Source organism: Burkholderia stagnalis, assembly GCF_039848545.1.
GTDB lineage: Bacteria > Pseudomonadota > Gammaproteobacteria > Burkholderiales > Burkholderiaceae > Burkholderia > Burkholderia stagnalis.
In genome coordinates this window covers 1,200,864-1,657,077 of record NZ_CP156686.1, presented here as the reverse complement: position 1 = coordinate 1,657,077, position 456,214 = coordinate 1,200,864, and the positions used below count along the sequence as shown (strand labels likewise).

Annotated in this window: 384 protein-coding genes and 9 pseudogenes (2 of these 393 only partly in view); 205 read left to right on the top strand and 188 right to left on the bottom strand. The window is 68.5% G+C overall.

Going from position 1 to position 456,214, the window contains the following annotated elements:
• The 8 genes from glmS to ABFO07_RS24040 form a co-directional block, all read right to left on the bottom strand.
• Positions 1–1,628, bottom strand: the 5' portion of a protein-coding gene (gene glmS, locus ABFO07_RS24075) for a glutamine--fructose-6-phosphate transaminase (isomerizing) (protein WP_059923154.1). 196 nt of this gene lie to the left of the window's left edge; only the first 1,628 of its 1,824 coding nucleotides appear in the window; the start codon lies at positions 1,626–1,628; its stop codon lies off the left edge, out of view.
• A 264-nt stretch (positions 1,629–1,892) separates the two neighbouring features.
• A complete protein-coding gene (locus ABFO07_RS24070; protein ID WP_322231784.1) occupies positions 1,893–2,444 on the bottom strand; it encodes a Biofilm PGA synthesis auxiliary protein PgaD in 552 nt (183 codons plus the stop codon).
• Positions 2,422–3,693, bottom strand: a complete 1,272-nt coding sequence (pgaC, locus tag ABFO07_RS24065; RefSeq protein WP_059561510.1) for a poly-beta-1,6-N-acetyl-D-glucosamine synthase — start codon at positions 3,691–3,693, stop codon at positions 2,422–2,424. The genes ABFO07_RS24070 and pgaC overlap by 23 nt, the downstream gene beginning before the upstream one ends.
• Entirely contained in the window at positions 3,690–5,780 is a 2,091-nt protein-coding gene (gene pgaB / locus ABFO07_RS24060) for a poly-beta-1,6-N-acetyl-D-glucosamine N-deacetylase PgaB (protein ID WP_059923153.1), read from the bottom strand. Before pgaB ends, pgaC begins: the two co-directional genes overlap by 4 nt.
• A 17-nt stretch (positions 5,781–5,797) precedes the next feature.
• The gene (pgaA, locus tag ABFO07_RS24055) at positions 5,798–7,795 is read right to left on the bottom strand and encodes a poly-beta-1,6 N-acetyl-D-glucosamine export porin PgaA (RefSeq protein WP_347468695.1); all 1,998 of its coding nucleotides are present in this window, start codon (positions 7,793–7,795) and stop codon (positions 5,798–5,800) included.
• A gap of 177 nt (positions 7,796–7,972) precedes the next feature.
• Positions 7,973–8,836, bottom strand: coding sequence for a hypothetical protein (locus ABFO07_RS24050; RefSeq protein ID WP_347468694.1), 864 nt, complete (start codon positions 8,834–8,836; stop codon positions 7,973–7,975).
• A gap of 30 nt (positions 8,837–8,866) precedes the next feature.
• Positions 8,867–9,280, bottom strand: coding sequence for a hypothetical protein (locus ABFO07_RS24045; RefSeq protein WP_059561725.1), 414 nt, complete (start codon positions 9,278–9,280; stop codon positions 8,867–8,869).
• A 786-nt stretch (positions 9,281–10,066) separates the two neighbouring features.
• Positions 10,067–11,056: a LysR substrate-binding domain-containing protein gene (locus tag ABFO07_RS24040; protein ID WP_347468693.1), complete on the bottom strand. Its 990-nt coding sequence runs from the start codon at positions 11,054–11,056 to the stop codon at positions 10,067–10,069.
• A gap of 661 nt (positions 11,057–11,717) precedes the next feature.
• On the opposite strand from ABFO07_RS24040, the gene ABFO07_RS24035 reads away from it, so the two are divergent.
• The 7 genes from ABFO07_RS24035 (at position 11,718) to ABFO07_RS24005 (ending at position 23,248) form a co-directional block, all read left to right on the top strand.
• Complete coding sequence (locus tag ABFO07_RS24035; RefSeq protein ID WP_059561721.1) at positions 11,718–13,133, top strand: circularly permuted type 2 ATP-grasp protein; 1,416 nt, start codon at positions 11,718–11,720, stop codon at positions 13,131–13,133.
• A gap of 68 nt (positions 13,134–13,201) precedes the next feature.
• Positions 13,202–14,143: an alpha-E domain-containing protein gene (locus ABFO07_RS24030; protein WP_026044094.1), complete on the top strand. Its 942-nt coding sequence runs from the start codon at positions 13,202–13,204 to the stop codon at positions 14,141–14,143.
• Positions 14,144–14,151: 8 nt separating this feature from the next.
• On the top strand, positions 14,152–15,126 hold the full coding sequence (locus tag ABFO07_RS24025) for a transglutaminase family protein (RefSeq protein WP_059883100.1): 975 nt from the start codon (positions 14,152–14,154) through the stop codon (positions 15,124–15,126).
• A 51-nt stretch (positions 15,127–15,177) separates the two neighbouring features.
• Positions 15,178–18,588 (top strand): DUF2126 domain-containing protein, encoded by a 3,411-nt coding sequence (locus tag ABFO07_RS24020; protein ID WP_347468692.1) that lies wholly within the window; start codon positions 15,178–15,180, stop codon positions 18,586–18,588.
• A gap of 218 nt (positions 18,589–18,806) precedes the next feature.
• Entirely contained in the window at positions 18,807–21,434 is a 2,628-nt protein-coding gene (locus ABFO07_RS24015) for a circularly permuted type 2 ATP-grasp protein (RefSeq protein ID WP_347469686.1), read from the top strand.
• Positions 21,428–22,432: a transglutaminase family protein gene (locus ABFO07_RS24010; protein ID WP_347468691.1), complete on the top strand. Its 1,005-nt coding sequence runs from the start codon at positions 21,428–21,430 to the stop codon at positions 22,430–22,432. The genes ABFO07_RS24015 and ABFO07_RS24010 overlap by 7 nt, the downstream gene beginning before the upstream one ends.
• 99 nt (positions 22,433–22,531) lie before the next feature.
• Positions 22,532–23,248 (top strand): hypothetical protein, encoded by a 717-nt coding sequence (locus ABFO07_RS24005; RefSeq protein WP_347468690.1) that lies wholly within the window; start codon positions 22,532–22,534, stop codon positions 23,246–23,248.
• 150 nt (positions 23,249–23,398) lie between these two features.
• On the opposite strand, the gene pip is transcribed toward ABFO07_RS24005, so the two are convergent.
• Positions 23,399–24,331 carry a prolyl aminopeptidase gene (gene pip, locus ABFO07_RS24000; protein WP_059883092.1) on the bottom strand — a complete coding sequence of 311 codons (933 nt, stop codon included), beginning with the start codon at positions 24,329–24,331 and terminating at the stop codon, positions 23,399–23,401.
• A 250-nt stretch (positions 24,332–24,581) separates the two neighbouring features.
• Between pip and ABFO07_RS23995 the strand changes: the two genes are divergently transcribed.
• Positions 24,582–25,709 carry an acyltransferase family protein gene (locus ABFO07_RS23995; protein WP_059962291.1) on the top strand — a complete coding sequence of 376 codons (1,128 nt, stop codon included), beginning with the start codon at positions 24,582–24,584 and terminating at the stop codon, positions 25,707–25,709.
• Positions 25,710–25,792: 83 nt separating this feature from the next.
• Here ABFO07_RS23995 and ABFO07_RS23990 read toward each other — a convergent pair whose 3' ends face one another.
• The 7 genes from ABFO07_RS23990 to ABFO07_RS23960 are packed head-to-tail and all read right to left on the bottom strand — an operon-like array spanning position 25,793 to position 33,017.
• Positions 25,793–26,857 (bottom strand): 2-aminoethylphosphonate aminotransferase, encoded by a 1,065-nt coding sequence (locus ABFO07_RS23990; RefSeq protein ID WP_347468689.1) that lies wholly within the window; start codon positions 26,855–26,857, stop codon positions 25,793–25,795.
• The gene (aepY, locus tag ABFO07_RS23985; protein WP_059910636.1) at positions 26,857–28,044 is read right to left on the bottom strand and encodes a phosphonopyruvate decarboxylase; all 1,188 of its coding nucleotides are present in this window, start codon (positions 28,042–28,044) and stop codon (positions 26,857–26,859) included. Before aepY ends, ABFO07_RS23990 begins: the two co-directional genes overlap by 1 nt.
• The gene (gene aepX / locus ABFO07_RS23980) at positions 28,041–29,729 is read right to left on the bottom strand and encodes a phosphoenolpyruvate mutase (RefSeq protein WP_059561467.1); all 1,689 of its coding nucleotides are present in this window, start codon (positions 29,727–29,729) and stop codon (positions 28,041–28,043) included. The genes aepY and aepX overlap by 4 nt, the downstream gene beginning before the upstream one ends.
• Positions 29,726–30,493, bottom strand: a complete 768-nt coding sequence (locus tag ABFO07_RS23975) for an NTP transferase domain-containing protein (protein ID WP_059883087.1) — start codon at positions 30,491–30,493, stop codon at positions 29,726–29,728. The genes aepX and ABFO07_RS23975 overlap by 4 nt, the downstream gene beginning before the upstream one ends.
• 42 nt (positions 30,494–30,535) lie before the next feature.
• Entirely contained in the window at positions 30,536–31,537 is a 1,002-nt protein-coding gene (locus tag ABFO07_RS23970) for an HpnL family protein (RefSeq protein WP_059883085.1), read from the bottom strand.
• Positions 31,534–32,340, bottom strand: coding sequence for a HalD/BesD family halogenase (locus ABFO07_RS23965; protein WP_059808187.1), 807 nt, complete (start codon positions 32,338–32,340; stop codon positions 31,534–31,536). The genes ABFO07_RS23970 and ABFO07_RS23965 overlap by 4 nt, the downstream gene beginning before the upstream one ends.
• On the bottom strand, positions 32,337–33,017 hold the full coding sequence (locus tag ABFO07_RS23960) for a CDP-alcohol phosphatidyltransferase family protein (RefSeq protein ID WP_347468688.1): 681 nt from the start codon (positions 33,015–33,017) through the stop codon (positions 32,337–32,339). The genes ABFO07_RS23965 and ABFO07_RS23960 overlap by 4 nt, the downstream gene beginning before the upstream one ends.
• A gap of 535 nt (positions 33,018–33,552) precedes the next feature.
• Here ABFO07_RS23960 and ABFO07_RS23955 point away from each other — a divergent pair.
• Positions 33,553–35,067, top strand: coding sequence for an acetyl-CoA hydrolase/transferase family protein (locus tag ABFO07_RS23955; RefSeq protein ID WP_059561452.1), 1,515 nt, complete (start codon positions 33,553–33,555; stop codon positions 35,065–35,067).
• Positions 35,068–35,262: 195 nt separating this feature from the next.
• Here ABFO07_RS23955 and ABFO07_RS23950 read toward each other — a convergent pair whose 3' ends face one another.
• A complete protein-coding gene (locus ABFO07_RS23950) occupies positions 35,263–35,763 on the bottom strand; it encodes a DUF2938 domain-containing protein (RefSeq protein WP_347468687.1) in 501 nt (166 codons plus the stop codon).
• Between the two features lie 143 nt (positions 35,764–35,906).
• Between ABFO07_RS23950 and ABFO07_RS23945 the strand changes: the two genes are divergently transcribed.
• Positions 35,907–36,341: a helix-turn-helix domain-containing protein gene (locus ABFO07_RS23945; RefSeq protein ID WP_060150297.1), complete on the top strand. Its 435-nt coding sequence runs from the start codon at positions 35,907–35,909 to the stop codon at positions 36,339–36,341.
• Between the two features lie 66 nt (positions 36,342–36,407).
• Complete coding sequence (locus ABFO07_RS23940; RefSeq protein ID WP_059989031.1) at positions 36,408–37,022, top strand: HAD family hydrolase; 615 nt, start codon at positions 36,408–36,410, stop codon at positions 37,020–37,022.
• Positions 37,023–37,334: 312 nt separating this feature from the next.
• Here the strand turns inward: ABFO07_RS23940 and ABFO07_RS23935 are convergent, their stop codons facing one another.
• On the bottom strand, positions 37,335–38,663 hold the full coding sequence (locus tag ABFO07_RS23935) for a PLP-dependent aminotransferase family protein (RefSeq protein ID WP_059910649.1): 1,329 nt from the start codon (positions 38,661–38,663) through the stop codon (positions 37,335–37,337).
• 82 nt (positions 38,664–38,745) lie between these two features.
• Between ABFO07_RS23935 and ABFO07_RS23930 the strand changes: the two genes are divergently transcribed.
• Together ABFO07_RS23930 and ABFO07_RS23925 are read left to right on the top strand one after the other, a co-directional pair.
• Positions 38,746–39,375 (top strand): LysE family translocator, encoded by a 630-nt coding sequence (locus ABFO07_RS23930; RefSeq protein ID WP_059808168.1) that lies wholly within the window; start codon positions 38,746–38,748, stop codon positions 39,373–39,375.
• A 47-nt stretch (positions 39,376–39,422) separates the two neighbouring features.
• A complete protein-coding gene (locus ABFO07_RS23925) occupies positions 39,423–39,785 on the top strand; it encodes an antibiotic biosynthesis monooxygenase family protein (RefSeq protein ID WP_059561437.1) in 363 nt (120 codons plus the stop codon).
• A 28-nt stretch (positions 39,786–39,813) separates the two neighbouring features.
• Here the strand turns inward: ABFO07_RS23925 and ABFO07_RS23920 are convergent, their stop codons facing one another.
• Positions 39,814–40,692, bottom strand: coding sequence for a helix-hairpin-helix domain-containing protein (locus ABFO07_RS23920; RefSeq protein ID WP_059561434.1), 879 nt, complete (start codon positions 40,690–40,692; stop codon positions 39,814–39,816).
• A 214-nt stretch (positions 40,693–40,906) separates the two neighbouring features.
• Here ABFO07_RS23920 and ABFO07_RS23915 point away from each other — a divergent pair, with 214 nt between their 5' ends.
• From ABFO07_RS23915 to ABFO07_RS23900, 4 genes are all read left to right on the top strand, one after another.
• Positions 40,907–41,107, top strand: coding sequence for a DUF2905 domain-containing protein (locus tag ABFO07_RS23915; RefSeq protein ID WP_059883073.1), 201 nt, complete (start codon positions 40,907–40,909; stop codon positions 41,105–41,107).
• Positions 41,104–42,240: a CapA family protein gene (locus tag ABFO07_RS23910; RefSeq protein ID WP_347468686.1), complete on the top strand. Its 1,137-nt coding sequence runs from the start codon at positions 41,104–41,106 to the stop codon at positions 42,238–42,240. The genes ABFO07_RS23915 and ABFO07_RS23910 overlap by 4 nt, the downstream gene beginning before the upstream one ends.
• A gap of 119 nt (positions 42,241–42,359) precedes the next feature.
• Positions 42,360–42,749 carry a hypothetical protein gene (locus ABFO07_RS23905; protein WP_059923142.1) on the top strand — a complete coding sequence of 130 codons (390 nt, stop codon included), beginning with the start codon at positions 42,360–42,362 and terminating at the stop codon, positions 42,747–42,749.
• A gap of 66 nt (positions 42,750–42,815) precedes the next feature.
• The gene (locus ABFO07_RS23900) at positions 42,816–43,706 is read left to right on the top strand and encodes an SH3 domain-containing protein (RefSeq protein WP_060013604.1); all 891 of its coding nucleotides are present in this window, start codon (positions 42,816–42,818) and stop codon (positions 43,704–43,706) included.
• Positions 43,707–43,847: 141 nt separating this feature from the next.
• Here ABFO07_RS23900 and ABFO07_RS23895 read toward each other — a convergent pair whose 3' ends face one another.
• The 5 genes from ABFO07_RS23895 to ABFO07_RS23875 form a co-directional block, all read right to left on the bottom strand.
• On the bottom strand, positions 43,848–44,381 hold the full coding sequence (locus ABFO07_RS23895; RefSeq protein ID WP_059883139.1) for a cytochrome b: 534 nt from the start codon (positions 44,379–44,381) through the stop codon (positions 43,848–43,850).
• Positions 44,382–44,575: 194 nt separating this feature from the next.
• Positions 44,576–45,595, bottom strand: coding sequence for an Ldh family oxidoreductase (locus ABFO07_RS23890; protein ID WP_059561417.1), 1,020 nt, complete (start codon positions 45,593–45,595; stop codon positions 44,576–44,578).
• A complete protein-coding gene (locus tag ABFO07_RS23885; protein ID WP_060013602.1) occupies positions 45,588–47,183 on the bottom strand; it encodes an aldehyde dehydrogenase (NADP(+)) in 1,596 nt (531 codons plus the stop codon). The genes ABFO07_RS23890 and ABFO07_RS23885 overlap by 8 nt, the downstream gene beginning before the upstream one ends.
• A 65-nt stretch (positions 47,184–47,248) precedes the next feature.
• Positions 47,249–48,874, bottom strand: coding sequence for an APC family permease (locus ABFO07_RS23880; RefSeq protein ID WP_347468685.1), 1,626 nt, complete (start codon positions 48,872–48,874; stop codon positions 47,249–47,251).
• 239 nt (positions 48,875–49,113) lie between these two features.
• Entirely contained in the window at positions 49,114–50,034 is a 921-nt protein-coding gene (locus ABFO07_RS23875) for a dihydrodipicolinate synthase family protein (protein ID WP_347468684.1), read from the bottom strand.
• 251 nt (positions 50,035–50,285) lie between these two features.
• On the opposite strand from ABFO07_RS23875, the gene ABFO07_RS23870 reads away from it, so the two are divergent.
• The 7 genes from ABFO07_RS23870 (at position 50,286) to ABFO07_RS23840 (ending at position 55,192) form a co-directional block, all read left to right on the top strand.
• Positions 50,286–51,218, top strand: a complete 933-nt coding sequence (locus ABFO07_RS23870) for a 4-hydroxyproline epimerase (RefSeq protein WP_059883137.1) — start codon at positions 50,286–50,288, stop codon at positions 51,216–51,218.
• A complete protein-coding gene (locus ABFO07_RS23865; RefSeq protein ID WP_124491093.1) occupies positions 51,215–52,342 on the top strand; it encodes an NAD(P)/FAD-dependent oxidoreductase in 1,128 nt (375 codons plus the stop codon). The genes ABFO07_RS23870 and ABFO07_RS23865 overlap by 4 nt, the downstream gene beginning before the upstream one ends.
• On the top strand, positions 52,339–52,572 hold the full coding sequence (locus ABFO07_RS23860; protein WP_017329728.1) for a (2Fe-2S)-binding protein: 234 nt from the start codon (positions 52,339–52,341) through the stop codon (positions 52,570–52,572). The genes ABFO07_RS23865 and ABFO07_RS23860 overlap by 4 nt, the downstream gene beginning before the upstream one ends.
• Positions 52,569–53,831, top strand: coding sequence for an FAD/NAD(P)-binding oxidoreductase (locus ABFO07_RS23855; RefSeq protein WP_347468683.1), 1,263 nt, complete (start codon positions 52,569–52,571; stop codon positions 53,829–53,831). The genes ABFO07_RS23860 and ABFO07_RS23855 overlap by 4 nt, the downstream gene beginning before the upstream one ends.
• 162 nt (positions 53,832–53,993) lie before the next feature.
• Positions 53,994–54,344, top strand: a complete 351-nt coding sequence (locus ABFO07_RS23850; protein WP_059561396.1) for an ArsR/SmtB family transcription factor — start codon at positions 53,994–53,996, stop codon at positions 54,342–54,344.
• Positions 54,334–54,768, top strand: a complete 435-nt coding sequence (locus ABFO07_RS23845; RefSeq protein WP_059561392.1) for a YeeE/YedE family protein — start codon at positions 54,334–54,336, stop codon at positions 54,766–54,768. The genes ABFO07_RS23850 and ABFO07_RS23845 overlap by 11 nt, the downstream gene beginning before the upstream one ends.
• 1 nt (position 54,769) lies before the next feature.
• Entirely contained in the window at positions 54,770–55,192 is a 423-nt protein-coding gene (locus tag ABFO07_RS23840; RefSeq protein WP_059561389.1) for a DUF6691 family protein, read from the top strand.
• 42 nt (positions 55,193–55,234) lie between these two features.
• On the opposite strand, the gene ABFO07_RS23835 is transcribed toward ABFO07_RS23840, so the two are convergent.
• From ABFO07_RS23835 to ABFO07_RS23820, 4 genes are all read right to left on the bottom strand, one after another.
• Positions 55,235–55,456: a hypothetical protein gene (locus tag ABFO07_RS23835; protein WP_155634333.1), complete on the bottom strand. Its 222-nt coding sequence runs from the start codon at positions 55,454–55,456 to the stop codon at positions 55,235–55,237.
• Positions 55,457–55,515: 59 nt separating this feature from the next.
• On the bottom strand, positions 55,516–55,791 hold the full coding sequence (locus ABFO07_RS23830; protein ID WP_347468682.1) for a hypothetical protein: 276 nt from the start codon (positions 55,789–55,791) through the stop codon (positions 55,516–55,518).
• Between the two features lie 97 nt (positions 55,792–55,888).
• Positions 55,889–57,106 carry a cytochrome-c peroxidase gene (locus tag ABFO07_RS23825; protein WP_347469684.1) on the bottom strand — a complete coding sequence of 406 codons (1,218 nt, stop codon included), beginning with the start codon at positions 57,104–57,106 and terminating at the stop codon, positions 55,889–55,891.
• Positions 57,107–57,270: 164 nt separating this feature from the next.
• Positions 57,271–58,743, bottom strand: coding sequence for a metallophosphoesterase (locus ABFO07_RS23820; protein WP_059883053.1), 1,473 nt, complete (start codon positions 58,741–58,743; stop codon positions 57,271–57,273).
• Between the two features lie 231 nt (positions 58,744–58,974).
• Here ABFO07_RS23820 and ABFO07_RS23815 point away from each other — a divergent pair, with 231 nt between their 5' ends.
• Both ABFO07_RS23815 and ABFO07_RS23810 read left to right on the top strand, forming a co-directional pair.
• A complete protein-coding gene (locus tag ABFO07_RS23815) occupies positions 58,975–59,826 on the top strand; it encodes a class I SAM-dependent methyltransferase (RefSeq protein ID WP_347468681.1) in 852 nt (283 codons plus the stop codon).
• Positions 59,827–59,904: 78 nt separating this feature from the next.
• Positions 59,905–60,726, top strand: a complete 822-nt coding sequence (locus ABFO07_RS23810; RefSeq protein WP_347468680.1) for an alpha/beta fold hydrolase — start codon at positions 59,905–59,907, stop codon at positions 60,724–60,726.
• Positions 60,727–60,742: 16 nt separating this feature from the next.
• On the opposite strand, the gene ABFO07_RS23805 is transcribed toward ABFO07_RS23810, so the two are convergent.
• Positions 60,743–61,057 (bottom strand): hypothetical protein, encoded by a 315-nt coding sequence (locus ABFO07_RS23805; protein ID WP_347468679.1) that lies wholly within the window; start codon positions 61,055–61,057, stop codon positions 60,743–60,745.
• A gap of 393 nt (positions 61,058–61,450) precedes the next feature.
• On the opposite strand from ABFO07_RS23805, the gene ABFO07_RS23800 reads away from it, so the two are divergent.
• The 8 genes from ABFO07_RS23800 to ABFO07_RS23765 all read left to right on the top strand — a co-directional run bounded on the left by ABFO07_RS23800 (position 61,451) and on the right by ABFO07_RS23765 (position 70,832).
• Positions 61,451–62,401 carry a MurR/RpiR family transcriptional regulator gene (locus ABFO07_RS23800; RefSeq protein WP_059995740.1) on the top strand — a complete coding sequence of 317 codons (951 nt, stop codon included), beginning with the start codon at positions 61,451–61,453 and terminating at the stop codon, positions 62,399–62,401.
• Positions 62,398–63,390, top strand: coding sequence for an isoaspartyl peptidase/L-asparaginase family protein (locus ABFO07_RS23795; RefSeq protein ID WP_060158099.1), 993 nt, complete (start codon positions 62,398–62,400; stop codon positions 63,388–63,390). Before ABFO07_RS23800 ends, ABFO07_RS23795 begins: the two co-directional genes overlap by 4 nt.
• Positions 63,391–63,423: 33 nt before the next feature.
• Positions 63,424–65,331, top strand: coding sequence for a dipeptide ABC transporter ATP-binding protein (locus tag ABFO07_RS23790; RefSeq protein WP_060150313.1), 1,908 nt, complete (start codon positions 63,424–63,426; stop codon positions 65,329–65,331).
• A gap of 127 nt (positions 65,332–65,458) precedes the next feature.
• Positions 65,459–67,021 (top strand): glutathione ABC transporter substrate-binding protein GsiB, encoded by a 1,563-nt coding sequence (gene gsiB / locus ABFO07_RS23785; RefSeq protein ID WP_059883039.1) that lies wholly within the window; start codon positions 65,459–65,461, stop codon positions 67,019–67,021.
• An 89-nt stretch (positions 67,022–67,110) separates the two neighbouring features.
• A complete protein-coding gene (gene gsiC, locus ABFO07_RS23780; protein WP_059561351.1) occupies positions 67,111–68,031 on the top strand; it encodes a glutathione ABC transporter permease GsiC in 921 nt (306 codons plus the stop codon).
• A gap of 7 nt (positions 68,032–68,038) precedes the next feature.
• Positions 68,039–68,932: a glutathione ABC transporter permease GsiD gene (gene gsiD / locus ABFO07_RS23775; RefSeq protein WP_059561348.1), complete on the top strand. Its 894-nt coding sequence runs from the start codon at positions 68,039–68,041 to the stop codon at positions 68,930–68,932.
• Positions 68,932–70,008, top strand: a complete 1,077-nt coding sequence (locus ABFO07_RS23770; RefSeq protein WP_347468678.1) for a P1 family peptidase — start codon at positions 68,932–68,934, stop codon at positions 70,006–70,008. The genes gsiD and ABFO07_RS23770 overlap by 1 nt, the downstream gene beginning before the upstream one ends.
• Positions 70,005–70,832, top strand: a complete 828-nt coding sequence (locus ABFO07_RS23765) for a M55 family metallopeptidase (protein ID WP_059883033.1) — start codon at positions 70,005–70,007, stop codon at positions 70,830–70,832. The genes ABFO07_RS23770 and ABFO07_RS23765 overlap by 4 nt, the downstream gene beginning before the upstream one ends.
• 308 nt (positions 70,833–71,140) lie before the next feature.
• On the opposite strand, the gene ABFO07_RS23760 is transcribed toward ABFO07_RS23765, so the two are convergent.
• From ABFO07_RS23760 to ABFO07_RS23745, 4 genes are all read right to left on the bottom strand, one after another.
• Complete coding sequence (locus ABFO07_RS23760) at positions 71,141–71,491, bottom strand: hypothetical protein (RefSeq protein ID WP_347468677.1); 351 nt, start codon at positions 71,489–71,491, stop codon at positions 71,141–71,143.
• Between the two features lie 576 nt (positions 71,492–72,067).
• A complete protein-coding gene (gene pcaG, locus ABFO07_RS23755) occupies positions 72,068–72,661 on the bottom strand; it encodes a protocatechuate 3,4-dioxygenase subunit alpha (protein WP_059808111.1) in 594 nt (197 codons plus the stop codon).
• A 3-nt stretch (positions 72,662–72,664) separates the two neighbouring features.
• A complete protein-coding gene (gene pcaH / locus ABFO07_RS23750) occupies positions 72,665–73,372 on the bottom strand; it encodes a protocatechuate 3,4-dioxygenase subunit beta (RefSeq protein ID WP_059883028.1) in 708 nt (235 codons plus the stop codon).
• A gap of 282 nt (positions 73,373–73,654) precedes the next feature.
• Positions 73,655–74,332 (bottom strand): YebB family permuted papain-like enzyme, encoded by a 678-nt coding sequence (locus ABFO07_RS23745; RefSeq protein WP_230951303.1) that lies wholly within the window; start codon positions 74,330–74,332, stop codon positions 73,655–73,657.
• A 121-nt stretch (positions 74,333–74,453) separates the two neighbouring features.
• On the opposite strand from ABFO07_RS23745, the gene ABFO07_RS23740 reads away from it, so the two are divergent.
• From ABFO07_RS23740 to ABFO07_RS23725, 4 genes are all read left to right on the top strand, one after another.
• On the top strand, positions 74,454–75,191 hold the full coding sequence (locus ABFO07_RS23740) for a helix-turn-helix domain-containing protein (protein ID WP_059808106.1): 738 nt from the start codon (positions 74,454–74,456) through the stop codon (positions 75,189–75,191).
• A 74-nt stretch (positions 75,192–75,265) separates the two neighbouring features.
• Entirely contained in the window at positions 75,266–76,267 is a 1,002-nt protein-coding gene (gene pcaQ / locus ABFO07_RS23735) for a pca operon transcription factor PcaQ (protein ID WP_059883024.1), read from the top strand.
• Between the two features lie 103 nt (positions 76,268–76,370).
• Positions 76,371–76,730, top strand: coding sequence for a type II toxin-antitoxin system RelE/ParE family toxin (locus tag ABFO07_RS23730; protein WP_059923241.1), 360 nt, complete (start codon positions 76,371–76,373; stop codon positions 76,728–76,730).
• A gap of 76 nt (positions 76,731–76,806) precedes the next feature.
• Positions 76,807–77,103, top strand: a complete 297-nt coding sequence (locus ABFO07_RS23725; RefSeq protein ID WP_059808862.1) for an XRE family transcriptional regulator — start codon at positions 76,807–76,809, stop codon at positions 77,101–77,103.
• A gap of 1 nt (position 77,104) precedes the next feature.
• On the opposite strand, the gene ABFO07_RS23720 is transcribed toward ABFO07_RS23725, so the two are convergent.
• From ABFO07_RS23720 to ABFO07_RS23710, 3 genes are all read right to left on the bottom strand, one after another.
• On the bottom strand, positions 77,105–78,394 hold the full coding sequence (locus ABFO07_RS23720; RefSeq protein ID WP_347469656.1) for an APC family permease: 1,290 nt from the start codon (positions 78,392–78,394) through the stop codon (positions 77,105–77,107).
• Positions 78,395–78,528: 134 nt separating this feature from the next.
• A complete protein-coding gene (locus ABFO07_RS23715) occupies positions 78,529–82,932 on the bottom strand; it encodes a DEAD/DEAH box helicase (protein ID WP_347469655.1) in 4,404 nt (1,467 codons plus the stop codon).
• Between the two features lie 145 nt (positions 82,933–83,077).
• Positions 83,078–83,602 carry a metal-dependent hydrolase gene (locus tag ABFO07_RS23710; protein ID WP_059561317.1) on the bottom strand — a complete coding sequence of 175 codons (525 nt, stop codon included), beginning with the start codon at positions 83,600–83,602 and terminating at the stop codon, positions 83,078–83,080.
• A gap of 296 nt (positions 83,603–83,898) precedes the next feature.
• On the opposite strand from ABFO07_RS23710, the gene ggt reads away from it, so the two are divergent.
• On the top strand, positions 83,899–85,620 hold the full coding sequence (ggt, locus tag ABFO07_RS23705; protein WP_059808090.1) for a gamma-glutamyltransferase: 1,722 nt from the start codon (positions 83,899–83,901) through the stop codon (positions 85,618–85,620).
• A 106-nt stretch (positions 85,621–85,726) separates the two neighbouring features.
• Here ggt and ABFO07_RS23700 read toward each other — a convergent pair whose 3' ends face one another.
• On the bottom strand, positions 85,727–87,145 hold the full coding sequence (locus tag ABFO07_RS23700) for a TolC family protein (RefSeq protein ID WP_430733078.1): 1,419 nt from the start codon (positions 87,143–87,145) through the stop codon (positions 85,727–85,729).
• Positions 87,146–87,427: 282 nt separating this feature from the next.
• Between ABFO07_RS23700 and ABFO07_RS23695 the strand changes: the two genes are divergently transcribed.
• From ABFO07_RS23695 to ppk2, 7 genes are all read left to right on the top strand, one after another.
• Entirely contained in the window at positions 87,428–87,601 is a 174-nt protein-coding gene (locus ABFO07_RS23695) for a hypothetical protein (protein WP_185633586.1), read from the top strand.
• 225 nt (positions 87,602–87,826) lie between these two features.
• Positions 87,827–88,012 (top strand): hypothetical protein, encoded by a 186-nt coding sequence (locus ABFO07_RS23690; protein WP_059561691.1) that lies wholly within the window; start codon positions 87,827–87,829, stop codon positions 88,010–88,012.
• Between the two features lie 132 nt (positions 88,013–88,144).
• Complete coding sequence (locus ABFO07_RS23685) at positions 88,145–90,265, top strand: peptidase domain-containing ABC transporter (protein ID WP_347469654.1); 2,121 nt, start codon at positions 88,145–88,147, stop codon at positions 90,263–90,265.
• The gene (locus ABFO07_RS23680) at positions 90,262–91,266 is read left to right on the top strand and encodes a hypothetical protein (RefSeq protein ID WP_059561302.1); all 1,005 of its coding nucleotides are present in this window, start codon (positions 90,262–90,264) and stop codon (positions 91,264–91,266) included. The genes ABFO07_RS23685 and ABFO07_RS23680 overlap by 4 nt, the downstream gene beginning before the upstream one ends.
• A 12-nt stretch (positions 91,267–91,278) precedes the next feature.
• Positions 91,279–92,574 (top strand): HlyD family efflux transporter periplasmic adaptor subunit, encoded by a 1,296-nt coding sequence (locus tag ABFO07_RS23675; protein ID WP_059561299.1) that lies wholly within the window; start codon positions 91,279–91,281, stop codon positions 92,572–92,574.
• 4 nt (positions 92,575–92,578) lie between these two features.
• A complete protein-coding gene (locus tag ABFO07_RS23670; protein ID WP_347469652.1) occupies positions 92,579–94,141 on the top strand; it encodes an OmpW/AlkL family protein in 1,563 nt (520 codons plus the stop codon).
• A 96-nt stretch (positions 94,142–94,237) separates the two neighbouring features.
• On the top strand, positions 94,238–95,167 hold the full coding sequence (gene ppk2 / locus ABFO07_RS23665; protein WP_059923120.1) for a polyphosphate kinase 2: 930 nt from the start codon (positions 94,238–94,240) through the stop codon (positions 95,165–95,167).
• Positions 95,168–95,189: 22 nt separating this feature from the next.
• Here the strand turns inward: ppk2 and ABFO07_RS23660 are convergent, their stop codons facing one another.
• Entirely contained in the window at positions 95,190–95,480 is a 291-nt protein-coding gene (locus ABFO07_RS23660) for an H-NS family nucleoid-associated regulatory protein (protein ID WP_059561289.1), read from the bottom strand.
• A gap of 396 nt (positions 95,481–95,876) precedes the next feature.
• The gene (locus tag ABFO07_RS23655) at positions 95,877–96,095 is read right to left on the bottom strand and encodes a hypothetical protein (RefSeq protein ID WP_059890996.1); all 219 of its coding nucleotides are present in this window, start codon (positions 96,093–96,095) and stop codon (positions 95,877–95,879) included.
• A gap of 743 nt (positions 96,096–96,838) precedes the next feature.
• Between ABFO07_RS23655 and ABFO07_RS23645 the strand changes: the two genes are divergently transcribed.
• The 7 genes from ABFO07_RS23645 to ABFO07_RS23615 all read left to right on the top strand — a co-directional run bounded on the left by ABFO07_RS23645 (position 96,839) and on the right by ABFO07_RS23615 (position 108,287).
• Positions 96,839–98,479, top strand: a complete 1,641-nt coding sequence (locus ABFO07_RS23645; protein WP_230948214.1) for a ShlB/FhaC/HecB family hemolysin secretion/activation protein — start codon at positions 96,839–96,841, stop codon at positions 98,477–98,479.
• Between the two features lie 283 nt (positions 98,480–98,762).
• On the top strand, positions 98,763–99,347 hold the full coding sequence (locus ABFO07_RS23640) for a fimbrial protein (protein ID WP_059561286.1): 585 nt from the start codon (positions 98,763–98,765) through the stop codon (positions 99,345–99,347).
• A gap of 22 nt (positions 99,348–99,369) precedes the next feature.
• A complete protein-coding gene (locus ABFO07_RS23635; protein ID WP_059808076.1) occupies positions 99,370–100,140 on the top strand; it encodes a fimbrial biogenesis chaperone in 771 nt (256 codons plus the stop codon).
• Between the two features lie 192 nt (positions 100,141–100,332).
• Complete coding sequence (locus ABFO07_RS23630; RefSeq protein WP_060013565.1) at positions 100,333–103,011, top strand: fimbria/pilus outer membrane usher protein; 2,679 nt, start codon at positions 100,333–100,335, stop codon at positions 103,009–103,011.
• Between the two features lie 4 nt (positions 103,012–103,015).
• Positions 103,016–103,837: a fimbrial biogenesis chaperone gene (locus ABFO07_RS23625; RefSeq protein WP_059561280.1), complete on the top strand. Its 822-nt coding sequence runs from the start codon at positions 103,016–103,018 to the stop codon at positions 103,835–103,837.
• 152 nt (positions 103,838–103,989) lie between these two features.
• The gene (locus tag ABFO07_RS23620) at positions 103,990–107,001 is read left to right on the top strand and encodes a filamentous hemagglutinin N-terminal domain-containing protein (RefSeq protein WP_060150322.1); all 3,012 of its coding nucleotides are present in this window, start codon (positions 103,990–103,992) and stop codon (positions 106,999–107,001) included.
• A 77-nt stretch (positions 107,002–107,078) separates the two neighbouring features.
• On the top strand, positions 107,079–108,287 hold the full coding sequence (locus ABFO07_RS23615; RefSeq protein WP_230941936.1) for a fimbrial protein: 1,209 nt from the start codon (positions 107,079–107,081) through the stop codon (positions 108,285–108,287).
• A 178-nt stretch (positions 108,288–108,465) separates the two neighbouring features.
• Here ABFO07_RS23615 and ABFO07_RS23610 read toward each other — a convergent pair whose 3' ends face one another.
• Positions 108,466–109,053: an IMPACT family protein gene (locus ABFO07_RS23610; protein WP_347469651.1), complete on the bottom strand. Its 588-nt coding sequence runs from the start codon at positions 109,051–109,053 to the stop codon at positions 108,466–108,468.
• Positions 109,054–109,663: 610 nt separating this feature from the next.
• Between ABFO07_RS23610 and ABFO07_RS23605 the strand changes: the two genes are divergently transcribed.
• Positions 109,664–111,664, top strand: coding sequence for an acetoacetate--CoA ligase (locus tag ABFO07_RS23605; RefSeq protein ID WP_347469650.1), 2,001 nt, complete (start codon positions 109,664–109,666; stop codon positions 111,662–111,664).
• Between the two features lie 102 nt (positions 111,665–111,766).
• Here the strand turns inward: ABFO07_RS23605 and ABFO07_RS23600 are convergent.
• Positions 111,767–112,223 (bottom strand): annotated as a pseudogene (locus ABFO07_RS23600) (DUF6687 family protein); the annotation flags it as partial.
• A 4-nt stretch (positions 112,224–112,227) separates the two neighbouring features.
• Here ABFO07_RS23600 and ABFO07_RS23595 point away from each other — a divergent pair.
• A pseudogene (locus tag ABFO07_RS23595) lies at positions 112,228–112,365 on the top strand (redox-sensitive transcriptional activator SoxR); the annotation flags it as partial.
• Positions 112,366–112,396: 31 nt separating this feature from the next.
• Here the strand turns inward: ABFO07_RS23595 and ABFO07_RS23590 are convergent.
• From ABFO07_RS23590 to ABFO07_RS23575, 4 genes are all read right to left on the bottom strand, one after another.
• Positions 112,397–113,377, bottom strand: a complete 981-nt coding sequence (locus ABFO07_RS23590) for an aldo/keto reductase (RefSeq protein WP_059962212.1) — start codon at positions 113,375–113,377, stop codon at positions 112,397–112,399.
• Positions 113,378–113,500: 123 nt separating this feature from the next.
• Positions 113,501–115,705, bottom strand: a complete 2,205-nt coding sequence (locus tag ABFO07_RS23585) for a glycoside hydrolase family 3 C-terminal domain-containing protein (RefSeq protein ID WP_060013560.1) — start codon at positions 115,703–115,705, stop codon at positions 113,501–113,503.
• A gap of 351 nt (positions 115,706–116,056) precedes the next feature.
• Positions 116,057–117,106, bottom strand: coding sequence for a glycosyltransferase family 2 protein (locus ABFO07_RS23580; RefSeq protein ID WP_059962206.1), 1,050 nt, complete (start codon positions 117,104–117,106; stop codon positions 116,057–116,059).
• A gap of 85 nt (positions 117,107–117,191) precedes the next feature.
• Positions 117,192–118,448: a flippase gene (locus ABFO07_RS23575; RefSeq protein ID WP_059882986.1), complete on the bottom strand. Its 1,257-nt coding sequence runs from the start codon at positions 118,446–118,448 to the stop codon at positions 117,192–117,194.
• Between the two features lie 378 nt (positions 118,449–118,826).
• On the opposite strand from ABFO07_RS23575, the gene ABFO07_RS23570 reads away from it, so the two are divergent.
• From ABFO07_RS23570 to ABFO07_RS23550, 5 genes are all read left to right on the top strand, one after another.
• A complete protein-coding gene (locus ABFO07_RS23570) occupies positions 118,827–120,704 on the top strand; it encodes a serine aminopeptidase domain-containing protein (protein ID WP_347469649.1) in 1,878 nt (625 codons plus the stop codon).
• Positions 120,705–120,870: 166 nt separating this feature from the next.
• Complete coding sequence (locus ABFO07_RS23565) at positions 120,871–122,076, top strand: polysaccharide biosynthesis/export family protein (RefSeq protein WP_230944784.1); 1,206 nt, start codon at positions 120,871–120,873, stop codon at positions 122,074–122,076.
• Between the two features lie 58 nt (positions 122,077–122,134).
• On the top strand, positions 122,135–124,387 hold the full coding sequence (locus ABFO07_RS23560; protein ID WP_059808050.1) for a GNVR domain-containing protein: 2,253 nt from the start codon (positions 122,135–122,137) through the stop codon (positions 124,385–124,387).
• Positions 124,388–124,426: 39 nt separating this feature from the next.
• Positions 124,427–125,716: an oligosaccharide repeat unit polymerase gene (locus ABFO07_RS23555; protein ID WP_347469648.1), complete on the top strand. Its 1,290-nt coding sequence runs from the start codon at positions 124,427–124,429 to the stop codon at positions 125,714–125,716.
• A gap of 41 nt (positions 125,717–125,757) precedes the next feature.
• A complete protein-coding gene (locus tag ABFO07_RS23550) occupies positions 125,758–127,017 on the top strand; it encodes a right-handed parallel beta-helix repeat-containing protein (protein WP_230949483.1) in 1,260 nt (419 codons plus the stop codon).
• Between the two features lie 27 nt (positions 127,018–127,044).
• On the opposite strand, the gene ABFO07_RS23545 is transcribed toward ABFO07_RS23550, so the two are convergent.
• Both ABFO07_RS23545 and ABFO07_RS23540 read right to left on the bottom strand, forming a co-directional pair.
• Positions 127,045–128,613, bottom strand: coding sequence for a mannose-1-phosphate guanylyltransferase/mannose-6-phosphate isomerase (locus tag ABFO07_RS23545; protein WP_347469647.1), 1,569 nt, complete (start codon positions 128,611–128,613; stop codon positions 127,045–127,047).
• A complete protein-coding gene (locus ABFO07_RS23540) occupies positions 128,610–129,194 on the bottom strand; it encodes a hypothetical protein (RefSeq protein ID WP_059808041.1) in 585 nt (194 codons plus the stop codon). Before ABFO07_RS23540 ends, ABFO07_RS23545 begins: the two co-directional genes overlap by 4 nt.
• 274 nt (positions 129,195–129,468) lie before the next feature.
• Between ABFO07_RS23540 and ABFO07_RS23535 the strand changes: the two genes are divergently transcribed.
• Both ABFO07_RS23535 and ABFO07_RS23530 read left to right on the top strand, forming a co-directional pair.
• Positions 129,469–130,692 (top strand): glycosyltransferase family 4 protein, encoded by a 1,224-nt coding sequence (locus ABFO07_RS23535; RefSeq protein WP_059923108.1) that lies wholly within the window; start codon positions 129,469–129,471, stop codon positions 130,690–130,692.
• Between the two features lie 643 nt (positions 130,693–131,335).
• Positions 131,336–132,730, top strand: a complete 1,395-nt coding sequence (locus tag ABFO07_RS23530; RefSeq protein WP_059808030.1) for a sigma-54 dependent transcriptional regulator — start codon at positions 131,336–131,338, stop codon at positions 132,728–132,730.
• Between the two features lie 30 nt (positions 132,731–132,760).
• Here ABFO07_RS23530 and ABFO07_RS23525 read toward each other — a convergent pair whose 3' ends face one another.
• From ABFO07_RS23525 to ABFO07_RS23500, 6 genes are all read right to left on the bottom strand, one after another.
• The gene (locus tag ABFO07_RS23525) at positions 132,761–135,226 is read right to left on the bottom strand and encodes a glycoside hydrolase family 2 protein (protein ID WP_347469646.1); all 2,466 of its coding nucleotides are present in this window, start codon (positions 135,224–135,226) and stop codon (positions 132,761–132,763) included.
• Positions 135,227–135,234: 8 nt separating this feature from the next.
• Positions 135,235–136,293 carry a DUF1839 family protein gene (locus ABFO07_RS23520; RefSeq protein WP_059923132.1) on the bottom strand — a complete coding sequence of 353 codons (1,059 nt, stop codon included), beginning with the start codon at positions 136,291–136,293 and terminating at the stop codon, positions 135,235–135,237.
• Positions 136,290–137,267 (bottom strand): amino acid--[acyl-carrier-protein] ligase, encoded by a 978-nt coding sequence (locus tag ABFO07_RS23515; protein ID WP_060013549.1) that lies wholly within the window; start codon positions 137,265–137,267, stop codon positions 136,290–136,292. Before ABFO07_RS23515 ends, ABFO07_RS23520 begins: the two co-directional genes overlap by 4 nt.
• Positions 137,264–138,460: an acyl-CoA dehydrogenase family protein gene (locus tag ABFO07_RS23510; protein WP_059882968.1), complete on the bottom strand. Its 1,197-nt coding sequence runs from the start codon at positions 138,458–138,460 to the stop codon at positions 137,264–137,266. Before ABFO07_RS23510 ends, ABFO07_RS23515 begins: the two co-directional genes overlap by 4 nt.
• Positions 138,457–138,708, bottom strand: coding sequence for an acyl carrier protein (locus ABFO07_RS23505; protein ID WP_059808019.1), 252 nt, complete (start codon positions 138,706–138,708; stop codon positions 138,457–138,459). The genes ABFO07_RS23510 and ABFO07_RS23505 overlap by 4 nt, the downstream gene beginning before the upstream one ends.
• A 170-nt stretch (positions 138,709–138,878) precedes the next feature.
• Positions 138,879–139,661, bottom strand: a complete 783-nt coding sequence (locus ABFO07_RS23500; RefSeq protein ID WP_059808016.1) for a Crp/Fnr family transcriptional regulator — start codon at positions 139,659–139,661, stop codon at positions 138,879–138,881.
• A gap of 824 nt (positions 139,662–140,485) precedes the next feature.
• Here ABFO07_RS23500 and ABFO07_RS23495 point away from each other — a divergent pair.
• From ABFO07_RS23495 to ABFO07_RS23485, 3 genes are all read left to right on the top strand, one after another.
• Complete coding sequence (locus tag ABFO07_RS23495) at positions 140,486–141,268, top strand: Crp/Fnr family transcriptional regulator (protein ID WP_060013547.1); 783 nt, start codon at positions 140,486–140,488, stop codon at positions 141,266–141,268.
• Entirely contained in the window at positions 141,265–142,683 is a 1,419-nt protein-coding gene (locus ABFO07_RS23490; RefSeq protein WP_124490961.1) for an undecaprenyl-phosphate glucose phosphotransferase, read from the top strand. The genes ABFO07_RS23495 and ABFO07_RS23490 overlap by 4 nt, the downstream gene beginning before the upstream one ends.
• A 177-nt stretch (positions 142,684–142,860) precedes the next feature.
• On the top strand, positions 142,861–144,027 hold the full coding sequence (locus ABFO07_RS23485; RefSeq protein ID WP_059910763.1) for a glycosyltransferase family 4 protein: 1,167 nt from the start codon (positions 142,861–142,863) through the stop codon (positions 144,025–144,027).
• 165 nt (positions 144,028–144,192) lie between these two features.
• On the opposite strand, the gene ABFO07_RS23480 is transcribed toward ABFO07_RS23485, so the two are convergent.
• Positions 144,193–144,366, bottom strand: coding sequence for a hypothetical protein (locus ABFO07_RS23480; RefSeq protein WP_170304067.1), 174 nt, complete (start codon positions 144,364–144,366; stop codon positions 144,193–144,195).
• Between the two features lie 203 nt (positions 144,367–144,569).
• Here ABFO07_RS23480 and ABFO07_RS23475 point away from each other — a divergent pair, with 203 nt between their 5' ends.
• From ABFO07_RS23475 to ABFO07_RS23455, 5 genes are all read left to right on the top strand, one after another.
• Positions 144,570–144,830 (top strand): hypothetical protein, encoded by a 261-nt coding sequence (locus tag ABFO07_RS23475; protein ID WP_059808844.1) that lies wholly within the window; start codon positions 144,570–144,572, stop codon positions 144,828–144,830.
• A 224-nt stretch (positions 144,831–145,054) separates the two neighbouring features.
• On the top strand, positions 145,055–145,387 hold the full coding sequence (locus ABFO07_RS23470) for a hypothetical protein (protein ID WP_059561674.1): 333 nt from the start codon (positions 145,055–145,057) through the stop codon (positions 145,385–145,387).
• Between the two features lie 184 nt (positions 145,388–145,571).
• Positions 145,572–145,964 carry a TraR/DksA family transcriptional regulator gene (locus tag ABFO07_RS23465; RefSeq protein WP_347469645.1) on the top strand — a complete coding sequence of 131 codons (393 nt, stop codon included), beginning with the start codon at positions 145,572–145,574 and terminating at the stop codon, positions 145,962–145,964.
• Positions 145,965–146,336: 372 nt separating this feature from the next.
• Positions 146,337–148,136 carry a DNA polymerase/3'-5' exonuclease PolX gene (gene polX, locus ABFO07_RS23460; RefSeq protein WP_347469644.1) on the top strand — a complete coding sequence of 600 codons (1,800 nt, stop codon included), beginning with the start codon at positions 146,337–146,339 and terminating at the stop codon, positions 148,134–148,136.
• Positions 148,136–149,479, top strand: a complete 1,344-nt coding sequence (locus tag ABFO07_RS23455) for a nicotinate phosphoribosyltransferase (RefSeq protein WP_347469643.1) — start codon at positions 148,136–148,138, stop codon at positions 149,477–149,479. Before polX ends, ABFO07_RS23455 begins: the two co-directional genes overlap by 1 nt.
• Before the next feature lie 52 nt (positions 149,480–149,531).
• Here the strand turns inward: ABFO07_RS23455 and ald are convergent, their stop codons facing one another.
• Both ald and ABFO07_RS23445 read right to left on the bottom strand, forming a co-directional pair.
• On the bottom strand, positions 149,532–150,647 hold the full coding sequence (gene ald, locus ABFO07_RS23450; protein ID WP_060013542.1) for an alanine dehydrogenase: 1,116 nt from the start codon (positions 150,645–150,647) through the stop codon (positions 149,532–149,534).
• A gap of 83 nt (positions 150,648–150,730) precedes the next feature.
• Positions 150,731–151,165, bottom strand: coding sequence for a hypothetical protein (locus tag ABFO07_RS23445; RefSeq protein ID WP_347469642.1), 435 nt, complete (start codon positions 151,163–151,165; stop codon positions 150,731–150,733).
• A gap of 254 nt (positions 151,166–151,419) precedes the next feature.
• On the opposite strand from ABFO07_RS23445, the gene ABFO07_RS23440 reads away from it, so the two are divergent.
• Positions 151,420–151,833, top strand: a complete 414-nt coding sequence (locus tag ABFO07_RS23440; protein ID WP_059807993.1) for a DUF3995 domain-containing protein — start codon at positions 151,420–151,422, stop codon at positions 151,831–151,833.
• A 35-nt stretch (positions 151,834–151,868) separates the two neighbouring features.
• Here the strand turns inward: ABFO07_RS23440 and ABFO07_RS23435 are convergent, their stop codons facing one another.
• Positions 151,869–152,438, bottom strand: a complete 570-nt coding sequence (locus ABFO07_RS23435; RefSeq protein ID WP_347469641.1) for an RNA 2'-phosphotransferase — start codon at positions 152,436–152,438, stop codon at positions 151,869–151,871.
• 525 nt (positions 152,439–152,963) lie between these two features.
• Between ABFO07_RS23435 and ABFO07_RS23430 the strand changes: the two genes are divergently transcribed.
• The 4 genes from ABFO07_RS23430 to ABFO07_RS23415 all read left to right on the top strand — a co-directional run bounded on the left by ABFO07_RS23430 (position 152,964) and on the right by ABFO07_RS23415 (position 159,034).
• Complete coding sequence (locus ABFO07_RS23430; RefSeq protein WP_059883698.1) at positions 152,964–153,704, top strand: gluconate 2-dehydrogenase subunit 3 family protein; 741 nt, start codon at positions 152,964–152,966, stop codon at positions 153,702–153,704.
• Complete coding sequence (locus ABFO07_RS23425) at positions 153,704–155,482, top strand: GMC family oxidoreductase (protein ID WP_060013540.1); 1,779 nt, start codon at positions 153,704–153,706, stop codon at positions 155,480–155,482. The genes ABFO07_RS23430 and ABFO07_RS23425 overlap by 1 nt, the downstream gene beginning before the upstream one ends.
• Complete coding sequence (locus ABFO07_RS23420; protein WP_060013538.1) at positions 155,479–156,969, top strand: cytochrome c; 1,491 nt, start codon at positions 155,479–155,481, stop codon at positions 156,967–156,969. Before ABFO07_RS23425 ends, ABFO07_RS23420 begins: the two co-directional genes overlap by 4 nt.
• Positions 156,970–157,312: 343 nt before the next feature.
• Complete coding sequence (locus ABFO07_RS23415; RefSeq protein ID WP_059807980.1) at positions 157,313–159,034, top strand: cation:proton antiporter; 1,722 nt, start codon at positions 157,313–157,315, stop codon at positions 159,032–159,034.
• 98 nt (positions 159,035–159,132) lie between these two features.
• Here ABFO07_RS23415 and ABFO07_RS23410 read toward each other — a convergent pair whose 3' ends face one another.
• Complete coding sequence (locus tag ABFO07_RS23410) at positions 159,133–160,929, bottom strand: peptidoglycan D,D-transpeptidase FtsI family protein (RefSeq protein WP_059807977.1); 1,797 nt, start codon at positions 160,927–160,929, stop codon at positions 159,133–159,135.
• Positions 160,930–161,306: 377 nt separating this feature from the next.
• Complete coding sequence (locus tag ABFO07_RS23405; RefSeq protein ID WP_059561217.1) at positions 161,307–161,654, bottom strand: DUF3564 family protein; 348 nt, start codon at positions 161,652–161,654, stop codon at positions 161,307–161,309.
• A 614-nt stretch (positions 161,655–162,268) separates the two neighbouring features.
• Here ABFO07_RS23405 and ABFO07_RS23400 point away from each other — a divergent pair.
• Positions 162,269–163,468, top strand: a complete 1,200-nt coding sequence (locus ABFO07_RS23400; RefSeq protein ID WP_059883695.1) for an SDR family oxidoreductase — start codon at positions 162,269–162,271, stop codon at positions 163,466–163,468.
• Between the two features lie 13 nt (positions 163,469–163,481).
• On the opposite strand, the gene hpaR is transcribed toward ABFO07_RS23400, so the two are convergent.
• A complete protein-coding gene (gene hpaR / locus ABFO07_RS23395) occupies positions 163,482–163,928 on the bottom strand; it encodes a homoprotocatechuate degradation operon regulator HpaR (RefSeq protein WP_059561211.1) in 447 nt (148 codons plus the stop codon).
• A 153-nt stretch (positions 163,929–164,081) separates the two neighbouring features.
• On the opposite strand from hpaR, the gene ABFO07_RS23390 reads away from it, so the two are divergent.
• From ABFO07_RS23390 to hpaI, 7 genes are read left to right on the top strand one after another with little or no spacing between them, the layout of a single operon-like run.
• The gene (locus ABFO07_RS23390) at positions 164,082–164,774 is read left to right on the top strand and encodes a fumarylacetoacetate hydrolase family protein (RefSeq protein ID WP_060013536.1); all 693 of its coding nucleotides are present in this window, start codon (positions 164,082–164,084) and stop codon (positions 164,772–164,774) included.
• Positions 164,771–165,535, top strand: coding sequence for a fumarylacetoacetate hydrolase family protein (locus tag ABFO07_RS23385; RefSeq protein ID WP_059883693.1), 765 nt, complete (start codon positions 164,771–164,773; stop codon positions 165,533–165,535). Before ABFO07_RS23390 ends, ABFO07_RS23385 begins: the two co-directional genes overlap by 4 nt.
• 22 nt (positions 165,536–165,557) lie before the next feature.
• Complete coding sequence (gene hpaE / locus ABFO07_RS23380) at positions 165,558–167,021, top strand: 5-carboxymethyl-2-hydroxymuconate semialdehyde dehydrogenase (protein ID WP_060351723.1); 1,464 nt, start codon at positions 165,558–165,560, stop codon at positions 167,019–167,021.
• Between the two features lie 43 nt (positions 167,022–167,064).
• The gene (gene hpaD / locus ABFO07_RS23375) at positions 167,065–167,913 is read left to right on the top strand and encodes a 3,4-dihydroxyphenylacetate 2,3-dioxygenase (protein WP_059807962.1); all 849 of its coding nucleotides are present in this window, start codon (positions 167,065–167,067) and stop codon (positions 167,911–167,913) included.
• Between the two features lie 32 nt (positions 167,914–167,945).
• Positions 167,946–168,338, top strand: a complete 393-nt coding sequence (locus ABFO07_RS23370) for a 5-carboxymethyl-2-hydroxymuconate Delta-isomerase (protein ID WP_059561194.1) — start codon at positions 167,946–167,948, stop codon at positions 168,336–168,338.
• 19 nt (positions 168,339–168,357) lie between these two features.
• Entirely contained in the window at positions 168,358–169,161 is an 804-nt protein-coding gene (hpaH, locus tag ABFO07_RS23365) for a 2-oxo-hept-4-ene-1,7-dioate hydratase (protein WP_059883691.1), read from the top strand.
• 6 nt (positions 169,162–169,167) lie between these two features.
• Entirely contained in the window at positions 169,168–169,974 is an 807-nt protein-coding gene (gene hpaI / locus ABFO07_RS23360; RefSeq protein ID WP_059561186.1) for a 4-hydroxy-2-oxoheptanedioate aldolase, read from the top strand.
• 60 nt (positions 169,975–170,034) lie between these two features.
• On the opposite strand, the gene ABFO07_RS23355 is transcribed toward hpaI, so the two are convergent.
• Positions 170,035–170,841 (bottom strand): AraC family transcriptional regulator, encoded by an 807-nt coding sequence (locus ABFO07_RS23355; protein ID WP_059989111.1) that lies wholly within the window; start codon positions 170,839–170,841, stop codon positions 170,035–170,037.
• Positions 170,842–170,938: 97 nt separating this feature from the next.
• On the opposite strand from ABFO07_RS23355, the gene ABFO07_RS23350 reads away from it, so the two are divergent.
• Positions 170,939–171,190 carry a hypothetical protein gene (locus tag ABFO07_RS23350; RefSeq protein ID WP_042587756.1) on the top strand — a complete coding sequence of 84 codons (252 nt, stop codon included), beginning with the start codon at positions 170,939–170,941 and terminating at the stop codon, positions 171,188–171,190.
• Between the two features lie 29 nt (positions 171,191–171,219).
• Entirely contained in the window at positions 171,220–172,185 is a 966-nt protein-coding gene (locus ABFO07_RS23345; protein WP_347469640.1) for a quinone oxidoreductase family protein, read from the top strand.
• An 85-nt stretch (positions 172,186–172,270) separates the two neighbouring features.
• Here ABFO07_RS23345 and ABFO07_RS23340 read toward each other — a convergent pair whose 3' ends face one another.
• The 5 genes from ABFO07_RS23340 to ABFO07_RS23320 all read right to left on the bottom strand — a co-directional run bounded on the left by ABFO07_RS23340 (position 172,271) and on the right by ABFO07_RS23320 (position 179,130).
• A complete protein-coding gene (locus ABFO07_RS23340; RefSeq protein ID WP_124515979.1) occupies positions 172,271–173,362 on the bottom strand; it encodes a porin in 1,092 nt (363 codons plus the stop codon).
• 109 nt (positions 173,363–173,471) lie between these two features.
• A complete protein-coding gene (locus tag ABFO07_RS23335; RefSeq protein WP_124515978.1) occupies positions 173,472–174,539 on the bottom strand; it encodes an ABC transporter ATP-binding protein in 1,068 nt (355 codons plus the stop codon).
• Entirely contained in the window at positions 174,532–176,304 is a 1,773-nt protein-coding gene (locus tag ABFO07_RS23330; RefSeq protein ID WP_059807936.1) for an ABC transporter permease, read from the bottom strand. The genes ABFO07_RS23335 and ABFO07_RS23330 overlap by 8 nt, the downstream gene beginning before the upstream one ends.
• 120 nt (positions 176,305–176,424) lie before the next feature.
• Positions 176,425–177,525, bottom strand: coding sequence for an ABC transporter substrate-binding protein (locus tag ABFO07_RS23325; protein ID WP_059561170.1), 1,101 nt, complete (start codon positions 177,523–177,525; stop codon positions 176,425–176,427).
• 105 nt (positions 177,526–177,630) lie between these two features.
• Positions 177,631–179,130 (bottom strand): PLP-dependent aminotransferase family protein, encoded by a 1,500-nt coding sequence (locus tag ABFO07_RS23320; RefSeq protein WP_060013530.1) that lies wholly within the window; start codon positions 179,128–179,130, stop codon positions 177,631–177,633.
• A gap of 101 nt (positions 179,131–179,231) precedes the next feature.
• Here ABFO07_RS23320 and ABFO07_RS23315 point away from each other — a divergent pair, with 101 nt between their 5' ends.
• From ABFO07_RS23315 to ABFO07_RS23295, 5 genes are all read left to right on the top strand, one after another.
• The gene (locus ABFO07_RS23315) at positions 179,232–180,470 is read left to right on the top strand and encodes a multidrug effflux MFS transporter (protein ID WP_060013528.1); all 1,239 of its coding nucleotides are present in this window, start codon (positions 179,232–179,234) and stop codon (positions 180,468–180,470) included.
• Positions 180,471–180,483: 13 nt separating this feature from the next.
• A complete protein-coding gene (locus tag ABFO07_RS23310; protein WP_347469639.1) occupies positions 180,484–180,954 on the top strand; it encodes a hypothetical protein in 471 nt (156 codons plus the stop codon).
• Between the two features lie 38 nt (positions 180,955–180,992).
• Positions 180,993–181,664: a response regulator gene (locus tag ABFO07_RS23305; RefSeq protein WP_059561161.1), complete on the top strand. Its 672-nt coding sequence runs from the start codon at positions 180,993–180,995 to the stop codon at positions 181,662–181,664.
• Positions 181,661–183,058 (top strand): sensor histidine kinase, encoded by a 1,398-nt coding sequence (locus ABFO07_RS23300; protein WP_060014513.1) that lies wholly within the window; start codon positions 181,661–181,663, stop codon positions 183,056–183,058. Before ABFO07_RS23305 ends, ABFO07_RS23300 begins: the two co-directional genes overlap by 4 nt.
• Before the next feature lie 228 nt (positions 183,059–183,286).
• Entirely contained in the window at positions 183,287–183,781 is a 495-nt protein-coding gene (locus ABFO07_RS23295; protein WP_059561155.1) for a hypothetical protein, read from the top strand.
• Between the two features lie 121 nt (positions 183,782–183,902).
• Here ABFO07_RS23295 and ABFO07_RS23290 read toward each other — a convergent pair whose 3' ends face one another.
• From ABFO07_RS23290 to ABFO07_RS23255, 8 genes are all read right to left on the bottom strand, one after another.
• Positions 183,903–184,769: an MOSC domain-containing protein gene (locus ABFO07_RS23290; RefSeq protein WP_060014511.1), complete on the bottom strand. Its 867-nt coding sequence runs from the start codon at positions 184,767–184,769 to the stop codon at positions 183,903–183,905.
• Between the two features lie 79 nt (positions 184,770–184,848).
• Positions 184,849–185,805 carry an ABC transporter substrate-binding protein gene (locus ABFO07_RS23285; RefSeq protein WP_059911207.1) on the bottom strand — a complete coding sequence of 319 codons (957 nt, stop codon included), beginning with the start codon at positions 185,803–185,805 and terminating at the stop codon, positions 184,849–184,851.
• Positions 185,806–185,854: 49 nt separating this feature from the next.
• Entirely contained in the window at positions 185,855–187,042 is a 1,188-nt protein-coding gene (locus ABFO07_RS23280; RefSeq protein WP_347469638.1) for a c-type cytochrome, read from the bottom strand.
• Between the two features lie 35 nt (positions 187,043–187,077).
• A complete protein-coding gene (locus tag ABFO07_RS23275) occupies positions 187,078–187,893 on the bottom strand; it encodes an ABC transporter ATP-binding protein (RefSeq protein WP_347469637.1) in 816 nt (271 codons plus the stop codon).
• Positions 187,887–188,996 (bottom strand): ABC transporter permease, encoded by a 1,110-nt coding sequence (locus ABFO07_RS23270; protein ID WP_347469636.1) that lies wholly within the window; start codon positions 188,994–188,996, stop codon positions 187,887–187,889. The genes ABFO07_RS23275 and ABFO07_RS23270 overlap by 7 nt, the downstream gene beginning before the upstream one ends.
• Positions 188,997–189,000: 4 nt before the next feature.
• Positions 189,001–190,032 (bottom strand): ABC transporter substrate-binding protein, encoded by a 1,032-nt coding sequence (locus tag ABFO07_RS23265; protein ID WP_059995651.1) that lies wholly within the window; start codon positions 190,030–190,032, stop codon positions 189,001–189,003.
• A gap of 50 nt (positions 190,033–190,082) precedes the next feature.
• A complete protein-coding gene (locus ABFO07_RS23260) occupies positions 190,083–190,922 on the bottom strand; it encodes a class II aldolase/adducin family protein (RefSeq protein WP_059561135.1) in 840 nt (279 codons plus the stop codon).
• 20 nt (positions 190,923–190,942) lie between these two features.
• Positions 190,943–192,028, bottom strand: coding sequence for an LLM class flavin-dependent oxidoreductase (locus ABFO07_RS23255; RefSeq protein ID WP_059561129.1), 1,086 nt, complete (start codon positions 192,026–192,028; stop codon positions 190,943–190,945).
• 318 nt (positions 192,029–192,346) lie between these two features.
• On the opposite strand from ABFO07_RS23255, the gene ABFO07_RS23250 reads away from it, so the two are divergent.
• Positions 192,347–193,609 carry an acyl-CoA dehydrogenase family protein gene (locus ABFO07_RS23250; RefSeq protein WP_347469635.1) on the top strand — a complete coding sequence of 421 codons (1,263 nt, stop codon included), beginning with the start codon at positions 192,347–192,349 and terminating at the stop codon, positions 193,607–193,609.
• A gap of 70 nt (positions 193,610–193,679) precedes the next feature.
• On the opposite strand, the gene ABFO07_RS23245 is transcribed toward ABFO07_RS23250, so the two are convergent.
• Positions 193,680–194,600, bottom strand: a complete 921-nt coding sequence (locus ABFO07_RS23245; protein WP_059807899.1) for a LysR family transcriptional regulator — start codon at positions 194,598–194,600, stop codon at positions 193,680–193,682.
• Positions 194,601–194,678: 78 nt separating this feature from the next.
• Here ABFO07_RS23245 and ABFO07_RS23240 point away from each other — a divergent pair, with 78 nt between their 5' ends.
• Positions 194,679–195,245 carry a cysteine dioxygenase gene (locus tag ABFO07_RS23240; RefSeq protein ID WP_059807896.1) on the top strand — a complete coding sequence of 189 codons (567 nt, stop codon included), beginning with the start codon at positions 194,679–194,681 and terminating at the stop codon, positions 195,243–195,245.
• 51 nt (positions 195,246–195,296) lie between these two features.
• A complete protein-coding gene (locus ABFO07_RS23235) occupies positions 195,297–196,922 on the top strand; it encodes a rhodanese-related sulfurtransferase (protein WP_060150347.1) in 1,626 nt (541 codons plus the stop codon).
• Positions 196,923–196,959: 37 nt separating this feature from the next.
• Here the strand turns inward: ABFO07_RS23235 and ABFO07_RS23230 are convergent, their stop codons facing one another.
• On the bottom strand, positions 196,960–198,102 hold the full coding sequence (locus ABFO07_RS23230) for a glycerophosphodiester phosphodiesterase (protein ID WP_059910827.1): 1,143 nt from the start codon (positions 198,100–198,102) through the stop codon (positions 196,960–196,962).
• 310 nt (positions 198,103–198,412) lie between these two features.
• On the opposite strand from ABFO07_RS23230, the gene ABFO07_RS23225 reads away from it, so the two are divergent.
• Both ABFO07_RS23225 and ABFO07_RS23220 read left to right on the top strand, forming a co-directional pair.
• On the top strand, positions 198,413–199,483 hold the full coding sequence (locus ABFO07_RS23225; protein ID WP_059807890.1) for a phytoene/squalene synthase family protein: 1,071 nt from the start codon (positions 198,413–198,415) through the stop codon (positions 199,481–199,483).
• Between the two features lie 447 nt (positions 199,484–199,930).
• Positions 199,931–201,148, top strand: a complete 1,218-nt coding sequence (locus ABFO07_RS23220) for a porin (RefSeq protein WP_059910834.1) — start codon at positions 199,931–199,933, stop codon at positions 201,146–201,148.
• A 312-nt stretch (positions 201,149–201,460) separates the two neighbouring features.
• Here ABFO07_RS23220 and ABFO07_RS23215 read toward each other — a convergent pair whose 3' ends face one another.
• Genes ABFO07_RS23215 through ABFO07_RS23195 form a run of 5 tightly spaced genes read right to left on the bottom strand, consistent with a single transcriptional unit; the run spans position 201,461 to position 206,693 of the window.
• Positions 201,461–202,933 (bottom strand): efflux transporter outer membrane subunit, encoded by a 1,473-nt coding sequence (locus ABFO07_RS23215; RefSeq protein WP_347469634.1) that lies wholly within the window; start codon positions 202,931–202,933, stop codon positions 201,461–201,463.
• A 10-nt stretch (positions 202,934–202,943) separates the two neighbouring features.
• The gene (locus ABFO07_RS23210; protein ID WP_347469633.1) at positions 202,944–204,098 is read right to left on the bottom strand and encodes an ABC transporter permease; all 1,155 of its coding nucleotides are present in this window, start codon (positions 204,096–204,098) and stop codon (positions 202,944–202,946) included.
• Positions 204,095–205,045 carry an ABC transporter ATP-binding protein gene (locus ABFO07_RS23205; protein ID WP_059561095.1) on the bottom strand — a complete coding sequence of 317 codons (951 nt, stop codon included), beginning with the start codon at positions 205,043–205,045 and terminating at the stop codon, positions 204,095–204,097. The genes ABFO07_RS23210 and ABFO07_RS23205 overlap by 4 nt, the downstream gene beginning before the upstream one ends.
• The gene (locus ABFO07_RS23200; RefSeq protein ID WP_375782266.1) at positions 205,042–206,016 is read right to left on the bottom strand and encodes an HlyD family secretion protein; all 975 of its coding nucleotides are present in this window, start codon (positions 206,014–206,016) and stop codon (positions 205,042–205,044) included. Before ABFO07_RS23200 ends, ABFO07_RS23205 begins: the two co-directional genes overlap by 4 nt.
• Positions 206,010–206,693 carry a TetR/AcrR family transcriptional regulator gene (locus tag ABFO07_RS23195; protein ID WP_059807866.1) on the bottom strand — a complete coding sequence of 228 codons (684 nt, stop codon included), beginning with the start codon at positions 206,691–206,693 and terminating at the stop codon, positions 206,010–206,012. Before ABFO07_RS23195 ends, ABFO07_RS23200 begins: the two co-directional genes overlap by 7 nt.
• A gap of 313 nt (positions 206,694–207,006) precedes the next feature.
• Here ABFO07_RS23195 and ABFO07_RS23190 point away from each other — a divergent pair, with 313 nt between their 5' ends.
• Complete coding sequence (locus ABFO07_RS23190; protein WP_347469632.1) at positions 207,007–207,756, top strand: hypothetical protein; 750 nt, start codon at positions 207,007–207,009, stop codon at positions 207,754–207,756.
• A 48-nt stretch (positions 207,757–207,804) separates the two neighbouring features.
• Here the strand turns inward: ABFO07_RS23190 and ABFO07_RS23185 are convergent.
• From ABFO07_RS23185 to ABFO07_RS23175, 3 genes and pseudogenes are all read right to left on the bottom strand, one after another.
• Positions 207,805–208,233 (bottom strand): annotated as a pseudogene (locus ABFO07_RS23185) (cupin domain-containing protein).
• Positions 208,234–208,243: 10 nt separating this feature from the next.
• Positions 208,244–208,681, bottom strand: coding sequence for a carboxymuconolactone decarboxylase family protein (locus ABFO07_RS23180; RefSeq protein ID WP_059561082.1), 438 nt, complete (start codon positions 208,679–208,681; stop codon positions 208,244–208,246).
• Positions 208,682–208,797: 116 nt separating this feature from the next.
• Positions 208,798–210,258, bottom strand: coding sequence for a PLP-dependent aminotransferase family protein (locus ABFO07_RS23175; protein ID WP_124490557.1), 1,461 nt, complete (start codon positions 210,256–210,258; stop codon positions 208,798–208,800).
• Between the two features lie 140 nt (positions 210,259–210,398).
• On the opposite strand from ABFO07_RS23175, the gene ABFO07_RS23170 reads away from it, so the two are divergent.
• On the top strand, positions 210,399–211,316 hold the full coding sequence (locus tag ABFO07_RS23170) for a LysR family transcriptional regulator (protein ID WP_059807861.1): 918 nt from the start codon (positions 210,399–210,401) through the stop codon (positions 211,314–211,316).
• A gap of 125 nt (positions 211,317–211,441) precedes the next feature.
• Positions 211,442–212,191, top strand: a complete 750-nt coding sequence (locus tag ABFO07_RS23165; protein ID WP_059883665.1) for an SDR family oxidoreductase — start codon at positions 211,442–211,444, stop codon at positions 212,189–212,191.
• Between the two features lie 67 nt (positions 212,192–212,258).
• Here the strand turns inward: ABFO07_RS23165 and ABFO07_RS23160 are convergent, their stop codons facing one another.
• On the bottom strand, positions 212,259–213,896 hold the full coding sequence (locus tag ABFO07_RS23160) for a glycoside hydrolase family 32 protein (RefSeq protein WP_347469631.1): 1,638 nt from the start codon (positions 213,894–213,896) through the stop codon (positions 212,259–212,261).
• Between the two features lie 143 nt (positions 213,897–214,039).
• Positions 214,040–215,599 (bottom strand): glycoside hydrolase family 68 protein, encoded by a 1,560-nt coding sequence (locus ABFO07_RS23155; protein WP_347469630.1) that lies wholly within the window; start codon positions 215,597–215,599, stop codon positions 214,040–214,042.
• Between the two features lie 185 nt (positions 215,600–215,784).
• Here ABFO07_RS23155 and ABFO07_RS23150 point away from each other — a divergent pair, with 185 nt between their 5' ends.
• From ABFO07_RS23150 to ABFO07_RS23125, 6 genes are all read left to right on the top strand, one after another.
• On the top strand, positions 215,785–216,804 hold the full coding sequence (locus ABFO07_RS23150; protein ID WP_322231926.1) for a LacI family DNA-binding transcriptional regulator: 1,020 nt from the start codon (positions 215,785–215,787) through the stop codon (positions 216,802–216,804).
• A gap of 281 nt (positions 216,805–217,085) precedes the next feature.
• On the top strand, positions 217,086–218,243 hold the full coding sequence (locus tag ABFO07_RS23145) for an iron-containing alcohol dehydrogenase (RefSeq protein WP_060149482.1): 1,158 nt from the start codon (positions 217,086–217,088) through the stop codon (positions 218,241–218,243).
• A gap of 55 nt (positions 218,244–218,298) precedes the next feature.
• Positions 218,299–218,985: a type 1 glutamine amidotransferase domain-containing protein gene (locus ABFO07_RS23140; protein WP_322231928.1), complete on the top strand. Its 687-nt coding sequence runs from the start codon at positions 218,299–218,301 to the stop codon at positions 218,983–218,985.
• A 148-nt stretch (positions 218,986–219,133) separates the two neighbouring features.
• The gene (locus tag ABFO07_RS23135; RefSeq protein WP_059807843.1) at positions 219,134–220,243 is read left to right on the top strand and encodes an NADH:flavin oxidoreductase/NADH oxidase; all 1,110 of its coding nucleotides are present in this window, start codon (positions 219,134–219,136) and stop codon (positions 220,241–220,243) included.
• A gap of 141 nt (positions 220,244–220,384) precedes the next feature.
• A complete protein-coding gene (locus ABFO07_RS23130; protein WP_322231930.1) occupies positions 220,385–221,455 on the top strand; it encodes an AI-2E family transporter in 1,071 nt (356 codons plus the stop codon).
• A 177-nt stretch (positions 221,456–221,632) separates the two neighbouring features.
• A complete protein-coding gene (locus ABFO07_RS23125) occupies positions 221,633–222,007 on the top strand; it encodes a hypothetical protein (protein WP_322231982.1) in 375 nt (124 codons plus the stop codon).
• Positions 222,008–222,025: 18 nt separating this feature from the next.
• Here the strand turns inward: ABFO07_RS23125 and ABFO07_RS23120 are convergent, their stop codons facing one another.
• Positions 222,026–222,820, bottom strand: coding sequence for an SDR family NAD(P)-dependent oxidoreductase (locus ABFO07_RS23120; RefSeq protein ID WP_059807838.1), 795 nt, complete (start codon positions 222,818–222,820; stop codon positions 222,026–222,028).
• Positions 222,821–223,026: 206 nt separating this feature from the next.
• Between ABFO07_RS23120 and ABFO07_RS23115 the strand changes: the two genes are divergently transcribed.
• A complete protein-coding gene (locus ABFO07_RS23115) occupies positions 223,027–223,854 on the top strand; it encodes an AraC family transcriptional regulator (protein WP_430733081.1) in 828 nt (275 codons plus the stop codon).
• An 85-nt stretch (positions 223,855–223,939) separates the two neighbouring features.
• On the opposite strand, the gene ABFO07_RS23110 is transcribed toward ABFO07_RS23115, so the two are convergent.
• The 9 genes from ABFO07_RS23110 to ABFO07_RS23070 form a co-directional block, all read right to left on the bottom strand.
• On the bottom strand, positions 223,940–225,169 hold the full coding sequence (locus ABFO07_RS23110) for a cytochrome P450 (protein WP_185633571.1): 1,230 nt from the start codon (positions 225,167–225,169) through the stop codon (positions 223,940–223,942).
• A complete protein-coding gene (locus ABFO07_RS23105; RefSeq protein ID WP_059566654.1) occupies positions 225,156–225,575 on the bottom strand; it encodes a VOC family protein in 420 nt (139 codons plus the stop codon). Before ABFO07_RS23105 ends, ABFO07_RS23110 begins: the two co-directional genes overlap by 14 nt.
• A 368-nt stretch (positions 225,576–225,943) precedes the next feature.
• Complete coding sequence (locus tag ABFO07_RS23100; protein WP_124490555.1) at positions 225,944–226,531, bottom strand: LysE family translocator; 588 nt, start codon at positions 226,529–226,531, stop codon at positions 225,944–225,946.
• Between the two features lie 105 nt (positions 226,532–226,636).
• Complete coding sequence (locus ABFO07_RS23095) at positions 226,637–228,079, bottom strand: heavy metal sensor histidine kinase (protein ID WP_059566656.1); 1,443 nt, start codon at positions 228,077–228,079, stop codon at positions 226,637–226,639.
• On the bottom strand, positions 228,076–228,780 hold the full coding sequence (locus ABFO07_RS23090; protein WP_059566657.1) for a heavy metal response regulator transcription factor: 705 nt from the start codon (positions 228,778–228,780) through the stop codon (positions 228,076–228,078). The genes ABFO07_RS23095 and ABFO07_RS23090 overlap by 4 nt, the downstream gene beginning before the upstream one ends.
• Positions 228,781–228,799: 19 nt before the next feature.
• Positions 228,800–230,302, bottom strand: a complete 1,503-nt coding sequence (locus tag ABFO07_RS23085) for an efflux transporter outer membrane subunit (RefSeq protein WP_347469628.1) — start codon at positions 230,300–230,302, stop codon at positions 228,800–228,802.
• A complete protein-coding gene (locus ABFO07_RS23080) occupies positions 230,299–231,531 on the bottom strand; it encodes an efflux RND transporter periplasmic adaptor subunit (protein WP_347469627.1) in 1,233 nt (410 codons plus the stop codon). The genes ABFO07_RS23085 and ABFO07_RS23080 overlap by 4 nt, the downstream gene beginning before the upstream one ends.
• A gap of 332 nt (positions 231,532–231,863) precedes the next feature.
• Positions 231,864–235,016, bottom strand: a complete 3,153-nt coding sequence (locus ABFO07_RS23075; protein WP_059807821.1) for an efflux RND transporter permease subunit — start codon at positions 235,014–235,016, stop codon at positions 231,864–231,866.
• Positions 235,017–235,212: 196 nt separating this feature from the next.
• Positions 235,213–235,962, bottom strand: a complete 750-nt coding sequence (locus ABFO07_RS23070; RefSeq protein ID WP_059566661.1) for a Crp/Fnr family transcriptional regulator — start codon at positions 235,960–235,962, stop codon at positions 235,213–235,215.
• Positions 235,963–236,408: 446 nt separating this feature from the next.
• On the opposite strand from ABFO07_RS23070, the gene ABFO07_RS23065 reads away from it, so the two are divergent.
• A complete protein-coding gene (locus ABFO07_RS23065; RefSeq protein ID WP_059566662.1) occupies positions 236,409–238,064 on the top strand; it encodes an acyl-CoA synthetase in 1,656 nt (551 codons plus the stop codon).
• A gap of 24 nt (positions 238,065–238,088) precedes the next feature.
• On the opposite strand, the gene ABFO07_RS23060 is transcribed toward ABFO07_RS23065, so the two are convergent.
• From ABFO07_RS23060 to ABFO07_RS23050, 3 genes are all read right to left on the bottom strand, one after another.
• The gene (locus tag ABFO07_RS23060; RefSeq protein ID WP_059566663.1) at positions 238,089–238,532 is read right to left on the bottom strand and encodes a YqaA family protein; all 444 of its coding nucleotides are present in this window, start codon (positions 238,530–238,532) and stop codon (positions 238,089–238,091) included.
• A gap of 58 nt (positions 238,533–238,590) precedes the next feature.
• On the bottom strand, positions 238,591–240,570 hold the full coding sequence (locus ABFO07_RS23055; protein ID WP_059566664.1) for a methyl-accepting chemotaxis protein: 1,980 nt from the start codon (positions 240,568–240,570) through the stop codon (positions 238,591–238,593).
• 154 nt (positions 240,571–240,724) lie between these two features.
• A complete protein-coding gene (locus ABFO07_RS23050) occupies positions 240,725–241,363 on the bottom strand; it encodes a LysE family translocator (RefSeq protein ID WP_059883653.1) in 639 nt (212 codons plus the stop codon).
• A gap of 284 nt (positions 241,364–241,647) precedes the next feature.
• Between ABFO07_RS23050 and ABFO07_RS23045 the strand changes: the two genes are divergently transcribed.
• Positions 241,648–242,130, top strand: coding sequence for an Lrp/AsnC family transcriptional regulator (locus tag ABFO07_RS23045; protein WP_017329575.1), 483 nt, complete (start codon positions 241,648–241,650; stop codon positions 242,128–242,130).
• A 99-nt stretch (positions 242,131–242,229) separates the two neighbouring features.
• On the opposite strand, the gene ABFO07_RS23040 is transcribed toward ABFO07_RS23045, so the two are convergent.
• Together ABFO07_RS23040 and ABFO07_RS23035 are read right to left on the bottom strand one after the other, a co-directional pair.
• Positions 242,230–242,373, bottom strand: a complete 144-nt coding sequence (locus tag ABFO07_RS23040; RefSeq protein WP_167361402.1) for a hypothetical protein — start codon at positions 242,371–242,373, stop codon at positions 242,230–242,232.
• A gap of 238 nt (positions 242,374–242,611) precedes the next feature.
• Entirely contained in the window at positions 242,612–244,261 is a 1,650-nt protein-coding gene (locus tag ABFO07_RS23035) for an IclR family transcriptional regulator (protein ID WP_347469626.1), read from the bottom strand.
• Between the two features lie 175 nt (positions 244,262–244,436).
• Between ABFO07_RS23035 and ABFO07_RS23030 the strand changes: the two genes are divergently transcribed.
• The 3 genes from ABFO07_RS23030 (at position 244,437) to ABFO07_RS23020 (ending at position 248,316) form a co-directional block, all read left to right on the top strand.
• Complete coding sequence (locus ABFO07_RS23030) at positions 244,437–245,396, top strand: MBL fold metallo-hydrolase (protein ID WP_059566667.1); 960 nt, start codon at positions 244,437–244,439, stop codon at positions 245,394–245,396.
• A 159-nt stretch (positions 245,397–245,555) separates the two neighbouring features.
• Positions 245,556–246,905, top strand: coding sequence for an MFS transporter (locus ABFO07_RS23025; protein WP_347469625.1), 1,350 nt, complete (start codon positions 245,556–245,558; stop codon positions 246,903–246,905).
• Positions 246,906–246,972: 67 nt separating this feature from the next.
• On the top strand, positions 246,973–248,316 hold the full coding sequence (locus ABFO07_RS23020) for an MFS transporter (RefSeq protein ID WP_347469624.1): 1,344 nt from the start codon (positions 246,973–246,975) through the stop codon (positions 248,314–248,316).
• 3 nt (positions 248,317–248,319) lie between these two features.
• On the opposite strand, the gene ABFO07_RS23015 is transcribed toward ABFO07_RS23020, so the two are convergent.
• From ABFO07_RS23015 to ABFO07_RS23005, 3 genes are all read right to left on the bottom strand, one after another.
• Positions 248,320–248,694 (bottom strand): VOC family protein, encoded by a 375-nt coding sequence (locus ABFO07_RS23015; protein WP_347469623.1) that lies wholly within the window; start codon positions 248,692–248,694, stop codon positions 248,320–248,322.
• 173 nt (positions 248,695–248,867) lie between these two features.
• Positions 248,868–249,659, bottom strand: a complete 792-nt coding sequence (locus ABFO07_RS23010) for a DUF2182 domain-containing protein (RefSeq protein ID WP_347469622.1) — start codon at positions 249,657–249,659, stop codon at positions 248,868–248,870.
• Positions 249,656–250,300, bottom strand: coding sequence for a DUF1326 domain-containing protein (locus tag ABFO07_RS23005; protein ID WP_059807797.1), 645 nt, complete (start codon positions 250,298–250,300; stop codon positions 249,656–249,658). The genes ABFO07_RS23010 and ABFO07_RS23005 overlap by 4 nt, the downstream gene beginning before the upstream one ends.
• A 77-nt stretch (positions 250,301–250,377) precedes the next feature.
• On the opposite strand from ABFO07_RS23005, the gene ABFO07_RS23000 reads away from it, so the two are divergent.
• Both ABFO07_RS23000 and ABFO07_RS22995 read left to right on the top strand, forming a co-directional pair.
• Positions 250,378–250,659 carry a hypothetical protein gene (locus ABFO07_RS23000; RefSeq protein ID WP_155634499.1) on the top strand — a complete coding sequence of 94 codons (282 nt, stop codon included), beginning with the start codon at positions 250,378–250,380 and terminating at the stop codon, positions 250,657–250,659.
• A gap of 559 nt (positions 250,660–251,218) precedes the next feature.
• Entirely contained in the window at positions 251,219–252,937 is a 1,719-nt protein-coding gene (locus tag ABFO07_RS22995; protein ID WP_347469621.1) for a CocE/NonD family hydrolase, read from the top strand.
• 41 nt (positions 252,938–252,978) lie between these two features.
• Here the strand turns inward: ABFO07_RS22995 and ABFO07_RS22990 are convergent, their stop codons facing one another.
• Positions 252,979–253,470 carry a 2,4'-dihydroxyacetophenone dioxygenase family protein gene (locus tag ABFO07_RS22990; RefSeq protein WP_059883646.1) on the bottom strand — a complete coding sequence of 164 codons (492 nt, stop codon included), beginning with the start codon at positions 253,468–253,470 and terminating at the stop codon, positions 252,979–252,981.
• 332 nt (positions 253,471–253,802) lie between these two features.
• Here ABFO07_RS22990 and ABFO07_RS22985 point away from each other — a divergent pair, with 332 nt between their 5' ends.
• The 7 genes and pseudogenes from ABFO07_RS22985 (at position 253,803) to ABFO07_RS22955 (ending at position 264,385) form a co-directional block, all read left to right on the top strand.
• On the top strand, positions 253,803–256,490 hold the full coding sequence (locus ABFO07_RS22985) for a type VI secretion system Vgr family protein (protein ID WP_347469620.1): 2,688 nt from the start codon (positions 253,803–253,805) through the stop codon (positions 256,488–256,490).
• 47 nt (positions 256,491–256,537) lie between these two features.
• Entirely contained in the window at positions 256,538–261,454 is a 4,917-nt protein-coding gene (locus ABFO07_RS22980) for an RHS repeat-associated core domain-containing protein (protein WP_347469619.1), read from the top strand.
• On the top strand, positions 261,447–261,860 hold the full coding sequence (locus ABFO07_RS22975; protein WP_081068425.1) for a hypothetical protein: 414 nt from the start codon (positions 261,447–261,449) through the stop codon (positions 261,858–261,860). Before ABFO07_RS22980 ends, ABFO07_RS22975 begins: the two co-directional genes overlap by 8 nt.
• Before the next feature lie 267 nt (positions 261,861–262,127).
• Positions 262,128–262,281, top strand: a pseudogene (locus ABFO07_RS34795) (RHS repeat-associated core domain-containing protein); the annotation flags it as partial.
• 610 nt (positions 262,282–262,891) lie between these two features.
• Entirely contained in the window at positions 262,892–263,113 is a 222-nt protein-coding gene (locus tag ABFO07_RS22965) for a hypothetical protein (RefSeq protein WP_150998675.1), read from the top strand.
• Positions 263,114–263,280: 167 nt separating this feature from the next.
• On the top strand, positions 263,281–263,844 hold the full coding sequence (locus ABFO07_RS22960) for a hypothetical protein (RefSeq protein WP_059881010.1): 564 nt from the start codon (positions 263,281–263,283) through the stop codon (positions 263,842–263,844).
• Positions 263,845–264,121: 277 nt separating this feature from the next.
• On the top strand, positions 264,122–264,385 hold the full coding sequence (locus tag ABFO07_RS22955; RefSeq protein ID WP_059566676.1) for a PAAR domain-containing protein: 264 nt from the start codon (positions 264,122–264,124) through the stop codon (positions 264,383–264,385).
• A gap of 57 nt (positions 264,386–264,442) precedes the next feature.
• Here the strand turns inward: ABFO07_RS22955 and ABFO07_RS22950 are convergent, their stop codons facing one another.
• Both ABFO07_RS22950 and ABFO07_RS22945 read right to left on the bottom strand, forming a co-directional pair.
• Positions 264,443–265,711, bottom strand: coding sequence for a multidrug effflux MFS transporter (locus ABFO07_RS22950; RefSeq protein WP_059881008.1), 1,269 nt, complete (start codon positions 265,709–265,711; stop codon positions 264,443–264,445).
• 154 nt (positions 265,712–265,865) lie between these two features.
• Positions 265,866–266,825 (bottom strand): LysR family transcriptional regulator, encoded by a 960-nt coding sequence (locus tag ABFO07_RS22945; protein ID WP_059566678.1) that lies wholly within the window; start codon positions 266,823–266,825, stop codon positions 265,866–265,868.
• 106 nt (positions 266,826–266,931) lie between these two features.
• Here ABFO07_RS22945 and ABFO07_RS22940 point away from each other — a divergent pair, with 106 nt between their 5' ends.
• Positions 266,932–268,290: an aspartate aminotransferase family protein gene (locus ABFO07_RS22940; protein WP_347469618.1), complete on the top strand. Its 1,359-nt coding sequence runs from the start codon at positions 266,932–266,934 to the stop codon at positions 268,288–268,290.
• A gap of 54 nt (positions 268,291–268,344) precedes the next feature.
• The gene (locus ABFO07_RS22935) at positions 268,345–269,862 is read left to right on the top strand and encodes a CoA-acylating methylmalonate-semialdehyde dehydrogenase (protein WP_059566680.1); all 1,518 of its coding nucleotides are present in this window, start codon (positions 268,345–268,347) and stop codon (positions 269,860–269,862) included.
• A 121-nt stretch (positions 269,863–269,983) separates the two neighbouring features.
• Here ABFO07_RS22935 and ABFO07_RS22930 read toward each other — a convergent pair whose 3' ends face one another.
• Positions 269,984–270,358, bottom strand: a complete 375-nt coding sequence (locus ABFO07_RS22930; protein WP_059566681.1) for a COG4315 family predicted lipoprotein — start codon at positions 270,356–270,358, stop codon at positions 269,984–269,986.
• A gap of 317 nt (positions 270,359–270,675) precedes the next feature.
• Between ABFO07_RS22930 and ABFO07_RS22925 the strand changes: the two genes are divergently transcribed.
• Both ABFO07_RS22925 and ABFO07_RS22920 read left to right on the top strand, forming a co-directional pair.
• Positions 270,676–271,089, top strand: coding sequence for a helix-turn-helix domain-containing protein (locus ABFO07_RS22925; RefSeq protein ID WP_059881003.1), 414 nt, complete (start codon positions 270,676–270,678; stop codon positions 271,087–271,089).
• A 42-nt stretch (positions 271,090–271,131) separates the two neighbouring features.
• Complete coding sequence (locus ABFO07_RS22920) at positions 271,132–271,491, top strand: DUF4180 domain-containing protein (protein WP_059566683.1); 360 nt, start codon at positions 271,132–271,134, stop codon at positions 271,489–271,491.
• Positions 271,492–271,524: 33 nt separating this feature from the next.
• On the opposite strand, the gene ABFO07_RS22915 is transcribed toward ABFO07_RS22920, so the two are convergent.
• The 3 genes from ABFO07_RS22915 to ABFO07_RS22905 form a co-directional block, all read right to left on the bottom strand.
• Positions 271,525–272,457, bottom strand: a complete 933-nt coding sequence (locus tag ABFO07_RS22915; protein WP_059961480.1) for a DMT family transporter — start codon at positions 272,455–272,457, stop codon at positions 271,525–271,527.
• A gap of 54 nt (positions 272,458–272,511) precedes the next feature.
• Positions 272,512–273,444, bottom strand: a complete 933-nt coding sequence (locus ABFO07_RS22910; protein WP_347469617.1) for an AEC family transporter — start codon at positions 273,442–273,444, stop codon at positions 272,512–272,514.
• A 164-nt stretch (positions 273,445–273,608) separates the two neighbouring features.
• Positions 273,609–274,493 (bottom strand): LysR family transcriptional regulator, encoded by an 885-nt coding sequence (locus ABFO07_RS22905; RefSeq protein ID WP_059890926.1) that lies wholly within the window; start codon positions 274,491–274,493, stop codon positions 273,609–273,611.
• Positions 274,494–274,755: 262 nt separating this feature from the next.
• Between ABFO07_RS22905 and ABFO07_RS22900 the strand changes: the two genes are divergently transcribed.
• The 3 genes from ABFO07_RS22900 (at position 274,756) to ABFO07_RS22890 (ending at position 277,115) form a co-directional block, all read left to right on the top strand.
• Positions 274,756–275,385, top strand: coding sequence for a DUF2239 family protein (locus tag ABFO07_RS22900; RefSeq protein WP_060018141.1), 630 nt, complete (start codon positions 274,756–274,758; stop codon positions 275,383–275,385).
• 4 nt (positions 275,386–275,389) lie between these two features.
• The gene (locus ABFO07_RS22895) at positions 275,390–276,721 is read left to right on the top strand and encodes a carotenoid oxygenase family protein (protein ID WP_347469616.1); all 1,332 of its coding nucleotides are present in this window, start codon (positions 275,390–275,392) and stop codon (positions 276,719–276,721) included.
• 88 nt (positions 276,722–276,809) lie between these two features.
• Positions 276,810–277,115, top strand: coding sequence for a hypothetical protein (locus tag ABFO07_RS22890; protein ID WP_059566763.1), 306 nt, complete (start codon positions 276,810–276,812; stop codon positions 277,113–277,115).
• A 19-nt stretch (positions 277,116–277,134) separates the two neighbouring features.
• Here ABFO07_RS22890 and ABFO07_RS22885 read toward each other — a convergent pair whose 3' ends face one another.
• Positions 277,135–278,079: an AraC family transcriptional regulator gene (locus tag ABFO07_RS22885; RefSeq protein WP_347469615.1), complete on the bottom strand. Its 945-nt coding sequence runs from the start codon at positions 278,077–278,079 to the stop codon at positions 277,135–277,137.
• 87 nt (positions 278,080–278,166) lie between these two features.
• On the opposite strand from ABFO07_RS22885, the gene ABFO07_RS22880 reads away from it, so the two are divergent.
• Positions 278,167–279,579, top strand: coding sequence for a cytochrome P450 (locus ABFO07_RS22880; RefSeq protein WP_347469614.1), 1,413 nt, complete (start codon positions 278,167–278,169; stop codon positions 279,577–279,579).
• Here the strand turns inward: ABFO07_RS22880 and ABFO07_RS22875 are convergent, their stop codons facing one another.
• Entirely contained in the window at positions 279,580–280,380 is an 801-nt protein-coding gene (locus tag ABFO07_RS22875) for a helix-turn-helix transcriptional regulator (protein ID WP_059807762.1), read from the bottom strand.
• 124 nt (positions 280,381–280,504) lie between these two features.
• Here ABFO07_RS22875 and ABFO07_RS22870 point away from each other — a divergent pair, with 124 nt between their 5' ends.
• The gene (locus tag ABFO07_RS22870) at positions 280,505–281,911 is read left to right on the top strand and encodes an APC family permease (RefSeq protein WP_347469613.1); all 1,407 of its coding nucleotides are present in this window, start codon (positions 280,505–280,507) and stop codon (positions 281,909–281,911) included.
• Between the two features lie 39 nt (positions 281,912–281,950).
• Positions 281,951–283,060, top strand: coding sequence for a P1 family peptidase (locus ABFO07_RS22865; RefSeq protein ID WP_060352154.1), 1,110 nt, complete (start codon positions 281,951–281,953; stop codon positions 283,058–283,060).
• 139 nt (positions 283,061–283,199) lie between these two features.
• On the opposite strand, the gene ABFO07_RS22860 is transcribed toward ABFO07_RS22865, so the two are convergent.
• Together ABFO07_RS22860 and ABFO07_RS22855 are read right to left on the bottom strand one after the other, a co-directional pair.
• Positions 283,200–283,412, bottom strand: coding sequence for a hypothetical protein (locus ABFO07_RS22860; RefSeq protein ID WP_347469612.1), 213 nt, complete (start codon positions 283,410–283,412; stop codon positions 283,200–283,202).
• A gap of 130 nt (positions 283,413–283,542) precedes the next feature.
• Positions 283,543–285,726, bottom strand: coding sequence for an FUSC family protein (locus tag ABFO07_RS22855; protein WP_347469611.1), 2,184 nt, complete (start codon positions 285,724–285,726; stop codon positions 283,543–283,545).
• A 208-nt stretch (positions 285,727–285,934) separates the two neighbouring features.
• On the opposite strand from ABFO07_RS22855, the gene ABFO07_RS22850 reads away from it, so the two are divergent.
• On the top strand, positions 285,935–286,885 hold the full coding sequence (locus tag ABFO07_RS22850) for a LysR family transcriptional regulator (RefSeq protein ID WP_059566694.1): 951 nt from the start codon (positions 285,935–285,937) through the stop codon (positions 286,883–286,885).
• A 105-nt stretch (positions 286,886–286,990) separates the two neighbouring features.
• Here the strand turns inward: ABFO07_RS22850 and ABFO07_RS22845 are convergent, their stop codons facing one another.
• Positions 286,991–287,293, bottom strand: coding sequence for a DUF4148 domain-containing protein (locus tag ABFO07_RS22845; RefSeq protein ID WP_059890919.1), 303 nt, complete (start codon positions 287,291–287,293; stop codon positions 286,991–286,993).
• A gap of 220 nt (positions 287,294–287,513) precedes the next feature.
• Complete coding sequence (locus ABFO07_RS22840) at positions 287,514–288,656, bottom strand: porin (RefSeq protein WP_347469610.1); 1,143 nt, start codon at positions 288,654–288,656, stop codon at positions 287,514–287,516.
• Between the two features lie 312 nt (positions 288,657–288,968).
• Between ABFO07_RS22840 and ABFO07_RS22835 the strand changes: the two genes are divergently transcribed.
• The 5 genes from ABFO07_RS22835 (at position 288,969) to ABFO07_RS22815 (ending at position 295,135) form a co-directional block, all read left to right on the top strand.
• Positions 288,969–289,430, top strand: coding sequence for a VOC family protein (locus tag ABFO07_RS22835; RefSeq protein ID WP_059880980.1), 462 nt, complete (start codon positions 288,969–288,971; stop codon positions 289,428–289,430).
• A gap of 94 nt (positions 289,431–289,524) precedes the next feature.
• The gene (gene codA, locus ABFO07_RS22830) at positions 289,525–290,766 is read left to right on the top strand and encodes a cytosine deaminase (protein WP_059807743.1); all 1,242 of its coding nucleotides are present in this window, start codon (positions 289,525–289,527) and stop codon (positions 290,764–290,766) included.
• 150 nt (positions 290,767–290,916) lie between these two features.
• A complete protein-coding gene (locus ABFO07_RS22825; protein ID WP_347469609.1) occupies positions 290,917–292,263 on the top strand; it encodes a chloride channel protein in 1,347 nt (448 codons plus the stop codon).
• Positions 292,264–292,453: 190 nt separating this feature from the next.
• Positions 292,454–293,776: a TIGR00366 family protein gene (locus tag ABFO07_RS22820; protein WP_059807736.1), complete on the top strand. Its 1,323-nt coding sequence runs from the start codon at positions 292,454–292,456 to the stop codon at positions 293,774–293,776.
• 174 nt (positions 293,777–293,950) lie between these two features.
• Positions 293,951–295,135, top strand: a complete 1,185-nt coding sequence (locus ABFO07_RS22815) for a glycosyltransferase (protein WP_124490561.1) — start codon at positions 293,951–293,953, stop codon at positions 295,133–295,135.
• An 82-nt stretch (positions 295,136–295,217) separates the two neighbouring features.
• Here the strand turns inward: ABFO07_RS22815 and ABFO07_RS22810 are convergent, their stop codons facing one another.
• The 4 genes from ABFO07_RS22810 to ABFO07_RS22795 form a co-directional block, all read right to left on the bottom strand.
• Entirely contained in the window at positions 295,218–296,636 is a 1,419-nt protein-coding gene (locus ABFO07_RS22810) for a cytochrome-c peroxidase (RefSeq protein ID WP_347469608.1), read from the bottom strand.
• A gap of 82 nt (positions 296,637–296,718) precedes the next feature.
• The gene (locus ABFO07_RS22805) at positions 296,719–298,386 is read right to left on the bottom strand and encodes a phospholipase C (RefSeq protein ID WP_347469607.1); all 1,668 of its coding nucleotides are present in this window, start codon (positions 298,384–298,386) and stop codon (positions 296,719–296,721) included.
• A gap of 239 nt (positions 298,387–298,625) precedes the next feature.
• Positions 298,626–299,300, bottom strand: coding sequence for a lytic polysaccharide monooxygenase (locus ABFO07_RS22800; RefSeq protein ID WP_060149501.1), 675 nt, complete (start codon positions 299,298–299,300; stop codon positions 298,626–298,628).
• Positions 299,301–299,668: 368 nt separating this feature from the next.
• Positions 299,669–300,142, bottom strand: a complete 474-nt coding sequence (locus ABFO07_RS22795) for an Lrp/AsnC family transcriptional regulator (protein WP_017329536.1) — start codon at positions 300,140–300,142, stop codon at positions 299,669–299,671.
• A gap of 316 nt (positions 300,143–300,458) precedes the next feature.
• On the opposite strand from ABFO07_RS22795, the gene ABFO07_RS22790 reads away from it, so the two are divergent.
• Together ABFO07_RS22790 and ABFO07_RS22785 are read left to right on the top strand one after the other, a co-directional pair.
• Positions 300,459–301,844 (top strand): amino acid permease, encoded by a 1,386-nt coding sequence (locus ABFO07_RS22790; protein WP_059880965.1) that lies wholly within the window; start codon positions 300,459–300,461, stop codon positions 301,842–301,844.
• 69 nt (positions 301,845–301,913) lie between these two features.
• Complete coding sequence (locus ABFO07_RS22785; RefSeq protein ID WP_059807724.1) at positions 301,914–303,116, top strand: amino acid aminotransferase; 1,203 nt, start codon at positions 301,914–301,916, stop codon at positions 303,114–303,116.
• Positions 303,117–303,269: 153 nt separating this feature from the next.
• Here ABFO07_RS22785 and ABFO07_RS22780 read toward each other — a convergent pair whose 3' ends face one another.
• Both ABFO07_RS22780 and ABFO07_RS22775 read right to left on the bottom strand, forming a co-directional pair.
• Positions 303,270–304,529 carry an IS256 family transposase gene (locus ABFO07_RS22780; protein WP_175900972.1) on the bottom strand — a complete coding sequence of 420 codons (1,260 nt, stop codon included), beginning with the start codon at positions 304,527–304,529 and terminating at the stop codon, positions 303,270–303,272.
• A 74-nt stretch (positions 304,530–304,603) separates the two neighbouring features.
• Positions 304,604–304,942: a winged helix-turn-helix transcriptional regulator gene (locus ABFO07_RS22775; RefSeq protein ID WP_347469605.1), complete on the bottom strand. Its 339-nt coding sequence runs from the start codon at positions 304,940–304,942 to the stop codon at positions 304,604–304,606.
• An 89-nt stretch (positions 304,943–305,031) separates the two neighbouring features.
• Here ABFO07_RS22775 and ABFO07_RS22770 point away from each other — a divergent pair, with 89 nt between their 5' ends.
• From ABFO07_RS22770 to ABFO07_RS22760, 3 genes are all read left to right on the top strand, one after another.
• The gene (locus tag ABFO07_RS22770) at positions 305,032–305,361 is read left to right on the top strand and encodes a nuclear transport factor 2 family protein (protein WP_347469604.1); all 330 of its coding nucleotides are present in this window, start codon (positions 305,032–305,034) and stop codon (positions 305,359–305,361) included.
• Positions 305,358–306,137, top strand: a complete 780-nt coding sequence (locus ABFO07_RS22765; RefSeq protein WP_347469603.1) for an SDR family oxidoreductase — start codon at positions 305,358–305,360, stop codon at positions 306,135–306,137. The genes ABFO07_RS22770 and ABFO07_RS22765 overlap by 4 nt, the downstream gene beginning before the upstream one ends.
• 340 nt (positions 306,138–306,477) lie before the next feature.
• Positions 306,478–306,876, top strand: a complete 399-nt coding sequence (locus ABFO07_RS22760) for a DUF488 domain-containing protein (RefSeq protein ID WP_059566710.1) — start codon at positions 306,478–306,480, stop codon at positions 306,874–306,876.
• A gap of 25 nt (positions 306,877–306,901) precedes the next feature.
• Here ABFO07_RS22760 and ABFO07_RS22755 read toward each other — a convergent pair whose 3' ends face one another.
• Together ABFO07_RS22755 and ABFO07_RS22750 are read right to left on the bottom strand one after the other, a co-directional pair.
• On the bottom strand, positions 306,902–307,288 hold the full coding sequence (locus tag ABFO07_RS22755; protein WP_059566711.1) for a hypothetical protein: 387 nt from the start codon (positions 307,286–307,288) through the stop codon (positions 306,902–306,904).
• 109 nt (positions 307,289–307,397) lie between these two features.
• A complete protein-coding gene (locus ABFO07_RS22750) occupies positions 307,398–308,600 on the bottom strand; it encodes an RNA-guided endonuclease InsQ/TnpB family protein (RefSeq protein ID WP_347469602.1) in 1,203 nt (400 codons plus the stop codon).
• 245 nt (positions 308,601–308,845) lie between these two features.
• Between ABFO07_RS22750 and ABFO07_RS22745 the strand changes: the two genes are divergently transcribed.
• The 3 genes from ABFO07_RS22745 to ABFO07_RS22735 all read left to right on the top strand — a co-directional run bounded on the left by ABFO07_RS22745 (position 308,846) and on the right by ABFO07_RS22735 (position 309,943).
• Positions 308,846–309,121 carry a DUF1488 domain-containing protein gene (locus tag ABFO07_RS22745; RefSeq protein ID WP_059566712.1) on the top strand — a complete coding sequence of 92 codons (276 nt, stop codon included), beginning with the start codon at positions 308,846–308,848 and terminating at the stop codon, positions 309,119–309,121.
• A 41-nt stretch (positions 309,122–309,162) separates the two neighbouring features.
• On the top strand, positions 309,163–309,402 hold the full coding sequence (locus ABFO07_RS22740; RefSeq protein ID WP_059880942.1) for a hypothetical protein: 240 nt from the start codon (positions 309,163–309,165) through the stop codon (positions 309,400–309,402).
• Positions 309,403–309,589: 187 nt separating this feature from the next.
• A complete protein-coding gene (locus tag ABFO07_RS22735) occupies positions 309,590–309,943 on the top strand; it encodes a hypothetical protein (RefSeq protein ID WP_059807711.1) in 354 nt (117 codons plus the stop codon).
• Positions 309,944–309,981: 38 nt separating this feature from the next.
• On the opposite strand, the gene ABFO07_RS22730 is transcribed toward ABFO07_RS22735, so the two are convergent.
• From ABFO07_RS22730 to lhpI, 3 genes are all read right to left on the bottom strand, one after another.
• Positions 309,982–310,770 (bottom strand): helix-turn-helix domain-containing protein, encoded by a 789-nt coding sequence (locus ABFO07_RS22730; protein WP_059566767.1) that lies wholly within the window; start codon positions 310,768–310,770, stop codon positions 309,982–309,984.
• Positions 310,771–310,787: 17 nt separating this feature from the next.
• On the bottom strand, positions 310,788–311,195 hold the full coding sequence (locus ABFO07_RS22725; RefSeq protein WP_059566715.1) for a response regulator transcription factor: 408 nt from the start codon (positions 311,193–311,195) through the stop codon (positions 310,788–310,790).
• Between the two features lie 133 nt (positions 311,196–311,328).
• Positions 311,329–312,264 carry a bifunctional Delta(1)-pyrroline-2-carboxylate/Delta(1)-piperideine-2-carboxylate reductase gene (lhpI, locus tag ABFO07_RS22720; protein ID WP_059994168.1) on the bottom strand — a complete coding sequence of 312 codons (936 nt, stop codon included), beginning with the start codon at positions 312,262–312,264 and terminating at the stop codon, positions 311,329–311,331.
• A gap of 277 nt (positions 312,265–312,541) precedes the next feature.
• On the opposite strand from lhpI, the gene ABFO07_RS22715 reads away from it, so the two are divergent.
• The 6 genes from ABFO07_RS22715 to ABFO07_RS22690 all read left to right on the top strand — a co-directional run bounded on the left by ABFO07_RS22715 (position 312,542) and on the right by ABFO07_RS22690 (position 319,876).
• Positions 312,542–313,279: a FadR/GntR family transcriptional regulator gene (locus ABFO07_RS22715; protein ID WP_059961434.1), complete on the top strand. Its 738-nt coding sequence runs from the start codon at positions 312,542–312,544 to the stop codon at positions 313,277–313,279.
• 122 nt (positions 313,280–313,401) lie between these two features.
• Positions 313,402–314,523, top strand: a complete 1,122-nt coding sequence (locus ABFO07_RS22710) for a branched-chain amino acid ABC transporter substrate-binding protein (protein ID WP_059881022.1) — start codon at positions 313,402–313,404, stop codon at positions 314,521–314,523.
• Positions 314,524–314,599: 76 nt separating this feature from the next.
• On the top strand, positions 314,600–315,607 hold the full coding sequence (gene lhpH / locus ABFO07_RS22705) for a trans-3-hydroxy-L-proline dehydratase (RefSeq protein ID WP_060018163.1): 1,008 nt from the start codon (positions 314,600–314,602) through the stop codon (positions 315,605–315,607).
• Between the two features lie 260 nt (positions 315,608–315,867).
• Positions 315,868–318,405, top strand: a complete 2,538-nt coding sequence (locus tag ABFO07_RS22700) for a penicillin-binding protein 1A (RefSeq protein ID WP_347469601.1) — start codon at positions 315,868–315,870, stop codon at positions 318,403–318,405.
• A gap of 77 nt (positions 318,406–318,482) precedes the next feature.
• Positions 318,483–319,343, top strand: a complete 861-nt coding sequence (locus tag ABFO07_RS22695; protein ID WP_060018165.1) for a PilZ domain-containing protein — start codon at positions 318,483–318,485, stop codon at positions 319,341–319,343.
• A gap of 203 nt (positions 319,344–319,546) precedes the next feature.
• Positions 319,547–319,876, top strand: a complete 330-nt coding sequence (locus ABFO07_RS22690) for a DUF4148 domain-containing protein (protein WP_347469600.1) — start codon at positions 319,547–319,549, stop codon at positions 319,874–319,876.
• Between the two features lie 772 nt (positions 319,877–320,648).
• Here the strand turns inward: ABFO07_RS22690 and ABFO07_RS22685 are convergent.
• The 5 genes from ABFO07_RS22685 to ABFO07_RS22665 form a co-directional block, all read right to left on the bottom strand.
• The gene (locus ABFO07_RS22685; RefSeq protein WP_124631038.1) at positions 320,649–320,915 is read right to left on the bottom strand and encodes a hypothetical protein; all 267 of its coding nucleotides are present in this window, start codon (positions 320,913–320,915) and stop codon (positions 320,649–320,651) included.
• Positions 320,916–321,011: 96 nt separating this feature from the next.
• Positions 321,012–321,266: a hypothetical protein gene (locus ABFO07_RS22680; RefSeq protein WP_347469599.1), complete on the bottom strand. Its 255-nt coding sequence runs from the start codon at positions 321,264–321,266 to the stop codon at positions 321,012–321,014.
• Positions 321,267–321,453: 187 nt separating this feature from the next.
• Complete coding sequence (locus tag ABFO07_RS22675; RefSeq protein ID WP_375782252.1) at positions 321,454–322,287, bottom strand: DMT family transporter; 834 nt, start codon at positions 322,285–322,287, stop codon at positions 321,454–321,456.
• Between the two features lie 85 nt (positions 322,288–322,372).
• A complete protein-coding gene (locus tag ABFO07_RS22670; RefSeq protein ID WP_059910965.1) occupies positions 322,373–323,173 on the bottom strand; it encodes a DUF2182 domain-containing protein in 801 nt (266 codons plus the stop codon).
• Positions 323,174–323,230: 57 nt separating this feature from the next.
• Positions 323,231–323,833 carry a DUF1326 domain-containing protein gene (locus ABFO07_RS22665; RefSeq protein WP_059566771.1) on the bottom strand — a complete coding sequence of 201 codons (603 nt, stop codon included), beginning with the start codon at positions 323,831–323,833 and terminating at the stop codon, positions 323,231–323,233.
• Positions 323,834–324,232: 399 nt separating this feature from the next.
• On the opposite strand from ABFO07_RS22665, the gene ABFO07_RS22660 reads away from it, so the two are divergent.
• Positions 324,233–324,634 (top strand): lysozyme inhibitor LprI family protein, encoded by a 402-nt coding sequence (locus ABFO07_RS22660; RefSeq protein WP_059566723.1) that lies wholly within the window; start codon positions 324,233–324,235, stop codon positions 324,632–324,634.
• 42 nt (positions 324,635–324,676) lie between these two features.
• On the opposite strand, the gene ABFO07_RS22655 is transcribed toward ABFO07_RS22660, so the two are convergent.
• Both ABFO07_RS22655 and ABFO07_RS22650 read right to left on the bottom strand, forming a co-directional pair.
• Complete coding sequence (locus tag ABFO07_RS22655) at positions 324,677–325,324, bottom strand: response regulator (RefSeq protein WP_017329510.1); 648 nt, start codon at positions 325,322–325,324, stop codon at positions 324,677–324,679.
• Entirely contained in the window at positions 325,321–327,447 is a 2,127-nt protein-coding gene (locus ABFO07_RS22650) for a PAS domain-containing sensor histidine kinase (RefSeq protein ID WP_347469598.1), read from the bottom strand. Before ABFO07_RS22650 ends, ABFO07_RS22655 begins: the two co-directional genes overlap by 4 nt.
• Positions 327,448–327,778: 331 nt before the next feature.
• Here ABFO07_RS22650 and ABFO07_RS22645 point away from each other — a divergent pair, with 331 nt between their 5' ends.
• The 8 genes from ABFO07_RS22645 (at position 327,779) to ABFO07_RS22610 (ending at position 337,002) form a co-directional block, all read left to right on the top strand.
• Positions 327,779–328,249, top strand: coding sequence for a universal stress protein (locus ABFO07_RS22645; RefSeq protein ID WP_059566725.1), 471 nt, complete (start codon positions 327,779–327,781; stop codon positions 328,247–328,249).
• A gap of 193 nt (positions 328,250–328,442) precedes the next feature.
• Complete coding sequence (locus ABFO07_RS22640; RefSeq protein WP_059566726.1) at positions 328,443–329,513, top strand: zinc ribbon domain-containing protein; 1,071 nt, start codon at positions 328,443–328,445, stop codon at positions 329,511–329,513.
• Between the two features lie 192 nt (positions 329,514–329,705).
• Positions 329,706–330,731: a VTT domain-containing protein gene (locus ABFO07_RS22635; RefSeq protein WP_059566727.1), complete on the top strand. Its 1,026-nt coding sequence runs from the start codon at positions 329,706–329,708 to the stop codon at positions 330,729–330,731.
• Positions 330,732–331,175: 444 nt separating this feature from the next.
• Positions 331,176–332,558: an amino acid permease gene (locus tag ABFO07_RS22630; protein WP_124490541.1), complete on the top strand. Its 1,383-nt coding sequence runs from the start codon at positions 331,176–331,178 to the stop codon at positions 332,556–332,558.
• A gap of 210 nt (positions 332,559–332,768) precedes the next feature.
• Entirely contained in the window at positions 332,769–333,704 is a 936-nt protein-coding gene (locus ABFO07_RS22625; RefSeq protein WP_059566729.1) for a universal stress protein, read from the top strand.
• A gap of 118 nt (positions 333,705–333,822) precedes the next feature.
• Positions 333,823–334,473 carry a BON domain-containing protein gene (locus ABFO07_RS22620; protein WP_059807673.1) on the top strand — a complete coding sequence of 217 codons (651 nt, stop codon included), beginning with the start codon at positions 333,823–333,825 and terminating at the stop codon, positions 334,471–334,473.
• Between the two features lie 402 nt (positions 334,474–334,875).
• Positions 334,876–335,565, top strand: coding sequence for an NUDIX hydrolase (locus ABFO07_RS22615; protein ID WP_230941948.1), 690 nt, complete (start codon positions 334,876–334,878; stop codon positions 335,563–335,565).
• A 42-nt stretch (positions 335,566–335,607) separates the two neighbouring features.
• Positions 335,608–337,002: an MFS transporter gene (locus ABFO07_RS22610; protein ID WP_059566732.1), complete on the top strand. Its 1,395-nt coding sequence runs from the start codon at positions 335,608–335,610 to the stop codon at positions 337,000–337,002.
• 31 nt (positions 337,003–337,033) lie between these two features.
• On the opposite strand, the gene ABFO07_RS22605 is transcribed toward ABFO07_RS22610, so the two are convergent.
• From ABFO07_RS22605 to ABFO07_RS22590, 4 genes are all read right to left on the bottom strand, one after another.
• Positions 337,034–338,014: an SDR family NAD(P)-dependent oxidoreductase gene (locus ABFO07_RS22605; protein WP_059991016.1), complete on the bottom strand. Its 981-nt coding sequence runs from the start codon at positions 338,012–338,014 to the stop codon at positions 337,034–337,036.
• A gap of 79 nt (positions 338,015–338,093) precedes the next feature.
• On the bottom strand, positions 338,094–339,017 hold the full coding sequence (locus ABFO07_RS22600) for a chlorinating enzyme (protein ID WP_347469597.1): 924 nt from the start codon (positions 339,015–339,017) through the stop codon (positions 338,094–338,096).
• A gap of 53 nt (positions 339,018–339,070) precedes the next feature.
• Complete coding sequence (locus ABFO07_RS22595) at positions 339,071–339,319, bottom strand: acyl carrier protein (RefSeq protein ID WP_347469596.1); 249 nt, start codon at positions 339,317–339,319, stop codon at positions 339,071–339,073.
• Positions 339,320–339,321: 2 nt separating this feature from the next.
• A complete protein-coding gene (locus tag ABFO07_RS22590; RefSeq protein WP_081059700.1) occupies positions 339,322–340,818 on the bottom strand; it encodes an amino acid adenylation domain-containing protein in 1,497 nt (498 codons plus the stop codon).
• A gap of 321 nt (positions 340,819–341,139) precedes the next feature.
• On the opposite strand from ABFO07_RS22590, the gene ABFO07_RS22585 reads away from it, so the two are divergent.
• Both ABFO07_RS22585 and ABFO07_RS22580 read left to right on the top strand, forming a co-directional pair.
• On the top strand, positions 341,140–342,096 hold the full coding sequence (locus ABFO07_RS22585) for a phytanoyl-CoA dioxygenase family protein (RefSeq protein ID WP_167361404.1): 957 nt from the start codon (positions 341,140–341,142) through the stop codon (positions 342,094–342,096).
• A gap of 90 nt (positions 342,097–342,186) precedes the next feature.
• Positions 342,187–344,043, top strand: a complete 1,857-nt coding sequence (locus ABFO07_RS22580) for an FAD/NAD(P)-binding protein (RefSeq protein ID WP_063888846.1) — start codon at positions 342,187–342,189, stop codon at positions 344,041–344,043.
• 261 nt (positions 344,044–344,304) lie between these two features.
• Here ABFO07_RS22580 and ABFO07_RS34790 read toward each other — a convergent pair.
• Positions 344,305–344,529: pseudogene (locus ABFO07_RS34790) on the bottom strand (hypothetical protein); the annotation flags it as partial.
• A gap of 683 nt (positions 344,530–345,212) precedes the next feature.
• On the opposite strand from ABFO07_RS34790, the gene ABFO07_RS22570 reads away from it, so the two are divergent.
• The 3 genes from ABFO07_RS22570 (at position 345,213) to ABFO07_RS22560 (ending at position 348,488) form a co-directional block, all read left to right on the top strand.
• Positions 345,213–345,503, top strand: a complete 291-nt coding sequence (locus ABFO07_RS22570) for a DUF3562 domain-containing protein (RefSeq protein ID WP_059807656.1) — start codon at positions 345,213–345,215, stop codon at positions 345,501–345,503.
• Positions 345,484–346,470 (top strand): zinc-dependent alcohol dehydrogenase family protein, encoded by a 987-nt coding sequence (locus ABFO07_RS22565; RefSeq protein WP_060027367.1) that lies wholly within the window; start codon positions 345,484–345,486, stop codon positions 346,468–346,470. Before ABFO07_RS22570 ends, ABFO07_RS22565 begins: the two co-directional genes overlap by 20 nt.
• Positions 346,471–346,688: 218 nt before the next feature.
• A complete protein-coding gene (locus ABFO07_RS22560; protein WP_059566742.1) occupies positions 346,689–348,488 on the top strand; it encodes a methyl-accepting chemotaxis protein in 1,800 nt (599 codons plus the stop codon).
• Positions 348,489–348,724: 236 nt separating this feature from the next.
• Here ABFO07_RS22560 and ABFO07_RS22555 read toward each other — a convergent pair whose 3' ends face one another.
• The gene (locus tag ABFO07_RS22555; RefSeq protein ID WP_059910981.1) at positions 348,725–348,991 is read right to left on the bottom strand and encodes a hypothetical protein; all 267 of its coding nucleotides are present in this window, start codon (positions 348,989–348,991) and stop codon (positions 348,725–348,727) included.
• Positions 348,992–349,297: 306 nt separating this feature from the next.
• On the opposite strand from ABFO07_RS22555, the gene ABFO07_RS22550 reads away from it, so the two are divergent.
• From ABFO07_RS22550 to ABFO07_RS22540, 3 genes are all read left to right on the top strand, one after another.
• Positions 349,298–350,176, top strand: coding sequence for a MipA/OmpV family protein (locus ABFO07_RS22550; protein WP_059961384.1), 879 nt, complete (start codon positions 349,298–349,300; stop codon positions 350,174–350,176).
• A gap of 67 nt (positions 350,177–350,243) precedes the next feature.
• Positions 350,244–351,941, top strand: coding sequence for a VRR-NUC domain-containing protein (locus tag ABFO07_RS22545; RefSeq protein ID WP_347469595.1), 1,698 nt, complete (start codon positions 350,244–350,246; stop codon positions 351,939–351,941).
• Positions 351,938–354,238 carry an ATP-dependent DNA helicase gene (locus ABFO07_RS22540; RefSeq protein WP_347469594.1) on the top strand — a complete coding sequence of 767 codons (2,301 nt, stop codon included), beginning with the start codon at positions 351,938–351,940 and terminating at the stop codon, positions 354,236–354,238. Before ABFO07_RS22545 ends, ABFO07_RS22540 begins: the two co-directional genes overlap by 4 nt.
• 23 nt (positions 354,239–354,261) lie before the next feature.
• Here the strand turns inward: ABFO07_RS22540 and ABFO07_RS22535 are convergent, their stop codons facing one another.
• From ABFO07_RS22535 to ABFO07_RS22520, 4 genes are all read right to left on the bottom strand, one after another.
• Positions 354,262–355,032, bottom strand: a complete 771-nt coding sequence (locus tag ABFO07_RS22535) for an IclR family transcriptional regulator domain-containing protein (protein ID WP_059807641.1) — start codon at positions 355,030–355,032, stop codon at positions 354,262–354,264.
• Between the two features lie 170 nt (positions 355,033–355,202).
• A complete protein-coding gene (locus ABFO07_RS22530; RefSeq protein ID WP_059807637.1) occupies positions 355,203–356,504 on the bottom strand; it encodes a UDP-N-acetylglucosamine 1-carboxyvinyltransferase in 1,302 nt (433 codons plus the stop codon).
• Between the two features lie 191 nt (positions 356,505–356,695).
• The gene (gene shiA / locus ABFO07_RS22525) at positions 356,696–358,003 is read right to left on the bottom strand and encodes a shikimate transporter (RefSeq protein WP_060027370.1); all 1,308 of its coding nucleotides are present in this window, start codon (positions 358,001–358,003) and stop codon (positions 356,696–356,698) included.
• A gap of 142 nt (positions 358,004–358,145) precedes the next feature.
• Positions 358,146–358,373: a hypothetical protein gene (locus ABFO07_RS22520; RefSeq protein ID WP_155628872.1), complete on the bottom strand. Its 228-nt coding sequence runs from the start codon at positions 358,371–358,373 to the stop codon at positions 358,146–358,148.
• Between ABFO07_RS22520 and ABFO07_RS22515 the strand changes: the two genes are divergently transcribed.
• Together ABFO07_RS22515 and ABFO07_RS22510 are read left to right on the top strand one after the other, a co-directional pair.
• A complete protein-coding gene (locus ABFO07_RS22515) occupies positions 358,359–359,486 on the top strand; it encodes a 4-hydroxyphenylpyruvate dioxygenase family protein (protein ID WP_059566750.1) in 1,128 nt (375 codons plus the stop codon). The two genes, ABFO07_RS22520 and ABFO07_RS22515, sit on opposite strands and share 15 nt — an antisense overlap.
• Positions 359,473–359,937 carry a hypothetical protein gene (locus ABFO07_RS22510; RefSeq protein ID WP_347469593.1) on the top strand — a complete coding sequence of 155 codons (465 nt, stop codon included), beginning with the start codon at positions 359,473–359,475 and terminating at the stop codon, positions 359,935–359,937. The genes ABFO07_RS22515 and ABFO07_RS22510 overlap by 14 nt, the downstream gene beginning before the upstream one ends.
• An 81-nt stretch (positions 359,938–360,018) precedes the next feature.
• Here the strand turns inward: ABFO07_RS22510 and ABFO07_RS22505 are convergent, their stop codons facing one another.
• Positions 360,019–361,161: a trypsin-like serine peptidase gene (locus ABFO07_RS22505; protein ID WP_347469592.1), complete on the bottom strand. Its 1,143-nt coding sequence runs from the start codon at positions 361,159–361,161 to the stop codon at positions 360,019–360,021.
• 583 nt (positions 361,162–361,744) lie between these two features.
• On the opposite strand from ABFO07_RS22505, the gene ABFO07_RS22500 reads away from it, so the two are divergent.
• From ABFO07_RS22500 to infA, 3 genes are all read left to right on the top strand, one after another.
• Positions 361,745–362,497, top strand: a complete 753-nt coding sequence (locus tag ABFO07_RS22500) for a VOC family protein (protein ID WP_347469591.1) — start codon at positions 361,745–361,747, stop codon at positions 362,495–362,497.
• A 393-nt stretch (positions 362,498–362,890) separates the two neighbouring features.
• A complete protein-coding gene (locus ABFO07_RS22495; RefSeq protein ID WP_006751843.1) occupies positions 362,891–363,094 on the top strand; it encodes a cold-shock protein in 204 nt (67 codons plus the stop codon).
• A 489-nt stretch (positions 363,095–363,583) separates the two neighbouring features.
• Positions 363,584–363,841 carry a translation initiation factor IF-1 gene (gene infA, locus ABFO07_RS22490; RefSeq protein ID WP_026044026.1) on the top strand — a complete coding sequence of 86 codons (258 nt, stop codon included), beginning with the start codon at positions 363,584–363,586 and terminating at the stop codon, positions 363,839–363,841.
• Positions 363,842–363,977: 136 nt separating this feature from the next.
• Here infA and ABFO07_RS22485 read toward each other — a convergent pair.
• The 6 genes and pseudogenes from ABFO07_RS22485 to ABFO07_RS22460 form a co-directional block, all read right to left on the bottom strand.
• Positions 363,978–364,262, bottom strand: a pseudogene (locus tag ABFO07_RS22485) (4-hydroxy-2-oxovalerate aldolase); the annotation flags it as partial.
• A 48-nt stretch (positions 364,263–364,310) separates the two neighbouring features.
• Positions 364,311–364,562 (bottom strand): hypothetical protein, encoded by a 252-nt coding sequence (locus ABFO07_RS22480; protein ID WP_059566772.1) that lies wholly within the window; start codon positions 364,560–364,562, stop codon positions 364,311–364,313.
• 140 nt (positions 364,563–364,702) lie between these two features.
• On the bottom strand, positions 364,703–365,680 hold the full coding sequence (locus tag ABFO07_RS22475; RefSeq protein ID WP_059566752.1) for a threo-3-hydroxy-L-aspartate ammonia-lyase: 978 nt from the start codon (positions 365,678–365,680) through the stop codon (positions 364,703–364,705).
• Between the two features lie 164 nt (positions 365,681–365,844).
• Entirely contained in the window at positions 365,845–366,816 is a 972-nt protein-coding gene (locus ABFO07_RS22470; RefSeq protein WP_060157956.1) for an ornithine cyclodeaminase family protein, read from the bottom strand.
• A complete protein-coding gene (locus ABFO07_RS22465; RefSeq protein WP_059566754.1) occupies positions 366,806–367,438 on the bottom strand; it encodes a helix-turn-helix transcriptional regulator in 633 nt (210 codons plus the stop codon). Before ABFO07_RS22465 ends, ABFO07_RS22470 begins: the two co-directional genes overlap by 11 nt.
• A 25-nt stretch (positions 367,439–367,463) precedes the next feature.
• Entirely contained in the window at positions 367,464–367,961 is a 498-nt protein-coding gene (locus ABFO07_RS22460) for a YbaK/prolyl-tRNA synthetase associated domain-containing protein (protein ID WP_059881015.1), read from the bottom strand.
• 1,137 nt (positions 367,962–369,098) lie between these two features.
• Here ABFO07_RS22460 and ABFO07_RS22455 point away from each other — a divergent pair.
• A complete protein-coding gene (locus ABFO07_RS22455) occupies positions 369,099–370,964 on the top strand; it encodes a phosphoenolpyruvate carboxykinase (GTP) (RefSeq protein WP_347469590.1) in 1,866 nt (621 codons plus the stop codon).
• Between the two features lie 105 nt (positions 370,965–371,069).
• On the opposite strand, the pseudogene ABFO07_RS22450 reads toward ABFO07_RS22455, so the two are convergent.
• Together ABFO07_RS22450 and ABFO07_RS22445 are read right to left on the bottom strand one after the other, a co-directional pair.
• A pseudogene (locus tag ABFO07_RS22450) lies at positions 371,070–371,333 on the bottom strand (NAD-dependent epimerase/dehydratase family protein); the annotation flags it as partial.
• Between the two features lie 144 nt (positions 371,334–371,477).
• Positions 371,478–373,148, bottom strand: coding sequence for an acid phosphatase (locus tag ABFO07_RS22445; RefSeq protein WP_124490535.1), 1,671 nt, complete (start codon positions 373,146–373,148; stop codon positions 371,478–371,480).
• Positions 373,149–373,547: 399 nt separating this feature from the next.
• Here ABFO07_RS22445 and ABFO07_RS22440 point away from each other — a divergent pair, with 399 nt between their 5' ends.
• The 4 genes from ABFO07_RS22440 (at position 373,548) to ABFO07_RS22425 (ending at position 378,216) form a co-directional block, all read left to right on the top strand.
• Positions 373,548–374,057 carry a BCAM0308 family protein gene (locus ABFO07_RS22440; RefSeq protein WP_059807612.1) on the top strand — a complete coding sequence of 170 codons (510 nt, stop codon included), beginning with the start codon at positions 373,548–373,550 and terminating at the stop codon, positions 374,055–374,057.
• A gap of 30 nt (positions 374,058–374,087) precedes the next feature.
• On the top strand, positions 374,088–376,058 hold the full coding sequence (gene ftsH / locus ABFO07_RS22435; RefSeq protein ID WP_347469589.1) for an ATP-dependent zinc metalloprotease FtsH: 1,971 nt from the start codon (positions 374,088–374,090) through the stop codon (positions 376,056–376,058).
• 134 nt (positions 376,059–376,192) lie between these two features.
• Positions 376,193–376,660, top strand: a complete 468-nt coding sequence (locus ABFO07_RS22430) for an OsmC family protein (protein ID WP_059564384.1) — start codon at positions 376,193–376,195, stop codon at positions 376,658–376,660.
• Between the two features lie 83 nt (positions 376,661–376,743).
• Positions 376,744–378,216: an insecticidal delta-endotoxin Cry8Ea1 family protein gene (locus tag ABFO07_RS22425; protein WP_347469588.1), complete on the top strand. Its 1,473-nt coding sequence runs from the start codon at positions 376,744–376,746 to the stop codon at positions 378,214–378,216.
• A 65-nt stretch (positions 378,217–378,281) separates the two neighbouring features.
• Here the strand turns inward: ABFO07_RS22425 and otsA are convergent, their stop codons facing one another.
• The 4 genes from otsA to ABFO07_RS22405 form a co-directional block, all read right to left on the bottom strand.
• Positions 378,282–379,685, bottom strand: a complete 1,404-nt coding sequence (otsA, locus tag ABFO07_RS22420) for an alpha,alpha-trehalose-phosphate synthase (UDP-forming) (protein ID WP_347469587.1) — start codon at positions 379,683–379,685, stop codon at positions 378,282–378,284.
• A gap of 227 nt (positions 379,686–379,912) precedes the next feature.
• The gene (locus ABFO07_RS22415; protein ID WP_347469586.1) at positions 379,913–381,697 is read right to left on the bottom strand and encodes an adenosylcobalamin-dependent ribonucleoside-diphosphate reductase; all 1,785 of its coding nucleotides are present in this window, start codon (positions 381,695–381,697) and stop codon (positions 379,913–379,915) included.
• Positions 381,698–382,103: 406 nt separating this feature from the next.
• Positions 382,104–383,738 (bottom strand): methyl-accepting chemotaxis protein, encoded by a 1,635-nt coding sequence (locus ABFO07_RS22410; protein ID WP_059958614.1) that lies wholly within the window; start codon positions 383,736–383,738, stop codon positions 382,104–382,106.
• Positions 383,739–384,122: 384 nt separating this feature from the next.
• Positions 384,123–386,150 carry a TonB-dependent receptor gene (locus ABFO07_RS22405; RefSeq protein ID WP_059805088.1) on the bottom strand — a complete coding sequence of 676 codons (2,028 nt, stop codon included), beginning with the start codon at positions 386,148–386,150 and terminating at the stop codon, positions 384,123–384,125.
• Positions 386,151–386,480: 330 nt separating this feature from the next.
• Here ABFO07_RS22405 and adhP point away from each other — a divergent pair, with 330 nt between their 5' ends.
• Complete coding sequence (adhP, locus tag ABFO07_RS22400) at positions 386,481–387,509, top strand: alcohol dehydrogenase AdhP (protein WP_347469585.1); 1,029 nt, start codon at positions 386,481–386,483, stop codon at positions 387,507–387,509.
• Positions 387,510–387,555: 46 nt separating this feature from the next.
• On the opposite strand, the gene ABFO07_RS22395 is transcribed toward adhP, so the two are convergent.
• The 7 genes from ABFO07_RS22395 to ABFO07_RS22365 form a co-directional block, all read right to left on the bottom strand.
• Positions 387,556–388,680 (bottom strand): ABC transporter permease, encoded by a 1,125-nt coding sequence (locus tag ABFO07_RS22395; protein ID WP_059892965.1) that lies wholly within the window; start codon positions 388,678–388,680, stop codon positions 387,556–387,558.
• 2 nt (positions 388,681–388,682) lie between these two features.
• A complete protein-coding gene (rbbA, locus tag ABFO07_RS22390) occupies positions 388,683–391,451 on the bottom strand; it encodes a ribosome-associated ATPase/putative transporter RbbA (protein ID WP_347469681.1) in 2,769 nt (922 codons plus the stop codon).
• Between the two features lie 41 nt (positions 391,452–391,492).
• Positions 391,493–392,566 carry an HlyD family secretion protein gene (locus ABFO07_RS22385; protein WP_059564392.1) on the bottom strand — a complete coding sequence of 358 codons (1,074 nt, stop codon included), beginning with the start codon at positions 392,564–392,566 and terminating at the stop codon, positions 391,493–391,495.
• Positions 392,563–394,074, bottom strand: a complete 1,512-nt coding sequence (locus tag ABFO07_RS22380) for an efflux transporter outer membrane subunit (RefSeq protein WP_060027109.1) — start codon at positions 394,072–394,074, stop codon at positions 392,563–392,565. Before ABFO07_RS22380 ends, ABFO07_RS22385 begins: the two co-directional genes overlap by 4 nt.
• Before the next feature lie 280 nt (positions 394,075–394,354).
• Positions 394,355–395,797: a sialidase family protein gene (locus tag ABFO07_RS22375; protein WP_059984064.1), complete on the bottom strand. Its 1,443-nt coding sequence runs from the start codon at positions 395,795–395,797 to the stop codon at positions 394,355–394,357.
• A 529-nt stretch (positions 395,798–396,326) separates the two neighbouring features.
• A complete protein-coding gene (locus ABFO07_RS22370; protein ID WP_059564395.1) occupies positions 396,327–396,758 on the bottom strand; it encodes a MarR family winged helix-turn-helix transcriptional regulator in 432 nt (143 codons plus the stop codon).
• Positions 396,755–397,672 (bottom strand): alpha/beta hydrolase family protein, encoded by a 918-nt coding sequence (locus tag ABFO07_RS22365; RefSeq protein ID WP_059892973.1) that lies wholly within the window; start codon positions 397,670–397,672, stop codon positions 396,755–396,757. Before ABFO07_RS22365 ends, ABFO07_RS22370 begins: the two co-directional genes overlap by 4 nt.
• Before the next feature lie 239 nt (positions 397,673–397,911).
• Here ABFO07_RS22365 and ABFO07_RS22360 point away from each other — a divergent pair, with 239 nt between their 5' ends.
• Both ABFO07_RS22360 and ABFO07_RS22355 read left to right on the top strand, forming a co-directional pair.
• On the top strand, positions 397,912–398,874 hold the full coding sequence (locus ABFO07_RS22360; protein WP_059881173.1) for an ABC transporter substrate-binding protein: 963 nt from the start codon (positions 397,912–397,914) through the stop codon (positions 398,872–398,874).
• 54 nt (positions 398,875–398,928) lie between these two features.
• Positions 398,929–400,023, top strand: coding sequence for an LLM class flavin-dependent oxidoreductase (locus ABFO07_RS22355; RefSeq protein WP_059920059.1), 1,095 nt, complete (start codon positions 398,929–398,931; stop codon positions 400,021–400,023).
• 30 nt (positions 400,024–400,053) lie between these two features.
• Here ABFO07_RS22355 and ABFO07_RS22350 read toward each other — a convergent pair whose 3' ends face one another.
• The 9 genes from ABFO07_RS22350 to ABFO07_RS22310 form a co-directional block, all read right to left on the bottom strand.
• Positions 400,054–400,986 carry an ABC transporter substrate-binding protein gene (locus ABFO07_RS22350; protein WP_060291679.1) on the bottom strand — a complete coding sequence of 311 codons (933 nt, stop codon included), beginning with the start codon at positions 400,984–400,986 and terminating at the stop codon, positions 400,054–400,056.
• 58 nt (positions 400,987–401,044) lie between these two features.
• Positions 401,045–402,829 carry an amino acid ABC transporter permease/ATP-binding protein gene (locus ABFO07_RS22345; protein WP_081070563.1) on the bottom strand — a complete coding sequence of 595 codons (1,785 nt, stop codon included), beginning with the start codon at positions 402,827–402,829 and terminating at the stop codon, positions 401,045–401,047.
• A gap of 47 nt (positions 402,830–402,876) precedes the next feature.
• Positions 402,877–404,226: an LLM class flavin-dependent oxidoreductase gene (locus tag ABFO07_RS22340; RefSeq protein ID WP_059984076.1), complete on the bottom strand. Its 1,350-nt coding sequence runs from the start codon at positions 404,224–404,226 to the stop codon at positions 402,877–402,879.
• A 7-nt stretch (positions 404,227–404,233) separates the two neighbouring features.
• Positions 404,234–405,274, bottom strand: a complete 1,041-nt coding sequence (locus tag ABFO07_RS22335; RefSeq protein ID WP_059958635.1) for an LLM class flavin-dependent oxidoreductase — start codon at positions 405,272–405,274, stop codon at positions 404,234–404,236.
• 46 nt (positions 405,275–405,320) lie between these two features.
• Entirely contained in the window at positions 405,321–406,262 is a 942-nt protein-coding gene (locus ABFO07_RS22330) for an ABC transporter substrate-binding protein (protein WP_059564402.1), read from the bottom strand.
• Between the two features lie 63 nt (positions 406,263–406,325).
• Positions 406,326–406,880 carry a GNAT family N-acetyltransferase gene (locus ABFO07_RS22325; RefSeq protein ID WP_124517183.1) on the bottom strand — a complete coding sequence of 185 codons (555 nt, stop codon included), beginning with the start codon at positions 406,878–406,880 and terminating at the stop codon, positions 406,326–406,328.
• A gap of 326 nt (positions 406,881–407,206) precedes the next feature.
• The gene (locus ABFO07_RS22320) at positions 407,207–408,232 is read right to left on the bottom strand and encodes a succinylglutamate desuccinylase/aspartoacylase family protein (protein ID WP_059805121.1); all 1,026 of its coding nucleotides are present in this window, start codon (positions 408,230–408,232) and stop codon (positions 407,207–407,209) included.
• A gap of 286 nt (positions 408,233–408,518) precedes the next feature.
• Positions 408,519–408,791 (bottom strand): hypothetical protein, encoded by a 273-nt coding sequence (locus tag ABFO07_RS22315; RefSeq protein ID WP_059564405.1) that lies wholly within the window; start codon positions 408,789–408,791, stop codon positions 408,519–408,521.
• Positions 408,792–409,011: 220 nt separating this feature from the next.
• On the bottom strand, positions 409,012–410,550 hold the full coding sequence (locus tag ABFO07_RS22310) for a sensor domain-containing diguanylate cyclase (protein WP_059958638.1): 1,539 nt from the start codon (positions 410,548–410,550) through the stop codon (positions 409,012–409,014).
• A 367-nt stretch (positions 410,551–410,917) separates the two neighbouring features.
• On the opposite strand from ABFO07_RS22310, the gene ABFO07_RS22305 reads away from it, so the two are divergent.
• From ABFO07_RS22305 to ABFO07_RS22295, 3 genes are read left to right on the top strand one after another with little or no spacing between them, the layout of a single operon-like run.
• Positions 410,918–413,797, top strand: coding sequence for a xanthine dehydrogenase family protein molybdopterin-binding subunit (locus ABFO07_RS22305; protein WP_347469584.1), 2,880 nt, complete (start codon positions 410,918–410,920; stop codon positions 413,795–413,797).
• Positions 413,794–414,504 (top strand): (2Fe-2S)-binding protein, encoded by a 711-nt coding sequence (locus tag ABFO07_RS22300; protein ID WP_347469583.1) that lies wholly within the window; start codon positions 413,794–413,796, stop codon positions 414,502–414,504. The genes ABFO07_RS22305 and ABFO07_RS22300 overlap by 4 nt, the downstream gene beginning before the upstream one ends.
• Positions 414,501–415,754: a cytochrome c gene (locus ABFO07_RS22295; protein WP_347469582.1), complete on the top strand. Its 1,254-nt coding sequence runs from the start codon at positions 414,501–414,503 to the stop codon at positions 415,752–415,754. The genes ABFO07_RS22300 and ABFO07_RS22295 overlap by 4 nt, the downstream gene beginning before the upstream one ends.
• Before the next feature lie 83 nt (positions 415,755–415,837).
• On the opposite strand, the gene ABFO07_RS22290 is transcribed toward ABFO07_RS22295, so the two are convergent.
• On the bottom strand, positions 415,838–416,002 hold the full coding sequence (locus ABFO07_RS22290; protein WP_170304053.1) for a hypothetical protein: 165 nt from the start codon (positions 416,000–416,002) through the stop codon (positions 415,838–415,840).
• Positions 416,003–416,253: 251 nt separating this feature from the next.
• Here ABFO07_RS22290 and ABFO07_RS22285 point away from each other — a divergent pair, with 251 nt between their 5' ends.
• Both ABFO07_RS22285 and ABFO07_RS22280 read left to right on the top strand, forming a co-directional pair.
• Positions 416,254–416,790, top strand: coding sequence for a hypothetical protein (locus ABFO07_RS22285; protein ID WP_347469581.1), 537 nt, complete (start codon positions 416,254–416,256; stop codon positions 416,788–416,790).
• Positions 416,791–416,889: 99 nt separating this feature from the next.
• Positions 416,890–417,264: a VOC family protein gene (locus ABFO07_RS22280; protein ID WP_347469580.1), complete on the top strand. Its 375-nt coding sequence runs from the start codon at positions 416,890–416,892 to the stop codon at positions 417,262–417,264.
• 37 nt (positions 417,265–417,301) lie between these two features.
• On the opposite strand, the gene ABFO07_RS22275 is transcribed toward ABFO07_RS22280, so the two are convergent.
• Positions 417,302–417,739 (bottom strand): carboxypeptidase-like regulatory domain-containing protein, encoded by a 438-nt coding sequence (locus ABFO07_RS22275; RefSeq protein WP_063894141.1) that lies wholly within the window; start codon positions 417,737–417,739, stop codon positions 417,302–417,304.
• Positions 417,740–418,220: 481 nt separating this feature from the next.
• On the opposite strand from ABFO07_RS22275, the gene ABFO07_RS22270 reads away from it, so the two are divergent.
• Positions 418,221–418,946 (top strand): glutathione S-transferase family protein, encoded by a 726-nt coding sequence (locus ABFO07_RS22270; protein WP_059558994.1) that lies wholly within the window; start codon positions 418,221–418,223, stop codon positions 418,944–418,946.
• A 15-nt stretch (positions 418,947–418,961) separates the two neighbouring features.
• Here ABFO07_RS22270 and ABFO07_RS22265 read toward each other — a convergent pair whose 3' ends face one another.
• On the bottom strand, positions 418,962–419,726 hold the full coding sequence (locus ABFO07_RS22265; RefSeq protein ID WP_059805245.1) for a 2-keto-4-pentenoate hydratase: 765 nt from the start codon (positions 419,724–419,726) through the stop codon (positions 418,962–418,964).
• Positions 419,727–419,990: 264 nt separating this feature from the next.
• Here ABFO07_RS22265 and ABFO07_RS22260 point away from each other — a divergent pair, with 264 nt between their 5' ends.
• The gene (locus tag ABFO07_RS22260; RefSeq protein ID WP_059881134.1) at positions 419,991–420,464 is read left to right on the top strand and encodes a universal stress protein; all 474 of its coding nucleotides are present in this window, start codon (positions 419,991–419,993) and stop codon (positions 420,462–420,464) included.
• An 83-nt stretch (positions 420,465–420,547) separates the two neighbouring features.
• Here ABFO07_RS22260 and fnr read toward each other — a convergent pair whose 3' ends face one another.
• Positions 420,548–421,291 carry a fumarate/nitrate reduction transcriptional regulator Fnr gene (gene fnr, locus ABFO07_RS22255; protein ID WP_124483942.1) on the bottom strand — a complete coding sequence of 248 codons (744 nt, stop codon included), beginning with the start codon at positions 421,289–421,291 and terminating at the stop codon, positions 420,548–420,550.
• Positions 421,292–421,906: 615 nt separating this feature from the next.
• Here fnr and fabI point away from each other — a divergent pair.
• From fabI to ABFO07_RS22240, 3 genes are all read left to right on the top strand, one after another.
• Positions 421,907–422,686, top strand: coding sequence for an enoyl-ACP reductase FabI (fabI, locus tag ABFO07_RS22250; RefSeq protein WP_059805247.1), 780 nt, complete (start codon positions 421,907–421,909; stop codon positions 422,684–422,686).
• 62 nt (positions 422,687–422,748) lie between these two features.
• Entirely contained in the window at positions 422,749–425,061 is a 2,313-nt protein-coding gene (locus ABFO07_RS22245) for a DUF3141 domain-containing protein (RefSeq protein ID WP_347469579.1), read from the top strand.
• A 16-nt stretch (positions 425,062–425,077) separates the two neighbouring features.
• On the top strand, positions 425,078–425,332 hold the full coding sequence (locus tag ABFO07_RS22240; RefSeq protein WP_059559014.1) for a hypothetical protein: 255 nt from the start codon (positions 425,078–425,080) through the stop codon (positions 425,330–425,332).
• 162 nt (positions 425,333–425,494) lie between these two features.
• Here ABFO07_RS22240 and ABFO07_RS22235 read toward each other — a convergent pair whose 3' ends face one another.
• The 3 genes and pseudogenes from ABFO07_RS22235 to ABFO07_RS34780 form a co-directional block, all read right to left on the bottom strand.
• Positions 425,495–428,041 (bottom strand): EAL domain-containing protein, encoded by a 2,547-nt coding sequence (locus ABFO07_RS22235; RefSeq protein ID WP_347469578.1) that lies wholly within the window; start codon positions 428,039–428,041, stop codon positions 425,495–425,497.
• Positions 428,042–428,721: 680 nt separating this feature from the next.
• Positions 428,722–429,975: a formylglycine-generating enzyme family protein gene (locus tag ABFO07_RS34785; RefSeq protein WP_430733080.1), complete on the bottom strand. Its 1,254-nt coding sequence runs from the start codon at positions 429,973–429,975 to the stop codon at positions 428,722–428,724.
• Positions 429,976–430,632: pseudogene (locus ABFO07_RS34780) on the bottom strand (caspase family protein); the annotation flags it as partial.
• 343 nt (positions 430,633–430,975) lie between these two features.
• On the opposite strand from ABFO07_RS34780, the gene ABFO07_RS22225 reads away from it, so the two are divergent.
• The 8 genes from ABFO07_RS22225 to ABFO07_RS22190 all read left to right on the top strand — a co-directional run bounded on the left by ABFO07_RS22225 (position 430,976) and on the right by ABFO07_RS22190 (position 442,245).
• A complete protein-coding gene (locus ABFO07_RS22225; protein WP_230950988.1) occupies positions 430,976–431,377 on the top strand; it encodes a DUF4399 domain-containing protein in 402 nt (133 codons plus the stop codon).
• A 42-nt stretch (positions 431,378–431,419) separates the two neighbouring features.
• Positions 431,420–431,845, top strand: a complete 426-nt coding sequence (locus ABFO07_RS22220; protein ID WP_059559031.1) for a DUF4399 domain-containing protein — start codon at positions 431,420–431,422, stop codon at positions 431,843–431,845.
• A 344-nt stretch (positions 431,846–432,189) separates the two neighbouring features.
• The gene (locus ABFO07_RS22215; protein WP_059559159.1) at positions 432,190–433,617 is read left to right on the top strand and encodes an efflux transporter outer membrane subunit; all 1,428 of its coding nucleotides are present in this window, start codon (positions 432,190–432,192) and stop codon (positions 433,615–433,617) included.
• Between the two features lie 191 nt (positions 433,618–433,808).
• Entirely contained in the window at positions 433,809–435,677 is a 1,869-nt protein-coding gene (locus tag ABFO07_RS22210) for an FHA domain-containing protein (RefSeq protein ID WP_347469576.1), read from the top strand.
• Positions 435,655–437,064: an HlyD family efflux transporter periplasmic adaptor subunit gene (locus ABFO07_RS22205; protein ID WP_185633606.1), complete on the top strand. Its 1,410-nt coding sequence runs from the start codon at positions 435,655–435,657 to the stop codon at positions 437,062–437,064. Before ABFO07_RS22210 ends, ABFO07_RS22205 begins: the two co-directional genes overlap by 23 nt.
• 19 nt (positions 437,065–437,083) lie before the next feature.
• Positions 437,084–437,836 (top strand): peptidylprolyl isomerase, encoded by a 753-nt coding sequence (locus tag ABFO07_RS22200; protein WP_059559035.1) that lies wholly within the window; start codon positions 437,084–437,086, stop codon positions 437,834–437,836.
• A gap of 18 nt (positions 437,837–437,854) precedes the next feature.
• Positions 437,855–440,926: a peptidase domain-containing ABC transporter gene (locus ABFO07_RS22195; protein WP_059911069.1), complete on the top strand. Its 3,072-nt coding sequence runs from the start codon at positions 437,855–437,857 to the stop codon at positions 440,924–440,926.
• Positions 440,923–442,245, top strand: a complete 1,323-nt coding sequence (locus ABFO07_RS22190) for a sigma-54 interaction domain-containing protein (RefSeq protein WP_347469575.1) — start codon at positions 440,923–440,925, stop codon at positions 442,243–442,245. Before ABFO07_RS22195 ends, ABFO07_RS22190 begins: the two co-directional genes overlap by 4 nt.
• Before the next feature lie 35 nt (positions 442,246–442,280).
• Here the strand turns inward: ABFO07_RS22190 and ABFO07_RS22185 are convergent, their stop codons facing one another.
• Positions 442,281–443,051, bottom strand: coding sequence for a PP2C family protein-serine/threonine phosphatase (locus ABFO07_RS22185; RefSeq protein ID WP_059559049.1), 771 nt, complete (start codon positions 443,049–443,051; stop codon positions 442,281–442,283).
• A gap of 34 nt (positions 443,052–443,085) precedes the next feature.
• On the bottom strand, positions 443,086–443,370 hold the full coding sequence (locus tag ABFO07_RS22180; RefSeq protein WP_059559054.1) for a hypothetical protein: 285 nt from the start codon (positions 443,368–443,370) through the stop codon (positions 443,086–443,088).
• Positions 443,371–443,851: 481 nt separating this feature from the next.
• Between ABFO07_RS22180 and ABFO07_RS22175 the strand changes: the two genes are divergently transcribed.
• Both ABFO07_RS22175 and ABFO07_RS22170 read left to right on the top strand, forming a co-directional pair.
• Complete coding sequence (locus ABFO07_RS22175; RefSeq protein WP_347469574.1) at positions 443,852–444,385, top strand: lecithin retinol acyltransferase family protein; 534 nt, start codon at positions 443,852–443,854, stop codon at positions 444,383–444,385.
• A 43-nt stretch (positions 444,386–444,428) separates the two neighbouring features.
• Positions 444,429–444,671: a hypothetical protein gene (locus ABFO07_RS22170; RefSeq protein ID WP_059559062.1), complete on the top strand. Its 243-nt coding sequence runs from the start codon at positions 444,429–444,431 to the stop codon at positions 444,669–444,671.
• 30 nt (positions 444,672–444,701) lie between these two features.
• Here the strand turns inward: ABFO07_RS22170 and ABFO07_RS22165 are convergent, their stop codons facing one another.
• Positions 444,702–444,920 carry a hypothetical protein gene (locus ABFO07_RS22165; protein WP_059805181.1) on the bottom strand — a complete coding sequence of 73 codons (219 nt, stop codon included), beginning with the start codon at positions 444,918–444,920 and terminating at the stop codon, positions 444,702–444,704.
• Between the two features lie 307 nt (positions 444,921–445,227).
• Here ABFO07_RS22165 and ABFO07_RS22160 point away from each other — a divergent pair, with 307 nt between their 5' ends.
• Positions 445,228–447,312: a serine/threonine protein kinase gene (locus ABFO07_RS22160; RefSeq protein WP_124483890.1), complete on the top strand. Its 2,085-nt coding sequence runs from the start codon at positions 445,228–445,230 to the stop codon at positions 447,310–447,312.
• A gap of 19 nt (positions 447,313–447,331) precedes the next feature.
• On the opposite strand, the gene ABFO07_RS22155 is transcribed toward ABFO07_RS22160, so the two are convergent.
• On the bottom strand, positions 447,332–447,790 hold the full coding sequence (locus ABFO07_RS22155) for a (2Fe-2S)-binding protein (RefSeq protein ID WP_124491307.1): 459 nt from the start codon (positions 447,788–447,790) through the stop codon (positions 447,332–447,334).
• Positions 447,718–449,919, bottom strand: a complete 2,202-nt coding sequence (locus tag ABFO07_RS22150) for a xanthine dehydrogenase family protein molybdopterin-binding subunit (protein ID WP_347469573.1) — start codon at positions 449,917–449,919, stop codon at positions 447,718–447,720. Before ABFO07_RS22150 ends, ABFO07_RS22155 begins: the two co-directional genes overlap by 73 nt.
• On the opposite strand from ABFO07_RS22150, the gene ABFO07_RS22145 reads away from it, so the two are divergent.
• From ABFO07_RS22145 to ABFO07_RS22135, 3 genes are all read left to right on the top strand, one after another.
• Complete coding sequence (locus ABFO07_RS22145) at positions 449,918–450,190, top strand: hypothetical protein (RefSeq protein WP_230941955.1); 273 nt, start codon at positions 449,918–449,920, stop codon at positions 450,188–450,190. The genes ABFO07_RS22150 and ABFO07_RS22145 overlap by 2 nt on opposite strands.
• Positions 450,191–450,346: 156 nt before the next feature.
• Positions 450,347–452,677, top strand: a complete 2,331-nt coding sequence (locus ABFO07_RS22140; RefSeq protein WP_347469572.1) for a hypothetical protein — start codon at positions 450,347–450,349, stop codon at positions 452,675–452,677.
• 29 nt (positions 452,678–452,706) lie between these two features.
• Positions 452,707–453,675: an NAD(P)/FAD-dependent oxidoreductase gene (locus tag ABFO07_RS22135; RefSeq protein WP_347469571.1), complete on the top strand. Its 969-nt coding sequence runs from the start codon at positions 452,707–452,709 to the stop codon at positions 453,673–453,675.
• Positions 453,676–453,770: 95 nt separating this feature from the next.
• Here ABFO07_RS22135 and ABFO07_RS22130 read toward each other — a convergent pair whose 3' ends face one another.
• Together ABFO07_RS22130 and ABFO07_RS22125 are read right to left on the bottom strand one after the other, a co-directional pair.
• Complete coding sequence (locus tag ABFO07_RS22130; RefSeq protein ID WP_347469570.1) at positions 453,771–454,031, bottom strand: bacteriocin; 261 nt, start codon at positions 454,029–454,031, stop codon at positions 453,771–453,773.
• A 631-nt stretch (positions 454,032–454,662) separates the two neighbouring features.
• On the bottom strand, positions 454,663–454,923 hold the full coding sequence (locus ABFO07_RS22125; protein ID WP_017329336.1) for a hypothetical protein: 261 nt from the start codon (positions 454,921–454,923) through the stop codon (positions 454,663–454,665).
• Positions 454,924–455,393: 470 nt separating this feature from the next.
• Between ABFO07_RS22125 and ABFO07_RS22120 the strand changes: the two genes are divergently transcribed.
• Positions 455,394–456,140, top strand: coding sequence for a BON domain-containing protein (locus ABFO07_RS22120; protein ID WP_059805253.1), 747 nt, complete (start codon positions 455,394–455,396; stop codon positions 456,138–456,140).
• A pseudogene (locus ABFO07_RS22115) lies at positions 456,131–456,214 on the top strand (LysR family transcriptional regulator) (its annotated part continues 86 nt past the right edge of the window); the annotation flags it as partial. The gene ABFO07_RS22120 and the pseudogene ABFO07_RS22115, both read left to right, overlap by 10 nt.

Sequence of the window (456,214 nt, the reverse complement as noted above, 5' to 3'; positions counted from 1 at the left end):
TAGAGCCGCCCGCCGCGCGCGCGCACTTCGGCCATGTTGGATTTCAGCTTCTGGAACAGGCCGTCGTCCGGCGCGATCGTGACGACCGGCATCGTGCTGGTCACGAGCGCGAGCGGGCCGTGCTTCAGCTCGCCGGCCGGGTAGCCCTCGGCGTGGATGTACGACACCTCCTTGAGCTTCAGCGCGCCTTCCATCGCGATCGGAAAATGAATGCCGCGGCCCAGGAACAGCGCGTTCTCCATCTGCATGAAATCGGCGGCCCAGCCCATGACCTGCGTCTCGAGCGCCAGCGCGTGGCCGATGCGCGCGGGCAGCGCATGCAACTGCCGCAGGTAGACCGCCGCGCGCGCCGCGTCGAGCCGGCCGCGCAATTGCGCGAGCGTCAGCGTCAGCAGGAACAGCGCGACCAGCTGCGTCGTGAACGCCTTGGTCGATGCCACGCCCAGCTCGGTGCCGGCCTGCGTCAGGAAGCGCAGCGACGCGCCGCGCGCGATCGAGCTCGTCGCGACGTTGCAGATCGCCAGCGACAGATCCTGGCCGAGGCCGCGCGCGTGTTCGATCGCGCCGATCGTGTCGGCGGTCTCGCCCGATTGCGAAATGCCGACCACCAGCGTGCGCGGATCCGCGACGGATTCCCGGTAACGGTATTCGCTCGCGATCTCGACCTGCGCGGGGATGCCCGCGATGCCCTCGAGCCAGTATTTCGCGGTGAGCCCCGCGTAATAGCTGGTGCCGCAGCCGAGCAGCAGCACGCTTCGCACGCGCGACAGCAGCGCGTGCGCGTCCCGCGCGGCGCCGAACAATGCGGGGGAGATCGCGTCGACGCCGGCCAGCGTGTTGTCGATCGCCGTCGGCTGTTCGAAGATCTCCTTCTGCATGAAGTGCTGGTACGGGCCGAGGCCGGCCTCGGCGTCGCGCGCCTTGATCTGGCACAGCGGGCGTTTCGCTTCGCGCCCCATCGCGTCGACCATCTGAATGCGCTCCGGCGTGATCAGCGCGATATCGCCGTCCTCCAGGTAGATGAAGCGGTCGGTCAGGTCGCCGAGCGCCGCGCAGTCGGACGCGAGGTAGTTCTGCTGCGCGCCGATGCCGATCACGAGCGGCGAGCCGGCGCGCGCGGCCACCAGGCGCTGCGGTTCGCGCGCGCTCAGCACCGCGACCGCATAGGCGCCGCGCAGGCGCTTGACCGCGCGCGTCACGGCGTCGAACAGGTCGTCGCGGTATTCGCTGTGGATCAGGTGGGCGATCACCTCGGTGTCGGTTTCGCCGCGGAACGTATAGCCGCGCTGCTTCAGCTCGGCCCTGAGCGCGTCGTGGTTCTCGATGATGCCGTTGTGCACCACCGCGATCGTGTCGCCCGACATGATCGGGTGGGCGTTGGTCTCGGACGGCGCGCCGTGGGTGGCCCAGCGCGTGTGCGCGATGCAGGTTCCCGCTTCGAGGCCGAGCGTCGTCACGCGTTCCTGCAGGTCCGTCACACGGCGCAGCGTGCGTTCGCTGCGAATGTGTCCGCCGCTTTGCAGCGCGATCCCGCATGAATCGTAGCCGCGATATTCGAGCCGGCTCAACGCCTTGACCAGTTGCGGCACCTGGTTGTTCTGGCCGCTTGCTCCGACGATTCCGCACATGGTTCACCTCGCCCAGAAGAAGTAATCGGAATGCCCGGCGGCGCGGCAGCGCAATCGAATGCAGGCGCTGTCGCCCGCGCGGCATCGGTGGAGGATTCGCGAATCCCGTTCAGCGCCGGTCGCGGCATGCGCGGTGCCGCGCGGGGCGGCCGAGCCAGACCGCGATCGCGGACGGCCCCGCGCGATGCGCGACACGCCGGGGCGCCCGGCGGCTGCGCCGGCGCGATTGCCGCACGCGCGCCGCGCGTACGGTGGATATCGGCATCAGGTGCCGTGGCGCGTCGGGCCGACGCCACGCCAGACGGGCCCGCCGGTTTTCCTGGCGGGCCGTTCGCGTGCCGGCGGCGCGGCGTGGGTCGTCCACTCGATCGCGGATATCGATCCGTTCGCGTCGTGCGATGCGATGAGAATGCGCGCGGCCTGCTCGTCGTCGGGCTGCGCGGTCTCGGCCAGCGCCGTCGTCGGCGCCGATTTCGACCGGAGGCTGGCCGAGCGCCGCAGCATCTTCGTCACGTGCCATCGATTGGTGAGCGGGTGCACGACGCGCGCGGCGATCAGCCACGCGAGGAGCGAGCCGCCCATCACCGCGATGCAGGTCACATAGAAGAACAGTTGTTCGATCGGCATCTCGGCATCGTTGATCGGCAGCAGGTAGCGGTACGTATAGATGCAGATCGACGCCCACACCGCGCCGACCAGCGCTGGCCGGATGAAGCGAAACCACGCGATGTGCGTGCATCCGACGATGACGCCGCGATCGGCGATCATCCGGTTCGGGGAGCGCAGGGAGAGGTCAATAATCGGCGCGTTCTTCATGTTGAATTCCTCGGTCGGGACTGATCCAGATGGCGCGTTTGCCCCGGCCGCGCAACACGACGGCGGGCAGGGCGACCACGGTGGTGATCATGCTGATCAACCAGAATGCGACCGGATACCAGACGGTATCCAGGAAATACATCAGCAGCCGTTCGTCGTAGCGGCGGTCGATCATGCAGCCGACGATCAGCTGCAGCACGCAGGTGGCGACCAGCAGCATGCCGTGCCAGTGCGGGACGAGCGAGACCTGCCAGTCCGCCGGCAGCGGATGGAACAGGCCGAAGATCGACAGCAGCAGGATGAACGCCATCGAATACGCCCACGCGATGCCGATCAGGTACTCGACGTACAGCGGCCACATCATCATCATCGCGGGCCGCGCGACCGTGCCGGCGTACTTGAGCAGCACCTGGATGCCGCCCTTGGCCCAGCGCAGCCGCTGGTGGTAGAGCCCCTTGACCGTCTCCGGCATCAGGATCCAGCTCAGCGCATGCGGCTCGAACACGACGCGCCAGTCGCGGCACTGCAGCTTCCAGGTCACGTCGATGTCCTCGGTCAGCATGTCCGTGCTCCAGAAGCCGACATCGGCGAGCGCGGTCTTGCGGAACATCGTGATGACGCCGGACACCGTGAAGATGCGGCCATACACCTGTTGCGTGCGCTTGATCAGGCCGACGATCGACGAGAACTCGCCCACCTGCATCCGGCCGAGCAGCGACGTGCGCGTGCGGATGCGCGGGTTGCCGGTCACCGCGCCCACGCCGGGGTCGGTGACGAAGTGCTCGAGCATCCAGCCGATCGCGTCGTGCGCGAGCAGCGAATCGCCGTCGATGCACAGCAGGTATTCCGCATTCGCGACGGCCGCCGCGGTGGTGAGCCCCACCGCCTTGCCCTCGTTGCGCGCGTGATGGATGACGAGCAGCCGCGGCATCGTGGCGGCCAGCGCGTTGAGGATTTCGCCGGTGCGATCCTTGCTGCCGTCGTTGACCGCGATGATGTCGTAGTTCGGATACTCCATCGCGTTCAGGTGCTCGATCACGCTGCGCACGTTCGCTTCCTCGTTGAAGCAGGGCACCACGATCGACACCTTCGGCATGCCGCTCGCCGCGAGCACGCGCCGGGACAGCACGCGCCCTTCCTCCAGCAGCAGGAAATGCACGACGCCGCCGATCATCCACAGATACGACATGAAGAACGGATAGTAGAAGACGAAATCCTGCAGCCGTCGAATGATGTCGTGTGTCGTCATTTTGCTGGCGCCCCTTTGTTCGGTTGCCCCTGCATCAGCGCATTGATCGAAGTCGGGTCGAGACGCGCCTTGAGCGACATCGCGCTGCGAATGGTCGCGAGCGACGGCTGGTCGTGCAGGAAATTGTCCGGGTAATAGCCGAAGCTCAGCGCGCCGCGGCTGCGCAGCCGCCCCATCTGCGCCCGCAGCGTGCTGCCCGGAATGTCCTTGTGCGCATGCCAGTCGTAGGCCTGCAGCTCGAACACGGTCTTCGCGAACCCGTGCGGCTTGGTGGCGACGACGTCGGCGAGCTTGTCCAGCCAGCGGTCCGGATCCGACGCCTGCTCCATGTACGGCATCGCCATCAGCGCGACGAAATCGTAGGCCTTGAGGAAATCGTCGTAGTTTTGCGCGTACCACGCTTCGGACGCGGGATTCAGCACCGGCTGCGCGAAGATGTTGCGCGCGGTGAGCACGTCGCCGGCGTTCTGGTTCGCGAGGACGATCTGCTCGAGCTGGCGCGTCAGGTCCAGCAGGTAGCGGGTCTTCTGCCGGGTCCATCGATCCATCAGCTCGGGTTTCGCGCGAATCTGCCCGACGTCGCGCGGCAGCCCCCATTGCGCATAGGTTTGCAGCGCATGCCGGCCCGCATCCTCGTAGTCGTCGAGCACCGCATCGTCGCCGAACAGGATGCCGCCGAACGACGCGTACTTGCTGAGATCCTCGTAGATCTGCTCGATCAGCAACCGTGCGTTCGGATCGAACGGGCTCAGGCGGAACATGCGCGTGCCGTTCTCGCGCGCCGGCGCGCCGCTGTACGCGCTGATCGCCTCGAGGCCGCGCAGCTTGTCCGGCGGCGGACGGAACGCCAGCACCGGCATCCATGCATACACCTGCACGTTGGCGCGGGTATTGAGCTGCCACGCGGCGCGCGAGAACAGGTCGGCCCGCATCGGCAGGTGCCGGTTCGGAAAATAGACGGCTTCCGCGACGCCCGTGCCCTTCGGGTCGGCGTATGCCTGCAGGTAGACCGACTTCGGCTGCATCCGGTAGATGCGCTCGACGAGCACGCCGAGGTTCTTTTCCTGCTGCGCCGGGTCGGGGTCGTACACCTGGTCGAGATCGACCTGCACGATCCGCTCGGCGCCTTCGACCTCGCCGCGATTGGTCGCAGGCTCGCGCATCGAGCGCTCGAACCCGCCGACATCGACGTCGTACATCATCAGGATCCGGCGCAGCCGATCGAGCGGCACGTCGGGCGTATTCGGCCCCGCGTCGAGGCTGAACTGGATATCCATGCCGAGCGACGTCGAGATCTTGCGCACCGGCTGGTTCTCCGCGCCGTACGGCCACACCATCGAGCGCGCGACGAGCCCCGTGCGCTGGCGAATCTGCCGGATGCAGGTCTGCAGGTCGTTGCGCACCCGCGCATCGAATTCCGCATCGGTTTCGTAGCGCTTTTCCGCGTTGAGGTAGAGGTGCGACGTGGTCGCCGGCAACTCGTTGCCCTGCGGATTGGCCACCGCGCCGTGATGCAGGTTGTGCGTGTGGCACGCGAGCTCGATCAGGTCCGACGAACCGATCTGCTGCACCTCGTCCCACGACATGAAGTATTCGCGCGGCATCTGGACCCGGTCGCTGATGCGGATCGGCGTGTCGATCGGGGCGTCGATCCATGCGGTGACGATGCCCATCACCGCCGGATACTTGAACCGCTTCAGCAGCGGCAGCACCTTCGTGAAGTGGCTGCGGTAGCCGTCGTCGAACGTGAGGAGCACGGAGCGGGGCGGCAGCGGCTTGCCGCCGTGCCGGGACGCCTCGATCTGCTTGACGGTGATCGTGTGGTAGTTGTTGGTCTGCAACCAGGAAAAAATGGCGGTCAGCGTGCCGGTGTCGATCGCATACGGGTCGACCATCGTGGCCGACGCGAACGTCGACAGCAGGTTGTCGCGCACGTCGTGCATGCAGATCACGCGGAAGGTCTTGCCGTCGGCGGGGTCCGACGGCGGAAGCAGGTCGATCATCCTCGCCTGCGTCACGCCCGGAAACAGCGAACACGCGGTGAAGGTGCCGAGGCAGCCACACATGAAGGTCCGTCTGGATTGCATTCGGTGAGCTCCTGGTTCTAGAACGGCACGTTGAGCGCCAGGAAGCCCGTTTCCGAGCGCTCCCGCTGGCCGTCGTATGCATGGCTGCTGACCTCGATGCCGTAGGTCAGCGTGATGTCGTGCTTGAAGGTCCACGCGTGCTCGAGGCGCGCGCTCCACAGCGCGCTGGTGCCGAAGCCGCGCTGGTTGTATGCGCCGCCGGACGCGGAGATGCGCTGCCGCATCGACATGTCGCTCTTCTTCCAGATCATCCATTGATGCATGACCGTTGCCGCGACCGCGTAGTCGCGCGACGGGCTGAAGTAGGCGACGTCCTGCCGCGTGTTGCTGTCGGTGCCGAGATTCAGCGACACGTTGACGAGCTGGTTGGCGCCCGTGAACACGCGCTGCGTGCCGGTGGCCGAGATCTCCTGGTGGAAGTTCGAATCGCTGTAGCGGCTCACGCCGTAGTTCAGCCTGACTTCGCGACGATCGTTCTGGCGGTATTTCAACTCGGCATTCGCGGAGCGGCCCCACACGTGCGCGGCATAGGCCTTCCACGGCAGCGAGTTGTCGTTGCTGTCGACCCCGCCCGAGACCGACACGTAATCGTTGAAGTCGTAGCTGACGGTGCCGCGGCCGCCGGTGCGCCCGTCCGTGCCGAACGAGCGCGTGACTTCGCCCAGCACGGTCAGCGGCCCGTGCCGATAGTCGCCGCCGACCCCCGTGCGCGTGCGGCTGATGCTGCCGGCATCGGTTTGCGCGTGCCCGAAGAACGTATGGGAAAACACGCGCCAGTTGTTGCCGAACGGTTGCGAATACAGATACGTATCCGACGTGAAGCTGTTGTCCGCCAGTGCGCTGTTGCCGTGTTCGAAGCTCATTTCCGTGGTCAGCACCGGGCTGCGGTACGCGTTGTAGTCGCGCTTGAACTGGCGCACCGCGCCGTTGTCCGGAAACGTGTTGTCGACGGTCTGGTCGACCTTCTGCGCGGTTTCGTAGTCGTCGGCGGCAAGCGCCGCACGGCCGAGCCCCGCGAGATTTTCGACGCTGTCGGGGTGGTCGGTGAGCGTCCCGCGATACATCGCAATGGCCTGGCGCGGGTGCGCCTGGTTCGAGATCGCGTCGGCATGGGCGGCGCTGACCTCGGAGTTGAACGGCACTTCCTTCTCGATCTTTTCCAGCTCGGCGATCCCTTCCTCGGTCCGGCCGGTGTTGAGCAGGAGCTGCGCGCGCAGCCGGTAGTAGCGCAGGTAATCGTCGTTGGCCGGGTCCAATGGGCGAATCTGCGCCGCGGGCGGCAGCGACTGGCCGATGTCGTTGACCACGCGCGTCGCATCGTTCGTGCGCCCCTGGTCGATATACGACCAGAACAGGCCTTCGCGCAGCTCGATCGGGCGCGTGCGCGCGCCGTACTGATAACCGCGCGTCGCGCGGTCGGGCGCCGGCGTGCTCGCCTGCTTCAGCGCGCGCTGGTACACGGCCTCGGCCTTGCCCGGCTCGCCGAGGTACAGGTAGGCGTCGCCGACGCCGGCCAGCGCATCGATCGACACCTCGGCATCGGGCGGGATCGTTTCGAACGATGCCACCGCCTGCTTCATGTCGCCGCGGGCCGCGTGGGCCACCGTGCGGTCGCCGGCGAGCGCCGTCCTGACCGGCGAATACTCGGGCGTGATCGGCAATCTCGCATTGAGTTCGTCGGCGGCGCGCAGCGCGGCGTCGAGCCCGTCGAAGCGGTCGGCGCTGGTCATCGCGCGCGCCTTGTCGCGCCCGCCGCGCACTTGCTGGCGGATCGACAACTCCTCCAGCTGCGCGAGGTCGAATGCCGAGAAGATGTCGGGCCGGGCTTTCGCCTCGTCGAGCGCCTTGACGGCGCCGCCGCTGGTGGCGAGACCGAACACCTCGTTGCGCACGGCGGTGGCGTCGGCCGGCTGGCCGGCCGCTGGCGCCTGCGTCGCGGCGACTTTGGCCGGCTGGGTCGAATCGGCATCGCCTTCGGCGGCGACGCATGTCCCGGATGCCATCAGCAGCAGCATCAGCGGGGCGTGAAGAAGAATCCGCCGGTTGCGCGGAAGGGCAGTGAGTCTGCGATTATTGATGTTGGCCACGGGGTCCTCACTTCGAACGGTTATGTCGGTTGTGTGCCGATCGTTGTGCTCGATCTGACGTCGAGCTCCTACGTGATGCTGTTTCCCCGAATGCGAATGCACCTCTCAGGAACGGTTCCGGACGGCTCGCTCCAGCAGTGCGCGCGATTCGCTGTTCTGCGGATCGATCGCGAGCGCCCGGCTTGCGTTTTGTTCCACACATCCCCAGTCGTCGAGCTGCGCACACAGGCGCGCCCGTGCGAGCGCCCGCGCGCCGTCCAGCTCCCGATGCGTGACGCTGGCCGTCTGCATGCGCGCGGCGCCGGCGCCGGATGCATGCGGCTTCGATGCCACGGTCACGTGTTTTCGTGCGTTCGCCACCTCGTGCGCCCGCGGATGCGGATGGGCGCGGCGCGCATCGGCCATTCTTCCCTTGACGGGGCCGGCCGCCGGCGCGGCATGCGCGGCGGGCGCGCGGTTGGCCGCGACCACGGGCGGCGCGGGCAGCGGTGGCACGGCAGGTGCGGCAGGTGCGGCGGGTGTAGCAGGCGCGGCAGGTGCGGCATGCGCGGCGGATGCGGCAGGTGCGGCCGACGCCCGGCTCTCGCTGCGCGGCGCGGCCTCCGGTTCGATCTGGACCGTCACCGGCGATCTCATGGCGGGCGTCGATGCTGCAAGGGCCGCGGTTCCGGTTGAAACGAGATCCGGCCGGATGCTTGCGGCGGCCGCGTATTTTTCGGCTTTACCGATCGATCGGGCAACGACACCGGACGCTTCGTGCGTCGCGCTCCCGCGCTCGTCCCGGGCATCGCGCTCGAGGTACGCGAATAGTCCGAAGATCGCGGCGAACGCGACCAGGCTGAGCGCCGCATTCTTTCCCGGGCCCCAGGTCGGCTTCGGCTGGCTGGTGGCGTGGGTACTCGGTCGATTCACACTGGTCATGCATTGCTCCTCGATTCCGTGCCGTCGCCGTGAATGATCCGAACGCATGCATCCGCGACAGGCCGCCAAGTGGAATGCTCACCACCGTAGCTCGGTATTCAGAGAACCTGTTTCGACGATCCCGTATTTCATCTCGCCCTGGTAGATGCCTTCGATCCGGTAGCTCGCATCCGGGACGCTGAACAGGCATCGCGGCCCCGTGGCGTTGAACTCGACGAGGACGCGGCCGTGGCGTCTCAGCCGTACCTGGACATTCGCGAGCGGGCTCCCGGTTTGAGTAGCAAACGACACGCCCAGGTTATAGGGGCGCCCGTCGGGTGGAAGCGGCGCCGTCCCGTCGATCCGGGCGTCGCCGCAAATGTATGACACCACGTAGCGCGGTGCGGCCGGATCGGACGCAGGGGTTTGGGCGATTGCCGCCGGATTCGTCCAAAGTATCGACGCGGCAATGGCCGTAATGGGGAGAGCATGACTTCGACGTGAAGAATGCATCATGCCCTCCGTTCGTGATTGATAGCAAGCATACATTCAGAATAAAAAAACGCAACGGCTATTCGTAATTTCGCAACACGCTATTCATTCGCAGAGAGTGATTAATAAAAAGCCGCGCATGCGGCGGGAGTGGGCGAGGTTATGAAAAATACTATTTAAGTAGGATTGAGGCGGGTTTGCGAACAGGATGATCGGCGGGAAAGTGCTGAATTTCCGGCGAGATGCGACGCAGCGGGGAAATCGGGGCGCCCCGGGAACATATTATCTAATGAAGGTTGCAGGCCGCAAAATACCGATGGAAATGGCTGATAAAAGCAATTTTTTCCTGCATTCGTGCAGGGCCTTGCATCGCACGACAGGGCGGCAGCGCGGGGTGCGATATTGGGGTTGCAGTTGATTTGTGTAATTATAAACGGCTGATGAATCGAAAATTTTCCGTCACGTGACAGACGAATTTTTCAAATGATTGGGCCGATTGTATTTTGTGCGGCCGGGGTGCCGGATTGAGTGGAGGTGCGTGGTTTCAAAAGGGAAACGTTTTTACAGGCCGGGTGTTTCATGTCTGATATTCGTGGCGTCGGTTATTTATATTTGTGAAGGCGTCGTGAAATGCAGGGCTGAATAAAATGCGCTGTCATTTTTATGAAAATGGAATATTCGCGCCTGAGTCATATTTTCATCGGGCGGAGAATATCGGTGATAACGCCACCCCGGGTATTTACTCACGGGGCGCGGATATCGACTGAATAATGGTCGGGAGCGGCGCCGCGCGCTCCCGTTCCGGACTCATCGCCCGGTGCCGCCCGCCGTCCGTCTCGCGATCCGCATCGCCGGTGCGGCTTGCTCGGCCGTTCCCGCGGCCGCGTTGCGCGGACGGTTCATCAGGTAGGCCCACAGCTGCTCGGCCGCCAGCCCGCGCTTGCGGGCGGACCGATACAGCCGGATTTCCAGCTCGGTGATCCAGTCCGCCGACCCGGCGCACACGAGCGCGCCGTCCGCCAGCTCCTTCGCGATGCAGCTTTCCGGCAGCCAGCCGATGCCGTGCCCGGCCACCACCATCCCCTTGAGCGCTTCGGACATGTGCGTCTCGAAGCAGCGATGCAGCGCATACGGCTCGGCGGCATTCAGCAGCAGCATCTCGACGACGTTGCCGAGGAACGCGCCCGACGAATACGCGAGCAGCGGCAGCGGCGCGCCCTGTGCGCCCGGCAGCCTGAACAGCGGCTTGCCGTTCGCGTCGGGAATCGACACGGGGAGGATCCGTTCGACGCCGAGGCCCACGAACGGGAAGTGGTTCGGATCGAGCACGATCGGCAACTGCGGATGGTGATAGCCGAGCAGCAGGTCGCATTCGCCTTCGACGAGCTGCTGCACGCCTTCCGGCACGTTCACGGCGTTGACGCGCGCGGTCACGTGGCCGACTTCGCCGTTGAGCTGCTTCAGCCATTCCGGGAACAGGGTAAACACGAGCGTATGCGCGACCGCGAAGCGCACGACCTGATCGCTCGCCGCGAACTGGTCGTAGCCGTTCACCAGGTTGCGCGCCGCATACATGCTGCGCAGGATGTCCGCGGCCAGCCCGCGAAACATCTGTCCGGCCGGGGTGAGCACGATCGGGGTGATGCTGCGATCGACCAGCTTCGCGTCCATCCAGGTTTCGAGCGCGGCGATCCGCCTGCTGAATGCCGATTGCGTCAGATGCCGGTTACGCGCCGCCCGGGAAAAGCTCCTGGTATCCGCAAGGCTCAGGAAATCTTCCAGCCACTTTGCTTCCATATCGATCGTCTTCTTTATAGTCGGGCGCCTGGCCGTTGCCGGCGCCGTTTCGTTGCACGAACCTTTTAGCGTACCGCGCCTGGCTTCGAGCATACCGATGTTTTTTTTCGATGGGTATCAGTCGAAATATGCATGAGCGTTGTCGCGAGAAATTCGGCTGCTTAACGTTGTCATGCCGGACAAGGCTAACCGGTTAGTTCACTTCGCGTCTGAACTTTCCCGCCGCCGTGGACGGTACTTCCCCCCGGGCTCGGCCGCGCGCTGCGCGTGTCGGGCCCGCTTCTCCCGCCGGAGGCGGGCGGCCGGCGCGCGCCCGTTCGTTGACGCGCCGCAGCAATCCCGTGTGCGGCGCATCGCGCCGGTGCCGCGGCGCGGGGGACGAGGGCGGCTTGCCGGCCGGTCACGCATGTTGCGGTGCAGCTTGCGCATTCGTGACACGCGGGAGAAGTATGTTCGACAGGTGCGGCACAACATCGGTGCGTGGCGCTGGCGCGCCGATGACGCGAATCGCGCCGCGCAGTGCACCGCCGTGGTGCGGCATGTGGCGCGAGCATGCCGGGGCCGCGTCGGAACGGGGAAAGCGCAAGGCACGTTCCTTGCTCAGCAGTGATTACGCCGGTCCGGCATGCGCAATGCCGGAAAAACGATGGAGAAAAAATCGATGAAGCCATTCGATGAGATGCTGCAATCCGGCGACATGGTCAGGGCGCCTTACGCGCGCCTGAAGCAGTGGCTCGACACGCAGAACCCCGCGAGCCTCGCCCAGAAGGCCTATGACGCGGAGGGCGTATTCCGCAAGACGGGCATCACGTTCGCCGTGTACGGCGACGCGGAGGCCGCCGAGCGGCTCATTCCGTTCGACATCGTGCCGCGCATCCTCTCCGGCCAGGAGTGGAGCCGGCTGTCGCTCGGCATCGAGCAGCGCGTGATGGCGCTCAACGCGTTCCTCGACGACATCTATCACCGCCAGGAAATCGTGCGCGCCGGGATCGTGCCGAAGCACCTGATCGCGCACAACGAAGCGTTCCTGCCGGAGATGATCGACTTCCGGCCGCCCGGGAACGTTTACACGCACATCATCGGCGTCGACATCGTGCGCACCGCCGAGAACCAGTTCTACGTGCTCGAGGACAACGCGCGCACGCCGTCGGGCGTGTCGTACATGCTGGAAAACCGCGAGACGATGATGCAGCTCTTTCCCGAGCTGTTCCAGCAGGTCAAGGTGCGGCCGGTCGAGACCTATCCGCAGATGCTGCGCCAGTCGCTCGCGGCGGTGTGCCCGCCGGGCGGCAATGCCGACAACCCGACCATCGCCGTGCTCACGCCCGGCATCCACAATTCCGCGTACTACGAACATTCGTTCCTCGCCGACCAGATGGGCGTGCACCTCGTCGAGGGCAGCGACCTGCAGGTGCTCGACGATCGCGTCGCGATGCGCACGACCGAAGGCTTCCGGCCGATCGACGTGCTGTACCGCCGCGTCGACGACGCGTTCCTCGACCCGCTCACGTTCCGGCCCGACTCGGTGCTCGGCGTCGCGGGGATCATGGACGTCTACCGCGCGGGCAACATCACGATCGCCAACGCGCCCGGCACCGGCATCGCCGACGACAAGGCGATCTATTCCTATATGCCGGAGATCGTCGAGTTCTACACGGGCCGCAAGGCGCTGCTGGAGAACGTGCCGACCTGGCGCTGCGGCGAGGCCGACAGCCTGAAGTACGTGCTCGACCATCTCGACGAGCTGGTCGTGAAGGAGGTGCACGGCTCGGGCGGCTACGGGATGCTGGTCGGCCCGTGCGCGTCGAAGGCGGAACTCGAGGCGTTCGCGGCGAAGCTGCGCGCGCGCCCCGCGAACTACATCGCGCAACCCACGCTGGCGTTGTCCACGACGCCGATCCTGACCGAAGCCGGCCTCGCGCCGCGCCACGTCGACCTGCGGCCGTTCGTGCTGGTGTCGGACCGGATCCGCATCACGCCGGGCGGGCTTACGCGCGTCGCGCTGAAGGAGGGTTCGCTCGTCGTCAACTCGAGCCAGGGCGGCGGCACCAAGGACACCTGGGTGCTGGCCGACTGAGCGGAACACGGCGACTGCGCGCGCCGGCCGCAACCGGCGCGCGAACGGAATACTGACGGAGTGGACAGATGCTTCTTGGACGCACTGCGAGCGGTCTCTACTGGATGTACCGCTATATCGAGCGCACGGAGAATACCGCGCGCATCGTCGATGCCGGGCTGCGGATGGCGCTGACGCGCACGTCCGACGCGCCGGCCGAATGGTCGTCGGTGCTCGTCAGCTCGGGCGCGGACGACGGCTACCGGCAGAAGTACGACGCGTACGCGGCCGATACCGTGACCGACTACCTGCTGCGCGACCGCGACAACCCGTCGAGCGTGCTGTCGTGCATCGAGGCCGCGCGCTCGAACGCGCGGATGGTGCGCACGGCGCTCACGCGGGAGGCGTGGGAGAGCGTGAACGGCGCGTGGCTGTCGCTGCGGCGCGCGCTCGCGCAGCCGGTGCCGGAGAGCGACCTGCCGGCCGTGCTCGACCAGGTCAAGCGCGAAACGGCGCTGATCCTCGGCAGCTTCTACAGCACGATGCTGCGCAACGAAATCTTCGATTTCGCGCAGATCGGCGCGTTCGTCGAGCGCGCGGACAACACCGCGCGCATCCTCGACGTGAAATACCACCTGCTGCTGCCGTCGGTCACGCACGTCGGCACGATCCTCGACAACTACCAGTGGGAGACGATCCTGCGCTGCGTGGCCGCGCACCGTTCGTACCGCTGGGTGTACGACGTGCAGTACAAACCGATGAACATCGCCGACTACCTGATCCTGAACGGCCGCATGCCCCGCTCGCTGCGCTATTGCTACGGCCGCGTCGTGTCGAGCCTGAACCTGCTCGCGAAGGATTACGGCGTCACGCACCCGTGTCACGACACCGCCACGAAGATCCTGCAAATGTTGTCCGACACCAGCGTCGAGCGGATCTTCAAGAGCGGCCTGCACGAATTCCTGACCGACTTCATCGGCCGCAACAACAGCCTGGGGCTCGAAATCGCCCAAGCCTACAACTTCGACTGAGACCTGCCATGCGACTCGCCATCCGACATATCTCGCGTTATCAGTTCGACGACCAGGTCACCCACGTGCTGCACCGCCTGCGGCTGCGCCCGCAGTCGGGGCCCGGGCAGACGGTGCGTGCGTGGCAGGTCACGATCGACGGCGTCGAGCCGACGCTGTCGTACGCCGACGGGCTCGGCAACCGGATCGACCTCGTGCGGCACGACCGCGGCGCGAAGCCCGAAATCGTGATCGTCGCGGCAGGCGTGGTCGAGACGCAGGACCGCGCGGGCATCCTCGGCCAGACCGAAGGCTATGCGCCGCCGTGGATCTTCGAGCGCGAGACCGCGCTCACGAAGGCCGGCGACCGGGTGCGCGCGCTCGCCGACGCGCTGCCGATCGAGCAGCGCAGCCTCGACGCGCTGCACTGGCTGATGACCGAGGTGCACGGCCGCATCGCGTATGCGCCGAACGCGCCGGACGCGCCCGTCGACGCGGAAACCGCGCTGGAGAGCGGCGAGGGCACGAGCCGCGATCACGCGCATGCGTTCATCGCGGCCGCGCGCGTGCTGAAGGTGCCGGCCCGCTATATCTCCGGCTACGTGCTGGCCGACAGCGCGATGCAGCGGATCGCCGATGCGAAGCAGCACGGCGGCGGCGTGCCCGAGGAGGAGGCGCTCGCGCTGCAGAGCGGCGACGGGATGCAGCAGGCGCTCGGCGCGTCGCACGCGTCGCAGGCGCAGGGCATGCCGCAGCTCGCGCCCGGCGCGCAGCACCAGGCGGCCGCGCTGACGCAGCCGCCGGCCGGCCATGCATGGGCCGAGGCATACGTCGAAGGGCTCGGCTGGGTCGGCTTCGATCCGTTCATGAACCGCTGCCCGGACGAGCGCTACGTGCGCATCGCGGTCGGCCTCGACGCCCGCGACGCGCAGCCGGTGACCGGGTTCGGCGCGCAGCCGCTCGGCGTCGACATCAGCGTCGTGCAGACGCCGGAACTGGTCTGACGCGCCCGTTCGCCGACCAAGCCGACCCACCCCGAACCGAGCGGCCCCGCCATGCCCATTCACGTCGCGCTGCATCACACCACCCGTTACCGCTACGACCGGCTGATCAACGTCGGTCCGCAGATCGTGCGGCTGCGCCCCGCGCCGCATTGCCGCACGCCGATCGTCGCGTATTCGATGACCGTCTGGCCCGCGCAGCACTTCATCAACTGGCAGCAGGATCCGTTCTCGAACTACCTCGCGCGGCTCGTGTTTCCGGAGCGCACGCGCCACTTCGAGATCACGATCGACCTCGTCGCCGAGATGTCGGTCTACAACCCGTTCGACTTCTTTCTCGAGGAGAGCGCCGGGCAGTACCCGTTCCAGTACGCCGACGCGCTGCGCACCGAGCTCGCGCCGTATCTCGCGTGCGATCCGCAGACGAGCGCGTCGCCCGCGTTTCGCGCGTATCTCGACCGCGTCGACCGCACGCCGGCCGGCACGGTGGACTTCCTCGTCGCGCTGAACCAGCAGCTGCAGCGCGACATCCGCTACCTCGTGCGCATGGAGCCGGGCGTGCAGACGCCCGCGCAGACGCTTGAACTCGCGTCGGGCTCGTGCCGCGACAGCGGCTGGCTGCTGGTGCAGCTGTGCCGGCATCTCGGCATCGCCGCGCGCTTCGTGTCGGGCTACCTGATCCAGCTCACGCCGGACGTCAAGTCGCTCGACGGCCCGAGCGGCACGGCGGTCGACTTCACCGACCTGCACGCGTGGTGCGAGGTCTACCTGCCGGGCGCGGGCTGGATCGGCCTCGACCCGACGTCGGGCCTGCTCGCCGGCGAAGGGCACATTCCGCTCGCGTGCACGCCGCAGCCGACCAGCGCCGCGCCGGTCGAGGGGCTGATCGACGAGTGCGAAGTCGAGTTCGAGCACGAGATGACGGTCGCGCGCGTATACGAATCGCCGCGCGTGACGAAGCCGTATACCGACGCGCAATGGGGCGCGGTGCGCGCGCTCGGCGCGCGGGTCGACGCCGAACTGCGGGCCGGCGACGTGCGGCTCACGCAGGGCGGCGAGCCGACCTTCGTGTCGATCGACGATCGCGACGGCGCGGAATGGAACACCGATGCGCTCGGGCCGACCAAGCGCGGCTACGCGACCGAACTCGTGCAGCGGCTGCGCGCCGAGTACGGCCGCGGCGGCTTCCTGCATTTCGGGCAGGGCAAGTGGTACCCGGGCGAGCAGTTGCCGCGCTGGGCGCTGTCGATCTTCTGGCGTGCGGACGGGCAGCCGGCGTGGCGCGACCCGTCGCTGTTCGCGGACGAGCGCGAGCCGTCGGCGTATACGACCGACGACGCGAAGCGCTTCATCGACGGGCTGGCCGCGCGGCTGAGCCTGACCGGCGAATTCATCCGGCCCGGTTACGAGGACGTCTGGTACTACCTGTGGCGCGAGCGCCGGCTGCCGGTCAACGTCGATCCGTTCGACTCGCGGCTCGACGACGAGCTGGAACGCGCGCGGCTGCGCAAGGTGTTCGAGCAGAAGCTCGACAGCGTGGTCGGCTACGTGCTGCCGATCAAGCGCGCCGACGGCGGGCCGAACCTCGACGGCCCGCGCTGGACCACCGGCCCGTGGTTCTTCCGCGACGAGCGGATGTATCTCGTGCCGGGCGATTCGCCGATGGGCTATCGGCTGCCGCTCGATTCGCTGCCGTGGGTGAGCCGCGCCGACTATCCGTACCAGGTCGAGCGCGACCCGTTCGCGCCGCCCGAGCCGCTGCCGGACGCCGATGCGCTCCGCGCGCGTTACGCCGGGCCGGGCGATGCGCCGCGCTACCTGGCCGGCGTGCACCGCGAGGCGGCGGCGCGCACCGTGATGCAATGGAGCGACGAAGGCACGGCGGGCGAGGGTCGCGCCGCGCGCGACGCGCAGCGCCAGCCGGACCGCTTCGAATCGGCCGCGTGGATCACGCGCACCGCGCTGTGCGTCGAAGTGCGCAACGGCATCCTGTACCTGTTCATGCCGCCGCTCGCCGCGCTCGACGACTATCTCGACCTGCTGGGCGCGATCGAGCAAACGGCCGGCGCGCTCGGCATGAAGCTCGTGCTCGAAGGCTATGCGCCGCCGCGCGACGCGCGCCTGAAGCTGCTGCAGGTGACGCCGGACCCGGGCGTGATCGAGGTCAACATCCACCCCGCGCACAGTTTCGACGAGCTCGTCAGCCACACCGAATTCCTCTACGACGCCGCGTGGCAGTCGCGGCTCAGCAGCGAGAAGTTCATGGTCGACGGCCGCCACGTCGGCACGGGCGGCGGCAACCACTTCGTGCTCGGCGGCGCGACGCCGGCCGACAGCCCGTTCCTGCGGCGTCCCGACCTGCTCGCGAGCCTGATCGCGTACTGGCACAACCATCCGTCGCTGTCGTACCTGTTCTCGGGGCTGTTCATCGGGCCGACGAGCCAGGCGCCGCGCGTCGACGAGGCGCGCAACGACCAGGTCTACGAGCTCGACGTCGCGTTCGCGGAGATCCAGCGCAACACGCTGCTGTTCGGGCAGGACATGCCGCCGTGGCTGGTCGACCGTGTGCTGCGCAACCTGCTGGTCGACGTGACGGGCAACACGCACCGCAGCGAGTTCTGCATCGACAAGCTGTATTCGCCGGATTCGCCGACTGGCCGGCTCGGCCTGCTCGAACTGCGCGCGTTCGAGATGCCGCCGCACGCGCGGATGAGCATCGTGCAGCAACTGCTGCTGCGCGCGCTGATCGCGCGCTTCTGGGCCGCGCCGTACACCACGCCGCTCACGCGCTGGGGCACCGCGCTGCATGACCGCTTCATGCTGCCGGCGTTCCTGAAGATGGATTTCGACGACGTGCTGACCGAACTGCGCGACGCGGGCTTCGATTTCGATCCCGCGTGGTTCGCGCCGCACTTCGAGTTCCGCTTCCCGCAGTTCGGGCAGATCGCGGTGAACGGGATGCAGCTCACGCTGCGCGGCGCGCTGGAGCCGTGGCACGTGATGGGCGAGGAGGGCGCGGCCGGCGGCACGGTGCGCTACGTCGATTCGTCGCTCGAGCGGCTCGAAGTGCGCGTCACGGGGCTGAACGACAACCGCCACGTGGTGACCGTCAACGGCCGCGCGCTGCCGCTGCAGCCGACCGGCACCGCCGGCGAATACGTCGCGGGCGTGCGCTACAAGGCGTGGGCGCCGCCGTCCGCGCTGCATCCGACGATCGGCGTGCACGCGCCGCTGACGTTCGACATCGTCGATACGTGGCTGCAGCGTTCGCTCGGCGGCTGCCGGTATCACGTCGCGCATCCGGGCGGGCGCAACTACGCGACGTTCCCGGTCAACGCGTACGAGGCCGAGAGCCGGCGGCTCGCGCGCTTCGTCGCGATGGGCCACACGCCGGGGCGGATGGATGTCGCGGCGGCCGCGCCGAGCCGCGAGTTCCCGTTCACGCTGGATTTGCGGCGGCCGTGAGCGCCGCATGACGGAGGGCGCGATGACGATGCGTGCACGGCCGGGGCGGGCACACGTGCCGGCCGATGGCGGCCCCGCCGGAATGTTAGGATGCCGGCAGTTTGGGGCCGCGTGCCGCCACGCGCCGCCGGCGCGGCGTGTGCGCGCGGCCGCCGCCTGATTTACGACGGACCGACACCGTGCCGCCCATTCACTCCGACGATCTCGCCGCCGACGCGATGCACACGCTCTTCGATACCGGATCGCAGCCGGATGCCGCCGAGCTGGCCGCCGCGCTCGCCGCGCCGGCGGCCGCCGGCCGCTACGACGAACTGCGCGGCAGCGCGGCCGGGCTGCACGCGCCCGCGCTCGCCCCCGCGTGGCGCGATTTCTTCACATCGATCGGCAGCGACGGCGTGGCCGATCTCGACCGCCGCGCGGACGCGCTGCAGCGGCGCATGCGCGAGAACGGCCTGTTCTACCAGCTCCACGAGCAGCGCGCGGGCGACGGCGCGACCGGCCCGTGGTCGCTCGACCTGCTGCCGCTGATCGTCACGCCGCAGGACTGGGTGGCGATCGAGCGCGGCGTGCTGCAGCGCACCCGGCTGCTGAACACGATGATGGCGGACCTGTACGGGCCGCAGACGATCCTGCAGCGCGGGCTGCTGCCGCCCGCGCTCGTCACTGGGCATCCGGGCTACCTGCGCGCGATGCGCGGCGCGCGGGTGCCGGGCAACACCTGGCTGCACGTCGTCGCGTTCGATCTCGCGCGCGGGCCGGACGGCCAGTGGCGGATGATCGCGCATCACACGCAGGGCGCGTCGGGGCTCGGCTATCTGCTGGAGAACCGGCTGATCGTGTCGCGCCTGTTCCCGCGCGCGTTCCGCGGGCTGCGCGTGCAGCGGCTCGCGGCGAGCTACCGCGCGCTGCTGCAGAGCATGCAGGCGCTGAGCCCGGCGCGGAAGAACTCGCGGATCGTGCTGCTGACGCCGGGGCCGCACAGCGCGACCTATTTCGAGCACGCGTATCTCGCGCGCTACCTCGGCCTGACGCTCGTCGAAGGCGGCGACCTGACCGCGCGCGACAGCCGCGTGTTCCTGAAGACGCTGCGCGGGCTCGAACCGGTGCACGGGATCTTGCGGCGCGTCGACGACGCGTGGCTCGATCCGCTGGAGCTGCGGCCCGATTCGATGCTCGGCGTGCCGGGGCTGCTACAGGCCGTGCGCGCGGGCAACGTGCTGCTCGCGAACGCGCCGGGCTCGGGCTTCCTCGAATCGCCGGGCGTGCTCGGCTTCCTGCCGCGTCTCGCGGAGAGCCTGCTCGGCGAGACGCTGACGCTGCCGGCCGTGCATTCGTGGTGGTGCGGCGAGGCCGCCGCCTGCGACGACGCGCTGCCGCAGCTCGCGCGCGGCATCATCAAGCCGGCGTTCCCGCCGGACGTGCAGGCGGGCGGCGGCTTCGATCCGGTGATCGGCGCGCGGCTCACGCATGCGCAGCTCGCCGAATGGCGCGCGCGGATTCTCGCGCATCCCGAGCACTACACGGTGCAGGCCGACCTGCCGCTGTCGCAGGCGCCGACCTGGCCGGGCGGCGCCGAGCCGAACGGCAACGGCGACGACTATCGCCACGGGCAGGGCGGCGCGCGGATCGTGCCGAAACCGCTGCTGCTGCGCGTGTTCGCGCTCGCGGACGGCGCGGCGCGCTGGCGCGTGCTGCCCGGCGGGCTGTCGCGGGTCGGCACGCGCGACGCGCTGTTCAACGCGCCGATGCCGCGCGGCGGCAGCACGGTCGATACGTGGGTGATGACGGAGGGCATCGTCGATTCGACGACGCTGCTGCAGACGCATCTCGGCCCGGACGACCTGGCCGCGCCGCGCGCGATCGCGAGCCGCGCGGCCGAGAACCTGTTCTGGCTCGGCCGCTACACCGAGCGCGCGACCAACCTGATGCGCCTGGCGCGCGCGGCGCTCGAACGGCTGCGCGGCGAGGACGACGCGGACAGCCCCGCGCACCTGGAGCTGATCGACACGCTGTGCCGCGACACGGGTCTGATCGCGCCGGACACGCCGGGCGCGGTCGAGGCGCCGCGCGCGTTCCAGCATGCGCTGGCCGCGTCGTTGACGCGCGGCGCGGATCGCGCGACCGGCATCGCGTCGTGCCTGTTCGGCATGCGCGGCGCGGCGGCCGCGATCCGCGAGCGGCTGTCGAGCGAGCAATGGCGGCTGATCGACGACGCGACGCAACTGTTTGCCGACAGCGCCGGCCACCCCGAAGCGGAAGAGCAGCTCGGCAACGAAGCGCTGCAGCTGCTCGACCGGCTCGGCCTGCTGCTCGGCGCGATCACCGGCGCGCAGACCGACAACATGACGCGCGACGACGGCTGGCGGCTGCTGTCGATCGGCCGGCAGATCGACCGGCTGGATTTCCTGTGCAGCGTGCTGCGGTTCGCATTCGAGGAGGGCGCGGTGCTCAAGCAGGACGGCTTCGAGCTGGTGCTCGAGCTGTTCGACAGCGCGATCACGTTCCGTTCGCGCTACCAGCGCGGCTTCGACGTTGCGCCGCTGCTGTCGCTCGTCGTGCTCGACACCGACAATCCGCGCTCGCTCGGGTGGGTCGTGCAGGCGATGCGCGGCCGGTTGACGAAGGTCGAGCGCAGCGAAGGCTATGCGCTGTCCGAACTGGCCGACGCGATTCCGGACGTGCCCGGCTGGTCGCTGCACGCGCTGTGCGAAACCGGCGAGGACGGTCGTTACGACCTGCTGCTCGACAGCCTGGACGCCACCGCGAAAGCCGTGTGGGAGCTGTCGAACCGGATCGGCGAACGCTATTTCAGCCACGTGCGCGAGGCGGGCAGGACGCTATGGTGACGAGAAAGCCCGCGGCGAACCCGCTGCCTGCCGCTGTGCCGTCCGGCGGCCGGCTGCTGCGCGTCACGCACGACACCGAATACCGCTATGCGGCGCGGGTCGAATCCGCGCAGCACCAGGCACGCCTGACGCCGCTCGCGACGCCGCGCCAGCAGCGGCTGTCGTTCGAACTCGAGATCGAACCGGCGCCGCAGGCCGTCTGCACCGAGACCGACGCGTTCGGCAACGCGCGCGCGTCGTTCGCGCTGAACCAGCCGCACGATGCGCTGCTCGTGCGCAGCCGCAGCGTGGTGCGGGTGACGCCGCCGGTCTGGTCGGCCGGCGCGCGCGGCGCGCCGCCGCCCGCGATCGCGCAGCCGGAGCCCGCGCACGCGAGCGCATGGGAAGCGGTGCGCGAGCGTTTCCGTTTTCGTGCGGGGCAGCCGTACGACGCGGCGAGCGAGTTCGTGTTCGCGTCGCCGCACGTCGCGTGCGATCCGCAACTGGCCGCGTATGCGGCGGCCAGCTTCACGCCGGGCCGGCCGCTCGTGCAGGCGGCGTGGGAGCTGATGCGGCGCATCCACGCGGAATTCACGTACGCGCCGAACAGCACCGACGTGACGACGACCGCGCTCGATGCGCTCGCGCTGCGCCAGGGCGTGTGCCAGGATTTCGCGCATGTGATGATCGGCGCGCTGCGCTCGCTGGGGCTCGCGGCGCGTTACGTGAGCGGCTATCTGCTGACGCAGCCGCCGCCGGGGCAGCCGAGGCTGATCGGCGCGGACGCGTCGCACGCATGGGTCGAGGTGTACGACCCGGCGTGGCCGGAGGACGGCGGCTGGCTGCAGCTCGACCCGACCAACGATCGCGCGCCGGGCGACGACTACGTGATGCTGTCGATCGGGCGCGACTACGCGGACGTGACGCCGCTGCGCGGCGTGATCCGCGGCGGCGGCGCGGATCAGGAGCTGAAGGTCGGGGTGACGGTCGAGCCGCTGGAGGGGGACGGCGACGGGTGACGCGGTGTTGCTTCGCGTCGCCGAATGCCGACTTCCTTTGTGCAAGGCCCTGCGCGCATTGGTATCATGCCGCAATCAATAAAATAGGGCCAAAAAAGAATGGAAGCTCTCGCCTTGATCTTGGGCTTGGTTAGCCCGCTGTTTATTGTTGTTGCACTGGTCGGTTTGATCCGGCCGTCGCTATTCAAAAACAAGAAGACGGGCGCAGTTCCGAAGCGTGCGACGCTGTTCGTCGGCGGCATAGCGGCAGCGATGGTGACGGTTACCGTGGGCGCCCTTATTCTTCCGAAAAAGGACGACGCGACGAAGGCCGCCCGCCATGCCACTGCGTCGCCGGTGACGGGCGCGACCGCCCAGGCAGCGCCGCGCGTGTCGCTCGAGATCACGCCGGAAGAGTTTCGCCGCAAGTACAATCGCGGGCTTTCCGGTGCGAACACCGGTTACGCGCTTCCTGAATTCGAGATCGTTCACGATACCGTCTACGACGGTTTTCAACAGTCGGTCGGCCGCGGCATCGAGCTGGCCGGCACGATCAACAAGGCCGACGGATCGCTTCGCGAACTCATGATCCAGATTGGCAATGACGAGCCCGCGGTGATGCTGAAAGCCGTTTCCGCACTCGTCGGGATCGCGGCGGCGGTCAATCCGGACGCTACCGCGTCAAAGGACGATACCGAAACGGTCGTGAACATGATCCAGCTCGCCATGGAGAGCCGCAAGGAATCCAAAGCGATCGAGCGGAGCGTCGGAAAACTGCATTACTCCGCGGTCGCGAGCGAAGCCGGCGGCTTGCTGTTCGGGATCAGTCCGCGTTAGGCGAACGTCTCGTCGTCGACTTAAATCCTCGTCGATGCCGCGCACCTGGCATGGTGATGCCGGCGGGCGGGCGATTGTCGAAGCCGCGCGCAGCAGTCTTGCCCGGGCGCGGCGGCGGCTTGGTTATGCCGCCGTACCCGCGCGATCCGGCTACCCCGCAAACCGGTCCGTCGCCGCGATCAGCGCCTTCAGGATGCCCGGCTCGTTGTACGCATGGCCCGCATCGTCCACGATCTCGAGCGACGCGTCGGGCCATGCCTTCGACAGATCCCACGCAGTGCGCGCGGGCGTCGCCACGTCATAGCGCCCCTGCACGATCACGCCCGGAATGCCGGCCAGGCGGTGCGCGTCGCGCAGCAGCTGGCCCTCCTCGACGAAACCGCGGTTCACGAAGTAGTGGTTTTCGATGCGCGCGAACGCGAGCGCGAAGTGCCCGTCCGCGAAGTGCTCGGCAAGCGCGGGGTCGGGCAGCAGCCGGATCGTGCGGCCTTCCCACGTGCTCCACGCGCGCGCGGCTTCGAGCTTCGCGGCTTCGTCGTCGCCGGTCAGGCGGCGATGGTACGCGGCGATCAGGTCGTCACGTTCGTCGGCCGGGATCGGAGCGAGGAATTCTTCCCACAGGTCCGGAAACAGCCACGACGCGCCTTCCTGGTAGTACCACAACAGTTCCGCGCGGCGCAGCGCGAAGATGCCGCGCACGACCAGCGCGCTCACGCGCGCCGGGTGGGTTTCCGCATACGCGAGCGCGAGCGCGCTGCCCCACGAGCCGCCGAACACCAGCCATTGCTCGACGCCGACCATCTCCCGCAGGCGCTCGATGTCGGCGACCAGATCCCAGGTCGTGTTGTTGTCGAGGCTTGCGTACGGCGTCGAGCGGCCGCAGCCGCGCTGGTCGAACAGCAGGATGTTGTAGCGCGACGGGTCGAAGAGCCGGCGATGGTCGGCGTTGCAGCCGCCGCCCGGGCCGCCGTGCAGGAACACGGCCGGCTTGCCGTCGGGGTTGCCGCACAGCTCCCAGTACACCTTGTGGCCGTCGCCGGTGTCGAGGTAGCCGTGTGCGTAGGGTTCGATGGGTGGGTACACGGAAATTCCCTGGAATGATGGTCGATAGGGTTCCGGCCGGCCCGCGCCGGAGGCATCCCGGCATTATGCCGAATCCGCGTCGCCCGCGTCCGGCCGCCGTATGGCGGCCATTGCAACGCCAATGCTGACGGCATTTTTTAAGCAATTTTATTTCGATATTTTTGCGGGACACTAGCGGCGGAATTTCGGCAGCCATTCAGAAACACCAATCAATAAACCGGCTATTCGCCATTGCGACGGAAACCAGTCCATGACACATCGCGTCCAGCAGCTTACCGGGTTGCGCGCCGTCGCGGTGGCGATGGTCGTCATCGGCCATGCGGAGCACGTGCTCCCCGGCGGCTACTCGGGCTGGCTCGCGCCGTTGCGGCTGTTCGCCGACGGCCGGCTCGGCGTGCTGATCTTCTTCGTGCTCAGCGGCTTCCTGATCACCAACGTGCTGACGGGCGAACTGAAGCGCACGGGCAGTATCGCGCTGGGGCCGTTCTACGTGCGGCGCGTGCTGCGGATCTGGCCGGCCTGCTACGCATACCTGGGCGTCGTCGCGCTGCTGGCGGCGGCGGGGTGGATCGATGTCAGCCAGCGCCAGTGGGCGTTTGCCGCGCTGCATCTGTGGAACTACTCGATGGGCCTCGGCCTTACCGCCGACAGCGCGCTGCATCCCGACGGCGCGTGGTATCTCGGCCATTTCTGGTCGCTCGCGCTCGAAGAGCAGTTCTACTGGTTCTGGCCGCTGCTGCTCCTGCTGGTGGCCGCGCGGCGCAACGGCACGCGCTGGCTCGCGGCGCTGATCCTGGTCGTGCCGCTGATCCGCGCGGCCACCTATTTCGCCGCGCCGGAACTGCGCGGGCAGTTGCGGATGATGCTTCACACGGGCATCGATCCGATCCTGATCGGCTGCTACGCCGCGCTCAACCAGCACCGGCTGGACGCGTGGATCCGGTCGTGGCGCGGCGAGTCCCGCGTGGTGACGGTGATCGTCTGCGTGCTGCTGTTCGCGATGCCGCTGGTCGAAGCGACGCTGCGCGGCGTCTGGAACATCACCTATGGCGTGACGATCGAAGCGGCGCTGATTGCAATCGTGATTGTCGTGCTCAATTTCCGCGACGATTTCTGGTGCGCGCGGTTATTGCGCACGAAACCGATGGTATTCGTCGGCACGATTTCATTCAGCCTGTATCTGTGGCAACAGCCGTTTGCGAATCCGAACCTGCCGATCGCGCATGGTTTCCCGCTCGGCATCCTCGAAGCGTTCGCGGCGGCGACCGCCAGCTACTTCCTCGTCGAAAAGCCGTTCTTGCGGCTCAAGGATCGCTATTCGGAATGGGCCGCGCGGCGTGCGCCGGGCGGTGGCATTGGGCCGAAAGTGGCGGAGTAGGCGGGGTGCGAACGCACGTCCTCATGACGTAAAAAAGGCCCTTGCGGGCCTTTTTTACACAATGCCGGCGGAGAAACGGCGGCTTACTGCGTGAGCGCCGTAAACCCATCCAGCAACCGCTCGACATCGGCCGCTTCGATCGCGCCCATCGTCGAGATCCGGAACAGCTCCTTCGACAGCCCGCCTTGCCCCGCGTAGATCACGAAGCCGCGCGCCTTCAGCCCGTCGTGCAACTGCTCGTACGTGACGCCCTGCGGCAGCCGGTACGCGCGCAGCACGACCGACGATGCGCCTTCCGGCAGCGCGAGCGGCATCCCGCGCGCGGCCAGGCCGGCCTGCGCCTGGTCGGCGAGCGCCTTGTAACGCGCGTGGCGCGCGCGCCAGCCGCCGGCTTCGTTGAATTCGCGCAGCGCCTCGACCAGCGCGTAATACGCGTGCACCGACGGCGTGAACGGCGTATTGCGCTGGTCCTGCAGCTTCGCGAGGCGGCCGAGGTCGAGGTAGTACGTGCGGCTCGCGGCCTTCGCGAGCGCACTGCGGCGCACGATCACGAACGCCGCGCCCGGCACGCCGTGCAGGCACTTGTTCGCGGTCGCCGCCACGGCGTCGATGTCGCCGCCCGCGAAATCGATCGCTTCCGCGCCGAAGCTGCTGACGCCGTCGACGAGCAGCCTCACGCCGCGCGCGCGGCACACGTCGGCGATCGCGCCGAGATCGTTCAGGCGGCCGGTCGTCGTTTCGTGATGGATCACCGCGACATGCGAGAAGCCGCCCGCGTCGAGCCGCGCGGCGACCTGCGCGGGATCGGGGGCCTGCATCCACTCGTGCTTGAGCACTTCGTGCGGAATCGCGTACTGCGTCGCGATCTGCGCGATCCGCTCGCCGTAGACGCCGTTCTCGATCACGAGCAGCTTGCCGCCCTGCGGCACGAGCGCCGCGATCATGCTTTCGACGGCGGCGGTGCCCGAGCCCGTCATCAGCACAGCCGTCCATTCGGCCGGATCGAGCGCGTACGCGGCGACGAGCCGCGCGCGCGCTTCGTCCTGCAGGTCGAAGAACTCGCTTTCGCGATGGCACAGGTCGGGTTGCAGCAGGCTGCGGCGCACGCGTTCGGACAGCGTGACCGGGCCGGGATTCAGCAACAGCATCATTGGGCTCCTTCGGCTTGGGCTTCGGCCTGCGCGGCGCCGATGTGCCGCATCAGGCGGGTCTTGACCTCGACCGGCGTGACGGTCGGGCGCGGCAGGCCGTCGGGCACGCCGGTGCGGATCGCGAGCCGCACGAACCGTGCTCCGTTCGCGCGCGACGTGTCGGAGAGGGCCGCGTCGAGCACGTCGAGCGTGTCGCCTTCGGCCGCCGATGCATAGCCGCACGCGGCGGCGACACCGGCGAACGACACGTGCTGCGACACGGTCGCCTGGCCGCCCGTCGATTCGTGCGCGCCGTTGTCGAGCAGCACGTGCGTGAGGTTGGACGGGCCATAGGTGCCGAGCGTCGCGAACGCGCCCATGCGCATCAGCGCGGCGCCGTCGCCGTCGACCGCGACCACGCGGAGATCGGGGCGCGCGAGCGCGAGGCCGAGCGCGAGCGGCGTCACGCAGCCCATCGAGCCGACCATGTACAGCTGGTTCGCGCGATCGTCGAGCGCGTACAGCTCGCGGCCGCAGAAGCCGGTGGATGCGAGCACGACGGTCGAATCGACCGGCGTGTGCGCGATCACGCGCTGCAGCGCGTCGTGGCGGGTCGGCCATGCGTCGGCCGATTCAGCACGCGACGACGATTGCGCGGCAACGTGCGCGCGCGGCTGCGCCGCCGGATTCGCCTTCAGCTCATACGGCGCGACGCTGCCTTTCTGCATCACGAGCGCGTACGGGCGGCCGGTCGCATCCATGTGCGCGATCGCGCGGTCGAGTGCCGGGCCGACCTGTTCGGGGTCGGTCGGGAACGTCTCCCACGGGATCTCCATCGTGTCGAGCATCGCGGGCGTGATCGGGCCCATCAGCGCATGCTGCGGCTCGTCGGCCACGCCCGGCTGGCCGCGCCACGTGACGATCAGCAGCTGCGGCAGGCGGAACGTCCACGTAAGCGACGTGAGCGGGCTCACCGCGTTGCCGAGCCCCGAGTTCTGCATCATCGCGATGCCGCGCTTGCCGCCGAGCGTCGCGCCCGCGATCAGCGCGACCGCGTCGCCTTCGTTCGCGGCCGACAGGTAATGCAGCGTCGGGTCCTGCAGCACGTAATTGATGAACGGCGTCAGGTACGAGCAGGGCACGCCCGCGTACCAGTCGAAGCCGCGCTCGCGCGCGGCCTCGACGAACTGGGCCGCTTCGATCATTGCGCGCCTCCGATGCCGGCGCCCGGTTCGGACAGCGGCGTCTGGCCGTGCGCGAAGTCGCCCGCGCGACGGAAATCTTCCAGATCGTTGACGCCGCGCCAGTGGCCGTGCACGTACTGCACCTCGATCTTCTCGCCGGCGGCGATCAGCTCGTTGAGGAGCGTGGGGATGTCGAGCGTGTCGAAATCAGGGCGCGCCTGCAGCGTCGCGAGCATCGCCTTCAGGCGATCGACGCCTGCGCCGCGCACGTTCAGCAGGCCGATCCAGCGGCCGTGCGGCGTGCCTTCGGCGACGTCGCTCGATACGCGCTGCAAGTAGGTCTTCTGGCCGAACAGGCCGCGGTCGTCGGCGGCCGAGCAGAGCGCGAAGTCGCGCACGCTCTGGTTGGTCGGCTGCGTCAGCGACGAATCGACGACGACACTGAACTCGGCCTCGCTCTCCGCGAGGTCGCGCAGGATGTAGCTGCGGAACAGCAGGTCGCCGTACGAGATCACGGTGTCGCCGGTCAGGCGCTCGGCCGCGCACGCGAGCGACGTGAGCTCGCCCGTCTGCGCATGGCGCTCGTTGACGACGAGCTTGATGCCCGACGTGTCGATCGCGTCGGCGCGATAGCCGCCCACCACGGTGATGTCGTTCACGCCGTGCTTCTTGAAGCCGTCGACGAGCCAGCGCAAGAGCGGCTTGCCGGCCACCGGCAGCATGACCTTGGGCTTGTCTTCGGTGACGGCTTCCAGCCCCTTGCCGCGGCTCGCGGCGAGCACGATCGCGGCGTTCGACGCGCGCGACGACGACGACAGGTAGATGCGCTCGGCCGCCGAGTATTCGTCGGCGTCCTGCAGGCGGAAGATCTCGTTGACCGACGCGACGCGATCCTCGACGTTGATCAGCGTCTCGTTTTCGTGGATCTCGCGCGCGACGGCCTGCATCGCGGACGCCGACGCGCGGATCAGGTGGTTCGCCCAGATCACGGTGCTGATGCCGGCCTGGCGGAACACGTCGGTCGGCGTGCTGTAGTACTTGGTCGGCACGATCACGAGCGGCGCCTTGCCGCTCCATTCGCGCGCGAACTGCAGGATCTCGTCGGGGCGCGACAGCTTGCTGTGGATCAGGATCGCGTCGGCGCCGGCTTCCGCATACGCGTTCGCGCGGCGCAGCGCCTCGTCCATCCCCCAGCCCGCGATCAGCGCCTCGACGCGCGCGACGATCGAGAAGTCGGGATCGCTCTGCGAATCCTTGCCGGCCTTGATCTTGCCGCAGAACTCGTCGATCTCGGCGAGCGGCTGGCGTTCGCCGTCGATGAAGCTGTTGGTCTTCGGGAACTGCTTGTCCTCGATGCACACGCCGGCGATGCCGCGCTGCTCGAGCTTCTTCACGAGGCGGCGCACGTTGTTGAAGTTGCCGTAGCCCGTATCGCCGTCGAGCAGGATCGGCAGGTCGCTCGCGTCGGCCATGAATTCGAGCACGTCGACGACCTGGGTCCAGCTCGCCTCGTTGTTGTCGCGCACGCCGAACTGCGCGGAGATCGCGAGGCCCGACGCCCAGATGCCCTTGAAGCCCGCTTCGCGGACGATCCGCGCGGACAGGCCGTTGTGCGCTTCCATCAGGAATTCGAGGTCGCTGCTGACGAGCATGCGGCGCAGGCGTGCGCTGCGCGATTCGGTGAAGTTGGGTTCGCGTGCGTTCATCGTGCGGCTCCGGCGGTGGTGCGTTGAATCAGGGGGAGGACGTCCTGCGCGGCGCGCGCGACATCGTTCGGGAAATCGATCTCGATCCACGGCGCGCCCGTGACGTCGGCGACGTCGAACGAGTGGCCGCCTTCGAGCAGCAGGTCGCGCACGGCTTCCTCGTGCGGCATGTTCGCGCGGCCGCTGTCGACGTAGCCCGCGACGATCGCCGCGAGGCGGCGCGCGGTGCCTTCGGTGAAGCGGAAGAAGCCGACCGATTCGCCGATCGTGTCGTACGCGAGGTCGACCGCGAGCTGCTTGCGCAGCTCGACCGGCACGCCGTTCTTCAGGCACAGCTTGACGGGCTCGTCGCCCGCCTCGAAATCGCGGTCGATCAGCAGGCGGTCGACCGGCTGGTCGGGGTTGGCCACGAGCGCGTGCAGGATGCTTTCGTCGTACAGCACGTCGGCGTCCATCAGCAGCACGTCGCCGCCGCGCGTCATCGCGTCCGCGACGGTGTGCACGGTCAGCACGCTGCCGAGGTCGTAGCGGTCGTTGATCACGATTTCGGCCTGGCGGCCGAGGCGCTTCAGTTCCTGCTCGACCTTCTCGTGCTGGAAGCCGAGCCCGAGCACGATCTCGTCGACGCCCGCTGCGTCGAGCACGCGCAGATGGCGCTCGAGCAGCGATACGTCGTCAAAGCGTAGCAGGCACTTCGGAAACTGCGCTTCGGGCGGTTGTTGCAGGCGCAAGCCGAGGCCTGCCGCAAGAATGATGGCTCGCATGTGTTCTCCAACCAAAAAAACGACCGATCGACGGGTGTCCGATCAGTCGGCGAGGGGCTGCGGCGCACGGCGCCGCTGCCAGTTTCGTTCACTGAAATGCAGGTAGAGCAGGCCGGGCAGGCCGAGCGCGAGTTCGCGCGCGCGCTTTGCGAGCGACAGCGCGAGCGCGGCCTCGGGCGGCAGGCCGACGAGCGGCGCGAGCAGCAGGTAGCCGCCTTCCTGCGCGCCGAGCGATCCGGGGATCGCGAAGGCGGCACCGCGGATCGCCTGGCCGACGCTTTCGAGCAGCAGCGCGTCGAGCCAGCTTACCGGATGCCCGAGGAAATGGAGCGCGAGCCACACTTCGGCGGTGCCCACGATCCAGCCGACGAGGCTCAGCGCGAAGGTCGACGCCACCTTGCGGCGGTCGCGGTACAGCGTGCCGACCGCCTCGTCGATCGCGTCCGCGCGGGTCGCGAGAGACGACCAGTCGCGCGGGCCGAGCAGCTTCGACGCGACGCGCAGGCCGCGGCCGAACAGCCCGCGCCGCTGCGCGGCATAGAACAGCAGCGCGCAGCCGCCGAGCACGCCGGTGGCGATCAGCGCCGGCGTGCGCAGGTGCGCGGCCGATTCATGCGTCGCGACCATGCTGAACGCGGCGATGCCGAGCAGCGCGAACACCATTTGAGCGAGCGCCTGCATCGTCGTGCTGACGGTGATCGCCGCGGCGGCATCCGCCATCCGGGTGCCGCGCTGCGCGAGATAGCGCACCATCAGCACCGGCCCGCCGATCTGCCCGGCGGGCAGCAGGCTGTTCACCGATTCGCCGACCCAGCGCGCGCGCAGCGCATTGCCGAGCTCGGCGCCGGGGTCGCCCTTGCGGAACATCACCGAGATCGCCACCGCGTCGATCGCGAGCGGCACGACGTGGAACGCCGCGACGAGCGCGAGCCCCCAGCCGGCCGCGAGAAACGTCGACGCGACCGCGCCGACGCCCTGCCATGCGAGCAGGGCTACGAACAGCGCCGTCCCGAGGGACAGCAGGATCATGCCGGCGCGTGTCATGAGCCCGTCGCGCGTCGCGACGCCAGTTGCTTGAACACCTGGCGGAAACCGAAATACGCGATCGCGTCCTTCATGTTCGAGATGAAGCGCTTCCACGGCCGCATGCCGGGGTCGGTCACGTATTCGAACGTGAGCGACACGCGCATTTCGTTCTGGCCCATCGGCGTGACGCGGTGGCGCAGCTTGTCGCCGTCGAACAGCACGATGCCGCCGTCGGCGATCTGCACCGAGCCGGGCTCGTCGGCGACGTCCGGGTTGCGCGTATGCAGTTCGTAATCGAGGCGGCACGACGAATCGTCGATCACGCCGATCAGCAGCGTGTAGCGGCGGCCGTCGTAGTACGACGTGTCGTAGTGCCAGCCGATGTGGTCGCCCGGCTTCGTGTAGTAATACAGCGCGTATGCGTGCGGATCGTCGTCCGGCGACAGCAGCAGCGTGTCGCCCGTGAGCTTCTCGAGGAAGCCGATCAGCGCCTTCGAACGGTACAGCTCGGCGATGTACGGCGCCTTCGCGTCGATCGTGTGGCGGCTCACGCTGCCGCCCTGCTTGTGGCCGGGCAGGTAATTGCGGTTGAGGTCGGCCTGCAGCGTGCGCGCGGCATCCGCAAGCTTCGCGTGCGCGTCGGGCGGCAGGAAGGCGTCGAGGTACAGGAACGACCCCTGGCGCGTGTAGTCGTCGCGCAGGCGGCCGACGTCGAGCCGGCCGACGGCGTCGGCCACGGTGCGGTCGGGGGTGGCCGCCGCGCGCACGGGCGCGGGGCGTGCCGGGGTCAGCACGGAATCGTCGCGCGTGCTAGAAGTCATTTGCTTGCCTGGATTTCGGTTGGGGTCTGCGGCAGGGCGCCGCGCCGGACGATGCGCCACCAGTCGATCACGACCCACGCGGCGAACAGCGGCGCGCCGATCGACGCCGCGAGGAGGAACGGCTCGACGCCGTTCGTGAGCGTCACGAGCGGCAGCAGGTAAAGGACGTCCTCGGTCTCGAAGCCGCCGACGAACGCCTGCTTCGTGCCGGCCTTGCCGGCGAACGATTCGATGCGCATGCGCAGATAGAAGATCAGCGCGACCGCCGCGCCGGCGGCCGCGCCGAGCAGCACCGGCGGCGCGGCCATCTGGCCGCCCTGGGCGACGATGCCCATGCCCATGCTGACGAACAGCGCGATCGTGACGAGCGCGTCCGCCGCGAGGTCGTAAAAATGCCCGATCTTGCTGGACTTGCCGCTGATGCGCGCGAGTTCGCCGTCCGTATGGTCGACGAAGTTGGACAGCACGATCAGGAACGCGCCGGCATTGCTCCACGCGAAGCCGCCCTGCGCAAGGCACCAGGCGCCGGCGAGGCCGATCAGCAGGCGGACGGTGGTGAGGTGATTCGGGGTGACCGGCGTATCGACGAGCGGCCGGACGAGCGAGCGCGCGAGCCGCGCGTCCCATGTGCGGGGTAGCGGTGGCTCGGGGTGTTTGGCGGTTTTTCTTTGGTCCATCGGCGAAATATATACGGATTTGTAAGTTGCTGCTTTTTTCCGTTCAATCTCCTGACATTATCCGGTGTTACCGGGCGTTGCAGAAGGGGCGCGCGGGCATTTCCGGCGCGTAAACAGCGGTTTTGCGCAAGGCACTTGCGCGACACCGTCAAGTGTGGTCGCCGGGGCACGCTTGCGCAAGGCGCGCCGTCCGCGCATATGGGGGGGCGGGCGGCAGGTGGCGGCGCGCGGCCGATGTCGTTTTTCCGATCGCGGATGCCGCAATCCTTGACGCGGATCATGCCGGCGCACCGGTCGCCGGCCGACAATCCGGCGCCTGCGCTGGCGCGCCGCCTGTCACAGAACGGCCGTTCGATATCCGGCAAATTCAGGAAGGGTCTTTTGCATCCGGCAGACATTTCGCGGAGGCCGCCTCTGCGATACTCGACCCGTACCTGTGGTGCCGGCCGCCGATCGCGGCCCCAAGGGTTTCACGCCGCTCAGGAGACACCCCCCGCGGCGTCAACGACAGACCAAAACGCGTTCGAAATCTGCCATGTCCTCATCACGCATTCTTGCCCCCGCCCTGCGTTCGCTCGTCCGCACCGCCGACGAAGCCGCCGCCCTGATCCGTCCCGGCATGACCGTCGCCATGAGCGGCTTCACCGGCTCGGGCTACCCGAAAGCCGTACCGGCCGCGCTCGCCGCGCACATCGAGGCTACGCAGGCACGCGGCGAAGACTTCCGCATCAACGTGCTGACGGGCGCGTCCACCGCGCCCGAGCTCGACGGCGCGCTCGCCCGCACGAACGGCATCTCGATGCGGCTGCCGTACCAGTCGGACCCGACGCTGCGCGACAAGATCAACGCCGGCGAAGTCGACTATCAGGACATCCACCTGAGCCACGTCGCGCAATACGCGTGGTTCGGGCTGTTCGGCGAACTCGACGTCGCGATCATCGAAGTCGCGGGCATTCGCGAGGACGGGCTGCTGATCCCGTCCGCATCGGTCGGCAACAACAAGACGTGGCTCGAGCAGGCGAAGCACGTGATCCTCGAGGTCAATTCGCGCCAGCCGCTCGGCCTCGACGGGATGCACGACATCTATTACGGCACTGCGCTGCCGCCGCACCGCAAGCCGATTCCGCTGACGAAGAGCGACGACCGGATCGGCGAGCCGTACCTGCGCTGCCCGGCCGACAAGATCGTCGCGATCGTCGAGACCGACGCGCCGGATCGCAGCAATGCGTTCTCCGCGCCGGACGAGACGTCGAAGCAGATCGCGGGGCAGCTGATCGATTTCCTGCGCCACGAAGTGAAGCGCGGCCGCCTGCCGGAAAACCTGCTGCCGCTGCAGTCGGGCGTCGGCAACATCACGAACGCGGTGCTCGCGGAGCTCAGCTCGGCCGGCTTCTCGAACCTCGCCGCGTACACCGAAGTGATCCAGGACGGCATGCTCGACCTGCTCGCCGACGGCACGCTGAGCTTCGCGTCGGCCACCGCGCTGTCGCTGAGCCCCGATGCGGTGAAGCGCTTCGCCGATGAAATCGCGATGTTCCGCGAGAAGATCGTGCTGCGTCCGCAGGAGATCAGCAACCACCCGGAACTCGTGCGCCGGCTCGGCTGCATCGCGATGAACGGGATGATCGAGGCCGACATCTACGGCAACGTGAACTCGACGCACGTGATGGGCACGAAGATCCAGAACGGCATCGGCGGCTCGGGCGACTTCGCGCGCAACGGCTACCTGTCGTGCTTCATGTCGGCGAGCACCGCGAAGGGCGGCGCGATCTCGCGGATCGTGCCGATGGCGAGCCACGTCGACCACACCGAGCACGATGTCGCGGTGGTCGTCACCGAGCAGGGCCTTGCCGACCTGCGCGGCCTGTCGCCGAAGCAGCGCGCGCGCAAGATCATCGCGACCTGCGCGCATCCGGATTTCCGGCCGATGCTCGAGGACTACTTCGAGCGCGCGTGCCGCGAGAGCTTCGGCAAGCAGACGCCGCACCTGCTCGGCGAAGCGCTGTCGTGGCACGAGCGGTTCGTGCGGACCGGGTCGATGAAGGGCTGACCCTGCCGCTCCGACGCGCGCCGCGGGCGCGCGTCAATCCATCGCCGCGTGCGCGACGTCCGCGCTGCCGGCCTCGCGCAGGACGAGCGCGACACGCTGATCGGCCTGCTCGGGCGGGTGCGCGGCAACCTGATCGACAGCAGCGGGGCGTGACGGCGGGCACGCCGGCTGCCGATGCGGCGCCGGCGCTGCGCGTCACGGCATGACGTCGACCACCACGCGCGCCGCCACATAGAGCCCCACCCCGTAGGTCAGGTGCGCGACGAGGCTGCGGCGTCGCGCGACGCCCGGCTGCGGCGTGCGCGCGGCGGCGATGCCGAAGCCGAATGCCGGCTGCATCACGAAGAACGGCGCGGTCACGCTGACGAGGCCGGCAGCGAGCGCGGGCAGCAGGGTCGGCGCGCGCAGCCATCCGGTTCCCGCGATCGCGACGGGCAGGGTCGCGATCGCGATGCCGATCGCGTAATGCGCGAACCAGCCGGCCGCGCGCTCGTACGGCACCGGCGCCGCCGCAATGATGGACGCATGCCGGAACCGGCCCGCCGGCATGTGGCCGAGCCAGCGGCCGACCAGCGCGTAATCGAGCGATGGAATGCCGAGCACGTGCTGCCGGAACAGCGTCCACAGATCCAGTGCGAACGTGCCCCCCGCGCCGACCAGCAGCAGGCGGAACAGGGCGTCGGCCGCGCCGCTCATCGTGCGCCCCCGGCGTTTGCCGGGTGAAAGGCGCCGGGCAGGCCCGCGCGCCGCAGGGTTCGAATCGATGTCATCGAAATTCCACCTTGTTCCAAAGGGAGCGAGCGGCTATCTTGCAACTTCAAGTTCCCTTGAGGTCAAGCATGAGCAGTCTTGATATCGCCGACGTCACGCAACGCGCGGGGTTGCCTGCGTCGACGCTGCGCTACTACGAGGAAAAAGGGCTGATCGTGTCGAACGGGCGTCGCGGCCTGCGCCGGCAATACGATCAGGGGGTGTTGCAGCGGCTCGCGCTGATCGCGCTCGGCCGCGAGGCCGGCTTCTCGCTCGACGAGATCGGCGCGATGCTCGGCGCGGGCGGCGCACCCGCGATCGACCGCGCGAAGCTCGACGCGAAGGCCGACGAGCTGGACCGCACGATCCACCGGCTCAGCGCGGTGCGCGACGGCCTGCGGCACGCGGCGGCCTGCCCGGCGCCGAGCCATCTGCAATGTCCGACGTTCCAGAAGCTGCTGCGCGTCGTGGAGCATCGCCCGCCCGCGCGCCGCGCGAAGCCGGTCGGCGCGGGCGGCGACTAGGCGAGGCGCGCGGCTTTCGGTCGTGCTGTATCGTCGTTCGATCGCTTTGCGGCCCGAGGAGGCGCCATGAGCTTGCCGATCGCATGGGTGGTGTTCGACATGGAAGGGGTGCTCACGCACTACGATCGCGCAGCGCGGGTCGCGCGCCTGTCGGTGCTCACGGGCCGGCCGCCCGACGCGATCCGCCATGCGATCTGGGAATCGGGCCTCGAAGCGCGCGCCGATGCCGGCGAGCTCACGCCGGCCGCCTACCTGGACGCGCTCGGCAGCCTGCTCGCATGCCGCGTGAGCCGCGACGCGTGGCTCGATGCCCGTCGCGCGTCGATCACGCCGAACGCCGAGACGCTCGCGCTCGCCGCGCGGGTGGCCGAGCGGCGCCCGATCGCGGTGCTCACGAACAACTGCCGGCTCGTCACCGATCACCTCGACTATCTGAATCCGCCGCTCGCGCGGCTGTTCGGCGCGCATGTATTCGCGTCCGCGTCGTTCGGCGCGGCCAAGCCGGCCGCGCAGGCGTATCTCGGCTGCGTCGCGCAGCTCGGCGCGCGGCCTGACGCGACGCTGTTCATCGACGATACGGATGCGAACGTCGCCGGCGCGGTCGACGCGGGGCTGCTCGGCTATCGCTTCGTCGATGCCGCGCGGCTCGCCGATGAACTGCGCGGGCGCGGGCTGATCTAGGTCTTGTTCACGCTGATAACGGGCTTGCGAACGTGCCTTTGCGCCCGCAGGGCAAGGAGAGAGGAGGCGCAATAGCCGTCGCTATTGCAACGACGAACGACGCGGCAATGCGGGCGGAAAGGCACGTTCGCCTGATTTGAAAAAGTCATGTGTGGGGCTGGCCCCCAGAAGGGCCGATCGCTGCGTCATGCGCCTCGCGAATACGTCGCGTATTCGCTTCGTCGCATTCCTTGCGCTCGGCCCTTCCGGGGGCCAGCGCAAGCCCGTTATTAGCGTGAACAGGCACTAGACCGCTTGCAAATACGGCGGCCGTCAGCCGATTGCCGCGCGCCGCACCCGCCCCAGCGCCGCTTCGAGCGCATCCATCGAGATCGAGCCGAGTGCGATGCGTAGCGCCTGCGGCGTGCTGGCCGTCGTCGCGAACGGCTCGGCGGTCGTCACGCGCACGCCGTCGCGTTCGAGTGCGGCCGCGACGTCGTCCGCGCGCAGATGGTCGGGCAGCATCAGCCACACGTAGTACGACGACGGATGCGCGAGCAGCGCGCCGCCGCGCAGCATCCGCCGCGCGAGCGCCTGCCTGCCGCGCGCATCGTCGCGCTTTTGCTCCTCGAGCGTATCGACGACACCTTGCTCGATCCACTGGCACGCGAGCGCGACCGTCAGCGACGGCGTGTTCCACGTCGAGACGCGGATCGCGCGTTCGAGCAGCGGCACCCAGCGCGGCGGCGCGGCAACGAAGCCGAGCCGCAACCCCGATGCCACGCTCTTCGACAGGCCGGACACGTAGACCGTGCGATCCGGCGCGAGCGTGAACAGCGGTGGCGGCGCGGGCTCCGCGAGGAACGCATACGCGCCGTCCTCGACGATCAGCAGGTCGTGCCGCTCGGCCAGCGCCGCCAGGCGCCGGCGGTCCGGCTCGCCCATGACCGCGCCGAGCGGGTTGTGCAGCGTCGGCATCGTGTAGACCGCGCGCACCGGCCGCCTCGCGCACAGCGCCGCGAGCCGTTCGAGATCCATGCCGCCGCCCGGGAGCGCCGGCACCGGCGCCAGTTCGAGCCGATGCGCATGGGCGAGCGCCTTCATGCCGGGGTAGGTGAGCGCGTCGACGGCGATGACGTCGCCCGGCTGCAACAAGGCCATTGCGACGATCGCGAGACCCTGCTGCGCGCCGTTGACGATCAGCACCTGCTCGCCGGGCACGCGGATACCGCGGTTGCGCAGATGGCGGGCGACGGTCTGCCGTTCGTGCGGCCGGCCGCCCTGCGGCGCCGAATGCAGCAGCGCGTCGAGGTCGCCCGACGCGGCGAGGCTGCGCAGCCCGCTGCGCAGCAGCTCGACCTGGCCGGGCAGCGACGGATAGTTGAACGTCAGGTCGATCGCGTCCGCGCGGGCAGGGTGCTGTTCGAGGCCGAGGCCGCGCGGCAGCGACGTATCGCGCACGAACGTGCCGCGCCCGGTCTCGCCGACGACGAGGCCGATCGCCTCGAGCTCCGCATAGACGCGCGCGGCGGTTGCGAGCGCGATGCCGTGCTGCTTCATCAGCGCGCGCACGGTCGGTAACTGCGCGCCGGGCGGCAGCCGGCCCGCGTGGATCCGTGCCGCGAAGTCGTCGACGATCGATCGGTATCGGGGTTCGCGCATCGCTTGTATCTGGAACAATTCTTTGTTTGTATCGGATCGGGAGATTACGCTGCCGACGTCGCTCACGCAAACCCTGTTCCCCATGATCGAACTGTCGACCCTCTCGATTTTTTCGGCGGCCGTGCTGCTGTTGCTGCTGTCACCCGGACCGAACATGACGTTCGTGCTTGCGCACGGCGTGACGTATGGCATGCGCGGCGGCGCCGCGGCCGCGCTCGGCATCGGCGTGGCGGACCTGATCCTGACTGCATTGACCGCCACCGGCGTGACCGCGGCCGTCAACGCGTGGCCGCCTTCGTTCGACGTGATCCGCTACGCGGGCGCCGCGTACCTGCTGTGGATGGCGTTCAAGGCGCTGCGGCAGCCGGGGCGCCTCGGCGCGGCCGGCGCGCCGCAACGGTCGCTGGCGTCGGTGGCCGGCCGGGCGATGCTGAACAGCCTGCTGAACCCGAAGGCGCTGCTGTTCTTCGTGGTGTTCCTGCCGCAGTTCGTCGACCCGCGCCATGGCCCGGTCGCGGCGCAACTGGTCGAACTCGGCTGCGTGCTCACCGCGATCAGCACGGTGTTCCACCTGCTGCTCGGCGCGGCCGGCGGCACGGTGCAGCGCCTGGTATCGCGCCACGCGCGTGCGGCGATGCTGCAATCGCGCGGGCTGGCCGCCGTGCTCGTGCTGCTCGCGGTGCGGCTGGCCGTGATGTCGCGCCCGGCATGAGCGGCGGACGAACCCTGGATGCCTGTTCGAATCGTCAAGGAGACCGAATGTACATTGCAGCCTTCATTTACCGGCCGGGCGACGCCGACGACGCGTTTCGCGCGCTGAGCGCGACGATCGACGCGGTGGCCGCGAGCCTGCCCGGTTTCGCCGGCGCCGAGTCGTGGCGCTCGGCCGACGGCGAGCGGATCAACGCGACGTACTACTGGCACGACGAAGCGTCGCTGCGCGCGTTCGCCGCCGATCCGCGGCATCTCGACGCGAAGCGCCAGTATCGCAAGTGGTATGGCGGCTATCACGTGATCGTGTCGAAGGTCGAGCGCGCGTATGGCGACGCCGCGTTCGCGCATGTCGTCGCCGATACGCGGCGCGCGGCCACCCGGCAGCCGGAACCGGGCGTCGCCGGCTGACGCGCCGTGCGTGCCGCGATGCGCCCGATCACCCGGCGTAGTACACGCGGCACTCCATCTCCCGGCCGCGCACGATCCGCTTGCCGGCCAGCTCGCCGTGCGCCTCGGTGACGACCATCCGTTCGCTTTCGCGCAGCACGTCGTCGTAGAAGAACAGCGCGACCCAGTCGGCCATCGGGCTGTCTTCGTAGACGCGCCCCGTGTTCGAGAACAGCGCGGTGAAGTGCCAGCCGCCTCGCGTGATGTGCAGCACGGGCAGCCAGGCCTTGCCTTCGGGGTTCAGGCGCTTCGGCGCGAGCGTCGGCAAGGTGCCGGCGGCGGCCCGCGCGCGATAGAGGCGGTCGATGTGAAGCAGCAGCTCGACCGGCGGCTCGGCACCGAGGCCGCCGTTGCGCGTATGCGCGTGCCAGCGCCGCCGCCGGCTCAGCACCTCGTCGAGCGCGGCGCGGATGCCCGCCGCGCGCCGCGGCCCGACGCCCGACACGGTTTCGAGCCGGCCGGTGCGGGCCGCCGCTTCGAGATCCTCGAGCGTGTCGATGTGCAGCGTGTCGTGGATGCGCATCGCGAGTTCGCGGCCGATGCCCGGCACGGCCTCGAACGCGGATGCGAACGCCGTGTCGCCGCGCAGCCGTTCGAGCTGGCGCCAGCGGCCCGTAAGCAGCAGCTCGGCGATCGCCTGCGCGACGCCGAGGCCGATTTGCGGCAGTGCGTCGAGCGCATCGATGCCGCCGGCGTCGAACAGCGCGCGGACGCTGCGGTCGAGCCCGTCGAGCGTGTCGGCCCCGGCGCGGTAGGCGCCGGCCCGGTACGGGTTCGCGCCCTGGTCGGCCAGACGCTGCGCGGCCTCGCGCAGGCAACTGGCGATTTGCCGGTTTTCCTCGTCGGTTCGGCTGGCGGTCGTCTGCATGGGCGAGGACGCGCGTGGGGTGCGAACGGTGGGGGGCGTGGCGCACGGGGCGCCGGTCAGGCCATCCCCGATTGTCCGGAACACGATGCGCGAAAAATTGATGCGTATCAATGGCAAACGTTGCACACGCGCACGGCCGGTTTCGCGGCGTGATACCCCGGACGGGCCGCGCGGCGCTACGCTGTAGTCAGGACAGCATAGCGGGAGGGCGGCGATGCAACGGGCGCTTCTGGTCTGCGGAATGCTGCTGGTCGCGGCGGGACTCGGCTGGCGCTGGCTCGCGCGGATTCCGTTCGGCCGCCTGCCGGGCGACATCCACATCGTGCGCGACGGCTTCAGCCTTTACCTGCCGCTTGCGACGTGCGCGGTGCTGTCGGCGGCGCTGACGCTGCTGGCGTGGCTGCTGCGGCGATGAACGGCCGGTGCGACGCGACGCCCGCAGGCTGCGCGCGCCTGTTTCTGTGCGGCGACGTGATGACGGGGCGCGGCATCGACCAGATCCTGCCGCACCCGGGCGACCCGCGCTTGTTCGAGCCCGTCTGCCGGTCCGCGCGCGACTACGTGCGGCTCGCGGAGCGGGAAAGCGGGCCGCTGCCGTTCCCGCGCGACGATGCGTATCCATGGGGCGACGCGCTCGCCGTGCTCGAGCGGGTGCAACCCGATGCGCGGATCATCAATCTCGAGACGGCCGTGACCGCGAGCGACGCCCGCTGGCCCGACAAGACGGTGCTGTACCGGATGCATCCGGACAATGTCGGCTGCCTGCTGCGCGCGCGCATCGACTGCTGCGTGCTCGCGAACAACCATACGATGGACTGGGGGCGCGCGGGCCTCGACGAAACGCTCGCGACGCTCGTGCGCGCGGGCATCCGGCCGGTTGGCGCGGGGCGCGACGCGGCCGAGGCGGCAGCGGCGGCCGTCGTCGAGTGTGCGAGCGGCGTGCGCGTACGCATCGATGCGTACGCGTCGGCGAGCGCGGGCGTGCCCGACGCGTGGGCCGCGCGCGGCACGCACGGCGGCGTGAACGTGCTGCCGGATCTGTCGCCGGCGCGGGCCGATGCGATCGGCCGGCGTCTCGCGCAGGCGCGGCGCGCGACCGGCGACGTCAACGTGGTGTCGCTCCATTGGGGCGGCAACTGGGGCTACGCGGCAAGCGCGGACGAGCGCGCCTTCGCGCACCGGCTGATCGACACCGGCGGCGTCGACATCGTGTACGGGCATTCGTCGCATCACGTGCGCGGAATCGAACGGTATCGCGGCCGGCTGATCCTCTACGGCTGCGGCGATTTCCTGAACGACTACGAAGGCATCGCGGGCTACCGCGCGTATCGGCCCGATCTCGCGCTGATGTATTTCCCGCTGGTCGACACGGCGAGCGGTGCGCTGTGCGACCTGTTCATGGCGCCGATGCAGGTCCGGCGGCTGAGCGTGCGGCATGCGCCGGACGACGGTGTCGCGTGGCTGGCCGACGTGCTGGAACGGGAAAGCGCGGTGTTCGGCACGCATGTGCACGTGACGGCGGCCGGCATGCTGGCGTTGCGGGATTGACGCGGGCCGGCGCATGAAACAAACAGTAACCGATCATACGTCCCGAAATGTGCGGGAGACGTAAGCTAGATAGGTGGCGTGCGTCAGGTACCGTGGCGCCGATCTTGCTGGAGCCTGTGATGAACCCGATTTCCGCGATGAAGCCTGCCGTCGTCGCGTTGGCCGTTTTGGCGCTCGGCGGCTGTTACTACTCGAGCCCGTACGGCTATGCGCCTTACTACGCGCCGTACTATGCGCCGGCGACGGTGTCGCAGGTGCCGGTCGCGCCGGACGGCACGGTCGCGACGCCGGATGCGCCAGCGGCGGCTGCGCCCGTCGAGGTCGCGCCGGTTTATCCCGTGCCGGTCTATGCGCCTTACCCGTATTACTACCCGGGCTGGTACGGCTGCTGCTGGCCGCCGGTCGCGATCGGCTTCGGCTTCCGGGGCCACTTCGGCGGCGGTCACCATCACATGGGCGGCGGACACTGGGGCGGCAGGCCCTGGGGTGGCGGCGGGCACCGGCATTGAGCGGCGCGCGGCGACGGCGCGCCATGCAACGAAACGGCGCGGGCCTGCGCCGCGCAGGAGAGCACCATGAGAAACACGATCGTCCGATGCCTGTGCATCGTCTTCCTGGGCCTGCTGGCGATGCCGGGCGCGGCCGATGCGCAGACGGCCGCCTATACGAACGCGCCGGCGAACCTGCGTGCCGGCCCGGCGGAGGACTATCCGCTGGTCGCGCAGATTCCGGAAGGCACGATGGTGTCCGTGATCGGCTGCATCAGCGACTACACGTGGTGCGACGTCGCGCTGCCGGGCGTGCGCGGCTGGCTGTACGCCGGGCTGCTCGACTATCCGTACCAGGGCGGCGCGGCGCCGCTGCTCGACTACGGCGCCGAAATCGGCTTCCCGGTCGTGGTGTTCGCGATCGGGCCGTATTGGGATCGCTACTATCGCAACCGGCCGTGGTTCCACGACCGAGACCGCTTCACGCACCGCGCCGAGCCGCGCATCGGCCCGGGCGGCATGCCGCCGGGGCGCGGCCATCCGCAGCAGAACGAGCCGCCGCCGGCGGCCGTCATGCCGGGCGCGGGCGGACGGCCGGGCGAGCGCGGCGGGCACGAGGGCGGACACGACACGCGGCCGTCGGCCACGCGCGGCGGCTGGACCGGCGGCATCCGCACGCCCGCTCCGGCGCCCGTGCCGATGCCGGCGCCGGCGCCGGTGCCCGCGCCGATGCCGCAAGGCGGCGGGAACATGCATGCACCGGCGCCTTCGGCCACGATGCATGCGCCGCCGCCTGCACCGGCAGCCCCGATGCACGCTCCGGCGCCGACGATGCAGGCGCCCGCGCCCGCCGTCGCGATGCCGCCGCAAGGCCATCAGGACGGTGGCGGAGGCGGCGGGCAGCGCGGCAGCTTCGGCGGCCGGCAAGGCGGTGGAGGCGGAGGCGGCGGACACGGCGGGGATTTCCGGCACGATTGACGGGATCGGCCTCGCAGCCTGTCTGGGGCGTGAAGCCAAAGAGGCCCGGAAGTCCCGGGCCGGAAGCGGGCGATCCGTCCCGCCGACGGCGAGCGTCAGCGGGCCTGACATCGCGTCGCGTGGCGCGCGCCGTGCGTCAGGTCAGAGCATCCGCGAGAGCACGCCGTCCTTCATGACGAAGCGGTGCGCGAGCGCCGCGCAGGCATGCAGGCCGATCAGGATCGCCAGCCCGGTGGCCCACGCGCTGTGCAACTCGCCGATCGACGCGCCGAGCGTGTGCGGCGCGGCGATCGCCGGCAACGAAAACCCGTTCCCAAGCCCGACGTGCCAGGTGCGGCCGTTCGCGTTCAACCAGCCGAGCACCGGCACCGCGATCAGCGACGCGTAAAGCAGCTTGTGCGTCGCGCTCGCAATGAACGCCAGGGCACGGCGCTGCTCGACCTGCGCGATGGGTTTGCGCGCGCCGGACCACAGCAGGCGCGGCACCGCGATCAACAGCAGCAACACGCCCAGATTCACGTGCAGCAGCACCAGCCCGAGCGGCGGCGCGGTGCCGTGGACGTCGGGCATCGTCCAGCCGACGGCGAACTGGGCGGCGACCAGCAGCGCCATGCTCCAGTGGAACAGGCGCGTGAGCCGGTCGTGGCGAGCGGCCTGGTGCGGGGTATCGGACATCGCGACTCCTTCGGGCGATTCGTTGAACCGGGTCGCGACATGGAAAGCGAAGGGCGGTGCTGCGTTGCGCAGCGCGCCGGGATCGGTGTCGCGGGCTGACGTGATCATCGCCGCGCGTTCCTTATGACCGCCTTAAGGTGAGCGAGCGCGCATCGTCCGCGTGCGTTGCATCCGCGGACGATGCGTGCCGTGCGTCAATCGAGCAGCGCCAGGATTTCCTCGTAAAGTGGCTTCGGAATCCGCACGCCGTTCGCGACGCTGCGCGCGCGGGCGTCGAAGCGCCGTTGCGACGGCAGCCGCGCGCCCTGCGCGACGATCGATTCGAGCATCCGCTCGCCGCGCGCGAGCCCCGCGTCGAGATCGTCGCCGAGGAACACCTTCGGATCGAACGCGATCACGAGTTCGCCATGGCACGGCGTCGCGCCGACGCCTTCGTCGAACGCCATCGACTCCTGGCTCGTCATGTCGCCGATCAGCGCGCCGCCGAGCAGTTCGACCATCGCCGCGAGCGCCGAGCCCTTGTGGCCGCCGAAGGTGCGCATCGCGCCGTGCAGCGCGGCCTTCGGGTCGGTGGTCGGCTGGCCGTCGGCATCGATCGCCCAGTGCGGCGGAATCGGCTTGCCTTGCTTCGCATGCAGCTCGATGTCGCCGCGCGCGATCGCGCTCGTCGCGAAATCGAACACGAACGGCACGCCGCCCGGCCGCGGCCACGCGAACGCGATCGGATTGGTGCCGAACACGGGCCGGTTGCCGCCTTCCGGCGCGACCCAGCTATGGCTCGGGTTCATTGCAATGCCCGCGAGGCCCTCGGCCGCGATCGCCTCGACCTCCGGCCACAGCGCGGAGAAGTGATAGCAGCGGTTGATCACCATCGCCGCGATGCCGTGCTGCTTCGCCATCTCGACGAGCACCGGCAGGCCCGTCTCGAAGCTCAGCAGCGAGAAGCCGCGATGCGCATCGACCGCGACGATCGACGACGACAGCCGGCGCAGCGTCGGCACGGCCTGCGGATCGACCTTGCCTTTCTGCAGCGAGCGCACGCAGACCAGCAGCCGGTAGACCCCGTGCGAATGGCACTCGTCGCGCTGGCCCTGCGTGATCACGTTCGCGATCGCGCGCGCATGCGCGTCCGACATGCCGTGGCGGGTCAGTACGCGCAGCGCGAGCGCGTGCACGTCGTCGAGCGACAGGACGACTTCGTTCGCGTCAGACATCGCGCGCCTCCTTCGGCAGGACCAGCACGCCGTCGATGCGCTGCGCGATGCGCAGCGGATTGCCGTCGCGGAGCGCTTCCGGCAGCAGCGCGGCCGGCAAATCCTGATACGAAACGGGCCGCAGGAAGCGTTCGATCGCGCGTGCGCCGACCGACGTCGTGCGCGTGTCGGACGTCGCCGGGAACGGGCCGCCGTGCACCATCGCATGGCCGACCTCGACGCCGGTGCCGAAGCCGTTCACGAGTATGCGGCCGGCCTTGCGCTCGAGCGTCGGCAGCAGCGTCGCGAACAGCGCCGCGTCGCCGTCGCCGAGATGCGCGGCGATCGTCAGCTGGCCTTCGAGCGACTTCAGCACGCGACGCAGCGCGTCGGCGTCCGGGCAGCGCACGATCAGCGATGCCGGGCCGAACACCTCGTCGCGCAGCTCGGGCAGCGCGATGAACGCGTCCGCCGACGTCGCGAACAGCGCGGCGCGCGCCTGGTAGCGCTCGCCGTCGACGCCTTCGGCGAGCGTCTCGACCGCGCCGTGCGCGCGCAGCTTCGCGACCCCCTCGGCATAGCTCGCGTGAATGTGCGGCGTCAGCATCGTCTGCGCCGGGGCGGCGCGCACGGCGCTCGCGGCGGCGGCCTCGAACGCGCGCAGCGCCGGCCCGTCGACGGCGAGCACGAGGCCCGGGTTCGTGCAGAACTGGCCGGCGCCGAGCGTCAGCGATGCGACGAACTGCGGCGCGATCGCGTCGTGCCGCGTGGCGAGCGCGTCGGGCAGCAGCAGCACCGGGTTGATCGAGCTCATCTCCGCGTAGACGGGAATCGGCTCATGGCGCGCGGCCGCGATGTGCATCAGCGCGACGCCGCCGCGCCGCGAGCCCGTGAAGCCGACCGCCTTGATGCGCGGATCGGCGACGAGCGCCTGGCCGATCTCGCGCGACGCGTCGAACAGCAGCGAGAACACGCCGGCCGGCAGCCCGCATTCGCGCACGGCCTGCTGGATCGCGCGGCCGACGAGTTCCGACGTCCCCGGGTGCGCGGAATGCGCCTTGACGATCACCGGGCAGCCGGCCGCGAGCGCGGACGCCGTGTCGCCGCCCGCGACGGAAAACGCGAGCGGGAAGTTCGACGCGCCGAACACGGCAACCGGGCCGATCGCGACGTTGCGCAGCCGCAGGTCGACGCGCGGCAGCGGCTTGCGCCCGGGGCGCGCGGGATCGATGCGCGCATCGAGGAAGCCGCCGTCGCGCACGATCGATGCAAACAGACCGAGCTGGCCGACGGTGCGCCCGCGCTCGCCCTCGACGCGTGCGCGCGGCAGGCCCGATTCGGCGACGCAGCGCTCGATCAGTTCATCGCCGAGCGCCATGATGTGGCGGCCGATCGCGTCGAGAAATTCGGCGCGGGCCGCGAGGCTCGTTTCGCGATAGGTGTCGAACGCGTCGTCGGCGAGCGCGCAGGCCGTCTCCAGGTCGCGCAGGCTCGCGCCGCCGAATGCGGGCGCGAGCCGCTCGCCCGTCGCGGCGGCGATGGCATGGAGTTCGCCGTTCTGCCCGGTGACGGCAGATTGGCCGATCAGAAGCTGGCCGGTGAGTCGCATGGTTCTCCTCGAAAAAAGTGCGGGCCGGGCGCGCGGCCCGGCCGATGAAAAAAGGGAAGGAGGCGTCAGCCCTCGTCGTCGTCGAGCTGCAGCTTCGCGGACGGCACGCCGGTGTTCGCCCCCCAGTAGTAGATGACGAGCGCGACGGCCGCGACGACAACCGTGTCGTACGGATGCGCGAGCGCGCCGGTGCCGCCGAAGCCGCCGAAATACGACAGCGCGATCATCGCCGCGTAGAACGCGATCAGCCACGCCGACGAGCGCACCTGTTCGGCGAGGCTCAGGTGCGCGGTCGGCACCCAGCGGCGGCACGCGAGATAGATCGCGAACATCGCGATCTGCAGCCCGAGCAGCCAGGACACGGTGCTCCAGCCCGACCAGTAGACGATCAGCGCGGCGATCACGAACGACGCGGGGCCGGTGATCGCGAACGCGCTCGCGCGGAACGGCCGCGGCAGGTCGGGCGCGGTGCGCCGCAGCGCCGCGACCGACACGGGCGCGACCGCGTAGCTGAGCACCAGCGCGGCCGACACGATGTTGATCAGCGCTTCCCACGACGGGAACGGCAGCGTCCAGAAGATCGAGAGCCCGAAGGTGAGCCACAGGCCCGCGCGCGGAATGCCGGACGCTTCGTCGACGCGCGTGAACACCTTGAAGAAGGTGCCCGTCTTCGCCCAGCCGTACACGACGCGCGGCGTCGCGTTCATGTAGATGTTGCCGCAGCCGCTCGGCGAGATCATCGCGTCGGCGACGACCATCACCGCGAGCCAGCCGACGCCGAGCGCGAGCGCGATGTCGCGGTAGGGCAGCGAGAACGCCTTGCTGACGTCGTGCCAGCCGGCGGCGAGCATGTCCGTCGGAATGCTGCCGATGAACGCGAGCTGGAGCAGCACGTAGATCAGCGTCGACAGCAGGATCGACAGGATCAGCGCGATCGGGATCGTGCGCTGCGGATTGCGCACCTCGCTCGCGACCGACACGATCGGCGTGAGCCCGAGGTACGCGAAGATGATGCCGCCCGCCGACACCGCCATCTCGATGCCCGGCATGCCGAACGGCGCGAAGCCGTGCATGGTCAGGTTCGCGGGCTTGAAGAACGTGAACAGCACCGCGATCACCGACAGCGGCACGATGAACTTGAAGATGCTGATGATGTTGTTCGCCTTCGCGAACGTCTTCACGCTCGAATAGTTCAGGTAGAAGAAGAAACCGAGGAGCGCGGCCTGCACGAGCCAGCCGAGCGTCGTCGGGTCGCTCGATCCTTCGGCCATCAGCCCCGGAAACCACGCGGCCGCGTATTGGCGCGCGGCGACGACTTCGATCGCGATCAGGCTCGAAAAGGCGATCAGCGTGATGAAGCCCATCAGGTAGCCGAGCAGCGGGCCGTGCGAGAACACCGGGTAGCGCACCACGCCGCCCGCGCGCGGCAGCGCGGCGCCGAGTTCGCAGTAGACGATGCCGAGCAGCAGCACCGCGAAGCCGCCGAGCAGCCACGAGAAGATGCCGGCCGGGCCCGCGATCGTCGACACGTGACTCGCGGCGAACAGCCACCCCGATCCAAAGATGGCGCCGAGACCGATGAACGTGAGGTCGGTCAGCGACAGCTGTTTCTTGAACTTCCCGTGACCCGCGTCGGGGTGCGCGGAACGGGAAAGCGGCACGGACGGTCGTGCATTGCCTTGGCCTGGCATGGGCTGTGTCTCCTATGGGAATGTCGGCAACGGCGGAAACCGCGCCGCGCTCCCACGGAGCAGCGGCGCGCGCCTGCCGGCCGGCGGCGCCCGGTTCGATCGACCGGGGCGGGCCGCGGGGCCGGTTCACGCGCGACGCGGGCAGGCGTCGGCGTGAACGGGCCCGTGCGGGCCATGCCGGACGGGAAGCGGCGGCGCGCGAAGGGGAAGCCTGTGCGCCGCCGCCGGGGGGAAGTCGATCAGAGGCCGACGTCCGGCAGTGCGGGACGGTTTTCGAGCGCCTTCGCGACGATCGCCTTCACTTCCGCGAGCGTGTCGCCCTGCAGCGCGAGGCGCGGCGGGCGCGTGACCGCGCTGCCGCGGCCGACCAGCTCTTCGCACAGCTTGATGCACTGCACGAGGTCCGGGCGCGCGTCGAGGTGCAGCAGCGGCATGAACCAGCGATACAGCGCGAGCGCTTCGTCGAAACGCTTCTGCTTCGCGAGGCGGAACAGCGTCTCGCCTTCCTTCGGGAACGCGTTAGACATGCCCGACACCCAGCCTTCGGCGCCCACGGCGATGCTCTCGACCACCACGTCGTCGAGGCCCGCGAACAGCACGAAGCGGTCGCCCACCGCGTTGCGCAGGTCGATGAAGCGGCGCGTGTCGCCCGACGAATCCTTGAAGCAGACGATGTTCTCGCAATCCTGCAGCGCGATCAGCACGTCGGGCGTCACGTCGTTCTTGTAGATCGGCGGGTTGTTGTAGACCATCACCGGCAGGTCGGTGCTGGTCGCGACCGCGCGGAAGTGCGCGGCGGTCTCGTGCGGCTTCGCCGAGTAGACCAGCGCGGGCATCACCATCACGCCGTCGACGCCGACGCGCTGCGCTTCACGCACGGTGTTGCGTGCGAACTCGGTGGTGAACTCGGCGATGCCGGCGATCACCGGGATCTTGCCGCCGGCCGCGTCGCGCGCCACTTCGATCACCTGGAGCTTTTCCGACGTGGACAGCGACGTGTTTTCGCCGACCGTGCCGCAGACCACGAGGCCCGACACGCCGTCGTTCACCAGGTTCTTCACCACGCGGTGCGTGGCGTCGATGTCGAGGGAAAAGTCCGGCTTGAACTGGGTGCTGACGGCCGGGAAAACCCCGGTCCATTGAATGGCTTTGCGGCTCACTGAAATCTCCTACGGTTCGTATCGTTCGGCCGACAGGTGTCGGTGTGGTGACCAGTATCGCCGCGCAAACCCCCGTCGCGCTTGAGTCGTTTCCCGGAGCAAAATGACGAAATCGGCATAGTCGCCGAAAGCGGCGTGGAGGGCGCCCGGCGTTGTGCCGATTTCGTCGTCGTCCTCATCGAAAATCCACAAGCGGGCGGACGCGCGACGGAGGAAGCTGTGCTCCTTTCCCCACTTTCGGACGACGCATGATGAAGCGCATCCAGATCATCGATTCGCACACCGGCGGCGAACCCACGCGGCTCGTCGTGTCCGGTTTTCCCGCGCTCGGCAACGGCTCGATGGCCGAGCGGCGCGACGTGCTCGCGCGCGAGCACGACCGCTATCGCACCGCGTGCATTCTCGAGCCGCGCGGCAGCGACGTGCTGGTCGGCGCGCTGCTGTGCGAGCCGGTGTCGCCCGACGCGGCCGCCGGCGTGATCTTCTTCAACAATTCCGGCTATCTCGGCATGTGCGGGCACGGCACGATCGGCGTCGTGCGCACGCTGCATCACATGGGCCGCATCGCGCCGGGCGTGCACAAGATCGAGACGCCGGTCGGCACCGTCGAGGCGACGCTGCACGACGACCTGTCGGTCAGCGTGCGCAACGTGCTCGCGTATCGCCACGCGAAGGACGTCATCGTCGACGTGCCGGGCCACGGCCCCGTGAAGGGCGACATCGCGTGGGGCGGCAACTGGTTCTTCCTGATCAGCGGCCACGGGCAGCGCGTCGCCGGCGACAACGTCGCGGCGCTGACCGCCTACGCGTCGGCCGTGCGCGCAGGGCTCGAACGCGCGGGCATCACCGGCGCGAACGGCGGCGAGATCGACCACATCGAGTTGTTCGCCGACGATCCCGAGCACGACAGCCGCAGCTTCGTGCTGTGCCCGGGCCTCGCGTACGACCGCTCGCCGTGCGGCACCGGCACGAGCGCGAAGCTCGCGTGCCTCGCCGCGGACGGCAAGCTCGCGCCGGGCGTCGTGTGGCGGCAGGCGAGCGTGATCGGCAGCGTGTTCCACGCGAGCTACGCCGCAAGCGACGGCGGCATCGTGCCGACGATCCGCGGCAGCGCGCACCTGAGCGCGGAAGCGACGCTGCTGATCGAGGACGACGATCCGTTCGGCTGGGGCATCGTGTCGTGAGCGACGTGAAGACCGACGTCATCGTGATCGGCGCCGGCATCGTCGGCGCGGCCTGCGCGCACGAGTTCGCATTGCGCGGGCTGCGCGTGCTGGTGCTCGACGACGCGAGCGGCGGCGCGACCGGCGCGGGCATGGGGCACCTCGTCGCGATGGACGACAACGCCGCCGAGCTCGCGCTGAGCCATTACTCGATCGAATTGTGGCGCGCGCTGAGCGCGCAGATGCCCGACGGGTGCGCATATCGCAACTGCGGCACGCTGTGGCTCGCCGCCGATGCGAACGAGATGGACCTCGCGCGCGCGAAGCAGGCGACGCTCGCCGTGCACGGCGTGGCGGGCGAGCTGATCGACGGCGCGGCGCTCGCCGCGCTCGAACCGATGCTGCGCGCCGGCCTCGGCGGCGCGCTGAAGATTCCCGGCGACGGCATCCTGTACGCGCCCGTGGCGGCGAGCTGGCTGCTTCAGCGCGCGCCGGGCGTCACGCTGCGCCGCGAAAAGGTGGTCGAGGCCGACGGGCCGCGCGTAAAGCTCGCGAGCGGCGAGAGGCTGCGCGCGGAGCGCGTGGTTGTGGCGAACGGCGTCGCCGCACGCAGGTTGCTGCCCGAACTGCCGCTGCGGCCGAAGAAGGGGCATCTGCTGATCACCGACCGTTATCCGGGCCGGGTGTCGCACCAGCTCGTCGAGCTTGGCTATGCGGCGAGCGCGCATGCGAGCGACGGTACGTCGGTCGCGTTCAACGTGCAGCCGCGCCCGACCGGCCAGTTGCTGATCGGCTCGTCGCGGCAGTTCGACACCGAGGACCCGCGCGTCGAGCCCCCCGTGCTCGCGCGCATGCTGCGCCGCGCGGTCGGCTACCTGCCGGCGCTGGCCGACCTGAACGGCATTCGCGCATGGGCGGGCTTTCGCGCCGCGAGCCCGGATGGCTTGCCGCTGCTGGGCGAGCATCCCGCACGCCCCGGCGTGTGGCTCGCGGTCGGGCACGAAGGGCTGGGCGTCACGACCGCGCCGGGCAGTGCGCGGCTGCTTGCCGCGCTGATGTTCGGCGAGCGGCCGCCGATCGACGCCGAACCGTATTTGCCGGGACGTTTCCTGTCGACGTCCCCTGTGGCTGGAGCAATTTCATGATCATTCATCTGGATGGCCGCGCGCTGACGGTGGCCGACGGCGTGACCGTCGCCGCCGCCGTCGCGTCGAGCGGCGACGACACGACCCGCACGTCGTGCACGGGCGCGCCGCGCGCGCCGTTTTGCGGAATGGGCATCTGCCAGGAGTGCAGGATGACGATCGACGGCCGCCGCCGGCTCGCGTGCCAGACGCTGTGCCGCGAAGGCATGCAGGTGGAGCGCACGCGATGAAACACGAACATCTGAGCGTCGACGTCGCGATCGTCGGCGCGGGCCCGGCCGGGCTGTCGGCCGCGCAGGCGGCGCTGCGGGGCGGCGCGTCGGTCGCGATCGTCGACGACAACCCGCGCGCGGGCGGGCAGATCTGGCGGCAGGGGCCCGGCGTCGCGGCGCCGCCGGCCGCGGTCGAACGTTTCGCGGTATTGCGGCACCCGAACGTGCGGCATCTGGCGGCCACGCGCATCGTCGCCGAATCGGGCCCCGGCACGCTGCTGCTCGAAGACGACGAACGCGGGCTGCTGCTTGAATACCGCGCGCTGATCCTGTGCTGCGGCGCACGCGAGCTGCTGCTGCCGTTCCCCGGCTGGACGCTGCCGGGCGTCACCGGCGCGGGCGGGCTGCAGGCGCTGATCAAGCACGGCCTCGACGTGCGCGGGCAGCGCACGGTGATCGCCGGCAGCGGGCCGCTGCTGCTGGCGAGCGCCGCGACGGCGCGCGAGCGCGGCGCGCAGGTGCTGCACGTGCTCGAACAGGCCGCGTGGGCGGACGTGGCCGGTTTCGGTGCGGGGCTGTGGCGCTGGCCGTCGAAGCTCGCACAGGCTGCGCGGTTGATCACGTCGGTCTATCGCGCCGATGCGCACGTGGTCGAAGCGTTCGGCGGCACGCGGCTCGAAGGCGTGCGGATCCGGCAGGGCGGCCGCGAATTCGAGGTGGCGTGCGACCGGCTCGCGTGCGGCTTCGGGCTGGTGCCGAACACGGCGCTGCCGAGCTATCTCGGCTGCCGGATCGAGAACGGCGCAGTGGCGGTCGATGCGCACCAGCGCACGAGCCGCGCCGGGCATTTTGCGGCGGGCGAGTGCACGGGCGTCGGCGGCAGCGAGCTGGCGATGGTCGAAGGCGAGATCGCCGGCTGCGCGGCGACCGGGCAGACGGCGCGGCTCGCCGAGCTGATTGCCCGCCGCGCCCGCTGGCAGGCGTTCGCGGATGCGGTGCGCGAACGGTTCGCGATCCGCGAGGCGGTTCGCACGCTCGCGCGGCCCGATACGCTCGTCTGCCGCTGCGAGGACGTGCGCTACGACGCGCTCGTAAACGAAGCCGGCTGGACGGCCGCGAAGCTGCAGTCGCGCTGCGGAATGGGCGCGTGCCAGGGCCGCGTATGCGGCGCGGCCGCGCAGGCGCTGTTCGGCTGGACGCCGCCCGCGCCGCGCTCGCCGCTCGTGCCGGCGCGGGTCGGCACGCTGCTGCTGGACGGGCGCTGCGACGACGCCTGACGGGGTGCGAGCGGCGACAAAGACGGCGGATGGGGCGCAGCTCATCGACGCCAGCGCGGACGACGAAGCCTGAGCGCGAGAATGCACGTCGAGCGGGTGACGCGCTGGCGATCATTATATAAATTTATATAATGTCGAGAAGTAGATTGTCCCGAGCCCTCGATGACGCCAGATTCCTCCACTCCCTTTCCCGACCCGGACCGGATGCGCGCCGCCGCCGAATCGGCCTGTGCGCTGCTGAAGGTGCTGTCGAACCCCGATCGCCTGTTGCTCATGTGCGAGCTGTCGCAGGGCGAACGCTGCGTGAGCGAACTCGAGGCGCGGCTCGACATCCGCCAGCCGACGCTGTCGCAGCAGCTCGGCGTGCTGCGGGACAACGCGCTGGTGCGCACGCGCCGCGAAGGCAAGAACGTCCATTACTCGCTCGACAGCCCCGCGGCGATCGCGGTGATGGCGGTGCTGTACGCGCAGTTCTGCGGCCCCGCCGCCAAGGAGGCTCGCGATGCAGCTTGACCTGACGCATTTCACGCCGTGGCTGTCGCTGGCGGGCGGCGTGCTGATCGGGCTCGCGGCCGCGTGGCTCGTGATGTTCAACGGGCGCGTGGCCGGGATCAGCGGCATCGTCGGCGGCCTGCTCGCGCCGGGCGGCGGCGAGCGGGGCTGGCGCGTCGCGTTCGTCGCGGGGCTGGTGGCCGCGCCGGTCGTCATGCGGCTGGCGGGGTTCGGCGCGATGCCGCAGGTCGATGCCGGCTGGCCGGTGGTGCTGGCCGCCGGTTTCCTGGTCGGCATCGGCACGCGCTATGCCGGCGGCTGCACGAGCGGCCACGGCGTGTGCGGGCTGTCGCGCGGCTCGCCGCGCTCGCTCGTCGCGACCGCGACGTTCATGGCCGTCGGCTTCCTGACGGTGTTCGTGCGGCGGCACCTGCTGGGAGGCTGACATGGCAACGTGGTTCGCGTTCATCGCGGGATTGGTGTTCGGCGGCGGGCTCGTCGTGTCGGGCATGGCGAATCCGCGGAAGGTGCTCGGGTTTCTCGATCTCGCAGGAAGCTGGGATCCGTCGCTCGCGTTCGTGATGGCCGGTGCGACCGGCGTCGGCGTGCTCGCGTTCGCGTGGGCGCGGCGCCGCACGCAATCGTGGCTCGGGCTGCCGATGCAGTTGCCGACGGCGCGCGCGGTCACCGTGCGGCTCGTCGCCGGCAGCGCGGCGTTCGGCGCCGGGTGGGGGCTCGCGGGTTTTTGTCCGGGGCCGGCGATCGTGTCGATCGGCTTCGGATCGGCGAAGGGAATCGGCTTCGTCGTCGCGATGCTGGCGGGGATGGCCGCGTTCGAGTGGATCGAGCGGCGCCGGGCCGCGCGGTGACGGCGGGGGAGCCGCGCTGGTCGACGGGTTCGACCTCTTTCATCAGGAAGCCGCCGATCGCCGACGAGCCAACCATGCGCGCCACTCGCTGAGCAGCGCGCGCCACCCGGCGCGCGGCTCGGGCTCTGGCTCGATCACCGCCGTGCTGGCCGCCTTCGCGCCGGCGGGCGCCAGCGACGCATAGCCGGCCGCGTCGAACGCGAGGCAGTCGCCGGCGTCGAGTATCCGGCGCGATCTTCTCGAACACCGACCGCTTCGCTGCATGCATTCGCCTCCGCTGCACGCGAGTGTTCGATGCGCAGCGCGAGGCGGCGGGTGCCTAGCTAGCGGCCCGCCGAGTGCGCGGCGAGGTGCTGGCGGATCAGCGACAGGTAGCGATCGCCGACCGAGAAGTCGCGCACCGGGCTCGGCCGCCCGACCGGGCGCAGCGTGGCTGGCGCGCTGACGCCGAGGTATCGGCACAGGGCCGACGGATACGGCTTGCGGGTGTGCCCGAGCTGCCGCGCCGCGCGTTCCACGCGGGCATCGCCGACATGCGTACGGAGCCAGGCCAGCACTTGGCGATCGGTGTCGTTGACGATCCGGACCAGATGTTCCATCGCGCACCTCACTGTTTATAAATACAGTACTGTAAATATAACCAGTATTCCGGGCAGCCGCAAGCGAGCCGGGCGGCCGTTGGCCGTCCGGACAGGGTCAGCGTGCAGGGGAGGCGTAGCGCGCGTCGGTCAGCGTGCCGAGGAACGCGACGATGTCGTCGATCTCGGCTTCGAACAGCGCGGGCGGCGTGCCGGGGCGGCGGTTCATCGGCGTCGAGTTCACGTTGATGTTGCCGCGGTAGGCGCCCGGCACGTCGTCGAACGTCGCGGCGCCGTGATACCAGTGGCGCGGATCGGTCGAGCGCGTGTTGTAGAACGCCACCGCGTCGCGCAGCGACGTGAACACGCCGTTGTGCATGAAGGTCTGCTTGAGCGCGACGTTGCGCAGGCCCGGCGTGCGCAGGTAGCCGCACCACTGGCCGGGCTCGGGCCAGCGCAGCCGGCGCGCGGTGTCGCACAGCCCGTTGTCGAAATGGCGCGGGTCGCGATTGGCCGGCAGCGCGCGGTTGCGCGGCACGGCGATCGCGTCGTAGCCGAAATCGGTGAACAGCGACCGCTCCGGGCGGCTCGACGTATCCGACAGCGTGTGGCAGCTCATGCAGTTGCCCTTGTCGGGATTCTTGAACAGCGCGAGGCCGCGCATCTGCTGCGCATCGAGCGGCGTGCGCTGGCGCAGGTAAGCGTCGAAGCGCGACGTGAACGGCGCCATCTCGTCGCTCTGCAGGTACGCCTCGACCGACGCGCCGAGCGCGCGCACGAGCTGCGCCGGGTCGCGCCGCACGCTGCCACCGAAGCGCGCGGCGAGCGCCGGCGCGAGTTCGGTCGCGTCGACCTTGCGCAGCAGCGCGGCGGGCGACCGGTTGTTCATCTCGTTCGGGTCGAACAGCGGCCCGCGGATCTGCTCGGCGAGCGTGTCCGCGCGGCCATCGCTGAACAGGCCGCCGAACGGCGACGGCGCGGGCGCGTCATCGTCCTGGTAGAAGTGGCGGCGCGGCACGTAGCGCACGTAGAGCAGCGACGGCGCGTTGCGCTGGCTGAAGCGTCCCGGCCGGCTGCCTTCCGGCACGCCGGGGCCCGCGAGCGCAGCCGCGGACAGCGTCGGCGCGAACGCGCGGCCCGGATCGTGGCACCCGGCGCACGACATCCCGCGCGGCTCGGACAGGCGCGTGTCGAAGAAGATGCGGCGGCCGAGCGCGACGAGCGTCGGGTCCGGCGCGAAGCGCGCGGCGGACGCATCGATCTTGGACGTGACATGCGGCGTGCCGTTGCCGATCGTGTCGATCACGCGCGCGGGCGGCGCGCCGGGCAGCAGCACGGTGGTGCCGGCGGGCGCGGCGTGCGCCGCGAGCGATGCGACGCCGGAAAGCGCCGCCAGCGCCGCGAGTGCAAGGGCGGTGCCACGGCGCGCACGGCCGGCGCGCGACACCCCGCGCACGCCATGCGCGCGCGGCGCACGGCGGCTGTCGAACGAACCCGTGCTCACGGCGCGATGAACCCCGTCTTGTCGCAGGCGAGCGTCGTGCCGGCCTGCGTGCACGACGCGAGCAGCTTGCCGGCGGCCGAGTACGCGCGGAACACCCAGCCCGTCGCCGGCGCGGGGCGACGCTCCATCATCAGGAAACCGAAGCTGTTGTTGTGCGACAGCTTGTCGATGACCGCGCCGGGCGCGGGCGTCAGCGCGGCCGGGAACGGGTCGGGCAGCGCGACGTCGAGGTTGTCGCCGCCGTTGCCCGACACGATCGTCGCCGGATGGCCGGACGCGAAGTTGATCGCCTGGAAGTCGTGCACGTGGCCGTGCAGCGCGACGTGTACGCCGGGCGGGTAGTACGCCTGCGCGTTGAGGCTCGACATCACCGATTGCAGTGCGAGGTTGCCCGGCGCGGGCGTGCTGCCCGCGATCGGCGCGAACGCGAGGATCGGGTGATGGTTGGTGAAGATCGTCGTCGTCATGCCGGCCTTCGACGCGAGCGCGGCCACCGTCTGGAATTGCTTCTGGTAGATCTGGAACTGCGTGTCGGTCGTCTTCAGCGCATTGCGCCCGACCTTCGCGGTGTCGAACACGATCACCTGCGAGCCGCTGCCGAGCGATACCGCGTACGGCTCCGAATAGTTCGCGTTGGCGTCGTTGGCCGGGTCGTTGCACGAGCGGGCGTCGCTGTACGGGCGCGGGTCGAGGAAGCGGAACCAGCCCTGGCCCGCCCGCGCGCATTCCTCGTGGTTGCCGCGCACGACGACCCATGGCGCCGCCGCGAACAGCGGCGCGGCCGGGCGGAACAGGTCGGCCTGCCACGTATCCCAGCCGTAGCCCCACGGGCTGTCCTTGCAGCCGGCGATGTCGGGCGGGCACGCGTTCTCGCGGTAGTGATAGTCGCCGACGTGCAGCACGAGATCCGGCGACAGCTTCGCGATGCTCGCGGCAATCGTGTCGAACGGCCAGACCGACGCGTCGTTGCACGCCTGCCAGGCGTTGTCGGCCTTCTTCATCCGGCAGCCGGTGTCGGCGAGGATCGCGATGCGCTGCGGCTGAGCCTTCGGCAGCGGCAGCGTACGGCCCGCGACGCTCGCGCTCTGCGCGTCCGCTGGCAGCGCGGCCTCGCAGACCGACACCGGGAAGCTCGACGGCTTCGAATCCGCCGGGTCGCTCGCGGTGGTGCGCTGCGGCGCGGTGGCGGTGCCCGCGCGCAGCGTCATCCGCGACAGCTTGCCGTCGACGACGAGCTGCGGGCACAGCGGATCGCCGGCCGACGCCGGGCTGAAGTTCGTGATCACGCGGGCGATCGCCTGGTTCGCGTCGCCGATCTCGACCCACGCGGCCTGCACGTTGATCGCGGCGCTCGCCGGATCGGCGGGCGTATCGATGTGGTTGGAGCACGCGGACAGCGTCGCGAGAGCCGCGATCGCCGCGAGCGAGGCAAGGCGCGCGGGCGCCGCGCGCAGGAGGAGTCGTCGCATGGAGGTCACCGTTGGAAAGCCGTCAACATACGCAACACGAATGTAAGAATTATGAAAACGATTCGGCGGGCAGCGGCGCGCGGCTCGCCGTCGACGCATTGTGCGCGATTCGGCGAGCGATGTTGCGTCGCGATGAGCGTGACGGGCGGGGCCGCTGCCGCTTGACTTCAAGCCGGCTTGAGGCGGCACACTGCCGATTCGCCTTCCGAGGGCATTCACAGGAAAACGATCATGAACCACACCGAGTCAGCCAACGGCGAGCAGGCCGCACTCTGGAACGGCCCGAGCGGCCGCGCATGGGTCGACACGCAGGCGGTGCTCGACCGGATGTTCGAGCCGCTCGAGCAACTGCTCGTCGAAGCGGCCGTCGCCACGTCGGCGCGGCGGGTGCTCGACGTCGGCTGCGGCACCGGCGCGGTCACGGTCGCCATTGCCCGCCGGCTCGGCGCGCAGGGGCGCTGCACGGGCATCGACGTGTCGGCGCCGATGCTCGACGCGGCCCGCGCGCGCGCCGGGCGCGAACGCGTTCACGCCGACTTCGTCCGCGCGGACGCGCAGATGCACGCGTTCGGCGACGCGCGCTTCGACCTGATCGTGTCGCGTCTCGGCGTGATGTTCTTCGACGATCCGGTGCGCGCGTTTGCGAACCTGCGGCACGCGGCGGCCGACGGCGCGCGGCTGTGTGCGATCGCGTGGCGCGGCGCGGCGGACAACCCGTTCATGACGACCGCCGAGCGCGCCGCCGCGCCGCTGCTGCCGAACTTGCCGCCGCGCGTGCCCGGCGCGCCGGGGCAGTTCGGGTTCGGCGACCGCGCGCGGGTTGCGTCGATCCTCGAGGCCAGCGGCTGGGCCGATATCGACATCCGCGCGATCGACGTGCAATGCGTGCTGCCGACGCATGCGTTGACCGACTACGTGTCGCGGCTCGGCCCCGTCGGCATCGCGCTGCGCGACGTGGACGACGCGACGCGCATGCGCGTGGTCGAAACGATGTGCGCCGCGTTCGCGCGTTACGTTCAGGGGGACGAACTGCGCTACGACGCGGCGTGCTGGATGATCGGCGCGCGCCGGCGGGCCGCGTAGCCGGCCGGCCGACACGATCGCGCCGCGAATGCGCACTACAATCGCGCTTTTCAGCTTCGCCGGACAAGAGGAACAACGATGAGCGCGAAGACCGAGGACATCGAGGATGACGATCTCGTCCGGTTCGCCGGGCAGGGCGCCGCGCCGCTGCCGCGCGCCGGCGTCGAGGGCTGGGTGGCGCATGACGGCGCGCGCATCTGGCATGCGTCGTACGGCGACGGCCCGCCGGTGATCCTGCTGCACGGCGGCCTCGGCCATGGGGGCAACTGGGGCTACCAGGTGCCGGCCATCGTGTCGGCCGGTTATCGCGCCGTGCTGATCGACAGCCGCGGCCACGGCCGCAGCACGCGCGACGGCCGGCCGTATTCCTACGAACGCATGGCATCGGACGTGCTCGCGGTGATGGATGCGCTCGGCATCGAGCGCGCGCGCCTCGTCGGCTGGAGCGACGGCGCGTGCATCGCGCTCGTGCTCGCCGCGCGCGTGCCGGCCCGCGTCGAACGCGTGTTCTTCTTCGCCTGCAACATGGATCCGAGCGGCGCCCGGGAGATGGCGCCGAGCGCGGTGATCGACCGCTGCTTCGCGCGGCACCGGCAGGATTATGCGAGCCTGTCGGCGACGCCGGACGATTTCGAGCCGTTCGTGGCCGCCGTCAGCGAGATGATGCGCACGCAGCCGAACTACAGCGCGCGCGAGCTCGGCGAGATCGCAGTGCCCGTCGCGATCGTGCTCGGCGAGCACGACGAATTCATCCTGCCCGAGCATGCGGCGTATCTGGCCCGTTCGATTCCCGGCGCGGTGCTGACGCGCCTGCCGGGCGTGAGCCATTTCGCGCCGCTGCAGCGGCCGGGCCGCTTCAACGCGGCGATGCTGGCCTTCCTGGGCGACGCGTCGGCATAGGGCAGTTCCGTCACGCCTACGGCGCCCGTCGCGCGCGCAGCATCAGCCACGCGCATCCGGCCGCGACCATCGCCAGCCCGGCCAGCACCGCTTCGACGCCGAGCGCGAAGCCGGCCGGCATTTCGCCGACGCCCGTATCGGGCGGCTGCGCGGCGAACATCGCGCCCGCGCCGCCGAGCAGCAGCGCCGCGCACACGAGCCAGTAGACCTTGCCGCGCCGCGCGGCCGCCCGGATCCGCCACAGCGCGAGCCCGAGCTCGGCGAGATACAGCAGCGCGAGCGTGCCCAGCGCGATGGTGTCGCCGACGAGATCATGCGACACGCCGCTCATCGCGCGCCTCCGCGCCGCCGCCCGGCCGCGACCTGCGGCCTGAACGTCGTACGAGGCAAGGGACGGGAGTCTGACATGGTTGGCATCCGGAAGAAGGGCCACGACACGGAACGCCGCGCGCAGGGGCGCGGCACGCCCGAATGCGGCAGGGCCGTGTGATGTTATACCCGGTGGGAAGGCTGCAACGAAGGGCGATGCAGGAGAAAGAGCCGTGCATTGTAAGCAATTCGCCAGATTGATCGGCAGGGCGAGGCCAATGAGGAGGCGCACCCCCGCGCCGGCGAAGCGCCGCGCATCGGGGTTTCCCTGAGTCGATGAAAATTTATTTTTTTCCGTCTGTGGCGCGTGTAAATTTACTTTCACTTTCAATCACCCGACTGCCGCCGCGCCCGCATGCCGCCGCTTCATCCGCCCGCCGTATCCGACGCCGAACCTTCGATTGCCGCGCGCATCGCGGCCGCGATGCCGGCGCTCACGCCGATTCACCGGCGCATGGGCGAATACGTGCTCGCGAATCCGTTCCGCGCGGCGACGATGCGGATCGACGAACTCGCGCAGGCGGTAAACGCGTCGATCGCCACCGCGAACCGCTTCGCGAAGGCGCTCGGCTTCGACGGCTATCCGGCGATGCGCGCGGCGCTCGTGCGCGGCTTCGAAGCGACGCTCGGGCCGGTCGAGCGGCTGCGCTCCGCGCAGGAACAGGAAGCCGGCGTGCGCGGCGCCGCATGGATCGACGCGGTGTTCGACCAGGCGGTGGAGAACCTCGAGCACACGCGCGCGCAACTGAACGCGACGCAGGTCGAGGCGGCGGTCGAGGCGATCGTCGCCGCGCGCCGCGTGCTGATCCTCGGCGCGGGATCGAGCGCGTTTCTCGCGGGGCTGATGGAGCACGGCCTGTCGGTCTGTCACGACAACGTGCAGTCGCTCGCGCTGCTCGGCGGCCCGTCGCACGCGGCGCGGCGCCTGTATTCGGCCGATGCGCGCGACCTGGTGATCGCGATCGCGTTTCCGCGCTACGTCGAGGACACGATGGAACTGGCGCGCCGCGCGGCCGCACGCGGCGCGCAGGTGCTCGCGCTGACCGACGGCCCCGATTCGCCGCTCGCGCCGTGCGCATCGCTGATGCTGTTCGTGACCGCGCGGCGGCGCTTTGCGGCCACGTCGGAAGCGGCCGTGCTCGCGATGATCGAGGCGCTGATCGACGCGGTCGCGCTGCGCACGCACCGTTCCGCGAAGGCCGCGGCCGAGATGACCGAATTCCTGTTGCCCTGGCTCACGCAGCCGCAGGCCGCGCTGCCGGACACGCACCCTTCACCTTCATCCTCCCGTTCGAGAAAAGCATGACTTCACCCGCGATCGTGGCGATTCATGGCGGCGCAGGCACGATCCTGCGCAGCGCGATGAGCACCGAAACCGAGCTGCAGTACCGCACCGAGCTGGCGGCGATCCTGCGCGCCGCGCAGGCGGTGCTCGCCGACGGCGGCAGCGCGCTCGACGCCGTCACCGTCGCGGTGCGGATGCTCGAAGACTGCCCGCTGTTCAACGCGGGGCACGGCGCGGTATATACGGCCGACGGCACGCACGAACTCGACGCCGCGATCATGGACGGCGCGACGCTCGCCGCCGGCGCGGTGTGCTGCGCGACGCGCGTGCGCAATCCGGTGCTCGCCGCGCGGCGCGTGATGGAAGCGAGCGAGCACGTGCTGTTCGCCGGCGCGGGCGCCGACGCGTTCGCGGCCGCGCACGGCCTGGAGCTCGTCGAGCCGGGCTATTTCGGTACCGACGCGCGCCGCGCGCAGTGGCTCAAGGCGCGCGAAGCCGCGGGCATGCTGCTCGATCACGACGCCGCGACGTTCGCGTTCGGCGACGGCGCACCGCGCCCGCCCGAGCCGCTCGACCCCGACCGCAAGCACGGCACCGTCGGCGCGGTCGCGCGCGATCTGCACGGCCACGTCGCGGCGGCCACGTCCACCGGCGGGATCACCAACAAGCAGCCGGGCCGGGTCGGCGATTCGCCGATCGTCGGCGCGGGCTGCTACGCGGACGACGCGACCTGCGCGGTATCGTCCACCGGCACCGGCGAGATGTTCATCCGCCTCGCCACCGCGCACGACGTCGCCGCGCAGATCGCCTATCGCGGCGCGTCGCTGCAGGACGCCGCGCATGACGTCGTGATGAACAAGCTGCCGCGCATCGCGGGCCGCGGCGGGATCATCGCGGTCGATGCGCACGGCAACGTCGCGATGCCGTTCAACACCGAAGGGATGTATCGTGGCTATGCGCGTGTCGGCGATGCGCCCGTGGTCGGGATCTATCGCGATGACGCGGCCTGAGCCCGCGCCGCGCTTGCATCAGGAGAGGCCCGCATGACGACGAAGCGAACCCAGGCCGCGCTTGCCATGCCCGAACGGCGCGTCGTCGCGGTCGACGACCTGTCGGTGACGTTCCGCCGCGAAGGCGCGACGTTCGACGCGGTGCGCGGCGTGTCCTTCCACGTCGACCGCGGCGAGACGCTCGCGATCGTCGGCGAATCCGGCTCCGGCAAGTCGGTCACGTCGCTCGCGCTGATGCGGCTCGTCGAACACGGCGGCGGCACGATCACGCGTGGCCGGATCGCATTCCGGCGGCGCAACGGCACGCAGCTCGACCTCGCGCAGGCAAGCGCCGCGACGATGCGCGGCGTGCGCGGCGCGGATATCGCGATGATCTTCCAGGAGCCGATGACGTCGCTCAATCCGGTGTTCACCGTCGGCGACCAGATCAGCGAGGCGATCGCGCTGCACCAGTCGAAGAGCGCGTCGGACGCGCGCGCCGAGGCGCTGCGCCTGCTCGACCTCGTGCGCATTCCGGAAGCGCGCCGCGTGTTCGCGCGCTATCCGCACCAGCTCTCCGGCGGGATGCGCCAGCGCGTGATGATCGCGATGGCGCTGTCGTGCCGGCCCGCGCTGCTGATCGCCGACGAGCCGACCACCGCGCTCGACGTGACGATCCAGGCGCAGATCCTGCAATTGATCCGCGGCCTGCAGGACGAGATGAACATGGGCGTGGTGTTCATCACGCACGACATGGGCGTGGTCGCCGAGGTGGCCGACCGCGTGCTCGTCATGTATCGCGGCGAGAAGGTCGAGGAGGGCGACGCGCCGCGCATCTTCGCCGCGCCCGAGCACCGCTACACGCGCGCGCTGCTCGCGGCCGTGCCGCGCCTCGGCTCGATGCAGGGCACCGACGTGCCGGAGAAATTCCCGCTGCTGAAGGTGGAGGGCGCAGCGGCCGCCGAAGCCGTGCCGCCCGTTGGGGACGACGCTGCCGCGCTCGCCCAGCCGGCGGTCGACGCCGCCGCGCCGCCGGTGCTGCGCGTGCGCGACCTCGTCACGCGCTTTCCGGTCAAGAGCGGGCTGTTCGGCCGCGTGTCGCAATACGTGCATGCCGTCGAGCGCGTCAGCTTCGAGCTGCGCCCGGGCGAGACGCTGGCGCTCGTCGGCGAATCGGGCTGCGGCAAGTCGACCACCGGCCGCTCGCTGCTGCGCCTCGTCGAATCGCAGAGCGGCTCGATCGAATTCGACGGCCGCGACATCAGCGCGATGAAGGGCGCCGACCTGCAGGCGCTGCGCCGCAATATCCAGTTCATCTTCCAGGATCCGTTCGCATCGCTGAACCCGCGGCTCACGGTCGGCTTCTCGATCATGGAGCCGCTGCTCGTGCATGGCGTCGCGAGCGGCCGCGCCGCGCAGGAGCGGGTCGACTGGCTGCTCGACCGGGTCGGGCTGCCGGCCGAGGCCGCGCGCCGCTATCCGCACGAATTCTCGGGCGGGCAGCGCCAGCGGATCGCGATCGCGCGCGCGCTCGCGCTGAACCCGAAGGTCGTGATCGCCGACGAGTCGGTGTCCGCGCTCGACGTGTCGGTGCAGGCGCAGATCGTCAACCTGATGCTCGACCTGCAGCGCGAGCTGGGCGTCGCGTACCTGTTCATCTCGCACGACATGGCGGTGGTCGAGCGCGTCAGCCATCGGGTCGCGGTGATGTATCTCGGCCAGATCGTCGAGATCGGCCCGCGCCGCGCGGTGTTCGAGGCGCCACAGCATCCGTACACGAAGAAGCTGATGAGCGCGGTGCCCGTGGCCGATCCGGCGCGCCGGCACGCGCTGCGCCAGTTGCCGGCGGACGAGGTGCCGAGCCCGATCCGCGCGGCCGGCGACGATCCGGCGGTCGCGCCGCTCGTCGCGGTCGGCCCCGATCATTTCGTCGCGACGCATCGCGTCGGCGGCGCGTACTGACGCACGAGGAGGTCACATGGACCGCAGTTGCGCACGCGCCAGGCAGCGACGGTTGTTTCCCGAGCGGAGGCAGTCATTCCGCGATTCCCACCACGCGTCACCGAATCACGCACAGGAGCCAGCCCACATGAACAAATCGCTTTCGTTCCCGATGTTCCGTCCGCGCGCGCTGCTCGCCACGGGCGCGAGCGCGTTCGCGCTGGCGGTCGCGCTGCCCGCGTTCGCGCAGCAGACCGCGGTGATCGCGGTCGGCGAGACGTTCACGACGATGGACCCTTACGATTCGAACGACACGGTGTCGCAGGCGGCCGCGAAGTCGTTCTACGAGGGGCTGTTCGGCTTCGACAAGGACATGAAGCTCGTCAACGTGCTCGCGACGAGCTACACGGCGTCGCCCGACGCGAAGGTCTACACGGTCAAGCTGCGCCAGGGCGTGAAGTTCCAGGACGGCACCGATTTCAACGCGGACGCGGTGAAGGTCGTGTTCGACCGCGTGACCGATCCGGCGAACAAGCTGAAGCGCTACAACCTGTTCCGCGTGATCGAGAAGACCGAGGTCGTCGATCCGTATACGGTGAAGTTCACGCTGCGCGAGCCGTTCTCGGCCTTCATCAACACGATCGCGCATCCGTCCGCGGTGATGATCTCGCCGACGGCGCTGAAGAAGTGGGGCCGCGAGATCGGGCTGCATCCGGTCGGCACCGGGCCGTTCGAATTCGTCGAGTGGAAGCAGACCGACGACATGAAGGTGAAGAAATACGCCGGCTATTGGAAAAAGGGCTATCCGAAGATCGACATGATCGACTGGAAGCCCGTGATCGACAACAACACGCGCGCGGCGCTGATGAAGGCGGGCCAGGCCGATCTCGCGTTCCGGATTCCGTACGAGCAGGTCGCCGACCTGAAAACCAACCCGAAGCTCGACGTGGTCGAGCGGCCGTCGATCGTGGTGCGCTACATCTCGCTGAACACGCTGCAGAAGCCGTTCGACAATCCGAAGGTGCGCCAGGCGCTCAACTACGCGATCAACAAGGATGCGCTCGCGAAGGTCGCGTTCTCCGGCTTCGCGATGCCGGTGCCGGGCGTCGTGCCGCCGGGCGTCGAGTACGCGACGAAGACCGGCCCGTGGCCGTACGACCCCGCGAAGGCGCGCGCGCTGCTGAAGGAGGCCGGCTATCCGAACGGTTTCGAGTCGATCCTCTGGTCGGGCTACAACAACACGACGTCGCAGAAGGTGATTCAGTTCGTCCAGCAGCAGCTCGCGCAGGTCGGCGTGAAGGTGCAGGTGCAGGCGCTCGAATCGGGCGAGCGCGTCTCGAAGGTCGAGAGCGCGCAGGACCCGGCGAGCGCGCCGGTGCGGATGTTCTATATCGGCTGGTCGTCGTCGACCGGCGAGGCGAACTGGGCGCTGACGCCGCTGCTCGCGTCCGCGTCGAAGCCGCCGAGGCTGTTCAATACCGCGTACTACCAGAACGGGCTCGTCGACGAGGGGCTGGAGAAGGCGCTGTCGACGACTGACCGCGCGAAGAAGGGCGAGTACTACGCGGGCGTGCAGAAGCAGATCTGGGCCGATGCGCCGTGGATTTTCCTCGTGCAGGAAAAGATCGTCTACGCGCGCAGCAAGCGGTTGCAAGGCATGTACGTGATGCCGGACGGCTCGTTCAATTTCGACGAGATCTCGCTGAAGTAAGCGCATTCAATACGCACGTTCACGCGCGTCACGGCGCGCCGGTTCAGCGATGACGTCGCGCCGGCGCGCCGCCCAGGTTCGGTGCCCTCATGCTGAATTTCATCGTCAAACGTCTGTTCGGCCTCATGCCCACGCTCGCGATCGTCGCGGTGCTGGTGTTCCTGTTCGTGCACCTGCTGCCGGGCGACCCCGCGCGGCTCGCGGCCGGCCCCGAGGCCGACGAGGCGACCGTCGCGCTGGTGCGCGCCGATCTCGGCCTCGACCGGCCGATGCCCGCGCAGTTCGCGAACTTCTTCGTGAAGATCGCGCACGGCGACTTCGGCAAGTCGACGCGCAGCAAGCGCGCCGTGTCCACCGAGATCGGCGAGCGCTTCATGCCCACGCTGCTGCTGACGCTCGTCAGCATGGGCTGGGCGACGCTGTTCGGGATGGCGATCGGCATCGCGTCGGCGGTGTGGCGCAACCAGTGGCCGGACCGCGTCGGCATGACGCTCGCGGTGTCCGGCATCTCGTTTCCCGCGTTCGCGCTCGGCATGCTGCTGATGGAGATCTTCTCGGTGAAGCTCGGCTGGCTGCCGGTCGTGCCGGACGGCACCTGGAAGAGCTACGTGCTGCCGTCGCTGACGCTCGGCGCGGCCGTCGCGGCGGTGATGGCGCGCTTCACGCGCGCGTCGTTCGTCGAGGTGCTGAACGAGGATTTCGTGCGCACCGCGCGCGCGAAGGGCGTGCACGAGCCGATGGTCGTGCTCAAGCACTGCCTGCGCAACGCGATGATTCCGGTCGTCACGATGATGGGGCTGCAGTTCGGCTTCCTGCTCGGCGGCTCGATCGTCGTCGAGGCGGTGTTCAACTGGCCGGGGCTCGGGCGCCTGCTGGTCGATGCGGTGACGATGCGCGACTACCCGGTGATCCAGGCGATCGTGCTGCTGTTCTCGCTCGAGTTCATCCTGATCAACCTGACCGTCGACGTGCTGTACGCGGTCATCAACCCGACCATCCGGTTCAAGTGAGGCCCGCATGAACGCGACTGTCCAGACCGCGGCGCCGGCCGCATCCGCGGCGATCCGCACGCCGTGGCGCGAATTCTGGCGCAAGTTCCGCAAGCAGACCGTCGCGCTCGTCGCCGGCGGCTTCGTGCTGCTGCTCGTCGTGCTGGCGTTCGTCGGCCCGCACGTCGTGCCGTTCGACCCGGAGAACTATTTCGACTACGACGCGCTCAATGCGGCGCCGTCCGCCGCGCACTGGTTCGGCGTCGATTCGCTCGGCCGCGACATCTTCAGCCGGATCGTCGCCGGCACGCGCATCTCGCTGGCCGCGGGCTTTTTCTCGGTCGCGCTCGGCGCGTTCATCGGCACCGTGTTCGGCCTGCTCGCCGGCTACTACGAAGGCTGGTGGGACCGCATCACGATGCGCGTCGCCGACGTGCTGTTCGCGTTCCCGGGCATCCTGCTCGCGATCGGCGTTGTTGCGATCCTCGGCAACGGGATGATCAACGTGATCTGCGCGGTGGCGATCTTCAGCATCCCGGCGTTCGCGCGGCTCGTGCGCGGCAACACGCTGATGCTCAAGCACATGACCTATGTCGAGGCCGCACGCAGCATCGGCGCGTCGGACTGGACGATCATCATGCGGCACATCCTGCCGGGCACGGTGTCGTCGGTCGTCGTCTACTTCACGATGCGGATCGGCACGTCGATCATCACCGCGGCGAGCCTGTCGTTCCTCGGGCTCGGCGCGCAGCCGCCCACGCCGGAGTGGGGCGCGATGCTGAACGAGGCCCGCGCGGACATGGTGAGCGCGCCGCACGTCGCGATCTTTCCGAGCCTCGCGATCTTCCTGACCGTGCTCGCGTTCAACCTGCTCGGCGACGGGCTGCGCGACGCGCTCGATCCGAAGCTGGAGCGGCGCTGATGGCCGGTGCATCGACGGGGATGTCGACGCTGCCCGCGGGGCCGCGCGGCACGATCGCCGACGTGCCCGGCGTGACGGTCGGCCACTGCACGCTCGACGCGGGGGCGGTGCAGACCGGCGTCACCGTCGTGAAGCCGCATGCGGGCGACCTGTATCGCAGCAAGGTGCCGGCCGGCGCGGCGGTGATCAACGGCTTCGGCAAGAGCGTCGGGCTCGTGCAGGTCGGCGAGCTCGGCGTGATCGAGACGCCGATCGCGCTGACCAGTACGTTCGGCGTCGGCATGGTCGCGCATGCGCAGATCCGCGCGGCGATCGCCGCGAACCCGGCGATCGGCCGCGACTGGCCGACCGTCAACCCGCTCGTGTTCGAATGCAACGACGGTTACCTGAACGACCTGCACGCGTTCGCGGTCGCGCCGTCGCATTACGACGACGCGTGCCGCGCAGCGTCGCGCGATGTCGTGCGCGGCGCGATCGGCGCCGGGCGCGGGATGTCGTGCTTCGACCTGAAGGGCGGGATCGGCTCCGCGTCGCGGCGCGCGGTGGCCGCGCAGCGGCCGTACACGGTTGGCGCGCTGGTGCTCGCGAACTTCGGCCGGCTGCCGATGCTGACGCTCGGCGGCGTGCCGCTCGGGCGCATCGTGAGCGCGCGGCGTGAAGCGGGGCACGGCGGGCAGGCCGCGCCGCCCGAACAAGGCTCGATCATCATGCTGCTCGCGACCGACGCGCCGCTCGACGCGCGGCAACTCACGCGGCTTGCGCGCCGCGCGGCGGCGGGGCTTGCGCGCACGGGGTCGGTCTACGGTCACGGCAGCGGCGACATCGCGCTTGCGTTCTCGACCGCGTATACGGTGCCGCACGACGCGCACCACGTGGCGCTGCCCGCGCTGCTTGCCGACAGCGCGCTCGACCCGCTGTTCCTGGCGGCGGCCGAAAGCGTCGAGCATGCGATCGCCGATGCGCTGCTGCAGGCGGTGACGGTCGCGGGGCGCGACGGTCACGTGCGGCAGTCGCTGCGCGATGCCGTGCCCGACCTCGACCGTCTGCTCAACGAAGGACCACCCATCCGGACATGAAGATCCTGATTTCGACCGATATCGAAGGCGTCGCCGGCGTGTTCGCCACCGAGCAGACGCGGCCCGGCAACCCCGAATACGAGCGCGCGCGCCGCTGGATGACCGCCGAGGCGAACGCGGCGATCGAAGGCGCGTTCGCGGGCGGCGCGCAGGCCGTGTGGGTCAACGATTCGCATGGCGGCTTTCGCAACCTGCTGCCGGATGCGCTCGATGCGCGGGTGCGGGTCGTGCTCGGCAAGCCGCGGATGCTCGGCATGATGGCCGGGCTCGAGCAGCGGCCCGACCTCGTGTTCATGATCGGCTACCACGCGAAGTCGCAGACGCGCGGCGTGCTCGCGCACACGATCAACAGTTTTGCGTTCACGCAGGTCTGGCTGAACGGCATCGAGCTCGGCGAGGCTGGGCTGTATGGCGCGCTCGCACGGGAATACGGTGCGCACGTCGCGCTGGCGTCCGGCGACGACGTGTTCGCCGAAGAGACGCAGCCGCTGTTTCCCGCCGCGCGCTTCGCGACGGTCAAGACGGCCGGCGGCGCGGCGACCGGCGACACGCTGACGCCGGCGGCTGCCTGCGCGCGCATCGAGGCCGCGGCGCGCGAGACCGTCGAGCACGCGCGATCGGCGGGCTGGCACGCCGGCGCTCACCAGCCCGTGCCGGCGGCCTGTACGTTGCGCGTGCAGACGGCCGCGCTCGCGGACCTGTTCGGCGTGCTGCCGTCGCTCGAGCGGGTGGATGCGGTGACGCTGCGGTTCGACGCGCCGTCGGTCGAGCATGCGGTGCGCACGCTGAATAGTTTGTCGGCGATGTCGTTCATGCTGCGGTGAAGTGCCGGTATGGCGCACGCACTCTTGGCTGCGAGCGGACAAAAAAATGCGCGACCGCCGTATCACGGGCAGGCGCGCTCAAAGGCACTCGGTGTCGCACGCATGGCGCGACCGGCGATCGGCCGGCCATCGTGGCGGGATGAATTATTTCCTGTATCGACGTAATCCAAGGCAATCGAATTCGATTGGCACATCATAGGGCGCATAAAGCGCAAGAGCAACGGATTAGATCAATGCAACGGCAGGCCCGCGCATGTTGCATCGCGACAATCCTTCCCGCGCAGCGGCGCCTGCTCCGAGCGCGCCCGTCAAACTGGCACGAACCGGTTCGTCGCGTCGTCGAACACGATATTTACATCGCCGGGCACGAGCGGCACATCGAGCGGATCGGCCGGCACCGCCGGTATCACCATGCCGTTCTGCCCCGACGACAGGAACAGCGCCACGAGATCCTGCACGTAGAACTGGCGGAGTCGACGCTGATGTGAAGTGTGGTCGCGGCCATGACGAGCGACTGGGACGTAATCCATGCAATCGGCATGGTTGCCCTGCGCCGGCGGCTGCGCAACGACGTCTTTCACCAGCGTCACATAATGGCCGCCGCTATAAATGGTATTGAGGCCGGCATTATCGATTGTGATGCTGATCTGATCGCTCATTTCCCGCCTGAAAAAGAAATTTAGTGACGAATAATGAAATAAAGCGCTTCCATCAAGCAGCACAGCACCCCCGGGATGCGGAACAACGCCGTGCACAATGCGCGAGCGCGATGCTTCCGCACGAAGGGATCCGGTAACGGCAAGCCGGGTGTAATCCGTCGCGTCGCGAGAAAAGGGGCGCGCCGGCCGAGCCACGGTGCGGCGCGCAAACGGCACAAGGATCGGTGCGACGGCCGGCGTCAGGGGCCGGTCGGGATGCAGGCGGGTCGAGTGCGTGACATCGGAATTCCCCGTGACTGTTTAATTAATCGCGTATTCGATTTTTTATTTCTTGTCTGATTTTAATGTCGGCTCGATTCATCATAGATCGCGCATTTGGACATGCAAGGCGAATATGCAGAAGAAATCGAAAACGCATTGATTTATTTTTACGCCCGCGCAAATCGGCCGAAAAGCGGGCGGTGAAGCGCGGGGGAGAGCAACGTTTTGCTCGTGGCGACGCGGCGGCGAGCGAAAAATGCGCGCGGCGGGGCGCGCGATGCGAGCCCCACCGGTCGGCCGCCGCCGGTGCGCCGGTCAGACGTCGAAGAATACGGTTTCGTCCGGGCCCTGCATGCGGATGTCGAAGCGGTACACGGTCGGGCCGCCCGGCTGCGCGTCGCGTTTCGCGACGAGCGTCGCGCGGCGTTCGGCCGGCACGGCGTTCAGCACCGGATCGGCCGCGTTCGCCGCCGCTTCGTCGTCGAAATACACGCGCGTGAACGCATGCGTGAGGATCCCGCGCATCATCACCGTCACGTTGATGTGCGGCGCATCGTCCGCGGCGATCCGGCCCGGCTTGACGGTCTCGACGACGAAGCGATGCTGCGCGTCGGTGCCGGTGCCGACCCGCGCGAAACCGGTGAAGCCGGTGTTCGCGATGTCGGCGCGCGAGGCCGGGTACCGGCCCGCGCTGTCCGCCTGCGTGAATTCGAGCAGCGCGTCGCTGACGACGTTGCCGTCGCCGTCGAACACCCGGCCGACCAGCAGCACGTGCTCGCCGGCCGCGTGTGGCGCGGCGATCGCCGGCGTGAACAGGCTCTTCAGGTCGTAGTTGTACTGCTGCGGGCTCAGGCCATAGGCGAAGTACGGGCCGACCGTCTGCGAAGGGGTTTGTTTCAGCGTCGTCATGGTTCAGCGCTCCGTCGGGGTGGCGTCACGGCCGCGCAGCACGATGTCGAATTCGTAGCCGAGCGCATAGCCTTCTTCGGTGATGTCCATCGAAAACCGCGAGATCAGCCGGTCGCGCGCCTGCTCGGGCGTGCCCTGGAAGATCGGGTCGTACGCGAGCAGCGGATCGCCGGGGAAATACATCTGCGTGACGAGGCGCTGGCCGAAGTAGTCGCCGAACAGCGAGAAGTGGATGTGGTTCGGGCGCCATGCGTTCGGATGGTTGCCCCACGGATACGCGCCCGGCTTGATCGTCAGGAAGCGGTAGCGGCCTTCGTCGTCGGTCAGGCAGCGGCCGGCGCCGAGGAAGTTCGGGTCGAGCGGCGCGTCGTGCTGGTCGACCTTGTGCACGTAGCGGCCGGCGGCGTTTGCCTGCCAGACCTCGACGAGCGTGTTGCGCACCGGCTTGCCGCCTTCGTCGAGCACGCGGCCCGTGACGACGATGCGCTCGCCGAGCGGCTCGCCGTTCTTCACCGCATTCTTCGTCAGGTCGTGGTCGAGCGCGCCGAGATCTTCGGCGCCGTAGACGGGCGCGTACTGGTCGCGCAGCTTCTCCTTCAGCGGAATCAGCGGGCGGGTGGGGCCGCGCTTCACCGACGAGCGGTATTCGGGGTGGATGTACGCGGGATGCGACGGCCAGTCGCGCGGCGTGAGGATCGTGGGGGAATCCATCGGGCGTCTCCTGATAGGTTTTCGCAGAGGGGATGGCACGACTTTAGCCAAACCGTCAGGTTATGCAAAATGATGATTTTTCGTGGATAGCATAACCAGTTGTTATGTATTGCGCGGCGCCGGCGCCAATAAAGAAGCCGCCGGACAGGGCAGCCTGTCCGGCGGCTAAAGCGATCGGGCTCGCGTGTCGTCGGTGACGAACGTTGCACGGCCCTCCAGCCAGCCCGTCGCTGTTTATTGTTGGTTTTTTATGGTTGTTGCTTGTCTGCGTCGCGCCGCCCGTTACGCGCGGCCCGGATCGAACACGATCCCGTCGAATTCGAGCGTCAGCTTGCTGCTGCGGATCAGGCTCGCGGGCGTCACCGTCTCGCGGCCCCACGGAATACGCCCGAAGTACCACAGCCGCCAGAAGCCGAGCTTCGCGCCGGGGCGGCGTTCGAGCAGCGTCGCGAAGGTCTCGACGTCGCCGGGCTCGATGCCCGTCGCGTCGCCGAGCACTTCGCGCACGTAGCGCGAGCAGAACTGCCGCCGCGAGCGCAGGTTGAAGCCGGTGTCGTACAGCGTGCCGATCCGCCGTTCGGCGGCCGCATGCACGCGGCGCTGCTCGTCCGCGGTGGGTGGCGTCGCGAGCCGCGCCAGCGCGAGGCGGCCGCCCTCGGAGCGCGCGACGAAGCGCGACAGCGGCGTCAGCTTCGCCCACGGGAACGTGCTTTCCGCGACCATCGGCTCCGCGCCCGACGTGTCGACGACGATCCCGACATGGTTGGTCCAGCTGCCCGTTGCGTCCGCCACTTCGCGGAACGGGCGCGCCGTCACGCGGATGAACACGAGATCCCCGATGTGCGCGCTCGCGGCGAGCGTGCGGACAGTGGCCAGCGGCAGCGTGCGCGCGGTGTCGCGGGCGTCGCGCGGTGCGGCGCGGGTCGCGTTGCAGGCGGCGGTTTCGGTTCGGGTGGACATCGCAGCTCCGTCGTTCGATGGCAGGTCGGAGCGGATTATGCGGACAAGTGCTAAAAAATGTACGGGGGCTTGCGTCGGTAGCCTAATATCTCTCATTTAGTATCTTTTTTCGATACCAGACATGACCGAAATCGCCCAACTCATCGATACGCTGAAGCGCCTGCTGAAGGCGCAGGGCATGACGTACCGCGACGTCGCGCGCGAGCTGGACGTCTCCGAGACGAGCGTGAAGCGGCTGTTCGCGAGCGGCCGCTTCACGCTCGAGCGCGTCGTGCAGATCGGCCAGGTGCTCGGCTACACGCTCGCCGAGCTCGTGCACGAGGCGTCGGCGTCCGCGCCGCGGCTGCACACGCTGAGCGAGCAGCAGGAGGCGCTGCTGGTGTCGGACGAGAAGCTGCTGCTGGTCGCCGTCTGCGCGATCAACTACTGGACCGTGGCCGACATCGTGTCGGCCTATCGGGTGACCAAAGCCGAATGCCTGAAATACCTGCTGATGCTCGACCGGATGAACGTCGTCGCGCTGCTGCCGGGCGACCGGATCCGCGTGCGCGTCGCGCGCGATTTCGACTGGCTGCCGGACGGCCCGATCCGCCGCTACTTCCACGCGCACGCGCTCGGCGATTTCCTCGACAGCCGCTTCGACGGCCCGGGCGAGACGATGACGTTCTCGCAGGGGATGCTGACGGCGGCGGCTGCCGCGGAGCTCGACCAGGAGCTGCGCCGGCTGCGCAGCAAGGCGGCCGCGCTGCACGCGGAATCGTCCGCGGCGCCGCTCGGGCAGAAGCACGGCACCGGGCTGCTGGTCGCGAAGCGGATCTGGGAGCCGGCCGGCTTCGAGGCGTTGCGGCGCACGCCGTGACGTGCGCGGTGCTTGGGCTTATCCGGAAAGTTATGCAAAATGGCCATTCACCGTCATTCGCATAACCCTTTGTTATGAATAACCGTATTGCCGACGGCCGCGTCAAGTTTCGGCACCTGCAGTGCTTTCTCGCGGTCGCGCAGCTCGGCGGCGTGCAGAAGGCGGCCGAGAGCCTGTCGATCACGCAGCCGGCCGTGTCGAAGACGATCGCCGAGCTGGAGGCGATCCTCGGGGTCCGGCTGTTCGAACGCGGCCGGCAGGGCGCGCGCCCGACCCGCGAGGCGCAGCTGTTCATGCCGCATGCGAACGCCTGCGTGCTCGCGCTGCGGCAAGGCGTCGGGCTGCTGGCGCACGAAGGCGGCGGCGCGGCGGCGACGCTCGAGATCGGCATGCTGCCGACCGTCGCGGCCTCGCTTGCGCCGGCGCTGATGAAGGCGCTGGCCGCGCGCTGGCCGCGCGTCGTCGTGCGGATCGCCACCGCCGCGAATGCCGAGCTGCTCGAACGCCTGAAGGCGGGCACGATCGAATGCGCGATCGGGCGGCTGTCGGAGCCGGAGCGGATGGTCGGGCTCGCGTTCGAGCAGTTGTACAACGAGCCGCTCGTCGCGGTCGTGCGCGCCGGGCACCCGCTGCTGGCAAGCGCCGCGCCGGCCGCCGAGCTGGCGCGCTACCCGGTCGTGCTGCCGCCGTACGGCACGCTGATCCGGCAGTCGGCCGAGCAGTTGCTGGGCGCGTGCGGCGCGCCGCCGCTGGATGCGTTCATCGAGGTGCTGTCCGTGTCGGTCGCGCGCGCGCTCGCGCTCGAGAACGACGCGGTCTGGTTCGTGCCGCTGTATGCGGCCGAATACGACCTGTCGGCGGGCGCGCTGGCGCGCGTGCCGCTGCCGGTGGCCGGCACCGACGAGCCGGTCGGGCTGGTCCTGCGGACCGACGCGCAGCCGTCGCCGGTCGCGCGCACGCTGATCGACGCGGTGAGGGAAATCGCGCGGGCGCGGCTGGGCGACGGGCGGCCGGGGGAGGCATTGCAACGCGGCCGGCGGCGCACGCGCGGCAGTCATGCGGCAAAGCCGCGCTGACATGCTGCACGACCCGGACGCGGGAGGCTGGCCGAACGGCTGAGATTGGCGTTCGTCGCGCTTGGCCTATCGTATCAATTTTGGTACGATAGGCGGCAAGACGATGTCGAGACAGCAATTGCAGGCGACGCTGGCCGTGCGGTTCTTCTGCACGGCCAGCGGAAACGAACCGGTCCGCGAATGGCTCAAGGGGCTCGGGCCGGCGGAGCGGAAGGCAATCGGGGAGGAGATCACGACGGTTCAATTCGGCTGGCCGCTTGGCATGCCGCTGGTTCGGAAGATGTCGAGGGATCTGTGGGAGATCCGGGTGACGCTTCCGACGCGAATCGCGCGAGTCTTCTTCACCGTCGTCGGCGACGCGATGGTCCTGTTGCACGGGTTCATCAAGAAGTCGCCGACCACACCGCCGGACGATCTCGACGTCGCAAGATCCCGGCTGAAAGCCGTGAGCAACGGCATCTGAATTCCGCGTACACGGCGCCGGTTGGTGCCATCAAGGACGATCGTGCAGCGGGCAACGCAAAGCAATGGAGTACGACATGACGACCCCGAACAACGGCCACATCGGCAGCGACTTCGACGCTTTCCTCGAAGAGGAGGGCCTCCTCGAGGAAGTCACCGCGACCGCTATCAAGCGGGTGATCGCGTGGCAGATCGAACAGGAAATGAAGGCGCAGCACCTCACGAAAACCGCGATGGCCGCGCGCATGAAAACCAGCCGCGCGGCACTCAACCGCCTGCTCGACGAAACCGACACGAGCCTCACGCTGACGACGCTCGCGAGCGCGGCCGCAGCGCTTGGCAAGCGCCTGAGCTTCGAGCTGGTGCCGGCCTGAGTTACCCGCCGCGCGCCGCTACCCGCAAGTAAAGCAGCGCGCCGCCGGCCAGCAGCGCCGGCCATACGAAATACCACCCGGTCGTCAGGAACAGCCCCGCGACCGCGACCAGCGAAACCCACGCGCAGCGTCGCGCAATGCCGCCGCGCGGCAGCAGCTTCAGCGCCGCCGCGGCGCCCAGCCCGTACACCATCACGAAACAGCCCGACGTGGCGAGCACGAGCGGTTTCGGCCCGACGTCGGCGACCGTCGTCGCGACCAGCGCGAGTGCCGCGAGCGCGGCGATCACGCCGAGGCTGCGGCGCGGCACGCCGCCGACCTGGCTGCCCTGCGCGAGCCACGCAGGCAACGCGCCGTCGCGGCCGAGCGCCGCGCCGAGCTTCGCCGCCCCCGCGAAATACGCGTTCATGGTGCCGAGCGTGAGCAGCAAGGCCGCCGCGGCCGCCAGCACCTGCGCGTGGCCGCCGATGCCGCGCGCGATCAGCTCGGCGAGCGGCGCACCGGATGCGCCGGCCGACGGGCCGAGCACCGTCACGCTGGCTGCCGCGACCGCCAGGTACAGCAGCCCGACCACCACGACCGCGATGCCGGCCGAGCGCGGCATGTCATGCGCGGGCCGCCGGAATTCCGCCGCGAGATGCGTGATTGCTTCCCAGCCGGCGAAGCTCCAGACGAGCAGCGCGGCAGCCTGACCGATCGCGAGCCAGCCGTGCGGCGCGAACGGCCGGAGGTTCGACACCTGCGCGTGCGGTGCGGATGCCAGCACGGCGGCGACCAGCAGCGACACGAGCAGCGCGGACAGCACGAGCTGCATTCGCCCCGATACGGTCACGCCGAACGCGTTCGCCGCGGACACGCTCGCGATCAGCGCGGCCGCGGTGACGACCACCGTCGCATGGCCGCCGCCCGTCACGGCCGCGACGTACGCGCCGCCGAACGTCGCCGCGGCCGGCGCGCCGGCCGGCACCGCGAAATAGAAGCACCAGCCGACGATCGCCGCGGCCTTCGGCCCGAACGCGCGGCGCGCATAGGTCGACACGCCGCCCGCATCCGGAAAGCGCGCGCCCAGCGCCGCGAAGGTCGCCGCGAGCGGCGCGGACAGCACGACGAGCGCCGCCCATGCGAGCAGCGACGCGGGGCCCGCGACTTCGGCGGCGAGCGCGGGCAGGCCGATGACGCCGGTGCCGAGCACCGCGCCGACATACAGCGCGGCGCCCTGGAAGATGTTCAGCGTGCCGGTGTGGTGAACGGGGGATGACGACGCGGCGCGCGGGTCGGCCGAGGAGGGCATGAGCAAGTGTCTCCGGACAGGTTGATTGCGTGCGCATATCGGCACGCGCAGCGGAAGGCACGATGCTAGCGGAATGCCCGGGCGCGCGCGTGCGGTCGTTCAGTAGTCCGTTCTGCGCAGGCTGTCAGCCGGTGTCAGGCGCGGCGCGCGAGCCGCAGGCGCGCGTCCTCGCGTGCGGCCGGAGCCAGGTCGGGCGCGTAGTGGAACGCGCCCGCGACGAGCGACGCCACCGGCACGCCGTCGCGGAACAGCACGCGGTTGCCGGCCAGTGCGGGCACCTTGTCGCCGGGCAGCAGCGTGCCCGCGAGATTCAGCGGATCGGCGCCCGTCACGCAGACGAACTGCCCGTTGCCCGGTTGCCGCCGCAGCTCGCGCAGGATCGGGATCGCCTCGGGCAGCGCAAACTGTTCGCCCGCGAGCCCGGCGACGAAGCGCCCGCCGCGGATCTCACCGCGCGCTTCCAGGCGCTGCAGCACGCGCACCAGTTCGCGCCAGCTCGGCAGCCAGTCGGCCTCGCGTTCGAGCAGCCGCCAGAACACCACGCCGTAGCGGCGCAGCAGCGTCCACGCGACGTGTTCGAGCGCAGCGGGATCGGTTGCGGCGGGCATGCGCGCCGGTGGCTGTTGCGGCTCGGCGCGCGGCGCGGGCCGCTGCACGAGCGCCCAGCGCCCGGCGTCGTCCATGCCGCCGATCAGCGCGCCGCCGCGCCGCGTGCGCGGTGCATAGGTCGGCCCGCGTTTGACGGTCGGCTTCAGCAGCGCGCGCAGGCCCGCGAAGCTGTCGGCGTTCACGAGGCCCGCCGACACGAGCTCGCCGAGCGCCTGTTCGAGTTCGACCGGCAGCAGGTGCAGGTCGCCGAGCAGTTCGTCGAAGAACATCGCGCCGTGTGCGGCGAGCGCATCGCGCACCTGCGTCGCGCGCGCCGACAGCGCGGGTTGCGCGGCGGGATCGCGCAGCGCCTGCCACGCGGCGAGGTCGCGGCGCGGCAGCAGCACGATCGGTGTCGTCTTCACCGGCGTGCCCGCCGCGCGCGCCGGCGCGCCGATGCGAGCCCACACCAGCTTGCCGGAACGGCACAGTTCGTCGAGCCCGCCCGTCGTGTAGTCGGTGAGCCGGGCGGGGAGCAGCGCGTCTTCCCACGCGCTCGCGGCGGCTTCGTAGCCTTCGAGCTGCTCGACGACGGCGGCCAGTGCATCGCGCCCCGCGCCGCGCGTGTCGGGTGTCAGGTGCTGCCAGTGGAACAGGAAGCGCATGAAATCGGCGCGCTCGACCGGCTCGATCTCGCGGCGCAGGCGCTTCACCGTGTAGCGGTGGATGCGCGCGAGCAGGTGGCGCTCGCACCATTCTTCGCCGGCCGCACCGGGGGTGAAGCGTCCGCGCATCACATAGCCTTCCTGCTCGAGCGCGGCCAGCGCGGCCGCGGCCGATGCGGCGGGCAGGCCGAGCGGGCGGGCGATCGCGTCGAGCGTGAGCGGGCCGAAGCCGGTCAGCCGCGCGCGGATCACGTCGATGCGCGCGGCGTCCGCGTCCCACGGTGCGGCGCATGCGGCCGGCACCTTCAGCGCCGGTGCGCAGCGCGCATCCGGATGCAGCGCGCGCAGGCAGACGAGCCGTTCGACCGGCACCCACAGCGCCGCGCCGCCGGGCGTGACGAGCTTCGTCGCGCGGCGGCGCGCGGCGAGCTCGTCGAGCCACGCGGGCCAGCCGTCGTGCGCCTGCGCCTCGTCGTCGGCCATGCACGCAAGCGTGAGCAACGCCTCGTGCATCTCGTCCGCGTCGCGCACCAGCGGCCACGCTTCGTCTCGCACCGCGGCGATCGCGTCGGCGTCGAGCGCGCCGAGATCGTCCGCGGATTCGGGGTCGCTCCAGCGGCGCGCCTGCACGGCCTGCGTGCGGCGCTCCTCGAGCGGCGCGTCGTCGAGGAACGCGTACGGCTTCGCGTTGAGGATCTCGGCCGCGAGCGGCGACGGCGCCGGCAGGTCGCGCGCGACCAGCTCGATCGCGCCGCTCTCGATGCGGCGCAGCAGCGCGAGCCAGCCGTCGCTATCCATCGCATCGTGCAGGCAGTCGTCGAGCGTCTGGTCGACGAGCGGATGAGACGGAATCTCGCGCTCGCCGACGACGTTCTCGAGGCACGCGGCCTGGTCCGGGAACACGGTCGCGAGCAAGTCGTCGCTCTTCATCCGCTGCAGTTGCGGCGCGGTGCGCTTGCCGCCGGTGAAGCGCGGCAGCGCGAGCGCGGTGGTCGCGTTCCAGCGCCAGCGCACGCCGAACATCGGCGCGTCGAGCAGCGCCTGCACCAGCACGTGCTCGGCGCTGGCCGAACGCAGGTAGCGCCACACTTCGTCGAGCGCGAAGCTGTGCGCGAGCGACAGCGACAGCACGATCGCGTCGTCGGTCGCGGCAGCTTGCAGCTCGAAATTGAACGTGCGGCAGAAGCGCTTGCGCAGCGCGAGCCCCCACGCGCGGTTGATGCGGCTGCCGAACGGCGAGTGGATCACGAGCTGGGTGCCGCCCGATTCGTCGAAGAAGCGCTCCATCACCAGCGTGTCCTGCGTCGGCAGCGCGCCGAGCGCCGCGCGGGTGCGCGCGAGGTAGTCGACGATCTGGCGCGCGGCGTCGGGCGACAGCTGCAGGTCGTCGACGAGCCAGCGCAGCGCCGGCGCGAGGCGGCTCGATGCGGCATCGGCATCGGTGCGCTGTGCGCCGCGTGCCGCGGCATCGCGATCGCCCTGCGCGAACAGCGCGTCGAGCCGCGCGCGCAGCCGGCCGACCGCGGCCGACAGCTCGTCGCTGCGGCCCGGCGCCTCGCCGAGCCAGAACGGGATGTTCGGCGACTGGCCCTGCGCATCCTCGACGCGCACCCGGCCCGTCTCGACGCGGATGATCCGGTACGACTGGTTGCCGAGCTGGAACACGTCGCCGGCCAGGCTCTCGATCGCGAAATCCTCGTTGACGGTGCCGACCTGGATGCCCTGCGGCTCGAGCAGCACCGCGTAGTCGGCCATGTCGGGGATCGTGCCGCCCGAAGTCGTCGCGGTCATCATCGCGTTGCGGCGCCCGCGCACCGTGCCGCCGACCACGTCGCGGTGCAGGTACGCGGCGCGCACGCCGCGCCGGCTGCTGAAGCCTTCGGCGAGCATCGCCAGCACCGCGTCGAAGCGTGCGCGCGGCAGGCGCGCATACGGCGCCGCCTGCGTGAAGCTTTGGTATAGCGCGTCTTCGTGCCATTCGGCACACGCGACCTCGGCGACGATCTGCTGCGCGAGCACGTCGAGCGGCGCGTCGGGAATCCGCAGCGTGTCGAGTTCGCCGCGCCGCACGCAATCGAGCAGTGCCGCGCATTCGACGAGCTCGTCGCGCGACAGCGGAAAGAGGCGCCCCTTCGGCACGCCGCCGACGTGGTGCCCCGAGCGGCCGACGCGCTGCAGGAACGGCGCGATGCCGCGCGGCGAGCCGACCTGGCAGACGAGGTCGACGTCGCCGATGTCGATGCCGAGTTCCAGCGACGCCGTGGCGACCAGCAGCTTCAGCTCGCCGCGCTTCAGGCGCTGTTCGGCGTCGAAGCGGTGCTCCTTCGCGAGGCTGCCGTGATGCGCGGCGATCGCGTCCTTGCCGAGCCGGTCCGCGAGATGGCGCGCCATGCGCTCGGCGGTGCGCCGCGTGTTGACGAACACGAGCGTCGTGCGGTGCGCGGCCGCGAGCCCGGCGATCCGGTCGTACAGCTGTTCCCATACGTCGGTCGCCATCACCGGCTCGAGCGGCACGTTCGGCAGCTCCAGCGCGAGATCGCGCTCGCGCGCATGGCCCGTGTCGACGATCGTGCAGTCGCGCGGCGCGCCGGCATGCCCGCCCACCAGGAAGCGCGCGACTGCATCGATCGGCTTCTGCGTCGCCGACAGGCCGATGCGCGGCAGCGCGCGGCCCGCCAGCGCATCGAGCCGCTCGAGCGACAGCGCGAGATGGCTGCCGCGCTTGCTGTTGGCCAGCGCATGGATTTCGTCGACGATCACCGAGCGCACGGTCGACAGCATCTGGCGGCCGGACGTCGACGACAGCAGCACGTACAACGATTCCGGCGTCGTCACGAGGATGTGCGGCGCGCGCTTGCGCAACGCCGCGCGTTCGGCCTGAGTGGTGTCGCCGGTGCGCACCGCGGTGCGGATCGCCGGCACCGGCAGGCCGAGCCGCGCGAGCGATTCGGCGATGCCGGCGAGCGGCGCGTCGAGGTTCACGTGGATGTCGTTCGACAGCGCCTTCAGCGGCGACACGTAGACGATCAGCGTGGCGTCCGGCAGCGTGCCGTCGTGCGCGAGCGCGTCGCGCACGAGTTCGTCGATCGCGCACAGGAACGCGGTGAGCGTCTTGCCGGAGCCGGTTGGCGCGGCGACGAGGGTCGAGCGGCCGGCCTTGATGTGCGGCCACGCGAGCGCCTGCGCGCCGGTCGGCGCGGCGAACGTGCGCCGGAACCAGGCCGCGACGGCGGGATGGAACACGTCGAGCACGTCGGTTGCGGGGCGGGTGGCGGCGAGGGCCATCGTGAGCGGCGAACTGGGGTCGGTTGCGGGCGGGCTGCGTGGCGCGAACGGTCAGTGTGCCAGAGAAGGGGCGCATGTGCCGGGCCCCGCGACGGGAGGAATCCGGCCCCGAAGCGGACGGTGCGCCCGGCGCGCGTTCAGGCCGTCAGACCGTGCGCAGCCAGCCGAGCCAGTGATGCAGCGCCGGCGCGCGCGTCCATACCGACTGCGCGAGCCACAGCGCGCCGCCCCATGCCGCGGCGACGACGATCAGGTCGCAGTTTCCGCTGTTCCACAGGTTCAGCGAATGGCGTCGCCAGATCCACGGCACGCCGAGCGGGTTGGGCCAGTCCGCGAGCAGGTGCATCAGGCCGCCGCACGCGAAGCCGAACAGCGGCGCGGCCCACAGCGGATGCGGCGCGTGCGTGAGCGCGTGCCAGGCCAGCGCGAGCAGCGCGATCCAGCCGATGCCCCAGTGCGTGACGGTGCGGTGCGTGATCCACAGGCGGCGCTTGCGGGTCCACCATGCGACCTCGAGCCAGTCGGGCGCGGTGCCGCCCGCGATGCCGGCCGCGAACGCGGCGGGAATGCCTACGTGCCAAGGGCCGGTCGCGCCGGTTTGCGCGACGAGCAGGGCCGCGATGACGCCGGCCGCGAAGCCGGATGCGTGATGAGCGTTGTGTGAAGCCATACGAGACGAAGACGACGATGCGGCGGGAAGGAAGCGCGGGCGCGAAGGGGCGCTATCTTCTCAGATCGGCGCGCGTGGCGGGAGGTTCGTCTGCGGATTTCGCGACGCGATGCGTCACGACGTTCGACGGTACCCGAAAGTTGCCCGATTCCGGGCGTTTCGTCATCGGATCCGTGTTCGACCCCTTTATGTGCTCCTATACTACGGAACCGGCTTATGGTCGCCGTCGCTGCGGCGGTTATAAGCGGATCAGGTGCTTTTTTCAGCCCGCAGGAGATCCACATGGGAGACGCGCAATGAACACGTTGAATCGCTTCAAATCATCCGCGGTCGTGCTCGCGACGGCGGCCGGCATCGGCTTCCTGCCGACCGCGCCGGCCTATGCGAAGGGGCCGCAGCCCGCGATCCTGACCGGCTCGGCGGTCGCGGTCGCCGACAAGTACAGCGCGGATGCGGCGGAGCGGATCTTCAAGGAAGGCGGCAACGCGATCGATGCGGCGGTGGCGATCGCGTTCACGCTGGCGGTCACGTATCCGGAAGCCGGCAACATCGGCGGCGGCGGCTTCATGACCATCTACAAGGACGGCAAGCCGTACTTCCTCGACTATCGCGAGCGTGCGCCGCTCGCGGCGACGAAGGACATGTACCTCGACAAGGACGGCAACGTGATCAAGGGCATGAGCCTCTACGGCCCGCGCGCGGTTGGCGTGCCCGGCACGGTCGCGGGCATGTGGGAAGCGCAGAAGCGCTTCGGCAAGCTGAAGTGGAAGCAGGTGCTCGCGCCGGCGATCCACTACGCGCGCGACGGCTTCGTCGTCGACGAGCAGCTCGCGCAGCGCGGCGTCGATGCGTCGAAGGAGTTCGAGGGCAAGACCAATTTCGACAAGTACTTCGCCGGGATGAAGGCCGGCGTGAACTTCAAGCAGCCGGATCTCGCCGACGTCCTCACGCGAATCTCGGACGATGGCGCGAAGGGCTTCTACGAGGGCAAGACGGCCGAGCTGATCGCCGCGTCGATGAAGACCGGCGACGGCAACGGGCTGATCACGGCCGAGGATCTCGCGCAATACCGCGCGACCTGGCGCCAGCCGATCGAGGCGAACTGGAACGGCTACCGCGTGATTACCGCGCCGCCGCCGAGCTCGGGCGGGATCGGGCTCGTGCAGCTGCTGAAGATGAAGGCGGACCGCAAGCAGGACTTCGAGGGCGTCGCGCTCAATTCGCCGCAGTACATTCACCTGATCGCCGAGATCGAGAAGCGCGTGTTCGCCGATCGCGCGCAATACCTCGGCGATCCCGACTTCTACAAGGTGCCCGTCGCGCGGCTGACCGCCGACGCCTATATCTCGAAGCGCGCGGCCGAGGTCAACCCGAAGGAGCCGTCCGACACGAAGAGCGTGCAGCCGGGCCTCGGCACGACGATGCCGGAAAAGGCGGAGACGACGCACTTCTCGGTGGTCGACCGGTGGGGCAACGCGGTGTCGAACACCTACACGATCAACGGCTATTTCGGCTCGGGCGTGATCGCCGACGGCACGGGCATCGTGCTCAACGACGAGATGGACGACTTCTCCGCGAAGCCGGGCGTCGCGAACATGTTCGGCGTGGTCGGCAGCGACGCGAATGCGATCGAGCCGAAGAAGCGGCCGCTGTCGTCGATGTCGCCGACGATCCTGACCAAGGACGGCAAGGTGTCGCTCGTGATCGGCACGCCGGGCGGCTCGCGGATCTTCACGTCGATCTTCCAGGTGATCAACAACATCTACGACTTCAAGATGCCGTTGAAGGAAGCGGTGGGCGCGATGCGTTTCCACCACCAGCTGCTGCCGCCGAACACGATTTTCTGGGAGCCGTACCGCCCGATCGAAGGCGAGCTCGCGAAGCAGATCGAGGCGCGCGGCTATACGCTGAAGGGGCAGGACTTCAGCGGCGACATCCAGGTGATCAAGATCAACGGCAAGACGCCGGAGGCGGTTGCCGATCCGCGCGGGCGCGGGGTCACGCGGGTGATTCACTGACCGGAGGCGGGCGGCTGCGTCGAGCGGCCGCTCGTTTGCGTAACGCGTATGCCGATGCCGCCGGGCCGTTGCCGGCGGCATCGGCGCATGTGCGCCGCGTGGCCGCTCAATTGACGCGCGGCTCGCGCGCCGCATTGCTTTCCAGGAACCCGTCCACTGCCACCAGCGACTGCTCGTCGAGCGTCCCCAGCACGCTCTTCAGCTTCAACTGCAGCTTGAGCGCGTCGAGATAGCTGTCGAACAGCTTCTGCCGGATGCCGGAGATGTCGCGCCGCAGGTTCAGCGTCTCGTAGGTCGTGCTGTAGCCGATCTGATGCGCTTTCATCGACGCGTCATACGCGAGCCGTGCCGCCTGCAGCGACTGCTGCAGCGCGCGGATGCGCGTGCCGATCGATTCGAGCGCGGACAGCGCCTCGCGATGATCGGTGCTCAACTGTTCCTCGACCTCGCGCAGGCGGTTGCGATATTGCGTGGCCGTATGCTCGGCCTCGACCTGCCGGTAGTACACGCTGCCGCCCGAGAAGATCGGGATCGTCACCTGCACGCCGACCGCGCTCTGGTGGAAATCGGAGCGATCGCTGAGCCCGCGCAGGTTCGGATTGAGCCCGCGCGAATACGACGCGAACAGGTCGACGGTCGGCAGGTGCTCCGCGCTGATGCGCTTTGCCGCGAGCCGCGCGACCTCGACGTCGCGATACGCCTGCCGGTAGGCCGGGTTGTCCTGCGGCGCATAGTCGCCGGCGGGGATGCGCGGCGACGTGCCGCGCAGCGCGAGGCGCGGCCAGCGCGCGAAATCGATCGTCGCGCCGAGCAGCGTCTCGTAGCGCGCCCTGCGCGCATCGACATCGGTCTGCGCGAGCACCTCGTCAGACTGCGCGAGGCTGCGCCGCGCCTCGATTTCCGCGGTGTCGCCGATGGTCTTCATGCCGAGCTGCGCCATGCGCCGCGTGTCGCTTTCGAGGCGCGTCAGCGCGCTCACTTCGTCGTCGGCCGACTGCAGCTTCTCGCGCGCGCTCAGCAGGTCGAAGCAGGCGTTCGCGACGCGCAGGATCAGGTCCTGCTTCGCGACCTCGAGCTTCTGCTTCGCGGATGCCTCGAATTCGGTCGCGCGGCGCATGTCGTACAGGTACGGCACGTTGAACAGCGCCTGCGTGACCTGCGCGGCGCCGTACGCGGCCTTGCTGGCGCCGCTCACGTCGACGCCGAACAGGTTCGCGTGCGTGCCGTAGCGCCCCCATTCGAGCTGCGCCGTGGCCTGCGGCAGCATCAGCGCGCGCGCCTGCGGAAACTTCTGGCGCGCCGCGTCGTATTCGCTCTGCGCCTGCAGGTAGCGCGGGTCGTGCGCGACCGCATACTGGTACGCGGGATCGAGACAAAACGCCTGCGCGTTGCCGCTGCCTAGCACGATTACAGTGAGCAATGGTAGGGTCGCGCTTCGAATGTTGCGCGTGAATCGAATTCTTGATAGGTAAATACCCCTACCTCCGAAAATCGATGTGCCGCGCCCAACCCGCGTTTCAAACATGGCCGTCTCCGTCCGGTGTCCGCTCCGCAATGAAATTGCGGGCGGATTTAAACGTTTTAAAAATGACATTCAAACGGCGTGAATTGCCGGAATTTCGTGCAATCGGAAAACCGGCGCCGTAAGAGTGTGTCCTCCATTGAATTCGGATGCGCCCGCATGATAGCCTGATTTCGGCTCGTAATCGCGGTGATTATTACATTTAAAGTCGCTCGGTGATTAAAAGCCGTTTTCAAGTCAATGAAGGTTCTTTGCGTCATCTTTATTTTTTACGAGGAGAGAACGATGAAGGTCATGACGATGGAACAGGTTCGGAATGTGCACGGCGGCGGTCCGATCAGCTCGCTGGGCAGCCTCGCGGTGGCGGCTGCGCCGGTAGTGACCGCGCTGGGCCAATTCCTGCCGAGCCTCGGCAATTACCTGCAGAACCCGAAGTCATTCAATAACACCGGCAAGTAATCATTGCCGTGCGCGGGGAGGCGCCCCCCGCGCGATGCGTATATAAATGGAAGGAAAAATGCGATCGCCGCGGTATATAAAACCGGAAATCACGATGCATGATTTTCAATTCGGCGATTATCAGGAGGAACGAATGCCGGGGTAGGGCTGTAAGAATCAAAACGCGTGAATGTTTTTGATCGACTTGCGGCTTGAAGGCATTCCGAAAACATGAAGGCCATAAAAATGCGAGACATCACGGAAGAGCAGGCCCGCCAGGTTCGCGGCGGCGCGTCGTTGTACTCCAACTCGGCCAACTACACGGTCAACATGGTCAACCAGTCGATCGGTTCCACCGTGCAGGGGCTGATGAACCAATACCAGGCACGCGTCACCGAGCAGTTCCGGATGTCGCTCGGCTCCAGCCGCTGAGCGGCCGGCCGCGCCGTTCAGCCGCCGCAGCCGGCTCGCCCGGTTGCCCCCAGCGTTTTGCGCGCGACGCGCCACGGGCCGCCTTCGGCTGGCCCCGGCGCCGTGTCGCCGCGTTCTGCGATTGCCCGACCCATGCTCTTCAATACGCGTAAAGTCCGTCCGATCCTGCAGGACGAGGTGACGGAATGCGGCCTGGCCTGCCTCGCGATGATCGCGTCGTGGCACGGGCGCGAGACGACGCTGCGCACGCTGCGCAACCGCTATCCGGTGCGGATCGATTCCGGCCTGTCGTTCTTCGACCTGATGGAGATCGCGAACGATCTCGGCCTGCGTGCGCGCGGGCTGCAGTTCGACGCGGCCGAGCTCGACGCGCTCAAGACGCCGTGCATCCTGCACTGGGGGATGAACCACTACGTCGTGCTGACGAAGGTCGGCTACGGCAGCGTGCACATCGTCGATCCCGCGCTCGGCGAGACGAAGCTGCCGCTCGCGCAGGCGCTCACGCACATCACCGGCTACGCGCTCGAGCTGAACCCGGACATCGGCTTCACGCACTCGGGGCCGGCCGACCGCATCCGCCTGCGCGACTATCTCGAAGGGCTGACCGGCATCCGCAAGAGCCTCGCGATCGGCATCGCGGGCGGCGTGGCCGCGCAGCTCCTGCTGCTGCTCGGCCCGTCGTACGTGCAGCTGACGATCGACGAGGCGCTGAAGAAGACCGACGTCGACATCCTCTACCTGCTGACGATCCTGTTCGCGATCGTGTTCCTGTTCGACACGCTGTACGCGAACCTCGTCGGCAACATCAGGAGCTACCTGCGCAACATCGTGTCGCAACAGCTGTCGTCGAACATGGTCGGCCATCTCGCGCGGCTGCCGATCGGCTATTACCTGTTCCACAACACCGGCGATTCGATCTCGCGCGTGGCGTCGGTGTCGGAGGTCGGCCGCTTTCTCGTCGACGGCCTCGTCGGCGGGCTGCTGAATATCGTCACCTGCGTGCTGACGCTCGCGCTGATGCTGTACTACAGCCCGGTGCTGGCCGGCATCAGCGTCGCCGGCATGGTGCTGTTCGCGCTGAGCCGGCTCGCGATCCAGCCGCAGCTGCAGGACGCGATGTCGCAGATCCTCACGCGCGGCGCGGAAGCCGACGCGCTGCTGATCGAGAACATCCGTTCCGCGCATTCGATCAAGCTGCTGTCGGCCGAGACCGCGCGCAGCAGCCTGTGGATCAACGCGTTCACGCAAAAGCTGCAGGCGATCCGCCAGCAGGAGCGCCTGCAGCTGACGTTCGACGCGATCTCGAAGGGCATCGTGCACGTCGAGCAGCTCGTGATCGTCACCTACGGCGCGTGGCTCGTGATGCACGGCAAGAGCACGATCGGCGTGATCTACGCGTTCATCCAGTACAAGAACCTGTTCGCGGACAAGTTCATCGATTCGATCCAGCTCTACGTGCGCCGCAAGGTGCTGCAGGTGCACATGGACCGCGTCGCCGACGTGCTGCAGACCGAAACCGAGGAGCCGGCGCCGGACGCGGCAGTGCGCCCGGTCGACGGTTTCGACGGTTCGCTGTCGATCCGGGGCCTGTCGTATACGCCGCGCGGCGGCCACCGGCCGATCCTGCGCGGCGTCGACCTCGACGTGCCGGCCGGCGGCAAGATCGCGATCGTCGGGCGCACCGGCAGCGGCAAGACGACGCTGCTGAACCTGATCTGCGGGCTGGTCCGGCCCGAGCCCGGCACGGTGTTCGTGAACGGGGTCGATCTTGCGGAAGTGAACCTGCGGCAGTACCGCAAGCACCTCGCGGCCGTCACGCAGGCGGACCTGCTGTTTCGCGGCACGATCCGCGACAACATCACGAACTTCGCGCCGGCGCCGCGCATCGGCGCGATGTTCGATGCCGCGAAGCTCGCGTGCATCCACGACGAGATCGAGCAGCTCGACCACCGCTACGACACGCCGCTCGGCGACACGCAGAAATTCCTGTCGGCCGGCCAGATGCAGCGGCTGCTGATCGCGCGGGCGCTGTATTGCGAGCCGCGCCTGCTGATCCTCGACGAGTTCTCGTCGAACCTCGACCAGGCGACGACGCACGAGATCTGCCGCAACGTGCTGACGCTGCCGTGCACGATCGTGCTCGTCACGCACGACGCGTCGATCCTGTCGATGGCCGAGCGCATCTACCAGATGCACGATGGTGTGCTGACCGAGGCGACGGCGGCCTCGCGTGCGTTGCAGGAGACTTCATGATGCTGGCGCGACTGTTCCTGTTCAACGCGTTCTCATACGCGTACCTCGCGCGGCGCACCGTGCGCGCGCTTGCGCTGCGCACGTCGCCCGCGCGCGGCCTGCTGCTGATGCGCTGGTGCTCGGCCGCGTGCCTGCGGTGTTTCCCGTCGATCCGCGAGTCGATCGAACGCACGGTCGCGCACATGCTGAGCGGCCACCTGAACGACGATCCGCGGCGCGTGCGCGAGGTCGCGGCGTCGATCGTGCGCGAGCTGTTCGAGGCGGAGTTCGCGGGGCTCGCGCTGCGCACGCACAGCCTCGCTTCGATGAAGGCGCTGATCGACGCGATGGCGTGCGAAGGCGACCCGGCGCTGCGCACCGCGCTCGCGCGCGGCGGCCCGCTGATGCTCGCCGGGCTGCATTTCGGCAACCTGATGCTGTTCGTCACCAAGCTGCGCTTCCTGATCCCGAACGATCGCAAGCTGATCGTGATCCTGCACAAGGATGCGCCGGGCGCGTTCTTCGACGATGCGCTGCGGCTCGTCGGCGAATACGGCGCGGGGCAGGTGGAGATGATCGACATCGACGAGCGCGTGCAGCTGCGGCGGCTGCTCGCGAGCCTGCGCCGCGAGCAGCCGGTGTTCCTGCTGTTCTCCGACTTGCACGGCAAGTTCGGCCGGACCAACCGCTGCCGGCTCGGCGGCCGCTGGGTGCGGATGGCGGGCGGCGGCGTGAAGCTCGCGGTCGAGCAGGGCATTCCGATGCTCGTCGCATATGCGACCGGCGTGCCGTTCCGCGACCGCTGCGCGGTGCATTTCGCCGAACTGGAAACGGGCGCGCTCGCGCCGATGCTCGGCGCGGACGACGACGCGTCGCCGGTGCGCGCGACGCACCAGCGGATCGTCGACCGCCTCGAGCAGGCGCTCGTGCGCCAGCCCGAGCAGTGGCATTTCTGGGAACACTTCGCGCCTTACCTGATGCCGTCGCCGCTGCTCGATGCCGGCGCGCGGCGCCGCCCCTGACGAGCCTGCCCCATGCCGACCTGGTATTCCGCCCTCCGAGAACAGAAGCCGTCGCGCAAGCTCGCGCGCGGCACGTCGTTCGGCACCGTGATCAACGGCGTCGTCGACGTGCCGGTGTCGCTGCGCTTCTTCTGCTACCTGTCGCTCGCGATGTTCGCGATGTTCGTGACCGCGCTCGTCGAGCTGAGCTATGCGAACACCGAGAGCGTGGCGGGCATGCTGACGCCGCGCACGGGCCTGATCGGCGTCGGCGCGCCGCAGGGCTGGGCGGTGCGCGACGTGTACGTCGGCAAGGACCAGCACGTGAAGGCGGGGCAGCGCCTGCTCGCGGTGACGCGCGACACGAGCTTCGTCAGCCAGGCGAACAACGTGCAGGGGATGCGCGCGGCGCTCGCGCGCCAGCGCGTCGAGGTCACGCAGCAGATCGACGCCGCGCGGCTCGAATACCGCTCGTCGGTGCAGCAGATCAACCAGCAGATCGCCGCGCAGGGCGAGAGCCGGGCGCTGATCGACCGGCAGATCCAGGACCAGAAGCGCATCGTCGACGAATACGGCGAGCGGCGCAGCCGCGTGAAGCAGCTGCTCGACGAGCAAGTGGTGACGCTCGAGCAGTACAACCAGGTCAACACGCAATTCCTGCAGGCGGGCCAGGCTTACCAGGATCTGATGCTGCGCCGCGCGGAACTCGCGAAGAACGCGCTGAAGCTGCGCGGCGACCTGGAGACGATGCAGAGCAAGTACGACGGCGCGAACGCCGAGCTGAAGATCAAGCAGGAGGAGCTGAACTCGAAGGAATACAACATCGACGAAAGCGTCAACCAGGTGCTGTATGCGCCGGCCGACGGCCAGATCGTGCGGCTCGACGTCGTGCAGGGCGGCGTGATCGACCCGCCCGGCACGCGCGTGGTGGAGATCCTGCCGGCGAAGGCCGACGGGCTGATCGCCGAGGTCTACATTCCGTCGTCGAAGGCCGGCTTCATCAAGCCGGGGCAGGACGTGAAGGTGGCCTACGCGAGCTACCCGGTCGAGAAGTTCGGCACGTATCGCGGCAAGGTGCTGTCGATCTCGCCGGTCGCGTTCACCGCGAAGGAGCTGAACCTGCCGGGCGACTCGGCCGCGCCGCAGACCTATTTCAAAACCTGGGTCGAGCTCGCGGAACGCACGCCGTCGTTCGAGGGCAAGGCGCTCGCGCTGAAGGCGGGGATGATGCTGAAGGCCGACATCGTGCTCGAGAAGCGCAGCCTGCTCGAATGGCTGTTCGAGCCGCTGTACCGGATGCGCCAGCGCATCTTCGGCGCGCCGGCCTGAGCCGATGGCGAAGCGCAACGCGCGCCGCCGGCGGCGGCATGGCCGGGCATGCCCGCTGTCGTGCTGGCTCGGTGCGACGCTGTTCGCGTGCGCCGCCGCCGCGCACGCCGCGCCGCTGCCGGACGATGCGGCCGACGCGCGCTGGCAGGCGGGGGCGGACGGCATCGGCTTCTGGCCGGGCGGCGATGCGGACGGGTTCGACGCGGCCGCGTGGCGCACCGACGGCGGGCCGGCGCGCGCAGCGCGGCTCGCGAGTGCGAACGGTGCGGGCGCGGACGGTGCGCTGCCGCCGCCCGTGCCGCTGAGCGCGGGCAAGATCACGCTCGGCCAGCACCCTGCGGCGTCGGACCGTGACGCATGCGGGCCGGTATCGCGCAATGGCGCTGGGGAAGGCGCAGACGACGGCGCGGACGGCATCGGCTTCGATGCCGATGGCGCGGATGCCGCCGCATGCGGCCCGGCGGCGCGCGATGTGACGAAGGTGACGAAGGTGGCGAACGCGGCGCAAGCGGCGCAGGCGACACAAGCGACACAAGCGACACAAGCGACACAAGCGACACAAGCGACACAAGCGACACAAGCGACACAAGCGACACAAGCGACACAGGCGACGCAGGCGACACAAGCGCCCGCCGTCGTCCACGCGGATCGCATGCCGTACGAACTGCATCCGATCGACCCGTCGCGGCTGCCGGACCTGCCGGCCGCGCAGGCGCCGCCGCTGCTCGAGCAGCTGGCGGGCGACGACCGCAACATGGTCGGCCTCGGCTGGCACTTCGTCGCGACGACGGGCCGCTCGACGCCCGTCACGACGCATACCGACGCGCTCGGCCTGAACAGCTTCGAGAACCGCGGCTCGCAGCTGTCGCTCAGCAACACGAACACGCTCGCGTTCACGCTCACGCATTTCTTCACCGAGAACTGGGCGGCCGAACTCGGCGCAGGCATTCCGCCGGTGCTGACGCTGCGTGGGCACGGCAGCATCGCGCTGCCGCTCGACCGGGTCTTTCCGGGCATCCGGGGCCGGCTGCCGCTGATCGATCTCGCGAACACCGACAGCAACCCGCTCGCGACGACGCGCGCGTGGCTCGGCTCCGTCGTGTTCAAGTACTACCTCGGCGACCGCGAGGACCGGTTCCGGCCGTTCGTCGGCCTCGGCGTCAGCTATACGCGCTTCACGAACACCAACCTGAACCCGCTGTTCCAGCGCAAGCTCGCGTCGCTCGGCGGGCTGCTCGCCGCGGGCGGGGAGATCGGCAGCCTGCAGGGGCTGCTGCTCGATCCCGCATGGTTCCAGCGGGTGTGGAATGCCGGCGGCGACCTGCTGCTGTCGGGCCGCACCAACGTGTCGGCGAAGGTGAAGAGCGTCTGGGAGCCGGTGTTCACGGTCGGCGCGAGCTACCAGATCACGCGCCGCTTCTGGATCACGGGGATGGTCACCTATATCCCGCTGCGCACGACGATCACGCTGAACATCAGCCAGCCGAACCGCACGCTCGCGTCGAACACGTTCGACATTTCGGCGAACCCGGTGCTCGCGAGCGTGCTGCTCAATTTCCGCTTCTGACCCGGCGCAGTGCCCACTGACATATTGCTTTCATCATTCCGCTCAGCCTGCCTGCGATAATGCAAGCGAATTCGCCGCGTCATTGAAGGAGGCCCCATGGGCGACAACGACACCCGTATCGATGTGGAAGCGATGGAGGCGCGCCAGCGCCGGCTCGAGGAAGATCTCGTCGACGCATACGACGAAGAGCTCGAGATGGAGCTCGACGACCGTCGCTTCGATGACGATGACCTGCTGTTTTCGCCGGAACGGCGCGAGGCGCGCAAGCAGTATTTCCGCGAGTTGTTCCGGATGCAGGGCGAACTGGTCAAGCTGCAGGACTGGGTCGTGAGCACCGGGCATCGGCTCGTCGTGATCTTCGAGGGGCGCGACGCGGCGGGCAAGGGCGGCGCGATCAAGCGCATCACGCAGCGGCTGAACCCGCGCGTGTGCCGCGTCGCGGCGCTGCCCGCGCCCAGCAACCGCGAGCGCACGCAGTGGTATTTCCAGCGCTACGTCGCGCATCTGCCGGCGGGCGGCGAAATCGTGTTGTTCGACCGCAGCTGGTACAACCGCGCAGGCGTCGAGCGCGTGATGAATTTCTGCACCGACGACGAGTACGAGGAGTTTTTCCGGTCGGTGCCGGAGTTCGAGAAGATGCTGGTGCGCAGCGGCATCCAGATCGTCAAGTACTGGTTCTCGATCACCGACGCCGAGCAGGAGCGGCGCTTCCAGAGCCGCATCGAGGATCCGCTCAAACAGTGGAAGCTGAGCCCGATGGACCTGGAAAGCCGGCGCCGCTGGGAAGCGTATACGGTCGCGAAGGAGGAGATGCTGCAGCGCACGCACATTCGCGAGGCACCGTGGTGGGTCGTGCAGGCGGTCGACAAGAAGCGCGCGCGCCTGAACTGCATGCACCATCTGCTGGGCCAGGTGCCGTATCACGAGATCCCGCGCGCACCGATCGACCTGCCGCAGCGCGAGCATCACGAGGACTACATCCGCCGGCCCGTGCCGGACGACATGATCGTGCCGGACGTCTATTGAGCGACGCCGGGCCGCGCGGGCGCTACTCCCGGATCAGGAACGCGGCGCGGTCGCGCCCGACGATCCACGACGGCGCGCGGCCGCGCCCGCTCCACGTCGCGCCGGTGACGGGGTCGCGGTATTTCGCGCCGACCGTGAACAGTTTCGCGCGATCGCTGTAGCCCTGCCCGAAGACTTCGCGCGCGGTCAGCGCATAGCTCGTGACGAGGTCGCGCACCTTCGTGAGTGCCGCATCGCGCTCGCTGCGGCGCGCCGCCTTGATTCGCTTGTCGAGTTCTGCAAGCTGGGTTTGCAGTTGCTGAATGGTCTGCATGCGTCGTTATTCCGTCGCTGAGATTTGATTATTGATGACGCTTCGTGTGGATCCCGCCCGTCGGCATGCCCGGCCAAGGCGCGCCAGCCCTGCAGGCCGGCGAAACGTTTGCGCGACGATGATCCGGAAAACGGGAAGAGATTAAGTATCTGCAAGTAATTTTTCTATGGGACTTTTCCGAAATTTTGGAAAAATCGACCGCGTTGCCAAGGTAATCGCACGAAATGTCACACACGGAGAACAGCGGCGCGGCAGGCGTCACTGGCCTCCGCTCCGAGCCGTCGATTCTTGATGCCGGTCTTCATCGTCGTATCCGCTTTGCGCTGGTTCAGGCCGATGCGACGCAAGATCGCAAAGTTCCGGGCGGCGTCGTTGACGCAAACCCTGCATTGGTCATCACCGAGGGCCGCGTCCGGCACATAAGTCCGGATCAGGCTCCCGGCACACCTGGAGATCGCTAGCGATACATGGGCGCGTGTCGATGCGGTCGTGATCCTTGTCGATTTCCCGGTGCCAGGCGGTATGGTTCCGATAGGCGTCCGGCACACGCTCGATGGCCTCAAGTGCATAGCGGATCCGCTCCAGCAGCGCCGACTGATCGTCCTTGAGCGCCAACACGCAGTTCCTGCCTGTCGCCCCATCGCATCGATCGTGACGATCGCGCCCTTGAGCAGCAATACATCGAGCAGTGCCGCAATGGCCGTGATCTCGTTGCTCTTGTCGGCGGTCCGGGCTTGCCCCAGCGTCACGCCAAGCCGGCATGCCCCCTCGCATCCGGCAGGCGAAACAGGCTTCGAACTCCGACGGAGCGGGCGCCGCGAATACCCGGCGCGAACATATCGCGCGATGGAATCCCGCGCTCCATCTGCAATGTGGGCTCTCGCATGGGTTTCTCTCAGGGAAAACCGTGACTAGATCCTGATTCTGGCAGGCTTTCAAGAAAACGGAAACTTTATTTAACGATCTATGTATTTCATGCGACTGCTGTGGCTATTTAATAGGAATCCAAATTTGAGATTCGTCCTATTTTTTGATGGATGATTTTTATGTAGAGTCGATGCAACTATTTAACGTCCGGTAAATGGCCGGAAAATTGAAGTCGGATGTTTATATTTGTCGATTTGAGCGTGGGGGTGAGCGGCGCTAGAAGCCCCGCCCACGCATCGCGAAATGATGTTCAGCATGAGAATGCGGGCGGGTGCTGCGAAATCCCGACGCATGACGGCTGGCAGGTCGTCGCTCGCCGTTGGCATGAGAGGGGGCTTTCTCGTTCGTCGGCGCCTATTCGCAATCCAGCGGTCGAACGAATACGCGTCGACCGTCGGCTGCGTCTCTTGTTTCCGTGCTGCGCTTGGGCATTGATTTCGCTGTCGGGAAGCGTCTACGCCGACGCGCAGATCCCGGGGCGCGTCGGCAATTTGCCGCCGAGCCCGGGCCAGGCGATGCGCGACATTGAGACATCGGGCCCGTCGTTACCGAACATGCCGGTGCCGAGCCTGAGCATTCCGGCGCCCCAGTCCGCGACCGAAAACAACGGCGACAGCGGTGCGCGCGTGTTCGTTCGTCAATTCACTTTTGCGGGCAACACGGCAATCGGCGTTGACAAGTTACTGGCGCTCGTCGCAGACACGTCGAACCGCGAAATGAGCTTCGCCGACCTGCAGCAGGTGGCGGCGCGCGTGACCCATTACTATCGCGAGCACGGTTACGTGCTGGCGCGTGCGTACCTGCCTCATCAGGACATCGAAGGCGGTGTCGTTCGTATCGCGATCGTCGAAGGGAAATACGGAAAGATCGTTCTCGAAAACCATGCTCGCATGCATGACGCCGTCGTGCGCCAACCGCTCGGCAATATTCGGGAAGGCGACCCGATACGTGGCGACGATCTCGAGCGGAGTCTGCTGCTGCTTAACGAACTGCCTGGCGCTGACGCTCATGGCACGCTGCGTGTCGGCGGCATCCCCGGGACGACCGACCTCGTGGTCGACGTCAAGAAGGCGCCTCTCGCGACCGGGGCGCTGGAGTTTGACAATTTCGGGGATCCGTCGACAGGCCGGTATCGCGTGAGCGGAAACGCGAATTTCAATTCCCTGCTCGGGTTGGCCGATCAGTTGAGCGTGCGCGGCCTCGTCAGTAATGAACGGCAGCGGTACTACCGGCTTGGGTATCAGGTGCCAATCGGTCCGGCCTCCACGCGCGTCGGTGTCGCTTATTCGGACATGCGTTATCGCGTTGGCGGTGCTCTCGAGAGCCTTGACTATCATGGCAGCGCGACCGCGCAGAGCGTGTTCGTTTCCCAACCGTTGCTTCGTCGGCTCAACGCCCGCGTGACCGCACAGATCCAGTACGAGACCAGCAGTCTGCAGGAAAACTACGGGAGCTTCATGATCCATGGCGACAAGCGGGTCGGACTGTGGTCGTTCGGTGTCAGCGGCAACGTTCAGGACGACTGGCTGGGCGGCGGCCAGAGCGGCTTCTCGGTGATGTTCGGCATGGGTCGGCTGCGTAGCAATGATGTCCTCGAAACCGATCGCTTTACGCACGCAATGGGCACATTCAGCAAACTGAGCATCAGTGCGCTGCGCGTGCAGTCCCTGGGGCGACGATTTCAGCTGTATGCGCAGTTCAGTGCGCAACTCGCGTCGCGCAACCTCGATCCATCCCAGCAGTTCAGTCTCGGAGGGCCGTACGCCGTCAGGGCCTACGCGCTCGGCGCCGGTAGCGGAGACCAGGGCTGGCAGGCCACGGCGGAGCTGCGGTATCTGGCCGCGCCGGGGTGGCAATTGAGTACATTCGTCGATGCCGGGCGAGTGCAGGTGAGAAAGCAGCCATGGGTCTCCGGGGACAATATTCAACAAATCCAGGCGGGTGGCCTTGGGGCAACCTGGATTGGTTCGAATCGGCACATTTCTCTCACCGCTTCGTGGACGTTGGGCGCGGCGCTTGATTCCTCCGTGCGCGCACCAAGCATCTGGATACAGGCCAGTCAATATTTCTAGACATCGACGGCGAAAGCTTCATTTCTATATATAAGTAAGACGGGGCTGAGAAGGGCAAGAAATTTATTGGACTAAATTGAATTTGAAAAAAGTTAATAAAATTAGTAATTGTCTGATGGAGTTTCGTGTGTTGCGTCTATAGAATTTTACGGCTGGCGACCAATTCGATGGGAGTGTCGCTGGTGTGCCGGCACATGGGGTCGTGAATTTCCTGGGAGTGCAGGAAATTGTTCCAGAAATGATCGATTTTTGATTAACGAAGTTAATTCCATTGGATTAATAAATGAAGAAGAGAATTTTGGGATATTGTTCCGTTGCTGGTATCGTGAGTGCGGCGCTGTCGCCCACGCTCGCGCATGCCTATGACGGTCAGATCAACTTCTCCGGCAGCATTTCCGACGTGACCTGCAATATCAATGGCAGGGCGCCGGGCGAGGGTAATCAACTGGATGTGAATCTCGGAAACTCGATCGATCCGAGTACCTTCAAGACAATCGGTTCCACTTCCGCTGCCGTCCCGTTCCAGTTGCAGGTCGGTGGAAACGCTGCTTGCACGGACGATACGAAGGTCGTGATCGATTTCGATCAGGGCTCGACCAACATCAATCCGGCAACCGGCAACCTGAAGCTCATCGGCACGAAGCCTGCTAAGGGCGTGGAAATCCAGATCAGGGACAACGGCAACGGCAAGAATGGAAAGATCGCGCTCGGCCAGCCGCAGAGCCTCGCGGACGCGCAAGTTGCGACGGTCACGGACAACGTCGCGACGCTGAGCTACACGGCATCGTATGTGTCGACGGTCGCCTCGACCGCGATCACGCCGGGTTCGGGCAATTCGTTTATCCGCTATACCCTCGCGTACTATTGATCGCGTTTAGTCTCACCACGCCATGACGTCGACAATACGTAGATTCTATTTTTCCGTGGTGGCCTGCGTCGTCGCGTGGACCGCCTGCGCCGGTCAGGTGCAGGCGGGCCTCGTGCTCAACGGCACGCGGGTGGTTTATCCGGAGAATGCGCGCGAGGTTACGCTTCGCGTCGCGAATATGGGGCGTGAGCCCGTGCTTGCCCAATCGTGGATCGATGACGGCCGGGCGGACGTTCCGCCGGAGCGGTTGCATGTCCCGTTCGTTGTTGCGCCGGCGGTGGCGCGTGTCGAACCCGGCAAGGGTGCGGTATTGCGGATCAAGTATACGCACGATCCTTTGCCGGTCGATCGCGAGGCGGTATTTTGGCTGAACGTGCTCGAGGTGCCTTCCACCCGTGACGCCGACGCCAATGCCCTCCAATTCGCATTCCGAACGCGTATCAAGCTGTTCTATCGTCCCGATTCGTTGAAGGATGACGCGGCCTCCGCGCCTGATCGCCTGGTGTGGCGCGCCGTCACGCCGGAGCCGCAAGCCGACGCAAGCGCACGCGGCGCGAAAGTCGCGGTCGAGGTCAGCAATCCGACGCCGTACTACGTGTCGTTCGGTCAAGTTGAAAGTGACCTGGGCGGTACCTATGTTTCGGCGGGCGGCGGCATGGTCGCGCCGTTCTCGAAAGCGCGCTTTCCACTGCCGGGCGTATCGGTGCTGTCGAACCACAAGGCAAACGTGCGCTATCAGTCCATTGACGACTACGGCGGTCGTAGTACGGTGACGAAAGCGTTGGCTGACTGATCCTGTCGCAGGCCAGGCGCCGATCTCAACCATCCAGGGATGTGTAGAAATGATTGGCTGATGTAAGTCAGTCATTTCGATATCCAAATTATTTAATTTCGTATGCGAAGTATAGCTGAGACCGCTGCGCCCAACGAATTTCGGGGTTTGCCCCCGTTTCGGCGGCGGGCTGGCCTTCACGCTGTCGTGACGATGATGGCGCCTGCCGCGATGATGGCGAGCGCAGTTGCTTTCGCCGACGACGGTCGAGGAACGGCAGGCGCATTCGTGCACGACGACGCTCGGGATGAGAATGCCCGGGCCGCGAAGGCGGAGAATGCACGGAAGGGCGCCGAAGATGTGCCGGAGCGCGTCCACTTCGACGCGTCGCTATTGATGAGCGGCGCGGACGGGGCGCCGGTGGACACGACGCAATTCGAGCGTCCGGATACCGTCGCGCCTGGGCGATATCAGGTCGACGTGCTGGTCAACGGACAGTGGCGTGGCGTGGAGGAGATCGAGTTTCGGCGCATTGCCGGCAGCGAGGGCGCGCAACCGTGCTATGACCGCCAATTGTTGACACGCGCCGGCATCGACCTCGACAAGAGCGCGCGGGGGCAAGACGGTGGCACGACGCCCAATCAGCTTCCGGAAGGGCTCGTCTGCGAAGCGCTCGACGGTTTTGTACCAGGCGCCAGTGCGACTTTCGACAACGCCGAGCAGAAGCTCTACCTGACGGTGCCGCAGTATTTCATGCGGCTCAGAATGTCGACGGCCTACGTTGATCCGTCAAGCTGGACGAGCGGCGTGACGGCAGCGATGCTCAACTACAACGCGAACCTGTTCAGCACGCAGACCCAGGGGCAAAACCTCACACGGTTCTATACGGGCCTCAATATGGGGCTGAACGTTGGTGCGCTGCGTGTGCGTCACAACGGCAACTTTACCTGGTCGCCGCATGGGGGCAGCCGATATCAGCGTGGCTACGTTTATGGCCAAACCGATGTGCCGGCATGGCGCGCCCAGGTGCTCGCAGGCGAGAGCGCGACGAGCGGCGAGTTGTTCGACGCGGTATCGTTCCGCGGCGTCCAGATCGCCAGCGATGACCGCATGTTGCCCGATACTCAGCGCTATTACACGCCGGTCGTGCGCGGCACCGCGAATTCCAACGCGAAGGTGTCGGTCTATCAGCGCGGTTATCTGATTTACGAGACGACCGTCGCGCCGGGCCCGTTCGCGATCGACGATCTGCAGGCAGCCAGCTACGGCGGCGATCTCAACGTGACCGTGACGGAGGCGAGCGGCGAAGTGCGCAGCTTCGTCGTGCCGTTCGCGACGACGGTTCAGTTGTTGCGACCTGGCGTGACGCGTTTCAGCGCGATGGCCGGGCAAGCGATCGATACCGGCCTCGACAGCGGCAGCCAGTATGTCGGGCAATTCACGTTGCAGCGCGGCCTGAACAACGTCGTGACGGGCTACGGCGGCGGCGCGTTCACCGGGAATTACCAGTCCGTGCTGATGGGCGCGGCGCTCAACACCGAGATCGGCGGATTCGCGGCGGACGTCACGTACGCCCGCACGAGCACCATGCGGGGAGACCGGCTGAACGGTTCCAGCATACGTGTCTCTTACAGCCGTAACCTGCCTAACAGCGGCACGAACTTCTCCCTGCTCGCCTACCGGTATTCGACGAAAGGCTATCTTGGCCTGCGCGACGCGCTGCTGCTGAACAGCATGGTGGAACGCGGCATTCCGGCCGATGCGCTCGCACGCATGCGTAACCGGCTCGACGTCAACATCAGCCAGCAACTTGGTCAGACGGGAAGCCTTTACATAAATGGATCCGCGCTCAGCTTCTGGAACCAGGGCGGTCAGACGCTCAGCTTCACGGTCGGCTACAGCACGCAATGGCGGAATATGTCGTTTTCCGCGTCGGTGCAGCGCGTCCGTAACGCGGTACCCGGTACGACGCAATTCGTCGGCGGTGGCAGCAGCACGCTTGCGAGCCTCAACGTGTCGATCCCCCTCGGCCGCGACATGCGGCGCACGCCGATGTTCAATTCGCTTGCGACGCATGACAGCAACGGCGGCACACATGTCACGACGGGCCTGTCCGGACGCTTCGGCGAGTCGGGTAACGGAGGGTACACGCTGTCCGGCACTTACGACGGCAATGGCCGAACGGCATCGGGCAGTGGTGGCCTGAACTATCGCTTGCCGGCCGTGTCGCTGGGCGGGAACGTCGGCTTCGGCCGCGGCTACCAGCAGGCATCGGCCACGGCTATGGGCGGGATCGTGCTGCATCCGGGTGGGGTGACGGCGGGGCCGACACTCGGCGAGACGGTGGGCATCGTCGAGGCGCGCGACGCGCGTGGCGCCGCAGTGGTCAACTCCAGCGCGCGCGTGAACCGGTACGGCTATGCCGTTGTTCCGAGCCTCATCCCGTACCAGCTCAATAACGTCGATCTCGATCCCAAAGGCATGCCTGACAACGTCGAATTGAAAACGGCGTCGCGCAGCGTGGCGCCGAGGGCCGGCTCGGTTGTGATGCTGTCCTACGACACGCTCAAGGCGAGGCCATTGCTGATCGACAGTCACACACCCGACGGCGCACCGCTTCCGTTCGCCGCGCGGGCGGTCGATGTCGCGAGCGGTTCCACGATCGGCGCCGTCGGGCAGGGAAGCCGGTTATTCATCCGCAGTCAGAGTGATGTCGGTCAGGTGCGGGTGGAGTGGGGGGGAAAGCGCAATCAGCAATGCGTCATTGATTACGCGGTGCCGCGCGACAGACTTCTGGACGCGAGCTACGTCACGCTCATCCGAGCTTGCCTGCCGTTGGCGCCGCTTTCGGAAGCTGGCGTTCCGTCGATTGCGCACGAGGAGGCAAGGTAGGCCAATGCTCGAAGTCATCGCACATCTGATCCATGCCGTTCGCGGTGCGCTGCGTGGCATTCATGCTCCGACCGGCGCGCGGCGCGACACGTGTGCCGCGCGCCGGGTGCGAGCGCTGCAGCTCATCGTGTCTTCCGCCGTATGCATTGTGTCGATGCCGTCAAATGCGTCGCTGTCGATTGTCGGGACGCGCTTCGTTTTCCCGGGCGATGCGAAGACGCTCGCAATAGGCGTGCGCAATGTGGGCGATGCACCGGTGCTCGTGCAGACGTGGCTCGATGACGGAAAACCGGACGCGAATCCGGCGACGATCCGGGTTCCGTTCATGCTTGCGCCGCCGATCTTCCGGCTCGATCCGATGCAAAAGCGGGCCATTCGCGTGCAATACATCGAAGGCGGGTTGGCGACTGATCGCGAGTCGCTGTTCTGGATCAATGTTCTCGAATTGCCGGCCTCGGCCTCGGATGGTGATCGTACGCTTCGCGTCGTGTATCGGGTGCGCATGAAGCTGCTGTTTCGACCCGTTGGGCTCGCCGGCGCACCCGACGGAGCGCCGGACGCGTTGCATTGGGCGATCGATCGTCCTGCCGCCGACGCTGCGCGACTCGTCGCCACGAACCCGTCGCCGTATTACGTCGCGCTCACCCGTGTCGAACTGGGCGGAGCCCCTCCCAAGCCCGTATCTCGCGCGACGGATGTCCCGCCATTTGGCCGGGTCGAATGGCCGGTGCACGGCGACCTGGCCGAATTCGGCACTGTCGTCTACGAGGCGGTGCGCGATGACGGCTCGTTGATCGAGCGCCGCGCGCCGCTCGAGCAGCGTTGAACCGTTGGGTTCGGCACTGTGGACGGAGCGCTGCAAGCGTGCCGACGCATGCGGCGAACGTCGGCCGCATGCATATCGAGGATGAAGCGAATTGCAGGACCCGTTCTGCCCGGGATATTAGGCAGAGTTTCATTCAATAAGGAAGGCCATCGATGAACAAGAACTACGCATTGGTATGGAATGACAGCCAGGGGTGCTGGAACGTCGCCGGCGAGGGCACGCGCCGACGCAAGAAATCCGGTTCGAGCGAGGTAATTCGCGCAGCGTTCGCGGCGTTCGGCATTGCGGCGCTGTCGCCCGCGTACGCATTGCCGACCGGTGAGAACATCGTGTCGGGCAGCGGCGATGTCGTTCGCTCCCAGGACGGCCGCAATATGTCGATCAACCAGCATTCCGACAAGTTGGTGACGGAATGGGGTGCGTTCGGCGTCAATGGCGGCGAGCGCTTGACGTTCAACCAGCCATCGAGCACGTCGATCGCGCTCAACCGTGTGATCGGTACAAGCGCGAGCTCGATCCAGGGCAAGATCGACGCGAACGGCCGCGTATTTCTCGTGAACCCGAACGGAATCGTGTTCGGCAGCGGTGCGCAAGTCAACGTAGGCGGGCTGGTCGCGTCGACGCGCAACATCACGAACGAGGATTTCGCCGCAGGCAATTACCGCTTTGCGGGTGATTCCGTGTTTTCGGTCATCAACAACGGCTCGATCACGGCAGCGGAAGGCGGCTCGGTCGCGCTGCTCGGCGCGAAGGTTCATAACCAGGGCACCGTAACGGCTCAGATGGGAACGGTTGCGCTCGGCGCGGGCAAGGACGTCACGCTGAATTTTGACGGCAACAAGCTGCTCAGCGTCCAGGTCAACGAGGGCGCGGTCGACGCGCTCGCGGCCAACGCCGGCCTGTTGAAGGCCGACGGCGGCCAGGTGCTGATGAGCGCCAGGTCGGCCAATGCGCTGCTCGACACGATCGTGAACAACCAAGGCAGCATCGAGGCGAAGACGCTGCGTAATACCGCCGGCAAAATCGTGCTCGACGGCGGCGAGGGCGGCACGGTGGAAGTTGCGGGTGCGATGAACGCGAGCGCGCTCACGACGCCGGGCAACGCCGGTACGATCGAAAATCGCGGCGCAAACGTCAAGGTCGCGCTAGGCGCAATCGTGGATACGCGTGCGAGCAACGGGCTGACGGGTGTGTGGCGGATCGAGTCATCTGACGTCGACGTGGCGCCGAATGCAACCATGACCGGCACGATCGCTGCGGACACGCTGTCGCGCAGTCTCGCCTCGACGAATGTCGAACTTGCCGCAACGCAGGGCAACGTCTCGGTGAACGGTGCGGTGCGCTGGAACAGCGCCAACCGGCTGATGCTGGCTTCTCAGCAGGGCGACGTCGCACTGAACCGCGACGTCGAAGCGCGCGGCGCGAACGCACACCTCGAAGTGAATGCGCGGAAGTCGGCGCGCATCGGCGCCAACGTCGCCCTGACGGGCACGAACGCGGGGCTGACGTTGAACTATGACGACGGTTATGAGCTCGGGCGTGGCGCCTCGGTCAAGTTGTCCGGCGCGGGCGCCGGTTTCGACTCGAACGGCTTCCGCTACACGGTGATCCAGAATGCCGATCAGTTGCAAAACATTGATCGCAACCTGAATGGGCTGTATGTGCTGGGCAACGACATCAAGGGTGGATGGTTGTTCAAAGAGGCGCTGACGCCGATCGGCGGTGCGTCGGCGTTCAATGGTGTGTTCGATGGCCTCGGCAACACGATCAGCAACGTGAGTATCAGGAGCGACAGTGGCGCCGTCGGTTTGTTTGGCGTGAACACCGGCCGCATTGCGAACCTGAATCTGGCGAACATGACGGTATGGGGTTCTTTGAGGGGGAGTGCGATGAAGATCGGCGGCCTCGTCGGCGAAAACCGCGGGCAGGTCTATAACGTCAGCGCGACCGGCATGGACGTCGGCACCTCGTCGGCGAGCGCGAATGCCGTCGGCGGCCTCATCGGCGTGAACCGCGGCAGCGTCGCGAAGGCATACGTCAGCGGGAAGGTGACGGGCAATTCGATGACGAGGGCGCTCGGCGGCCTGATCGGCGAGAACAGCGCCGACCGCCAACTGGCCGACGTCAAAAACAGCACGTCCGCCGCGTCGGTTTACGGCGGGGGGACGAATGCTTCGATCGGCGGCCTGATCGGCGTGAACCGCGGCGGCACAATCACCGCGTCGTCGAACGTCGGCTCGGTGTCCGGCGCATATGTCGAGGCGGACGTTGGCGGGCTGGTCGGCGCCAACCTCGCGGGGAGCATCGGCGGATCGTTCTCGACGGGTTCGGTCCAAGGGGGGCGCAGTGGCTCCGCCGGCGGGCTCGTTGGCTACAACGAAGGTGAGATTTTCACGTCCTACGCGACCGGCGCGGTGACCGGGATTGGCGCTGATAGCGTCGGCGGTTTCGTCGGCGCGAACCAGGGCAAGCTCGCGAATGTGCGCGCGACGGGACGCGTAATCGGCACGTCGGCCGCAGCGATCGGCGGCTTTGCCGGCACCAACGGAAGCAGCGGCAGTATCGACACTGCGGAGGCGTATGGCGAGGTCACCGGCGGCGCTGGCCGGATTGGCGGTTTTGTCGGCAGCAACGCTGGCGGCGTGATCGCGCATTCGGTGGCGCGCGGCAAGACGACGGGCGGTGCTCGCAGCGAGACAGGCGGTTTTGCCGGCAACAACATCGGCGTGCTGACCAACGTGGAAGCGAGCGGCAACACTTCCGGCGGCACATCGAGCACGGTAGGTGGCCTCGTCGGTGTCAACGGCGACGGGGCAACCGGCTCGATTCGGGTTGCATCCGCGACGGGCGATGTTAGCGGCGGCACGTCCAGCACGGTCGGCGGCCTTGTTGGCGTGAATAAGGACACGATCGCCGATGCGCGTGCGTCCGGAACGGTGAGTAGTGGTTGGCAGTCGACGCTCGGCGGTCTGATCGGTATCAACTACGGACCGGTCGACCGCTCGCTCGCGAGCGGCCGGATCATGCCGAGCGGTGTCCTGTTCTGGGAATCGACCTTTGGCGGGCTCGTCGGAGTCAACTACGGCAAGTTCCGTGGTAGCGCCGCCACCGGTGCGGCAGCTGCGGTCCAAATTGCCGGTATCAACAAGGGCTTGATCGAGTAATGCGCTGACGCGGCGGGCGCGCGACGCCGACGCATGATGTGGGCGTCGCCGCGCCCGCCGCTTTTCCAAAGACGAACATGATTCGAATCGAGATATCAAACGCGGCACGGTCGCGCGGTACGCGTGCTCTGGCCGTGCGGTTGCGCGGATGGCTGAGTATCGTCGCCGTGCTGGCAGGCGCGCATGCCTGGAGCAGTGCGCATGCCGAGATGGCCAATGTGCTGGCGGTGAACTGCAGTTTTTCCAATAAGGAGGTGAGTCCGTGGCGGGAGCTCACGCCGCTGACCCAAAGCACGCCGGTCGGATCGATTCTTTACAGGCGGCAGATCAACCTGTTCACCTCGTATCAATTCGGCAGCTTGGTTACCGCCCCGCAAGAGCTGGTTTTGGGCGGCCACTGGTCGTTGCAAGGCGGCGCCGTCACGAACGGTGTGGCACAGACCAACGTGGACGGAATCGGTTTGAAATGGGCTTCCATCGGCAGCGACGGCGTCGAGAGGCCAGTCGCGCAAGGTGGACGCCCGACGGCATTCGCGAAAATTGACGTCAAGCGGGATACCGGGGCGACCGTTCCAGGCGATACCATGGCTACCCAGTATCTTCAATATCTCGTGCTGACCAAGCCAGCCAGTCAGTTGCCGCAAGGTGATCTCGTGGTTAGCGATCTGCCGGCCAATCCGGTCCTTGCGCTGTACGCAGTGGATTTGCCGAAGGGCACCGCGAGCCTTGGGAGCATATTCGACATGCCGACGTCCGCCACGCCACCGAATCTGTGCAAGTCGCCAATCAATTACATCGGGGCGGGCAACATAAATATCGATGGCGGGGGTTCGGTAACCGTGCCGAACAAATGCGACGTGGTATCGGACAGCATCGTGCCCGTTGAGCTGGGCAACTTCGCGGTGAGCCAGTTCGGTGCGCTGAACGCGACATCGGCGCCGGTCGATTTCAGCATTTCTCTCAGCAATTGTGCAGCTTCGGCCAAGCCGACCATCAGCTTCCGTGACAAGGCCGCGCAGCCGAATGCGGACAAGACGCTGCTGCAGTTGAGCGCGCCGGCGGGCCGCGCGGTCGCGCAGGGTTTCAACATCGTGATGACCAATGCGTCGACGGGCGAACGGATTGCCTATGGCGATCCGGGCAGCGCGAAGCAGTACTCGATGAAGCGCGTCGGCGACATGGCGACGATTCCGCTGCGCGCGCAATATATCCGTACCGGGATCGACGCCGAGTTGAAGCCGGGCTATGCGGGCGGAGCAGCGGAGTTCACGTTCACCTTTCCGTGATCCGAGGGCAAACGCTTGTCACGCTTGATGCGATGGATCGTGCCGCCGTTCTACGGTCGTGACAGTTCATGCGGTCGCCCTGACCGAATTGCCAATCTCATGCAGATTGTTGCAGTGCGGAGAGGAGGATCGACGGGCCGGATGCCGGGCGCAGCGGGCTGCACGGCCGCGGCCACGCTCACAGTTCGGGGAAACCCGAGCGGCCTTGCGTGAGATCGAACAGCGCGGTGCGCGCGTCGGCTTCGGCCGTGACCGGCAGGCGGATCACGAGGCGCACGGTCATCGTGTAGGTACTGTCGGCCAGTTCATAGCCGGCCTGCTCGATCCAGCGGCGCACGCGCGCTTCGTCCGGGTAGCCGATTTCGATCGCGAGCCGCGTGTAATGGATGCGCTCGACGCGTTCGGCGTCGAGCAGCGTCGACGCAATCGCGTCCGTATACGCGCGCACCAGCCCGCCGGCGCCGAGCTTGACGCCGCCGTAGTAGCGCACGACCGCGCCCAGCACACCGTCCAGGTCGTGATGGCGCAGCACCTCGAGGATCGGCCGGCCGGCGGTGCCGGACGGCTCGCCGTCGTCCGACATGCCCGACTGGCCGCCGGCAAGCAGCGCCCAGCAGACGTGCGTCGCGGCAGGGTGTTCGTCGCGCAGGCGCTGCAGCGCCTGCATCGCGGCGTCGCGATCCTCGACGGGCATCGCATACGCGATGAAGCGGCTCTTGCGGATTTCGAGTTCGCGGGTGTAGGTGGTGGCGAGCGAGTAGGTCATGTCCTGTATGCCGGGAAACCGGATGGATTCAGCGGCATCGTTCGTTTCCGTTCAACCGTGGCGAGCGGCGTCCGGTACGGAAGCGGACGGGCAGCGGCTGGCTGCACGCGGTGCGTTGACTGAAAGAGGATGATTTTACCGTGGTGTGCGTCGTGCGCGTTTCGTGAGCGTTCGACGCGTGGAAGAAGCGGTGGGGAAGTGGAGCAGGGCTTAGGTGTGGACGCTCGGCGCTCGCATATGGCAGCGTTCTCGAACTAGCTCACTTGATGAAACACATGGCCGCGCCCACTGGCCATCGCCGAGCGCCCACGCCTAAGCCGTATCGGAAAGTCGGGTAAAGGAAACTGCCGCCGACACGGAGCCGAGGAAGCATACGGGTTGAAGCCTTCCCGACCAATTGGACAAGACCGAAAATTCAAGCAAAGATTGTCTGTCGAAGCCGACGTTCATCTACGGCCAGTTCGGCTGCGTGAGCAGCGATGGCGAGATGAACACCGGACTGTCGACGAATGACGCGTTGCCCGGGGCGGCCCGGCTCGACGCTCGGCGTTGCAGCCGGCATTCGTCACCTGTTCCGACCGATTCAACTCATCCATGAAGGGCACCGGAGATGATCAAGGAAGGCGAACTGTTGTGGGCGCCGAGCGAGGCGCTCGCCCGCGGCTCCAATCTCGCGCGCTATCTCGACTGGCTGGCGGCCGAATGCGATCTGGGGTTCCCGGACTACGACGCACTGTGGAACTGGTCGGTGCGCGAGCCCGATGCGTTCTGGTCGTCGATCTGGCGATGGCATGACGTGCGGTACGACGGCTCGGCGCACCGGGTGACCGACGGCGCGCCGATGCCGCATACGCGCTGGTTTCCGGATGCGCGCGTCAATTATGCGGAGCACGTGCTGCGGCATGCCGCGCACGCGGATGCGAAGCAGCCGGCGTTTCATCACGCAACCGAGACGACGCCGCTGCAAACGATGCCGCTCGCCGATCTCGCGAGCCAGGTGCGGCGCTTTGCGACGCGCCTGCGCGAGCTTGGCGTGCGGCCGGGCGATCGTGTCGTCGCGTACCTGCCGAACGTGCCGGAATGCGCGGTGGCGATGCTCGCGGCCATCGGCATCGGCGCGGTGTGGTCGTCGGCCGCGATCGATTTCGGCGTGCGGACGGTCGTCGATCGCTTCCGGCAGATCGAGCCAACCGTGCTGATCGCGGCCGACGGCTATCGCTTCGGCGGCAAGGCATTCGATCGGCAGCATGAAGCGCTCGGGATCGCGCGTGCGCTGCCGTCGCTGCGCACGCTGATCTGGCTGCCGAACCTCGCCGACGGGGTGCCGGCCGATGCGTCGTCGCTGCCTTGCGCGGTGCAGGCATGGGACGCGATGCTGTCCGGCCCGGACGTGGCGCCCGATGCATTCCGTTTCGAGCGCGTCGGCGCCAGCCATCCGCTGTGGATCGTGTTCTCGTCGGGGACGACGGGCCTGCCGAAGGCGATCGTGCACAGCCATGCCGGCATGCTGGTCGAGCACCTGAAGATACTGCATCTGCACATGGACCTGCGTCCGGGCGACGTGATGTTCTTCTACAGCACGACCGGCTGGATGATGTGGAACATGCTGGTAGCCGCGCTGCTGACCGGCGCGTCCGCGGTGCTCTACGACGGCAGCCCGATGCACGGCGGCCCCGAGTGCCTGTGGCGGCTGGCGGCCGACGCGGGCGCGACCTGCTTCGGCGGCAGCCCGACCTTCGTGCAGATGATGGAGAAGGCCGGCCTCGAGCCGGGCCGCCGGTTCGACCTGTCGGCGCTCAGGAGCGTGCTGCTGAGCGGCGCGCCGAGCACGCCGGAGACGTTCGCGTGGTTCTATCGCAACGTGAAATCCGACCTGTGGGTGACGTCGCAGTCCGGCGGCACGGAGCTGTGCAGCGGGCTGGTCGGTGGCGTGCCGTTGCTGCCGGTGCGCGCCGGCGAGATCCAGGCGCGCGTGCTCGGAATGGCCGTCGACGTATGGAGCGATGACGGCAAACCGCTCGTCGACGAAGTCGGCGAGCTCGTCGTCACGCAGCCGGCGCCGTCGATGCCGATCTTCTTCTGGAACGACGCAGGCGACGCGCGTTATCGCGAGTCCTATTTCGAGCATTTCCCCGGCACCTGGCGGCATGGCGATTTCATGCGCTTGACGCCGCACGGCGGGTGTTACATCTACGGCCGCGCGGATTCGACGCTGAACCGCTACGGCGTGCGGATCGGCTCGGCGGAGATCTACCGCGTCGTCGAGGAAATCGACGCGGTGGCCGACAGCCTGGTCGTCTGCTGCGAGATGCCGAACGGCGGCTTCTTCATGCCGCTGTTCCTGCGCCTGCGTGACGGCGCGGTGCTCGACGACGCGCTGCGTGCGCACATCGCCGAGCGGCTGCGCACGCTGTGCAGCCCGCGTCATGTGCCGGACACGATGGTCGCGATGGAGCAGATTCCCTACACCCTGACCGGCAAGAAGATGGAGGTGCCGGTGCGCAAGATCCTGATGGGGCGCCCGGCCGAGCAGGCGGCGAGCCGCGACGCGATGGCGAATCCGGCCGCGCTCGATGCATACGTCGCGTTTGCCGGCACGATGGCGCGATGAAAGCGGTGGCGGCGATGGCGGCGATGGCGGCAGTGGCGGTGCCTGGCGGGTCGGGCGGCATGCACGGCCGGAGTCGCCCGGCCCGACCGCGATACGCCGACATCACGCATCCAGCAGCGCCTGCGGGTTTGACTCCATGGCCGGCACGGGCGACCACGCAGGCGGCGCAACCGCCAGCAGGCGCGTCAGCTCGCTCACGACCGTCTCCGCCGAAAGGCTGCCCGGCTGTTCGCAGGTGCGGCCGAGGCGCGGCATGATGTGCTGGACGCCGTCGTACTGCCAGCCGCATGTGCCTGCGTCGGCCGCCTGCAGCGCCCGCGCGAGGATCGACAGGTCGCGCCGGGGGCGCGGCGCCTGCGATACGCGCGTGACCCAGCCCTCGTAGCGCTGCTGGATCACGACGTCGTCGTGCGCGACGAGCGCGAGCGTCGAGAGCGGCGTCCGACCGGCCGCGCGCGAAATCGCCGAGGCGTGCGACGTTCACCAGCCGCGCCTGATGGCGCAACGCGTGATCGGGCGCGATGAGCGCGTAGATCGACGCGAGCCCGTCGAGATCGAAGCAGATGGACGGGTGTATCGGCTGCGAGTGCCTGTCGATGAAGGATTGCCCGCTGAGAAACCCGGGCGATCAGCTGAGCGAACGCGGGCAGGGCGCCGTGCTGCTCGAAGGCGCGCCTGCCCGCAAACGCAAGGTGACGTGACGCCGGCGTCCATGCCGCCGGCGCGCGCGCGTTACTCGTGTCCCGCGACCGCGTGCGGCACGTACGGCGCTTCGAGCGCCGCGATTTCCTCGGCGGTCAGCTCGAGCGAGAGCGCCGCGACAGCGTCTTCCAGATGCCGCGCTTTCGACGCCCCGATGATCGGCGCGGTCACCCCCGACTTCTGCAGCAGCCACGCGAGCGCGACCTGCGCACGCGGCACGTCGCGCGCATGCGCGATCGTCGCGACGGCTTCGACGATCGCGCGATCGCTGTCGGCATGCGCTGCGTAAAGCGTCTTGCCGAATACGTCGCTCTCGAGCCGCTCGCTCGTCGCATCCCAGTCGCGCGTGAGGCGGCCGCGCGCCAGCGGGCTCCACGGCAGCACCGCGATGCCCTGGTCGTCGCACAGCGGCAGCATCTCGCGCTCTTCCTCGCGATACAGCAGGTTCAGGTGATCCTGCATGCTGACGAACGGCGTCCAGCCGTTCAGCTTCGACGTATACAGCGCCTTGCTGAACTGCCACGCATGCATCGACGATGCGCCGATATAGCGCGCCTTGCCGGCCTTCACGACATCGTGCAGCGCTTCCAGCGTTTCCTCGATCGGCGTGTGATAGTCCCAGCGGTGGATCTGGTAGAGGTCGACGTAATCGGTGCCGAGCCGCTTGAGGCTGTGGTCGATCTCGGTGAGGATGGCCTTGCGCGAGAGGCCCGCGCCGTTCGGGCCGGGGCGCATGCGGTGGAACACCTTGGTCGCGATCACGACGTCGTCGCGCTTCGCGAAGTCGCGCAGCGCGCGGCCGACGATCTCCTCCGACGTGCCTTCCGAGTACATGTTGGCGGTGTCGAAGAAGTTGATGCCGGCGTCGAGTGCCTGGCGGATGAGCGGGCGGCTCGCGTCTTCGTCGAGCGTCCACGGGTGCGTGCCGCGATCGGGTGCGCCGTAAGTCATGCAGCCGAGGCACAGGCGCGACACCTGCAGCCCGGTCGAACCGAGCCTGACGTAGTCCATTGCTGTTGCTCCTTGCGATGATCCGGAGGGATGTGCGCCGCGCGCGCCGGCGCGCGCGCGGCGGACTCGCGCAAGTGTATTACCGTGCGCGGAAACGCGCCGGGCGCCGCCGCGCGCGGGCGCTTAGCCGCCTTGCAGCCGGATGTCGCGCGACGACGCGCCGACGGACACGGTGCCGCCCGGCACGTAGCGCCAGCCGTTGCGCGACGTGTCCCACACGCTCTGCAGCCGCGCCGGCACGCCGATGTGCACGCGCCGCGCTTCGCCCGGCTTCAGGTCGATCTTGTCCCAGCCGACCAGGCGGCGCGGCGGCTCGTCCTTGTATGGCACGCCGAGATACACCTGCGGCACTTCCGCGCCGGCCACGGGGCCGTCGTTGCGCACGGTGAACGCGACGTCCAGCGAGCCGTCGCGCTGCCGCGACACGGCGAGCCCGGAGTACGAGAAGTGCGTATACGACAGGCCGAAGCCGAACTCGAACATCGGCTTCACGTTCTTCGCGTCGTACCACCGGTAGCCCATGTTCAGCTTTTCCGCATAGACGGGATCGTTGTCGAACGCGCCGTTCTGCCCCCAGGTGGGCGTGTCCTGGTCGCGCGCGGGGAACGTGACGGGCAGCTTGCCGGACGGGTTGACCTTGCCGAACAGCACGTTCGCGATCGCCGCGCCGCCGCGTTCGCCCGGATACCACGCCGCGACGATCGCGGACACGCGGTCCTTCCACGGCATCAGCACCGGATTGCCGCTCTCGACCACGACGACGGTATGCGGATTCGCGCGCGCGACCGCGTCGACGAGCGCGTCCTGGTTCGACGGGTTCGCGAGGGCGAGGCTTTGCAGGTCGCCGAAATCCTCGCCGGCCGGCTGCGCGACCACGACGATCGCGACGTCCGAGCGCGCCGCGAGCGCGGCCGCCTGGTCGATCTCCTGCTGCGTATAGGCGCGGAACGGCGCCTGCTGGTCGCTGTTGCCGGCGAACGTGACCTGCGCGGCGGGCGCGAGCGCGCGGATCGCCGCGACGATCGGCACGTCGACCTTCAGCCACGGGTTGCGCCACCAGCTGCAGCCGGTCGACGTGCCGAACGCGAGGCCGCCGCAGCCCGCGAACGCGCCCGTGACCGGATTGCGCGTGTTGCCGGAGCCGCCGCCGGACAGCACGGCCGCGTCCGCGTGTCCGCCGATCACCGCGATGCGCGCCAGCGCGGGCGCCGCGAGCGGCAGCTGGTTGCCGTCGTTCTTGAGCAGCACGATCGACTGTTCGGCGGCCGCCTGTGCGAAGCGCCCGGCCGACGCGAAGTCGATCGCGCCGCCGCCCTTGGGCGGATCGTCCATCACGCCGATGCGGATCATCGCGGCCAGCTTGCGGCGCACCATATCGTCGAGCCGCGCGGTCGACACTGAGCCGTTCGCGATCGCCTGCCGCACCGCCGCCGGCGTCAGGTACACGCTCGGCCCGACGTCTTCCTCCTCGTCGAGGCCCGCATTGATCGCCTTCGCGGTGCTGTGCGTCGCGCCCCAGTCGGACTGCACCTGGCCTTCGAAGCCCCATTCGTTCTTCAGCACGTCGTTCAGCAGATGCGCGTTCTCGCACGCATAGTCGCCGTTCAGCCGGTTGTAGCTGCACATCACGCTGCCCGGCTGCGCGCGCTTCGCGGCGATCTCGAACGGCAGCAGGTAGAGCTCGCGCAGCGTGCGCTCGTCGAGCTGGCTGTTGCCGCCCATCCGGCCGTGCTCCTGCTCGTTGGCCGCGTAGTGCTTGATGGTCGCGATCACCTTGTGCCGCTGCGTCGCGAGCGTGCGCTCGGCGAGCAGGTCGCCGGCAAGCAGCGGATCCTCGCCGAGATACTCGAACAGCCGGCCGCCGCGCGGCTCGCGCGCGAGGTTGGTGCCGCCGCCGAGGCCCATGCCGAATCCTTGCGCGCGCAACTGGATCGCGACCTGCCGGCCGTAGTCGTACGACAGGCGGCGATCCCAGCTCGCGGCCACGGCGATCGTCGCGGGGAAGGTCGTGCTGGCCTGCGACGTGCTGCCGGAGCCGGTTGCCGAATCGACCATGTTCAGGTCCGGAATGCCGAGCCGCGGCACGCCCTGGATATAGCCGGCGCCGCCGCCGGGCACTTGCGACATCTCGTATTTCGAGTGGATGAACTGGAGCTTCTCGTCGAGCGTCATCCGGTGGACGAGCGCGTCCGCGCGACGGTGCGCGCCGGCCGATGCGAAGGATTCGACGGCGTCGGTGGGCGAGGTGAAATCGGCCGAGGCTGCTGCACAGGCGCCCGTGCTGAGGGACGCCAGCAGCACGGCAGCCGGCCAGAGGTTGATCCGCATGTTGCTGTCTCCATGAACGTGATGCGGGTTATACGATCGAGGTCAGGGACGGCGCACGCCCGATGGGTTCGCACCGGACGCTGCCGGCGGGCGATGCGGGGTGGCTTCAGTGTCGGCATGCCCGGCCGGGCAGAGGATCGCGACGGCGGGTGCGGGTGTAGCGATCCTCTGCAGCGACCAATGGTATGAATGTAGTTTGACTACAGCATCGGTGTTTCTACCGATACGTCCGATCTTTATGCGATAACGCCGCTCGTCGCGACAGGCGAGCAGTCAACGTTTCCGGCCGCGGGCCGGCGCGGCGTAAGAAGTACCGGGGCGAACGGGCAGAGCGGGCGGCGTGGGCGATGGCTAGCGTGCGTCGCCGGAGGGCCGGGCGGCCGGCTTGCGCGCGCGCGACAGCGGATTGGCGACGTAGCGGATCGCGCGATCGCTGAGCGCGGTCGACGGCAGCAGGCAGACCGCCGTCAGTCCGCACACGGCGAGTTTCTTGACCGGCCTCCAGAACGGGTTGCGCAGCACCGTATGCCAGTAGCGTCCCGACTCGCGCGCGAACCAGCGCCAGCGCCGCGCGAACGGCGCGCGATACAGCGCGCTGGCGAAGCGCGCTTTCTCGATCGAGAAATCGTACGGCGTGCTCGGCAGCGTCTCGTGCAGCCGCGCATGGACGAGCGTGCGCAGCAGGGCCCAGCGCGCCAGGGTCTTGTATGCGCCGGTCGCGCCGTCTTCCGCGTTGGCGAATGCGAGGTCGGCGGCGCCACCCGTCGCGCCGTCGGCGCAGTGGTGCGCGCGGTAGCCGCCGAGCGGCGCATCGATCGTGCGGACCGCGCCCAGCAGCGCGACGCCGTAGATCGCGTAGAAGTCGGCGCCGTGGCGATTGTCGGGCGTGACGGGCACGGGGAAGATGCGCCGCAGCGCCGCGACCCGATACGCGTTGCCCGAGCCCGGCGGCGACGGATAGAGCCAGCCCGCGCGCAGCAGCCGGCCGCAATCGGCGTCGGGCGCCGACTGCGGAACCGTCACGCCGGTTGCCGCGCCGTCGCCGGTCAGCACGTCGAGCCGGAACTGCACCTTCACGCAGTCGCTCGATCCGAACGCCGCGAGCACGCGGCCGGCCGCGTCGCGGTAAAGCAGGTCGTCCGCGTCGAGGAAGATCACGTAGTTGCTCGCGACGTGTTCCAGCGCGCGGTTGTATGCGGCGACCTGGCCGCGATTCTCCTGGAAGATCGCGGTGATGCGCTCGCCGTACGAACGCATGATGTCGCGCGATGCGTCGGTCGAGCCGTCGTCGACGACCAGCACGCGAACGCCGCGGACAGTCTGCGCGAGCGCGGAATCGATCGCGACACGCAGGTACGCGCCGTGGTTGTAGTTGCAGATGGCGATGGTCAGGTCTGCCATGAATTGCTCCTGGGCGGGATTCGGTACGGCAAGCGAAGCGCTCCGGGGCCGCACCGCGGCCGGCGTGGGCGGCGCGCCCGCGCCGCTAGCGGCGCGTGGCGGGACGGCCGATCAGCGGAATGCCGGCGCGATAGACGACGGCCGCGAGCGCGGCGGCAACCGCGGCCTCGGCCAGCAGTACGGCCGCCGCCGCGCCTTGTTCGGCGAAGTACTTCGCGAGCACGGGCAGCAGCGCGACGTTGACGATGCCGGACGACACCAGGATGCGCGTGAACGCTTTCTTCATCCCGAGCGGCAGCAGCGTCTGCACGCCGAACAGGTCGGTCATGCCGGCCATGAACGGAATGAAGGCCATCCAGCGCAGCACGTTGACGGTCGGCGCGTACGACGGGCCGTACAGCAGGCGCACCGCGAGCGGCGCGCCGAAAAAGATCGCGAGCGAGATCGCCAGCACCAGCGCGAACTGCACGACGAGCAGCTTGCGCAGGAACGCCATCGCCTCGTTGCGCGCGTGCCGCATCAGGTAGCTGATGCGCGGATACGCGGCTGCTTTCAGCGGCTGCAGCATGCTGAGGGCGGCGCGCACGAGCTTGTCGCCGGCCGCGAAGTAGCCGGCGGCGACATTGCCCGACACGAAGCCGAGCAGCACCGTGTTCGTCGACGCGTAGAACGCGACCGACGTCGACGCGAGGAACACCTGCCAGCCGCCTTGCAGCGCTTCGGCGACGTCCGCGATGCGCACGCGCACGAACGCGACCTCGCGGCACGCGAACATGTACGCGACGACCGCGAGGCCCGAGCCGAGCGGCACGGCCGCGTTGACGATCATCGCGGCGGTCAGGTCGGCGGGGCCGCGCACGAGCACGAACATCGCCGGAATGCTCAGCGCGCGGCAGACGAACAGGATCACGCTGAAGACGCGCAGCTTCTGGACGCCCTGGAAGTACCAGCCGGGCGTGAGCGCCGCGCCGACCGGCATCCCGAAGCCGATCAGCAGCAGCGTGCGGTCCGCGCCGAAGCGCGCGACGACGAAGGTCAGCGCGAGCAGCACCGTGAAGCCGAGCGCGGCGATCGCGAGCTGCGCGACGAAGGTCGACCAGAAGATGCGCGAGCGTTCGGCGCGGTCGTCGCGCGCGAGCGCGATGCGCGGCGTCGCGGTCAGGTCGAAGCTGTAGCAGGTCCAGTTGATGAAATACGCGACGACCGCGAGCGAGAACGCGAGCTGGCCGTAGCCCTGCGGGCCGAGCGCGTGCGTGAGCAGCGGCACGATCAGCAGCGGCGCCGCGTACGTCGAGATCTGCAGCGACAGCAGCAGGACGAAATTCTTCTTTACGGTTGACATACGGTCGAGCGGCGCCGCGGGTGAAGGATGACGACACGCGCCGGCCGCCGCGCCGGATTCGCGGCCGGTGGGGCCGGCGCGCGGCCACGTCGTCCCGGCAGCCATGATACGGACGGCGCGCGCGCGCTTTGTTCGCGAGCCAACCGTACGGAGATTCGTTCGTGCCGGGCGATTGGCGCAGGCTCCGGCCCGGGCGTTGCTTCGTCGCCGTGATGAATGGTTTTGTAAGCTGGCGCACCGAAGCACGCTCGGCGCGAGTGATTAAATCGGACGTTATCGCGTCATGCGTCACGGCCGGAGCGACAGATGGGGGCGCCGCGGCGCATCCGGGATGCTTGCCGGCATCCGATAACAATCACCGATCCCGAGGAGTGCCAAGTGAAGCCGATAGCGTTCGACGGCTGCGTGGGCTGGTTGCATGAAGGACATACCGGGCAGGGCGTCGTGCTGTGCGAGCCGCTCGGCCACGAAGCGCTGTGGACCCACAAGCTGACGCGCGCGCTCGCGGAGCGGCTGGCCCGCGACGGCGTCACGGCGCTGCGTTTCAACTACCCGTGCGCGGGGGATTCGGCCGGCGATGATCTCGACGCGGGGCGCTTCGCGGCCTGCGTCGCCAGCATTCGCCACGCGATCGACGCGCTGCGCGCGCAGGCGGACATCGACACGCTGACGCTCGTCGGCATCCGCGCGGGCGCGTTGTTCGCGATGCTCGCGGCGGCGGACACGCACCCGGCCGTGCACGCCGATGCGATCGTCGCGCTGGCGCCGGTCGTCCGCGGCCGGGCGTACCTGCGCGAGCTGTCGCTCGTGCAGCGCCAGTGGCTCGATACGGCGCCGCCGCCGATCCGGCACGCGCAGCAGGACGAACCGTGCCTGAACGTGCTCGGCCATCGCTACCCGGCCGACCTCGTGAACGACCTCAAGCCGCTCGACCTGTGCCGGATCGTGCGCGAGGCCCGCTCGCTGCCGGGCGCGATGCTGCTGATTCACACCGGTTACGACGACGGCCCGGCGCTGCGCGCCGCGTTGCAGTCGCGCGGCGTGGAAGTCGCGACCGAAGCATTCGCGGAATGGCCGAGGGCGTTGCTCGACGGCACGTATTCGCGGTTGCCGCGCGCGGCGCTCGAAACCGTCGCGCACTGGATCGCGGGCCGAGGGCCGCGCCGCGCGGCGTCCGGCCGTGCGCGGCCCGACACGCGCGCCGCGTGGGATGCAAACGCCGTCGCGCCGCTCGAAATGGACGGCCTGACCGAACGTGTCGTCGCCGTCGGCGCGGATCGGCTCGTCGGGGTGCTGTGCCACCCGGCCAGCCCGCCGCCGCCGGGAGGGCCGGCCCTGCTGATCGCCACCACGGCCGCGAATCCGCGCAGCGCCGACGGGCGCGTCGGCGTGCGCATCGCCCGGGCGATGGCGCGCAGCGGCGTCACGTCGCTGCGGATCGACGTGAACGGGGTCGGCGACAGCGGGCCGCATGCGCCGGACGCGCAGTCGGGCGTCGTCTATTCGAGCGCGACGATCGACGACGTCGCGGCCGCCGCCGCGTGGCTGCGCGAGCGCGGTCACGCGCAGGTCGTCGCGCTCGGCGTCTGTTCGGGCGCATATGCGTCGCTGCATGCGGCCGCGCGCGACGGTGCGCTGAGCGGCGTGATCGCGATCAACCTGGCCCGCTTCGTGTGGCCGGCCGGCCTGACGCTCGACGCCGCGCAGAAGCAGCGCAACAACTCGGTGCGCGGCTACCGCGCTTCGATGCGCGACTGGCGAAAGTGGCGGCGGCTCGTGCGCGAGCGGCGCGACCTGCGGCCGATCCTGCGCGCGCTGGCCGCCAACCTCGTCGCGTGCGTGCGCGTGCCGGCGCTGGCGCTGGCCGCGCGCGCCGGCCGGGCGCCGCGCGCCGACACGCCGCGCGGCGTGATGCACGCGCTCGCGCAGCGCGGCGTGTGGACGCTGCTGGTCTACGGCGCATTCGATCCCGGCATCGACGACGTGCATCGGCATTTCGGCCCGCCGGCGCGCGCGTTCCGGCGCTCGTGCCACGTTCGCCTGCGGACGCTGCCGCAGCTCGACCACGCGCTGTACGGCACGTCGGGCGCGGACGCAGTGATCGATCTCTGCCGCGAGGTATTGGGCGGCGCAGCGGAGTGGCCGGCCCGGAGCCTCGCCGGATCGCCCGCGGCGCGTGCGGCGGGCGCCCCGTTCGCCCCGGTCGCGGTGGCCCGTTCGCGGGCCGGAGCGGCGCGCGGCGGCGGGGCCGCGTGAGCCGATCGCGCGCCGAACATCGGCGTTCGGTGGGCTTGCTCACAGACGCGCCGCGCGATGCGGTGTCCAATCTGCCATTGGAATGCGGCGGCATGCGATGAGTGGGCTGCCGCACGGTTTTGGGAAGGACACGATGTTTTCATCCACGCAAAGGGACGCGACGCGAATGTCGCGATGGCGGCAAACGAGGCAGGGCGCGACAGGCGCGCGCCGTTCGACGTGGCGACTGCGCGCGGTGCTCGCGGCGGCCGCGCTCGCGCTGACGGGGTGCGCGCTGGCGCCGGGCATGACGATGCCCGCGCCGGCCGGCAGCGACGCGAACGCGCGCGTGAGCGCAGCCGCGGCCGGCGCGGGCGGCCTGGCCGGCGTCCAGGACGTGTCGGGCGCGGACCTGATCGAGATCACCGGCGCGCTCGTCGACGCGCCGCAGGCCGCGCGGCCCGCGCCGGTCGCGGACGAGGTCCGGCAGTTGTTCGGCGTGGCGAAGCCATACGTGATCGGCCCGGGCGACGTGCTCAACATCGTCGTGTGGGATCACCCCGAACTGAATCTGCCGGTGACGCAGAACGCGGGCGGATCCGACGGCAGCGGCGCGAGTTCGGTCGCGACGGGCTATACGGTCGATGCCGACGGCAACCTGCAGTTCGCGTACGTCGGCACCCTGCACGTCGCGGGGCTGACCGAGGCGCAGGCGCGCGCGCGGCTCGCGAAGCGTCTCGGCGAATACGTGCGCGCGCCGCAGCTGGCGCTGCGCATCCAGGCGTATCGCAGCAAGCGCGTGCATCTCGACGGCGAGATCCGCGCGCCGGGGCTGCAGATCGTGACCGACGTGCCGATGACGCTGACGGAAGCGATCGATCGCGCCGGCGGCTTCACGGCGGGCGCGGACCGTTCGTCGGTGGCCGTGACGCGCGGCGACCGGACCGTGACGGTGAGCCTGCCCGGCCTGCTCGCGGCGGGCGTCAATCCGTCGCGGATCCTGCTGCGCGACGGCGATCTCGTGCGCGTGAACGCCGCGCGCGACAGCAAGGTATTCGTGCTCGGCGAGGTCGCGCGGCCGGCGACGCTGACGCTGACCGACGGGCGGATGAGCCTCGGCGAAGCGCTCGGCGACGCGGGCGGCGTCAGCCAGTACACGGCCGACGCGCGGCAGGTCTACGTCGTGCGCCGCGGGCCCGGCAACCGGCCGCTCGTGTATCACCTCGACGCGCAGTCGCCGGCCGCGCTGGCGCTGGCGGACCGCTTCCCGCTCGAGCGCCGCGACGTGGTGTTCGTCGACGCGTCGTCGCTGGTGCGCTGGAGCCGCGTCGTCAACCTGCTGATTCCGTCGGCAGCGCAGGGCGCGCTGACGGCCAAGGCCATCTCGCCGTGAACCGCGCGTTCCGGATTTCGTCACCGCGCCTTGTCGCGCCACACGGGAATGACGCCGTATGACTGCATCCACTCCGCCTGATCCGCGCGACGAGCCCGCGATGCGGCCGCCGCATCCGTATCGCCGCTACTGGGGCATGCTGGCCGGCGGCCGTCGCGTGATCGCCGCGCCGGTGCTCGCCTGCGGGATCGCGGGCGCCGTGTATGCGCTGTGCGCGCAGCCCGTCTACCGCTCCGACATCCTGTTTCAGGTCGAACAAAGCCCGACCGATTCGAAACCCGCGTCGCCGCCCGGCGACCCGTCGTCGGTGTTCGACCTGAAGACCGACGCGTCGACGGAAATCGAGGTGCTGAAGTCGCGCGCGGTGATGGCGCGCGCGGTCGACAGCACGAAGCTCTATATCGACGCGCGGCCGCGCTACCTGCCGCTGCTCGGCTGGCGGCTCGCGAACGGCGCCGACGCGCTGTCGACGCCGCTGCCGGGCGGCTACGTCACCGGCGCGGAAAGCATCGACGTCGCGACCTTCGACGTGCCGAAGCGCTTGCAGGAAAAGCGCTTCGTGCTGACGGCCGGCCGCGACGGCGCGTACACGCTGCAGCGCGCGGGCCTGTTCGGCGCGACGGGGCCGCTCTGGCAGGGCCGGGTCGGGCAGCCGCTGCACGCCGACACGCCGCACGGGCCGATCGACGTGTTCGTGCGCGACCTCGCGGGCGCGCCCGGCGCGCGCTTCGACCTGACCCGCTACGCGGCCGACGACGCGACCGAATGGCTGCAGAAAGCCGTGCTGGTCGCGGAGCGCGGCAAGCAGTCCAACATGATCGGCGCGACGCTCGACGGCACCGATCCACTGCGCGACAGCCGGATCCTGAACGCGATCGGCGTCGCGTACCTCGCGCAGAACACGCAGCGCAAATCGGAGGCCGCGGATCGGCTGATCCGCTTCATGGACGCGCAGCTGCCGCAGCTCAAGCAGCAGCTCGAACGGGCGGAGAGCCGCTTCAACGCGTTTCGCGCGTCGCACGGCACGGTCAACACGAGCGACGACGGGCTCGCGTTGCGGCAGCAGTCGGTCGATCTCGAAACGCGCGTGCAGACGCTGCAGCAGCGGCGCCAGGAGCTGCTGACCCGCTTCATGCCGAAGCATCCGGCAATGGTGGCCGTCGATGCGCAACGCGCGGACGCGCAGCGCGAACTCGACGCGGTGCGCGCGCAGATCCGGCGCTTGCCGGGTGTCGAGCAGGGCATGCTGCAGCTTCAGCGCGACGTGGCCGTCGATACCGCGCTCTATACGAACCTGCTCAACGCGCGCCAGCAGATGACGCTGGCGCGCGCGAGCAAGACCGGCAACGTGCGGATCGTCGATGCCGCGAAGGCGGCCGACACGCCGATCGGGCCGCATCGCGGCATGGCCGCGATCGGCGCGCTGCTGCTCGGCCTGCTGGCCGGCGGCGCGATCGTCGTCGTGCGGCAGCGGCTCGCGGGCACGGTGGCCGATCCCGACGAGCTCGAATGGGCGACCGGCGTGCCCGTGTTCGCGACGGTGCCGCGCAGCGCGTCGTCTGCGCCGCAGGAACCGCGCGCGCGCGGCGGCCGGCGCGGCGGGGCGGCGCCCGCGCCGCATGACGCGGCGCTCGAGAGCCTGCGCGGTTTGCGCACGTCGCTGCAACTGGCGCTGGCGGATGCGCCGAACCGCGTCGTGCTGATCTCGGGACCGACGACGGGCGTCGGCAAGTCGTTCGTCGCCGCGCATCTGGCGGTGCTCGCCGGCGCGTCGGGCCGGCGCGTGCTGCTGATCGACGCCGACCTGCGCAAGGGTTCGCTGCACGAGCGGTTCCGCTACAGCCGCGCGCCGGGCCTCACGGATATCGTCGGCGGCACGCACCGGCTCGACGAGGCGCTGAAGCGCGACGCGATGCCGGGGCTCGATTTCCTGCCGATGGGCAGCGTCGTCGCCGATCCGGGCGAACGGCTGCTGCGGCCCGCGCTCGAGGCGCTGATCGAGCGCGTGGCGTCGGAGTACGACATGGTCGTGATCGACGGGCCGCCGCTGATGCCGGTGGCCGATTCGCTGGTGCTCGGGCGCATGGCCGGCACCGTGTTCCTGGTTGCCCGCAGCGGCGTGACGACGCTGACCGACATCGACGAGAGCATGCGGCGGCTCGCGCATGCGCAGGTCGGCGTTCGCGGCACGATCCTCAACGACTTCACGCGCGGCCCGGGCCGGTACGACTACGGCTATGCCGGTACGGACACCCATCAGGCAGCGTCCGGCTTCGCGGGCGTGGCGGCGGCGCGCGGGCCCGCGCGCTGACCGGGCGGCGATGCGCGGCATCCGGATGGAGCGACCAGCATGAATGACGTGCATGCGGATCGGCGCGCCGCGCCCCGGTCCGTCCATCGGGCGGTGCGGGCGCCGGTGCGCGCGCGGCGCGTGGCGGGCTACGACGGATACTGGTGGGAAGATCCGGCGCGCCTGATCCTGTTCTTCATCCTGCCGCTCTACGGGCTGCTGTCGCTCAGCCTGCTCGGCGGCCAGAAGGCGATCGCGCGGGTCTACTTCGACGGCTTCCACGCGTTCGCGGGCGCGCTGTTCCTCGCGGTCGCGATGGCAGCCGCGTGGCTCGTGCAGGCGGCGGTGCCGGAGCGCGCGGCAAGCACCGCGCCGGTCGCGTTGCCGCCGCGCGTGCTCGACCTCGTGTTCGCGCTCGCGTTGACCGGCTATCTCGTGATGTCGAGCGGCGTGCTCGCGCAGCCCGCGCTGCTGCTCGCGTTCGTGCGCGGCGGCGCGAGCGCGTTCGACCTGCTTGAACTGAAAGGGCGCGTCGTCGGCCTGAGCACGCTCACGCAGGCGACCGCCGCGTACGTCGCGCTGTACTTCCACGTGTTCAGCACGCGCGTGAAGGGCTTCAACCGCTACAAGCTGTATCTCGTCGTGCTGGCGGTGCTGACGCTCGTCAGGAGCTTCATCTTCGCCGAGCGGCTCGCCGTGATCGAGATGGCGCTGCCGTGCGTGCTGATGATCGCGCGGTTCCGGCGCGGGCCGCGGCGCTCGGCGTGGGTGGCGCTCGGGCCGTTCGCCGCGGTGCCGCTGCTGGTCGGGCTCTTCATCGCGAACGAATACCACCGTTCGTGGGAAACCTACTACGTGAACCTGTACGACAACATCCTCGATTTCGCGCTCGAACGCCTCGGGCTGTACTACTCGACCGCGCTGAACAATGGCGCGGGGATCCTGAGCGTCCTCGGCTGGGGCAGCGCTCACCCGATGTTCACGTTCGACTGGCTGATCCGCTTCCCGGGCATCGGCAGCCTGTTCCAGCCGCTGCTCGATTCGGGCGACCGCATCGACGTGTTCCTGAATGGCTATGCCGATCCGGAATTCAACAACCCGTCCGGGATTTTCGTGCACTTCTACGAATGGGGCTGGTTCGGGCTGCTCGTCGCGGCGTTCATCGGCGGGGTGTTCGGCAGAAGCTTCGCGGGCTGGCGTACCGGAAGCGGCTTCTGGTGCTGCGCGCATGCGGTGCTCTACGTGTCGCTGCTCGAGATCCTGCGGATTCCGAACCTGTTCAGCGGGCGCAATTTCGTTCCGCTGATGCTGCTGTTCGTCGTGTTCCGCCGTTTCGGCACGCAACGGTGACGCCCATGTGCCCATCCCGATGCCGTGGCCGCGCCCGTGCAATGGCGCTCGCCATCGGCATGGCCGCCGCGTTGCCGTCGTGGCCGCCGGCAGCCGCGGCGGCGCCCGCCGGCCAACGCGAACACGACGCGGCCGCGCCCGATGCGATCGTGCACCCGTCCGCCGACGGCGCCGACCAGGCCGATGCGCTGCAACGCGCGCTCGACGCGCTGCAGCGCGGCCAGCGGCTCGTGCTCGCGCCGGGGCGCTACGTCGTCGGGCACGCGCTGACGGTGAAGCAGGCGAACGTCGCGATCTCGGGCTACGGCGCGACGCTGATCGCGACCGACCCGGAAGACCAGACCATCGAGCTGCGCGGCGACGGGACGACGCTCGCCGGGCTCACGCTGGTCGGCGCCGGCTCGACGCGCCTGACCACGCCCGCCTCGACGAAGGTGGACGTGACGGGGCGCGGCGTGCAGGTGCTCGACGTCGTGGTCGACGGCGGCGCGAGCGCCGGCATCTTCGTATTCGGCGGCCAGGACGTCGCGATCGTCGGCAACGAGATCCGCGCGACGCTCGCGGACGGCATCCACGTGACGCACGGCGCGCACAACGTGCTCGTGCAGGGCAACGTCGTGCGCGATACGGGCGACGACATGATCGCCGTCGTGAGCTACCGGAACGACGGCGCGCCGAGCGGCAACGTGCTGATTGCCGGCAATTCGCTCGAAGGCAACGAGTGGGGGCGGGGCGTGACGGTGGTCGGCGGCGCGGACGTGACGATCGCGGACAACATCGTGCGCGGCGTGCAGACGGGTGCGGGCATCCTCGTCGCGCAGGAGGACAGCTACCGGACCCATGACACGACCAACGTGCGCGTGACGGGCAACGCGATTTCGGACATCCAGCAGCCGGCGTCGCGGCCGGCGCGCGGGCCGCTGACCGGCCAGGCCGCGATCGACCTGAATGCCGGCTCGGGCAAGGTCACGCGCGTCGAGGTGACGGACAACCGGATCGCCCGCGCGCGCTTCGCGGGCGTTCGCATGCTGGGCAACGTGTGCGGGATTCGAATGTCGGGCAATCGGCTCGACGCGATCGGCGGTGCGCCGATCGCCGGCGAGTCGCGCGGCTGCGCGGCCGGCGAGGTGATCGTCGGGGCCGCGAACACGCTGGACGGCGCCGCGCTGCCGCCGTCGGCGGACGCAGCGTCGCAGGCCGCCGAGGCCGCGAGCGGCGGCGCCGACGCGCGCCTGATGCCGCACGTGCGCGAATGGCTCCGGCAAGCGCGGCGCCGCAGCCACGGACGGCCGATCGAATGAGCGTGGCGCCGGCGCGGCACCGTTCCGCTAACCGGCGTCGCTGACCGCCGGCGTCTCACGCGGCTGCGCTGCGGCCGCCGCCGTTGCCGTTTCCTCCGAGGCGACCGCCCGCCCGTACTGGTCGTCGAAGCGCACGATGTCGTCCTCGCCGAGATAGTCGCCCGACTGCACCTCGATGATCTCGAGCGGAATCCGCCCGGGATTCTCGAGCCGGTGCACGTCGCCTACCGCGATATACGTCGACTCGTTCTCGCTGAGCAGGAACGTGTCGCCGCCGCGCGTCACCTTCGCGGTGCCGCGCACGACGATCCAGTGTTCCGCGCGGTGATAGTGCATCTGCAGCGACAGCCGCTTGCCCGGCTCGACGACGATCCGCTTCACCTGGAAGCGCTCGCCGAGGTCGATCGAATCGTAGTGCCCCCACGGCCGCCGCACCTTGCGGTGTTCGCGCACCTGCGGTTGCCGGGCCGTCTTGAGGCGGGCGACGATGTGCTTCACGCGCTGCACGTCATGCTTGTTCGCGACCAGCACCGCGTCGGGCGTCTCGATGACGACGACGTCCCGCATCCCGACGCAGGCCACCAGCCGTCCCTCGGAGCGCACCAGGCTGTCCTGCGTATCCTCGAACAGGATCGGGCCGCGCGCGACGTTGCCGTCGCCGTCCTTCGGCATGATTTCCCAGATCGCGTCCCATGTGCCGACGTCCGACCAGCCCGCCGTGAGCGGCACCACGATGCCGTCGATGCCGAGCGCGTCGTGCGCGGCGAGGCGCTCCATCACCGCGTAGTCGATCGAATCGGACGGACACGCGTCGAACGCGGCCGCGTCGATCCTGAAGTACGGCTCGTCGGCGACGCCCGCGCGCCAGGCCGCCTCGCAGGCGGCATGAATCTGCGGCGCGAGCGTGCGAATGGCCTTCAGCCAGATCGACGCTCGGGTGACGAAGATCCCGCTGTTCCACCAGTAGTCGCCCGAATGCAGGTAGCGCTCCGCGAGCGCGGCGTCCGGCTTCTCGACGAAACGGTTGATCGCGTAGCCGCCCTGGCCGCCGTGACGGCCCGCGTGCGGCGCGCCGACCTGGATGTAGCCGTAGCCGGTTTCCGCGCGGCGCGGCAGCACGCCCAGCGTGACGATCGCGCCGTCCTGCGCATAGCGCGCGGCGCGGCCGACCGCGTCCTGGAACGCGCCGACGTCGCCGATCACGTGGTCGGCCGGCATCACGACGAGCACCGGATCGTCCGCGAGCGCGCACGCGTCCAGCGCGGCGAGCGTGAGCGCGGGCGCGGTGTTGCGGGCGGCCGGCTCGATCAGGATGCGTGCGGGCGCCGCGCGGCCGACGACCTGCGTGGCGCTCATGAAGCGATGCGATTCGCCGCACACGAGCAGCAGCCGGTCGCCGAGCGACGCGCTCGCGATTCCGTTCAGGCGTCGTGCGGTCGACGACAGCGGCGATTCGTCCGACACGAGATCGATCAGCTGTTTCGGATATTGCTCGCGGGACAGCGGCCACAGCCGCGTGCCCGAGCCGCCCGCAAGAATCACGGGCAGGATGCACGGCATGTCGGGTTGGGGAACCGGGCGCAGGATGCGGTTCATCGCTCGGCTCCGGTATCGGCCGGCAGCCGGTTGCGCGCGCGGCCGTCGTCGCGCGCGTCGCCGCCGCGCATCCGCGGCGCCTCGGCCACGCGCGACAGCAGGTGCTGGAACGCGCTGGCCGCGCGGTCGACGGGCCGCACCATGCCGATGAACGGCGCGCCGTGTTCGAGATAGGGGCCATAAGCCTTGCGAAAGCCGAAGCGCTTGTAGAACGCCTGCCGGTGCGCCGCCACGTGCGTGCGCACCGCGATGCGCGGCCATGCGACGCGGGCCGCCGAAAGCGCGCGTTCGATCAGCCGTTCGAGCGTGTCGTCGTCGCGCCGCGCTTCGCTCGTCAGCACCTTGTCGATCGTCACGTCGGGGTCGATGTCGTCGGCCGGCAGCAGGCGCGCATACGCGGCGACCTGCGCCGCGTCGCCGTCGCGCGTGAGCGCATAGACGTGCAGCGCGCTCGCGTCCTTGCCGTCGATGTCGAGATGCGTGTGCGCGTCCTCGACGACCAGCACGGCGTTGCGCGCGCGCAGGATCGCGTAGAGATCGACACCGCTCAGTTCTCCGAATTCACAACAATGCCATTCCATGGTGCTTCCTCGTCTGATGCCCGGAACATGCAATGCCGCTCGGGGCGTTCGCCGCCGGCAGGATCGCGAGGATCACGATACGGGCCCGTATCGACGCGATCTGTTCGTAAGCGCACTTACGCCCGGTTTCGTGCGGCGGCCGCCGCATCGCGCGAGAGCGGCGCAATGTGCGATAGCACACACCGGCCGGCCCGCGGCGTGCCGATAATGCGGACATTCTGGCGGCCGGCCGGTAGCGCCGCCCGCATACACGCAAGAAAACAGGGAGCGGCACTTGAAGATCGCGATCGTTCACGACTGGCTGGTGGCGCCGGGCGGCGCCGAGCACGTGCTCGCGCACATGATCGACTGCTTTCCGCAGGCGGACGTCCATAGCCTCGTCGACTTCCTCGAAGACCGCACATGCCTGCGCGGCCGCCCGGTGCGCACGTCGTTCATCCAGAAGCTGCCGTTCGCGCGCACGCGCTATCGGAGCTATCTGCCGCTGTTTCCGCTGGCGATCGAGCAGTTCGACCTGTCTGCCTACGACATCGTGCTGTCGAGCTCGTATGCGGTCGCGAAGGGCGTGCTGTGCGGGCCCGACCAGCTTCACGCGAGCTACGTGCATTCGCCGGTGCGCTATGCGTGGGACCTGCAGCATCAGTACCTGAACGAAGCCGGGCTGGCGCGCGGGCCCAAATCGGCGCTGGCGCGCGTGCTGCTGCATTACATCCGCAACTGGGACGCGCGCTCCGCGAACGGCGTCGATTGCGTGGCCGCGAATTCCCGCTTCATCGCGCGCCGCATCCGCAAGACCTACCGGCGCGACGCGACCGTGATCCATCCTCCCGTCGACGTCGACCGCCTGACGCCGCGCGCCGACAAGGAGGCGTTCTTCCTGACCGCGTCGCGGCTGGTGCCGTACAAGCGGATCGACCTGATCGTCGAAGCGTTTTCGCGCACGCCGTGGCGCCGGCTGGTCGTGATCGGCGACGGCCCGGAGAGGGCGAAGATCCGCGCGCTGGCCGGCCCGAACGTCACGCTGCTCGGCTATCAGCCGTTCGAAGTCCTGCACGATCATCTGCAGCGCGCCTGCGCGTTCGTGTTCGCGGCCGAAGAGGATTTCGGCATTGCGCCGGTCGAGGCGCAGGCCTGCGGCACGCCGGTGATCGCGTACGGCAAGGGCGGCGTGCGCGAGTCGGTGCGCGCATGGCCGTGCGCGCGGCCCACGGGGCTGTTCTATCGGGCGCAGACGGCCGACGCGCTCGTCGATGCGCTCGCTCGCTTCGACGCGTTGCCGCGCGGCACATTTGCCGCGCACGCCTGCCGCGACAATGCCGAGCGCTTCGGCGCGGAGCGCTTTCGCGCCGAGTTCACGCGCTTCGTGCTGAACGGCTATGCTGCGTTGCAGGAAGAGATGGCCGGCGCCGTCGACGCCGTGGCCGGCGGCGCGGCGCAACCGGACGATCTGCCCGCGGCGCCGGCGCGTCACGACGACGCGGCGCGGTTGCGCGTCTGAAGTTCCACGAGACGCCGATTCGGCGCCGGCGCTGCGCCGCAATGTAACCGACGGTGCGGCGGCGGCCGATGCGCGTACCCGACGAGCCGACCGGCATTATGAAAAGAACGGAACGGTTGCCTCATTTTTCTCCGTACTCCACATTGAATTGCGGGTAATCCGCGTGGCTGACTGTGCGTGAATGTAGTATTGGCCACCGATCGACGTGATCGGTCGTGGATAATCAATGCTGCATTGCTAAAGCACGCGCTTCCCGATCAGGCCGCACGTAACCGAAAGATTCGATGTTTATCGTTTGGTAACAACCGATCTGGAAACGGCGTGTAAATTTGTTAAAGAACGAAATGAGGTGGCCGCGCTGGCTTATCCGGCCGACCGTCATCCGGCTCGGGTGGCCCGCGCAGTCGTTGCACGCAGCAATGCGCGAGCGGACGGCGGCCGGCTTCGATGGCGTGTCCGTGCCGACGGCGTGCCGCATGACAGGCAGGACGGGGTGGCCCGGGGCGGATGCGTTCCGCCGGGGCCGATGACAGCGGGACCGGACGACAGCCGGCTCGTACTCCGGAACCGTGGCGCGTGCGGCCCCCATGCCGCCGGCGTAGCGCGAAGCAGGTTCACGGAGTAGAGAAAGCGATGGTTCGTCATGAATAGGCCAATAACGCGCGACAAGGGCGGCGGCGGGGGAAGGTCTGCCGGGCAGCGTCCGCTGATTTACTGGACGCAGGCGCCTTCGGTGATCCTGCGCAAGGAGCTTGCGCGGCGCGACTGGAAAGTCACGGTCGTCGCGCACGCGAGCGAACTGCTGCGCGAGCGCACCGATGAAATCACGTGCGGCATTCTCGATCTCAGCGGCGGCCACGCGGACGCGATCGGCGCGATTGCGTCGACGTGCGCGTCGATGCGCGACGTCGTCTGGGTCGCGCTGGTCGACGCGGGACAGACCGCGTCGCCGACTGTGCGCGCGCTGCTGCGCGACTACTGTTTCGACTACATCACGCTGCCGGCGTCGCATCAGCGGATCGCCGAAACGGTCGGCCACGCGTACGGGATGGAGTGCCTGTTCATGCACGACCAGGAACGTCCCGACGTGTCCGAGCACGGCATCGTCGGCACCTGCAGCGCGATGCTCCGGCTGTTCGACACGGTGCGGCGCTTCGCGGGCACGGACGCGCCGGTGTTCGTGTTCGGCGAGACCGGCACCGGCAAGGAACTGACCGCGCTCGCGATCCATCGTCACTCCGAGCGGCGCAACGGCCCGTTCGTCGCGGTCAACTGCGGCGCGATTCCGCCCGATCTGCTGCAGTCGGAGCTGTTCGGCTACGAGCGCGGCGCGTTTACCGGCGCGCACGCCCGCAAGATCGGCTACGTGGAGGCCGCGAACGGCGGCACGCTGCTGCTCGACGAAATCGGCGACCTGCCGCACGACAGCCAGGCGAGCCTGCTGCGCTTCGTGCAGGCGCGCGCGATTCACCGGCTCGGCGGCAGCGATCCGGTGCCGGTCGATGTGCGGATCGTGTCGGCGACGCACGTCGATCTGCGCGATGCGATGGAGGAGGGGCGCTTTCGCGCCGACCTGTTCCACCGGCTCTGCGTGATGCGCATCGACCAGCCGCCGCTGCGCTCGCGCGGCAAGGACATCGAACTGCTCGCGCACCACATGCTCGAGCGCTTCAGGGGCGATGCGCGCCATCGCGTGCGCGGATTCTCGACGGATGCGATCACCGCGCTCTACAAGCACGACTGGCCCGGCAACGTCCGCGAGCTGATCAATCGCGTGCGCCGTGCAGTGGTGATGACCGAAGGGCGGCTGATCACCGCGCGCGATCTCGAACTCGAATACTGTCTCGACGCGGCGTCGCCGTCCGTCGCCGACATCCGCAAGACGATCGAGCGCGAGGCGATCGAACTCGCGCTGCTGCGCACGCGCGGGCGCATCGCCGTGTCGGCGCGCGAACTCGGCGTGTCGCGCGCGACGCTCTATCGCTGGATGGAGGCGTACGGGATCGAGCGGCCGCGCCGTACCGGATCGTCGGACTGAACGGGCCGGCGGCGCATGCGTGCCGCCGCGTCACGCGGCCGGCTTCGCGCGGATGGTCGGGCCGGAATTGACGGCGCGGATCTCGACCGGCGGCGGCATGTGCGCATCGGCGTCGCGCTGCGCGGCATCGAGCGGCGCGAGCGCGACGCGCGCCGGCATGCCGGGCGCGACGTGAAACCAGTCGTCGCGCGGCACGAAGCCCGGCGCGAGGATCTGCACGTGCCGCGCGAGATGGCGGGTCGCGATGTCGACGGCCCAGGCGCCGTCCGTGCGCGACACGCAGGCTTCGAGCCCGAGGTCGCGGCGCGCGAACACGGCGGGGTGGGTGCGGGACGGAAAATGGAACGCCTGCGACAGGATCGCGCCGTCGTCGCCGCGCAAGGTCGCGACGACGGCGTCGTGCTCGCAGGGGCCGAACCGGTACGCATAGGTCCAGTCGAAGAAGCGGCCGAGCAGGTCGGCCGACCCGAGCCGGAGCGCATCGTGCGCGGCCACGCGGATCGCGCGGCCGGCCCGCGCGACCGGCGTGCGGCCGTCGCGCAGCGCGATCAGCTCGACGGCGGCCGACAGCGGCGCCGGGCGCTCGTTGATCACGTGCACGTCGAGCCCGTTCAGGCCTTCGTCGACCAGCAGGATCTGCACCGGCTGCAGCACCTGGCGCAGCGCATGCCAGACCGATTTCGGCCGGTGCGCCGCATCGACGATGCCCCATCCCGCGCCGGGCCGCACGTCCTGGAACTGCCAGACGAGGGCGCCCGCGCAGCGCGAGCCCGCGCGCCGCCATTCGGAGAAGGTGTCGCGCATCACGTCGGCAAGCACCGCGCGCGACAGCTCGACATAGCGCGCCGGGTTCTCGCGTCGCAGCCGGCCGGGCTCGACGGCGTACAGCGCATGCAGATAGTGATCGCGGACGTCGTCGAAATCCCATGACGCGCCGGGGTCGCGCGGCACGCCCTGCTTCCAGCACGGCTCATGCGTGCCGGGCCGGCCGAGTTCGTCGAGCGCCGCGTCGCACGGCAGGTTGGCGAACGCGAGGCATTCGCTGGCGAAGCGCACGTCGGCGCGGCGCGCGTCGTCGAGCGGGCGCAGGTAGGCGCCGACGCCGTAGTAATGCGACACGCGTTCGCGCGGCACAAACGGCAGGACGCCGCCGTCGGGCGTGTCGGGCAGGTATGGCACGTCGGGGCGCAGCGCCGCCGCGTGGCCCGCCAGCTGCTCGGCGGTCAGCGCCACGAACCGCTGCTTCGGCGCGAGGCCCGACATGGCGGCCTGCTGCGCGATCTCGCTGCCGCCGCACAGCACCGCGAGCGACGGGGATGCGCGCCGGCGTGTCAGGAACTGTTCGGCCTCGAGCCGGACGGCGTCGTCGAACGACGGCGCGGCCAGCGCGTAGTCGAAGTTCGCGAACATGAAGTCCTGCCAGACCAGCAGGCCGAGCCGGTCGCACCACGCATGGAACGCATCGGCCTCGTAGGTCATCGTGCCGCCGACGCGGATCATGTTGAAGCCGGCGTCGCGCGCCTGTTCGAGCAGGTGCCGGTAGGTCGCGTCGTCCGCGTGAAGCGCGAGCGGCGCGGCGCTGCTCCAGCAGGCGCCGCGCGCGAAGACCGGCACGCCGTTGACGCGCAGCCCGAAACCGAGCCCGTCGTCGCCCGGTTCCGGCTCGATCGTGCGAAAGCCGGTCGCGCCGAGCGCGCGCCGCGCGCCGTCCAGATGCAGCGCGATGTCGTACAGCGCCGGCTCGCCGTGCGTATGCGGCCACCAGCGGCGCACGCGCGGCAGCGTCACGCTCGCGCGCAGCCGGTCGGCGCCGGCGCGTTCGAGCGTTGCGTGGTGTTCGCCGCACGACAGGCGCGCGACGAGCGCGTCGGGCAATGGCGACGAGAACGCCAGCTCCGCGTCGAGCCGGCCTGTCTCGCCGTCGATGCTGGCAAACAGGTCGCAGCGGGCGATCACGGGGCCGGCGGCCGGGTCCAGCACGTCGACCGGCCGCCACGGGCCGATCGGCGGGTGGGGCGGAAACCAGCCCGGCATGTGGCCGAACAGCGAGGTCCGCACGGCGCGCAGCGCGGCCGGCTCGGCGAGCCGCGTGCGCCAGCGCGCGCGCTGCGGCGTGCGCAGGTCGCGCAGATGCGGGCCCAGCGCGCGGAAGCAGAGCGTCAGCCGGTGCGAGCCGTCGAGCGCGACGGCCACGTCATGCGAGACGAACATGCTGTCCGAGCGCAGGAGCGGCGTCTCGTCGAGCCAGGCCTCGGCGACGGTCGCGAGGCCGTGGAAGCGCAGCACGCGCGGCCCGTGTCCGCGCAGCGTGGTGCGATACCAGTAGTCGCGCTCGGCGAGCGCGCCCGCCGTGTCGAGCCGGCCCGCCTGCGCGAGCGCCTGTGCGACCGTGCCGGGCACCGGCGCCGCGATCCAGTCGCCGGCCGCGCCGAGGTCGGCCGGTGTGCGGGCGGCGCCGGCCGGCGTCGCCCGCAGCGACCACGCGATGGTGTCCATCGCGCGACTCACCGGGCGATCGGCGTCACGCGAACCGTGTCGTCGCGCACCGGCGCGGCGGCGTGACGCGGCGGCGCGATCCGGCGCGCGCAGTCGACCAGGTCGCGGTACGCCGCCTCGATCGCTTCGAGCGAGCTGTCGCCGTGCTCCTCCTTGCCGCGCGAGCATGCGCGCGCGAGCCGGAATTCGAGCACCATGGCCTCGTTCGCGATGCGCTCGCAGGCCGCGCGGAGGTCGGCGAACGGGCCGGTGCAGCCACTGGCCTGCAGCCAGCGCGCATAGTGGCCGAACAGCTCGAAGTTGGCGCCGAGCTGCCGCACCGAATTGAACGAGTACGCGTGGAAGCGCTCGAGCGGCGCGTCGGCGAGCGTGCGCGCGTCGATCCGGAGCTGGCGGCGGAACGCGGCGATCGGATTGACTGCCGGCACGCGGCGCAGTTGGCGTTGCAGCGCGTCGAGCGATGCTTCGCAGAGCGCACGTTCCGCCAGCGGTGCGAAACGCCGCTTCGCGCACTCGACGTAGGGCGGCAGCGCCATCGCCGAGCCGTGGCCGACGAGCCCGTCGTAATCGAGGCCGTCGGCCACGTAATAGCCGCTGTTGTGAAAATAGCCGAGCTGCCGGTGCCCGCGATCGATCGCGTCGATGCCGATGGTCGTCTTCGTATGCTGGGCGCGGTAGCTGATGCCGTGCGTGTCGGGCAGGAACCACGCGTCCACTTCGACGATCATCAGGTGGCCGCGCGCGACCTGCGTTTCGATATGGCGGTCGAGCGGCTCGTAGATCGAATGTTCCTGCACGACGATGCCGTAGAGCCGCTCCAGCTCGTCATGCGGAAACTTGAAGAACGTGAACTGGTCGCCCTCGAAATCGAGCGCGAGCGTGAACGGCAGCGCCGCGTACGGATTGAAACCCCACCAGCGCAGCACTTCGAGCCACATGTCGACGTAGCAGTTGGTCTGCTTCCACACCATCTCCTGCCCGTGCAGCGGATGCGCCCGGTAGTGGCGCGCGCGATGGCGCACGTCGTCGAACGACGCGTCGCCGCCGTCGTGAGAGACGAGCGTCATCGCGCGCCCCACAGCACGTCGCGCACGTCGTGCGGCCACGCGTCGAGGTCGAAGCCGTGATGGCGGAACAGCGCGAGCGTCAGCCGCTCGAGCCCGAAGCCGACGCAGCCCGTGTGCGCGACGTCGCCCGTCGCGGTGCGGATGCCCCACAGCTCGCCGAAATGATCCATGTGGTAATTGAAGCTCAGGCAGGCCGTCTGCCGGCCGTCGTGCTCGATCGGCACCAGCAGCTCGAACTTCAGGTTCTGCTCGCGCTGGCTGTGCGCGACGATCTTGCCGCCGCGCCCGAAGAACGGGTCGTTGGCCAGATCGATCGCGTTGGGCAGGCGCAGCGCGTCGATCATCCGCGCGCCGCGCTCCATCCAGGTCCGGCGGAACGCGACGATCTGCTCGGGCGTGCCGATCCGCACGAACTCGCGCATCCGGAACAACTGCATGCGGGTCGGATCGAGCGACGGCTCGTGGCGGAAGCAGTACGAGAACACGTCGATGAGCCGCCCGTCCCCGGGCAGCGCGCCCGCGCGCGCGACGACGGGGTAGACGGGATAGCACGCGGCCGGCGTCATCACGACGTAGGTCGGCTTCTGGCAGCCGCTCCAGTCCTCGCCGCGATCGAGGCACTGCAGCACGCGCTGCTGCTCGTGTTCGCCGCCGCAGAATGCATGAACGGTGCCCGCGAGCTGCGGGAAGCTTTTCATGTACTCGCTGCGCTCGAATTCGAGCCGGCTCATCGCCGGCGGGAAGCGCAGCACCTCCGCCTGCTGGTCGGCGCCGACGCGCGTGACGAGCGCATCGAGCGCCTCGACGACGCGCTCGAAGCGCTCGCTGCGGCCGAACAGGCCCTGCACGCCGGTGGAGACCAGCAGCCCGGCGTCGATCAGCGCGTCGCGCAGCGGATTGGCGCCGGCGCGGTCGAGCGGCGCGCCGGCGGGCGCGGCCGAGGCGGGGGGCAAGGAGGAAAGGCGATCGTTCACGGAAGTTTCTCCAGCGTCGCGGGACGCAGCGCGAGCAGCAGGCTCGATGTATTGGCGGCGATGCGGTCGTTGCTGATCATCAGCGGCGCCGCGTGCAGGTCACGGATGTGCCGGCCGACGCTGAACGGCGTGCCGTGCTTGTAGCCGGCCATGCCGCAAATCATCAGCGCCTGGTGCGCGACGTCGAGCGCCGTCGTCGACACGTAGGTTTTCAGCGTATTGATCTCGGCGGCCCACGCCATGCCGTCGGACCACGAGCGCGTGCACGCGAGCGCATGCAGGCGCAGCACGCGGTCGACGCGGGCCTGCATCGCCTGCATCTGCTCGAGCGCTTCGGCGATGCGCCGCGACGCGGGGGACGGCGCGCCGTCGGTCCTGCGCATCTGCGCGCGGAAGAACTGGTGCGCGCGATTGAACGCGTCCTGCGCGACGCCGATCCAGACCGACGCCCACAGGATGTGCGATACCGGCACCATCGTCTGTTCGGCGATTCGCGAGAACGGCGCGGACAGGCATTGCACGGCCGCGCCGCGCGCGTCGAGCGCGAAGCCGCTGCTGCAGGTGCCGCGCATGCCGAGCGTGTCCCAGTCGCTGCTGCGCGTCAGCGTATAGCCGTCGCGCAGCAGCGTGACGAGCACCTGATCGGACGGCGCCGCGTGCGCGTCGCGCCGCGCGGTCGCGAGAATCCCGTCCGCGTACTCGCCGTAGGAGATCGTCGGCGCGTGCTTCAGCAGCCGGAACCCGTCGCCGTCGGTCTCGAGCGCGCACTGGCTCGCGCGCAGGTTGCCGCCGACGCCGTCCTCCGACGTCGCGGACGCGAGCAGCCACTGATGCCGCGCGAGCTGCTGCAGGAACAGCTTGTGCCAGACGTCGTCGAGCGCATGATCGACGATGCATGCGACCTGGATCTGATGCATCGCGAACACCATCGCCGCCGATGCGCAGCCCTGGCCGAGGATCGCGCAGGCGGACGCGACGTCTGCCAGCGACGCGCCCGCGCCGCCGAGCCGGACGGGCACCAGCGCGCCCAGCAGGCGCCGCGCGCGCATCGCCTCGATCGCTTCGACCGGGCAGCGCGCGTCGCGGTCGACTGCGTCCGCGTGCTGCGCGGCGACCTGCGCGACGGCGCGCGCGGCCTCGTCGAGCCCGCGCGCGCCGTCGCCGGTCGCGACTTCCGGAAGCAGACCGTTCATGCCGAATGCGCGGCGCGCCGGAGCGTCGCGATGGCGTCGGCGAGCGTGTCGATACTGCGGAACAGCTGGCGGTTGAGCATCTCGTCGGGAATCTCGACGTCGAACTGCCTTTCGAGCGCGAGCATCAGCTGGATCGTGTCGAGCGACGAAAGGCCCGCGTCGTACAGGTCGTCGGCGTCGCCGATCGTATCGACGGCGGCCTCGAGGTGGGCAACCTGCTTGAGTATTTCCCTGATTTCGTGTTTCACGTGCGGCTCCGGCGTGCGTGGTGTCCTCCGCACGGGACCGACGCGGCGCGCCGCGCCGCCATCGCCCCGGCAGTCCGGCTTCAGTAGACCATTCGCCGCCGCCGCGTTCTGTTCGTCACCCTACAATCGGTTGACCGCTCCGCGCGCGCGCGGGTGCGTCACGATCCGGATCAACTGCGCGACGCGGCGGGCACGCCCGTGTCGGCCGACAGGATGCGCTTCATCTCGTCGCGCACGAGGCCGCGGCAGCCGCACGCCATGCGGTCGAGGCCCGGCAGATCCGCGAGCTCGATCGAACTCCGGTATTGCCGGATCAGGCCGAGCTTCTGGATCTCGCCCGCGGCGTCCGTGATGGTCTCGCGCCGCACGCCGAGCATCTGCGCGAGCATGCTGTGCGTGACCTGGATCTCGATGCTGCGCGAGCGGTCGTACGCGAGCAGGAACCATCTGCATAACTGATGTTTGAGCACATGATGACGGCTGCAGAACGTGATCTGCGACACCTGTGCGATCAACAGCCGCAGGCAGACGAACAGCAGGTGGCGAATCACGGCGGACGCGTCGAACGCGGCCGCGAACGCGTGCGGGTCGAGCCGATACGCGAAGCCGTCGCGGCAGGCGACGGCGCGGCACGGCATCGTGCCGCTGCCGCCGATCACCTCGTCGCAGACGATGCCTTCGCTGCCGATTTCGGCTACTTCGAGCGTCATGCCGCCGGACGACACGTACTGCAGCGACACCGCGGTCGTAACCGGCAGATAGACGGCGGGGAGCGTATCGCCGGGCTCGCAGAGCACCTGGCCCGATTTCACGTGGACGAGCTTCAGATGGCTCGCGAGCGCGACGCGGTCCTCGCGGTCGAGCGCGGCAAGGAACCGGTTCGCATCGAAGCTGGGCGACAGCTCGATCACGCCGCTGGCCGGCGCGGCGACTTCATGTGCCTGATGTATCACGACGCATCCTCGTACGGTTGAGCTCGCGTGTCGTCGCGGCGGCCATCGCAAATCGAGGCACCACGCGCGTCGCACGGCGTTATGGAGATATTCGAATGCCGATGGCGACTAAAACGCTAACACGTTGAATGTTTTTGTCATTTGCATCGCGCGTCATTTCACAAAGTTTGACGATTTAAACCGTGATCGGATTATTGAATGGGTTACACCGGGATTCGCGGAATTTGCTCGTGAATGAAATTGAATGCATGCGGATTTTTGTATGCGACCCATTGTTCAGGAATCAATCTGATGCAAAGCGTCTCCTGTCGTAATTGTCAGTGATGGATGATTTAAAGATGATCTGACAAATGACCGGAGCCGGTGCGGGTTATCAATCAAATCATGCGGATAGGTGCGATATGTGCGCCATCCTACATTGGCCGCGGCACGCGCGCCGCTTCAGTTTTGAGACAGTTTCGAACGCCAGGCGCGTTGCGGCACGGTGTGCGGCCGCCGCCGGCGTGGTCGCGGAAACAATCGTCATGCCGATGTAAGTGTTTGAAATGGCGGCGCGCGCGGCGTTCGCGACGCGCGCGATGCGCGCAACGGCAATGCTCGGTCGAATCCGTTGCAGTGTCCGGTTCCTGCCGTAGTGTCCGAAAATGCGACGCTTTTCGTTTTCCGCATGCGAATGTTCGTGCCGTATAAATCGCGCCGTGATTCAGATATTAAGGATGGGCGGGAATTGGCACGTAAATCGCTTATTGGAAAAGCGCGAAGGCGCAGGACGAAAACGAATTCCGCGCGCGATGTGGACAGCGCGGACAGACAGGGATACAGACATGCTTCATCTTCAATCGTGCCATTGGTCAAACGCGATCCTCGACGCGCTGCCGGAGGACAGCATCCGCAGGCTCGCGCCGCATCTCGAACTGGTCAGGGTCAAACCCGGCCTGCTCGACCGGGTCGGCGAGCCGGCCCGCTACATGCACTTCCCGACGACCGCGATGCTGTCGGTGCTGCACCTGATGGAGGACGGCGCGATGGTGGAGGTCGCCGTGGTCGGCCGCGAGGGGCTCATCGGCCTGTCGGCGCTGATCGGCGGCAGCGCGATCTCGAACCGCTTCGAGGTGCGCATCGGCGGGATGGCCTACCGCGTGTCGTCCTGCGTGATGCGCTCGGAATTCGAACGTTCGCCGGCGACGTACCGGCTTCTGCTCAACTATTGCCAGGCGGCGATGGTGCAGATCTCGCGCAGCGCGCTGTGCAACCGGCATCACTCGGTCAGCGAGCAGCTCATCCGCTGGCTGCTGCTGGCGCACGATCGCGTCGATGGCGACGAACTGGCCGTCACGCAGCAGACGATCGCCAACATGCTCGGCGTGCGGCGCGAAGGCGTGACGGAAGCGGCCGGGTGCCTGCAGGAGGCCGGCCTGATCCGGCAGCGCCGCGGCCGCATCACGCTGCTCGATCGCGACGGGCTCGAACGGCACGCTTGCGAATGCTACGACATGATTCGCAGCGCTTACCGCGGCCTGCTCGGTGCGCAGGAGAGTGCGAGCGTGACGCCGTTCCGCGCGCGGACGCCGGAGGCGAGCCGCGTCCGCCCGGCGCACGGGGCATGACCATGCGCGCGGCACGGAACGGCGCGCACCGGCTGCGGCGCGCGGTAGTCATGGCCGTCGACGCCGCGCTGCTGCTGGCGGGCGCGCTGGCGGCGCAGGCGTGGGCGGGGCTCGCGTGGTGCGACCTGACGGATGGGCAGCGCGGCGCCATCGCGCTGTCGTGCGTGCTGACGCTGATGCTGCTGCCGCGCGGCACGCCGCGTGCGCGCGCCGCCGGCGACGGCCGCCGGTCCGCGCTGGCGCGGCTCGTGATCGCCGTCGCATGCGCAAGCGTGCTGACGATCGCGGGCGCGACGTGGATCATGAATCGCGGCGCGACGGTGTCGCCGCGCTGGATCGTGCGCACGGTACTCGCGGGCGACGCGGGCCTGTTGCTCGGCAGGGCCGCGTTGCTGGCGATCGCGTGGCGGCGCGGCGAGCCGCGCGCGGGGCAGCGCCGCGTCGCGCTGGTCGGCGCGACCGCATACGGCCGCGCGGCACTGGACCGGATGCGGCTCGCGCCGCACAGCCCGTACGTGCCCGTTTGCGTGTTCGACGACGCCGACGCGGCGGGCGCGGAGCGCTGCATCGGCGGCGTGCCCGTGACCGGCGACTGGAACGCATTGCGCGCGCGGATCCGCGCCGGCCTGATCGACGAAGTGTGGCTGACGCTGCCGATGTCGCACGAGCGGCGCATCCAGCGTATCGTGCGCGAGCTGCGCGACGAGTTCGTCGAACTGCGGCTGCTGCCCGACGTGCGTCACGTCGCGGTCGTCGATCGTTCCGCGACCGACGTGCTCGGGATGCCGGCGATCAATCTCGCGACGACCCCGCGTTCCGCGCCGGAACTGTGGGCAAAGTTCGCGTTCGACCGCGCATTCGCGCTTGCCGTGCTCGTCCCGCTGCTGCCGGTGCTCGCGGCGCTGGCGGTGGCGGTCAAGCTGTCGTCGCCGGGGCCCGTGCTGTTCCGGCAGCGCCGCAAGGGCGTCGACGGTCGCGAGTTCTCGATCCTCAAGTTCCGGACGATGCGCGTGCACCGCCAGCAGCCGGGTGTCGTGCGGCAGGCGTCGCGCAACGACGCGCGCATCACGCCCGTCGGCGCGTTCCTGCGGCGCACGTCGCTCGACGAGCTCCCGCAGTTCTTCAACGTGCTGTTCGGGCAGATGTCGGTGGTCGGCCCGCGCCCGCACGCGATCGAACACGACGACTTCTACCGGCGGCTCGTCGACGGCTACATGTATCGCTACCGGGTGCGGCCGGGCATCACGGGCTGGGCGCAGGTCAACGGCTATCGCGGCGAAACCCGCAAGGTCGAGGCGATGGCCGCCCGCGTGAAGTTCGACCTGTTCTACATGCAGAACTGGAGCTTCTGGTTCGACATCAAGATCATCCTGCTGACGATCGTGCGCGGCTTCGTCGGCCGCAACGCGTTCTGACGCGCGACGCCGCCGCATGCGCGGCGACGCATCGAGGCCGAAGGCGGTTGTGCGAGCGAACGTACCGACGGCGCGGCGCGCGCCGCCCACACTGATGGCACAGCAAAGCGCATCCCGCTCGAGGCGGGATGTCCGGCGGCGTGCAGACACGCCGCGGCCATCGGGGCAGTCACGATCATGTCAACGTCGATTCGGGAACGGGAGGGCGCGCACGACGCGTATGCGCCGCGGGAGGTCGTCGCGTCCGCGCGCACCACGCACGGGCGCGCGCTCGCGATCAACGGCAAATTCGCGTCGCAGCGGATGACGGGCGTGCAGCGCGTCGCGTACGAACTGACCGCCGAGCTCGCGCGGATCGCCGGCGCCGCCGACGCGCCGCCGGTGGTCGTGCAGCCCGCTCACGATCCGGCCGCGCTGCCGGCGCAAGCCCGCCGGCAGGTTGCGCCGGGCTTGCGCGGCGTGCTGTGGGAGCAGTGGACGCTTCCGCGCGCGACCTGCGGCAGGACGCTGCTGAGCCTGTGCAACGTCGGCCCGCTGCTGAAGCGCGAACAGGTGCTGCTGATTCACGACGCGGCGGTCTTCGATCTGCCGGCCGGCTATTCGCTCGCGTTTCGCGTCTGGTATCGGCTCGCATTCGCGATCCTGAAGCGCCGCGCGCGGCACATCGTCACCGTGTCGCACTTCTCGCGCGCGCGCATCGCCGCGCGGCTGCGCATGCCGCCCGCGCGCGTGTCGGTCGTGCCCGGCGCGGTCGATCACATCGACCGGATCGACGCGGACCCCCGCGTGCTGTCGCGGCTGCGGCTCGAGCGCGACGGTTACGTGCTGTTCGTCGGTTCGCTGGCGCCCGGCAAGAATCTCGGCCGGGCGCTCGAAGCGATCGCCCTGTTGCGCCGCTCGCATCCCGCGATGCGTTTCGTGATCGCCGGCAGCGCGAACGCGAAGATCTTCGGCGAAGCGGCGGCCGGGCCGCGCGCCGACGATCCGCGCGTGACCTGGGCCGGCTATGTGACCGACGGCGAGCTGAAGGCGCTGTACGAAGCTGCCGGCTGTTTCGTCTTTCCGTCGCTTTACGAAGGTTTCGGGCTGCCGCCGCTCGAGGCGATGCGCAGCGGCTGCCCGGTGATCGTCTCGCACGAGGGGGCGCTGCCGGAGGTGTGCGGCGGCGCGGCACTGTTCTGCGACGCCTACGACGCGGCCGACATCGCCGCGACGATCGCGCGCGTGATGGACGACGCAGCGTTGCGCGAGCGGTTGCGCGCGCAAGGCGTCGCGCACGCGGGCCGCTTCAGCTGGCAAGCGTCCGCGCAGGCGCTGCTCGGCGTCGTGCGCGGCAGCGAATGAGGGCCTCGTCCTTGCGTCTGCGCGCCGGCGGCGCGCGGCGGCCCGTCGCAGCGGCGGCCACGCCGATACGTCGATGGCCGAAGCGCAGCGTCGAGCGCACCGCCGTGCGCCGGCAACTGCTGACGGCCTGGCCGGCACAGCCGGCGCGGGCGATGCGTGCCGCCGTCAGCCCGACGCCGCCGCGTCGGCGGCATGCGTTGCGCCGGAGGCCGCGTCCTTCGGCTGCGCATCCGGCGTGACGGTCACGCTGGACGGGGCAACGGCGTGCTGGATCGTCGGCACGACCATCGTCGGAAAGAGGGCCGCGAGCGCGACCCATACGATTACGCCGAATACCATGGCTGTCTCCCGAGTGTCGAGCGAAGCGCACGCGCACTCGTACGCACGAAACGCGCGCGTGCGGTATGCCCCCACTCTATGGCGCACGTTTGCGCAGGAGATTGATCGATCTCAAGCTTGCCTGCGTCAGATGATTGCAAGCGACCGGTCACAGCGCGCACCATGGCTGTCGGATGTCCGTCGAGTCGACACCGGAGCCGGTGATGGCATGCAACGATGAAGACGAGCGGGAGCTGCGTCATGTCGCGGCGATGATCGACGAGCTGTGCCGCGTCGACTTTCGTGAGCGCACGACGACGGCCGTGATGCGTCCCGCGTACTGGCGCGCGCGACTCGATGCGATTCGCGCGCGGCTGCATGCGGGCGGACGGGCGGCGACGCTGACCCGGACGCTGGTCGAGCGCCTCGACGAGCTGGAGCGGCGTCAATGGCGCGACGGCGCATCCCGTCACGGCAAACGTTAGCGCGCCACGACGCATCGATACGGACAGCGAAGCGCGCGCATTGGTCATATCGAATGCGGGATGCGGCGCGCATCGCGACAAGCACATCGCCGGCCAGAGCGGGGTTGTGGAAACCACTCACTGGCTCGCGGAAATCATTCACGTCACACTGCGCAGCACGGTTCGCGCCGGTTCTTTCGTGCCAGAAGGTGCGGCGCGCCATTCGTCCCGAGGAGCTCGCCACGATGCTGACCCCGCACGAATTTTCCACGCTGCTGCTGGTCGCGAACGCACCGCAGCATGTCGATTGTTTCAGCGCCGACTTCGACGCGCTCGTCGCGCAGGCGTATGTCGAACTGGTGTCCGACGCGCCCGGCGAAGCGCCGCATCCGGCCCTGACGCCGCAGGGCTGCGGCGTGCTGGCGCGCATCGGCGTCGACACGTCCCGCAATGCATCACCGCTCGCGCAGGGCGCCGACCGCGAAGTGCGGCGGCTCGCCGCGCGCAGTGCAGCACGGCAGTGCGAAACGTTTTCGCGTCGGTCCCCGGTTTTTGCGAGCGAATCCCGGTTCGTGTGAGACCGCCTGGTGTGAGGACGATCAACACACGTCCGCGCGTTGGGTTTATGCTCCGTCGAATGCGTCGGGCCGCATGCCGCGGCGGGCGCTGAACCGGACGGACGGCACGCAGCGTGGCGATGCCGCCGCGCCCGGTGTCGCGCCGGCCGTCATGGTCGGCGAAACCCGCACAAGGAGAACGACGATGGCGCTGGACGAACGGCAATTGCAGACGCTGCATCGACGGCTGGATGAGTCCGAGCAGACGTTGCGCGCGGAGATCCGTGCGAGCGAGCATCAGCGCGCATCGGAATCGTATGCGGATCTGGCCGGCGCCGCGCCGGACGAAGGTGACGAGGCGAACGCCGATCTGTTCGTCGACGTCGACCATGCGCTGATGGGCATGAAGCTCGCGGAGTTGCGCGCGGTCGGGCGTGCGTTGCAGCGGATCCGCGACGGCAGCTACGGCGACTGTGCGGACTGCGATATGCCCGTCGACTACGAACGCCTGCTTGCGCGGCCGACGGCCGAACGCTGCGCGCACTGCCAGCAACTGCACGAACGGCGCTACGGCACCCAGCCGCGTGCGTCGCTCTGACGCCGCGCATCGTTTTTCACGCATCCCTCGCACGCGTCGGCGCCACCGCCTGATCCCGCGCGCCGCACGCGCACGCCGCACGGATTGATCCTGCGCAACGCAGCGGCACGGCTGCGATCCATACTGACCGCGTCGTGCCGGGCGCCGCGCGGACGATCGTCACGCCGCTGGCCGGCGGGCGCCGCCGCCCGCGTTCCGGCACGACCTGTGCATGCCGGCGTGCCGGGGCAGGCGCGAGCACGGGCGGCGCCGTCGGCGTAGGATGGGATCGGGCGTCCGGCGCGTGTCGTTCACGTGACGCACCGCACCGGGCGGGCAGGCACTCGCGCATCGCGCGCGGCGCCATCCACGTGGAAGGGAGCCACGCCGATCATGACGATCCACAATGCCGAGTGCGCGGCGGTGTTCGCCGAGATCGCCGACATGCTCGAGATCCAGGGCGCCAACCCGTTTCGGGTGCGCGCCTATCGCAACGCCGCACGCACGATCGCCGACTACGGCCGCGACATTCCGACGATGATCGCGAACGGCGACGACCTCGGCCGCATCCCGTCGATCGGCGTCGATCTCGCATCGAAGCTGCGCGAGATCGCGGCGACCGGCACCTGCGAGCTGCAGCAAACCTTGCGCCACGCGCTGCCGGCCGCGATCGTCGGGCTGCTCGACGTGCAGGGGCTCGGCGCGAAACGCGTGAAGGCGCTGCACGACGCGCTGCACGTCGATACGCTCGAGCAACTGAAGGCCGCGGCGAAGGAAGGGCGCGTGCGCGAACTGCCGGGCTTCGGCGCGAAGACCGAAGCGCATCTGCTCGACGCGCTCGACGCGCGCCTGCAGCACGCGCAGCAGCGCTTCCTGCTGCCGTTCGCCGAGCAATGCCTCGCGCCGCTGCTCGAGTGCCTGCGCGCGGTGCCGGGCGCAGGCGACACGGTGCCGGCCGGCAGCTTCCGGCGCCGGCGCGAGACCGTCGGCGATCTCGACATTCTCGTCACCGCGCGCGATCCGGCCGCCATAACGGACGCGTTCGTCGGCTACGGCGAAGTCGCACGCGTGCTCGCGCGCGGCGCAACGCGTTCGAGCGTCGTGCTGAAGAGCGGCATCCAGGTCGACCTGCGCGTCGTCGACGCGGACGCGTTCGGCGCCGCGCTCGTCTACTTCACCGGATCGAAGGCGCACAACATCGTGCTGCGCCGCCTCGCGCAGGCGGGCGGCCTGAAGATCAACGAATACGGCGTGTTCCGCGGCGACGAGCGGATCGCGGGCGCGACCGAAGCATCGGTCTACGAATCGATCGGCCTGCACTGGATACCGCCCGAGCTGCGCGAGGATCACGGCGAGATCGACGCATCGCGCGCCGGCCGCCTGCCCGCACTGGTCGAACGCAAGCACCTGCGCGGCGATCTGCATGCGCACACCGACGCGTCGGACGGCCATGACGGGCTGCGCGCGATGGCGCAGGCGGCGCGCGCACGCGGGCTCGCGTATCTGGCGATCACCGACCCCGTGCGGCAGCCCGGCGCGGCGCGCGGGGTCGACCGCGAGCGCCTCGCACGGCAGATCGACGAGATCGACCGGCTGAACGCGTCGTTCGACGATTTCGTGCTGCTGAAGGGCGTCGAGGCTGAGATTCTCGAAGACGGCAGCCTCGGCGTACCGGACGATATGCTCGGCCGGCTCGATCTCGTCGTCGGTGCGATGTACGACGGGCTCGACTTGCCGCGCGCCGCGCAGACCGAGCGCGTGCTGCGCGCGATGGACCATCCGCACTTCACGATCCTCGCGCATCCGACCGGCCGCGTGCTCGGCGAGAACGATGGATGCGACCTCGACCTGCCACGCGTGATCGAGCATGCGCATGCGCGCGGCTGCTTCCTGGAGCTCGATGCGCAGCCGCAGCGGCTCGACCTCGCGGACATCTGGTGCCGCGAGGCCGCGCAGGCCGGCGTGCTGGTGTCGATCGGCTCGGACGCGCGCAGCGCGCACGCGCTCGACGATCTCGGGCTGGGCGTCGACCAGGCGCGCCGCGGCTGGCTGACGCGCCCGGACGTGCTGAACACGCGCACGCTCGCGCAACTGCGGCCGCTGCTCGCGCGCACGATGGGCGGTGCGGGCAGCGGTGCGGGCAGCGGGGCGGGCAGCGGGGCGGGCAGCCGCGCCCGCGCGAAGGGGGCGTGATGCCCGGCGAAGCCTCCGGCGGCGAGGTGCTGCTGACCGACCTGTGCGAGCTGACGATGCTGCAGGCGTATTTCGACGCCGCGATGAACGACGTCGCGAGCTTCGAATTCTTCGTGCGCGCGTTGCCGCCGCAGCGCAACTTCCTGATGGCGGCGGGGCTCGCGTCCGTGCTCGATTACCTGGAGCAGGTGCGTTTCACCGCCGACGATCTCGCCTGTCTCACCCGCACCGGCCGTTTCCGCGCGGAATTCCTCGCGTCGCTCGCGGGCTGGCGGTTTACGGGCACGGTGCATGCGATGCCCGAAGGCACCGTGTGCTTCGCGGACGAACCGCTGCTGCGCATCACCGCGCCGCTGCGCGAGGCGCAGCTCGTCGAGAGCCGCGTGATGAACCTGCTGCATTACGCGACGCTCGTGGCCAGCAAGGCCGCGCGCTCGGTGCTGGCGGCGCCGGGGCATTTGCTCGTCGATTTCGGCCTGCGCCGCGCGCACGGCGCGGAGGCCGGCCTGCTGTCGGCGCGCGCGAGCTACCTCGCCGGCTTCTCCGGCACGGCGACGGTGCTGGCGGGCGTGCGATACGGCATTCCGACGTTCGGCACGATGGCGCATTCGTATGTGCAGGCGCATGGCGACGAGGCGCGCGCGTTCGCGCATTTCGCGCGCTCGCAGCCCGACAACGCGGTGCTGCTGATCGATACGTACGATGTCGAGCGGGCCGCGCAGACGGTCGTCGACACGGCGCGCGCGCTCGCGCCGGAAGGCATCGCGATCAAGGGCGTGCGGGTCGACAGCGGCGAGCTCGTCGCGCATGCGCGGCGCGTGCGCGAGATCCTCGACCTTGGCGGCCTCGCGAACGTGACGATCTTCGTGAGCGGCAATCTCGACGAATACGGGCTGCGGGACATGCTGGCGCAGGACGCGCCGATCGACGGCTTCGGCATCGGCACGCGGATGAACACGTCGGCGGACGCGCCGTCGCTCGACTGCGCGTACAAGCTCGTCGAATACGCGGGCGTGCCGCGCCGCAAGCGTTCGGAAGGCAAGGCGACGTGGCCGGGCCGCAAGCAGGTGTTCCGGCGCCTGGGCGGGGACGGGCAGATCGCCGCCGACTGTATCGCGCTGGACGGCGAAACGCAGCCGGGCATCGCGCTGCTCGCGCCGGCGATGATCGACGGCGCGCGGCTGCCGCTGCCGTCGCTCGACGCAAGCCGCGCGTATGCGGCACGGCAGCTCGCGATGCTGCCCGAGCGCACGCGCGCGCTGACGATGGCGGAGCCGGTGGCCGTCGAGATTTCCGCCGCGCTGGCCGGGCTCGTCGCGCAGATGGACGAGCGGGCCGTGTGACGGGGCGGCGGGGCCGGCCGCCGTCGATCACAGGCGCCCGGCCGCTCGCGCGTCAGGCGAGCATGTCCTCGGCGGGCACGTAAGGCAGCCCGAGCGCGCGCGCGACCGCTTCGTAGGTGATGTGTCCGTCGCACACGTTCAGGCCGGCGCGCAGGTGCGCGTCGTCGCTCATCGCGCGTTTCCAGCCCTTGTCCGCCAAAGCGATCGCATGGCCGATCGTCGCGTTGTTGAGCGCGAACGTCGACGTGCGCGCGACCGCGCCGGGCATGTTCGCGACGCAATAGTGGACGACGCCGTCGACCACGTAGGTCGGGTCCGCGTGCGTCGTCGCGTGCGAGGTCTCGAAGCAGCCGCCCTGGTCGATCGCGACGTCGACCACGACTGCGCCGCCGCGCATCGCCGCGATCATGTCGCGCGTGACGAGCCGCGGCGCCGACGCGCCCGGCACGAGCACCGCGCCGATCACGACGTCGGCGTCGTGCACGGCTTCCTCGATCGTCTGCGCGTTCGAGCAGACCGTCCCGATCCGGTTGCCGAAGATCAGGTCGAGCTGCCGCAGGCGCCCGACGTTGTTGTCGAGCACCGTGACCCGCGCGCCCATGCCGACCGCTATCTGCAGCGCGCCGGTGCCGACGACGCCCGCGCCGAGCACGACCACGTGCGCGGCCGGCACGCCGGGCACGCCTGCCATCAGCAGGCCCCGCCCGCCGCGCGGGCTTTCGAGGTGCGTGGCCGCGACCTGGATCGACATGCGCCCGGCGACCTCGCTCATCGGCGCGAGCAGCGGCAGGCCGCCGCCGGGGCCGGTCACCGTTTCGTATGCGATGCATACCGCGCCGGACTTGACGAGCGCCGCCGCCTGTTCCGGATCGGGCGCGAGATGCAGGTACGTGTAGAGGATCTGGCCGCGCCGCAGCATCGCGCATTCGGCGGGCTGCGGCTCCTTGACCTTGATGATCATGTCGGCCCGCGCGAACACGTCGGCCGCGTCGTCGCTCAGTGACGCGCCGGCCGCCACGTAGGCGTCGTCGTGCAGCCCGATCGCGGCGCCCGCGTTGCGCTGCACCAGGACCTGGTGACCGTGGCGGGTCAGCTCGCGCGTGCCGGCCGGCGTGAGCCCGACGCGGTATTCATGGTTCTTGATCTCCTTCGGCACACCGATCAGCATGGGTCACCTCCACGGGCCTTCGTTATATGTGTGCTGCGGCAGCGCGCGCCGCGCGTGCATCGCGATGCGCCGCGGCCATCGCGTCACGCGGTTTTCGCGACCGGATCCACCTGCTCGTCCCGCTCCGCCGATTCGTGCAGCGTTTGCGCGGGCTGGATGCCGCCGCCGAACCACGGCACGTCCGCCGACAGCGCCGCGGTATAGCGCGTCCAGCCGCGCGGGTTGCCGGCGAACAGCTTTGCGCAGATCGGCGCGGCGAGCGCGTCGCGGTCGAGTTCCGCGTCGAGCAGCTGCTGTGGCCACAGGCAGAATGCGTGCAGCACGGCGCTCGCGAATTCGCGTACGGTCATGTGGTCGAACACGTGTTCGAGCAGCGGCAGGTCGGCCAGCATCGGCCGGGTCGCGATCAGCGCGCCGATGGTGGCGTCGTCGCGCTCGCTTTCGAGCAGGCAGCTAAGGGTGCGCATCACGCTGCCGAGATGCAGCAGCAGCGCGCGGCGTTCGAATGCTTCGTTCATGAACGGATCCTCCGGCAGGGAGGTGTGAGCGGTGCGCGTTCAAGCCTCGACTGCAGTCCTGGAATAAAAGGGTAGTAGTGCGCGGATGGAAGTCAAGCGGCGGGTGTCGCGGTGCGCAGGCCGGCGCAATGCGACCGGGCGTCTCAGTGCGGACGGCGGGCGAATTCGGTATCGTCTTGTGCGGCGCGGCGTGCCCGCCGCGTTCCGGAGCCGGGGCCGGCCTGTCCACTCAATAACAAGGAGTCGAACGAACCATGACCGCTGCCTATTTCAGCGTGCCGACGCTGGGCATGCTGGCCCTTGTCCATGTTTACTGGGCGTGCGGCGGCCGCCTGGGCAAACGCGCGGCGATTCCGGAGCTCGACGGCGAGCCGGTGCTGCGGCCATCCAGGGCCGGCACGTTCGCGGTCGCGGTGGCGCTTGCCGCCAGCGCATGCGTGGTGGCCGCACAGGCCGGCTGGCTGCCGCTCGTGCATTCGAGCGTGGTCGCTGCGGGCACCATCGTGCTCGCCCTGATCTTCGCGGTGCGGGCGGTCGGCGATTTCCGCTACGTCGGTTTCTTCAAGCGGATTCGCGGCTCGCGATTCGCGCGGCTCGACACGCTGTGCTATTCGCCGCTGTGCGCGGCGTTGTCGCTATCCATCGCATCGATGCTCTGGGCGCGTTGAGCGGGGTGCTGCGGTGCGGTGGCGGTGTCCTCGTTTCAGCCGGCGGGTGCGTCGAGCAGCGACAGGAATTCGGCGGGGACGGCATCGGTGAGCCATACGCCGTTCTCGGCCATAAAGAAGCGGAAGCCGCGCTCGTGCATGTGCCGCGCGCGGATCGCGAGCACCACCGGCTTGCCGTAGCGCTTGCCGACTGAAATCGCCGTGCTCATGTCCTGCGACAGATGCACGTGATGGCGCGTGCCGGCCTTCAGCCCCTGTGCGCGGATCGAGTCGAGAAAGCGCGTCGCGGTGCCGTGATAGAGCACGTCGGGCGGTTGCCGCTCCGGATATTGCCGCCGCACGGCGGGCGTCGAATGGCCTTGCACCGCGCGGATGCGCCGGCCGTCGTCGGAAAGGGCGAAGCGCTTCTTGTCGTTGGTGGCGACCACGGCCTCGATCGTGGCCCGGTCGAGCTGGCGCCCGTGGCGGGCGGCGCCGGCGACGAGCGCGTCGATATCGGCCCAGCCTTCCGGGTCGAGCTGCAGGCCGATCGCCTGCGGTTTATGGCGGAGCAGGTAGCTCAGGTATTTGCTGGTGTCGTCCAGCGTTTTCTTATGGGTATGCATATCGGGGCGTGAGCGTACCAGCTTTTGGTCGCAGGCACACGATTTCCCTGATCGTTGCGCGCGCCGCGCATGGATTCCTGGATTGTTGCGATTTTCGACTCAGTGAATTGCGGCAAAATGCCTCGAAATGGAACCGGTTCCATTTATAATTCGCCGGATCGTCGATCCGGGCCGCCGAGAAGGCCGGGCCGGGCATACCTTTCTTGCTGTCAGCGGGAGCGGTGACTAAGTTGATAAAGCCCGTGGCGACAAAGGGCGGATTCGGGCCGACCGGCACGCATTCATCAGATGAAAAGACCCGCAAGAGGTCGATACGCTTTGGACTCCGAGAGATCGGGCGCGAAAGCGGTTGTATGACGGTGCAGGCTGCGCGCGTTGCGCAAGGTCGCGGTCTGCATCTTGTTTGTTAGTAAAGCGAAAGTAATAGGCGGCCGGGCGCATTGCGACCCGGCCGACGCGTGCCGCGCCCGGCGCATGCCGCCTGCGCGCGTTCGAAGCGCTGTCCCCAACGATCATCACCCGACCATGTCCACGCCACCCGACAAACCCAATTCGCGCCGTCATTTCCTGCGCTCGTCGGTCGCGCTCGTGCCGATCGCGTCGCTCGCCGGCTGCGACCTGCGCCCGTCGTCGACGCCCGCGACGACGGCCGGCAACGCGCCCGCCGAATCGGCCGACGCCGCGCGCGCGCCCTACAAGCCGACCTTCTTCGACGGCAAGGAGTGGGCGTTCGTCCAGGCGGCCGTCGATCGCCTGATTCCCGCCGATGCCGAAGGCCCCGGTGCGCTCGACGCCGGCGTGCCCGAGTTCATCGACCGCCAGATGGAGACGCCTTATGCGCACGGCGCGCTGTGGTACATGCAGGGGCCGTTCCAGCAGGGCGTGCCGGAGCTCGGCTACCAGCTGAAGCTCGTGCCGCGCGACATATACCGGCTCGGCATCGCGGCCGTCGACCGGTTCTGCACGAAAGCGCACGGCAAGGCATTCGCGGATCTCGATGCGGCCGCGCGCGACGCGGTGCTCGGCGCGCTCGAGAAGGGCAGCGCGCCGATCGACGACGTGCCGCCGGCCGTGTTCTTCGGCCAGCTGCTGCAGAACACGCGCGAAGGGTATTTCTGCGATCCGGTCCACGGCGGCAATCGCGGGATGGCGGCATGGAAGATGATCGGGTTTCCCGGCGCGCGCGCGGACTTCATGGATTTCGTCAACCAGAACGGCAAGCCGTATCCGTACGGGCCGGTCTCGATCAACGGGGAGCGTAGCTGATGGCCGCTGAGAAAAAGCCGCACGTCGATGCGGTCATCGTCGGCTTCGGCTGGACCGGCGCGATTCTCGCGAAGGAACTGACCGAAGCGGGCCTGAAGGTGGTCGCGCTCGAGCGCGGCGAATATCGCGACACGTATCCGGACGGCGCGTATCCGAACACGATCGACGAGCTGACCTACAACATCCGCAAGAAGCTGTTCCTCGACCTGTCGAAGACCACCGTGTCGATCCGCCACGGCGTGCAGGACACGGCGCTGCCGTACCGCCAGCTCGCGGCGTTCCTGCCGGGCGAGGGCGTCGGCGGCGCGGGGCTGCACTGGTCGGGCGTGCATTTCCGCATCGCGCCGGAAGAGCTGCGGCTGCGCAGCCACTACGAGGAGCGCTACGGCAGGAAGTTCATCCCCGAAGGGATGACGATCCAGGACACGGGCGTCACGTACGACGAGCTCGAACCGCACTTCGACTTCGCCGAGAAGGTGTTCGGCACGTCGGGGCAGGCGTACAAGGTCAACGGCAAGGTGGTCGGCGACGGCAACGTGTTCGACGCGCATCGCAGCGACCATTTCCCGCTGCCCGCGCAGCTCAACACGTATTCGGCGCAGCGCTTCTTCGATGCGGCGAAATCGCTCGGCCTGCATCCGTACCGGCTGCCGTCCGCGAATACGTCCGGGCCGTACACGAACCCGTACGGCGTGCAGATGGGCCCGTGCAACTTCTGCGGCTACTGCAGCGGCTACGCGTGCTACATGTACTCGAAGGCGTCGCCGAACCTGAACATCCTGCCTGCGCTGAAGCAGGCACCGAACTTCGAGCTGCGCTCGAAATGCCACGTGCTGCGCGTCGATCTCGACGACACCAAGAAGCGCGCGACGGGCGTCACCTACGTCGATCCGGCCGGCCGCGAAGTGCACCAGCCGGCCGATCTCGTGATCCTTGCGGCGTTCCAGTACCACAACGTGCACCTGCTGCTGCTGTCGGGCATCGGCAAGCCGTACGACCCGATCTCCGGCGAAGGCGTGGTGGGCCGCAATTTCGCGTACCAGAACCTGTCGACGATCAAGGCGTTCTTCGACAAGGACACCTACACGAACCCGTTCATCGGCGCGGGCGGCAACGGCGTCGCGGTCGACGATTTCAACGCGGACAACTTCGACCACGGCCCGCTCGGCTTCGTCGGCGGCTCGCCGCTGTGGGTGAACCAGGCCGGCGTGAAGCCGATCAGCGGCATCGCGACACCGCCCGGCACGCCGCAGTGGGGCTCGGCGTGGAAGAAGGCGGTCAAGGACAACTACGCGCACACGATCTCGATGGACGCGCACGGCACCAACATGTCGTACCACGACGTGTACCTCGATCTCGATCCGACCTATCGCGATTCGTACGGCCAGCCGCTGCTGCGGATGACGTTCGACTGGAAGGACAACGACATCAGGATGGCGCAGTACGTCACCGGCCGGATGAAGAAGATCGCCGAGGCGATGGGGCCGAAGGCGATCGGCGTGTCGACGCGCGAGTTCGGCAAGCACTTCGATTCGCGCCAGTACCAGACGACCCACCTCGTCGGCGGCGCGGTGATGGGCACCGATCCGAAGACGAGCGTGCTCAACCGCTACCTGCAAAGCTGGGACGTGCACAACGTGTTCGTGATGGGTGCGTCGGCGCTGCCGCAGGGCATCGGCTACAACCCGACCGGGATCATCGCGGCGCTGGCCTACTGGTCGGCGCGGGCGATCCGCGAGCAATACCTGAAAAACCCCGCTCCGCTGGTGACCGTATGAAGCGCACGACACGAGACAACGCCGCGCGCCGCACGGCGCGCGTACTGGCGGCCGGTGCGGCCTGGCTGGCGTTCGGGCTGGCGAGCGGCGCGGCCATCGCGCAGCCGGCAGCCGCGCCCGTGGCGGGCGCATCCGCTTCGGCTGCACCCGCACCCGCACCCGCACCCGCACCCGCACCCGCACCCGCACCCGCACCCGCACCCGCACCCGCTTCGACAACGTCTGCCGCCCCGCAATCCGCGGACGCGCTCGTCGCGCGCGGCGCGTATCTCGCCCGCGCGGGCGACTGCGTCGCGTGCCACACCGCGAGCGGCGGCAAGCCGTTTGCCGGCGGGCTGAAGTTCGACACGCCGATCGGCGCGATCTACTCGACCAACATCACGCCCGACCCGAAGACGGGCCTCGGCGGCTGGACGCTCGGGGAATTCGACCGCGCGCTGCGCGCGGGCGTGCGCAAGAACGGCGACACGCTGTACCCGGCGATGCCGTTCCCGTCGTACGCGCGCCTCACCGGCGACGACGTGAAGGCGCTCTACGCGTACTTCATGCACGGCGTCGCGCCGGTTCAGCAGGAGAACCGCCCGGTCGACATCGTGTGGCCGCTGTCGATGCGCTGGCCGCTCGGCTTCTGGCGCAAGCTGTTCGCGCCGACGCCGAAGCCGTTCGATGCCGCGCCGTACCCCGATCCGGTGCTCGCGCGCGGCGCATACCTCGTGCAGGGGCTCGGCCACTGCGGCGCGTGCCATACGCCGCGCGCGCCGACGATGCAGGAGCGCGGGCTGACCGACGCGGACGGCCCCGACTTCCTGGCCGGCGGCGCGGCGATCGACGGCTGGGTGCCGACGAGCTTGCGCGGCGAGCCGCGCACCGGGTTCGGCGCGTGGACGGAAGCGGAAATCGTGCAGTTCCTGAAGACCGGCCGCACGGCGCGCACCGCCGCGTTCGGCGGGATGACGGACGTGGTCGGCCACAGCATGCAGCACCTGACCGACGACGACCTCACGGCGATCGCGCGCTACCTGAAGACGCTGCCGCCGAAGGTGCAGGGCGAGACGCCGTACGCGTACGACGCGGCGGCCGCGAAGGCGCTGCAGGCCGGCGACGCGAGCAAGCCGGGTGCGGCGGTGTACCGCGACAACTGCATGGCCTGCCACCGCAGCGACGGCCGCGGCTACACGCGCGTGTTCCCGGCGCTCGGCGGCAACCCGGTCGTGCAGGGCGACGATCCGACCTCGGTGATCCACGTCGTGCTGGCGGGCAGCGCGCTGAAGGGCACGCACACCGCGCCGTCGACCTTCACGATGCCGCCGTTCGGCTGGCGTCTGTCGGACCAGGAGGTCGCGGACGTCGCGAACTTCGTGCGCACGAGCTGGGGCAATACGGGCTCGCCCGTCACCGCCGCGCAGGTCGCGAAGGTGCGCAAGGCGACGCCGGGCACGCGCCCCGAGCCGCCGCCGGGCGCGCGCTATCCGCAGGCGGCCCGCTGACCGGGGCAAGGCGACCGGGGCAAGGCGACCGGGTCTAGGCAACCGGGCCTAGGCGACCAGGCCTCGGCGACCAGGCCTAGGCAACTGGGCCCAGGCAACCGGGCCCAGGCAACCGGGCCCAGGCAACCGGGCCCAGGCAACCGGGCCCAGGCAACCGGCCGCGGCGCGCGCCGCGGCCGTCGCCGGAATCTCGCCGAATCCCCGCGCATTTCGTCCCCAAACCCACCGCATTGGCCCGCATCGCGCCGCCGCCCGTGAATTTTTCGCGGCGGCGCGCCATTTCTCCCGCCTCATCCCTTATCCTTGAACCTTACTAAACGGTTACACAGACAAGGGAGGGGGGATGCCACATGACGTCAGCCTGATTGCTTTGCTCGCGGCCGGTTTCGGTCTCGCGATGATCTTCGGTTATCTCGCGTCGCTGCTGAAGATGCCGCCGCTGGTCGGCTATTTGCTCGCCGGGGTCGTGATCGGCCCCGGTACGCCCGGCTTCGTCGGCGATCTGTCGCTCGCGCAGCAGCTCGCCGAGGTCGGCGTGATGCTGCTGATGTTCGGGGTCGGGCTGCATTTCTCGCTCGGCGACCTGCTCGCGGTGCGCAAGATCGCGCTGCCCGGCGCGATCGTGCAGATCACGGTGGCGACGCTGCTCGGCGGCGGGCTCGCGCTCGCCTGGGACTGGAGCATCGGCGCGGCGCTCGTGTTCGGGCTCGCGCTGTCGGTCGCGAGCACCGTCGTGCTGTTGCGCGCACTCGAGGGGCGCGGGCTCGTCGAATCGGTGAACGGGCGCATCGCGGTCGGCTGGCTCGTCGTCGAGGATCTCGTGATGGTGCTCGTGCTGGTGCTGCTGCCGCCCGTCGCGGGGCTGCTCGGCGGCACGCCGCCCGGCGGCGCGCACGCGGCCGGCGGCAGCCTGTGGGGCACGCTCGGCGTCACGATGCTGAAGGTGGCCGCGTTCATCGCGCTGATGCTCGTGGTCGGCAAGCGGGTGTTTCCGCGCATTCTGTGGCTCGTGGCCCGCACCGGCTCGCGCGAGCTGTTCACGCTGTGCATGATCGCGGCGGCGGTCGGCATCGCGTTCGGCGCGGCGAAGCTGTTCGACGTGTCGTTCGCGCTCGGCGCGTTCTTCGCCGGGATGATGATGCGCGAATCCGAATTCAGCCGGCGCGCGGCCGACGAGACGCTGCCGCTGCGCGACGCGTTCTCCGTGCTGTTCTTCATCTCGGTCGGCATGCTGTTCGACCCGAAGGTGCTGCTCGACGAGCCGCTGCACGTGATCGAGGTCGCGGCGATCGTGCTGGTCGGCAAGACGCTCGCGGCGGTCGCGCTCGTGCTTGCGTTCCGCTATCCGCTCAATACGGCGCTGATCGTCGGCGCGGGCCTCGCGCAGATCGGCGAGTTCTCGTTCATCCTCGCCGGGCTCGGCCATTCGCTCGGGCTGCTGTCGCCGGAAGGGCAGAACCTGATTCTCGCAGTCGCGCTGATCTCGATCGCGCTGAATTCGCTCGCGTTCGCGATGATCGATCCGGCGCTCGCGTGGATCCGCAAGCATTCGGCGTTCGCGCGGCGGCTCGACGCGCGCGACGATCCGCTCGCCGCGCTGCCGATGTCCACGCCGCAGACCCACCTGACCGGGCAGGTCGTGATCGTCGGCTACGGCAAGGTCGGCGCGCGGATCGCGCAGGCGCTCGACGAGCGCCGGATTGCGTACGTGGTGGTCGAGCAGAACCGCGAGATCGTCGAGAAGCTGCGCGAAGACGGCGTCGCGGCGGTGTCCGGCGATGCGGTCGAGCCGATCGTGCTCGTGCAGGCGCACATCGCGCGCGCGGGGATGCTCGTCGTCACGCTGCCGGACGTGTTCGACGTGCGGCAGATCGTCGAGATCTCGCGCACGCTGAACCCGTCGCTGGAGGTCGCGCTGTGCACGAACAGCGGCGACGAGGCCGCGCTGCTCGCGAGCGAGGGCGTCGGCACGGTGTTCATGGGCGAGACGGAGCTGGCGCGCGGGATGACCGACCACGTGCTCGCGCGGATGACGATGCCGGCCGCGCCCGCCCACGCGCATTGACGAACGGCGCCGGCGCACGCGTGTCGACACGCGCGCCGGGCCGTCCTCTCAGTAGAACGTCTCGAGCGTCAGGAAGCGTCGGAGGGCGGGGGCAACGGTCACGCGCGCGGCGCGGCCGAGGCCGGCGCCTGCGCGCTGGCCTTCGGCGGCGCGAGCTTGTCCGGCTCGACGGGCGTGTCCGGCGGCACGCCGAGCAATTGCAGCGAGCCGCTCGTGACCGACGAGAACACCGGCCCGGCGACCGTGCCGCCGTAGTAGCCCTGGCCGCGCGGCTCGTCGATCATCACCGCGACGATCAGGCGCGGGTTGCTCATCGGCGCCATGCCGGCGAACAGCGCGCGGTACTTGCCTTTCGCATAGGTCGCGCCGACCTGCTTGCGGGCCGTGCCGGTCTTGCCGCCGATCCGGTAGCCGTCGACGCGCGCGCGGCGGCCGGTGCCGCCTTCGCCGACCGCCATCTCGAGCATCGAGCGGATCGCCGCCGCCGTCTGCGGCGACGTCACGCGATGGCCGCGATGCGCGTCGAGCGTCTGCTTGTCGTTGCCGTTCTTCAGCAGCGACACGGGGTGCAGCGTGCCGTCGCCCGCGTAGGCGGTGTACATCTGCGCGATCTGCAGCAGCGACATCGACAGCCCGTAGCCGTACGCCATCGTCGCCTGCTCGATCGGCCGCCAGCGTTTATGGGGCCGCAGCCGGCCCGACGCCACGCCGGGGAACGTCAGTTCCGGCGCGCGGCCGATCCCGTATTCCTGGTATTTGTTCCAGATCGTCTCGGCCGGCAGGTTCAGCGCGAGCTTCGCGAGCGCGACGTTGCTCGACTTCTGCAGTGCCTGCGCGACGGTCAGCGAGCCGTGGTTGGAGGTGTCGTGGATCACCGCCGGCCCGATTTTGTAGGTACCGGGGCCCGTGTTGATGATCGTGTTCGGCGTCACCTTGCGCTCGTCGATCGACAGCGCGACGACGAGCGGCTTGATCGTCGAGCCGGGTTCGAACGTGTCGATCACCGCGCGGTTGCGCAATTGCTGGCCGGTGAGGCGCGCGCGGTCGTTCGGGTCGAAGGTCGGGTAATTGGCGAGCGCGAGGATTTCGCCGTTCTGCGCGTCGAGCACGACGACGCTGCCGGCCTGCGCGTTGTTCGCGACCACCGCCTGCTTGAGCTGGCTGAACGCGAGCTGCTGGATGCGCCGGTCGATCGTCAGCTCGATCGTCGCGCCGTGCTGCGCCGGCACGAGCGGGCGCGTATCCGACACGATGCGGCCGAGCCGGTCGCGGATCACCTCGCGCTGTCCGGCGGTGCCCGACAGCGGCGCGTTGGCGGCCAGCTCGACGCCTTCCTGGCCCTTGTCCTCGACGTTCGTGAAGCCGACCACGTGCGCGGCCGATTCGCCTTCCGGGTAGAAGCGTTTCGAATCGGCGATCTGCGTGATGCCGCCGATCTCGAGCTTGTCGAGGCGGCTCGCGGTGTCGGCGTCGATCTGGCGCTTGAGCAGCACGAAGGTGCGGTCGTGGCCGAGGCGGCGCTTCACCTCGGCGAGCGGCATGTCGAGCAGCTTGGAGATTTGCGGATAGTCGGCTTCGGCGACCTGCTTCGGGTTCGCCCAGATTTCGTAGGTCGACAGGCTCACGGCGAGCATCGCGCCGTTGCGATCGACGATGCTGCCGCGCATCGCGTCGAGCTCGATCGTGCGCTGGTAGCGCTTCTGGCCTTGGCCGACGTAGAAGTCCTGGTTGGCGACCTGCACCCAGAACGCGCGGGCGATCAACGCGGCGAACGCGAGGAACACGATGATCACGATCAGCTTCGAGCGCCACATCGGCAGGCGCGACGCGAGCATGGGGTGCTTCGTTGCCGCGGCGTACGGATCGGCGGGATGGGTCTTGTTTTTCACGCTCATGCGAGGGCAGGATCGGGCCGCGACGCGGCGGCGGGGCAGTCTGAATAATGCGATTGTAATAAATGAGTAATCGCAGTGTGGGGAAAGTGTGTGAGCAATCGCAAAACCGGGCCGGATCGGAGGCGGAAGCAGGCGCACGGGGGCGCCCGATGGTCGGCCGGAAGAGGTGAGGACAGGAAGCAGGAGGGCGGTCCGGCGACAGGCGATGCGTGCACCGGAATGCAGCAAAACCGGCGAATTAACCCGGCCCTGATTAATTCATGAAATCGAAAATTAAAAACGCCCCGGCGGGGGCGTCCAAAATCGCGGAACGGAAAAACGAATTCGATAAAACTGGAATAAACCCGAAAACCGCAGACAATACACGTCAAAAATACCTATCGATCGACGGAAATAAATTCCTTGTATTCCGGCTGGATCGTGCATGTGTCGACTTCCTGCAGGCGCCATGCACCTTTTGCGTGCTCGCCTGCGAGCTCGGCAGTGCCTTGTTCGCGCTGCTTCGCATCGAACGACAAACCCTGCAGCTTGCAGACGGCCTTGCCGCTGTCAGCCGCACAGAGCGCCATTGCGCCCTCGACGTCCTTGACCTTGCCCCAGGTCGGAAGATCGATACCTTGATGTGCCTCGCGAGACCAGAGCCCTTCGTCGGTGTCGACCCACAGCACGGCAAAAGACTGCCGGGCCGCTGATTCGCTGCCATTAATTCGAATGGTGAGGCGCATTAGATCGTCTCCTTGAGAAAATGAACATTCGACCGTACGACCTGATAAGTCTAGATTTCCTGCGCTGAAACGCAAGACGCAGCGCGCAATAAATAAACGCGGGGTGCATTCGCAATCCGCATGAAATGACGCCTGATGAAACAGGTTGCGCAATATGCACGCCGTGTGACGCCCGCTGCAGGCGGCGCAACGTCGGCGGCGGCCGGTTGCCCGTCGCGGCGGGGCAATTGCCGGGGCGCGGGGGCGCGTCGATGTGTCGCGCCGGCCGGCGGTCGCTGCTTCAGGGGGGCGGATCGGCTGCGGCGAAAGCGGGACAGCGGCCACCCGGGCGACACACTCCGACAAACGCATACAAATTCGCACACTTTCGCAAAACTTTCAGGACAGACGCGGCGCCGGTCCGGCCCCACACTGGCGCAGTCCCGATCCAGCGCCGCGGCGTCAGTCCGCGGCGGCGCCTGCATTCCCCTCGTGCCGACACCCCTTGCGGGCGGGCCCCGGATCGGGGCACCCCCCGGGCGCACTCCAGTCGCGACCTGTCAGACAGGTCCCATGCCCGGCGCCCATGCGCCCGACATCCCGCCGCCCGACGAATCTTGAAGGAGAGAAGTTCCGTGCTGAACTGGAAAACCGCCCTGTCGCTCAACTGGCGCACGAGCCTCGTATCGCCGTCCAGCGCGCCGGTGGCCGCGGCGAACGTCGGGCGGCTGGTGCTGACGGGCGCGACCGGTTTCATCGGCAGCACCGTGCTGACGGCGCTCGTCAACGCGGGGCTGCTCGAACGCGTGGTGTGCATCGTGCGCGCGCAGGATCGCGGTCACGCGGTCGAGCGGCTGCGCGAGGCGGCGCTGCGCGCGGGGCTCGCGCCATATTGGGCGTCGCGCCTGACCGACGCGAACGTGATCGTCGGCTCGCTCGGCGACGTCTGGCGCGGCGCCGACGCGGGCCGTCTCGCGCAGGCGACGCACGTGATCCACTGCGCGGGCCGTCCGTCAGTGGCGGACGGCGCGCACCTGCAGGCCGACCTCGACGCCTCGCTGCGCTTTGCCGAGGGGTTCGCGCAGGCCGCGCAGCTGCAGCGCTTCGCGTACGTCGGCACCGCGTTCGTGCGCGGCGGCCGGGGCGGCATCGTGCTGGAGGACGCGCAGGGCTGCGACGCGAGGGATTCGGGCGCGGCGCTGGCGGGCGCCGTGCTGGCGGCCGACTACCTGCATGCGAAGCGCGAGATGGAGGCGCGCCTGCGCGCGCTCGGGCTGCCGCTCGTGATCGTGCGTCCGTCGCACGTCGTCGGGCATACGGTGCTCGGCACGCGGCCGTGGCCGAATTCGTTCTGGATGTTCCGCCTCGTGCATGCGGCGCGCCGCTACACGGCGCGGCCGATGACGCGCATCGACATCGTGTCGGTCGACGACGTCGCGCGCGCGACGATGCTGCTGGCGGTCAAGCCGGCGCTCGCGCACGATGTCTACCATGTGTCCGCGGGCGTCGAGGCGCCGATGGTCGCGCAGATCGTGCGCGCGATGGACGAGGCGGCGGGCATGACGGGCGCGCCGCGCTACGCGGCATGCGCGGCGGCGGAACTGCCGTTGGTCGTGCGCGACGTGCTGGGGCGCAACGATCCGGCGCTCGAACGCGTGATCGGCAAGGCGCTGCAGCGCTTCGCGGAATTCTCGGCCGCGGACCGCGTGTTCGACAACAGCCGCGTGCGCGACGAAATCGATTTCGAACCGCTGCCGTTCGTCGACTACGTCGAGGAATGCATGCGCACCTCGCGCGGCGTCGCGGTGACCGAACTGATGCGCGGCGCGGCCTGACCGCGCGCGCCGCTTACGACGGCTCGCCGGCGCCGAGCTCGATCAGCCGGTCGAGCGCGCGGTAGATGTCGTCGAGCGCGGCCGGGCCGAAGCGCTCCTCGAGCAGCCGGTACTGCTCGTCGATGCGCGGGCCGATTTCCGATACGAGTTTCCGGCTTTGCGGCGTCAGGCTCACGAGCAGCCTGCGCTGATCTTCCTGCGCGCGCGTGCGCCTGATCAGGCCGTCGCGCTCCATCCGCTCCAGCACGCCCGTGAGGCTCGGGCTCAGGATGCAGCAGCGCCGCGCGATCTGCCCCGCTTCGAGCGCGTGCGACGCTTCGCCGTCGAGCACGCGGATGATCCGCCATTGCTGTTCGGTCAACGCAAATTCCTTGAGAATGGGGCGGAACAGCCCCATCAGCGTTTCTCGGGCTTCGAGCAGCAGCATGGCCAGATTGCGGTGGTCGAGCGTACGGTTCATCGAGGTGCGGGGATGGACGGGGACGCGCCAATCTTAACAGGCGGTCGTGACGAATTTCACGTATCAGGGTAATCGCGGTTGTCAGCGCACGATTGTTTACTTAAGATGTTAAGTATTGACGATGCGCCGCGACGCGCGGCAGGGGAATGACGCATGGAGCTGTCTTGCACGACCGCCGCGGCGGCGCCGCCGCTGCCGGTCGCCATCGGTACCGTCTACGGTGCGCTGCTCAACGAGCGCGCCGCGCGCGACGCGCTCGGCGATGCGGCGCACCAGCCGCCTTACGGGCGGCCGCCGCAGGCGCCGGTGCTGTACATCAAGCCCGCCAACACGCACGTCGCCGACGGCGCGGCCGTGGTCGTGCCGGCCGGCGTCGACGCGCTGGAGATCGGCGCGTCGGTCGCGGTGGTGTTCAGCCGCCGCGCGACCCGGGTGGCCGCGGCGCGCGCGCTCGACTACGTGCACGGCTTCACGCTCGCGAGCGACGTGTCCGTCCCGCATCCCGACTATTACCGTCCCGCCGTGCGCTACAAGTGCCGCGACGGGTTCTGCCCGCTCGGGCCGGCGATCGTGCCGCCCGGCGCGCTCGCCGATGTCGACGCGATCGGCGTGACCGTGCGGATCGACGGCCACGTCGCGCAGGCCGCGTCGACGGCCACGCTGGTCCGGCCGGTGCGGCAACTGATCGCCGACGTGTCGGCGTTCATGTCGTTCGACGCCGGCGACGTGCTGCTGCTCGGCGTGCCGGGCGGCGCGCCGCGCGCGAAGGCCGGCAGCCGAATCGAGATTGCCGCAGTCGGCATCGGCACGTTGCGGCATACGCTGATCGAGGAGGCTGCCCGATGAAAACCGCACGCGTGACCTACAACGGTGCATTGCATGCCGCCGAGCCGGCCGGCGATGGCCTGATCCGGCTCGACACGGGGGCCGTCGTCGCGGAAGGCGAGGTGGGCTGGCTGCCGCCCGTCGCGCCGCGCACGACGTTCGCGCTCGGCCTCAACTATGCGGACCATGCGAAGGAACTCGCGTTCAAGGCGCCGAGCGAGCCGCTGATCTTCCTGAAGGGGCCGAACACGTTCGTCGGCCATCGCGCGCGCACCGTGCGGCCCGCCGACGCGACGCACATGCATTACGAGTGCGAGCTGGCGGTCGTGATCGGCCGCCCCGCGCGCGGCGTGCGCCGCGCGCAGGCGCTCGATTACGTGGCCGGCTACACGGTCGCGAACGACTACGCGATCCGCGATTACCTCGAGAACTACTACCGGCCGAACCTGCGCGTGAAGAACCGCGACACCTGCACGCCGCTCGGGCCCTGGCTCGTCAGCCGCGACGAGATCGGCGACCCAGGCGACCTGGCCTTGCGCACGACGGTGAACGGCCGCGAGACGCAGCGCGGCAGCACGCGCGACATGATCTTCGACGTGCCGGCGCTGATCGAGCACATCAGCGGCTTCATGACGCTCGCGCCGGGCGACCTGATCCTCACCGGCACGCCCGAAGGGCTCGCGGATACGCAGCCGGGCGACGAGGTCGTCACCGAAATCGAAGGCATCGGCCGGCTCGTGAACACGATCGTCGCCGAACACGACTACTATCGCGCCGGCTGAGCCCGCCGCACAAGGAGAGCAGATGACCATCAAGCACTGGATCGACGGCCGGGAAGTCGCAAGCCGCGACACGTTCGCCACGCTGAATCCCGCGACGGGCGACGTGATTACCGAGGTCGCGTCGGGCGGCGAAGCGGAAGTCGACGCGGCGGTGCGCGCGGCGAAGGAAGCGTTCCCGAAGTGGGCGAACACGCCCGCGAAGGAGCGCGCGAAGCTGATGCGCAAGCTCGGCGAGCTGATCGAGAAGAACGTGCCGATGCTCGCGGCGCTCGAAACGAAGGATACGGGCCTGCCGATCGCGCAGACGAGCAAGCAGCTGATTCCGCGCGCGTCGGAGAACTTCAATTTCTTCGCGGAAGTGTGCGTGCAGATGAACGGCCGCACGTATCCGGTCGACGACCAGATGCTGAACTACACGCTGTACCAGCCGGTCGGCGTATGCGCGCTGGTGTCGCCGTGGAACGTGCCGTTCATGACCGCCACGTGGAAGACGGCGCCGTGCCTCGCGCTCGGCAACACGGCGGTGCTGAAGATGTCCGAGCTGTCGCCGCTGACGGCCGACCAGCTCGGCCGGCTCGCGCTCGAAGCCGGCATTCCGCCCGGCGTGCTGAACGTCGTGCAGGGCTATGGCGCAACCGCCGGCGATGCGCTCGTGCGGCACCCGGACGTGCGCGCGGTGTCGTTTACCGGCGGCACGGTCACCGGCAAGCGGATCATGGAGCGTGCGGGCCTGAAGAAATACTCGATGGAGCTCGGCGGCAAGTCGCCGGTGCTGATCTTCGACGACGCCGATTTCGACCGCGCGCTCGACGCCTCGCTGTTCACGATCTTCTCGATCAATGGCGAACGCTGCACGGCCGGCTCGCGGATCTTCGTGCAGCGCACGATCTACGATCGCTTCGTGCAGGAATTCGCGCGCCGCGCGAACAATCTCGTGGTCGGCGATCCGTCCGACCCGGCGACCCAGCTCGGCGCGATGATCACGCGACAGCACTGGGAGAAGGTGACGGGCTACATCCGCATCGGCGAGCAGGAGGGCGCGCGCGTCGTCGCGGGCGGCGCGGACAAGCCGGCGGGGCTGCCCGACGCTCTGCGCAACGGCAACTTCGTGCGGCCGACCGTGTTCGCCGACGTCGACAACCGGATGCGCATCGCGCAGGAAGAGATCTTCGGCCCGGTCGCGTGCCTGATTCCGTTCGACTCCGAAGAGGACGGGCTGCGGCTCGCGAACGATACGAGCTACGGCCTCGCGTCGTATATCTGGACGCAGGACGTCGGCAAGGTGCATCGCCTCGCGCGCGGCATCGAGGCCGGGATGGTGTTCGTAAACAGCCAGAACGTGCGCGACCTGCGCCAGCCGTTCGGCGGCGTGAAGGAGTCGGGCACCGGGCGCGAGGGCGGCGAATACAGCTTCGAGGTGTTCGCGGAGATCAAGAACGTTTGCATCTCGATGGGTTCGCATCACATTCCGCGCTGGGGCGTCTAAGCGGCGCGTATAAGAACGAGACGGAGACTTACGGAGGCTTACGATGGGCAAACTGTCCCTCGCCGCGAAGATTACGCACGTGCCGTCGATGTACCTGTCGGAGCTGCCCGGCAGGCATCACGGCTGCCGCGAGGCGGCGATCCGCGGCCATCAGGTGATCGGCGAGCGCTGCCGCGCGCTCGGCGTCGACACGATCGTCGTGTCGGACGTGCACTGGCTCGTCAACGCGGGCTATCACGTGAACTGCAATGCGCGCTTCGCCGGCACCTATACGAGCAACGAGCTGCCGCATTTCATCCGCGACATGCAGTACGCGTATCCGGGCAATCCGGCGCTCGGCCGGCTGATCGCCGAAACGGCGACGGCGCGCGGCATCGCGACGCGCGCGCACGAGATCGACAGCCTCGAGCTCGAATACGGCACGCTGGTGCCGATGCGCTACATGAACGGCGACCAGCATTTCAAGGTCGTGTCGATCGCGGGCTGGTGCATGTGGCACACGCTCGACGAGAGCCGTCGCTTCGGCGAGGCGCTGCTCGACGCGATCGAGCGCAGCGATGCGAACGTCGCGTTCCTCGCGAGCGGCTCGCTGTCGCACCGCTTCAACGACAACGGCAGCCCGGAGGAATCGATCCACGAGATCAGCCGCGAATTCTTCCGGCAGGTCGACCTGCGCGTGGTCGAGCTGTGGAAGCAGGGCGACTTCAAGACGTTCTGCGCGATGCTGCCCGAGTACAACCTCCATTGCCACGGCGAAGGCGGCATGCACGACACCGCGATGCTGCTCGGCCTGCTCGGCTGGGACCGTTACGACAAGCCCGTCGAGATCGTCACCGACTACTTCGCGAGCTCGGGCACCGGGCAGATCAACGCGATCTTCCCGCTCGCCTGACCCGCGCGCGACGTCCTTCCAGGAGAACCGACATGCCACACATCGTCGTCGAGTACACCGCGAACATTCGCGACGACGCGCGCATTCCCGCGCTGCTGCGCACGATCAACGCGACGCTGATCGCGCAGGGCGGCGTGTTTCCGACCGGCGGCATCCGTTCGCGCGCGATCGAGCTGCACGATTACTGCGTCGCGGACGGCACCGGGGACGATGCATTCGTCCACGTGACGCTGAAGATCGGCTCGGGCCGCAGCGACGCGCAGAAGCAGGCCGCATGCGACGCGCTGTTCGACGCGATCAAGGCGCATTTCGCCGAGCTGTATGCGCAGCGCTACCTCGCGCTGTCGATGGAGCTGACCGAATTCAGCGAAAGCGGCTCGTACAAGCACAACAACATTCACGCCCGCTACAAGCGGGCCGATTGAACCCCATCCCGATTCCACCATGCTCGAACCCGCCACCATCGACCAGCTCGCGCGGCGCCTGCACGACGCCGAGCGCGAGCGCAAGCAGATCCGCCAGATCTCGCTCGACTACCCGGACATCACGATCGACGACGCGTATGCGATCCAGCGCGCGTGGGTGGACGTGAAGCTCGCGGAAGGCCGCACGCTGAAGGGCCACAAGATCGGCCTCACGTCGAAGGCGATGCAGAACACGTCGCAGATCGACGAGCCCGACTACGGCGCGCTGCTCGACGACATGTTCTTCGACGACGGCGGCACGATCCCGACGCAGCGCTTCATCGTGCCGCGCGTCGAGGTCGAGCTCGCGTTCGTGCTCGGCAAGCGCCTGAGCGGGCCGAACTGCACGATCTTCGACGTGTACGACGCGGTGGATTACGTGGTGCCCGCGCTCGAGATCATCGACGCGCGCAGCCAGTCGATCGACCCCGACACCCAGCGCCCGCGCAAGGTGTTCGACACGATCGCCGACAACGCGGCGAACGCCGGCGTCGTGATCGGCGGGCGTCCCGTGCGCCCGGCCGACGTCGACCTGCGCTGGGTTGCCGCGATCATGTCGCGCAACGGCGTGGTCGAGGAGACGGGCGTCGCGGCCGGCGTGCTGAACCATCCGGCCAACGGCGTCGTGTGGCTCGCGAACCGGCTTGCACGCTTCGACGTCGCGCTGGAGCCGGGACAGATCGTGCTCGGCGGCTCGTTCACGCGGCCGTGCGCGGCGCGCTCGGGCGACACGTTCAGCGTCGACTACGGTCCGCTCGGGACCATCCAGTGCCATTTCGAGTGACGGACGATGCAGATAGCAACGAACGCCTTCAAGGCCGCGCTCGCGCGTGGCGATGCGCAGGTCGGCCTGTGGCTCGGGCTGGCGAATCCGTACGGCGCCGAGGTGGTCGCGGGCGCCGGCTTCGACTGGCTGCTGATCGACGGCGAGCACGCGCCGAACACGGTGCCGACGATCCTCGCGCAATTGCAGGCGATCGCGCCGTATCCGTCGCATCCGGTCGTGCGGGTGCCGTGGAACGATCCGGTGCGGATCAAGCAGGTGCTCGACGTCGGCGCGCAGACGCTGCTCGTGCCGATGGTGCAGAGCGCCGGCGAGGCGCAGGCGGCGGTTGCCGCGACACGCTATCCGCCGCACGGGATTCGCGGCGTCGGCAGCGCGCTGGCGCGCGCGTCGCGCTGGAATCGCGTCGGCGATTACCTGCACCGTGCGAACGACGAGATGGCGGTGCTCGTGCAGGTCGAGACGCGCGCGGGGCTCGACGCGATCGACGCGATCGCGCGGGTGGACGGGGTCGATGGCGTGTTCATCGGGCCGGCCGATCTTGCTGCGGATCTCGGGCATCTCGGCAATCCGGGGCATCCGGATGTGCAGGCGGCGATCGACGGCGCGATCCGCGCGATCAAGGCGGCCGGCAAGGCACCGGGGATTCTCAGCGCCGATGAGGCGGCGGCGCGGCGGTATCTCGAAGCGGGGGCGTTGTTTGTCGCGGTCGGGGTCGATACGACGCTGCTGGCGCGAAGCGCGGAGCGGTTGGCAGCGCAGTTCAAGGGGAAACCGGCCGACGCCGCGAAGCAGGGCGACGGCACGTACTGAAGGCACGGCGAATCGAATGCCGCCACCGTCGATGCGTGCATGCGAGCGCGCAATAAAGCGCTACGCGGTGTCGCCCTGGCGTGCGCTGCGTCCGGCTTCCATATATCGCCCCGGCGTCGTCCCAAACGCTCGCCGGAACATGTCGATGAATGCGCTCACGTTGTCGTAGCCGAGATCGAGCGCGATCGTCGTCACCGGCACGCCGTCGGCCACCTTCTCCAACGCGCGCATCAGGCGCGCCTGCTGACGCCACTGCGCGAACGTCAACCCCGTTTCGGCGACGAAGCGGCGGCTCAGCGTGCGCGGCGCGATGCCTGCCCACTCTGCCCATTCCTCGAGACGGCGGTTGTCCGCCAGATCGGCGCTCAACGCGTCGGTGATCCGTCCGACCCGCGGGTCGCGCGGGCGCGGCAGGCCGAGCGTGACCGGCGGCGATGCCGCGATCTCGTCGAGGATCACGTCCGCCACGCGCGCTTGCGCCGCGTCGAGCGCGCCGCCGCGCCAGCTGGCTGCGCGCCGCACCGCCTCGCGCAACAGCGCGGAGGTGCGGATCGCGTGCGGCGTGTGCGGCAGCGATGCGCAGCGCGGTTCCGCAACGAACACGCTCCAGCCGGAGAACGGCCCGAACGACCGCAGCGAATGCACGCAATGCGGCGGAATCCAGATTGCATGAACCGCCGGCACGACCCAGTCCTGGTCGTCGAGGCCGAGCGACAGCAGGCCGGTCAACGCGCCGACCAGCTGGCCGCGCGCATGGCGATGCGGCGCGGTCACGCGCGCGTCGCGCTGCGTCAGCTCGGCGGCGGCAATGAACGGGCCGTCGGAAGAGGTCACGAGGTCGGCGGGAAGAAGCGGATCGTCCGGCATGGCTGGAATTCGGTATCGAATGGCATTTATACCGGAGCCCGGCCGCATTTGCATCCCTAAACTCCACGCATGTTCATCCCTTCAGGAGGGCCGCGCGATGCGAGCCGATGAAATGCTTCCCGACCACCTCAACCAGCTCGACCTCAACGGCACGACGATCCGCAAAGGCAGCGTGGGCGCCTTTCTCGCGAATGCGCGCGTGCTCACCGACCCGCACGCGGACGAGGCCGAGCGCTCCCGCGCGGCGGCCGACGCCGCCGACGTGCTGCCCGCGCTGCGCGCGCTCGGGCTGTTCGACGTGTTCGAGATCCGCGACGCTGCGTTGCGGGCATGGGTCGACGCACGGTGATGGCGCAGGCCGTCTGAAGGAGAGCACCCATGAAAGCAGCAATCGTCAAGGGGGCCGGTGAGCGCCCCGTTTTTGCCGAATTCGAATCGCCGCACGCGTTGCCCGGCCACCGGCTGGTCGACGTGACCGCGTCCGCACTGAGCCGGCTCGCGCAGGCCCGGGCGTCCGGCTCGCACTATTCGTCGACGGACGGCTTCCCGTTCATCGCGGGCGTTGACGGCGCAGGGCGCCTCGAAGACGGCCGGCGCGTCTATTTCTTCGGCCCGCTCGCGCCGTTCGGCGCGATGGCCGAGCGCACGGTCGTGCCCGACGTACAGTGCGTGCCGCTGCCCGACGCGCTCGATGACGTCACGGCTGCCGCGATCGCGATTCCGGGGATGTCGTCATGGGCCGCGCTGATCGAGCGCGCGCGCATGGCCGCCGGGGAGACCGTGCTGGTCAACGGCGCGACCGGCGCGTCCGGGCGGCTGGCCGTGCGGATCGCAAAGCACCTGGGCGCGGCGAAGGTGATCGCCACCGGCCGCAATGCGGCAGCGCTGGCAGCATTGCAGTCGGCCGGCGCGGATGCCGTCGTATCGCTGCAGCAGGACGACGCCAATCTGGCGCGCGCGCTGGAGCCGCATTTCCGGGCGGGCGTCGACGTCGTGCTCGACTATCTGTGGGGGGCGAGTGCGCGGGCGCTGCTTGTCGCAGCCGCGAAGACGACGCGCGATGGTCGGCCGCTGCGCTTCGTGCAGATCGGCTCGATCGGCGGCGCGGACGTGCTGCTGCCGGGCGCCGTATTGCGCGCGACGGCCATCGAGCTGATGGGCAGCGGCCTCGGCAGCGTGTCGCTGCCGCGTTTGCTGGCCGCGGCGCGCGGCGTGTTCGACGCGGCCGGGCCGGCGGGCCTGGCGATCGATACGCGCGCCGTGCCGCTGTCGGAAGTCGGTGAACACTGGGGCGACGCGAACACGCTCGTTCGCCCCGTGTTCACGATGCGCGGCGAAGGATGAGTCGCGTTCGGTGAAGCGAAGTGAAGTGAAGGGCGGTGCGGCGCGCGAGACGCGCATCGCCCGCCGCTTCCTCACACCCGGCGCATCAGAACCGCTGCTGAATCCCGACGGTCGCCCCGACCTGCGTGGTGCCATACCCCGCGAAATCGCGCGACAGGCCGACCTTCTGCCCGTGCTGAGCGATCGCGAAGCCGCCCGACGCATACAGCACCGTGCGCTTCGACAGCGCGTAGTTCGCGCGCACCGAGACCAGCGTCGGATCGGCATCGGTGCCGCCCTTGATGTTCTGGTGATACACGGCCGCGATCAGCGAGAACGCCGGCGTGAACTGATACGAGCCGCCGACCCAGTACATGTCGCTCAGTTGGTTCGCCGCGGCCGTGCGGAACGTGCGCTTGTAATTGCGATAGCCGGCCATCGTCTTCAGGTTGCCGAAGTCGTAGCTCAGGCCCGCGTGGATGCCCTGGATGTAGTTGACCGGATCGGCCGGCGTGACGCTGTCGGCCGCGCCGTTCTGCCGGTCGAACGTGACCACCGCGGCGAACGGCCCCTTCTCGTAGCCGAGCGCGAAGTCGTACTTCGAGCTGGTCTTCACGCTGCCGGGCACGTTGCCGAACCCGTACATCGCGCCGAACTTGAAGCCGCCGAATTCGCCGTCGTAGCGGACCGCGTTCGACGAGCGCGAGAAGATGCCGTCCTTGCGCCCGCCGGTCGCCATCGACGATGACGCCCACGAATAGTTTTGCGAGTAACCCATCGGGTCGAACGGCATCATGTAGTCGTACGTGACGGTGAAGTTGCGGCCGAGAGTCAGCTCGCCCCATTTGCCTTTCAGGCCCACCGTCGCACGGCGCGCGAAGATCGAGTCGGGGCCATCGTCGGACGCGCCGTTCGCGAGATCGATCCCGCTTTCGAGGCGGAACACGGCCTTCAACCCGCCGCCGAGATCCTCCACGCCGCGCAAGCCCCAGCGCGACGTGTTCTTGTTGCCCGACTTCAACTTGAACGAATTGCCGCCTTCCGGTGCAGCGTGGTTCGTGTATTCGATGCCGGCGTCCATGATCCCGTAGATCGTGACCGACGACTGCGCGTGAGCGGCGGGGGCCGCGAGGCAGGCGGCGGAAGCCGATCCGGTCAGGATTACTGCGCGAAGGGCGCGTTCTGCGCAAGACTTCATTGACGGTGTCTCCGTGGTTGTTGTAGGTGAGGGAAATCGTGGCGCGCACGGCGCCTCGGCGCACGCCCGTGACGCGTGCCGAGGTGCGATGCGCGGTGCGCCGCGCGGGTCAGCCCGCTTTCGCGAACGCCCAGCAGTCGTTGGTCGGGAATTCGAGCCAGTGCTTGCCGGCCGCGCGCGGCACGTGGCCGAACGCACGCAGCCGCAGCTCGCCGCAGTGGAACAGGTATTCCCAGCGGTCGCCGAGATACATCGACGTGACGAGGTCGGCCTGCAGCCGGTTCGCGCCGGGGCCGTCGGCCACCTGCACGCGTTCGAGGCGGATCACGGCCTGCGCGTCCTGGCCCGGCGCGAACGCGTCGCGGGCGAGCGCGCGCAGCTGCCAGCCGTCGCCGGCGAGCGTCACGCATTCGCCGTCGACGGCCGCGACGCGCGCGTCGATCCGGTTGTTGCTGCCCATGAATTCGGCCGTGTACAGCGAGCGCGGCGCGCCGTACAGCTCGGCCGGCGTGCCTTCCTGCTCGATGCGGCCGTTGCGCAGCAGCAGGATGCGGTCGGACATCGCCATCGCCTCGGTCTGGTCGTGCGTCACGCAGAGCGCGGACAGCCCGAGCGACACGATCAGCTCGCGCAGCCACGCGCGCGCTTCCTCGCGCAGCTTCGCGTCGAGGTTCGACAGCGGCTCGTCGAGCAGGATCACCGGCGGGTTGTAGACGAGCGCGCGCGCGATTGCGACGCGCTGCTGCTGGCCGCCCGACAGCTGGTGCGGCAAGCGCTCGGCGAGATGGCCGAGGCCGAGCTGGTCGAGCGCGGTCTGCACGCGGCGCTTCTGTTCGGCCGGCGCGACGCGGCGCAGCTTGAGGCCGTAGCCGACGTTGTCGGCGACGGTGCGGTGCGGCCACAGCGCGTACGACTGGAACACGAGCCCGAGCGAGCGCTGTTCGACCGGCAGGTCGATACGCCTGGCGCCGTCGAAGAACACCCGGTCGTCGAGCTGGATGCGGCCGTCGGACGGCTGCTCGAGGCCGGCGACCGCGCGCAGCAGCGTGGTCTTGCCGCTGCCCGACGCGCCGAGCAGGCACACGACTTCGCCGGCTTTCAGTTCGAACGACACGCCCTTGAGGATCGGGTTCGCGCCGTAGCTGAGATGAAGATCGTCGACGATGAGCTTATCCATGAAGTTTCACTCCGAAGCGCAGGGCCACGCCGAGACCGGCGCCGACCATCGCGATGTTGATGACAGAGAGCGCGGCGACCTGGTCGACGGCGCCGGTCGCCCACAGCGACACGAGCAGCGCGCCGATCACTTCGGTGCCGGGCGACAGTAGGTAGACGGCGGTCGAATATTCGCGCTCGAAGATCATGAAGATCAGGAGCCACGCGGCCAGCAGGCCGAAGCGCACGAGCGGCAGCGTCACGTCGAGCGACACGCGCCCGCGCGTCGCGCCGACGCTGCGCCCGGCTTCCTCGAGCTCCGGCCCGACCTGCAGCAGCGCGCTCTGGATCAGGCGCATCCCGTATGCGAGCCACACGACCGTGTACGCGATCCAGATGCTCCACATCGAGTTCTTGATCTCGCGCAGGCCCGGCACGAACAGGAAGATCCACAGGAACGCGAGACCGGCGAGCAGGCCCGGCACCGCGCGGGGCAGCAGCACGAGGTAGTCGAGCAGCCTGGTCGCCCAGTCGTGGCGGCGGTGGCCGGCGAACGCGACGAGCGAGTAGAAGCCGACCGCCACCGCGCCGCCGATCACGCCGATGCCGAGCGTGTTGACGATCGCGCGCACCAGGTTGTCCTGCTCGAACAGCTCGATGAAGTTCGACAGCGTCAGCACTTCGCCGAGCGCCACGCCTTCGCCCCAGTTGGTCACGAACGCGCGCAGCACGATGCCGGAGATCGGCACGACCACGGTGAGCGCGAGCCACAGCATGACGATCGCGAGCGCGACCCAGCGCCACGCGCCGAGCGGCAGCACCGTCGTGCGGCCGGCCTTGCCCTTCACCGTCACGAAGCGGTTCGCCGTCTTCAGCAGGCGGCGCTGCAGCAGCACGAGCGGGAACGTGATCGCGACGATGCACACCGCCACCGCGGCCATCAGGTGATACGACGGCACGCCGAGCTTGTTGGTCAGCTTGTACAGGTAGGTCGCGAGCACGAGGTGGCCTTCCGGATCGCCGAGCACGAGCGGCAGCCCGAACACCTCGAAGCCGAGGAAGAACACCAGCACGCCGGCGAACAGCAGCGCGGGCATCGTCATCGGCAGGCTGACGTCGAGCGCGACGCGGAACGGCCGCGCGCCGGCCACGCGCGCCGCTTCCTCGACGTCGGAGCCGAGGTTGCGCAGCGCCGCCGACGAATACAGGTACACGTGCGGCACGTGCGTGAGGCCGACGATCAGCGTGATCGCGAAGACCGAGTAGACGTTCCAGGGCACGTTCTGCACCCCGAACAGTTCCTTGAACCACACCGAGTAGAAGCCGACCGGGCCGGCCGCGACGACGTAGCCGAACGCGAGCACCATCGGCGACACGAACACCGGCGTGAGCAGCAGCGGCTCGAGCCAGCGGCGGCCGGGCAGGTCGGTGCGCACCATCAGGAACGCGAGGATGCCGCCGAGCGGGATCGAGATGAACAGCATCCCGCCGGCGATGATGAACGAGTTCTTCACGGCCGACCAGAAGTCGGGATCGCTGAAGATGAAGCGGAAGCCGTCGACGCCGAGCGTGCGGTTCGCGTCGAAGAACGGCGCGGACAGCAGGCTCTGGAACAGGATGAAGCCGAGCGGCAGCGCGACCGCGACGGTGAGCACCGCGATCACGATCCAGCGCAGCATGCCGGCGAGCGGCTGCAGGCCGTTGGCCGGCAGCGCGGGGATCGCGCCGCCCGGGTCGATGGTGGGCGCAACGGCCGGCGCCGTTGCCCGTGTGCTGGTTGAAAGCATGAGTTCGCCCCTGCGGCCATCCGGATGGCCGCCTCTAGGAAGTCGGTAAGGGGAAGGGGCCGCCCACGCGATGCGCGGCGGGCGGCCGTTGGTCAGCCGAGGCCGATGCGAATCAGCGGATCAGCTCTTGATCGCCTGCTGCCATTGCTTCAGGAACGCGAGCCGCTTCGACTGGTCCAGATAGACGAGCAGGCCGGTGCCGATCGGAATCGGCTTCAGCGAATCGCCGAGTTCCTTCGTGAGGCTCGCGGCCGACGTTTCGCCGGTCACGTCCGTGCGGATCGCGTACAGGTTGGCCTGGTTCGCGATCAGCGTCTGGCCGCGCTTCGACAGCAGGTAGTCGACCCACAGCTTCGCGGCGTTCGGGCTCTTCGCCTTCTTCGAGATCGTGGCCAGGCGGCTCACGACCTGCGTGTAGTCCTTCGGGAATACGTAGCCGATCGACTTGTCCTTCTTCGCCTTCGCGTACGCGTACGAGCCGATGATGTTGTAGCCGATCAGGTTCTCGCCCGACGAGATGCGCTCCATCATCGCGCCGGTGCTCGATTGCAGCTTCGGGCCGGTCGTGCCGATGGCCTTCACGAGTTCCCACGTGACCTTTTCGTTCAGGTGCGCGTCCTGCGTCAGCGCGTTGAAGCCGACGCCGGATTTCTCGACGTCGTACGTCGTGAGCTTGCCCTTGAACTTGTCGGGTTGCGACGTGAGCAGCTTGATCAGGTCGGTGCGCGTCTTCGGCACCTCGTTCTCCGGAATTAGGCGCTTGTTGTAGACGATCGCGAGCGGCTCGAACGTCGTGCCGTACGCCTGCTTCTGGTATTGCGCCCATTGCGGCACGTTCGGGCTTTCCGGCGAATCGTACGACGCCATCAGGCCGTCGTTGACGAGCTTGACCTGCAGGTCCATCGCCGAGCTCCACAGCACGTCGGCGCTCGTGCTGCTCGCCGCGTTCTCGCTGATGTAGCGGTTGTACAGCTCGGTGCTGTTCATGTCGTTGTATTCGACCTTCACGCCGTACAGGCTTTCGAAATCCTTGATCAGCGGCCGTACGAGGCCCGTGTCGGTCGTCGAGTAGACGATCAGCTTGCCTTCCTTCTTCGCGGCGTCCACCACGCCCTGGTAGCTGCCCGGATAGCCGGCCGGAACCTGCGCCCACGCGGCGCCGGCGGCGGCGCCCGCGATGAGCGTGAGGGCGGTGGCGAGATGCTTCGGTGCGAACGGCATGTGTCTTCCTCCAATTACGCGTCGGTGTTGTTCGAGTGAGGCGGATGGTAAGTGGGGGGCACTTTCAGCCTGCTTTCATTTTTGTGTGCAATCGATGCGTTTGTGTCATGGATTTCCCGAGGTCGACAGCAGCGTGCCGAGAATCCGGCCGCCATGTTTCGCGTGCGCGGCGGTGAGCGCCGAATACCCGACGATGATGCCCGCGGCGAGCTCGGCGCTTCGGCAGAAGCCGCGAATCGGCTGCAGCGACACGCCGGCCGCGTGCGCGTTCGCGACGTACGACGCGTCGTCCATGCCGGGCGGCAGCCACAGCACGAAATGAAAGCCGGCATGCTCGCCCGACACCGTGTATTGCCCGCTGCCGTGTTTCGCGAGCTGCTCGAGCACGATGTCGCGCCGCTGGCGATATGCGTGGCGGCTGGCGCGCAGGTGCTTCGCGAAATCGCCGCGCCCGATGAAGCGGGCCAGCGCGAGCTGCGGCGCGACGCCGACCGAGCGCCCGGTCACGCGCCACACGTCCGCGAGCGCCGGCCGCAGCGCCGCCGGCACGACCATGAAGCCGATGCGCAGCCCGGAGAACAGCGTCTTGTTGAACGAGCCGCAGTAGATCACCCGGTCGCACGCGTCGAGCGACTTCAGCGCGGGCAGCGGGGCGGCCTGGTAGCTGAATTCGCCGTCGTAGTCGTCCTCGATGATCCACGCGCGACGGCGCTGCGCCCAGTCGAGCAGTTCGAGCCGGCGCGACACCGACATCGTGACGCCGAGCGGCGATTGATGCGCGGGCGTCACGTAGGCGGCGCGCGCATCGGGGTGCCGGTCCAGCGCGGCCGTTTCGATCCCTTCGCGGTCGACCGGCACGTCGACCACGGTCGCGCCCGTCATCGCGAAGATGTGTGCCGCCGACGCGTAGCCGGGGTCTTCCATCAGCACCGTGCTGCGCGGGGCGAGCACGGTGCGCGCGACGAGATCGATCGAATGGCGGATGCCGGTCGTGATGAAGATGTCGTCGGCGGCGCACGGGATCCCGCGGTATTCGCGCAGGTATCCGGCAATTTCGTCGCGCAGGGCCGCGACGCCTTGCGACGGCGTCGAACAGAGGTCGCTGGCGGTCGCGGCAAGCAGGCTCGCGCCGAGCGCCTTCTTCCATTGCTGCATCGGCAGCAGGTCGGGATCGGCGAGCCGCGCGACGAACGGGACGCCCGGGCGGACCGCGTGTTCCGGGGCGGCCGCGCCCGTTGCGCCGGTCGGTTGCGGCTCCGGTTCCAGTGCCGGTGTTGCGCCGCCGCGCTCCCGAGATTGCGCGGACGCGCGCAAATAGCTGTCCGGCACCACCGCGCACACCCGCGACCCGGAGCCGCGCGTGCGCGCGATGTAGCCCTCGGCGCCCAACCGGTCGTAGGCGGCCTCGACCGTGCCGCGCGCGACACCCCAGCGCGCGGCCAGCGTGCGGCTGGACGGCAGTGCGCTGTCGCCGGGGAGCAGGCGTTTCAGGATCGCGTCGCGAATCGCGTCGGCAATGCAGTCCTGCTTCGATTGCGGGCTTCCGGTCGACAGGCCCGGAGGGCACGGCAGATCGAGCGGAATCGCGGCTTTGCCTCGCGTCATAGTGGTCTAGTTGATGGTCGATTTAATGGCTCTTCAGCTTATATCACTTTGTTCGTAGATTGATGCCGAGCACTTGAACCCGAAGGAGACGAAAGCACCCTATGAAATCCCGGTCGTTGCCCCAATGGGGCTGGTTGTTGCTGTTGATGCTCGTCGTTTGCCTGCCGCGCGTCACGATCGATGCCTACCTGCCGTCGCTGCCCGCCATGGCGGATGCGCTGCACGGCACCGACGCGCAGCTTCAGCTCACGCTGACGCTGTACATGATCGGCTATGCGCTGTCGATGCTGGTGTCGGGGCCGTTGTCCGACCGGTACGGCCGCCGCCCCGTGCTGCTCGGCGGGCTGTGCCTCTACGTGGCCGCGAGCGTGGCCTGCGCGCTCGCGACGAGCGTCCCGGCGATCGTCTGCGCGCGCATCTTCCAGGCGCTGGGCGGTTGCAGCGGAACGGTGATCGGGCGCGTGATCGTGCGCGAGCGCTTTCCTGCGGCGATGCAGGCGACGATGCTCAGCCGCATCTCGGCGGGCATGGCGCTGTCGCCCGTGATCGCGCCGCTCGCGGGCAGCGCGATCGCCGCGTGGCTCGGGTGGCGCGGCGTGTTCGGCTGGCTCGTGGCCGGCGGGGTGATCGCGACGGCGATGGTGCTGCGCTACCTGCCCGAGACGCGCGCGAGCGACGCGCGGCCGGAGCCGGGCGCGGGCCTGCTGCGGACCTACGCGGGGCTGCTGCGCGAGCGCCGTTTCCTGCGCTACTCGCTCGCGATCAGCTTCGTCTACTGCACGTACTTCCCGTTCATCGCGGAATCGTCGACGCTGTTCCAGCGGCAGATGGGCGTGTCGGGGCCGGTCTATGCGGGGATCTTCGGCCTGACCGTGCTCGGCTACCTGATCGGATCGAGCGTGTTCCGGCGGGCCAGCGGCCGCTGGAACACCGATGCCGTGATCGCGTCGGCGGCCTTCGTCAACCTGGCCGGGGCCATCGCGCTGTGCGGGGCCGACGCCGTCGCGCCCACGCATGCGGCGGCCGTCGTCGTGCCGATGTTCTTCGTGATGATCGCCGTCGGGATCGCGATTCCGGCGTGCCAGTTCGCGGTGATGCAGCCGTATACGAAGATCGCGGGCACGGCTTCCGGGCTGTTCTTCTTCATCCAGATGGCGATTGCCGCCGTGTGCGGCGGGGTGCTCGGGTGGCTGTCGGACGGCACGGCCCGCCCGCTGGCCGCCGTGACCCTCTGCGCGAGCGTCGCGTTCCTGGCCGCGATCTATGGCCTGCGCGAGCGGAACGCCGCCACCGCCGGGGCCGATGGCTTGACGACGGGAGGCCGGCGCGCGGCGGAGTGACGGGCGCTGCTCGTTGCGTGTAATACGTGGCGGCAAGCGGCAGGCGGCAGGCGGCAGGCGGCAGGCGGCAGGCGGCAGGCGGCAGGCGGCGAGCGGCGAGCGGCAAGCGGCGAGCGGCAAGCGGCAAGCGGCAAGCGGCAAGCGGCAAGCGGCAAGCGGCAAGCGGCAGGCGGCAGGCGGCAGGCGGCAGGCAGGCGGCAGGCGGCAGGCGGCAAGCGGCAAGCGGCAAGCGGCAAGCGGCAAGCGGCAAGCGGCAAGCGGCAAGCAGCAAGCAGCAAGCAGCAAGCAGCAAGCAGCAAGCAGCAAGCAGCAAGCAGCAAGCAGCAAGCAGCAAGCAGCAAGAAGCAAGCAGCAAGAAGCAAGCAGCAAGAAGCAAGCAGCAAGCAGCAGGCGGCAAGCAGCAGGCGGCGGGCAAGCAGGCAGCGCGCAACACGGAACAGGTGTTTTCGCGGAGCGGCAGGGCGGAAAGGATCGTGTAATGTAGCGGCCTTGACATTACCTGCCGACCTGACCGGATTCCCCATGCGTGTGCTGCTCGTCGAAGACAACCCGATCCTCGCGCAATCGCTCGGCGACGCGCTGAGCGCCGCGCGCTTCGCGGTCGATCACATGGCCGACGGCGAGGCGGCGGACCACGTGCTGCGCACGCAGGACTACGCGCTGGTGATCCTCGACCTCGGGCTGCCGAAGCTCGACGGGCTCGAGGTGCTGCGGCGGCTGCGCGCGCGGCGCAACCCGGTGCCGGTGCTGATCCTCACCGCGCACGGGTCGGTCGAGGACCGCGTGAAGGGGCTCGATCTCGGCGCCGACGACTATCTCGCGAAACCGTTCGAGCTGACCGAGCTGGAGGCGCGCGCCCGCGCGCTGATCCGGCGCAGCCTCGGGCACGAGCATTCGCGTGTGGCGTGCGGCCCGCTCGCATACGACAGCGTCGACCGCAGCTTCCGCCTCGCGGGCGAGCCGCTGTCGCTCACGCCGCGCGAGCGCTCGGTGCTCGAGGTGCTGATCCTGCGCAACGGCCGCGCGATCAACAAGGAAACGCTGTCGGAGAAGATCTTCGGGCTCGACGAATCGGTCAACGCCGATGCGATCGAGATCTACGTGTACCGGCTGCGCAAGAAGCTCGAGCACAGCGGCGTCGCGATCGTCACGCTGCGCGGGCTCGGCTACCTGCTCGAAGCGAAAGCCGCGTGATGCGCCCGAACCTGCGGATGCAGGTCGCGCTGTGGCTGCTGCTGCCGCTGCTCGGCCTGCTCGCGCTCGATTCTTGGCTGACCTACCAGCGCGCGATGAACGCCGCGCACGTCGCGTTCGACCGCACGCTGTCGTCGTCGCTGAAGTCGATCCGCGAAGGGGTGCGGCTCAAGCAGGGCGAGGTCGAGGTCGACCTGCCGTATCTCGCGCTCGAGATGTTCGAATCGAGCGACGGCGGCAAGATCTACTACCTGATCCGCGAGGACAACGGCCGCGCGGTCACCGGCTACCCGGACCTGCCGTTGCCGAGCGGGCGCGACGCCGGCGACGTCGCGCTGTACGCGACGCGCTACTACGACGCCGTCTATCGCGGCGAACGCCTGCGGATGGGCGCGCTGCGGCTGCCGGTGCACGACGTGCCGAGCGCGCAGTCGCGCATCGTGTGGGTGATGGTCGGCGAGACGATCGAGGGGCGCCAGGCGCTCGCGCGCGAGATCCTGATGGGCTCGCTGCTGCAGGAGGGGCTGCTCGTCGTGCTCGCGCTCGGCATCGTGTGGCTCGGCGTCGGGCGCGGGCTGCGGCCGCTGAACCGGCTGTCGGCCCGGGTCGCCGCGCGCACCGAGGACGACCCGACGCCGCTCGACACGGGCGCGATGCCGAGCGAGCTCGCGCCGCTCGTCGATTCGATCAACCAGTACATCGGCCGCACGCAGCGGATGCAGGTCGCGCGGCGGCGCTTCTTCGCGGATGCGGCGCATCAACTGAAGACGCCGCTGGCCGCGGTGCAGGCGGGCGTCGAGCTCGCGCTGCGGCCCGACGAGCAGCCGCGCGTGAACGTGCACCTGCTGCGCGTGAACGGCGCGGTGCGGCAGGCGGCGAAAATCGTCCAGCAATTGCTTTCGCTGTCGCGCCTCGACGCGGACAGCGGGCAGGCCGTCACGCACGAGCCGGTGGCGCTGCACCGGCTGGCGCGCAGCGTGACGCTCGACTGGTCGCCGGTTGCGCGGGCGCGCGACATCGACCTGGGCTTCGAGCACGAGGCCGACGTCGCCGTGCCCGGCCGGCCCGACCTGCTCGGCGAGATGATCGGCAACCTGATCGACAACGCGATCCGCTACGCGGGCGACCGCGCGGTGATCACGGTGCGCGTGTCGCGCGACGGCGAGCATGCGCGGCTCGACGTGATCGACAACGGGCCGGGGATTCCCGAAAACGAGCGCGACGCGGTGTTCGAGCGCTTCCATCGCGGCAGCAAGACGCAGACCGTCGAAGGCACGGGGCTCGGGCTGTCGATCGTGCGCGAGATCGCGCGCGTGCATCAGGGCAGGGTGACGCTGGGCGATGCGGCCGGCGGCGGGCTGGTCGTCACGGTGACGCTGCCGGTCGGCCCCTAGAAACACAGGCGGTTATCGCGCGATCATGCGTAATCGCGAGGCTCGATCAAATGGAAACATTTAATTCGAAAATTGAGTGTTTTTATAATCGCCCCGGCATGCTGTGATTTCTGACAGCTAGAAAACCCCATTTTCCGACCTACGATAAATCAGCCGTCCAATATACGGCTTAACCTTGTTTATTCAGGGATGAATCGTAATTTTCTATAATTAATTGAGGGCAAAATCATGGCCACGACACTCGACGAAGAAGTCCTGCCGGAGATTTTCGTCAAACGATTCAGGGTCAGCGGCGGGCACGTCACGTCAGGAAAGGGAAACGCGCCGACGATCAACTTCATCGCCGCTTTCCACCCGGAATTCGAGCATCCGCAAGGCTCGGGTTCGCTGCAGGGCTCCGGCCGGATCATCTGGACCCATCGGCCCAACAACGTCACCCAAATCACGATCGGCGGAAACTATACCCACTTCCCGTTGAAGGAAGGGGAAAGCGCGTCCGTCCTTCCGGTGCGGTCGCTTTTGCTGCACGTGCACGGTTACGTCGGCGGGATCATTCCCATCAACAAGTATCACGGCATCCCGCCGGCACTGTTCCCGGTGCTGGATTTGTCGTCCCTTATTCCGCTGAATTCGAAAACCGGGACGGCCAACTATACGGTTGTCGATCCGCAAAATCCGGAGGAAAAATTTACGATAAGCGACGCAAAGATTGCGGAATTGTGATTCCGGCAGAAATCGATCGGCATATTGTCTGAAATCGAATCCGGTGGCGCAGTGCGGTAAATAATCGCATGCGCCACCTTCCGATGCGGCGCGTGGCGCCGCTCATGCGGGTTCGCGATTTTTAATCGCCGAACCCGATCTCCGCTTCGAGTTCCTGTCCAACCTCGAGAAAACGCCCCGCGCCGTGCACGACGATCGCGTTGTTGCCGAACGTCAGCGCGCCGTCGAAGCCCGGATGCGCGCGGTAGGCCTGCATCGTGTCGGTCGGCTCGTGCGGCCACGCCGGATCGGGCGCGCCCGTGCGCTGGTCGATGGTCGGCACCGGGCAGCGCGTGCACAGCTTCACGAGGCGCAGCCGCACGGGCGTGTCGCCGCCGGCGTCGAGATGCTCGACGTAATCCTCTTCGTACGCGTCGAGGCCCGATACGACGACGTTCGGGCGGAAGCGGTTCATCGGAATCGCCGGCGCGCCCTTCGCGGCGAGCCGCGCGTTCAGATCGTCGAGCGACGACTGGCCGATCACGAGCAGCGGATAGCCGTCGGCGAACCGGGTCGACGCATCGAGCTCGCCGGTCCATTTGCGGTTGCACGGGCGCCGCGCGCCGGGCGCGAAGCGCGCGAGCTTTGCCGGCGCGCCGAGGTAGCGGGTGAACCACGCGGCGGTGGCGGCGCCCGTGTCGATCGCGTCGACGGTGTCGCGCCAGACGGTCGCCGCCATCTTCGGCGTATCGGCCGTCGCTTCGCCGTCGAGCGGCGTGCGAATTTCCGGCATGTCGGGCGCGTTCAGCACCAGCACGTCACCGTCGAACGCGGTCTGCACGAGCGCGAGGCGCGGGTGCGTGCGCTGCGTGATCATCTCGCCGGCGGCGTCGGTCACCATCCAGTGGCGGTCGTATGCCAGCCCGGTGTCGAGCAATTGCGCGCGGCGCAGCGCGATGCCGCCGCAGGATTTGATCGGATAGACGAAAAGTTCGCTGATGGCTGGCATGGCGCGGGCTTCGAATGACATGGAAAGTCAAAGCGCGATTGTGCCAGATCGCACCGAAACCGGCCTTCTCGCCGGACGCTCACGCCGGCAGCGGGAAACCGCGGTCGAACGTCGCGCGCACGTCGAGCGGCTGGCGCAGCAGCCCGGCCTTCAGGTAGAAGTCGGCGGTGCGCTGCTGCTCGGCGATGACCGCCGCGTCGATCGGCAGCCAGCGTGTGCGGCGCCGCTCGAACTGCAGCTTCGCGGCCGGCTGCGGAATCCCGATGATCCGCGCGAGCGCCGCCGAGAATGCGTCCGCGTGCTGGTACGACCATGCCTGCGCACGCACGACGCGCTGCAGGAAATCGCGCAGCACGTCGCGTTTCGCGGCGATCGCGGCGTCGGTCGCCGCGAGGTAGCTGAGCCCCGACCACAGCCCGCGGCCGCTGACGAGCACGCGCGCGCGGCCGCTCGTTTCCGCGAGCGCCGTGTATGGCTCCCAGGTCGCCCACGCGTCGATCGAGCCGCTCGCGAGCGCGAGCATCGTATCGGCGGGCGGCAGGAAGCGGAACGACACGTCGTCGGGCGCGAGGCCCGCCGCGTCGAGCGCCTTCAGCGTGACGAAATGGCCGATCGAGCCGCGCGTCGTGCCGATGCGCTTGCCTTTCAGGTCGGCGGCGGTCTTCAGCGGCGCGTCGGGCCGCACGACCACGGCGGTGCCGTACGGATCCGAGCGGTTCGCGCCGATCACCTTGATTTGCGCGCCCGACGCGAGCGCGAAGATCACCGGCGCGTCGCCGATCGGCCCGCAGTCGACCGCGCCCGCGTTCAGCGCCTCGGCGAGCGGGGCGGCGGCCGGGAACTCGGTCCATGCGATGTCGTAGGCGAGGCCGTTCAGCTCGCCGGCCGCTTCGAGCAGCGCGCGCAGGCCGCCTTTCTGGTCGCCGGCGCGCAGCAGCGGCCGCGTGGCGGATTGCGCGCGCAGCGCGAGCGGGGCTGCGGCAAGTGTCGCGAAGGCGGCGGCCTGGGTGAGGAAGTGGCGTCGCATCTGATTCATCGTGAAGTTTGCTCGGTCAGTCAGTCAGGGAAGGGGTGAATGCCGGCGCTCAATGCGGCAGGCCGGCCTGCACGTCGCGCACGGGGTCCGCGTCGAATCGCAGCAGCAGCGCAGTCAGCGGATCGCGGCCGGCGGTCGAGCCCGCGATGCGGGGCGCGGCGGCTGCCGGGCCGGTGTCACCGGCACGGCACAGCAGGTCGGCGTCCGACCATCCGGCCTGGCCCGGCAATGCCCGCGCGCGCAGCCAGCCGGCGCGGTCGGCGAGGAACTGCGTGCCGCCGAGCGCATCCGGCGCAAGGCCGGCGATCGTCGCGAACACTCGCCATGCGTCCGCCGTCGCGGCGATGCAGTTCGCGCGCCCGTGGGCGGCCGGCGGCGCGACGGCATCCCGCGTGACGAGCAGCGTCTGCCAGCGCGCGTCTTCGGCGGGCGGCGGCGCCCCCGGCGCGAGCGCGACCACGCGCACGCGCTGGCCGTCGCGCCAGCGTTCGAGCGCTTGTATCGCACCGTGCTCGCCGCAGCGCACGTCGAGCGCCGGCAATGCGACAGGCGCGGGCCACGCGCCGCCCGCCTGAGCGCCGCTGCCTGCCGCCAGCGCTTTCAGGTAATCGAGCAGGGCCCACGTGTCGGGCGCATCGAAACCGGGGATCGACGCCGTGCGCTGCGCGTCGTGCAGGCCGTGCCGCACGCGCCAGTAAAGCTCGCCGTCGAGCCGCCGCGCGAGCAGCGTGCCGGCGAAGGTCGGCGGCCAGTGCGCGAGCGACGCGGCGAGCGGCCCTTCGCCGCGGCCATCCGCGCCGTGGCAGGCCACGCAATGACGGCCGTACAACTGCGCGCCGCGCGTCAGGTTCGTCACCGACAACGGTGCGGGGCTGCGCTGGAAACTCGTCGGCACGGCGGGCGCAAGCCACAGCGCGGCAGGCGGCCACGGCGCGCACACCCCGGCGAGCACGGCCGCGCCGGCCCAGACGACGCGCCGCCTGCGCAACACGAGCGCGGCAAGCGCGAACGCCACCGCGAGCGCCGTCAACGCGAACGCGAGCGCGAGTTGCCGCGTCAGCCCCGCGTCGATCCGCAACGTTTCGAGCGCGATCCGCTGCGGCCATGGCCACGCGGCCTGGCCGTCCGCGTCGCCGGTCGCGCCGGCCACGCACAACACCTGCGCGAGCGCGACCTGCGCGCGATACAGCACCTGCAGGAACGCGAGCGTCCAGTCGGCGAACGGCGGCGCGCTCATCGGCCGGGCCGCCGGGGCGATGCGATGCCGCGCATCTACCAGCTCGCATCGAGCCCGAGGTGGCGCAGCGCGTCGTGCCGCAACTCGGCCAGACGCGGGTCGCCGCGATGGCGCGGATAGGGCAGGTCGACGTGCAGCTCCGCGACGATCCGCGCGGGCCGAGGGCCGAACACGATCACGCGCTGCGCGAGGAACAGCGCCTCCTCGACGTCGTGCGTGACGAGCAGCGCGGAGAAGCGGTCGCGCCGCCACAGCGCGGTGAGCTCGGCCTGCATCGTCAGCCGGGTCAGCGAATCGAGCTTGCCGAGCGGCTCGTCGAGGATCAGCACGCGCGGATCGTTGACGAGCGCGCGGGCGAGCGCGACGCGCTGCGCCATCCCGCCGGACAGCTGATGCGGGAAAGCGTGCGCGAAATCCTCCAGCCCGACGCGCGCGAGCGCATCGTCGACGCGGTGCTGCGCGGCGCGCGCCACGCCGCGCGCCTCGAGGCCGAGCGCGACGTTCGCGCGCACGCGGCGCCACGGGTAGAGCGTCGGATCCTGGAACACGACGATGCGCGACGGGTCGGGCCGCACGATCGGTTCGCCATCCTGGGCGATGCTGCCTTGCCGCGCGGCGTCGAGGCCCGCGACGAGCCGCAGCAGCGTCGATTTCCCGCAGCCGCTGGGCCCGAGCAGCGCGACGAACTCGCCGGCGGCGACCGACAGCGTGACGTCGTCGAGCACCGGCAGCGCGCCGCCGGCCCCATCGAACGCATGGCTCACGCGGCGCACGTCGATGCGCGCGCCGCGCGGCGCAGCAGGCGCCGGCGGCGCGGAAACGGGGGATTCGAGGACGGCGGCGCCTACCATTTGACGGTTCCTTTCTGCCATGCGAGGGTGCGGTCGCGCACCGCGAACAGCAGTGCGATCAGGCCGGAGAACAGCAGCGCCATCACGAGCAGCGCCGCGTACATGTTCACGTACGACGCCCAGCCCTGCGCCCAGCTCAGATACCAGCCGAGCCCCGACTTGACGCCCATCATTTCCGCGACGACGAGCACCGTGAACGACGCGCTCAAGCCCATGAAGATGCCGACGAACACGTGCGGCAGCGCGGCCGGAATCGCGACCCGCAGCACGAGGAAGCGCGCGTTCGCGCCGAGCGTGCGGGCGACGTCGTAGTACTGCTTGTCGACGCTCGCGACGCCGGACCAGGTCAGCACCGCGACCGGGAAGCCGGTCGACAGCGCGATCAGGAACGCCGCGGCCGAGTAGCTCGACGGGAAGAAGTAGAACGTGAGCGGCAGCAGCGCGGTGGCCGGCACGGGCCCGAGCACGCGCAGCACGGGGTGCACCCAGTAGCCGATGCGGCGCGACCAGCCGATCGACACGCCCACCGCGAAACCGGCCGCGACGCCGTACGCGAAACCGAGGCCGAGCAGCTTCAGCGTATTGCCGGCGCTGCCGGCGAGGCGCGCCCAGTCGTCGGCGTAGACCTCGATCAGCGCCTGCGGCGGCGCGAAGAACGGCGTCGGCAGCCAGCCGGTTTTCGCGGTCGCGATTTCCCATGCGGCCAGCCCGAGCGGCAACGCAACCAGCCACGGGCCGGCCGGGTGCACGCGCGCGAGCAGCGCGCGCAGCGCGCTCACGCGGGGGCCGAGCGCCGCGAGCGCGAGCAGCAGCGCGGCGATGATCCACGCGGCCGTGCCGAAGGTGTCGGTGTACGCCCAGTCGCTGAAGCCGACGACGCGATTCGGCCACAGCCGCGTCACCGCGCCGAGCGCGGCCCATGCGACGGCCGCGGCGAGCCCGGTGGCCCAGAGCGGCGCGCGGCGGGCAGCGGCGGCCTGCGCCGCGTCGCAGGCAGTGCACGCGATGCGCGGTATGGGCGCGGGCGCGATCGACGCGGCGGGCACGGCGGCCGAGGCCGTGGCGGCGGATGCCGTCGTGGAAACGTGTTCGAGCGTCGACATCGCGTTACCCCAGCACGTTCGCATAGACCTGCTGCGCGAAGCGCTGCGGGTCGGTGCTTTTCTTGATCACGCCGATGCGGCGGAAATCGTCCGCGTAGAACGCGATTTCCTGCTGCAGGTCGACGCTGGTCGGGTGGTGCGTGTAGGTGAGCGTCGCATACAGCTTGCGCAGGTCTTCCGGATCGATCTTCGGCGAATACTTCGCGAACGCCCTGGCGGCCTCGTTCGGGTTCTCGTGCGTGAACTCGGTCGCCTGCACGATGGCGCGCGCGAGCGCGGCGGCGGCCGGCCGGTCGTTGCGCACGAGCTCGCCGCGCGCGCCGATCACGCAGCACACCTTGCGCGCGTATTCGCCGGACAGGTTCGTCGCGAGTTCCGTGTACTTGCCGGCGCTGCGCTTCTCGAGCAGATACAGGTTCGGGTCGCCGTCGGCGATCGCGTGGATCTCGCCCTTGTCGACCGCGACGCCGAGCAGGTCGGCCGGATACTGCCGCCACGTGATGTCGCGCTCCGGATCGATGCCGTTCTTCGCGAGCAGGATCGAGAAGAAGTGCTTGCCGGGCGCGGCGAGATCGCTGACGCCGACGGTCTTGCCCTTCAGCGCCTGCAGCGTCGTGACGCCGGCCGCCTTCGCGCCGAGCAGCCGCACGCAGCCGCCGTGCGAGCTGCCGACGATCTTCACGTCGAAGCCCGCTTCGAGCGGCTTCAGCCAGCGGTGGATCATCCCGACCGCCGCATCGGCCTTGCCGGTCGCGATCGATTCGAGCAACTGGTCGGTCGAGCCGCTGTAGTTGATCAGCTCGACCTTCAGCCCGTTCTTCTCGAAGAAGCCGCGTTCCTGCGCGACGACGATCGGCGTCAGGCAGAACGCGTTCTGGTTCCACGCGAAGGTCAGCTTCTTCAGCGGCGCAGCGGACCACGCGCGGCGGCCGAGCGTGAGCGCGGGGGCCGCAAGCGCGGCTGCGCCCGCCGCGCGCAGCAGGCGGCGCCGTTGGGTGTCGTGCGCGCCGGGCGCGGGAGCGGTGGGGCGAGTCATCGTCAGGTCTCCGAGAGATTTCCGTGAAGCAGGGCAATGCGTGCGAGTGGTCAATCGAGCAGGTCGGGTTCGTCGGCGACGATGCGCGCGTACAGGCTGTCGAATGCGTGCAGCGCGCCTTCGGGGCCGCCGATCTGCCCGTGCGTATGGCGCGCGGTGGCCGGATCGATCGGCTGCGGCGTGCCGGCCGCTTCGGCGAGCAGCTGCGTATGCGCGGCGTTGTCGAGCGCGATGTACCACCACGCGGCCGCCTCGACGGACGGGCCGGCCGTGAGGATGCCGTGGTTCTTCAGGATCACGCCCTTGTGCGTGCCGCCGCCGGGCCGCGCGAGCGCCTGCGCGATCCGTGCGCCTTCGCTCGTGTCGACCACCATCCCGGTGAAGTCGTCGAACAGCGCGTGATCCTCGTAGAACACGCACGCGTCCTGCGTCAGCGGATCGAGCGGACGGCCGAGCGTCGACCACGCCTTGCCGTAGGTCGAGTGCGTGTGCGCGGCCGCGACGACGTGCGGATGCGCGTCATGGATCGCCGCGTGGATCGCGAACGCAGCCTTGTTCAGCGGCCGCTCGCCGATCGCGGTTTCGCCGCGCGCGTTGACGAGCAGCAGGTCGGACACCTTGATCTGCGAGAAATGCACGCCGAGCGGATTCACCCAGAAGTGATCGGGCAGTTCCGGGTCGCGCGCGGTGATGTGGCCGGCGAGGCCGGACGCGAAGCCGAAGCGCGCGAACAGGCGGAACGCGGCCGCGAGGCGCGCCTGGCGATGACGCCGCTCGGCGGCGGCGTCCGCGCGCGGCGCGGGCGGGTCGAACCAGAAGTGCTGGCGCGGCGACGCGGCGAGCGCGAGGCCGGACGCGGTGCGCACGGGCTGAGGCAGGACGGTGGACATGCGTGCGTCTCCGTTCCGGGTCAGGCCGCGCGGCGGGCCGCATCGCGTGCGGCGACGGCGGCGCGCACGCGTGGGATCAGCTCGCGGCCGTAGTCGATCGCGTCGTCGAGCGGATCGAAGCCGCGAATCAGGAACGTCGTCACGCCGAGGTCGTAGTAGTCGAGCAGCGCGTCGGCGACCTGCTCGGGCGTGCCGACCAGCGCCGTCGAGTTCGAGCGCGCGCCGGTCAGTTTCGCGATCTCGGTCCACAGCCGCTTGTCGACGCGGGAACCGCGCTCGGCGGCGGCGAGCAGGCGGCGCGCGCCTTCGCTCTGCAGCGGGGTGCCCGCGCCGAGGCCGGCGGCGTCGCGCAGCCGGCGCGTTTCGTCGAGGATCCGGTGCGCGCGCGCCCATGCGTCGTCCTCGGTCGCCGCGAGGATCGGGCGGAACGACACCGAGAAGCGCACCTGCCGGCCATGCTTGGCCGCCTCGGCGCGCACGCGCGTGGTCAGGTCGCGCACCTGGTCGAGCGATTCGCCCCACAGCGCGTAGACGTCCGCATGCTTGCCGGCCACCGCGAGCGCGGCGTCCGACGCGCCGCCGAAGTAGATCGGCACATGCGGCTGCTGATACGGCTTCACTTCGGAAAAGCCCTGGCGGAAGCGGTAATGCGCGCCTTCATGATCGAACGGCCGCGCCTCGGTCCAGATCCGGCGCAGGATGCCGACGTATTCGTCGGTGCGCGCGTAGCGGGCGTCGTGGTCGAGGAAATCGCCATCGGCCTGCTGCTCGCGATCGGAGCCGCCGGAGATGATGTGCACCGCGAGCCGGCCGCGGCTGAACTGGTCGAGCGTCGCGATCTGGCGCGCGGCGAGCGTCGGCACGGTGAAGCCGGGGCGATGCGCGAGCATGAAGTGGATCCGCTCGGTCGCGGCGGCCGCGTAGGCGATCGTCAGCGTCGCCGACGGCCCGGTGGAATGGTGCGGCACGAGGATGCGGTCGAAGCCGGCCGTCTCGTGCGCGCGGGCGAAGTCGCGCACGTAATCGGGGTCGACCGTCTGACCGGACGGCGGGTGGATCTCCGACTGCTTCTGGCTCTGGATCATGCCGATGAATTCGACGCTCATCTGGGGCTCCGGTGCAAGGACGGCCCGGCACGCGGGCCGGGTGGGACTGGAGCGCAGATTACTGCCGAGATCATGCGAAACGGAAATAATCAATACGGAATTGAATATCAGATTTGCATGGTTTGATCGGCCTGGCCACACGCCTACGCTGTGGGCTCGCGATCGATCGGGATCGCTGTCGGATGCATGTCTTGCGGGTGTTTCGCGCGTGAGTGCCGGGGCTTCCGGCAGGGCGCTGCGTCGGGCATGCACGTTGGCCCCGCGTCAGCGCCGTACCGGTCGATCTCCGCTTTCGCCCGACCGATGGAATCCGTCCCGATGCCTGCCAGCCTTGCCGTTTCCCCGCCGCCATCGCAGCCGCAGACGCTGCGTCACCTGCCGGCCGACGACGCACGCGTCGCCGCGCTGCTCGAACGCATCGCGCCCGAACTGGCTGCCGACGCCGCCCGCAACGACCTTCACGGCCGCTTCCCGCACGAGAACTTCGCGCGCCTGCACCGAGCGGGGCTGATTGCGCAGGTCGTGCCGAGCGAGCATGGCGGCGCGGGCGCGACGCTCGCGCAGGCGAGCCGGATCGTCGCGGCGATCGCACAGGCCGATCCGGCGACCGCGCTGGTCCTGACGATGACGTACCTGCAGCACCGCGCGCTCGGCCGCGCGGACAGCCGCTGGCCCGCGCCGCTGCGGCGCGCGGTGTTCGACAGCGCGGTGGCCGACGGCGCGCTGATCAACGCGCTGCGGGTCGAGCCGGCGCTCGGCTCGCCTGCGCGCGGCGGGCTGCCGGACACGGTGGCGCGCCGCGACGGCGACGGCTGGCGGCTGTCCGGCCACAAGCTGTACAGCACCGGCATTCCGGCGCTGCGCTGGCTCGCCGTGTGGGCGCGCACCGACGAGCCCGAGCCGCGCGTCGGCGTGTTTCTCGTGCCGCGTGATCCGGACGGCGGCGACGCGGGCATTCGCGTGATCGAAAGCTGGGACCATCTCGGCCTGCGCGCGTCGGGCAGCCATGAAGTCGTGTTCGACGACGTCCGGCTGCCGGCCGGGCACGCGGCGGACCTGCGCGCGCCCGACGCGTGGGCCGTGTCGGCGGCGAGCCACGCGGATCTCGACGCGCACGCGGACCAGCAGGCGTGGATGGTCGTGCTGCTCGGCAGCCTGTACGACGCGATCGCGCGGGCGGCGCGCGACTGGCTGATCGGGTTCGTCGCGACGCGTGCGCCGAGCGGGCTCGGCGCGCCGCTGGCGACGCTGCCGCGCGTGCAGGAGGCGGTCGGCGAGATCGAAGGCTGGCTGCACGCGAACCGCGTGCTGCTCGACGACGCGATTTCGCGCACCGATGCCGGCGCACCGCCCGCGGTGACGACGAGCGGGCTCGTCAAGCGAACCGTGATCGACCACGCGATCCGCACCGTCGAACAGGCATTGAAGCTGTCGGGCAATCACGGGCTGAGCCGCGGCAACCCGCTGGAACGCTACTACCGCGACGTGCTGTGCGGCCGCGTGCATACGCCGCAGGACGATGCGATCGCCGTCGCGGCGGGGCGGGCGGCGCTCGACGCGGCGCGCGGCGATGGTGCGTAAACCGCGCGGCGCGGCCGGCGGCACGGCCGGGCCGCGCAGGCCCGGCGGATCGTCGCCGTCGCCGCTGCCGTCATGCGGCGGCGGCGTCGCTTGCGCGCGCCGGCGGGTCGAACGCCGCGCGCGCGTGCCCGGCGATCGCCGCGAGCGGCGCGGCGAACCGTGCCGCGTCGTGCCGCCTGAGCAGCCACAGGTCGATCTGCGGCTTGAAATCGGCGAGCGGCACGATGTCGAGCGCGTCGCGCAGCGGGCTCTGTTCGACGAGCGGCAGCGGCATGAGCCCGAGCCCGACGCCGTTCGCGACGCTCTGCAACTGCAGGTCGCGGCCGAACGTGTCGAGCGTGACGCGCAGCGGCAGCCCGTGCGTGTCGAGCGCGCGCCGCAGGCCCGCGCGGAAGCCGCAGCCGTCCGGGTTGAGCACCCAGCCGCGCGCGTGGCAGTCGGCGAGCCGGTAGCTGCGGCGCGGCCAGTCGCCGCGGCGGCCGACCGCGACGAGCCGCGTGGTCAGCAGCCGCTCGCCTTCGACCTGCGGCGGCAGCCCCATCTCGCGCGCAAGGAACACGAGCGCCGCATCGAGCTCGCGCCGCGCGACCCGCTCGACGAGCGCGCCGCCCCATGCGGTCGTGACCAGCGGCGCGAGCGCGGGCCAGTGTTCGCCGAGCTGCGCGATCAGGCCCGGCAGCATCAGCTCGCCGAGGCCCTGCGTGAGCCCGATGCGGAATTCGCCGGCCGGCGGCAGCTGGCCGGCGGTCAGCTCGCGCAGCGCGTCGACTTCGCGCAGGATCGTGCGGCATTGCTCGAACACCTGGCGGCCGATGTCGGTCGGGCGCGGCGGTTTCGTGTTGCGGTCGAGCAGCACGACGCCGAGCGCCTCCTCGAGGTTCTGCACGCGTCGCGTGATCGCCGGCTGCGTCATGCCCAGCTCGGCGGCCGCCTGGCTGAGCGTCTGGCAGCGGACGACCGCTGCAAAAGCGTCGATATCGCTAATTTTCATGTTTGTTCTGCATGGATTTTCAGTTGCATCATGACGATCCATCATAATCGCGATGAATCATATTCGAAGAGGCGACCGATGAATACGGCTACCTTGCGGCAATCGCCGCTGCACCCGTTCGTCGACGCGCTGGGCGCGCTGCTTGCGTCCGGCGCGGACGAGGCGCGCATCCTGGACGAGGGCGGCGCGTTGCTGGCCGCGCTCGTCGCGCACGACGACTGGCTGCCCGACGCGTTCGCGCAGCCCGATCCCGAGCGCTACCGGCAGTACCTGCTGCATCTCGATCCGGACGCGCGGTTCTCCGTCGTCAGCTTCGTGTGGGGGCCCGGGCAGGCCACGCCGATCCACGACCACACGGTGTGGGGGCTGATCGGCATGCTGCGCGGCGGCGAGTTCTCGCAGCCGTACCGGCTCGACGCGGCCGGGCGGCCGGTGCCGGCAGGCGACGCGGTGCGGCTGCGGCCGGGGCAGGTCGAGGCCGTGTCGCCGCGCATCGGCGACATCCATCGCGTGAGCAACGCATTCGCCGACCAGGTGTCGATCAGCATCCACGTGTACGGCGCGAACATCGGCCAGGTCGAGCGCGCCGTGTATCTCGAGGACGGCACCGTGAAGCCGTTCGTGTCGGGCTATTCGAATGCGTGACGCCCGGCGCCGGATTCCATCCACTTCCACCCATCGACTTCATCGGACATCGTGACGCAACCCACTGATTCCACCCAACGCTTCGCCGCCGCGTCGTATCACGACGTGCGCGCCCGCCTGCTCGCCGGCGACGAGATCGCGCTGCTCGACGTGCGCGAGGAAGACCCATACGCGCACGGCCATCCGCTGTGGGCCGCCAACTTTCCGCTGTCGAAGCTCGAGCTCGACGCGTGGACGCGGATTCCGCGCCGCGACACGCCGATCGTCGTGTATGGCGACGCCGGCGGCGAGGATCTCGCGCCGCGCGCGGCCGCGACGCTCGCGCGGCTCGGCTACACGGACGTGCGGCTGCTCGACGGTGGCCTCGCCGGCTGGCGCGACGCGGGCGGCGAGCTGTTCATCGACGTCAACGTGCCGAGCAAGTCGTTCGGCGAATGGGTCGAGGCCGAACGGCATACGCCTTCGTTGTCGGCGCAGGAAGTCAAGGCGCTGATCGATGCGCGCGCGGACGTCGTGATCGTCGACGCGCGCCGCTTCGACGAATACCAGACGATGAACATCCCGACCTCGACCAGCGTGCCGGGCGCGGAGCTCGTGCTGCGCGTGCGCGCGCTCGCGCCGGACCCGGCGACGCAGGTGATCGTCAATTGCGCGGGCCGCACGCGCAGCATCATCGGCACGCAGTCGCTGGTCAACGCGGGCCTGCCGAACCCGGTCGCGGCGCTGCGCAACGGCACGATCGGCTGGACGCTCGCGGGGCAGGCGCTCGAACACGGCGCGGCGCGCCGTTTCCCCGGCGAGATCGACGCGGCGCAGCGCGCCGACGCGCGCCGCGCGGCGCGGGCCGTGGCCGAGCGCGCGGGCGTGCCGCGCATCGCGCTCGCCGACGTGGCGGCGCTCGCGGCGCCCGGCCGCACGCTGTACCGCTTCGACGTGCGCACTCCCGACGAATATGCGGACGGCCATCTGCCGGGCTTCCTGAGCACGCCGGGCGGCCAGCTCGTGCAGGAGACCGACCATCACGCGCCGGTGCGCGGCGCGCGGATCGTGCTCGCGGACGACGACGGCGTGCGCGCGGACATGACCGCGTCGTGGCTCGCGCAGATGGGCTGGGACGTGCGGGTGGTCGAGCCGGACGGCGCGCATGCGTTCGACGAGACCGGCGAGCCGCCGCGCGACGTGCCGGCGGCGCCCGAGGTCGCGGAAGTGTCGCCCGCGACGCTGGCGGGCTGGCTGCGCGACGCGGCGCCGGATTCACTCGCGATCGTCGACGTGACGGCCAGCGCGAACTACGTGAAGCGCCACATCCCGGGCGCGTGGTTCGCGGTGCGCGCGCAACTGCGCGACGCGCTCGCGACGATTCCGGCCGCGCAGCGCTACGTGTTCACCTGCGGCTCGAGCCAGCTCGCGCGGTTCGCGGCGGCGGATGCGCGCGGCCTGCTGCCGGTGTCGGCGCAGATCGCGGTGCTGGCCGGCGGCACCGCCGCGTGGATCGCCGCGGGCCTGCCGCTCGAAACGGGCGAGACGCGGCTCGCGTCGCCGCGCGTCGACCGCTACCGGCGGCCGTACGAAGGCACCGACAACGCGGCGGCCGCGATGCAGGCGTACCTCGATTGGGAGTTCGGGCTCGTCGATCAGCTGAAGCGGGACGGCACGCACCACTTCCGCGTGATCTGACGCGCGGCGGCGCGCGCCGCGCGTCGACGCGTGAAGCTCAGCGCTTGAAGGTATCGACCGCCGTGCGGCCGACCGCCGGATCGTCGGTGAAGAAGCCGTCGATCCCCGCGCGCAGGTACGCCTGGATCTCGCGCACCGAGCCGGCGGTGTTGCGCGCGCTCGCCGCGCCGCCGTCCTTCAGCGATGCCGGCAGGAAGTTGTTTTCCGGCCGGAACGTGTACGGGTGCACGACGAGGCCGGCTTCGTGCGCGTAGCGCACGTACTGCGTCGGCGCCTGCAGCGTGCCGTCGGCGTTCACGGCGATGATCGACGTCTTGTACGGCCCGACGCCGTTCGCGTAGGTCGCGACCTCGCGCATGCCGTCGCGCGTCGACAGGTCGCCGTACGTGCGCTTGTCGTTCGCCTTCACGAAGTCGTACGGGCGCTGCGCGGCGTCGTCCATCAGCTGCACGAGCTTCCAGTTCGGCTGGCTCGCGCGGATCCGGTTGCGGATCGTCTTCAGGTTCGCGACCTCGAACGACTGGATGTAGATGGTCGCGGTGGTCGCCGTGTACGCATCCTTGAGCAGCGCATCGACGAGGCGATCCTCGAGCGGCAGGCCGATCGACTGGAAGTAGGTCGGGTGCTTGGTTTCCGGATACAGGTGGATCGTGCGGCCGACCTGCGCGGACATCTGCTTCGCGAGCGCGACGATCTCGTCGAACGTCGGGATCTCGAACTGGTCGTTGTACGCGGTGTTCGCCGGACGGATCTGCGGAATGCGCTCGCGGGCGCGCAGCGTCTTCAGCTCGGCGAGCGTGAAGTCCTCGGTGAACCAGCCGGTCAGCTGCACGCCGTCGATCGTCTTGGTCGTCTTGCGGCTCGCGAACTGCGGCAGCGCCGATACGTTGGTCGTGCCGGAAATCTCGTTCTCGTGGCGCGCGACGAGCACGCCGTCGCGCGTGGAAACCAGGTCGGGCTCGATCACGTCCGCGCCGTCCTCGATTGCCTTGCGGTACGACGCCAGCGTGTGCTCGGGGCGCAGCGCGCTCGCGCCGCGGTGGCCGACCACCTGCACCCTGGCGGCAATCGGCTGCGTGGGATCTGACGTGACGTCGTCGCCGCCGCAGCCGGCGAGCAGGAACGTGGCGGCACAGGCGAGCGGGACGCAGCGGTGGGCGAACGGGCGCTTGAAGAACATGTCGATGAACCTTCGGAACGGGTTGGGGTGGAACGGGAGGGTTTCGGGACGGCCCGCGCGATTCTGGCGCAGGCATGTAAACGATCCCGAACGGGACGGGATCGTCTCATCGGATCATTACACATGTATTACTCGATGCTTTCCGGTTGATTCGACGGGTGGGGGGCTTCCGGCCGCTGCCGCGACGCTGTCCTTGGCCGGGTCTTGCGCCGGATGCACTAAACTTGCGGGACTTTTGCATCGCCGGGCGGGGGCGGGCGCAGGATGCCGTGCGCGTCCGGCGTGCGGTCCCGCCGAATTTCCCGGACCCATGACGACCCAAACCGATCCCGCCTACCTGCTCGGCGAACTCCTCAAGAACGTTTCCCGCTCCTTCTACCTGACGCTGCGCGTGCTGCCGGACGGCATGCGCAACCCGGTCGGCCTCGCGTACCTGCTCGCGCGCGCGGCCGACACGATCGCGGATACCGCGCTCGTCGCGCCGGACCGCCGCGCGGCGCTGCTGACGCAATTGCGCGAGAACGTCGAGCAGCTCGACGACGGCGTCGCGCTGTCCCGCGCGCTGGAAGACGTGACGCGGATGCAGACGGATTCCCACGAACACGTGCTGCTCGGCTCGATGCCGCCGATGCTCGCGCTGCTGCGCGCGCAGACGGACGCCGACAGCGCGGCGATCCGCAAGGTCGTCGCGACGCTGACGTCGGGGATGGAGTTCGACTTGCGCACGTTCCCGGACGAGCAGGCGGGGCAGGTGGCCGCGCTGCCGTCGCGCGACGCGCTCGACCGCTATACGTACCTCGTCGCCGGCTGCGTCGGCGAGTTCTGGACCGACATGACCGGCATGCACACGCGCGCCGCGCGGCGCTGGAACCTGCCGGACATGCGCGAGAAGGGCATCCGCTTCGGCAAGGCGCTGCAGATGACCAACATCCTGCGCGACTGCGCGAAGGACTTGCGGATCGGCCGCTGCTACCTGCCGCAGGAGGTGCTGGACGCACATGGGCTCGGCGTGGCCGACCTGCTGCGGCCGGACGCGTCGCCGCGCGCGCGCGGCGTGCTGGTCGACCTGCTGCGCGTCGCGCTCGCGCAGTATCGCGACGCGTGCCGGTACACCGTCGCGATTCCGCGCCGCTTCGTGCGGCTGCGCCTCGCATGCCTGTGGCCGATCCTGATCGGCCTCGAGACGTTCGAGCTGCTGGCCGGCCACGACGCGTGGCTCGACCCGGCGCGGCCGGCCAAGGTGCCGCGCAAGCGCATCTACCGGATCATGGCGTCGTCGCTCGCGATCGTCGGTTCGAACGCGGCGATCGAGGCGCGGGTGGAGCGGCTGATCGAATCCGTCGATTCATTGATTCGGGTCAATGCGCCGGGTGCGCACTGAGGCCCGGACGAGGGCGCCCGTTCGATATCCCAAGCGATTGTTTCGCTGCATGCAGCAACCCCGGTGCAACGATTCGGTTGCCGAAATACCACCGTCATATCCGTCCTGCATCCTCCGCGGTCGCGGCGTAAGGAAGCCATCGCCCGGGCGCGGATTCATCCATGAAATCCATCGCGCGGGCATATGACGACCCCGGATGGAAACGGTTGCACGCGTAAAAATGTAAAGCTAGGGTTTTCACTGGGAAATGCCTGAAACCCGCGCCGGCTATGCCGCTGCGGGCCGCGCGTAACTGTTTAGTGAACCTTCGCGTTGCGTCGATCATACGATGACCGACCCGGCAGGTTGGGAAACAATCGGCAATCCGTCAGAATTGCGTCCGCATGTACTCGCACATGTGTCAGAACCACACCAGATAAGAATTCATTCTTTGAGGACGGAGAATCAATGAAAAAGCGCGTCGCTTTCGCCATGACGGCAGCTGGCCTTGCAGCCGCCACCGCCGCCCACGCTCAGAGCAGCGTGACCCTGTACGGTATCGTCGACAACGGTATCGCTTACCAGAACAACGCAGCGGCGAAGGCCGGCGACACCTCGGGCGGTCACTCGAAGGTGCTGATGTCCACGGGCGTGTGGGCGGGCAGCCGCTTCGGCCTGAAGGGTTCTGAAGATCTGGGTGGCGGCACGAAGGCGATCTTCCAGCTGGAAGCTGGCGTGAGGACCAACGACGGCACGTCGCAGTGGACGGGCGGCATCTTCACCCGCCAGGCATGGGTCGGCCTGACCAACCCGGCGTACGGTACGCTGACGGCTGGCCGCCAGTACACCGCGTACTACACGCTGCTGTCGCCGTACAGCCCGACGACCTGGCTGACCGGCTATTACGGCGCGCACCCGGGCGATATCGACTCGCTGGATACCAGCTACCGCGCTAACAACTCGCTCGTCTACATGTCGCCGAAGTTCTACGGCTTCACGGTCGGCGGTTCGTACTCGCTCGGCGGTGTCGCAGGCAGCTTCAACCGCGGCTCGACCTGGAGCGCGGCAATCCAGTACCTGAATGGCCCGGCAGGCATCGCAGTCGGCTACCAGCGCATCAACAACTCGACGCTGGGCGGCGGTGTGTGGGGCGCGAACTCGACCGCGCAAAACGGCCTGGATACGAGCGGCAACGGCGCAGAGCAGGCCGTGTCGGCGATCAACAACGGCTACAAGTCGGCTCAATCGCAGCAGCGCGTCGCCGTGACGGCCGGCTACCAGTTCACGCCGGCATGGGACATCTCGGTGTCGTACTCGAACGTCCAGTACATTCCGGGCCTCGGTTCGTCGTTCCGCAACACGGCGATTTTCAACACGGGCGGTGCCGTGCTGCACTGGAAGGCAAACGCGCAGTGGGACTTCGCGGCTGGCTACTCGTACACGGCGGCAACGCAGTCGAACGGCGTCACGAGCTCGGCGAAGTACCACCAGGTCACGCTGTCGCAGTACTACAGCCTGTCGAAGCGCACGGGCCTGTACGCGGTTGAGGCATACCAGCACGCAAGCGGCAACACGCTGAACGGTGGCAAGATCATCGCAGCAACGACCTCGATCGGTGACGGCGTTAGCGCAGGTTCGAACCAGAACCAGATCGGCGTCGGCGTCGGCCTGATCCACCGCTTCTGATTCCGCGCGGCGCGCGAGCGCCGCTTGCAGCATGCGGTATGAAAGCCGGCCTTCGGGCCGGTTTTTTTTCGTCCGCGTTTGCCGCTCGACGTGGCCCGATCCATCTTTCCCGGGCCGAGCGCGTGACGTCCGGTCCATTCAAGCGACCGTCCGACCTCGCTACGCTTCTCCTTGACGATACCGACGGAGAAGCCAGCGCAATTCCCCCTCTCCATGCGGCAATCTCCGAGCCGCGTATCGCCGGCATGTCTTTCGTGGCTCCGCTGCCCGGCCCGGCGGGGCCATCTTTTTCATGCCGGTTCACTACGCGCGTCACGGCGCCATCCAGCTTCCCCCCAACGCCTGAAACAGCGCCGCCGTATCGGCGAGCCGATCCGCCTGCGCACGCGTGCGATCGAGCGCCGTCTGCAGCGCCTGCCGCTGCGCGTCGAGCAGCCCGAATTCGCCGAGCCCGCCGGCCGCGTAACGCGCCGCGGAAATCGTGTTGCTCGCGTCCGCTTCGCGCGCCGCTTCGTCGCGCGACCGCAGCGTTTCCGCGTCCTGTTCGACCGCGCGCATCGCATCCGCGACCTGCTGCAGCGCCAGCAGCACGGTCTGCCGGTAATCGGCGAGCGCCGCATCGTACGCGGCCTCGGCAGCGTGTTTTTTCGCGCGCAATTCGCCGCCGTGGAACAGCGGCTGCGTCAGGTTCAGGCCGATGTTCCAGATATTCAGGCCGTTCACGATATCCGCGATGCGCGTGCGCTCCGAACCCGCGCCGGCCGAGATCGCGAAGCGCGGATACAGGTTCGCGGTCGCCACGCCGACGTTCGCGCTCGCCTGATGCAGTACCGCCTCGGCCGCGCGAATGTCCGGCCGCTCGCGCGCGAGCGTGGACGGCAACGTGACCGGCAGCGCACCGGGCAGCGCGAGCGCGTCGAGCGGCACGTCCGGCAGGTCCGCTTCCGCGGGCGGCATGCCGATCAGGATCGCGAGCCGGTGATCGGCCTGCGTGCGCTGCGCCGCGAGCGGCGGCAGCGACGCCTGCGTCTGCGCGAGCAGCGTGCGCTGCGCATGGACGTCCGCCGTCGACACGCCGCCCGCCGCATGACGCGCTTCGACGATGCGCAACTGGCGCGCCTGCGCATCCGCGAGCTGCTGCGTCAGCGCGAGCTGCCGCGCGAGCGACGCGCGCCGGACGACGGTCGCGACGACATTGCCCGCCAGCGTCAATCGCGCCGCCTCGAGTTCGTACGACTGGTAGTCGACCTGCGCGCGCAGCGCTTCGAGCGCGCGCCGGTTGCCGCCGAATACGTCGAGCACGTACGACACGCTGACCGACGCGTTGTACAGCGTGAACGGCCCCGGGTTCGGCACGTTGGCCGGCAGCCCGAACGCGGCGGTGTCGACTTTCTCGCGCGTGCCGGACAGCTTCGCGTCGACGCTCGGCCACTGCGTCGCGCCGGCCTGCGCGACATAGTTCTGCCGCGCTTCGTCGAGCTTCGCGCGCGCCGCGTCGACGGTGGGGCTGTGCTTCAGCGCGTCGTCGACGAGCCGGTTCAGCGGCTCGCAGCCGAACTGCGTCCACCAGCGCGGCAGCGCGTGCCCGGCGATGGCGAAGGTTTGCGGGTTTCCGGCCGCGCCCCCGGCCGACGCCGTCGTCGCGGGCGGCGCGCCGCGCGTATAGCGCTGCGTCGGCGGCGCCGCAGGCGTGCCGAAGTCCGGCCCGACCGCGCAGCCGGACACGAGCGCCGCGACGGACGCAACGCAGGCAGTGACGCGAACACGGCGGCGGACGAATGACATCGCGGCGCGCCTAGTCCAGCGTGCGCCGGTAGAAGCGCAGCGCGACGGCCATCACGATCACGGTGAACACGGCGACCGGCCACACCGACGGCCACAGGTCGGCCCAGCCGTTGCCCTTGAGCAGGATGCCGCGCACGAGGCGGTTGAAGTAGGTGAGCGGCAGCAGGTTGCCGACGAACTGCGCCCATTTCGGCATCCCCGCGAACGGGAACATGAAGCCCGACAGCAGGATGTTCGGCAGGAAGTAGAACACCGCGAGCTGCATCGCCTGCAACTGGTTCTGCGCGAGCGACGACAGCGTGATGCCGACCGTCAGGTTCGCGGCGATGAACAGCAGCGCGGACAGGTAGATCGCGAGCACGCCGCCGACGAACGGCACCTGGAACACGAAGCGTGCCGCCACGAGGATGATCGACACCTGGATCAGCCCGATGAACACGTACGGCACGATCTTGCCCGTCATCACCTCGAGCGGCAGCACGGGCGTCGCGAGCAGGTTCTCCATCGTGCCGCGCTCGCGTTCGCGCGTGATCGCGAGGCCCGTCATCATCACCATCGTCATCGTCAGGATGACGCCCATCAACCCCGGCACGACGTTGTACTGCGTGATGCCCTCGGGGTTGTACAGGCGATGCAGCCGCACGTCGAACGCGGCCGGGCGGCCGTTCAGGCGCGCGAGCGGGCCGGTCAGGTCCTTGTCCGCGACCGGCTGCACGAGGCCCGACAGCGCCGCGATGGCCGACGCAGTCGCGACGGGATCGGTCGCATCGGCCTCGACGAGCAGCGAAGGTCGTTCCCCGCGCAGCAGCCGGCGCGAGAAATCGGCAGGAATGCTCAGCACGAACAACACGTCGCCACGCGCGAGCGCATGCCGGCCGGTCGCCTCGTCGGGCAGCGTCGCGACGACGTCGAAGTAGGCGGAGTTGCGCATCCCGGCGACGAAGCTGCGCGCAAACGGGCTCGAATCCGCGACGATCACCGCGGTCGGCAGGTGCTTCGGGTCGGTGTTGATCGCGAAGCCGAACAGCGTGAGCTGGATGATCGGCACGCCGACGATCATCGCGAACGTCACGCGGTCGCGGCGCAGCTGCAGGAACTCCTTCAGCACGATGCTCCACCAGCGCGCGAGCGAGAACGACACATGCCACCAGGACGGCGTGTTCATGACCGCGCGCCTCCGGACAGGCCGGCCGCGTGGCGTCCCATCATGAAGATGAACACGTCCTCGAGGCCGGTGTCGATCGGCGCGGCTCCAAGCGCCGCGTCGGCGGCGACCTGCGCGACGCTCGCGTCGAGCGCGCGGCGGTCGCGGCCGCTCACGTGCAGCGCGGTGCCGAACACGACCGTCTGGTCGACGCCCGGCATCGTGCGCAGCCGCGCGGACAGCTCGGTCAGGTGCTCGCCGGTGATCGCCCAGGTCGCGAGCCCCTGCGACGCGACGATCTCCGCCGACGTGCCCTGCGCGAGCAGCGCGCCGTCCGCGATGTACGCGAGCTTGTGGCAGCGCTCGGCCTCGTCCATGTAGTGCGTGCTGACGAGCACCGAGATGCCCTGCGCGGCGAGCCGGTGCAGCTCTTCCCAGAAATCGCGGCGCGCGGCCGGATCGACGCCGGCGGTCGGCTCGTCGAGCAGCAGCAGTTCCGGGCCGTGCAGCATGCATGCGGCGAGCGCGAGGCGCTGTTTCCAGCCGCCCGACAGCGCGCCGGTGAGCTGGCTCGCGCGGTTCGTCAGGCCGAGGCCGTCGAGCGCGCGTTCGACGGCCGCCTTGCGGTCGGGCATTTGGTAGACGCGCGCGACGAAGTCGAGATTCTCGCGGATCGACAGGTCTTCCCAGTACGAGAAACGCTGCGTCATGTAGCCGACGCGGCGCTTGATCTGCGCGCTGTCGCGCACGATGTCGTAGCCGACGCAGGTGCCGCTGCCCGAATCGGGCGTGAGCAGCCCGCACATCATCCGGATCGACGTCGTCTTGCCGCTGCCGTTCGGCCCGAGGAAGCCGAAGATCTCGCCGCGCGCGACGCGCAGCGACACGTCCTTTACCACGTGCTTGTCGCCGAAACGCTTGTTCAGCTTGTCGACGTCGATCGCGTACGGGGCGCCCGGGGCGTTCATGGCAGCCTCACGGCGACCGGCTGGCCCGGATGCAGCTTCGGCGCGTCGGCGGCGGCCGGCCGGGCCTCGACCATGAACACGAGCTTCGTGCGGCTTTCGTTGCTGTAGATGACGGGCGGCGTGTATTCGGCCTCGCTCGACACGTAGGTGATGCGCGCGGGCACGCCGGCCGCGCAGCCGTCGCACCGGATCTCGACCGCGCGGCCGGGCGCGAGCGCCGCGACGGCGGCCTCGGGCACGAAGAAGCGCACCTTCACGTTCTGCGGCGGCAGCATCTGCACGACCGGGCTGCCGGCCTGCACCCATTCGCCGAGCCGGTACAGCGTGTCGTAGACGCGCCCGGCCGCCGGCGCGGCGACGCGCTTCTGGTCGAGCTTCCATTGCGCCTCGGCAACCGCCGCCTGCGCGGCATCGACCTGCGCGGCCTGCGCGGCGACCTGCTGCGCGCGGCCGGGCAGGCGCGCGACGTCGACCTGGCTTTGCAGCTCGCGCACCTGGGCGGCGCTCGTCTGCGCGGCCGCGCGCGAATCGTCGAGCTGCTGCTTCGCGATGCCGCCGGCCTGGTACTGCCGCTCGTCGCGCGCCAGTTGCTCGGCGGCCTTGCGGGCCTGCGCGGCGGCCTGCGCGAGCTGCGCCTTCGCGACGTTCACTTCCGGCGGCCGCTTGCCGGTGCGCAGGTCCGCGAGCTGCGCCTGCGCGGCGGCGAACTGGTGCTGCGCCTGCTGCAGCGCGGCCGTTTCGTTGACGGCTTCGAGCGCGAACGCGGGCGCGTTCGCGGCGACCGTCTGGCCGCGCTGCACCGCGAGCTGCGTGAGCGTGCCCGATTGCGACGACGACAGGTAGACGAATTCGCCTTCGACGTAGCCCTGGTAGGTCGGGCGCTCATCGGCGCGTGGCTTGCAGCCGGCGGCGAGCGCGATGGCTGCGGCGGCGAGCGCGAACGATGCGGCGGCGCGCTTCGTCGTCACGATCGCCTCCTGGCTGCACGGGCGGGCGGCGGGGGCTGCATTCCGAAGCCGAGCAGCGCGCCGACGTGCCGCTGCAGCCCGTCGCGATCGATCGGCGGCATCCCGCGCGCGCCGCGCCACAGCTTCGCGGTGGCGAGCGGCAGCATCACGAGCGCGATGATCGACTGGAACAGCAGCGCCGGTTCGAGCGCGGGATTCACGATGCCCGCCTGCTGCGCGCGCCGGATGCGCTCGGCGAAGCGGCCGATTTGCTCGAGCGGAATCCGCTTGACCATCCGTTCGCGCAGCAGCCCGCCTTCGTTGACGATCTCGCGCAGCCACAGCGACGGCAGCCACGGCATCCGGGCGGTCACGTCGAAGAAGCGCGCGACGAGTTCGCCGACGAGCGCGAACGGGTCGTTCTCGACCTGTGGCTCGGTTGGTTGCCAGACGAACGCGATCACCTGCGCGAGACGTTCCTCGACGATCGCGTCGAGGAGTTGTTCGCGATTCGTGAAGTAGTAGTGGACCATCGCCGACGTGACGCCGGCAGCTTGCGCGATCTGCGCGACCGTCGTGGCCGCGATGCCGCGCTCGGCGAACAGCGCGGTCGCGACGTCGAGCATGTGGTTGCGCAGGTCGAAATCGTCCACCGACGGGCGGCGCCCGCGCGGTTTCGGTGCGGTGGATTTCGCGTTCATGCAGTCGACGCTAATTGACGGGTTAGTTAATTTCAAGGAAGGGTTTTCGACGAAGTGGACGGGTGTCAGGCGCGGCGCGAATGGCGGCGCGGGTGGGCGGGCCGAAGGCCGTATGGTGCGGGGCGGCGCGATGCGGAAATGAAGGGAGCAGCTATAGAAACGCGGGGAGGGCGAATGCTTGTATCCGAGGAGACGGACGGCCACCAGATCGAGACGCATCGACACCTTCAAGCCGGACGCATCGCCATATCATTGGCTCGCAACAGCCAAGCGCCGTCCGAGCGCACGAACAGCATTTTTTTCCGAGGGAACAATGACGACAAAGCACACGACAGGGTGGCCGATGGCGGTTCTTGCCGCCATGATTCTGGCCGGCTGCGGAGGCGGCGACGATTCGCCTGCTCCGGCCGCGGCGACCGGCAGCGCGAGCCCGACGCCGACGTCGAATCTCGAATGCGATCCGGTCTATCAGCCGGGCGATACCGTGAAGCTGCACGTGTATCTGCAGGCGTCGCCGCAAGGCCAGATCGTCGACAACGGCATCTACACGCGGACTTACGCGCCGGCGACATTCCAGGGCGTCTCGCTGACGCAGCAGGCCGAAACCACGCCCGGGTCGCCGATCCAGACCAATCGCTACTATCTGGTCGGCAACGGCGCGCGCACGTACTACGGCGGGGAGGTCGTCAGTGCAGGCGCGCTGGTGCTGCGGGACGTGAATTCACCGCCGTATGCGGAGACGATCGGGCTCTCGGGGAGCGAGTCGGCGAATTACATGGATACGCCGGTCGCGCCGGCCGCCGGGGCCTCGACGAGCGTGTCGATCGACCGTGCATACGTCGCGCGTGAATCGGTGACCCTCAAGAATGGCAAGGTCTTCAACAACACCTGCCACTATCACGCGACGGAGAAGCTGACCGGTCCGGCGATGACGAGCACGACGATCGCCGACGACTGGCTGGCCCCGGGCGTCGGCCTGGTCAAGTCGGTCGCCAGCAACGGCGGGGGGCAGGTCGTGACGCGCGAACTGGACTCGGCGACGGTCGGCGGCACGACCTTCTGAAGCGGCGGACCGGCTGGCCGCCCCGGCCACCGGCTCCGCGCAGGGCCGCTAGTGTTCCAGCGGCGACTTCAGCGGATCGTGCTCGCCCGTCAGCCCGAACACGACGATCTGCGCTGGCGCGGAAGCGCTCCCGTTGCGCGACACGAGGTGCCGCGAGCCGGGCGGCTCGTACCAGCCTTCGCCTGCGCGATAGCGGCGCAGCGGGCCGTCGTTGACATGCGACAGCACCTCGCCCTTCGACACGACCGCAAACACCGAGCCGAGATGCCGATGCGGCTCGGACGCCTAGCCGGGCGCATAGTCGACCGTCGCGACCACCGCCAGCTTGCCGGGCGCTTCCGGCACGGCCTGCTTCATGACCGGCCGGACGTTGTCGCTGCCTGCGTTGCCGTCGTGCGCATGCGCGGCTGTTGCGACAACGCCCAGCGCGAGCGCGACGCACGCGGCGGCGGCGCGCAGATACATGCTGCGGGTCATCGCCGCCTCCTCACTCGGGCATCTTGCGGAACGCGATCGCGAAGCGATTCCACGAATTGATCGTCGCGATGAGCATCGACAGGTCGAACAGCTCTTCGTCGCTGAAATGCGGCTTCACGGCTTCCCAGACGGCGTCCGGCACGTGGTTGTCCGCGACCAGCGTCAGCGCTTCGGTCCATTCCAGCGCCGCGCGCTCGCGGTCGGTAAAGAACGGCGTTTCGCGCCACACGACGACGGTCGCGAGACGGCGCTCGGTTTCGCCGCCCTTGCGCGCGTCGGTGGTGTGCATGTCGACGCAGAATGCGCAGCCGTTGATCTGCGATGCGCGCAGGCGCACGAGTTCGGCGAGCGGCTTCTCGATTGCGCTTTTGGCCAGGAATTCCTCGGCGGCGCGCATCGCCTTGATCGCGTTCGGGCTGGCGGTATAGAAGTTCAGGCGCGGTTGCATGGCAGGTCCTCGTTCGGTTGATGCGCACGGTGGCGCGACAGGACCCAGATTAATGACCGCGCTGGCCTTCCGGAATGACCAATTTCAGGTATATCGAGGTAACCAGTGGCGCGGCGTCAGACACCCGCCCGCAGCAGCGCGGCGAGCCGGGCGAGCGCCGTATCGATGCGCGTCGCGTCGATGCCGCCATAGCCGAACAGCAAGCCCGCCTCGCGCGGCACGTCGACATGGAAGGCCGAGAGGCCGTACAGCCCAAGGTCGTGCGCGCGCGCCGCGTCGACCAGCGCGGCCTCGTCGAGGCCCGGCCTGAGGCGTGCGGCGAGGTGGATTCCCGCCACCGGCACGATCGCGTCGAACCACGGCGCGAGGCCGCCGCGCAGGTGCGCGAGCAGCACCTTGCGGCGCGCGTCGTAGTGCTTCTGCACGCGGCGCAGGTGCCGCGCGAAATCGCCGTCGAGCATGAAGCGCGCGAGCGCGGCCTGCGTCAGCGTGCAGCTGTGCCAGTCGACGACCTGCTTCGCCTTCGCGAGCGCCGCGTGCAGCGCGCGGGGCGGGATCGCGTAGCCGATCCGCAGCTCGGGGAAGATCGTCTTCGAGAACGTGCCGACGTACGCGACGAGGCCCGCGCGGTCGAGGCTCTTCAGCGATTCCATCGGCCGGCCCTCGAAGCGGAATTCGCCGTCGTAGTCGTCCTCGATCACGACCGCGCGCCGCCGCTGCGCCCATTCGAGCAGCGCGACGCGCCGCTCGAGGCTCATCGGCATGCCGAGCGGGAACTGGTGCGACGGCGTCACGTAGACGAGCCGCGCGTCGTCGGGCAGCCGGTCGACGACGAGCCCGTGCGCGTCCACCGGCACGCTGGCCACCGTCGCGCCGAGCGATGCGAACGCGGCGCGCGCCGGCGGGTAGCCGGGATCTTCCACCGCGACCACGTCGCCGGGCCGCACGACGACGCGCGCGAGCACGTCGAGCGCCTGCTGCGCGCCTTGCGTGACGATCACGTCCTGCCAGTTGCAGGCAACCGCGCGGCTGAACGCGACGTAGCGCGCGATCGCGAGCCGCAGCTGCTGGTCGCCGGCCGGGTCGTGATACTGGCCGGGGCCGCGCGCCTGCAGGCGCAGCGCGTGATGCAGGCAGCGGCGCCACGCGTCGAACGGGAACAGCGTCTTGTCGGTCACGCCGCCGCGGAAGTCGAAGCCGGCTCCGGGCAGCGGTTCCGGCATGGCCAGCGCGTCGGGCAGGTCGGTCCACACGGTGCGGATGTCCGGCGCATCGGCGGGGCGGGCTTCCGCGGCGATCGCCGGCGTCGCCGCCGCCGGCCCGTGCGGCACGCGCGCGAGGCCGTCGGCGACGAACGTGCCGTCGCCGCGCCGCGTCCACAGGTAGCCTTCGGCGACGAGCTGCTCGAACGCGTCGAGCGTCGTCTTGCGCGACACGCCGAGCTGCGTGGCGAGATCGCGGGTGGACGGCAGCCGCGCGCCGCCCGCGAGGCGTCCGTCGACGATCGCGGTGCGCAGCTGGCGAAAGATTTGCCCCGTCAGGTCGTGACGGCCTTCGATGTGGATCGCGATGTCCATCGCGGTGGTTACCTCGGGTTTGGGGATTTCGCCGGAATCGGGATACCGCGAGTATGACGCGTGAATCGCCGCGCCGGGGTTGAACCGCCGCGCCCGGCGGCCTTACGATGCACGTCAATCCCCGGACCCGGAGCGTGGCCATGTTGTCAGAAGAAGAACTCGCGCTGCTCGATGCGATTCGCGCGACCGGCAGCCTGTCGCGCGCGGCGGCGCGCCTCGGCAAGGCGCCGTCGACGGTGTCGCACGCGGCGCGCCAGCTCGAGGCGCGGTTCGATGCGCTGCTGTTCGACCGGCGCCGCTACCGGCTGCAGCTCACGCCGGCCGGCCAGTTGCTGGCCGACGAGGCCGCGCGCCTGATGCTGGACGTCGCGCGGCTCACGCAGCGGGTGCGGCAGATCGCGAACGGCTGGGAGGACCGGCTGTGGATCGTCAGCGACGAGCTGCTCGAATTCGACTCGATGATGCCGGTGATCCGCGCGTTCGACGCGCTCGAATCGGGGGTGTCGCTGCGCTTCACGCACGAGGTGCTCGGCGGCACCTGGGAAGCGCTGCGCGACGGCCGCGCCGACCTGATCGTCGGCGCGACCAACGAGCCGCCGGCGATTCCAGGGCTGAAGTGGTTCGAGCTGGGCGCGCTCGACTGGGTGTTCGCGGTGTCGCCGCGCCATCCGCTCGCGGCGGCGCGCGGCCCGCTCACGCGCGACGCGATCGGCGCGCATCGCGCGGTGGTGGTCGCCGATTCGTCGCGCAGCGCGGCAGGCCGCGTATACGGCGTGCTGGGCGGGCAGCCGGTGCTGGCCGTGCCGTCGATGCGCGCGAAGATCCTCGCGCAGCGCGATGCGCTCGGCGTCGGCTGGGTGCCGCGGCGGCGCGCCGCGACGCTGCTCGCGCGCGGCGAACTGGTCGAGATGCCGGCCGCCGATCCGCGCGAGCCGAATGTCCTGTACGTCGGGTGGCACGGCGATCGCGAAGGCCGGGCGCTGCAATGGTGGCTCGACCGGCTGCGCGAGCCGCGCCTCGCGCAGCGGCTGCTCGACGGGATCGACGTGCTGCCGTAACGTACCGCGAGTACCGCGAACGTTCGACGATTTCGAACGTGTTCATCACGCGCGCGGCACGGCAGCGCGCGGCTTCACGCGCACCATGCAGTCACGGTCATTCACCGGAATCACTGGAGAACATCATGGAACGTTTCACCGGCAAGACAGTGCTCGTCACGGGCGGCACCAGCGGCATCGGCCTCGCGGCCGCACAGGCATTCGCGTCCGAAGGCGCGCGCGTGATCATGACGGGCCGCGATGCGGACGCGCTCGCTGCGGCGCAGCGCACGCTCGGCGGCGACGCGCTCGCGATCCGCAACGAAACGGGCAGCGTCGCGGCGGCGCGCGAGCTTGCGAGCGCGATCGCCGCCGCGGGCGCGCGGCTCGACGCGGTATTCGTCAACGCGGGCGTGGCGAAGCTCGCACCGTTCGCGGACATCGACGAGGCGCTGTGGGACCAGGTCTTCGATACCAACGTGAAGGGCGCGTATTTCCAGATCCAGTCGCTCGTGCCGCTGCTGAACCGCGGCGCGTCGATCGTGATCAACGGCTCGATCAATGCGCATATCGGGATGCCCGGTTCGTCGCTCTACGCGGCGAGCAAGGCCGCGGTGAATTCGTTCGCGAAGACGCTGTCGACGGAACTGCTGCCGAACGGCGTGCGCGTGAACGTCGTCAGCCCGGGGCCCGTGCAGACGCCGCTGTACGGCAAGCTCGGGCTCGACGCCGCGACGCTCGAGGCGACCGCCGACAAGATCAAGGGCCTCGTGCCGATCGGCCGGTTCGGCACCCCGGAGGAAATCGCGTCGACCGTGCTGCACCTGAGCGCGCCGGAGTCCGCGTTCATCGTCGGCGCGGAAATCATCGCGTCGGGCGGGATGGGGCTGCTTTGAGCGGACGGCGGCGCGGGGGCTGCCGCCCCGCGCGCCGCACGCCCCGCGCGCGATCCGGCCCGCGACGCTAGCGTTCGCGGCAAGCGGGGCCGGCGCCGCCCGGCTCCGCGAGGTGCGTCACCGTCAGCCCGCCGAACGTCGCGCGGCCATGCTCGGCGAATACCGCGATCCGGTCGGCGTCGCGGGGCGGGAAGACGAGGTCGGTGATTGCGGCGCGGCCGTGGCCGGCGAACACCTCGACCGAGCCGCGATCGACGACGATCTCGAGCGGCAGGCGCCCGTCGACGAGCGGCAGGTTCACGATGTGCTGCCGGCTGAACGCGTTCGAGAAACCCGACTCGCCCGATGCCGAGCGGTCGAGCGTCAGCGTCCGCTGCGCGGTGTCGTAGACGATCCGCGTGCCGATCGCGCCATCCGCCGAGCGCCGCACGACGATTCCCGCGCGCGCGGCGGTTTGCGGCGCGAGCGTCAGCGTGATGCGCTGCACCGTGCCGCGCGTCGCGGCCGGCAGTTCGCGCAGCGCCGACGCGACGCCCACGTCGCCGAGATGCGTCGCGGGCCGCCCGTCGGCCCACGCGGTGAACGCCGGCGCCGGCGTGACGACGAGCCGCGGTTCGCCGTCGATCGTCTTCAGCGCGAACGCGCGCGGCAGCGTCATCGCGCCGCGCCACGGCGCGGTGGGCGCTTGCGCCGCGTAATCCCAGTTGCTCATCCACGCGATCGCGACGGGCCGCGCGCCGGGCGCGCCCGAGAACGTGCCGGCCGCATAGAAATCGGCGCCGTGATCGACCCATTGGAATTGCGCGGGATCCGAGCCGGCCGGCGCGACCCGGTCGGGCTTGAAGGTGCGGCCGTCGAACGCGCCGACGAAGGCCATCGCGCCCGAGCCGCCCGCGATCGACCACGGATTGACGTTGACGATCATCACCCATTTGGTCCGGCGCGGATCGTCGTCGAGCGGCAGCGGCACGAGGTCGGGCATCTCCCACAGCGCGCCGTCATGCGGCACGCCGGGCAGCGTGAAGTCGCTGAGGAAATCCCAGTGGATCAGGTCGTTCGAGCGGTACAGCTTCACGACCTGCGCGTCGGCGACGACGGTCGTCATCAGCCAGTAGCCGCCCGGCGCGTACCACGACACCTTCGGGTCGCGGAACTGCTTCGATTCCGGATCGAGCGTGAGCACCGGGTTGTGCGCGTACGGCTGCCAGGTCGCGCCGTGGTCGAGGCTGTACGCGAGCGACTGCGCCTGCGTGCCGGGCGCGTGCCCTGAACCGGCCTTGTAGACGCTCGTATACAGCGCGACCAGCGGCGCCTGGCCCGGCGCGCCGAGGCCGGACGTGTTGCGGGTGTCGGCGACGATCGAGCCGGAGAAGATCTCCTCGGTGGCGTTCGCGCGCATCGCGACCGGCTGCTCGCGCCAGTGGACGAGGTCGGTGCTGGTCGCGTGGCCCCAGGACATGTTGCCCCAGTCGTTGCCGGCCGGATTGAACTGATAGAACAGGTGATAGCGGCCGTTCTCGTAGACGAGGCCGTTCGGATCGTTCATCCAGTGGCGCTGCGGCGTGTAATGGAGCGCGGGCCGCCACTGCGGCGTGCCGTCGGCGGCGGGCGCGGGGCACGGCGGGGCCGATGCGTGCGCGTTCGCGGCACATGCCAGAAGCAGCGCCGCCGCGCGGAACGTAAAGCTTGCGGACGGAAATTTCATGCGTGCAGCCGTGCTTCGGCGGGCGAAGCGGAAAGAAGGCGGGGAAGCGCGCGCCGCGCGATCCGGAGAGGGCGCGGCGCGCGGGTTGACCGAAGGGTGACGCACGCGCGCACGGGACACGCCCGAGGCGCGCGCGGCCGCCGTCAGTGGCCGGGGCCCTGCGCGGGCAGGTTCGCGGGGATGTCGCCGTAGCCGCCGAGCCCGCCGCGGCCGTACTGGCGGTCCACCGCCGTCGACGTGCCGTTGATGTTGATCTTCACCGTCGGCGCGAGCGTGCCGCCGCGGCGCGGGCCGATCGCGTCGATGAACGACTCGACGAGCCCGCCCGGCATCACGAAGTGCGAATACGACTGGAATTCGCGCGGGTTCTGGTTCGGATCCTGCGCGTACGGCGCGCCGGCCGGCGCCGTGAAGTCGGTCGGGTTGCCGAGCACGAGGCCGCCGCCGTTCAGCGGCAGGTAGTCGCTGCGGATGCCGTTGCCGACGAAGCCGTACACGCCGTCCGGGCCGTCGACGCCCGCCGCCATCGTCGTGCGGTGGCTGATCGTGAACAGGTAGTACTTGCCGTCCTTCAGGTAGATCTGCGGGCGCTCGGTCTGGTCGTCCACGCAGTTCGCCGACAGGATCGGCGGCAGGAACTTCCATTCGGTGAGCTGCGGGTTCGTCGCGACCGCGAGGCCGACATTGGCCTTTTGATACACTGCGCCCGAATTCATCACCGCGTTGAGGTCTTCCCGGTACGGGTCGTTCGGCGCGTAGCCGAGGTCGGCTTCGGTGCAGGTGCGCGCGCCGCGCGGGCCGCCCGTGTTGCCCTCGAACACCATGTAGGTCTTGCCCGGGTGCGCCGGATCGGTGAACACGAACGGATCGCGGAACGAGAAGTAGGTGTTCTGCTGGCCCGTCTGGTAATAGTTGCCGTCCGGCTGCAGCAGCGCCTTGTGATCGTCGAAGCCGCTGAACCACACGTGCTTGTCGTCGGCATGGATGTGGCCGTCGGCGCGCGTGATGATCGCCTGCGGCGGCGTGATGTCGGCGCCGCCGGGCGCCGAGCGGTTGAACGACGTCGCGGTGTAGTAGAGGCTCACGTTGCCGCCGTTCGTGAGGCGCGCCGAGCCCGACCATTCGGCGTTGTTGGTCATCGGCGCGGTGCCGAACACCTTGGCGCTCGCGCCGTCCGGGAACAGATGGCCGCCCCAGGTCCAGCCGCCGTTGGCCGGCCGCTGCGCCGCCGGGATGCCCGCGCGGCGGTAGAAGAAGCCGATCCGCGCATGCACGTGGCGGTCGTCGAACGTATAGCCGGCATGCGGATCGGCGGTGAGCGAGAAGATCACCTCCCAGCCCTTGTAGCTGAGCTGGTTCGCGCGCAGGTCGGCGAGCGGCCACGTGTCCCATACCCACACGTCCGGGTTGATCAGCGGGAAGTCCTGCGGGATGTTCGGCATCGACAGGGCCTGCGGCAGCGAATTCCGGTCGGCGCCGGGCGTATGCGACTGCGCGACGATCTGGCGGATGTCGGCGCGCGTCCAGCGCATCGTGAAATTGCCTTCGGGGTCGTAGGCCTGCTGCGTATGCGGCGTGGGCGCGGGGGCGCCGGCGGCCTGCGCGTGCGCCGCGGTCGTGCCGGCCGCGAAGGCGGCCAGTGCGCCGCCAGCGAGCAGCAAACGTTTGCACGGGAGCGAACGGAAAAGGGGAAAGTATGTCATCTCGGCGTTGTCTCGAAATTGGGTGAACGGGAACGTCTGAGGGTGGCATCGATGTCCAAACCGGTTTGGATGCTATTTCAAACCGGTTTGGACGTCAAAAGATATTTATTTGACGGTAATGCTTACCAGGTGGAAATAATTGCCCGGAAAGACCGGTTCGGTCGGGCGGCACCAGACTGCGAGGAATGACGGTGAAGGTGAATCTGAAGGCGCTATCGGATGCGCTCGGGCTGTCGCGCACGACGGTCAGCCGTGCGCTGAACGGCTATGACGACGTGAGCGAGGCGACCCGCGAGCGGGTGATGCGGGCGGCGCGCGAGATGGGCTACGTCGCGGATCCGACCGCGCGCCGTCTCGCGACCGGCCGGGCGGACGCGATCGGGATCGTCTATCCGTTCGGCGCCGGCGATCTCGGGGATCCGCGCTTCGGCGAAGTCGTGGCGGGGATTACCGAGCGGCTGGCCGAGCGCAACCTGGATTTCATCATCGTGTCGGCGCGGCCGAACGCCGAGCTGGACAGCTACCGGCGGCTGGTCGACGGCAAGCTGGTCGACGGGCTGATCGTCGCGCGCACGCTGGTCGACGATCCGCGCATCGCGTTCCTGCAATCGCGGGGGTTTCCGTATGTCGCCTACGGGCGCACCCGGCAGGCCGAGCCGTACGCGTGGTTCGACTTCGACAACGAGGCCGGCGCGAAGGCGGCCGTAAAGCGGCTGATCGGGTTCGGCCACCGGCGCATCGCGATGATCAGCGCGCCGCTCACGCTGAACTTCGCCGCGCAGCGGCGCGCCGGTTTCGAAGCGGCGCTGCGCGAGGCCGGCATCGCGCCCGATCCGGCCTTGCTGGTCGAGTGCCCGTTCACGCGCGACGGCGGGCTGCAGGCGGCCCAGGCGCTGCTTGCGCAGCCCGCGCCGCCGAGCGCGGTGCTCGTCGACAACAACATCGCTGGCGGCGGCGCATTTCGCGCGATCGCCGCCAGCGGGCGGCGCCTGGGCGAGGACCTGTCGCTGATCGTCTACGACGGGGTGCCCGCGGACATTGCGCATCCGCATCGCGTGACCGCGATCGCGCAGCCGACCGGGCACGCGTCCGGGCGCTCGATCGCGGAGCTGATGCTCGGCATGATCGACGGCGGCGTGCGCGGCGAGCGGCTGGAAATGCCGGTGATCGACGCGGGCGATACCGACGGGCCGGCGCGCGCGTGACGGGGCGCGACGGCGGGGCGCGGGGGCGGCGTGGCCCGCGTCGGTCGCCCGGCCGCCCGCAATCGTGAGACGAAATCCACGTCGACCGTAAGGTCGAATCCCGATCTCTAGACGACTGGTCTAATAACCGTCTATCATCGCATCCCATGAGCGCTACGGCGACGGTCGGCAGGCTGCCGGCCGGGCCATCATGGCGCTCGGTCGGTTGGCGCAATGCGCGACATCGTCGCGTTTTTTTATCGCCGCTGACTAGACGACTGGTCTATTAGATTGAGGATGGCATGCAGAATTTCGACTACGCGAACCCGACCCGCATCGTATTCGGCGACGGCACGATCGCCCGCCTCGCCGACCTCGTGCCGGCCGACGCGCGCGTGCTGGTGCTCTACGGCGGCGCGAGCGCGGAGAAGAACGGCACGCTCGGCGAGGTGCGCGCCGCGCTCACGGGCCGCCACGTCGCGTCGTTCGGCGGCATCGAGCCGAACCCGTCGTACGAGACGCTGATGGAGGCCGTGGCGCTGGTGCGCCGCGACCGCCTCGACTTCCTGCTGGCGGTGGGCGGCGGCTCGGTGATCGACGGCACCAAGTTCGTCGCGGCGGCGGGGCGCTACGACGGCGAGCCGTGGCGGATTCTCGAGACGCACGGCGCGGACGTGCGCGACGCGCTGCCGCTCGGCAGCGTGCTGACGCTGCCCGCGACGGGCTCGGAGATGAACAACGGCGGCGTGATCACCCGCAAGGCGCTCGGCGCGAAGCTCGCGTTTCGCAGCCCGCACACGTTCCCGCGTTTTTCGGTGCTCGACCCGGTGAAGACCTACACGCTGCCGCCGCGCCAGATCGCGAACGGAATCGTGGATGCATTCGTGCACGTCGTGGAGCAATATCTGACGTATCCGGCCGGCGGTCTCGCGCAGGACCGCTTCGCCGAAGGGCTGCTGCAAACCTTGATCGAAATCGGCCCGAAGGCGCTTGCTCAGCCGCACGATTACACGGTGCGCGCGAACCTGATGTGGGTCGCGACGCTCGCGCTGAACGGCCTGATCGGCGCCGGCGTGCCGCAGGACTGGGCGACGCACATGGTCGGGCACGAACTGACCGCCCGCTACGACATCGACCATGCGCGCACGCTGGCGATCGTGCTGCCGTCGATGCTGGCGGTGCGCCGCGACGCGAAGCGCGACAAGCTGCTGCAGTATGCCGCGCGGGTCTGGGGCCTGACCGGCGGCAGCGACGACGCGCGCATCGACGCGGCGATCGAGCGAACCCGTGCGTTTTTCGACAGTCTCGACGTGAAGACGCGCCTGGCCGACTACGGGATCGGCGCGGACGCGATCGACGGGCTCGTCGCGCAGCTCGACGCGCACGGGATGACGGCGCTCGGCGAGCACGGCGACGTGACGCTCGACGTCAGCCGCCGCGTGCTCGAAGCGAGCCTCTGAACCGGGCCGGGCGCCGCACGGCCCCGTTTCAACCCTTTCTGAGGAGTAACCGATCATGAAGATTCTGGTTGTCCTGACTTCGCACGACACCCTCGGCGACACCGGCAGGAAGACCGGCTTCTGGCTCGAGGAGCTGGCCGCCCCGTACTACGCGTTCAAGGACGCGGGCGCCGAACTGACGCTCGTATCGCCGAACGGCGGCCAGCCGCCGCTCGACCCGAAGAGCAGCGATCCGTCCGCGCAGACCGACGCCACCCGCCGTTTCGACGCGGACCCTGCCGCGAAGGCGCAGCTCGCCGCCACGGGCAAGCTCGTCGATGTGTCGCCCGACCACTACGACGCCGTGTTCTACCCGGGCGGCCATGGCCCGCTGTGGGATCTCGCCGAGGATCTGCATTCGATCTCGCTGATCGAGCGCACGCTCGGCGCCGGCAAGCCGGTCGCGCTCGTGTGCCATGCGCCGGGCGTGCTGCGCCACGTGAAGGACCCGCGGACGGCCGAATCGGTCGTGCGCGGCAAGCGCGTGACGGGCTTCACGAACAGCGAGGAAGCCGCCGTCGGGCTGACCGAAGTCGTGCCGTTCCTCGTGCAGGACATGCTCGAGACCAACGGCGCGCGCTTCGAGCACGGCCCCGACTGGGCGCCGTACGTCGTGGCCGACGGGCTGCTGATCACCGGCCAGAACCCGGCGTCGTCGGCGCCGGCGGCCGACGCGCTGCTCGGGATCCTCAAGCGCGCGTAACCGCCGCGCGGCGCCGATCGCGCCGGCGCCGCCCTGTCACCCGTCCGCCGGTTCGCGCCGGCGGGCGCATCGAATCGTTCCACCGCGCCGCGTGCGCGGCGGGCCGAGTTGTCGCTTTGCTTTGCAGAACCAACCAAAGGAGTCGTGGATGTCTGCCTTGTTCGAACCGTTCAAACTGAAGGATGTCACGCTGCGCAACCGCATCGCGGTGCCGCCGATGTGCCAGTACGTCGCCGAAGACGGCGTCGCCAACGACTGGCATCACGTGCACCTCGCCGGCATCGCGCGCGGCGGCGCGGGCCTCGTGATCGCCGAGGCGACCGCCGTGTCGCCGGAAGGCCGCATCACGCCCGGCTGCACCGGGTTGTGGAACGATGCGCAGGCCGCCGCGTTCGCGCCGTCGGTCGCCGCGATCAAGGCGGCCGGCGCGGTGCCCGGCATCCAGCTCGCGCACGCGGGCCGCAAGGCGAGCGCGAACCGGCCGTGGGAAGGCGACGACCACATCGCCGACGGCGACCCGCGCGGCTGGCAGACGATCGCGCCGTCGGCGGTGCCGTTCGGCGCGCACCTGCCGAAGGTGCCGCGCGCGATGACGCGCGACGACATCGCCCGCGTGCAGGCCGATTTCGTCGCGGCGGCCAAGCGTGCGCGCGACATCGGCTTCGAATGGCTCGAACTGCATTTCGCGCACGGCTATCTCGGCCAGAGCTTCTTCTCGGTGCACGCGAACCAGCGTGACGACGAATACGGCGGCTCGGCCGAGAATCGCGGCCGCTTCCTCGTCGAGACGCTCGCGGCGGTCCGCAAGGTGTGGCCCGAGCACCTGCCGCTCACGGCGCGCTTTGGTGTGATCGAATACGACGGCCGCGACGACGAGACGCTCGCCGAATCGATCGCGCTCACGCAGCGCCTGAAGGCCGAAGGGCTCGACATGCTGAGCGTGTCGGTCGGCTTCTCGACGCCCGACGCGCAGATTCCGTGGGGCCCGGCGTTCCTCGCGCCGGTGGCCGAGCGCGTGCGCCGCGAGGCGGGGCTGCCGGTGGCGTCCGCGTGGGGCATCGACACGCCGCAGCTCGCCGAGCGCGTCGTCGCCGACCAGCAGCTTGACCTGGTGATGGTCGGCCGCGCGCATCTGGCCGATCCGCACTGGCCGTACTACGCGGCGAAGCAGCTCGGCGTCGAACGGCCGTCGTGGACGCTGCCCGCGTCGTACGCGCACTGGCTCGAGCGCTACAAGGTCGCCGCGAAGGCGGCCTGACGCGAACGCCGGCCGGCCCGCCGCACGAACGCGGCGCGGCCGGCCCGCCGGATCGTATCCCGGCCCCGATAGAATGGCGGTTCACGCAGGCTTCGGCCTGCCGAACCGCCATTTTTCTTTCAACGACCGGGCAGAGGGGCCATGGGTGCAAACGTTCCGCCGTCATCCGATTCCACCATGCGGCCGAGCGCGCAGCAGATCGCTCGCGCGCTGTTGTATGCCGGGCTGCTGGCGCTCGCGCTGTGGGTGATCCGCGCGTTCATCCCGGCGATTGCGTGGGCCTGCGTGATCGCGATCGCGCTATGGCCGCTGCTGAAGCGCTTCGAGTCGCACCGGCTGTTCCGCGAGCGGCCGACCGTCGTCGCGACGGTGATGACGGCCGCGGTGTCGCTGCTCGTCGTGCTGCCGGTCGCGATCGCGCTGATCCAGGCGATCGGGCAGGCGCACGACCTGCGCGAGTGGCTGCGCACGATCCAGGACAACGGCATTCCGGTGCCCGACGTCGTCGGCCGGCTGCCGTTCGGCGCGGCGCAGGCCAGCGCATGGTGGCAGGCGCATCTCGGCCATCCGCTGCATGCGTCGGCCGCGATGAAGGGCGTCAACGGCGAAACCTTCCTCGCGTTCGGGCGGCAGTTCGGCTCGAAGCTCGCGCGTGCGGTGCTCGAATTCGGCTTCATGCTGGTCACACTGTTCGTGATCCTGCGCGCGGGCCACAAGCTGTCAGGGGCATTGCTGCAAGGCGCGCAGCGGGCGTTCGGCCGCAACGGCGCGCAGCTGATCGAGCGGATGGCGGCCGCCGTGCACGGCACGGTGACGGGCCTCGTCGTCGTCGGGCTCGGCGAAGGCGCGCTGCTCGGCGTCGCCTATGTGCTCGCGGGTGTGCCGCACGCGGCGCTGCTCGGGCTCGTCACGGCGATCGCCGCGATGCTGCCGTTCTGCGCGCCGATCGTGTTCTGCGGCGCGGCGCTGTGGCTGTTCGTGCAGGGCGCGACCGCGTGGGCGGTGGCGGTCGCCGTGACCGGCTTCGTCGTCGTGTTCGTCGCCGAGCACTTCGTGCGGCCAGTGCTGATCGGCAGCGCCGCGCGGCTGCCGTTCCTGCTCGTGCTGTTCGGCATCCTCGGCGGCGCCGAGACGTTCGGCCTGCTCGGGCTGTTCATCGGCCCCGCGCTGATGACGGTGCTGACGATGCTGTGGACCGAGTGGGTCGCATGACGGCGGCCGCGCCCAAGGGGTTCCCGAAAGGTTTCTTCACGTTTTTCACAAGCGGGAAGCCTGAATGGACGTGGATTCTTGCACGGCGCTCTACAAATCTTTTCGATCCGGCCCCGGAGGTCGAGTAGCATGGGGGCTTTTCAACGCGGCTGCCCGGCGCAGCAGATCTACCCCAGCATGCGATTGATCCCGATGTCCCGGCCCGCGGCGGCGCTGTCCCTGGCGGCGAGCTGCCTGATGATGAGCGGTTGCGCGTGGTTCGACTGGATGATGCCCTTTTCGTATTCGCGCCTGTCGGTGCCGAAGGCGGCCGCCGCGCGCGGCGCGACGCGCGCCGACATCGTCCGCGCGGGCGGCAACCCGCGCAGCGTATGGATGGTCCGCAACGGCAGCGGTGTCTGCTACAACTACCAGCTCGACCACGGCGACCAGCATCGGCCGTACTTCGTCGTGTTCGACCCGGCGGGCGCCGTCACGCGCCACGGCTTCGAGACCTGCATCGACGCGGACCGCAAGGGGCTGCTGCAGACGCAGAAGGTCGGCAAGCGATAGCGCGCCGCGCCGTCGCCGCTAGGCGATCGTATCGACCACGCCGCCGTCCACGCGCAACGCGGCGCCCGTCGTCGCGGATGCCTGCGGTGAGCACACATACACCACCAGGTTCGCCACCTCCGCCGGCGTCGCCGGCCGCTGGATGATCGAGCTCGCGCGATGGGTGCGCACGAAATCCACCGCGACCTCGTCGATGCTGCGGCCGGATTCGTCGGCGCTTTTCTTCAGCAGCGTGCGCACGCCCTCCGACAGCGTCGGCCCCGGCAGCACCGAATTGACGGTCACCCGGCTGCCGGCCGCGAGCTTCGCGAGCCCGCGCGCGATCGACAGCTGCGCGGTTTTCGTGAAGCCGTAATGGATCATGTCGACCGGAATGTTCAGGCCCGATTCCGACGAGATGAACACGACGCGCCCCCAGTTGCGTTCGAGCATGCCCCGCATGTAATGCCGCGAGAGCCGCACGCCGGACATCACGTTCATCTGGAAGTAATGCGCCCATTCGGCATCGTCGATGTCGAAGAACTGCTTCAGCCCATAGACGCCCGCGTTGTTGACGAGGATGTCGGCCTGCGGCGCCGCGCGCGTGATGCGGGCCACGCCGTCGGCGTCCGACAGGTCCGCGGCGATGCCCTCGACGGCCGCGTCCGGCGCGGCGGTGCGCAGGTGCGCGAGCGCGGACTGCACCGACGCTTCGCTGCGTCCGTTGACGACGATGCGCGCGCCGGCGCGCGCGAGCCCTTCGGCGATCGCCAGCCCGATGCCGGCGGTGGAGGCGGTCACGACCGCGGTCTTCCCATTCAGATCGATGTGCATACGTGTGAGCAGCGGTGGTTGGACGGGAGCCGCCGGACGGACGCGGCGGCCGGAATTCCAAGCTTAGGCGAATCCGCGCGAATCGCCAGCGCGGCAGCTCAGCTTAGTTCAGTTCAGTTGCTTCGGGCCACGCGCTCTTGTACGGTATGCGTTTGCCGCATTTCCCCCCGGGAGCCCGTCGCGTGAGCCGTTCCGTCAAACCCGCCATGCCGTCGCCGTTCTGGCGCGACGCCGCGCTGCCGTTCATCGAGGCGCGCACCGTCGACGACGGGCGCACGATCTGCTACGCGAAGCATACGCACGACACGTTCTCGCTCGGCGCGGTGGTCGGCGGCACCAGCACCTACCTGAACGGCGCGACGCAGCAGCGGATCGGGCAGGGCGCGCTCGTGATCATCGACCCCGCGCAGGTGCACGCGTGCAACCCGTACGGGCCCGATGCGTGGGCCTACCGGATGGTGTATGTCGACGTGGCGTGGCTCGTGCGGCTGCAGCACACGCTCGGCCGCAGCCCGAACGCGGATTTTCACGGCTTTTCGCAGACGTTGACGGATCGGCGCGACCTGTTCGCGCAGTTTGGCGGCTTCTACCGCACACTGGTCGCGCGCGGCGGCGAGCCGCTCGGCAAGGAGAGCGCGGCGGTCGACTTCTTCACGCATCTGCACGACGCGCTCGATCCGGCCGCGCCGCGCGCGCGGTGCGCGGCCGACAATGCGAAGCTCGCGCGCGCGGCCGACTACATCGCCGCGCACTGCCGTCAGGCGGTCACGCTCGACGCGATCTGCGCGGCGGCCGACTTGTCGCCGTCGTACTTGATCCGCGCCTTCAACGCGCGCTACGGGATGACGCCGCATGCGTTCCTGATCGACCGCCGCGTGCAGTACGGCCGCGCCGAGCTGCGCCGCGGGCGGCCGATCGCGGACGTCGCGCTCGATGCGGGCTTCGCCGATCAGGCGCATTTCCAGCGCGCGTTCCGGCGGATCGCGGCCGCGACGCCGGGGCAATATCGCGGCGCGGCGGGTCGCGCGCAGTGATCGCTATGCCGTGATTGCGTCGGGACATGCGGCTGCGCCGAACCTGTTCCTTCGGTATGGATTGCGCTCGACTGCCAGTGCTTCGTCAACTCGCGCCCACAACGGTGAGGGAGGTGCGTCCTCGAAAGCCGAGATTGCTGTTGAATACCGTCGGTGCGTTAGTGTCGCGGGTCAGCGATGGAAAATGCCGAAGGATTGCGCTGAGCGCTTCTCCGGCGATGACGCGGACCGCAGGGTCGCCAAGGCAATAGTGAGTGCCGTGGCCGAAGGCAAGATGGCGGGCATCGCCGCGCATCAGGTCGAATCGATCGGGGTTGCGATAGTGTGCGGAATCGCGGTGCGCTGAAGCCACGTAGCACAACACGGCCTGTCCTTCGCGCATTCGGCAGCTATCCCAGACGAAGTCCTCTCTGACAAGCCGGCCGACGAATTGAACCGGTGTGTCGTAGCGAAGCGTTTCCTCGACAAGCGCGCCCACGAGATCCGGGTTCCGGTGAAGGAGGGGCAACTGATCCGGGAAGTGCTGCAGCGCGGCGACGGCATTGCCGACTAGGTAGGCAGTGGGTTCGATTGCCGCGAACAGGAGCATGACGGCCTGTGCCACGGCCTCGCGACGTCCAGGCCGGTAGCCGTCGACCTCGACGGCCATCAGGTCGTCCAGTACCGAGCCGCCGGTGCCGTGCACGGCGCGGTCGTCGAGATAGGACAGCAGGGCCAGCGCGCTGCGCCTGATACGACGCATCTCGTCCAGCGGCAGATTGGTCGACCCGTAAAGACGTGCGATGTCGTCCGACCATGACTTCAACTGAATGGCGTCGGCGCGCGGCACGCCAAGCAACTCGGCCAGAACGAGGGCAGGCAGTGGGGCGGCCAGCTCCGTCACGACATCGATTCGATCCTGCTCATTGCGCTCGCGCAGCAACCCGTCGACGATGCGGCGCACAGCGGGCCGAAGTTGCTCGGGCATGAGTCGTCCCATCGCCTTATGGGCCTGCCGACGCATTTGCATATGACGATGAAACTCATTGAACGCGATCCAGTCGTCGAAGACGGAGAACATGTCCTCGAACTCGTGCCGCGCCGCTTCCGGCAGTCCAGCCACGGGCAATCGCGCGCGGGACGCGGACAAGCGCGGGTCGCGCAGCAATTCGCAAGCGTCGCGGTAGGCGAACATGAGCCATGCGCCGCCGAAGAGGTGGTCGGCGCGATAGCGGCGCATGTGCTGCCGCATGTAGGCATAAAACGGATAGGGATCCGCAATGAATGCGGCATCATTGTGCTCGAATACCCGCGGATCGAATTCAACGGCGCGCATGCGCATTCGGCCGGTTGGCAGGGGTCGTGATGTGCAGCGGGTTTCCGTCGGGGTCTTCGACGACGGACATCACCTTTCCCCACGGCTGCGGCTGGACCTCTTTGACGATCCTGACGCCGGCACGCCGCAGCTTTTCGATTGCGGCTTCGGTGTCTTCCACGTACAGGCACAATTCGCCCTTCGGGCCCGCCGGCGGCGGCAGCATGCGCTGCTGGAAGTAACCTGCGGCCACGAAGGTCCAGAGGCCCAGTCGTTTACCGGCAAGCTCGAGGGTCACATACTCGGGATCCGCGCCTTCCTCTTCCGGGAACCTGTAGGCTTCCTTAAATTCGAGCAACTCGGTATAGAACTTCAACGAACGCTTCAGATCGGCAACGTAGAAAATCGGGAACATATCGAAGTACATGAATGACAATCTCCGGTTGCGGTCGAACTCGCGTCGTCACGATTGCCGCGCAATCCCGTGCGTCGCGGAAGCAATGCGGTCTGGCCGCGCGATACACGGAACTGCGTCAAGGAACCATTCACGCGCAAGAGACACTTGCCGACGCGTGGCCCTATTCGCTCGGAAAAGCGGGTCTGGCGTGCTATTGATCTGATTCGTCCATTTTCGGTCGAGCCGGTTTGGCGTTCATCTTGATTCGAGGCCGCCGATGCCAATGTCAGACTATTTCGTATCTGCATACAATAAATACTATGCCCAGTCGGTTGGCAACCTCTTTCAGCCGCGCGGGGATTCGGGCACCGCGCGGCACGCCGTCTGCCGGACCGGCGCTAAGCGTCGAGCAGAAAAAGCGCGCTGCCGGCCAGCAGCAGCGCCATCAGCCGGTTGAACGCACGCATCCGGCGCGCGTTCGCGAGCCGGTGCCGCAGCGACGCGCCCGCGTACGACCAGCACGCGATCGACGCGAAACAGATCACCAGGTACAGCGCGGCGAATTGCCAGACCAGCGCACGGTCGCCGTCGGCCGCGTACGCGCCCATCGCGGCCACGCACGCGAGCCATGCCTTCGGGTTCAGCCATTGCATCGCCGCGCCGGCAGCCGCCGACGGGCCCGCGACCCGCGCATCGGGCGACAGCTGGCCGCTGTCGAGCGCGAGGCGCAGCGCCATGTACAGCAGGAACGCGATGCCCGCCCATTGCGTCGCGGCCGTCAGCACCGGCCAGCGCACGAGCGCCGCGTGCAGGCCGAGCCCGATCAGCAGGAACAGCGCGACGAAGCCGAGCGTCGCGCCGGCCGCGTACCGGAGGCTCGCGCCGAGGCCGTAGCGCGCGCCGGCGCTGAGCGCGACGATGTTGACCGGGCCGGGCGTGATCGACGACGCGAGCGCGAACGCCGCCATTGAAACCAGAATGCTCATTATTCGGTGCCTCCATGCGGATTGAGAGTCGCATCGAGGCTAAAGGCGTGGGGCGGGGGTGTATTGAAGAAAACTGCCCTTGGCGGCGCGGGCCGCCGAAGGGCGTCAGTGCAGCGCGCGCGGCGCGGGAGCCGTTGCCGGAGCGGAAACCGGCGCTGCGTCGGCCGCCCGCGCCGGCTCGGCGGCCGGCGCCGCGACCGAGAACCCGAACGTGTTGAGGCCGCCCGCGCACGCGACGAACACGCTGCCGCCATGCATTTCCGCGACCGCCTTGACGATCGACAGCCCGAGCCCGTGGTTTTCCGTGCTGTTCGCGCGTGCCTCCTCGAGCCGGTAGAAGCGTTCGAACATGTGCGCGCGCTGCGCGACGTCGATCGGCGCGCCGGGGTTCGCGACCGACACCTCGACGAGCGTGTCGCGCCGCGTAATCGTCACCTGCAGCATCGCGCCGGGCGCCGAGTGCTGGATCGCATTGATCAGCAGGTTCGTCATCGCGCGGCGGAACAGCGACGGATCGACGCTCGCGCGCGCGTCGCCATGCAGCTCGGCGCGCAATTGCGCCTCGTCGAGCGGGATCTCCAGGAAATCGAGCATGCGCCGCACCTCGCCGGCGAGCGACACGTCCTTCAGGTCGCTCGCGCGCTCGCCGCGATCGCTGCGCGACAGGAACAGCATGTCGTTGACGATCACGCGCAGCCGTTCGAATTCCTCGAGGTTCGACTGCAGCGTCTGGCGCATCCGCTCGACCGAGCGGTCGCGGCTCGTCAGCGCGACCTGGGTCTGGCCGATCAGGATGCTCACCGGCGTGCGCAGCTCGTGCGCGACGTCGGCGTTGAACGCCTCGAGCCGCTCGTAGGCCTGCTGGATGCGTTCGAGCGCGCCGTTGAACGACGCGGCGAGATCGCGCAATTCGGCCGGGAGCGCGTCGGTCTGCAGCCGCTGCTGCCGGTTCGCGGAGCCGATCGCCGCCGCGTCCTGCGACATCCGGTCGAGCGGCGCGAGCCCGAAGCGCGCGACCGCGCGGCCCAGCAGCAGCGTGATGCCGGTGGCGAGCGCGATCAGCGCGGCGAGCGTCCAGCCGAAGCGGCGCAGCATCCGCTGCGTGCGCTCGCACGACGTCGCGACGATCAGCTTCAGCTCGGGGCGTTCGCCGCTGCCGGCCACCGTGACGGTCTTGGTCATCACGTCGTAGCTGCTGTCGTTGAGCCGGTAGCGCTGGAACGCGCCGAACGGCGCACCGTGCGGCGTGCCGTTCGGCGGGCGGCCGAAGCGGAACGCCGGGTTCGCGCTGTCGACCTGGTAATGCGTCGAGCCGTCCGGCGGCTCGAGATCGGCGAGCTTCTCCTGCGTGATGTGCCAGCGCGCGGCCGTGGTCGCGTGCGACACGATCATCTCGACCACCTTCGCACGCGTGTCGAGCGTCGCGCGCAGCTCGGCGAACAGTTGCCGCTCCATCATCACGAACAGGCCGACGCCGACCAGCGTAAACACGAGGAACGACACGATGCCGAACATCGCGGACAGGCGCAGGGCGATCGAGCGTTTCATAGGCGCCTCTCGCCGTCGGCGTCGTCGCGCGCCTCGCGCTCCTCGAGCACGTAGCCCATCCCGCGGATCGTGTGCAGCAGCTTGTCGGCGAACGGGCCGTCGAGCTTCGCGCGCAGCCGCTTGATCGCGGTCTCGACGACGTTCGCGTTGCTGTCGAAGTTCACGTCCCACACGAGCTCGGCGATCGTTGTCTTCGACAGCACCTCGCCGCTGCGCCGCGCGAGCACGCCGAGCAGCTGGAATTCCTGCGCGGTCAGGTCGAGGCGCGTGCCGTCGCGCGTCGCGCGGCGGCCGATCAGGTCGACCCGCAGGTCGCCGATCGAGATCAGCGTCGATTCCTGCACGCGCGCGCGGCGCGTCAGCGCGCGCAGCCGCTCGATCAGCTCGAGGAACGAGAACGGCTTGGTCAGGTAGTCGTCGGCGCCGCCGCGCAGCCCGCGCACGCGATCGTCCACGCGGTCGCGCGCGGTCAGCATGATCACCGGCGTCTGCTTCTGCGCGCGCAATGCGCGCAGCACGCCAAAGCCGTCGAGCTTCGGCAGCATCACGTCGAGCACCACCACGTCGTAGTCGAATTCGACGGCTTTCCACGCGCCGTCCTCGCCGTCGAGCGCGGTGTCGACCACCCAGCCTTCCTCGGTCAGGCCGCTCTTCAGGTATTCGACGACCTTCAGTTCGTCGTCGACGATCAGCACTTTCATGTCGGGTTCCGTTGTCGGGTCAGGGGGCCGCCGCCGTGACGGCGGGCGGTGCGGGGTTCGCCGGCTCGCCGTCCGCCCAGCCGCCGCCGAGCGCCTTCGCGAGGAACACCACGAGCGCCGCGCGCTGGCCCTGGATCTGCACGGCCTGCCGCTCGCTCGTCAGCAGTTGCTGCTGCGCGGTCAACACGTCGATGAACGGCGTCAGCCCGCCCGCGTAGCGGTCCTGCGCGAGCGACACCAGCTTGCGCGCGTCGTCGACCGCGGCCGCCGCCTGCCGCGCCGCCTCGTCGAGCACCGACAGGCCGGTGACCGCATTTTGCACCTCCTGGAACGCGGTGAGCACGGCCTGCCGGTAATTCGCCTGCGCGGCAACGTAGCCGGCCTGCGCGAAATCGACGCCGGCCTTCAGCCGGCCGCCCTCGAACAGCGGCTGGCTGAGCGACGCGCCCACCGACCACAGCAGCGCCGGCACGGTGAACAGCCCCGAGAAGCGGGCCGCGTCCCAGCCGATGCCGGGCGTCAGCGTGACGCGGGGGAAATACGCGGCGCGCGCGACGCCGATCTGCGCATTCGCGGCGGCCATCGCGCGCTCGGCCGACGCGACGTCGGGGCGGCGCTGCAGCAGGTCGCTCGGCATGCCGGTCGGCAGCGCGGGCGCGTTGATCGGCACCACGCGCGGCGGCAGCGAGAAGGCCGGCGCGGGCGTGCCGACCAGCGTCGCGATCGCCGTCTCCACCTGCGCACGCTGCTGGAGCAGCAACTGCGCCTGGGTGCGCGTGGCGTCGAGCTGCGCGCGCTGCTGCAGCAGATCGAGGCCCGACACCGCGCCGAGGTCGTGGCGTGCGGTGACGTAATCGAGCGCCTTCTGCTGCAGGTCGATCGAGCGCCTGACGACGTCGATCTCCGCATCGAGCTCGCGCAGCGCGAAGTAGCTCGACGCGAGATCAGCGGTCAGCACGAGGCGCGCGTTCGCGAAATCGTCGCGCGCCTGCTCGGTGCCGGCCTGCGCGGATTCGACGCTGCGCCGCACGCGGCCGAACAGGTCGAGTTCGTAGCTGGCGCTGGCGCCGACCTGGATGTCGTTCTGCACCGTCGACGAACTCCTTACCGCGTAGTTCGTCTGCGGCCGGTCGGCGGAGATCTTGAAGCGCTGTCCGCTCGCGTTCAGGTTCACGGCCGGGTATTGCGCGGACGCGACCGACGCGAGCGTCGCCTTCGCCTGGTCGTAGCGCGCCGCGATCGCCTTCAGGCTCTGGTTGTTGCGCAGCGCGTCGGCTTCGAGCGCGTCGAGCTGCGGATCGCCGAACGCGCGCCACCACGCAGGATCGAGCGGCGCATGCGCGGGCGCGGCCGGGTGCCAGTACGCGTCGGCCGGGTCGAGCCGCCACGCGGCGGGCGTGTCGACGTCGGGCCGCCGGTAGTCGGGGCCGACCGCGCAGCCGGCGAGGGCGGCGAGGGTGGCGAGGGTGGCGAGCGCCGCGGCCAGCGCGACCGGCCGCCGAGGGAGGCGGGCGCGCGTCACGTCTTCGCTCCTGGCGCGGCGCCGGACGCGGGTTGCGGCGGCTGCTTGGCGATGACGACCTGGTCGCCGTTCGCGAGCGCGTCGCTCGGGTTCACGACGAGGCGATCGTCGGGCGTGATGCCGCCGTCGATCTCGAGCGTCTGCCCGACGGTGCGCAGCACCGTCACCGGTTTCAGGCGGATCTGGCCGTGCGCGTCGACGGTCGCGACCGTCGGCCCTTCCGCGCGGAACAGCAGCGTGTTGGCGGGGATCGACAGGCGGCCGGCAGGTGCCATCGGCAGCGTCGCCTGCACGTAGGCGCCGGGCAGCAGCCGGCCGTCGGGGTTCGGCAGCGTGATCTCGATCTGCAGCGAGCGGGTCGCGACGTCGATCGCCTCGGACGTGCGCGTGATCGTGCCGTCGAACGTCTGCCCCGGCAGCTCGGCCTGCGCGACGCTCACGTGCTGGCCGGTCTTCACCTGCTGCGCATACGCTTGCGGCACCTGCACGTACAGGCGCAGCCGGTCGGCCTGCACGACGGTGAACAGCGCGCGGCCCGCGTTGCCGGAACTGACGAGATCGCCGACGTCCACGTTGCGCTGCGTGACGATCCCGTCGATCGGCGCGACGATGCGCTGGAAGCCCTTCAGCTCGGTGAGCCGGCGCATGTTCGCGTCGGCCGCCGCGAGGTTGGCAGTGCCCTGTTTGTACGCGCCCTGGCGGTCGTCGAGCTCCTGCTGCGAAACGGCGTCGCGCTGGCGCAGCTGCTGCGCGCGCTCGAACGACGTCTTCGCGAGCGCGAGCGCGGCCTGCGCCTGCTGGCGCTGCGCGGTGGCCTGCGCGAGCTCCTGGTTCAGCTCCGGCGTGTCGAGCTCGGCGAGCAGCTGCCCCTGCTTCACGTGCGCGCCGATATCGGCCTGCCAGCGCAGCACGTAGCCGCTCGCGCGCGCGTAGATCGGCGCCTCGACATAGCCGCGCAGCGTGCCCGGCAGCGACAGCCGGCCGCCGGACGCGGCGTCGGCCGGATGCACGACGTTCACGTACTGGCGCGCGTTCTGTGCGGTAAGCGCGTCGAGCCGGTTGCGGTTCGTGACGTTGCTGACGATCGTACGCGCCGCGCCGGCCGCCAGCAGCACGCCGACGACGATCACGATGATCCGCGCGCGCCGCCACACGCCGGCCCGCGCGGGCAGGTCGAGCCCGTGTTCGTCTACCTGGATGCCGACGGCGCTGTGATGTTTCTCTTCCATGTAATCAACCGGTCAGTATGCGATGCGGGAATCAGTGTCCGGCCTAGGGTCTGTTCGCGCTAATAACGGGCTTGCGAACGTGCCTTGCCGGCCGTAGTGCAAGGAGCAAGGAGCGCCGTTTGGCCGAGCCAAACAAGCGACGCGCGACGCCGCAATACGGCCGGCAAGGCACGTTCCCGTAACTAAAAAAATTCATTCCAGGGGCTGGCCGCCAGAAGGGCCGATCGCCGCGTCATGCTCCTTGCGAATACGCCCGGCATTCGCTGCGTCCCATTCCTTGCGCTCGGCCCTTCTGGCGGCCGGCGCAAGCCCGTTATTAGCGCGAACAGACCCTAGCTCGCCCGCCGCCGCGCGAGCCGCGCATGCACGCCGGCGAACACGAGCGGAACGAACAGCAGCGTCGAGACGGTCGCGAACAGCAGCCCGCCGATCACCGCGCGGCCGAGCGGCGCGTTCTGCTCGGCGCCTTCGCCGAGGCCGAGCGCCATCGGCACCATGCCGATGATCATCGCGAGCGCGGTCATCAGCACCGGGCGGATGCGGGTCGCGCCGGCCTCGAGCGCAGCGGTGAGCGGCGGCGCGCCGGCCGCGAGCCGCTGGCGCGCGAACGACACGACGAGAATGCTGTTCGCGGTCGCGACGCCCACCGTCATCACCGCGCCCGTCAGCGCGGGCACGCTCAGGTGGGTGCCGGTGACGAACAGCATCCACGCGATGCCGGCGAGCGCGGCCGGCATCGCGCTGATGATGATCAGCGGGTCGAGCCACGACTGGAAGTTCACGACGATCAGCAGGTAGACGAGCACGATCGCCATCGCGACGCCCGCGCCGAGGCCGATGTATGACGTGCGCATCGTCTCGATCTGGCCGCGCATCGTCAGCTCGGTGCCGCGCGGCAGCGTCGCGCGCGCGTCGGACACGATGCGGTCGATCTCGCTCGCCACCGAGCCGAGGTCACGGCCCTCGACGCTCACGTACAGGTCGATCGCCGGGCGGATGTTGTAATGCGTGATCACCGCCGGCTCGCTCGTGGTGCGCACCTGCACGAGGTTGCCGAGCAGTTGCAGCGGCGCGCCGGTGCGCCCGGCGGATACGGGCGTGCCCAGCAGGTCGCCCACCGAGCCGATGTCGTACTGCGGGGTCTGGATCGCGAGCGGGTACTGCACGCCCGACTTCGGGTTGACCCAGAACGATGGCGTGGTCTGCCCGCTGCCCGACAGCGAGATCAGCATGTTCTGCGCGACGTTCTGCGCGGAGAGGTTCAGCTGCTGCATGCGCGTGCGGTCCATGTCGGCCACCAGGGTCGGCTGGTCGTTGCGCTGCAGCACGTGCGCGTCGACCGCGCCGGGGATTTGCCTGACCTGTTTCATCAGGCGGCTTGCGATAGCCATGTTACTCGCGAGATCGTTGCCGAGCACCTGCACGTCGATCGCGGCCGGCTGCCCGAAGTTCAGGATCTGCGTGATGATGTCCGACGGCTGGAAGAAGAACTCGGCGCCCGGGAAGCGTTCGGGCAGCAGCGCGCGCAGCCGCTCGACGTAGTGCTGCGTTGCCGCGTGGCCGGGCTTCAGCGCGATCAGAATCTCGCCGTCGAGCGAGCCGATCGTGCCCGCGTTGCTGTATGACAGGTTGATGCCGCTGATCGGCTGCCCGAGGTTGTCGACGATCGCGCCGAGCTCGTCGGGCGGCACGACCTCGCGCACCACGCGTTCGACCTGGTCGGCGAGGCGCGCGGTTTCCTCGATCCGGTAGCCGGTCGGCGCGCGCATGTGCAGCCGGATGTTGCCGGAATCGGCGTTCGGGAAGAAGTCGCGGCCGAGCGCGAACACGAGGCCCGTCGACAGCACGCAGAAGCCGAGGAAGCACATCGCGTAGAAGCGGCGGCGCACCAGCAGCATGCTGAGCAGCACGATGTACGACGCGCGCAGCCGCTCGAACGCGTGATTGAAGCGGTGATGGATGCGCGCGAAACGCGACGTCGAACGGCCGGGCCCGGTGCTCGCCTGCTGCGGGCGGAACAGCAGCATCGCGAGCGTCGGCACGAGCGTGCGCGACAACACGTACGACGCGAGCATCGCGAACACCACGGCTTCCGCGAGCGGCACGAACAGGTAGCGCGCGACGCCGGTGAGGAAGAACATCGGCACGAACACGATGCAGATGCACAGCGTCGACACGAACGCCGGCACCGCGATCTCGCCCGCGCCGTCGAGGATCGCGTCGTGCAGGCCGGTGCCGAGATGCAGGTGACGCTCGATGTTCTCGATCGTCACGGTTGCATCGTCCACCAGGATGCCGACCGCGAGCGCAAGGCCGCCGAGCGTCATGATGTTGATGGTTTCGCCGAGCGCGGCGAGCGCGATCAGCGACGTGAAGATCGACAGCGGGATCGAGATCGCGATGATCAGCGTGCTGCGCCAGTTGCCGAGGAACAGCAGGATCATCAGCGCGGTCAGCACGGCGGCGATCAGCGCCTCGTGGATCACGCCCTGCACGGCGGCGTCGACGAACACCGACTGGTCGAACAGCGGCGTGATCGTCAGGCCTTCGGGCAGCGTCGGCTCGACCTTCGGCAGCAGCGCTTTCAGGTCCGACACGACCTTCAGCGTCGATGCGTCGCCGCTCTTCAGGATCGACACCAGCACGCCGCGCTGGCCGTTCTGGCGCACCACGTTGGTCTGCGGCGAGAAGCCGTCGCGCACGGCCGCGACTTCGCCGAGGTAGGTGGTCGCGCCGTTCACGGTCTGCAGCGGGATATGGCCGATGTCGGCGATGGTGTCGGCCGACGCGTTGGTGTCGATCCGGTACTCGGTCTGGCCCATCTTCGCGGTGCCGGTGGGCAGCACGAGGTTCTGCGCATTGACCGCGTTGACGACGTCGGCGGGCGTGAGCCCCTTCGACATCAGCGCCTTCGAATCGATGTCGACCGCGACGACGCGCGTGCGCCCGCCGTACGGGAACGGCACCTGCGCGCCGGGGATCGTGATCAGCTGCGGGCGCAGGAAGTTCAGCGCGATGTCGGCGAGCGACTGCTCGCTGAGCGTCTTGCTCGACAGCCCGAGCTGGATCACCGGGATGCTCGACGCGGAATAGGTGATCACGAGCGGCGGCGTCGCGCCCTGCGGCATCTGCCGGACGATCGCCTGCGCGGACGATACCGTCTGCGCGATCGCGGTCTGCACGTTCGCGCCCGGCTGCAGGAACACCTTGACGACGGCCGTGCCGGGCAGCGTCGTCGATTCGATGTGCTGGATGTTGTTGACGGTGGTCGTCAGCACCCGCTCATGCACCGCGGTGATGCGGTTGGTCATCTCCTTCGCCGACAGCCCGTTGTAATTCCAGATCACGCTGATTACGGGGATGTCGATCGACGGCAGCACGTCGACGGGAGTGCGCATCAGCGCGAGCGGGGTGGCCAGCACGATCATGATGGCCATCACGATGAACGTGTAGGGGCGCCTGAGCGCGAGATTGACGATCCACATGGAGGCAGCGAGGCAGGCGGCGATCAGACGTTGGTAACGGGCACTCGAATGATAGGCGGGCAGGCTGAACGGGTCACTGACGCGAAACTGGCGGGGTTGTCAGTTTCGCGCGGCGCCGGCGTGATGGCCGGTTGCGCGCGCATTCATCAGACGTGAACCGCGACTCGTTCGCGGCCCGCCCCGCGGCGCTCGTCGCTCAGATCTGCTCCATCCCGAACCGCGCGAGCGCCGCGAGATCGACGACCTCGATCTGGTTGTACGCGAGCCGCAGCACGCCGCGCTTCTCGAGCTGCTGCAGCGCCTGGTTGATCCGCTGCCGCGACACGCCGACCAGCATCCCCAGTTCCTCCTGCGAAATCGCCAGCGCCGGGCCGGTGTCCGGGTACAGGTCCGGGTTGAACAGCTGCGCGAGCGCCTGCGCGACGCGCGCATCGACGTCGAGCAGCCGGCTGTTCTGGATCGACGCGATGAATTCGCCCATCCGGTTGTTCAGCTGATGGATCACGAAGCGCGTGAACGGCAGGCTGCTGTCGAGCAGCGCGTGGAACGTGTCGGCCGGCACGAACAGCACGGTCGAGCGCTGGATCGCGACCACCTCGTACTTGCGCGGCTCGCGCTTGATCACACTGCCTTCGCCGAACCAGCCGCCGGACGGCACCCCGGAGAACGTGCAGCCGCGCCCGGACGCATTGAAGATCGCGAGCTTCAGCAGCCCGCGATGCACGCCGATCCAGTACTCGGACGGCGCGAGCCGCTGCGCGATCACGTCGCCGGCCTCGCGGCATTCGACGCGCGACTGCGCGAGCACCATCGCCTGGTGTTCGGGGGCGAGCGTGCGGAACCACGCGCACTGGCCGAACAGCACGGCCAGCGGGCCGGGCTCGGGCGGCGCATCCACGGCGGGCGCGTCGAACGGGGCGCGAGGGGGGAGAACGTCGTCGTGCATGGGTCCGGGTTTGCGAGGATAGGGATAACACGCGGGGCGCCGGGCGGACTCTGTCGTTTCGATGACAGACGGCCCACAATAGCGCCCGTTAGGCTAGGGTCTGTTTACATATGGAACGTGCATGCGTTGCCACGAGAACGGCCGCTCGCGAGGCGCGCAACGCGGCGAGCGGCCGTTCTCGTGGCAACCCAAATTGAAAAACCATTCCAGGGGAATGCCCGAAATCGCCCGCATGGCGGCGTCGCTCGTCGCTTGTCTGGCTCGGCCAAACGGCGCTCCTCACTTCTTGCCTGCGAGCGATTTCGGGCATTCGCATGCACGTGCCATATGTAAACAGCCCCTAGAATTGAACCACATCAAAACGATTCGAGGCGCGAGCGCCTCGGCTTTGCACGGGACCTGACCGACGCGCGAGCGCCAGGCCGGCGCCGACTGGAGACAACACCATGACGCAGATGTTCGAAGCGGGCCTCGAGCGCCGCGATGCCAACTACGTACCGCTCACGCCGATCGACTTCCTCGTGCGCTCGGCCGAGGTGTACGGCGACCGCCTGGCGATCGTGCACGGCGACGTGCGCCGCACCTGGGGCGAGACCTACACACGTTCGAAGCAGCTGGCGAGCGCGCTCGCGCAGGCCGGCGTCGGCCGCGGCGACACGGTCGCGGCGCTGCTGCCGAACATCCCGCCGATGGTCGAGGCGCACTTCGGCGTGCCGATGGCGGGCGCCGTGCTGAACACGATCAACACGCGGCTCGACATCCCGTCGGTGCTGTTCATGCTGCGCCATGGCGAAGCGAAGGTGCTGATCGTCGACACCGAGTATGCCGACCTTGCGCAGCGCGCGGCGCTGGAGATCCCCGGGCTGCGGATCGTCAGCGTCGCCGACGCGATGCCGGCCGACCCCGCGCGCTTCGCGGGCGCGACCGACTACGAGGCGTTCGTTGCCGGCGGCGACCCCGACTACGCGTGGACGCCGCCCGCCGACGAGTGGGACGCGATCGCGCTGAACTACACGTCCGGCACGACCGGCGACCCGAAGGGCGTGGTCTACCACCACCGCGGCGCGTACCTCGCCGCGATCAGCAACCTCCTCGAATGGGACATGCCGAAGCACGCGGTCTACCTGTGGACGCTGCCGCTGTTCCACTGCAACGGCTGGTGCTTCCCGTGGGCGATCGCGGCGCGCGCGGGCGTGAACGTGTGCCTGCGCAAGTTCGACGCGAAGACCGTGTTCGACCTGATCCGCCGGGAGCGCATCACGCACTATTGCGGTGCGCCGATCGTGCAGAGCGCGATCGCGAACGCGCCGGCCGAATGGCGCGAAGGCATCGACCACACCGTGCACGCGATGGTCGCGGGCGCCGCGCCGGCGCCGTCCGTGATCGCGAAGATGAAGGAGATCGGCTTCGACCTGCTGCACGTGTACGGGCTGACCGAGGTCTACGGCCCGGCGACGGTCTGCGCGCAGCAGTCGCACTGGAGCGAGGTGTCCGACGACGAGCGCGCGCGGCTCAACGCGCGGCAGGGCGTGCGCTACCACCTCGAGGCGGGCGCGACGGTGCTCGACCCGGACACGATGGCGCCGGTGCCGGCCGACGGCGAGACGCTCGGCGAGATCATGTTCCGCGGCAACATCTGCATGAAGGGCTACCTGAAGAACCCGAAGGCGACCGACGACGCGTTCCATGGCGGCTGGTTCCATACGGGCGATCTCGCGGTGTTGTCGCCGGACGGCTACATCCGCATCAAGGACCGCAAGAAGGACATCATCATCTCGGGCGGCGAGAACATCTCGAGCATCGAGGTCGAGGATGCGCTGTACCGGCATCCGGCGGTGGCGGTGGCAGCGGTGGTCGCGATGCCCGACCCGAAGTGGGGCGAGGTGCCGTGCGCGTTCGTCGAGCTGCGCGAGGGCATGGACGCGACCGAGGAGGAGATCGTCGCGCACTGCCGGCAGCTGCTCGCGGGCTTCAAGGTGCCGAAGGCCGTTCGCTTCGGCGAGCTGCCGAAGACGTCGACCGGCAAGATCCAGAAATTCCAGCTGCGCAGCGCGGTCGGCTCGGACAAGGCGATCGATCTGGCGGGAAGCGGAAAGAAGTGACCGTCCGCGGTGTGGCGCGTGCGCTCAGTGCGGCACGAGCCACACGATCGCCAGGTAGCGGCCGACCTTCGCGAGCGTGACGATCGCGAGAAAGCGCGGCAGCGGCTCGCGCATCACGCCGGCGATCATCGTCAGCGGATCGCCGATCACCGGCGCCCAGCTCAGCAGCAGCGACCAGTGGCCGTAGCGCGCATACCAGCGCCCGGCGCGCGCGAGCGCCGCCGGCTTCACCGGAAACCAGCGGCGCTCGCGGAAATGCTCGATCCCGCGGCCGAGCGCCCAGTTGATCGTCGAGCCGGCGACGTTGCCGATGCTCGCGACGAGCACGAGCGCCCACGCCGGCTCGCGGCCGGCGATCAGCAGGCCGGCGAGCACGGCTTCGGACTGGAGCGGGAACAGGGTCGCGGCCACCAGCGACACGGCGAACAAGCCGCCGTAGGTGGCAAATTCGGCAAGCAATTCGGACATCGCGCGATTGTACCGGCCGCGCGGCGGCCGGCTTGCGTCAAGCGTGGGCGCCGCGCCGCTATTCGCCGCGGCCGAGCTTGAACACGCTGACGGCTTCGGCGAGTTCGGCCGCCTGGTCGCGCAGCGTGACGGCCGCGTGTTCGGCCTGCGCGATCAGCGCCGCGTTCTGCTGCGTCGCCTCGCCGATCTGCGTGACCGCGAGGTTCACCTGCTCGATGCCGGACGACTGCTCGCGCGACGCCGTGCTGATTTCGGCGATGATGGTGCGCACCTGGTCGACGCGCGTGACGATGTCGCGCATCGTGCCGTGCGCGGCCTCGGCGATCCGGTAACCCTGCTCGACGGTCGTCGCCGATTCGCTGCTCAGCGCCTCGATTTCCTTGACCGCCGCCGCGCTGCGCTGCGCGAGCGCGCGCACTTCGGCGGCGACCACCGCGAAGCCCTTGCCGTGCTCGCCCGCGCGCGCGGCCTCGACGGCCGCGTTCAGCGCGAGGATGTTGGTCTGGAACGCGATGCCTTCGATCACGCCCGTGATCTCCGCGATCTTGCGCGTCGCGCGCTCGATCTCGCCCATCGTCGCGACCACCCGCTGCACGGCTTCGCCGCCGCCCGTCGCGGCGTCGGACGCGCCCGCGACCAGCGCGTTCGCCTGCGCCGCATGCTCGGCGTTCTGCTGCACGGCGGCGGTGATTTCCTCCATGCTCGCGGCCGTTTGCTCGACGCTGCTCGCCTGCGTCGCGATGCGGGCGGCGATGTCGCCGCTGCCGGCCGCGATCTCGACGGTGCCTTGCGCCATCTCGGCTGAGCCGCGCCGCACCTGCGCGACGATCCGCGCGAGGCCGTCGCCGATGCCGTCGACGGCCTGCACGAGGCGGCCGATCTCGTCGGCGCCGCGCGGCGCGTGGCCGTCGTCGCGGATGCGCGCGCTCAGGTCGCCGGCGGCGAAGCGCTCGGACGCCCGCGCGGCCGCTTCGAGCGGCCGGCTCACGACGCGCCGCACCACGACCACGAACACCGCGGCGAACGCGAGCACGAGCACGGCGGCGATCAGCAGGAAGCGGTTGCGGGTGGCGCGCATGTCGGCCAGCATCTCGTCGTCGATCGCGATGCCGCCCACCAGCCACTGCCATTGCGGGATCGTCGAGAACGACACGAATTTCGCGCTCGGGCCGCGATCCTGCGCGGCCGGGTCGGTCGACGTGTACGCGAGCTGGCCGCGGCCCGCCGCGAGCATCTGCGCGTAGGGCGCCGCGTCGCCGTCGGCGCGCTTGCCGGCCGCGTCCGGATGGACGACGAAGGTGCCGCGCGCGGGGCCCGGCGATGCGTCGATCACGAAGTAGTAGCCATGCTCGCCGATCTTCAGCTCGCGGATGCCGGCCTCGACGAGGCTGATCTCGCTGCCGACGTCGAGGCCGACGAACAGCGCGCCGATCACGCGGCCGCTTGCATCGGTGACGGGTTTGTATTCGGTGATGAACGGCTTGCCGAACAGCTTCGCGAGGCCCGTGTAGCTGCGGCCCGCGATCAGCGGCGCATACGCGGGGCTCGCGCGGTCGAGGCGCGTGCCGATCGCGCGCGCGCCGTCCTGCTTCTTCAGCGACGTGGTGATGCGCACGAAGTCGTCGCCGTCGCGCGCGAAGATCGTCGCGATCGCGCCGCTCTTGTGCAGGAACTGGTCAGGAATCGAGAAGTCGAGATCGAGCGGCTTGCCGCCCGCCGACAGCGTCGGCGCCATGACGCCGCCGCCGAGGTCGAAGGTGCGTGCCGGGTCGAGCGCGAAATCGGCCGGCAGGAAACTCGCGAACAGCGTCATCGCGCGGTTCGCTTCGGCCGACAGCGCCTTGTCGAACAGCTCGATCATCGCGCCGATCGAGCGTTCCTTTTCCGCGATGCGCGCATGCGCCTGGTCGGCGATCTGCTCGCCGGCGAGATGGGCGAGGGTCCACGCGAAGGCGGCGAACAGCAGTGCGACTGTCGCACACGACAATGCAGCCAGACGAGCGCCAACGCTCACCCGGCCCAGGGGAATCAAGCTCATAAAACTTCCTGCGTGGGGACGGAGAGGAGGCGGAACGCACGCGTCACCGCAATTTCGTCACAGGAATAACGGCAGCGCGCGGGCGTTCTTTAGTGCGATCGACTTCGATATGTCGTGCGAAGGGGTTTGGGGCGAGGGCGGCGCGCGGGGCGGTTCAGTTCCAGCCGACCATGATCGCGCCCATCCCGACCAGCAGGCCGCCCGTCACACGGTTCATCGCGCGCATCCGCGCGGGCCGCTGCATCGCGCGGCTCAGCCGGTGCGAGAACAGCGCCATCGACGCGACGCCGCCCGCGAACAGCAGCGCGAACGTCGCGGCGAGCAGCAGGTACTGGAGGTTCAGGCTCCATTCGGCGTTCGCGCTGATGAATTGCGGAAAGAACGACGGGAAGAACAGCAGCGTCTTCGGATTCAGGCCCGAGGTCGCGACGCCGCGCCAGAACAGTTCGCGCCCGGCGCCGGATGCGGGCTGCGCGATATCGGACGAGGCGGCCGGCGTCTGCGCCGGCGCGCGGTTGAGCCATTGCCTGCAGCCGAGCCAGACCAGGTACGCGGCGCCGGTCCAGCGCAGCACGGTGAGCGCGCGCTCGTCGATATGCACGAGCGAATTCAGGCACAGCGCGGTCAGCGCAAGCTGCAGCAGCACGGCGAGCGTGCCGCCCCACACGCAGGGCAGCGCGCGCCGCCAGCCGGCGCGCAGCGCGTGGTTCATCGTGAGCAGGTTGACGGGGCCGGGGGCGTAGACGAGAACGATGGAAGCGGCGAGAAACGACAGGTAAAGCCGGAACGACATGACGGAAAGCGCGGTAAGGGAGGCGGGCGCCAGCGCCGCGCACGGTGGGGTGGATGCGCGGAAGGCGGTCTTCGAATGCCCGGGTGCCCGGCAGCGCAACTCGTGATTGCGCGCGTGCGCTCCATTGCGAAGGGGTTGTCGCGGGGAGCGTGCCGGGCCACAGGCATGGAGAAAATGTATCAGGCCCCCAACTTAAAAGGCTTCCTGTTTTCCAGCGAAACGGGTCTGAATCAGGAATGTCGTTCAGCTAGAATGCGCATTTTCAGTAGAAGATTCTTCACGTCATGGCTACCCGCGAACGCACGCCGAAAACCCTCGACAACCAGGACCGCAAAATCCTTGGTGCGCTGCAGAAAAATGCGCGCCTGTCGAATGCCGAACTGGCCGAGCAGATCGGCATGTCGACCACCGCCTGCTGGAACCGCACGCGGCAACTCGAACTCGACGGCTACATCGATGGCTATGTCGCGCTGATCAACCAGCGCATGCTCGGCTACGCGGACATCGTGATTCTCGAAGTGACGCTCGATCGCCATGAGGACGATGCGCTGGCCCGCTTCGGCGCGGAACTCGCGGCGCTGCCCGAGGTGCTCGAGGCGTATCTCGTGTCGGGGGATTACGACTATTGGATCAAGGTCGCGGTGGACGGCACGGCCGGGTATGAACGGTTTCTGCGCGAGAAGCTGTACAAGATCTCGAGCATCCGTCACAGCCGGTCGATGTTCGCGTTGCGCTGCATGAAGGACGTGCCTTCGATACAGGTGTGAACGTGCGGGGGGATGGGTGGCCGCGCGAGGCGCGTAGCGCAGGCGGGCGGAAAGACAAGGCCGGCGATCAGGCCGCCGGCCGGCGTCGTGTCGTTCCGTTCAGCGCGGCAGGCGTGCGTGGGCCTCGGCGATGATCGCGCAGTTCTCGAGGTGCAGTGCCCATGCTTCTGCGAGCAGCGCGCCCATGCGCGTGAGCCAGCCAGCGGATGCGTTGGAACGGTTGGAGACGGTGGACGTTTGCATGACGTTGCCCCATTCAGGTGGCGAGTTAGGGATAACCCTAATGATAGAGAAGCGCCACCGCCTTGTGAAATGCCATTTTGTAATATGGTAATTACTGGGCGATTTTGTTGCCGCGGCGCAACATGTCGGCGTCAGTATGACGCGCGAACGCGACGAGACCGTGACGAAGCACGGTCTCGCACCCGGAAAAATCAACTGAACGGAATGGGCCGCCGGTGAGCGCAGGGGGCGGCGGCCGTCACTGCCCGCCGAGCCACCCGAAGCGCCACGACAGCCGCCGCGTCGCGGCGAGCAGCGCCTGCGCGAGGTCGCTGTCGGGCCCGCGCGGAAAGCCGCGCGACGCGCCGATGATCGCGATCACGAGCCGGATGCTGCCGGTGTGATCGAACACGGGCGCGGCGACCGTCGCAATGCCGGGCACCGGCGCGTCGAACGCGAAGTCGAGCCCGTCCGCGCGAATCCGCGCGAGCTGCGCGCGGAACCCATCGTCGGCGTGCGCCGCGCGCCCCGCGAGGCGCACGGGCTCGTCGGCGAGCAGGTCGGCCAGCACGTCGTCGGGCACGCAGGCCGCGAACGTGCGGCCGATCGCCGTGTTGACCAGCGACATCACCGTGCCGATTCGCAGGCTCACATGCTGCGGCCGTGCCGATTCCTCGAAGCGGATCACGGTCGGCCCGAGCGGCCCGAGCGTTGCCGTCGCGACGCTCATGTCGGTCGCCTCGGCGAGCGCGACGATCTCGGCTTCGGCGTCGCGCGCCGGCGACACGCGCTGCATCGCGATCAGGCCGAGCGCCTGGCTGAGCGGGCCGGCGCCGAAGCAGCCAGTGTCGTCGCGGCTCAGCAGGCCGATCTTCAGCAGGCTCACGAGATGCGGAAATGCCTTCGCGGCCGGCATTCCGGCCGCCGTCGCGAGATCGCGCAGCGGCAGCGCGCGGCCCGCCGATACGAGCGCGAGCAGCAGATCGCCGGTGCTGTCGAGTGCATTGATGCCGCGTTGCGCCTTCGCGTCGTCGGCCAGCGCGGGCGGCATGTGCAACGCCGCCGTGACCGGCGCGGGCGGCAGCGCGCCGTCTTCCGCGCCGAGCGCCGCGGTTGCCTGCCGCGCCGCGTCGAGCAAGGCGGTCGCGATCGGGCCGTCCCAGGTCACGTCGATCGATCCCGTGGAACCGATCACTGTCAACGCGAGCTGCAGGTGACCGTCGGCGTCGAGCACGGGCACGCACATCGCGCTGACGCCAGGGCTCGGCAGGTCGACGCTGCGCTCGATGCCGCGCGAGCGGATCGCGTCGATTTCAGCTTGCCGCGCCGCGGCATCCGGGGCCGGCCGCGTGCCGTCGGCGCCCGCGAGCGCATCGCCCGCACCGGCCTGGCTGGCCGCCATCGCGGCGAGCTGCGCGGGATCGCCGAACGCGCGGAACACGCGGCCGGTTGCCGTCGTGTCGAGCGACATCACCGAGCCGACGTGCAGGTTCACGTGCAGCGGATAGCCGCCATGCTCGATGCGCACGATCGTCGGCCCCGTTGCGCCCGGCACCGACAGCGCGACGCTGTGCCCGACGCCTTCCGCGAGCCGCGCTGCGTGCGGCAGCGCGGCCCGGTAGGCCGGCTGCCGCTCGATCGACATCAGGCCGAGCCGCAGCGACAGCGGCCCCGGCTCGTAATTGCCGGTGATCGCGTCGCGCTTCACGAGCGCGAGGCGCGTGAGGCTCACGAGATACGTATGCGCCTGCGCGCTCGACAGCTCCGCGGCCGCCGCCAGCTCGGACAGCCCGAGCGGCTTGCGCCGCCGCGCGAGCGCGTCGAGCAGCCGGCCGCCCACCTCGACGCTCTGGATGCCGCGCTGCGCCTTCTGCGGCGCGTCATCCGCGCGATCTTCGTCGTTCTGCACTGCGTTCACCTGAATTCGAAACATCCCGCATGGTATCCGACGCCATTTATCGGGCCGCCCCGCACGTTTACCCGTATTCAACAATAGCAAGTTGATTTGTCATTGACAAATAATCCGGGCGAGACGATGATCCGCTCAACCCCTCAACACATGGCTCGCAGCCACGGAACGCAACATGGCCAAAGCATTCGCCTCCCAAGCCGACCTGGAAGAGAAGAAAGTCACCTGGACCCGGCTCTCCGAAAACGCATATGCCTACACCGCCGAAGGCGACCCGAACTCGGGCGTGATCATCGGCGACGACAGCGTGCTGATCGTCGACACGACCGCAACGCCCGCGATGGCGCAGGACCTGATCGCGAAGATCCGCGGCGTCACCGACAAGCCGATCAAGCACGTCGTGCTGTCGCACTACCACGCGGTGCGCGTGCTCGGCGCGTCCGCGTATTTCGCCGAAGGTGCGCAGCAGGTGATCGCGAGCCGCGGCACCTACGAGATGATCGTCGAGCGCGGCGAGGCCGACATGAAGTCGGAGATCGAGCGCTTCCCGCGCCTGTTCGCGGGCGTCGAGACGGTGCCGGGCCTGACCTGGCCGACGCTCGTGTTCGAGCGCGAGATCACGCTGTTCCTCGGCAAGCTCGAAGTGAAGATCATGCATCTCGGCTCGGGCCACACGAAGGGCGACACGGTCGTGTGGCTGCCGTCGCAGAAGGTGCTGTTCTCCGGCGACCTCGTCGAATACGACGCCGCGTGCTATTGCGGCGACGCGCAGCTCGAGCAGTGGCCGGCCACGCTCGAGGCGCTGCGCGCGCTCGGCGCCGAGAAGCTCGTGCCGGGGCGCGGCCCCGCGCTGCTGAACCCGGCCGAAGTGAACCAGGGCCTCGACTACACGAAGGATTTCGTCACGACGCTGCTCGCGCAGGGCCGCAAGGCGGTCGAGCGCAAGCTCGACCTGAAGGCCGCGATGGCGCTCACGCGCGAGGCGATGGACCCGAAGTTCGGCCACGTGTTCATCTACGAGCACTGCTTGCCGTTCGACGTGTCGCGCGCGTTCGACGAGGCGAGCGGGATCGCGCATCCGCGCATCTGGACCGCCGAGCGCGACAAGGAAATGTGGGCCGCGCTGCAGGACTGAGCGGCGGCTGACGGCGCGGCGTCCGGGCGGACGCCTCGCTCTTCCGTAGCGGCGGCCGCAACGAGGCCGCCGCGATCCTCGATCTCACAAGAAAGCAGGGCGCACGCACGCCCTCGGAGACTGCTGCGCGTTCGATTCGCGCAGTGTTTGGAGAGAGACATGCCCCAGACCCTTCCTGCCGAAGCGGCGGTTGCAGCCGCGTCCGCGTCCGCATCGGCTTCCGGCGACGCGTTGCTGTTCCGCAAGATCGCGTGGCGGATCATCCCGTTCCTGTTCCTCTGCTACGTCGTGTCGTTCCTCGACCGCATCAACATCGGCTTCGCGCAATTGCAGATGAAGCACGACCTCGGCTTCAGCGATGCGATGTACGGGCTCGGCGCGGCCGTGTTCTACGTCGGCTACGTGTTCTGCGAAGTGCCGAGCAACCTGCTGCTCGCGCGCTTCGGCGCGCGCCGCACGTTCACGCGGATCATGCTGCTGTGGGGCCTCGCGTCGACGGGGATGATGTTCGTGTCGACGCCGTCGCATTTCTACGTGCTGCGCTTCCTGCTCGGCGTGTTCGAGGCCGGCTTCTTTCCCGGCATCGTGCTCTACCTGACCTGGTGGTTCCCGGCGAACCGGCGCGCGGCGGCGATCTCGGTGTTCTTCGCGGGCGTCGCGGTCGCGGGCGTGCTCGGCGGGCTCGTGTCGGGCTGGATCATACGCGACATGAGCGGCGTGCTCGGCCTGTACGGCTGGCAATGGATGTTCGCGATCGAAGGTGCGCCGGCGATCGTGCTCGCGTTCGTCGCGTTCGGCTACCTGGTCGACCGGCCGCAGGATGCCGCGTGGCTCACGCCGGACGAGAAGGCGCGCGTCACGGTGCTGTGTGCGGGCGGGCAGGGCCGCGATACGGCGCACGGCGCGCATGACTCGCGCAGCTTCGCCGCCGCGCTGCTGAACCCGCGCGTGTACCTGTTTGCGTTCATCTATTTCTCGCTGACCTGCGCGTCGCTGACGCTCAACTTCTGGATGCCGCTGATGATCCGCGATTTCGGCGTGACCGACGTCGTCGCGGTGAGCCTCTATACGGTCGTGCCGAACGCGATCGGTGCGGTCGGCCTGATCCTGATCGCGCGCCGCTCCGACCGCACCGGTGAGCGCCGCCGGCATTTCGCCTTCTGCACCGTCGGCGGCGGGCTTGCGCTGGCCGCGCTGACGCTGCACCTGCACAGCTTCGCGGCGATGCTCGCGTGCCTGTCGATCGCGGCGACGCTGATTTTCGCCGCGCTGCCGATCTTCTGGGCGGTGCCGACCGCGCATCTGTCCGGCAAGGCCGCGGCGGGCGGGATCGCGCTGATCAGCAGCATCGGCATCACGAGCGGCATCGTCAGCCCGTGGGTGATCGGCCTGATTCGCACCCGCACCGGCAGCATGGATCTCGCGGTGTACCTGCTGGCGGCGCTGCTGGTCGCAAGCGGCGCCGCGCTGATGCTCGGCGTGAAGGGCGAGCCCGCGCGGCGGGCGTGAGCGACGGCGGCCCGCCCGGCGCGGTGAATCCGGCCGGGCCGGACAGAAACCATTCAGGAGACAACCGATGTCTGCTCCCCTACAAGTGGAAGCGGCGCGCGGCGTCGCACCCGTTGCCGGCACGCCCGCGGACGACGCGCTGTACCGCCGCATCGGCATGCGCATCGTGCCGTTCCTGTTAGTCTGCTACATCGTGTCGATCCTCGACCGCAGCAACATCGGCTTCGCGCAGTTGCAGATGCGGCAGGATCTCGGCCTGACCGACGCGATGTACAGCCTCGGCGCGGTGCTGTTCTTCGTCGGCTACGTGCTGTTCGAGGTGCCGAGCAATGCATTGCTGCGCCGCTTCGGCGCGCGCCGCACGTTCGCGCGGATCCTGGTGCTGTGGGGCGCGGTGTCGGTCGCGATGATCACCGTCGACAGCGCGCGGCAGTTCTACGCGCTGCGCTTCCTGCTCGGCGTGTTCGAGGCCGGCTTCTTCCCGGGCCTCGTGCTCTACCTGACGTACTGGTACCCGGCGCGGCGGCGCGCGTCGGTGCTGTCGATCTTTTACGCGGGCGTCGCGGTGGCGGGGATGGTCGGCGGGCTGCTGTCGGGCTGGATCATGCGCGGCATGTCGGGCGTGCTCGGGCTGCACGGCTGGCAATGGATGTTCGCGATCGAGGGGGCGCCCGCGATCCTGCTCGGCGCTTTCGCGTGGTTCTGGCTGTGCGACCGGCCCGAACAGGCCGCGTGGCTGACGCCAGACGACCGCCGCCGGCTCGCCGACGATCTCGCGGCCGATCGCGCGCAGGCGCCCGCGCGCGCGGCGGCGTCGCTGCGCGCGGTGCTCGCCGAGCCGCGCACGTACCTGTTCGCGTTCGTGTACTTCTCGCTGACCACCGCGCTGCTGATGCTGCTGTTCTGGATGCCGCTGATGATCCGCGAATTCGGCATCCACGACGTCGTGCATATCAGCCTGCTGTCGATCGTGCCGAATGCGATCGGCGCGGCGGGCCTGATCGCGATCGCGCGGCGCTCGGACCGCAAACGCGAACGGCGCAGGCATTTCGCCGCCTGCGCGCTCGGCGGCGCGGTGGCGCTCGCGCTGCTGACGCTGCACCTGCCGAGCATCGTCGCGATGATGGCGTTGCTGTCGCTTGCCGCGATGCTGATCTTCGCCGCGCACCCGGTGTTCTGGGCGATGCCGTCCGGGTATTTCTCGGGCGCGGGCGCGGCCGGCGGGATCGCGCTGATCAGCAGCATCGGCGTGTCGAGCGGAATGATCACGCCGTGGATCGTCGGCACGATCCGCACGCGCACCGGCAGCATGGATCCGGCGATGCTGATGATCGCCGCGCTGCTCGCGGCGTGTGCGGTGGCGCTGCTGGCGGGGACACGGGCGGAGCCGCCGACGGAGCCGGCGCGATGACCCTCAATCCCCGGGAACGAAGGCCGAATTGAACACCACTTCCCACTGATGGCCGTCCGGATCCTGAAAGTATCCGGAATAACCGCCCCGGAAGGTCGTGCCAGCCGGCTTCACGAGCCGCGCGCCGGCGGCGACCGCCTGCTGCATCATTTGGTCGGCGCTCCTGCGCGCTGTCCACGTTGTGACCGATCGTGAACTCGGTCGCACCGCGTCCGGAGACAGGCATTCTGGCGTCGTGCGCAATGTCGGCGGGGCGGAACAGCGCAGTTTCAGGCTGCTCTGGAGATCGAAGAACGAGACCGCGCCATGTTCGAACTCCGTGCCGATGATGCCTTCCGTTTCCAGGTCCAGGTCCAGGCCGTCGCGGTAGAAGCGCATTGCCGTTTCCAGATCGTCGACGCCGATGGTCGGTACGCTGATTCTTGGTTTCGGCGGCGGCCATCAAGGTTCGATGTGCTAGCAGGGGCGAATTCGCCAACCGAGCCGCACATCGTACTCGACAAGGAAAGCCGAATTGCCGCACCGATGATCCGGTAAGGGAAGGATGTCGATCACGCCAGCAGCGTCGCGCCGGCCCATGCGATCAATACGACGCCCAGCGCGCGGCCGATTCGCTCGCCGCCGGGCAGGATCTTCTCCACGAAGACGACGAGCGACAACGCGGCGATCCAGACGAGATTCATCACACCGCCGACGAATAGAAGTGCCATCAGCAGCCAGCAGCAGCCGATGCAGTAAAGGCCGTGGCGCAGTCCGAGCCGGAAACTGCCGGCGACGCCCGGCCGCCAATGCGTGGTGAGGAACTTCACCGGCGACCTGCATTGCGTGAGGCAAGCGCGTTTGAACGGCGAAAGCTGATAAATCCCGGCCGCGGCCAGAACGATCGCGGAAAGGAGCGCGCTTTTCGACCACAGCATCATTGCCGAAATGAGGCCGGTTGGCTGCAGCATTTTCTGCAGCGATGCCGCACCGATCGAAAACGCCAGCCAGGCCGTCAGGTAGCCGGCCAGTAGCACCAGCGACGGCGCGGGCGACGCCCCATCGGCCCCGTCGTAATGTCGCAAGACGCGCCGGTACAGCAGGATGAGCGGCGCAGCGCCGGGCGTCATCATCGCGATCATCATCGTCCACCACATGACGATCACGGTCGCCAACGACGGATCCATGCTGCCGATGCCGTGCGGCAGGCGATGCGGGAAGAGCGTGACGGCCGTCATGTCGAGCGCCGACATGCCCATTCCCGCGCCTGTCCACAGGTAGAGCCACGACAGCGCGACGACGGCGGCCATGCCGAGCGCGGTGACGACGCGCTCGTGCCTGAGGAGCGGGTCGATGCCGATCATGCGGCGGTGCGATGCCGGATCAGTCCCGTGTTGTTCATGTGCAGTCGCGCGAATTGCGCGTAGGTATCCTTGAGATCCAGTGCGATGTTTCCGCGCGAACGGCTGGTGCCGGAGCCGATCTCGGCCAGTTCGTATTCGAAGCCGTGCGGCAGGTCGATCCGGGCGCGATGTTCGGCGCCCGTCACCGGATTGCGGATCGGTTCCCCGACGACGTCGAAAATGCCTTCGACATGAATCCGGCCGCGCCGGGCGTCGACGTCCACGTCGAAGTCGATTTTCGCGAAGATCGGATCGAACGCGTGCTCGAGCGTCGACGCGAATACCGAGAACATCGTGGCGAACGGTTCGGTGTCCTGCCCCGTCATGATTTTCAGAACGGCGTCGCGCTGCGCCGGGCTGGCCCGTTCGTCGACGATCGGCTGGCACTTGCCCTTGCCTTCGTGGATAGGGCCCGGCCACTGGAACACCACCGCGAGGTTGACGCCATCGAGCCGCACGTCGCCGTAATGGCCGCTGCCGATCGAAATCGCGCCCATCGCTTCGCAAAAGCCGTTGGTCGGCGGCGCGCTGAACTGGCAAGGGCAACCGTATGAGCAATTGCAGTTCATCAGTTCGGTGCCTTGAATTTCCCAGGGCGTCATGGCAGTGCTCCTTGCGCGCCGCGTCGAGTCGCGTCGTTCGAATCTAGTGCACGCGCTGGGGGAAGTCAAAGCGGGGCTTGCCGCCGTTCGAAACTGCGCGAACGGCGGTGGCGGTGGTCGTGCGGGCACGAGAAGAAGCTGCCCCGGACATCTTGCCTGCACTGGTCGGCAAGACGGTCGATCATGGCGGTGACGATTGCGTCTGCTTTCGTGCTCGCAAGCTGGAAGGGACGCCTGTCATGGAGAAAGATGTCCGGCGCGTGAACGGCAGGCGAGAGAAAGTGCTATCAGCGGTGTGGCGCAAGAAAAGCGCATGCGTGCAGATAAGCTTGTTCAGATTTGATTTCATGCTTTTTTAACAATTCATTCAGTATTTCTATTCATGATGCATGTCGGTCATTCCCCGTTTAGAGCGGATTGAAGTGCGGCGCGTGGTGGCAGCGGGAGGGGCGACGTGGTCTGGGTGCTTGATACCCCGGCGTTGGCGGCGCGGGAATTTCGCGAGATCGAAATCGCGAATCTCACGCTCGAGCGTCTTTGGCAGATGTTTTACGGATGAGTGCCGTTCGCTCGCCGCGTTGATTCGGTTGCTTGAGAGGATTCGTCGGAGATCTTTTAGGGCGTGCCTCATGGCCTGAAAAGCTGTGAGGCATGAAAAAGTCTGTTGACGATTTGAGCGTCAATCATGGTGAATATAGTTAGCATGACAAATCTAATGTGAATTTGAATTGATCAATTCAAACGGGAAGGGAGGGTGGTGGTATATGACACTTTAATTTAGGTGGCGAGCTCTAAATGGAGTTGTTGTGTTGACAGCAAATTAGTAAAGCATGCTAACTAGATAGGCGTTGGGGTGGGCGGGCGTCACTGCCCGGATGAAGAGGTGTTGTGCTTTACTTTTATTGCTAAGGGGAATTTATGAATATTCTGCGTTTGTTCGCCGGCCTTGGTTTGGCGCTGGCGGCGTCCTTGTCGCATGCCGCGATTGCATGCCGACCGGCGACGCCGGCCGAGGCAGCGATCTATACCACGACGTCCGCGTTTCCGGGGGTGGTTTCGCCGAAGGACGGCACGTGCTGGGTCAACAATCTCATCGTGACGATGCCGGACGGTACGAAGCTGACCGCGAATGCCGCACTGCCAAAAATCGTCAGCGCGGATCAGAAGTTTCCGAGCATCGTCATGATCGCCAGTTGGGCCACGCCGGATTTCATCGAGTATCGCGGCCAGCAGCAACGCCTCGCGCAGGATGGCTACATCGTCGTGAGCTATACGGCCCGCGGCTTCTACCTGTCGGGCGGACAGGTTGGCGTGGCGAGTCCGCAGGACGTGCAGGACGTCTCGTCGGTGGTGGACTGGATGATCGCCAATACGCAGGCGGACGCTGACCGGCTGGCCGTCAGCGGCATCTCCTACGGCGCGGGTATGTCGTTGCTGGCGCTGGCTCATGACCCACGGCTGAAGACGGCGGTCGCGTTTTCGGGGTGGGGCGATCTGGCCGACCAGTTGTATCAGGGGGACTCCCCGAACGCGACCTGGTCGGCTCTCCTGTTCCTGTCGGGGAAGGTGACGGGGCGTCTCGATCCGATCGTGGATCAGTACATCAATGCGCTGCTCGATCCGAACACATCCGAAGCCAAGATCAACGAGATCCGCGCATGGGCCAAGGTTCGTTCGCCTTCGTCCTATATCGACGCCATCAACCGGCGCGGCGCGCCGGTGTTCATCGGCAAGAATTTTCAGGACGACATGTTCACGCCGAATTCGTCGATGAGGATGTTTGCGGCACTCACCGGCCCCAAAAAGTTGCTGTTGAGCTCCGGTGTTCATGCGCAGGCGGAAGTCGGCGGCGCGGTGCTCGGTGTGCCGAACTATCCGTACGATCAGGCGCACCGCTGGTTCGACCGCTGGCTGAAGGGCGTACGGAACGGCGTGGATACCGAGCCGAAGGTCTCGATGCAGGTCAAGTTCACCGATACGAGGGATGTGTTCGAAACGTGGCCGGCCAGCAACGTCAGTACGCAGACGCTGTACGTCGGGCCGCGCGGCCCGATCCGCTGGGATCTGAGCTGCTTATGTACGAAAGGTACGGCGGGCGACCTGCTGGGCGCGCCGAACCGGACGCCGGGCTCCGACCTGATCCAGAATCTCTTCGACACCACGGCGACGAGCGGCCCCATTCCAGTGCTGTCGACCTTCGGCGAAAGCGTGGGGGCGCCCGTGGTGAACGCGTTGTCGACGGTGAACCTTGCGGCAGGCGTGCGCTATGAAGGCGCGCCGCTCCGGTCGCCGATGCGCCTGCGCGGCATTCCGACGCTGAACCTGCGCGTGACGCCGTCGCAGGCGCGTGCCCAGGTGGTCGCGTATCTGTACGACGTCGATGCACTTGGCGTGGGTACGCTGATTACGCATGGCACGCGCTCGCTGCACCGGGCCACACCGGGGGCGACGATCGATTTTCCGATCGAGTTTTCCGGGACAGCCTATGACGTGCCGGCCGGCCATCGTATCGGTATCGTGCTGGATACCTTCGACAGCCTGTACGGGCAGCCGGTCAATCCGGGCGAACGCTTCGGTGTGAAGTTCGAGTTCGATCCGACCAGGCAGTCGACGCTGGCGTTGCCGGTACGACTTTGATGGTGGCGACGGTTGCTTGAACGGCGAGGATGCCGTTGCGCTCAGCGCGTGACGAACGGCGCGGCGGCATCCGGCGCCGTGCGCGCATGCTTGCGCTGGCGCAGCAGCGCGACGCGGCAATTCTCCCGCGCGGTTTCGCGGCCGTCGTCGTCGAGCAGCACGAGGTCGCCGCGCATCACGTTGAAGGTGATCACGTCCGCGCCGTCGCCGCCGAGCGTCTCCGGCGTATGGACCGAGCCGGCCGGCTCGAGCACCGTCGAGCCGGCGTGCGCGACCCAGTCGTATTCACGGTAGCGCCACGCGCCCTGCAGCGTATAGACGAATACCTGGCCGTCGTGGCGATGGCGCGGCAGCGTGCCGCCAGCGGGCATCTTCAAGAGCGCGGTCAGCGTGTCCTCGGCCGCGTTGATGTGCAGGTACTTGATCTCGAGGCCCGGCAGGTCCGGGCTCATCGGCAGCCACGGCAGCGCGTCGCCGGGCAGGCAGGAGATCGGCGGCAGGTCGGTGGGGAGCGGGGCGGACGGGGGCGTCATGGTGGGTACGGGGCGGTTGAGGTCGCGGTAGAGGCAGCATTATCGCAGAGGGATGGGGCGACTTCATGGCTTTGGGGGATCCACCGTTGCGATCGAGTTGTCGCGTTGTGACCGACGTTCCGTCACGAACATTGTTGTGAATCGTTTCCATTCGCTGGACGTATTCGTAGCTAACCGGTTATTCCTTCGGCTTCCGAGAAAAAGCAGAACGCTGAGAGAACACGATGGCACGAGAACGAGGCGCACAAGGCGCGCTGGCGCAGTGGATAACCGGTCGTCAGTCATATTTCCTGGAAGTACCAGGCGCCCCGCGGGTGCAAGATCTGTCGATCATGTCGTTCGCGCTCGAGGAACGGCTTGGCGAGCCCTATCGGATCGAAGTGACGCTGACGAGCCCGATTGCGCTCACGCGCGCGGACTACCTCAATCGCCCCGCCACCTTCACGATCGAGCCGCCGGGAACGAACGGCATCGCCGAAGCGTCGCGCAAATTCGCAGGCTGCGTCACCGCGTTCGGCCAGATACGCAAGACGCGTGATTTCGTGTCGTACCGGATCGTCGTCGAGCCGTTCGTTGCGCGTCTGCGCCTTGCTCAGGCGACACGTATCTATCAGCAGCAGTCCGTGCCGGAGATCGTCGAATCGATCCTGAGACGACACGAATTCCGTTCGCATCAGTTTTCGTTCAAGTTGCGGCGCGCTTATCCACGTCTCGCGTTCCGCATGCAATACCGGATGTCCGATTGGGACTACCTTCGCCTGCTGATGGAACAGACGGGCCTGTTCTGCTTCTTCCGCGCCGGACAGCATGGCGACGAACTGCATTTCGGCGACGACGTCGATGCCTATACGTACCGGCCGAACGTGACCATTCCATACCGCGAAGCAAGCGGTCTTGAGACAGGCCACGAAGCCGTGTTGGCGCTCGAATCGCATAGCGAAACGATCCCGCGGTCGATCATGGTTGCCGACTACAACCCCGAGAAGGCCTACGACCGGTTCAACGCGGAAGCCAATGTCGCGCGTGATGATCCGACGACGTGGGGCCAAAGTTACCGATTCGGCACCCATCATCCGGACGAGGACGAAGCGAAGCGCGAAGCCCAACTGCGCCATGAGGCCGCTGTCGCATGGCAAGTGACGTATTCCGGCAGGAGTTCGGTGGTGGACCTTGCAGCCGGGCTCGTCGTAAAACTCGACGAGAAGCTGGCCGACGCGCCACATGGCGTCGTGATCGTATCGGTCCGCCACACCGGCGGCCGGGAAGCATCATACGTCAACACGTTCGAAGCCATTCCCAGTGGACGGCCGTTCCGCCTGAGGCTCGATGAGCGTAACTGGCCGACGATCGCCGGCACGTTGTCGGCACGCATCACGACGCCGGACACTTCGCCGTACGCCAATCTGACGAGCGCCGGTCTGTACACGGTGCGCTTCGATTTCGATTTCGACGCCTGGCCGGCGGGCGGCGAATGCGTGCCATTGCGGCTCGCCAAGCCGTTCGCGGGCGGGAATCAGACCGGCTTCCATTTTCCCCTGCTGGCCGATACGGAGGTGGCGGTTGCATTCGTCGGAGGGAATCCGAATCGGCCATATATCGCACACGCCCATCACCACAGCCAGGCCGTTGATCTTGTGACGAGCCGTGACGGTTTCAATTCACGCAACGTGATACGCACGCAGGCGAACAACAAGCTTCGTTTCGAAGACTTCAAGGGACGCGAGGGGATCAAGCTGTCGACTGACTACGGCGGGAAGACGCAGGTCAATCTCGGTTATCTGGTCGATAGCCGCAAAGCGGTGCGCGGCGAGGGATTCGAAGTCCGCACCGACGAGCGCGGCGTGTTGCGCGCAGGCAAGGGGCTGTTCCTGTCAGCCGATGCCCAGTCGAACGCGGGCGGCCATGCGTTCGACATGGCGGTTGCGCGGGAGCAGCTCGATGCGGCCCGATCGAGAATGAATAGCCTGGCCGAGGCGGTTACGAAAGCCAAAGCGACCGTTGCCGCATGTGAAGCGCAACAGGCATTGCTGGAAGCACGGATCAAGGATCTGGAAGCGGCCGTGCTGCTCGTCTCCGCGCCGCAGGGTGTCGCGATCACGAGCGGTGAGCACATGCAACTGGCAGCCGGCGGACATCTGTTCACGACGACCGGCGGCAATGCGGATGCAGCGATCGGCGGCAACTACACGGTCGCGGCCGGCAATGCGCTGTCGATGTACGCGAATGCACAAGGCATGAAGCTATACGCGGGGGCTGGCAAGGTAGACGTTCAGGCGCAGGGGGACGCGCTGGAACTGACGGCCCTGAAGGGCGTAATGATTGCAAGCACGTCGGACGCGGTGACATTGAACGCCGCCAAGTCGCTCACGCTGATGTGCGCGGGCGCGTACATCAAGCTGTCGGGCGGCCAGGTCGAGATCGGCAGCGCGGGCCATATCCGGCTGAAGGGGCCGTTGCGCATCGAGCCGTCCGCTACCCAGCGGCAGGCATTGCCGCTGATGCCGAAGCAGGAACAGACCGGCATGCAACTCTGGCACGCGTATCCGAACGGCGAGCCGGTGAGGCATGCGCCATACCGTGTGACGTTTCCGGATGGTTCGTGGCGCGAAGGCCGGCTCGACGCCAACGGACGCGGCACGCTGGCGACCGTGCCGCGCGGCGGCGGCACGGTCGAGTATCTCGAGGAAGATCACGATCTGCAGGACAAGGCGCGCAAGTGGAGCGATCCGAATGGCGCGGCACAACTCGACAGGGGCGCGGGTAACGCTGGCGATGCCGTTCCCAGTCTCGTCGGGCCCGCGATGGCCGCGCCGATTGCGCGGATTGCGGAGTCGGCAACTGCGATCAAGGCGACGGCGTCGAGCGTTGCCGCGAGTGTTGCCGAGGGCGATGTCGCGGCACTCGGCCGCGCTGGACTCAACGCGCTCGAACAGCGGGCCGTAGGCTCAATGGCCAGCCATGCGACGCCTTCTACGCCGGTCCTCGCCCAAAGCTTGACCACGACCATTGCGTCGTCTTGACCCTGGCTTTGCATTCCATCCGATTCTTCCAGACAAAGAATAAGTCCATGGCCGGCCCCGAAACCCTCCGTACCCCTCAGCGCCAGATCCCCCAAGCCCTCCAGCACAACGCCGAAGCCCGGCGCGTGATCGTCAGCCCGGTTCCCGCGCCCGCGACATCGCCGAAGGTGGTCGCGGCCCGCGCCGAATCGGTCAAGAACCACGGCCTCGAGATTTTCGTCCAGTGCCTGTACATGGTTCCGTTCGTCGGCAATGCGATGTCGCTCTACGACGTCGGCGTCGACATCTACCGGATCTGCAGCGAACCGGGCGGCGCGAAGAAAGTCCTCGGCTGGAGCATCCTCGCGATCGACGCGATCGGCGTCGTGCCCGCCGCAGGCAACGCGAGCCGACCGGCGCGCGCGGTCGTCAAGGAAGTGTTGCTCGCATTCGCGAAGGGCGCGGGCGCGGCGGTGCTGGTCGATCTGTTCTGGGCAACGGCCGGCGGCGACGTGCTCGCGTTCATGGCCGATCTGGATGCGCACCTGAAGCAATGGAAGGGCGACATCGTCAAAGGCGTGCGCGAGGCGTCGCAGACGGTGCGGCGCTTCGTGATCAACCCCGTCTCGGCCGCCGAACAGATGGGGCGCATCAAAAAGAACAGCGGCTTCCTGTCGTGGGTGCCGTCCACCGAGGAAATCGCGCTGCACGGGATCGATCAGTTGCTCAAGCTGTCCGGCCAGCGCGACGCGATCGTCGCGTGGCTCGACGAATTCGACCGCAACACGGGGCCGATGCTCGACGCGGCGTTCGGCGACGTGGCCCAGGCCGGCAGCCTGCTGTTCATGGCCGCGCAGATCACCGCGGAGATCAAGGCGCGGCGCGCGCGCAAGGTGCCGTCGCACGTCGCCCAGGCCGCACCGGGCACGATGCTGGCGCCGCACCGGAAGCGCGGCGAGCATCGCGATTCGACACAGAAGGGCGCGCAGCCGAGCCCGCTGCCGGCCAAAGATGGCTGCGGGTGCCCGCCCACCGCGAGCGCGAAGCCGGTCAACTACGCGATGGGCGACGAGAACCTCGCGCAGACCGACTTCATGCTCGACGGGATCGTGCCGATCGTGTGGACACGACGCTACCGGTCGAGCCTGGCCGCCTACGACGCGAGCCCGCTCGGCGCGCGCTGGAGCAGCCCGTATCACCTGTCGCTGGAAGAGCGGGACGGCGCGCTGACGTTCTTCGATCCCGACAACCGCGCGGTGCCGTTGCCGCCGGTCGGCGTCGGCGAATCGGTCGAGGTGCCGGCCGAGCAGCTCGTCATCACGCGCCCGGACGGCCGGCGCATTCAACTGGCCTATCCCGACGGCAGTCGCGAGGATTACGAACGACATGGCACGGTGACGCATGCGCGCTATCGCCTCGTCTCGCGCCAGGGCCGCGATGGCCTCGGCCTGAGCTTCTCGTACAACGAAGCCGGCGAACTCGCCACGCTGAGCGACGGTGCGCAGAACACGATCCGCCTCGACTATGTCGACGGACGGGTATCGGCGATTTACCGCGACGGCGTGCCCGGCCTCGCCCGGGAAGCGCTCGCGCGCTACACCTACAGCCCGGAAGGCGACCTGACCGGCCACGTCGACATGCTGGGATTCCGGCGCACGTACGCGTACCGGCAGCACCTGCTCACGCGCTACACGGACTACAACGGCCACGCCGCGAATCTGGCGTGGGACTGGCCGGGCCAGCGCGAAGGCGTGCCCGCGCCGGCCGACGCGAAGTGCGTGCGCACCTGGCTCGGCCACGACGGGCAGCCCGTTCAGGACGACACGCATTTCGAGTACCACCGCGAACACTGGTACACGAAGGTCACCGATGCGAGCGGCCACGCGACGATCCACCGCTACGACCATCACAACCGGATCGTGCTGGTCGAACATGCGGACGGATCGACGGACGCATTCGAGTGGGACGCGCACAACAACCTGGTCGGCATCCGGAATGCACTGGGCCAGACGCAGCGCTTCGACTACGACGCGCAGGGGCGCGTCACCGCCGAGACGGACGCGCTCGGCAACACGACGCGCACCGAATACGATGCGCACGGCCTGCCGATCAAGGTCACGGCGCCGGATGGCCGGGTCGCGCAGACCGAATACGATCCGCTCGGCCGGCCGGTCTCGGCGACGGACGCCGCCGGGCGGACCACGCGCTACGCCTGGAGCGGCACCGGCCGCTTGCTGTCGCTGACCGACCCGAAAGGCGGCGTGAAGCGCTTCCGTCACGACAACGCGGGGCGGCTCGTCGAGTCGACCGACTGTTCCGGCCACGCGACGCGCTACGGCTACGACGAGCGCGGCCACCTGTCGCGCATCACCGATGCCGAGGGGCACGTGACGCGCTACCGCTGCGACGCGCGGGGACAGGTCACCAGCGTCACGCACCCGGACGGGGTCGACGAGCACTTCACGTGGGACGGCGAAGGCAACCTGCGCACGTATCGGGACGGCGCGGGCCAGGTCACCGAATACGCGTTCAATGCCCGCCGGCAGCCGACCTGGCGCAAGGATGCGGCGGGCCGGCAACTGACGTATGCATACGACCGGCAGTGGCGGCTGACCACGCTGACCAACGAGAACGAGGCGCAGACCCGGTTCCGCTACGACCCGCTGGGGCAGTTGATCGAACAGACGGACTTCGACGGCAGCACGACCCGCTACCGGTGGGACGAGGCGGGACGGCTGGCCGGTTCGACCGAAGGCGAGGTGGAGACGACCTATACGCGCGACCCGCTCGGGCGGCTCACGCGGCGCGAGATCGACGGGCCGGGCGGCCGTGGCAGGGTCCATGAGCATTTCTATTACGACGCGCGAGGCCGGCTGACGACCGCGCAGGGCCACGACAGCACGGTCCGGCTCTATTACGACGACGCCGACAACCTGATCGCCGAAGCGCAGACCCACGGCCCGGACATGGGCGCCGCCTACACGGCGGTGACGCGGCATGAATACGACGCACTCGGCAACCGGATCCGGACGCAACTGCCGAATACACGCACGATCGACTGGCTGCGCTACGGCTCGGGCCATGTGCACGGGGTGCTGCTGGACGGCCAGCCGCTGGTCGATGTCGAGCGCGACAAGCTGCATCGCGAGATTGCGCGCCGTCACCGCAGTTTCGAGCAGCGACGCGAATACGATCCGGCCGGCCGGCTGCAGCGGATGATCGTGCGCCGCGATGCGCATGCGCTGCCGACGGACTGGCTCGCCGCGCGGCAGTACCGGTACGACGCGGCGGGACGCCTGACGCGCATCGAGGATCGTGCGCGCGGGGCAACCGATTACACGTACGACCCGGTGGGGCGGTTGCTGAAGGCGGTGACGCCCGATCTGAAGGAAGTCTTTGCGTTCGATCCGGCGGGCAATCCGGTCGATCCGGAGAAGATCACGCCGCGCCCGACCGAGGAAACGCTCGACGAGATGAGCCGGCGGCACCAGCGGATCATCGCGCAGGATCGGGCGTGGCAGGACGCGCACCCGGGCGAGCGGATGACGCCCGAGCAGATCGCGCGGCGCACGCGGATGGCGGACGAAGCGGGCCGGCTGAACGCGTGGGAGAAGGCGCTGCCGAAGTGCGTGGGCAATGTGCTGAAGGAGTTGAACCGCACGCGCTACGAGCACGATGCGCACGGCAACCTGATCCGCAAGACCGAGCCGGGCGGCGTGACGTGGCTGTACGCATACGATGTGGCGAACCGGCTCAAGCGTGCCGATCGCTACGCGAAACCGCCGGCGGCGAACGAGATCGACCGGATCGAGCGGACGCAGGACGGCACCACGTCCATCCCGGGTACGGTGCGGCCTGAATTGCGGGTGAGCTTCGCCTATGACGCGTTCGGGCGGCGCACGCTGAAGGAGGTCGGGCGGCCGGACGGCAGCATTGACCGGACGGTGTTCGCGTGGGACGGCGACGTGCTGCTGATGGAGGAGCGCTTCCACCTGCCGCCGCGTCAGCCGGGCGAACGTGAGCCGCTGACCTGCCGCCCGGTCCGGATCGTGCGCGAGGATCCGGACGATGATGACGCGCTGCCGGTGGCGCAGCGCATGCATACGCTCAGCGAGCGGCATCAATGGCAAGGGGCGTCGCTCTACCTGCATGAGCCCGGCACGTTCGTGCCGCTGGCGCGACTGGACGAGACGCTGGTGGAAGCGGCGTTCATCGCGACGGGGACGGATGGCCGGTTCGTACAGGTGCCGGCGAAGACGCGGCACGCGACGCTGTTTTACCAGAACGATCATCTGGGGACGCCGCAGGAACTGCTGGACGAGTCGGGGAAGGTGGTGTGGCTCGGGCGGTACAAGGCGTGGGGCGGGGAGAAAACCGTCTGGCAGGCGCAGCCGGAACGCCATGAAGCCGGGAATCCGATCCGGTTCCAGGGGCAGTACCATGATGACGAGACGGGGCTGCACTATAACCGGCACAGGTACTACGATCCGACGTCGGGGCGCTACGTCAGCAAAGACCCGATTGGGGTTGAAGGCGGACTAAATGTCTACCAGTACGCTGTAAGCCCGGTGCAGTGGATTGATCCTTTGGGACTGAGCGGCACACTTGCAGGCAGGCTCGCGGACAAGGCGCAAAGCTTGCCGGCGTCACAGCGGCCAAACACGGTCGCAGTGATTGTTTCCAAAGACGGGCGTATTGTAGTTGGGCGCAATCAAGGGGGCATCACTAACCCCGAGGTTCAGGGCGCGTTAAAGGATATTCCACCGAATGAATTTGATGCTCAATGCGCTGAAGTGAACGCAATATCCAGGGCTAGGAATAAAGGTATTAATTTAACCGGGGCAACGATCTCTGTTGCTAATGTTCGCGGGAGAAATAGTACAAGTGGAGTTCATGGGATAGACAAGGTCCCGTGTTCTGTGTGTAATCATTTACTTAGAAAATTAGATATGAATCTAGTTCGACGGTGTGGTCATCATGAATAGGGATGAGCTTCTTGTAAAATTAGCCGGCTGCTCTTCGGAAGATAAGCAGCTTTACGCGTCTTCCTGTCTTCGGCGCTACTGTGAGTTAATGGGGATTTCGCATCCAGCCATAAGCGAACTATTGGATCATCTTGATTCGATAGCTTCCGGGAAAAGCTTGGCGGAATGGGACGCAAAAGGAGCATTGCTTGATCTAAATGGGAGGGGCGATCCAATTCCGGTGAGTCTCAGGTCTATGATGTCCGGCGATGATTTGAGCGAGTTTGAAAATTTGGTTGATAGTGTGGTGGAGGTTGGAATTGTCGATCTTTATGGGGCAAAGACGAACTTGCCATTGAAATTTTTAGATAAGGCAATGCTTGTGTTGGAGAGGAGAGGTTTGCCTCTACCGGAGTTGAACGGATAGTGATCTCTGCGTCAAGCAACGCGTGTTGGCAGGAGATACGCATCGTGAAATCGGGCAGTGTGCAATGCCGCTCGGCGGTCATCGTTGATACAGGTACGGTTCCGCGGCACGCCTGCTAGTGCGAAATGCCTAGGAATGTCGGAGTGCCTTGCTCCGCAAGGCCCGAGAGTACGTCGGTCGACAAGCCATACCGCTCCGACGCGGAGAGTGAACTGCGTCGGTGCGGGAGATTTTGGCGACCGTAAGGCCATGGGTAGCGGCGACTAGACGGGGCTGCATTACAACCGGTGTCGGTATTACGATCCCAGTTCGGGGCGATTCATATCGAAAGACCCGATCGGGTTGGCGGGAGGGTTGAACGCGTTCCAGTACGCGCCGAACCCGGTCGGGTGGATTGATCCGCTGGGCTTGGCTAAGACAACATGCGACTTATATGCATTTGGTAATGCCAGTGGTCCGCGCGAACCTAGAATCCAGGGCGTTAACACAAAACCGGGACAAAACGCAGACTTGATTGCCGACGCAGCTGGAATGGTGGGGCCGACTACTGAAGGAGGAGCGTCGACATTCGGTGATGTCAAGAAGGCACCTATCAGTGGCACCTATCACAAGCTTCCAGCTGGATCGGAACTCCCAGATGGGATAGAGGTTGTTGCGGATGGCAAGGATGTTGGCGGATCGCATGCCGCAACTCACCATACAGTTTGTCCGTCTAAGCGAATGTCGGGATAGACATTTGTCGAGAAATTCAAAAATCTTTCTTGAATTAAGGCTGGGAAAAAGTAGCTATGAAAGATAAAGAAAGTGGATCGTGGAAAGATCTTAAAGAGGCTTTTCAGAGATACGTGAAATTGAGAGATCGGTTTGTAAAAAAGCCATCTGCTGTTGCCTTTGTTCAGGGAGCCTTTTTCGTGCCTGAGGAAAGGACTGTGGCCATCGATTTGGTGTCGAGCTATCCTGAGTCAGGGAGAGTCATTTTTTTTTAAGCAGCTGATCGCAATGTCAAGTTATGTAAATGGTTTCACGGAAGAGTGCAGAAATTTGATATTGGGCTGCCGCGCGATTGGGTGATGGAAAATATCGAGGCGGAAGTTGATGAGATGCTGGTTAATGGGGGTTATGAAGAATATTGCTGCTTGCTAGAGTTGTGTTGTGAGTTGGATCGAGGGTTGATGATTAAATTTGCGAAGCGTGCTCTGGATAGTTCCGACGAAGACATCAAGGATGCAGGTGCAGATTTCTTGTCCCGCTAATCTGACCGAGGTCGAGCAGTTCAGATGGGAAGCGATATCGCTTCAATGTGGCGGGGCAACTGTCGCGTATCAAGGATAACTGGTCAAGTTCTTCTTGGAATGGAGCATCTCCATCGGGGATTGATTATTTTATTTGTGGGGTTTTTATGAAAGTAAGAGTGGCTTCAATGATTGCTGGTCTGTCGGCGCTATTTGTATTCAATGTTGCGCAATCGGAAGAGCTGAGTTGGCTGGCAGACAAGACACTGTGCACTGCGAGCATGCCGGATAAATTCTATAAGCCCGATGGCAACGCGGATCTTTCGAAGTTGCAACAGCTTCGCAAGGTGGTCGGGGCCGGGCAGGCTATCGCAGACGGCGCAGAGGTGATATTCGGTGTGAAGCCGGGGGTGACGCTATGGGGCTTCTCGGTGGAGTCGGTCGTGTTGCTGAAAAACGCTTATCCCGCCGGATCCAGCTTGGCGATCGACGTCAAGGGAAATATTGAAGACGTCAAGGCAAAACTTGATCGGGCGCTGACGGGATACGAGCGTGCGGGGCCTTTCGTGAGTCGATTCAATGATGCGTCGCAAGGGGATTCGATTGCGTATGTGCGCTCGGTCAAGTACAACCCTGGCTATCTCGACCAAGGCTTGGACGAGAAAATTGGAACGTTTAGGGTATTCCTCAGCACGTCAAAAGGCAGTTCTGATTTTCGTACTTCCGTGTATTGTGCCGTAGAGCAGGAATGAGAGACTTTGAAGTGGCCTCGGGCGCATGCGTTGACAGGTCTCGCTCGAATACAGAGTGGGAATAGGTTGTACGCGGAGCTTTAAGCGCCGACGGAAGCGGGCTGAAAATTGATAAACCCTCGGTAAGAAAGCGCCGCTCTCGCAACAATGTGGATATTCCCATTGCTTTCGGACGTCGGCAAATTCGGTGCTCTGCAGCATCGAGATCAGCGCAACAGCCACTCGCTGAGACCTGAAATACGTGGCCTAAAAATGTGAATTTTCCCGGAGCAAACCCGTGACTTCAATTGCATGCATCGGCGACCCAACCACCCACGGCGGCTCCATCATCACGGGCTCCGACACGATGGACGTGATGGGGCGCAAAGCTGCCCGTCGCGGCGATCTGGTGTCGTGTCCGATCGAAGGGCACGGCGTGAACCCCATCATTGAAGGATCGGACATGATTCTCGACAATGGCGTTCCTGTCGCCCTGCACGGTCATCGGTGCGCGTGCGGCTGCCAGTTGATCGCATTCGGGGCCGACGCGACTATTGAATAAGCGCGCGCATTATCGCAGAGCGGGGCGCACATACGTCCCCAGTGCCGCCCATGCAACTCACGCTGCCTCACGGTTCCCACGCGCCGCTACACCACCCGCCTGCTCCTGCTGCGCAAGATGCCGCAGCAGCTTCGTCACCATCACGACCACCGTGACCGCAAGAATCACGAAGAACACCGCGAGCGGCGTCAGCACATGCACCGACACGAAGCCCGCGAGCCCCATCATCGCCGACGACACGAGCAGCAGCGCACAGCCGAGGATCGCGCTCGTCAGGCCCGCGATGTGCGGGAACAGCGAATTGCCCTTGGCCATCAGCGTCGGATACATCGCGCCGGCGCAGAAGCCCATCACGAGCACCGGCGCGGCGAGCGTCCAGACCCGCAGGCCGACCGTCAGCGCGAGCACGAGCATCGCGATCGCCGCGGCCGCCATCACGCGCACGCCGATGTGCAGCCGACGCTCCGGGGACGGCAGGCGCGGGCCATGCACGCGGTTCGACAGGCCGCCGAGGAAATACATCATCCCGATGCCGAGCGCGAGATAGCCGAAATAGGTCGGCGGCTTGTGCAGCGTGTTCTGCACCATGAACGGCCCGACGATGTTGAACACGAGCAGGATGCTGTAGCACAGCCCCTGCGCGAGGAAGCAGCTCTGGAACACGGGGCTCGACAGCACCTTGCCCGTGTTCGCGATCAGCGTCCGCGGTTCGAGCCGCACCGGCCGTGGCAAGGTCTCGCGATAGCGCCACAGCACTGCCCACATCAGCAGCGAATAGACGAGCAGGAACACGAGGCACGCCTGCCAGCCGAACCACGTCTGCAGATGGGCGCCGATCACGGGCGCGACGATCGGCGCGAGCCCCCATGCGATCGACATGTAGGTGAACGCATGCAACAGCGCCTGGCCGGTGAACGAATCGGTGATGATGGCCTTCGCCATCAGGTTGGTGGTCGCGATGCCGAAGCCCTGCAGGCAGCGGGCCAGCAGAAACGTTTCCAGGTTCTGCGCGCCGAGCGACAGCAGGCAGCCGATCGTATAGACCACCAGCCCGAAAGCCAGCACGCGTTTGCGGCCATAGGCGTCGGCGATCGGCCCGAACACGAGCTGGCCGAATGCGTAGGCGGCCATGTAGCCGGATACGCTCGACTGGATCGCCTGCGGCGACGTGGCGAAGTAGCGCGCCATCGCGGGCAGCGCGGGCACGTAGATGTCGATCGCGAGCTGCCCGGCGGACGCGAACAGGCAGATCAGGAACAGCAGGAAGCGGGGGGCGTTCGGGCTGCGCGCGGGCGCGGCGGCAGGGTCGGGAATCGTGTGGCTCATGACGGCATCGGAAGAACGGACGCCGGCGGCACGAAGCGATCATGTTCGAGTATCGAACGCGTGTGCGGCCGGCGTCATCGGCGGAACGTATTGTGCCTGCTGTCGCGACAATTGACGCGATAACCTTTGCATGCGCAAGGATTGACCGCCGCCGTCACGCGCCCGCGCCATTCTGCCGCCCGGCAGCATGCGCGGCTTCCAGGCACGACTGGAACAACAACGCCGCCCTTGAAGGCCGCGGCGAGCGCCGCAACAAGCTCACGAACCGGCACCGGTAGTTGAACCGGTGCGGCGCAACCGCCTGCATCAGTCCCTTGTTCTCGAAGCTCTCCGCGTAATGATCCGGCAAAAAGCCGAGATACCGCCCGGACAGGATCAGCGTCGCGATCGACTCCTGGTCGGACGCGGTCGCGCTGCGCGTGAGCTTCGCGCGATGGCTCAGCTCCATGTTCGGCGAATGGAAGCCGAGCCCCGCGAACGCGTGGTGGCGGATCGTCGTCCACGTGAGCTTGCCGTGCGGCGCGTCGAACAGCGGGTGCTGGCGGCCGCAGTACAGCAGCATCCGCTCGTCGAACAGCTCGGCATACACGAGGCTGCCGGAGCTGCGGTGCGCCGGGATGATCCCGACCTGGTAGCTGCCGTCGATGATCCCGCGCTCGACCTCGTTGATCGACGCGACGTGCAGGTTCAGCGCGACATCCGGCGCTTCGTCGGCGAACTGGCGGATCGCGTCGCCGAGGCGCGCGTTCGGGTTGGTCGCGGTCTTGTCGAACACCGCGACGTGCAGCTCGCCGCCCATCCGGTCGTGGATGCCATCCACCCGGCTGCGGAACGCCTCCATCGACGCGAGCAGGCGCAGCGTCTCCTCGTAGACCGTCTGGCCCTCGGGCGTCAACGTGAAGCCCGCGCGGCCGCGCCGGCACAGCACGAGGCCGAGGCGCGTCTCGAGATCCTTCACATGCCGGCTGATGGTCGAGATGCCGATGTTCAGCTCCAGCTCGGCCGCCGCCATCCCGCCGCACTGCACGACGCCCTTGAAGACCCGCAAGAGGCGCAGGTCCATGTCGCTGAGCTGGCCGAGCAGCGCGCGGCTCTTCGGTTTCTTTGCTTGCATAGTTGCGCAAGTGAACATTGATATTGCGATATTCAAAAGACTAATTGGCGTGCCGACAATGCGCAACATCTACCCAGGAGGAGAGGCGCGCCGCGCCGACCGACATATGACCGACACCCTCACCGCTGCACAACAGGACAACGCGACCCTGCGCACCGATGCCGCGTGGCTCGACGCGCACTGGATGCCGTTTACCGCCAACCGCCAGTTCAAGGCCGATCCGCGCATGATCGTGTCGGCCAAGGGCGCGTATTACACGGATGCCGAAGGCCGCAAGATCTACGACGGCCTGTCGGGCCTCTGGTGCACGGGCCTCGGCCACGGCCGCACCGAGATCACCGAAGCGGTGAGCCGCCAGGTCGCGCAGCTCGACTACGCGCCGGCGTTCCAGTACGGCCACCCGAAGTCGTTCGAGCTCGCGAACAAGATCAAGGACCTGACGCCGGCCGGCCTCGACTACGTGTTCTTCACGAGTTCGGGCTCGGAAGCGACCGATACGTCGCTGAAGCTGGCGCGCGCGTACTGGCGCGCGAAGGGCAAGGGCACCAAGACGCGCCTGATCGGCCGCGAGAAGGGCTACCACGGCGTGAACTTCGGCGGCATCTCGGTCGGCGGCATCGGGCCGAACCGCAAGCTGTTCGGCCAGGGCATCGACGCCGATTTCCTGCCGCACACGCAGCTCGCACAGAACGCGTTCTCGCGCGGCATGCCGGAACACGGCGCCGAGCTGGCCGATCGCCTGCTCGACCTGATCGCGCTGCACGACGCGTCGAACATCGCGGCGGTGATCGTCGAGCCGTTCGCGGGCTCGGCGGGCGTCATCGTGCCGCCGAAGGGCTATCTGCAGCGCCTGCGCGAGATCTGTACCGCGCACGACATCCTGCTGATCTTCGACGAGGTCATCACGGGCTTCGGCCGCGCCGGCGCGCTGACGGGCGCGGAAGCGTTCGGCGTGACGCCGGACATCCTGAACATCGCGAAGCAGGTGACCAACGGCGCGCAGCCGCTCGGCGCCGTGATCGCGAAGAAGGACATCTACGACACGTTCATGGCCGCCGGCGGCCCCGAGTACATGCTCGAGTTCCCGCACGGCTACACGTACTCGGCGCACCCGGTCGCGTGCGCGGCCGGCGTCGCGGCGCTCGACGTGCTCGTGAAGGAGGACGCGATCGGCCGCGTGCGCGAACTCGCGCCGCATTTCGAGGCGGCCGTGCACGGGCTGAAGGGCCAGCGCCATATCGCGGACATCCGCAACTGCGGGCTTGCCGCCGGCCTGACGATCGCGGCGCTGCCCGGCGAGCCGGCGCGCCGCCCCTACGAGATCGCGATGCGCTGCTGGGCGAAGGGCTTCTACGTGCGCTACGGCGGCGACACGATCCAGCTCGCGCCGCCGTTCATCTCCGAGAAGCGCGAGATCGACAACCTCGTGAACGCGCTGTCCGACGCGCTGAACGAAGTGGACTGAGCCGCGCCGCCGGCCTGCCGAACGACTGACCGAATTCACGAACGAGCCTCGACGATGAAACACGATAGCAACGTCACTTCCACCCTCGGCCACCTGATCGACGGCAAGCGCGTCGATGGCGGCAGCCGCGTGCAGCCGGTGTTCGATCCGGCGACCGGCGCATCGGACAAGAGCGTCGCGCTCGCCGACAAGCCGACCGTCGAGGCCGCGATCGCGTCCGCGCAGGCCGCGTTCCCGGCGTGGCGCAACACGCCGCCGCTGAAGCGTGCGCGCGTGATGAGCCGCTTCAAGACGCTGCTCGAGGAACACGCGGACGAGCTGTGCGCGCTGATCACGGCCGAGCACGGCAAGGTGCTCGCCGATGCGATGGGCGAGCTGCAGCGCGGCATCGAGAACGTCGAGTACGCGACCTACGTGCCCGAGCTGCTGAAGGGCGAGCACAGCAAGAACGTGGGCCCGGCGATCGACTCGTGGAGCGAGTTCCAGTCGCTCGGCGTCGTCGCGGGCATCACGCCGTTCAACTTCCCGGTGATGGTGCCGCTGTGGATGTGGCCGATGGCCGTCGCGTGCGGCAACACGTTCGTGCTGAAGCCGTCGGAGCGCACGCCGTCGTCGACGCTGCGGATGGCCGAGCTGGCGCTCGAGGCGGGCCTGCCGCCGGGCGTGCTGAACGTCGTGAACGGCGACAAGGAAGCGGTCGACACGATCCTGACCGACCCGCGCGTGAAGGCGGTGAGCTTCGTCGGCTCGACGCCGATCGCCGAATACATCTACTCGACCGGCTGTGCGCACGGCAAGCGCGTGCAGGCGCTCGGCGGCGCGAAGAATTTCGCGGTCGTGATGCCGGACGCCGACATCGACAACGCGGTGAACGCGCTGATGGGCGCCGCGTACGGTTCGTGCGGCGAGCGCTGCATGGCGATTCCGCTTGTCGTCGCGATCGGCGACGAGACGGGCGACCAGGTCGTCGCGGGCCTGAAGGCCGAGATCGCGAAGATGAAGGTCGGGCCGGGCAGCGGCGCGGGCGTCGACATGGGCCCGCTCGTCACGCAGCAGCATTTCGACAAGGTGACGGGTTTCGTCGAGGCCGGCGTCGCGGCCGGCGCGAAGCTGGTGGTGGACGGCCGCGGCGTGAAGGTGGACGGGCACGACGGCGGCTACTACCTCGGCCCGTGCCTGTTCGACGACGTGAAGCCCGGCATGCCGATCTACCAGCACGAGATCTTCGGGCCGGTGCTGGGCGTGATCCGCGTGAAGTCGCTCGACGAAGCGATGGCGCTGATCGACGCGCACGAATACGGCAACGGCACGTGCCTCTTCACGCGCGACGGCGAGGCGGCACGCTACTTCAGCGACAACATCCAGATCGGCATGGTCGGCATCAACGTGCCGCTGCCGGTGCCGGTCGCGTATCACTCGTTCGGCGGCTGGAAGCGCTCGCTGTTCGGCGACCTGCACGCGTACGGCCCCGACGCGGTGCGGTTCTACACGAAGCGCAAGACGATCACGCAGCGCTGGCCGTCGGCCGGCGTGCGCGAGGGGACGGTGTTCAGCTTCCCGTCGAGCCGCTGACGCGGCGCGGGAGCGTGCGCGCCGCCTGCCCGGGCGGCGCGTGACGCGAACGATCGATGAAAGCCTGGCCGGCGCGATCCGGCCAGGCTTTTTTTGCGTCGGGGCTGCCGGGGGCTGGCGCTTACGGCGCCACCACGTGCCACATGTCCTTGAAGTTGTCGCCGTTGCGGTCGCCCTGTTTCATGTCCTTCGAGAAGAAATACAGCGGCCGGCCCTTGTATGCCCATTGCTGCGTGCCGTCGTCGCGCTTGACGATCGTGTACGGGCCGGCCGGCACGTCGTTCGCGCTGGCTTTGTACGGCGGCCAGAAGCTTTCGCACTGGCCCGTGCACGCGCTGGTGCCGGCGTTGGGCTTGTCCTTGTCGAACGCGTAGACGGTCATCCCGTTCGCGGCGACCAGCGCGCCGTTTTCGACCTTGGTGATGGCGTTCTGGGCAAGGGCCGACGCGCAAGCGACGGCGAGCAGGGCGGAACTGGCGAGACGCACGGTTTTCATGGTTGCCTCCTTGTTCTTCAGCGGTTTCGCGGGTGGCGATCGCGACGGGCGGGATCGCGTTCCGCACATGCCGTGATGCGGCGGCGCGCGGCCGGCCGCGCGAGCGACGGTGGAGCGGGCCGCTCGCCACGGGCGTGCTGCCTTCACGATAGGCGGTTTTTGGCGGGAGCGTGAATGTGCACGCCGGTGCGCCCAGGCCGTTTCGCGGCGGCGCGGGATTGGACGAATCGGCCGATTCATGTCGAAGATATTCCTTATTGTTCCTTAAATGAATTATGATGCGGGGCAATAAGGAACAAATTCGAGGGCCACCCGGCGTGCTGGACGATTTCCATACGGTCGACGAAGCGGCGCGAATCCTGCGCGTTCACCCGAAAACCATTCTTCGCTTCATCCGCGACGGCAAGCTGAACGCGAGCCGCGTCGGCAAGGCCTACCGCATCCGGCGCGCCGATCTCGCGGCCCTCGCCGGCGAGGCGCCCGAACCGGCGCCCGTGCGCGTCACCACCGCCGTCGACGTGCCCGATGCCGGCCCCGCGCTTCATCAATACGTGGCGCGCAGCCTGCAGGCCGTGCTGAACAGCCGCACGCAGCGCGATAGCGCCGTGCATCTCGAAGCGATCCTCGATCCCGAGCTGGGGCGGATCAAGATCGTCATCATTGCGTCGCTTGGCGACACCGCCGCGCTGCTTCAAACACTCGATACCCTGCTGCAATCGTTTCGCGGCTAAGCGTGCCGCGCACTTTCGTCAACACAACCCGGAGAAACGAAGATGTCTGCTGACGTGCTGACCCTCGGCGAGCGCCGCGTGCTCGTCTGCCCGCGCCACGTGATCACGCTGGCGAGCGAAGCGGATGCGGTCACGCTGATCGGCGACGCGTGGAGCCACGAGGCAAGCTGGGTCGCCGCGCCCGTCGAGGCCGTGCATCCAGACTTCTTCCGGCTCGAAACCCGCGTGCTGGGCGGCATCGTGCAGAAGTTCGCGAACTACGGGATCGGGCTGGCGATCGTCGGCGACATCGACGGCTGGCTTGCGCGCAGCCAGGCGCTGCGCGCGTTCGTCCACGAGAGCCGGCGCGGCGGCACGGTGCGGTTCGTCGCGAATCTCGACGCGCTGGCCGCCGGCGCGTGACGTGCGAACGGTGGGGCGAAGCGCGGCCGCGCGTCAGCGGCCGACGCGATTCGTCAGCATCACGCCGGCAATCACGAGCACGCCGCCGGCCACCATCGACGGCATCAGCGTTTCGCCGAGCAGGCAGATCGACAGCAGCACGCCGAACACCGGCACCAGGTTCGTGAACACCGCGGTGCGGGCCGGCCCCAGTTCGCGGATGCCCTGCGAATACCAGACGAATGCGACCACCGTGCCGATCGCGCCGAGGTAGGCCATCGCGGCGGCCGCCTGCCAGGTCGGGTGAAAGCCCGTGCTCGCGTGCGTGTCGAACAGGCTCGCCACGCACAGCAGCGCCAGCCCCCACAGCGCCGCGCACGTGGTCGACGCGAGCGGCGAAAGCCCTTCGAGCGCATAGCGGCCGATCACCGTGTACGCGGCCCAGCTGGCGACCGCGCACAGCATCGCGCGCTCGCCGTCGCCGAAGGTGCTGCGCAGGTCGGTGAGGGCCGCGAGCAACTCGCCGCGGCTGATCACGACCAGCGCGCCGAACAGCGCCAGCGCGATGCCTGCCCAGCGGGCGGGCGACAGCCGCTCGCGGAACACGATTGCCAGCAGCAGCGCGGTCGCCACCGGATTCAGCGCGACGAACAGCGCGGTGCGCCCCGCCGGCATGCGTGCGAGCGCCGCGAAGAAGCTGATGTTGTAGAGAAAGATGCCGGTCGCGCCGAGCGCGAAGGTGGCCAGCAACTGCCGGCGGTTCAACCTCGGCAGGCCGCCTTCGAGTTTCCAGGTCAGGCCCCCCAGCAGCAAGGCGGCAATCGCGAAACGTCCGGTCGCGGCGCTCGTCGCGGGCAGCGAACCGGCGAGCACGCGGCCCGCGATGAAGGTGCCGCCCCAGAACAGGGCGACCAGCGTGAGCTTGGCGTACAGCGCGGTGTGCGACGGCGTTTTGGCCGTGGCGGCCGGGATGGCGGGAGCATTCATGGATTCGGCAACGGGGTGAGGCGGGAAGGCGGGTCGGGGAAGGTCCGGGCAACATCAACGGAACGTCGGCGCCGCGACGAGCATCGTCATCACGATCGGCATCGCGATCGTCGCGAACAGCGTCTGGAACGCGGTGATGCCGGCCATCAGCGCCGCATCGCCGCCGAGCTGGCGCGCCATGAGGTATGACGCCGACGAGGTGGGCAGCGCCTGGAACAGCAGCGCGACCGTCAGCGCGGCGTCGCTCAGGCCGAACGCGTGTGCCGCGACGAGCGTAAGCAGCGGCATCGCGAGGAACTTGAACGCCGACGCGATGCACACCGGCTGCATCCACGCGCGCGCGGCGTCGAATTTCAGCGCGGCGCCGACGCACAGCAGCCCGAGCGGCATCGATGCGGCGCCGAGCGCGCGCACGGCCGGTTCGACGGCAGCCGGGAACGTCACGCCGCCGGCCTGCATCGCAATGCCGAGCGCACACGCGATCACCAGCGGATTCGACACGATCTGGCGCATGAGCGCGGCGGCGCCCAGCCGCGTCGCGCCGTAGCGGGCGAATACCAGCACGCACATCAGGTTGACGGTCGGCACGATCGCGGCCACGCACACGGCCGACAGCGCGATGCCGCCGGCGCCGAACAGGCCGGCCGCGAGCGACGTGCCGACATAGTTGTTGAAGCGCACCGCGCCCTGGAACACCGACGTGAAGCCGGCGCCGTCCACGCACACGAACGGGCGCGCCAGCACCAGCACCGCGGCGGCGGCGACGGTGGCGCCCACCAGCGTGCCCGCGAGCGGCAGCACGGCCAGCGATTGCAGCCGGGCGCCCGCGAGCCCGTGCGCGAACAGCGCGGGCAGCAGCACGTAATAGCAAAGCCGTTCGGCCTGCGGCCAGAACGCATCGGCGACGAAGCCCGAGCGCCTGAGCCCGTGGCCGAGCGCGACCAGCAGCGCGACCGGCGCCAGCGCGAGCAGGATGGCCGGGATCATCGCCGTGTGCACGGGCCGGCCGCGCGGGAAAGCGACGCGGCCCGGCGGCAGGGCCATAGGGAAAAGAGGCGGGTGTGCGGCATGACGGCGAGCGATCGAACGAGTGACGACGCCGCCAAGTTAACACGCCATGTCAACAGGAATAATTGTTAATTATCGTGCGTTCAATGAGAAATTCTCATCGATGATGCGATCACTTCCGTGGCGAGCGCGTGCGCGAAACGCTCGGCCGGGCGCGACTGGTGTTCGAGCAGCACGACGGCGCGGCCCATCTGCGGCTCGCCGAACGGCAAGCGGGCCACTGGCGGCAGGCGGGCGAGCGTCGAATCGGACAGCGCGACGATCGCCGCGCCGAGGCCGCGCGCGACCATGCGGACGATCGTCTCCGTGCTGTCCAGCACCATCTCCTCGCGCACCCGCACGCCGAGGCGCCGCAGTTCGGCGGCAATCATCCGGCCGGCCCACGCCTGCGCGTCGAAGCGGATGAACGGCAGTTCCGCCAGCAGCGTGCCGGCATCGCGTTCCGCGTACTGCGGCGGCGCAAGCAGCCAGAAGCGATCCTCGTAGAGCGTGGTCCAGGTCAGTTCGGCCGGATGCGGCTTCACGGGCCGGGTCGTGATCGCGGCGTCGAGCTCGCCGGCCGCGACGCGCTGCGCGAGCTCCGCCGACATCCCCGCGCAAACGTGCACGCGCAACGACGGATGCGCATCGCGCAACGCGAGCAGCGCGTCGGGCAGCGGGCCGGCGAGCGCGGTCTGGATCGCGCCGATTCGCAAGCGGCCGACCAGCTTCTTTTCGTCGCTGAGCGCATCGGGAATCCGGTCGACCATCGCGAGCACCTGCTCGGCCTGCGCGAGCAGGATGCGGCCTGCTTCGGTCAGCGCGGGCTGCCGGCGCGACCGGTCGAACAGTTGCACGCTGAATTCGCTTTCGAGCGTCTTGACCTGCAGGCTCACCGCCGACTGCGTGAGCCCGATGGCTTCTCCGGCCCGGGCGAAGGTGCCGTAGCGGGCGATGGCGACCAGCGTTCTGAATGCGCGTAAGGACATGGGCAAGCGGGCATGACAGCCGGATGGATCGATCGCGGCGCGTGCGCGCCGCATCGGTGATCAAGGGGGATCGGGCTGCGGTCGATCCGCCCGCGAGGCCCGCGCCCGTGGCGGCACGGCGCGCAAGCCTGTCGGTTCGGGCCACATCATGCCTGCGCGGCAGGGATCGGGCAATTCGATTTATACCCGGATAATATTGACGCGCCATTTACACCCGGGTATAAATGCGGTCATCGCATTCTTCACTGATGGAGAGACCCGCATGATTTCCAGTTCCTACACGGCGTTCGACGGCCACCGGCGGCTGGCCACCGGGCCGCTGTCGACGGTGGCGCTCGCGCTCCGGCGCGCGCTCGACGCCAACGCCGCCGGCGCGGTGCTGATCTTCGACGACAGCACCGGGCGCTCGATCGACATCGACACCCGCGGCTCGGACGCCGACATCCTGGCCCGCTTCGCGCCGCCCGCCGAATCCGCGCCCGAGCAGGCGGACGACGACGCGCGTGCCGACGAGCCGCGCGGCCGCGGGCGTCCGAAGCTCGGCGTGGTGTCGCGCGAGGTCACGCTGCTGCCGCGCCACTGGGAATGGCTCGGCGCGCAGCCGGGCGGCGCGTCCGTCGCGCTGCGCAAGCTCGTCGACGAAGCGCGGCGCGCGCGTGCGACCGAAGACCAGCGCCGCGCGGCGCGGGATCGCGCGTATCACTTCATGTCGGCGATCGGGGGCAATCTGCCCGGTTTCGAGGAAGCCGTGCGCGCGCTGTATGCGGGCGACCGCTCGCGCATGGGCGAGCTGATCGCGACGTGGCCCGGCGACGTTCGCGACCATGCGCTCGCACTCGCGCTCGGCGAGATTCCGCCGATGCCGGCGGCCGAATCGTCCTCCGGAGCCTGACGGCATGACGATGTTCGACCTGAACAGCGGCGCGATCGCGCCGGTCGCGGACGAGGCCGATCTCGTCGACCTGCGCGTCACCGGAAGCCTGCCGCGCGAGCTGAACGGCATGCTGCTGCGCAACGGCCCCAATCCGTTGCGCGGCCGCTTTGCCGGCAACGACGTGCTGTCGTGGTGGCCCGAAGACGCGATGCTGCACGCGCTGTCGTTCGAGGACGGCCGCGTGACGGGCTACCGGAACCGCTGGGCGCGCACGCGGCGCTGGGCGGACGTATATGCGCCGGCGCGCGCGGCATCGCTGCCCGACACCAATCCGAACGTGAACGTGCTGCTGCACGCGGGGGAGGTGCTGGCGCTGGCCGAAGGCGGCGCGCCGCTCGCGATCGTCGGCGCGCTCGACGGGTTCGATCATCCACGTCGGCACGCGGGGCTCGGCGGCGGCATGACCGCGCATCCGAAGGTCGATCCGCGCACCGGCGAGCTGATGCTGTTTCGCGCGGATTGGCAGGCGCCATGGCTGCGTTACGGCGTGCTCGACGCACAGGGCGTGCAGACCGTCGACGTCGAGCTCGATCTGCCGGCGCCGTCGATGATGCACGACATGGCGATCACCGCGACCCGCAGCCTCCTGTTCGATCTCAACGTCGGATACGACTTCTCGATGCTCGCCGACGGCCATCGGATGCCGCTGCGCTGGCACGACGATCGTCGCGCGCGGATCGGCGTGCTGCCGCGCCACGGCGGCGCGCCGCGCTGGTTCGACATCGCGCCGTGTTTCATCCAGCACGTGGCGAACGCCTACGACTGCGACGACGGCGCCATCGTGCTGGACGTGGTCCGCTACCCGTGGTTCCTGCGGCCGGGCGAGCGGCGCGGGACGTTCGACGACAACCCGCTGGCGGTGCTGTGGCGTTACGTGATCGATCCCGCCGACGGGACGGTCGAGGAAGCGCCGCTCGGCGATGCGGGCGTCGAACTGCCGCGGATCAACGACGCATGGACGGGGCGCGCATACCGGTATTGCTATGCGGTCGAACAGCCGTCGAATGCCGAGATGCGCGGCGTGGTTCGTTACGATCTGCGGCAAGGAACGATCGCGCGCTACGCAGTGCCGGCAGGCGACCAGAACAGCGAGCCCGTGTTCGTCGCGCGCGCCGGCGCGGCCGGGGAGGATGACGGCTGGGTGCTGACCTGGGTGTATCGGCACGCGACCGACACCAGCGATCTCGTCGTGCTCGACGCACGCTGCATCGAGCGCGGGCCGGTGGCGACGGTGCACCTGCCGAGGCGCGTGCCGGCGGGATTCCATGGCGCGTGGGTGCCGAAGGTGCGTTGAGCGGGCCGGGTTCCGCCGCACTGGCGCGGCAGGGCGCAGCACCTATCCTTGAAGGGCCCATGCGGGGCGCAGCCCAAGGAGGATGACCATGCGCATGCTTCTCAACATACGAATCCCACACGAGCCGTTCAACACGCTGGTGCGCGACGGCACCGTCGGCGACGTGGTCGCGCGAATACTCGACGAGATCAAGCCGGAGGCCGTGTATTTCACCGAGCAGAACGGCGCGCGCGGCGCGGTCGTGATCGTCGACCTGAACGACCCGTCGCGGATCCCGGCGCTCGCGGAGCCGTGGTTCCTGATGTTCAACGCCGACTGCGAGTTTCGTGTGGCGATGCTGCCGGACGATCTCCGCAAAGCCGGGCTCGCGCAACTCGGCGAGAAATGGAAGTAGCGGGGCGTTCGCCGATCCTTCACACCCACAGCCGATAAAGCCAGAACGATTCGTCGTCGGCGAAGCGTTGCGCGAATTCGGTCGGCGCGAAGCCGGTGATGCGCTTGGCCACACGGCTCAGGTGCGCCTGGTCGGCGAACCCTTCGTCGTGCGCGAGGCCGGCCCAGTCGAACGGCATGCCGGTTTCGTAGCGCTCGCGCGCGGCGAAGAACAGGCTTTCGGCGCGCACGAGCGCCTGCCAGTCGCGCAACGACCGGCCGCTCCACGACTTGATGCGGCGCTCGACCTGGCGCGGGCTGTGCGTGCGCCCCCATTCGCGCGCCTGCCATGCGAGGCGGCCGACCCAGTGGCGGCCGGCGTCGCGCAGCGACGCGAGGGCCGAGCCGTCGCCTTGAAGCTGCAGTGCGCGCCAGCGGGGCGCGAGATGATGCACGAGCGCGTCCCGCACGGCCGTATCGTCGTCGGCGTCGGACAACGCATCCAGCAGCGGGCGCCATGCGTCGCCGAGCAGCGCGTGCGCATCGACGAAGCGGTCGTGGATCGCGGCGAGATCGACGCCGAACAACGCGCGCGCCGCGTCGGCGGTGAAGCAGGCCATGCCGCCGCTTCCCGTCGTCGGCGCCCAGCTCGTGAGCGGGGCGGACTGGCTGCCCGACAGCATGACCGGCGCGCCAAATGGCTGCCAGCGCGGGCCGTGCGCGGTTCGCTCCACGATCCCCGTATCGAGGTTCCGATACCAGGACAGCGACACGAGCGGCGTGGCCGGGCAATGCGTCAGGCGCTGCGCGTCGTTCAGCGTGAAGCCGCGTGTATCGCGGCAGACGCTCGCGACGAGCGCACCTTGCAGCGCGGGCGGCGCGGGATACAGCCGCGCATGAGGGAGCTGCCCGCGATGCGTCGCGCGCGGTGCGCGCGCCAGCGGGTCGGGACACGTCGGCAACGTCGTGAGCGAAGCGGAGGACATGACGGCGGAGTATAGGTGCGGGCCCATTGGCTGTCGATGTCGTTTGCGTTCAAGACGCGTGCCCCGGGCGTGCGGACAATGCGCCGCATGAACACGCGATCCTCCTCTCAATGTCCATTCCATGCGGGGGCGCCGACGCCCGCGCTTCACCCGCCCGGCGTGTGGCCGCCGGGGCCGCGCGCCGGCCTGACGGGTTGGGGTTTGCTGCGCGCCATGTCGCGCGACCTGCTCGGCGCGCTCGGCGGCTGGCAACAGGCGTTCGGCGACGTCGTGCATCTGCGCATGTGGCCCGAGCATGCGGTGGCGGTCACCGATCCGCAGCTCGTCCGCGAACTGCTCGTGACGCATCACGATGCGGTGGTTCGCTGGGAGCGCGGCATCCGCGTGTTCTCGCAGGTTCACGGGCACAGCGTGCTGATCGCCGAGGGCGACGCGTGGCGCGGCAAGCGGCATGCGCTGCAGCCGGGTTTCATGCCGAAGCCGGTGCAGTCGTTCGCGCCGACGATCGCGTCGACGGCCGGCCATGCGCTCGCGCAGTGGCCCGCGCACGATCCGCACTGGCCGATCGAAAGCGCGCTGACGTCGCTCGCGATGGACGTGATCGTGCGCACGATGTTCTCCGACGTGATCGGCGACGATGCGCGCGCGGCCGAGCAGGCCGTGCGCACGGTGAGCGCGGCGGCCAACGCGGCGTTCTACCAGCCGGCGATCGCGCCGGACTGGATGCCGTGGAAGCGCGGCAAGGCGCGAGCGCAGGCGGTGCTGAACGGGCTGATCGACCGGCAACTGCGCGCGCGCCTCGACAAGCCGGACAGCGCCTGGCCGGACGACCTGCTCACCCGCCTGCTGCGGCTGCATCGGGCCGACGCGCGCGCGTGGCCGCTGCGGGCGGTGCACGACGAATGCATGACGGCGTTCCTGGCCGGGCACGAGACGACCGCGGCGACGCTCACGTGGTGGACGTGGTGCATGGCGTCGAATCCGGCGGCGCAGGACGCCGCGCGCGACGAGGTGGCGCGGGTGCTGGGCGGCCGCGCGCCGACGACGCAGACGCGGCCCGCGCTGCGCTACCTGACGCAGACGCTCGAGGAGACGATGCGCCTGTATCCGGCCGCGCCGATCCTGATCAGCCGGCGCGCGTCGCGGCCGATTGCGCTGGGCGGGTGGCAATTGCCGGCCCGCACGCTGTTCATGCTGCCGATCCAGCTGATGCATCGCGACGCGCGGTGGTTTCCGGAGCCGCACGCATTCCGGCCGGAGCGTTTCGCCGACGGTGCGCCGGCGGTGCCGCGCGGCGCCTACATGCCGTTCGGCACGGGGCCGCGCGTGTGTCTCGGGCAGCATCTGGCGATGACCGAGATGACCGTCATTGCGGCGATGGTGTTGCAGCGCTTCGTGCTGTCGGCGCCGGCGGGCATGGCCGCGCCGAAGCCGGTGTTGAACGTTACGCTGCGGCCCGATCGGGCGTTGCATCTCGGGATTGCGGCGGCCCCGGCCTGATCACGGCGTCTCGTCGCGCCCCAGCGCCTGGATGAACCGCGAAAACAATTCCGGCTGCGACGAAATCCCGAGCTTCGTATACAGATGCCGCCGGTGCACCTTCACGGTTTCCGGCGAAATCGCCAGCTTGTCGGCGATCGCCTTCGACGAATTGCCGCGCAGCACCATCCGCGCGATCGACATCTCGCGATCGGTCAGCAGATCCGCGCCGAACCGCGCGAGCGCCTGCTCGACGCGCGCGCCGAGATCGCTGTCGGGCGCCGCGCGCGCGGCGTCGCCTGCCAGCCGCCAGTGCTGGCGCACCGTCGCCAGCACCCACGGCAGCGCGGCCGTCAGCTTGCCGAGCGGCTCGACGTCGAAGCGTGCCGTGGCCCCGAGCGACAGCGACAGCAGCAGGCCCTGCTGCGGCCGCAACAGGATCTGGATCTCGTCCTCGCCCACCGCATCGCGGAAATAGCTCTGGAAATACTCGCTCTGCCGGAACAGGTCCGGCGCGACTTCCTCGAGCCGGTAACAGCCGTCCGCGAGCCCGTCGTGCGCGGCCTGCAGAAACGGGTCGAGCAGATAGAGCCCGTTCAGGTACAGCGGCACCGGCGACGGCGCATCCGTGCCGCCGGTGTCGTACTCGTCGAGCACGACCGGCACGCCGTCGCGGCCGATCGCGGTCGCGAGCGCGTTGTCGAACGGCACCATCTCGTTGAGCAGCAGCACCAGGAAGCGCCAGAACCGCGGCTGGCCGAGATGGTCGATCGCGCGGCCGAGCGCCTGGTGCATCGCGATTTCCGAAAACAGTCGATCCATACCACCACCGGAAGGGCGTAACACGAAGGGGGAATAGCGGTGCCGAAATTGGCTTCCTAGACTGCCACGCAATCAGGTGGCCCCGAGTATGGGCGTTCAAAAAAACGCAGCATAGGAGAGCAAGATGGCGATGATGTCGGAATCGACGGGCGCGATGCAAGCGGCGCCTGCAGCAGAGGAAGCGCCGCACGCGCTCGCGCAGACGCTCGGCGTGCGCGACGTGGTGATGATCACCGTGTCGGGCGTGACGCCCGCGAGCTCGATCTTCGTGATCGCGCCGTTCGCGATCCAGCAGGCGGGCAGCGGCGCGGTGCTGTCGTTCCTGCTCGGCGGCGTGCTCGCGTTCGCGTTCGCGCTCTGCTATGCGGAGCTCAGCGCCGCGCACCGCAGCGCGGGCGGCGAATACGTGATGGCTAAGCGCGTGTTCGGCACGCTGCCCGGCTACCTGACCTTCATCGCGGTGCTGTCCGTCAGCGTCTTCATTCCGGCGGTGCTCGCGAGCGGCGCCGCGCCGTACCTGAACAACGCGCTCGGCACGCACTTCGGCAACCAGCCGGTCGCGCTGACGATCGTGCTGCTCAGCTACGTGCTCGGCATGCTCAACATCAAGACCAACGCGTGGATCACGGGCGCGTTCCTGGTCGTCGAGATCGGCGTGCTGATGCTGATCGCGGGGCTCGGCTTCGGCGCGCCGCATCGCGGCGCCGACGCGCTGCTTCATCCGGTCGTCGCGAGCGGCGGCGTGTTGATACCGGCCGCGGCCGCCGCGATCGTGCCGGCGATCGGCACCGCGATCTTCTGCTACAACGGCTTCGGCTCCGCGGTGTTCCTCGCGGAAGACCTGCGCGGCGGCAACCGCAACGTCGCGAAGACGGTCATCTATTCGCTGCTGGTGATCCTCGTCGTCGAGCTCGTGCCGCTCACCGCGATCGTGCTCGGCGCGCCGTCGCTGACCGAGCTGACGAAGAGCGCCGATCCGATCGGCTACGTGGTGGGTGCGCTCAGCAATCCGGCCGTGTCGCGCGTGGTGAGCGGCGGGATCTTCCTGTCGGTGTTCAACGCGATCATCGCGATCGTGATCACGATGGGGCGCCTGCTGTACAGCAGCGGCCGCCATGCGTTGTGGCCGCGCGCGTGCAACCGCGCGTTCTCGTCGATCCACCCGCGCCTGCAGTCGCCGTGGCTCGCGACGCTCGCGCTCGCGGTGCCGTCCGCCGGGCTCGTGTTCGTATCGAGCCTCGACGAGCTGACCGCGTTCACGGTCGACCCGCTGCTGCTCGTCTATCTCGTCGTCGGCCTCGCCGCGCTCGCGAGCCGCTTCGTGCGCCGCGACGTGGCGCATCATTACCGGATGCCGCTGTGGCCCGTGACGCCGCTCGTCGCGGTGGCCGGCGCCGCGTATACGCTCTATACGACGTTGTCGTCGTCGGCCAGGCCGACCGACCTGATCATCATCGCGGGGCTGTTCGTCGCCGCGCTCGCGATGTACGTGAAGTGGGCGCGTCACAGCGACGCGTTCCGCGCACTCTGACCGACCATCGAACGAACTACTTACTGGAGGATTTGCATCATGCGCACGAGGGATCTCGGCATCCGCATCGGGCTCGGCACGCCGGGCCGCTTCAACGCGATCACCGACGTCGTGGGCGTGCGGGTCGGGCACTGCACGCTGAACGTCGACGCCGGCGACGCGTCGATCCGCACCGGCGTGACGGTGATCGAGCCGCGCGCGGGCATCGCGCACGACGATCCGTGCTTCGCCGGCGTGCATGTGCTGAACGGCAACGGCGACGCGACGGGCCTCGAATGGATTCGCGAAGCCGGCCTGCTGACCACGCCGATCGCGACCACCAACACGCACAGCATCGGCGTCGTGCGCGACGCGCTCGTCGCGGCCGAACGCGATGCCGCGCGCGATCGCGTGTACTGGTGCATGCCGGTCGTGATGGAAACCTTCGACGGCCTGCTGAACGACATCTGGGGGCAGCACGTGACGGCGTCGCATGTGCAGCAGGCGCAGGCCGCCGCGCGCTCGGGGCCGGTCGCCGAAGGCGGCGTCGGCGGCGGCACGGGGATGATCTGCCACGAGTTCAAGGGCGGCATCGGCACCGCGTCGCGCGTGCTGGGCGCGGACGCGGGCGGCTGGACGGTCGGCGCGCTCGTGCAGGCGAACCACGGCGTGCGCGACATGCTGCGCGTGGCCGGCTATCCGGTCGGCGAGGTGCTCGGGCACGCGCATTCGCCGTTCCGTGCGCCGGCCGCGCGGGGCGAGCCGGGCATGGGCTCGATCGTCGTCACGCTCGCGACCGACGCGCCGCTGCTGCCGCATCAGTGCACGCGCCTCGCGCAGCGTGCGAGCGTCGGGCTCGCGCGCGTCGGCGGCGGCACCGAGGATTCGAGCGGCGACATCTTCCTGGCGTTCGCGACCGGCAATCACGGGCTGCCGGCGGCGGACTACGGACGCAAGGGCGCACCGACGACGAGCGTGAAGATGGTCAACAACGATCATCTTTCCGCGCTGTTCGTCGCGGCGGCGGAAGCGGTGGAGGAAGCGATCGTGAATGCGCTCGTCGCGGGCGGCGACGTCGAATCGCGCGGCGTGCGGGTGGAAGGGCTGGGCGGGGCGCGCCTGCTGGATGCGTTGCGCGAGGTCGGCTGGCGGCCGGGGCGGGGGACGTAAACGCCGTGCGCGCCGGTTCAGGCGAAGCGGCGCGAGCGAAGGGAGCGAAGGTGATGCTCGGGTGAGCGGGCGGCCCGGCGCGCGCCCGCGCACCCGATGCGGGCACTGCGGGCAAGGCCGTCGCGACGCGGCGTCATGCTCAGCTGCCGAAGTAGACGTTGCAGAAGCTGACCGGGCCGACGCAGGCGTTCGGGTCTTCCTTCTTCGATTGCGCATGATCGGCGCGGCCGGCGGCCTGCACGGCTTCGGCGCGGTTCGCCTGTTGCGGCGCCTGCTCGGCCGGCGCCGGCTGCGCGTGCGCGACAGCGGCGGTGAGCGACAGGGCAACGAGGGCGAGGTGCAGCGGCTTCATTTCGGTTTCTCCTGGGTGAGGGCCAGTCTCGCTGGCAGTGACCCAACTATAGGCTCGCACTGCCTGGAGATTAATCACCGTGCCGGGAGAGCTTATTTGCATTCCGAACAAGGATGCCGCGCTCGCGCGTTCAACGGCGATGCCGGTTGAACGGCGCATCCTTGTCGAGCAGCGCGCTGCGCACGAAGTGCAGGCAGCCGACGATGCGCTGCATGCGGCGGCGCTCTTCCGGCACCGCATGCCATGCGATCAGCACATGCTGCGCGGTGCGGATCGCGAGGTTCACGGATTTCAGCGTGCGCACGTGATGGGCGGGCGTCGGGTCGTCGAAGAAGCGCGGCAGCGTGTCGAGCACGGGCTCGATCGATGCGGTCCAGCGCAGCGCCTGCGGCGGCTTCGATGCGGCGAACGCGCGCACCTCGTCGCGCAGGTCGATCACCGCGTGGCCGACCTCGAGCGTCGCGAGCATCCAGCGCAGCGCGTCGCGATGCTGGCGCGTGCGCCTGACCAGCAGCGTGCGCAGCTGCGCCATCAGGTCGTGCGTGCTCGACTGGAAGCGCTGCGCGAGCCCGTCGGGCGCACCTTCGCACGCGAGCGTCACCTGGCGGCGCAGGTCGTGCGTGATGCGTCCGGTCAGCCAGGGCATGTGGGTTGGAAACACCACCGCGAACACGAGGGCACACGCGAGCATCGCGACGACGACCGCGAAGCCGTTGTTGATCAGCATCTCGGGCGTATACGCGATCACGTTGTCGGGGCCCGCGAGCAGGCAGAAGAACACCGCGAAGCCGATCCCGTAGCCGGACATGCCCGGCCGCATCGCGAGGAACGCGCCGAAGCCGAGCACCGGCGCGAGCACCGCGCACAGCAGCGGGAATCCGTCGATGTTCGGGTACACGTAGCACAGGAACAGATAGCCGACGAGCGTCGCGAACCCCGCGCCGACGGCCATCTGCGCGACGAATTTCGGCGCGCGCGGCGACGTCGAGCTGAGCGCGCACGCAATCGCGGCGCCGATCACGGCGAGCGCGCCGCTCGGCCATTCCGACGCGATCCAGAAGCAGCTCGTCGCGCCCACCGCGACCACGGTGCGCAGGAACGTGAAGCCGACGAAGAAGCCGTTGGTCTTCACCGCGTAGTGCGTGACGGAACGCTCGAACGCATGGTCGTCCTCGTCGAGCGACGCGTAGGTATCCGCATAGCCGATGAACTCGCCCGCGAAGCGATACATCAGCTCGATCGCGGTGTCGTAGTCGAGCAGGCCGCCGGCCGCATGGTCCTCGAGGTCGCGGCGCGACGCCCGCGCGGCTTTCGGCAGCGCCGAATGGAAGCGGCGCAGGTCGAGCAGCGCGCCGGTCGCGCGCGCGGGCCCGCGGCGCAGTTCGTCGCGCAGCGCGACGAGCCGTTGCGCGAGCGCGTCGACGTGCGGCGCGAGCGCCGCGAGCACGGCGTCCGCTTGGCCCGCCCGCAGGCGCTTGACGAGCTGGTGCAGCGCATGCAGCCGCGTGCACGCGTTCATGAATTCGCTGTTCAGCCGCGCGAGGCGCCGGCTGCGGGCCCGGATGTGCGGATCCTCGAACGATGCGAACGCGCGGTTCGCCTCGAAGCCGACGATCTCGTCGACGAAATCGGCGAACTGGCGTTCGAACGCGCCGCGCTCGACGTCGCCGCCCAGCGCGCCGGCCGCGAACGCGGCGAACTTCGCGTGGCGCGCGTTCAGCGATCGCATCAGCGCCTTCGCGGAGCTGAGCGGCAGCACCAGCGCGCTGACGACGCCGGAGCACACGATGCCGAGCGCGACCTCGGCGGCGCGCGTCAGCGCGGACTGGAACAGCGTCTGCGGAGTCATCACCGCGGGCAGCCCGATCAGCGCGGCCGTGTAGCCGGCCAGCACGAAGCCGTACCAGCGGAAGTGGCGGTTGCGCACCGCGAGCGCGATGCAGCCGCCCACCCACAGCGTGATGCCGGCCATGTAGAGCTCGGGCTGCTGCGCGAACAGGCCGCCGAGCGCCAGCGCGGCGACGAGGCCGGCCGCCGTGCCGAGCACCCGGTAGAAGCTTTTGGCGAACACCATCCCGGACAGCGGCTGCATCAGCACGAACACCGTCGTCATCGCGGTGCGCGGCTGCGACATCTCGAGCCGCATCGCGATGCCCATCGCGAGCAGCGCCGCGAACACGGTTTTCGCGAGGTGCAGCCAGATCAGCCCGTCGCTCGCGGCCCAGTCGCGCGCCGTCTTGCCGAGCGGATCGAGCCGTCGTCCCCATCGCTGGATACCGACGGAAGGGGGCTCGATCACAGGTTGTGGCTTCATGGCAAGAGAGGGCGCGGCCCGCGCCGGGCGACGCGCCCGGGCCTGGCCGAACGCGCCCGTTCGACTGGTGAGGCGCCGATTGTAGGAGCGCGGCGCGCGCACATTAACGCAGCTCCGGGGAAACGATAGTTGCAGCCGGCGTAACAATGCATCGCATTCCGTGGAGGAAAATAGCGCTCCTACACAGGGGCTTCACGGGTTCACGGTAATGGATACGCTTCAAAACATGCGGGTGTTCACGCGCGTCGTCGAGACGGGCAGTTTCACCGCCGCCGCGCAATCGCTGAATTCGACGACGGGCGCGATGTCGCGCGCGGTGTCGGAGCTCGAGGCGCGGCTGCGCACCCGCCTGATGAACCGCTCGACGCGCCGTCTCGCGCTGACCTCCGCCGGCGAAAGCTATCTGCGGCGCTGCCGGCAGATCCTCGCCGACGTCGATCGCGCGGAAGAGGAAGCGAGCTGCGCGCACGAGCGGCCGGCCGGCGTGCTGCGTATGCACAGCTTCGCGAGCGTCGGCCATCACTACGTGCTGCCCGCGCTCACGCGCTATCACGCGCAGTTTCCCGACGTGTCGATCGAGCTGTCGCTGTCGCAGCGGATGCCGGACCTGTTCGACGGCACGAGCGACATGGCGGTCGTGACCGCGTCGTCGCTGCCCGATTCGGAACTCGTGTCGCACCTGCTCGGCTCGACGTTCAGCATCCTGTGCGCGTCGCCAGAATACGCGCGCCTGCACGGCGCGCCGGCCCGGCCGCAGGACCTCGGCGCGCACGCGTGCCTGACCCTGTGCACGCCGGCGTTCCCGACGCACGAATGGCTGCTCGAAGGGCCGGGCGGCGTCGAACAGATCCACGTCACGGGGCCGGTGCAGACCAACACCGCCGAGTCGCTCGCGCTCGCGATCCGCGACGGCATCGGCATCGGGATGCTGCCGCTGTATTCGGCGATCGACGCGCTGCGCGACGGTTCGCTCGTGCGCGTGCTGCCGAACCATATCCTGCAGAAGATGAACGTCTATGCGCTGTATCCGTCGCGCCGCTTCATCGACGCGAAGGTGCGGACCTGGGTCGAGATGTTGCGCGCGGAAGTGCCGGGCATGATCGCGCGCGACGTTGAGATGCTGATGGCGCTCGACCGGAGCCCGCAACAGGCGGCGTGAAGGGAGCGTAATGACCTGCGTCGCGGGTCGATTCCCCGGAACGATCGACTCGCGCGCACCGCGCGCATGCCCGGACCACTGGCATGCGCACGGCGCCGTTCGTGCTTACAGCGCCGGCTTCGCGGCCGTGCCCGATTCCACTGCCGGGGTGCCGGCCGGGCCGTACGCGGCCGTGGCGGCCTTGTGCTCGGCGAGACGCTTCGCGTCGAGGCGCGCCTGCGCGGCCATGATGTCGTCCGGATAGTTGCCGGAGTCGCCGGTCGACGGGTTGTAGCCGACGGATTCGAGGTCGTACAGTTCCTGCAGCACCTGCGCGCGCGTGACGTGCGACGACGACTGCGCAAACGACAGGGCAGGCGAAGCGAGCAGCACGGCGGCTGCGGCGGCGGTGACGACGAGCGATTTCACGATTTCCTCCTGGGTATGCGATGCGGTCCGGCAATTAGCGAGTGATCCGAACCGTTGACCGAAGTCTACGCAGCGGCGGCGCGCGCAAAAACCCCGATTCCAGGCAGGCAGCCTTCCAGAACGAGCAACATTGAAGCGGCGCCCGGCGCGCACGCGCCAAACGAAAAACCCGCCTTTGCAGGCGGGTTCGTCGTATGGCGGGCGCGTCGTGCGACGGCGTTCAGAAGCGCGTGCGCATGCCGATCGTGCCGACGACCTGGTTCGGCGTGCTCGATGCGCCGCCCGAGCCGTTGATGAACGCCTGGTAGCCGCGGCCGGACGCGTGCTGGTAGATCGCTTCCGCATACACGTCGGTGCGGCGCGACAGCTTGTAGACGGCCTGCAGGTCGACCTGGTGCCACTTCGGATCGGTGCCGTGCCTGCTGTCCGGGTGCGACACGGTGGCGTCCGTGTACACGTACGCGGCGCCGAGGCTGAAGGCCTGAGTCACCGCATAGCGCACGTTCACGTCGTAGTTGTTGAACGCGATTTGCCCGGTCGAGCCGAACGAGCCCGTGTTGTCGTACTGCGAGCGCGTGTACACGAAGCCGACGGTGGCCGGGCCGAACGCATAGTTGATGCCGCCGCCGTACGAACGCATGCGGTCCGAACCGATCGACCAGCCGCCCTGGTTCAAGCCCTTCGCCTCGGCGGCGTCCGTCGCGCCCGGGCTCGCGCTCGTCGTGCCCTTCGTGCCGTTCATCTGCAGGTACGCGCCGGCCAGCTTCAGCGGGCCGTTCGTGTAGCTCGCGGCGGCGCTGTACGCGCGGTTCGCGCCGAAGTTCGTCGCGTTCGAGAACGCGTACATCGCGCCGAACTTGAAGCCCGCGATCGTGTCGCTCGTGTACTTGACCGCGTTGTTGATGCGCAGCGAGTGGTTCAGGTTGTCGTTGTCGAACGGATGCGCGAAGCTCGCGTCGCCGAAGTCGCCGGCGGTGGCCGACAGCGGTGCGACGAAGTCGACCATCGTGTCGTACTGGCGGCCGAGCGTCACCGTGCCGAAGCCGTTCCGGGTCAGGCCGATGTACGCGTGGCGGCCGAACAGCTTGCCGTCCTGGCCGAGCGCGCCGTTGTTGACGTTGAAGCCGTTCTCGAGCACGAACAGCGCCTTCAGGCCGCCGCCGAGATCCTCGGTGCCGCGCAGGCCGAAACGGTTGCCGTTGATCGTGCCGCTGTTCAGGCGCCACAGCGACGCGCCGTTCGCGTTGTTGGTGTAGACGATGCCGGCGTCGATCAGGCCGTACAGCGTAACCGAGCTCTGTGCGTGCGCGAGCGGGGCGAACAGGGCGGCGGCTGCTGCGCCGGCGACAAGGGTTTTTTTCACGTAAAGGCTCCTGCGTGTGGGACTGCGGACAAAAAGTTCGGCGCAAGTATAGGGATGCACGCCCGGCGATTTCGGCAGGGCGGCGCGACAGCTCCGTTGCAGATCGCGCAAGAGTGCTTCACAAAACCGACATGCAGCGGCGCATGCGCCGCAGGCGGGCCGCACGGGCGAAATCGCGCGCGGCGGCCGAGGCGCGGATGTCCTGCTGTTGTCGCGCCGTCGCAACACGGGGTGGACGGCCGCGCGGCGGTTGATCGGCGCGCCGCGCGCGCGGAGAATGGGCGTTTCATTCCCTCGCGCCGGAGACCGAAGATGACCACGCCCAGCCGCCGTCCGTCCGTCAGTGCCGCCGTGTTCTACCGCGATCCATGGGCCGCGCTCGACTGGCTCGAGCGCGCGTTCGGCTTCGTGCGCAGCGTCGTCGTCAGCACGCCGGACGGCCAGCTCGCGCATGCCGAGCTGAGCTGCGACGGCGGCACGGTGATGATCGGCGGCGAATGGGCCGACTTCGTCGCGAGCCCGCTGGGCGTCGGCGGCAAGAACACGCAGTGCGTGCATGTGCAGCTCGCCGACGGCATCGACGCGCATTGCGAGCGCGCGCGACAGGCCGGCGCGGCGATTCTGCAGGCGCCGGCCGACCAGTTCTGGGGCGACCGCACCTATCGCGCGCGCGATCCCGAGCAGCACGTCTGGACGTTCGGCCAGCAGGTGCGCGCGGTGTCGCGCGACGAGGCGGCCGCCGCCACCGGGCTGCGGATCGAAGGCTGGTCGTGACGCGCGGCTTCGCCGCATCAGCCATTTCCTTTGTCGATTTCACGTCACGCGTTCGCCGCGCCCGGCGCGCGGACGCTTCATGCCAGGACCACACATGAACCTGTTCAACGTACGCTTGCGCGGCCGCGACGGCCTCTTCACGATCGGCATCGATGCGGGCCGGATTGCCCGCATCGACGCGCAGCCGGCCCGCATCGATGCCGTGCACGGCGATGATGCCGACGCGGGCGGCCGCCTCGCGATCCCGCCGCTCGTCGAGCCGCATATCCATCTCGACGCGGTGCTTACCGCCGGCGAACCCGCATGGAACATGAGCGGCACGCTGTTCGAGGGGATCGAGCGCTGGGCCGAACGCAAGGCGACGATCACGCACGAAGACACCAAGACGCGCGCGCATGCGGCGATCGGCATGCTGCGCGACCACGGCATCCAGCACGTGCGCACCCATGTCGACGTGACCGACCCGTCGCTCGCCGCGCTGAAGGCGATGCTCGAGGTGAAGGACGAGGCGCGCGACGTGATCGACCTGCAGATCGTCGCGTTCCCGCAGGAGGGGATCGAATCGTTCGACGGCGGCCGCGCGCTGATGACGCAGGCGATCGAGATGGGCGCGGACGTCGTCGGCGGGATTCCGCATTTCGAGAACACGCGCGAGCAGGGCGTCAGCTCGATCGGCTTCCTGATGGATCTGGCCGAACGCACCGGCTGCCTCGTCGACGTGCACTGCGACGAAACCGACGATCCGCATTCGCGCTTTCTCGAAGTGCTCGCGGAGGAAGCGCGTGTGCGCGGCATGGGCGCGCGGGTGACGGCGAGCCATACCACCGCGATGGGCTCGTACGACAACGCGTATTGCTCGAAGCTGTTCCGCCTGCTCAAGCGCGCGGGGCTCAACTTCATCTCGTGCCCGACCGAGAGCATCCACCTGCAGGGGCGCTTCGACACGTTCCCGAAGCGGCGCGGCGTCACGCGCGTCGCCGAACTCGACCGCGCCGGCATCAACGTGTGCTTCGGGCAGGATTCGATCAAGGATCCGTGGTATCCGCTCGGCAACGGCAACATCCTGCGCGTGCTCGATGCGGGGCTGCACATCTGCCACATGATGGGCTATCAGGATCTGCAGCGCGGCCTCGACTTCGTGACCGACCACAGCGCGAAGGCGATGCAACTCGGCGACGGCTACGGGATCGCGGTCGGCCGGCCGGCGAACCTCGTCGTGCTCGACGCCGACAGCGACTACGACGCGCTGCGCCGCCAGGCGAAGGCCGCGCTGTCGATCCGGGGCGGCAAGGTGATCATGCGGCGCGCGCCGGAGCGGATCGACTATCCGGCGTGATCGTCGGGAGGTCGATCGATTAATCATTCTTTGAACGCATGAGTTGATCAGAAAAATGCGTTTGTCTCATGAGGGCCGGAAGCCTAGGATGCGGGCTGGTTACGGCGTGCGCGACGCGCGCCGTCCGCTCCGCTTCCGTTGGCCGACTCCATGCGCTCCGATCTCCCGCCTGCTTCCTCCGCACCGCCGTCTTCGTCCGGCAGCCCGCTCGTCAAACTCGCCGCCGTCACCGTGCTGACCGGCGCTGGCGCCGGCCTCGGCGGCATGCTGCTCGCGCTGCTGCTGCACGCGATCCAGCATGCCGCGTACGGCTACAGCACCACACACCTCATCGGCAACGAAAGCTTCCTGGCCGGCGTGAGCGCGGCCGACTCGCTGCGCCGGCTCGTCGTGCTGACCGGCTGCGGGCTCGTCGCGGGCGTCGGCTGGTGGGCGCTGTACCGCTACGGCCGGCCGCTCGTCAGCATCCGGCGCGCGATTCGCGCGGACGATCCGCGGATGCCGGCCGCCAGCACGACGCTCCACGCGCTGCTGCAGATCGCCACCGTCGCGCTCGGCTCGCCGCTCGGCCGCGAGGTCGCGCCGCGCGAGATCGGCGCGCTGCTGGCCGGCCGGCTCGCGCATCGTGCGGGGCTGTCGCCGGCCGACTGCCGGCTGATGGTCGCGTGCGGCGCCGGCGCGGGGCTGGCGGCCGTCTACAACGTGCCGCTCGGCGGCGCGGTGTTCGTGCTCGAAGTACTGCTCGGCACCTTCGAGCTGCGCGCGCTGGTGCCGGCCGTCGCGACGTCGGCGATCGCGGCGGCGGTTGCGTGGCTCGGCCTCGGCAACGAGCACCAGTACAGCGTGCCGCCGTTCGTGCTGAGCGCGTCGCTGGTGGCATGGTCGGCGCTGTGCGGGCCCGTGTTCGGGCTGGCCGCGTACGGCTTCGTGCGGCTCACGAGCCGGGCGCGCGCGGCCGCGCCGAAGGACTGGCGGCTGCCGGTGCTCGCGGTGCTGAACTTCGCGGCGATCGGCTGGCTTGCGATGCGTTTTCCGCAACTGCTCGGCAATGGCAAGGGCGCGGCGTCGCTGAGCTTCGACGGCGCGCTGACGATCGGGGTCGCGGCGACACTGCTCGCGCTGAAGGTGCTGATCACCGCGAGCAGCCTGCGCGCGGGCGCGGAGGGCGGGCTGCTGACGCCCGGCCTCGCGAACGGCGCACTGCTCGGCATCGTGCTCGGCGGCGCGTGGAGCCTCGCGTGGCCGGGCGCGTCGGCCGGCGGATGCGCGCTGGTCGGCGCGACGGCGTTCCTGGCGGCGTCGATGCAGATGCCGATCACCGCGGTCGTGCTGCTCCTCGAGTTCACGCGCGTGGGCCATGACAGCCTCGTGCCGATGCTGTTCGCGGTGGCCGGGTCGCTCGCCGCGTACCGGTGGGCCGAGCGGCAGGCCGAACGCCGTGCCGCCGCGCAGCGCGAGACCGTGCCGGAACTGGCGGTCGCGGTTCGCCAGCCCTGACGCTTCGGTACGCGATATCGACGAACCATCCGAATCGAGTCCGGGAGAACAGACGCCCCATCCCGTTTCCCACGCATCCCGATGCGGTTCGACGCGCGAACTTCGGTTCTGTGCAAGAATCCGCGCGGCCCGCGCATTCCCTAGAACGACACCAGCGCGGCCATACCGATCAGGATACGAGGAGAACACGTTGATCCAGCGCATTTCCCGCTTTTTCACGCAGGTGGTCCACCGCGTGCTGCCCGACCCGTTGATTTTCGCGATCCTGCTGACAATCGTCACGTTCGCGCTCGCGTTCGGCCTCACGCCGAATTCGCCCGCGCAACTCACGACGATGTGGGGCTCGGGCTTCTGGAACCTGCTCGCGTTCTCGATGCAGATGGTGATGATTCTCGTCACCGGCCACGCACTCGCGAGCTCGCCGCCGGTCAAGCGCGCACTCGTCGCGCTCGCGAGCACGGCGCGCACTCCGGGGCAGGGCGTGATGCTCGTCACGTTCGTCGCCGCGCTCGCGTGCGCGATCAACTGGGGCTTCGGCCTCGTGCTCGGCGCGATGCTCGCGCGCGAGGTCGCGCGGCGCGTGGCCGGCAGCGACTACCGGCTGCTGGTCGCGTCCGCGTACATGGGCTTCCTGAGCTGGCACGGCGGGCTGTCGGGCTCGATTCCGCTCGTGGCCGCGACGAAGGGCAACCCGATGGAGAAGACCATCGGCCTGATCCCGGTGTCGCAGACGCTGTTCACCGGCTACAACGCATTCGTGACGATCGGCCTGATCGTGATGCTGCCGTTTCTCGCGCGCATGATGATGCCGAAGCCGGGGGACGTCGTCAGCGTCGATCCGGCGCTGCTCGCGGAGCCGCCGAGCGTCGAGCGCACGCTCGGGCCCGATGCGACGTTCGCCGAGCGGCTGGAGGAAAGCCGTGCGCTGTCGGTGCTCGTCGCGATGCTGTGCGCGGTGTTCCTCGTGCTGCGCTTCATGCAGAAGGGCTTCGCGCTCGACATCGATACCGTGAACCTCGCGTTTCTCGCGGCCGGCATCCTGCTGCACCGCACGCCGATGGCCTACGCGCGCGCGGTAGCGGGCGCGGCGCGGGGCGCGTCGGGGATCATGATCCAGTTCCCGTTCTATGCGGGCATCCAGGCGCTGATGGACCATTCGGGCCTCGCGGGCGTGATCACGAAATGGTTCGTCGACGTCGCGAACGTCCACACGTTCCCGCTGCTTGCGTTCCTGAGCTCGGCGGTGATCAATTTCGCGGTGCCGTCGGGCGGCGGCCACTGGGTCGTGCAGGGGCCGTTCGTGATGCCGGCCGCGCAGGCGCTCGGCGCCGATCTCGGCAAGGCGGCGATGGCGATCGCGTACGGCGAGGCCTGGACCAACATGGCGCAGCCGTTCTGGGCGCTGCCGGCGCTCGCGATCGCGGGGCTCGGCGTGCGCGACATCATGGGCTACTGCGTGACCACGCTGCTGTTTTCGGGCGTGGTGTTCGTCGCCGGGATGTACCTGTTCTAAGCGGCGGCGTCGAAGTCGATCGCGACCCCACCGGGGCGCCGGTTGGCGGCACAGGGGGGCTGTGTTATAAAGTGCCGCGCCGCGGTTATGCCGCATTCCGAAAATTGAGCGGTTTTTCGCATAAGAATCATGGTTGAACGGGGTATCGACGAGGGCCGGGACACGCGGGTGCGCGTGCTGTTCCATGTAACGGATTTCGGCAATGGCGGCATCGAGTCGTCGCTGATCCAGTGGCTGCGGATTCTCGACCGCACGCGTTTCCGGATCGTGCTGTCGGTGACGTACGCGTCGCCGATGCTGGCCCAGCGCTTCCGCGCGCTGATTCCGGCCGACGTGCCGGTCGAGATCCTCGTGCAGCCGCGCTGGCTCCGCTATTTCCAGGACCGGCGCCATGCGAGCCGGCTCGGCAAGGCCGGGCGGATCGCGCGCGACATCCACGGCGCGTTCGCGGTGCGCCCGCACATCGCGCGGCGGGTCGCGGAACTGGCGCGCAACGTCGACGTGATCGTCGACTACGACCTGTCGCTGCGGCGGCTCGCCGGCCGCTTCGGCGTGCCCTGGATCGGCGTCAATCACTTCAGCTTCATCGCACGGCTCGGCGGCCAGGGCCGCCGCGTGCGGCGCCTGATGAACCAGTACAACCGCTACGACAGCCTTGCCGCGCTGAATCCGCAGATGGCCGCCGAAGCCGGGCAGATGTTCGGCGAGCGGCAGCCGCGCGTGATGGTGCTGCCCAATGCGATCGACATCGACGCGATTCGCGCGAACGCGGCGGCGGCGCAGCAGCCGGTCGTGCCGGGCGGCGCGCCGTACATCGTGTCGGTCGCGCGCCTCGACGAGTTGCAGAAGGATCACCGCACGCTGCTGCGCGCGTACGCGCAGCTGGTTGCGCGGCACGCGGTGGCCGAGCATCTCGTGCTGGTGGGCGACGGCGCGTATCGCGACGAACTCCGGCAACTGGCGGACACGCTCGGCGTCGGCGCGCGCGTGCATTTCACCGGGCAGATGAACAACCCGCACCCGGTGATGGCGGGCGCCTCGATCCAGGTGCTCAGTTCGAAGAACGAAGGGATGCCGATGGTGCTGATCGAGGCGCTCGCGCTGGGCAAGGCGATCGTGTCGACCGATTGCCCGACCGGGCCGCGCGACATCCTCGACGACGGCCGGGCCGGCATGCTGGTGCCGATCGGCGACGTCGACGCGCTGGCCGACGCGATGGCGCGCCTGCTGACCGACGATGCGCTGCGCGCCGATCTCGCGGCGCGCGCGCAGGCCCGCGCGGCGAGCTTCGGCATCGACGAGAGCAACCGGCGGCTCGCCGCGTGCATCGCCGCGATCCGCGCGCAGCGCGCCGGCTGATCGCCTTCAGCGAACGCGGCGGGTTTCACCGCCGCATTCGCATCATCCACTCACACCCGATTCGACACCGGCCGCGCCGCGCTCAACGCGCCGGCGCGTCGGTCAGCGCGTGCAGGAATGCTTCGATATCCTGGATATCCTGCGCCGTCATCGCGGGCGCGTCGCCCGGCTTGCGGTCGAACGGCGCATCGGTCACGTCGACGTTGCCGCGATATTGCACGGGCAGGTCGTCATACGCGTCCACCTTGCCGTCCGGCCCGCGCGGATAGAACTTCTCCGGCGCCGTGTTGCGCTCGTTGTAGAACGCCATCACCTGATCGAGCGAGTGGAACACGCCGTTGTGGAAGAACACGTGGCGGGTGGCCGCATTGCGCAGCGTCGGCGTCAGGAACATCCCGCAGTACTGGGCCTGGTCCTTCAGGTCGTCGCGGAACGGCCCGCACACCCCGAGATCGTGAAATGCCGGATCGCGGTTCTGCGCGAGCAGGCGATTGCGCGGCGCGCCGAGCGCCTCGTACTGGAAGTCGGTGAACATCGGCGGCAGCCCGTCGGCGCCGGGCTTCGACAGGTGGCAGCCCGCGCAATTCGCCTTCGCCGGATCGTTGAACAGCCGCAGGCCGCGCAGCTCCGCCTGCGTGAGCCGCGCGCGGCCCTCGAGCCAGCGGTCGTACTTGCTGTCGTACGGGTGGAACGACGGATCCTCGACCTGGTAGCGTGCGATCGCGAACATCGCCTCGGCCACCGACAGCCGCGCATCGTCGAAGATGCGCGCGCCGAACAGCTGCGTGAACTGCGCGCGGTACGGCGAGCGCGCGAGCTTGCGCGCGACGTCGTCGATGCTCGTGTTGGCCATCTCCACCGGGTTCAGCAGCGGGCCGAACGCCTGCTGCTGCAGCGTGTCCGCGCGGCCGTCCCAGAACAGCCCGCCTTGCGGCACGAGCTGCGGCGCGGCCGCCGTGCCGGCCACCTTCTGCGCCTTCACGACGCCCGCCGCCGACGCGGCCTGCTGCGCGACGCTCGCCGCGTCGTCGTTTTCGCTGGCGTCGGGGCCGATGCTGAAGTTCGGCTGCCGGTACAGGTACATCAGCGACGGCGGCGGCCGGTAGCCGTGCAGGGTCATCGCGATGCCGCCGGGCTGCACTTCCAGCGCGTTCGGCGGCCCGTACGCGTGATCGGGGCTGTGGCACGACGCGCACGATTGCTTGCCCGATGCCGACAGCGCCGGATCGAAGAACAGCGCGCGCCCGAGCTGCGCGACCGCCGACAGCGGCGCGGCGGCCGGGCGCTGCAGCACGATCGGGTGCGGGTTCGCGCCGGTCCAGCCCGCGACGGCATCGCCGATCGCGGCGGGCGTGTGCGCGGGAAACGCGACGGCGAACGCGGCATAGCCGATCGCGGCCGCGCCGAGCGCGAGCGCCGCGCGACGCAGGAGATGGAGCGGGCGGCGCGATGGGGTGGCCGAGGCGGGGCCGGGCGGCGGGAAGGCGGGGCGGGCGGTCATGCGGTCGATCGTGAAGGCGGCGCGTGGAAACGGAACAGGCCGGCGCGTCGCGCGCCGGCCTGGCGGAGGATGACGTCGGCGATCAGATCGCCGGCGCCGAGCCGAGCGCGGTGCCGAGCGTCGGATCGAGATACAGCGGCGTCGTGTTCGGCTTCGACGCGAAGTCGAACAGGCCGCGCAGGTCACCCGCCAGCGCATCGAACGAGCCGCCGCCGATGCGCTGGCCGCCGAGCCAGTTGTCCTCGATGAAGCGGACCACCGATGCCTGGTCGATCATCGTGTGATCGACGTAGTTCTGCTTCGCGTACGGCGAGATCACGACGAGCGGAACCCGCACGCCCGGGCCGCAGCGGCCGTTGACCGGCTGGCCGTTCACGCCCGCGCCGGCCGCGCCGGTGCCGCACTGGCCGCTGCCGTTCAACTGGTCGACCGCATCGAACGACGCGTGCGTCGGGGCCGCGTACACGTGGTCGTACCAGCCGTCCGAATCGTCATAGGTGACGATCACGGCGGTGTTCTGCCAGTCGGGCTGCTGCTGCAGGAAGTTGACGACCTTCGTGACGAACGCCTGCTCGTCGAGCGGATCCGAATAGCCCGCGTGGCCGTCCTGCGCGGCCGGCGCCTTCAGGAAGCTGACCGACGGGAAGTTGCCGGACTTGACCGCCGCGAAGAAATCGTCGGTGTCGTACTGGTGGTTCGCCGGCTCGGCCGTCTTGCCGTCCGCCTGCACGCTCGAGCCGATCGCCGCGAGCGAGCTCGGCCGCGTGTGCTGCGGGTTCGCGGTCGACGCGTAGTACTGGAACCAGTTGTGATGCGGGATGTAATCGGTCGTCGCGGCGTTCACCGCGGTCGCGACCGTGCTGCGGCTGCAGCCCGTCGTGCCGTTGCCGTTCACCGTCGACAGGTTGAAGCCGCCCATGAAGCCGCCCCACGTGATCTTCGCGCCGTTCAGCAGGTCGCCGATGTTCTTGCCGGCCATCATCGCCTGGTCGGTCGTGCTCGAGCACACGTCGTAGCCGGGGTCGACGTCGTTGATCATCGTGAAGCCGCCCTGGCCGTCGTTGATGTAGTACGAGCTGGCGGCGAGCGTCGACGGCTGCTTCGACGTCTTGACGATCTGCATGCCGTTGGTCTGGCCGGAGATCACGTTCAGCGCGCCCGGCGTCGACGGGCCGTACGACGTCGTGTACATGTTGTCGCTCATCGCGAAGCGCTGCGCGTAGTTCCACAGCGCGGTCACGGTGTTGCCGTCGAAGTAGCCCATCACCTGGCCCTTCGTGCCGAACGCGCCGGCGCCGCCGGACGAGCCCCTGCCCGTGTATTTCGGGAACAGGTCGGCGAGGCCGTTGTCCTCGGCCAGCTGCTCGGCCGTATACGCATGGTTCTGGTCGGCGGTCGCGGCCTGCGTGCGGTCGAGGCGGAACGGGTTCGCGGCGTCGGCGCCGTTCGCCGTGTTCGTGAAGTTCGGGTTCGCGGTGAGCAGCGTGCCCGACAGGCCGTTGACGGCCGGCGTGTTCGCGGCCGCGGCAAACGTCGGCTCGCCCGGCGGGTTCGTCGCGTTCGGGTAGGTGCCGAAGTAGTGGTCGAACGAAATGTTTTCGCCGTAGATCACGACGAGGTGCTTGATCGGCGTGGCGGTCTGCATCGCATCCTGCGATGACACGGCGGTCACGTCGTCGCTGCCGCCGCAGGCGAACAGGGCGAGGGCGGCGCCTGCGCAGGCGGTGACGAGCAAGGCTTGACGGAACATCTTCTGGAACTCCATGCGGGCGGGTCAGTGAATGCGGCACGCATGCGCAATGGAGGCAATCGCAGCGGGCCGGCGACGAGCACGCGCATTGAAACAGTTCAGTATGAAGATACGGAGGCCGGGCGCTTTCGGTGCCGTTACGCCGGAATGTCGGCTGTCTTACGCGCCTGCGGGGCGGCGCGGGCGGGCGGCCGCATGACGCGCCGGGCATCGCCCGCGCGCCATGCGATGGTGGCGGATCAGAACGGGCTGCGCGTCGTGTCGCCGTTGGTGAAGGTTGCGTCGACGACCTGATAGAAGCCCATCGCCGTGTCGGCCACTTCCCACACCGCGAGGATCACGTGATAGCCGGTGCGCACCGGCAGCCGGCATTGATGGACCGTCGGCTGCTGCGGCACCAGGTTCGCGTTCGGGTTCCAGTACGGCTGGCCGGGATTCTGGATCGTGCAGAACGGCGTGGGCTCGAACTGCGCGCGGGTCAGCTTCGCGGACGGATTCCAGTCGGCGCGCGTGATGAAGTAGTTCCAGCGGCGTGTCTTGTGCACGGCGCTGAATTCCCATTTGAAATTCTGCAGCGCGCCCGAGCGCAGCGGAATCTTCTGCCAGCGGCTCGGCGATTGCTCGTCCAGCACCGGCACCGGGCCGTTCGTGCTGGAGCTGGCGATCTCGCCGTCCTTCGGCGGCGCGGCATTCTTCGCGTCGGCGGGCGCGAACGAATCCGACAGGCCGCTTTGCGTCGCGGGGAAGAACTTGCCGTTTTCCATCGCGTTCGCATGCCACGCGTCGACCGGGCAATTGGGGTTCTGGCCTAGCGTGCACAGCACGATGCGCGACGGCGGTTCGGTCAGGCGGCCGTGCGCATGCGCGCCGGCCATCGCGGTGAACAGCGCCGCGCCGGCCAGCGCGTGCAGCATCACGGAAGCAACGGATCTGCGAATGGTGTGTTTCATGGGCCCTCGGTCTGAATGGTTGTGTGCGCAACAAGACCGCTGCGGGATGTGTGGCAGCGGTGCGTGTCGACGCATCGTCGCGCGTAATGGCGGCAGCGATTATTCGCCGCCGCGCATCATGACAATCGGCTTTCGCCGACAGGAACCATAGTCGGAAAAATCGGAAAAGGAAATTGAATCCGGATGAATCGCTGATTGAATCGAGTGAATTTCGATTCAGGTATCTGTCGTGCGGAATGTATCTGTTTTTAAACGAGTATTTTTAGACGTCCGCAAACCTGAGCGATCATTGTTTCGATTTTGTTGATCGGGAATTTCGAATGGAGCGCCGCTCAGCTTTCGACCGGCATCGCGCTCGTACACTTGATCTCGTCGAGACACACGCTCGAATGCACGCCGCTCACGCCGGGAATGCGCATCAGCGTTTCGAGCAGGAACCGGGACAAGCCCTTCAGGTCGTGCGCGACCACCTTCAGCACGTAGTCGATGTCACCCGTCACCGAGAAGCATTCCTGGATCTGCGCGAGATCGGACACGAGCTTCTGAAACTTGGACAGGTCGCGGATGTGCCCGCGCTCCATCGTCACGTGCACGAACGCGGTGACGCCGAAGCCGAGCGTGTCGGGGCAAAGCCGCGTCTCGTAGCGGCGGATCGCGCCGATTTCCTCGAGCCGCCGGTGGCGGCGCAGCGTCTGCGCAGGCGACAGGCCGACCGCCTTCGCCAGTTCGAGATTCGACGCGCGTCCATGCTCCTGCAGGATCGACAGCAAGTGGCGATCGATGCGGTCGAGTACCGGTTCAGGCATTTTTGTTTCCTCATGTGTCTCCCGGATGCAATCTTATCTCATAATGTAGGGTTTGCATGAACGGGTTACGAAACCCGATTTCGCCGTCGCGACGCTAAACTGACGGCCGATTTTCGTGTGCGGCTGCAAATAGGGCAGCAGGCACGGCGATCGGCGGGCCGGTTGGGTGGGCCTGTCGAAGGCGGTCGGAGGCCGGCGCGAAGATTGCAGTCCCCAACTCGGCGGCCCCACGAACGGCCGTCGGCACAGCAAAACACAGCGCCCGGCACACCGAAGGCGCACCGCTTCCAGAGGAGGCGGAAAGAGTGGAGAAGACATGGTTTCTGGACATGAGAAGGACGGCCTGAAGCGCGGGCTGAAGAACCGCCACATCCAGCTGATCGCGCTCGGCGGCGCGCTCGGCACGGGGCTGTTCCTCGGCATCGCGCAGACGATCAAGATGGCGGGCCCGTCGGTGCTGCTCGGCTACGCGGTGGCTGGCGTCGTCGCGTTTTTCATCATGCGGCAGCTCGGCGAGATGGTGGTCGACGAGCCGGTCGCGGGCTCGTTCAGCTATTTCGCAGACAAATACCTCGGTCACTTCACCGGCTTCATTTCCGGCTGGAACTACTGGGTGCTGTACATCCTCGTCAGCATGGCCGAGCTGTCGGCGGTCGGGATCTACGTGCAGTACTGGTGGCCGGGCGTGCCGACCTGGGTGTCCGCGCTCGTGTTCTTCGTCGCGATCAACCTGATCAACCTGACGAGCGTCAAGTCGTACGGCGAGACGGAATTCTGGTTCTCGATCATCAAGGTGGCCGCGATCGTCGGCATGATCGGCTTCGGCGGCTGGCTGCTCCTGAGCGGCCATGCGGGCCCGGAGGCCAGCGTCGCGAACCTGTGGCAGCACGGCGGCTTCTTCCCGAACGGCGTGTCGGGCCTCGTGATGTCGATGGCGGCGATCATGTTCTCGTTCGGCGGGCTGGAGCTGGTCGGCATCACCGCGGCCGAGGCGGACGATCCGCAGCACAGCATCCCGCGCGCGACGAATCAGGTGATCTACCGCATTCTGATTTTCTACATCGGCGCGCTCGCCGTGCTGCTGTCGCTGTATCCGTGGCAGAAGGTCGTCACCGGCGGCAGCCCGTTCGTGCTGATCTTCCACGCGCTGAGCAGCGACCTCGTCGCGAACGTGCTGAACGTCGTCGTGCTGACGGCCGCGCTGTCGGTCTACAACAGCGGCGTGTACTGCAACAGCCGCATGCTGTTCGGCCTCGCGCAGCAGGGCAATGCGCCGAAGGCGCTGATGCGCGTGAACAAGCGCGGCATCCCGCTCGCGGCGCTCGGCGCGTCGGCGCTCGCGACCGGCGTGTGCGTGCTGGTCAACTACTTCATGCCGGGCAAGGCGTTCGAGGTGCTGATGGGGCTCGTCGTGTCGGCGCTGATCATCAACTGGGCGATGATCAGCCTGATCCACCTGAAGTTCCGCCAGGCCAAGCGCGCGGCGGGACAGGAGACGCGCTTCCGCAGTCTGGGCTATCCTTTCACGAATTACCTGTGCCTGGCGTTCATGGCCGCCATTCTCGTCGTGATGTACCTGACGCCGGACCTGCGGCTGTCGGTGTACCTGATCCCGGTGTGGCTCGCCGTGCTCGCGATCGGGTACCGTTTCCGCCAGAAGAACGCGCGGTACGAAGTGGGCAGCCGCGCGTCGGCGCGGTGACGCAGGCGGCGATGCCGGCCGTGCGCCCGGAGACAGCACGATTTTTCATCCAACCAGACCGATAAAGCCATGTTCGAACACATCGACGCGTATCCCGGCGATCCGATCCTGACGCTCAACGAGAACTTCCAGAAAGACCCGCGCGAGCAGAAAGTCAACTTGAGCATCGGCATCTATTTCGATGCCGAGGGCCGGATTCCCGTGATGGAAGCCGTGCGCGAAGCCGAGACGGCGCAGCAGCGCGACGTCGGCCCGAAGCCGTACCTGCCGATGGTCGGCATGGCGCCGTACCGCGACGCGGTGCAGGCGCTCGTGTTCGGCGCGGATCACCCGGCGCGCACGGCCGGCCGCATCGCGACCGTGCAGACGCTCGGCGGCTCCGGCGCGCTGAAGGTCGGCGCCGATTTCCTGAAGCGCTACTTCCCGGATGCGCAGGTGTGGCTCAGCGATCCGAGCTGGGAAAACCACCGCTTCATCTTCGAGCGCGCGGGCTTCACCGTGAACACGTACCCGTATTACGACGCGGCGACGGGCGGCCTGAAGTTCGACGCGATGCTCGCGGCGATCGACGCGCTGCCGGCGCGCAGTGTCGTGCTGCTGCATGCGTGCTGCCATAACCCGACCGGTGTCGACCTCGACGAAGGCCAGTGGCAGAAGCTGATCGACGTGATCGAGACGCGCGGGCTGCTGCCGTTCGTCGACATGGCGTATCAGGGTTTCGGCGCGGGCCTCGACGCGGACGCGTTCGCGGTGCGCGAACTGGCTCGTCGCGGGCTGCCGGCGTTGGTCGCGAATTCGTTCTCGAAGAATTTCTCGTTGTATGGGGAGCGGGTGGGTGGGTTGAGCGTGGTCTGCGAGGATGCGGCTGCGGCTGATCGCGTGCTCGGGCAGTTGGCGGGTGCGGTGCGCTCGAATTACAGCAACCCGCCGATTCATGGCGCGAAGATCGTGGCTACCGTGCTTAATACGCCGGCGCTGCGCAAGCAGTGGGAAGAGGAGCTGTCGGCGATGTGCCGGCGTATCGCGCGGATGCGTCAGTCGATTCATGACGGCCTGCGTGATCACGTCAGCGGCGAGGCGCTCACGCGGTATGTGAAGCAGCGGGGGATGTTTACGTATACGGGGCTGAGCGAATCGCAGGTCGACGCGCTGCGTGAGGTGCACGGCGTGTATATCCTGCGCTCGGGGCGGATGTGCGTCGCGGGGCTGAATGATTCGAATGTCGGGATCGTCGCCGATGCGATCGGGAAGGTGCTGAAGAGCGGGGTTTGAGTAGGCCTGCGCGAGCGGGCAAGAAACCGGCTGTTCCCATTGTGGGGACAGCCGTTGCTCGAAAAACCGATCCCGATTGACACCGGGAGTCATATCAGCCTCACGCACGCAAGCGGAGGTATCCGGAATTTCGTGTGTGAGGCGGGTTGAGATTCAGACTCCAATGTTGAATCGTTCCGGGTAAAGCAGTGCGAACTGAGTCATCGCACTCTTCCAATCGTGCCGGGAGCCGGTCCATTTGGCAACGACGTTGCGCAGCGCCAGCCAGATCAGTTTGAGCGCGGCCTCATCTGACGGGAAGTGGCCGCGCGCCTTGATGATCTTCCGAAGCTGCATGTGCAGCGACTCGATCGCGTTGGTCGTATATACGATTTTCCGGATATCCGGCGCGAAGGCGTAGAACGGAATCACCTGATCCCAGGCCCGGCGCCAGAGCGCGGCAATCGGAGGGTATTTCGTACCCCACGGGCTCGTATCGAACGCGTCCAGCGCCACGGCGGCCGCTTCGGCCGACGGTGCCCGATAGACCTCCTTGAGCGCCGCTGCGACCGATTTCCTGTCTTTCCAGCTGGCGAAGTCCAGCGAGTTCCGGATCAGATGCACGATGCAGGTCTGGACCGTCGTTTCCGGGAACACCGTGTTGATCGCTTCCGGGAAGCCCTTCAGGCCGTCGACCACGGCAATCAGGATGTCCTGCACGCCACGCAGTTTCAGGTCGTTGACGACCCGCAGCCAGAACTTGGCGCCCTCGGTCTGCTCGATCCAAAGGCCCAGCACGTCGCGTGTGCCGTCGCGGCGCACGCCCAACGCCAGGTAGATCGCCTTGTTGCGCACGACGCCTTCGTCGCGGATCTTGACTCGCAAGGCGTCGAAGAACACGACCGGGTACATCGGCTCGAGCGGCCGCTGCTGCCATTCGCGCACTTCGTCGATCACGGCATCGGTCACCGTACTGATGAAGTCCGGCGACACCTCGATGCCGTACATCTCCAGCAGGAAACCCTGAATCTCCCGCACGCTCATGCCGCGTGCGTACATCGCGATGATCTTGTCGTCGAAGCCGGTGAAGCGTCGCTCGCCCTTGGCGATCAGCACCGGATCGAAGGTGCCTTCGCGGTCGCGCGGAATCTCGACGTCGAGCAGGTCGTCATCGGTCGTGATGCGCTTGCGGCTGGTGCCGTTGCGGTGGTTCGTGCGGCCTGCCGGCTTGGCATCGCCCTTCTCGTAGCCGAGGTGGTGGGTCAGTTCGCCGCCCAGCGCGCGTTCGAAGATTGCCTTCTTGAGCGCCGCAAGCTGCTCGTTGATCGTCGCCCGATCCAGCGTGCCGGGTACCAGTTGCTTGATCAGTTCCGGGTCCAGGTTCAAGCCCTTGCCCGGTTCAATCGTCACTTCTTCCTTGCGTTTGCGTGGCATAACGTGGCTCCTTGGCCATCAGTTTATGCCTCACACACAAACATTCGGATAGGCTCACGCAAGCTCGGCGCGGCCTACGGAAAGTCTTCACGGCGCTCCGCCCATGCCAGGATCGCATCCAGTGCCGGGCACAACGCCTGGCCCCAATCGGTCAGGCGGTAGTCCACCTTCGGCGACACCTGGTGGTAGGCCGTGCGCGTTACGAGGCCGTCCGCTTCGAGGCGGCGCAGCTGCTGGGCAAGCATCTTCTGCGTGATGCCGGGGATCAGCCTCTCGAGGTCCGAAAAGCGCCTCACTTGCCCACCGAACAGGTGGAACAGGATCACCAGTTTCCAGCGGCCTTCCAGCAGCTTGAATGCGGCTTCGACGTCGATTGCGGCAGTCGCGGGGGTGGTGTTTTTTCGGTTAGCCAAGGGGTGCTTACTTCTTTGTGCGTTCTTGCGATGCGGTAACTGTAGCGCCATGATTGGGGCATGCAAACCTTCACGTGAGGTGAACCCCGATGAACATGAAGCTGCCTCCGCCGCTGGATGCCTATCTGCTCGCGGAAACCGTCACCGACACCGCCCCTCTATCGGACTGCTTTACCGCCGATGCCGTCGTGCGGGACGAAGGCCGCACGATCAAGGGGCTGGACGCCATCCAGGCCTGGAAGAAAGACGGTAAAACCAGGTACCAGTACAGCATTGAGCCGCTGGACGTATCGCAGGACGGCGCCACCGTGACGATGCGTGCACGGCTCACGGGCGCCTTCCCGGGTAGCCCGGTCGAGCTGACCTATACGTTCGTCCTGGCCGGCGGCAGGATTGCGTCGCTGGAGATTCGCCCATGAGCTCCGCACCCGAACTTCTGGGGCTTCGGGCGCTCGTGACGGGCGGAACCAAAGGCGTCGGCAAAGCCGTTGTCGCACGCCTTTGCGAGGCAGGTGCGAACGTCCTGACGACCGCGCGTTCCCGTCCCGATGAGCTTGCCGAAGAACGGTTCATCGGGGCGGACATTACGACGGCCGAGGGCTGTAAAGCCATTGTCGACGCCGTGCTCGAGCGATTGGGTGGCGTTGATATAGTCGTGCACGTCGTGGGCGGCTCATCTGCGCCGGCCGGTGGCTTCAGCGTGCTGGATGACGATGAATGGAACAAGGCACTGAGCCTGAACCTATTCCCGGCAGTGCGCATCGATCGCGCGCTGTTGCCCTCGATGGTCGAGCAGCGTTCGGGCGTCATCATCCATGTCACGTCGATCCAGCGGCAATTGCCGTTGCCGGAGGCGACGATTGCCTATGCCGCCGCCAAGGCTGCCCTGTCAAACTACAGCAAAGCCTTGTCCAAGGAGGTCAGTCCGAAGGGCGTTCGCGTCGTGCGTGTCTCCCCGGGCTGGGTCGAGACCGATGCCGCCGCAGGTCTCGTTGCCGAGATCGCCCGACAAGGCGGTATCGACACGGAAGGCGCCCGCAAGATCACCATGGATTCGCTCGGTGGCATTCCTCTCGGCCGACCATGCTCGCCTCGGGAGGTTGCGGAGCTCATCGGCTTCCTCGTCTCCGCGCGGGCCAGCGCAATCACCGGCACTGAATACGTCATCGACGGAGGAACTGTTCCGACTGCTTGATCTGAGCCACTCGCCCGGCCGCGCCGTGCCGAACCGGTTTGCCAACGGACCGGCAGCCCCGACCAAGCCTCTTCCGCGAGACAGGGCTTCTGTTTGCGACCGCCGCAACGGTCGACGATCCAAAGGGTGCAGCATCATTGACGACCGTTTCTTCTTGGTCCGGGAGCGGGCGGTCGCAAATCTACTTTGAGCGACTCAAACTGGCCGAACCCCGACGGTCATAAGCCTCGATGAACATTATTGTGCGGCACGTGATCCCGCCCCGAACACCTGTCGCTCCCATGCGCGCAGCGGTACGATGCGCGCATGGCAATCCTGGAATCGAAGACACAGAACAAGCATGACCATCCGAATCGTCCAACTGGGATCCCCGCGCGCATCTGGCGAAGGCGTACGAATCGGCACGGTGCGGCGCCCGCCGCGCGGCGTGCCGAAGGCCGAGTTCGCGTCACGCGACTATTACGACGTCTGGCTGCCGACGTTGTCACCGACGCCTGAACTCGTCACCCAGGCGCAGGCCGCCGAGACCGACGTCGACTGGCGCGCATTCGCCCGCAAGTTCCGCGCGGAGATGAATCACGGCGACGCGGCGAAGGTGCTCGACGTGCTGGCCGCGCTGTCGGCGACTTCGCACTTCTCGATCGGCTGTTATTGCGAGAACGAGCAGCGCTGCCACCGCAGCATTCTGCGCGAGCTTCTCGCCGAGCGGGGCGCGGCGATCGAGCCGGACGCACGCTGAAGCGCGTGGGGGAGGCCGGCCACACTCACACCGGCTCACCACGCGCCGCCCACGGCGGCAACTCGGCCCAGCCAAGCGGCCCGTAAACTGTCCCGCCCGCCGCTTCCACTGTCTCGACGAATTCCCGCAACGTCGCACCACCCATCACGCGCAGCGTATTGCCGTCGAGAAAATTCTCACTGCGCAGCCACGGCGCGGCGCCGCGATTGATCTGCTCGACGCTGCACGCGCACGCGTGGCGGCCCGCTTCCGGCGGCAGCAGCAGCGGCGCGTCGAACGCGACCTTGAGCACCTGCGTGCGGGAATCGCTGTACGGCGGCTGCGCCGCGTCCTGATACGGCACCTCCGCCCAGCGCTCGCCGCATTGCTCGTCGAGCGGCAGGCACGTAAAGTAAGCCCGCGGCGCGCACATGAAGCAAAGCCGGTAGAGGTCGCGCGCACCGTCCAGATTCGCATTGACATCCGTCCCTGCCCGAACGCAGGGAATTCCTACTGCTCCTAAAGCGATGATGATGCTCGCTTCAGATCGCCTCGGCGGGTTCCTGCTTCACGGAGGGGCCTGACTGCACCGGCTCTCCACAGGCTGCAACGCGGTGTCCCCGCGCCAAAACATTGATCGCGCCGACCACGTCGGCGTTTTCCTCGAAACCGCATTCGATACAGGCGAACCGCGCCTGCGTAAGCCGGTTCTCCGCGCTCACGCAACCGCACGCCGGACACGTCCGGCTCGTGTTCGCGGATGGCACCGCAATAAGCCAGCCGCCGTTCCATGCCAGCTTGTAGTCCAGTTGGCGACGGAACTCGGACCAGCCCTGATCGAGGATGGCTTTGTTCAGGCCTGACTTGGCCCGAACATTCTTACCAGGATTCTCGGCGTTGCCCGCTGCCGATCTGGACATGTTCCGCACCTGCAAATCCTCGATACACACCATCGCGTGGTTGTTGCTGATCGTGGTCGTGGCCTTGTGCAGGTAATCGCGGCGGGCGTTACCGATGCGGGAATGGATACGCTGGATGCGGGCTTTCGCCTTCTTCCAGTTGCTGCTGAATTTCATCTTGCGGCTCATGGCCCGTTGCGCACGGCACAACCGAGCTTCGTGCTGCTTGAAGCTGTTGAGCGGCGCGAGGAACGTGCCGTCGCTCATCGTTGCGAAGCGCGCTACGCCGACATCGATGCCAACTGCGCGGGTGGCTTGCGGCACCGGCGGATCTACCTCGCGTTGTGTCTGGATCGAGACGAACCACTTTCCGGCACTCCGGGATACCGTGGCATTGCGCAACTCGCCCAGGACGCCTCGGCTGTTGCGGTAGCGCAGCCAGCCGAGTTTGGGCAGAAAGATTCGGCTGTTACCTTGATCCAGCTTGATCTGCTTCCGGTCGGGGTAGCGGAAGCGGTCGCTCTTGCCCTTCTTCTTGAGGCGCGGGAATGCTGCACGCTTGCCGAAGAAATTCTCGTAGGCCCGCTCCAAGTCCTTGAGTGCGTGCTGCAACGGGTGAACGGGCGAATCCTTGAGCCACGGCGTCTCCGATCCATTTCGCCACGCAGTGAGGTGCTTTGCCATCGCCACGTAGTTGATGAACTTGCCGCCCGCGTCGTAATTTTCCTTCTGCAATGCCAGCGCCTTGTTGTAGACGAACCGGCACGATCCGGCGACGCGGCGCATATCGCGCTGCTGCTCGCCAGTTGGCATCAGTTCGAACTTGAAGGCCTGGAGTCGTTGCATTCGGACATAGTACTCGTGGCCTATAAGCACATGTCAAGACTCGCGTCCCGTGCGGCTTAATGCGCCCGCTGCAATGATCCCGGCTCCCGGCCCGAGCATGCCGACCTACACTTCCTTTGACAGCCACGCGGCCGCGGCGTTGAGCGCCGCCGCCGCGGGCGACTCGCTTGACGTGGGTCAAGCGCGCGGCGGCCCGCGCCTCTATGCTCACGTCATGGACACGTCGAAACGGTGACGGGCTGGCGATGCAGATTCATTTCCCGCCAGATCCGCCGGAGTATTGCGGGCGGGATCTGGTCGTCGCGTTTTCCGCGATCGTCGATGGCGATTGCGTGCAGTGCGCCATCACGGCCGAGGCGCTGGAGGATCATTTCGGCGCAGCGTCGCTGCTCGAGCGTGACCTGATCGGCGCGTTCGACGCGCATCGCACGGCGATCGAGCGCGAGGCGCGCAGAATGCTCGAGGAGATCGGCGGGCGGCCGGTGCTGCTGCACAGCGGGCATTTCCGGTCCGCCGGATGAGGCGGCAGGCAGGACGCGGCCGGATGGCTGCAGGAGGAGGCATGGCACTGTCGGGCAATATCCGGGAACACGACTGGACCGTCGAGGTCGAGACGCGGCCGGACGACGCGGGCGGGTTCCGCTGCCGGGTGCGCGTCGAGCACGGCGAAGGCGCCGGCCGGTTCCACCATGAATTCGAGCACGGGCAGGCGTATCCGACCGAGCGCGAGGCGGTGCTGGCGGGCCTGCGGGCCGGCATGACGTGGATCGAGCTGAAGCGCTCGCAGGTGTTCAGCGTGTAGGAACGGAACGAATGCCGCACGCGGGGGCGTGCGGGGAACGCGCGGCAGGATCAGCGCACGAAGCCGGTCGGACTGCGGCCGGCGAGCACAGGCCACGCAGTCGCAGATGAATCTTTGCCGCGCCGCAGCAATGCGGCCGGCGCATACAAGGTGGTCGGCACGAGGCGGCGCCGTCAGGAGAAACAATATGGGCGTGAGCATGCAGATCGCCTACTTCGGATTCGCGGGTTCGGCCGCGTTGGAAGCGGAAGCGGGCGCGCAACTGGTGCGCCTCGACCGGTTCCGATCGCTGATCAGCGGCTGCCACCTGGCGATCGAGGCGCGCCCGGGCGGCGCGGGGCCGCGCGCATACGACGTGCGGCTCGACCTGATTACCCATGGCAACGAGTTGCGGCCGATTCCGCACTGCGTCGGCGAGGACGCGAGCGAGGCGGTGCGCACGGCGTTCGCGCAAGCCGAACGCGCGCTGCTCGCATGGCAGGTCGGGCAGGGAGCGGGAAAGCCCGGCGCGCTCGCGCAGGGCTCGCATGGGGTGCGCTGAGCGGCGCGCACGAGGGCCGGTGGGCGGGCCCGGCCGCGTCAGACGCGCGCGAGCGCCTCGGCGTCGATGATGCGCACGCGCTTGCCGTGCGTCTCGACGAGCGCGTCGCGATGGAAGCGGGAGAACATCCGGCTGACGGTCTCGAGCTTCATCCCGAGATAGCAGCCGATTTCCTCGCGCGTCATCCGCAAATTGAACTCGGACGCCGAATAGCCGCGCGCCTGGAAGCGCGACGACAGGTTCAGCAGGAAATGCGCGACGCGCTGTTCGGCGGACATCGTGCCGAGCAGCAGCATCTGGCTCGATTCGCGGACGATCTCGCTGCTCAGCATCTGGTACAGGAAATGCTGCATCGGCTTCATTTCGCGGCAGGCCGCCTCGAGCTGGCCGAACGGGATGATGCACACGACGCTGTCCTCGAGCGCGATCGCGTCGCAGCAGTGCTGGCCGCCGCCGATGCCGTCCATGCCGAGCGTCTCGCCGGCGATCTGGAAGCCGGTCACCTGCTCGCGGCCGTCGCGATGCACCATCACCGTCTTGAACGACCCCGCGCGCACCGCGTAGATGCTCTGGAACGGATCGTCGGTGCGGAACAGCGCGTCGCCCTGGCGCACGTGGCGGGTCGTGCAGATGATCGCGTCGAGCCGGCCGTATTCGGCCGCGGTCAGGTGCGGCGGCAGGCACAGGGATCGCATCGCGCAGACCGAGCAGCGCGCGGAGGGATGTTTCGGGGCGTCGGCGCGGGCGATCGCGTGGAGCGTCACGGGCCGCGGCGCGACGGGCGCGAAGGGCTCGGCGGCGGCTGCGCTAACGGATGCTGGGGACATGATGCACTCCGGCACGTTCAGGAAGGGTGCGCGTGACGCGAGCGCACCAGCGATTCGATCACGTGGCATGCGGCGTCGAATTCGGCGGTCTTGTCGAAGAAGTAGTCCGCCCCGGCCGTCGCGCATGCCTCTCTGAATGCCGGCGCGGAATGATTCGTCAGCACGATGGTGACGACGCGCGGCGCGGCCTTCGACAGCATCCCGATCAGGTCGAGGCCACTGCCGTCCGCGAGCCGCAGGTCGACGATCACGACATCCGCCTGGCACCGGCGGATGTGCGACCACGCGCCGTGTCCGTCTTCCGCTTCGCCGACGACGTCGACGCCGCGGATCGCGCCGACGAGCAGCGCGATCCGGCGCCGCACGGCAGCGGCATGATCGACGAGAAATACCCTGAGTGCGGCGGGTGACAGGCTGGCATTCATGTAAACCAGTATCCTGTTGCGCCGCTCAAATTGAAATCGGCCGAATTGGAAGTTTGCGTAGGCCGGTTCGTCGCGGTGTAGGGTTTTTCCTACACCGCGTGACGTCGTGCGCCGCCGCGCGGCGGCGGCCGGGTCACCCGTTTGCGCGTGCGGCGAGCGCGTCGCGCGCGGTGCGGCACGCGGCGAGATCCCACGCGGCGCAGCCGACGCTCTTGAACAGCAGCGGCCCGCGGCGCTCGAACGTGCCGCGCAGCACGTCGGCGAGCGACGCGACGTCGCGCCAGTCGACCTGCGCGAGGATCAGGTCGCCCGCCTCGTGGCGCGCGCCGGCCGGATCGTCGACCACGAGCCGGCTGTTGCGCACGGTGCCCGCGTCGATTTCCGCGGCATCGGCCGTGAACGCGCCGACGCCCACCACCAGCCGGCCTTCGCGCGCGGGTTCGCGGTAGACGGGCGTGCGGCTCGTCGTCAGCGTGACGACGACGTCGATCGCGTCGGGAATCCGTTCGCCGTCGAGCGGCGCAAGCTGCGGCGCCTGCGCGCGATGGGCCGCGCAGAATTCGGCGGCGCTCGCGGCGGTGGTGCCGCGCACGTGCAGCCGCGCGCCGGGGAAGACCGCCGCGAACGCTTCCGCATGATTGGCCGCCTGCTTGCCGGTGCCGATCAGCAGGATCTCGCGCGGCGCGTCGCCGTGCAGCGCCTGGATGCCGAGCGCGGTGATCGCGGCGGTGCGCCGACCGGTGACGGTCGGGCCGTCGAGCACGAAGCGCATTTCGCCCGTCACCGCGTCGCATGCGATCACCTGCCCGAGGATCGTCGGCAGCCCGCGCGCGCCGTTGCCGGGGCACACGTTCACCAGCTTGTGGATCGCGAGATCGTGCGCGCTCGACGGCATCGACAGCATCACGCCGCCCGCCTGCAGCGGCACGACGAGCCGCTCGGGGCTGACGATGCCGCCGGCCGCGTATTCGACGACGGTTTGCCGCAGCGTGGCGAGCAGCGCCGGATAGTCGAGCAGCGCGGCCGTCGCGGCCGCATCGAAAACGGGAGTCTGGGCAAGGGTGGTCATCGTGTGCGTCGTTTCGTCGGTGAGCATGGAAGGTGGATGCGTCGCGCGCCCGCTACGGGGACTGTCGAATAGTGCGACACAGCCAGTCTGGATCAAATTTATACCAATTGGCGGCGGCACGGCAACCCACAAAATCATGCAACCCGGTGATTTTGGTTCTAATATCAGTCCAAACGGGCCGCTGCGGTACGCAAACCGGCCAGCCGGCCGCGCCGCTCCGGTATAGTGCGAACCCATTCCGATCCACGCCCCCCCACGATCCGGCAGGAGCATCACGATGTCGTCCGCGCGTCTCGAATCAGTCGAAAGCGGTTTCAGGCCGCTGCAAATCTACGAGCAGGTGGCGGAGCGGGTCCGCGAGGAGATCCGCGCGGGCCGCTACGCGCCCGATTCCCGCCTGCCGTCGGAGCGCGAACTCGCGGCGCTGTTCCAGGTCGGCCGCCCGGCCGTGCGCGAGGCGCTGGGCGCGCTGCAGAACGAGGGGCTGGTGTTCACGAAGCGCAACTCGGGCACCTACGTGGTGTCGGCCCCGCTCGACGTGCTGACGCAGCGCGGCCACGCGCCCGCCGCGGCCGAGGCCGATTTCAGCCCGACCTCGACGCTCGACGTGCGGCTCATTCTGGAGCCTGCGATCGCACGCCGCGCGGCCGAGCACGGCCGGCCGGACCCGATCGCCGAAGGCTATCTGTCGCAGATGGAAACGATCACCGACATCGACGATCCGCACCAGCGCGCGCTGTGGAACGAGAGCGACCGGCTGTTCCACCGCCAGCTCGCGCTGATGACGGGCGATGCGCTGATCGTGAAGATCGCCGACGAGGTCGCGAAGACGATGGACCAGCCGCTGTGGAAGCGCCTGAAGGACGACGGGATCTACGACGCGGGCCGGATCCGGCTCTACGTGTCCGAGCACCGGCTGATCTACGAGGCGATCGTCTCCGGCGACGCCGACGCGGCCGCGTTCTACGTCGAACAGCATATCCGCCGTGTGCGGCGCGACATCGCGCCGAAGTGATCGGCAGGTGTTCGCTCTGGTCTGATTTTTGACCAGAATGCGGAAATCTATTTTGAAAGTGCTTGCGTAGTGACCACTTGTGTCCTACATTGGTTTGACAAAAACCAATCTGGAGACACATGATGCGTCAACTCTTCACCGTGCTCGCCGTGGCCGCCGCCACCGGCGCGCTGGCTTCCGCGCACGCGCAGGAAGTCGTCACGATCGGCCATTCGGCGCCGCTGACCGGCCCGCAGGCCGCAAACGGCAAGGACAACGAGAACGGCGTGCGGCTCGCGGTCGACGAGCTCAACAAGCAGGGCCTGAAGGTCGCCGGCAAGACCGTCACGTTCAAACTGGTTTCCGAGGACGACCAGGCCGACCCGAAAGCCGGCGTGCAGGTCGCGCAGAACCTCGTCGACAAGGGCGTCGTGGCGGTGCTCGGGCCGTACAACTCCGGCGTCGCGATTCCCGCGTCGCGCGTGTACAGCACCGCGGGCGTGCCGATCCTGCCGGTCGCGTCGAACCCGGCGCTGACGAAGCAGGGCTTCAAGAACATCTTCCGGATCGGCGCGAGCGACGAGCAGCTCGGCGGCACGATGGCCGTGTTCGCCGCGAAGACGCTCCACGCGAAGACCGCCGCGATCATCGACGATCGCACCGCATACGGCCAGGGCGTGGCCGAGCAGTTCGCGAACGTCGCGAAGGCGAACGGCATCAAGATTGTCGACCAGGAATTCACGAATTCGTCGGCCACCGATTTCCTCGGCATTCTCACCAAGATCAAGGCCGCCAACCCGGACGTGATCTTCTTCGGCGGCTACGCGGCGCAGGGCGCGCCGATGGCCAAGCAGATGAAGCAGCGCGGCCTGCGCGCGAAGCTGCTCGGCGGCGACGGCATCTGCTCGGCCGACATGGGCAAGGTGGCGGGCGAGGCCGCGTCGATCGTCTATTGCGCGCAGGGCGGCGTCGCGCTCGAGAAGACGCCCGCCGGGCGCGAGTTCCTGAAGAAGTATCACGACACCTATCACATCGACACGCAGGTGTACGGCGTGAACTACTACGACGGCGTGAAGCTGCTCGCCGACGCGATGGTCAAGGCCGGCACGACGACCGACAAGGCGAAGCTCACCGCGCAGCTCGCGAAATCGAACTACAAGGGCGTCGCGGGCACCTATTCGTTCGATGCGAACGGCGACCTGAAGGGCGCGCCGACCACCGTCTACGTGATCCGCAACGGCCTGCCGGCGCCTTACGGCGATTGACCGGCACGGCCCCGCCGGCCCGTTTGGGCGCGCGTCCCACGACGCGCGCCATCGAATTCCCCTCCCTGAATCCAAGATGAAACTGACCCGATCCCTGTCCACCGTCGAAGTCCACACCGGCGGCGAAGCGTTCCGCATCGTCACGAGCGGGCTGCCGCGCCTGCCGGGCGACACGATCGTCCAGCGCCGCGCCTGGCTGAAGGCGCACGCCGACGAAATCCGCCGCGCGCTGATGTTCGAGCCGCGCGGCCACGCCGACATGTACGGCGGCTACCTGACCGAGCCGGTGTCGCCGCAGGCCGATTTCGGCGTGATCTTCCTGCACAACGAGGGCTACAGCGACCATTGCGGGCACGGCGTGATCGCGCTGGCGACCGCCGCGGTCGAGCTCGGCTGGGTGCAGCGCACCGAGCCGGAAACGCGGGTCGGCATCGACGCGCCGTGCGGCTTCATCGAGGCGTTCGTCAAGTGGGACGGCGAGCATGCGGGGCCGGTGCGCTTCGTCAACGTGCCGTCGTTCATCTGGCGGCGCGACGTGTCGGTCGAGACGCCGTCGTTCGGCACCGTGACGGGCGACATCGCGTACGGCGGCGCATTCTATTTCTATGTCGACGGCGCGCCGTTCGACCTGCCGGTGCGCGAAGCGGCGGTCGAGCAGCTGATCCGCTTCGGCGCGGAAGTGAAGGCGGCGGCGAATGCCGCGTACCCGGTCGTGCATCCCGAGATTCCGGAGATCAACCATATCTACGGCACGATCATCGCGAACGCGCCGCGCCATCCGGGCTCGACGCAGGCGAACTGCTGCGTGTTCGCCGACCGCGAGGTCGACCGCTCGCCCACCGGCTCCGGCACCGGCGGCCGGGTCGCGCAGCTTTACCAGCGCGGATTGCTCGCGGCCGGCGACACGCTCGTCAACGAATCGATCGTCGGCACGATCTTCAAGGGGCGGGTGCTGCGCGAGACGACGGTCGGCGGCCTGCCGGCCGTGATTCCGGAGGTGGAGGGCCGCGCGTACATCTGCGGCTTCGCGAACTGGATCATCGACGAGCGCGACCCGCAAACCTACGGTTTCCTCGTGCGCTGAGCGCAGCGGCGCCGAAAGCGGCCCGCGACCCTGCCGTGCGTTCGCCTGGCGGACAGTCCGTTCGACAGCCGATCACACGTTGAACCGCTTGCAGTACCAGGCTTGGCGCGCGTTCCCGGTTCCCGGGCGCGCGCCTTTTTTGCACGCATCGCCGGCGCGTGCACCGGGGGCGCCGGGGGCCAACCCGCCGGAAGGCCGCGCAAGTTTTGGTACGATGCTGCCTTTCCAGCAGATCCCCCATCCGCGTGAATCGCCGAAACGTGTCGTCAGTGCGTGACCTCTGTGCCAAATGGATCGCGCGCGCCCAACCCGTCGCGGCCGCCGCCGCCGCGCCGGTCAAGCGTCTTCTCGCCGTCGCATGGTTCCGCCTGCGTCATCCGACGCGCCGCGGCGTCGTGCTCGCCGTCGCCGCCGTGCCGGCGCTGTTCCTGTTGTACGTGCTCGCGCTTGTCCCGTTCACGCCGGGCATCGGCGACATCCGCAAGGCGCGCGTCGACCAGCCCGCGCAGGTGCTGTCGGCCGACGGCAAGCTGCTCGCGGAATTCAAGCCGTCGAACCGCGAATGGGTTGCGCTCAAGCAGATCTCGCCGCACATGATCGATGCACTGATCGCGACCGAGGATCACCGCTTCTACGAACATCACGGCCTCGACTGGCGGCGCACGGCGGGGGCCGCGCTGCATACGTTCTCGGGCAGCCGGCAGGGCGGCTCGACGATCACGCAGCAGCTCGCGCGCAACCTGTACCCGGACGAGATCGGCCGTGCGCCGACGCTCACGCGCAAGCTGAAGGAGGCGATCACCGCGCTGAAGATCGAGGCGGTCTACAGCAAGCCGCAGATTCTCGAGACCTACCTGAACACGGTGCCGTTCCTGTACAACGCGTACGGCGTCGAGATGGCCGCGCGCACTTACTTCGACAAGTCGGCCGACGAGCTCGACGTGCTCGACAGCGCGACGCTGGTCGGGATGCTGAAGGGCAACAGCTACTACAACCCGGTGCTGAACCCCGAGCGCGCGCTGCAGCGGCGCAATACGGTGCTTGGCCAGATGGTGAAGTACGGCAAGCTCACGCCGGCCCAGTTCGAACAGCTCAAGCGCCGGCCGCTGCGGGTCGACTTCGAGCGCCAGAAGGAGCCGCCGGGCCCCGCGCCGCATTTCGCGCAGCAGTTGCGCAAGTGGCTGATCGCGTGGGCCGACCGCAACGACTACAACATCTACTCCGATGGTCTGATCGTGCGCACGACGATCGACGCGCGCCTGCAGGCGATGGCGACGCAGGCGCTGAAGCAGCAGGCGAACGCGCTGCAGGGCATCGCGAACGGCGCGTGGAGCGGCCGCGACGGCTGCGGGACCGACAACGAAGTGTTCCGCACGTTCATGCGCGAGGCGCCGGAATACAAGGCGATGCAGGACGCCGGCAAGGGCGACGCCGCCGCGATGAAGGCGCTCGCCGCCGACCGCGGCTTCATGCGCGCGCTGTGCAAGACGAAGACCGACGTGCAGGCGGGCTTTCTGGCGATCGACCCGCGCAACGGGCAGATCCGCGCGTGGGTCGGCAGCCGCGATTTCACGAGCGAGCCGTTCGACCACGTCGTGCAGGCGCGCCGACAGCCGGGTTCGACGTTCAAGCCGTTCGTCTACGGCGCGGCTTTCGCGAGCGGGATGACGCCCGACGACACGTTCATCGACCAGCAGGTGGAGATCGCGCTGAAGGGCGGCGAGATCTGGCGGCCGAACGACGACGCGCCGCCGACCGGCAAGCCGATGACGCTGCGCGACGCGATCGCGCTGTCGCGCAACCGGATCACCGCGCAGGTGATGGACAAGCTCGGGCCGGCCAAGGTCGCGCGGCTTGCGTATTCGATGGGCGTGCGCGACAGCACGCTCGAACGCGTGCCGTCGCTCGCGCTCGGCACGAGCCCGGTCACGCTGAAGGAAATGGTGGCGTCGTACGCGACGATCGCCAACGGCGGTCTGTACGTCGAACCGCAGATGGTCACGCGCATCGAGACCCGCGACGGCGAGGTGCTCGCCGAGTTCGCGCCGGCACCGCCCGAGCGCGCGCTCGACGCCGAGGTCGACAAGACGCTCGTCGACGTGATGCGCGACGTCGTCGATCGCGGTACGGGCACGAGCATCCGCACGCGCTTCGGGATTCGCGGCGACGTCGCGGGCAAGACCGGCACCACGCAGGACAACGCGGACGGCTGGTTCATCCTGATGCAGCCGAACCTCGTCGCGGGCGCGTGGGTCGGCTTCGACGACGGCCGCGTGACGCTGCGCAGTGATTACTGGGGACAGGGCGCGCACAGCGCGCTGCCGATCGTCGGCGACGTGTTCCAGCGGGCGCTGCGGGCGCGGCTGATCGACGGCAAGGCGAAGTTCGACACCGAGCCGTCGCCGGGCTGGTTCGCGTCGATGCAGGAACGGGTGACCGGCCTGTTCGGCAGCTGGTTCAAGACCGAGACGAAAACGCCGCCCACGGCGAAGATCCGGCGCGCGCCGGAGCCGGAGGAAGAGGAGGCGAGCGCCGCGTCGGCGGCGTCCGCGCCGGAAGCCGCGTCGGGCGGCGTCGTCGAGGAATGGGTGCCGGCGTCCGAGGTGGCTGCATCGGCGGCGGCGCTGGCGGCGAGCGCGGGCAGCGCGCCGCAGCCGCCGTCGAACGGTGCGGGCAATGCGACGCCGCCCGCCGGCTCGCCGCCTGTCGCAACCCCGTCGCCCGCCGCGCCTGCGTCGCCGTCCGCGCCGGAGCCGGCCGACACGCAACCGCCGACCGGCGCCAGCAGCGTGTACTGATCCGCGCGTTCAGGTTTTGCGCGGGGCTGCCGTAATACCGCCAATACGACAGCCCCGCGGCCGCGCCGCGTTCCCTGATGCGCAATTTCTACGATTACGTCGCACTCGAGCGCGACGATTTCGCGGCCGGCACGCCGGTCGGCTTCGATGTCTACGACATCGGCGGCGCCGCGCTGCTGCCGGCCGGCACCACGTTGCACGACCACGCGCAACATGCTTTCCTGTTCGACCATTTCCGCCCCGCGCGGCGCGGCGAAGTCGCCCGGCAGGCGCCGCCGGACGGCGTGCCCGCGGTCGCAGGCATGGGGCTGTCGATCGGCCGGGTGGTCGGCATCCGCCGGCGGGTCGGCGAAACACGGACGATGCAGCGTTGCCGGGTGATCGGCCACGGCGCGTCGCAGTCGCTGTTCGTCGAGCCGCGCCACGGGGTGGCGCTGGCGTTCGCGCGCGGCGACGACGTCGAGGTGATCGCGATCGGGCGCGCCGCGGTGTTTCGCTTCGCGGCGACCGTCGACGTGCTGCAGGCCGCGCCGTCGCCGTACATGATCCTGTCGCCGCCCGGCTTCGTCGAGCGGCTGCGCGCCCGCTCGGAGCCGCGCGTGCCGGCGCGGCTCGCCGCCCGCTGCAGCAGCGGGCAGGACGGCGTTGGCAGCTTCGGCATCGTTCACGACATCAGCTTGAGCGGGCTGTCGATCGCCGCGGCCGAGACGATCGCGCCGGCGGGCGAGCCGTTGCGCATCCGGCTGCCTTACGAGGTCGGCGGCAGCGTTGCGCTGCTGGCGCTGGACGGCACGGTGCGCCACACACACGCGGACCCGGCCGCGCCGGCGCTCGTGTTGCATCACGTCGCTTATGGCGACATGGAAGCGGCCGATGTGTTGCGTTTGAAGGCCTTGCTGTTCGACCGGCTGATGGCGTCGGAGGGCGGGGCGGGCTGAGCGGGGCTGGCGGGATTCTGTATGTCAATGCGGCTAATCATCTGATTAATGCGGAAAATTCCCGTCGATTGTCCGATTCCAGTCAACAGTGAATTCGCGATTTAAGTATTTACCCTGATAGTCGAGCCTCCTAGACTTCTACTCATGCGCACCGAACCCAGAGTCCGATGCGTTTGAAAAAACAATCTCGGAGGTTCTGAATCATGAAATCGCTGATCAACGCAGTTGCACTGGCCGTCATCGTGGCCGCCCCGGTCGCTTCGTTCGCCCAATCGAACCAGCAGCCGCTGACCCGCGCGCAAGTGCGCGCCGAACTGGTCCAGCTCGAAAAAGCCGGCTACAACCCGAACGACTGGATCAACTACCCGGAAAACATCCAGGCCGCGCAGGCCAAGATCACCGCCGCGCAGAACACCGGCGCGCAGGCTGATACGACGGGTTATGGCGTGAATGCCGCCGCCGCGTCGCAAGCGGGCCAGCGGGTGGTTGTGCCGGCGGCGGGGGATGCGTCGGACGTCTACAAGGGTCATTGAGCGTCGGGTGCCGACGGCCGTTCAGGGCTGCCGGATCGCCAAGCCAGAAGGAAAAAAGCCTGCACTCATGTCGAGTGCAGGCTTTTTTGTTTTTCGTGAATTTCAGTGGTTGGCGCTTGCCGACCCGGAGCGGTCAGTGGGATGTCCCCAAAGCGGTCGTTCGGTGGCGCACAATCGTACCGCCCTAGGACCGCAGTGGACCTTGTCGCCAACGTCCAAGTTTTATTAGACGGGGTACGAAAACGTCGAGATCTGAATAAACGGCTCGAGTTGCAATCGAAATCCGTAAGGCGGCGTATGTGTCTGGTCGTATCGCCCTTCGAATACCTTGGCGGCACAGAATTCGATATATGTCCGCTCATCGTCTCGCATGACACGCGCACCTGGACAATCCAACAAGTTGAGCCGAACAAGCGGCTCTGCACCCCTTGCATTGCCAAGCAAAATCTCAACGTCGCAATTGAGTGGCCATATAGTTAGACTCAAGAAAACGGAGCCTCTCGAAACGAGATACCGGTAGGAGATCCCATACTCTTCCTCGACTGGAGAGACTTCAAGTGCTTCAAGAAAATCCAACGGTTCCCACGAGAATGTCGGCATAGAGCTTCCTGTTGTATTGCAGCCGGGCGCCTGGGGTGGGCTCAGCGCTAGCGCATCTGGTCTTCATTTGGATTTCGCTCAGTTTGGTCGATGTCGTCGATCTAGGCTGCAGCGTCGAGCGACCGCTTTTGGCTGCGGATTCAACCTCGGCAACTCGATATCGACACTCACATCAAAATACTTCGAACGAACACCAGGCGGGCACAAACTGCTCGAAGACAAAAAAGTCGTCGATGTATGTTAGCCCAAGCCGTTCCAATGACTTCGTGCACTCATCGGCCGCATCGCCGCCGAAGAACGGGCCAAGCGACAAGAGGCTATCGGATTCGTCAAAATATTCCCGAAAATTGAATTCGACCATGACCGTCGATAGGTCGACATTCTTGGCTGCTAGCGCAGCCCGCCGGACAACGATTCCGAAATCTCTCGAAACTTTCATCGATATTGACCAAACGTAAGCGGGTACTGCCGATTGTCGGCGATCTAGTCCGTATGGTCGAGTGTCTGAAACTGGCCGGACATGGCCGTTTGCCGATCAGCCAGATTGCAAGTTGGCTACGCAGTCATGGATTGCCTGCGCGAACTGTGGATTGGATAAATCGATACCGACACGCGCCAGCGAAAGCAACAATTGCTCGACGCCTTCAACGACCTCAACGATGCGCGCGTTTTCGACGGGGTCGCTATGACTAGGAAGCGACTCCGGCAAGTCGGATTCGATACTTGCGGTACCGTCCTCAACCCTAAGGTCGATTCCGAACGGCAGAAAAAACTCTCGATTTTTGTCCATATCTCCGAGCTCGACGTCTTCTGCAGCTGCATTGTCGACGAACTGGCCGCGGAGGTCGAGCGGCCGCTCCTGGCCGAAAGCCGACAGTCTGCCCCGTGTTCTCCTGTTATTCCTCGATGAAACTCCTTACGCCGAAAGCCCACGCGGGAAACCTTTCTAGAAACCCGATCGACGGCAACCGCACGGCTCATTTACGCCCATCGGGCGGGGGACTGGTCTGAAGCGTCGCCCTTCCCGCAAGCACAAGCGCAATCCCCCCAAGAATTGCCGCCGACGCGATCGCGAGCCGCCAAGTCGGCTGCTCCGCAAGAAACAGCACCGCGCCGCCCGCCGCAATCGGCGGCACCGACAACTGAACCGCGGCGGCCCGCATCGCAGTGAGGTGCTTCAACGCCGCATACCAGATCACATAACCGATACCGGACGTCAGCGCCCCGGATGCCACCGCCAGCAGCACGCCCCGCGCCGTCATATGAAAGCGCCCGGCCGCGACCACACTCAACACCAGCGCCATCGGCGCGGCACGCAGGAAGTTGCCGGCAGTGGCCGCGAGCGGATCGGCGAGCCCGCGCCCGCGCAGCGAATAAATGCCCCATGCGATGCCGGCAGCCGACATCAGCACGACGCCGGCCGGCGTCGGCGCGGACACGCCGGGCGACACGAGGTACAGCAGCCCCGCGACCGCAGCACCCATCCCGAGCCAGCCCGACGCGGCGAACCGTTCGCCGCCATACAGCCCGGCCGCGAACATCGTCAATTGAACCGCGCCGAACAGGATCAGCGCGCCGGTCGCCGCGCTCACCGTCAGGTACGCGAACGAGAAGCACGCGACATACGCGAACAGCATCGTCGCAGCCAGCCAGTCCACGCGCGGCGGCGCGCGGCGCGCGCCCGCGCGAACCACGATCGCGAGCATCAGCGCGCCCGAGACGAGGCGCACGCTGCCGAAGCTGGCCGCGTCGATCTGCGCGTCGTGCAGCGCGAGACGGCACAGCAGGGAATTCGACGCGAACGCCAGCATCGCGGCGGCCGTCAGCAGCACGGTGCGCGCGACGGGCTGGGCGTGCCTGGCCGGATCGGACGTGGCGAGCGGGCGCACCGCGGCCTCACAGATGGCCGGCGGCGATCAGCGCCGCGCCGGCGAGCAGCGCGAAGCCGAGCGGGGCGGTGAGCCGCCGCCCCCAGGCAGCATTCTTCTCGACCGCCATCGCGGCCGCGAGCGCGAGCATCCAGCCGAGGCTACCTGCGCCGACGACGAACATCAGCAGCATCAGCGCCCAGCAGCAGCCGACGCAGAACAGCCCGTGCCGGCCGCCGAGCGCGAACGCCTGGCGGTGCGGCGCGCGGCCGCGCCAGTGGCTGATCACGAAACTGAGCGGCGTGCGGCAGCGGTCGAGGCAGCGCGTCTTCAGCGCACTGAACTGGAACGCGCCGGCGAGGGCGAACACGGCCGCGCCGATCACCCAGCCGCGCCACGCGAGCGCCGGCACCTGCGCGACGCCGGCCAGCAGTAGCGCGTGCAGCGCATGCGCGAGCAGCCCGAACGCGCTCCACACCGCGACGTAGCCGGCGCCCAACAGCACGAGCAGGCGTGCGCGGTCCGGCCGGCCCGCGACGATGCGCGCGAACGCGTTGAACAGCGACAGCGTGGTCGGCAGCATCATCGCGAGAATCATCAGCGTCCATGCGGCCGCGGAGAACACGGCCGGCAGCCATACCGCGCCGCCGGGCAGCGCGCGGCACAGCGCGGCGGCCGGCCCGGACGCGGTCCAGCCGTCATGTTCGAGGTAGCGGCCGTACGGGCTGCGCGTCCACGCCCACAGCGCGGCCCACGCGAGCGCGACGAGGCTCGCGAGCACGAGCGGGAAGATGCGCAAATGCGCGCGTCGATGCGGCAGCGCGGCCATGGCCGGTTTCGTCGCCGCCGCGCGAACGCAGCCGGTTCGCGCGGCGTGCGGCGCCGTTCAGGCGTCGAACAGGAAGGTGCTCTGCAGCGCGTTGTGGTTCGTCAGGTTGACGTCGATGCCGATCGCCGCATTCTTCGAGCGATAGACCGGCGCCTTGCCGACGAACACGGGCGCGCCTGGCACGGTCGAGAACACGGTGTCGGTCAGCGTCGTCGGCGCGCCGCTCGGGCCGAGGTACGGCTCGAGTTCCGCGTGGTAGTCGGTGCCGATCTTCAGCGTGCCCTTCGCGCCGACGACGTCGAACGTGATCGGCGCGCGCTCGACCGACACGACGGTGCCGATCAGCTTCGCGAGATCGGCGATCGGCCCGCCGGCCTGGCCCGTGTAGACCTTCAGCAGCGCCTTCTCCTGCTCGTCCGATGCCGTGTCGTTGATGTAGATCGCGGCGGTCCAGTTGCCCTGCAGGATGTTGCCGGGCACGTGGCAGACGGCGGCGATCGTGCAGCCGCTGACGTCGACGCCGTCGACGGTGCCCTTGTCCATGTGCCACGAGACGATCGTGTCGCAGGTGCCGAAATCGGGATCCTCGCCGATCCAGCACGGGCACAGCACGCGGCAATTGCAGACCTCCAGCAGACGGCCTTCCAGGTGATAGCTCATTGTTGCCTCCTTCGTGGTCAGGCGAGCGCGCCGTGCGCGATGCAGCGACGGGCGGCCGGCGGGAGGTCGGGCCGCGGCGGCGATGCGATGGCGGAATGCGCTGAGGAATGCAGCGGGTGTGGGGAGCGCGGGATGGATGCGATATCGGGACCGAAGCGGCGTATCGATTTTCCAGTGTAGGCGGGCAAGGGCGATATTCAAGCGTGCGCGGCGCGGCGTGCGGGCAGCGGCTGACAAGCGCGCGGGCGTGCGCTAGCATCGCCGTCGATGTCGCCGCGCCAGGGCGGCCGACGCGCACGCAAGCGCACCGGCCCGGCGCGCGGCGCCGTGCTCCGAGGCACGGCAGGGCGGCCGTCCCGGCATCGGGTTCCACACATCAACGAACAACAAGGAGCATCCATGCGTGTCTTGACCGGTTTGCTGCTGTCGCTGGCGATGGCAGCGAACGCCCATGCGCAGGCGAACTGCGCGAATGCGCCCGACCAGGCGGCGATGAGCGCGTGCGCCGATCGCGCATACAAGAAATCCGACGCGGAACTGAACCGCGCCTACCAGGCCGTCACCACGCGCGTGCGGGACAACCGTCCGCTTGCGGACAAGCTCGTGTCGGCGCAGCGTGCGTGGGTTGCATACCGCGATGCCGAATGCGGCTTCTCGAGCGCGGGCGCGGAGGGCGGCAGCGTCTATCCGATGGTGGTGTCGATGTGCCTCGACGATCTGACGAAAGCGCGCACCGAGAGCCTGCAGGGCTACCTGTCGTGCGAGGAGGGCGACCTCGCGTGCCCGGTGCCGGCGAAGTGACGGGGCGATGACGGCGCGGCGGCCATGTGCCGCCTGCCGCGGCTAGACGTCGTCCGTCTCGTCGAGCAGCTTGTGCCGCATCGCGTAGCGCACCAGCGCGGCCTCGTGCGGCATCTGCATCTTTTCGAGAATCCGGGTCTTGTACGTGCTGACCGTCTTCGCGCTCACGCACAGCGCTTGCGCGATCTCGGTCAGCGTCTGCCCGGCGGCGATGCGACGGAACACGTCGAACTCGCGGTCGGACAGCCGCTGGTGCGGCAGCGTCTCGGCCGGTTCGTTCAGGCTTTGCGCGAACTGCTCGGCCATCGCGAGGCTCACGTAGACGCCGCCCGACGCGACCTTCGACACCGCGCCGACCAGCTCGGCGCTGGCGCTTTCCTTCGTCAGATAGCCGGACGCGCCCGCGCGAAACGCGCGCACCGCGTACTGCTGTTCCGCGTGCATCGTCAGCACGAGCACGCGCAGCGCCGGTTTTTCGTCCTTGATCTGCTTGATGAGCTCGACGCCGTTGCGCCCCGGCATCGACAGGTCGAGCACCAGCACCTGCGCGGGGGTCGCGCGCACGAGCGCGATCGTCGTCGGGCCGTCCCAGGCCTCGCCCGCGACCTCGAAGCCGCTGGCGTTCTGCAGAATATGCCGCAACCCGTCGCGCACGAGCGTATGGTCGTCGGCGATGAGCACCTTGATCATATGGTTGAAGTTTCCTGTTGAATCGTGGTCAGCGGAAACGCGACGGTGATCGAGAAGCCGCGCGCGAGGGCGGTGTCGATCGTCACGCTGCCGCCGAGCATGTGGGCGCGCTCGCGGATGCCGATCAGCCCGAACGACTTCTCCTCGTGCGTCGCCGTCCCGGTGACGGGCGCCGCGCCGCGGCCGTTGTCGGCGATGCGCAGCACGCAGAAGCCGCTCTCGATGTCGAGCGTCAGCGCGACCCGCGTCGCGTCGGCGTGGCGCGCGACGTTGGTCAGCGCCTCCTGGACGATGCGGAACAGCGTCGTCGCGCCCGCGTTGGTGAAGGCGAGGCCGCCGGTCTCGATGTTGCGCTCGACATTGATCCCGTAGCGGTTCGTGAAATCGTTCGCGAGCCATTCGATCGCCGGCACGAGGCCGAGATCGTCGAGCATCACCGGCCGCAGGTCGGCCGCGATGCGCCGCACCGATGCGACCGTCGCATCGATCAGCCGCCGCATGCCCTGCAGGTGGACGAGCACGTCTTCGCGCGGCTGCACCGCGTCGGGCGCGCGCAACTGGTGCTCGACGACGGACAGGTCCATCTTCAGCGCGGTGAGCTGCTGGCCGAGATCGTCGTGCAGTTCGCGCGCGATGCGCGTCTTCTCTTCCTCGCGCACGTTCTGCAGGTTCGCCGACAGTTCGCGCAGCTCCTCGCGCGATTGCTTCAGCGCGTTCTCGGCGCGCACGCGCTCGGTGATGTCGCGCAGCATTACCGTGTAGAGCTTGCCGGACGCATCGCGGATCTGCGAGATCGACGCCTCGATCGGGAATTCCTCGCCGTTGCCGCGCAGCCCGAACAGCACGCGCTGGCGGCCCATCTGCCGCTCGGACACGCCCGTCACGCCGAACTGGTCGACGTGCTTCGCGTGCGCGGCGCGGAACCGCTCCGGGATGAAGCGCGACAGCGGCGCGCCGATCGCCTCCATCGCGGATACGCCGAACACCTGTTCGGCCATCGGGTTGAAGATCACGACCGTCTGCTTCTCGTCGATCGTGATGATCGCCTCCATCGACGAGCGGATGATGCCCATCATCCGCGCCTCGTTGAGGATGCCGCTGCTGCGGGCGCCGACATCCGCGGCGGACCCCGGCCGGCCGCGCAGCAGCACGTACACGAGCGCCGCGAGCGCGAGCGACGCGAGCAGGCCCGCCGTGAGCACCGTGCCCGCCGCGCGCTGCGCGCCGGTCGCGCCGGGCCGGCCGTCCGCCGAATAATCGAGCTTCAGGGTGCTGCCGCCGAACACCAGCACGTCGGTCTGGCGCATCAGGTCGGGCGACGCGACGGCTTCCTCGGTGGAGGTTTCCGCGCTGAAGATCGGCCGCGGGTCGCCGTCGGCGCTTACGCGAAGGTCGATCCCGCGTTCCGAGTCGAGCGCGCGCTCGAGCAGCCGCTGCGGGCTGAGCGCCGCAAACAGCACGCCGTCGATCGCGGCGTCCCGCACCGTGCCCGGTTTGGCCGGCGTGGCGGGGGCCGGCTCGTCGGCGACGGGCAGGAACAGCGTGACGGTGCGCCCGTCGCGGGTGGTGTCGTCATCGGTGGAGTGGACGCCCAGCGCGGCATTGCCGGTCTGCACGGCGCGCCGCAACGACGCCGTGTCGGGCCCGCCGAAGCGTGCGACGGGCGCCGCCGACGCGGGTGCGCTCAGCGTCGCGACGGCGAGCGGCTCGGCCGTGGGGGCGCCGGCGCCCGCGAGCAGCACGCGCACCTCGGGCGACAGCGGCGCATAGCCGAGCTGCCTGACCGGCGAGCGGCCATTGTCGAGATTCAGCGCGTCGACATACTGGCGCCACTGCTCCAGCGTCATCTGCGGCGTGAGGGCGAGCGCGCCGCGCGCGCTTTCGAGCACGGCGACGCCGGCCTGCAGTTCGTGGCGCAGCATCGCCGTCACGTGCGAGGTGCGGCGCTCGAAGCGGGCGTGGATGGTGCTTTGCCATTGCTCGCGCACCAGCAGCGCGACGCACAGCGACAGCACTGCGCCGACGACGAGCGCGACAACGCCAGCCGCAAGCGGCTGGCGTAACATGGACTGATAGCGCGTGGACGGTCGGGCGTCGCGCATTGGGGTTCCGCTGGCGGTCATCTACGGGCCACTCTCTCCGAGGCCGCCCTGGCACATGGGCAGCGTGGGAATACCGGGCGCGGCCGGCACCCGATGCTTGGCGGTATCTGTTTACAAGATGAAATTGTGCGCGTTTTGCGCGTTTTTTGTAATGGGGTCAGCAGAAAAAGCTGCAAATCATCCGATGCGACGGGGCGCGGCGCATGCTTGACCCGCGTCAACGGCGACCGACGCGCGTGGGGCCAGACTGAATGGGTGGCCGGTGCGGCCGATTCGCGTGCGTGATGTGGGCGCGAACGGGCCGGCGCCGGCCAGCGGATTCGAAACGGATTTCCTATGGGAGGGTCGGACCATGTACAAGCGGATTTTCGTGGCGCTCGACGACAGCCCCAGCGCGCGTCTGGCGCTGGATGAGGCGATCAGGATCGCGTCCGCGTCCGGCGGCGCGATTACCTGCGCGTATGTCGTCGAGCACAAGCAGCAGCTCGTGGACGTCGACGCGAGTTTCGCGGATACACGCGACGTCGAGCCGACGTCGGCCGAAGCCGTGACCGCCGTGCTCGATGGCGCGAAGGCCACGCTCGACGCGAGCCGCGTGCCGGGCACGGTGCGCGCGCTCGACGCGTACGGCGAGGACATCGCGGCGGTGCTGATGCGCACGGCGGCTGAAGCCGACGCCGACTTGATCGTGATGGGCACGAGCGGGCGGCACGGGCTGCGCCGGCTGCTCGCCGGCAGTGTCGCGGAATCGCTGCTGCGCTCCGCGGACCGGCCGGTGCTGATGGTGCGGCACAACGAGCAGGTCGCGACGCCGCCCGCGTAAGCGGCGGCCCGCAGGCGAGCGTAGTCAAGCCACGGCGACGCGGCGCGCGCCGCCGTGGCCGCACGTTTTCTGCACGCCCTTCACCGCGCCGCGCGGAAGTTGCGCCGCGCCGCGCACATCTGGCAGCATCCTCCCCGTAGCCCCTCCCGTTCACCGCCGGGCGCGCAGCCGGCGCTCATGGAACCCAACCAACATGACAATATCGACAAAGGGACTGCGACTGGCCGAGGTGTGGTTCCAGCGCGCGCTATGGATCATCGCCGTGGTGTTCGCCGGCTTCCTGATCGGGCTCGGCGGGCTGATCGTCGGCGATCTGCCGCGCGTCGAGGTGTCGCTCGACCGCGAGGCGTTCATCGACCGGCAGGCGGCCGTGCCGCTGCGCCAGACGCTCACCAAGCTGCAGGCCGACCTGAACGCGAACCGCGACGCGACCGAGCAGGCGTCGCTGCTGCTGACGGCCGCCGAGCAGGACACGCGGCAGGCGCGCGAAGCGTTCCGCGCGGAGATCGCGACCCGCCATGCGACCGAGCGTGCCGAGCAGGATCCGGCCGTGATCGCGCATGCCCGTGCGCTCGAGGCGGCGACGCAGCGCGAGCGCGATGCGCAGGCCCGCATCGGTGCGCTGAGGCAAGCCGCGCAGGGGCTTGAACGGGAGCAGGGCGCCGCGCGGCTCGCGCTCGCCAAACTCGAAACCGACGCGGACCGTAGGCTCGACGCGGCGCAGCGCAAGCAGGAACTGCGCGTGTTCGGCATCCGGCTGCTGTTCACGCTGCCGCTGCTGCTGGCCGCCGGCTGGCTGTTCGCGAAGAAGCGCGGCAGCCGCTACTGGCCGTTTGTATGGGGCTTCATTTTCTTCGCGCTGTACGGGTTCTTCGTCGAGCTGGTGCCGTATCTGCCGAGCTACGGCGGCTACGTGCGCTATATCGTCGGCATCGTGCTGACGGTGGCGGTCGGGCAGTACGCGATCCGCGCGCTGTCGCGCTACCTCGAACAGAAGCGCCGCGAGGAGCAGCAGCCCGACGTGTCGCGGCGCGAGGCGATCGATTTCGTGACCGCGTATGCGCGCATCGCGAAGAAGGTGTGCCCCGGCTGCGAGCGGCCGCTCGACACCGCCGATCCGAACGCGAATTTCTGCCCGCACTGCGGGATCTGCGTGTTCAACGCCTGCGGGCAGTGCCGCACGCGCAAGAACGCGTTCAGCCGGTTCTGCCCGTCGTGCGGCACGTCCGCGGGCCCGTCGGGGCCGTCCGCGCCTGCTGCGTGACGCATCGCGGGCGGCCGCACGCGGGCGGCAAAACCCGCGCGGCGCGCAAGGCTGCGCCGCGCGGCGTTCATCAAACCCGTTTAGAATGCCGTTCATGCCGTTCCAGCTGCGGAAGTGCCGCGGCAGTCGTTGCACCGCCGGTCGCTGGCCGGCTTAGCCGATTCGGCCCGCATGTCATCCAGGAGCGCCGCCGTGTGGCACTTTCCCGTTGCGATTCCGTCATCGCTCGGCCCGTGGGCCGTGTTCGCGAGCGTGCTGATCACGCAGCTCGGCGTGCCCGTGCCGGCCGTGCCGATGCTGATCCTCGGCGGCACGATGGCGGCGATGGGGCAGGCGTCGTACGTGAGCATGTTCGTGGCGGCCGTCGGCGCGACGATGCTGGCCGATTCGCTGTGGTTCTTCATGGGCCGCACCCGCGGCCGGCGCCTGATCAACGCGCTGGTGCGCTTCTCGCTGTCGCTCGACACGACGCTGCGCTTCGCGCGCAACGTGTTCGAACGCCACGGCGCGCCGCTGCTCGTGCTCGCCAAGTTCCTGCCGGGTCTCGGCCTCGTGTCCGCGCCGCTGCTCGGCACGACGGCGATCGGCGTCGGCGTGTTCCTGCTGTGGGACCTGGCCGGCGCTTCGCTGTGGGCCGGGTTCTGGCTCATCGGCGGCGCGGCGATTCACGACCAGATCGTCCAGTTCGTGCTGTGGGTGCGCTCGAGCGGCGGGACGATCCTCGACGCATTCCTCGCGATCTTCATCACGTTCCTGCTGTACCGCTGGGTGCGCCGCGTGCAGTTCCGGCGCTGGCTCGCGCAGATGCGCATCTCGCCGCCGCAGCTCGCCGAGATGATGACGTCGGACGAGCCGCCGCTGATCTTCGACGCGCGGCCGCGCGGGGTGCGCGAACGCGAGCCTTACCGGATCGCCGGCGCGGTACCGCTGGATCTCGATTCGCCGGAGCTGCTCGATCCCGAGCTGCTGAAGCGGCCGATCGTCGTCTATTGCGTGTGCCCGAACGAGGCGACCGCGAAGCGCATCGTCGCGCAGTTGCAGCGCAAGCAGATGGCGCATCACATCAAGGCGCTGAAGGGCGGCCTCGACGCATGGGAAAAGCACGGCTACCCGGTCGAGCCGATGCCCGCCGACGTGGATGCGTCGCGCTATTTCGTGCGGCACGAGCACGACGCGACGCAAGGCGAGTACACGGTGCGCGCGACGCTGTCCAAATGACCCGCGCGCATCCGCGCGCGCCGGCCGTTTAAATCATCATCCTGTCATTCATGATCGCGCCTTCCGGCAAGAATCGACTGGCGCGAATCCTCTGATCATTCATATAATCGCGCCTGCATATTGCGTGCGCGTGATCGCGCACATACGACGCGCGGCACGCCGCGCCGAACGCGATTGAATTCCCGTTGAACGCGCGGGCAGGCGCGCTGCGCCTGACGCACCGCTCGTTACCCGGCAGTGCGGGGGCCGTTTCCCGGATTATTCCGGAATCGCTCGATAATCCGCGGCCATTCCGAACGGTTTCGCGCAATATCGGTTTCATTGCCGATGGGGAAACCGGCGGCGGGGATCATTTCGTTTTCGGCAGCCGTATACGGCACCGACCTGTCGCGCAATGACCTTGACACAATGACGGCAGCCGCGCGCGGCCGCCTGGAGACGCACTTGAGACAAGAAGAAGACCAGCTGCACCGCCGGCTGGAAGAACGGCACATCAACCTGATGGCGCTCGGCGCGACGATCGGCGTCGGCCTGTTCCTCGGCTCGGCTTCCGCGATCCGCACCGCCGGCCCCGCGATTCTGCTGACCTATCTGCTGGGCGGCATCGTGATTTTCCTGATCATGCGCGCGCTCGGCGAAATGGCGATCACCAACCCGGTCGCCGGCGCCTTCAGCCGCTATGCGCGCGACTACCTCGGCCCGTTTGCCGGCTACGTGACCGGCTGGACCTACTGGTTCGTGTGGATCGTCACCTGCATGGCGGAGGTGACGGGCGTCGCGGTCTACATGCACGTCTGGTTCCCCGACGTGCCGAACTGGATCTGGGCGCTGCTCGGGCTCACGGCGATGGGCGCGGTGAACTTCGTCGCGGTGAAGCTGTACGGCGAGTTCGAGTTCTGGTTCGCGCTGATCAAGATCGTCACGATCGTGCTGATGATCATCGGCGGCGGCCTGATGATCACGCTCGGTCTCGGCAACGGCGGCGTCGCGACCGGCATCTCGAACCTGTGGGTGAACGGCGGCTTCATGCCGAACGGCTGGACGGGCGTGATCGGCGCGCTGCCGATCGTGATGTTCGCGTATCTCGGCGTCGAGATGCTCGGCTTGACCGCTGGCGAGGCGCGCAATCCGGAGAAATCGCTGTCGAAGGCCGTGAACTCGGTGTTCTGGCGCGTGCTGATCTTCTACATCGGCGCGCTGTTCGTGATCATGTCGATCTACCCGTGGAATCAGATCGGCACGCAGGGCAGCCCGTTCGTGATGACGTTCTCGCGGCTCGGCATCCCGGCCGCCGCCGGCATCATCAACTTCGTCGTGCTGACGGCCGCGCTGTCGTCGTGCAACAGCGGCCTGTTCAGCACCGCGCGGATGCTCTACAACCTCGCGCAGCAGGGCCAGGCGCCGCGCGTGCTCGGGCGCGTGAGCCGCAGCGGCGTGCCGGTGTACGGCGTGAGCGTGTCGGTCGCGCTGCTGCTGGTCGGCGTGCTGCTCAACTACCTGGCGCCGCAGCACGTGTTCGTGTGGCTCACGTCGGTGTCGACGTTCGGCGCGATCTGGACGTGGTGCGTGATCCTGATCGCGCAGCTGCGCTTCCGCCGCACGCTGTCGGCGGACCAGATCGCGCGCCTGCCGATCCGCGCGCCGTTCTTTCCGCTCGGCTCGTACGTCGCGCTTGCGTTCCTCGCGCTCGTGGTCGTGCTGATGGCGTTCACGCCCGATACGCGCGTCGCGCTCGTGATCGGGCCGCTGTGGATCGTGCTGCTCGGCATCGCGTACGCGGTGTTCTACGCGAACCGTCCGGCCGTATCGGCGCCGACGAAGTCGTAAGCGTGGCCGGCCGCGGCCCGCGGCTTGATTTCGATCATGCACGGGCGGGCCGGACGTTCTATGCTGTCGGCATCGCTTGTCCGCGCTTCGCGCGGCTGCCAGCCGATCCCGCGGCCAGGCATGCGGCGGCCGGACCGCCGCGCACCGCACCCGTGCGAAGCTCCGGCGTCGTCCGCCACGGACGACGCGCACGTACGGAGTGCCTTCGCCATGCAGCCTGCCCAGTCCGTCCCGTCACCGTCGCGGATCGCGCTTGCCGTCGATCCGACGCCCGAATCGCTGCGCGCCGCGCAGTACACGCGCGCGCTGCTGCGCCCCGGCATGCAGTTGCGCGTGGTCAGCGTGATCGACAATCCGCGCCTGCTGCTGCCCGACATCCCGCGCATCGATGCATTGCTCACGTCCGCCCGCAAGGAAATGACGGACGACGCGCAGGCCGTGCTCGACCGGATCATGCCAATGTTCGCCGACAGCGGCGCGGACGTCGAGCACGGCATCGTCGACGCGTCGGTCGCGGGCGGCACGATCGCCGGTGCGCTGGTCGGCGACACGGCCGCGTGGCAGGCCGATGCGCTCGTGGTCGGCGCGAGCGGGCATCACGGCCTGCTGCGGCTGGTCGAAGGCGCGGTGTCGGACACGCTGACGCGGCGCGCGCGCTGCGCGCTGCTGATCGTGCCGGCGAGCTACGAGCGGCCGATCGAAGGGCCGCCGCAGCGGATGATGTTCGCGGTCGACGGCAGCGAGCCGTCGCTGCACGCGGTGCAGACCGGCATGGCGTTCGCGACGCCGAGCACGCTGCTGTATGCGGCCTACGTCGTCGATCGCGCGATTCGTCTGACGGACATCGTGCCGGTGCGCGCGCTCGAGGATGCGTACCGCGCGGAGGGCGAGGTGGCCCTGGCGCGGGTCGACGCGCTGTTCCAGGCCTGCGCGAATCCGACCAAGCGCGGCTTGATCGAAACGCTCGCGACGAGCGACGACGTCGCGCACGCGCTGATGCGCGAGGCCGTGCGCTGGGACGCGGAGATGCTGGTGGTCGGCACGCATGGCCGGCGCGGGCTGGCCGCGCTGCTGATCGGCAGCGTCGCGCGCCGCGTCGCGCACCTCGCGCAGGTGCCGGTGCTGCTCGTGCGCGGCGCGGATTGAGCGTGGCCCAAGGGCGGCGGATCGGCGCGCGCATTGACCTGCGTCCGACATCGCCGCCGGGCCGTGTGAAAAGCGGGTATTCCGTGCGTCCCGGCGCGCGGCTGCTCGGGAGCAAGCGATGAAGACCGACAGGCAGGTGAAGCAGGACGTCGAGGAGGAACTCGCGTGGGATCCGGCGGTCGACTCGACGCGCATCGGCGTCGAGGTCGAGGACCGGGTCGTCACGCTGTCCGGCCGGCCGTCGAGTTTCGCGGAGAAGGTTGCCGCCGAGCACGCCGCGCATCGCGTGGCGGGCGTGCGCGCCGTCGTCGTCGACCTGGCCGTGCAGCTGCCGCACGAAAACCGCCATACCGACGAAGATGTCGCGAAGGCGGTGCGCGCGGTGCTGCACTGGACGGAAGGCCTGCGCGACGACGCGCTCCACGTGCAGGTCGAGAAGGGCTGGGTCACGCTGACCGGCAAGGTCGACTGGGGCTATCAGCGGCTGCGCGCGCTGCGTGCGGTATCGGAGATGCGCGGGATCACCGGCGTGTCCGATGCGCTCGAGGTGGGCGGCGACGTCGTGGCCGGCGACATCGGCACGACGATCCGCAAGGCGATGCAGCGCCACGCGGAGCGCGAGGCGAGCCGGATCGAGGTGCTCGTGCAGGACGGCACGGTGACGCTCAACGGCAAGGTCGATTCATATGCGGAACGCGAGGTCGCGCGCGGCGCCGCATGGTCCGCGCCCGGCGTGCGCGCGGTGATCGACAACCTGGTGGTCGAATAGGCGCATGCCGTCGGCCCCGACAGAACTCTCTGGCACGAGGGTAGGCTGCCGTCAGGCTGCCTTGGAGGACGGGCGGGGGTGGGTCATACCCCGCCCGCTTTCCTGGCGCGGTGCGCTGGCTGAGCCATTTGATCGCATTCGCAAGTGAATGCCGATTCGGCCGAATAATGGGCACGGTAAATCGGCATGAGTTTATCGGCGGATTCATAGCGGATCGGCTTTCCGGATCGGTTATCCGCGACTGAGCGGGCATGCTTTAAAATTTAAGCAAACCAAATCCCCGTTTGACCGAAAACGAACATATACTCAAACGGTTTTTGCGGCGAAGACGCCGTTCCAGAGCAGGATTTCCCGATTCAGTGTCACTCGAAGCGCGTAGGCCCAGGCATGCCGGAGGAAGACATGGGAAGCGACAGAATTATCTTGGAGACCCACGGTGCGTTCGCCAAGGCGCACCCGGATATCGACGCGCAGCAGGTCGCGCTGGAATCGATCGTACGCGGCGTGGAAGGCTTTCGGATTCCCGCGTCGACGGATTGGCCCGCGGCGAAGCTGCTCCTTGCGGACAACGATGGCCAGTGGAAATTCTCCGCCGTGCTGGTGGCGATCGTGGCGCGGCGCGAGCCGACGATCTTGCTGACCAAGCGCTCGTCGGGGCTCAGCGAATATTCGTCGCACGTCAGTTTTCCCGGCGGCCGTCCGGCGGAATCCGACGATACGGTCGGCGCGACGGCATTGCGGGAAGCTTTCGAGGAAATATGCCTTGAACCCGGCGCGGTCCAGGTTATCGGCAGCTTGCCGATTCACAAAACGAGAAAGCGCAATCACGCCATTTTCCCGGTTATCGGTATTGTGTCGGATACGGCCCGCTGGGAAGCCGCACCGGCCGAAGTCGAGGAAATATTCGAGTTTCCGTTTGCCACGCTGCTGAATCCGGACCTGCCGCGGCAGTATGTCGAAGGAGAGCGCACGGGGTCCTGGTATTGGGCGGATCAGCAATACGACATCTGGGGTGTCACCGCGGTGATATTGAAATCGCTCGCAGGCCTGGCGCTCGACGCCGCGCACGGCGAGCGTCTGCGTCACGGCTAGATTCGCGCATTCGACCTCTCCTCCATCGAGCACAATCACTTCATGCAGATTGCAGAAGAATTCAGCGAAGAAGGGTTCGAAATACCTCGGCGCTATTTTGCCGCAGTCGCGATTCTGGTCGGCGTGTTCATGTCGGCCCTCGATAGCGCCATCGTCAATATCGCACTGCCCACCATCTCGACCGACCTGGGCGTCAGCGCGGCCTCGGTCATCTGGGTCGCGAACGGGTACCAGGTGGCCAGCGCGGCGATCATGCTGACCTGTGCGTCGCTCGGCTCGAGAATCGGCGAACGACGCTTTTACACGGCCGGGCTCGTGTTGTTCACGCTGTCGTCCCTGGGGTGCGGGCTCGCGACCACCTTCAGTGCGCTGGTGGCGATGCGGATCGTCCAGGGCATCAGCTACGCGATACTGATCAGCGTCGGCTACGGTCTCTATCGCGTGATCTTTCCGCCGCGCGCACTGGGAACGGTCTTCGGCCTCAATGCACTGGTGTTCGCCGTGGGAACGGCCCTCGGCCCCGCACTCGGCGGGCTGATCGTCTCGTACGCATCGTGGCCCTGGCTGTTCTACATCAACATTCCGCTCGGGATAGCGGCCACCGCGTTCTCGGTGCTCGCGCTGGGCAAGGACACGCACAAGGAACGCGGCTTCGACGTGCTCGGCGCGGTGACGTCGGCCGCGGCATTCGGCCTGTTTGCGCTCGCCGTCGATCAAATCGGCCGGTGGAGCGATCGCACCGTCTTTCTGCTTGCCGCCGCATCGGCGGCGCTGTTGTGTGCATTCGGCATCGGTCAGACCCGGGCCAGGTATCCGCTTCTGCCCCTGGATATCTTTCAATCGCGCCGCTACACATTCGCGGTGCTGACGTCCGTCACGATGTTCGTTTCACAAGGCATGGCCCTGGTTGCGCTGCCGTTCGTGCTGCAGCACACCTATTCGTACAGTGCGTTGAAATCCGCGCTGATCTTTACGCCATGGCCGATCACGGTCGCACTGTGCGCGCCGTTTGCCGGGAGACTGACGAATCGCCTGAATGCGACCCAGGTGTCGAGCATCGGCGTATTGATCTTTTGCGTGGGGCTCGGCTCGCTCGCGTTGCTGCCGGCGCATCCGCAGGCGGGCGACTTCCTGTGGCGCGTCGCGCTTTGCGGAATGGGGTACGGTTTCTTCCTGCCGCCCAACAACAAGGAAATGTTCGCCAACGCGGCAAGGAACAGGACCGCCACCGCGTCCGGCGTGCTGTCGACGGCAAGAACGACCGGCCAATCGATCGGCGCCGCGCTGGTCGCCGTGGTGATCGCACTGGTGGGCGGCGCAAGCGGAAGCGCGGACGGGCAATTCTCCGTGTACGTGTTTGCGCTGGCCTGCGCGATCGCCGCGCTCTCGTTTCTCGCCAGCATGGCGCGCGTGTACAGGCGGCGCGATTCGGCGTGACGCGTATGCGTCGTGTTCGCGGCGCCGGCGCTCAGTCCGGCGCGGGCACGCGTTCAGGCGCCCTGTGCCGGCGGGTGGCCAGTGACGCGAGCAGCTGAACGAGGCGCCTGCTGCGCGGCGCGCCGAGATGCTTGCTGAAGAACTGGCCGACCGTCCTGGGGCGGTCATGACTGGCCGATTCCATCGCGGCCCGTACACATGCGCCCATGTCCGGATAGGCCGAATAGGAAAAGTTGTCGGTATCGCCCACGAACACGTGGGTCAGGTTCGTGTTGCATACGCTGAACATTTCCCCGTTGCACGCGTTCGGCCCGCATATCCATTCGATGAACGGCCAAAGGCCCGCGTGGGAGCACACGTCCGCGAGATCACGCTCTTCCTGCTGTGACGGAACACGCCACTCGACCCGGTTCCACTGCGAATCGAGCGCGGCAGGGAACAGCGCGTTGACGGCAATGCCGCACCGTGCGCCGGGCGTGGCCATCATCTTCGTCAGCCCGATGATGCCGGATTTCGCGATCCCGAACGGGAGAAGGCCGTGCTCGTCGAACGAGCTGAAGAGATGGCCCGAGCAAAAGTTGAGGATACGGCCATAGCGTTGCGCGGCCATGTGCGGCCACGCTGCGATCGACAGGTTGTACGGGCCGTGCAGGTGGGTGCCCAGCGCCTCTCGCAGATCGGCGTCGGTCAACGAATCGATCGGCCGCTGCAGCGTCGCGGGGCGGTTGCCCGCATTGTTGACGAGGACATCGAGGCGCCCGTGCCGGCGAATGGCCTCGCGAACCACGTCGGCACATGCACCGGGGTCCGAAACATCGGCCTGAATCCACGCGACGTCGAAACCCTGCCGACCGAGGCGGGCCGCGGCCTCGGCTCCGCGCGCCGACCGCGAAACGCTCAGTACGCGGGCGCCTTCCCGCGCCATCTTCTCGACCACGCTGGCCCCGATGCCTTCCGACCCGCCCGTTACAAGAATCACTTGATCCGCGAACCCTGCCCCTGGCTTGTGCATGTCCTCACTCGGCTTCCGAATGGTGCGCAAAAAGGCACGCGCCGGCGCATGGCGGCGCGTGCCGCGTGTCGACGGGCGTTTATTGACCGCTGCCGGTGCCTGCACGGGCCGCGGCTGGCCGGAATCGGTAACCGGTGTTGGTCGAGTGGCGCGTCCGGTTGTGCTGGAACGTGTCCTTGCCCGACACGTGCACGACGCCGTACTGGCCGAGGTCGAAGAACCCGCCGTGCTCGACGAACGTATCCTGTCCCGGATAGACGAGCACGTCAGGCGACACGTATCGCGTCGTAAATGCAAAACGCGTCTTGTTCTTCGTGATGTTCGGATGCGAACCGTGGACGCACTTGGCCATGAACATGACGGACTCGCCGGGTTTCATCTCCATGGAGCAGGCCTCGGATTCATCGGGCGCCCAGTCGGGATCGACCTTGAACTCCGAGAAGTTGTAGCCGAAGAAGGCTGTTTCGTCGGCCGATATCGGATCGTAGCGCTGGTTTCGTCCGGTCGTCGGCTCGATCGACTCGTCGAAATATTTCGTCCGGTGCGAGCCGGGCAGGAACTTCATGCAGCCGTTGTCGATCGTCGACTCGGTGAAAGCGGTCCAGACGGTCAGCTCGAACGGGACGTCGCCCGGCTGCCCGTCGACGGGCTGCAGTTGCGGCGACCCGGTGGTGTACTGGAACCGCTCGACCTGGTGCCACTCGGTGCCCTTGGCGCCGGGGAATTTCGGAAAATACTCGGATCTCCAGCACAGCAGGTCATCGCCCAGAATTGCCCGCGCGTGGGAAATGATCACTTCATTCTCGACGTGGGCCGCCAGCTCGTCGATGTCGAAATGGCGATCGTAATTGCAGCTGTTCTGGAAAATCGCCCGGCTCATGTCCTGGCTCTGGCGTCGAATCGACGCGAGCATCGATTTTGCGGTGTCCGGTGGATACACGACAAACGGGCCGTAGAATCCATCGCGAAAAAATCTTTCCCGAACTTCTTTGGCATCTACCATGTTTTGAATCTCCTGGATCCGCAGTAGGCGAGAGGTTGCGGCGGCGACGGTCGTTACCGCGGGCGGCCGACGAATGCGCAGAGGGCGGCGATCGTCTGATGATCGAATATCGCGTCGGCAGGGATGTTCACGCCGAATTCCTTTTCTATTTCGATGGCCAGTTCCGTTATCAGCAGCGAATGGCCGCCGACGTCGAAAAAGCTGTCGGTCGGCCCGAACTCGTCGTGATCGAGCATGCGGCGCCAGATGGCATGCATGCGCTCGGTTGCGTCGGCAAGCAAGGGGGCAGTGAGGTCGGTCATGTTCAATTTTCGTGAGCAAGGGTCATTAAACGGGAGATATCGGCTTTACCGCTGGAAGTGACTGGCATGGCCGGAACCGCGAAGATCCGGCTCGGCATCATGAACATCGGCAGAACCCTGCGTAATGCCTCGCGGAAGGCGAGCGGCTTGAAATCCGTTTCATCGCGCGGCACGACGAAAAGATAGAGGAACGTCTTTCCGGATTCGGAGGTATGAAGCGCGGCGGCGGATGCGGCGACGAGCAGCGTCTCATTCGCCACTCGCTCGATCTCTTCGAGTTCGATTCGGTAGCCATTGAACTTGACTTGCCGGTCGAGGCGGCCCTTGCAGAACAGGAAACCCGATTCGTCGAGATAGCCGATATCGCCGGTGCGATAAGCCCGTTTCCCGTCAAGCTCGATGAACACGTTCGCATTCAATTCCGGCCGATTGTGGTACCCGCGAGAAACCGCGTTTCCGACGATACAGATCTCACCGGTTTCTCCGTTATTTACCTCGCGGCCGTTCGAATCGATGATGGCGATCCCGCTGCCCGCCATGGGCTGGCCGACGCAGGCCGGCGGCGTATCGGGCGTCTTGCGGACGATGGTCGTATAAATCGTCGCTTCCGTGGCGCCGTACGCATCGAAGAAATGCGTCACGGGAGACCAGGTTTTCACGTTCTGCGAACCGCATTTTTCGCCCGCCGAGACGACATAGCGAAGCGCCGGATATGCGCCTGCCGGCAGCAGCGACAACATGGACGGCGTCATCAGCACATGGCTGACGGCATGCGCGTCGAGCGCCGCACCGAGCTTTCGTCCGTCGACGATGGTGTCGCGATCGAGCATGACGAGGGTCGCGCCATGGCACAGCGCCATGAACAGTTCCCAGATCGACATATCGAACGAGATCGACGCAATCGACGCAAAGCGACTCGCGCCGGTGACCGCCAGCGTCGCACCCTGGACGGCAATGAAATCGGCCAATGCGGCTGATTCGATCGGCACGCCTTTCGGGCGGCCCGTCGTGCCGGACGTATAGATCGTGTAGGCGGCGCGCAATTCGTCCGGAAAATCAGGCGCATTGCCCGGCGGGAGCGTGCGCGTATCCAGGAGAATCGGAACGTCGACAGGCGTGCACATATCGAAATTGATGGCGGCCGCCACCGCACCGGAATCGGCAATCATATGGCGCTTGCGTTCCGGCGGATAATCCGGGTCGATCGGCAGGAATGCGTTGCCGGAAAGCAGGCAGCCGATTACCGCCTCGATATACGAGCATTCCTTGCGCATTGAAAGCGCGACGATTGCATTCGGGCCGATGCCGGCATTCTGTAAAGCCGCGGAGAAAGTCCGGCCGCTTGAAAATATATCGTAATAACTATATGACCCACGGGCATCGATTACGGCGGTCTTTTCAGGATTCAGCTCCGCGATGCGACAGAGCTTCTGAAGCAATGGATCCGCGAGACGGCGGGATCCTGGACTGGATTGCCGATGTGATGCCTCCAGCAGCATGGTGAATACTCCTTACTCGCTTTTTCGGGTTGATTCAAGGTAAATCAACGCTATATAAAACTGCGAACCAGAGCTTTACGGCGAATGAGCGATTCAACGGAGAATAGGGCGAAGCGAGCGCTAATGTCAAACCTGATCGTCACGTTCCTCTCTTCGATCTATCCCTATTTTCAATAACTCGATTTGGCTAATTTATCGTGAAACGGGATGCGCGAAAATTCAAGTGAAATTTCTTACAGGTTGCCCGGTCAATATCGTTGCCTTCATAGTGTTCCGAGTCTGATTCAAGAGGCGCTTTCGCAAAGGCCGCATGTTGTCTTCGTGAAAGCGCGTTTTAAATACCGCCGGGCGATCGGGCGCAATCATGCCCGGCTGCATCACTCCCGCCGTTATGAAACCGTCATCAAGAGAAGCTTCCCACGGAGAGATCTTATGGAACTGACCCAGGCCCAGATTGGAAGATATGAGGACGACGGGCTGCTGATCGTCGACGACGATTTCACGCGGGAGGAGATGGCGCTTTTGAAACACGAGGCCATGCGCGAGCTGGGAGAGGATCGAGTGGGGCTGGTCGCCGAAGACGGAACCGAGCGCCCGCGCGCGGTCAACGGTTCTCATCTGCGCAACCCGGTGTTCTCGGAATTGATCCGCGTGCCGCAATTGATCCGGCCGGCCGAGCAGCTGTTGGGGAGCCGGGTGTACGTTCACCAGTTCAAGATCAATGCGAAGCTGGCTTTCATCGGCGAGCGCTGGGAGTGGCATCAGGACTTCACGTTCTGGCGCGATGCCGACCAGATGCAGGCGCCGCGCGCGGTGACGGCGTGCATCACGCTCGACGACATCTACGAATTCAACGGGCCGCTGATGTTCATCCCGGGCTCGCACCGTGGGGGCGAGTATCCGGTCGAAGTGCGCGACAACGGCGGCGACGACTGGCAGCAGTATTTCGGCGCGGAGATGAAGTACAAGGCCAATCGCAAGCTGATTGCCGAACTCGCGGACGCGCACGGCGTCACGGTGCCGAAACTCAAGCGCGGCTCGGTGATGTTCTTCCATCCGAACGTCTATCACGCGTCGTCCGCGAACATGTCGCCTTACGACCGGACCATGCTCTACATCACGTACAACAGCGTCGAGAATGTGCTGCCCCCGTCGGCGCGGCCGAGGCCGGAATTCATCGCGGCGAGGGATTTCACGCCCGTTGCCGAGGGCACGCGACGCCTGCTGGACGTCGGCGATGCGCCGCGCGGCCATGCGTCGCTCTCGGGCAGCAACTGACGCGGGTCTGCCCGCGGGTTGACGCCGGGCGCGCAACACCATGCCGGCGTTGCGCGGAATTCTGGGCCACAGTGCACCAAGGAGTGCCATATGGCGAGTTTGCGGCTTGCGATCGTCGGCGGCGGACCACGCGCCTTGTCTATATTGGAGCGGCTGCTGGAATATCGGGAAAGCATTCCCGACCACGTCCGCCTGGAGGTCGTGGTGATCGACCCGGGCGATCTCGGCGAGGGGGCGCACTCCGCGGCGCAGGCCGGGCATCTGATGATCAATACGCTCGCGGCGCAGATCACGATGTATCCGCCGGTGAGCGCGGTCGGCGGCGACGCGAAGCCGTCGTTCCTGCATTGGGCCGAGCGCCAGGGATACCGGCGTTTCGCGGATGGGTATCAGATCGAGGTCGCGCCTGGCGGCGAGCAGCTGACCGAGCGCCACCATTTGCCGCGCAGCCTGCTCGGAAAGTATCTCGCCGCATTCGGGCGCGAGGTGCTGGCGGCGCTTCCGGCCAATATCGCGGTCCGTCACGTTCGCGCCAGGGCGATCGACATTCGACCGGCTGCGGGCGGCTACGCGATCGACCTGGATCGCGCCGACGCGATCGCCGCGCAGTTCGTCGTGCTCGCGACGGGGCACGGCACGCGGGCGTCCGACGACGAGGACAGGAAGCTGGCGGCATTCGCACTGGCCGGGCGTTCGTTCAATCCGCACCTCGCCTATGTCGCAGCGCCGTATCCGGTGGAAAAGCTCGATGCGATCGATGCGGGCGCGCGCGTCGCGGTGCGGGGGCTGGGGCTGACGGCCCACGACGTCGTGTCGGCGCTGACCATCGGCCGTGGCGGCACGTATCGCACGGCGGGCGATCGGCTGGTTTACGTGCCGTCGGGACACGAGCCGAGGATTTGGCTCGGGTCGCGCCACACGCTGCCTTTCGCGGCGCGCGGCGTCAATCAGAAGGGGCAGAAAGGGCAGTACGCGTGCCGGTTCTACACGCCGCAGGCGGCCGACGAATTGCGCAGGCGCGCCATTGCGGCAGGGCGTTCCGGCATCGACTTCTCGCGGGAAGTCCTTCCGCTGATCGTCAAGGAAATGGCCCTGGCCTATCGCATCGCCGAAGGCGGTGCGGAAGTCGATCCGGCCGGGTTCGAACCGACGGCGGAGGAAGTGCGGATCGTTCACGCCATCCTGTGGCCGATACGCGAGCGTACGTTCGAGCGGCCGGATGCGTTTCGGCAATGGTTCATCGACGCGATGAAGCGAGATCTCCAGGAAGCGTACCGGGGCAACTGCGCGAGCGGGTACAAGGCCGCGACCGACGTGCTGCGCGACGCGCGTGACGCGTTGCGCGCCACGGTGGAATTCAACGGCATGTCGGCGGAGTCGCACCGATACTTCATCGAGGAATTCAACCCGATCATCAACCGGATTTCGTTCGGGCCGCCGCTACGGCGCAACGAGGAATGGCTCGCGCTGTTCGAGGCCGGCATCCTTCAGGTGGCGGGCGGCTCTCGCACGCGCGTCGAAACCGGCGACGACTGGACGTACCGGGTGTGTGTCGAGCATGAAGCCTACGAGGAGCGCACGGCTGTCGACGTGGTCATCGCGGCCCGATCGGACCGATACTCGCCGCTCACCGATTCGTCGACGCTGTCGGCCAGCCTGCTGAAGCGCGGGATGATCCGGCCGCTGATGAACGGCGACTATCACCCGGGCGGGATCGACATCGCCGAAGACTTGCGCGTCAAGGATCGCGGCGGCGTGCCGCATTCGCGGATGTGGGCGACGGGATTCGTGGTGGAGGGCGCGCATTACTACACCAACGTGTTGCCGAGATCCGGCATCTTGTCGAGGCAAACGGTCGACGCGGAAATCGTCGTACAAGGCCTGTGCAGCGAATTGACGACCGCGGGCCAGCGCCAGCCGGAAGACCTGCAACCGATCGGAGAATGAGCGGGCGAGCGTCGCCCGTGCCGGCGAGGCGCTGAAGCGGTGCGCCTCTTGGCGCACCAGCCGCGTAGGCGCTCAGGACGCGCAGCCCGGCCGCGCGCTGCGCCGCTGACGCCCGCCGTGGCGCGCGTGCGCATGGTGGCGCACGGCCTCGAGCGGGCAGGCTCGGCAGGGCGAGAAGCGCCTGCCGTGGTGCACGCGCGCGCGGCTGCGTCGCGTCGCATGCCGGGGCGCCGGCGGTGCGGCTGCCTCGCGCGTGGCCTGCTGGCGCAGCGCCGCGGCAAACCGTTGCAGCGCGGCCACCGACCCGGCGATGCTCTGGTACTTCTCCCGGCCGATCTGCCCGTCGAGCGTGACGAGCAGCCCGGCCTGGCGTGCGAGCGCGAGCAGCGCCTCCAGATCGTCGCGCGACGCGGCGTCGGATGCCGGCTTGGGTTCGGCATTCGTGCGCCGTTGCCCGTTGCCGTTCGAAAACGTGCCAGATGACATGAGTGGTCTCCTCCGCCTGACCCGCGTGCCGGCTCGGCGGCCGGCTGGGCGATGGCCCGGCATGAACGGTCTGTCCATGGCATCAGTATCGTGTGGGGAATGTTCGCTTCCAATCAGGGCACGCTGAAGTCGGCGTCAGGAAATCCGCCGCGCCATAGGAATTTCCTGACACGCGCGCGGCCGATCGACGGCCGCGCGCGGTGTGGCGGGGCGCGGCGCGCACGGCATGCGACGCTCGTTGTTTACCCGAAGCGGGCCGTCGCCCGATGCCTGCGCATACCTGCGGCATCGCTGCATGGCGGCGGGAAGCGCGGCGCCGGCCGGTCGTTTTTCAACGAACGATACAAAGGTCGAGCGGCTTGACGATGCGTGTCGTCCGGTCTACTTTGGCTGTTACGCCGACCGCTGATGCATGTCCATGACGTGCCAGCGCGTCGGCGCCGCGCTTTCGGGGTAAGTGCGTCTTTCATCGAATTGCCCGTGCGGCGCAAGTCCGCACCAGCCCGGCCGCTGCCGATTCTTCTCGGGTCGCGACGCCCGATGCCCGATGCCCGTGCATCGTGCCGCGTCGTTGACGCAGCGCAAGGGCGCGGCGATGCAGCATCCGTCGCATCGCCTGTCTGTCTATACGCTGCCAATAGATCCCTCTCTCTCTGCTTGCCTCGACTGTAAGGAGTCCGTCGATGTCCCGGGATAATTTGCTGGAATCCCTCAAGGAATTCGCCGCGCAGCGCGCGATCAGCGAAGACCAGTTGCGCACGATGATCGACGACGAGGTGCGCGTGCTGGCCGCCGATGCCCGCGTGCACGACTACGTTCACGTATTTGCGATCCGTCACCTGCGCGACCGGATGCGCAAGCTCGACGAGCAGGCCGCGCAGGCCGCGCAGGCCGATCACGGCCGGCAGGCGGACAACGCGCCGCCCGGCCACACATCCACGGAGCCCACCCGGCATGCGAGCCAGCGTCTATGACGGCCATTCGCCGCACCTGACGCTGCGCGAGCTGCCCGATCCGTCGCCGGGGCCGGGCCAGCTTCTGATCGACGTCCGCGCGTGCGGCGTCTGCCGCACCGATCTGCACGTGGTCGACGGCGACCTGCGCGCGCCGAAGCGCCCGGTGATTCCCGGCCACGAGATCGTCGGCACCGTCGCGTCGCTGGGCCCAGGCACGAGCGGCTTCGCGATCGGCGAGCGCGTCGGCGTGCCGTGGCTCGGCCATACCTGCGGCCATTGCGCGTTCTGCGCGAGCGGCCGCGAGAACCTGTGCGACACGCCGGGCTTCACCGGCTATACGCTCGACGGCGGCTATGCGGAACGCACGGTCGCCGATGCACGCTTCTGCCTGCGCCTGCCGCCGGGCTACGACGACGTCCAGGCCGCGCCGCTGCTGTGCGCGGGGCTGATCGGCTATCGCGCGTTGACGCTGGCCGGTGACGCGCGGCGCCTCGGCCTGTACGGATTCGGCGCGGCCGCGCACATCGTCGCGCAGGTCGCGCGGCATCAGGGCCGCCGCGTGTACGCGTTCACGCGGCCGGGCGACACCGTCGCGCAGCAGCTCGCGTTGCGCCTGGGCGCATGCTGGGCCGGCGGCAGCGACGAGCCGGCGCCGGAGCCGCTCGACGCGGCGCTGATCTTCGCGCCGGTCGGCGCGCTCGTGCCGCTCGCGCTCGGCGCGGTGGAGAAGGGCGGCACCGTCGTCTGCGCCGGTATTCACATGACGGATATCCCGTCGTTCCCGTATGCGCTGCTGTGGGAGGAGCGACGGCTGCTGTCGGTCGCGAACCTGACCCGCGCGGACGGCGACGCGTTCATGGCGCTGGCGGGGCGGATCCCGCTCGACATCGAGACGACGCGCTACCCGCTCGCCGATGCGAACCGGGCGCTCGACGACCTGCGCGCCGGACGCGTGTCGGGCGCGGCCGTGCTGACGATGGTCTGACGTTGTGCTGACGATGTTCTGACAATGTGCTGACGGCGTTGCATCGCCGCGCCGGGCCGTGCCCGGCCGCTCGATGCGCGGCAGCTCGGGCCCCGATTTGCGCGGGTGCCGTCAATGCATCAATCTTGTGCACGCGCCCCTCAAGAAAGCGCCGGATGCGCCGTTTACACGGGGAATTCATCCATCTTGCGTTCGCGCTCCCCACCAGAGTCGTTGCCATGTTCTCGTCCATCCGCGCACGGATTATTGCCGTGAGTGTCGCCATCGTCACGTTTGCGCTCGTCGCGAGCGCCCTGATCAACGCCATCGTCGCGAAGACGTACAGCGATGGCGATATCGACAGCAGCCTGTCGTCCACGTCGAGCCTGTACGCGAGCGCGATCGGCGAGTGGGTCGCATCGAAATCGAAGATGATCGACTCGCTGCAGGACGCGACCCTGTCGCCCGACGCGATGCCGGCGCTCAAGCAGATCGCCGCGGCCGGCGGCTTCATCAACGTCTACGTCGGCTACGCGGACAAGGCGTTCAAGTTCACCGACCCGACCGGCATCCCGGCCGACTACGACCCGACCGGGCGGCCGTGGTTCAAGCAGGCCGCGCAGGCCGGCAAGCCGGTCGTCACGCCGCCTTACATCGATGCGGGCACGGGCAAGCTGGTGGTCACGTTCGCGGCGCCCGTGGTGCGCGACGGCGTGCTCAAGGCGGTCGTGGCGGCGGACGTCGCGATGGATACGGTGATCGCGAACGTCAAGGCGATCCATCCGACGCCGGCCAGCTTCGGCATGCTGATCGACAGCGCGGGCCATATCGTCGCGCATGCCGACCCGAAGCTCACGCTCAAGCCCGTGGCCGAGGTGTCGGCCGATCTCGGCGGCGTCAGCCCGGCCTCGATCGCGTCGGGCAGCGCGCCCCTCGAGGTGAACGCCGCCGGCGCGCACAAGCTCGTCCGTGGGCAGCCGGTGCCCGGCACCGACTGGTTCGTGCTCGTCGCGCTCGACAAGAGCGAAGCGACCGCGGCGATGCGTTCGTTCCTGGTCACGGCGGTCGTCACGCTCGTCGTCATCATCGCGCTGGCGGCGCTGATCATCGGCGCGGTCACCGCGACCGCGTTCCGCCGCCTGTCGCAGGTGCGCGACGCGATGGCCGCGATCGGTTCCGGTGACGGCGACCTGACGCAGCGCCTGCCCGACGAAGGCCGCGACGAAGTGGCGGACATCGCCCGCTCGTTCAACAGCTTCGTGAACAAGCTGCAGCAGGTGATGCAGCAGATCCGCGACGCGAGCGAATCGGTGCGCACGGCGGCCAACGAGATCGCGGCCGGCAACCAGGACTTGTCGTCGCGCACCGAGGCTGCGGCCGCGAGCCTCGAGGAAACGGCCGCGTCGATGGAGGAAATCACTGCGACCGTCGGCCAGTCGGCCGCGGCGGCGGGCCAGGCCGACGAACGGGCGGCTGCCGCGTCGAAGATCGCGTCGCACGGCGGCGTGGTCGTGTCGGACGTGGTTTCGACGATGGAGAAGATCGAGGAAGCGTCGGGCCGGATCGGCGACATCATCGGCGTGATCGACGGCATCGCGTTCCAGACCAACATCCTCGCGCTGAACGCGGCCGTCGAGGCGGCGCGCGCGGGCGAGCAGGGCCGCGGCTTCGCGGTGGTCGCGCAGGAAGTGCGCAGCCTCGCGCAGCGCAGCGCGCAGGCCGCGCGCGAGGTGAAGGTGCTGGTCGAATCGACGGTTGCGAGCGTCGAGGCCGGGTCCGGGCAGGTGCGCCAGGCCGGCGAGACGATGAGCGAGATCGTCACCAACGTCGCGAACGTGACGACGATCATCTCCGAGATCACCCACGCGGCGAACGAGCAGACCCGCGGGATTCAGGAAGTCAACCGCGCGGTCACGCAGCTCGACGAGATGGTGCAGCAGAACGCGGCGCTGGTCGAACAGTCGACGGCCGCGGCATCGGCGCTGCAGACGCAGGCGCACCAGCTCGCGGCGACGGTCGGTCAGTTCAAGGTCGCCTGACGCGGCGGCGGGGGCCGAGCCGTCGAAATCTTGCGGCATCGGTTGTCGTGCGGGGCCGTATGCGGCCAGCCCCGCGAATGAACTTTCAAGATCAGGGGAACGTGCGTTGCCGGCCGCATTGCGGCGTCGCGCGTCGCTTGTTTGGCTCGGCCAAACGGCGTTCCTTGCTTCTTGCACGCGCCCTGAAGGAAGTCCCCTTGGGGGACGACCGGCAACGCGCGTTCGCAAGCCCGCTACTAGCGTGAACGGGCCTGGCCGCGGTGGTCCGGTTTCGACGGCGTGGCCGGTGTGTGCTTGCCGCGCTCGCCGGACGGCTTTGCCGGATCGATCCGGGTGCCGCCGCCGATCGCGGGCGGATCGCTCGCGGGAAACGTTTCTTCCAGCCCTTCGTCGATGCGTTCTTCCGTCTTGTCTGGCGGCGGCTTGCGTTGCGACGCAAGCACGCGGGATGGGCCGGCGGCCGATGCGCGCGCAGCGCGGCTGCCGGTGGCGTGGACGGTCATGGTCGAACCTCCTTCGGTCGGGCGAGTGCGTATCGGCAAGCCGCGTTCCCGATGCGGATGAACGCGGCTCGCGATGAAGGCATCCACAGAAAGTCTACGTTACGCCGCGCGCACCTGCCGCGGCGATTGACGTTCGCCGTCGCGGGGCGGGCGCATGGATGCAGCGGGCGCTAGGCGCGCACGCGCGCGTCGCGTAGGATGTTCGTTAATTCAGCGCACGCTGCATTTGTACCGCGCGCGTTTCGCCGGTACGGCACGCGGTGTGCGGCGTTTGCCCTGTTTCGCGCAACCGACGGATACCCGCTCATGGTCATCGCTCGCCCGTTGCTGTCGTCCGGCGCACGCCGGTTCCTGTCTGGCGCGTCGGCGGTCGCGGCGCTCTCGGCGGCCGTGCCGCCCGCCGCGCATGCCCAGACACCGTCGCCGCTCGGCGAATGGCAGTATTCGGCGGGCGTGCCGCTGATGAAGCTGTTCGAACCGAACCCGCCGACCTGGCAGGTGAGCGTCGGCGCGGGGATGGCGTTCCTGCCGCGCTACGCGGGTTCCGATCGCTATCGCCTGCTCGGCGGCCCGAACGTCGACGTGCGCTACCGCGACCTGTTCTTCCTGTCGACCGGCGAGGGCCTCGGCGCGAACGTGCTGCGCGGCCCGAACTGGCGCGTCAGCCTGTCGGTGGGCTACGACCTCGGGCGCCGCTCGTCGGACGATGTCGGTCACCTGAACGGCTTCGACAACATCAACCCCGCGCCGGTGATGAAGCTGTCGGCCGACTACGTGATCTCGAAGGATTTCCCGCTCGTGCTGCGCGCGGACGTGCGGCGCAGCCTCGGCGGCTCGAACGGCTGGGTCGGCGACTTGTCCGCGTACATGCCGCTGCCCGGCAGCAACGAGCACTTCTTCTGGTTCGCCGGGCCGACCGTGTCGTTCGCCGACGCACGCTACCTGAACAGCTGGTTCGGTGTCAGCGACGGCGCGGCCGCACGTTCCGGGCTGCCGCGCTATTCGTCGGGCGCCGGGCTCAAGTCGGTCGGCGCGGGCGTGACGATGGTCTGGTTCGTGAACAAGCACTGGTTCCTGACGATGGACGGCGCGATCGAGCAGCTCGTCGGCCGCGCGGCGCACAGCCCCGTCACGCAACAGACGACGAACGGCGTGCTCGACCTGTCGGTCAATTACCAGTTCTGACGCGCGCGCGGCCGATTTCACATTTGCTATGATTCGCACCTGTACAAATGTACAGTGACCGATTTCCGTGACACCTGCCTCGCCAGCGCCCCCGGCGTTCTACTACCTCACCAATTTCGAGCGCGCGCTCGCCTGGCTCGGCGAGCGCTACGACGACGTGTTCGACGACGGCGAACGCGCGTTCCTGCATGCCTTTGCGCTGCTGCCGCAGGCGTCGCGCGCGCTGCTCGTGCGGATGCTGATGCGCAACGGGCCCGATTTCCGCGCCAGCAAGCTCGCGTACGACGAAATCGGCTGCCCGCTCGCGGCCGCCGCGCCGCTCGTCGCGTTGGGCTGGGTCGATCCGGCGCCGGCGCTGACGCTCGACGACGTGTTCGCGCTGTCCACCAAGGCCGAGCTGCTGCGGATGTTTCCGGCGCTCGCCGCGCAGGCGGGCGAGCGCAAGGCCGAATGGCTCGAGCGGCTGCGGCCCGCGCACGACGCCGCCGCGCAGGCGTTCGATGCGTGGCATCCGGCGGCCGACGACTGCGTGCTGCGCGTGACGGTCGGCGCGCTGTGCGACCGCCTGCGGCTGATGTTCTTCGGCAATCTCTATCAGGACTGGAGCGAGTTCGTGCTCGCCGATCTCGGCGTGTTCCAGTACGAAAACGTGCCGTTCGCGCCGTCGTCGCGCGCGTTCCAGCAGCGCGGCGACGTCGACGCGTATCTCGCGCTGCACGCGTGCCGCGACGCGCTCGACGCGTGGCCGGACGACACCGCGCTCGACCCGCTCGTCGACGCGATCGGCGCGGTCGCCTGCGGGCAGCCGTGGCTCGAGACGCGCCGCGCGAAGCTGCTGTTCGCGGTGGGCCAGGCCGGCGAGCGGCGCGGCGCGTGGCCGCTCGCGCTCGACGCGTATGCGCGCAGCGCGTGGCCCGGCAGCCGCCACCGGCGGATTCGCGTGCTCGAACGCTGCGGCCGCGACGACGACGCGCTCGCGCTCGCCCTCGATGCGCGCACCGCGTTCGAAAGCGACGAGGAGCGCCAGCGGGTCGAACGGATGCTGCCGCGCCTGCGGCGGCGCCTCGGCCGTGCGGCCGAACGCGCGGCCGCCGCGCCGGACGTGCCGCGCGACACGCTGGTGCTCGCGCGCCCGGACGCGTTCGTGAGCGTCGAGTACGCGGTGCGCGACCATCTCGCGCAACCGGACGCGCCGGTCCACTACGTCGAGAACACGCTGATCAACTCGCTGTTCGGGCTGCTGTGCTGGGAGCCCGTGTTCGCCGCCGTGCCGGGCGCGTTCTTCCATCCGTTCCAGCGCGGGCCGGCCGACCTGCATGCGCCCGATTTCGCCGCGCGTCGCGCGGACGCGTTCGCCGCGTGCTTCGCGCAGCTCGATTCCGGCGCCTACCAGGAGACGATCCGCCGCCACTTCGCGACGAAGGCGAGCCTGCAGTCGCCGTTCGTGTTCTGGGGCGTGCTGAGCGAGGCGCTGCTCGACGAAGCGCTCGCGTGCCTGCCGCCCGCGCATCTGCGGCTCTGGTTCGCGCGCCTGCTCGCCGACATCCGCAGCAACCGCTCGGGGTTCCCCGATCTGATCCGGTTCTGGCCGGACGCGCGGCGCTACGAAATGATCGAGGTGAAGGGGCCCGGCGATCGCCTGCAGGACAACCAGACGCGCTGGCTCGAATACTGCGTCGCGCACGGGATGCCCGTGCGCGTGGTGGACGTCGAATGGGCGGGCGATGCCGTCGCGCGTGCCGAGGCGGCGGGGCAATCCGCATGAGCTACGTCGTCGCGGTGCGGGCGATGTGCGAGTTCACCGCGCGGCGCGGCGACCTCGACCTGCGCTTCACGCCCGCGCCGACCGCGCTCGAAGGCATCGCCGGCCACGGCGCGGTGACGTCGCGCCGCGGCGCACGCTATGAAACCGAGATTGCGCTGACGGGCACATGGGGCACGCTGACCGTGCGCGGCCGCGCGGACGGCTACGACCCCGTGTCGAACCGCCTGGAGGAAATCAAGACCTACCGCGGCAGCCTCGATGCGATGCCGGCCAACCATCGCGCGCTGCACTGGGCGCAGGCGAAGGTGTACGCGCATCTGCTGTGCGCGACGCGCGGGCTTGCGGAGGTCGACGTCGCGCTCGTGTATTTCGACATCGTGCACGAGCGCGAGACCGTGCTGAGCGAGACGTTCGGCGCGGACGCGCTCGCGGCGTTCTTCGCGGAGCAGTGCGCGTGCTTCGTCGGCTGGGCCGAACGCGAAACCGCGCACCGGGCCGCGCGCGACGCGGCGCTGCGCGCGCTGCAGTTTCCGCATGCGCGGTTCCGCAGCGGGCAGCGCGAGCTGGCGGTCGCCGTCTATCGCGCCGCGCGCGACGAGCGCTGCCTGATGGCGCAGGCGCCGACCGGTATCGGCAAGACGCTCGGCACGGTGTTCCCGCTGCTGAAGGCGTGCGGCGAGGATCAGCTCGACCGGGTGTTTTTCCTGACCGCGAAGACGCCGGGCCGCGCGCTCGCGCTCGAGGCAGCCGCGACGCTCGGCGCGGGCACGCCGGCGCTGCCGCTGCGCGTGCTGGAGCTCGTCGCGCGCGACAAGGCGTGTGAGCATCCGGACAACGCGTGCCACGGCGAATCGTGTCCGCTCGCGCGCGGCTTCTACGATCGCCTCGCCGCCGCGCGGGATGCCGCGATCGGCCGCGGGCTGCTCGACCGCGACACGGTGCGCACGGCGGCGCTCGCGCACGACATCTGCCCGTACTACCTCGCGCAGGAGCTGGCGCGCTGGTCCGACATGGTGATCGGCGACTACAACTACTACTACGACAGCAGCGCGATGCTGCACACGCTCGCGCAGCAGAACCAGTGGCGCATCGGCGTGCTCGTCGACGAGGCGCACAACCTGCTCGACCGCGCGCGCAAGATGTACAGCGCATCGCTCGATCCGTTCGCGTTCGCGGCCGCGCGCGAGGCGGCGCCGGCCGCGCTGCGCAAGCCGTTCGAGCGGCTCGGCCGCGCGTGGGGCGCGCTGAATCGCGCGCAGGAGACGCGCTATGCCGCGTATCCGGATCTCCCCGGTTCGCTCGTGTCGGCCGTGCAGAACCTGGTCGCGGCGATCGGCGAGCATCTCGCCGACGCGCCGCGCGCGAACGGCGACGCGCTGCTGCGCTTCCATTTCGACGCGATCCAGTTCGGCGCGCTCGCGGATGCGTTCGACGAGGCGTCGATCTTCGACGCGACGCTGCACGGCGAGCCGACGCCGCGCCAGCCGGGGCTCGACGGCGTTGCGCCGGCCGGCCGGCGGCGCCGCGTGCAATCGACACTGTGCGTGCGCAACGTGGTGCCGGCCGGTTTTCTCGCGCCGCGCTACTCGGCCGCCCGCGCGACCGTGCTGTTCTCCGGCACGCTGCGCCCGTTCCACTTTTATCGCGACACGCTCGGCTTGCCGACGGACACCGGCTGGCTCGACGTCGACGGGCCGTTCCGCGCCGAGCAACTGACCGTGCGCGTCGCGAGCCATGTGTCGACGCGCTGGCGCGACCGGGACCGCTCGCTCGCGCCGATCGTCGACCTGATCGCCGGGCAGTACGCGGCGCGTCCGGGCAACTACCTGAGTTTCCTGAGCAGTTTCGATTACCTGCAGCGCGTCGTCGCGCTGATGCAGGAGCGCCATCCGGACGTGCCCGTGTGGGCGCAGGCGCCCGGCATGGCCGAGGCCGAGCGGGACGCGTTCCTCGCGCGCTTCGACGCGGGCGGGCGCGGCGTCGGCTTCGCGGTACTGGGCGGCGCGTTTTCGGAAGGCGTGGATCTGGCGGGCGAGCGGCTGATCGGCGCGTTCATCGCGACGCTCGGGCTGCCGCAGGTCAACGACGTCAACGAGCAGATGCGCCGCGCGATGGACGCCCGCTTCGGCAACGGCTACGACTACACCTACCTGTATCCGGGGCTGCAGAAGGTCGTGCAGGCGGCAGGGCGCGTGATACGCACCGAGCACGACGAGGGGGTGGTGCACCTGATCGACGACCGCTACCGGCGGCGCGAGGTGCGCGACCTGCTGCCGCGCTGGTGGCGGATCGGCTGAGCGGCTGAGCGGCTGAGCGGCGCTCAGAGCACGTTCAGCATCGCGAGCGCGGTTTCCTGCAGCGACGGCAGCACGCGGCGCACGGCCGCTTCGGTGGTTTCCGCGCCGATCGGCATGTTGGTGCTGAGCGCGGCGACGACTTCGCCGTGACGGTTCTTCAGCGGCACCGCGATGCCGCGCACGCCCACCTGCAATTGCTGCTCGATCACCGCGAAGCCGTCGTCGCGGGCGTGGTCGATCTGTTCGAGCAGGCGGGCCTTGTTGGTGATCGTATGCGGCGTGAACGGCGCAAGTTCGGCCCGGTCGAGCCACGCGCGCATCGCGTCGCGGTCGGGCTGGTGCGCGAGCAGCACGACGCCCGGCGACGTCAGCGGTGCCGGCACGCGCGCGCCGAGCACGAAGCCCGTCGTCATCACGCGCGACACGCCGTTGCGCGCGATGAACACCAGTTCCCATTCGTCGAGCACGCTCACGTAGGCGGATTCGTTGAGCGTCGCGCTGAGCTGCTGCAGATACGGCTGCACGGTGCGCGGCAGGCGCGCGGAATCGAAATACGACCAGCCGACCCGCAGCACGCGTGGCGTGAGGCCGTACAGCTTGCCGTCGGTGTAGACGTAGCCGAGCGATTCGAGCGTCAGCAGATAGCGCCGCGCGGCGGTGCGCGTGAGGCCGGTGCGGGCGGCGGCCTGGGTCGGCGTCATGCGCGCGTGCTGGCTGTCGAACGCCTCGAGGATCATCAGGCCTTTTTCCAGGCCGGCGATCCAGTCGCGCTTGTCGAGTTCGGCCTTTTTCATGGGGCGGAAACGTGGGGTGGGGCGGTGAGCGCGCGGGTGTGGGCGATTATCGCGCAAATGGGAGGGCGTGCGGGTCGGTCAGGATATGCGGCAGCAATTGCCCGGCCGCGCGCGGGACGCGGCCGGGAAGCGAGACGGAAGGTATGACGTGCGGGGCTTCCGGAGCGGCGTTACTCGCTGCTCGTCCACTCCACGTTCGCGCCGACCGAGCGCAGGTTCTCGACGAAATGCGGGTGCGCGCGGCGGATCGGCAGTGCGTTCATGATTTCCGAGCGGCCTTCGATGCTCGCGGCCACCATCAGCAGCGCGATCGCGACGCGGATGATGTACGGGCTCTCGACGCGCGCGGGCGTGAGCTTCAGCCCGCCGAACGTGATCAGCCGGTGCGGATCCGACAGCAGCACGTGCGCGCCGAACTTCGACAGTTCGCCCGACCAGCCGAGCGCGCCGTCGTAGACCTTGTTCCAGAACATCGCGCTGCCTTCGGCCTGCACGCCGAGCGCGATGAAGATCGGCAGCAGGTCGACCGGCAGGTACGGCCACGGCGCGGCTTCGATCTTGGTCAGGATGTTCTGCGTGAACGGCCTGCGCACGCGCAGCGGGCCGTCGCGTTCCGCGCGCGACCAGCCGTCGCGGTGCGTGACGTTGACGCCGAACTTCGCGAACGTGCGATCGATCAGCGGGAAATGCTCGGGCACGGAGTTGCGCACGGCGATGTCCCCGCCGGTGATCGCGCCGAGCGCGAGGAACGTCGCGATCTCGTGGAAATCCTCGGCGAAGCGGAACTCGCCGCCGCCGAGCTTGCACCCGCCGGTGACGCACAGCCGCGACGTGCCGATGCCTTCGATGCCGACGCCCAGCATCGCGAGGAATTGCGAGAACTCCTGCACGTGCGGCTCGGACGCCGCGTTCATCAGCGTCGACGTGCCCGCCGCCGCGGTCGCGCACAGCGCGAAGTTCTCGGTGGTGGTGACCGACGCGTAGTCGAGCCAGTGATCGTTGGCTTTCAGCGGGCCGTCCGCGCGGACGATCAGCGAGTCGGGCGTACGCTCGATGTGCGCGCCGAAGCGCTCGAACACCTCGACGTGCGGATCGATTTCGCGCACGCCGAGCGTGCAGCCCTTCACGTCGTTCTCGAGGCGCGCGACGCCGAAGCGCGCGAGCAGCGGCGGAATCAGCATGATCGACGAGCGCATCGCCTCGGGCAGCCGGTGCACGGCCGGGTCGAACGTCGTGTTGCGGTGATGGAGCTCGAGGATGCCGGTGGTGAAATCGATCGACACGTCGCTGCCGAGCGTGCGGAAGATGTCGAGGATCTTGCGCACGTCGGTGATGTCGGGCACGCCGACGAGCCGCAGCGGCTGGTCGGTGAGCAGGGTGGCGCACAGGATCGGCAGGACGGCGTTCTTGTTCGCGGACGGCTGGATGTTGCCGCGCAGCGGCGTGCCGCCGTGAACGATGAGATTCGACATGGTATTGGGGGTAGATCGGTGACTGACGTAGGCCCATATGATGCCATTGGTCGGACGTGCCCGTGGAGACTGCGTGCTGGAAACAGGGAGGTCGCAGCCCGGATTGACAGTGTTTGACGTCGTGTCGCGCACACGGCGGCGTGGCCGGCCGCGCGACGGCAGGCCACGCGCGGGCGGATCACGCGGGCAGATCAGTTTGCCGTCCGCATCCGCGCGGCAACGACCAGCGAAATCAGGCAACCGGCCGCGAGGTAGCCCGCGACGAGGTGCCACGAACCGCCGGCGAAGCTGGTGAGGGCGACCGCGATGAACGGCGTGAAGCCGCCGCCGACCACGCTCGCGAACTGGTAGCCGACGCCTGCGCCGCTGTAGCGGTATTCCGCGCCGAACAGCTCGGTGAAGAGCGGCTGCTGGACGCTCACGACCATATCGTGCGCGACGTTCGCGAGCAGCACCGAGAAGATCACGATCCACGCGATCGACCGCGCCTCGAGCGCGACGAAGAACGGCACCGCGGACGCGAGGCCGATCAGCGCGCCGATCAGGTAGATGCGGCGCAGGCCGAAACGGTCGGCGAGCCATGCAAAGCAGGGGATCGTCACGCAGCTCACCGCGCCGACCAGCAGGCCGATGTTCAGGAACAGGTCGCGCGACATGCCGAGGTTGGTGGTCGAATAGCTGAGCGCGAACGCGGTGACGATATACATCGTGAACAGCTCGGCAAGGCGCAGCGCGATGATCAGCAGGAACGCCTTCGGGTGGCGCGTCAGCGCTTCCAGCACCGGCATGCGCACCTTGCGGTTCGCGTGCTCGACCTTCTCGACGAACTCCTGCGACTCGTCCATGCTGCGGCGCACCCACAGGCCGATCAGCACCAGCACGATGCTGAACACGAACGGCAGGCGCCACGCCCATGCCTTGAACGCCGCATCGCCGAACGTGTGGCCGAGAATCGACACGATGCCCGTCGCGAGCACGAGGCCGACGCCGTAGCCGACCTGCACGCCGCTGCTGTAGAACGCCTTCCTCTTGCGCGGCGCGCTCTCGACGGCCATCAGCGCCGCGCCGCCCCATTCGCCGCCGACCGCGAAGCCCTGCAGCGCACGCATCGCGACGAGCAGCACCGGCGCCCACCAGCCGATCGTCGCGAAGGTCGGCAGCAGGCCGATCGCGACGGTCGACAGCCCCATCAGCATCACCGTCAGCACGAGCATCCGCTTGCGGCCGAGCCGGTCGCCGTAATGGCCGAACACGACACCGCCGAGCGGGCGGAACAGAAAGCCGACGCCGAATGTCGCGAACGCCGCGAGCGTGCCCATCGTCGGGCTGACCTTCGGGAAGAACTCGGAATTGAACACGAGCGCGGCGACGATCCCGTACAGCAGGAAGTCGTACCAGTCGACGACGGCGCCGACGAAGCTGCCGAGCGCCGCCTTGCGGGCCTGGCTGCGCGCCCGCGCGGTGCCTGCGGTGTCGAGGGTGTCAAAGGCTGGGGTCATGGTGATGTCTCCTGGCACGGCGCATCATGGAATCGTGGCGGCGCCGCGTCCGATGCTGCATTGAAGGCGATGGGTGACCGGAGCATAGGGCCGGCGTGGCGGCGCGGCAATCGGCCGAACGGCCAAATTGCGCGATTATCGTTCAAATGCGTGCGTTTATCGAACGCTTTCCGGGTTTGCACTGAGCGGAACGAAACACTTGGCCGTTCGGCCGAGGTGTGCCGGCATGAACGATCTGGTTAAAATCGGCACCATTGAACACATTGGCGGCACGGGCCGAAGGTCCGGTGCCGCGCAGGCCGGGCAGCACTGCGCCCGGCGCATCGTCAACGACCGCTTGCCCCCGGAGACTGGAATGCTCGGCACTCATCCCCCCTTGTCCAGCGATACGCCGCCCGTCGACGATCCGGCCGCCAATCCGCTCGGGATGGCCGGCCTGGAATTCGTCGAGTTCGCGGCGCCCGTGCCGCAGGCGCTCGCGCAACGCTTCGAGCAGCTCGGCTTCAAGGCGATCGCCCGGCACGTGAGCAAGGCCGTCACGCTGTATCGGCAGGGCCAGATGCATTTCCTGATCAACGCCGAGCCCGATTCGTTCGCCGCGCGCTATGCGCAGGAGTACGGGATGGGGGTGTGCGCGATCGGCCTGCGCGTGGCCAATGCGCGGCGCGCGTTCGAGCGGGCGATCACGCTCGGCGCGTGGGCGTTCGAGGGCGAGCGGGTCGGCGTCGGCGAGCTGAAGATCCCGGCGATCCAGGGCATCGGCGATTCGCACCTGTACTTCGTCGACCGCTGGCGCGGGCGGGACGGCCAGCGCGGCGGCGTCGGCGACATCTCGATCTTCGACATCGACTTCCGGCCGATCGACGTCGCCACTGCGCACACCGATCTCGACTTCGCGGGCACCGGGCTGCAGCAGGTCGACCATTTCACGCAGACGGTCGGCGCGGGGCGCATGCAGGAATGGCTGGACTTCTACCACGACCTGCTGCATTTCCGCGAAATCCACGAGATCGACGCGCACTGGCACGTGTCGGAGGAATCGCGCGTGATGGTGTCGCCGTGCGGCGCGCTGCGGATTCCCGTCTACGAGGAGGGCACGCGCCGCACCGAGCTGATGCACGCGTACCTGCCGGACCATCCGGGCGAGGGCGTGCAGCACGTCGCGCTTGCGACGGACGACATCCTGTCGTGCGTTGACCGGCTGCGCGCGAACGGCGTCGAGTTCATCGAGCCGCCCGCGCGCTACTACGACGCGGTCGATGCGCGGCTGCCGGGGCACGGCGTCGATCTCGGCGCGCTGCGCAGCCGGGCGGTGCTGATCGACGGCGAGATCGGCGACGACGGCGTGCCGAAGCTGTTCTTCCAGACCTTCGTCAAGCGCCGGCCGGGCGAGATCTTCTTCGAGATCGTCCAGCGCCGGGGGCATCACGGGTTCGGGGAAGGGAACCTGGCGGCGCTCGCGCAGGCGCGTGACATCGGCTGAGCGGGCACGCGGCTCAGCGCGCGGCCGGCAGCCGGTTCGCGGCGATCTCCGGCAGGCGTCGACGCTCAAGGCATGGCTCGCGACGATCCTGTCCGACTACGCGCCGAACATCCTGCCGATCGACGTCGACGTCGACGTCGACGTCGACATCGACAGCGACAGCGACAGCGACAGCGACAGCGACAGCGACAGCGACAGCGACAGCGACAGCGACAGCGACAGCGACAGCGACAGCGACAGCGACAGCGACAGCGACAGCGACAGCGACAGCGACATCGACAGCGACATCGACAGCGGCCAGCGGTGGGGCCACCTGCGCGTCCCGCATCCGGAGCATGCGCTCGACAAGCTGATCGCCGCAACGGCGCTCATCGACGACCTGACGGTCGTGACCCGCAACGTCGACGATTTCGCGAAGACAGGGGTCCGGCTGGCGAATCCGTTCGATTAGCGTCGCGCGAAGCGCCGACCAGCGGCGCCGATCGGCACGACGAGCGCAAAGCCACGCGCGACGCGTTACGTCAGGCGGCCGTCAACACGCTGCCGGCGTGCTGCCGCATACGGTATTCACGAGCGTCACGATATTGCCGCTCGTGAACGGCGACGCGCCTTGCTGCTTCACCGTCGTGTCCGTATAACCCCAGCTCGTCACGCCCACCACGACGTTGTGCGACGCTGCGTTGCCGAAACCCGTGCCGCTGAGTGCCGGCGGCATGCCGAGGTTGACGAGCCATGGGCCGCCGCTCGAACCCCCGGTCATCAGCGAACCGATGATCGTGTTGTTCGAGTTGCTGGCGGATACGAAACCTTGCGATTCGTTGCGCTCCATGTAGACGCCGCTATCCAGCGCCACCGGGTAGCCGAGCTGGTCGATCAGCGCGAACCCCGACGGGTTGTAGCTATAGCCGTTCCATCCATAGCCATACCATCCGGCGCTGTTGCCCGCATACGATCCGCCTTGCGGCGACAGCACGATCACGGCGATGTCGTCCTGGCAGATGACGCCGGCGACGGCGCATGGATCGGAGCCGTCGTAGTAGGACGTCATGACGGTGGCGGACGCGCCGTACCATGTGCCATAGGGCGCGCTTCCGTTGCTATAGGCGGGAACGAATACCCAGTTCGAGTAGAACTGCCGCTGGCCGAAATTCGCGACGCAGTGCGCGGCCGTGACGACTACCCCTGGTTTGATCAGCGACGCAGAGCACAGATAAGTCGCCGAGCCGATGTTGAAGAACAGCTTGCCGGCTGCGCGGAACGGATAGTAATACTGCGTATTGTTGCCGTATGCATTCACCTGGCTGGTGGTATAGGGCTGATTCGACGTTCCGAATTCCTGCGGCTGGACACCGGTCTGGCTCAAATCGATGGGCGCGACGAGTTGCACGGGCCTTTGCCTGCCGTCCCCGGCGCCGCCTTGCGCAAAGCCCGGCACGCCGAGCGCCGGCCGGGCGTTGTACATCAGCGAATCCAGCATCGAAGCCGGCGCAGTGATCGGCCTTGGCAACGGCATCGGTTTGGCGTTCTTGAAATCGATCGCGGCAACTTGCAGGGCACGCTCGGGTAACGTGATCTGCGTGACGGCCCCGTGCGTCCTGATTTGCTGGGCCAGCGCGCCGGTTGCGAGCAGCGAACCCAACGCGGCGACAGCGATTTTATTGATCAACTTGCTCATTTGAATCTCCTTTTCAAACTTATGAATTTCTGAGATTCGAAATATTTATCGAACATTAGGCGCCCCTCAGCTGGCATGAAAATATGCCGGGCGAATTAAATGCATTGCGAGGACATGGCTTGGAAACGCTTCCAATGACTCTCTTTGTTGTTGCCGATTAATCGAGCCGGTGGGCAGGCAGGTGCCTTGTTTTAATTGATTATTTAATGATCTTCATTGGCCGTGAGGGCTTGATCGCAGATTTGTATTTATCTGATTCGCCTTCAATGCAATTGCAAAAACAATGAATGAAAATCTATATCCTGAAAATGAATTTGTTAATATAATATTATTTAATAAGAGTTATTATTTTTGGTAATTTATGTGCGGCTGGTTTGTTCGCGTAATAACGCCGGAAAAATTAATCGAATTCCGTCTCGCATCGTTTCAAATGCACGCCGCAAGATTCAATCGACGGAATCGGTTCGAAAGCCGCATCGGCGCCCAACCCCGCCGCCTCTCGTCCCAACAGACGATGTGACGCGCCCCCGGCTGGCCTGAATCCTTTCACGAACAACGGATTCTGAACCTGGAGGAGGCCGACATGATCGAGGTCCGTGCGCTCGGCTACGTCGTTGTCGAGGCGACGCGCGTCGATGCGTGGTGCCGCTACGCGCAAGACATGCTGGGCATGCAGGCGCTCGATACGCCCGACGGCGCGCTGTACCTGAAGATGGACGAGCGTGATTTCCGCTACCTGATCGTTCCCGGCAACGCGGGCTGCTATCACGCATCGGGCTGGGAGCCGGCCGACGCCGCCGCGTTCGACGCGGCCTGCGCGGCGCTGCAGCGCGCGGCCGTCGAGCCGATCCGGGCGACCCGCGACGAAGCCGCACTGCGCCGCGTGCGGGCGATGGTGTGGCGCGAGGATCCGTCCGGCAGCCGCCGCGAGCTGTACTGGCGCGCGCGCTGCGACTTCCGCCGCTTCGTGTCGCCGCTCGGCGTGCCGCGCTTCGTCACCGGCAGCATGGGCCTCGGCCACGCGGTGCTGCCCGCGCCGCAGTTCGGCGCGACCGACGCGATCGTGCGCGACGTGCTCGGCTTCGAGCTGTCCGACATCTACCGCGTCTACCGCGTGAAATTCACGCCCGATCCGGCGGAACCGGAGAAGCGCATCCACTTCATGCACTGCCGCAACGCGCGCCACCACAGCATCGCACTGTTCGAGACGGCCGCGCCGTCGGACGTGATGGCCGAAGTCGATTCGATGGACGAGGTCGGCGGCGCGCTCGACCGCGCCGCCGCGCACGACGTGAAGCTGCCCACGACGCCGGCCGGCACTGCAACGACCAGATGATCTCGTCGGACGTGCGGCCGTCGAGCGTCGCGCGCAAGGCGTTCGAGATGCGGATCCGGGACGGCGAGGGCGCCGCCGGCGCTGCATCACGTGTTCGAGCGGTAAGGGTCGAATCGACCCGTGAGGGCGCCGCCACCGGCACCGGGAGGGCGGTGGCGCAAGCGCCCCGGCCCTTTTGTCGGGGCGCCGGCGGCTGCCTGCGCCACCCCGTCGCATCGAATCAGCTTGACGGAATGCCCGGCGAAGGGTAGTGTCCGTGACCGAAGTCTTCAAGATGCTCGATTGCTCATCATTGGCCGCTGCGTGCGGCAGTCGTTGGTCTCTCCCTCTTTGACTCTTTGTTCGTGCCCGGACAGGGCGCGAGTTTGATTATTTGTTTTAAGGAAATATTTCATGGATACCGGTACCGTCAAGTGGTTCAACGAAACCAAGGGTTTCGGCTTCATCTCCCCGGATAACGGCGGCGACGACCTGTTCGCACACTTCTCGGAAATCCGCGGCACGGGCTTCAAGACCCTGGCCGAAGGCCAGAAGGTCAGCTACGAAGTGAAGCGCGGCCCGAAGGGCCTGCAAGCGTCGAACATCACGCCGCAGTAAGTCGTACCGCGCCGGCCTCCCGAACGGGGCCGGCGCCGCGCAGATGCCGCCTCGCGGCGCCTGCCGCATCCTGGCGATTGCAGTCGGCATACGGCGGCAATCGCCTCCCGATCGAGCGTCCAGTGCTCATGGGCGCACCCGTAGCCCGTATCGCCGGCGAATGACGCGGCGCATCGCGAGATCCGCGACGCACCCATCGCCAGGCGCTCCACCCATCGCGCGCCCGCATGACGCGCAACGAGGCATCTCGGCGAAAGCGCCGGGCGTCTCGCATCGAAACAATCGCAGCAACCCGAGCGGCCCGAGGCCATGCCGATACCGGCGCGGCCTTGATTTTGGCGGCACCGTCGGCACCGCCTTTCCGATCGCACCACGCAGCGACGCGCCGGGCTCCGATCGCGAGCCGGCTCGAGCGCGCGCTTGCACGGGCGCATGCGCCCGGCGACCGTTGCAGCTGCGATCTCAATCACCTTGTCTGGAGGAATTGGTTTGGCAAAAGAAGAACTGCTGGAATTGGACGGAATCGTCGACGAAGTGCTGCCGGACAGCAAATATCGCGTCACGCTGGAAAACGGTGCTGTGGTGGGCGCGTATGCGTCGGGCCGCATGCGCAAGAACCATATCCGCATCCTCGCGGGTGACCGCGTCACGCTGGAGCTGTCGGTGTACGACCTGACGAAGGGTCGCATCAACTACCGGCACAAGGACGAACGCGCGCCGGCCCGCAGCGGCCCGCCGCGCCGCTGATCGACGCGGCATGACGAAGGCGGGGAGCGGTCCCCGCCGGATTCGCACGACGCGGCGGCGTGGCCCGCCGCGGCGTCATAGTGAGATCAGCGGCCCGGGGCCGTCACGCGGATTCGGGAAACCGCTTTCCGAACGCTCACACCGCCACCCCCTGCGCCCGCGCCATCGTCGGTGCCGCATCCTCGATCATGTCTTCCTGCCCGCCGACGAGCCGCTGTCCGCCCAGTTCGACGAGAGTGTCGCGCGCCGGCACCTTGTACTTCGCCTCCGCGCGCTTCGCGAACAGCAGGAACGACGAGTACGTGCCGGCATAGCCGAGCGTCAGCGCGTCGCGGTCGATGCGGATCGGCGCGTCCATGATCGGCACGACCAGATCCTCGGCGACGTCTGAAATCGCGAACACGTCGACACCGGTCTCGATCCTTGAATGCGAACGGGTAGTGCGCGCGCAGCCCGCGCCGTCGCGCGCTTACATCCGCGTGCCCGCGTGCTGCCGGCCGCTCGGGTCGCCGCCGCGATCGGGCGGCGTATTGTTCTGATCGATTTTCGCGAGCACGACACCGCTGGTGGAAGGCAGGGCGCCGGGCAGTTGCGCCGCCGTTTGCGGCACGTCAGTGAGCGATGGTGCGGAGGACGGGGAGCCGGACGTCAAAGCGCCCGGTTGAGCGAACGCCGAAAGAGAAACGGCCGCCAGGGCGGCGGCGATCGCGTGCGTGTTCATGGCAACTCCTTGCGCGACAAAACCGCGAAACAACTCCATCAGTCTAGGTCGCGAAACTTAACGCCGCGTGACGACGCGGCGTCGTGCGCATGACAGCATGCTGCGGCTTCTTTCAGGCGTGCGTGCGCACGCCCGAACGCTTACGCCGCCGGCTGCGCCACCAGCGCGCAGAACTTCTCCAGATCGACGTTGCCGCCGCTGATGATCACGCCGACGCGCTTGCCCGCGAGCTGCTCCTTCATCTGCCGCGCGGCGGCCAGGCCGAGGCAGCCGGTCGGCTCGACGATAATCTTCATACGCAATGCGAAGAAACGCATGCAGTCGATCAGTTGCGCGTCGCTGGCCGTCAGGATGTCGTCGACGTCGCGACGGATGATCGGAAACGTCAGGTTGCCGAGGTGCTGGGTCTGCGCGCCGTCCGCGATGGTCTTCGGCGTATCGATGTGCACGATCTTGCCGGAACGGAACGACTGCTGCGCGTCGTTGCCGGCCTCGGGCTCCACGCCGTACAGCCGCGTGGCCGGCGACAGCTCGCGCGTCGCCAGCGCCGAACCGGACAGCAGGCCACCGCCGCCGAGCGGCATGAACAGCGCGTCGAGCGGCCCGACCTCCGCATACAGCTCGGCTGCCGCGGTGCCCTGGCCCGCGATCACGTCCGGGTGATCGTACGGCGGGACCAGCGTGAGCCCGTGACGTTCGGCGAGATCGCGGCCGATCTGCTCGCGATCTTCCGTATAGCGGTCGTACATCACGACGTTGCCGCCGTAGCCGCGCGTTGCCTCGACCTTCGCGGCCGGCGCGTCGCTCGGCATCACGATCGTCGCGGGCATCCCGAGCAGCCGCGCCGACAGCGCGATCGCCTGCGCATGGTTGCCGGACGAGAACGCGACCACGCCGTTGCGGCGCTGCTCGTCGGTGAAGCGGGACAGCGCGTTGAACGCGCCGCGGAACTTGAATGCCCCCATGCGCTGCAGGTTCTCGCACTTGAAGAACACCTGCGCGCCGAGTTCCTCGTTGATCGTCCGCGACGTCATCACCGGCGTACGGTGCGCATGGCCTTCGAGGCGGGCCGCGGCGGCGGCGACATCGGCGTAGGTGGGGAGAGGCAACTGATTCATCGAACACTCGCTCTAGGGAATCGATCAGGAAGGGCGGCCTGCGCAGCGCAGGCCGCCAGCGGTTTCGCGTGCATGGCGCATGTCACGCACGTCTTGCACGCATCGGGGCAGGCGGCCCGCCCCGACAGGTTCTGCGGCGCCGCGTGGCGCGGCGGACGGTAACGTCACCATGGCCACGGCACGCGCGTGCCGATGCCGGCCTGGTCGGCCCGCTCGACCAGCATCCGCGCGACGGCGAGATCCTGCAGCGCGAGGCCGGTCATGTCGAAGACGGTGATGTCGTGCGGCTCGCGCTCGACGGCATCGGGCGCGGCGAGCACGTCGCCGAGTTCGACGCAGTCGACGCCGGGCGCCCATTGCGCTTCGCCGATCAGGCGCGCCTGGATGCGATCGTCGACGAACAGCCGGACGCGTTCGAGCAGCCCGTCGGGCAACTCCCGCTTGCCGGCCGTATCGGCGCCGACGCAATTGACGTGCGTGCCGGGCTGCACCGCGTCCGGGCCGAACAGCGGGCCGCCGCCCGGCGTCGCAGTGATCACGACATCGCTGGCCGCCACCGTGTCGTCCGCGTTCGTCGCGTGCGACACCGTGCAACGGTCGCGGAACAGCGCCTCGAAACGGGCATCGGCAGCGCCGCTCGCGGTGAGGTAGCGCACGGTCTCGATTGCGGGGAGCATGCGCAGCGCGAACGTCACCTGGATGCGCGCCTGCACGCCGGTGCCGAATACGCACAGGCTGCGGCTGTCGGGGCGCGCCAGCGCGCGCAGCCCGAGGCCGCCGGCCGCGCCGGTGCGCATCGTCGTGATCGCATTGCCGTCGATCACGCAGCGCGGGCGGCCGGTGGCCGGGTCGATCAGCATCACGGTCGCCTGGTGCGGCTCGCCGCCCACGGCCCGGTTCGACGGCCAGAAGCCCGCCGCCTTGAACCCCAGCAGCGCTTCGGACGGCACGTCACCGGCCTTGATGCCGAACACGCCGCCGGTCGCGAGCCGCTCGCGGATCACCGGGAACACGCGGCCGTCGCGCAGCCGGTGCAATTCGAATGCGTGCGCGACGGCCGCGAGCACGTCGTCGGCGACGAGCAGGCGCTCGACGTCGTCCTTGTCGAGCAGCAGCAGGCGGGCGTCACTTCGCATCGTTGTACACCGTCGCGCGCGACACGCCGAGATGCTGCGCGACGATCTCCATCGAGCGCCGCACTTCCAGATAGCCGTCCGCCTTCAGCGCCTGCATCAGCTCGCGGCGCTGCTCGGTCTTCAGCGATTGCGGCGTGGTCGCGAGGTTCATCGCGAACGCGTCGATGCGCTCGCGGATCGCGTCCGCGTTGGCCGGGTCCAGCGTTTCGCGCGCCGGCGCGCCGTCGGTGGCGCAGAACTGGCTCAGCATGCCCTGGATCCCGCGCAGCAGCGTGACGTCGGCGTTCAGGCACAGCGCGGCGATGTAGCGGCCGCTGGAATCCTTGATGCCGATCGACGTGCTTTTCGCGGTGCGGCCGTCGGCGAGCCGGTTCGGGTAGTTCGCGAGCACCTGCGGATAGTCGTCGTCGGCGATGCGCGCGAGGCCGAGTTCGGTGGCCGGATCGCCGACCGCGCGGCCGGACAGGTTGTTGTGGATCGCAAGGATCGCGTGCTCGGGCGTGCGCAGGTCGTGCACCACGACTTCGGTGAACGGCGCGAACATCTCGCCGAGCCCCTGCGCGATCTGCTGCACCTGTTCGAGCAGCGATGCCTGCTCCGATTTGACGTTGGGCTTGGCCATGGTCGAAGGGGGGCCGGGGTGGGCGTCAGAGTGCCGCGTCCGGCCGTGTGATGTCGGCCAGCAGCGGCTGCGCGATGCGCACGTAGTCGGCGGCGTCGAGGACGACCGAGCGGTCGAGGCGGCCCGCGTTGAACGCGATTTCAGCGTTGGATTCGATCAGCATCGGATCGACGACGAGCGTCACGCGATCGTCGAACACGAACGGCGGCACGGCGCCCATCACGCAGTTCGTGATCTCGGCGGCCAGTTCGGGCGGCGCCAGCGTGGCCTTCCTGCGGCCGACGACGTCGCTGATCTTGCGGAAATCCACCTTGCGGTCGCCGGGGATCACGGCGAGCACCGTGGCGTCGCCGCCGTCCTTGAACGTGCAGAGCATCGCCTTCGCGCCCTGGCCGGGGGCCGTGCCGCGCAGCGCGGCGATCGCGTCGGATTTCCCCTCCGCGGGATGTTCCAGCACGCGAAACCGCGCGCCGGACGTGTTCAGCAACGTGCAAAGCCGCTCGAAAACCGGGTAGTCGCTCATGTCCGATGTGCCCATCGACTCGGGAAGATGCCCACGAGTATATATCGATGTTTTGTATAGTTCTAGACATTTCGTCTTTGATATGACGAAAGGCCGGCCGGAGGCGTGCGGCTGCTGTCGGGAGGGGTGTCGAAACGGCGGGCGCGAAACGGTTCGCGGTGAGCGTGAACGACGGCGGGATCGGTGCGGTCACGCTCTCGAACGGCCGCTCGGGGCGCGTTGATCGGCGGCACATTGGCTGCCGCGCTCGGCCCGCATGTTGCGGCGCTCGGTGCTGCGGCCGGCGCGGTATACGGTGCAGGATTGGTCGTGCTGGCTCGCGGCCACTGACGAATCCGGATCTTCAACAGTCCAACCGGGCGACGCCATGCAACCGTTCACACGATTGCGCCTTTACGACTGCATCGGATTGTCAGGAGGCGTCGTCCTTTGCTTCTTTGGGTTGCTCATGGCGTTCGGCAGGCTGGTCGACCATGAGTCGCTTCGAGCCGCGTCGGCGGAATTGCACTCGCCGCCTTGTTTTTCCGTGCAGCCCTGATCTACATCAAGAAACTGACGGGCCGACTGTCGAATACAGCGGACTCCCAACACTTGCCACGCGTCCTCGACCAGCGCGCCGAGCGCGCCCGGTCGCGAAGTTGTGTCCGCAACCTAATTCAGGGTTTGCCGCAGTAGCGAAAACGCGAATGTGCGGCCGATGCGGGCACGTTCGTTGCCTTCGGCCGTTTTGCGTCGGATTTCCCGACGCCGCGAAACCCTTGCCGGACGGCCATGTGCGCCGATCCCGCCCGCGCAGCGCCGAAACAGTGCCAGTAAGAATTACGCGCATGCAACGCGCGTGCCCGGCCGCTTTCGCAGCGCCGCCTTGCTGCAGCGCAACGCCAATGCGATTTCTGCGATGGTATGCTGACCTGCATGTAGTCGTACGTCAGGTTGCATGCATGGCGAAACACGCGTTCGCATATTCCAACGAGACATCCAGCCCTCTCGCCCGCATCACGGCTCCGGCACGCGCCCAGCTCGCGCGTCCCGTCCTGCGCGCCGTGAACGCTGCAACCTGCCTCCCGAATCGCTTCCCCATCTCGCGGGCCCGGCCCGCTTCCCCCATCCGTTGTCGATAATTCTGGAGACACTCTCATGCAGCGAAACACCATGGCCGAAGTCACACACGGCCCGACGATCGCACCGCCCGCATTCGTCAAGCATCGCGGGCTGATCGACTGGGTGGCGCGCATCGCCGAACTCACCGAGCCCGACCGCGTCGTCTGGTGCGACGGCTCGCAGGCCGAATACGACGGGCTGTGCCAGGCAATGGTCGACCAGGGGACGCTCAAGCGGCTCGATCCCGTGAAGCGTCCCAATTCGTATCTGGCGCAGTCCGATCCGTCGGACGTCGCGCGCGTCGAGGATCGCACGTTCATCTGCGCCGCGTCGCGCGACGACGTCGGCCCGACCAACAACTGGGTCGCGCCCGACGAAATGCGCGAGACGCTCGACGGCCTGTTCCGCGGCGCGATGCGCGGCCGCACGCTGTATGTCGTGCCGTTCTCGATGGGCCCGCTCGGCTCGCCCATCGCGCACGTCGGCGTCGAACTGTCGGACAGCCCGTACGTCGCGGTGAACATGCGGATCATGACGCGCATGGGCCGCGACGTGTACGACGTGCTCGGCGAGGACGGCGATTTCGTGCCGTGCGTGCACAGCGTCGGCCATCCGCTCGAAGCGGGCCAGCAGGACGTGCCGTGGCCGTGCAACCCGGTCAAGTACATCGTGCATTTTCCCGAGTCGCGCGAGATCTGGAGCTTCGGCTCCGGCTACGGCGGCAACGCGCTGCTCGGCAAGAAATGCTTCGCGCTGCGCATCGCGTCGACGATGGGCCGCGACCAGGGCTGGCTCGCCGAGCACATGCTGATCCTCGGCGTGACGTCGCCGGCCGGCAAGAAGTATCACGTCGCGGCGGCGTTCCCGTCCGCGTGCGGCAAGACCAACTTCGCGATGCTGATTCCGCCGAAGGGTTTCGACGGCTGGCAGGTCACGACGATCGGCGACGACATCGCGTGGCTGAAGCCCGGCCGCGACGGCCGGCTGTACGCGATCAACCCGGAGGCGGGCTTCTTCGGCGTCGCGCCCGGCACCGGTGAAAAGACCAATCCGAACGCGATCTCGACGCTGAAGGAAAACGTGATCTTCACGAACGTCGCGCTGACCGAGGACGGCGACGTGTGGTGGGAAGGGCTGACCGACACGCCGCCCGCAAAGCTCACCGACTGGCAGGGCAACCCGTGGACGCCGGAGATCGGCAAGGAAACCGGCCGCAAGGCCGCGCATCCGAACTCGCGCTTCACCGCGCCGGCCGCGCAATGCCCGTCGATCGACGCCGACTGGGAGAACCCGGCCGGCGTGCCGATCGACGCGTTCATCTTCGGCGGGCGCCGTTCGACCACCGTGCCGCTCGTCACCGAGGCGCGCGACTGGGTCGAAGGCGTGTACATGGCTGCGACGATGGGCTCGGAAACGACCGCCGCGGCGGTCGGCCAGCAGGGCATCGTGCGGCGCGACCCGTTCGCGATGCTGCCGTTCTGCGGCTACAACATGAGCGACTATTTCGGCCACTGGCTGAAGATGGGCGAGCAACTCGCCGCGAGCGGTGCGACGCCGCCGAAGATCTACTGCGTGAACTGGTTCCGCAAGGACGGCAACGGCAAGTTCGTGTGGCCGGGCTTCGGCGAGAACATGCGGGTGCTGAAGTGGATGCTCGACCGTCTCGAAGGGCAGGGCGGCGGCGCCGAGCATGCGTTCGGCGTGTCGCCGGCTTATGACGAGCTGCACTGGGACGGGCTCGCGTTCACGCGTGAGCAGTTCGATGCGGTCACGTCGATGGACGCCGCCGAATGGCGCGACGAGCTGAAGCTGCATGCGCAGTTGTTCGATACGCTGAAGCTGCGTCTGCCGGCCGCGCTGCTCGACACGATGAAGAAGATCGAGGAACGCGTCGGCGAGTAAGTTCATGTGCCGGAGCGCCGGCGCATCGCACACGACGTCCCGCGCTGGCCATGCAGGCCGCGCGGGACGTTTTTCATGCGCACGCCACGACGCGCACGACGCCGCTCACAGCGCGCGGCAATGCACGACGACTTCGTCGACCGCGGGCTGCACGTCGCCGCGCCGGTAGCGCAGCACCGCGACATCCGCCGGGTCCGGCTCGTACGACACGACGTTGCCGCGCCCCGTATTCGCGAGGTCTGGCGGCAGCGGATGTTCGTGGTCGACGCACGGCACCGGCTGCGGCTGGCCGGCCGCGCGGAAGAACGCCGCGAAGTAGTCGGCAAAGCTCAGGTTTTCGTCGCCGACCAGATAGGCCTTGCCCGACGCGACGCGACGCGCTGCATGGCGGGGCGTCATGCGGCGCGGGCCGAGCGCGGCGCGCTGCGGGATGCCGCCTAGCTGCGCCAACGCCATGACCTGAAGAAACGACGGCGAGCACGAGGCTCGCCGTCGTTTCGCTTGCGCACCAACTCAACCGATGTCGAGCGCGTTCGTCAGATCCCCCGGCGGCGTCTGGCCGCGCGCGGCGAATGCCTGGTTGCGCGACGCCACGCCGTCGAGCGGCACCAGCCCGTGCACGCGGCTGATGAAGCGCAGGATCGAGTTCGTGTCATACAGCGTGTGGTCGACGTAACCCTTCTTCGCGAACGGCGCGATCACCAGCGCCGGAATCCGCGAGCCGGGGCCCCAGCGGTCGCCGAGCGGCGGCGCGACCGGATCCCACCAGCCGCCGTTCTCGTCGTGCGTCATGATGATCACCGTGTTCGCCCACTGCGGCCCGCGCTGGATATGCTCGATCACGGTCGCGATGTGGCGGTCGCCCGACGCGATGTCCGCGTAGCCCGCATGCATGTTCAGGTTGCCCTGCGGCTTGTAGAACGTGACCGCGGGCAGGCGGCCCGCGTCGATGTCGGCGAGCAGGCGGTTGGTCGACGGCGCGTCGCCGAGCCCCGCGTCGCGCAGGTGGCGGCGGCGCGCTTCGGTGCCCGGCGCGTACTTGACGAAGTAGTTGAACGGCTGGTGGTGGTACTGGAAATCGGGCACGTCGCCGGTGTCGCGATGCTCGAGCGCGTATTGCCACGCGCCGCTGTACCACGCCCAGTCGACGCCCTTGTCCGACAGGCGGTCGCCGATCGTCGCGTAGCCCTGCGGCGGCAGCACGCGATGGTCGGCCGGGTCCGCATACGCGGGGTTGCCGCCTTCGGGCGGCGGCACGTAGCTCGGCTGGTACGGCGGCGCCATCGTGTTCACGCCATAGCCGTCCGGCGTCAGCGGGCCGTCGCTCACGAACTTCGGCGGGCCGTCGAGCGCGGATGCCGGCGAATCGTCCGCGACCTTTAGGCGTGTGCCAGTCGGGTCGTCGCCTTCGACCACCGACAGCAGCTTCTTCGCCTGCGGATGCTTGTGCGCATCCGGATACAGCGGCGCCTGCGCGGAAATCAGGTACATGTGGTTGAGCCACGAGCCGCCGAAGGCCGCCATGAAGAAGTTGTCGCACAGCGTGTACTGCCGCGCGAGGTTCCACAGCCGCAGCGTGTCGGCGGAATTGCGGTAGTGGCCCATCACGAGGCCGCCCGAATCCGCCCACGCGGCGAACTGGTCGTTGCGGCCCGCGTTGATCTGCATCTGGTTCTGGTAGAAGCGGTGCCACAGGTCGCGCGTGATCACGTTGTTCGGCAGCGGCTTGCCCTGCGCGTCGCGGATCAGGAACGGCGCGTTCGGCAGGTTCCGGATATCGCGCTCGCCGATCATGTAGCGCTTGCCGTCGATCTCCTGCGCCTGTGGCACGAGGCCGCCCCAGATCTTCGGCAGCTCGCGCAGCGGCGTCTTGCCGTCGCGGTCGAGCTGCTGTGCGTGGTCGGGCGGCACCGCGCTCAGCGGGTATTGCACGCCGGGGAAATCGCCGTACAGGTTCGCGAAGCTGCGGTTTTCCGCGTAGATCACGACGATGTTGCGCACATGGTGGCGCAGCGCGTCGTCGAGCCGCAAGTCGGCGGCGGAACGCGACGCGGCGCCGGCCAGCGGCTGCGTCTCGCAGCCGGCGAGCGCGACGCTCGCGCCGAGCGCGGCGATGCCGCCGAGCACGCGGCGGCGGTCGAGGTCGTCGGGAAGGTCGTCGGGCCGGTCGGGGGTGTCGTTCACGTCGTGTGCTCCTCGGATAGGCGGGTGGATAGCGTCGTTGGATCGTTGGCGGCGCGGCGGCCGCGCGCGTGAGCATCGTGCATCGGCGTGCGCCGATTTGTCACATAAATGTCACGAACGCGACTATAACGCGACGAGGCTCGGGGTTGAAAGGCTTCATCGGACGAATCGCCCCGGTCGCGCGACGCGCGGGCGCGAACTAGACTGGACTTACGAGCTGCATGCACGCGCGTGCCGGTGATGCCGCCGGCCGCCGCCACCCGGCCAGCCGAATCGGCCGCACGGACAGGCCGCGGCATGCGGCGCGGAATGAGTCGGTCAGGGGCGCGCGCCACCGCCGGCCGGTGCGTCGCCGCGCGAACGCGCCAGCGCCCATTCCTTTGACGAAACGAGGCGACGATGAACCACTCGAACTCCACTCCCGTGCAGTCGGCGATGCGGCGCGACCAGCGGCCGCCCGCACATACCGATGACAGCTATCACGCGCCGAAGCGGCTCAAGACCGCGACCCGTTGCACCACGTGCGGCGCATCCTACGACGACGGCCGCTGGACCTGGCATGCGGCGTCCGACGACGCGAAAGCCCAGCAGTGCCCGGCCTGCAAGCGCACCGAGGATCACGCGCCGGCCGGCGAACTGGTCCTGAGCGGCGCCTACCTGGCGCGCCGCCGCGCGGACATCCTCGCGCTGCTCAACCACCAGGCGGACGACGAAACCCGCGAGCACCCGCTCGAACGGATCATGGAAATCGACGACGGCGATGCGGCGCTGACGATCCGCACGACCGGCGTGCACCTGCTGCGGCGCCTCGGCAAGGCGATGGTGCGCGCGCACCACGGCAAGCTCACGCTGCACTATCCGGACGGCGAAGGCATGCTGCGCGCCGAATGGCATCGCGCGGACGCATAGCGTAGCGAACCGCGCGGCCGGCCCGATGCCATGGACAAGAAGTTCGACTATCCCGGCGTGCTGATCGCGATCGGTTTCTTCGTGCTGTTCGCGGTGCAGCTGCTGATGCTGCATCCGACATCGACCCAGATCGCGTACAGCGATTTTCACCGGCTGGTGGCCGCCAGGCTCGTCGACGATCTCGAGATCGGCCCGTCGTCGATCTCGGGCACGCTGCGTATGCCCGAAGCGGGCACGCTGCTGCCGGCGTCGGAGGTGGCCGTCGTCAAGGAAGCCGGCACGCCGTGGCGCTTCACGACCAACCGCGTCACCGACGAACACCTGATCGACACGCTCACCGCCGCCGGCGTCCGCTATCACGGCACGCCGGACGCGAGCTGGCTCGCCGCGCTCGCGTCGTGGGTGCTGCCGCTGATCGCCTTCATCTTCATCTGGAACATGATGCTGCGCAGGAAGGGCGGGCTGCAGGACTTCAGCGGGATGGGCAAGAGCCAGGCGCGCGTGTACGTGCAGCAGGAAACCGGCATCACGTTCGACGACATCGCCGGCATCGACGAGGCGAAGGCCGAGCTGCAGCAGCTCGTCGCGTTCCTGCGCAACCCGGAGCGCTACAGCCGGCTCGGCGGCAAGATCCCGAAGGGCGTGCTGATCGTCGGCGCGCCGGGCACCGGCAAGACGCTGCTCGCGCGCGCGGTGGCCGGCGAGGCGGCCGTGCCGTTCTTCTCGATCAGCGGCTCGGCGTTCGTCGAGATGTTCGTCGGCGTCGGCGCCGCGCGCGTGCGCGACCTGTTCGAGCAGGCGCAGCAGAAGGCGCCGTGCATCGTGTTCGTCGATGAGCTCGATGCGCTCGGCAAGGTGCGCGGCGTCGGCGTGATGTCGGGCAACGACGAGCGCGAGCAGACGCTGAACCAGCTGCTCGTCGAGATGGACGGCTTCCAGGCGAATTCCGGCGTGATCATCATGGCCGCGACCAACCGGCCGGAAATCCTCGACCCCGCGCTGCTGCGCCCGGGCCGTTTCGACCGGCACATCGCGATCGACCGGCCCGACCAGATCGGCCGCAAGCAGATCCTCGGCGTGCACGTGAAGCGGGTGAAGCTCGCGGCCGGCGTCGATCTCACCGAGCTGGCGTCGCGCACGCCGGGTTTCGTCGGCGCGGATCTCGCGAACGTCGTCAACGAAGCCGCGCTGCACGCGGCCGAGCTCGGCAAGCCCGCGATCGAGATGGCCGACTTCGACGAGGCGATCGACCGTGCGATGACGGGCATGGAGCGCAAGAGCCGCGTGATGAACGAGCAGGAGAAGGTGACGATCGCGTATCACGAGGCCGGCCATGCGCTCGTCGCGCAATGCCGCGCGCATTGCGACCCGGTGAAGAAGGTGTCGATCATTCCGCGCGGCGTCGCGGCGCTCGGCTTCACGCAGCAGGTGCCGACCGAGGATCGCTACGTGCTGCGCAAGAGCGAGCTGCTCGACCGGCTCGACGCGCTGCTCGGCGGGCGGGTGGCCGAGGAGCTGGTGTTCGCCGACGTGTCGACCGGCGCGCAGAACGATCTCGAACGCGCGACCGCGATGGTGCGCCACATGGTCACGCAATACGGGATGAGCGAGAGCGTCGGCCTCGCGACCTTCGACGACGGCCCGCGCACGGGCATTCCCGGCGCATGGCATGGCGGCGAAGGGCGCTGCAGCGAGCACACCGCGCAGCTGATCGACGACGAGGTGCGCTCGCTGCTCGCCGACGCGCATGCGCGGGTGGCCGCGACGCTCGCCGAGCATCGCGACGCGCTCGAGCGGATCGCGCGGCGCCTGCTCGAATGCGAAGTGCTCGAACACGACGCGCTGCAGGCTCTGATTGCGTCGCCGCCGGACGACGCGCCCGCGCAGCAGCGCGCGGAACAACCGAAGCAGGGCGCATCGCCCGCCGGCGGGCGCGGCGACGCAACCGCCGACGTGCACGACTTCATGACCTACGACGCGCCACGCAAACCCGATCGCTGACGGATCGCCAACTTTGGCGCGCCGGTTCAAGTCCGGGAAATGCCGATTGCCACCCGCGCGCTGCCGGGCCAACAATCGATCGGCACCCGGCGCGATCGCGCCGCATCCATCCCCATTCTTCCGACGGAGTCGCCATGAGCGAAGAGCGTGTGTCGGTCGACGTCGCGCAATGCGAACGCTTCCGCTTCGAAGTCCGTTTCACGGGCACGGACCTGCCCGTGATGCTCACCGACGAACCACCGCCGCTCGGGCAGGGCAGCGGGCCGAATCCGGTGCGCCTGCTGGCGGCATCGGTCGCGCATTGTCTCGCGGCCAGCCTGCTGTTCGCGCTCGACAAACATCAGATGGATTGCCGGCCGGTGGCCGCGCATATCGACGTCGAAATGGTGCAGAACGAAACCGGGCGCGTGCGGGTGGGCGCGATGGCGGTGCGGCTGTCGGTCGGCAAGGCGTGGGCCGAACTCGCGGATGCATCGCGCGCGCTCGAACAGTTCGATGCGTATTGCGTCGTCACGGAAAGCGTGCGCACCGGCATTCCGGTGTCGGTCGACGTGTGCGACGTGAACGGCGCGGTGCTCGAGGACGTGCAGACGAGCTTGTGACGTCGGACAAAAAATCGTTAAACATTGAGCGCTGCGATTCGTCTACTGAATGTGATGAATATTCAGACAGGACGGACGCAGGCATGCTGACACGACGCGCATTACTCAAGACGATCACCGCGGCGGGGCTGGCGATGACGCTGCCGTATGTCCACGCGGCCCCCGTCGGCGTGGACGTCGACGATCTGCTCGACAAGCTGAAGACCGTGGTCGTCACGGCCGTGTCGATGATCCCCGAAGTCGGCGGCATCCTCGGCGCGATCGTGTCGATGCTGTGGCCGGAGCCCACGCGCGACGTCTGGGGCGAAATACGCCGTCAAGTCGAAGCCATGATCGACGAAAAGATCGACGGCGCCGTGTTCAATCTGCTGCAGGCGAAGCTGAACGGCCTCGGCGATGCGCTGAAGCTGTACCTGCAGGCGGTCGCCGCGCAGGACCGCGATACGATCCGGATGCAGTTCATCGCGACGAACACGCAGTTCGTCGCGGCCGCCCCGGAATTCCAGAATCCGGCGTATGCGTGGACGCTCCTGCCGTTGTTCGCGATCTTCACGCAATTCCACATGGCGCTGCTGCGCGACTGCGTGCTGCACGGCAAGGACTGGGGCTGGAGCGCCGCGTCGTTCGCCGACGTCGCGAACGAGGCCACGCGCACGACGCAGGCGTATCTCGCGCATATCGATCGCGTCGCCGCGGCGCAGCGCGCCGAACTCGCGAAGCGCGCGCCGTCGAGCCCGGGCCAGCATCGGACGGCCATCTACGACTACTGGCAGCCGTTCGAGCAGAGGCTGACGCTGCTCGTCGACGATTTCCGCGTGCTGCTCGTGTATCTCGATCCGGTTGCGCATCCGGAAGCCACGCGGGAGTTTCCGTTCAAGGACGTCTACAGCCGCGCATACGGCACCGCCGACGACTGGGATCGCACCTGCGCGCAATGGGCGGCCAACGGCGTCGCGACGCCGTTCAGCGCGCCGCTGGCGGGCTTTTCCGCGATCGACGTCGAACTGTTCAACCGGACGCCGCGCGTCGTCAATGTCCGCTATCCGGCCGGCAAGGGGCCGAAACAGTGGAGCGGGCAGCGCACGGATGCGACCGGCATCATCGCCGACCCGCTGGGCGGCGTCGAGAAATACACGGTCGATTTCCCCGCGCCCGCGCCGGACAAGCGATTCAACGTCGAGAAAGCCGTCGTCACGAGCGGCAGCATTCCGCTCGCGCTCACGCTCGTGCTCGACGACGGCAGCCGCAAGACGCTGTGGAACCGCACCGACCTGCCCGGTGCGCCGACCGAGGAGGTCGCCGTGCCCGGCCGGATGCTGACGACGTTGAACATGTGGTCGCGAAGCCGCTTCTACGATCGCGATCTCGGCTGCCTCATCCTCGGCTTCAGCCGCGACACGCGCTACGTGCCGCCGCATGCGCGGGAGGCGCTCTACATCGGCGCGGTGGTGCAGCCCGATACGGGGCCTGCGTTCCTGCCGCACGGGATTTCGTCGACGCTGCAGGCGCGGCGCGATGCGTTCTGGCGCGCGATCGAGCTTCGCTCCCGACGGTGACGCGCTGCGAGCGTGCAGCGGGCGAGGGCATGTGCCGCCCGCCCGATGCACGTCACGGATGCACGTCACGGATGCACGGCCGAGACCTCCGCAGCATTGGCGAGCGCGTCGAGAAAGCGCGTGCGCCACCAGTGCACGTCGTACTTGCGCACGGTCGCCATCAGCGCCGCGTGACGCTGGCGGCGCTCGTCGATCGGCATCGCCAGCGCGCGCTGGATCGCCTGTGCGGTGCCCTGCGTGTCGTACGGGTTGACGAGCAGCGCATCCCTCAACTGCTCGGCCGCACCCGCGAAGCGCGACAGCACGAGCACGCCCGGATCGGCTTCGTCCTGCGCGGCGAGGAATTCCTTCGCGACCAGATTCATCCCGTCGCGCAGCGGCGTGACGAGCGCGACGCGGCTCGCGCGGTAGAGGCCCGGCAGCCGGCGCCGCGCGACGGTGCGATGGATGTAGCGCATCGGCATCCATTCGAGCTCGCCGTAGTCGCCGTTGATCGCGCCGCACAGGCTGTCCATCTCGCGCCGCAGATCGTCGTAGGCGCCGAGATCCTCGCGGCTCGGCGCGGCGATCTGGATCAGCGTCGCGCGGTTGCGGTTCTCCGGATACTGTTCGAGCAGTTGCCGGAACGCATGCACGCGCTGCGGCAGGCCTTTCGTGTAGTCGAGCCGGTCGACGCCGACGAGCAGCTGGCGGCGCGAATACTCGTCGCGCATCCGCTCGAACATGTCGATGCCGTCGCGGTCGCCCGCGAGCGCCGCGAATTCGTCGACGTTGATGCCGATCGGAAACGCGCCCGCCGCCAGCGTGCGGCCGAACGCATGCAGCCGCCCGTCGGGCAGGCGCGCGGCGCCGGCTTCCGCCTCGACGTAGTGCTCGAAGTGCAGCAGGTCGCCTTCCGTCTGGAAGCCGACGAGGTCGTACGCGAACAGCGAGCGCATCAGCCATTCGTGCTCCGGGATCGCCGCCATGATCGGCTGCGGCGGCATCGGGATGTGCAGGAAGAAGCCGATCGGGTTCGTGCAGCCCATCGCGCGCAGCTCGGCGGCGAGCGGAATCAGCTGATAGTCGTGCACCCACACGACATCGTCGGGCCGCAGCAGCGTGCGCAGCTTGCGCGCGAACAACTGGTTCACGCGGCGATAGCCGTCCGCGAAACGTCGGTCGAATTGCGCGAGATCGAGCCGGTAGTGAAACACCGGCCACAGCACGTTGTTCGAATAGCCGAGGTAGTACGCGTCGTAGTCTTGCGGATCGAGATCGATCGTCGCGAGCTGGATGCCGCCGACGTTCTGCACCTGCACCTCGTTGCCGCGTGACGGTTGATGGTCGTCGCCGCGCAGGCGGCCGCTCCAGCCGAACCAGACGCCGCCCGTTTCCATCAGGCTGTCCCGCACTGCGACGGCGAGACCGCCCGCGGCGGCTTTACGTGGATCTGCGATGCGATTCGATACGACGACGAGACGGCTCACCAGCTCTCCTGACGAATGGTGGGGGAAGATCGTGCGGCCACGGCGTGCGACACGCGCCGCCATCCGCGTGACACGCGAGACGGGGCCGCAATGACCGGGCAGGTGTCGAGGCACGTGACCCGTTGCCCGGCCGGGAGTGCTTTTTTCAGGATACTCGCCATTCGTCGGTTTTAAAAGTCTGCGGGATTCGGCCCCGCGCATCTCGCCGTGCGCGCCGTATGCCGACTTCAGCCTGCCTGCATCGGCGCACGCCCGAACGCACCGTTGAAGACGACGGACGCGAACGCCGGATCGGGGCGAAAGATCGTGATGCCTTTCAGGCGTTCGCGCCATGCGGCGAAGAACAGCGCGTCGACTTGCGCGAGCGAGCAGCGCCGGTCGACGTTGACCGTCTTCGAGATGGCCGCGTCGACACACGGCTGCAGCGCGGCGAGCATCGACACATGATCGGCCGGCGCGACGTCGGCGGCCTTCATGAAGTAGTCGGGCAGCGGCGCGTGTTCGCCATGCAGCTGACGAAACAGCCGGTATGCGTGATTCTCCGCACGAATCGCATGCACGTGATCGTCGCCGGTGCGCACCTGGCGGCGCTCGACCCAGTCGGTCGGGGGCTCGATGCCGTGCGAGCAGTTGTCGCCGAACGCGAGGCTCACGCTGCCCGCCGGCGCGAACGACAGCAGGTGGCTGTTGCGCAGCCCGTGCCGCGCGATCACTTCGCGCACGGCCATCGGCAGCGGCGCGCGATGCGACGGGCCGTCGAGATAGTCGGCCGCATCGTACGCGGGAAACACGCCGCGCTCGGCCGCGAGCGACGCCGATGCGGAGAACGCGTGATGGCGCATCGTCAGCGCGATCTCGCGCGCGACCATGCGCGCGGCGGCGCCGTCGTAGCGCAGCCGCAGCATCGTCAGCGCGTCGGCGAGGCCCGTTACGCCGACGCCGATGCGCCGCTTGTCGTGCGCTTCGCGCGCATGCTCGGCGAGCGGCCACACGGTCAGGTCGATCGCGTTGTCGAGCATGCGCACCTGCACGCGCACGGCTTCGGCGAGCGACGCGAAATCGAAGCGCGGCTCGCCGTCGACGCCGAACGGGTGGCGCACGAAGCGGGTCAGGTCGACCGGCCCGAGCACGCAGCTGCCGTATGCGGGCAGCGGCTGCTCGCCGCACGGGTTCGTCGCCTCGATGCGCTCGTGCGCGCGCAGCGAATCGGCCGCGCCGATCGTGTCGAGAAACAGCAGGCCGGGCTCGGAGCTGTCGCGCGCCCCGTTGACGATCACGTGCCACAGCGCGCGCGCCGGCAGCGTCGCGTAGGTCCAGTTGCCGTCGGGCAGCGCCGTTTGCGTGCAGGCGGGCGAGCAGGGCGGCACGCGATGCCGCAGCGTCCACGGCAGGTTGTGCTCGACGGCCTGCATGAACGCGTCGGTCACGCCCACCGACAGGTTGAACGTCGGCCAGCGCCGCCGCCCGCGCTTCGCTTCGACGAACGCGGCGACGTCCGGATGGTCGCAGCGCAGGACCGCCATCTGCGCGCTGCGGCGCGGGCCCGTGAACGGCAGCGCGCGGCACACGAGGTCGAAGCGGTCGATCGCGGCGCACACGTCGGGCGTGTCCGCGCCGGATCGCTCGTAGGCCGCGAGCGGCGGCAGCGCGGAGAAGTCGTAGCCGATGCCGCCGCCCATCAGCAGCGTGATGCGCGCTTCGTCGAGCGCGCGCGCGAGCGCCGCATGCACGGCGGCGAGCGACGCCGTGCCCGGCATCGCGATCGGATGCACGAAGCAGTTGACCATCGTGCCTTCCGCGCCGGCGCCCGCGTTGGCCATGATGCGGCCGGCGCCGATCGCGCCGCGCTGCATGTTCCGGTAGAAGATCTGCTCGACGCGTGCGCGTGCCGTCATCGGCTCCGCGAGCGCGAGCGCATGCGCGACCCGATGGAAAATCGCCGCGCGCGTCGTCTCGCCCGCGCGCGCATAGCGATCGGCGAGCACGGCTGCGCATACCGGTTGTTCGTCCATGGCGGCGGTTTCGTTCCAGCGATCAACACACTGTAAGAAGCGCGTCGCGATCGATTTTTGATCAAACGCAATTCGCCCGCGGTAGGACGAATGACGATGCGCGCCGCGCCTGGGCGCGCGATATGCGCAGACCCCGGCGGGGATTGCGCTTGCGCGGATGCGCCGCACGCGGGGGCTTCCGCGCATGCGCGTTTACGTGAGCCTCGCGTGCGTCGCCGGACGCGTTCGTCGGATGTGACGGTCGCGCACGCGCGTGGTGCAGGCAGGCGCGTCTCGTCGTCACATCACGCGGCAGCCGGCCGCCATGCGTCGTGCGCGGCGGTGGCCGGCTCGTACGCGGCGAACGTTCGTCGGATGTGACGGTCGCGCACGCGCGTGGTGCAGGCAGGCGCGTCTCGTCGTCACGTCACGCGGCAGCCGGCCGCCATGCGCCGTGCGCGGCGGTGGCCGGCTCGTACGCGGCGAACTGCGCGCGCTCGCCGGCCGGCACCCGGAACGCGGCCACCGTTTCGCCCAGCTCGTGCCCCTGCTGCTCGAGCGACTTCGACGCCGCCGCGGCCTGCTCGACGAGCGCCGCGTTCTGCTGGGTCGTCTGGTCCATCTGCGTAATCGTCAGGTTCACCTGGTCGATGCCGCGGCTCTGTTCGGCGGAGGCCGCTGCGATCTCACCCATGATGTCGGTCACGCGCGCGACCGCCTGCGTGACGTCGCGCATCGTCTTGCCGGCTTCGCCCGCGAGCGTCGAGCCGTCGCGAATCGTCTGCACCGACGCGGAGATCAGCTCCTTGATCTCCTTGGCCGCCGTCGACGAGCGCTGCGCGAGGCTGCGCACCTCGCTCGCCACGACCGCGAAGCCGCGGCCCTGTTCGCCCGCGCGCGCGGCCTCGACCGCCGCGTTCAGCGCGAGGATGTTGGTCTGGAACGCGATGCCTTCGATGATGCCGGTGATGTCGGCGATCTTCGACGAGCTGTCGCCGATCTCCGTCATCGTGTCGACCACGCGGCCGACCACGTCGCTGCCGCGCTGCGCAACCTCCGACGCGTTCGCGGCGAGCGTGCTGGCCTGCTGCGCGTTTTCCGCGTTCAGGCGCACCGTCGACGTGAATTCCTCCATCGTCGCGGCCGTTTCCTGCAGCGACGCGGCCTGCTCCTCGGTGCGCTGGCTCAGGTCGAGGTTGCCCGACGCGATCTCGCCGACCGCGGTGGCGATGCTGCCCGACGCGTCGCGCACGCGGCTCACGATGTCGATCAGCCGCGCATTCATCGTCTGCAGCGCGTCGAGCAGGTCGCGCGTCTCGTCGTTGCCGCGCACGTCGATGCGGCTGCCGAGATCGCCGTCGGCGACCGTGCGCGCGACGCCCACCGCCGTAACGATCGGCGCGGTGATCGTGCGCGTCAGCCACAGCCCGCCGACGGCCGCGAGCGCGATTGCGATCGCGCTGATCCCCGCGAGGATGTTGCGCTCGGTCTCGTAGCGATCCGCGAACGCCTGCGCGATCGCGAGCTCGCGCTCGTGCGTGTAGGCCGCGTATGCGCTGGTCGCGCGCACCAGTTCGGCGAGCAGCGGCCGGCAGTGCTGGTTCATTTCCGCGATCGCCTCGTCGCGGCGGCCGCTCTGCGCGAGGCCCACGATGTTGAGCGCGACCGGGCCGTAGCTCGCTTCGATGCGCGCGATCTCGGCGATCATCTCGCGCGCGCGGTCGGTCGTGTCGGTCGCGTTCGCCATCATGTCCTTCAGCTTGCCGAGCCGGTCCTGCACCTCCTTGTGCGCGCGCTGCACCTCGGCCAGCTCGAGCGCGACGTCGTCCGGCTTCGTCACCAGCACGAGGTTGCGCGCCGCGATCGCACGCTGGTCGACCGCAGTGCGGACCTGCGCGGAGAGGGCCGCCCGCGCGTTCACGCCGTTCATGTACCGCGAAAACTCGTTGTTGGTATCGGACAACGCGTTGAGTGCCATGCCCGACACGATCAGGACGATCGCGGCGAGCAGGCCGAAGCCGCCAAGCAGTTTTGTCTTGATGCTTATTCTGGCGATTTTCACGGTAGGCCTCTTGGACGAATGGACGGCGGTGGAATGATTATTCGACCGGCAATTCGGGTCGTGCCGGCTTTAACGGGTTTACCGGATAAATCTTTACCCTTCCAAAACCCTGATTTTCCGCTGGTTTTCCCGCAGCATTTCGTCCGGCAAGCCATTGATATGCCTCACCTTTTGGGGGGCATCTGCCAATTTTCGAATGGGGATCGATCATTCGTGATTCAAGCGTTCATATTCGAATAATCGACATAATGTTTTACAGATGATTCAATGGCATCGGTTCGAATTAAAAAATCACCAGTAAATTTCGCATTATTCGTCTGATATTTGCGGGATGCATTTGCGGCCCCGCCCGGACCGGATCGGGCAGGGCCGCGCACCGCTGCGTCAGAAAGTCGTGCGTACGCCGGCCAGCACGCTGCGGCCGCCTTGCGGCGCGAACCCGCGCACCACCGAGCTCGCGTAGCGGATGTCCTGGTTCGTCAGGTTGTCGCCGCGCAGATACGCGAGCCAGCGCGTCGCACCCATCCGGAACTTGTAGGTCAGCATCACGCCGAGCGACGTGTAGCCGTCGGTCGGCAGGTCGTTGTCCGGCACGCGGTGCTGCGCCCATGCATGCGTGACCTGCGCGCGCGCGCCGAACGGGCCGTAGCCGTAATCGGCCGCGAGCGTCGCGCGCAGCGGCGCGATGCGCGGCAGCGGCTGGCCCGTGTCGACGTTGCGCGCATGCGTGTAGTCGGCGCCCAGCTCGACGTCGACCGTGTGGCCGCGCCGCGCGAACACGCGCCACTTGCCGTCGAGCTCGACGCCGTAGAACTCCGCGCGCACGCCGCGGTAGACGGCCTCGGCCAGCGCGCCGTCGGTGCCGCGCGCGACCGGCTCGCCGTCGTCGTCGACGACGCGGCCCGTGTTGTACTCGGTCAGGTAGTTCGCGAAGCGGTTGTAGAACACGCCGACGCTGCCGCGGTTCGGCCCGCTCGCGTAGCGCAGCGACAGGTCGGTCGACACCGCCTTTTCCTTCGACGCATTCGGGTTGCCGATCAGGAACTGGCCGGTCGCGTCGTGCGGGCCGTTCGAATACAGCTCGTAGAAGGTCGGCGCGCGCTCGGTGTACGCGACGTTCGCCGCGACCGACCACACCGGGGTGAGCGAGAACAGCGCGCCGGCCGACACGCTGCCCGCGTTGAAGTCGCGCGGCTGCGCGCCCGCGAATTTGTCGACGCCGGCCGGATCGGGCTGGAGCTTCACATGCTCGTAGCGCCCGCCGACGCTCAGCTTCAGCGCGTCGTTGACCTTCCATTCCTCGAGCCCGAACAGCGCGACGCTGGTCGTGCGCGTGCTCGGCACGAGCGTTTCCTCGCCGAGCGCGGAGAACCGGTTCTGGCCGAACTGCACGCCGAGCGCGCCCTCGAAGGGCCCGAGCTTGCGGTGGCGCGCCTCGATGCGCGCCTCGTAGCCGCGATTGCGGAACATCGTCGCGGTCGTGCCGTCGTCGACTTCCTTGTGCCGGTAGTCGGTGTACGCGAAATCGAACTTCAGCTGCGAGAACGGGCCGCTCAGGTTGCGCACCTCGGATGCGACCGCGAGGCGCTCCTGGCGCATCTTCAGGCGCACGTCGTTCTCGGCGACCGAGCCGTAGTTCGATTCGGAGCCGCTGTACGACAGCCCCGTGAAGCCGTCCGCCCACGTGTAGGACGCGCCGACCGCGCCGCCGTGCACCCGGCCGTCGCTGTTCGGCACGCTGCCGTAAGGCTGCGGCGCATCGGGGCCGTCGAGCGTGCGCTGCGCGGCGCTGCGCGCGTAGCCGGGAATCCGCAGCTTGCTCGTCTCGCGGTCGAACGCGTCGACGTGGAACGCGAAGCGGCCGTTGCCGCCCTCGACCTGCGCGGCGCCCGCACGCACCGCGTTTGCGCCACCGTAGCGCGCATCGAGGGCGCCCGTCACGCCTTCGATCGCCTCGCGCGGGATGCGGTTGTCGATCGTGTTGACCACGCCGCCCACCGCGTTGCCGCCATACAGCAGCGCGGCCGGGCCGCGCACGATCTCGACGCGCTCGATCGTCAGCGGGTCCTGCGGCACCGCGTGGTCGTAGGACAGCGACGACGCGTCGTACGCGGCGACGCCGTTCTGCAGCAGCCGGATCCGGTCGCCGTCCATCCCGCGGATGATCGGGCGGCCGACCATCGGCCCGTAGGTGGTGGTCGACACGCCGGGCAGGCCGTTCAGCGTCTCGCCGAGCGAATCGGCCTGGCGGCGCACGAGCGCATCGCCGGATAGCTGGGCGGTCGGCGCGATCAGCTGCGCGTCGCCGAGCGGGTTGGCGGTCACGAAGATCGGGGCGAGCGGCTGGCCGGCGGCGGGCGCGGCATCGGCGGGCGCGCCGGCCTGCGCGTGCGCGAAGGACGCGAGCAGCATCAGGGAAAGCGGGGAAAGCGGGCGAAGGGGTAAGCGAGGCAGGTCGCGCATGATCGGTGTGGTCGTTTCGGTTGTCGTCAAACCGGGTCGCCGCACGCACTTCCGATACGATATATTGTTGCATTCGTGGCGCGCAATGACCCGTCGGAATCGGCTCGGTGCGGGCGGTCGCGCGTGCGCATCGACCACCGGCAGGCTGCCGATCAGGCGTGATGATATGTTATATCATCTCAAAATCCAAACTGATCCCGGCCGCGTTGACGCGCGTCAACCGTCGCCGATCCCGCTTCCGGATACTGGGTCGCTCATCGACCAAGACAGGAGCGACCCATGACCCAGACCATGAAAGCAGCGGTGGTGCACGCCTTCGGCGAGCCGCTGCGCATCGAGGAGGTGCCGGTGCCGACGCCGGGCCCCGGCCAGATCCTCGTCAACATCAAGGCGTCCGGGGTCTGCCACACCGATCTGCACGCGGCCGACGGCGACTGGCCCGTGAAGCCGTCGCTGCCGTTCATTCCCGGCCATGAAGGGGTGGGCGTCGTCGCGGCGGTCGGTGCGGGCGTCACGCACGTGCGCGAGGGCGACCGCGTCGGCGTGCCTTGGCTGTACACGGCCTGCGGGCATTGCGAACACTGCTACTCGGGTTGGGAGACGCTGTGCCACCAGCAGCGGAACACCGGCTACTCGGTGAACGGCAGCTACGCAGAATACGTGCTCGCCGATCCGGACTATGTCGGCCACCTGCCGGCGCAGGTCGCGTTCGACGAGATCGCGCCGATCCTGTGCGCGGGCGTGACGGTCTACAAGGGGATCCGCGTGACCGACACGCGGCCCGGCCAGTGGATCGCGATTTCCGGCATCGGCGGGCTCGGGCACGTGGCCGTGCAATACGCGCGCGCGATGGGGCTGCACGTCGCGGCGATCGACGTCGCGCAGGACAAGCTCGCGCTCGCGAAACAGCTCGGCGCGGAACTGACGATCGACGCATCGACCAGCGATCCGGCCGCGATCATCCAGAAGGAAATCGGCGGCGCGCACGGCGTGCTCGTCACCGCCGTGTCGCGAAGCGCATTCGCGCAGGCGCTCGGGATGGTGCGGCGGGGCGGCACGGTCGCGCTCAACGGGCTGCCGCCGGGCGATTTCCCGCTGCCGATCTTCTCGACGGTGCTGAACGGCATTACGGTGCGCGGCTCGATCGTCGGCACGCGGCGCGATTTGCAGGAATCGCTCGATTTCGCGGCCGACGGGCTCGTGCGCGCGCACATCCACCGCGACCGGCTCGGCAGCATCAACGAGATCTTCGCGAAGCTGCGCGCGGGGCAGGTCGACGGGCGCATCGTGCTGACCGAGATGCGCTGACGTCCAGGTGCGGCGGACGCGCGATGCCGCGTCCGCCGCCGGATCGTCACGCCATCTGGCCGATGGTCAGGCGGAACCGCTTCAGCGACAGCAGGAACAGCACGCCCCCGATCACGAGCAGGATCGCGAATTGCGGCCACACCGCGTCGAGGCCCGCGCCGCGATAGAGGATGCGCTGCGCGAGCTCGACGAAATGGGTGGTCGGCGCCGCGAGCATGATGTCCTGCACGGCCTGCGGCATGCTCTCGCGCGGCGTGAGCCCGCCGGACAGCAACTGCAGCGGCAGCAGCACCAGCACCAGCAGCATCCCGAACTGCGGCATGCTGCGCACCAGCGTCGCGAGAAAGATCCCCATCGACGTCGTCGCGAACAGGTGCAGCGCCATGCCGGCGACGAACAGCGCGAGCGAACCCGGGATCGGCACCCCCAGCGCGCCGCGCACGACGAACACGAGCGACGCGAACGCCGCGACCGTCACGACGAGCCCCATCGACCATACCTTCGCCAGCATGATTTCGGCGGGCGTGACCGGCATCACGAGCAGGTGCTCGATCGTCCCGTGCTCGCGCTCGCGAATCAGCGCCGCGCCCGTGAGGATCATCGACAGCATCGTCACGTTGTTGATGACTTCCATCAGCGCGCCGAACCAGAGCTCGTCGAGATTCGGATTGAAGCGCATGTGTACCGCGAGATCGACCGGCAGGTCGGGGCCGCCGCGATGGCGGCGCACGAACGTGTCGATCTCGCCCGAGACGATCTGCTGCACGTAGCCGCTGCCGGTGAACGCCTGGCTCATTCGCGTCGCGTCGACGTCGAGCCGGATCGTCGCGGGGCGTCCGGCGAGCACGTCGCGCTGGAGGTTCGGCGGGATGTCGAGCACGAACGTGTAGTCGCCGTCGTCCAGGCCGCGATCGGCCGACGCGGCGTCGACCATCGCGGGCAGCGTGAACTGCGGTGGAAAGAGCGCCGACGCGATGCGCGCCGACAGCGGCGACGCATCCTCGTCGACGATCGCGACGGGCGCCTTGTGCAGCGTGTCGGGCCGTGCGGTGGCGGCCGCGTAGATCGACGCGCTGAAGGTGTAGACGATCAGCACGAGCATGATCGGGTCGCGCGCGAGGCTCCACAGTTCCTTGACGCCGAGCCGGTAGATCGTGAGCAGACGCTGCATGGTCAGGTTTCCTGCTTTCTGAGCAACGCGACGGTGGCCGCCAGCACGACCGGCACCGACGCGAGCATCGGCCAGAACTGCGGCCACAGGTCGGCGAGGCCGAGCCCCTTGTTGTACACGCCGCGGCTGATCGCGAGCATGTAGGTGGCCGGATAGAGGGTGCCGATCCATTTGCCCGCGCCTTCGAGCGACGACAGCGGCGTGAGCAGCCCCGAGAACTGCACGACCGGAATCAGCGTGCCGATGATCGTCATGAAGATCGCGGCGATCTGGCTGCGCGTGAAGGTGGACGCGAGCAGCCCGACGCCGGTCGCCACGACGTTGAAGATCAGCACGGCGAGCAGCAGCGTCGCGAAGCTGCCCTTGATCCGCACGCCGAACGCGAGATCCGCGAGCACGACCATCAGCAGGAAGTTCAGCATTGCGAGCACGATGTACGGCGCCTGCTTGCCGATCAGGAATTCGGTGCGCGTGACGGGCGTCACGTACAGGTTGACGATCGAGCCGAGCTCGCGCTCGCGCACGACGGCGAGCGCGGTCAGCATCGCCGGCAGCATCAGCAGCAGCATCGGCATGATGGCCGGGATCATCGCGGGCAGGCTCCTCACATCGGGGTTGTAGCGATAGCGCACGGCGATGTCGACCGGCGTCGCGAGCGACGCGCCGAGCCGGCGTTTCGCCTCGTCGCGCAGCCAGTTCTCGTGCATGCCGGCCACGTAGCCCCGGATCGTCTCCGCGCGCAGCGGCATCGCGCCGTCGATCCACATGCCGATCTGCACGCGCCGGCCGCGTGCGACGTCCCGCGCGAAATCGGGCGGGATCTCGATCGCGAGCGACAACTGCCCGCGGCGCATGCGCCGGTCGAGGTCGTCGTAGCCCGTCAGCGCGTCGCGCTGCACGAAATAGCGCGAACCGGCGATGTTCTGCGCATAGCCCTGGCTCAGGATCGTCTGGTCGCGGTCCAGCACCGCGAACGTGAGGTTGTCGACGTCGAGGCTGATGCCGATGCTGATCACGCACATCAGCACGAGCGAGCCGAGCAGCGCGAGCGTCGCGCGCACCGGGTCGCGGCGCAGCTCCAGGATTTCGCGCCACATGTAGCTGCCGGCGCGCGCGAGACTGAAGCGCGGCGCGGGCCGGGCGGCGGCGGCGGACGGCGGCGCGCCGGCCTCCCCGCCGGCATCCCACGGAGCATCGTCCGGCGCCGCCTGCGGCCCGTCGCCCGCGCGCTGCGCGTCGACCAGGTAGCCGATGAACGCGTCCTCCAGCGTGGCCGCGCCGCGTTGCCGCACCAGCTCGGCGGGCGCGTCGCTCGCGAGCACGCGGCCGGCGTGCATCAGCGAAATGCGGTCGCAGCGCTCGGCTTCGTTCATGAAGTGCGTCGAGATGAAGATCGTCACGCGGTCGCGCCGCGCCAGCTCGATCATCAACTGCCAGAAACTGTCGCGCGCCACCGGATCGACGCCGGAGGTGGGCTCGTCGAGAATCAGCAGTTCCGGCTTGTGCACCATCGCGACCGCCAGCGACAGCCGCTGCCGCATGCCGAGCGGCAGGCTGTCGGGCAGCGTGTCGAGCGCGCCGGCCAGGCCGAAGCGCTCGGTCATCTCGGCCACGCGCGCGGCGACCTCGGCCTCCGGCACGCCGAACAGGCGCGCATGCAGCACGAGGTTCTGCCGCACGGTCAGCTCGCCGTACAGCGAGAAGCCCTGCGACATGTAGCCGACCCGGCGGCGCGTGTTGATGTCGCCGGCCGCGACGGGCCGGCCGAACAGCTTCGCGTCGCCTTCGGTGGCGGGCAGCAGGCCGGTCAGCATCTTCATCGTCGTCGACTTGCCGCAGCCGTTCGAGCCCAGGAAACCGAAGATCTCCCCGCGCCGAATCCGGAAACTCACGTGATCGACCGCGACGAAGTCGCCGAACCGCATCGTCAGGTCGTGCGCCTCGATCGCGTAGCCGGCGGCTTCGTCGGCCTGCAGCGGCGTCACCCGCACCGGCACGTAGCCGCGCCGGCGCTCGTCCGGCAGCAGCGCGATGAACGCCGATTCCAGCCGGTCGCAGCCGGTGCGCGCGAGCAGCTCGGCGGGCGTGCCCGTCGCCAGCACGCGGCCGGCATCCATCGCGATCAGCCAGTCGAAGCGCTGTGCCTCGTCCATGTAGGCGGTCGCGACCAGCACGCTCATCGACGGGCGCGCCGCGCGAATCCGGCCGATCAGCTCCCAGAACTGCGCACGGGCGAGCGGATCGACGCCGGTGGTCGGCTCGTCGAGGATCAGCAGGTCGGGATCGTGGATCAGTGCGCAGCACAGCCCGAGCTTCTGCTTCATGCCGCCGGACAGCTTGCCGGCCGGGCGCGCGAGGAACGGATCGAGGCCCGTGCTGCGCGTCAGGCTGTCGATCCGGCGCCGCCGTTCGGCCGCGTCGTGGCCGAACAGCCGCGCGAAGAACTGCAGGTTTTCCTCGACCGACAGCGTCGCGTACAGGTTCTTGCCGAGCCCCTGCGGCATGTACGCGATGCGGCCGCACACGCGATCGCGGTGCGCGGCCGACGCCATGTCGCCGCCGAGCACCGTCACGCGGCCTTGCTGGATCGCCCGCGCACCCGACGCGAGCGCGAGCAGGCTCGACTTGCCGACGCCGTCCGGGCCGATCAGCCCGATCATGCGCCCGGCGGGCACGTCGAGCGTCACGGCGTCGAGCGCGCACACCGCGCCATAACGCAGCGACACGCCGGCCACGCGGATGACGGCGCCGTCGGCACCGCCAGCCGGCATCGGCGCGCGCTCGACCAGGCCGGTGGCTTCCTGCCCGGGCGTCACTGCGGCACCTTCACCGCGAGCGTGTCCGGCCAGCGCGCGTGCGCATCGACCTTCAGCCATGCGACGCCCGGCAGCCCGGTCTTCACGAGCCGGAGATGGCGCTGCAGCAGGTCGCGGTCGATGCGCGCCTTCACGCGGAACATCAGCTTCTGCCGTTCGTTGGCCGTCTCGACCGTCTTCGGCGTGAACTGCGCGGTGCTCGACACGAACGACACCCGCGCCGGGATCACGTACTGCGGCGCGGCGTCGAGCACGATCCGCACGTCGGCGCCGAGCGGCACCTTGCCGACCACGGTCTCCGGCAGGAAGAACGTCATGTAGACGTCGGCCAGGTCGACCACATTGAGCACCTTGCCGCCGGCCGGCAGCACTTCGCCGGGCTCGGCCACGCGATACTGCACGCGGCCGTCGCGCGGCGACGTCAGTTCGCTGTCGGAGATGTCCGCCTGCACGCGCGCGACGGTCGCCTGCGCGGCCGCGACCCCGGAGTGCGCGGCGACGAGCTGCGCCTTCGTCGCGTCGATCGCGGCCTGCGCCGCGTCGACCTGCGCACGGGCGGCGCGCACGGTCGCCTCCATGCTGCGCGCGCGGGCGCGATCGTCGTCGAGCTCCTGCAGCGACGACGCGCCTTCGCGCGACAGCGTCTCGGAGCGCGCGAGCCGGCGCCGCGCGGCGTCCAGCTCGCTTTCGCGCTGCACGACGGCGGCCTCGGCCGCCGCCTTGTCGCTGCGGCGCTGCGCGACCTGCGCGTCGACGCTCGCGGCCGTGTTCAACGCCTGCTGTTCTTTCGCGCGCGCCTCGTCGAGCTGCGCATGCAGCACCAGCACGTCCATGCTGGCGAGCGGCTGGCCCGCCTTCACGAAATCGCCTTCGTCGACCAGCATCGCGCTGACACGCCCCGGCAGCTTGGTCGCGACATCGATCTCGGTCGCCTCGATGCGGCCGTTGCCGCTCACGAACCCGGCGTCGGCCCGGCCGTCGCGCCAGAGGGTCCAGCCGTACCAGGCGGCGCCGAGGGCGAGCGCGGCCGCGCCGAAGCCGATCAGATATTGGCGGTTGGGCATCTTCATTGCATGGAACCCGAATCGGTCGAATCGTGAGGGGAGGCGGCCGGCGCATCGTTGCCGCCGGCCAGCGGGGCGCCGCCGAGCGCGCCGTACAGCGAGACGCGGCTCGACAGCAGCGCGCGGCGCGTCTGCACGAGCTGCTGCTCGGCATTCAGCAGGTCGCGCTGCGCGTCGAGCACTTCGAGAAAGCGCACCGCGCCGCTGTCGTAGCGCAGCTTCGCGAGCCGCGCGCGTTCCGTCTGCGACGCGAGCGTCGCGCGTTCGACGCGCAGCTGCTCGGCCTGCCAGTCGCGCGCCGCGAGCGCATCGGACACGTCGCGGAATGCGCCTTGCACGGTCTTCTCGTACTGCGCGACGGCTTCGTCGCGCTGCGCCTTCGTCAGCGCGAGATTGGCGCGATTGCGCCCGGCGTCGAAGATCGGCATCGCCAGGTTCGGAATCACGCTCCACGTGCCCGTGCCCGACGAGAACAGGTTGTGCAGCTCGCTGCTGCCCGAACCGATCGCGCTCGTCAGCGCGATGCGCGGGAAGAACGCGGCGCGGGCCGCGCCGATGTTCGCGTGCGCCGCGCGAAGCTGGTGCTCGGCCGCGATCACGTCCGGACGGTTTTCGAGCAGCGCGGACGGCAGCCCGGGCGCGAGCGCGGGCATCACGGCCTGGTCGTCGAGCGTGAGCGGCGCGGCGGGCAGGTCGGGCGACGCGCCGACCAGCAGCATCAGCGCGTCCGCGGCGCTCGCGCGCGCCTGGCCCAGTTGCGCGCCGAGCGCTTCCGCCTGCTGCAGCAGGATTTCCGATTGGGTCAGGTCCAGCCGCGAGATCGCGCCTTCGTCGTAGCGGCGCCGGAAGATCCGCAGCGACTCGCGCCGGCTGTCGATCGTCGCGCGAGTCAGCGCGAGGCGCTCGTCGTACGCGCACACGGCCAGATACGCGTCGGCCACCTGCGTGATCAGGCTCAGCGACACCGCGCGGCGCGCGGCATCGCTCGCCAGATAGCGTTCGCGCGCCGCGTCCTTCAGGTTGCGCACGCGGCCCCAGAAATCGATCTCCCATTGCGTTTCCGCGAGCTGCACGTCGTAGAGCCGGCCGATGAACGGCGACGGCGCGAGCAGGCCGCCCGGCGTGCGAAAGCGCGCGTACGCGGCGCCCGCATCGATCGACGGCCACTGGTCCGCGCGGCGGATGCCGTAGACAGCGCGCGCCTGTTCGACCCGCGCGACGGCCGCCCGCAGGTCGCGGTTGTTCGCGAGCGCCTGCTCGATCAGCGCGCGCAGCCGCGCGTCGGCGAAATACGTGCGCCAGTCGGGCACGGCCGTCGCGGGTGCCGCTTCGGCGGCGCTGACGTCGGGATAGGCAGCGGGAACGGGCTGCGCCGGGCGCGCATAGTGCGGCGCGAGCGACAGGCAACCCGACAGCAGGCCGCCGCAGGCCAGCGCGATCGCCACGCGTGCGGCCCGTGCAAGGGCGGCGCGCGCGCGAACGGGCGGCGGATCGGGGAGCGCGACGTGGCGCATGGTCTTCCTCGTTGTCGGTCGGCGGACGTGCATGACGTCGCCATGGCTGGGGCATCCCGGGCGAGCCGGGGCGCGCATGGCCGATGCGCGCGCCCGTTTCCCGGAACGCGTCCACTTATATCCGACGAGTGCGGTGAGGCCCGTTGATCTGGGTCAGAGGCGGATGGAAGGGCGTGTCGAGCGTTTCCTCGCTTGACACGCGGGCGGCGCCGGCGGGTGCCGGCGCGCGGGGATCATCGGGAGCGTCTGGCCGGCCGCCGCTCAGGCGGCCGGACGGCGGTCACGGCGCGAAGAACACGTCCGTGCGGTTCGCGAGATTCGGGTTGGTCTGCACGAAGAACGGATGGAACGATGACGACGGGCCCGTGTCGAGGCCCTGGTAGTCGCCGATGAAGAAGCCCTCCGCATTCGGCGCGACCTTCAGGTCGAACGGCCCGCCGACGCGCCGCTCGGCGACGAACGTGCGGCCGCCGTCGAGCGAGATCTTGCGCCAGAAGCCGGTGGGCAGCGTCGTCGTGTCGCCGGCCGGCAGGTCGCGGAAGTCGTAGTGGGTGACCATCACCGCGCCGCCTTCGTTGACGCGCACCGACGGGTTGAACGCCGCGCGGCCGGTCGGCGTGTTGACCTGCAGCGGCGCGCTCCAGGTTGCGCCGCCGTCGGTCGACGTCGACAGTGCGACCTCGTCGTAGAGGCCGCCGTTGAAGCGGCTGTCCTGCCACACCACGTAAAGCTGCCCCGACGCGGGATCGATCGCGGGCTCCGGAATGATGTCGCCGGTGCGCACCGGCTCGCCGGTGATCGGATCGGTCACGCCCACCGTCTGCAACCCGGCGATCACCTGCGGCTGCGTCCACGTCGCGCCGTCGTCGGTCGACTTGATGAACGCGACCTTGCCGGCGGCCTTGCTGAACGGCGGCTTGATCAGGTTGAAGAAGTTGTAGAGCGTGCCGCTCTTCGGATCGACGACGATCTGGTTGCCGATCGTCTGCTGCCGCGACGGCACGTGGACGATGACTCTCGCCTTGCTCCACGTCTTGCCGCCGTCGACCGTCTTCGAGAACAGCGTCGGGCCGCGGAACGCCTGCGTATGCAGGTTCGCGCGCGGATTGCCGTTCGGCTGCTCGAGGCGGTCCCACACCGCATACGCGGTGCCGGCCTTCACCGGGTTCGCGGTGACCGATTCCTTGTCGTTGAAGAACTGCGTCGTGGGCTCGTTGTCGGCGATCAGCAGCGCCGGGCCGCTCCACGTCTGGCCGCCGTCGCTCGACACCGAAGCCGCCACCGCATTGCTGTTGTTCGACTGGTTGAACGAGATCGACACCGAGTACGCGGTGCCGTCCGGCCCGATCGACACCCACGGATCGGACGCGCGCTCGTACGGCAGCCCGCCCGGCGCACAGGCGCTGAACGGCTGCGTGGTCTGCGCCCAGGTGGCGCCGCCGTCGAACGTGTAGCCGGCGACGAGCCCGTGCGCGCCGCCGTTCGACCAGCGGTCCTGCTGCCACACGCCGATCATGTTCTGCTGATTCGCCGGGTTCACCGCGAGCCACGGCTCGACCTCGGCGTTCACGTAGACGGTGCCGGGGCCGCCGATCGTGCAGGCGGCGAACGGGCTCGGGCCGGACACGCGCACCGGCTCCGCGTAGGCGGACGCCGCGAGCGCGAGCGCGATGGCGGCGGACAGGCGGGTGACGAGCGGATGAGGCAGGGTAGTGCGTCGCATGGACTGCTCCTGGTGGACATGCGGCTGCGGTGGCCGGACACGCCGGCGCCGCGCGCGTGCGTGCGCGAATAGTCAGGGCGCCGGAGTGCGAGCGCACGGGCGAGCGGCCGGTATCGCGTCGATCCGTGCCGTTCAGTGCGTCGCGTCAGTCATCGCAATCCGCCTTCGCTGGGTTCCGCCAGCGTATCGGTCAAGACTTCCTTGCTTTGTTTCTCGTTGCCGTGCATGTCCCGCGCGTCATGGCCGTCGCGCGCGGGTACCCCCAAGTCTCTTGGATACGACGAATGCATCGAAGTGGATTGCAATGTAGGCGAACAAAACCGCGCGCAGCAGCCAGTTTTTTGTAACGGTGTGTAGCCGGCAAGCGTTGCCGGATCGCGCGAGCGCAACCAGAAAAATTTGCGGCGCGCGGGCAGGGAACGGGCAGGGGAACGGCGTGATATCGCAGCCGCAAAGCCGAATCGAAGTGCGAATGGAAATCGCTTTGTATTGCGTTGCACCGGCCGCGCCGGTTGGCGCGCGCCGGCGTTCAGCGCTCCACAGGAAAGCGCGCCTGCATCGTGCCGAGCCAGCGCGCGACCACATCGAGCTCGTCGTCCGAGAACCCGTCGCACAACTTGCCGTTCAGCTCGCGCAACAGCACGCGCGCCTGCTTCAGCGCCGCGTGGCCGTCGTCGGTGAGGAACAGGCGGGTCGCGCGGCCGTCGTCCGAATCGTGATGGCGCGTGAGCAGGCCCGCCTTCGCCATGCGATCGGCGAGGCCCGTCATCGCGGACGGCGCGATCTGCAGCGCCGCGCCGACTTCGCCGACGAGCGCGCCGTCGTGCTTCGCGAGATGAAAGAGCACGCCGGCCTGCGCGGCGCTTGCGCGCGCATCGGTCTCGGCCCGGCGGTCGACCCAGCGCTGCACGCGCCGCTGCGCGAGGTTCAACAGGAAAAACAGTCGTCGTTCGTCGCTCAAGCTCGGTTTCCGGCTGGGGTGGTGGAAGAGAGGCGGCCCGTGTCGCGCGGCCCGTCGAGCGCCTGAGAAAGCCAGTCCGCGACGCCCGGCCACAGCACCGCGCCGGGCCGGCTGCGAAAGAAGCCCATGTGCCCGACCGGCCCGCTGCCGGCGGCGCGCGGATCGATCTGGCGGCGTTCGACGGCCGCCTGCGTCAGGTAGCTTACCAGCAGGTCGATCGCGACCGGGTTCGCCCACGGGTCGTCGTCGAAGCCGAGCGCGAGGATCGGCAGCCGCTGTTGCGCGAACCGCTCGGCCGCGCCGAGCGTCGGGTCGTCGAAGAAATAGCGCGGCAGCGTGGTCCAGCCGCTCCATTCGCGGAACACGCCGGCCGGCATATCCTCGCCGAGCCCGAGCCGCTTGCCGGGCACGTAGCCGAGCAGCGCGGACAGCAGCGGGCCGAACACGCGCAGGATCAGCCGCACCTTCAGGCGCTCGGCCGCCCGCGCGATCAGCCGCGTGCTGCCCGCGTGCGACGCGACCATCACCGCCGCGCGCAGGTGGCGCGACCCGGCGCTCAGGCCGATCGCATGGCCGCCGACGCTGTGCCCGACCGCGAGCAGCGGCACGCTGTCGAACGCCTGTCGCCCCCACGCGGTCGCCGCTTCGACGTCGAGGTCGACCCAATCGCGCATGCGGGCGCGCAAGCGCGCCATCCGGGCCGGACGCGACGCGTCGATGCCGCGATAGTTGTAGGTCAGCGCCGCGAAGCCGCGCTCGGTCAGGTAGCACGCGAAGCCGGCATACAGCCGCTCCGGCACCGCCGTCGCCGGATGGATCAGCACCAGCGCCCGCGGCGCGGCGTCCGGCGACCACAGCGTGCCGTGCAGCGCATAGCCGTCGGCGGCGGAAAACTGGATGGGTTGGGATGGCATCGCGGCCCTCGTTCCGGGAGTTGTTTCGCATGCGAAATATAGTGCGCGGTGTATTTCGTGTGCGAAATATCTGTCGAGGAAGGATTCGAATGCGCGGGCCGGCGGCCTCGCGGCGCGGCACCCGGGTCATAAAATTTCCGCATCTTTACTTAGCAGAATATTGCGTTTGTCTTATGAAGTTCGGCGACGTATCGTCTCCGGTCCTGAACCCCATTCGACCACCTATCCGGGAGATCACGTTGCTGAGCCGAATCGTCACGGCGCTCGTGCTGGCGCTTGCCGCGCAGCCGGGCATCGCCAAAGACACCGTTACGCTGCGCGTCGGTGAACAGAACTACTTCAACATCCAGGCTTCGATGGAAGCGTCCGGCGTGCTGGAGGGCCTGCCTTACACGATCGAGTGGAAGCACTTCCAGGCGGCCGCGCCGGTCGCCGAGAGCCTGAACGGCAATGCGATCGACGTCGGCTTCCTCGGCGATTCCCCGCTGCTTACGCTCGCCGCGCGCGGCGCGCCGGTGAAGGTCGTCGCGGTGTCGCGGCAGAACCTCGACGGCGTCGCGATCCTCGTGCCGAAGAATTCGCCGGTGCGCACGGTCGCCGACCTGAGCGGCAAGACGATCGCCGTGTGGCGCGGCGCGTGGAGCCAGCAGCTCGTGCTGCGCGCGCTCGAACGCGCGGGCCTGCGCGCCGACGCGGTGAAGTACGCATACCTGATGCCGATCGACGCGACCAACGCGCTCGCGAACGGCTCGGTGGACGCGGTGTCGCTGTGGGAGCCGTTCGTCAGCACGCTCGCACTGCGCCAGGGCGCACGGCCGATCGCCACCGCGCAGGGGCTGATGCCCGCGCTCAGCTTCGTCGCGGCGAACGAGCAGGCGGCCACCGGCAAGCGCGCGGAGATCAGCGATTTCCTGCGCCGCGTGGTGGCCGCGCGCCAATGGGTCGACAGCCATCCGCGCGAATACGCCGACCTGTGGGCGAAGCGCGCGAAGCTCGAGCCGGACGTCGCGTACCGCTGGCTCAACGACGCGCACCAGCGCGTCGGCCCGGTCGACGACGCGGCCGCGAAGGACGCGCAGAACACCGCCGATTTCCTGCACAAGGCCGGCGTGATCCCGGCCCCGTACGACACCGCGAAGCTGCTCGACCGCTCGTATGCCGGCGCGTTCGCCGCGCCCGCGCAGAAGGCCGCCGCGCGATGAACGCGCGCAGCGTCAGCCGCGCGCCTATTCCGTTTTCCTGAAGGACATCCCGACATGCCAGTCGACATCATCGGCATGATCACCGCGACGCCCGGCGCGGAAGTCGACGTGCCCGGCGGCGCCGCCGTGCAGCCCGATTACGTGCGGCGCTTCGCGCACGCGCACGAAGCCGCGGGCTTCGACCAGATCCTGGTCGGCCATTTCAGCAACGCGGCGGACGGCTTCATCGTCAGTTCGTTCGCGGCCGCCGCAACCGAGCGGATCCGCATCCTGCTCGCGCACCGGCCGGGCGTGATCGCGCCATCGGCCGCCGCCCGGCAGATCGCGACGCTCGACGTGTTCAGCGGCGGGCGGCTGTCGCTCAACATCGTGTCGGGCGGCGACGATGCGGACCTGCGGCGCGACGGCGATTTCGTGCCGCACGACGCGCGCTATCGGCGCACCGCCGAATACCTCGACGTGCTGAAGCGGATCTGGCTCGCCGACGCGCCCGTCGATCACGACGGCCCGTTCTACCGGCTGCGCGGCGCGTCGCCGCTCGTGAAGGGCGTCCAGCGGCCGCACGTGCCGATCTATTTCGGCGGGTCGTCGCCGGCCGCGCTGGCGGTGGCCGGGCAGCATGCGGACGTGTACATGACGTGGGGCGAACCGCTCGCGTCGATCCGCGAGCAGGTCGAACGGGTGCGCGCCGTCGCCGCGCTGCACGGGCGTGCGCCGCGCATCAGCGTGTCGTTCCGGCCGATCGTCGCGGATACGGAGGCCGCCGCGTGGGCGAAGGCCGACGCGATCCGCGAGCGCGTGCGTGCGGCGCGGCTCGCGAACGGCCAGCCGATCGCGGGCCACGCGCCGCAGAACGCCGGATCGCAGCGGCTGATGGCCGCGGCCGCGCAGGGCGACGTGCTCGACGAGCGGCTGTGGATGGGCGTCGCGAACCTGACCGGCGCGCGCTGGAATTCGACCGCGCTGGTCGGCACGCCCGAGCAGGTCGCCCGCGCGCTCGGCGCGTATTACCGGCTCGGCGTGACGACGTTCCTGATTCGCGGCTTCGATCCGCTCGACGATGCGCGCGCGTATGGCGACGCGCTGATTCCGGCGATCCACGCGCATATCGCCGAGCTTGACCGGCAGGGCGCGGCGATCCCCGCATAAACCAAGCGGGCGCGGCGATGCGCCCGCCCGTCAAAACGCCGGCAACCCCGGCGGATTCGTCTCCGCGCGCGCCACGGCCTCGCTCTGCAGGCCCCAGCGCGCGAGCGCCTGCCCATAACGGCCGTTCGCGATCAGCGTGTTGGTCGCGAGCGTCAGCGCGTCGGCCAGGCCGCTGCCCTTGCGCGTCGCGATCGCGACGTCCGCGTTCGCCGGCCAGCCCGCGTTGACGAGGCCGACACGCCGCAGCCGGCCGTCGCGCGCCGCGTCGTACGCGAGCTGCGCGTTCGGGTTCAGCACCGCATCGGCGCGCCCCGACAGCAGCGCGATGCGCGCGGCCGCGTCGTCGTCGAAATACTGCAGCTCGGTCGCCTTGAGCCCCTGCGCGACGTTGCGCCGGCTCCATTCGAGCAGGATCCGCTCCTGGCTCGTGCCCGCGCCCGTGATGATGCGCAGCCCGGCCACGTCCTTCGGCTCGGCGATCTTCGCGATCGGGCTCGCGGTGCGCACGTAGAAGCCGTGCAGCCCGAGCCGGTAGGTCGTGAAATCGTATTTTTCCTTGCGCTTTTCGGTCACGCCGACGTTGGAGATCACCGCGTCGTACTTGCCCGAGCTCAGGCCCAGCGGCCAGTCGGCCCACGCGACCGGCACCAGCACGAGCGTGCGGCCGAGCGCGTCGGCCACCAGCTGCGCATAGTCGGGATCGGCGCCCACCACGGTGCGCGCGTCGGTCGCGTAGGTCGAGAGCGGCGGTGCATGCGGCGCAATCGCCACCGTGAACGCGCCGTCGCGCACCCAGCGGTAGCCGCTCGCCGCGCGGATCGCTTCCGCATCGCGCGGCGCGCGCACGCGGCCCGCCTGGCGCGGGTCGAGATCCGCTATCGCGGCGGTGGCAAGCGCCGTGCGCAGCGGCAGGCCGGCGGCCGCGGCGAGGGCGGCCGTCATGAACAGGCGTCGGTCGATCATCGGTGCGAGTCTCGCGTATCGGTCGCGTATCGGGTCCGGCAGGGCAGGCGGGCGGGCGTCAAAGCACCCGCGACAGGAATTCGCGCGTGCGCGGATGCGCCGGCGCGTCGAGCACGATCGCCGGCGGCCCCGCCTCGACGATGCGGCCGCGCTCCATGAACAGCACGTTGTCCGCGACTTCGCGCGCGAAGCCGATCTCGTGCGTGACGATCACGAGCGTCGTGCCGGAGCGGGCCAGCTCCTTGATCACGTCGAGCACTTCGTTGACGAGCTCCGGGTCGAGCGCGGAGGTCGGCTCGTCGAACAGCAGCACCTTCGGCCGCAGCGCGAGCGCCCGCGCGATCGCGACGCGCTGCTGCTGGCCGCCGGACAACTGGCGCGGATACGCGTCGGCCTTGTCGGCGAGCCCGACGCGCGCGAGCAGCGCGCGCGCGCTGCGCTCGGCGGCCGCGCGGGTCACGCCGCCGACGGCGACCGGCGCCTCGACGAGGTTCTCGAGCACGGTCAGGTGCGGGAACAGGTTGAAGTTCTGGAACACCATGCCGACGTCGATGCGGCGCTTCAGCACGTCGCGCTCCTTCAGCTCGTAGAGCGTGTCGCCGTCGCGGCGGTAGCCGACCAGTTCGCCGTCGATGTCGATGAAGCCGTCGTCGACGCGCTCCAGATGGTTGATCGCACGCAGCAGCGTCGACTTGCCCGAGCCCGACGGCCCGACGATCACCGTCACACTGCCGCGCGGCGCGACGAACGACACGCGGTCGAGCACGCGCTGCGTGCCGAACTGCTTCGACACCGCGTGCACGGCGATCTCGCCGCCCGCACGCGGCGCGGGCGTGTCGTCGCCGGCCGCCACGGCCGCCGCAGCTGCGGCCGTGCGGCGAACCCCGGCACGCCGCCAGGCCGCCCGCAGCCGTTCCAGCACGAAGGTGACGGCGGACGGCGGCGGATTGCGCAGCGCGCCGCGCGCATAGTGCCGCTCGATCTGCACCTGGATCGCCGACAGCACGGTGAGGATGATCAGATACCAGACGGTCGCGACCATCAGCAGCGGAATCACCTCGAGATTGCGCCGGTAGATCACCTGCACCGTATAGAACAGCTCGGGCATTGCGAGCACGTACACCATCGACGTGCCTTTCGCGAGCATGATCAGGTCGTTGAACGCGGTCGGCAGGATCGCGCGCATCGCCTGCGGCAGCACGATGCGCGTCGTCTGGTGCGCGCGCGGCAGGCCGAGCGCCGCCGCGGCCTCGAGCTGGCCCTGGTCGACCGCGAGGATGCCGCCGCGAATCACCTCGGCGGAAAACGCCGCATGGTGCAGCGACAGGCCGAGCACCGCCGCGAGGAACGGGCTGATCAGGTCGGTCGTCGCGATGTCGACGAACGTGATGCCGGTCAGTGGCACGCCGAGCCGCACGTGCTCGTACAGGTAGCCGAGGTTGTTCAGGATCAGCAGCAGCACGATCAGCGGGATCGAGCGGAACAGCCAGATGAACGCCCACGCGCTCGCCGCCAGCAGCCGCGAGCGCGACAGCCGCGCCAGCGCGACGAACCCGCCGAGCACGAGGCCGAACACCGCGCCGAGCGCCGTCAGCAGCAGCGTGCGGGCCAGCCCCGACAGCACCGGCGGCGCGAAGAACCATTCCGCGAACACCGGCCAGCCCCATTGCGGATTGCCGAGCAGCGAATAGGCCACGAGCCCGATCAGCACGACCGCGAGCGCGGTGCCGGCCGTGCTCGCGCGATGCCGCGCGGGCACGACCCGCAAGCGTGAGCCGGCATCGCGCGCGGCGGCGGGAGAAAGCGGCGGCAGCGCGCCGTGGAGGTGGGTGGTGTCGCTCATGTCGTTGCGGTTCCTCGAGTCGGTCGGTAGCGCCGGCGGGCCGGGCGTCAGGCCTGCGCGGTTTCGGCCGGCGCGCGCGGCGCGGCGGCCGTCGCATGGCGGCTCGCCTTGCGCGGCAGGCCGAGGTGATCGCGCAGCGTGTGCCCCGGCAGCTCGCGGCTGTAGCGGCCGCGCGCCTCCAGCACCGGCAGCACGAGCTCGAAGAAATCGTCGACGCCCTGCGCCTGCACCGCGAAACCGAGGATGAAACCGTCGGCCGCGCCCGCGTCGATCCAGCGGATCAGCTCGTCGGCGACGTGCTCGGGGGTGCCGATGAAATTCGGCCGCGGCGTCGCGACCGCGAGCGCGGTATCGCGCAGCGTCCAGCCGTGCCGCTTCGCATCGGCCTTGATCCGGTCGGTGACCGAGCGGAAGCTGTTGCGGCCGACCTCGCCGAGCTCGGGGAACGGCGCATCGAGCGGGTATTGCGTGAAGTCGTGGTGATCGAAGAAGCGGCCGAGGAACGCGAGCGCCTCGTCGATCGTCAGCAGGTCGCGAATCGCCTGGTACTTCTCCTCGGCTTCGGCGGCGGTGCGCCCGACGATCGGCCCGATGCCCGGGAACACCTTCACGTCGTCGGCGCGGCGGCCGTGCTCGACCGCGCTCTGCTTCACGCGCTGCGTGAACGCGCGCGTGTCGTCGAGCGACGGCGAATGCGTGAACACCGCGTCCGCGTACTTGCCCGCGAGCCCGATCCCCGCGTCGGACGAGCCGGCCTGGAAGATCACCGGCTGCCCCTGCGGCGAGCGCTGGATGTTCAGCGGCCCCGCGACCTGGAAGAAGCGGCCGTTGTGATCGAGCGTATGGAGCCGGTCGCGCGCGAAGAACTGGCCGCTGGCACGGTCGCGGATGAACGCGTCGTCGTCCCAGCTGTCCCACAGCCCCTGCACGACGCTCAGGTATTCGTCGGCGATCTCGTAGCGCAGCTCGTGGTCCGGATGCGCCTTGCCGAAGTTCTTCGCGGTGCCTTCGAGCGGCGTCGTCACGACGTTCCAGCCCGCGCGGCCGCCGCTGATCACGTCGAGCGACGCGAGCTGGCGCGCGACCGTGAACGGCTCGCTGTACGACGTCGAGATCGTGCCGGCCAGGCCGATCTTGCGCGTCGCGGCCGCGAGCGCGGACAGCACCGTGATCGGCTCGAAGCGGTTCAGGAAGTGCGGAATCGACTTCTCGTTGATGTACAGGCCGTCCGCGACGAACGCGAACGCGATGCCGTGGGCCTCGGCCTTGCGCGCGATGCCGGTGACGAAGTCGAGGTTGATGCTGGCGTCCGGCGGGTTGCTCGGGTGGCGCCACGCGTTCATGTGGCTGCCGGCGCCTTGCAGCATCAGGCCGAAGGGGATGGATCGTCGGGTCATGGGCGGGTCACGGGTTGGTTTCTGGGAAAAGGGAAGAACCGGCCGCGCGCGCGGGCGCAGTCGACAGCGCGCCGCCGAGCCGTTCGACCGACGCGAGCCGCGCCGCATAGTCGGTCAGCGGCGAATCGACCACGAACTCGTCGACGTCGAGCCGCCGGCTCAGCGCGTCGAGCGCGCGATGCACCTGGTCGGGCGTGTCGGCGAGCACGGTCGGGCGCAGCTCGTCGATCCGGTAGTCGGTCGCGCCGCTCTGCCGCGCGAAGTCGGCCGCTGCCTGCGCGCTGCCGAGGTTGAAGCTCTGGCCGCCCGCGATCTGCAGCTTGAAGATCCGCAGCGGCCCGATCAGCTGCTCGGCCTCGTCGCGGGTCGGCGCGGCCACCGCATACAGCGCGACCAGCGGCCGCACGCCGCCGGCGCTGCGATACGCGTCGAGCGAGCGTTCGATGTTCGCCTCGTCGCCGTTGAAATGGCCCGCGTAGCAGAAGCGCCAGCCGTGGCGCGCGGCGAGCTCGGCGCTGTCCGGCGAGCCGCCGAGCAGGATGCGCTCCGGCGGCTGCGGCGGCGCCGGCATCGCGAGCGCGCCCGCGAGCGGGTGATCCTCGGCCACGCCCCAGCCGAGGAACGCGTCGAGTTCCTCGAGCTGGGTGGCGAAGCCGGGCTTTTTCGCCTTGTCGTGAATCCACTGCAGCGCGCGGGTGGTGAGCGGCAGCCCGCCGGGCGCCTTGCCGATGCCGAGATCGACGCGGCCCGGCGCGAGCGACGCCAGCAGCTTGAAGGTCTCGGCGACCTTGAACGGGCTGTAGTGCTGCAGCATCACGCCGCCCGAGCCGACGCGGATGCGCGACGTATGCGCGAGCAGGTGCGCGACGACGATCTCCGGCGCGGAGCTCGCGAAGCCCGGCGCGCCGTGATGCTCGGCCACCCAGAATCGTCGGTAGCCGAGCTGCTCGGCGCGCTGAGCGAGCGTGACGGTCGCGCGCAGCGCATCGGCCGCGCTCGTGCCGTCGGCGATCGGGCTCTTGTCCAGCAATGAAAGCGAATAGGCCATGTCGAACGGCGCTCCTGCGTGGCGTGGGGTGAGGGGGCGTGGGGGATCAGGTCTTCGGCAGGCCCGGCGGATTGGTGCGCGACTGGTCGATCGCCTCGGAACCGAGGTTCCAGCGCTCGAGCACCTGCCGATAGCGGCCGTTGTGGATGAGCCCGTTCAGCGCGAGCGTCAGCGGCTCGGCGAGGCCGCTGCCCTTGCGCGTCGCGATCGCGATGTCGGCGGTGCGCGGCCAGCCGCCGCTGATCGCGCCGACGAGCCGCGTCTTGCCCTGCTGCGCGCTCTGGTACGCGAGCACCGAGTTCACGCTCAGCACGGCGTCGGCGCGGCCCGACTGCACCGCGACGATCCGCATCGCCTGGTCGTCGTAGTACTGGACGGCGACCGGCTTGAGCCCCTGCGCGACGTTCTGGCGGTCCCACTCGAGCAGGATCTTCTCCTGGTTGGTGCCCGCGTCGGTCACGATGCGCAGCCCCGCGACGTCCTTCGGCTCGCGGATCGCCGTGATCTTGCTGTCGTTGCGCACGTAGAAGCCGACCAGGTCGCGGCGGTACGTCGAGAAATCGAGCTTCTGCTTGCGCTCCTCGGTGACGGTGACGTTCGAGATCACCGCGTCGACCTTGCCCGACGCGAGCGCGAGCGGCCAGTCGGGCCACGCGAGCGCGACGATCTTAAGCTTGCGCCCGAGGCTGTCGGCCGCGAGCTGGCTGACGTCGGCGTCGAAGCCGACCACCGTGCGCGCGTCGGTCGCGTAGGTGCTGATCGGCGGCAGGCTCGGCGCGATGCCGATGGTCAGCGTGTCCGGCTCCGCAAACTTGAACGAGGCCGGCACCGCGGCCACCACGGCCGGGTCGGTGGACGCGCGCGGGCGGCCGCGCTGCTCGGGGCTCAGGTCGAACGTCGCGGCCGTGGCGGCGACGGCCGTCAGGCCGATCAGCGCGGCGCTCAGCGCGCGCAGCGCATGGGAAACGATGGGTGCGGCTCGTTGCATGTAGGCGTCCTGTATCGGTCGGATCCGGGGATGGGTGTCGAGGGTGGAAAACGGAAGGCCGGCTCAGCGCGGCAGCGCCGGCTCGGGCGCCCACAGATCGGCGAGCGTCGTCGTGCGCGACGGCTCGACGAGGTCCTTGCCGAACGGCAGATGAAAATACGCGAAGGGATCGATCGACGAATCGAACAGGCGCGTGTAGCCCGTACGATCGTAGAGCGCCCACGCCTCCGGCTGGCGAAAGCCCGTGGTCAGGTAGACGCGCTGATAACCCTGTTGCGCGGCGCGCACCTCGAGCGCCTCGACGATGCGGCGCGCGAGCCCCTGGCGGCGCAGGTCCGCATGCGTCCAGATGCGCTTCAGCTCGGCCGTGTGCGCGTCGTAGCGCTTGAACGCGCCGCCGCCGATCGTCTCGCCGTCGCGCAGCAGCAGCACGAACGCGCCCTCCGGCGGCGCGAACCGCTCGGCCGGGTAGCGCGCCAGCTCCTCGCGGGCCGAACCGAGGCTGTCGGGGCGGTACGCGTGGTAGCGGGTCGCGTATTCGTCGATCAGCGCGTCGATCAGCGGCTGGGCGCGGACGTCGAGCGGCGTGGTGTCGATGATGCGGTCGGTCATGGCGATGGGCGGCGCGAGTGCGCGCGACGCGGGCAGGCAGGTCGACGCTCGGGCGTGCGGCCTTGCCGTTATCGCGGCGCGCTGTTCGTTTCGATAGCGGCGAACGCAGGTCCTGCGACGCATGCGAGCGGCCGCTGCTGTGACGAACACGTTACCGCCCGCGCGAACCGGGGCGAACGAAGGAATTTCGATAAGGATTTCGTCGCGCGCGTCAGAAGACTTTCACGTGGCGCGCGATGCGCGGCGGGACGCACAGCGTTGCCCGGCGCGTGGAAGACGGCCGGGCGGGGGCGGGGAATCAGAGGGGATCGGTGAAACGCGGCGCCCGCGCGTCAGGCCGGCGCGGCGGTCGGCTCCGCGAGCTGGAACAGGCAGTCGCCGCGCCGCACCTGCGCGGGCACCCGCTTGCAGACCACCTCGCCGTCGCCCGCGAAACGGTGCAGCACGGGCTCGCGCAGCGGCGTGTCGGGGAAGTGTACCCACGCGGCCGGCTGGCCGGCGCGCACCTGGTCGCCGAGTTCGACGAGCGGTTCATAGAGACCCTGCTCGTACGCGTAGACGAAGTGACGATCGCCGTCGACGCGCATGAAGCGCGTGACGGCCGGCGGCGCGTCGGGTACCAGCGCGCCGCGCAGCAGGCCGATGTAGCCGAGGTAGTGCAGCAGGCCGTGGCGGCCGAGCCGGATCAGCGCCGGGTCGGCCATGCCCGCGCCGCCCAGTTCCGTGACGATCGAGATCGCGCCTTGCCGCCGCGCGGCCGACGCCGAATGCACGGGATTCGGCGCATGCAGCAGCGCGTTCGGCAGCCCGAACGCGGCCAGCAGCCCGTTGAGGCGGGCGGCCTCGTCCGCGTCGAGCGGATCGATCGCGAGCATGTTGCCGCCGTGGTACAGCAGCGAGCTGCCGCCCGAATGCAGGTCGACCAGGTACTGCGCGCGGGACAGCAGCGCGTGCTCGATGTAGTGGGCGATCATCTGCGTCGGCGTGCCGGCCGGGTCGCCGGGGAAGCTGCGGTTCAGGTTGCCTTCGTCGAGCGGCGACACGCGCAGGCCCGCGGCCGCCGCGGGAAAGTTCGCCATCGGCAGCAGGATCAGCTGGCCGTTGACCATCTCAGGCTCGATCTCGCGCATCAGTTGCGACACGACGATCTGGCCTTCGTATTCGTCGCCGTGGTTGCCGGCCATCACCAGCGCGACCGGCCCGTCGCCGTTGCGGATCGACGCGATCGGAATCGGCAGCCAGCCGTACGCGGAACGGTGCACGGAATGCGGCAGGCGCAGGTAGCCGGCATGCTTGCCCGGCGCGTCGAGATCGATTTCGCAGTGGATCGGGTTGCGGGGGGAGAAGGTGGCGGTCATGTTCGGATCGAGGGTCGGACGTCGAGCGAAGGGATGCGCCATCTTATCGGGAAACGGCGATCGCGCGGCGCGGCGGGCTGCGCGCCTGAGGGGATCGGTCAAGACAGGGAGCGGCGGGAGGGGGCGCAACGGCTGGGCGGCGCGCATCGGGGCATCGGCCGGGAGATTGCCCGGCCACGCCCGCGGTTGCATCGGTGAAACGGGCCGTGAGGGCCGACAACGGCATCAATCATGCGGCCATGCCCGGCGCCGCCTGGTGCGACGCCGCTCTGCCGCGTGCACGGCGTCAACGTCCGTCGGTTTCAGCCTCGATACGTCCTTCTTCCCACAGCGCCCAGAAACGGCTGCCCGCGCGATATGGATTCGCGCGCCGCGCGGCGTAGTCGTCGACGCCCTGGCGGTACGCGCCATATGCCGTGAGCGGCGGATTCGTCACGCACGCGGCTTCGCGCGGGTCGGGACGGCGAAGCGACGTGAGACGCCTGATCAGCGTCGTGCCGTCGATCACGCTGGCTTCGTTGATCGCTTCGTTGCGGCTGATGACTTCGACGGTATCCATGATGGTCTCCCCGGGCGTGTTCTTCGTTACCCAATGAGGAGCAATAACGGTGCCAGGTCATGAAACCCCGCCGATGCGTCGATCGTGCCGCCTTCTGCAGCGAACTGCGCGGCGTGCGCGGGCCGATGTTACGGAACATGTAACGTGACGCGGGCGGCCCGGCGCGTGTGCGGCGCGTGAAATGCTGCGCGGATGAAACCGCCGGCGGCTGACGTTGCCGTCAGCCCGCGGCCGCGGGCGCGACGCGCCGGCTGCCGTTCGAGTAGAACCGGAACCTGCCCTTGCCGGACGTCTTCGCGTCGTACAGCGCGCTGTCGGCCTGCCGGATCAGGTCGTCGGGCGTGTCGCCGTCGCCGTCGAGCGAGATCCCGATGCTGATGCCGAGCGTCACGGTCTCGCCGATCGACAGGACATAGGGCGCGGAGATCTGCCGGATGATCTGGGCGGCGAGGAGCGAGCACGCCTGCATCGTCGTGTCGCGGATCACGACGACGAACTCGTCGCCGCCGATGCGCGCGGCCAGTTCGCCCGGCGGCAGCGTCTCGCCGAGACGCGCGGCGACCTGCGTCAGCACCTCGTCGCCCGCGTGATGGCCGAACCGGTCGTTGATCGCCTTGAAGCCGTCGAGGTCGAGATACATGACGCCAATCGCCTGCCCGTGGCGCCGTGCGAGCATGCGCTTGAGCTCCGCGTGCAGCTCGTGGCGGTTCGGCAGGCCCGTCAGCGCGTCGTGCCGTGCAAGGTGGCGAATATGCCGCTCCGCGCGGCGGCGGGCCGTGACGTCCTCGACGATCACCACCGTGTTGCCGTCCGGCACCTGGTGGCGCGTCATCTCGAGCTGCCGCCCGTCGGCCAGCGTGAGCTCGAGCGGCGCGGGCTCGCGGTTCAGCCAGCTGCGGCAGTACGCGGCGAGCTCCGTCTCGTCCGGCTCCGCGGCCACGCCCGCGCCGAGCGCCGCGACGACGTCCGGAAACGGGCTGTTCAGCATGATCTCGCGCGGCGAGCCGAACAGCTGCGCGGTGCGCCGGTTCGCGACGATCACGCGGTCCTCGGGGTCGACCATGCACAGGCCGTGCGGCATGTAGGTGAGCGCGGCATCGAAGCGCGCGGCGAGCGCCGCATTGCGCTGCCGCTCCGAGATCAGCGCGACCAGCACCGTGTAGTGGCGCTGCACGACCGTGCGCATCGCCACCAGGTAGATCGCCAGCGGCGGCAGCAGCAGCCACGCGCCGCTGCGCTGGGCGAGCAGCGCGCCGACGCCGATCGGCAGCACGCCGAGCGTGATCTGCGTCATCGCGAGACGCGGCAGCGCCGAGTTGCGCGACGCGATCCCGCCGAACACGCCGCCCGCGACGAGCACCGACAGCGTGCCCATCTCGACGTCGACAGCCTCGACGCAGGCCATCGTGCCGAGGCCGAGCACGAAGCACGCGACGAGCGACACCGGCGCGTAGCGCAGCGCCCAGAATTCGGCGCAGTCGATGCCCGCGTCGCGGTGCACGACATACGCGCGCGCGATCGCGACCCGTGCGGACAGCAGGCCGAGCTCGGCGAGCAGCCACACGATGCACCAGGTCTGCTGCAGCCGCACCAGCGCGACGGCCGCGACGAAGCCGCTCGCGAGGCCGGACAGGAACATCGGCCGGATATCTTCGAACAGGGTGGAAAGCAGGGCCGGGCGTAGCGCGGCCGTGACGCGGTAATGGCCGGAAGGCGGGGTAGCGAGAACGGAGTACAGGAGTGACGCCCTGACCGTCATGATCGATGACCTCGACACGAAGCGGGCTGGCGGCGCCCGCACGGCATCGTTGCGGGCGAAACCGGTGGCCGGATGCGTATGACATTAGCACGAAACATCGCCGGCCGGTCGGGTGGGCCATGTCGCGGCAGCCGCCCCGCGCGCAAGGCGGCCGCCATCGCGGCGCGCGCGTCTCGCGCATGCGACGCGCGGCGGGCAGGATCGCCCGCAAGGAGCGGTCCGTCACCGTTATAAGCATTCCAATAAGTAATACATGCGAGAAATGCTATAGCCGACATGCACGGAAAGATGACAGAATGCGCGCCGCTCCGAACGCCGCGACAGACACCCGATCGCCGTACGAGCCGCATCAGGAGGTTCCCCCCCAATGAAAAACCACGGCCTGTCACGGCGGGGTTTTCTGAAAGCCAGCGTGCTGGCGGGCGTCGCGGTCTATGTCGCGCCCATTGGCAGCCGCGCATTCGCGGCGCTCTTCGAAGAAAAACTCCTCACCCCCGTCAAATGGGATAGCGTCACCGGCATCCCGCAATTCCGCATCGACGGCATCGCGAAGGTCACGGGCGCGAAAGTGTTCGCCCGCGACGTGCGCGCGGCCGACATGCCGCACTGGCCGCAACAGCAGTCGCATGCGCTGATCCTGCGCGTCGCGCAGGCCGACCGCGTCTACGAAGGCTTCGACCTGTCGCTGCTCGGCGACGACCTGAAGCCCGACCGCATCGTCACCGCCGACGATCTCGCGCGCGACGGCGTCGCGTTCCCGGCGTTCTACGGCGACGACATGCTGCTGCCCGCCGGCAAGACGCCCGCGTATCTCGGCCATGCGGTCGCGATCCTGATCTACCACGATTTCGCGCGCTTCCGCTTCGCGAAGAACCTGCTCAAGTTCCGTGACGACGTGATCCGCTACGGCGCGGTCACGGGCCCGCTCGAGCGCGACCCGTGGGGCACGTTCCGCTACGTGCGGGTGGGCGGCAAGACGGCCTACGACGACGACGCCTATTCGAGCCTGAAGGACGCGCCGATCTTCCCGAGCATGATGCGCAAGCGCCAGCCCGTGTGGCCGGACGGCAAGGAGCACGGCAAGCTCGACGAGCAGGGGATGTTCCATGCGGCGCGGATCGCCGACGAGCTCGACCATCCGGCCGCCGACTGGCTCGTGTTCGACCGCGAATACAACACGCAGTCGGTCGACACCGCCGCGCTCGAGCCCGACAACGCGAACTGCTGGTACGACGCCGAAGCGCAGGCGCTGCACCTCGTCGTGCCGACCCAGTCGCCGCTCGAAGTCGCCGAGAACGCCGCCGCGATGGTCGCGAAATGCCGCTTCCCGGTGAAGAAGCTGTTCGTGCATCCGTGCTACACGGTCGGCTACGGGTCGAAGGACCACTTCAACGTGCCGTTCTACGGGCTCGTCTGCGCGCTGTACGCGGACGGCCGCCCGGTGCGCTTCGCGAACGACCGCTACGAGCAGTTCCAGACGTCGCTGAAGCGCCACGCGTTCAGGATGCGCTACCGGATCGCGGTCGACCGCAACACGGGCCTGCTGCAGTCGTTCAAGGGCGACTTCGAGGCGAACGGCGGCGGGCGCAGCAACTTCTCGCCGTCGGTCGCGATGGTCGGCGCGACCGCCGCGCAATCGATCTACTACTTCCCGAAGAGCGATCTCGCCGCGGTCGCGATCGCGTCGCGCGCGATCGACGCCGGTTCCGCGCGCGGCTACGGCACGCTGCAGAGCATGGCGGCGACCGAGATGGCGATCGACGAGATCGCCGCGCAGCTTCAGCTCGACCCGATCGAGTTCCGCCTGAAGAACGCGCTGCGCTCGGGGATGAAGAACACCCAGGGCGCGATTCCCGCAGGCGCCTTGCGCGTCGACGAAGTGCTCGAACGCGCGCGGCGGCACCCGCTGTGGACGCGCCGCGCCGCGCGCAAGGCCGAGTTCGAGGCCGCGCATCCGGGCCGGCGCTACGGCGTCGGCTTTGCGTGCGTGCAGAAGGATTTCGGCACCGGCGCGGAAGCGTCGTTCGCGAAGGTCGAATTCGACGAGACCGGCAAGGTCACGCTGCATCACACGGCGGCCGAGATCGGCACCGGGATGTCGACGTCGCAGGCCGTCGCGGTCGCGAAATGGCTCGGCCGCCCGGCGACCGACGTGCGCGTCGCGCTGACGGAGTGGCCGGACCTGCCGGTCGAGACGAGCGGCGATCCGTACCTGATGTCGCAGGCCGACCAGGACCGGCTCAGCGCGAACCCGCGCTGGTCGCCGAGCTATGCGTCGCCGTCGAGCGCGACGAACTCCGCGTACTACTTCACGCACAGCACGCGCGAAGCCGCGCGCGCGGTGTTCCGCTACGGGCTGTGGCCGGCCGCGATGTCGATCTGGTCGCGCGGCCTCGGCGGCGGGCAAGCCGCGCCATACACGGTCCGCATCGAGGACGCGCGCTGGGTCGACGGCAAGCTGACCGCCGACGGCCTCGAGCCGCTGACGTTCGAGCAGCTCGCGAAGCAGGCGCATGCGCTCGGCCTGCCGACCGGCGCGGTCGTGCACGTGTTCAACCGCTGGCAGTGGACCGATGCCGAGTTCGAGATCGGCGGCGCGACCGAGCGTTTGCCGATCGACGGGCTGTCGCTGCGCGTCGGCGCGCCGCGCACGGGCGACGCGAACGGGCCGGTGCCGGGCACCGCCGCGCCGGCCGGCGCGACCGCGATCCGCGCCACGCTGCCGCCGACCGCGAACGGCTATCGCGTGCTCGACCGCAAGCGCGTGTTCATCCCGCCGACGAGCCGCAACAACGCGGCCGTCACGTACTACACGGCGGTCGGCACGCTCGTCGAGCTGGCCGTGCATGAAGCGACCGGCAAGGTCGAGCTGCTCACGCACCACTCGATCATGGAGTGCGGCAACCAGATCTCGCCGCAGCTCGTGTCGGGCCAGTTGCAGGGCGGCCTCGCGATGGGCATCGGCCATGCGCTGCACGAATACCTGCCGCTATACGAGGACGGCCCCGGCAACGGCACGTGGAACTTCAACCGCTACACGCTGCCGCGCGCGTCCGACGTGGCCGTGTGGACGCAGACGGGCGACGTGCTGCCGCCGCTGTCCGAAACCGATCCGCCGAAGGGCGTCGCCGAAGTGGTGATGATCCCGGTCGTCGGCGCGATCGTGAATGGCATCGCGCACGCGATCGGCCATCGTTTCACCGACTTGCCGGTGACCCCGCAAAAGATCCAGGAGGTGCTCGCATGACGACCGCCCAAACCGCCGCGTCGGCCGCGAGCGCCGCCGGCGTCGTCACGCCGGCTACCCCGGCCGCCGCGTCCGCCGCCGGCGCCAGCGCGCCCGCGCCCGCATCCGCCGCCACCGTGCCGGCCCAGCCGGCCGCGCCGGTCGAGCGTCCGCTCGTCCGGTTCCAGCCGAAGCCGCTGTCGGTGACCATCAACGGCAAGTCCGTCGGCCCCATGCAGGTGCCCGAAGGGCTGATGATGATCGAGTTCCTGCACGAGTACGCGGGGCTCACCGGCTCGCGGCTCGGCTGCGGGCAGGGCATCTGCCACGCGTGCGTGGTGATCCTCGACAAGCCCGACGGCACCAGCGAGGAAGTCCGCAGCTGCATCACCGGCGCGCACTTCTTCCACGGCCGCGCGATCCGCACGATCGAGGGCCACGCGAAGCGCAACGACGCGGGCGAGGTGGTCGAGCTGTCGCCGATCCAGCAGAAGTTCCTCGAGCATTTCAGCTTCCAGTGCGGCTACTGCACGCCGGGCTTCGTGAACGCGGCCACCGTGCTGATCGAGCGGCTGAAGCGCCAGCCGGTCGCGAAGGCGGACGTCGAGCGCACGATCACCGACGCGCTCGACGCGCACCTGTGCCGCTGCACGGGCTACGTCCGCTACTACGAAGCGGTGAAGGACGTCGTGATGACCACGCCGGGACTCGTGAAGGACACCGCATGACACGCACATTCGCCCATCGAGTCGCGCGCCTCGCGCGCGTGCCCGCGCTTGCGGCCGCCTGCGCGCTGCTGCTGGCCGCCTGCGGCGGCCGCGATGCGCCTGCCGTGGCCGGCGCCGCGCCGACGCCCGAGCAGATCGCGCGCGGCCGCTACCTGGTGCGCGCCGCGGACTGCGCCGCGTGCCACACCGCCAAGGACGGCGCGCCGTTCGCCGGCGGCGCGAAGCTCGATTCGCCGTACGGCACGTTCTACGGCTCGAACATCACGCCGGACAAGGACCACGGGATCGGCAGCTGGAGCGCCGACGACTTCTACGCGGCGCTGCACGACGGCAAGGCGCCGGGCAAGCGCCTGTATCCGTCGATGCCGTACACGTCGTACCGGCAGCTCACGCGCGCCGACGCCGACGCGATGTATGCGTACCTGATGTCGGTGAAGCCCGTCGCCGTCGCGAACCGCGAGCACGAACTGAAATTCCCGTACAACCTGCGGTTCGGGATGGCCGTGTGGGACCTGTTGTTCCTGAAGGACAGCCTGCCCGACGCATCGGCGGGCCAGTCCGCCGACTGGCGGCGCGGCCGCTATGTCGCGAACGCGCTCGGCCACTGCGCGGAATGCCATACGCCGCGCAGCGTCACGGGCCAGCTCGACGGCGCGAAGCCGTTCGCGGGCGCGGCGCTCGGCCGCGTGGCAGCGCCCGACATCACGCCGGCGGGCCTCGCCGCGCGCGGCTGGACGGGCACGGATCTTCAGGCGTTCTTCGCGGTCGGCATCGCGCCGCAAGGCTCCGCCTTCGGCGAGATGTATCCGGTCGTGCACCTGAGCACGCAGTACCTGTCGAAGGACGACCTGCGCGGGCTGTCCGCGTACCTGCTCGGCGACAAGCCGCAGGCGCCGCAGCCGGTCAAGCCGGTGTCGGCCGACGCCGCGCAGCTCGCGGCCGGCCGCTCGGTGTACGTCGCGGTGTGCGCGGGCTGCCACGGGCTGAACGGCGAGGGCAAGCCGCACGTCGCGGTGCCGATGCACGGCAACTCGACGCTGCGCCAGGGCGACCCGCGCAACCTGCTGGTCGCGATGCTCGACGGCATCGACGAGCAAAAGTTCGCCGGCGTCGAGAACCTGCAGCCGATGCCGGGCTTCGCCGGGACGCTGAGCGACGACGAACTCGCGCAGCTGTCGAACTACCTGCGCGCGACGTGGGGCGGGCAGCCGGCGAGCGTGACGCCGGCCGACGTGAAGGCGATGCGCTGACGCGCAACGGCGGGGCGGCGCCGCGCGAAGCGGCCGGTTTCCGGCGCTCGCGCGCGGCGGTACGCCGGGTGGGTGGCAAGCGGTCAGTAACCGCCGCCGCCGCCTCCACCGCCGCCACCCGAGCCGCCGCCACCGTAGCGGCCGACCGCATGGTTCGACGCGCCGCTGTCCGGCTGCGACATGCAGCCCGCGGACAGCACGAGCGCCAGCGCCGCGAGCACGGCTGCGACCAGCGTTGTCGATTTCATCTCAACCTCCTGTCGACGGGCGAGCGCCCGAGCGAACACGAAACGTTCCGCGGCCGCCGCTTATTCCGTATTGCGCCGCACCATGCGATGCGCTTCGGCCGTCAGTCTGCCGCGCCGTCGTCGTCCGCCGGCTTGCTCCCCGCCAGTTGCGCCGGCACGCGCGCGACCACTGGGTCGCATGGCGCGCCCCGGAAATCGAACGCGTCGCGCTACACTTGCGCGAGCCGCCATTCCGATCACCGACAACAAACATGACAACCGCCGCGCCCAATCCGCCGCGCACGCCGCTGCGCCTGCCCAGCCGCGCCGTCTTCGGCTGCATGTCGTTCGCCATCGGCGGGCCGCTCGTCGCGGCGCTCATCTGGCCCGCCGTCATGCTGGTCGCGCGGTCCGCGATCGACGGGCCGTCGTGGGACACGCTGAAGCTCTGCGGCCAGATGATCCTGCTGGTGTTCTTCGGGTCGTTCTTCTTCGGCTATTTCCTGCCATCCGCGTTCGCCGGCGGCATTCTGGCCGCCATCGGCGCGCGCGTGCGCCGCAGGTGGTTCGTGCTGCTCGGCATGGGCGTCGGCACGGCGTCGATGGTCGGCTATGTCTTGCTGAGGAACGGCCTGCTGGACATCGCCGACGGTTTCGCCGGGATCGACGTGATCGCGACCGCCGATGCGTTCATCACGTCGGGCGTGCTGTCGGCATGGCTGCATCGGTGGCTCGTACGACGCGACACGGCTCGCGATGCGTCGCACGCGTTGCCTGCGGCACGCGAATCGGTCGACGTGCCGGGCTAGCGACGGATTCAACGAGGACGGCGAGCCGCTGGCCGGCCGGCAGAAGCACGCCCCCGCAAACGCCGGGCCTTGCACCAGCCGCCCACTTCAGGAGCAGCGATGTTCGACCACGTGAAATTCGGCGTCAGCGACTATGCGGCGAGCAAGGCGTTCTTCCTCACGGCACTCGAGCCGCTCGGCGTAGAGGTGGCGTCGGAGGGGCCGCCGGCGTACGGCGTCGAGCTTTGCCCGAAGGGCAAGCCTTCCCTGTGCCTGTTCCAGACCGACGAGAAACCGGCGCATCTTCACCTCGCGTTCATGGCCGACAATCGCCGGCAGGTCGACGCATTCCATCGCGCGGCGCTGGCGGCGGGCGCCCGGGACAATGGCGCGCCCGGGCTGCGCCCGCACTACCACGCGAACGACTACGCCGCGTTCGTCATCGGTCCGGACGGGCACAACATCGAAGTGGTCTGCCACGCACCCGAAGCCTGACCTTCAAGCGTGCCCGCTATCGATACGATACCGCCCGTCACATGTTCCACAGGAACACTTCGTGAACGTGCGACGACGCGTGTACCTGTACGCTGCGCCGCTGCGTCCGGCCGTTGTAGGTAGCCGTCACCGAATAGCGGCCGGCCGGCAGCGCGGCCAGCAGGAACGGCCCTTCGGTCACCGTCGACAGCACCTGGCGGCCGCGCGCGTCGGTGACGCTCACCGGGATGTCCGCGAGGTACTCGTTGCTGCCGCCGCCGGCGCGCGCCGCAAATTCGAGCGTGAGCGAATAGTGGCGCATGTCCTGCTTCATTTCGGCTGACTGGTCGGTGCCGATGCCGCCGGACCGATAGGCGACCTGGCCCGCGTGATCGGGCGCGGGAAGCGGGGCTTCGTCGGCGGCCGGCGCCGGCTGCGCTGCCATGCCGAGCACCAGCGCGGCGATGCCCAGCGTCAATGGGGTCGAGGTTTTCATGATTGCCTCCCTCTGTCTTGGTCGCGAGAAACTGCAGTTGCGACGGCTTCGGAAGCCCGGCGCGACGGCATGCGCCGCGCCGGGTCGAATCACGGCATCGAGCGGGGTCGGACCGGCGGGGATAAGCGTTCGGAGAGGGCGCCGGCTTCGCCGCTTGCGCCGTGACGTCGTGCGTACCGTCGCGGCGGCCGTCTCGGCCGGCGCGTGACGCGCGGGGCCGAAACGGCCGCGTCGCGGTACGACACTTCCAGCGTAGGACGCGTGAATTAACCGAGGCTTAAGCGCGCACTTTTTAGCCGGTGGGGCCCGATGTCGGGCACGGCCGATGCTTCCCGGATCGCAGGCAACGCCGGATGACGGCCATTCCGGTTCCGCCTAGACTGTCAGTCGCCGTCGGCAACACGCAACGCCGCCGGGCCGGCAGACGCAAGGCCCGCGGCCGGATCCATCAGGGTGGTCATCGTGCAACGGGGAGGGCAGCATGCGTTACGAGCTCTACTACTGGCCCGGCATCCAGGGCCGCGGCGAATTCGTGCGGCTGGCGCTCGAAGCGGCCGAAGCCGACTACGTGGACGTCGCGCGCCGCTCCGGGCGCGGCATGGGCATGCCGGCGATGACGCGGCTGCTGGACAGCGCGTCCGAGACCTGCCTGCCGTTCGCGCCGCCGTTCCTCAAGGCCGGCGACCAGCTGATCGGCCAGACCGCCAACATCCTGCTGTTCCTCGGCAGCCGCCACGGGCTGGCGCCGAGCGACGAAGCTGGGCGCCTGTGGGTCCATCAGCTGCAGCTGACGGTGGCCGATTTCGTCAACGAAGTGCACGACACCCATCATCCGATCGCGAGCAGTCTGTACTACGAGGATCAGATGCCGGAGGCCGAGGCGCGGGCACGGGATTTCCTGAAGCACCGCGTGCCGAAGTTCCTCGGCTACTTCGGCAAGGTGCTCGCGCACAATCCGCACAAGAGCGGCTGCATGGCGGGCGACACGCTGACCTATGCGGACCTGTCGATCTTCCAAGTGATCGAAGGGCTGCGCTACGCGTTCCCGAACGCGATGGCCCGCATCGAACCGAAGCATCCGAGGCTGACCGCGTTGCACGACCGGGTGGCGCAGCATCCGCCGGTCGCGCGCTACCTCGCGTCCGAGCGGCGCATTCCGTTCAACGAGGAAGGGATCTTCCGGCACTACGCCGAGCTCGACGCATAGCGCGGCGTCGGCGATTCAGGCGACCAGTTCCACCGTGAGGCTGCCGAGTTCGCCGAATCGCACCGTCAGCGCCTGGCCGAGCGGCACCTCGATCGCGCCGGCGTACGAACCGGTGGTCACGATCTGGCCCGCGCGGACGGCATCGCCGCGCGCGGCGAGGAAATTCACGAGCCACAGCAGCGGCTTGAGCGGATGCCCGTCCGAATGACGGCCGTCGATCGTGCGGTTCAGGCCGCCGCCGAACTCGAGCGCGATGGTGTCGAGCGGCACGTTCAGGCCGTCGGGCACAACCGGCCCGACACACAGCCCCTGGTTGAACTGCGCGTCCGCCAGCAGCTCCGGCACGCTCGCCTTCGACGGGTCCGCATAGCGGCAGCCGAGCACTTCGAGCACGACGCGGACTTCGCGGATCGCCGCGCGCACCTCGTCCTCGTCGTAGGGCCGTTCGCGCGGCGGCAGGTCGCGATCGAGCACGAACGCGATTTCCGGCTCGATCCGCACGGTCAGCGTATCGGCGACGACCCGGAACAGGCCGCCCGCCGGATGGATCGCCGACGCGAAGATCGGCGCGACGACGATGCGCCCGGGTGGCGGCACCGAGCATTTCCAGCCGCCGATCGTCTCGCCGGACAGCTCGACGACGCGGCGCTGGATCGCCAGCGCCGTCTCGATATCGTCGGGCCGGTACGCCTCCGGCAGGAGCGGGCCGGCCACGCCGGCATGACGGGCGGCGAGCAGATGCTGCGCGGCGCCGTCCACGCGTTCGAATAGGGTCGTCATGTCGTCTCCGTCGATCGTTGGCGGCCCGCGCGTGCGCGCCGGCCGACGCATAAAAGGAATCGATGATAGCGGGTTCGTCACGGCCCGGGCGGGGAGCGTGCAAGCGATGCGGCGCGCGCATGCCCCGGCCGTGGCGCTTTGTCGCGCGCGTGCGCATCGCCATTCTTGAGCGGCATCAACGTGTCGTCCCGCCAGGCGCCGATGATGGTGATGAAGCCGCGCGCAACGAGAATGCGCGGCAATCCACCCAGCGAGGCTCAAGACATGTACACGAAGATCATGGTTGCGGTAGACGGCAGCGCATCGTCGAAACTGGCGCTCGACGAAGGCCTGAAAGTGGCGAAGGCCAGCGGCGCCCGCCTGGTGGCGGTGTACGTCGCCGACAAGTCGGTGCTGTTCACCTATGCCGGGCGCGTCGATCCGCATACGCTGATCGAGGAGATCCGGCGCGACGGCGTGGCCGTGCTGCGCGACGCCGAGCGCACCATTGCGCGCGCGGCGGTGAACGGCGATACCGAGCTGATCGAAACGGAAAGCATCGGCGAGGACATCGCCGAACGCCTGCAGCGCTATGTCGACGAGCAGGCGATCGACCTGGCGGTGGTCGGCACGCACGGCCGGCGCGGCATCCGGCGCCTGATGGTCGGCAGCGTCGCGGAGCGCTTCCTGCGCAGCTCGCGCTGCCCCGTGCTGCTCGTGCGCGGCGACGATGCGCACGCTGCCGCGGCAGCAGCCTAGTCACGCAGATGAAGGCGCCGGCACGCCGCATGCAATACGGCAGCCGGCCGCCTTCGGCGTTTCGCCTGCGCGGCCGTCGGATGTCAGATGCGCGCCAGGCCGTCCGCATCGACGATGCGGATCTGCTTGCCGCGCGCCGCGACCATCCCGCTGCGCTGGAACTTCGACAGCATCCGGCTGACGGTTTCGAGCTTCATCCCGAGATACTCGCCGATTTCATCGCGCGTCATCCGCAGCACGAACTCGGCGGACGAGTAGCCTCGCGCCTTGAAGCGCGCGGACAGGTTCAGCAGGAACGCCGCGACGCGCTGTTCGGCCGTCATCGTGCCGAGCAGCAGCATCAACGCCGATTCGCGGACGATCTCGCCGCCCATCATCTGATACACGTGCTGCTGCATCGGCCGCACCTCGCGGCAGAGCTGTTCGAGCTGGCCGAACGGGATGATGCAGACCGTGCTGTCCTCGAGCGCGATCGCATCGCCGTTGTGATGGCCGCCATGCAGGCCGTCGAGGCCGAGCGCCTCGCCGACGATCTGGAAGCCCGTCACCTGCTCGTTGCCGTCACGGTGCACCATGACGGTCTTGAACGAACCGGTGCGCACCGCGTAGATGCTGTGGAACGTGTCGCCCGAGCGGTAAAGGGCCTCGCCGCGCCGCACATGGCGCGTCGTGCAGATCATCGCGTCGAGACGCGCGAAATCCTCGGTGCTCAGGTTGCTCGGCATGCACACGGCGCGCATCGAGCACGACGAGCAACGCGACGCGGTGCGCTTCGGCTGGTCCTCGCGCGCGACCGGGTGCAGGGGGGAAACAGCGTGCCGCGGCATCGCTGCCGGGCGTTGGGCCTCGCTCAACATGGTCTGCTCCAATTCGATGGGGTGTCGGTGAGCCGCGCCGATGCGCGGCGCTGTCGACGGGTCTTCATGCCCTGTCGAGGCATGGGCCGTCTTGTCGAACAGGCTGCCCGTGCCGGGCGGAACGATCCGTTTACGCGACCGTCATGAGACGGGGAGAGCGGTCCGGGGCCGGCGGGCACGCAGTTGTTCGGTATTCTCGCCAAGCAGTATGGACGTCGGCGCACGCCGGTGAAATCAGCCGTGCTTGAAGTTGCGGTAGGTGTCGAGGAAGCGTTGTAGGGCATTTCCTACAAGGGTGCGGCAGCGTGACGCACCCGGCACCCGGCACCCGGCACCCGGCACTCGACCTCGCGAGCAGCGGGTACATGGCAACTGCCGGTACGGCAGTTCGACTCCGAGAAGATTTGCCATAAATCAAACATGCCGCGTTCGATCCTCCTGACGTCATCGCGTAAACCCTAGAATGAGTCGCAACCGCGCATCGCATGCGCGGACTGGACACATCGGCCTTTTCACGGGTTCGCCGCGTGAAAGAATTCGACCGGAGGTTTCGCGATGACGAACAACGATGCGCGCGATTCAGGGATGCCGTGCCTCGACGCGCGGCCGCTTCAGGGTCGAAGGGGGCTCGTCGTCGGCATCGCCAATGAAAACAGCATCGCGTGGGGCTGCGCGCGCGCATTTCGCGCGGCGGGCGCCGAATTGGCCGTGACGTGGCAGTCCGACCGGGCGCTGCCCCATGTCGAGCCGCTGCTGAAGCAGCTCGAGCCGGCCATTGCGATGCCGCTCGACGTGGGTCGCGCGGACCAGATGCGCGCGGTGTTCGACTCCATCGAAGAAACGTGGGGCGGCCTCGACTTTCTGCTGCATGCCGTTGCCTATGCACCCAAAGCCGACCTGCACGGACGCGTCGTCGACAGCTCCCCGGAAGGGTTCGCGCTCGCGATGGATACGTCGTGTCACTCGTTCATCCGGATGGCCAAGCGTGCCGAGCCGTTGATGACGTCCGGCGGAAGCCTGATGGCAATGACCTATATCGGCGCGGATCAAGTCATCGCCGAGTATGGCGTGATGGGGCCGGTCAAGGCCGCGTTGGAAGCCACCGTTCGATACCTGGCGGTCGAGCTCGGGCCGGCGGGCATTCGCGTGAACGCCATTTCGCCCGGCGCATTGCCGACGCGGGCCGCATCCGGGCTTCCGAACTTCGATCGCCTGCTCGACGACGCCGCGCGGCGCGCACCATTGCGCCGGCCGCTCGAAATCGACGACGTCGGCGCGTTGTGCACCTTTCTCGCCGGCGACGCGGCACGCGCGATGACCGGCGGAATTCACTATATCGACGCGGGGATGCACGTGCTGGGCTGACACGAGGCGGCCGGCCCCGGCATGCGTCGAGATCGACCTTGCCCCCTTTGGAGAAGAGAGTGATGGATGCTGCCACGCAACTGGCGCGCAGTCATGAGATCGCCACGGAAATTGCCCACGTCCTGCAAAAGCGCACCGGGAACGCGCTGGAACAGTACGGGAAACGGTTGAGCGAAGCGCTCGACGGCCACGACGGCCGCGCCGCGCCGTTCGCCACGCCTTTGTCGCCCTTGAGCGCATGGCACTATGCGGTCGACGCCGTGCAGCGCTCGCTGCTGTTCTGGGACACGATGCGCGAGCGCGGCACGCAATACGTCGAGCGCGTGGCACAGGGGCTGAAGCCCGCGCTGCATTTCGATTACGACGTCGTGCTCGACGGCAGGCATTTCGCGCGGCCCGTCAATTACGCGCTCGTTCACATCCAGCCGCCTAACGGCGTGATCGTCGACGATCGCAAGCGGCCTTACCTGATCATCGATCCGCGCGCGGGGCACGGGCCCGGCATCGGCGGCTTCAAGGACGATTCGCAAGTCGGCGTCGCGTTGCGCGCCGGGCATCCCGTGTACTTCGTCGTGTTTTTCCAGGATCCCGAACCCGGCCAGACCTTGCTCGACGTGTGCGCGGCGGAGCAGGAATTCGTCCGGAAAGTGCGCGCGCTGCATCCGGACAGCGAGAAGCCGGCGATCGTCGGCAACTGCCAGGGCGGCTGGGCCGCGATGATGCTCGCCAGCTCGTCGGCGGACGACACGGGCCCGATCGTCATCAACGGGGCGCCGATGTCGTACTGGAGCGGCGCATGGAGCGAAGGCCCGAGCGACAATCCGATGCGCTATGCCGGCGGGATACTGGGCGGCACCTGGCTCGCGTCGTTCGCGTCGGACCTCGGCCACGGCAAGTTCGACGGCGCGCATCTCGTGCAGAACTTCGAGTACCTGAACCCGGCGAATACGCTGTGGGACAAGTATTACCACGTGTACGACAACATCGACACCGAGCCGCCGCGGTTCCTCGAATTCGAGCGCTGGTGGGGCGGCTACTACCTGATGAACCGCGAGGAGATCGAATGGATCACGCGCAACCTGTTCGTCGGCAACAAGCTCTGGTCCGGCGAAGTGCGCGACGGCGCGGGCGAGGCGTTCGACCTGCGCAAGATCCGCTCGCCGATCATCCTGTTCGCGTCGATGGGCGACAACATCACGCCGCCGCAGCAGGCGTTCAACTGGGTGGCGGACATCTACGGCAGCACCGAGGAGATCAAGTCGCGCGGGCAGGTGATCATCGGTTTGGTGGAAGAGGACGTGGGCCATCTCGGCATCTTCGTGTCGGGCAAGGTCGCGAAAAAGGAGCACGCGCAGATCGTCAACGTGCTGGATGCGATCGAAACGCTTCCGCCCGGCCTTTATGCGATGTCGCTCCAGGAGGCGAAGGGCGCCGACGGGAAGCTCACCTACGAGGTCACGTTCGCCGAGCATCGTCTAGAAGAGATCGCGAAGCATTTCAACCGCTTCGGGCGCAAGGACGAAGCCGCCTTCGAAGCCGTCGCCGAGCTGTCCGAATTCACGCAGCGCGCGTATGAGCTGTTCATGCAGCCGTACGTGCAGCAGGCGTCGAACGAGACCACCGCGCGCCTGCTGCGCGATTTTCATCCGCTGCGCTTCCAGCGCTGGGCGTTTTCGGACTTGAACCCGTGGCTTCAATGGCTGAAGCCGGCCGCCGCCACGATCAAGGCCAACCGCCAGCACGCGGACGATATCGGGCCGTGGCGCGAACTCGAACGCCGCGGCTCGGACATCGTCAGCGCGTCGCTCGATTGTTTCCGGGCCCTGCGCGATGCGAGCGTCGAGTCGCTGTTCTTCACGCTGTACACCCATCCGTTCATGCTGCATGCCGCGGACCAGCATCGCGAACGCCAACCCGCGTCGCACGCGGCCGCGGATCCCCGCGAGCTGCCGTTCGTGAAGGATGCGCTCGCGTCGATCGGGCAGGGCGGCTATACCGAAGCGGTGGCGCGCGCGGCGTTTCTGCTCGAGCGCAGCGGCGAGCCGTTGCCGCTTGCGCAGCTTGCGACGGAGCGCGAGCTCATCGAAACCTACGCCGAGTATCTGCCGAACCTGCCGCCCGATCAGTGGCGGCGCGTGTATGGCGAGCAGGAGATCATCGCGACCTACGAGCCGCAACAGGCCATCGCCACGCTTCCGGCGCTGCTCGCCAGGCCGGAAGACCGCAAGCGGCTGCTGACCTTGCTGGACAAGCTGTTGGGCGATGCGCGCGTGCAAAGCGAAACGGTGAGCGAGCGGCAGTGGGACGCGCTGCAACGCATTCGCGCGGCGCTGGGCGCGCCGCCCGCGCAGCGGCCCGCGGCGACGCTCGCATGAGCGCAAAGGAGCGACCATGGCCGAACTCTTGCTGATCAACGTCGAGGAAGGCGCGCGTGACGACGAAATCGGCGCGTTCCTGAAACGGCACGGATTCCCGCTGTTCGATTCGATCGAACGCGTGCCGGCAGGCATTGGCGACCCCATTACGCTGCTCAGGTTCGGCACGCTCTCGTCGGTGGCCCTCTACGACCTTCGCGCGAGGATCGACCACATCTCGTGGAAGGGCCGCTCGATCCGCGCCCACATCCTGCCGGACCGGATGAACTGAGCCGCCTCGCACGATCGGGGGCGCCTACCTGAAATTGCTGTCATCTCGCGAAAAGTCGGTTCAGGGAGGGTGCTCGGATGGGGAACCGGGGCGGCGAGTATCGTTTCAGGGTGCTGAGTGCTGAGTGCTGAGTGCTGAGTGCCGAGTGCCGAGCGCCGTGCGTCACTCCGCCAGCAGTTCCGCCCCGCAATCGTCGCCGGCCGCCGCTTCGCCATCGCCGCGGCTGCGCGCAAACCCGATCAGTTGCTCGGGCGGCTGCGGCCGTGCCAGCAGGAACCCTTGCGCCTGGTGGCAACCGATCGCCTGCACGAACGCCAGCTGCTGCTCGGTTTCGACGCCTTCCATGATGACGTCGAGGCCGAGCGCGCGCCCCATCGCGACGATCGCCCGCACGATCGGGCCGTCCGCGCCGTCCGCGCCGCAATCGGCGAGAAACGACCGGTCGATCTTCAGCGTGTCGACCGGTAGATCCTTCAGGTACACCAGCGACGAATAGCCGGTGCCGAAATCGTCGATCGCGAGGCTGATCCCCCGGGTCGCCAGTTCCCGGAGCAGGATGCCGATCTCCTCGCGCGTGTTCATGGCCATGCTTTCGAGCAATTCGAGCTGCAGGTGCTCGGGCGGCAGGGCGGTTTCGCTGAGGATCGACGTGAGATCCGAGAGGAAGCCGTCGGCGAAACATTGCCTGGCCGACACGTTCACCGCGATGCGGCCGAACGCGTAGCCGTCGTCGAGCCACTTGCGCGCCTGCCGGCACGCTTCGCGCAGCACCCATCGGCCGATCGGCACGATCAGCGCGGAGCGTTCCGCGAGCGCGATGAATTCGCCCGGCGCGACGAGCCCCCGGCGCGGGTGCATCCAGCGCAGCAGCGCCTCGACGCCGACGATCCTGCCGCTCGCCAGATCGTATTGCGGTTGGTAGAAGAGTCGGAATTCGTTCTGTTCGAGCGCGCGATGCAGTTCGCCGAGCGTTTCGAGCTGCTCCAGCGCCGACGACGTCATCTTGCTCTCGAAGAACTGGAACACGTTCCGGCCGCGGCTTTTCGCGCCGTACATCGCCTGATCCGCGAGCAGCATCAATTGCTCGGCCTCGGCGCCGTCGTCGGGATAGATGCTGATGCCGATGCTCGGCGTCACGAAGATCTCGCGGTCGCCGATGTCGATCGCGTGTCCCACTTCATCCAGCAGCAGGCGCGCAATGCGCCCGACGTCGCGCACGTCGTCGATTTCCTCGAGCACCAGCGCGAATTCGTCGCCGCCCATGCGCGCCACCGTGTCGCTCGCGCGCACGCCCGACGCGATCCGGCCGGCCACCACCTTCAGCACTTCGTCGCCGGCGTTGTGGCCGAGGGTGTCGTTGACGAGCTTGAAGCGGTCGAGATCGAGATACATCACCGCGACCTTGCTGCGGCGCCGCTTCGCCTGGACGATCGCGTGCGCGAGCCGCTCCTCGAACAGCGTGCGGTTCGCGAGGCCCGTGAGGACATCGTGCGTGGCGAGGTAGGCGAGCCGTTCCTCGGCCTGGCGGCGCTGGGTGATATCGGAGAAGATCGCGGCGTAATGCGAGATCTTGCCGTCGATGTCGCGGATGCTGGTGATCGTCAGGTATTCGAGGAACAACTCGCCGCTTTTGCGCCGGTTCCAGATTTCGCCTTGCCAGTGGCCGTCGGTCGTGAGCGCCTGCCAGAGATTCCGGTAGAACTCCGGCGTCTGCCGGCCTGAGCTCAGCATGCTCGGGTCGCGGCCGATCACTTCGTCTTCCGTGTAGCCGGTGAGGCGCGTGAACGCCTGGTTCACGCGTTCGATCTTCGCGTGCCGGTCGGTCACCATGATGCCCTCGAGCGCCGACTCGAAGACCCGGTCCGCCATGCGCAGGCTGAAGCGCGCGAGGCCGAGCGCTTCGTCGCGCTCGCGCAATGCGTTGCGAAGCTCGTTCACGTATTCGTGCTCGATGCTCTGCAGCACGTCCGCGAAGCCGAGCAAGCCGGTGAGGGCGCCGCGGTCGTCGTGAATGCCGACGTGGCGGATGTTCTGCTGCATCATGTAGCGCTGGGCCGCATACAGGCTCTGCTTCGCGGCCAACATCTGCAGCGGCCGGCTGGCGTGCGCGCCGACGATGCCGAACATGCCGTCTCCCGCGATCAGCCGGACGATGTCGCGCTCGGTCAGGATGCCGTGCCCGCCGTCGTCGTACGCGACGAGGACGGCGTCGAGCTTCTCCGCGCGCATCCGCGCCACGACGTCGCGCAGCGCGACATGCTCGGGAACCGTGACGGGCTCGTGGACGGGAATCGAATCGATCGACTTCAGGCGCAGGAAGAATTCGGCGCCCTGGTTCACGACGACGTCGGTCTGGGTCAACACGCCGATCGCCGCGCCGTCCCTGACGACCACGAAGTGGCGCACGCCCGACTGCTTGAACTGCGTCGCCGCTTCGCCGAGCGGCGTACTGGCCTCCAGCGTCAGCACCGGGCTGCTCATCACGTCGCCGACCGGCTGGTCGAGCGCCTCGGGGCTGTCCCCGGCCGCCAGTGCGTCCTGCTCGGTCCAGATGCCGACGGCCTGGCCTTCTTCCATCACGACGATCGAACTGCAGCGCTCGGCGAAGATGCGGCGGGCGACCTCGCGCACCGGCGTGGTTCGCGTGCAGGACAGTATCTGGCGCACGACGAGGCGCGCAACGGGAATATCGTAGCTACTCGGATACATTCTCAGACCAAAGACAGTGAAGCCTCGTAGGCGAACATCGATCCGGCGACCGGCGGACTGGCGCGTCTCGGCGGCGCACGCGGCGCACTGGCCACGATGCCGCATTTGACGATCCCGGATCGACCTGATCAGTACGTCGGATGACACATGTCACGGGAGCGCCATTGTGCGTTAACGGCAGGTTCCGGGAAGAGTTGAGGGCTGTGGCGGCGCGGGGGCTGTGCGTCGACGGGTCGAATCGCAGGTCCCGGCGCAGAACGTCGATGCTGGTCGCGTCGAGTCTGGCGCCGTCAAACCGCACGTCGATACTTTCATCGTTCTCGCCATCGATGGAGAGCAGCGGCAGCGTCGCGTCCGTCTTGCCGACGGGGCGCAGGGTAAGCCAGTCGCCGACACCGACCGTCGCGCACTTCGAGAATACGTCGCGCGCGAACGGGCGAGTCGTCGCATAAGTGCAAGCCGCGGCGGCGACCGCGAAAGCAACGACGGCGAAGACAAAGCAACGGCCGCTGCAAGTACGACGGCGCCGAGCGCCAACCACGGTATGACCGAATTGCCCCGGCCTGACTCTGATGCATGCTTGATTAAATGGCACGGCCACTTTCAAGCAATGACCGTCACGTCATTGAATATGGCGCCCAAATACGTCCGGCGCGATTTCGGGTTCGAGCATGATCGATCTACTTCATGTCCCGGGCCACGCGAAACCCGTTTGCCGAATAGCGTACGCTGCTGTCGTACTTGAAGCGTGTCGACACCGGCATGTAGCTTGCCCCGTCCCGCCACGAGCCGCCGCGGATCACGCGGACCTGGCAGTTCGGCTCGTCCCACGAGCGGCCGTCGGCAGGCGCGTTCTTGTACGAGTTGTGCCAGCAATCGCTGACCCATTCCCATACGCCGCCCCCCATGTCGTGGAAGCCGAGCGGATTGGCCGCGAACGACCCGACGTTGTTCGGTGCCTCCGCCCGCCACGGCGAACCGCAATCCTTGCAGTTCGCGTTGCCCGGGCGCATCTCGTTGCCCCACCAGTAGCGGGTCGTGGTGCCGGCACGGGCCGCGAATTCCCATTCGGCCTCGGTCGGCAGCCGGTAAGACTTGCCGCTGATTTTCGACAGCCACTTCACGTACTGTTGCGCATCGTCCCAGCTCAGGTCGCGCGCAGGCGCGTTCGGTGCGGTGTTGCTGTCGCCGGACAGGCGCGGACAGGCGCCCGCATCGCGGCACGCATTCCACTGCGCGACGGTCACCACGTCCTTCGCGAGCGCGAAAGCATGATCGAGCGTCACGCGATGCGCCGGTTTTTCCGACGGATCGCCCGAATTGCTGCCCATCGCGAACGTCCCGGGGCTGACCGTCAGCATGACGGGGCATGTCGGGCAATCCCGGATTTCATTGGCGGCGGTCGCTTTCTGCGGCGGTGCCGATGGGGCCGCTGCTGTAGCGGGCGGTGACGCTTTCGTCGACGAAGCAGGCGCGTGCGCAGGCTGTGCAGACGTCGAGGCTGGCGCCGGAGCCGGAACGGGAGTAGGGGCCGGCGCGGGGCTTGCCGTCGGTGCAGGCGCGGACGCCGCGGGCGCCTTGGGCGCGGCGGCCCGAAGCCGCGCAAGACGGGCCTGCGCCAGCTGCGCGAAGCGGCCGTTCGGGTAGGTCTTCAGATAGGCCTCGTAGTCGCCTGCCTCCTTGCTGTCCTTGATCGACTCCCAGAACGTGATTTCGTATTGCTCGGCGCTGTCTTTCGGCATCACGCCCCGGCTGTCGAGCGTGACGACGCTGAGGTCGGCCGACACGTCGAAGCCTTTTCCGATGCCGGTGCCGGAATGCCCGGCGACGGCGCCCGCGCGACGGGGCCCGGTGAACGCATGGGTCGTTGCCGCATCGGAAAGGGACGACGCAACCCAAGGTATCTGCCGATGCCCGGTGGCGCTTTCGACCATCGCACCGGCACGCTCGAAGACCTGTGCGATGCCGAGCCCCGGCAACGCGAGCGATTGCAGCAGCGCCGCCGTGTAGACACCATGCATTGCACCGTCGGCCGCGTCTTTACCGGGCGCCGTTGCGTAGGCGACGAGCGTATGCGGCGGCAGCAGGCGGGCCGCCACGTTGCCGGCGCCGGGGAGCGCACTCAGGCAGGAATCCATAATGATCAGATCAATCCCGCCGCCGTGCCGCCGCGATGTCGCATCGAACACGGTTTGCAGGTCGATTCCCGTTCGCGACAGGCCGGCCGGAGAGCCGACGTCGGCATCGACGGGTGCGAGCCATGTCGTTCCGCCGGCGCTGGCGCCGTGGCCCGCAAAATACACCAGCCCGGTGCCGCCGGCCGGCACGCGGCGCTCGAACGCCGCCAGCCCATCGACCATTTGCTGCCGGGTAGCATCGCGCAGCGTGATGACGTCGAAGCCGAGCGCCCGCAGCGCATCGGCCATCGCATCGGCGTCACGGACGGGATTGGCAAGCGCACGGTCGCGATAGGCGCCGTTGCCGATCACGAGCGCGACGCGGCCCGGTTGGACGGACTCGGCACGCGCGGACGCGGGCGGCGGCGCGGCAAACGGATGCACGATCTCGCCGAAGCAGACGCTCGACGTCATCGAGATCGACGCAAACAGGCATGCGGGCAAGAGTATTCGCCACATATTCAGCCCCCCAGGGTGCGCCGTCGGATCAGATGGCCGAAGGCGGAGCGCAGCCGTTGCCGGGTGTCCGGTCGTGGCGGGCACGGCCAGGACACATTCAAGATAGCACGTACGTTCAGCGGCGATCACCGGAACCACCCGCGGGTCCTGAAAAAAACAGACATGCGCGCGTACGCGCCGATATGTGCCTTCCTGTCGATTACGTCCTAAGCTGTTAGACACGCTCCACTGTCCGACGCCGCGCGCCGCTACCCACGCGAGGAGCAACACGATGCGAAGAAGGGCTACGCTGTTGGTCATGGCCGCCACCGTCCTGGTGCCGAGGATCGTTTTCGCCGCGGGGCGTTCGCCGTCGCCGCCCGGCGCCGAGGCGTACATCATCTGGCCGTCGGACGGTGCGACGATCACGGGCGGCAAGTTCTGGGTGCGCATGGGCCTGCGCAACATGGGCATCTGCCCGAAAGGCATCGAGCGGCCGAACGTCGGCCATCATCACCTGCTCATCGACGCCGATCTCCCGCCGCTGGACCAGCCGATACCGTCGGACCGGAATCACCTGCATTACGGCGCCGGTCAAACCGAGGCGCGCATCGAGCTGCCGCCCGGCAAGCACACGCTGCAGCTGCTGATGGGCGACCACGATCACGTGCCGCACGATCCGCCGGTGTATTCGAAGAAGATCACGATCACGGTCAAGTAGCGCGCCACGCCGCGCCTGCCGCCCGAACCGGGAAACGACGCCATGAACAAGCTCATCCTCTTTGCCGCTGCCGTGGTGCTGCTATGGGCAGGGCCGGCAACCGCAGAGACCGCCACGCACGCCCCGAAGGCCGTCGTCTACATCGGATGGCCCAACGATGGCCAGGTGCTGCCGGCCGGACGTCCGTTCCGGGTGTGGTTCGGCCTGCGAGACATGGGTGTCGCGCCGTCGCACGTGCAGTTTCCGAACACGGGCCACCATCACCTGCTGGTCGATACGGACCTGCCGCCGATGGACCAGCCGATTCCGTCCGACCGGAATCACCTGCATTTCGGCGCGGGCGAAACCGAAACCACGCTGGAGCTTCCGCCGGGCAAGCACACGTTGCAGCTGTTGATGGGCGATGCCGACCACGTGCCGCAGAAGCCTCCCATCTATTCGAAGAAGATCACGATCTACGTGAAGTGACGTCGCCCATGGCGTGAGCGGCGCGCGTGTCTGTGCGTGCCGCACAGTCCGGGCCCGAACTGTTGGCGACGACCCATCACGCCGCATCGATCCGTGTGCCGCGCACACGTCCCCCGAACTTCCTCTTGGTCGTCCGAACCCGCATCGGCAAGCCGCCCGGCATGACTCCCGCCGCTTCCGCGAGCGGCTGGCACGCCCCATGCAGTATGTGACGCGAGCGTGCCACGCTGCAGCACGAACACCAACACCTCCACCCGATCCCGCAGCGTCGCCGCGTTACTCCGAAGGAGTCGATCGTGAACACCCACCTGTCGCCGACCGCCACGCGCCACTGCCGCGGCCTCATGCGTTCGCTGGCCCGCATCGCCGGTTCCGCCGGCGCATGCGCGGCGTTGCTGTCCGGCTGCATGGACCTGAACATGCCCGCCTACCAGCGCCCGGAGATGCCGGCGAAGACCACGTGGGCGCATGCGCACGGGCCCGTCTCCGCGTCGGACACGGTCAATCCCGAGTGGTGGAAGAGCTTCGACGATCCATATCTCGACGCGCTCATCGACAAGGCCATCGCGGGCAACGTCGATATCAAGGTGCTGGCGGCCCGCATCGGCGTGGCCGGTGCGCAGGTCGGCGAAGTCCAGGCTGGCGCGCTGCCGAGCGCCAGCCTCGGCGCGGGCGTGGACTTCGAGAAGAGCACGCATCAGACGCTGTCGAAGACCTACAACCTCGGCAGCCAGGTGAACTGGGACATCGACATCTGGGGCAAGGTCGAGAAGGGCGTGCAGGCGCAGAAGGCCGAATACCACGCGACCGAGGCCGACTGGCGCGCGGGCTACCTGACGCTCGTCGCCGACGTGTCGAGCACGTACTTCCAGATCCTCCAGTTCGACGACCAGATCGAGCAGGAACAGCGCACGCTCGACAAGAACCGGCGGATCCTCGCGATCTACCAGTCGATGCTGGCGAACGGCATCGCGCCGCAGACGGAAGTGCTGCGGCAGAGCGCGGAGATCAACCGGCTGTCGAACGACCTGATCGAGCTGCACCGCGCGCGCGACACGGCCGAGAACGCGCTCGCGACGCTGTTGGGCGTGCCGGCCGGCGAATTCAGGATGCCTGCCGGCCATCTCCGGCAGCGCGTCAAGCTGCCGGACGTGCCGATGGGGCTGCCCGCGCAACTGCTCGCGCGCCGGCCGGACGTCGTTGCCGCGCAGTATCGCGTGCTCGAATCGTATGACGAAGTGGGCGCGGCGAAGCTCGCGCAACTGCCGTCGATCAGCCTGACGGGGCGCGGCGGCACCGCGGCGTTCGCGCTGTCGGACCTGTTCAGGGCGTTCACGTTCAGCTTCCTGCCGAGCATCAACCTGCCGATGTTCGACCCGAGCGTGCGCGCGCACATCAAGACGACCGAGGCGCAGACGAAGGTCGCCGAGCAGCAGTACCGGCAGACCGTGTTCACCGCGTTCAAGGAGGTGGAAAATGCACTCGTCGATCTCGACGCGCACAAGCGGCAGCGCGTGCAGCTTCAGCAGCAGAGCGAGCGCCTGCGTACCGTCGCAGCGCAAGTCGAGGCACAGCTCAAGGAAGGGCTCGTGTCGCAACTGGAGGTGCTCGAATCGGAACGTTCGGTGGCGTCCGCGGAACTCGCGCTGCTCGCCAATCATCAGCAGATTCTGAGCGACACGGTCACGCTCTACAAGGCGATCGGCGGCGGCTGGCGCGCGGTCGAAGTCTCGAACGCGAGCAGCGCGCCGACCGGCCAAGCGATGCAATGAACACGCCAGCCATGAGCCGCCGTGCGATCGGCGCCAGCCGATTGACTACCGTCATCCGTCGCCTAAACTTTTTTCACACTCTTGCTGCCATGTGCGTTGGCGGTGCGGCTTCACAAGGGTGGTTCGCAAGCGCGTCGCACTTCCTGCGCCGCGTGCCCATTGGCGGGCGCATGTCGATCGTTGGCCGAATCATGGTTCCAGACGCCGCTTCGATTGCAGAGAAACAGGCCGCGCTCGATCGGCAGTTCGACATCGTGCTCAAGCCGGTTTCCCATCCGGAGCTGAGCGAGATCCGGATCGACAAGGCGCTGTTCGCCGTCGGACGGACGAACACGCCGTTCGCGTCGGCGCCGCCCGAGCGGGTGGCCGACCTGTCGCGCCGGCATGCGCGCATCTTCTTCGAAGGCAGCGCGGCCTATGTCGCCGATCTCGGCAGCAAGAACGGCACGGCCGTCAACGGCGTCGACGTCGGCGACAAGCCGCACCTGCTGCGCGACGGCGACGAGCTGCGATTCGCCGGCACGCTGGCGTACCGCGTCGCGTTCGTGCCGCGCGCGACGCACCGGCCGGCGCGGCCGGCCGTCGTCACGCTGTCGCCCGAGCGCGGCGATCTCGGCCTGCAACCGGTCATCATTACCGCCTTCCCGTTCCTCGTCAGCAAGACTGACGACACCTTCGCCTGCTACCGGAACGCGTATCCGCATCAGGTCAACTACCTGTCGCGGCGTCATGCGCACCTCTACGTGCAGGACGGCGACGTCTTCGTCGAAGATCTCGGGAGTACGAACGGGACCTTCGTCGACGGCCGGCGCCTCGACGAGCATGCGGTGCCGCTCGCCGACGGCGCGATGCTCGCGTTCGGCGGCGATCACTTCGTCTATCGGGTCGGCGTGCAGCGCGAGCCGGGGCCGGACGCCACCATCACGGCCACGTCGTCGCCCGGCGCCGGCGCGAATGCGGCCGTCGAGGACGCCGACCGGACGACCTTCGTCGATACCGCGCATTCGTTCCTCGACATCTTCTGCACGGTGCCGGCCGTTCAGCAGGACGACGAGGTGAACCCGCACGCCGCGCAAGGCGCAGCCGAAACCGCGCATGACACACGCCGCCGGCGCGGCAGGTTCCTGGTGTTCCTGTCGGAGCTGAGCGAGGCGTTCGGCGGCAGCGGGCGCGTCGACGTGCGCCGGCTCGGCTGGTGGAGCGGCGGGCTGCTCGCCGTGGTCGTCGCGCTGCTCGCGACGCTGTATTTCCAGGACGCGCCGCTGCGCGAGATGCGCGCGCTGCTGGCGCGCGGCGACGCCGCGCAGGCGGCGCAGCTCGCCGACCGCCATCTCGCGAACGATCCGGACGATACGGCGTTCCTCGCGCTCGGCACCGAGGCGCTCGTCCGGTCGACCGTACCGGGCTGGATCGCCGCGATGAACGCGCGCGCATTCGACCGCGCCCGCGCCGTCGTGCAGGACATGCGCACGCTGGCCCGCCACAATGCCGACGCGCGGCCGCTCGTCGACGAGATTGCATGGATCGGCGAGCTGCAGGCGTTCGTTGCCGGCCGCGGCGGGCCGGAGGCGCCGATCCGCATCTACCGCGACGAAGCGCCGATCAAGGCATTGACCGGCCGCTGGAACGACGACCCGGGCGCGCATCAGCGGCTGCTCGACCGGATTTCGTCATACGTTCCCGCGTTCGGCGCGCGGTATGCCGACGCGCTCAGCCAGCTGCGCAAGCTGCAAAGCGACAACTCCGTCTACGTGGCCGCGCTCGAACGCTTGCAGCGCGCGATCGCGTCGGCGCTCGACGACGACCGGCTCGACGGTCTTCCGGCGCTGCTCGCCGACTACGAGCAGCGCTATCCGCGCCTCGGCGGCCTCGACGCCGTGCGGGCCGATCTGCAGCAGTACACGCAGTTCGAAAGCGACGCGCGGGCCGGGCACGGGCCGGCCGTGCTGGATCGCCTCAGGCAGTTCCGCTTCGCGACGCCGGCGTTCGCGGCCCATGTCGCGACGCTGGAACGGCTCGCTTCCTCGGGAGGGCGCGGTGAAGCTCGACAGTCTCCTTAAGCGCGCGCGGCAGGCGCCCCCCCCTGAGCCGCCGCGCTCGCTCGGCGAGGCGCTGGAGGATCACAGCGTCGAAGGGATCGCGATCCTGACGGCGCGGCCGTGGCGGCTCACGCAGGCGGCCATCCTCGCGATGGTCGGGCTCGTCGTGTGCGCGCTGCTGTGGTCGTTCGTCGGCCGTGCCGACGTGATCGTGACCGCGCAGGGCGCGCTCGCGCCGGAGTCCGAGGTGCGCCGCATCTACGCGCCGGTCGACGGCGAGCTCGTGGACATCTATATCGCCGAAGGCCAGCCGGTCGAGAAGAACGACGTGATCGGCCGGATCAACGCGCGCGGCGCGATCGAGGCGGCGACCAACGCGCTCGACGCGCGGCTCAAGCTCGACGACGCGGAGCGCGAGTGGAAGCAGTTCCCGGACAAGAAACAGCTGATGGAGCGCAAGGCCGACGCGCTGAAGCAGCAGATCGAGGTCGAGGAGCACATCCACCAGAACCGCATCGCCGAGGGCACCAGCAAGCTCGCGCAATCGCAGCGCGCGCAGGTCGACGAAGCGCGCAGCAATATCGACAACGCGCGCCACGCGCTCGATCTCGCGAAGGACGAACAGGACAAGTACGCGCGCCTGTTCGCGCTGCCGGGCGGCGGCGGCGTGTCGCAGAGCCAGGTGGAGCAGAAGCGCAGCGCGTACCTGCAGGCCCAGGACAGCTACCGCGTCGCGCAGGCGCGGCTCACGCAGCTCGAGGCGCAGCAGAGCCACGAGTTCGCGCAGGCGAAGGCGCAGCTCGAAGGCAGCGGCGGGACGCTGGCGGGGCTGCGCATCCAGTACGACGCGACGGTGCGCGACATCGCGAACACCGAGGAGAAGCTGCGCCTGCAGGTGCAGACGGCGCGCCTCGCCGCCGATGCCGCCGCGCGCATCCGCTTCGAGAACATCGACAAGGACAATTTCCTGCTGGTGCTGGCGCCCGTTTCCGGCGTGATCACCGACGTGACCACGACGCAGCCCGGCGACAAGATCCTCGCCAACACGCCGCTCGGCAGCATCGCGCCGTCCGACGCGCGGCCGGTGGTGAAGGTCGCGATCGCGGAGCAGGACCGCGCCTTCCTGCGAGAAGGCCTGGCCGTGAAACTCAAGTTCAATGCGTTTCCGTATCAGCGCTACGGCGTGGTGGACGGCACGCTCGAATACATTTCGCCGGCCACCAAGCCGCAGGCGCAGACGAAGGAACCCGTCTACGAAGGCCGCGTGGCGCTGGCGCGCGACGCCTACGTGATCGCCGGCACGAAGTACCCGCTGCGCTACGGGATGACGGCCACGGCGGAAATCGTGGTGCGCGAGCGCCGGCTGATCGGGTTCGCGCTGGACCCGTTCCGGCAGATCGCTGGCTGATGGACCTAAGGGGAACGACATGACGGCAATCGTGCGTATCGACGACGAGGTGATCGGCACCGATGATTTCATCCGCGTGCTGAAGCTCACCGGGCAGTTCGAGGGCCTCGTCGAACAGCAGGTTCGCGACCGGCTGACGGTGAGCGCGGCGAAGAAGATGGGCATGCAGGTCACGCCCGAGGAGATCCAGGAGCGCGCCGACCAGTTCCGCCGCGTGCGCGGCCTGCACCGCGCCGCGGACATGAACCGCTACCTGGACGTGTTCGGCATCAGCCTCGACGAGTTCGAGCGGTTCATCACCGACACGCTGTACCAGGAGAAAACGCTCGACACGGTGTGCAGCGACGCGGCCGTCGAAGCGTACTTCAAGCTCAATTCACCGAAGTTCGACAGCATCGAGGTCAGCCACATCGTGCTGGATTCGGAAGGCAAGGCGCGCGAGATGATGGCGATCCTGGAGGACGACCCGGACAGCTTCGGCGACATGGCGCGCGAGCATTCGATCGCCGACACGAGCGAGCGCGGGGGGGTGATCGGCAAGGTGCTGCGCGGCTCGCTGAAGACGGATATCGAGGCCAAGGTGTTCAACGCGCACGTGGGCGACCTGCTCGGGCCGTTCGCGGCGCCCGACGGCTCGTTCTTCGAGATCTTCTCGGTCACCGCGAAACACCCGGCCGCGCTCGACGCCGACGTGGCGTCGGAAGTGCGCCGCCTGCTGCGCGAGGAATGGCTCGCCGAGCGTGCGCAGGAACACATCATCGAAGCACGCTGATCACGGAGAACCGCACCGATGGACGCCCAAGCCCCCGCTCCGGCCAGCACCCCGTCGCTCGCGGCGTTTCTCGCGTCGGTGGAGCCGCTGTCGCTGTTCTCGCGCGACGAACTCGATCGGATGGCCGCGCATGCGCAGGTGCGCACCTACGCGTTCGGCGACACCGTCTGCAACCGCGGCGAGGCGGCCGAGGGCCTGTACGTGCTGCGATCGGGGGCCGTGCGCCTGATCGCCGACGAGCGCGGCAAGGAAACCAGCGTCGGCGTGCGCAAGGAGCGCGAGGTGTTCGGCGAGATGGCGATGCTGCGCGACTGCCGGCACGAGGTGTCGGTGCGCGCGTCGACCAAGACCGAGGTGCTGTGCATCCCGCGCAGCGCGATCGAGCCGATCCTGCGCGACAACCCCGCCGCGCAGTCGTTCGTGACGAGCTACGTCGCGATCAGCTCGGCCGGCGGTTTCGTCACGCGCCTGTTCGACCTGCGCGGCAAGCTGACGCGTGCCGAGCTGGAGGAATACGTGTCGAGCGTCGGCGTGAAGCGCGTCGCGGCCGGCAAGGAGATCGTCCGGCAAGGGCCCGGCGGCGACCTGCGGCTGTACGTCGTGCGCCAGGGCGAGGTGAGCGTGTCGTGCCACGAGGACGGCAACGACTATCCGCTCGCGACGCTCGGCGCCGGCGAGATCTTCGGCGAGCGCGCGTGCCTGCTGCGGCAGGAGCAGGCGGCGACCGTCACCGCCGTCACCGATACGCGCCTGCTCGTCATCCCGGAAAAAACCGTGCACGTGATGCTCGAGCGCAACCCGAAATTGCGCGAGGTGCTCGAGGAGCGCATCCGTTTCGTCGACCACGAACTGCAGCGGCAGAAGAAGCTCGCCGAACGGCGCCGCCGCCCGCTGCAGATCGACATCGGCGCCGACGCCGCGTTCGGCGAGCGCATGATCAAGCGTTTCGTGCTGGTCGAGCAGGCGGAGGAGATGGATTGCGGGGCGGCATGCCTCGCGATGATCTGCCGTCACTACGGCATCGCGATGACGCTCGGCAAGCTGCGCGATCTGGCGAACGTGACGACGCAGGGCGCGACGCTCGACAGTCTCGCGCGCACCGGCGAGGCGGTCGGCTTCGCGACGCGCGGCGTGCAGTGCACGTACGAGGCGCTGCTCGGGTTCGACCTGCCGTTCATCGTGCACTGGGAGGGATACCACTACGTCGTCGTGTACGGCGTGTCGAAGTCGTGGGTGCGGATCGCCGATCCGGCGCTCGGCTTCAGGAAGCTGAGCGTCGAGGCGTTCGAGCGCGGCTGGAGCGGCACCTGCCTGCTGTTCACCGCGAACGCGCAGGCCGCGCCGCAGGCCGAGTCGCGTTCGCCGTGGGTGCGCTTCATCGGCTACCTGCGCCCTTACCGGAAGATCCTCGCGCATCTGTTCCTGGCGACCTTCGTGATCCAGGTGCTGGGCGTCATCCCGCCGCTCATCATCCAGAGCGTGCTGGACGGGGTGATCGTGCACCAGAACGTCAGCCTGCTGCACCTGCTGATTGCCGGGCTCGTGATTTCGCACGTGTTCACCCAGCTGATGACCACGATCCGCGCGCATCTGTCCAACTTCATGGTGCGCAGTCTCGACTTCGCGATGATGTCGCAGTTCTACAAACATACGATGTCGCTGCCGTATTCGTTCTTCGCGCGCCGCAAGAGCGGGGACGTGTTCGCGCGCTTCCAGGAAAACCAGACGATCCGCGCGTTCCTGACGGAGTCCACCGTCACCACCGTGCTCAATCTTCTGATGATCTTCATCTACTTCACGATCATGTTCCTCTACAACGTGAAGATGACGCTGGTGCTGATCGCCTTCGTGATCCCGATCATGGCGCTCACCGCGCTCGCGACGCCGAAGCTGAAAGGCTATGCGCGCGAGGTGTTCGCCGCGTCCACCGATGCGAAGTCGCTGCTGATGGAGACGCTCGGCGGCGTCGAGACCGTGAAGGGCATGGGCATCGAGCGGTCGGTGCGGCTGAAGTGGGAGCGCAAGTATGCGAAGGCGCTCGACGTCCAGTACCGCGCGCAGGCATTCCATATCGTGGTGGCGCTGGGCAGCCAGCTGCTGAATGCGGCGACCACCATCGTGATCCTGTGGGTCGGCGCGAATCTCGTGCTCGCGCATGAACTCAGCATCGGGCAGCTGATCGCCTTCAATGCGTTCATGGGCAGCGTGCTGGCGCCGCTGATGGGGCTCGTCGGCATGTGGAGCCTGATGAACGACGCGGCGGTGGCGATGGAGCGCCTCGGCGACGTCCTCGACATCGAGCCCGAGCAGCAGCCGTCCGAACTGGCCTCGCGCGTGCTGCTGCCCGACCTGCAGGGCGACATCAGCTTCGACGGCGTGTATTTCCGCTATGGCGGCAACGAAACGCCTTACGTGCTCGAGAACATCAACTGCACGATCAAGCGCGGCGAGATGGTGGCGATCGTCGGGCGCAGCGGCTCGGGGAAAACCACGCTGGCGAAGCTGCTGGTGGGCTTTTATGCGCCCACCGACGGGAAGATCGTGGTCGACGGCTACGACATGAGCGCGATCGACAAGGCCTATTTCCGTGCGCAGATCGGCTACGTGATGCAGTCCAACCTGGTGTTTTCCGGATCGATCGCCGAGAACATCGCCTGCGGCGACGCGAGCCCCGACTGGCGCCGCATGGAGGAGGTGGCCCGGATGGCCGATGCGCATGCATTCATCAGCAAATTGCCGCTCGGCTACGAGCAGGTGGTGGGCGAGCGCGGCGTGGGCCTGTCGGGCGGCCAGATCCAGCGGCTGTGCATCGCACGCGCGCTGTATCACGACCCGCGCCTGCTCGTGTTCGACGAGGCGACCTCGTCGCTCGACACGCAGTCGGAGAGCAACATCCTCGCGAACATGCACGAGATCCTGCAAGGGCGCACGGCGGTGATCATCGCGCACCGGCTCAGCACCATCATGCGTGCCGACAAGATCCTCGTCCTGTACGAAGGCGCGATCGTCGAACAGGGCTCGCACGACGAACTGGTGGCCCTCAAGGGCATGTATTACCAGCTCGTGCAGAAACAGCTGGGCACGACATGAAACTCTTCGACCCGCACGGATTCGGCAACTCCGCTGTCTCGTATGGCGGCCTGCTCGAGAAGATCGAGATCCTGCGCTCGATGCTGCGCTGGGCGCCCAGGCTCGAGCGCGCCGACATCGAGAAACTGCTCAATCAGGCGAACGTGCTGCGCGACGAAGTCATGCAGATGTCGCGCAAGGAACGCTTCGTCGAGGCGGCCGTGGCCGCGCCGGACACGCTCGACACAGCCGCCGACGCGCCGGAAGCGGCCGGGCCTGCGGCACGCCGGCGCCGGCAGGCGCTGATCGAGCGCAGCTTCATCTTCGAGGGAATCTTCGGCGACAATCCGAAGCTGCTCGCCGCGCTCGAAATTGCCGAAAAGGCCGCGCCGACCGATCTGCCCGTGCTGATCGACGGCGAGAGCGGGACCGGCAAGGAACTGATGGCGAAGGTCATCCACGCGAACGGCGCGCGCGCCGACCGGCCCTACATCTCGGTGAACTGCGGCGCGATTCCCGACAACCTGCTCGAATCCGAGCTGTTCGGGCATCGGCGCGGCGCGTTCACGGGCGCGTCGAACGATCGCAAGGGCAAGTTCGAGAGCGCGCACACCGGCACGATCTTCCTCGACGAGATCGGCGAATTGCCGCTGTCGGGCCAGGTCAAGCTGCTGCGCGTGCTGGAATCGCACGAGATCCAGCGGGTCGGCTCGGACGAGCCGATCACCGTCGATACGCGCATCGTCGCCGCCACCAACAAGAATCTGCGGAAGCTGAGCGAGCAGGGGCTCTTTCGCGAGGACCTGTTCTACCGCCTGAGCGTCATTCATCTGACGTTGCCGGCGCTGCGCGAGCGTCGCGACGAAATTCCGCTGCTGCTCGCGTACTTCGGCGACGAGGCGGCGGGGGCGCTCAAGCGCAGGCCGATCAAGACGACGCCGAAGCTGCGCGACTTCCTGCTCGCCTACGCGTATCCGGGCAACATCCGCGAATTGCGCAACCTCGTCTACCGTCTGTCGTGCCTGGCCGGCGAGGTCGCGGATATCGAGCACCTGCCCGAGGACATCCGCCCGAAAGCCGCGTCGAGCCTCGTGCGTGCGACCGAAGACGCTGCGCCGGGCAGGCCGATGTCGCTCAGCGACGCGAAGCGCGCCGCCAGCGACGAGGCGGAGCGCGCGTTTCTCGAACGCGGGCTGCAGGAGACGGGCGGCACCGTCGCCGAACTGGCGCGCCGTTGCGAGATGAACCGGTCGCACCTGCAGATGCTGCTCAAGAAGCACGGCATCCGTTCGAAAGCGTTCCGTCATCCGAACGGCGCGACGCCCGACAAGGAGGCGTAAGCGTCGCGCTTGGTCTCCTGGTCGATCGGCGTCGATCAGAGCCGCACGGCGGGATTGGCGAGCGTGCGGTCGGACGCATCGGGGTCGTCCGCGCGGATCACGATGGCGGTGACGTTGTCCCGCCCGCCGTTGAGCAATGCGAGGTCGACGAGCAGGTCCGTCGCGCGCGCGCAATCGCCGCACGCGAGGGCGGCCGAGATGTCGGCTTCGTCCAGCTCGTTGCTCAGGCCATCGCTGCACAGCAGGAACATGTCGCCGTCGCACACGTCGATGCGCCGTTCGTCCAGATGCAGCCGCTCGGACGCGCCGACGGCGCGCGTGATCAGGTGCAATGCCGGATGATGGCGCGCCTGCTGCGCGCTCAGGTGGCCCTGCGCCTGCAGTTGCGCGACGTGGCTGTGATCGCGCGTGAGCTGCGTCAGGTGCGCGTCGCGGTACAGGTAGATCCGGCTGTCTCCGGCCCAGACCCAGCCGCATTGACGGCCGCTCGCGAGCAGCACCGCCACCGTGCTGCCGATCATGCGCACGCCGCGCTGGGCGGCCGATTCGCGCAGGCGTGCGTTGACTTCATCGAGCGCGGTGCGCGCGGCCTCGATGAAGTCCGCCAGCGTGGCCGGGGCCGCCAGCCGCTCCAGCGCCTGCACGATCGTCCGGCTCGCGAGATCGCCGGCCGAATGGCCGCCCATGCCGTCCGCAACGGCCCACAGGCCACGGTGCGGCAACGCGAGGCAGTCGTCTTCGTTGATCTCGCGAACGCGGCCCACGTCAGTGCGCGAAGCCGACGTCCATTGCAGTTCTGCGCTCACGGCGCGCCATTCCTTTCATTCGCGTGAACAGGCGCTAGACGAGCCGGTTCCGGCCGTCCGCGCCAACCCCGACCACGATGTTCGCGCCGGGCGCCGAGTTCGTGACGTCGATGTTCTGGATCTGGTTGAGCACCTGGTTCGCATAGAACGTGTTGTACGTCTGATAGAGGTTGACGACGGGCCCGAACGCCGGAGCCGGGGGCGCGTAGGGCTGGATCCAGCCGAATACCCACGGCGCGCCTGCGCCGCGGATGAACGACATCGTCTTGCGATCGATGTCGTGCTGCATGTGAAGGTCGGTAATCGCGAGCGAGGTCATGATGAGTCTCCGTATGGGGGGCTGGCCGACGGACCGGTACCCGATACGTGCAAACCTCGTGCCATGCGTGACGCCACCCGCGTGCGTTGCCCGGGCGCGTGCGTCGATCCGGTGAGCGCCGCGCGCGGCAAGGCACGGCGCCATCGACCCGCGCTGCTTGCACGCTAGTGCGTCGCGGCCGTGTCCTGCAATGGTTGTGCGCAAGCCAACAGTTGCGCCCATGAACGTAGCCGCGAAACCGACAGGTGCGCCGGCAGACGCGGACGGCTGTCCGGCGCGTCACCTGGTGCCGTCGCACCAACACACGCCCCGTCGAATGGTTGGCCGCGCGCCGACAGCGCGACGCGCGGCTCGCCGGGCAGGTCCCGTCACGCCTTGCGCGACGGGCGCCGGATGATTGGCACGCTTGATGCAGGTTAGTTGGCAACCGGCTGACCCTTCGGCAACACGGGCGGCCGCCAACCTGCAGACGGAGCCAGTCATGAAACTCGACCTTCAACCAGTGAACAGCGCCGTGTTCCACACGGCGGCTGGCGCTGCGGAAGCGATCGAGCATGCGGCTGCGCTGCCCGTCGGCGACGCGGCGCTGCCGCTCGGCGCGCACCTGGTGTCCGATCGCGCGGGCTACAGCCACCACGGCATCTATGTCGGCGACGGGCGTGTCGTCCACTACGCGGGGCTGTGCGCGTCGCTGCATCGCGGCCCGATCGAGGAAGTCACGCTCGAACGCTTCGCCGCCGGTCACGCGGTGCGCATCGTGCCGCATCCGTACGCGATGTATGCGGGGCGCACCGCGGTGCTGCGTGCGCGTTCCCGCCTCGGCGAAAACCACTACCGCCTGCTGACGAACAACTGCGAGCACTTCTGCACGTGGTGCGTGGAAGGCACCGGCCACAGCGAGCAGGTTCGCACGTGCGTCATGCATCCGCGCACGGCACTGCGGTTCGCGCTGTCCATCTGCCGTGCGTTGATCGCGGCGCGGCGGGCAGGCGGACGGTGTGTCGCGGTTGCATGAGCGACGTCTCGAAGCATTCGACATGGCCATCAGGGAGGCTCAAATGAACGGAACCGGATCATCCCTGCGCAAGCAGGTCGACAAGTGGCTCGCCCCGAGCACGTTCGTGCCCGCGCGCGTCGTGCGTTTCAGCCGCATGCCTGCGCAACGGCGCCGCTTCGTCTGCGTCGAGGCCGCGCATCCGGCCGGCACCATCGCGATCTTCTTCTTTCGTCACGACGACGGCTCGTGGTGCGTGTTCCCGCCGGCGGATCGGCGGCCCGTGATGACGGCGCGCGCGGCCTGACCGTGCGCGCCGGGTCGAGCGGTGCGCCCTTCAACGCAACAGCGTCGGACGCGGCCGGGATGCCGCTGCGTCGACCGCCGGCATGCGCGTCGACGCAGCGCCGTGCGTGTCGGTGTGCAGATACGGGAAAGCCTGCGGCGCGAGCATCGTCTGATGCGCGCGGACCATCGCGCCGCCCGTGATGGCGGCCATCGCCTGCCGGTCGAGGTCGACGCTTTCGGGAAGATCGTTGATGACGAGCACGCCCATGGTTCGCTCCGCGAGATCGGATGGGAGGAGGGCAGCCGCGCAGCATCGTGCGATGCGCCGGCCCACCGGGAATCTGTCCAGTATAGGTTTCGCGGCACGGCCGCGCACGGGAAGCGGATCTGCCCGACATCTAGCTCCGGCACCGATTGCACAGGGCGTGACCGCAGACTAGTATGATTTGTTAGACATCCTGTCAGAAGGCTGGCGGCCGGTGCGGCGCGCAGTCGAATTCGTCTGACGATGACGTGGCGGCGCCGTGAGGTTCCGAAGCGGGTCGGCAAGCTGAAGCTGAGTAGACGGCATACGAATGATGAGCTTTACGCAGCTGATTCAGACATTCCAGAGCGGGGCGCTGTCGCAGGACGCGTTCTTCTCGGAGATCGACCGGGTGCTGGCGACCGACCAGGTCGATTGCGCGCAACTGCGCGAAGTGCTCGACCAGACGCAAACCACGCAGCCGCTGTCCGACGAGATCTATGCGGAAGTGCTGAGACGCATCGAACGGTGCCGCGACAAGACGGCATCGGCCGGCGATGCCACCCGGGTCCAGGAGGGCCCGCTTCATGCGGGGGCGAGTCCGGGCCCGTCGAGCGGCGCGATGTTCGTCGACAGCGAGCGCGTGAAAGGCATCGGCGATACGCTGAACGGGCGCTTCGTGCTGGAGGAGTGCCTCGGCGTCGGCGGGATGGGCACCGTGTACAAGGCGCTCGACCTCCGCAAGCTGGAGGCGTCGGATCGCAAGCCGCACATCGCGATCAAGGTGCTCAACGTGCAGTTTCGCGGCCAGCCGACGTCGCTGATCGCGCTTCAGCGCGAAGCCCGCAAGGCGCAGACGCTCGCCCATCGCAACATCGTCACCGTCTACGACTTCGATCGCGACGGCCCGCTCGTCTACCTCACGATGGAGTATCTGTCGGGCAAGCCGCTCAGCAAGGTGCTGCGTGCGCCGGGCTTTACGGGCATGCCGCTCGATGCCGCATTGCCGATCATCGCCGGCATGGGCCAGGCGCTCGCGTATGCGCATGAGCGCGGCTTCGTCCACTGCGATTTCAAGCCCGCCAATGTGTTCCTCACCGACAGGGGCGAAGTGAAGGTGATCGACTTCGGGATCGCTCGCGCCTTCCAGCGGCGCGACGAGGATCCCGACGTGACCGTGTTCGACCCGGCGAGCCTCGGCGGCATCACGCCTGCCTACGCGAGCCCGGAGATGTTCGAGCATCGCGAACCGGATCCGCGCGACGACGTCTACGCGCTCGCCTGCGTCACCTACGAATTGCTGACCGGACACCATCCGTTCGATCGGCGCTCGGCCACGCAGGCGCGTCACGACCACTTGCGGCCCGAGCGCCCGCCCGGTCTCGATCGCGCGCAATGGCGAACCTTGAGCGCCGCGTTGTCGTTCGACCGCGCGACGCGCACGCCGAGCATCAACCTGTTCCTGGAGGGCATGGGCGTGCTCGAGCGTCGTACGCCGGCATCGGGCGTACGCGTCGGGGCAGCCGTGGGCGCTTGCGTGCTGGCAGCGATCGCCGTGCTCTGGTACGGCTACCAGGCGCTGTCGCGCAGCGGCGAAAAGCGCCCCGCAGCGGACGCGCTCGCGCAGGCGCCTGCAGGCGGAGGGGATGCCGCGAAGTTGGGCGTCGCAGCCGGCAGCGCACCCGCGGCCACCACGAACGCCGCGTCGGCTGCCGCCAGCGAGCCGGCGCCGCCGCCGGCCATCTCGCTGCCGTCCGTGATGGCGGCGCTCGCGCGCGTCCCTTGTTCGGCGCTGGATGCGTCGGTGCAGGATCACGTGCTCCAGGTGCGGGGTTACGTGGAATCCGGTGTCGGCATCGGGCGGTTGCGCGCTGCGCTCGGCGGCATGCCGGGCGGGCAGACGGCGAATCTCGATGTGCGCCCGGTCGATGCCCACAATTGCGAGGTCGTGAGCGCGCTCGCCCCGTACTGGCGATCGAATCGGGCGTCGCCACACACCGCGTCGATCCGCACGCGGCCGCCCGATGCGCCGCTCGCGGAAGGCAACCCGCTGGTCATCGACATCACGACGCCCGGTTACGACTCGTACGTGAACGTCGACTACTACGTGCTGAACGGGAGTGTCGTGCATCTCGTGCCGAGCAGCCACGCACGCGACAACCAGGCGCCGCCGAATTACGCCGCCACGATCGGCAGCATGGGCGACTGGGTGATCGGCAAGCCGTTCGGCACCGAGATGATCGTGCTCCTCGTCACGCCGGCGCCGCTGTTCGACGGGCTTCGCCCGCCCTCCGAGCCGCGCGCCGCCTATCTCGCGGCCGTCGATCGGCAATTGAAACTGTTCGAGGCCAAGTACGGCGCGGGCCACATTGCCGCCGATTTCGTGCAGATCACGACGCATGCCGGCGGCAAATGATCGAGCGGATTCGTCACCGTCAGCGGCCCAGCGCTTCGGCCGCCTTGTGAATGGCCTTGCGGATGCGGGGAAACGTGCCGCACCGGCATCCGATGTTCTTCATCGCCTCGTCGATCTGGCGGTCGTCGGGGCGCGGGCAGCGCATGAGCAGGGCCGTGGCAGCGACCAGCTGCGCGCTCTGGCAATAGCCGCATTGCACGACGTCGACGGCAATCCACGCGTCCTTCAGTGCCCGCGCTTCAGGGCTGTCGAGCCCTTCGACGGTCGTGATGCGCGCGCCGTCCAGCGTACCGACCGGAATCTGGCAGGCCGGCACGGCCTGATCGTTCAGCAGCACCATGCATGCGCCGCAGATCCCGACGCCGCAGCCGAACTTCGTGCCGGTCAGCTTCCGTTCGCACCGAATCACCCAGAGCAGCGGGGTGTCGGGCTCGGCATCGAGATGAGCGGCCTCCCCGTTGATACGGACTGACACCATCGGTCGTCTCCTTGCTGGGGCAGGGGCGGCTTGACGAGCGGCAGCGTGCGATGGCGCACGCCCGTGAGCGCATACAGCGCATTCGCCACAGCCGCTGCAATCGGCGGCGTGCCCGCTTCGCCGACGCCGCGCGGCTCGGTCCCGCCCGCCACGATCTGCGTGACGATCTCGGGACACGTTGCCATGTTGACCAGCGGGTAGTCGTCGAAATAATGCTGCGCGACTTGCCCGTTCTCGATCGTGATCGCCTGTTCGAGCGCGGCCGACAACCCGAAGAGGATCCCGCTTTCCATCTGCTGCTCGACGAGGTTCGGATTCACGGCCAGCCCGCAGTCGATCACGCAGACCACGCGCGTCACGCGAAAGCCGTCGCCTTCCTGCCGGAGTTCGGCGACCTGCGCGACCACGCTGCCGAACGATTCGTGCATCGCCATGCCGCGCGCGCGACGCGCGCCGGTCTCGTCACGCCATGCCAGCGGCGCACGCCAGCCGGACAGCGCGACGAGCACCTGCAACACTGCCGCATGGCGCTGGTGCGCCGGCTGCTTCAGCATGTCGAGGCGAAACTGGATCGGGTCTTTCCGTGCCAGCGCCGCCATCTCGTCGATGAAGCTCTCGACGAAAAATGCCTGATGCGAGTGCCCGACGGAGCGCCAGAAGCCGACGGGCACCGGGAGCGCCACCGTATGGTGCTGGACGAGAACGTTCTCGCATTCGTAGGGCTGGTCGAATGCACCTTCCGCCGTGGTGGCGTCGGGCAGCAGCTTCGCGGCGATGGCGGGCGTGCCGAAGGTGCGTGGCATCGCCTGCGCGCTGATCGACTGGCTCGCCGACAGGCCTTTCCATGCAACCAGCCGGCCGCTCGAATCGAGCGCGCCGCTGTATCTCGCCACACAGGCGGGGCGGTAGAAGTCGTGCGTCATGTCCTGCGGGCGCGACCAGATCGTCTGCACGGGCCGCCCCTTCGCATGGCGTGCGATGGCGGCGGCCTGCGCGATGAAGTCGACCTCGAGCCGCCGGCCGAATGCGCCGCCGATCAATTGCTGATTCACGACCACCTTGTCTTCGCCCAGCCCCAGCAGCGCCGCGACCGCCTTGCGCGCCAGCATCGGAACCTGCGTGCCGACCCAGACCGTCGCCGCGTCGTCGTCGACCCGCACCGTGCAATTCATGGGCTCCATCGCGCCATGAGCCAGATAAGGCGCTTCGTACTGCGCGACGAACGGCTTCGCGCGGCTCAGCACGGCATCGGCATCGCCGGCGGCGTAGAAGGCGTGGCGGCCCGCGTCGCCGTCGAGCGCGCGCGTCAACGCCGCGCGGACATCCGCGGTATTCACGCCGGCAGCCGGGCCGTGGTCCCATCTGATCGACAGCTGGCACAACGTCCGCATCGCGATGAACGGGTTGTCCGCAATGACGGCAACGCCTCCGGTTCCGCCGTGGTACGGCTCGATCGTGAAGATGCCGGTCACGCCTTTCAGGCTGGCGACCCTGGACTTGTCGAAATCCAGCGCCTGTCCGCCGAGCGTCGGACACATCGTGACGCTCGCGTAGAGGAGTGTGTCCGGAAGCGCATCGATGCCGAAACGCGCGCTGCCGTCGAGCTTCGAGCGCGCCTCGATGCGACCCAGCCGTTTCCCGACGAGCGTGAACGCCTTCGGGTCCTTGAGCTCGACATGCGTCGGGCGCGGCACGTCCCGCGCGAGCCGGACGAGTTCGCCATACGTCGCGGAGCGTCCCGAACGATGCAGCACCCGGCCGGCTTTCGTCTCGCATTCCACGGCGGGAACGCTCCAGAGCTTCGCCGCAGCGCCGCGCAACATGACACGGGCCGTCGCGCCCGCCTCGCGCATGGGCCCCCACAGATCGACCATGCTCGTCGATCCCCCCGTCACCATCGAGCCCACATAGCGCGCTGCGCGGCGCGCCAGCGCCTCCATGCCGCGAGCGAGCAGGCCGTCATCGTCGGGACGAAACGGAAGGCCGTCGGCGAGGGTTGCGCGGTCCTTGTAGATCGTGTCGAGCGGGGACATGACGACGCGAACCCGGGACCAGTCCGCGTCGAGCTCCTCCGCCAGCAGCATGGCCGCGCCGGTATGCACGCCCTGGCCCATCTCGGATTTGCTCATGACGATCGTCACGTCATTAGACGAACTGATCATCACCCAGCCGTTCAACGGCACACCGGCGCGCGACGTCTCCAGCGCCGCGGGCATGGCCAGCCGGTCGTCGGGCCGCCACCATGCCCAGCCGATCACCAGCGTGCCCGCCGCGCCCGCACTGCCCAACAGGAAGGTTCTGCGCTTCAACATGATGTGGCTCGCCGCGATGTGTCGATCGAGTATTCAATGTTTCAAACACAATCCGAATCTTCATTTCTTCTGCAATCACCTATATTAGTCACTGATCCCGGCGACCGAGAACCTGAATGTGATGCCCGTTTGAAACACGTACTGAAAACGCGGCCTGCTGCGACCGGTTGGATATGCCGGGCCGACAGGCAGCGAAGCGCATCGTGCCGCCCGCTTCGAACGCACCACCTACCGGAGGTCGTTGATGCTTGTCGATGAGGTTCACGCGTTGCTGCTCGAGCTGGCGGTTCCGTGGCAACAAGCGTTCAAGCGTCACGGTCTCGATCTGTCCGATTCGGGCACGCCCGAGGAGACGGCGAATCGACTGAGCCGGCCGCTGCCGATCGATTGGGACGATCCCCGCATTCACGATCTCTGCCCGAGCACCGAGCGGGCGATCGAGCCCGGCGACCCCGCGCGCAGCCTGATCTATCACATGCTTGCACTGTCCGAGTGCCCATCGCCGGACGGTGGCGTGCGCCTCGAAGCGATCGATTTGCTGGAGAACTACATCGATTCGCTGGCGCCGCTGCCGCCCGACTGGCAGACGCTGGACGTCGCGGTGCTTGCTTACCAGTACCGGCCGGCGCGCCGTACCGGACATCAGCAGCATGCGGACCTCGTGTTCTCGCGGCTCGGCATTGCGCGCAACGGCGACGTCGACGCGCACTACGACGCGCAGACCCGCAGCTTCGTGCCGCACGTCCAGGACGGGATCGAGCACGTCCGCGCGATGCCGGCACGCTACGGCGCGTTCCTCGTCCGCCCGGTCATCGGCCCCGATACGCTTGCACTGATCGAAGGCAAGCAATCGGGCGACGATCGGCGCACCTTCATCGAGCCCGTGCGCAAGCTGTTTCCCGACGAGTGCGTGCCCGGCCTCCGGCTGACGTTGAAATATGGCCACCGTCATGTGGGCGAGAAGCTGAAGCGGGCCGTCGCGGCCCGCTGGGGCGTGCGGCCGTCGCCCGCGGGCGATCCGGACAGCGCACCGTATGCGGTCTGCTGCCAGGATCCCGACGCGGCAACGCCTGCCGGCCCGGACGCACCGGCAGTCACACTGAAGCGCGCCGGCGCAGCCGCGCTGCTGATACCGATCGCGCGGCCGATGATCGAGCCCGTGACGCCCGCCAACTACGGCGTGCGCGGCTTTCGCGTGCCGGCTCGATGGCGACTGGTGCCGCTCGCCAACCGGCGCTTCACGACGATGAGAATCATCACGAACTTGTGGAAGCTGGTGCTGGCCGCCATCGACGAGGTGCGGCATCGATACTTCCCGCATTTCGCGCCCGGATGGCTGCGATTTCCCGAACCGCGCAATGCGCCGGAATTCATCAACATCCGCCACAAGGTGCACGAGAACGGCACCTGCACGGATATGCGCGCGCATCCCGTCGACCGAAGGGACTTTCTCGGGGAAGTCGGCAAAGGCGGCTATCGCGCGCAGTTGTTTCTGGATCACTGCACCGAAGGGGTCGTGACGATCCGTGTCGACGAGCTCGCGCAACACGCCGTGCTGCCGGCCTATTCGGTCGTCGCCGCGCCGGACTTCTATCCGTACGCCGACCAGGCGGAACTGCAGCGCTGGTTCACGGACCGGCAGATCGATCCGAAGTCGCAGTTCCGCAGCGGCTCGCCGATATCGCTCAGCGCCGAGCGTCTCGCGGCCAATCCCGGGCACGTCGATCCGTTCAGGAATACGCAGGCGTTTTCGCCGAACGACCGGACGATCGCCGCCGCGTTCAGCCGGGCGGCACGCGCAACACGCCGGCAGGACAGGGAAGTGCATACGCCGCGCATGACGTCGTTTCTGTCGGACGCGTCTTCGAGTGTGTTCGCGCCCGGCTGGGACGTCACCTACGCAGGCGACCGGCGGGGCATCTTCCTCGCCACCTTCGGGTTGGGCAGCCCGTTTGCCGAAGACATCAAGCTCTGCGCGGCCTCCAACAGCTTCTGGCCCGCCGTGAGCCCGGATGCGTCGAGAACCTTCAATCGGTCCGACGCGCCGACCGCCATCCCCATGCTCGACCATGAACTCGGCTTGCATCCGTGTCATCCGCTGGTCACGCGCGGCGACGAGTCGAATACGCGGCGCGGATGGGACGGCGAATACGGCCCGTACCTGACGCCCGACGGCCGCGTGGACTACGCGGACATCGAACGCGCGGACTACGTCGCAAACGCGCTGCACGGCGAGATGCTGTATGGCGCATTCGAGCATGTCGATTCCGCCGAGCTGATTCGGCGGATCAGCGCGTTGCGCCATGCCGTCGCCGCATGCGACGACGGGCAAACGCCTTCGCATACGAGACTGTGGCTGGTATCCGCACGGGTGCTTCGCGAAGCCGGCGATGCACGGTGCTATCGCTTTCTGTTTGTCCTTCCTGCCGATAACGATGCGGCGCCGGAGCAGCACGCGCCGGGACGATTGCGCGTGCGTTACGGGCAGGCGATCCGTTGCGATGCGACCGAGGCGCGGACGGTCGGGCACGTGCTGCGCTGCGCACCGGGGCCTGACGCGCTCGGGCTTTACTGAGTGATTGCGGTGCGATGAACGCATGTGACGTGCTCGTCGTGGGCGACGGGCCTGCCGGATGTGCCGCGGCGATCGCTGCGGCGAGCGCGGGCGCCAACGTGTGGATGCTGGGTCGCGGGCGTTCGCGCGCGGCGCCGGAATGCGTGTCCGGCGCCGCGCTCGCGCTGCTCGATCGACTGGCGCCCGGGCTGGCGCGGCAACCGGATACCTGGCTCGACAGCCACGCGGATGCGCAGCGGGGACGTGCGGTCATACGCAGCCGCCTGGACGACGGCTTGCGCGCCGAAGCGCTGGCTGCGGGCGTTCGCTATTCGCGCGCGCCCGCTGACGGATTTGTCTCGCGCGTCGATCATGGAACGGTCGTCGGCATCGCGCGCGGCGACGGCGATGTCGGCGCACGCATCGTGATCGATGCGACCGGCATCAACGGATGGCTGCGGCGCGCGATCGGGCTCGACGTGGCAACCGACTCTTCGCCGTTCTGGCTTCGCCGCGGCTACGCGCGCACGCACGGCGCGCGCATCGGCACACACTGGAACATCGCGCGTGATGGCTGGCTTTGGTTGAGAGCAACGTCCACGTTTCAGATCTGGACGTCGCTTTCGACGCTGCGCGATGGCGATATCGCATGGCCCGTGGACACGGCGCCGGTCGGGCCGGTGTGGCGCGAGTGCCGGCGCTGGCGGCACCTGCGCCAGGCTGCGGGGCCGGGCTATGTCGTGTGCGGCGATGCGGCGGGCTATCTCGATCCCGCGACAGGAGACGGGTTGCGTTTTGCCATCGCTTCCGGCCTGCGCGCGGGCGCGATGGCCGTCGAGGTCATGCGTCATCCCGATCGGGCGAGCGTGCTGGCAGCGCTGTACTGCGACTGGGTGACGCGAAGCTACGAGCGCAACCGAGCCGTGCTGGCACGGAGTTACGCGGATGCGGGGCTGGATATCGGTTGGCGCGACCCGGTGCGTCGATCGGATTGCCGTTCAGCGGTTCATGCGCCATGAATGCCGGGAGAAAGCGCTGGCTTCGTTTTTATCGATGCAAGGAAGCCCGCCAAGCGAGAACGGCTTGGCGGGCTTCAAACGTCGCGAGGGCAAACTTACAGGCCCAGCTTCGCAATCACCTGGCCGCCGAGGTTGTTGATCGTGTTGGTCACGCTGGTGAGATCCTGATGCGTCGAGGCATCGACCTGCGTCACCGGGGCCGTGATGGTGTTGGGGCTGGCGAACGAGAAGCCGCCGCCGGTCGCGATATTGTTGATGCCCATGTTCTGGAACACGCTACCGCCGCTGACGGAAGCCATTTCCTTGTGGCTGAGTTCGTGGGTGCGGGACAGGTCGTTGATCATCAGTGCGGACATGGTAAATCTCCTTGAGTTTGCTGCGGTTTGGAAAAGAGCACGTTTCGTTGCGCTCGCAGATACAAACGCATAGGGCGTGCCAGCATCGTCCCGGGCGCGCGGAGGAGCACCTAACCTCATGAAAACAAACGCGATTCGATCTGGCTGAGGCCATTTCACGCGGCCCACCGAGCAAGCTTGAAGAATCACGATGTCTGGTTTTCCCAAACAATTTCCGTGGCGGCTGTTTTCTCTCGCCCGACAGGAAGGAAGGCATAGCGCTCGCGATGCAGGCGAACGCCTGCGCGATGGTGCGACGACGAGCGGTCGCAACCAGAATTGACGCAAAGATCGGGAAGGCGTGACGCCATCGACGTCGACGAAGTTGAGCGGATTCGCGTGCAGGGGCGGGGAGGGGCTAAATGCGCCTCCGGATCTGGCCGGCCGCTGATCGGGGCGGCCTGCGCAAATGACGGATCACCAGCAAGTTTCCCGGCGATGCCGGCTTCGTTTTTATCGATGCAAGAAAGCCCGCCAAGCGGGAACGGCCTGGCGGGCTTCAAGCGCTGCGAGGACGCACTCGCGGCAGTCTGGAGAACTTCACTACAGCGTTATCGGCTACGGCTGCCACTGCCTGGAAGCAGGGTGAAACTTACAGGCCCATCTTCGCGACAACGAGGCCGCCAAGGTTGTTGAGCGAGTTGGTCACGCTGGTGAGATCCAGGTGCGTCGAGGCATCGACCTGCGTCACCGGGGCCGTGATGGTGTTGGGGCTCGCGAACGAGAAGCCGCCGCCGGTCGCGATATTGTTGATGCCCATGTTCTGGAACACGCTACCGCCGCTGACCGAAGCCATTTCCTTGCGGCTGAGTTCGTGGGCGCGGGACAGGTCGTTGATCATCAGTGCGGACATGATAAATCTCCTTGGGTTTGCTGCGGTTTGGAAGAGAGCACTTTTCGTTGCGCTCGCAGATACAAACGCATAGGACGTGCCAGTCTCGGCTCATGCACGCAGGCTTTTCCTAACCCAATGAAAGAAAAGACAATTTTTATGATCTCCGTCATTTCACATGGCCGGCCGGGCAAACTTGAAGAATCACGGTGTCTGGTTCTCCCAAACGATTTCCGCAGCCCCTGTTTTCTCTCGCCCAACATGAAACGGGGCGTGGCGTTCGCGATGCGCGTCGAGAACATCCATGGGTAGCGGCCTCGGCCGCTTATGGCGCGAAGGCATGCAGCCGGCGCGCGACCTGTCCGGCCCGGCGCTTGTCCTGGCGGCACCGTTCCTATAATTGACGATACAGCGACCGCCGGATGCAGCAGATGCCTTTTCCGTCCGGGACCGGCGGCGCTGCTTCATTCAACCTTTGCGCGAGGCAGATCATGCAACGCAGCGACACGGTCCTGAAGCAGGTGATGGCGGCCTTTGAACACGAATCTCACCTGAAGTTACACAATCATCCCATTCACATGAGTCTTGACGGCAACGCGTTGACCGTGTCGGGCGAGGTGCCGGACATCGCATCGAAGAAGCGCCTGCTTTCGCTGACCCACGCACATAGCGGCGGGGTGCCGCTTGTCGACCGGCTCCTTGTGGCGGCCCATCCGCCGATGGGCGATGGCGAACTGCGCACGCGCATTTGCGAGCGGCTCGCGCAGGCGGTCGATTTTCGCAACTGCGTGATTTGCGCACGCGTCAAAGGGCAGCTCGAGGTGCTGCGCGGCACCATGGATCAGGCCGGCAACGAGGGCAGCGGCGCGATCGAGGTGACGGTCGAAAATGGTGTCGTGACGCTGACAGGGCAGGTGATCAGCCTGTCTCACCGGCGCCTGGCAGGCGTGCTTGCGTGGTGGGCAGGCAGCTGCCGCGACGTGGTGAACCTGCTGGAGCTGGTGCCCGCCGAAGCCGACGGCGACGAGGAGATTTCCGAAGTAATGCATCTCGTGCTGGAAACGGACCCCCGCGTGCGAGCCGACCAGATCACCGTCAGCGTGAAGAATCACCAGATCACCCTGGCGGGCTGGGTCGCGACGGAGGCGGAAAGGCTGATGGCCGAACAGGACGCGTGGTGCCTGGATGCGATCGAAGGGGTCGTGAACCGCATCGAAGTGAGTGCGCCACGCGCTTGACCAAGCAACTGGGCCGGAGCCAGCCGACGGTCAGCACCTGGCTCGGCCACCTGCGGGAATACCCGCACGATCCG

What these genes read in the sequence shown, in the direction of transcription:
- ABFO07_RS24070 (WP_322231784.1), bottom strand. Translation starts at nt 2,444, where the DNA reads ATGAAGAACGCGCCGATTATTGACCTCTCCCTGCGCTCCCCGAACCGG.
- pgaC (WP_059561510.1), bottom strand. Translation starts at nt 3,693, where the DNA reads ATGACGACACACGACATCATTCGACGGCTGCAGGATTTCGTCTTCTAC.
- pgaB (WP_059923153.1), bottom strand. Translation starts at nt 5,780, where the DNA reads ATGCAATCCAGACGGACCTTCATGTGTGGCTGCCTCGGCACCTTCACC.
- pgaA (WP_347468695.1), bottom strand. Translation starts at nt 7,795, where the DNA reads ATGCTGCTGCTGATGGCATCCGGGACATGCGTCGCCGCCGAAGGCGAT.
- ABFO07_RS24050 (WP_347468694.1), bottom strand. Translation starts at nt 8,836, where the DNA reads ATGCGTTCGGATCATTCACGGCGACGGCACGGAATCGAGGAGCAATGC.
- ABFO07_RS24045 (WP_059561725.1), bottom strand. Translation starts at nt 9,280, where the DNA reads ATGCATTCTTCACGTCGAAGTCATGCTCTCCCCATTACGGCCATTGCC.
- ABFO07_RS24040 (WP_347468693.1), bottom strand. Translation starts at nt 11,056, where the DNA reads ATGGAAGCAAAGTGGCTGGAAGATTTCCTGAGCCTTGCGGATACCAGG.
- ABFO07_RS24035 (WP_059561721.1), top strand. Translation starts at nt 11,718, where the DNA reads ATGAAGCCATTCGATGAGATGCTGCAATCCGGCGACATGGTCAGGGCG.
- ABFO07_RS24030 (WP_026044094.1), top strand. Translation starts at nt 13,202, where the DNA reads ATGCTTCTTGGACGCACTGCGAGCGGTCTCTACTGGATGTACCGCTAT.
- ABFO07_RS24025 (WP_059883100.1), top strand. Translation starts at nt 14,152, where the DNA reads ATGCGACTCGCCATCCGACATATCTCGCGTTATCAGTTCGACGACCAG.
- ABFO07_RS24020 (WP_347468692.1), top strand. Translation starts at nt 15,178, where the DNA reads ATGCCCATTCACGTCGCGCTGCATCACACCACCCGTTACCGCTACGAC.
- ABFO07_RS24015 (WP_347469686.1), top strand. Translation starts at nt 18,807, where the DNA reads ATGCACACGCTCTTCGATACCGGATCGCAGCCGGATGCCGCCGAGCTG.
- ABFO07_RS24010 (WP_347468691.1), top strand. Translation starts at nt 21,428, where the DNA reads ATGGTGACGAGAAAGCCCGCGGCGAACCCGCTGCCTGCCGCTGTGCCG.
- ABFO07_RS24005 (WP_347468690.1), top strand. Translation starts at nt 22,532, where the DNA reads ATGGAAGCTCTCGCCTTGATCTTGGGCTTGGTTAGCCCGCTGTTTATT.
- ABFO07_RS23995 (WP_059962291.1), top strand. Translation starts at nt 24,582, where the DNA reads ATGACACATCGCGTCCAGCAGCTTACCGGGTTGCGCGCCGTCGCGGTG.
- ABFO07_RS23990 (WP_347468689.1), bottom strand. Translation starts at nt 26,857, where the DNA reads ATGCTGTTGCTGAATCCCGGCCCGGTCACGCTGTCCGAACGCGTGCGC.
- aepY (WP_059910636.1), bottom strand. Translation starts at nt 28,044, where the DNA reads ATGATCGAAGCGGCCCAGTTCGTCGAGGCCGCGCGCGAGCGCGGCTTC.
- aepX (WP_059561467.1), bottom strand. Translation starts at nt 29,729, where the DNA reads ATGAACGCACGCGAACCCAACTTCACCGAATCGCGCAGCGCACGCCTG.
- ABFO07_RS23975 (WP_059883087.1), bottom strand. Translation starts at nt 30,493, where the DNA reads ATGCGAGCCATCATTCTTGCGGCAGGCCTCGGCTTGCGCCTGCAACAA.
- ABFO07_RS23970 (WP_059883085.1), bottom strand. Translation starts at nt 31,537, where the DNA reads ATGACACGCGCCGGCATGATCCTGCTGTCCCTCGGGACGGCGCTGTTC.
- ABFO07_RS23965 (WP_059808187.1), bottom strand. Translation starts at nt 32,340, where the DNA reads ATGACTTCTAGCACGCGCGACGATTCCGTGCTGACCCCGGCACGCCCC.
- ABFO07_RS23960 (WP_347468688.1), bottom strand. Translation starts at nt 33,017, where the DNA reads ATGGACCAAAGAAAAACCGCCAAACACCCCGAGCCACCGCTACCCCGC.
- ABFO07_RS23955 (WP_059561452.1), top strand. Translation starts at nt 33,553, where the DNA reads ATGTCCTCATCACGCATTCTTGCCCCCGCCCTGCGTTCGCTCGTCCGC.
- ABFO07_RS23950 (WP_347468687.1), bottom strand. Translation starts at nt 35,763, where the DNA reads ATGAGCGGCGCGGCCGACGCCCTGTTCCGCCTGCTGCTGGTCGGCGCG.
- ABFO07_RS23945 (WP_060150297.1), top strand. Translation starts at nt 35,907, where the DNA reads ATGAGCAGTCTTGATATCGCCGACGTCACGCAACGCGCGGGGTTGCCT.
- ABFO07_RS23940 (WP_059989031.1), top strand. Translation starts at nt 36,408, where the DNA reads ATGAGCTTGCCGATCGCATGGGTGGTGTTCGACATGGAAGGGGTGCTC.
- ABFO07_RS23935 (WP_059910649.1), bottom strand. Translation starts at nt 38,663, where the DNA reads ATGCGCGAACCCCGATACCGATCGATCGTCGACGACTTCGCGGCACGG.
- ABFO07_RS23930 (WP_059808168.1), top strand. Translation starts at nt 38,746, where the DNA reads ATGATCGAACTGTCGACCCTCTCGATTTTTTCGGCGGCCGTGCTGCTG.
- ABFO07_RS23925 (WP_059561437.1), top strand. Translation starts at nt 39,423, where the DNA reads ATGTACATTGCAGCCTTCATTTACCGGCCGGGCGACGCCGACGACGCG.
- ABFO07_RS23920 (WP_059561434.1), bottom strand. Translation starts at nt 40,692, where the DNA reads ATGCAGACGACCGCCAGCCGAACCGACGAGGAAAACCGGCAAATCGCC.
- ABFO07_RS23915 (WP_059883073.1), top strand. Translation starts at nt 40,907, where the DNA reads ATGCAACGGGCGCTTCTGGTCTGCGGAATGCTGCTGGTCGCGGCGGGA.
- ABFO07_RS23910 (WP_347468686.1), top strand. Translation starts at nt 41,104, where the DNA reads ATGAACGGCCGGTGCGACGCGACGCCCGCAGGCTGCGCGCGCCTGTTT.
- ABFO07_RS23905 (WP_059923142.1), top strand. Translation starts at nt 42,360, where the DNA reads ATGAACCCGATTTCCGCGATGAAGCCTGCCGTCGTCGCGTTGGCCGTT.
- ABFO07_RS23900 (WP_060013604.1), top strand. Translation starts at nt 42,816, where the DNA reads ATGAGAAACACGATCGTCCGATGCCTGTGCATCGTCTTCCTGGGCCTG.
- ABFO07_RS23895 (WP_059883139.1), bottom strand. Translation starts at nt 44,381, where the DNA reads ATGTCCGATACCCCGCACCAGGCCGCTCGCCACGACCGGCTCACGCGC.
- ABFO07_RS23890 (WP_059561417.1), bottom strand. Translation starts at nt 45,595, where the DNA reads ATGTCTGACGCGAACGAAGTCGTCCTGTCGCTCGACGACGTGCACGCG.
- ABFO07_RS23885 (WP_060013602.1), bottom strand. Translation starts at nt 47,183, where the DNA reads ATGCGACTCACCGGCCAGCTTCTGATCGGCCAATCTGCCGTCACCGGG.
- ABFO07_RS23880 (WP_347468685.1), bottom strand. Translation starts at nt 48,874, where the DNA reads ATGCCAGGCCAAGGCAATGCACGACCGTCCGTGCCGCTTTCCCGTTCC.
- ABFO07_RS23870 (WP_059883137.1), top strand. Translation starts at nt 50,286, where the DNA reads ATGAAGCGCATCCAGATCATCGATTCGCACACCGGCGGCGAACCCACG.
- ABFO07_RS23860 (WP_017329728.1), top strand. Translation starts at nt 52,339, where the DNA reads ATGATCATTCATCTGGATGGCCGCGCGCTGACGGTGGCCGACGGCGTG.
- ABFO07_RS23855 (WP_347468683.1), top strand. Translation starts at nt 52,569, where the DNA reads ATGAAACACGAACATCTGAGCGTCGACGTCGCGATCGTCGGCGCGGGC.
- ABFO07_RS23850 (WP_059561396.1), top strand. Translation starts at nt 53,994, where the DNA reads ATGACGCCAGATTCCTCCACTCCCTTTCCCGACCCGGACCGGATGCGC.
- ABFO07_RS23845 (WP_059561392.1), top strand. Translation starts at nt 54,334, where the DNA reads ATGCAGCTTGACCTGACGCATTTCACGCCGTGGCTGTCGCTGGCGGGC.
- ABFO07_RS23840 (WP_059561389.1), top strand. Translation starts at nt 54,770, where the DNA reads ATGGCAACGTGGTTCGCGTTCATCGCGGGATTGGTGTTCGGCGGCGGG.
- ABFO07_RS23835 (WP_155634333.1), bottom strand. Translation starts at nt 55,456, where the DNA reads ATGCAGCGAAGCGGTCGGTGTTCGAGAAGATCGCGCCGGATACTCGAC.
- ABFO07_RS23830 (WP_347468682.1), bottom strand. Translation starts at nt 55,791, where the DNA reads ATGGAACATCTGGTCCGGATCGTCAACGACACCGATCGCCAAGTGCTG.
- ABFO07_RS23820 (WP_059883053.1), bottom strand. Translation starts at nt 58,743, where the DNA reads ATGCGACGACTCCTCCTGCGCGCGGCGCCCGCGCGCCTTGCCTCGCTC.
- ABFO07_RS23815 (WP_347468681.1), top strand. Translation starts at nt 58,975, where the DNA reads ATGAACCACACCGAGTCAGCCAACGGCGAGCAGGCCGCACTCTGGAAC.
- ABFO07_RS23810 (WP_347468680.1), top strand. Translation starts at nt 59,905, where the DNA reads ATGAGCGCGAAGACCGAGGACATCGAGGATGACGATCTCGTCCGGTTC.
- ABFO07_RS23805 (WP_347468679.1), bottom strand. Translation starts at nt 61,057, where the DNA reads ATGAGCGGCGTGTCGCATGATCTCGTCGGCGACACCATCGCGCTGGGC.
- ABFO07_RS23800 (WP_059995740.1), top strand. Translation starts at nt 61,451, where the DNA reads ATGCCGCCGCTTCATCCGCCCGCCGTATCCGACGCCGAACCTTCGATT.
- ABFO07_RS23795 (WP_060158099.1), top strand. Translation starts at nt 62,398, where the DNA reads ATGACTTCACCCGCGATCGTGGCGATTCATGGCGGCGCAGGCACGATC.
- ABFO07_RS23790 (WP_060150313.1), top strand. Translation starts at nt 63,424, where the DNA reads ATGACGACGAAGCGAACCCAGGCCGCGCTTGCCATGCCCGAACGGCGC.
- gsiB (WP_059883039.1), top strand. Translation starts at nt 65,459, where the DNA reads ATGAACAAATCGCTTTCGTTCCCGATGTTCCGTCCGCGCGCGCTGCTC.
- gsiC (WP_059561351.1), top strand. Translation starts at nt 67,111, where the DNA reads ATGCTGAATTTCATCGTCAAACGTCTGTTCGGCCTCATGCCCACGCTC.
- gsiD (WP_059561348.1), top strand. Translation starts at nt 68,039, where the DNA reads ATGAACGCGACTGTCCAGACCGCGGCGCCGGCCGCATCCGCGGCGATC.
- ABFO07_RS23770 (WP_347468678.1), top strand. Translation starts at nt 68,932, where the DNA reads ATGGCCGGTGCATCGACGGGGATGTCGACGCTGCCCGCGGGGCCGCGC.
- ABFO07_RS23765 (WP_059883033.1), top strand. Translation starts at nt 70,005, where the DNA reads ATGAAGATCCTGATTTCGACCGATATCGAAGGCGTCGCCGGCGTGTTC.
- ABFO07_RS23760 (WP_347468677.1), bottom strand. Translation starts at nt 71,491, where the DNA reads ATGAGCGATCAGATCAGCATCACAATCGATAATGCCGGCCTCAATACC.
- pcaG (WP_059808111.1), bottom strand. Translation starts at nt 72,661, where the DNA reads ATGACGACGCTGAAACAAACCCCTTCGCAGACGGTCGGCCCGTACTTC.
- pcaH (WP_059883028.1), bottom strand. Translation starts at nt 73,372, where the DNA reads ATGGATTCCCCCACGATCCTCACGCCGCGCGACTGGCCGTCGCATCCC.
- ABFO07_RS23745 (WP_230951303.1), bottom strand. Translation starts at nt 74,332, where the DNA reads ATGTCCACCCGAACCGAAACCGCCGCCTGCAACGCGACCCGCGCCGCA.
- ABFO07_RS23740 (WP_059808106.1), top strand. Translation starts at nt 74,454, where the DNA reads ATGACCGAAATCGCCCAACTCATCGATACGCTGAAGCGCCTGCTGAAG.
- pcaQ (WP_059883024.1), top strand. Translation starts at nt 75,266, where the DNA reads ATGAATAACCGTATTGCCGACGGCCGCGTCAAGTTTCGGCACCTGCAG.
- ABFO07_RS23730 (WP_059923241.1), top strand. Translation starts at nt 76,371, where the DNA reads ATGTCGAGACAGCAATTGCAGGCGACGCTGGCCGTGCGGTTCTTCTGC.
- ABFO07_RS23725 (WP_059808862.1), top strand. Translation starts at nt 76,807, where the DNA reads ATGACGACCCCGAACAACGGCCACATCGGCAGCGACTTCGACGCTTTC.
- ABFO07_RS23720 (WP_347469656.1), bottom strand. Translation starts at nt 78,394, where the DNA reads ATGCCCTCCTCGGCCGACCCGCGCGCCGCGTCGTCATCCCCCGTTCAC.
- ABFO07_RS23715 (WP_347469655.1), bottom strand. Translation starts at nt 82,932, where the DNA reads ATGGCCCTCGCCGCCACCCGCCCCGCAACCGACGTGCTCGACGTGTTC.
- ABFO07_RS23710 (WP_059561317.1), bottom strand. Translation starts at nt 83,602, where the DNA reads ATGGCTTCACACAACGCTCATCACGCATCCGGCTTCGCGGCCGGCGTC.
- ggt (WP_059808090.1), top strand. Translation starts at nt 83,899, where the DNA reads ATGAACACGTTGAATCGCTTCAAATCATCCGCGGTCGTGCTCGCGACG.
- ABFO07_RS23700 (WP_430733078.1), bottom strand. Translation starts at nt 87,145, where the DNA reads ATGTTTGAAACGCGGGTTGGGCGCGGCACATCGATTTTCGGAGGTAGG.
- ABFO07_RS23695 (WP_185633586.1), top strand. Translation starts at nt 87,428, where the DNA reads ATGAAGGTCATGACGATGGAACAGGTTCGGAATGTGCACGGCGGCGGT.
- ABFO07_RS23690 (WP_059561691.1), top strand. Translation starts at nt 87,827, where the DNA reads ATGCGAGACATCACGGAAGAGCAGGCCCGCCAGGTTCGCGGCGGCGCG.
- ABFO07_RS23685 (WP_347469654.1), top strand. Translation starts at nt 88,145, where the DNA reads ATGCTCTTCAATACGCGTAAAGTCCGTCCGATCCTGCAGGACGAGGTG.
- ABFO07_RS23680 (WP_059561302.1), top strand. Translation starts at nt 90,262, where the DNA reads ATGATGCTGGCGCGACTGTTCCTGTTCAACGCGTTCTCATACGCGTAC.
- ABFO07_RS23675 (WP_059561299.1), top strand. Translation starts at nt 91,279, where the DNA reads ATGCCGACCTGGTATTCCGCCCTCCGAGAACAGAAGCCGTCGCGCAAG.
- ABFO07_RS23670 (WP_347469652.1), top strand. Translation starts at nt 92,579, where the DNA reads ATGGCGAAGCGCAACGCGCGCCGCCGGCGGCGGCATGGCCGGGCATGC.
- ppk2 (WP_059923120.1), top strand. Translation starts at nt 94,238, where the DNA reads ATGGGCGACAACGACACCCGTATCGATGTGGAAGCGATGGAGGCGCGC.
- ABFO07_RS23660 (WP_059561289.1), bottom strand. Translation starts at nt 95,480, where the DNA reads ATGCAGACCATTCAGCAACTGCAAACCCAGCTTGCAGAACTCGACAAG.
- ABFO07_RS23640 (WP_059561286.1), top strand. Translation starts at nt 98,763, where the DNA reads ATGAAGAAGAGAATTTTGGGATATTGTTCCGTTGCTGGTATCGTGAGT.
- ABFO07_RS23635 (WP_059808076.1), top strand. Translation starts at nt 99,370, where the DNA reads ATGACGTCGACAATACGTAGATTCTATTTTTCCGTGGTGGCCTGCGTC.
- ABFO07_RS23630 (WP_060013565.1), top strand. Translation starts at nt 100,333, where the DNA reads ATGATGGCGCCTGCCGCGATGATGGCGAGCGCAGTTGCTTTCGCCGAC.
- ABFO07_RS23625 (WP_059561280.1), top strand. Translation starts at nt 103,016, where the DNA reads ATGCTCGAAGTCATCGCACATCTGATCCATGCCGTTCGCGGTGCGCTG.
- ABFO07_RS23620 (WP_060150322.1), top strand. Translation starts at nt 103,990, where the DNA reads ATGAACAAGAACTACGCATTGGTATGGAATGACAGCCAGGGGTGCTGG.
- ABFO07_RS23615 (WP_230941936.1), top strand. Translation starts at nt 107,079, where the DNA reads ATGATTCGAATCGAGATATCAAACGCGGCACGGTCGCGCGGTACGCGT.
- ABFO07_RS23610 (WP_347469651.1), bottom strand. Translation starts at nt 109,053, where the DNA reads ATGACCTACTCGCTCGCCACCACCTACACCCGCGAACTCGAAATCCGC.
- ABFO07_RS23605 (WP_347469650.1), top strand. Translation starts at nt 109,664, where the DNA reads ATGATCAAGGAAGGCGAACTGTTGTGGGCGCCGAGCGAGGCGCTCGCC.
- ABFO07_RS23590 (WP_059962212.1), bottom strand. Translation starts at nt 113,377, where the DNA reads ATGGACTACGTCAGGCTCGGTTCGACCGGGCTGCAGGTGTCGCGCCTG.
- ABFO07_RS23585 (WP_060013560.1), bottom strand. Translation starts at nt 115,705, where the DNA reads ATGCGGATCAACCTCTGGCCGGCTGCCGTGCTGCTGGCGTCCCTCAGC.
- ABFO07_RS23580 (WP_059962206.1), bottom strand. Translation starts at nt 117,106, where the DNA reads ATGGCAGACCTGACCATCGCCATCTGCAACTACAACCACGGCGCGTAC.
- ABFO07_RS23575 (WP_059882986.1), bottom strand. Translation starts at nt 118,448, where the DNA reads ATGTCAACCGTAAAGAAGAATTTCGTCCTGCTGCTGTCGCTGCAGATC.
- ABFO07_RS23565 (WP_230944784.1), top strand. Translation starts at nt 120,871, where the DNA reads ATGTCGCGATGGCGGCAAACGAGGCAGGGCGCGACAGGCGCGCGCCGT.
- ABFO07_RS23560 (WP_059808050.1), top strand. Translation starts at nt 122,135, where the DNA reads ATGACTGCATCCACTCCGCCTGATCCGCGCGACGAGCCCGCGATGCGG.
- ABFO07_RS23555 (WP_347469648.1), top strand. Translation starts at nt 124,427, where the DNA reads ATGAATGACGTGCATGCGGATCGGCGCGCCGCGCCCCGGTCCGTCCAT.
- ABFO07_RS23550 (WP_230949483.1), top strand. Translation starts at nt 125,758, where the DNA reads ATGGCGCTCGCCATCGGCATGGCCGCCGCGTTGCCGTCGTGGCCGCCG.
- ABFO07_RS23545 (WP_347469647.1), bottom strand. Translation starts at nt 128,613, where the DNA reads ATGAACCGCATCCTGCGCCCGGTTCCCCAACCCGACATGCCGTGCATC.
- ABFO07_RS23540 (WP_059808041.1), bottom strand. Translation starts at nt 129,194, where the DNA reads ATGGAATGGCATTGTTGTGAATTCGGAGAACTGAGCGGTGTCGATCTC.
- ABFO07_RS23530 (WP_059808030.1), top strand. Translation starts at nt 131,336, where the DNA reads ATGAATAGGCCAATAACGCGCGACAAGGGCGGCGGCGGGGGAAGGTCT.
- ABFO07_RS23525 (WP_347469646.1), bottom strand. Translation starts at nt 135,226, where the DNA reads ATGGACACCATCGCGTGGTCGCTGCGGGCGACGCCGGCCGGCGCCGCC.
- ABFO07_RS23520 (WP_059923132.1), bottom strand. Translation starts at nt 136,293, where the DNA reads ATGACGCTCGTCTCTCACGACGGCGGCGACGCGTCGTTCGACGACGTG.
- ABFO07_RS23510 (WP_059882968.1), bottom strand. Translation starts at nt 138,460, where the DNA reads ATGAACGGTCTGCTTCCGGAAGTCGCGACCGGCGACGGCGCGCGCGGG.
- ABFO07_RS23495 (WP_060013547.1), top strand. Translation starts at nt 140,486, where the DNA reads ATGCTTCATCTTCAATCGTGCCATTGGTCAAACGCGATCCTCGACGCG.
- ABFO07_RS23490 (WP_124490961.1), top strand. Translation starts at nt 141,265, where the DNA reads ATGACCATGCGCGCGGCACGGAACGGCGCGCACCGGCTGCGGCGCGCG.
- ABFO07_RS23485 (WP_059910763.1), top strand. Translation starts at nt 142,861, where the DNA reads ATGTCAACGTCGATTCGGGAACGGGAGGGCGCGCACGACGCGTATGCG.
- ABFO07_RS23480 (WP_170304067.1), bottom strand. Translation starts at nt 144,366, where the DNA reads ATGGTATTCGGCGTAATCGTATGGGTCGCGCTCGCGGCCCTCTTTCCG.
- ABFO07_RS23475 (WP_059808844.1), top strand. Translation starts at nt 144,570, where the DNA reads ATGGCATGCAACGATGAAGACGAGCGGGAGCTGCGTCATGTCGCGGCG.
- ABFO07_RS23470 (WP_059561674.1), top strand. Translation starts at nt 145,055, where the DNA reads ATGCTGACCCCGCACGAATTTTCCACGCTGCTGCTGGTCGCGAACGCA.
- ABFO07_RS23465 (WP_347469645.1), top strand. Translation starts at nt 145,572, where the DNA reads ATGGCGCTGGACGAACGGCAATTGCAGACGCTGCATCGACGGCTGGAT.
- polX (WP_347469644.1), top strand. Translation starts at nt 146,337, where the DNA reads ATGACGATCCACAATGCCGAGTGCGCGGCGGTGTTCGCCGAGATCGCC.
- ABFO07_RS23455 (WP_347469643.1), top strand. Translation starts at nt 148,136, where the DNA reads ATGCCCGGCGAAGCCTCCGGCGGCGAGGTGCTGCTGACCGACCTGTGC.
- ald (WP_060013542.1), bottom strand. Translation starts at nt 150,647, where the DNA reads ATGCTGATCGGTGTGCCGAAGGAGATCAAGAACCATGAATACCGCGTC.
- ABFO07_RS23445 (WP_347469642.1), bottom strand. Translation starts at nt 151,165, where the DNA reads ATGAACGAAGCATTCGAACGCCGCGCGCTGCTGCTGCATCTCGGCAGC.
- ABFO07_RS23440 (WP_059807993.1), top strand. Translation starts at nt 151,420, where the DNA reads ATGACCGCTGCCTATTTCAGCGTGCCGACGCTGGGCATGCTGGCCCTT.
- ABFO07_RS23435 (WP_347469641.1), bottom strand. Translation starts at nt 152,438, where the DNA reads ATGCATACCCATAAGAAAACGCTGGACGACACCAGCAAATACCTGAGC.
- ABFO07_RS23430 (WP_059883698.1), top strand. Translation starts at nt 152,964, where the DNA reads ATGTCCACGCCACCCGACAAACCCAATTCGCGCCGTCATTTCCTGCGC.
- ABFO07_RS23425 (WP_060013540.1), top strand. Translation starts at nt 153,704, where the DNA reads ATGGCCGCTGAGAAAAAGCCGCACGTCGATGCGGTCATCGTCGGCTTC.
- ABFO07_RS23420 (WP_060013538.1), top strand. Translation starts at nt 155,479, where the DNA reads ATGAAGCGCACGACACGAGACAACGCCGCGCGCCGCACGGCGCGCGTA.
- ABFO07_RS23415 (WP_059807980.1), top strand. Translation starts at nt 157,313, where the DNA reads ATGCCACATGACGTCAGCCTGATTGCTTTGCTCGCGGCCGGTTTCGGT.
- ABFO07_RS23410 (WP_059807977.1), bottom strand. Translation starts at nt 160,929, where the DNA reads ATGAGCGTGAAAAACAAGACCCATCCCGCCGATCCGTACGCCGCGGCA.
- ABFO07_RS23405 (WP_059561217.1), bottom strand. Translation starts at nt 161,654, where the DNA reads ATGCGCCTCACCATTCGAATTAATGGCAGCGAATCAGCGGCCCGGCAG.
- hpaR (WP_059561211.1), bottom strand. Translation starts at nt 163,928, where the DNA reads ATGAACCGTACGCTCGACCACCGCAATCTGGCCATGCTGCTGCTCGAA.
- ABFO07_RS23390 (WP_060013536.1), top strand. Translation starts at nt 164,082, where the DNA reads ATGGAGCTGTCTTGCACGACCGCCGCGGCGGCGCCGCCGCTGCCGGTC.
- ABFO07_RS23385 (WP_059883693.1), top strand. Translation starts at nt 164,771, where the DNA reads ATGAAAACCGCACGCGTGACCTACAACGGTGCATTGCATGCCGCCGAG.
- hpaE (WP_060351723.1), top strand. Translation starts at nt 165,558, where the DNA reads ATGACCATCAAGCACTGGATCGACGGCCGGGAAGTCGCAAGCCGCGAC.
- hpaD (WP_059807962.1), top strand. Translation starts at nt 167,065, where the DNA reads ATGGGCAAACTGTCCCTCGCCGCGAAGATTACGCACGTGCCGTCGATG.
- ABFO07_RS23370 (WP_059561194.1), top strand. Translation starts at nt 167,946, where the DNA reads ATGCCACACATCGTCGTCGAGTACACCGCGAACATTCGCGACGACGCG.
- hpaH (WP_059883691.1), top strand. Translation starts at nt 168,358, where the DNA reads ATGCTCGAACCCGCCACCATCGACCAGCTCGCGCGGCGCCTGCACGAC.
- hpaI (WP_059561186.1), top strand. Translation starts at nt 169,168, where the DNA reads ATGCAGATAGCAACGAACGCCTTCAAGGCCGCGCTCGCGCGTGGCGAT.
- ABFO07_RS23355 (WP_059989111.1), bottom strand. Translation starts at nt 170,841, where the DNA reads ATGCCGGACGATCCGCTTCTTCCCGCCGACCTCGTGACCTCTTCCGAC.
- ABFO07_RS23350 (WP_042587756.1), top strand. Translation starts at nt 170,939, where the DNA reads ATGCGAGCCGATGAAATGCTTCCCGACCACCTCAACCAGCTCGACCTC.
- ABFO07_RS23345 (WP_347469640.1), top strand. Translation starts at nt 171,220, where the DNA reads ATGAAAGCAGCAATCGTCAAGGGGGCCGGTGAGCGCCCCGTTTTTGCC.
- ABFO07_RS23340 (WP_124515979.1), bottom strand. Translation starts at nt 173,362, where the DNA reads ATGAAGTCTTGCGCAGAACGCGCCCTTCGCGCAGTAATCCTGACCGGA.
- ABFO07_RS23335 (WP_124515978.1), bottom strand. Translation starts at nt 174,539, where the DNA reads ATGGATAAGCTCATCGTCGACGATCTTCATCTCAGCTACGGCGCGAAC.
- ABFO07_RS23330 (WP_059807936.1), bottom strand. Translation starts at nt 176,304, where the DNA reads ATGCTTTCAACCAGCACACGGGCAACGGCGCCGGCCGTTGCGCCCACC.
- ABFO07_RS23325 (WP_059561170.1), bottom strand. Translation starts at nt 177,525, where the DNA reads ATGCCGTTCGCACCGAAGCATCTCGCCACCGCCCTCACGCTCATCGCG.
- ABFO07_RS23320 (WP_060013530.1), bottom strand. Translation starts at nt 179,130, where the DNA reads ATGACGCGAGGCAAAGCCGCGATTCCGCTCGATCTGCCGTGCCCTCCG.
- ABFO07_RS23315 (WP_060013528.1), top strand. Translation starts at nt 179,232, where the DNA reads ATGAAATCCCGGTCGTTGCCCCAATGGGGCTGGTTGTTGCTGTTGATG.
- ABFO07_RS23305 (WP_059561161.1), top strand. Translation starts at nt 180,993, where the DNA reads ATGCGTGTGCTGCTCGTCGAAGACAACCCGATCCTCGCGCAATCGCTC.
- ABFO07_RS23295 (WP_059561155.1), top strand. Translation starts at nt 183,287, where the DNA reads ATGGCCACGACACTCGACGAAGAAGTCCTGCCGGAGATTTTCGTCAAA.
- ABFO07_RS23290 (WP_060014511.1), bottom strand. Translation starts at nt 184,769, where the DNA reads ATGCCAGCCATCAGCGAACTTTTCGTCTATCCGATCAAATCCTGCGGC.
- ABFO07_RS23285 (WP_059911207.1), bottom strand. Translation starts at nt 185,805, where the DNA reads ATGAATCAGATGCGACGCCACTTCCTCACCCAGGCCGCCGCCTTCGCG.
- ABFO07_RS23280 (WP_347469638.1), bottom strand. Translation starts at nt 187,042, where the DNA reads ATGAGCGCGCCGCCGTTCGCCGACTGGACGCTCGCGTTCCTGCAGGTG.
- ABFO07_RS23275 (WP_347469637.1), bottom strand. Translation starts at nt 187,893, where the DNA reads ATGGTAGGCGCCGCCGTCCTCGAATCCCCCGTTTCCGCGCCGCCGGCG.
- ABFO07_RS23270 (WP_347469636.1), bottom strand. Translation starts at nt 188,996, where the DNA reads ATGTCGACGCTCGAACACGTTTCCACGACGGCATCCGCCGCCACGGCC.
- ABFO07_RS23265 (WP_059995651.1), bottom strand. Translation starts at nt 190,032, where the DNA reads ATGACTCGCCCCACCGCTCCCGCGCCCGGCGCGCACGACACCCAACGG.
- ABFO07_RS23260 (WP_059561135.1), bottom strand. Translation starts at nt 190,922, where the DNA reads ATGTCCACCGTCCTGCCTCAGCCCGTGCGCACCGCGTCCGGCCTCGCG.
- ABFO07_RS23255 (WP_059561129.1), bottom strand. Translation starts at nt 192,028, where the DNA reads ATGAGCGTCGAATTCATCGGCATGATCCAGAGCCAGAAGCAGTCGGAG.
- ABFO07_RS23250 (WP_347469635.1), top strand. Translation starts at nt 192,347, where the DNA reads ATGCCTGCCAGCCTTGCCGTTTCCCCGCCGCCATCGCAGCCGCAGACG.
- ABFO07_RS23245 (WP_059807899.1), bottom strand. Translation starts at nt 194,600, where the DNA reads ATGAAAATTAGCGATATCGACGCTTTTGCAGCGGTCGTCCGCTGCCAG.
- ABFO07_RS23240 (WP_059807896.1), top strand. Translation starts at nt 194,679, where the DNA reads ATGAATACGGCTACCTTGCGGCAATCGCCGCTGCACCCGTTCGTCGAC.
- ABFO07_RS23230 (WP_059910827.1), bottom strand. Translation starts at nt 198,102, where the DNA reads ATGTTCTTCAAGCGCCCGTTCGCCCACCGCTGCGTCCCGCTCGCCTGT.
- ABFO07_RS23225 (WP_059807890.1), top strand. Translation starts at nt 198,413, where the DNA reads ATGACGACCCAAACCGATCCCGCCTACCTGCTCGGCGAACTCCTCAAG.
- ABFO07_RS23220 (WP_059910834.1), top strand. Translation starts at nt 199,931, where the DNA reads ATGAAAAAGCGCGTCGCTTTCGCCATGACGGCAGCTGGCCTTGCAGCC.
- ABFO07_RS23215 (WP_347469634.1), bottom strand. Translation starts at nt 202,933, where the DNA reads ATGTCATTCGTCCGCCGCCGTGTTCGCGTCACTGCCTGCGTTGCGTCC.
- ABFO07_RS23210 (WP_347469633.1), bottom strand. Translation starts at nt 204,098, where the DNA reads ATGAACACGCCGTCCTGGTGGCATGTGTCGTTCTCGCTCGCGCGCTGG.
- ABFO07_RS23205 (WP_059561095.1), bottom strand. Translation starts at nt 205,045, where the DNA reads ATGAACGCCCCGGGCGCCCCGTACGCGATCGACGTCGACAAGCTGAAC.
- ABFO07_RS23195 (WP_059807866.1), bottom strand. Translation starts at nt 206,693, where the DNA reads ATGAACGCGAAATCCACCGCACCGAAACCGCGCGGGCGCCGCCCGTCG.
- ABFO07_RS23190 (WP_347469632.1), top strand. Translation starts at nt 207,007, where the DNA reads ATGACGACAAAGCACACGACAGGGTGGCCGATGGCGGTTCTTGCCGCC.
- ABFO07_RS23180 (WP_059561082.1), bottom strand. Translation starts at nt 208,681, where the DNA reads ATGCAACCGCGCCTGAACTTCTATACCGCCAGCCCGAACGCGATCAAG.
- ABFO07_RS23175 (WP_124490557.1), bottom strand. Translation starts at nt 210,258, where the DNA reads ATGGACATCGCGATCCACATCGAAGGCCGTCACGACCTGACGGGGCAA.
- ABFO07_RS23170 (WP_059807861.1), top strand. Translation starts at nt 210,399, where the DNA reads ATGTTGTCAGAAGAAGAACTCGCGCTGCTCGATGCGATTCGCGCGACC.
- ABFO07_RS23165 (WP_059883665.1), top strand. Translation starts at nt 211,442, where the DNA reads ATGGAACGTTTCACCGGCAAGACAGTGCTCGTCACGGGCGGCACCAGC.
- ABFO07_RS23160 (WP_347469631.1), bottom strand. Translation starts at nt 213,896, where the DNA reads ATGAAATTTCCGTCCGCAAGCTTTACGTTCCGCGCGGCGGCGCTGCTT.
- ABFO07_RS23155 (WP_347469630.1), bottom strand. Translation starts at nt 215,599, where the DNA reads ATGACATACTTTCCCCTTTTCCGTTCGCTCCCGTGCAAACGTTTGCTG.
- ABFO07_RS23150 (WP_322231926.1), top strand. Translation starts at nt 215,785, where the DNA reads ATGACGGTGAAGGTGAATCTGAAGGCGCTATCGGATGCGCTCGGGCTG.
- ABFO07_RS23145 (WP_060149482.1), top strand. Translation starts at nt 217,086, where the DNA reads ATGCAGAATTTCGACTACGCGAACCCGACCCGCATCGTATTCGGCGAC.
- ABFO07_RS23140 (WP_322231928.1), top strand. Translation starts at nt 218,299, where the DNA reads ATGAAGATTCTGGTTGTCCTGACTTCGCACGACACCCTCGGCGACACC.
- ABFO07_RS23135 (WP_059807843.1), top strand. Translation starts at nt 219,134, where the DNA reads ATGTCTGCCTTGTTCGAACCGTTCAAACTGAAGGATGTCACGCTGCGC.
- ABFO07_RS23130 (WP_322231930.1), top strand. Translation starts at nt 220,385, where the DNA reads ATGGGTGCAAACGTTCCGCCGTCATCCGATTCCACCATGCGGCCGAGC.
- ABFO07_RS23125 (WP_322231982.1), top strand. Translation starts at nt 221,633, where the DNA reads ATGCGATTGATCCCGATGTCCCGGCCCGCGGCGGCGCTGTCCCTGGCG.
- ABFO07_RS23120 (WP_059807838.1), bottom strand. Translation starts at nt 222,820, where the DNA reads ATGCACATCGATCTGAATGGGAAGACCGCGGTCGTGACCGCCTCCACC.
- ABFO07_RS23115 (WP_430733081.1), top strand. Translation starts at nt 223,027, where the DNA reads ATGCCGTCGCCGTTCTGGCGCGACGCCGCGCTGCCGTTCATCGAGGCG.
- ABFO07_RS23110 (WP_185633571.1), bottom strand. Translation starts at nt 225,169, where the DNA reads ATGCGCGCCGTTGAATTCGATCCGCGGGTATTCGAGCACAATGATGCC.
- ABFO07_RS23105 (WP_059566654.1), bottom strand. Translation starts at nt 225,575, where the DNA reads ATGTACTTCGATATGTTCCCGATTTTCTACGTTGCCGATCTGAAGCGT.
- ABFO07_RS23100 (WP_124490555.1), bottom strand. Translation starts at nt 226,531, where the DNA reads ATGAGCATTCTGGTTTCAATGGCGGCGTTCGCGCTCGCGTCGTCGATC.
- ABFO07_RS23095 (WP_059566656.1), bottom strand. Translation starts at nt 228,079, where the DNA reads ATGAAACGCTCGATCGCCCTGCGCCTGTCCGCGATGTTCGGCATCGTG.
- ABFO07_RS23090 (WP_059566657.1), bottom strand. Translation starts at nt 228,780, where the DNA reads ATGAAAGTGCTGATCGTCGACGACGAACTGAAGGTCGTCGAATACCTG.
- ABFO07_RS23080 (WP_347469627.1), bottom strand. Translation starts at nt 231,531, where the DNA reads ATGGAAGAGAAACATCACAGCGCCGTCGGCATCCAGGTAGACGAACAC.
- ABFO07_RS23075 (WP_059807821.1), bottom strand. Translation starts at nt 235,016, where the DNA reads ATGTGGATCGTCAATCTCGCGCTCAGGCGCCCCTACACGTTCATCGTG.
- ABFO07_RS23070 (WP_059566661.1), bottom strand. Translation starts at nt 235,962, where the DNA reads ATGCACGACGACGTTCTCCCCCCTCGCGCCCCGTTCGACGCGCCCGCC.
- ABFO07_RS23065 (WP_059566662.1), top strand. Translation starts at nt 236,409, where the DNA reads ATGACGCAGATGTTCGAAGCGGGCCTCGAGCGCCGCGATGCCAACTAC.
- ABFO07_RS23060 (WP_059566663.1), bottom strand. Translation starts at nt 238,532, where the DNA reads ATGTCCGAATTGCTTGCCGAATTTGCCACCTACGGCGGCTTGTTCGCC.
- ABFO07_RS23055 (WP_059566664.1), bottom strand. Translation starts at nt 240,570, where the DNA reads ATGAGCTTGATTCCCCTGGGCCGGGTGAGCGTTGGCGCTCGTCTGGCT.
- ABFO07_RS23050 (WP_059883653.1), bottom strand. Translation starts at nt 241,363, where the DNA reads ATGTCGTTCCGGCTTTACCTGTCGTTTCTCGCCGCTTCCATCGTTCTC.
- ABFO07_RS23045 (WP_017329575.1), top strand. Translation starts at nt 241,648, where the DNA reads ATGGCTACCCGCGAACGCACGCCGAAAACCCTCGACAACCAGGACCGC.
- ABFO07_RS23040 (WP_167361402.1), bottom strand. Translation starts at nt 242,373, where the DNA reads ATGCAAACGTCCACCGTCTCCAACCGTTCCAACGCATCCGCTGGCTGG.
- ABFO07_RS23030 (WP_059566667.1), top strand. Translation starts at nt 244,437, where the DNA reads ATGGCCAAAGCATTCGCCTCCCAAGCCGACCTGGAAGAGAAGAAAGTC.
- ABFO07_RS23025 (WP_347469625.1), top strand. Translation starts at nt 245,556, where the DNA reads ATGCCCCAGACCCTTCCTGCCGAAGCGGCGGTTGCAGCCGCGTCCGCG.
- ABFO07_RS23020 (WP_347469624.1), top strand. Translation starts at nt 246,973, where the DNA reads ATGTCTGCTCCCCTACAAGTGGAAGCGGCGCGCGGCGTCGCACCCGTT.
- ABFO07_RS23015 (WP_347469623.1), bottom strand. Translation starts at nt 248,694, where the DNA reads ATGCGCTTCTACCGCGACGGCCTGGACCTGGACCTGGAAACGGAAGGC.
- ABFO07_RS23010 (WP_347469622.1), bottom strand. Translation starts at nt 249,659, where the DNA reads ATGATCGGCATCGACCCGCTCCTCAGGCACGAGCGCGTCGTCACCGCG.
- ABFO07_RS23005 (WP_059807797.1), bottom strand. Translation starts at nt 250,300, where the DNA reads ATGACGCCCTGGGAAATTCAAGGCACCGAACTGATGAACTGCAATTGC.
- ABFO07_RS22995 (WP_347469621.1), top strand. Translation starts at nt 251,219, where the DNA reads ATGAATATTCTGCGTTTGTTCGCCGGCCTTGGTTTGGCGCTGGCGGCG.
- ABFO07_RS22990 (WP_059883646.1), bottom strand. Translation starts at nt 253,470, where the DNA reads ATGACGCCCCCGTCCGCCCCGCTCCCCACCGACCTGCCGCCGATCTCC.
- ABFO07_RS22985 (WP_347469620.1), top strand. Translation starts at nt 253,803, where the DNA reads ATGTCGTTCGCGCTCGAGGAACGGCTTGGCGAGCCCTATCGGATCGAA.
- ABFO07_RS22980 (WP_347469619.1), top strand. Translation starts at nt 256,538, where the DNA reads ATGGCCGGCCCCGAAACCCTCCGTACCCCTCAGCGCCAGATCCCCCAA.
- ABFO07_RS22975 (WP_081068425.1), top strand. Translation starts at nt 261,447, where the DNA reads ATGAATAGGGATGAGCTTCTTGTAAAATTAGCCGGCTGCTCTTCGGAA.
- ABFO07_RS22960 (WP_059881010.1), top strand. Translation starts at nt 263,281, where the DNA reads ATGATTGCTGGTCTGTCGGCGCTATTTGTATTCAATGTTGCGCAATCG.
- ABFO07_RS22950 (WP_059881008.1), bottom strand. Translation starts at nt 265,711, where the DNA reads ATGAGCCACACGATTCCCGACCCTGCCGCCGCGCCCGCGCGCAGCCCG.
- ABFO07_RS22945 (WP_059566678.1), bottom strand. Translation starts at nt 266,825, where the DNA reads ATGCAAGCAAAGAAACCGAAGAGCCGCGCGCTGCTCGGCCAGCTCAGC.
- ABFO07_RS22940 (WP_347469618.1), top strand. Translation starts at nt 266,932, where the DNA reads ATGACCGACACCCTCACCGCTGCACAACAGGACAACGCGACCCTGCGC.
- ABFO07_RS22935 (WP_059566680.1), top strand. Translation starts at nt 268,345, where the DNA reads ATGAAACACGATAGCAACGTCACTTCCACCCTCGGCCACCTGATCGAC.
- ABFO07_RS22930 (WP_059566681.1), bottom strand. Translation starts at nt 270,358, where the DNA reads ATGAAAACCGTGCGTCTCGCCAGTTCCGCCCTGCTCGCCGTCGCTTGC.
- ABFO07_RS22920 (WP_059566683.1), top strand. Translation starts at nt 271,132, where the DNA reads ATGTCTGCTGACGTGCTGACCCTCGGCGAGCGCCGCGTGCTCGTCTGC.
- ABFO07_RS22915 (WP_059961480.1), bottom strand. Translation starts at nt 272,457, where the DNA reads ATGAATGCTCCCGCCATCCCGGCCGCCACGGCCAAAACGCCGTCGCAC.
- ABFO07_RS22910 (WP_347469617.1), bottom strand. Translation starts at nt 273,444, where the DNA reads ATGATCCCGGCCATCCTGCTCGCGCTGGCGCCGGTCGCGCTGCTGGTC.
- ABFO07_RS22905 (WP_059890926.1), bottom strand. Translation starts at nt 274,493, where the DNA reads ATGTCCTTACGCGCATTCAGAACGCTGGTCGCCATCGCCCGCTACGGC.
- ABFO07_RS22900 (WP_060018141.1), top strand. Translation starts at nt 274,756, where the DNA reads ATGATTTCCAGTTCCTACACGGCGTTCGACGGCCACCGGCGGCTGGCC.
- ABFO07_RS22895 (WP_347469616.1), top strand. Translation starts at nt 275,390, where the DNA reads ATGACGATGTTCGACCTGAACAGCGGCGCGATCGCGCCGGTCGCGGAC.
- ABFO07_RS22890 (WP_059566763.1), top strand. Translation starts at nt 276,810, where the DNA reads ATGCGCATGCTTCTCAACATACGAATCCCACACGAGCCGTTCAACACG.
- ABFO07_RS22885 (WP_347469615.1), bottom strand. Translation starts at nt 278,079, where the DNA reads ATGTCCTCCGCTTCGCTCACGACGTTGCCGACGTGTCCCGACCCGCTG.
- ABFO07_RS22880 (WP_347469614.1), top strand. Translation starts at nt 278,167, where the DNA reads ATGAACACGCGATCCTCCTCTCAATGTCCATTCCATGCGGGGGCGCCG.
- ABFO07_RS22875 (WP_059807762.1), bottom strand. Translation starts at nt 280,380, where the DNA reads ATGGATCGACTGTTTTCGGAAATCGCGATGCACCAGGCGCTCGGCCGC.
- ABFO07_RS22870 (WP_347469613.1), top strand. Translation starts at nt 280,505, where the DNA reads ATGGCGATGATGTCGGAATCGACGGGCGCGATGCAAGCGGCGCCTGCA.
- ABFO07_RS22865 (WP_060352154.1), top strand. Translation starts at nt 281,951, where the DNA reads ATGCGCACGAGGGATCTCGGCATCCGCATCGGGCTCGGCACGCCGGGC.
- ABFO07_RS22860 (WP_347469612.1), bottom strand. Translation starts at nt 283,412, where the DNA reads ATGAAGCCGCTGCACCTCGCCCTCGTTGCCCTGTCGCTCACCGCCGCT.
- ABFO07_RS22855 (WP_347469611.1), bottom strand. Translation starts at nt 285,726, where the DNA reads ATGAAGCCACAACCTGTGATCGAGCCCCCTTCCGTCGGTATCCAGCGA.
- ABFO07_RS22850 (WP_059566694.1), top strand. Translation starts at nt 285,935, where the DNA reads ATGGATACGCTTCAAAACATGCGGGTGTTCACGCGCGTCGTCGAGACG.
- ABFO07_RS22835 (WP_059880980.1), top strand. Translation starts at nt 288,969, where the DNA reads ATGACCACGCCCAGCCGCCGTCCGTCCGTCAGTGCCGCCGTGTTCTAC.
- codA (WP_059807743.1), top strand. Translation starts at nt 289,525, where the DNA reads ATGAACCTGTTCAACGTACGCTTGCGCGGCCGCGACGGCCTCTTCACG.
- ABFO07_RS22825 (WP_347469609.1), top strand. Translation starts at nt 290,917, where the DNA reads ATGCGCTCCGATCTCCCGCCTGCTTCCTCCGCACCGCCGTCTTCGTCC.
- ABFO07_RS22810 (WP_347469608.1), bottom strand. Translation starts at nt 296,636, where the DNA reads ATGACCGCCCGCCCCGCCTTCCCGCCGCCCGGCCCCGCCTCGGCCACC.
- ABFO07_RS22805 (WP_347469607.1), bottom strand. Translation starts at nt 298,386, where the DNA reads ATGTTCCGTCAAGCCTTGCTCGTCACCGCCTGCGCAGGCGCCGCCCTC.
- ABFO07_RS22800 (WP_060149501.1), bottom strand. Translation starts at nt 299,300, where the DNA reads ATGCTGCACGCGCTGGCCGGCGCGGCGCTGTTCACCGCGATGGCCGGC.
- ABFO07_RS22795 (WP_017329536.1), bottom strand. Translation starts at nt 300,142, where the DNA reads ATGCCTGAACCGGTACTCGACCGCATCGATCGCCACTTGCTGTCGATC.
- ABFO07_RS22790 (WP_059880965.1), top strand. Translation starts at nt 300,459, where the DNA reads ATGGTTTCTGGACATGAGAAGGACGGCCTGAAGCGCGGGCTGAAGAAC.
- ABFO07_RS22785 (WP_059807724.1), top strand. Translation starts at nt 301,914, where the DNA reads ATGTTCGAACACATCGACGCGTATCCCGGCGATCCGATCCTGACGCTC.
- ABFO07_RS22780 (WP_175900972.1), bottom strand. Translation starts at nt 304,529, where the DNA reads ATGCCACGCAAACGCAAGGAAGAAGTGACGATTGAACCGGGCAAGGGC.
- ABFO07_RS22770 (WP_347469604.1), top strand. Translation starts at nt 305,032, where the DNA reads ATGAACATGAAGCTGCCTCCGCCGCTGGATGCCTATCTGCTCGCGGAA.
- ABFO07_RS22765 (WP_347469603.1), top strand. Translation starts at nt 305,358, where the DNA reads ATGAGCTCCGCACCCGAACTTCTGGGGCTTCGGGCGCTCGTGACGGGC.
- ABFO07_RS22760 (WP_059566710.1), top strand. Translation starts at nt 306,478, where the DNA reads ATGACCATCCGAATCGTCCAACTGGGATCCCCGCGCGCATCTGGCGAA.
- ABFO07_RS22755 (WP_059566711.1), bottom strand. Translation starts at nt 307,288, where the DNA reads ATGTGCGCGCCGCGGGCTTACTTTACGTGCCTGCCGCTCGACGAGCAA.
- ABFO07_RS22750 (WP_347469602.1), bottom strand. Translation starts at nt 308,600, where the DNA reads ATGCAACGACTCCAGGCCTTCAAGTTCGAACTGATGCCAACTGGCGAG.
- ABFO07_RS22745 (WP_059566712.1), top strand. Translation starts at nt 308,846, where the DNA reads ATGCAGATTCATTTCCCGCCAGATCCGCCGGAGTATTGCGGGCGGGAT.
- ABFO07_RS22740 (WP_059880942.1), top strand. Translation starts at nt 309,163, where the DNA reads ATGGCACTGTCGGGCAATATCCGGGAACACGACTGGACCGTCGAGGTC.
- ABFO07_RS22735 (WP_059807711.1), top strand. Translation starts at nt 309,590, where the DNA reads ATGGGCGTGAGCATGCAGATCGCCTACTTCGGATTCGCGGGTTCGGCC.
- ABFO07_RS22730 (WP_059566767.1), bottom strand. Translation starts at nt 310,770, where the DNA reads ATGTCCCCAGCATCCGTTAGCGCAGCCGCCGCCGAGCCCTTCGCGCCC.
- ABFO07_RS22725 (WP_059566715.1), bottom strand. Translation starts at nt 311,195, where the DNA reads ATGAATGCCAGCCTGTCACCCGCCGCACTCAGGGTATTTCTCGTCGAT.
- lhpI (WP_059994168.1), bottom strand. Translation starts at nt 312,264, where the DNA reads ATGACCACCCTTGCCCAGACTCCCGTTTTCGATGCGGCCGCGACGGCC.
- ABFO07_RS22715 (WP_059961434.1), top strand. Translation starts at nt 312,542, where the DNA reads ATGTCGTCCGCGCGTCTCGAATCAGTCGAAAGCGGTTTCAGGCCGCTG.
- ABFO07_RS22710 (WP_059881022.1), top strand. Translation starts at nt 313,402, where the DNA reads ATGCGTCAACTCTTCACCGTGCTCGCCGTGGCCGCCGCCACCGGCGCG.
- lhpH (WP_060018163.1), top strand. Translation starts at nt 314,600, where the DNA reads ATGAAACTGACCCGATCCCTGTCCACCGTCGAAGTCCACACCGGCGGC.
- ABFO07_RS22695 (WP_060018165.1), top strand. Translation starts at nt 318,483, where the DNA reads ATGCGCAATTTCTACGATTACGTCGCACTCGAGCGCGACGATTTCGCG.
- ABFO07_RS22690 (WP_347469600.1), top strand. Translation starts at nt 319,547, where the DNA reads ATGAAATCGCTGATCAACGCAGTTGCACTGGCCGTCATCGTGGCCGCC.
- ABFO07_RS22685 (WP_124631038.1), bottom strand. Translation starts at nt 320,915, where the DNA reads ATGAAAGTTTCGAGAGATTTCGGAATCGTTGTCCGGCGGGCTGCGCTA.
- ABFO07_RS22680 (WP_347469599.1), bottom strand. Translation starts at nt 321,266, where the DNA reads ATGGACAAAAATCGAGAGTTTTTTCTGCCGTTCGGAATCGACCTTAGG.
- ABFO07_RS22675 (WP_375782252.1), bottom strand. Translation starts at nt 322,287, where the DNA reads ATGCTGGCGTTCGCGTCGAATTCCCTGCTGTGCCGTCTCGCGCTGCAC.
- ABFO07_RS22670 (WP_059910965.1), bottom strand. Translation starts at nt 323,173, where the DNA reads ATGGCCGCGCTGCCGCATCGACGCGCGCATTTGCGCATCTTCCCGCTC.
- ABFO07_RS22665 (WP_059566771.1), bottom strand. Translation starts at nt 323,833, where the DNA reads ATGAGCTATCACCTGGAAGGCCGTCTGCTGGAGGTCTGCAATTGCCGC.
- ABFO07_RS22660 (WP_059566723.1), top strand. Translation starts at nt 324,233, where the DNA reads ATGCGTGTCTTGACCGGTTTGCTGCTGTCGCTGGCGATGGCAGCGAAC.
- ABFO07_RS22655 (WP_017329510.1), bottom strand. Translation starts at nt 325,324, where the DNA reads ATGATCAAGGTGCTCATCGCCGACGACCATACGCTCGTGCGCGACGGG.
- ABFO07_RS22650 (WP_347469598.1), bottom strand. Translation starts at nt 327,447, where the DNA reads ATGACCGCCAGCGGAACCCCAATGCGCGACGCCCGACCGTCCACGCGC.
- ABFO07_RS22645 (WP_059566725.1), top strand. Translation starts at nt 327,779, where the DNA reads ATGTACAAGCGGATTTTCGTGGCGCTCGACGACAGCCCCAGCGCGCGT.
- ABFO07_RS22640 (WP_059566726.1), top strand. Translation starts at nt 328,443, where the DNA reads ATGACAATATCGACAAAGGGACTGCGACTGGCCGAGGTGTGGTTCCAG.
- ABFO07_RS22625 (WP_059566729.1), top strand. Translation starts at nt 332,769, where the DNA reads ATGCAGCCTGCCCAGTCCGTCCCGTCACCGTCGCGGATCGCGCTTGCC.
- ABFO07_RS22620 (WP_059807673.1), top strand. Translation starts at nt 333,823, where the DNA reads ATGAAGACCGACAGGCAGGTGAAGCAGGACGTCGAGGAGGAACTCGCG.
- ABFO07_RS22615 (WP_230941948.1), top strand. Translation starts at nt 334,876, where the DNA reads ATGGGAAGCGACAGAATTATCTTGGAGACCCACGGTGCGTTCGCCAAG.
- ABFO07_RS22610 (WP_059566732.1), top strand. Translation starts at nt 335,608, where the DNA reads ATGCAGATTGCAGAAGAATTCAGCGAAGAAGGGTTCGAAATACCTCGG.
- ABFO07_RS22605 (WP_059991016.1), bottom strand. Translation starts at nt 338,014, where the DNA reads ATGCACAAGCCAGGGGCAGGGTTCGCGGATCAAGTGATTCTTGTAACG.
- ABFO07_RS22600 (WP_347469597.1), bottom strand. Translation starts at nt 339,017, where the DNA reads ATGGTAGATGCCAAAGAAGTTCGGGAAAGATTTTTTCGCGATGGATTC.
- ABFO07_RS22595 (WP_347469596.1), bottom strand. Translation starts at nt 339,319, where the DNA reads ATGACCGACCTCACTGCCCCCTTGCTTGCCGACGCAACCGAGCGCATG.
- ABFO07_RS22590 (WP_081059700.1), bottom strand. Translation starts at nt 340,818, where the DNA reads ATGCTGCTGGAGGCATCACATCGGCAATCCAGTCCAGGATCCCGCCGT.
- ABFO07_RS22580 (WP_063888846.1), top strand. Translation starts at nt 342,187, where the DNA reads ATGGCGAGTTTGCGGCTTGCGATCGTCGGCGGCGGACCACGCGCCTTG.
- ABFO07_RS22570 (WP_059807656.1), top strand. Translation starts at nt 345,213, where the DNA reads ATGTCCCGGGATAATTTGCTGGAATCCCTCAAGGAATTCGCCGCGCAG.
- ABFO07_RS22565 (WP_060027367.1), top strand. Translation starts at nt 345,484, where the DNA reads ATGCGAGCCAGCGTCTATGACGGCCATTCGCCGCACCTGACGCTGCGC.
- ABFO07_RS22560 (WP_059566742.1), top strand. Translation starts at nt 346,689, where the DNA reads ATGTTCTCGTCCATCCGCGCACGGATTATTGCCGTGAGTGTCGCCATC.
- ABFO07_RS22555 (WP_059910981.1), bottom strand. Translation starts at nt 348,991, where the DNA reads ATGACCGTCCACGCCACCGGCAGCCGCGCTGCGCGCGCATCGGCCGCC.
- ABFO07_RS22550 (WP_059961384.1), top strand. Translation starts at nt 349,298, where the DNA reads ATGGTCATCGCTCGCCCGTTGCTGTCGTCCGGCGCACGCCGGTTCCTG.
- ABFO07_RS22540 (WP_347469594.1), top strand. Translation starts at nt 351,938, where the DNA reads ATGAGCTACGTCGTCGCGGTGCGGGCGATGTGCGAGTTCACCGCGCGG.
- ABFO07_RS22535 (WP_059807641.1), bottom strand. Translation starts at nt 355,032, where the DNA reads ATGAAAAAGGCCGAACTCGACAAGCGCGACTGGATCGCCGGCCTGGAA.
- ABFO07_RS22530 (WP_059807637.1), bottom strand. Translation starts at nt 356,504, where the DNA reads ATGTCGAATCTCATCGTTCACGGCGGCACGCCGCTGCGCGGCAACATC.
- shiA (WP_060027370.1), bottom strand. Translation starts at nt 358,003, where the DNA reads ATGACCCCAGCCTTTGACACCCTCGACACCGCAGGCACCGCGCGGGCG.
- ABFO07_RS22515 (WP_059566750.1), top strand. Translation starts at nt 358,359, where the DNA reads ATGCTCGGCACTCATCCCCCCTTGTCCAGCGATACGCCGCCCGTCGAC.
- ABFO07_RS22520 (WP_155628872.1), bottom strand. Translation starts at nt 358,373, where the DNA reads ATGAGTGCCGAGCATTCCAGTCTCCGGGGGCAAGCGGTCGTTGACGAT.
- ABFO07_RS22505 (WP_347469592.1), bottom strand. Translation starts at nt 361,161, where the DNA reads ATGAGCAAGTTGATCAATAAAATCGCTGTCGCCGCGTTGGGTTCGCTG.
- ABFO07_RS22500 (WP_347469591.1), top strand. Translation starts at nt 361,745, where the DNA reads ATGATCGAGGTCCGTGCGCTCGGCTACGTCGTTGTCGAGGCGACGCGC.
- ABFO07_RS22495 (WP_006751843.1), top strand. Translation starts at nt 362,891, where the DNA reads ATGGATACCGGTACCGTCAAGTGGTTCAACGAAACCAAGGGTTTCGGC.
- ABFO07_RS22480 (WP_059566772.1), bottom strand. Translation starts at nt 364,562, where the DNA reads ATGAACACGCACGCGATCGCCGCCGCCCTGGCGGCCGTTTCTCTTTCG.
- ABFO07_RS22475 (WP_059566752.1), bottom strand. Translation starts at nt 365,680, where the DNA reads ATGAATCAGTTGCCTCTCCCCACCTACGCCGATGTCGCCGCCGCCGCG.
- ABFO07_RS22470 (WP_060157956.1), bottom strand. Translation starts at nt 366,816, where the DNA reads ATGCGAAGTGACGCCCGCCTGCTGCTGCTCGACAAGGACGACGTCGAG.
- ABFO07_RS22465 (WP_059566754.1), bottom strand. Translation starts at nt 367,438, where the DNA reads ATGGCCAAGCCCAACGTCAAATCGGAGCAGGCATCGCTGCTCGAACAG.
- ABFO07_RS22460 (WP_059881015.1), bottom strand. Translation starts at nt 367,961, where the DNA reads ATGAGCGACTACCCGGTTTTCGAGCGGCTTTGCACGTTGCTGAACACG.
- ABFO07_RS22455 (WP_347469590.1), top strand. Translation starts at nt 369,099, where the DNA reads ATGCAGCGAAACACCATGGCCGAAGTCACACACGGCCCGACGATCGCA.
- ABFO07_RS22440 (WP_059807612.1), top strand. Translation starts at nt 373,548, where the DNA reads ATGAACCACTCGAACTCCACTCCCGTGCAGTCGGCGATGCGGCGCGAC.
- ftsH (WP_347469589.1), top strand. Translation starts at nt 374,088, where the DNA reads ATGGACAAGAAGTTCGACTATCCCGGCGTGCTGATCGCGATCGGTTTC.
- ABFO07_RS22430 (WP_059564384.1), top strand. Translation starts at nt 376,193, where the DNA reads ATGAGCGAAGAGCGTGTGTCGGTCGACGTCGCGCAATGCGAACGCTTC.
- ABFO07_RS22425 (WP_347469588.1), top strand. Translation starts at nt 376,744, where the DNA reads ATGCTGACACGACGCGCATTACTCAAGACGATCACCGCGGCGGGGCTG.
- ABFO07_RS22415 (WP_347469586.1), bottom strand. Translation starts at nt 381,697, where the DNA reads ATGGACGAACAACCGGTATGCGCAGCCGTGCTCGCCGATCGCTATGCG.
- ABFO07_RS22405 (WP_059805088.1), bottom strand. Translation starts at nt 386,150, where the DNA reads ATGCTGCTCGCGTCCTTCGCGCACGCGCAGGCCGGCGCGCCCGCCGAT.
- adhP (WP_347469585.1), top strand. Translation starts at nt 386,481, where the DNA reads ATGACCCAGACCATGAAAGCAGCGGTGGTGCACGCCTTCGGCGAGCCG.
- ABFO07_RS22395 (WP_059892965.1), bottom strand. Translation starts at nt 388,680, where the DNA reads ATGCAGCGTCTGCTCACGATCTACCGGCTCGGCGTCAAGGAACTGTGG.
- rbbA (WP_347469681.1), bottom strand. Translation starts at nt 391,451, where the DNA reads ATGCCGGCTGGCGGTGCCGACGGCGCCGTCATCCGCGTGGCCGGCGTG.
- ABFO07_RS22385 (WP_059564392.1), bottom strand. Translation starts at nt 392,566, where the DNA reads ATGAAGATGCCCAACCGCCAATATCTGATCGGCTTCGGCGCGGCCGCG.
- ABFO07_RS22380 (WP_060027109.1), bottom strand. Translation starts at nt 394,074, where the DNA reads ATGCGCCACGTCGCGCTCCCCGATCCGCCGCCCGTTCGCGCGCGCGCC.
- ABFO07_RS22375 (WP_059984064.1), bottom strand. Translation starts at nt 395,797, where the DNA reads ATGCGACGCACTACCCTGCCTCATCCGCTCGTCACCCGCCTGTCCGCC.
- ABFO07_RS22365 (WP_059892973.1), bottom strand. Translation starts at nt 397,672, where the DNA reads ATGCCATCCCAACCCATCCAGTTTTCCGCCGCCGACGGCTATGCGCTG.
- ABFO07_RS22355 (WP_059920059.1), top strand. Translation starts at nt 398,929, where the DNA reads ATGCCAGTCGACATCATCGGCATGATCACCGCGACGCCCGGCGCGGAA.
- ABFO07_RS22350 (WP_060291679.1), bottom strand. Translation starts at nt 400,986, where the DNA reads ATGATCGACCGACGCCTGTTCATGACGGCCGCCCTCGCCGCGGCCGCC.
- ABFO07_RS22345 (WP_081070563.1), bottom strand. Translation starts at nt 402,829, where the DNA reads ATGAGCGACACCACCCACCTCCACGGCGCGCTGCCGCCGCTTTCTCCC.
- ABFO07_RS22340 (WP_059984076.1), bottom strand. Translation starts at nt 404,226, where the DNA reads ATGACCCGACGATCCATCCCCTTCGGCCTGATGCTGCAAGGCGCCGGC.
- ABFO07_RS22335 (WP_059958635.1), bottom strand. Translation starts at nt 405,274, where the DNA reads ATGGCCTATTCGCTTTCATTGCTGGACAAGAGCCCGATCGCCGACGGC.
- ABFO07_RS22330 (WP_059564402.1), bottom strand. Translation starts at nt 406,262, where the DNA reads ATGCAACGAGCCGCACCCATCGTTTCCCATGCGCTGCGCGCGCTGAGC.
- ABFO07_RS22320 (WP_059805121.1), bottom strand. Translation starts at nt 408,232, where the DNA reads ATGACCGCCACCTTCTCCCCCCGCAACCCGATCCACTGCGAAATCGAT.
- ABFO07_RS22315 (WP_059564405.1), bottom strand. Translation starts at nt 408,791, where the DNA reads ATGGATACCGTCGAAGTCATCAGCCGCAACGAAGCGATCAACGAAGCC.
- ABFO07_RS22310 (WP_059958638.1), bottom strand. Translation starts at nt 410,550, where the DNA reads ATGACGGTCAGGGCGTCACTCCTGTACTCCGTTCTCGCTACCCCGCCT.
- ABFO07_RS22305 (WP_347469584.1), top strand. Translation starts at nt 410,918, where the DNA reads ATGAAAAACCACGGCCTGTCACGGCGGGGTTTTCTGAAAGCCAGCGTG.
- ABFO07_RS22300 (WP_347469583.1), top strand. Translation starts at nt 413,794, where the DNA reads ATGACGACCGCCCAAACCGCCGCGTCGGCCGCGAGCGCCGCCGGCGTC.
- ABFO07_RS22295 (WP_347469582.1), top strand. Translation starts at nt 414,501, where the DNA reads ATGACACGCACATTCGCCCATCGAGTCGCGCGCCTCGCGCGCGTGCCC.
- ABFO07_RS22290 (WP_170304053.1), bottom strand. Translation starts at nt 416,002, where the DNA reads ATGAAATCGACAACGCTGGTCGCAGCCGTGCTCGCGGCGCTGGCGCTC.
- ABFO07_RS22285 (WP_347469581.1), top strand. Translation starts at nt 416,254, where the DNA reads ATGACAACCGCCGCGCCCAATCCGCCGCGCACGCCGCTGCGCCTGCCC.
- ABFO07_RS22280 (WP_347469580.1), top strand. Translation starts at nt 416,890, where the DNA reads ATGTTCGACCACGTGAAATTCGGCGTCAGCGACTATGCGGCGAGCAAG.
- ABFO07_RS22275 (WP_063894141.1), bottom strand. Translation starts at nt 417,739, where the DNA reads ATGAAAACCTCGACCCCATTGACGCTGGGCATCGCCGCGCTGGTGCTC.
- ABFO07_RS22270 (WP_059558994.1), top strand. Translation starts at nt 418,221, where the DNA reads ATGCGTTACGAGCTCTACTACTGGCCCGGCATCCAGGGCCGCGGCGAA.
- ABFO07_RS22265 (WP_059805245.1), bottom strand. Translation starts at nt 419,726, where the DNA reads ATGACGACCCTATTCGAACGCGTGGACGGCGCCGCGCAGCATCTGCTC.
- ABFO07_RS22260 (WP_059881134.1), top strand. Translation starts at nt 419,991, where the DNA reads ATGTACACGAAGATCATGGTTGCGGTAGACGGCAGCGCATCGTCGAAA.
- fnr (WP_124483942.1), bottom strand. Translation starts at nt 421,291, where the DNA reads ATGCCGCGGCACGCTGTTTCCCCCCTGCACCCGGTCGCGCGCGAGGAC.
- fabI (WP_059805247.1), top strand. Translation starts at nt 421,907, where the DNA reads ATGCCGTGCCTCGACGCGCGGCCGCTTCAGGGTCGAAGGGGGCTCGTC.
- ABFO07_RS22245 (WP_347469579.1), top strand. Translation starts at nt 422,749, where the DNA reads ATGGATGCTGCCACGCAACTGGCGCGCAGTCATGAGATCGCCACGGAA.
- ABFO07_RS22240 (WP_059559014.1), top strand. Translation starts at nt 425,078, where the DNA reads ATGGCCGAACTCTTGCTGATCAACGTCGAGGAAGGCGCGCGTGACGAC.
- ABFO07_RS22235 (WP_347469578.1), bottom strand. Translation starts at nt 428,041, where the DNA reads ATGTATCCGAGTAGCTACGATATTCCCGTTGCGCGCCTCGTCGTGCGC.
- ABFO07_RS34785 (WP_430733080.1), bottom strand. Translation starts at nt 429,975, where the DNA reads ATGGTCGAAAGCGCCACCGGGCATCGGCAGATACCTTGGGTTGCGTCG.
- ABFO07_RS22225 (WP_230950988.1), top strand. Translation starts at nt 430,976, where the DNA reads ATGGCCGCCACCGTCCTGGTGCCGAGGATCGTTTTCGCCGCGGGGCGT.
- ABFO07_RS22220 (WP_059559031.1), top strand. Translation starts at nt 431,420, where the DNA reads ATGAACAAGCTCATCCTCTTTGCCGCTGCCGTGGTGCTGCTATGGGCA.
- ABFO07_RS22215 (WP_059559159.1), top strand. Translation starts at nt 432,190, where the DNA reads ATGCGTTCGCTGGCCCGCATCGCCGGTTCCGCCGGCGCATGCGCGGCG.
- ABFO07_RS22210 (WP_347469576.1), top strand. Translation starts at nt 433,809, where the DNA reads ATGGTTCCAGACGCCGCTTCGATTGCAGAGAAACAGGCCGCGCTCGAT.
- ABFO07_RS22200 (WP_059559035.1), top strand. Translation starts at nt 437,084, where the DNA reads ATGACGGCAATCGTGCGTATCGACGACGAGGTGATCGGCACCGATGAT.
- ABFO07_RS22195 (WP_059911069.1), top strand. Translation starts at nt 437,855, where the DNA reads ATGGACGCCCAAGCCCCCGCTCCGGCCAGCACCCCGTCGCTCGCGGCG.
- ABFO07_RS22190 (WP_347469575.1), top strand. Translation starts at nt 440,923, where the DNA reads ATGAAACTCTTCGACCCGCACGGATTCGGCAACTCCGCTGTCTCGTAT.
- ABFO07_RS22180 (WP_059559054.1), bottom strand. Translation starts at nt 443,370, where the DNA reads ATGACCTCGCTCGCGATTACCGACCTTCACATGCAGCACGACATCGAT.
- ABFO07_RS22175 (WP_347469574.1), top strand. Translation starts at nt 443,852, where the DNA reads ATGAAACTCGACCTTCAACCAGTGAACAGCGCCGTGTTCCACACGGCG.
- ABFO07_RS22170 (WP_059559062.1), top strand. Translation starts at nt 444,429, where the DNA reads ATGAACGGAACCGGATCATCCCTGCGCAAGCAGGTCGACAAGTGGCTC.
- ABFO07_RS22165 (WP_059805181.1), bottom strand. Translation starts at nt 444,920, where the DNA reads ATGGGCGTGCTCGTCATCAACGATCTTCCCGAAAGCGTCGACCTCGAC.
- ABFO07_RS22160 (WP_124483890.1), top strand. Translation starts at nt 445,228, where the DNA reads ATGATGAGCTTTACGCAGCTGATTCAGACATTCCAGAGCGGGGCGCTG.
- ABFO07_RS22155 (WP_124491307.1), bottom strand. Translation starts at nt 447,790, where the DNA reads ATGGTGTCAGTCCGTATCAACGGGGAGGCCGCTCATCTCGATGCCGAG.
- ABFO07_RS22145 (WP_230941955.1), top strand. Translation starts at nt 449,918, where the DNA reads ATGACGATCGTCACGTCATTAGACGAACTGATCATCACCCAGCCGTTC.
- ABFO07_RS22150 (WP_347469573.1), bottom strand. Translation starts at nt 449,919, where the DNA reads ATGAGCAAATCCGAGATGGGCCAGGGCGTGCATACCGGCGCGGCCATG.
- ABFO07_RS22140 (WP_347469572.1), top strand. Translation starts at nt 450,347, where the DNA reads ATGCTTGTCGATGAGGTTCACGCGTTGCTGCTCGAGCTGGCGGTTCCG.
- ABFO07_RS22130 (WP_347469570.1), bottom strand. Translation starts at nt 454,031, where the DNA reads ATGTCCGCACTGATGATCAACGACCTGTCCCGCACCCACGAACTCAGC.
- ABFO07_RS22125 (WP_017329336.1), bottom strand. Translation starts at nt 454,923, where the DNA reads ATGTCCGCACTGATGATCAACGACCTGTCCCGCGCCCACGAACTCAGC.
- ABFO07_RS22120 (WP_059805253.1), top strand. Translation starts at nt 455,394, where the DNA reads ATGCAACGCAGCGACACGGTCCTGAAGCAGGTGATGGCGGCCTTTGAA.